Annotated in this window: 393 protein-coding genes and 5 tRNA genes (2 of these 398 cut by a window edge); 176 read left to right on the top strand and 222 right to left on the bottom strand. The window is 36.7% G+C overall.

The annotated features are described in order from the left end of the window. From LPB89_RS03840 to LPB89_RS03825, 4 genes are all read right to left on the bottom strand, one after another. Window positions 1-592 carry the start of a tetratricopeptide repeat protein gene (locus LPB89_RS03840; protein WP_230700338.1) on the bottom strand. Its footprint begins 1,190 nt before the window's first position, so 592 of the gene's 1,782 nt are visible here — the first part of the coding sequence; the start codon lies at window positions 590-592; its stop codon lies off the left edge, out of view. A gap of 57 nt (window positions 593-649) precedes the next feature. Continuing rightward, window positions 650-1,480: a prolipoprotein diacylglyceryl transferase gene (lgt, locus tag LPB89_RS03835; protein ID WP_230700337.1), complete on the bottom strand. Its 831-nt coding sequence runs from the start codon at window positions 1,478-1,480 to the stop codon at window positions 650-652. A gap of 85 nt (window positions 1,481-1,565) precedes the next feature. Further along, complete coding sequence (gene serS, locus LPB89_RS03830) at window positions 1,566-2,837, bottom strand: serine--tRNA ligase (RefSeq protein WP_230700336.1); 1,272 nt, start codon at window positions 2,835-2,837, stop codon at window positions 1,566-1,568. A gap of 196 nt (window positions 2,838-3,033) precedes the next feature. Next, window positions 3,034-3,573, bottom strand: coding sequence for a DMP19 family protein (locus LPB89_RS03825; RefSeq protein ID WP_230700335.1), 540 nt, complete (start codon window positions 3,571-3,573; stop codon window positions 3,034-3,036). A 323-nt stretch (window positions 3,574-3,896) separates the two neighbouring features. On the opposite strand from LPB89_RS03825, the gene LPB89_RS03820 reads away from it, so the two are divergent. Beyond that, on the top strand, window positions 3,897-4,181 hold the full coding sequence (locus LPB89_RS03820) for a hypothetical protein (RefSeq protein ID WP_230700334.1): 285 nt from the start codon (window positions 3,897-3,899) through the stop codon (window positions 4,179-4,181). Here LPB89_RS03820 and LPB89_RS03815 read toward each other — a convergent pair whose 3' ends face one another. The 4 genes from LPB89_RS03815 to LPB89_RS03800 all read right to left on the bottom strand — a co-directional run bounded on the left by LPB89_RS03815 (window position 4,182) and on the right by LPB89_RS03800 (window position 7,948). After that, window positions 4,182-5,732: a patatin-like phospholipase family protein gene (locus tag LPB89_RS03815; protein ID WP_230700333.1), complete on the bottom strand. Its 1,551-nt coding sequence runs from the start codon at window positions 5,730-5,732 to the stop codon at window positions 4,182-4,184. Between the two features lie 19 nt (window positions 5,733-5,751). Further along, window positions 5,752-6,318, bottom strand: coding sequence for a hypothetical protein (locus LPB89_RS03810; RefSeq protein ID WP_230700332.1), 567 nt, complete (start codon window positions 6,316-6,318; stop codon window positions 5,752-5,754). Between the two features lie 127 nt (window positions 6,319-6,445). Beyond that, window positions 6,446-7,579, bottom strand: coding sequence for a DUF664 domain-containing protein (locus LPB89_RS03805; protein ID WP_230700331.1), 1,134 nt, complete (start codon window positions 7,577-7,579; stop codon window positions 6,446-6,448). A 141-nt stretch (window positions 7,580-7,720) separates the two neighbouring features. Next, entirely contained in the window at window positions 7,721-7,948 is a 228-nt protein-coding gene (locus tag LPB89_RS03800) for a CDGSH iron-sulfur domain-containing protein (RefSeq protein WP_042563543.1), read from the bottom strand. An 851-nt stretch (window positions 7,949-8,799) separates the two neighbouring features. Between LPB89_RS03800 and metG the strand changes: the two genes are divergently transcribed. The 8 genes from metG (at window position 8,800) to LPB89_RS03755 (ending at window position 17,742) form a co-directional block, all read left to right on the top strand. Then, window positions 8,800-10,857, top strand: a complete 2,058-nt coding sequence (gene metG, locus LPB89_RS03795; RefSeq protein ID WP_230700330.1) for a methionine--tRNA ligase — start codon at window positions 8,800-8,802, stop codon at window positions 10,855-10,857. A 32-nt stretch (window positions 10,858-10,889) separates the two neighbouring features. Next, window positions 10,890-11,987: an acyltransferase gene (locus LPB89_RS03790; protein ID WP_230700329.1), complete on the top strand. Its 1,098-nt coding sequence runs from the start codon at window positions 10,890-10,892 to the stop codon at window positions 11,985-11,987. A 71-nt stretch (window positions 11,988-12,058) separates the two neighbouring features. Next, complete coding sequence (locus tag LPB89_RS03785) at window positions 12,059-12,946, top strand: DMT family transporter (protein ID WP_230700328.1); 888 nt, start codon at window positions 12,059-12,061, stop codon at window positions 12,944-12,946. A gap of 323 nt (window positions 12,947-13,269) precedes the next feature. Next, window positions 13,270-13,977: an HAD family hydrolase gene (locus LPB89_RS03780; RefSeq protein ID WP_230700327.1), complete on the top strand. Its 708-nt coding sequence runs from the start codon at window positions 13,270-13,272 to the stop codon at window positions 13,975-13,977. Continuing rightward, a complete protein-coding gene (locus LPB89_RS03775) occupies window positions 13,977-14,606 on the top strand; it encodes a chloramphenicol acetyltransferase (protein ID WP_230700326.1) in 630 nt (209 codons plus the stop codon). The genes LPB89_RS03780 and LPB89_RS03775 overlap by 1 nt, the downstream gene beginning before the upstream one ends. Before the next feature lie 46 nt (window positions 14,607-14,652). Next, window positions 14,653-16,005, top strand: a complete 1,353-nt coding sequence (locus LPB89_RS03770; RefSeq protein WP_230700325.1) for a hypothetical protein — start codon at window positions 14,653-14,655, stop codon at window positions 16,003-16,005. Between the two features lie 165 nt (window positions 16,006-16,170). Continuing rightward, the gene (locus tag LPB89_RS03765; protein ID WP_127338910.1) at window positions 16,171-16,689 is read left to right on the top strand and encodes a ferritin; all 519 of its coding nucleotides are present in this window, start codon (window positions 16,171-16,173) and stop codon (window positions 16,687-16,689) included. A gap of 360 nt (window positions 16,690-17,049) precedes the next feature. Next, on the top strand, window positions 17,050-17,742 hold the full coding sequence (locus LPB89_RS03755) for a DUF2461 domain-containing protein (RefSeq protein WP_230700324.1): 693 nt from the start codon (window positions 17,050-17,052) through the stop codon (window positions 17,740-17,742). 51 nt (window positions 17,743-17,793) lie between these two features. Here LPB89_RS03755 and LPB89_RS03750 read toward each other — a convergent pair whose 3' ends face one another. Then, entirely contained in the window at window positions 17,794-18,126 is a 333-nt protein-coding gene (locus LPB89_RS03750) for a single-stranded DNA-binding protein (protein ID WP_230700323.1), read from the bottom strand. Window positions 18,127-18,297: 171 nt separating this feature from the next. Here LPB89_RS03750 and LPB89_RS03745 point away from each other — a divergent pair, with 171 nt between their 5' ends. Genes LPB89_RS03745 through LPB89_RS03735 form a run of 3 tightly spaced genes read left to right on the top strand, consistent with a single transcriptional unit; the run spans window position 18,298 to window position 22,578 of the window. Continuing rightward, window positions 18,298-19,830 (top strand): carbon-nitrogen hydrolase family protein, encoded by a 1,533-nt coding sequence (locus LPB89_RS03745; RefSeq protein ID WP_230700322.1) that lies wholly within the window; start codon window positions 18,298-18,300, stop codon window positions 19,828-19,830. After that, complete coding sequence (locus LPB89_RS03740; protein ID WP_230700321.1) at window positions 19,827-20,174, top strand: hypothetical protein; 348 nt, start codon at window positions 19,827-19,829, stop codon at window positions 20,172-20,174. Before LPB89_RS03745 ends, LPB89_RS03740 begins: the two co-directional genes overlap by 4 nt. A 10-nt stretch (window positions 20,175-20,184) precedes the next feature. Then, entirely contained in the window at window positions 20,185-22,578 is a 2,394-nt protein-coding gene (locus LPB89_RS03735) for a M28 family peptidase (protein ID WP_230700320.1), read from the top strand. A 72-nt stretch (window positions 22,579-22,650) separates the two neighbouring features. Here LPB89_RS03735 and LPB89_RS03730 read toward each other — a convergent pair whose 3' ends face one another. Further along, window positions 22,651-23,046, bottom strand: coding sequence for a rhodanese-like domain-containing protein (locus LPB89_RS03730; protein ID WP_230700319.1), 396 nt, complete (start codon window positions 23,044-23,046; stop codon window positions 22,651-22,653). A 145-nt stretch (window positions 23,047-23,191) separates the two neighbouring features. On the opposite strand from LPB89_RS03730, the gene LPB89_RS03725 reads away from it, so the two are divergent. The 10 genes from LPB89_RS03725 to LPB89_RS03680 all read left to right on the top strand — a co-directional run bounded on the left by LPB89_RS03725 (window position 23,192) and on the right by LPB89_RS03680 (window position 32,530). Beyond that, window positions 23,192-24,094 carry a LysR family transcriptional regulator gene (locus LPB89_RS03725; protein ID WP_230700318.1) on the top strand — a complete coding sequence of 301 codons (903 nt, stop codon included), beginning with the start codon at window positions 23,192-23,194 and terminating at the stop codon, window positions 24,092-24,094. Next, the gene (locus LPB89_RS03720; protein WP_230700317.1) at window positions 24,079-24,528 is read left to right on the top strand and encodes a GNAT family N-acetyltransferase; all 450 of its coding nucleotides are present in this window, start codon (window positions 24,079-24,081) and stop codon (window positions 24,526-24,528) included. Before LPB89_RS03725 ends, LPB89_RS03720 begins: the two co-directional genes overlap by 16 nt. Before the next feature lie 95 nt (window positions 24,529-24,623). Beyond that, a complete protein-coding gene (locus tag LPB89_RS03715; RefSeq protein ID WP_230700316.1) occupies window positions 24,624-25,439 on the top strand; it encodes an NAD(P)H-binding protein in 816 nt (271 codons plus the stop codon). Window positions 25,440-25,508: 69 nt separating this feature from the next. Then, window positions 25,509-25,982 carry a methylated-DNA--[protein]-cysteine S-methyltransferase gene (locus LPB89_RS03710; protein WP_127338900.1) on the top strand — a complete coding sequence of 158 codons (474 nt, stop codon included), beginning with the start codon at window positions 25,509-25,511 and terminating at the stop codon, window positions 25,980-25,982. A 112-nt stretch (window positions 25,983-26,094) separates the two neighbouring features. Further along, window positions 26,095-26,808: a 3'-5' exonuclease gene (locus tag LPB89_RS03705; protein WP_127338899.1), complete on the top strand. Its 714-nt coding sequence runs from the start codon at window positions 26,095-26,097 to the stop codon at window positions 26,806-26,808. 165 nt (window positions 26,809-26,973) lie between these two features. Then, window positions 26,974-28,050 carry a winged helix DNA-binding domain-containing protein gene (locus LPB89_RS03700; protein ID WP_230700315.1) on the top strand — a complete coding sequence of 359 codons (1,077 nt, stop codon included), beginning with the start codon at window positions 26,974-26,976 and terminating at the stop codon, window positions 28,048-28,050. Window positions 28,051-28,160: 110 nt separating this feature from the next. Continuing rightward, window positions 28,161-29,600 carry a nucleoside recognition domain-containing protein gene (locus LPB89_RS03695; protein ID WP_230700314.1) on the top strand — a complete coding sequence of 480 codons (1,440 nt, stop codon included), beginning with the start codon at window positions 28,161-28,163 and terminating at the stop codon, window positions 29,598-29,600. Window positions 29,601-29,651: 51 nt separating this feature from the next. Then, window positions 29,652-30,122 (top strand): FKBP-type peptidyl-prolyl cis-trans isomerase, encoded by a 471-nt coding sequence (locus tag LPB89_RS03690; protein ID WP_230700313.1) that lies wholly within the window; start codon window positions 29,652-29,654, stop codon window positions 30,120-30,122. 2 nt (window positions 30,123-30,124) lie between these two features. Beyond that, entirely contained in the window at window positions 30,125-30,859 is a 735-nt protein-coding gene (locus tag LPB89_RS03685) for a hypothetical protein (protein WP_230700312.1), read from the top strand. A gap of 66 nt (window positions 30,860-30,925) precedes the next feature. Further along, window positions 30,926-32,530, top strand: a complete 1,605-nt coding sequence (locus LPB89_RS03680; RefSeq protein ID WP_230700311.1) for a fumarate hydratase — start codon at window positions 30,926-30,928, stop codon at window positions 32,528-32,530. Window positions 32,531-32,684: 154 nt separating this feature from the next. On the opposite strand, the gene LPB89_RS03675 is transcribed toward LPB89_RS03680, so the two are convergent. From LPB89_RS03675 to LPB89_RS03665, 3 genes are all read right to left on the bottom strand, one after another. Next, a complete protein-coding gene (locus LPB89_RS03675) occupies window positions 32,685-33,185 on the bottom strand; it encodes a PAS domain-containing protein (RefSeq protein ID WP_230700310.1) in 501 nt (166 codons plus the stop codon). A 97-nt stretch (window positions 33,186-33,282) separates the two neighbouring features. Further along, a complete protein-coding gene (gene dinB, locus LPB89_RS03670) occupies window positions 33,283-34,365 on the bottom strand; it encodes a DNA polymerase IV (RefSeq protein ID WP_230700309.1) in 1,083 nt (360 codons plus the stop codon). Between the two features lie 85 nt (window positions 34,366-34,450). Then, window positions 34,451-37,213 (bottom strand): M4 family metallopeptidase, encoded by a 2,763-nt coding sequence (locus LPB89_RS03665; protein ID WP_230700308.1) that lies wholly within the window; start codon window positions 37,211-37,213, stop codon window positions 34,451-34,453. 478 nt (window positions 37,214-37,691) lie between these two features. On the opposite strand from LPB89_RS03665, the gene LPB89_RS03660 reads away from it, so the two are divergent. Together LPB89_RS03660 and LPB89_RS03655 are read left to right on the top strand one after the other, a co-directional pair. Then, complete coding sequence (locus LPB89_RS03660; RefSeq protein ID WP_230700307.1) at window positions 37,692-38,426, top strand: metallophosphoesterase family protein; 735 nt, start codon at window positions 37,692-37,694, stop codon at window positions 38,424-38,426. A 52-nt stretch (window positions 38,427-38,478) separates the two neighbouring features. Further along, window positions 38,479-39,006 carry a DUF6646 family protein gene (locus LPB89_RS03655; protein WP_230700306.1) on the top strand — a complete coding sequence of 176 codons (528 nt, stop codon included), beginning with the start codon at window positions 38,479-38,481 and terminating at the stop codon, window positions 39,004-39,006. A 119-nt stretch (window positions 39,007-39,125) separates the two neighbouring features. Here LPB89_RS03655 and LPB89_RS03650 read toward each other — a convergent pair whose 3' ends face one another. The 5 genes from LPB89_RS03650 to LPB89_RS03630 all read right to left on the bottom strand — a co-directional run bounded on the left by LPB89_RS03650 (window position 39,126) and on the right by LPB89_RS03630 (window position 45,524). Then, window positions 39,126-39,782 carry a CoA transferase subunit B gene (locus LPB89_RS03650; RefSeq protein WP_230700305.1) on the bottom strand — a complete coding sequence of 219 codons (657 nt, stop codon included), beginning with the start codon at window positions 39,780-39,782 and terminating at the stop codon, window positions 39,126-39,128. 79 nt (window positions 39,783-39,861) lie between these two features. Further along, window positions 39,862-40,563, bottom strand: a complete 702-nt coding sequence (locus LPB89_RS03645) for a CoA transferase subunit A (RefSeq protein ID WP_230700304.1) — start codon at window positions 40,561-40,563, stop codon at window positions 39,862-39,864. 826 nt (window positions 40,564-41,389) lie between these two features. After that, window positions 41,390-43,696, bottom strand: a complete 2,307-nt coding sequence (locus tag LPB89_RS03640; RefSeq protein WP_230700303.1) for a penicillin-binding protein 1A — start codon at window positions 43,694-43,696, stop codon at window positions 41,390-41,392. 12 nt (window positions 43,697-43,708) lie between these two features. Next, a complete protein-coding gene (locus LPB89_RS03635; RefSeq protein ID WP_127338885.1) occupies window positions 43,709-44,188 on the bottom strand; it encodes a gliding motility lipoprotein GldH in 480 nt (159 codons plus the stop codon). Beyond that, window positions 44,172-45,524 carry a regulatory iron-sulfur-containing complex subunit RicT gene (locus LPB89_RS03630; RefSeq protein WP_230700302.1) on the bottom strand — a complete coding sequence of 451 codons (1,353 nt, stop codon included), beginning with the start codon at window positions 45,522-45,524 and terminating at the stop codon, window positions 44,172-44,174. The genes LPB89_RS03635 and LPB89_RS03630 overlap by 17 nt, the downstream gene beginning before the upstream one ends. 447 nt (window positions 45,525-45,971) lie before the next feature. Between LPB89_RS03630 and LPB89_RS03625 the strand changes: the two genes are divergently transcribed. Genes LPB89_RS03625 through LPB89_RS03615 form a run of 3 tightly spaced genes read left to right on the top strand, consistent with a single transcriptional unit; the run spans window position 45,972 to window position 49,090 of the window. After that, the gene (locus LPB89_RS03625) at window positions 45,972-47,153 is read left to right on the top strand and encodes an ankyrin repeat domain-containing protein (RefSeq protein WP_230700301.1); all 1,182 of its coding nucleotides are present in this window, start codon (window positions 45,972-45,974) and stop codon (window positions 47,151-47,153) included. Window positions 47,154-47,181: 28 nt separating this feature from the next. Continuing rightward, window positions 47,182-48,528 carry an ankyrin repeat domain-containing protein gene (locus LPB89_RS03620; protein ID WP_230700300.1) on the top strand — a complete coding sequence of 449 codons (1,347 nt, stop codon included), beginning with the start codon at window positions 47,182-47,184 and terminating at the stop codon, window positions 48,526-48,528. 19 nt (window positions 48,529-48,547) lie between these two features. Further along, window positions 48,548-49,090 (top strand): hypothetical protein, encoded by a 543-nt coding sequence (locus tag LPB89_RS03615; RefSeq protein ID WP_230700299.1) that lies wholly within the window; start codon window positions 48,548-48,550, stop codon window positions 49,088-49,090. A gap of 890 nt (window positions 49,091-49,980) precedes the next feature. Here the strand turns inward: LPB89_RS03615 and tnpA are convergent. The 8 genes from tnpA to LPB89_RS03575 form a co-directional block, all read right to left on the bottom strand. Continuing rightward, complete coding sequence (gene tnpA / locus LPB89_RS03610; RefSeq protein ID WP_230700298.1) at window positions 49,981-50,388, bottom strand: IS200/IS605 family transposase; 408 nt, start codon at window positions 50,386-50,388, stop codon at window positions 49,981-49,983. A 22-nt stretch (window positions 50,389-50,410) separates the two neighbouring features. After that, window positions 50,411-51,781: a rhodanese-related sulfurtransferase gene (locus LPB89_RS03605; protein WP_230700297.1), complete on the bottom strand. Its 1,371-nt coding sequence runs from the start codon at window positions 51,779-51,781 to the stop codon at window positions 50,411-50,413. A 377-nt stretch (window positions 51,782-52,158) separates the two neighbouring features. After that, on the bottom strand, window positions 52,159-52,569 hold the full coding sequence (locus tag LPB89_RS03600) for a BrxA/BrxB family bacilliredoxin (protein ID WP_029271207.1): 411 nt from the start codon (window positions 52,567-52,569) through the stop codon (window positions 52,159-52,161). A gap of 214 nt (window positions 52,570-52,783) precedes the next feature. Next, the gene (locus LPB89_RS03595) at window positions 52,784-53,947 is read right to left on the bottom strand and encodes a lycopene cyclase family protein (RefSeq protein WP_230700296.1); all 1,164 of its coding nucleotides are present in this window, start codon (window positions 53,945-53,947) and stop codon (window positions 52,784-52,786) included. An 18-nt stretch (window positions 53,948-53,965) separates the two neighbouring features. Continuing rightward, window positions 53,966-54,430, bottom strand: coding sequence for a thioredoxin fold domain-containing protein (locus LPB89_RS03590; protein ID WP_230700295.1), 465 nt, complete (start codon window positions 54,428-54,430; stop codon window positions 53,966-53,968). A 381-nt stretch (window positions 54,431-54,811) separates the two neighbouring features. Then, window positions 54,812-57,109 (bottom strand): TonB-dependent receptor, encoded by a 2,298-nt coding sequence (locus tag LPB89_RS03585; protein WP_230700294.1) that lies wholly within the window; start codon window positions 57,107-57,109, stop codon window positions 54,812-54,814. Window positions 57,110-57,387: 278 nt separating this feature from the next. Continuing rightward, window positions 57,388-58,302 (bottom strand): NAD(P)/FAD-dependent oxidoreductase, encoded by a 915-nt coding sequence (locus tag LPB89_RS03580; RefSeq protein WP_230700293.1) that lies wholly within the window; start codon window positions 58,300-58,302, stop codon window positions 57,388-57,390. 6 nt (window positions 58,303-58,308) lie between these two features. Further along, entirely contained in the window at window positions 58,309-58,653 is a 345-nt protein-coding gene (locus tag LPB89_RS03575; RefSeq protein ID WP_230700292.1) for a MerC domain-containing protein, read from the bottom strand. A 94-nt stretch (window positions 58,654-58,747) separates the two neighbouring features. On the opposite strand from LPB89_RS03575, the gene LPB89_RS03570 reads away from it, so the two are divergent. The 3 genes from LPB89_RS03570 to LPB89_RS03560 all read left to right on the top strand — a co-directional run bounded on the left by LPB89_RS03570 (window position 58,748) and on the right by LPB89_RS03560 (window position 61,828). Next, the gene (locus LPB89_RS03570; RefSeq protein ID WP_230700291.1) at window positions 58,748-59,137 is read left to right on the top strand and encodes a Fur family transcriptional regulator; all 390 of its coding nucleotides are present in this window, start codon (window positions 58,748-58,750) and stop codon (window positions 59,135-59,137) included. Window positions 59,138-59,211: 74 nt separating this feature from the next. Then, window positions 59,212-61,083, top strand: coding sequence for an Nramp family divalent metal transporter (locus LPB89_RS03565; RefSeq protein WP_230700290.1), 1,872 nt, complete (start codon window positions 59,212-59,214; stop codon window positions 61,081-61,083). A 91-nt stretch (window positions 61,084-61,174) separates the two neighbouring features. Further along, window positions 61,175-61,828 (top strand): metal-dependent transcriptional regulator, encoded by a 654-nt coding sequence (locus LPB89_RS03560; protein WP_230700289.1) that lies wholly within the window; start codon window positions 61,175-61,177, stop codon window positions 61,826-61,828. Between the two features lie 243 nt (window positions 61,829-62,071). Here LPB89_RS03560 and LPB89_RS03555 read toward each other — a convergent pair whose 3' ends face one another. The 9 genes from LPB89_RS03555 to LPB89_RS03515 all read right to left on the bottom strand — a co-directional run bounded on the left by LPB89_RS03555 (window position 62,072) and on the right by LPB89_RS03515 (window position 69,629). Further along, window positions 62,072-62,470 carry a hypothetical protein gene (locus LPB89_RS03555; protein WP_230700288.1) on the bottom strand — a complete coding sequence of 133 codons (399 nt, stop codon included), beginning with the start codon at window positions 62,468-62,470 and terminating at the stop codon, window positions 62,072-62,074. A gap of 172 nt (window positions 62,471-62,642) precedes the next feature. Beyond that, window positions 62,643-63,425 (bottom strand): enoyl-CoA hydratase/isomerase family protein, encoded by a 783-nt coding sequence (locus LPB89_RS03550; RefSeq protein ID WP_154341904.1) that lies wholly within the window; start codon window positions 63,423-63,425, stop codon window positions 62,643-62,645. A gap of 10 nt (window positions 63,426-63,435) precedes the next feature. Then, window positions 63,436-64,851 carry an ATP-binding protein gene (locus LPB89_RS03545; RefSeq protein WP_154341984.1) on the bottom strand — a complete coding sequence of 472 codons (1,416 nt, stop codon included), beginning with the start codon at window positions 64,849-64,851 and terminating at the stop codon, window positions 63,436-63,438. A gap of 142 nt (window positions 64,852-64,993) precedes the next feature. Further along, window positions 64,994-65,542 carry a CopD family protein gene (locus LPB89_RS03540; protein ID WP_230700551.1) on the bottom strand — a complete coding sequence of 183 codons (549 nt, stop codon included), beginning with the start codon at window positions 65,540-65,542 and terminating at the stop codon, window positions 64,994-64,996. A 134-nt stretch (window positions 65,543-65,676) separates the two neighbouring features. Further along, window positions 65,677-66,690 carry a ferrochelatase gene (gene hemH / locus LPB89_RS03535; RefSeq protein ID WP_230700287.1) on the bottom strand — a complete coding sequence of 338 codons (1,014 nt, stop codon included), beginning with the start codon at window positions 66,688-66,690 and terminating at the stop codon, window positions 65,677-65,679. A 314-nt stretch (window positions 66,691-67,004) separates the two neighbouring features. Further along, window positions 67,005-67,871, bottom strand: coding sequence for an AraC family transcriptional regulator (locus tag LPB89_RS03530; RefSeq protein WP_230700286.1), 867 nt, complete (start codon window positions 67,869-67,871; stop codon window positions 67,005-67,007). A 133-nt stretch (window positions 67,872-68,004) separates the two neighbouring features. After that, window positions 68,005-68,544 (bottom strand): YceI family protein, encoded by a 540-nt coding sequence (locus tag LPB89_RS03525; RefSeq protein ID WP_230700285.1) that lies wholly within the window; start codon window positions 68,542-68,544, stop codon window positions 68,005-68,007. A 156-nt stretch (window positions 68,545-68,700) separates the two neighbouring features. Further along, window positions 68,701-69,246: a YceI family protein gene (locus LPB89_RS03520; protein ID WP_230700284.1), complete on the bottom strand. Its 546-nt coding sequence runs from the start codon at window positions 69,244-69,246 to the stop codon at window positions 68,701-68,703. 14 nt (window positions 69,247-69,260) lie between these two features. After that, the gene (locus tag LPB89_RS03515; RefSeq protein WP_230700283.1) at window positions 69,261-69,629 is read right to left on the bottom strand and encodes a hypothetical protein; all 369 of its coding nucleotides are present in this window, start codon (window positions 69,627-69,629) and stop codon (window positions 69,261-69,263) included. Window positions 69,630-69,800: 171 nt separating this feature from the next. Between LPB89_RS03515 and LPB89_RS03510 the strand changes: the two genes are divergently transcribed. The 16 genes from LPB89_RS03510 to LPB89_RS03435 all read left to right on the top strand — a co-directional run bounded on the left by LPB89_RS03510 (window position 69,801) and on the right by LPB89_RS03435 (window position 82,291). Next, a complete protein-coding gene (locus LPB89_RS03510) occupies window positions 69,801-70,190 on the top strand; it encodes a hypothetical protein (protein WP_230700282.1) in 390 nt (129 codons plus the stop codon). A gap of 28 nt (window positions 70,191-70,218) precedes the next feature. After that, window positions 70,219-71,058: a DUF5777 family beta-barrel protein gene (locus LPB89_RS03505; protein WP_230700281.1), complete on the top strand. Its 840-nt coding sequence runs from the start codon at window positions 70,219-70,221 to the stop codon at window positions 71,056-71,058. 134 nt (window positions 71,059-71,192) lie between these two features. Beyond that, window positions 71,193-71,627, top strand: coding sequence for a hypothetical protein (locus tag LPB89_RS03500; RefSeq protein ID WP_132032950.1), 435 nt, complete (start codon window positions 71,193-71,195; stop codon window positions 71,625-71,627). 18 nt (window positions 71,628-71,645) lie between these two features. Further along, window positions 71,646-72,242 (top strand): hypothetical protein, encoded by a 597-nt coding sequence (locus tag LPB89_RS03495; RefSeq protein ID WP_230700280.1) that lies wholly within the window; start codon window positions 71,646-71,648, stop codon window positions 72,240-72,242. A 356-nt stretch (window positions 72,243-72,598) separates the two neighbouring features. After that, window positions 72,599-73,903, top strand: a complete 1,305-nt coding sequence (hemA, locus tag LPB89_RS03490; RefSeq protein ID WP_230700279.1) for a glutamyl-tRNA reductase — start codon at window positions 72,599-72,601, stop codon at window positions 73,901-73,903. A gap of 46 nt (window positions 73,904-73,949) precedes the next feature. Further along, window positions 73,950-74,876 (top strand): hydroxymethylbilane synthase, encoded by a 927-nt coding sequence (hemC, locus tag LPB89_RS03485; protein WP_230700278.1) that lies wholly within the window; start codon window positions 73,950-73,952, stop codon window positions 74,874-74,876. Continuing rightward, window positions 74,876-75,541: a uroporphyrinogen-III synthase gene (locus LPB89_RS03480; protein ID WP_230700277.1), complete on the top strand. Its 666-nt coding sequence runs from the start codon at window positions 74,876-74,878 to the stop codon at window positions 75,539-75,541. Before hemC ends, LPB89_RS03480 begins: the two co-directional genes overlap by 1 nt. 94 nt (window positions 75,542-75,635) lie before the next feature. Further along, window positions 75,636-76,661, top strand: coding sequence for a uroporphyrinogen decarboxylase (hemE, locus tag LPB89_RS03475; RefSeq protein WP_154341937.1), 1,026 nt, complete (start codon window positions 75,636-75,638; stop codon window positions 76,659-76,661). A 21-nt stretch (window positions 76,662-76,682) separates the two neighbouring features. Beyond that, window positions 76,683-77,105 (top strand): transposase, encoded by a 423-nt coding sequence (locus LPB89_RS03470; RefSeq protein WP_230700276.1) that lies wholly within the window; start codon window positions 76,683-76,685, stop codon window positions 77,103-77,105. Window positions 77,106-77,481: 376 nt separating this feature from the next. Continuing rightward, complete coding sequence (locus LPB89_RS03465) at window positions 77,482-77,859, top strand: hypothetical protein (protein ID WP_230700275.1); 378 nt, start codon at window positions 77,482-77,484, stop codon at window positions 77,857-77,859. Window positions 77,860-77,861: 2 nt separating this feature from the next. Beyond that, the gene (locus LPB89_RS03460) at window positions 77,862-78,413 is read left to right on the top strand and encodes a GNAT family N-acetyltransferase (protein WP_230700274.1); all 552 of its coding nucleotides are present in this window, start codon (window positions 77,862-77,864) and stop codon (window positions 78,411-78,413) included. Further along, window positions 78,403-79,305: an oxygen-dependent coproporphyrinogen oxidase gene (gene hemF, locus LPB89_RS03455; protein WP_230700273.1), complete on the top strand. Its 903-nt coding sequence runs from the start codon at window positions 78,403-78,405 to the stop codon at window positions 79,303-79,305. Before LPB89_RS03460 ends, hemF begins: the two co-directional genes overlap by 11 nt. A gap of 92 nt (window positions 79,306-79,397) precedes the next feature. Then, on the top strand, window positions 79,398-80,300 hold the full coding sequence (locus LPB89_RS03450; protein ID WP_230700272.1) for a fructose bisphosphate aldolase: 903 nt from the start codon (window positions 79,398-79,400) through the stop codon (window positions 80,298-80,300). 70 nt (window positions 80,301-80,370) lie between these two features. Then, window positions 80,371-81,363, top strand: a complete 993-nt coding sequence (gene hemB / locus LPB89_RS03445) for a porphobilinogen synthase (RefSeq protein WP_230700271.1) — start codon at window positions 80,371-80,373, stop codon at window positions 81,361-81,363. Between the two features lie 3 nt (window positions 81,364-81,366). Next, window positions 81,367-81,768, top strand: a complete 402-nt coding sequence (locus tag LPB89_RS03440) for a c-type cytochrome (RefSeq protein WP_230700270.1) — start codon at window positions 81,367-81,369, stop codon at window positions 81,766-81,768. 73 nt (window positions 81,769-81,841) lie between these two features. Beyond that, window positions 81,842-82,291 (top strand): GyrI-like domain-containing protein, encoded by a 450-nt coding sequence (locus LPB89_RS03435; RefSeq protein WP_230700269.1) that lies wholly within the window; start codon window positions 81,842-81,844, stop codon window positions 82,289-82,291. Window positions 82,292-82,347: 56 nt separating this feature from the next. Here LPB89_RS03435 and LPB89_RS03430 read toward each other — a convergent pair whose 3' ends face one another. Continuing rightward, window positions 82,348-84,408, bottom strand: coding sequence for a M13 family metallopeptidase (locus LPB89_RS03430; RefSeq protein ID WP_230700268.1), 2,061 nt, complete (start codon window positions 84,406-84,408; stop codon window positions 82,348-82,350). Between the two features lie 199 nt (window positions 84,409-84,607). Between LPB89_RS03430 and LPB89_RS03425 the strand changes: the two genes are divergently transcribed. From LPB89_RS03425 to LPB89_RS22015, 5 genes are all read left to right on the top strand, one after another. Then, a complete protein-coding gene (locus LPB89_RS03425; RefSeq protein WP_230700267.1) occupies window positions 84,608-85,534 on the top strand; it encodes an EamA family transporter in 927 nt (308 codons plus the stop codon). Window positions 85,535-85,704: 170 nt separating this feature from the next. Continuing rightward, a complete protein-coding gene (locus tag LPB89_RS03420) occupies window positions 85,705-86,370 on the top strand; it encodes an SCO family protein (protein ID WP_230700266.1) in 666 nt (221 codons plus the stop codon). Window positions 86,371-86,474: 104 nt separating this feature from the next. Next, window positions 86,475-86,714, top strand: coding sequence for a FeoA family protein (locus tag LPB89_RS03415; protein WP_230700265.1), 240 nt, complete (start codon window positions 86,475-86,477; stop codon window positions 86,712-86,714). Continuing rightward, window positions 86,714-88,813, top strand: a complete 2,100-nt coding sequence (feoB, locus tag LPB89_RS03410) for a ferrous iron transport protein B (RefSeq protein ID WP_230700264.1) — start codon at window positions 86,714-86,716, stop codon at window positions 88,811-88,813. Before LPB89_RS03415 ends, feoB begins: the two co-directional genes overlap by 1 nt. Then, window positions 88,735-88,941 carry a FeoB-associated Cys-rich membrane protein gene (locus LPB89_RS22015; protein WP_370635452.1) on the top strand — a complete coding sequence of 69 codons (207 nt, stop codon included), beginning with the start codon at window positions 88,735-88,737 and terminating at the stop codon, window positions 88,939-88,941. Before feoB ends, LPB89_RS22015 begins: the two co-directional genes overlap by 79 nt. A 184-nt stretch (window positions 88,942-89,125) precedes the next feature. Here LPB89_RS22015 and LPB89_RS03400 read toward each other — a convergent pair whose 3' ends face one another. The 3 genes from LPB89_RS03400 to LPB89_RS03390 form a co-directional block, all read right to left on the bottom strand. Then, on the bottom strand, window positions 89,126-89,779 hold the full coding sequence (locus LPB89_RS03400; protein WP_230700263.1) for an HD domain-containing protein: 654 nt from the start codon (window positions 89,777-89,779) through the stop codon (window positions 89,126-89,128). A gap of 203 nt (window positions 89,780-89,982) precedes the next feature. Then, complete coding sequence (locus LPB89_RS03395; RefSeq protein ID WP_230700262.1) at window positions 89,983-90,975, bottom strand: acyl-ACP desaturase; 993 nt, start codon at window positions 90,973-90,975, stop codon at window positions 89,983-89,985. Between the two features lie 50 nt (window positions 90,976-91,025). After that, window positions 91,026-91,766, bottom strand: coding sequence for a 1-acyl-sn-glycerol-3-phosphate acyltransferase (locus LPB89_RS03390; protein ID WP_230700261.1), 741 nt, complete (start codon window positions 91,764-91,766; stop codon window positions 91,026-91,028). A 127-nt stretch (window positions 91,767-91,893) separates the two neighbouring features. Here LPB89_RS03390 and rnpA point away from each other — a divergent pair, with 127 nt between their 5' ends. From rnpA to LPB89_RS03370, 4 genes are all read left to right on the top strand, one after another. Next, window positions 91,894-92,298, top strand: coding sequence for a ribonuclease P protein component (rnpA, locus tag LPB89_RS03385; protein ID WP_230700260.1), 405 nt, complete (start codon window positions 91,894-91,896; stop codon window positions 92,296-92,298). 80 nt (window positions 92,299-92,378) lie between these two features. Next, on the top strand, window positions 92,379-93,185 hold the full coding sequence (locus tag LPB89_RS03380; RefSeq protein ID WP_230700259.1) for a DUF4349 domain-containing protein: 807 nt from the start codon (window positions 92,379-92,381) through the stop codon (window positions 93,183-93,185). Window positions 93,186-93,188: 3 nt separating this feature from the next. Next, window positions 93,189-94,826, top strand: a complete 1,638-nt coding sequence (locus LPB89_RS03375) for a S41 family peptidase (protein WP_230700258.1) — start codon at window positions 93,189-93,191, stop codon at window positions 94,824-94,826. A 3-nt stretch (window positions 94,827-94,829) separates the two neighbouring features. Next, entirely contained in the window at window positions 94,830-95,633 is an 804-nt protein-coding gene (locus LPB89_RS03370; protein ID WP_230700257.1) for an OmpA family protein, read from the top strand. 1 nt (window position 95,634) lies between these two features. On the opposite strand, the gene LPB89_RS03365 is transcribed toward LPB89_RS03370, so the two are convergent. The 11 genes from LPB89_RS03365 to LPB89_RS03315 form a co-directional block, all read right to left on the bottom strand. After that, complete coding sequence (locus LPB89_RS03365; RefSeq protein ID WP_230700256.1) at window positions 95,635-96,081, bottom strand: GNAT family N-acetyltransferase; 447 nt, start codon at window positions 96,079-96,081, stop codon at window positions 95,635-95,637. A 173-nt stretch (window positions 96,082-96,254) separates the two neighbouring features. Then, window positions 96,255-97,226 carry a DUF4837 family protein gene (locus LPB89_RS03360; protein ID WP_230700255.1) on the bottom strand — a complete coding sequence of 324 codons (972 nt, stop codon included), beginning with the start codon at window positions 97,224-97,226 and terminating at the stop codon, window positions 96,255-96,257. Between the two features lie 46 nt (window positions 97,227-97,272). After that, window positions 97,273-99,105 carry a LysM peptidoglycan-binding domain-containing protein gene (locus LPB89_RS03355; RefSeq protein ID WP_230700254.1) on the bottom strand — a complete coding sequence of 611 codons (1,833 nt, stop codon included), beginning with the start codon at window positions 99,103-99,105 and terminating at the stop codon, window positions 97,273-97,275. Window positions 99,106-99,214: 109 nt separating this feature from the next. Further along, window positions 99,215-100,402, bottom strand: coding sequence for a phosphoglycerate kinase (gene pgk / locus LPB89_RS03350; protein ID WP_230700253.1), 1,188 nt, complete (start codon window positions 100,400-100,402; stop codon window positions 99,215-99,217). A 258-nt stretch (window positions 100,403-100,660) separates the two neighbouring features. Continuing rightward, window positions 100,661-101,638: a type IX secretion system membrane protein PorP/SprF gene (locus LPB89_RS03345; protein ID WP_230700252.1), complete on the bottom strand. Its 978-nt coding sequence runs from the start codon at window positions 101,636-101,638 to the stop codon at window positions 100,661-100,663. 43 nt (window positions 101,639-101,681) lie between these two features. After that, complete coding sequence (locus LPB89_RS03340; protein ID WP_230700251.1) at window positions 101,682-119,996, bottom strand: T9SS type B sorting domain-containing protein; 18,315 nt, start codon at window positions 119,994-119,996, stop codon at window positions 101,682-101,684. A 134-nt stretch (window positions 119,997-120,130) separates the two neighbouring features. Beyond that, window positions 120,131-124,735 carry a PorP/SprF family type IX secretion system membrane protein gene (locus LPB89_RS03335; RefSeq protein WP_230700250.1) on the bottom strand — a complete coding sequence of 1,535 codons (4,605 nt, stop codon included), beginning with the start codon at window positions 124,733-124,735 and terminating at the stop codon, window positions 120,131-120,133. Between the two features lies 1 nt (window position 124,736). Further along, window positions 124,737-126,197, bottom strand: a complete 1,461-nt coding sequence (gene sprC / locus LPB89_RS03330; RefSeq protein ID WP_230700249.1) for a gliding motility protein SprC — start codon at window positions 126,195-126,197, stop codon at window positions 124,737-124,739. Further along, a complete protein-coding gene (locus LPB89_RS03325) occupies window positions 126,194-126,607 on the bottom strand; it encodes a hypothetical protein (protein WP_230700248.1) in 414 nt (137 codons plus the stop codon). Before LPB89_RS03325 ends, sprC begins: the two co-directional genes overlap by 4 nt. Window positions 126,608-126,709: 102 nt before the next feature. Beyond that, window positions 126,710-128,002 carry a hypothetical protein gene (locus tag LPB89_RS03320; RefSeq protein WP_230700247.1) on the bottom strand — a complete coding sequence of 431 codons (1,293 nt, stop codon included), beginning with the start codon at window positions 128,000-128,002 and terminating at the stop codon, window positions 126,710-126,712. 187 nt (window positions 128,003-128,189) lie between these two features. Continuing rightward, window positions 128,190-128,642 (bottom strand): hypothetical protein, encoded by a 453-nt coding sequence (locus tag LPB89_RS03315; RefSeq protein WP_154340287.1) that lies wholly within the window; start codon window positions 128,640-128,642, stop codon window positions 128,190-128,192. A gap of 436 nt (window positions 128,643-129,078) precedes the next feature. Here LPB89_RS03315 and LPB89_RS03310 point away from each other — a divergent pair, with 436 nt between their 5' ends. From LPB89_RS03310 to recA, 4 genes are all read left to right on the top strand, one after another. After that, window positions 129,079-130,227 carry a DNA polymerase III subunit delta' gene (locus LPB89_RS03310; protein ID WP_230700246.1) on the top strand — a complete coding sequence of 383 codons (1,149 nt, stop codon included), beginning with the start codon at window positions 129,079-129,081 and terminating at the stop codon, window positions 130,225-130,227. A 6-nt stretch (window positions 130,228-130,233) separates the two neighbouring features. After that, the gene (locus tag LPB89_RS03305; RefSeq protein ID WP_127338041.1) at window positions 130,234-130,617 is read left to right on the top strand and encodes a DoxX family protein; all 384 of its coding nucleotides are present in this window, start codon (window positions 130,234-130,236) and stop codon (window positions 130,615-130,617) included. 80 nt (window positions 130,618-130,697) lie between these two features. After that, complete coding sequence (locus tag LPB89_RS03300; protein ID WP_127338285.1) at window positions 130,698-131,207, top strand: acyl-CoA thioesterase; 510 nt, start codon at window positions 130,698-130,700, stop codon at window positions 131,205-131,207. A 172-nt stretch (window positions 131,208-131,379) separates the two neighbouring features. After that, on the top strand, window positions 131,380-132,387 hold the full coding sequence (gene recA, locus LPB89_RS03295) for a recombinase RecA (RefSeq protein WP_230700550.1): 1,008 nt from the start codon (window positions 131,380-131,382) through the stop codon (window positions 132,385-132,387). Between the two features lie 393 nt (window positions 132,388-132,780). Here the strand turns inward: recA and LPB89_RS03290 are convergent, their stop codons facing one another. Continuing rightward, the gene (locus LPB89_RS03290) at window positions 132,781-133,533 is read right to left on the bottom strand and encodes a 1-acyl-sn-glycerol-3-phosphate acyltransferase (protein ID WP_230700245.1); all 753 of its coding nucleotides are present in this window, start codon (window positions 133,531-133,533) and stop codon (window positions 132,781-132,783) included. Between the two features lie 203 nt (window positions 133,534-133,736). Between LPB89_RS03290 and trpS the strand changes: the two genes are divergently transcribed. Then, entirely contained in the window at window positions 133,737-134,711 is a 975-nt protein-coding gene (gene trpS / locus LPB89_RS03285; RefSeq protein ID WP_230700244.1) for a tryptophan--tRNA ligase, read from the top strand. A gap of 50 nt (window positions 134,712-134,761) precedes the next feature. Here trpS and dprA read toward each other — a convergent pair whose 3' ends face one another. Further along, entirely contained in the window at window positions 134,762-135,862 is a 1,101-nt protein-coding gene (dprA, locus tag LPB89_RS03280; RefSeq protein WP_230700243.1) for a DNA-processing protein DprA, read from the bottom strand. Between the two features lie 238 nt (window positions 135,863-136,100). Between dprA and LPB89_RS03275 the strand changes: the two genes are divergently transcribed. Next, the gene (locus LPB89_RS03275; RefSeq protein ID WP_230700242.1) at window positions 136,101-137,069 is read left to right on the top strand and encodes an SPOR domain-containing protein; all 969 of its coding nucleotides are present in this window, start codon (window positions 136,101-136,103) and stop codon (window positions 137,067-137,069) included. Between the two features lie 296 nt (window positions 137,070-137,365). Here the strand turns inward: LPB89_RS03275 and LPB89_RS03270 are convergent, their stop codons facing one another. The 8 genes from LPB89_RS03270 to LPB89_RS03235 form a co-directional block, all read right to left on the bottom strand. Then, on the bottom strand, window positions 137,366-138,127 hold the full coding sequence (locus LPB89_RS03270) for a hypothetical protein (protein WP_230700241.1): 762 nt from the start codon (window positions 138,125-138,127) through the stop codon (window positions 137,366-137,368). Window positions 138,128-138,181: 54 nt separating this feature from the next. Beyond that, a complete protein-coding gene (locus LPB89_RS03265) occupies window positions 138,182-140,461 on the bottom strand; it encodes a helix-turn-helix domain-containing protein (protein WP_230700240.1) in 2,280 nt (759 codons plus the stop codon). A 100-nt stretch (window positions 140,462-140,561) separates the two neighbouring features. Then, entirely contained in the window at window positions 140,562-141,143 is a 582-nt protein-coding gene (locus LPB89_RS03260; protein ID WP_230700239.1) for an OmpH family outer membrane protein, read from the bottom strand. Window positions 141,144-141,388: 245 nt separating this feature from the next. Beyond that, window positions 141,389-142,237 (bottom strand): bifunctional 2-polyprenyl-6-hydroxyphenol methylase/3-demethylubiquinol 3-O-methyltransferase UbiG, encoded by an 849-nt coding sequence (locus LPB89_RS03255; protein WP_230700238.1) that lies wholly within the window; start codon window positions 142,235-142,237, stop codon window positions 141,389-141,391. 89 nt (window positions 142,238-142,326) lie between these two features. Then, window positions 142,327-142,791 carry a GNAT family N-acetyltransferase gene (locus tag LPB89_RS03250; protein WP_230700237.1) on the bottom strand — a complete coding sequence of 155 codons (465 nt, stop codon included), beginning with the start codon at window positions 142,789-142,791 and terminating at the stop codon, window positions 142,327-142,329. A gap of 210 nt (window positions 142,792-143,001) precedes the next feature. Continuing rightward, window positions 143,002-144,873 (bottom strand): tRNA uridine-5-carboxymethylaminomethyl(34) synthesis enzyme MnmG, encoded by a 1,872-nt coding sequence (mnmG, locus tag LPB89_RS03245; protein WP_230700236.1) that lies wholly within the window; start codon window positions 144,871-144,873, stop codon window positions 143,002-143,004. 346 nt (window positions 144,874-145,219) lie between these two features. Continuing rightward, on the bottom strand, window positions 145,220-145,639 hold the full coding sequence (gene ybeY, locus LPB89_RS03240; RefSeq protein WP_230700235.1) for an rRNA maturation RNase YbeY: 420 nt from the start codon (window positions 145,637-145,639) through the stop codon (window positions 145,220-145,222). After that, complete coding sequence (locus LPB89_RS03235; protein WP_230700234.1) at window positions 145,636-149,052, bottom strand: DUF4175 family protein; 3,417 nt, start codon at window positions 149,050-149,052, stop codon at window positions 145,636-145,638. Before LPB89_RS03235 ends, ybeY begins: the two co-directional genes overlap by 4 nt. A 161-nt stretch (window positions 149,053-149,213) precedes the next feature. Between LPB89_RS03235 and gltX the strand changes: the two genes are divergently transcribed. Then, window positions 149,214-150,719, top strand: coding sequence for a glutamate--tRNA ligase (gene gltX, locus LPB89_RS03230; RefSeq protein ID WP_230700233.1), 1,506 nt, complete (start codon window positions 149,214-149,216; stop codon window positions 150,717-150,719). Window positions 150,720-150,842: 123 nt separating this feature from the next. Then, window positions 150,843-151,829: an SPFH domain-containing protein gene (locus LPB89_RS03225; protein WP_230700232.1), complete on the top strand. Its 987-nt coding sequence runs from the start codon at window positions 150,843-150,845 to the stop codon at window positions 151,827-151,829. 23 nt (window positions 151,830-151,852) lie between these two features. Here the strand turns inward: LPB89_RS03225 and LPB89_RS03220 are convergent, their stop codons facing one another. From LPB89_RS03220 to LPB89_RS03200, 5 genes are all read right to left on the bottom strand, one after another. Then, window positions 151,853-152,107, bottom strand: a complete 255-nt coding sequence (locus LPB89_RS03220; RefSeq protein ID WP_230700231.1) for a DUF6327 family protein — start codon at window positions 152,105-152,107, stop codon at window positions 151,853-151,855. Window positions 152,108-152,109: 2 nt separating this feature from the next. Beyond that, a complete protein-coding gene (locus LPB89_RS03215) occupies window positions 152,110-152,460 on the bottom strand; it encodes a competence protein (protein ID WP_127338057.1) in 351 nt (116 codons plus the stop codon). 123 nt (window positions 152,461-152,583) lie between these two features. Further along, window positions 152,584-152,910, bottom strand: a complete 327-nt coding sequence (locus LPB89_RS03210) for a YtxH domain-containing protein (protein ID WP_230700230.1) — start codon at window positions 152,908-152,910, stop codon at window positions 152,584-152,586. Window positions 152,911-153,001: 91 nt separating this feature from the next. After that, complete coding sequence (locus tag LPB89_RS03205; RefSeq protein WP_230700229.1) at window positions 153,002-153,481, bottom strand: hypothetical protein; 480 nt, start codon at window positions 153,479-153,481, stop codon at window positions 153,002-153,004. 890 nt (window positions 153,482-154,371) lie between these two features. Further along, entirely contained in the window at window positions 154,372-156,489 is a 2,118-nt protein-coding gene (locus tag LPB89_RS03200) for a glutamine--tRNA ligase/YqeY domain fusion protein (RefSeq protein ID WP_230700228.1), read from the bottom strand. Window positions 156,490-156,596: 107 nt separating this feature from the next. Here LPB89_RS03200 and folB point away from each other — a divergent pair, with 107 nt between their 5' ends. Next, a complete protein-coding gene (gene folB, locus LPB89_RS03195; RefSeq protein ID WP_127338061.1) occupies window positions 156,597-156,956 on the top strand; it encodes a dihydroneopterin aldolase in 360 nt (119 codons plus the stop codon). A 93-nt stretch (window positions 156,957-157,049) separates the two neighbouring features. Next, a tRNA-Cys gene (locus LPB89_RS03190) sits at window positions 157,050-157,120 on the top strand. Between the two features lie 279 nt (window positions 157,121-157,399). Here LPB89_RS03190 and LPB89_RS03185 read toward each other — a convergent pair. Genes LPB89_RS03185 through rnr form a run of 3 tightly spaced genes read right to left on the bottom strand, consistent with a single transcriptional unit; the run spans window position 157,400 to window position 160,968 of the window. Beyond that, a complete protein-coding gene (locus tag LPB89_RS03185) occupies window positions 157,400-158,080 on the bottom strand; it encodes a LysE family translocator (protein ID WP_127338063.1) in 681 nt (226 codons plus the stop codon). A gap of 14 nt (window positions 158,081-158,094) precedes the next feature. Further along, window positions 158,095-158,763, bottom strand: a complete 669-nt coding sequence (locus LPB89_RS03180; RefSeq protein ID WP_230700227.1) for a head GIN domain-containing protein — start codon at window positions 158,761-158,763, stop codon at window positions 158,095-158,097. A 24-nt stretch (window positions 158,764-158,787) separates the two neighbouring features. Further along, window positions 158,788-160,968, bottom strand: a complete 2,181-nt coding sequence (gene rnr, locus LPB89_RS03175; RefSeq protein ID WP_230700226.1) for a ribonuclease R — start codon at window positions 160,966-160,968, stop codon at window positions 158,788-158,790. A gap of 174 nt (window positions 160,969-161,142) precedes the next feature. Between rnr and LPB89_RS03170 the strand changes: the two genes are divergently transcribed. Both LPB89_RS03170 and rpiB read left to right on the top strand, forming a co-directional pair. Continuing rightward, complete coding sequence (locus LPB89_RS03170; RefSeq protein ID WP_127338066.1) at window positions 161,143-161,376, top strand: DUF2007 domain-containing protein; 234 nt, start codon at window positions 161,143-161,145, stop codon at window positions 161,374-161,376. Window positions 161,377-162,161: 785 nt separating this feature from the next. Beyond that, window positions 162,162-162,593, top strand: coding sequence for a ribose 5-phosphate isomerase B (gene rpiB, locus LPB89_RS03165; protein ID WP_230700225.1), 432 nt, complete (start codon window positions 162,162-162,164; stop codon window positions 162,591-162,593). Between the two features lie 142 nt (window positions 162,594-162,735). Here the strand turns inward: rpiB and LPB89_RS03160 are convergent, their stop codons facing one another. Beyond that, complete coding sequence (locus LPB89_RS03160; protein WP_230700224.1) at window positions 162,736-163,005, bottom strand: DUF1294 domain-containing protein; 270 nt, start codon at window positions 163,003-163,005, stop codon at window positions 162,736-162,738. Between the two features lie 115 nt (window positions 163,006-163,120). Between LPB89_RS03160 and LPB89_RS03155 the strand changes: the two genes are divergently transcribed. Beyond that, window positions 163,121-165,244, top strand: coding sequence for a Tex family protein (locus tag LPB89_RS03155; RefSeq protein WP_230700223.1), 2,124 nt, complete (start codon window positions 163,121-163,123; stop codon window positions 165,242-165,244). Between the two features lie 71 nt (window positions 165,245-165,315). Here the strand turns inward: LPB89_RS03155 and LPB89_RS03150 are convergent, their stop codons facing one another. From LPB89_RS03150 to LPB89_RS03100, 11 genes are all read right to left on the bottom strand, one after another. Next, window positions 165,316-166,035: a hypothetical protein gene (locus tag LPB89_RS03150; protein ID WP_230700222.1), complete on the bottom strand. Its 720-nt coding sequence runs from the start codon at window positions 166,033-166,035 to the stop codon at window positions 165,316-165,318. Continuing rightward, entirely contained in the window at window positions 166,035-169,124 is a 3,090-nt protein-coding gene (locus LPB89_RS03145) for a class I SAM-dependent DNA methyltransferase (RefSeq protein WP_230700221.1), read from the bottom strand. Before LPB89_RS03145 ends, LPB89_RS03150 begins: the two co-directional genes overlap by 1 nt. 114 nt (window positions 169,125-169,238) lie before the next feature. Then, complete coding sequence (locus tag LPB89_RS03140; protein WP_230700220.1) at window positions 169,239-170,633, bottom strand: glycosyl hydrolase family 8; 1,395 nt, start codon at window positions 170,631-170,633, stop codon at window positions 169,239-169,241. A gap of 107 nt (window positions 170,634-170,740) precedes the next feature. Next, window positions 170,741-176,395: an Ig-like domain-containing protein gene (locus LPB89_RS03135; RefSeq protein WP_230700219.1), complete on the bottom strand. Its 5,655-nt coding sequence runs from the start codon at window positions 176,393-176,395 to the stop codon at window positions 170,741-170,743. A 28-nt stretch (window positions 176,396-176,423) separates the two neighbouring features. Next, window positions 176,424-176,723, bottom strand: coding sequence for a hypothetical protein (locus tag LPB89_RS03130; RefSeq protein ID WP_230700218.1), 300 nt, complete (start codon window positions 176,721-176,723; stop codon window positions 176,424-176,426). Window positions 176,724-176,739: 16 nt separating this feature from the next. Beyond that, the gene (locus tag LPB89_RS03125; RefSeq protein ID WP_230700217.1) at window positions 176,740-177,240 is read right to left on the bottom strand and encodes a GNAT family N-acetyltransferase; all 501 of its coding nucleotides are present in this window, start codon (window positions 177,238-177,240) and stop codon (window positions 176,740-176,742) included. Window positions 177,241-177,252: 12 nt separating this feature from the next. Beyond that, a complete protein-coding gene (locus LPB89_RS03120; protein WP_230700216.1) occupies window positions 177,253-177,768 on the bottom strand; it encodes a phage tail protein in 516 nt (171 codons plus the stop codon). Between the two features lie 50 nt (window positions 177,769-177,818). Continuing rightward, entirely contained in the window at window positions 177,819-178,325 is a 507-nt protein-coding gene (locus tag LPB89_RS03115; RefSeq protein WP_230700215.1) for a phage tail protein, read from the bottom strand. Between the two features lie 21 nt (window positions 178,326-178,346). Next, window positions 178,347-178,859, bottom strand: a complete 513-nt coding sequence (locus LPB89_RS03110; protein WP_230700214.1) for a phage tail protein — start codon at window positions 178,857-178,859, stop codon at window positions 178,347-178,349. 41 nt (window positions 178,860-178,900) lie between these two features. Beyond that, window positions 178,901-179,569: a hypothetical protein gene (locus LPB89_RS03105; protein ID WP_230700213.1), complete on the bottom strand. Its 669-nt coding sequence runs from the start codon at window positions 179,567-179,569 to the stop codon at window positions 178,901-178,903. 237 nt (window positions 179,570-179,806) lie between these two features. After that, a complete protein-coding gene (locus LPB89_RS03100; protein WP_230700212.1) occupies window positions 179,807-179,989 on the bottom strand; it encodes a twin-arginine translocase TatA/TatE family subunit in 183 nt (60 codons plus the stop codon). A gap of 211 nt (window positions 179,990-180,200) precedes the next feature. On the opposite strand from LPB89_RS03100, the gene LPB89_RS03095 reads away from it, so the two are divergent. From LPB89_RS03095 to LPB89_RS03030, 14 genes are all read left to right on the top strand, one after another. Then, window positions 180,201-180,722 (top strand): peptidase, encoded by a 522-nt coding sequence (locus LPB89_RS03095; RefSeq protein WP_230700211.1) that lies wholly within the window; start codon window positions 180,201-180,203, stop codon window positions 180,720-180,722. Further along, window positions 180,712-182,196 (top strand): GH3 auxin-responsive promoter family protein, encoded by a 1,485-nt coding sequence (locus LPB89_RS03090; protein WP_230700210.1) that lies wholly within the window; start codon window positions 180,712-180,714, stop codon window positions 182,194-182,196. Before LPB89_RS03095 ends, LPB89_RS03090 begins: the two co-directional genes overlap by 11 nt. Window positions 182,197-182,234: 38 nt before the next feature. Beyond that, the gene (locus tag LPB89_RS03085) at window positions 182,235-183,914 is read left to right on the top strand and encodes a hypothetical protein (RefSeq protein ID WP_230700209.1); all 1,680 of its coding nucleotides are present in this window, start codon (window positions 182,235-182,237) and stop codon (window positions 183,912-183,914) included. A gap of 10 nt (window positions 183,915-183,924) precedes the next feature. Then, window positions 183,925-184,917, top strand: a complete 993-nt coding sequence (locus LPB89_RS03080) for a hypothetical protein (RefSeq protein WP_230700208.1) — start codon at window positions 183,925-183,927, stop codon at window positions 184,915-184,917. A 144-nt stretch (window positions 184,918-185,061) separates the two neighbouring features. Continuing rightward, entirely contained in the window at window positions 185,062-185,598 is a 537-nt protein-coding gene (locus LPB89_RS03075) for a hypothetical protein (protein ID WP_230700207.1), read from the top strand. 69 nt (window positions 185,599-185,667) lie between these two features. Beyond that, complete coding sequence (locus tag LPB89_RS03070; RefSeq protein ID WP_230700206.1) at window positions 185,668-186,972, top strand: flippase; 1,305 nt, start codon at window positions 185,668-185,670, stop codon at window positions 186,970-186,972. Continuing rightward, complete coding sequence (locus LPB89_RS03065) at window positions 186,959-188,038, top strand: glycosyltransferase (RefSeq protein WP_230700205.1); 1,080 nt, start codon at window positions 186,959-186,961, stop codon at window positions 188,036-188,038. Before LPB89_RS03070 ends, LPB89_RS03065 begins: the two co-directional genes overlap by 14 nt. Continuing rightward, entirely contained in the window at window positions 188,039-189,424 is a 1,386-nt protein-coding gene (locus LPB89_RS03060) for an O-antigen ligase family protein (RefSeq protein WP_230700204.1), read from the top strand. Then, window positions 189,414-190,211 carry a glycosyltransferase gene (locus LPB89_RS03055; RefSeq protein ID WP_230700203.1) on the top strand — a complete coding sequence of 266 codons (798 nt, stop codon included), beginning with the start codon at window positions 189,414-189,416 and terminating at the stop codon, window positions 190,209-190,211. Before LPB89_RS03060 ends, LPB89_RS03055 begins: the two co-directional genes overlap by 11 nt. Next, on the top strand, window positions 190,208-191,401 hold the full coding sequence (locus LPB89_RS03050; protein ID WP_230700202.1) for an O-antigen ligase: 1,194 nt from the start codon (window positions 190,208-190,210) through the stop codon (window positions 191,399-191,401). The genes LPB89_RS03055 and LPB89_RS03050 overlap by 4 nt, the downstream gene beginning before the upstream one ends. Then, a complete protein-coding gene (locus LPB89_RS03045) occupies window positions 191,394-192,521 on the top strand; it encodes a glycosyltransferase (protein WP_230700201.1) in 1,128 nt (375 codons plus the stop codon). Before LPB89_RS03050 ends, LPB89_RS03045 begins: the two co-directional genes overlap by 8 nt. A 61-nt stretch (window positions 192,522-192,582) precedes the next feature. Beyond that, on the top strand, window positions 192,583-192,942 hold the full coding sequence (locus tag LPB89_RS03040) for a hypothetical protein (protein ID WP_230700200.1): 360 nt from the start codon (window positions 192,583-192,585) through the stop codon (window positions 192,940-192,942). Between the two features lie 179 nt (window positions 192,943-193,121). After that, window positions 193,122-194,105, top strand: a complete 984-nt coding sequence (locus LPB89_RS03035) for a UDP-glucuronic acid decarboxylase family protein (RefSeq protein WP_154340340.1) — start codon at window positions 193,122-193,124, stop codon at window positions 194,103-194,105. An 87-nt stretch (window positions 194,106-194,192) separates the two neighbouring features. After that, window positions 194,193-194,960, top strand: coding sequence for a glycosyltransferase family 2 protein (locus LPB89_RS03030; RefSeq protein ID WP_230700199.1), 768 nt, complete (start codon window positions 194,193-194,195; stop codon window positions 194,958-194,960). Window positions 194,961-194,962: 2 nt separating this feature from the next. On the opposite strand, the gene LPB89_RS03025 is transcribed toward LPB89_RS03030, so the two are convergent. The 3 genes from LPB89_RS03025 to LPB89_RS03015 are packed head-to-tail and all read right to left on the bottom strand — an operon-like array spanning window position 194,963 to window position 196,845. Beyond that, window positions 194,963-195,124 (bottom strand): hypothetical protein, encoded by a 162-nt coding sequence (locus tag LPB89_RS03025; protein ID WP_230700198.1) that lies wholly within the window; start codon window positions 195,122-195,124, stop codon window positions 194,963-194,965. A gap of 30 nt (window positions 195,125-195,154) precedes the next feature. Beyond that, window positions 195,155-195,493, bottom strand: a complete 339-nt coding sequence (locus LPB89_RS03020) for an ORF6N domain-containing protein (protein ID WP_230700197.1) — start codon at window positions 195,491-195,493, stop codon at window positions 195,155-195,157. A gap of 41 nt (window positions 195,494-195,534) precedes the next feature. Beyond that, window positions 195,535-196,845, bottom strand: coding sequence for a phenylacetate--CoA ligase family protein (locus LPB89_RS03015; RefSeq protein WP_230700548.1), 1,311 nt, complete (start codon window positions 196,843-196,845; stop codon window positions 195,535-195,537). 132 nt (window positions 196,846-196,977) lie between these two features. Between LPB89_RS03015 and purD the strand changes: the two genes are divergently transcribed. Continuing rightward, the gene (purD, locus tag LPB89_RS03010) at window positions 196,978-198,252 is read left to right on the top strand and encodes a phosphoribosylamine--glycine ligase (protein ID WP_230700196.1); all 1,275 of its coding nucleotides are present in this window, start codon (window positions 196,978-196,980) and stop codon (window positions 198,250-198,252) included. On the opposite strand, the gene LPB89_RS03005 is transcribed toward purD, so the two are convergent. After that, the gene (locus LPB89_RS03005) at window positions 198,244-198,474 is read right to left on the bottom strand and encodes a uracil phosphoribosyltransferase (protein WP_154340344.1); all 231 of its coding nucleotides are present in this window, start codon (window positions 198,472-198,474) and stop codon (window positions 198,244-198,246) included. The genes purD and LPB89_RS03005 overlap by 9 nt on opposite strands. Before the next feature lie 139 nt (window positions 198,475-198,613). Here LPB89_RS03005 and LPB89_RS03000 point away from each other — a divergent pair, with 139 nt between their 5' ends. After that, entirely contained in the window at window positions 198,614-199,543 is a 930-nt protein-coding gene (locus tag LPB89_RS03000; protein ID WP_230700195.1) for a DUF6427 family protein, read from the top strand. Here the strand turns inward: LPB89_RS03000 and upp are convergent. Further along, window positions 199,538-200,191, bottom strand: coding sequence for a uracil phosphoribosyltransferase (gene upp / locus LPB89_RS02995; protein ID WP_230700194.1), 654 nt, complete (start codon window positions 200,189-200,191; stop codon window positions 199,538-199,540). The two genes, LPB89_RS03000 and upp, sit on opposite strands and share 6 nt — an antisense overlap. 113 nt (window positions 200,192-200,304) lie before the next feature. Here upp and LPB89_RS02990 point away from each other — a divergent pair, with 113 nt between their 5' ends. Together LPB89_RS02990 and LPB89_RS02985 are read left to right on the top strand one after the other, a co-directional pair. Further along, window positions 200,305-200,910 carry a DUF4254 domain-containing protein gene (locus LPB89_RS02990; protein WP_230700193.1) on the top strand — a complete coding sequence of 202 codons (606 nt, stop codon included), beginning with the start codon at window positions 200,305-200,307 and terminating at the stop codon, window positions 200,908-200,910. A gap of 43 nt (window positions 200,911-200,953) precedes the next feature. Then, on the top strand, window positions 200,954-201,961 hold the full coding sequence (locus LPB89_RS02985) for a glycosyltransferase family 9 protein (RefSeq protein ID WP_230700192.1): 1,008 nt from the start codon (window positions 200,954-200,956) through the stop codon (window positions 201,959-201,961). A 72-nt stretch (window positions 201,962-202,033) separates the two neighbouring features. On the opposite strand, the gene LPB89_RS02980 is transcribed toward LPB89_RS02985, so the two are convergent. Further along, window positions 202,034-203,086, bottom strand: coding sequence for a ferredoxin--NADP reductase (locus tag LPB89_RS02980; protein ID WP_127338094.1), 1,053 nt, complete (start codon window positions 203,084-203,086; stop codon window positions 202,034-202,036). 127 nt (window positions 203,087-203,213) lie between these two features. Between LPB89_RS02980 and LPB89_RS02975 the strand changes: the two genes are divergently transcribed. The 24 genes from LPB89_RS02975 to LPB89_RS02860 all read left to right on the top strand — a co-directional run bounded on the left by LPB89_RS02975 (window position 203,214) and on the right by LPB89_RS02860 (window position 229,655). Next, window positions 203,214-204,674, top strand: a complete 1,461-nt coding sequence (locus tag LPB89_RS02975; RefSeq protein ID WP_230700191.1) for a DUF5687 family protein — start codon at window positions 203,214-203,216, stop codon at window positions 204,672-204,674. 321 nt (window positions 204,675-204,995) lie between these two features. After that, window positions 204,996-205,691 carry an ABC transporter ATP-binding protein gene (locus LPB89_RS02970; protein WP_230700190.1) on the top strand — a complete coding sequence of 232 codons (696 nt, stop codon included), beginning with the start codon at window positions 204,996-204,998 and terminating at the stop codon, window positions 205,689-205,691. A gap of 88 nt (window positions 205,692-205,779) precedes the next feature. Next, the gene (locus LPB89_RS02965) at window positions 205,780-208,401 is read left to right on the top strand and encodes a tetratricopeptide repeat protein (RefSeq protein WP_230700189.1); all 2,622 of its coding nucleotides are present in this window, start codon (window positions 205,780-205,782) and stop codon (window positions 208,399-208,401) included. Between the two features lie 4 nt (window positions 208,402-208,405). Further along, window positions 208,406-208,801 carry a polymer-forming cytoskeletal protein gene (locus LPB89_RS02960; RefSeq protein WP_230700188.1) on the top strand — a complete coding sequence of 132 codons (396 nt, stop codon included), beginning with the start codon at window positions 208,406-208,408 and terminating at the stop codon, window positions 208,799-208,801. Next, complete coding sequence (locus LPB89_RS02955; RefSeq protein ID WP_230700187.1) at window positions 208,782-209,009, top strand: AtpZ/AtpI family protein; 228 nt, start codon at window positions 208,782-208,784, stop codon at window positions 209,007-209,009. The genes LPB89_RS02960 and LPB89_RS02955 overlap by 20 nt, the downstream gene beginning before the upstream one ends. Window positions 209,010-209,578: 569 nt before the next feature. Further along, window positions 209,579-210,727, top strand: coding sequence for a F0F1 ATP synthase subunit A (atpB, locus tag LPB89_RS02950; RefSeq protein WP_230700186.1), 1,149 nt, complete (start codon window positions 209,579-209,581; stop codon window positions 210,725-210,727). 102 nt (window positions 210,728-210,829) lie between these two features. After that, complete coding sequence (gene atpE / locus LPB89_RS02945; RefSeq protein ID WP_053472986.1) at window positions 210,830-211,021, top strand: ATP synthase F0 subunit C; 192 nt, start codon at window positions 210,830-210,832, stop codon at window positions 211,019-211,021. A gap of 127 nt (window positions 211,022-211,148) precedes the next feature. Continuing rightward, complete coding sequence (locus LPB89_RS02940) at window positions 211,149-211,649, top strand: F0F1 ATP synthase subunit B (protein ID WP_127338102.1); 501 nt, start codon at window positions 211,149-211,151, stop codon at window positions 211,647-211,649. Between the two features lie 4 nt (window positions 211,650-211,653). Beyond that, complete coding sequence (atpH, locus tag LPB89_RS02935) at window positions 211,654-212,187, top strand: ATP synthase F1 subunit delta (RefSeq protein WP_230700185.1); 534 nt, start codon at window positions 211,654-211,656, stop codon at window positions 212,185-212,187. Between the two features lie 38 nt (window positions 212,188-212,225). Further along, entirely contained in the window at window positions 212,226-213,803 is a 1,578-nt protein-coding gene (gene atpA, locus LPB89_RS02930) for a F0F1 ATP synthase subunit alpha (RefSeq protein ID WP_127338104.1), read from the top strand. 91 nt (window positions 213,804-213,894) lie between these two features. Further along, complete coding sequence (gene atpG, locus LPB89_RS02925; RefSeq protein ID WP_230700184.1) at window positions 213,895-214,755, top strand: ATP synthase F1 subunit gamma; 861 nt, start codon at window positions 213,895-213,897, stop codon at window positions 214,753-214,755. Between the two features lie 475 nt (window positions 214,756-215,230). Next, window positions 215,231-215,905 (top strand): hypothetical protein, encoded by a 675-nt coding sequence (locus tag LPB89_RS02920; RefSeq protein ID WP_230700183.1) that lies wholly within the window; start codon window positions 215,231-215,233, stop codon window positions 215,903-215,905. Between the two features lie 2 nt (window positions 215,906-215,907). Beyond that, entirely contained in the window at window positions 215,908-217,029 is a 1,122-nt protein-coding gene (locus tag LPB89_RS02915) for a hypothetical protein (RefSeq protein ID WP_230700182.1), read from the top strand. 27 nt (window positions 217,030-217,056) lie between these two features. Then, window positions 217,057-218,871 (top strand): OmpA family protein, encoded by a 1,815-nt coding sequence (locus tag LPB89_RS02910; protein ID WP_230700181.1) that lies wholly within the window; start codon window positions 217,057-217,059, stop codon window positions 218,869-218,871. 46 nt (window positions 218,872-218,917) lie between these two features. Next, the gene (locus tag LPB89_RS02905; RefSeq protein WP_230700180.1) at window positions 218,918-219,688 is read left to right on the top strand and encodes an ABC transporter permease; all 771 of its coding nucleotides are present in this window, start codon (window positions 218,918-218,920) and stop codon (window positions 219,686-219,688) included. 2 nt (window positions 219,689-219,690) lie between these two features. Beyond that, window positions 219,691-220,521: an ATP-binding cassette domain-containing protein gene (locus LPB89_RS02900; protein WP_230700179.1), complete on the top strand. Its 831-nt coding sequence runs from the start codon at window positions 219,691-219,693 to the stop codon at window positions 220,519-220,521. Between the two features lie 182 nt (window positions 220,522-220,703). After that, window positions 220,704-222,035 carry an AAA family ATPase gene (locus LPB89_RS02895; protein WP_230700178.1) on the top strand — a complete coding sequence of 444 codons (1,332 nt, stop codon included), beginning with the start codon at window positions 220,704-220,706 and terminating at the stop codon, window positions 222,033-222,035. A 575-nt stretch (window positions 222,036-222,610) separates the two neighbouring features. Next, on the top strand, window positions 222,611-223,057 hold the full coding sequence (locus tag LPB89_RS02890; RefSeq protein WP_230700177.1) for a GNAT family N-acetyltransferase: 447 nt from the start codon (window positions 222,611-222,613) through the stop codon (window positions 223,055-223,057). A 95-nt stretch (window positions 223,058-223,152) separates the two neighbouring features. After that, window positions 223,153-224,613 carry a lipopolysaccharide biosynthesis protein gene (locus tag LPB89_RS02885; RefSeq protein WP_230700546.1) on the top strand — a complete coding sequence of 487 codons (1,461 nt, stop codon included), beginning with the start codon at window positions 223,153-223,155 and terminating at the stop codon, window positions 224,611-224,613. A gap of 43 nt (window positions 224,614-224,656) precedes the next feature. Next, window positions 224,657-225,091, top strand: coding sequence for a dUTP diphosphatase (gene dut / locus LPB89_RS02880; protein WP_230700176.1), 435 nt, complete (start codon window positions 224,657-224,659; stop codon window positions 225,089-225,091). 88 nt (window positions 225,092-225,179) lie between these two features. Continuing rightward, window positions 225,180-226,196 carry a sugar phosphate nucleotidyltransferase gene (locus tag LPB89_RS02875; RefSeq protein WP_230700175.1) on the top strand — a complete coding sequence of 339 codons (1,017 nt, stop codon included), beginning with the start codon at window positions 225,180-225,182 and terminating at the stop codon, window positions 226,194-226,196. Between the two features lie 40 nt (window positions 226,197-226,236). Beyond that, window positions 226,237-227,586, top strand: a complete 1,350-nt coding sequence (locus tag LPB89_RS02870) for a lipopolysaccharide assembly protein LapB (RefSeq protein WP_230700174.1) — start codon at window positions 226,237-226,239, stop codon at window positions 227,584-227,586. Window positions 227,587-227,598: 12 nt separating this feature from the next. Further along, window positions 227,599-228,378 carry a DUF4292 domain-containing protein gene (locus tag LPB89_RS02865; RefSeq protein ID WP_230700173.1) on the top strand — a complete coding sequence of 260 codons (780 nt, stop codon included), beginning with the start codon at window positions 227,599-227,601 and terminating at the stop codon, window positions 228,376-228,378. Window positions 228,379-228,401: 23 nt separating this feature from the next. After that, window positions 228,402-229,655, top strand: a complete 1,254-nt coding sequence (locus LPB89_RS02860; protein WP_230700172.1) for a murein hydrolase activator EnvC — start codon at window positions 228,402-228,404, stop codon at window positions 229,653-229,655. 41 nt (window positions 229,656-229,696) lie between these two features. Here LPB89_RS02860 and LPB89_RS02855 read toward each other — a convergent pair whose 3' ends face one another. Further along, entirely contained in the window at window positions 229,697-230,116 is a 420-nt protein-coding gene (locus LPB89_RS02855; protein ID WP_230700171.1) for an HPP family protein, read from the bottom strand. A gap of 228 nt (window positions 230,117-230,344) precedes the next feature. Between LPB89_RS02855 and rbfA the strand changes: the two genes are divergently transcribed. From rbfA to LPB89_RS02835, 4 genes are all read left to right on the top strand, one after another. Next, a complete protein-coding gene (gene rbfA, locus LPB89_RS02850; RefSeq protein ID WP_127338119.1) occupies window positions 230,345-230,737 on the top strand; it encodes a 30S ribosome-binding factor RbfA in 393 nt (130 codons plus the stop codon). A 1-nt stretch (window position 230,738) separates the two neighbouring features. Continuing rightward, window positions 230,739-231,938: an FtsX-like permease family protein gene (locus LPB89_RS02845; protein WP_230700170.1), complete on the top strand. Its 1,200-nt coding sequence runs from the start codon at window positions 230,739-230,741 to the stop codon at window positions 231,936-231,938. Between the two features lie 173 nt (window positions 231,939-232,111). Beyond that, complete coding sequence (locus tag LPB89_RS02840) at window positions 232,112-233,539, top strand: MATE family efflux transporter (protein WP_230700169.1); 1,428 nt, start codon at window positions 232,112-232,114, stop codon at window positions 233,537-233,539. A gap of 66 nt (window positions 233,540-233,605) precedes the next feature. Continuing rightward, window positions 233,606-234,211 (top strand): N-acetylmuramoyl-L-alanine amidase, encoded by a 606-nt coding sequence (locus LPB89_RS02835; protein ID WP_230700168.1) that lies wholly within the window; start codon window positions 233,606-233,608, stop codon window positions 234,209-234,211. 161 nt (window positions 234,212-234,372) lie between these two features. Here the strand turns inward: LPB89_RS02835 and dusB are convergent, their stop codons facing one another. From dusB to LPB89_RS02750, 17 genes are all read right to left on the bottom strand, one after another. Further along, window positions 234,373-235,365, bottom strand: coding sequence for a tRNA dihydrouridine synthase DusB (gene dusB, locus LPB89_RS02830; protein ID WP_127338123.1), 993 nt, complete (start codon window positions 235,363-235,365; stop codon window positions 234,373-234,375). 148 nt (window positions 235,366-235,513) lie between these two features. Then, window positions 235,514-236,803: a phenylacetate--CoA ligase family protein gene (locus tag LPB89_RS02825; protein WP_230700167.1), complete on the bottom strand. Its 1,290-nt coding sequence runs from the start codon at window positions 236,801-236,803 to the stop codon at window positions 235,514-235,516. Window positions 236,804-236,805: 2 nt separating this feature from the next. Then, a complete protein-coding gene (locus LPB89_RS02820) occupies window positions 236,806-238,467 on the bottom strand; it encodes a C45 family peptidase (RefSeq protein ID WP_230700166.1) in 1,662 nt (553 codons plus the stop codon). Between the two features lie 8 nt (window positions 238,468-238,475). Next, complete coding sequence (locus tag LPB89_RS02815) at window positions 238,476-239,993, bottom strand: NAD(P)/FAD-dependent oxidoreductase (protein WP_230700165.1); 1,518 nt, start codon at window positions 239,991-239,993, stop codon at window positions 238,476-238,478. A gap of 1 nt (window position 239,994) precedes the next feature. Then, window positions 239,995-243,675: a 1-acyl-sn-glycerol-3-phosphate acyltransferase gene (locus LPB89_RS02810; protein ID WP_230700164.1), complete on the bottom strand. Its 3,681-nt coding sequence runs from the start codon at window positions 243,673-243,675 to the stop codon at window positions 239,995-239,997. Window positions 243,676-243,677: 2 nt separating this feature from the next. Continuing rightward, window positions 243,678-244,859, bottom strand: coding sequence for a DUF2062 domain-containing protein (locus tag LPB89_RS02805; RefSeq protein WP_230700163.1), 1,182 nt, complete (start codon window positions 244,857-244,859; stop codon window positions 243,678-243,680). Window positions 244,860-244,877: 18 nt separating this feature from the next. After that, window positions 244,878-245,363 carry a hypothetical protein gene (locus tag LPB89_RS02800; protein WP_230700162.1) on the bottom strand — a complete coding sequence of 162 codons (486 nt, stop codon included), beginning with the start codon at window positions 245,361-245,363 and terminating at the stop codon, window positions 244,878-244,880. 2 nt (window positions 245,364-245,365) lie between these two features. Then, entirely contained in the window at window positions 245,366-245,737 is a 372-nt protein-coding gene (locus LPB89_RS02795) for a 3-hydroxyacyl-ACP dehydratase (protein ID WP_127338129.1), read from the bottom strand. Window positions 245,738-245,777: 40 nt separating this feature from the next. Continuing rightward, window positions 245,778-246,398 carry an outer membrane beta-barrel protein gene (locus LPB89_RS02790; RefSeq protein ID WP_230700161.1) on the bottom strand — a complete coding sequence of 207 codons (621 nt, stop codon included), beginning with the start codon at window positions 246,396-246,398 and terminating at the stop codon, window positions 245,778-245,780. A gap of 6 nt (window positions 246,399-246,404) precedes the next feature. Further along, on the bottom strand, window positions 246,405-247,022 hold the full coding sequence (locus tag LPB89_RS02785) for a porin family protein (protein WP_230700160.1): 618 nt from the start codon (window positions 247,020-247,022) through the stop codon (window positions 246,405-246,407). Between the two features lie 37 nt (window positions 247,023-247,059). Further along, the gene (locus LPB89_RS02780) at window positions 247,060-247,695 is read right to left on the bottom strand and encodes a hypothetical protein (protein ID WP_230700159.1); all 636 of its coding nucleotides are present in this window, start codon (window positions 247,693-247,695) and stop codon (window positions 247,060-247,062) included. Continuing rightward, complete coding sequence (locus LPB89_RS02775) at window positions 247,661-248,293, bottom strand: outer membrane lipoprotein carrier protein LolA (RefSeq protein ID WP_230700158.1); 633 nt, start codon at window positions 248,291-248,293, stop codon at window positions 247,661-247,663. Before LPB89_RS02775 ends, LPB89_RS02780 begins: the two co-directional genes overlap by 35 nt. Before the next feature lie 57 nt (window positions 248,294-248,350). After that, window positions 248,351-249,142 (bottom strand): polysaccharide deacetylase family protein, encoded by a 792-nt coding sequence (locus tag LPB89_RS02770; RefSeq protein ID WP_230700157.1) that lies wholly within the window; start codon window positions 249,140-249,142, stop codon window positions 248,351-248,353. After that, window positions 249,139-250,200, bottom strand: coding sequence for a beta-ketoacyl synthase N-terminal-like domain-containing protein (locus tag LPB89_RS02765; protein ID WP_230700156.1), 1,062 nt, complete (start codon window positions 250,198-250,200; stop codon window positions 249,139-249,141). The genes LPB89_RS02770 and LPB89_RS02765 overlap by 4 nt, the downstream gene beginning before the upstream one ends. Then, window positions 250,197-251,396 (bottom strand): beta-ketoacyl synthase, encoded by a 1,200-nt coding sequence (locus LPB89_RS02760; protein WP_230700155.1) that lies wholly within the window; start codon window positions 251,394-251,396, stop codon window positions 250,197-250,199. Before LPB89_RS02760 ends, LPB89_RS02765 begins: the two co-directional genes overlap by 4 nt. A 350-nt stretch (window positions 251,397-251,746) precedes the next feature. Beyond that, complete coding sequence (locus LPB89_RS02755; protein ID WP_132032712.1) at window positions 251,747-252,004, bottom strand: phosphopantetheine-binding protein; 258 nt, start codon at window positions 252,002-252,004, stop codon at window positions 251,747-251,749. 2 nt (window positions 252,005-252,006) lie between these two features. After that, window positions 252,007-252,624 (bottom strand): 3-oxoacyl-ACP synthase, encoded by a 618-nt coding sequence (locus tag LPB89_RS02750; protein WP_230700154.1) that lies wholly within the window; start codon window positions 252,622-252,624, stop codon window positions 252,007-252,009. A gap of 110 nt (window positions 252,625-252,734) precedes the next feature. Here LPB89_RS02750 and LPB89_RS02745 point away from each other — a divergent pair, with 110 nt between their 5' ends. Then, on the top strand, window positions 252,735-252,923 hold the full coding sequence (locus tag LPB89_RS02745; RefSeq protein WP_230700153.1) for a hypothetical protein: 189 nt from the start codon (window positions 252,735-252,737) through the stop codon (window positions 252,921-252,923). Window positions 252,924-252,932: 9 nt separating this feature from the next. Here LPB89_RS02745 and LPB89_RS02740 read toward each other — a convergent pair whose 3' ends face one another. The 17 genes from LPB89_RS02740 to hutH all read right to left on the bottom strand — a co-directional run bounded on the left by LPB89_RS02740 (window position 252,933) and on the right by hutH (window position 268,996). Further along, entirely contained in the window at window positions 252,933-254,072 is a 1,140-nt protein-coding gene (locus LPB89_RS02740) for a beta-ketoacyl synthase (protein ID WP_230700152.1), read from the bottom strand. A 106-nt stretch (window positions 254,073-254,178) separates the two neighbouring features. Further along, window positions 254,179-254,628 (bottom strand): thioesterase family protein, encoded by a 450-nt coding sequence (locus tag LPB89_RS02735; RefSeq protein ID WP_230700151.1) that lies wholly within the window; start codon window positions 254,626-254,628, stop codon window positions 254,179-254,181. Next, on the bottom strand, window positions 254,603-255,886 hold the full coding sequence (locus LPB89_RS02730; RefSeq protein ID WP_230700150.1) for an ABC transporter permease: 1,284 nt from the start codon (window positions 255,884-255,886) through the stop codon (window positions 254,603-254,605). Before LPB89_RS02730 ends, LPB89_RS02735 begins: the two co-directional genes overlap by 26 nt. Beyond that, window positions 255,876-256,628 (bottom strand): ABC transporter ATP-binding protein, encoded by a 753-nt coding sequence (locus tag LPB89_RS02725; protein WP_230700149.1) that lies wholly within the window; start codon window positions 256,626-256,628, stop codon window positions 255,876-255,878. Before LPB89_RS02725 ends, LPB89_RS02730 begins: the two co-directional genes overlap by 11 nt. 7 nt (window positions 256,629-256,635) lie before the next feature. Next, window positions 256,636-257,634, bottom strand: coding sequence for a BtrH N-terminal domain-containing protein (locus LPB89_RS02720; RefSeq protein WP_230700148.1), 999 nt, complete (start codon window positions 257,632-257,634; stop codon window positions 256,636-256,638). Further along, window positions 257,624-258,037: a hypothetical protein gene (locus tag LPB89_RS02715; protein WP_230700147.1), complete on the bottom strand. Its 414-nt coding sequence runs from the start codon at window positions 258,035-258,037 to the stop codon at window positions 257,624-257,626. Before LPB89_RS02715 ends, LPB89_RS02720 begins: the two co-directional genes overlap by 11 nt. A 23-nt stretch (window positions 258,038-258,060) precedes the next feature. Continuing rightward, complete coding sequence (locus LPB89_RS02710) at window positions 258,061-258,528, bottom strand: ABC transporter permease (protein ID WP_230700146.1); 468 nt, start codon at window positions 258,526-258,528, stop codon at window positions 258,061-258,063. A gap of 10 nt (window positions 258,529-258,538) precedes the next feature. After that, complete coding sequence (locus LPB89_RS02705; RefSeq protein WP_127338145.1) at window positions 258,539-258,970, bottom strand: hypothetical protein; 432 nt, start codon at window positions 258,968-258,970, stop codon at window positions 258,539-258,541. Continuing rightward, on the bottom strand, window positions 258,970-260,103 hold the full coding sequence (locus tag LPB89_RS02700) for a beta-ketoacyl-ACP synthase III (RefSeq protein ID WP_127338146.1): 1,134 nt from the start codon (window positions 260,101-260,103) through the stop codon (window positions 258,970-258,972). Before LPB89_RS02700 ends, LPB89_RS02705 begins: the two co-directional genes overlap by 1 nt. A 15-nt stretch (window positions 260,104-260,118) precedes the next feature. Further along, window positions 260,119-261,021: a dialkylrecorsinol condensing enzyme DarA gene (locus LPB89_RS02695; RefSeq protein ID WP_230700145.1), complete on the bottom strand. Its 903-nt coding sequence runs from the start codon at window positions 261,019-261,021 to the stop codon at window positions 260,119-260,121. Between the two features lie 33 nt (window positions 261,022-261,054). Beyond that, entirely contained in the window at window positions 261,055-262,704 is a 1,650-nt protein-coding gene (locus tag LPB89_RS02690) for an NAD(P)/FAD-dependent oxidoreductase (RefSeq protein ID WP_230700144.1), read from the bottom strand. Window positions 262,705-262,775: 71 nt separating this feature from the next. Continuing rightward, window positions 262,776-263,657, bottom strand: a complete 882-nt coding sequence (locus tag LPB89_RS02685) for a lipid A biosynthesis acyltransferase (protein WP_230700143.1) — start codon at window positions 263,655-263,657, stop codon at window positions 262,776-262,778. Continuing rightward, window positions 263,657-263,911 carry an acyl carrier protein gene (locus LPB89_RS02680; protein WP_127338291.1) on the bottom strand — a complete coding sequence of 85 codons (255 nt, stop codon included), beginning with the start codon at window positions 263,909-263,911 and terminating at the stop codon, window positions 263,657-263,659. Before LPB89_RS02680 ends, LPB89_RS02685 begins: the two co-directional genes overlap by 1 nt. 3 nt (window positions 263,912-263,914) lie before the next feature. Continuing rightward, window positions 263,915-265,138, bottom strand: a complete 1,224-nt coding sequence (locus LPB89_RS02675) for a beta-ketoacyl synthase (protein ID WP_230700142.1) — start codon at window positions 265,136-265,138, stop codon at window positions 263,915-263,917. Between the two features lie 176 nt (window positions 265,139-265,314). Then, window positions 265,315-266,046, bottom strand: coding sequence for a 3-oxoacyl-ACP reductase FabG (fabG, locus tag LPB89_RS02670; protein WP_230700141.1), 732 nt, complete (start codon window positions 266,044-266,046; stop codon window positions 265,315-265,317). A 182-nt stretch (window positions 266,047-266,228) separates the two neighbouring features. After that, the gene (locus LPB89_RS02665) at window positions 266,229-267,440 is read right to left on the bottom strand and encodes a WG repeat-containing protein (protein WP_230700140.1); all 1,212 of its coding nucleotides are present in this window, start codon (window positions 267,438-267,440) and stop codon (window positions 266,229-266,231) included. 35 nt (window positions 267,441-267,475) lie between these two features. Continuing rightward, a complete protein-coding gene (hutH, locus tag LPB89_RS02660; RefSeq protein WP_230700139.1) occupies window positions 267,476-268,996 on the bottom strand; it encodes a histidine ammonia-lyase in 1,521 nt (506 codons plus the stop codon). Window positions 268,997-269,098: 102 nt separating this feature from the next. Between hutH and LPB89_RS02655 the strand changes: the two genes are divergently transcribed. Then, entirely contained in the window at window positions 269,099-270,361 is a 1,263-nt protein-coding gene (locus LPB89_RS02655; protein WP_230700138.1) for an NAD(P)/FAD-dependent oxidoreductase, read from the top strand. A 15-nt stretch (window positions 270,362-270,376) separates the two neighbouring features. Here the strand turns inward: LPB89_RS02655 and LPB89_RS02650 are convergent, their stop codons facing one another. From LPB89_RS02650 to LPB89_RS02625, 6 genes are all read right to left on the bottom strand, one after another. Then, the gene (locus LPB89_RS02650; RefSeq protein WP_230700137.1) at window positions 270,377-270,985 is read right to left on the bottom strand and encodes a hypothetical protein; all 609 of its coding nucleotides are present in this window, start codon (window positions 270,983-270,985) and stop codon (window positions 270,377-270,379) included. Between the two features lie 89 nt (window positions 270,986-271,074). After that, window positions 271,075-271,413, bottom strand: coding sequence for an L-rhamnose mutarotase (locus LPB89_RS02645; RefSeq protein ID WP_230700136.1), 339 nt, complete (start codon window positions 271,411-271,413; stop codon window positions 271,075-271,077). 116 nt (window positions 271,414-271,529) lie between these two features. Next, on the bottom strand, window positions 271,530-273,215 hold the full coding sequence (locus LPB89_RS02640; RefSeq protein ID WP_230700135.1) for a sodium/sugar symporter: 1,686 nt from the start codon (window positions 273,213-273,215) through the stop codon (window positions 271,530-271,532). 211 nt (window positions 273,216-273,426) lie between these two features. Next, a complete protein-coding gene (locus LPB89_RS02635) occupies window positions 273,427-274,479 on the bottom strand; it encodes a UDP-glucose--hexose-1-phosphate uridylyltransferase (RefSeq protein WP_230700134.1) in 1,053 nt (350 codons plus the stop codon). A gap of 16 nt (window positions 274,480-274,495) precedes the next feature. After that, window positions 274,496-275,656: a galactokinase gene (gene galK / locus LPB89_RS02630; protein ID WP_230700133.1), complete on the bottom strand. Its 1,161-nt coding sequence runs from the start codon at window positions 275,654-275,656 to the stop codon at window positions 274,496-274,498. Between the two features lie 45 nt (window positions 275,657-275,701). Further along, complete coding sequence (locus tag LPB89_RS02625) at window positions 275,702-276,757, bottom strand: aldose epimerase family protein (RefSeq protein WP_230700132.1); 1,056 nt, start codon at window positions 276,755-276,757, stop codon at window positions 275,702-275,704. Window positions 276,758-276,858: 101 nt separating this feature from the next. Here LPB89_RS02625 and LPB89_RS02620 point away from each other — a divergent pair, with 101 nt between their 5' ends. Then, on the top strand, window positions 276,859-277,857 hold the full coding sequence (locus LPB89_RS02620) for a GntR family transcriptional regulator (RefSeq protein WP_230700131.1): 999 nt from the start codon (window positions 276,859-276,861) through the stop codon (window positions 277,855-277,857). A gap of 86 nt (window positions 277,858-277,943) precedes the next feature. On the opposite strand, the gene LPB89_RS02615 is transcribed toward LPB89_RS02620, so the two are convergent. Further along, window positions 277,944-278,633, bottom strand: coding sequence for an NUDIX domain-containing protein (locus LPB89_RS02615; protein ID WP_230700130.1), 690 nt, complete (start codon window positions 278,631-278,633; stop codon window positions 277,944-277,946). A 448-nt stretch (window positions 278,634-279,081) separates the two neighbouring features. Between LPB89_RS02615 and LPB89_RS02610 the strand changes: the two genes are divergently transcribed. From LPB89_RS02610 to LPB89_RS02570, 9 genes are all read left to right on the top strand, one after another. Continuing rightward, on the top strand, window positions 279,082-280,629 hold the full coding sequence (locus tag LPB89_RS02610; RefSeq protein WP_230700129.1) for an alpha-N-arabinofuranosidase: 1,548 nt from the start codon (window positions 279,082-279,084) through the stop codon (window positions 280,627-280,629). 178 nt (window positions 280,630-280,807) lie between these two features. Continuing rightward, complete coding sequence (locus LPB89_RS02605; RefSeq protein WP_230700128.1) at window positions 280,808-282,499, top strand: ribulokinase; 1,692 nt, start codon at window positions 280,808-280,810, stop codon at window positions 282,497-282,499. After that, a complete protein-coding gene (locus tag LPB89_RS02600; protein WP_230700127.1) occupies window positions 282,483-283,184 on the top strand; it encodes an L-ribulose-5-phosphate 4-epimerase in 702 nt (233 codons plus the stop codon). The genes LPB89_RS02605 and LPB89_RS02600 overlap by 17 nt, the downstream gene beginning before the upstream one ends. Window positions 283,185-283,320: 136 nt before the next feature. Beyond that, the gene (gene araA / locus LPB89_RS02595) at window positions 283,321-284,829 is read left to right on the top strand and encodes an L-arabinose isomerase (RefSeq protein WP_230700126.1); all 1,509 of its coding nucleotides are present in this window, start codon (window positions 283,321-283,323) and stop codon (window positions 284,827-284,829) included. A gap of 99 nt (window positions 284,830-284,928) precedes the next feature. After that, window positions 284,929-286,113 (top strand): aldose epimerase family protein, encoded by a 1,185-nt coding sequence (locus LPB89_RS02590; RefSeq protein ID WP_230700125.1) that lies wholly within the window; start codon window positions 284,929-284,931, stop codon window positions 286,111-286,113. A 311-nt stretch (window positions 286,114-286,424) separates the two neighbouring features. After that, window positions 286,425-289,583 carry a T9SS type B sorting domain-containing protein gene (locus LPB89_RS02585; RefSeq protein ID WP_230700124.1) on the top strand — a complete coding sequence of 1,053 codons (3,159 nt, stop codon included), beginning with the start codon at window positions 286,425-286,427 and terminating at the stop codon, window positions 289,581-289,583. 83 nt (window positions 289,584-289,666) lie between these two features. Then, window positions 289,667-290,134 carry an OsmC family protein gene (locus LPB89_RS02580; protein WP_230700123.1) on the top strand — a complete coding sequence of 156 codons (468 nt, stop codon included), beginning with the start codon at window positions 289,667-289,669 and terminating at the stop codon, window positions 290,132-290,134. A gap of 54 nt (window positions 290,135-290,188) precedes the next feature. After that, window positions 290,189-290,458 (top strand): type II toxin-antitoxin system Phd/YefM family antitoxin, encoded by a 270-nt coding sequence (locus tag LPB89_RS02575; protein ID WP_230700122.1) that lies wholly within the window; start codon window positions 290,189-290,191, stop codon window positions 290,456-290,458. Between the two features lie 3 nt (window positions 290,459-290,461). Next, window positions 290,462-290,755, top strand: coding sequence for a type II toxin-antitoxin system RelE/ParE family toxin (locus LPB89_RS02570; protein WP_230700121.1), 294 nt, complete (start codon window positions 290,462-290,464; stop codon window positions 290,753-290,755). A 49-nt stretch (window positions 290,756-290,804) separates the two neighbouring features. Here the strand turns inward: LPB89_RS02570 and LPB89_RS02565 are convergent. Further along, window positions 290,805-290,884: transfer RNA gene (locus tag LPB89_RS02565), tRNA-Leu, on the bottom strand. 286 nt (window positions 290,885-291,170) lie between these two features. Between LPB89_RS02565 and LPB89_RS02560 the strand changes: the two genes are divergently transcribed. The 4 genes from LPB89_RS02560 (at window position 291,171) to LPB89_RS02545 (ending at window position 295,320) form a co-directional block, all read left to right on the top strand. Beyond that, the gene (locus tag LPB89_RS02560; protein WP_127338170.1) at window positions 291,171-292,112 is read left to right on the top strand and encodes a ribose-phosphate pyrophosphokinase; all 942 of its coding nucleotides are present in this window, start codon (window positions 291,171-291,173) and stop codon (window positions 292,110-292,112) included. Window positions 292,113-292,231: 119 nt separating this feature from the next. After that, window positions 292,232-292,843, top strand: a complete 612-nt coding sequence (locus LPB89_RS02555) for a 50S ribosomal protein L25/general stress protein Ctc (RefSeq protein WP_230700120.1) — start codon at window positions 292,232-292,234, stop codon at window positions 292,841-292,843. A 1,052-nt stretch (window positions 292,844-293,895) separates the two neighbouring features. Further along, on the top strand, window positions 293,896-294,570 hold the full coding sequence (gene pth, locus LPB89_RS02550; protein WP_230700119.1) for an aminoacyl-tRNA hydrolase: 675 nt from the start codon (window positions 293,896-293,898) through the stop codon (window positions 294,568-294,570). Between the two features lie 138 nt (window positions 294,571-294,708). Continuing rightward, window positions 294,709-295,320, top strand: a complete 612-nt coding sequence (locus LPB89_RS02545; protein WP_127338173.1) for a superoxide dismutase — start codon at window positions 294,709-294,711, stop codon at window positions 295,318-295,320. A 545-nt stretch (window positions 295,321-295,865) separates the two neighbouring features. Here LPB89_RS02545 and LPB89_RS02540 read toward each other — a convergent pair. From LPB89_RS02540 to LPB89_RS02525, 4 genes are all read right to left on the bottom strand, one after another. After that, window positions 295,866-297,764, bottom strand: a complete 1,899-nt coding sequence (locus LPB89_RS02540) for an amidophosphoribosyltransferase (protein ID WP_127338174.1) — start codon at window positions 297,762-297,764, stop codon at window positions 295,866-295,868. Window positions 297,765-297,843: 79 nt separating this feature from the next. Further along, window positions 297,844-298,767 carry a PfkB family carbohydrate kinase gene (locus LPB89_RS02535; RefSeq protein WP_127338175.1) on the bottom strand — a complete coding sequence of 308 codons (924 nt, stop codon included), beginning with the start codon at window positions 298,765-298,767 and terminating at the stop codon, window positions 297,844-297,846. Window positions 298,768-298,995: 228 nt separating this feature from the next. Beyond that, window positions 298,996-299,397 carry a hypothetical protein gene (locus tag LPB89_RS02530; protein ID WP_230700118.1) on the bottom strand — a complete coding sequence of 134 codons (402 nt, stop codon included), beginning with the start codon at window positions 299,395-299,397 and terminating at the stop codon, window positions 298,996-298,998. Further along, window positions 299,381-299,968, bottom strand: a complete 588-nt coding sequence (locus LPB89_RS02525) for an RNA polymerase sigma factor (protein WP_230700117.1) — start codon at window positions 299,966-299,968, stop codon at window positions 299,381-299,383. The genes LPB89_RS02530 and LPB89_RS02525 overlap by 17 nt, the downstream gene beginning before the upstream one ends. A gap of 297 nt (window positions 299,969-300,265) precedes the next feature. Between LPB89_RS02525 and LPB89_RS02520 the strand changes: the two genes are divergently transcribed. Then, complete coding sequence (locus tag LPB89_RS02520) at window positions 300,266-300,613, top strand: DUF6249 domain-containing protein (protein WP_230700116.1); 348 nt, start codon at window positions 300,266-300,268, stop codon at window positions 300,611-300,613. Between the two features lie 54 nt (window positions 300,614-300,667). On the opposite strand, the gene rnhA is transcribed toward LPB89_RS02520, so the two are convergent. Next, window positions 300,668-301,144: a ribonuclease HI gene (gene rnhA / locus LPB89_RS02515; RefSeq protein WP_127338180.1), complete on the bottom strand. Its 477-nt coding sequence runs from the start codon at window positions 301,142-301,144 to the stop codon at window positions 300,668-300,670. A 205-nt stretch (window positions 301,145-301,349) separates the two neighbouring features. Continuing rightward, entirely contained in the window at window positions 301,350-301,913 is a 564-nt protein-coding gene (gene purN / locus LPB89_RS02510) for a phosphoribosylglycinamide formyltransferase (protein ID WP_230700115.1), read from the bottom strand. A 175-nt stretch (window positions 301,914-302,088) separates the two neighbouring features. Between purN and LPB89_RS02505 the strand changes: the two genes are divergently transcribed. From LPB89_RS02505 to pyk, 5 genes are all read left to right on the top strand, one after another. Then, window positions 302,089-302,325: an acyl carrier protein gene (locus LPB89_RS02505; RefSeq protein WP_007137004.1), complete on the top strand. Its 237-nt coding sequence runs from the start codon at window positions 302,089-302,091 to the stop codon at window positions 302,323-302,325. Between the two features lie 242 nt (window positions 302,326-302,567). Beyond that, window positions 302,568-303,821, top strand: coding sequence for a beta-ketoacyl-ACP synthase II (fabF, locus tag LPB89_RS02500; protein WP_154340425.1), 1,254 nt, complete (start codon window positions 302,568-302,570; stop codon window positions 303,819-303,821). An 8-nt stretch (window positions 303,822-303,829) separates the two neighbouring features. Next, window positions 303,830-304,570, top strand: coding sequence for a ribonuclease III (gene rnc, locus LPB89_RS02495; protein ID WP_230700114.1), 741 nt, complete (start codon window positions 303,830-303,832; stop codon window positions 304,568-304,570). A gap of 125 nt (window positions 304,571-304,695) precedes the next feature. Continuing rightward, on the top strand, window positions 304,696-305,184 hold the full coding sequence (locus LPB89_RS02490) for an IPExxxVDY family protein (RefSeq protein WP_230700113.1): 489 nt from the start codon (window positions 304,696-304,698) through the stop codon (window positions 305,182-305,184). 5 nt (window positions 305,185-305,189) lie between these two features. Next, the gene (gene pyk / locus LPB89_RS02485) at window positions 305,190-306,623 is read left to right on the top strand and encodes a pyruvate kinase (RefSeq protein WP_230700112.1); all 1,434 of its coding nucleotides are present in this window, start codon (window positions 305,190-305,192) and stop codon (window positions 306,621-306,623) included. 83 nt (window positions 306,624-306,706) lie between these two features. Here pyk and LPB89_RS02480 read toward each other — a convergent pair whose 3' ends face one another. Further along, window positions 306,707-307,567 carry a CPBP family intramembrane glutamic endopeptidase gene (locus LPB89_RS02480; protein WP_230700111.1) on the bottom strand — a complete coding sequence of 287 codons (861 nt, stop codon included), beginning with the start codon at window positions 307,565-307,567 and terminating at the stop codon, window positions 306,707-306,709. A gap of 78 nt (window positions 307,568-307,645) precedes the next feature. After that, window positions 307,646-308,443: an AraC family transcriptional regulator gene (locus LPB89_RS02475; RefSeq protein ID WP_230700110.1), complete on the bottom strand. Its 798-nt coding sequence runs from the start codon at window positions 308,441-308,443 to the stop codon at window positions 307,646-307,648. 237 nt (window positions 308,444-308,680) lie between these two features. On the opposite strand from LPB89_RS02475, the gene LPB89_RS02470 reads away from it, so the two are divergent. From LPB89_RS02470 to LPB89_RS02460, 3 genes are all read left to right on the top strand, one after another. Continuing rightward, entirely contained in the window at window positions 308,681-309,877 is a 1,197-nt protein-coding gene (locus LPB89_RS02470) for an aminopeptidase C (RefSeq protein ID WP_230700109.1), read from the top strand. A 201-nt stretch (window positions 309,878-310,078) separates the two neighbouring features. Next, window positions 310,079-310,768, top strand: coding sequence for a hypothetical protein (locus LPB89_RS02465; protein WP_230700108.1), 690 nt, complete (start codon window positions 310,079-310,081; stop codon window positions 310,766-310,768). Window positions 310,769-310,798: 30 nt separating this feature from the next. After that, on the top strand, window positions 310,799-312,325 hold the full coding sequence (locus LPB89_RS02460) for a hypothetical protein (protein ID WP_230700107.1): 1,527 nt from the start codon (window positions 310,799-310,801) through the stop codon (window positions 312,323-312,325). 256 nt (window positions 312,326-312,581) lie between these two features. Here LPB89_RS02460 and LPB89_RS02455 read toward each other — a convergent pair whose 3' ends face one another. The 4 genes from LPB89_RS02455 to rseP all read right to left on the bottom strand — a co-directional run bounded on the left by LPB89_RS02455 (window position 312,582) and on the right by rseP (window position 315,450). After that, a complete protein-coding gene (locus LPB89_RS02455) occupies window positions 312,582-312,983 on the bottom strand; it encodes a helix-turn-helix domain-containing protein (protein WP_230700106.1) in 402 nt (133 codons plus the stop codon). Between the two features lie 854 nt (window positions 312,984-313,837). Beyond that, window positions 313,838-313,911, bottom strand: a tRNA-Asn gene (locus LPB89_RS02450). Between the two features lie 38 nt (window positions 313,912-313,949). Continuing rightward, window positions 313,950-314,023 (bottom strand) — tRNA-Asn (locus LPB89_RS02445). A gap of 83 nt (window positions 314,024-314,106) precedes the next feature. Further along, entirely contained in the window at window positions 314,107-315,450 is a 1,344-nt protein-coding gene (gene rseP / locus LPB89_RS02440) for an RIP metalloprotease RseP (protein ID WP_230700105.1), read from the bottom strand. A 201-nt stretch (window positions 315,451-315,651) separates the two neighbouring features. Between rseP and LPB89_RS02435 the strand changes: the two genes are divergently transcribed. From LPB89_RS02435 to hflX, 7 genes are all read left to right on the top strand, one after another. After that, window positions 315,652-316,722, top strand: coding sequence for an NADH:flavin oxidoreductase/NADH oxidase (locus LPB89_RS02435; protein WP_230700104.1), 1,071 nt, complete (start codon window positions 315,652-315,654; stop codon window positions 316,720-316,722). A 505-nt stretch (window positions 316,723-317,227) separates the two neighbouring features. Further along, window positions 317,228-318,268 carry a Gfo/Idh/MocA family oxidoreductase gene (locus LPB89_RS02430; protein ID WP_230700103.1) on the top strand — a complete coding sequence of 347 codons (1,041 nt, stop codon included), beginning with the start codon at window positions 317,228-317,230 and terminating at the stop codon, window positions 318,266-318,268. Between the two features lie 387 nt (window positions 318,269-318,655). Continuing rightward, on the top strand, window positions 318,656-319,873 hold the full coding sequence (locus tag LPB89_RS02425; RefSeq protein WP_230700102.1) for an MFS transporter: 1,218 nt from the start codon (window positions 318,656-318,658) through the stop codon (window positions 319,871-319,873). Between the two features lie 288 nt (window positions 319,874-320,161). After that, a complete protein-coding gene (locus LPB89_RS02420) occupies window positions 320,162-322,993 on the top strand; it encodes a carboxypeptidase-like regulatory domain-containing protein (RefSeq protein WP_230700101.1) in 2,832 nt (943 codons plus the stop codon). A 22-nt stretch (window positions 322,994-323,015) separates the two neighbouring features. Continuing rightward, window positions 323,016-324,365 (top strand): DUF5689 domain-containing protein, encoded by a 1,350-nt coding sequence (locus LPB89_RS02415; RefSeq protein ID WP_230700100.1) that lies wholly within the window; start codon window positions 323,016-323,018, stop codon window positions 324,363-324,365. Between the two features lie 136 nt (window positions 324,366-324,501). Then, window positions 324,502-325,368 carry a hypothetical protein gene (locus LPB89_RS02410; protein ID WP_230700099.1) on the top strand — a complete coding sequence of 289 codons (867 nt, stop codon included), beginning with the start codon at window positions 324,502-324,504 and terminating at the stop codon, window positions 325,366-325,368. A gap of 164 nt (window positions 325,369-325,532) precedes the next feature. Next, window positions 325,533-326,774, top strand: coding sequence for a GTPase HflX (gene hflX / locus LPB89_RS02405; RefSeq protein WP_230700098.1), 1,242 nt, complete (start codon window positions 325,533-325,535; stop codon window positions 326,772-326,774). 371 nt (window positions 326,775-327,145) lie between these two features. Here hflX and LPB89_RS02400 read toward each other — a convergent pair whose 3' ends face one another. The 6 genes from LPB89_RS02400 to LPB89_RS02375 form a co-directional block, all read right to left on the bottom strand. Further along, on the bottom strand, window positions 327,146-328,096 hold the full coding sequence (locus LPB89_RS02400) for a DUF3078 domain-containing protein (RefSeq protein WP_230700097.1): 951 nt from the start codon (window positions 328,094-328,096) through the stop codon (window positions 327,146-327,148). Between the two features lie 77 nt (window positions 328,097-328,173). After that, entirely contained in the window at window positions 328,174-328,683 is a 510-nt protein-coding gene (locus LPB89_RS02395; protein ID WP_230700096.1) for a DUF2480 family protein, read from the bottom strand. Window positions 328,684-328,748: 65 nt separating this feature from the next. After that, window positions 328,749-329,072 (bottom strand): SUF system Fe-S cluster assembly protein, encoded by a 324-nt coding sequence (locus LPB89_RS02390; protein ID WP_053472865.1) that lies wholly within the window; start codon window positions 329,070-329,072, stop codon window positions 328,749-328,751. 90 nt (window positions 329,073-329,162) lie between these two features. Continuing rightward, window positions 329,163-329,588: a SufE family protein gene (locus tag LPB89_RS02385; protein WP_230700095.1), complete on the bottom strand. Its 426-nt coding sequence runs from the start codon at window positions 329,586-329,588 to the stop codon at window positions 329,163-329,165. 2 nt (window positions 329,589-329,590) lie between these two features. Next, window positions 329,591-329,944, bottom strand: a complete 354-nt coding sequence (locus LPB89_RS02380; RefSeq protein WP_370635444.1) for a hypothetical protein — start codon at window positions 329,942-329,944, stop codon at window positions 329,591-329,593. Window positions 329,945-330,029: 85 nt separating this feature from the next. Further along, on the bottom strand, window positions 330,030-331,244 hold the full coding sequence (locus tag LPB89_RS02375) for an aminotransferase class V-fold PLP-dependent enzyme (RefSeq protein ID WP_230700093.1): 1,215 nt from the start codon (window positions 331,242-331,244) through the stop codon (window positions 330,030-330,032). 219 nt (window positions 331,245-331,463) lie between these two features. On the opposite strand from LPB89_RS02375, the gene LPB89_RS02370 reads away from it, so the two are divergent. Together LPB89_RS02370 and LPB89_RS02365 are read left to right on the top strand one after the other, a co-directional pair. Beyond that, window positions 331,464-332,813: a serine hydrolase gene (locus LPB89_RS02370; RefSeq protein ID WP_230700092.1), complete on the top strand. Its 1,350-nt coding sequence runs from the start codon at window positions 331,464-331,466 to the stop codon at window positions 332,811-332,813. Window positions 332,814-332,827: 14 nt separating this feature from the next. Continuing rightward, window positions 332,828-333,580, top strand: a complete 753-nt coding sequence (locus LPB89_RS02365; protein WP_230700091.1) for a hypothetical protein — start codon at window positions 332,828-332,830, stop codon at window positions 333,578-333,580. Window positions 333,581-333,715: 135 nt separating this feature from the next. On the opposite strand, the gene sufD is transcribed toward LPB89_RS02365, so the two are convergent. The 8 genes from sufD to LPB89_RS02325 form a co-directional block, all read right to left on the bottom strand. Next, window positions 333,716-335,032, bottom strand: a complete 1,317-nt coding sequence (gene sufD, locus LPB89_RS02360) for a Fe-S cluster assembly protein SufD (RefSeq protein ID WP_154340143.1) — start codon at window positions 335,030-335,032, stop codon at window positions 333,716-333,718. Between the two features lie 108 nt (window positions 335,033-335,140). Further along, on the bottom strand, window positions 335,141-335,530 hold the full coding sequence (locus LPB89_RS02355; RefSeq protein WP_230700090.1) for a four helix bundle protein: 390 nt from the start codon (window positions 335,528-335,530) through the stop codon (window positions 335,141-335,143). A gap of 85 nt (window positions 335,531-335,615) precedes the next feature. Beyond that, window positions 335,616-336,362 (bottom strand): Fe-S cluster assembly ATPase SufC, encoded by a 747-nt coding sequence (gene sufC / locus LPB89_RS02350; protein ID WP_055097564.1) that lies wholly within the window; start codon window positions 336,360-336,362, stop codon window positions 335,616-335,618. 14 nt (window positions 336,363-336,376) lie between these two features. Then, a complete protein-coding gene (locus LPB89_RS02345) occupies window positions 336,377-336,865 on the bottom strand; it encodes a flavodoxin family protein (protein WP_127338207.1) in 489 nt (162 codons plus the stop codon). A 6-nt stretch (window positions 336,866-336,871) separates the two neighbouring features. Then, a complete protein-coding gene (locus LPB89_RS02340) occupies window positions 336,872-337,144 on the bottom strand; it encodes a Txe/YoeB family addiction module toxin (protein ID WP_230700089.1) in 273 nt (90 codons plus the stop codon). Further along, the gene (locus LPB89_RS02335) at window positions 337,135-337,332 is read right to left on the bottom strand and encodes a DUF2683 family protein (protein ID WP_089477591.1); all 198 of its coding nucleotides are present in this window, start codon (window positions 337,330-337,332) and stop codon (window positions 337,135-337,137) included. Before LPB89_RS02335 ends, LPB89_RS02340 begins: the two co-directional genes overlap by 10 nt. 15 nt (window positions 337,333-337,347) lie before the next feature. Beyond that, window positions 337,348-338,796, bottom strand: coding sequence for a Fe-S cluster assembly protein SufB (gene sufB, locus LPB89_RS02330; protein WP_230700088.1), 1,449 nt, complete (start codon window positions 338,794-338,796; stop codon window positions 337,348-337,350). 77 nt (window positions 338,797-338,873) lie between these two features. Then, window positions 338,874-339,203, bottom strand: a complete 330-nt coding sequence (locus tag LPB89_RS02325) for an iron-sulfur cluster assembly accessory protein (RefSeq protein WP_059114664.1) — start codon at window positions 339,201-339,203, stop codon at window positions 338,874-338,876. 562 nt (window positions 339,204-339,765) lie between these two features. Here LPB89_RS02325 and LPB89_RS02320 point away from each other — a divergent pair. Next, the gene (locus LPB89_RS02320) at window positions 339,766-340,623 is read left to right on the top strand and encodes an MBL fold metallo-hydrolase (protein ID WP_230700087.1); all 858 of its coding nucleotides are present in this window, start codon (window positions 339,766-339,768) and stop codon (window positions 340,621-340,623) included. A gap of 62 nt (window positions 340,624-340,685) precedes the next feature. Here the strand turns inward: LPB89_RS02320 and LPB89_RS02315 are convergent, their stop codons facing one another. Next, window positions 340,686-344,738 carry a T9SS type A sorting domain-containing protein gene (locus LPB89_RS02315; RefSeq protein ID WP_230700086.1) on the bottom strand — a complete coding sequence of 1,351 codons (4,053 nt, stop codon included), beginning with the start codon at window positions 344,736-344,738 and terminating at the stop codon, window positions 340,686-340,688. A gap of 241 nt (window positions 344,739-344,979) precedes the next feature. Here LPB89_RS02315 and LPB89_RS02310 point away from each other — a divergent pair, with 241 nt between their 5' ends. Beyond that, complete coding sequence (locus LPB89_RS02310; protein WP_230700085.1) at window positions 344,980-346,614, top strand: S8 family peptidase; 1,635 nt, start codon at window positions 344,980-344,982, stop codon at window positions 346,612-346,614. Between the two features lie 62 nt (window positions 346,615-346,676). Then, on the top strand, window positions 346,677-348,557 hold the full coding sequence (locus LPB89_RS02305; protein WP_230700084.1) for a M1 family metallopeptidase: 1,881 nt from the start codon (window positions 346,677-346,679) through the stop codon (window positions 348,555-348,557). 75 nt (window positions 348,558-348,632) lie between these two features. On the opposite strand, the gene LPB89_RS02300 is transcribed toward LPB89_RS02305, so the two are convergent. Together LPB89_RS02300 and LPB89_RS02295 are read right to left on the bottom strand one after the other, a co-directional pair. Next, the gene (locus tag LPB89_RS02300; RefSeq protein WP_230700083.1) at window positions 348,633-349,832 is read right to left on the bottom strand and encodes a DUF418 domain-containing protein; all 1,200 of its coding nucleotides are present in this window, start codon (window positions 349,830-349,832) and stop codon (window positions 348,633-348,635) included. 176 nt (window positions 349,833-350,008) lie between these two features. Further along, window positions 350,009-350,947: an L-threonine 3-dehydrogenase gene (locus LPB89_RS02295; protein ID WP_230700082.1), complete on the bottom strand. Its 939-nt coding sequence runs from the start codon at window positions 350,945-350,947 to the stop codon at window positions 350,009-350,011. A 510-nt stretch (window positions 350,948-351,457) separates the two neighbouring features. Between LPB89_RS02295 and LPB89_RS02290 the strand changes: the two genes are divergently transcribed. Both LPB89_RS02290 and mfd read left to right on the top strand, forming a co-directional pair. Then, a complete protein-coding gene (locus LPB89_RS02290) occupies window positions 351,458-352,066 on the top strand; it encodes a hypothetical protein (protein WP_230700081.1) in 609 nt (202 codons plus the stop codon). Further along, the gene (gene mfd / locus LPB89_RS02285; protein ID WP_230700080.1) at window positions 352,059-355,424 is read left to right on the top strand and encodes a transcription-repair coupling factor; all 3,366 of its coding nucleotides are present in this window, start codon (window positions 352,059-352,061) and stop codon (window positions 355,422-355,424) included. Before LPB89_RS02290 ends, mfd begins: the two co-directional genes overlap by 8 nt. A 156-nt stretch (window positions 355,425-355,580) precedes the next feature. Here the strand turns inward: mfd and LPB89_RS02280 are convergent, their stop codons facing one another. The 11 genes from LPB89_RS02280 to LPB89_RS02230 form a co-directional block, all read right to left on the bottom strand. After that, window positions 355,581-358,934, bottom strand: a complete 3,354-nt coding sequence (locus LPB89_RS02280) for an Ig-like domain-containing protein (protein ID WP_230700079.1) — start codon at window positions 358,932-358,934, stop codon at window positions 355,581-355,583. Window positions 358,935-359,170: 236 nt separating this feature from the next. Beyond that, the gene (locus LPB89_RS02275; protein ID WP_230700078.1) at window positions 359,171-361,351 is read right to left on the bottom strand and encodes a glycoside hydrolase family 97 protein; all 2,181 of its coding nucleotides are present in this window, start codon (window positions 361,349-361,351) and stop codon (window positions 359,171-359,173) included. Window positions 361,352-361,402: 51 nt separating this feature from the next. Beyond that, window positions 361,403-362,782 carry an alpha-amylase family glycosyl hydrolase gene (locus LPB89_RS02270; RefSeq protein WP_230700077.1) on the bottom strand — a complete coding sequence of 460 codons (1,380 nt, stop codon included), beginning with the start codon at window positions 362,780-362,782 and terminating at the stop codon, window positions 361,403-361,405. A gap of 123 nt (window positions 362,783-362,905) precedes the next feature. Then, on the bottom strand, window positions 362,906-364,018 hold the full coding sequence (locus LPB89_RS02265; RefSeq protein ID WP_230700076.1) for a SusE domain-containing protein: 1,113 nt from the start codon (window positions 364,016-364,018) through the stop codon (window positions 362,906-362,908). Window positions 364,019-364,029: 11 nt separating this feature from the next. Further along, window positions 364,030-365,547 carry a RagB/SusD family nutrient uptake outer membrane protein gene (locus LPB89_RS02260; RefSeq protein ID WP_230700075.1) on the bottom strand — a complete coding sequence of 506 codons (1,518 nt, stop codon included), beginning with the start codon at window positions 365,545-365,547 and terminating at the stop codon, window positions 364,030-364,032. Between the two features lie 8 nt (window positions 365,548-365,555). Continuing rightward, window positions 365,556-368,822 carry a TonB-dependent receptor gene (locus LPB89_RS02255; RefSeq protein WP_230700074.1) on the bottom strand — a complete coding sequence of 1,089 codons (3,267 nt, stop codon included), beginning with the start codon at window positions 368,820-368,822 and terminating at the stop codon, window positions 365,556-365,558. 130 nt (window positions 368,823-368,952) lie between these two features. After that, window positions 368,953-370,134, bottom strand: coding sequence for a FecR family protein (locus LPB89_RS02250; RefSeq protein ID WP_230700073.1), 1,182 nt, complete (start codon window positions 370,132-370,134; stop codon window positions 368,953-368,955). A gap of 349 nt (window positions 370,135-370,483) precedes the next feature. After that, window positions 370,484-371,047: an RNA polymerase sigma factor gene (locus LPB89_RS02245; protein WP_230700072.1), complete on the bottom strand. Its 564-nt coding sequence runs from the start codon at window positions 371,045-371,047 to the stop codon at window positions 370,484-370,486. A 375-nt stretch (window positions 371,048-371,422) separates the two neighbouring features. Then, entirely contained in the window at window positions 371,423-372,079 is a 657-nt protein-coding gene (locus LPB89_RS02240; RefSeq protein ID WP_042564741.1) for an aspartate kinase, read from the bottom strand. Window positions 372,080-372,198: 119 nt separating this feature from the next. Beyond that, window positions 372,199-372,558 carry a YraN family protein gene (locus LPB89_RS02235; protein WP_230700071.1) on the bottom strand — a complete coding sequence of 120 codons (360 nt, stop codon included), beginning with the start codon at window positions 372,556-372,558 and terminating at the stop codon, window positions 372,199-372,201. Window positions 372,559-372,757: 199 nt separating this feature from the next. Beyond that, window positions 372,758-373,657: an LD-carboxypeptidase gene (locus LPB89_RS02230; RefSeq protein ID WP_230700070.1), complete on the bottom strand. Its 900-nt coding sequence runs from the start codon at window positions 373,655-373,657 to the stop codon at window positions 372,758-372,760. Between the two features lie 516 nt (window positions 373,658-374,173). On the opposite strand from LPB89_RS02230, the gene LPB89_RS02225 reads away from it, so the two are divergent. Both LPB89_RS02225 and LPB89_RS02220 read left to right on the top strand, forming a co-directional pair. Then, complete coding sequence (locus LPB89_RS02225) at window positions 374,174-375,283, top strand: endonuclease/exonuclease/phosphatase family protein (RefSeq protein WP_230700069.1); 1,110 nt, start codon at window positions 374,174-374,176, stop codon at window positions 375,281-375,283. A 161-nt stretch (window positions 375,284-375,444) separates the two neighbouring features. Then, window positions 375,445-375,984: a 3-hydroxyanthranilate 3,4-dioxygenase gene (locus LPB89_RS02220; protein ID WP_230700068.1), complete on the top strand. Its 540-nt coding sequence runs from the start codon at window positions 375,445-375,447 to the stop codon at window positions 375,982-375,984. A gap of 59 nt (window positions 375,985-376,043) precedes the next feature. Here the strand turns inward: LPB89_RS02220 and LPB89_RS02215 are convergent, their stop codons facing one another. After that, window positions 376,044-377,003, bottom strand: a complete 960-nt coding sequence (locus LPB89_RS02215; RefSeq protein ID WP_230700067.1) for an MBL fold metallo-hydrolase — start codon at window positions 377,001-377,003, stop codon at window positions 376,044-376,046. Window positions 377,004-377,183: 180 nt separating this feature from the next. On the opposite strand from LPB89_RS02215, the gene LPB89_RS02210 reads away from it, so the two are divergent. After that, the gene (locus tag LPB89_RS02210) at window positions 377,184-378,737 is read left to right on the top strand and encodes an aldehyde dehydrogenase family protein (RefSeq protein WP_230700066.1); all 1,554 of its coding nucleotides are present in this window, start codon (window positions 377,184-377,186) and stop codon (window positions 378,735-378,737) included. A gap of 70 nt (window positions 378,738-378,807) precedes the next feature. Here the strand turns inward: LPB89_RS02210 and LPB89_RS02205 are convergent, their stop codons facing one another. The 20 genes from LPB89_RS02205 to aspS form a co-directional block, all read right to left on the bottom strand. Continuing rightward, window positions 378,808-381,654, bottom strand: coding sequence for a T9SS type A sorting domain-containing protein (locus LPB89_RS02205; RefSeq protein WP_230700065.1), 2,847 nt, complete (start codon window positions 381,652-381,654; stop codon window positions 378,808-378,810). Between the two features lie 582 nt (window positions 381,655-382,236). Further along, window positions 382,237-383,010 (bottom strand): Bax inhibitor-1/YccA family protein, encoded by a 774-nt coding sequence (locus LPB89_RS02200; protein ID WP_230700064.1) that lies wholly within the window; start codon window positions 383,008-383,010, stop codon window positions 382,237-382,239. Window positions 383,011-383,173: 163 nt separating this feature from the next. Continuing rightward, window positions 383,174-384,565 (bottom strand): NADH-quinone oxidoreductase subunit N, encoded by a 1,392-nt coding sequence (locus tag LPB89_RS02195; protein WP_230700063.1) that lies wholly within the window; start codon window positions 384,563-384,565, stop codon window positions 383,174-383,176. A 64-nt stretch (window positions 384,566-384,629) separates the two neighbouring features. Then, window positions 384,630-386,069, bottom strand: coding sequence for a NuoM family protein (locus LPB89_RS02190; protein ID WP_230700062.1), 1,440 nt, complete (start codon window positions 386,067-386,069; stop codon window positions 384,630-384,632). Between the two features lie 10 nt (window positions 386,070-386,079). After that, window positions 386,080-387,963, bottom strand: a complete 1,884-nt coding sequence (gene nuoL / locus LPB89_RS02185) for an NADH-quinone oxidoreductase subunit L (RefSeq protein ID WP_230700061.1) — start codon at window positions 387,961-387,963, stop codon at window positions 386,080-386,082. A 6-nt stretch (window positions 387,964-387,969) separates the two neighbouring features. Next, complete coding sequence (gene nuoK / locus LPB89_RS02180) at window positions 387,970-388,290, bottom strand: NADH-quinone oxidoreductase subunit NuoK (RefSeq protein ID WP_017494599.1); 321 nt, start codon at window positions 388,288-388,290, stop codon at window positions 387,970-387,972. Beyond that, window positions 388,290-388,829 (bottom strand): NADH-quinone oxidoreductase subunit J, encoded by a 540-nt coding sequence (locus LPB89_RS02175; RefSeq protein WP_127338241.1) that lies wholly within the window; start codon window positions 388,827-388,829, stop codon window positions 388,290-388,292. Before LPB89_RS02175 ends, nuoK begins: the two co-directional genes overlap by 1 nt. Further along, a complete protein-coding gene (locus LPB89_RS02170) occupies window positions 388,830-389,375 on the bottom strand; it encodes an NADH-quinone oxidoreductase subunit I (protein ID WP_127338242.1) in 546 nt (181 codons plus the stop codon). A 120-nt stretch (window positions 389,376-389,495) separates the two neighbouring features. Next, window positions 389,496-390,017 (bottom strand): ORF6N domain-containing protein, encoded by a 522-nt coding sequence (locus tag LPB89_RS02165; RefSeq protein ID WP_230700060.1) that lies wholly within the window; start codon window positions 390,015-390,017, stop codon window positions 389,496-389,498. A gap of 60 nt (window positions 390,018-390,077) precedes the next feature. Further along, window positions 390,078-391,133 (bottom strand): NADH-quinone oxidoreductase subunit NuoH, encoded by a 1,056-nt coding sequence (gene nuoH, locus LPB89_RS02160; protein ID WP_127338244.1) that lies wholly within the window; start codon window positions 391,131-391,133, stop codon window positions 390,078-390,080. A 2-nt stretch (window positions 391,134-391,135) separates the two neighbouring features. Further along, a complete protein-coding gene (locus LPB89_RS02155; RefSeq protein WP_154340175.1) occupies window positions 391,136-392,167 on the bottom strand; it encodes a 2Fe-2S iron-sulfur cluster-binding protein in 1,032 nt (343 codons plus the stop codon). Between the two features lie 96 nt (window positions 392,168-392,263). After that, entirely contained in the window at window positions 392,264-392,824 is a 561-nt protein-coding gene (locus LPB89_RS02150) for a hypothetical protein (protein WP_230700059.1), read from the bottom strand. A 3-nt stretch (window positions 392,825-392,827) separates the two neighbouring features. Next, the gene (gene nuoF, locus LPB89_RS02145) at window positions 392,828-394,198 is read right to left on the bottom strand and encodes an NADH-quinone oxidoreductase subunit NuoF (protein WP_230700058.1); all 1,371 of its coding nucleotides are present in this window, start codon (window positions 394,196-394,198) and stop codon (window positions 392,828-392,830) included. Window position 394,199: 1 nt separating this feature from the next. After that, window positions 394,200-394,730, bottom strand: a complete 531-nt coding sequence (locus LPB89_RS02140; RefSeq protein ID WP_047774917.1) for an NAD(P)H-dependent oxidoreductase subunit E — start codon at window positions 394,728-394,730, stop codon at window positions 394,200-394,202. 141 nt (window positions 394,731-394,871) lie between these two features. Continuing rightward, window positions 394,872-396,110: an NADH-quinone oxidoreductase subunit D gene (locus LPB89_RS02135; RefSeq protein ID WP_127338248.1), complete on the bottom strand. Its 1,239-nt coding sequence runs from the start codon at window positions 396,108-396,110 to the stop codon at window positions 394,872-394,874. Window positions 396,111-396,208: 98 nt separating this feature from the next. Beyond that, window positions 396,209-396,730: an NADH-quinone oxidoreductase subunit C gene (locus LPB89_RS02130; protein ID WP_127338249.1), complete on the bottom strand. Its 522-nt coding sequence runs from the start codon at window positions 396,728-396,730 to the stop codon at window positions 396,209-396,211. A 1-nt stretch (window position 396,731) separates the two neighbouring features. Then, on the bottom strand, window positions 396,732-397,280 hold the full coding sequence (locus LPB89_RS02125) for an NADH-quinone oxidoreductase subunit B (RefSeq protein WP_230700057.1): 549 nt from the start codon (window positions 397,278-397,280) through the stop codon (window positions 396,732-396,734). A gap of 125 nt (window positions 397,281-397,405) precedes the next feature. Continuing rightward, window positions 397,406-397,771, bottom strand: coding sequence for an NADH-quinone oxidoreductase subunit A (locus tag LPB89_RS02120; protein ID WP_007809098.1), 366 nt, complete (start codon window positions 397,769-397,771; stop codon window positions 397,406-397,408). A gap of 244 nt (window positions 397,772-398,015) precedes the next feature. Further along, the gene (locus LPB89_RS02115; protein ID WP_007137066.1) at window positions 398,016-398,210 is read right to left on the bottom strand and encodes a cold-shock protein; all 195 of its coding nucleotides are present in this window, start codon (window positions 398,208-398,210) and stop codon (window positions 398,016-398,018) included. A 295-nt stretch (window positions 398,211-398,505) separates the two neighbouring features. Next, window positions 398,506-400,257, bottom strand: coding sequence for an aspartate--tRNA ligase (aspS, locus tag LPB89_RS02110; protein WP_230700056.1), 1,752 nt, complete (start codon window positions 400,255-400,257; stop codon window positions 398,506-398,508). Between the two features lie 158 nt (window positions 400,258-400,415). Between aspS and LPB89_RS02105 the strand changes: the two genes are divergently transcribed. Beyond that, window positions 400,416-401,411 carry a TlpA disulfide reductase family protein gene (locus LPB89_RS02105; protein ID WP_230700055.1) on the top strand — a complete coding sequence of 332 codons (996 nt, stop codon included), beginning with the start codon at window positions 400,416-400,418 and terminating at the stop codon, window positions 401,409-401,411. A 210-nt stretch (window positions 401,412-401,621) separates the two neighbouring features. Further along, window positions 401,622-401,969, top strand: a complete 348-nt coding sequence (locus LPB89_RS02100) for a toxin-antitoxin system YwqK family antitoxin (RefSeq protein WP_154340180.1) — start codon at window positions 401,622-401,624, stop codon at window positions 401,967-401,969. A gap of 150 nt (window positions 401,970-402,119) precedes the next feature. Here LPB89_RS02100 and LPB89_RS02095 read toward each other — a convergent pair whose 3' ends face one another. The 6 genes from LPB89_RS02095 to LPB89_RS02070 form a co-directional block, all read right to left on the bottom strand. Continuing rightward, window positions 402,120-403,670 (bottom strand): PepSY domain-containing protein, encoded by a 1,551-nt coding sequence (locus LPB89_RS02095; protein WP_230700054.1) that lies wholly within the window; start codon window positions 403,668-403,670, stop codon window positions 402,120-402,122. Window positions 403,671-403,673: 3 nt separating this feature from the next. Then, on the bottom strand, window positions 403,674-403,976 hold the full coding sequence (locus LPB89_RS02090; RefSeq protein WP_154340182.1) for a hypothetical protein: 303 nt from the start codon (window positions 403,974-403,976) through the stop codon (window positions 403,674-403,676). Between the two features lie 2 nt (window positions 403,977-403,978). Then, window positions 403,979-404,311, bottom strand: a complete 333-nt coding sequence (locus tag LPB89_RS02085) for a hypothetical protein (protein WP_230700053.1) — start codon at window positions 404,309-404,311, stop codon at window positions 403,979-403,981. Between the two features lie 65 nt (window positions 404,312-404,376). Continuing rightward, complete coding sequence (locus LPB89_RS02080; RefSeq protein WP_230700052.1) at window positions 404,377-406,848, bottom strand: TonB-dependent receptor; 2,472 nt, start codon at window positions 406,846-406,848, stop codon at window positions 404,377-404,379. Between the two features lie 217 nt (window positions 406,849-407,065). Beyond that, on the bottom strand, window positions 407,066-408,310 hold the full coding sequence (gene odhB / locus LPB89_RS02075; protein ID WP_230700051.1) for a 2-oxoglutarate dehydrogenase complex dihydrolipoyllysine-residue succinyltransferase: 1,245 nt from the start codon (window positions 408,308-408,310) through the stop codon (window positions 407,066-407,068). A gap of 80 nt (window positions 408,311-408,390) precedes the next feature. Further along, entirely contained in the window at window positions 408,391-411,162 is a 2,772-nt protein-coding gene (locus LPB89_RS02070; protein WP_230700050.1) for a 2-oxoglutarate dehydrogenase E1 component, read from the bottom strand. Between the two features lie 116 nt (window positions 411,163-411,278). Between LPB89_RS02070 and LPB89_RS02065 the strand changes: the two genes are divergently transcribed. Next, window positions 411,279-411,836, top strand: a complete 558-nt coding sequence (locus tag LPB89_RS02065) for a hypothetical protein (protein WP_230700049.1) — start codon at window positions 411,279-411,281, stop codon at window positions 411,834-411,836. 186 nt (window positions 411,837-412,022) lie between these two features. On the opposite strand, the gene LPB89_RS02060 is transcribed toward LPB89_RS02065, so the two are convergent. Then, window positions 412,023-412,379 carry a hypothetical protein gene (locus tag LPB89_RS02060; protein ID WP_127338261.1) on the bottom strand — a complete coding sequence of 119 codons (357 nt, stop codon included), beginning with the start codon at window positions 412,377-412,379 and terminating at the stop codon, window positions 412,023-412,025. Between the two features lie 63 nt (window positions 412,380-412,442). Beyond that, entirely contained in the window at window positions 412,443-413,417 is a 975-nt protein-coding gene (locus tag LPB89_RS02055; RefSeq protein WP_230700048.1) for a polyprenyl synthetase family protein, read from the bottom strand. A 266-nt stretch (window positions 413,418-413,683) separates the two neighbouring features. On the opposite strand from LPB89_RS02055, the gene LPB89_RS02050 reads away from it, so the two are divergent. From LPB89_RS02050 to LPB89_RS02025, 6 genes are all read left to right on the top strand, one after another. Then, window positions 413,684-414,205 (top strand): YceI family protein, encoded by a 522-nt coding sequence (locus tag LPB89_RS02050; RefSeq protein WP_230700047.1) that lies wholly within the window; start codon window positions 413,684-413,686, stop codon window positions 414,203-414,205. 106 nt (window positions 414,206-414,311) lie between these two features. Continuing rightward, window positions 414,312-414,911: a TetR/AcrR family transcriptional regulator gene (locus LPB89_RS02045; protein ID WP_230700046.1), complete on the top strand. Its 600-nt coding sequence runs from the start codon at window positions 414,312-414,314 to the stop codon at window positions 414,909-414,911. Between the two features lie 10 nt (window positions 414,912-414,921). Then, window positions 414,922-416,256, top strand: coding sequence for a TolC family protein (locus LPB89_RS02040; RefSeq protein WP_230700045.1), 1,335 nt, complete (start codon window positions 414,922-414,924; stop codon window positions 416,254-416,256). A gap of 11 nt (window positions 416,257-416,267) precedes the next feature. Continuing rightward, window positions 416,268-417,335: an efflux RND transporter periplasmic adaptor subunit gene (locus tag LPB89_RS02035; protein ID WP_230700044.1), complete on the top strand. Its 1,068-nt coding sequence runs from the start codon at window positions 416,268-416,270 to the stop codon at window positions 417,333-417,335. 89 nt (window positions 417,336-417,424) lie between these two features. After that, window positions 417,425-420,595: an efflux RND transporter permease subunit gene (locus LPB89_RS02030; RefSeq protein WP_230700043.1), complete on the top strand. Its 3,171-nt coding sequence runs from the start codon at window positions 417,425-417,427 to the stop codon at window positions 420,593-420,595. 157 nt (window positions 420,596-420,752) lie between these two features. Continuing rightward, window positions 420,753-421,991: a TCR/Tet family MFS transporter gene (locus LPB89_RS02025; protein WP_230700042.1), complete on the top strand. Its 1,239-nt coding sequence runs from the start codon at window positions 420,753-420,755 to the stop codon at window positions 421,989-421,991. Between the two features lie 30 nt (window positions 421,992-422,021). On the opposite strand, the gene LPB89_RS02020 is transcribed toward LPB89_RS02025, so the two are convergent. From LPB89_RS02020 to LPB89_RS02000, 5 genes are all read right to left on the bottom strand, one after another. After that, window positions 422,022-422,459 (bottom strand): retropepsin-like aspartic protease, encoded by a 438-nt coding sequence (locus LPB89_RS02020; RefSeq protein WP_230700041.1) that lies wholly within the window; start codon window positions 422,457-422,459, stop codon window positions 422,022-422,024. Then, complete coding sequence (locus LPB89_RS02015; protein WP_230700040.1) at window positions 422,411-425,068, bottom strand: CHAT domain-containing protein; 2,658 nt, start codon at window positions 425,066-425,068, stop codon at window positions 422,411-422,413. Before LPB89_RS02015 ends, LPB89_RS02020 begins: the two co-directional genes overlap by 49 nt. 277 nt (window positions 425,069-425,345) lie before the next feature. Continuing rightward, window positions 425,346-427,298: a PKD domain-containing protein gene (locus LPB89_RS02010; protein WP_230700039.1), complete on the bottom strand. Its 1,953-nt coding sequence runs from the start codon at window positions 427,296-427,298 to the stop codon at window positions 425,346-425,348. Between the two features lie 197 nt (window positions 427,299-427,495). Then, the gene (locus LPB89_RS02005; protein WP_230700038.1) at window positions 427,496-428,482 is read right to left on the bottom strand and encodes a hypothetical protein; all 987 of its coding nucleotides are present in this window, start codon (window positions 428,480-428,482) and stop codon (window positions 427,496-427,498) included. 145 nt (window positions 428,483-428,627) lie between these two features. Beyond that, window positions 428,628-428,927, bottom strand: a complete 300-nt coding sequence (locus tag LPB89_RS02000; RefSeq protein ID WP_230700037.1) for a hypothetical protein — start codon at window positions 428,925-428,927, stop codon at window positions 428,628-428,630. A 130-nt stretch (window positions 428,928-429,057) separates the two neighbouring features. On the opposite strand from LPB89_RS02000, the gene LPB89_RS01995 reads away from it, so the two are divergent. From LPB89_RS01995 to LPB89_RS01975, 5 genes are all read left to right on the top strand, one after another. Continuing rightward, the gene (locus LPB89_RS01995; RefSeq protein WP_230700036.1) at window positions 429,058-429,642 is read left to right on the top strand and encodes an RNA polymerase sigma factor; all 585 of its coding nucleotides are present in this window, start codon (window positions 429,058-429,060) and stop codon (window positions 429,640-429,642) included. A 2-nt stretch (window positions 429,643-429,644) separates the two neighbouring features. After that, window positions 429,645-430,370, top strand: coding sequence for a tetratricopeptide repeat protein (locus tag LPB89_RS01990; RefSeq protein ID WP_230700035.1), 726 nt, complete (start codon window positions 429,645-429,647; stop codon window positions 430,368-430,370). Between the two features lie 270 nt (window positions 430,371-430,640). Further along, window positions 430,641-431,420, top strand: a complete 780-nt coding sequence (locus LPB89_RS01985; RefSeq protein ID WP_230700034.1) for a TatD family hydrolase — start codon at window positions 430,641-430,643, stop codon at window positions 431,418-431,420. A 60-nt stretch (window positions 431,421-431,480) separates the two neighbouring features. Further along, entirely contained in the window at window positions 431,481-432,617 is a 1,137-nt protein-coding gene (locus tag LPB89_RS01980) for a 1-acyl-sn-glycerol-3-phosphate acyltransferase (RefSeq protein WP_230700033.1), read from the top strand. Continuing rightward, window positions 432,607-433,638, top strand: coding sequence for an asparaginase (locus tag LPB89_RS01975; protein ID WP_230700032.1), 1,032 nt, complete (start codon window positions 432,607-432,609; stop codon window positions 433,636-433,638). The genes LPB89_RS01980 and LPB89_RS01975 overlap by 11 nt, the downstream gene beginning before the upstream one ends. A gap of 227 nt (window positions 433,639-433,865) precedes the next feature. Here LPB89_RS01975 and LPB89_RS01970 read toward each other — a convergent pair whose 3' ends face one another. Next, on the bottom strand, window positions 433,866-435,101 hold the full coding sequence (locus LPB89_RS01970; RefSeq protein ID WP_230700031.1) for an MFS transporter: 1,236 nt from the start codon (window positions 435,099-435,101) through the stop codon (window positions 433,866-433,868). 91 nt (window positions 435,102-435,192) lie between these two features. On the opposite strand from LPB89_RS01970, the gene LPB89_RS01965 reads away from it, so the two are divergent. Both LPB89_RS01965 and LPB89_RS01960 read left to right on the top strand, forming a co-directional pair. Further along, the gene (locus tag LPB89_RS01965; protein ID WP_230700030.1) at window positions 435,193-436,062 is read left to right on the top strand and encodes a LysR substrate-binding domain-containing protein; all 870 of its coding nucleotides are present in this window, start codon (window positions 435,193-435,195) and stop codon (window positions 436,060-436,062) included. Window positions 436,063-436,121: 59 nt separating this feature from the next. After that, window positions 436,122-436,208, top strand: a tRNA-Ser gene (locus tag LPB89_RS01960). A 122-nt stretch (window positions 436,209-436,330) separates the two neighbouring features. Here the strand turns inward: LPB89_RS01960 and LPB89_RS01955 are convergent. The 10 genes from LPB89_RS01955 to LPB89_RS01910 form a co-directional block, all read right to left on the bottom strand. Then, window positions 436,331-436,735, bottom strand: coding sequence for a hypothetical protein (locus LPB89_RS01955; RefSeq protein ID WP_230700029.1), 405 nt, complete (start codon window positions 436,733-436,735; stop codon window positions 436,331-436,333). Window positions 436,736-437,108: 373 nt separating this feature from the next. Next, window positions 437,109-437,453 carry a hypothetical protein gene (locus tag LPB89_RS01950; protein ID WP_230700028.1) on the bottom strand — a complete coding sequence of 115 codons (345 nt, stop codon included), beginning with the start codon at window positions 437,451-437,453 and terminating at the stop codon, window positions 437,109-437,111. Between the two features lie 401 nt (window positions 437,454-437,854). Continuing rightward, window positions 437,855-438,046, bottom strand: a complete 192-nt coding sequence (locus tag LPB89_RS01945) for a hypothetical protein (protein ID WP_230700027.1) — start codon at window positions 438,044-438,046, stop codon at window positions 437,855-437,857. A gap of 450 nt (window positions 438,047-438,496) precedes the next feature. After that, the gene (locus tag LPB89_RS01940) at window positions 438,497-438,940 is read right to left on the bottom strand and encodes a hypothetical protein (protein WP_230700026.1); all 444 of its coding nucleotides are present in this window, start codon (window positions 438,938-438,940) and stop codon (window positions 438,497-438,499) included. A 473-nt stretch (window positions 438,941-439,413) separates the two neighbouring features. After that, window positions 439,414-440,052 (bottom strand): hypothetical protein, encoded by a 639-nt coding sequence (locus tag LPB89_RS01935; RefSeq protein ID WP_230700025.1) that lies wholly within the window; start codon window positions 440,050-440,052, stop codon window positions 439,414-439,416. Between the two features lie 544 nt (window positions 440,053-440,596). Beyond that, on the bottom strand, window positions 440,597-441,139 hold the full coding sequence (locus LPB89_RS01930; protein ID WP_230700024.1) for a hypothetical protein: 543 nt from the start codon (window positions 441,137-441,139) through the stop codon (window positions 440,597-440,599). Window positions 441,140-441,352: 213 nt separating this feature from the next. Beyond that, entirely contained in the window at window positions 441,353-441,517 is a 165-nt protein-coding gene (locus tag LPB89_RS01925) for a hypothetical protein (protein WP_230700023.1), read from the bottom strand. Between the two features lie 372 nt (window positions 441,518-441,889). After that, on the bottom strand, window positions 441,890-442,372 hold the full coding sequence (locus tag LPB89_RS01920; RefSeq protein ID WP_230700022.1) for a hypothetical protein: 483 nt from the start codon (window positions 442,370-442,372) through the stop codon (window positions 441,890-441,892). Beyond that, on the bottom strand, window positions 442,356-445,994 hold the full coding sequence (locus tag LPB89_RS01915; protein ID WP_230700021.1) for a DUF6443 domain-containing protein: 3,639 nt from the start codon (window positions 445,992-445,994) through the stop codon (window positions 442,356-442,358). Before LPB89_RS01915 ends, LPB89_RS01920 begins: the two co-directional genes overlap by 17 nt. 12 nt (window positions 445,995-446,006) lie before the next feature. Further along, window positions 446,007-449,264 (bottom strand): hypothetical protein, encoded by a 3,258-nt coding sequence (locus LPB89_RS01910; RefSeq protein ID WP_230700020.1) that lies wholly within the window; start codon window positions 449,262-449,264, stop codon window positions 446,007-446,009. A gap of 863 nt (window positions 449,265-450,127) precedes the next feature. On the opposite strand from LPB89_RS01910, the gene LPB89_RS01905 reads away from it, so the two are divergent. Then, window positions 450,128-450,463 carry a hypothetical protein gene (locus LPB89_RS01905; protein WP_230700019.1) on the top strand — a complete coding sequence of 112 codons (336 nt, stop codon included), beginning with the start codon at window positions 450,128-450,130 and terminating at the stop codon, window positions 450,461-450,463. 57 nt (window positions 450,464-450,520) lie between these two features. Here LPB89_RS01905 and LPB89_RS01900 read toward each other — a convergent pair whose 3' ends face one another. The 6 genes from LPB89_RS01900 to LPB89_RS01875 all read right to left on the bottom strand — a co-directional run bounded on the left by LPB89_RS01900 (window position 450,521) and on the right by LPB89_RS01875 (window position 456,195). After that, complete coding sequence (locus tag LPB89_RS01900; RefSeq protein ID WP_230700018.1) at window positions 450,521-451,027, bottom strand: GNAT family N-acetyltransferase; 507 nt, start codon at window positions 451,025-451,027, stop codon at window positions 450,521-450,523. A gap of 77 nt (window positions 451,028-451,104) precedes the next feature. Beyond that, window positions 451,105-452,067 (bottom strand): nitrilase family protein, encoded by a 963-nt coding sequence (locus LPB89_RS01895; protein WP_230700017.1) that lies wholly within the window; start codon window positions 452,065-452,067, stop codon window positions 451,105-451,107. A gap of 68 nt (window positions 452,068-452,135) precedes the next feature. Further along, window positions 452,136-452,963, bottom strand: a complete 828-nt coding sequence (locus LPB89_RS01890; RefSeq protein WP_230700016.1) for an AraC family transcriptional regulator — start codon at window positions 452,961-452,963, stop codon at window positions 452,136-452,138. Window positions 452,964-453,328: 365 nt separating this feature from the next. Continuing rightward, window positions 453,329-454,081: an SGNH/GDSL hydrolase family protein gene (locus LPB89_RS01885; protein ID WP_230700015.1), complete on the bottom strand. Its 753-nt coding sequence runs from the start codon at window positions 454,079-454,081 to the stop codon at window positions 453,329-453,331. Window positions 454,082-454,144: 63 nt separating this feature from the next. Then, complete coding sequence (locus LPB89_RS01880) at window positions 454,145-454,927, bottom strand: DUF3050 domain-containing protein (protein ID WP_230700014.1); 783 nt, start codon at window positions 454,925-454,927, stop codon at window positions 454,145-454,147. 86 nt (window positions 454,928-455,013) lie between these two features. Beyond that, a complete protein-coding gene (locus tag LPB89_RS01875; RefSeq protein ID WP_127340632.1) occupies window positions 455,014-456,195 on the bottom strand; it encodes an acyl-CoA dehydrogenase family protein in 1,182 nt (393 codons plus the stop codon). Window positions 456,196-456,360: 165 nt separating this feature from the next. On the opposite strand from LPB89_RS01875, the gene LPB89_RS01870 reads away from it, so the two are divergent. Beyond that, window positions 456,361-458,106 (top strand): helix-turn-helix domain-containing protein, encoded by a 1,746-nt coding sequence (locus LPB89_RS01870; protein ID WP_230700013.1) that lies wholly within the window; start codon window positions 456,361-456,363, stop codon window positions 458,104-458,106. A gap of 29 nt (window positions 458,107-458,135) precedes the next feature. Here LPB89_RS01870 and LPB89_RS01865 read toward each other — a convergent pair whose 3' ends face one another. Both LPB89_RS01865 and LPB89_RS01860 read right to left on the bottom strand, forming a co-directional pair. After that, window positions 458,136-458,303, bottom strand: a complete 168-nt coding sequence (locus LPB89_RS01865; RefSeq protein ID WP_230700012.1) for an rSAM-modified peptide — start codon at window positions 458,301-458,303, stop codon at window positions 458,136-458,138. 46 nt (window positions 458,304-458,349) lie between these two features. Continuing rightward, window positions 458,350-458,496, bottom strand: a complete 147-nt coding sequence (locus LPB89_RS01860; RefSeq protein ID WP_230700011.1) for an rSAM-modified peptide — start codon at window positions 458,494-458,496, stop codon at window positions 458,350-458,352. A 259-nt stretch (window positions 458,497-458,755) separates the two neighbouring features. On the opposite strand from LPB89_RS01860, the gene LPB89_RS01855 reads away from it, so the two are divergent. Both LPB89_RS01855 and LPB89_RS01850 read left to right on the top strand, forming a co-directional pair. Continuing rightward, complete coding sequence (locus LPB89_RS01855) at window positions 458,756-460,315, top strand: vitamin K epoxide reductase family protein (RefSeq protein ID WP_230700010.1); 1,560 nt, start codon at window positions 458,756-458,758, stop codon at window positions 460,313-460,315. A gap of 767 nt (window positions 460,316-461,082) precedes the next feature. After that, window positions 461,083-461,373: the 5' portion of a peptidase domain-containing ABC transporter gene (locus tag LPB89_RS01850; protein ID WP_230700009.1), read on the top strand. 1,902 nt of this gene lie beyond the right edge of the window; only the first 291 of its 2,193 coding nucleotides appear in the window; it begins with the start codon at window positions 461,083-461,085; its stop codon lies off the right edge, out of view.

Genomic DNA, 461,373 nt, shown 5'->3' with positions numbered 1-461,373 from the left:
CATTCATAAAACGGGAAAGCTGTGTCTGGATTAAATTGGCATTCTGTGGATTTTTAAAGGACTCCGTCAGTAAAAGGTCGATCATAAGATCGGTCTTTCCTAACTGGCCGTACAACATTCCGATCTGAAAATTGAAATTGTAATTGGGCTGCACTTCCATTGCGGTCTGATACGCTTTTAAGGCATATTCCAGTAAAACCTTTTTCTCAAAGGAATTTCCGATCCCGTAAACATCATTCGAATTGGTTCTGATTTTTTCAATAGCCTGATCGTAGTAATTCCTGGCTTTGGATTCATTTTTCTGCAATTGGAAGTTATACCCCAATTCCACCAGAAAAACACCCTGTTTGTATCGGTTGTATCTTTCCTGAATTGCTTTTTGGGCAATATCAAATTGCTGCAACTGCTGGTAACAGTCGATTGTTCTTAAAAAATACTGAGTATTCGACGGCGCTAAATTTAAAAGCTGTTCGTAACTGACTTTTGCTTTTTCGAAATCGCCCTTATCGTAGTAATATTGAGCCAGCTGCTCATTTTGTGCAAGCGCAAAACCAGACCACAACACAAGAATATAGATAAAAATGTTTTTCATATTTCTGTTTTTTTTAAGTTGTGGTTTTTGGGCAGTTTAAAAACTTAACTCAAAATATCAAATTTCAACGTATTCTTTTTTTTCTTTTAATTTCCAAACGATCAAAGTTAAGCCGATTAAAATGAATGGAATACTTAAAATTTGTCCCATGTTGATCAACATCGTGTTCTCAAAACTCTCTTGATTTTCTTTGGAAAATTCAATTAAAAATCTGGCTAAAAATAACAATGTCAAGAAACTTCCAAACAATAATCCATTTGCTTGTTTTATTTTTTCTGATTTGTACATCCAGAATAAAATTACAAAAATCAACAAATAGGAAAATGCCTCATACAATTGCGTTGGATGCCTCGGAATCAAATCATCTCTTTGAAAAACAACGCCCCAATTTCCATTTGTAGGCTTTCCGTAAATTTCAGAATTCATGAAATTCCCCAGCCTAATAAACGCTGCTGTAACCGGAACTCCAATTGCCATTCTGTCCAACAGCCATAAAAAATTTACTTTGTATTTCTTACAATATAAAGTTATAGCAATTAAAACCCCAATTGTACCACCATGACTGGCCAAACCCTTAAAACCAACGAACTTATAAACGCCACTTATATTCTGAATAGGTAAAAGAATTTCTATGGGATGTTTGAAAAAATAATCCGGTTCATAAAAAAGACAATGCCCCAATCGAGCTCCCAAAATTGTTCCGACAATCACGTAAACTAATAAATTATCAAAATTATCTAAGGAGAGATTTTCTTTTTTATAAATATTTCTAACAATATAATAACCAAGTAAAAGCCCCGAAGCGAAAAGAGCTCCGTAATATTTTAAAGGAAAATCTGCAATCATGAAAATTACAGGATCTACATTCCAATTTAACACTGCGCTCATAGTTGGTTCTTTTTTAAATTATTCAGTCGCAGCTGACAGTCGCAGTTTGCTAACTGAATACTGCGACTGTAAACTGTAAACTAAATTAATCTATAATATCAAATCCGCAGTACGGACGTAAAACTTCCGGAATTACGATTCCTTCCGGCGTTTGGTAATTTTCCAAAATTCCGGCCAGAACCCTTGGCAGAGCCAGTGAACTTCCGTTAAGGGTATGTGCCAGCTGGTTTTTTCCGTCTTTGTCTTTGAAACGCAATTTCAGACGGTTGGCCTGAAAAGTTTCAAAATTAGAAACAGAACTGATTTCTAACCAACGGTCCTGCGCGGTAGAAAACACTTCAAAATCATACGTTAAAGCAGAGGTGAAACCCATATCGCCACCACACAAACGTAAGATTCTGTAAGGCAATTTCAATTCCTGTAAAATGTTTTTTACGTGCTCGACCATCCCGTCAAGCGCTTTATAAGAATTGTCCGGGTGTTCGATGCGTACAATCTCTACTTTGTCAAACTGGTGCAGACGGTTTAGTCCGCGGACGTGTGCTCCGTAAGAACCTGCTTCACGACGGAAACATGGTGTATACGCCGTATGTAAAACCGGCAATTCGCTTTCGCTCAGCAGAACATCACGAAACAAGTTCGTCACCGGAACCTCAGCGGTTGGAATCAGATACAAATCATCAATGGTAGAATGATACATTTGTCCTTCTTTGTCCGGCAATTGTCCTGTTCCGTACCCTGAAGCTTCGTTTACCAAATGCGGCACCTGAACTTCATTGTATCCTGCAGCTGTATTTTTATCTAAAAAGTAATTGATCAGGGCACGCTGCAGACGGGCTCCTTTTCCTTTGTAAACCGGAAATCCTGCACCGGCAATTTTTACACCCAGTTCAAAATCAATGATGTCGTATTTTTTTACCAGCTCCCAGTGTGGCTGTGCGCCTTCATGTAGCACCGGAATATCACCTTCTTCAAAGACGTTTAAATTGTCATCCGGCGTTTTTCCTTCGGGAACAATATCAGCCGGAAGATTGGGTAATGTGTATAATTTGTTCGTTAATTCGACAGCCAAAGCTTCTGCTTTTTCGCCTAATTCTTTACTTTTTTCTTTTAAGGAAACTGTTTTTTCTTTTAAGATTGCCGCTTTCGATTTCTCTCCGGCTTTCATCAGTTCACCTATGTCCTTGGATAATTTATTAGATTCAGATAAAACATTGTCTAATTCTACCTGCGCAGCACGACGGTTTTCATCTAATTGAACCACTTCTTCAACAACACTTTTGGCATCGATATTTCGTTTTGCCAAAGCCTTGATTACTTTCTCCTGATTTTCTCTAATAAATGCGATTTGTAACATAGCTTGATTTTTGTAACTATTTTATTTTTATATAAAGGAAGCAAATTTAAGGAAATGTTTGTTAAGAATAAGGACAAAGTTGCCCATAAAAGCGAATTTCACAGGGGAATCTGAAACTAATACAACATTTCTTTGCCATTTAGATTCAATTCTTTGTTGCTTTGTGGTTTTTCTTTGCAAATGGCATGAAATAAAACTATTCCCTTTTAATTTCATGTCCGACAAATTCCTCTAAAACCGCGAACATTTCGTCTACTGCAAGCACTTCGGTATCGGGATGGGATTTCAGGAAACCGGCGTTAAGTGTCACCAGGTTTTCTTCCAGTTCGAAGAAAGTATCGTTGTTCAGCAAATCTCTTGTTGGGTTTACGCCTTCGAGTTTGCCTCTCAGGAATTTATCAATTTTTACACTACTTAACAATCTTACTCTTTTGGCTTGTGTCTGAAACAATTCGAGATGTTTTTCGGCGCCAATCAGAGCCAGGCCTTCTTCTATTAGTTCGTTCAGTTCTTTATTCCAGCGTGAATTGTAGACGAATTGCGAAAAATTGCCTTCTGTATATTGCGACGTATAATAATCTAAGTAATAACTCATCAGGGCATCTTCCTGAATCAGGTCGTCGTCTATTTTTTCCTCGCGCATCAGGTTGATCACCGAAATATTAGAATTGATGACGTCCTGAGGATTTTCGCTGTTTGCTGCGGTTTCTGAAATAATGATTCTTCCGAATTCCATTTGAGTTTATTTTAAGGAGTTTGGTGCAAATTTCGGGTAAAATAATTGACGAAAGAAATCCTGATTTGCTTTTATTCACAATTTTATCATTCTTTCAGACAAGAAAGTAAAATTATTATCTGTAAATTTATAAAACGCTTCACTAACTCATTAGTAATCATAAATAAACACCAATAAAAAGTTATTATTTAAAGAAAAGAAAGCAACCTTTCCTAAAAAACACATCTGCTAACTAAGGAAATAAAACAATTTTAAGAATAAACTGTTTCATAATAACAATTGCCCGAGATCAAATAAAAAGTAATTTTTGAAGAGCTAGCCAAATGAATACACTGCTAAAAAAACCAACCCTGTTCTTTGTGCTGGGAATACTTTCCATCCTTGCCGGTACTGTTTATGCTATCATGTTGATTGCCGGAAATTCAGCACAGGACGGATTACTGGGGATTTATATCTTATTCAGTTTAGTATTGGTTTTATTCACCGTCATAGCAGACCGTTTACTGGTTCGGAAGTTCGGAAACCAAAAGGTGAATAAAGTTCAATTTTCTTTCCTGCTCCTGATCGTGCTTCTGTGGATCATGAGAGCAATATTAAATTGGCTTTAATTATTTCTGCTCTACCAACAATTCTTTTAGCTCCTTCGTTTTTGCAAAAGCGGCAAAACGCCCGGAGAGCAATAACATTTCTTTTTCTTCGGGGGTTGTTTTTAGTTTTGTCTGAACGTGTGCTGCATATTCGTACAATAGTAAGAGTTCACTAGCCCCAAAATCTTTAAACTTTTCCTTGTCTAAACTGGACAGCATTACTTCGCCGGTTTTGTCTTTTTTGAAACTTTCAGCACCAAAATTTTTAACTAGTTTTGTTCTAAAATCAATATACAGTTTCAGCCAGCTGCTATCTTCATCGTCAGTGTTTTTCAATTGTAACACCAGATCTTCGTAATCCTGGTCTTTTTTGAGCTTTAAAAGATAATCGCGTAAGGTTGTAAAACCAATTACCTGAAAATTTGAGGTTGGAATTTTATACTTTTCCAGCACATCTTCCACATCCTTTTCAAAAGTGATGTATCGGGTCTGAACGGTATACAAAGAAGCTGTCTCTAATAAAGAAATCAGTCTGATCTTGGTATCATTGATATATGGCTCCTTCTTTCCCTGTCCTAAACAATCTATAAAAAGGGCTTTTTTGTTTTTATTATCGACTTTAGTATCATTGTTAAGCAGTTCAATTAAAGTCTGATAGCCCATATTGTCTGAAGCACCGCCATCGATCACACATAATATTTTGTCCTGGCCTTTGATTCCGAATTTGGTTTTGGGCAGCACGCCCGGAAAAGCAGAACTTGCCGTAATCGCATAGGTGAGTGGAAAATCATAGCCATTACTAATCAAATTTTTATCCAGGGGAAGATCGGACTTATTGGGAGCCAGTGAAGCATTTATTTTTAAAGCCCGGATAATATGCGGCATAAAAGGAAATCGTTCTCCGTTATTGTACGCTGTTCCGTTGGCCACCAGCACAGGCAATTCGGGTATTTTTTTGCTTTCTTTTGGAATGAAGAAATCAGACAGCAACATTTGGGTTTTGAACTTATCCGGATTTTCAGGATTGGAGCTGTCGTATTGCAAAACTTCTAAATCCAAACGCTGCGTCATCGATATTTTTTCCCCTTTTTCATTTCTGCTGTTATTCAGAAGAGAGAATAGTGATGCTGATTTATTGACATCGGCTTTGTAAGCATCGGCTTTAGAGAAATAAAACTCATTGAAAGAACAGTTATCGTACTGTAATTTATTTTTCAGGATAGTTAAATAATAGCCCGCCGAATAGCATCCTCCTGAAACGGTGGAGAAATAATCGATTTCATTCAAAAAATTACGTTGGGAATCATTTTCTCCTATTTCTTCTAATCCCAAAAGCACACCCATACTAAAAAACTGTGCCCTCGATCCACCACCTGAAATTCCAACCCCCAGCGCAATATTGGGATTCTGGATTCTTTTGTCCCGTTCCTGAACCGATTTATATTCGTTCAGATTCACCGCAGGAATAGAATTGTAGTTGATCTCCGAGAAAAGATTGATCTTGTTCTGAGCTACAGCTTCAGTTGCAAAACAAAGAAAAAGAAAAACGATCTGAAGTCTTTTCTGTACCATAACCGAACCATTAGATGTTTTATTCCACATTAAATAATCTCAAAATATACGAAAGTTCATAAACAATAAACAAGACTACCAGAACCACATGAAAAACCTTGTTGTGAACCTTAATTGCCAGCAGGCATAAAACAATATGACTGATAATGCGAATGTAATATTCCACCTGATTATACAAAAAGTAATTGCCGCCTTTTATTGCCGTATCGATCATATCCGCACCAAAACTAATGGCAAGGATGGCAAAGAACCAGTTTTTACGCGAATAAAAATAATCTTCATAGCCTTCGTAATCGATTAGGTCATCAGGATAAAGAATGGCACAGAGCAGGTAAAAGACAAGAATATAAGAGATTATAAAAAAATAATCCGCAAAATACCACTCTGTGATGAGTTTCAGATTAAATTCCCACCACCAGAAGTGAATAATCAGCAGGAAAACATAAAATACCCAGAGCGAGTGTACGAAATAAATCTTTTTCCGCCCCGGATGCTGTATAAAAATGACAGATCCTTTAATGAGATGCGTCAGGCTTAAACCAAGAATGATTCCGATAATCGATTTGATATGAATAAATTCTTCCATAAAAAACGTTTTACTGTTTAGAACCTTTAAAATTAAATAATTAATTCAACAACAATCGCTTCTGCTTCTTTTTTTAGCTTTTCGGAACACAAAAAAAGCTGCACTATGTAGTGCAGCTTTTCTGTATTTATTGTTTAATACCCATTTCTATTTTGGGCACCTGTTTTTCCGGCGGAATTCGTTTTTTCAAAAATAAAATCTGTCCCAAATGGCTGGACTGATGTTCCATCACGTGAAACCAGCAATACTGATTACTAATATCGTATTTCATCTGAACTTCGGAAAACCAGGCATCGTCTCTTTTTTTCAGTTCCGAAATCGTTTTGGCCCTTACTTCATTATAAATGTCCAGATAATACTGAATGTCATGCCCTTTAAATTCATCTCGTCCACCCTGATCTAAGTTTAAAGCGGCCTCCCAGATTTTCTTTTCTTCTTCATTAAATTCCCTGTTTTCGAAAGTAAAAACCTGATAGTATTTTTCGGCTGCGGCCAAATGCATAACCAGAGCACCAATTCGGTTCGCCTTCTCATCATGCAGGTAATCAATTTCATATTGATTCATGTTTTTAACGGTACTTTCGACACGGTCTTTAAGGTCTTCCAGCATCGAAATCATGTCGGCAATTTTAGGTGAAGCCCCTTCAACATTTCCTATTTTTCCCGTTTCTTTTATTTTTATACCTGTTCCTTCCAACACTAATGCATTTTTTCCATCGGCGGCTGATTTATCAGAATAAATCTTATATTCCTTCACCTTAACCAATTTTGCTTTAGAGGTTCCTAAATTCCATTTTGGAATATCGCCATTGTTTACAGGCGTTTCAAAACCTGAATTTAAAATCGTTACCGGTTCAAAAACACCTTTTGCATTTTCAATAAACAACTGGAATTTATCAAAATAAAACTTTCCATTGTACGAGCTTAATCCTCCAAAAGTCAAAGTTTTACTATTCTCATCAATGGTTCCTTCAACAGTATACGATTGCCAGTCTTTTGATTTGATTGGTCTTTCGCCCATATTATCAAAAAAACCGACTTCATCATTTTTATTATTCACTCTTGCCCAGATTCCCGCCCATGCTTTAGGCTCTGCGTTTTCTACTTTTGCTGAAGCAATCAGTTTAAATTTTTTCTTTACCGGAGTCTGGATGTCTATGGTCTGACTAAAACCCATCCAGTCACTCGAAATAACCCTTGGTGCCTGACCCTGAACCAGCGCAAAACTTAAAAACAATAATAGGACAGTAAATCTTCTCATTCTCTATATTTTAAAAATTTCCGTAAATATAATATACTTTTTTAAGGAATTAACTTATTATTATTGAATAATTACTTAAAAAAAGAGAATAAAAAAAGCCACATTAAAAATGCAGCTTTCATGATATTTAAGAAACGATTCTTAGTTCGTTTTCATAGGTGGTAAATCGAATGCGATTGAATCGTGCTCGAAATTATTACGGTGTCCACCATCGCAAAAAGGTTTGTTTGCCGATAATCCGCAACGGCAAAGTCCTAGTGCGCTTCTTCCTTGTAATCCGTAAACCGTTCCTTCTGAATCCATTATTTCGAAATCTCCTTCAATTTTGATGGATCCGTTTTTATTGATGATTAATTTTGTCTTGCTCATAGCTTTGTTTTTTTCACCGCAAAGGTTGCAAAATATATTTTGAAGTTTTTAATAGGAGTGCTAGTTTAAACTCGTTCTATTTTATGGGTTTTACCACAGAGATACACAAAGAAAAAGCGCGGAGATACACAAAGTTTGTCCGGCTGAGCGAAGTCGAAGCCCCGCAAAAAGATTTGACGAAGTTTTTGTTTCTCGCAGATTTTGCAGAAATACGCAAACAATGTCCGGCTGAGCGAAGTCGAAGCCCTCGCAAAGTGATTCAGCAAACGTGGGCTTCGACTTCGCTCAGCCGGACAATTACGAATGTTTCTGGGGGTTCTAATGACAAGTGGGTGTCACTAGCCCCGATAGAAGTGAAAATCCTTTTGTGCCGTCCCGATAGCTATCGGGAGGCACAAAAGATTGTAACGAATAGCGGGATTAGCTCCTGAAAAAAATTCTCATAAAGCACTGAGAAACAAACAATCCTGTCATTTCGAGGAACGAGAAATCTTCGCAAGAAACTCCATTACAAAATTCTCCAATCTTTGTCGAGCTGCTTGCGAAGATTTCTCGTTCCTCGAAATGACAGACAAAACGATTAATCGTTGAGCGTAAATAAAACTCTGCGCCTCTGCTCCCGATAGCTATCGGGATTGCGTGATTAATTCCCCATACTTTAAAAAAACTTCACAAATCTCCGCGCTTTTTCTCCGTGAATCTCCGTGAAATAACAAATTCTCAATTCTATTGCTTATTTTTGCAGGCAATAAAAATTGAGTTATGAAATAAGCGTACGACAAAATTGTCTTTAAACACAAGATTTCATAGGCGAATTACATATGACCAATAAAAAAAATTAATATCAACATATGATACAGAATCCAAAGAGATATACTATTACGGCAGCCTTGCCTTACACCAACGGACCTATACATATTGGCCATTTGGCGGGGGTTTACGTGCCTGCAGATATTTATTCGAGATATTTACGTTTACAGGGAAAAGACGTTGCTTTTATTTGCGGAAGCGATGAACATGGCGTTGCTATTTCGATGAAAGCCAAAAAAGAAGGAATTACACCACAAGAAGTTATTGATAAATACGACGGAATTATTAGAAAATCATTCGCTGATTTCGGAATTTCGTTTGATAATTATTCCAGGACTTCGGCTAAAATTCATCATGATACGGCTCAGGAATTTTTTAGAAAACTGTATGATAATGGTGATTTTATTGAAGAAATAACAGAACAATTGTACGATGCCAAAGCCAATCAGTTTCTGGCAGATCGTTTTGTGGTAGGAACCTGCCCAAGATGCGGCAACGACGGAGCTTATGGAGATCAGTGCGAAAATTGCGGATCGACTCTGAATGCTACGGATTTAATAAACCCGAAATCGACAATTACCGGAGAAACTCCGATTTTGAAATCTACCAAACACTGGTTTTTACCTTTGGACCGATATACTGATTTCTTAACAGAATGGATTTTAGTCGGACATAAAAACGACTGGAAACCGAATGTGTACGGACAGGTAAAATCATGGGTTGACGGCGGACTCGAGCCTCGTGCCGTAACGCGTGACCTGGACTGGGGAATTGATGTTCCGGTTGAAGGTGCCGAAGGAAAAAAATTATACGTGTGGTTTGATGCGCCAATTGGATATATTTCATCAACCAAAGAATGGGCTTTGCGCGAAGGAAAAGACTGGGAACCGTACTGGAAAGACGAAGACACCAAACTGGTTCACTTTATCGGGAAAGACAATATTGTTTTTCACTGTATCATTTTCCCGGCGATGCTAAAAGCTGAAGGAAGCTATATTTTGCCGGACAACGTTCCAGCGAACGAGTTTTTGAATCTGGAAGGAAATAAACTTTCGACTTCTAAAAACTGGGCAGTTTGGTTACACGAATATTTAGAAGAATTTCCGGAGAAACAAGACGTTTTGCGTTATGCATTAACATCGAACGCACCGGAAACTAAGGATAACGATTTTACCTGGAAAGATTTTCAGGCGAGAAACAACAATGAATTAGTTAATATTTTCGGTAACTTTATTAATCGTGTTGCGGTTTTAGTTAACAAAAATTACGACGGATATATTCCAACACCAAATGAATTTACAGAAATTGACGAAGCTGCTTTAGCCGAATTAAAAGCATACCCAGCTGTGATTTCAAGTTCGGTAGAGCGTTACAGATTCCGTGAAGCTTTGGGCGAATTGATGAATGTGGCGCGTTTAGGAAATAAATACCTGGCTGACGAAGAGCCTTGGAAAGTCATAAAAGTAAATCCGGAACGTGTAAAAACTCAATTATATGTAGCTTCACAAATTGCTGCTGCTTTGAGTATTTTGGCTGAACCGTTCTTGCCTTTTACTGCTGCTAAATTGTCAAGAATATTGAAAAACGAAGGTAAATTGAAATGGAATGATGTTGCTGAAAATTCAGATTTAATTCCGTCTGGACATCAAATTGGTCAGAATGAATTGCTTTTTGCAAAAATCGAAGACGAAGAAATACAAAAACAAATAGACAAATTGGAAGCTACAAAAACGGCCAATCTTGCCGAAAATAAACAAGTGGAACCTCAGAAAGAATTAATTCAGTTTGAAGATTTCGCTAAAATGGACATTCGTGTCGGAACTATTCTGGAAGCAGAGAAAATGCCAAAAGCAAACAAACTTCTGGTTCTGAAAGTAGATACCGGAATTGATGTGCGTACGATTGTTTCGGGAATTGCAGAAAGCTTTACGCCGGAAGAAATTATCGGAAAACGTGTTTCTGTTCTCGCCAACCTAGCGCCAAGAGCGTTGCGTGGTGTAGAAAGTCAGGGAATGATCCTGATGACTACAAATGCAGAAGGAAAACTGGTTTTCATCAATCCGGATGCGGATGCACCGAATGGTGAGACGGTGAATTAAAACTAAATCTTAAAAAACATTATAGAAAAAACATGGATAACTTAAAAAAATCAAGAGTTGAAACGTTAGATTGGTTACGAGGATTAATGGCTTTATCTATAATGTTTTATCATTTAATATATTGGATTTTTAACCCTTTAGACGCTAGTAATCCGCTAGGGAGATTAGGAATATATGGAGTTTCTATCTTCTTTATTCTTTCGGGCTTAAGTATGGCAATTGTATATAACACCTATATTGATTCTATTTTGAAATCAATTATCTTTTACATACGAAGAATCTTTAGAATTTGGCCCTTATTGTGGGTAATATGTTTTGTTTTGGTTATCCCCATATTGCTAAAAACTGGTACTTTTGACTGGAAATTATTATTTCTAAATTTAACAACTTTATTTGGGTTCCTTAAACCTACGGCATATATACCAACAGGGGCATGGTCAATAGGAAATGAAATGGTTTATTATGCTTTGACTCCACTTATTTTGTTTTTATATAATACAAAAAAATGGTTTGGAAACATGTTTTTTGTCTTTACCTTAATTATTGGACTTTTCTTTTCTTTTTATTTATTAAAGTCTAATGTTGATTTACCAGCGCAATGGCCAACTTATGTAAATCCATTCAATAATCTATTTTTATATGTAATGGGTATTGCTATTTTTTATAATTTCAAAGAAACAAATATTAGTACTAAATTAAACTTATCATTATTAGCTATTACAGTCATTTTATTCTGTATACTTCCTTTCTCAGGTAATCAAATTTCAATAATCACCGGAATAGGCCGGATCGTATTCTCAATATTATCCTTCATCATTGTATTTTGCTTTTATAAATTAAACATTAATGTCCCTAAAACATTTGGCAATATTCTCGAAACGTTTGGCATAGCAACTTATGGAATTTATTTAATCCATCCCGTTGTTTACCTATATACCGGTTCTTTGTTGGAGAAAATAAATTCGAAAAATAATTTTTTACTTCTCGGCACTACAGTAGTTCTAACAATCCTAATATCTACATTTTCTTATAATTTTTTCGAATTACCCATGATAAAAATTGGAAAAAAATTCACAAACTCTTTCGAATCTTTTTTCCAAAAACAAAAGGTAAAGTCGCAAAAAATTTAAGTAACTAACAACTTAATTTACTTTTGAGTAATTTTTAATTTCTGTTTAATATTTTATCTCAAACACATAAAATGAAACTCACCAAACCAAGATTAGCTTTAATCTGCGGCATACTTTGTATTTCGATTTTTCCGATATTGATCAAATTGCGTTTAGCTTCGGGATTGATTTCTGCTTTTTACAGAATGTTTCTTGCGGTTGTTTTGCTTTTGCCCTATGTGCTTTTGAGTAAGAACTTTAAATTTCCAACCTTAAAATTGACACTTTTAGCGGCACTATGCGGAATTCTTTTTGCCTCCGATGTGGCCGTTTGGAATATCGCCATTCAGGATTCAAGTGCGACGCAGGCTTCCTTATTAACTAATCTTTCTCCGCTTTGGGTTGGTATTGGCTCTTTCTTATTTTTGAAATCAAAACCGGCAACCAATTTCTGGATCGGAACGGTCGTTTCATTATTCGGAATGGTGACTTTGGTTGGTTTTAGTTTTTTTCTGGAACTGAATTTTGATCAGGCTTTTCTGTTTGCCGTTTTGTCCGGAATCTTCTATTCGATTTATCTTCTGGTGAGTAAAAATGTACTTTCCCATGTTGATGTTTTATCGTTTATGACGATTAGTTTACTGGCTTCCAGCGCTTATTTAGGAATTCTTTGTTATGCCTTGGATGAATCTTTTACAGGATTTTCCAATACGGGTTGGTTTGTATTTGTACTTCAGGCAATAATCTGCCAGTTGTGCGCCTGGCTTTCCATCAGTTATGCCACGCAACACATGCGTGCGACGCGTGTTTCGTTAAGTTTATTGAGTCAGGCTGTAATTACTTCGATATTAGCTTGGTTGTTTTTAGAAGAACAAATAACTTTACAAATGGTTTTCGGCGGAATGATTTTGCTTTTCGGAATCCGGATTACGTTTTACGATAAGACAATTTCTCTGGGCAGGTTCTTTTCTAAGAATTAAGACTGGGGATTAGTTCACGGGTTTAAAAGGGTTTACACTGGGTAATTTTAAAATGTTCTCTCGCAGATTGGGCAGATTGGGCAGATTTTTTTTAAATCCTGAAATCTCACTAATCTGTGGTAAAAAAATTCGTGATCATTTGTGAAATTGGTGGCAAAAAAGTTCTCTCGCAGATTTGGCAGATGGAGCAGATTTTTTTAATCCTGAAATCTCGCTAATCTGTGGCAAAAAAATTAGAGAAAATTCATGTAATTCGTGGCAAAAAAATCTCAGCGTTAAAACCTGAAACAAAGAAAACTTCAAACCTGAAACAAAAAAACATCATGTTACATAAAAGCAAAATTCCAAATTTAAAAGTAATCGCATTCGATGCCGATGATACTTTGTTTGTAAACGAACCCTATTTTCAGGAAACGGAACATAAATTTTGTGCCTTAATGGAAGATTATCTTTCGCATCAGGGCATTTCGCAGGAATTGTTTAAAATCGAAATTCAGAATTTGCCTTTGTACGGTTATGGAATCAAAGGCTATATTTTATCGATGATTGAAGCGGCGATGAACATTTCGAACAACACCATTCCGGTTGAAGTGATTCAGAAAATCATTCAATACGGAAAAGAATTGCTCGAAAAACCCATCGAACTCCTTGACGGAATCGAAGAAACACTGCAGGCTTTGCACGGCAAATACAAACTGGTCGTGGCCACAAAAGGCGATTTAAAAGACCAGCACAGCAAACTGCACCGTTCCGGACTAGGGCATTATTTTCACCATATCGAAGTCATGTCAGACAAACAGGAAATTGATTACCAGAAATTACTGGGCCGTTTAGACATTCAGCCTCACGAGTTTCTGATGATCGGGAATTCGTTAAAATCGGATGTTTTACCGGTTTTGGAAATTGGCGGTTATGCCGTACATATTCCGTTTCACACGACCTGGGAACATGAGAAAATAAGCCATAAAGTAGAACACGAACATTTTAGTTCATTTGAAAAAATCACGGAAGTGGTTACTAATTTAGCCTAATGAAAACACTTTTAGATTTAGAAAACTGGAACAGAAAAGAGCATTTTGCCCATTTCAGACAGATGGAAGAACCTTTTTTTGGGGCCACTGTTGAGATCGATTGCACAAAAGCCTATCAAACCGCAAAAAGCCTCAATGCTTCCTTTTTTATCTATTACTTACATAAAACACTGGTTGCGGTAAATGCAATCGAGAATTTCAGGTACCGAATTGCAGAAGACAAAATTTACATCAACGATCGTATAGATGCATCCGCCACTATTGGCCGTGAAGACGGTACTTTTGGATTTTCGCTTATCGAATATGATGCTGATTTCAAAGTTTTCGAACAAACGGCTTTAAAAGAAATCGAGCGTATCCAAAACACCACCGGGCTTTTTACCCGTGAGTTTAAAGACGATAATGTGATTCATTTTTCGGCAATACCGTGGTTAAATTTCACATCACTGACGCATGCCCGCAGTTTCACGTATCCGGACAGCTGTCCAAAAGTTTCTTTCGGAAAAATGATAACCTCTGAAACCGGAAAAAGAACTATTTCCATGGCCGTGTATGTGCATCATGGTTTAATGGACGGTCTGCACCTGGGTCAGTTTGTAGACTATTTTCAGGAGCTGATGGATTCCTAAACAGAATTCAGGCAATGATTTTGAATTGATTTTATTCTTAAAAAATATGAGAAAAGTATTTCTGTTTTTAGCTGTATTGTACAATTCTATTCTGTTAAGTCAGACGGTCTTGGCGACTTATCCTTTGGATTTAAAAAGGATACGCGAAAACGATCAGATTTTAAATTTCGAAAATAATTCAACACATGAAGTTTTTGTCTTTGTGCTGTCTCAAGGAAATTTTACGATTTTAAAATACAACAGCGCCTTATTCCTGAACGATCAGTTTACGGGTCCGGCTACGTATTTTAATGACAGATCTCTGATGGGATATAGTTTTAGCGAAGACGGAAATCCAACTTTGTATTGGTTTTCAGAAGCAGCAAAAAATATTATCATCGTCAAATATTATTTCGAAAACAAAACTTCGAAAGCACTAAAATTTGAATATCCGAATACCACACAGCCTATTGTAACATCATATCAAAAAGACAATTCCTTCAATTTCCTCACGCAGGATAAGACAGAACCAAAACTAATTCTGTACGCCTTTAAAAACGGAATCGTAGAAGAGAAAATACTTGATTTCTCTCCTTTTACTTTTTCAGACAGAAAAACACAACCCCAAACATTCAATCAGATCCTTATTGAAAATCCTATTGAAAAAATGGAACCGGGCGAGTACAATCCGTTATCTAAAACGATTAGCAAAACTAAAATGTACTTATTAAGCGATCGTATCATCCTGACGCTGGACCAGAACGTTAAAAAAACGCAACTCTTCGATATTAATTTAAGCAATCTGGAGATCAAAGAGAAAAACTTTGTACAGCCGACTCCTAAAAAACCAGCAAGATCCTCCAACTCTTATTATCACGAAAACAAATTGTATCAGATCAATGGCAATGAAGACGAACTTTTGTTTGATATAAAAGATCTGGATTCACAGCAATCCCTAAAGAGTATTGCCGTTTCTAAAACTGATACCATTCTTTTTAAAAATTCGCCATTACTGATCCAGAGAGATAACTACAGTCCGAAAGAATTAAAAAACACAGCCAAATTCCTGCAGCATTTATCGGGTTTAGATATGGGTATCTCCGTATTTAAGAACAAAAAGAATGTGTTTATCACCATCGGAGGAATCAGTAAAGCAACCAATCAGAGTTTTGAGGGCTTTTACTATCCCGACATTGAAACCAAAACAGTGTTTTTTGAAAGTATCTGGGATAAAAAACTTGGATTTACCACTGAAAGACAGCAACCTCTTGCCATAGATAAAATTTACTTGTTTATGGATAAGCACAAAGAAATTGCATTAGAAAGCATCATGAAATTTAAAGATTATTCCATTTTAGGCTATTTCGATACCACAACCAAACAATATACGATGCTGAAGTTTACGGACGGATTTGAGTAAGGCAGTACTAGACTTTTATAACAGTTTATATGGTAGAAAAATGCCCCTTTTAATTCAAAGAAAGTTGATTTCAGTGTATATAGTCTGAATCTGAATTGTTGGCAAGAGCAATAATGCGACCCAGAATTGCTTAAAATTATTTAACTTTACACAAAACCCAAGATTATGTTATCAAAAAATATAGAAACAGCACTGAACAAGCAAATCAGAATTGAAGCAGAGTCTTCACAAACTTACCTTTCAATGGCTTGTTGGGCAGAGGTACACGGATTAGAAGGAATTGCTCAGTTTATGTATACTCAGTCAGACGAGGAGCGTGCACATATGCTTAAACTTGTTAAGTACATCAACGAACGTGGCGGACATGCTACCATTACGGATCTAAAAGCGCCAAAAACATCATACACTACGTTTAAAGAAATGTTTGAAACACTCTACAATCATGAAATTTTCGTATCAGAATCTATCAATGAATTAGTACACATCACTTTTTCTGAAAAAGATTATGCTACACATAATTTCCTGCAATGGTACGTGGCAGAGCAAATCGAGGAAGAGGCTACAGCTAAATCAATCCTTGATAAAATCAACTTAATTGGGGATGATAAAGGCGGACTTTACTTGTTTGATCGTGATATTCAGCAGTTAACAGTAACAAGCTCAATTGCCATCAATCCAAAATAAAAAAAGTTAAAGTTTATTTAGAACATATAAAAATAACATTTATTCTTTTATATTTGTCTCGTTTTATAATTGAGATGAACCGTGAGCAAGAAAGATAAAGTTAAGGACAAGGACAAAAAGAAGGATAAGAAGAAGAAAAATGCTGCTATCCTTGATAAGATTAAGAAAATCGAAAACTGCAAATCAAGCTGTTGTGAGAAATTCAAAAAGAGCGAAAAGAAACGTTGCTCCCGTTGTCCTATGTTTGACTTAATAAAAAAGACTGCTTAAAAAAATATATAAAAACCCATCAGAAATCTGGTGGGTTTTTAGTTTAAATGACATTCGTGTTCTACTTTTAGAAACGCAAATAGTATACTTATGAAACAACCGGTTACGATACCCAAATCCAGTCTTGATTTTTTGCAGCAGCTCAAAACAAATAACAACAAACCCTGGTTTGAGGCCAACAAAACAAAGTACCTTAACGAATTAAATCATATTGAAACCTTTGCCGGTGCGTTGCTGGAGGAGCTCTCCAAAACCGATGTCCTAGAAACAGCTTCTGGTAAGAAAAGCGTCTACCGAATTTATCGTGATATTCGATTTTCAAAAGATAAAACTCCTTTTAAAACTTTTTGGGGTGGCAGCTTTACCCGTGCAACAAAGGAAAGACGCGGTGGTTATTATTTTCATCTGGAAGAAGGAAACAGCTTTTTCGCCGGCGGTTTTTGGGGACCAGGTGCCGCAGATTTAAAACGCATCAGAAGCGAATTTGCACATAATGCGGAACCAATGCAAAAAATACTGCAATCAAAATCTTTTATCGAAACTTTCGGAACTCTACAAGGCGAACAGCTTAAAACAGCACCAAAAGGATTTGACATCAATCATGAGGCTATCGACTTACTTCGATACAAACAGTTTTTAATCATCAGACGTTTTACGGATAAAGAAGTACTCAGTCCGCTCTTTTTAGAACAGGCCTTGGAAACCTGCCTGAATATGAGACCCTTTTTCGATTATATGAGCGAAATACTGACCACTGATAGCAATGGTGCATCCGTTTTGTAGTAACGTATTAAAACTAAACCCGACAGGTTTTAAAAACCTGTCGGGTTTGAATTATTTACTTAAGAGTAAGATTTCATTGACTACTACTTCTGTAATAAATTTTTTCTCTCCGTTTTTGTCGTCGTAGCTTCTGTGCGTCAGCTTCCCCTCAACAGCAACTTCTTTTCCTTTTACGACAAATTTTTCAATAATTTCAGCTGTTTTGCCCCAGGCCGTCACACGATGCCATTCTGTTTGTTCTACTTTTTCGCCTTTCTCGTTCTTGTAGTACTCATTTGTAGCGATATTCATATGCGCTAACTTTTTTCCGTTTTCCAATGTTTTAATTTCCGGATCGTTACCAACGTTCCCAATTAGCTGTACTCTGTTTTTCATTGCATTCATGGCGTATAAAATTTTAAGGTTAAAAAATGAATTCGTTAGTCAAATTCACATGGACAAAAATACAAAAAAAGTAGGAATTATCGGATTAACAAATAATTATTTTCGGTTGTAATTATTTGTAAGCGTTTGTAAATGGTAATAATTTCGTATATTCGGAGAAAACCCTTTAATATGCAGACACAAATCAACAAAGTTGAATTGCGAAATTTACAGTTAGTCGATTACAAACAATTGAAAAACTCAATGATTGAATCCTATCCCGAAATGGCCAATTCGTATTGGGAATCTAAAGACATTAAAAAATTACTTTCCATATTTCCTGAAGGCCAATTAGTAATTTTAGTGGATGGCGTAGTGGTGGGATCTGCCTTATCTTTAATACTGGACGAAAGGTTAGTTGACAAAAGACATAATTACAGACAAATTATTGGCGATTATACGTTCTCTACCCATAACAAAAACGGAGAAATACTCTACGGAATTGATGTTTTTATTCACCCCAATTATCGTGGTTTACGTTTGGGCCGCCGTTTGTACGATGCCCGTAAAGAACTCTGCGAGCAATTGAACTTAAAAGCAATTGTATTTGCCGGAAGAATTCCGAACTATGGTCAGTATGCCAGTAAAATGACTCCAAAGAATTATATTGAAAAAGTAAAACACAAAGAATTACACGATCCTGTACTTTCGTTTCAGCTGAGTAATGATTTTCACGTTTTAAGGATTATCAAAAATTACCTGGAAGGCGACGAGGAGTCTAAAGAATTTGCCGTGCTGTTAGAATGGAACAATGTCTATTATGATGAAAGCCCAAGACTAATTAACCTGGAGAAAAGTGTGATCCGATTGGGATTAATCCAGTGGCAGATGCGACAGCTTAATAACGTGGAAGCTCTTTTTGAACAGGCAGAGTTTTTTATTGATGTCGTTTCGGGTTACGGAAGTGATTTTGCTTTATTTCCCGAACTTTTTATTGCGCCCTTAATGGCCGATTTCAATCACTTATCTGAGGCAGAAGCCATCAGGGAACTGGCACGCCATTCTGAGCCGATTAGAAAAAGGTTTCAGGAATTTGCCATTTCGTACAATATCAATATCATCACCGGAAGTATGCCGCATCTAGAAAACGGAAATTTATACAATGTCGGTTTTCTATGCAAAAGAGACGGAACCTCCGAAATGTATACCAAAATTCACATCACGCCAAACGAAGTACAGCATTGGGGAATGAAAGGCGGATCCCAATTTAAAACCTTTGATACCGATTGTGGCAAAATCGGAATCCTGATCTGTTATGACGTTGAGTTCCCCGAGCTCTCCCGAATTATGGCCAATGAAGGAATGAATATTTTGTTCGTCCCTTTCTTAACCGATACCCAGAATGCCTACACCCGTGTCAAACATTGTTCGCAGGCCAGGGCTATTGAAAACGAATGTTATGTTGCGATTGCCGGTTGTGTGGGTAATCTTCCAAAAGTAAACAACATGGATATTCAGTATGCACAGGCATCGGTATTTACACCTTCTGATTTTGCTTTTCCGAGTAATGGTATAAAAGCAGAAGCCACTCCGAATACAGAAATGACTCTGATCGTAGACGTTGATCTCAATTTGCTAAAACAGCTTCATGAGCACGGAAGTGTCCGCATCCTAAAGGACAGAAGAAATGACCTCTATGAGATTAGAAAAATAGAACAGCCATGAAAACCTGTCTCGAATGCTCCGAAAAACTTGTAGGCCGGGAAGATAAAAAATTCTGTTCTGACAGTTGTCGGAATGCGTACAATAATAAAATAAATAAGGACACCAATAATTTTATGCGGAATGTAAACAATAAATTGCGTAAAAATTACCGTATTTTGTCTGAACTCAATGCAGAAGGAAAATCAAAAGCAACAAGAGATAAAATGTTGAATAAAGGCTTTGATTTTGATTTTTTTACTAATATTTTGCAGACGAAAACTGGCAACACCTATTACTTCCTTTATGACCAGGGATACCGCTCTCTGGACAATGATTATTTTATGCTCGTAAAAAAAGAAATTTAGTATATTCAACATGAAAAAAAATCCTACTTCAATACTAGCCTTTCTATGCGTCATAGCCATTCTGGCTATCATATACGCCACAATGATGCCCCAGTGGGTTTCTAAAAACGAAGAAGCCCTCGCAGAATTCTCCACGGAACGAGCCCTAAATCAAGTTAAAATCATAGCCCAAAAACCCCATTATGTAGGCTCGACAAACCATGAATTAGTTGCCAATTATCTTAAACTCGAGCTCAACCGAATTGGTTTAGAGACCACTATCCAGGAAGGATTTACCCTTAACAGCAAAGGACTCTTAGTAAAATCTAAGAATATTCTTGCCCGGATTAAAGGAACAGACAATTCAAAAGCGCTTTTATTACTTTCCCATTACGACAGTGCCCCACACTCGTTTTCTAAAGGTGCAAGTGATGATGCTTCCGGAGTTGCGACCATCCTCGAAGGTATCCGTGCTTTTCTCTACGCGAAGCAGCCTCATAAAAACGATATCATCATTCTCTTTTCCGATGCCGAAGAATTAGGCCTAAACGGTGCGGCACTTTTTGTGAATCAGCATCCGTGGGCAAAAGATGTAGGACTGGTTTTAAATTTTGAAGCCAGGGGATCTTCAGGGCCAAGCTATATGCTTATGGAGACCAACAAAGGAAATGAAGCGCTTGTCAAAGAATTTTCGAATGCAAAAACAAAATTTCCGGTATCCAATTCATTAATGTACAGCATTTACAAAATGCTTCCGAATGACACTGATCTTACCGTTTTCAGAGAGCAGGGAAATATTCAGGGATTTAACTTTGCTTTTATCGATGGTCACTTCAATTACCACACCCAGCAAGACGACCTTCAGCATCTTAATACAACAACACTTACCCATCAGGGAACGTATCTGATGCCTTTACTGAAATATTTTTCGAATTTCGATTTAAATAAAACAACTGCAACCGGCGATAATGTCTATTTTAATGTTCCTTTCGGATTTTTCATCAGTTATCCTTTTGCCTGGGTAGCGCCAATGACCATCATTGCTTTAGGCTTGTTGATACTTTTCATTTTTATAGGAAAAGCAAAACGAGTTATTAGTTTCAGAGAAATTTTCAGGGGATTTGTGCCTTTGTTAGGTGCTGTGATTATAGCAGGGCTGGTCACTTTTTTAGGATGGAAAATTTTATTGGAAGTTTATCCGCAATACAATGACCTCCTAAACGGATTTACCTATAATGGTCATGCTTACATTGGTGCTTTTGTAACACTTAGTATTGCCATTTGTTTTGCTTTTTATCATCATTTTTCTGAAGGGAAAATAACGATGAATCATTTCGTAGCTCCATTATTGCTTTGGATTACCATCAATGCCTTTCTGGCGAATAGTCTGACGGGAGCAGGATTCCTTATTATTCCGGTCTATTTCGGAGTTCTTCTTTTTGGAATTTTTGTCATTACGCAACATTACAGTTTAGGACTGAATTTATTATTTTCTATCCCGGCCTTAGCCATTGTGGCGCCTTTCATAATAATGTTTCCCGTTGGTTTAGGATTAAAAATACTGTACGGAAGTGCTGTTCTGACCGTTTTATTATTTGGATTATTACTCCCGGTCTTTGGTGCTTTTTCGAAAAAAGGAATCTGGACGATGCTCTTTTTTGGCATATCCATTGCTTTTTTCGTTTATGCGGGCATTCACTCAGATTATGAAAAAGGAAAAGCAAAATCAAACAGTTTATTGTATGTCTATAACGCTAACACAGATTCGGCGCTTTGGACTACCTACGACGTCAACTTAGACGACTGGACCAAAAGCTATCTCGGGCAGACCAATCAAAAAGCAGTGGGTTTAAATTCACTTCCGATTACCAGCAAATACAATTCAGCATTTACCTACAGTGCCATCGCTCCAAATGTGGCAGTGCCAAAACCGACCGTGACGTTCATCAAAGACAGTGTGGTGGGTAATAACAGGTATTTAAAAATAAAAATAACGCCCAACAGAAAAGTAAACCGTTACGACATTTATGCCAATACCAAAATGACGTTTTACAACTTTAAGGCCAATGGCGTTTCGACTTCAGGACAAATAGGAAATCGTTTGGAACGTGATGACAGCAAAATTTTATGTTATTATGTGGTAGGCAACGAACCGCTTGTTTTGGAATTCTACATCCGTAAGTCCTCAATTTTCGATATGGATCTTATTGAAAGTTCGTTTGATTTAATGACCAATCCGCTGTTTAATATCAAACCGAGAAGTGACTGGATGATGCCGACACCTTTTGTGCTGAATGATGCCGTTTTGATTCAGCAGAAAATAAAAAGATATACTGCTCCTTTGAAACCGATCGAAACTGCTCCCGCTAAAGACAGTATCATTGTTGCAAAAGATACTTTAACAAAAGTTGCTACCCCTGAATAAGAACGGTTTTCAATTATAATGACCAAAAAATGCAAAAGGACAAACTTTAAAATTAAAGTTTGTCCTTTTTGTTTAACAGGCGCATTCGATTTTCAGTCCGGCTTTTTTACCGGTGGTCCCTTCGGTGGCATAACCGTCAAACTTCCACCATTCGATTCCACCGATCAGTTCTTTTACCTTAAAACCCAGTTTCGTCATATTCAGCGCTCCTTTTGTGGAGGCATTACAGCCAATACCGTCGCAATACGTGACATACAAAATTTCTTTGTCCAGATGCCTGGTGTTTTCAGCATTCATTTCACGGTGCGGAATATTAATTGCACCAGGAATATGCTCTGCTTCGAAACCAAATGTTTTTCGGGCATCAATTACCATAACTTTTTCACCATTATTTAAGGCATCAAACAAATCGGAAGGATCCATTTCGAAGGCTAGTTTATTTTCATAATGTTTTAGTTGTGCTTCCATTTTAATAGATTTTAATGATTTTATTTTTCAAAAGTAGCAGAAGTCGCAACACCATAAAAACGAAAAGAATTCATCCATTCGATTACTTTTTTTCATGGAAAACCCATCGCAAAATTTTGTTCCTTTGTGTACAAATTCTCTAAAAATGGAAATACGTCATTTACGACTGATCAAAGCAATTGTCGAAGAAGGAAGCATCACCAAAGCAATCGATAAACTTCATCTGACACAATCGGCCCTGAGCCATCAGCTTAAAGAAGCTGAATATCAGTTGGGCACGCCCATATTTTTGAGGATGAATAAAAAACTGGTCCTCACCAAAGCCGGTGAAAAAATCTATGAGATTGCCAATGAAATCCTCGACAAACTATCACAGACCGAAACCCGGATCAAACAAATGGTTTTTGGCGAACACGGTGAAATCAGGATTAGTACCGAATGTTTTTCAAGTTATCACTGGCTTCCGTCGGTTTTAAAGCAATTTCATCTTTTATATCCGAATGTCGAATTGAAAATCGTGACTGAAGCCACGCATATTCCCCTCCAAAATTTACTGGCCAATACGATTGACATTGCCATCATTAGTGATCAGATCAAAGACAATAATATTAAATATATGGAGCTTTTTCAGGATGAAATGGTGATGGCGGTTTCTGAAAACCATCCTTGGGCGCATAAAAAATATGTCGTTCCCGAAGATTTTGTCACCGAACATCTTTTGATTCACTCCCTTCCGATGGAAACGGTTACGATACACCAGTTCTTTTTGGCTCCCGCCAAAGTAACGCCGAAAAAAATTACGCCTTTACCTTTAACAGAAGCTTCTCTCGAAATGGTCAAGGCCGATATGGGTGTCATGTCGATGGCAAAATGGGCTTTATTGCCCCATCTTAAGACCAGTCCGATAAAAGCCATTAAAATTGGCAAAAACGGTTTAAAAAGGAAACATTTTATTGCGATTCGCGAAAACGAAAAGTATCCCGACTACTTTCATCATTTTATTACCTTTCTACAAACCGAAATTAACCTGCAATGGAATATTCAATAAGGAATTGCGAACCCAAAGATTTGCCACAATTAGTCGTTTTATGCCAGAAGCATGCCGAATTTGAAAAAGCTGATTTTACTCCCGAAGGAAAAGCAGAAGCCTTAGAAAAAGCAATCTTCGCAGAAAATCCTAAACTTTGCTGTGTGGTTGTTGCGACTAAAGAAAAAATCATTGGTTACGTTTCGTATACTTTTGATTATTCGACCTGGGATGCTGCTGATTTTCTGTATATGGATTGTCTTTTTCTGGAAGAACAGGCCAGAAGTTTTGGGATCGGGGAAGTTTTAATTGAAAAGCTGCAACAAATCGGAAAAGAGAAAAACTGCATCAATATCCAATGGCAGACACCACAATTTAACGAAAGAGCCATTAAATTTTATCACAGAATGGGTGGAAAAGGAAAAGACAAAGTCCGTTTTACCTTAAATTTGTAAAAATTTAATTTCGCAAAGAAAAGAGACAAGAAGAAAAGACTGCATTCAGTTTAGCTTTCCCTCTGAACCTTTGCCCCTTGGTACCTCAAAAAAAAATGACACAAATCAGTATATTAGGCTGCGGCTGGCTGGGTTTCCCCCTGGCAAAAAAATTAATCGAAAAAGGACATTCGGTTAACGGATCTACCACTTCAGAAAACAAGCTTCCGATCCTGGCAGAAACTGGGATAGATCCTTTTTTAGTTACACTCGAAAGCGAAGGCGTTTCTGAAACCATCACTGATTTTTTAGCTAAAAGCGAAATCCTGATTATAGACATACCGCCTCAATTGCGCGGAAACAACGCAGATACGGAGAAGAAAGTTTTTGTGGAGAAAATCAAAAACCTGATTCCGTTTATCGAACAATCGTCCGTAAAAAAAGTGCTTTTTGTCAGTTCCACTTCTGTGTATGGGAATGAAAATACGATTATCACGGAACAAACAAGTCCAAATCCCGACACCGAAAGCGGTAAACAATTGCTCTTGGCGGAAGCCCTATTGCAAAACAATCCGCTATTCGAAACTACCATTATCCGTTTTGGAGGCTTAATTGGTGAAGATCGCCATCCGGTGAAAACTTTATCAGGAAGAGAAAATCTTGAAAATCCGGATGCTCCTGTGAATTTAATTCACCAAACTGATTGCATTAGCTTGATTTACGAGATCATCCATCAGTCAAAATGGGGAGAAGTTTTTAATGCTGTCGCTCCCTTTCATCCCACACGTGAAATTTATTATACCGAAAAAGCAATCGCTTTAAACCTGCCTTTACCCAGGTTCAGCCCGGAGCAATCTCAGATTAAGAAGACCATATCAGGCGAAAAAATTGAAACGAGTTTAAAATATCAATTTGATCTGAAAAATTATTAGTCTCACGTATAGCATTCAAAACAAAAACTTTGCGAACTTTGTGAAAGCCCTTATGCTTTTACTATAAAAATGGAACAAACAGCTTACATCGAATCTCCGCTCGGAATTACCACAATTATTGGTGATGAAGAGGGCGTATCGGTAATTTCGGTAACGCAGGAAGGCGAACTTTCCGCTGAAATTCCGGAAGTGCTGCAGGAAGCTGTTCGGCAGTTACAGGAATACTTTGAAGGCAAAAGAACTGATTTCACTTTCAAACTAAATCCAAAAGGAACTGAATTCCAGCAAAAAGTATGGAAATCACTACTTGAAATTCCATATGGCAAAACGGTCAGTTATATGGACCAGACCAAAAAGCTCGGTGATATCAAAGCAATCCGTGCAGTTGCATCGGCAAATGGTAAAAATCCGCTTTGGATTGTAGTGCCTTGCCACAGGGTGATTGGCACCAATGGATCGCTTACGGGTTACGCCGGAGGAATATGGCGTAAAAAATGGCTCCTGGAGCATGAAAATCCAACGCAGCAACAAAGTCTGTTTTAAAAAATATTTTCATAAATTAGCCGAAACGATTTAAATTGTAGTACATTTCTTTCTTTAAATCGAATTCATGTATCTTCATAAAAAAAAGCAGTGCAATTAGTGGTTAAAGATTATGATTGAAAAAATAAACCTCAACAATATTTTATTTCTGGACATAGAAACAGTTCCGGAAGAAGAACATTTTAATTCGCTTGATGCCGAAATGCAATCGCTTTGGGATCATAAAACCCAATATCAGCGAAAAGAGGAATTCACTCCGGAAGAATTTTACGACCGCGCCGGAATCTGGGCTGAGTTTGGTAAAATCGTCTGCATCTCCGTAGGCTATTTTACCATTAAGGGAGATATTCGTAATTTCAGGGTTACTTCCTTTTTTGGGGAAGAAAAAAAGATCCTCCATGATTTCAACAACCTGCTGAACAATCATTTTAACCAGCCCCAGCATTTGCTGTGCGGTCATAATGCCAAGGAGTTTGATCTTCCGTTTATAGCGAGGCGCATGATTATCAATCAGATTGCGATTCCGAACAAGCTCAATTTATTTGGGAAAAAACCCTGGGAAGTCCCGCATCTGGACACCCTGGAATTATGGAAGTTTGGGGATTATAAGCACTTTACTTCGTTAAAACTATTAACCAAAATACTTGGAATTCCTTCACCAAAAGGCGATATCGACGGCAGTCAGGTCGCTCATGTTTTTTATGTAGAAAAAGATATTGACCGGATTGTGACCTATTGCGAAAAAGATACCATTGCCGTTGCCCAAATCTTCCTCCGTTTACGCCGCGAAGATTTATTGATTGACGATGAAATTATTCATGTTTAGGTTTTTTTTAAGGTGCTGAGGTGCTGAGAGACTAAGCGACAGAGATGCAAAGGGGCAAAGCTTAAATGAACTTCAATAACTTATATGGTTTAAAAAGCTACTGAGGTTCAGAGGTGCAAAGGCAAGACGCTTAAATGAACTTCAATAACTTATATGGTTTAAAAAATGACACATCAGGAAATATCACAGTACAGGCTTGCTTCGCAAAAGCTTTTAGAAACCAGCACAAATACTCCGCAACAAATTGTGCATCATCTGGGTGCTATGCAGGCGCAGGATTATGCCATGGCGAAATGGGCCATAGGTTCGAGATGTGATGCTACTGAAAAAGAAATCGAAGAAGCCATAAATTCCGGCAAAATCATCCGGACCCATATTCTCAGGCCAACCTGGCATTTTGTTTCCGCCGACGATATTTACTGGATGCTGGATGTCTCTGGACCACAGGTCAAACGTATTATTCTTGCGGAAACCAGAAAGCATGGTTATGATGAAAAGGCGTTTGACAAGATTAATTCGGCTATCGAAAAGTTGCTGGCCGGAAACAATCACTTAACGCGGGATGAAATCATGCAGGAACTTACTCTTAAAAAGATTTCCGGTGATTATTTTTTAAGTGCCGTACTTATTATGATGTATGCAGAATTAGAAGGGTTGGTCTGCAACGGCAAAATGAAAGAAAAGCAAATGACTTATGCTTTACTGGGTGAAAAAGTCCCAAAACCCACCACAAAATTGACGAAAGAAGAGGGCCTGGCGAAATTAGCCAAACGTTATTTTGAAAGCCACGGTCCGGCAACGCTGCCTGATTTTTCATGGTGGTCCGGCTTTTCGCAGACAACCTGTAAACTGGCACTTAATTCCATTGCATCGGAACTAAATTCGGTTGAAATTGATCACCAGACGTATTGGTTCGGAACTGATCTTTCTCTTAAAATCAACTTCAGCGAAAGTGTACTTTTTCTGCCCGCTTTTGATGAAATCCTGATTTCCTATAAAACCCGTGAAGCTTCCATTTTACCGGAACATCAGTCAAAAGCTTTTACCAATAACGGAATTTTCAAACCGGTTATCCTGGAAAACAGCAAAGCTATCGGAACCTGGAAAAGAACCATCAAAAAAGACCATGCAAAAATAGAAACACAGTTTTTTAACGAAACCGAAAATCATAAAAAAGTCATTTTATGCGAAGGCCTTGCCTCTTTCGAAAAATATCTGCAAACCAAAATTGTGATTGAATAAATCAAATTTTCATTAAAAGATTGGTGTTTCTGTCAAATACTTCGTGTTTCAGCACTAAAATCTTTGTGCATATTATGGCTAAATAATTACATTTACAAAAAAATATAATTATGGTATTAAGTAGATTTTGGTTAGCTATATTTATTTCGTCGATCGCCTTTATTGTAATCAGTTTGTTTACCGCCAATACATATACTATTGATTATGTTCTGAATGGTAAAAAAGACGATCCTATTCTGGTTTCAGAAAAATACGCTGAACAGCTTCCGGCTTTTATCAAAGACAGCATTAAAAAAGCGCCGGATCAAACAATCATTATCAACCGTGATACGCTAAATGCCGACACGACTTACGTTTATAAAAACAAAACCGTAAAAATTTACAGCGGTGTTCAAAAATCGGATGGTTTATTGCCCACGTGTAAAAGTACTTTGGTCGATTTAATTCTGCCGCTTATTGCCTATCTGGCTTTTTTCTGCGGGTTAATGGAACTTTTAATCATTTCGGGCGCTTCCGGAAAACTGGCCCAAGCATTGAGTCCGGTGTTCGTAAAAGTATTCCCGAGTATTCCTAAAAACCACCCGTCTATCTCCTATATGACCCTAAACTTTGCTGCTAATTTCTTAGGACTGGATTCTGCCGCCACTCCATTTGGATTAAAGGCCATGGAAAGCCTACAGGAAATCAACCCCGACAAAGACAGGGCCAGTGATGCGCAGATTATGTTTATGTGTTTACATGCATCAGGTCTTACCTTAATCGCCACGTCAATTATCGGTTATCGTGCTGCCGCCAATGCAAGCAATCCGGCAGATGTAATGCTGCCGTGTATTATTACTTCGTTTATCGGTACCATTGCCGCCTTCTTAATTGTGGGGATCAGACAGAAAATCAATTTCAAAAGTGCTTCCCTGGTTATTGCCTTAATGGTATTAATCGCTGCTATTGTTGGATTACTGATGTACGTGAATCATTTGGATTTAATTGGGAAAAACTATTTTACTTCTAATCTTTCCGGTTTGATCTTATTCGCGATCATTGCTTTTACATTACTCTTTTCATGGCGTCATGAAAAGAAATTTACTGAGGCCGGCACCACTGTATTTGATGCCTTTGTGGTAGGTGCCAATAACGGAGTGAAAACCGGAGTTACTATTTTCCCTTATGTTTTGGGAATGCTGGTGGCTATTTCACTATTCAGAAACAGCGGTCTATTTGAAATTATCAGTGATGGAATTGCTTTTGTATTCTCGAATATGGGTGTCAACAAACAAATTACGGATGCCTTGCCGGTAGCCATGCTTCGCCCTTTTAGTTCTGCAGGATCCAGAGGTTTTCTGATTGATTCTATGAATACATTTGGAGCCGATTCCCTAACGGGAAGATTGAGCAGTATTTTTCAATGTAGCGCCGAAAGTACTTTCTATGTGATCGCCGTTTACTTTGGTTCTGTAAATATCAAAAATACCCGTTACGCGCTGGGCACCATGCTTCTGGTAGATGTAATTTGTGTGATTACTGCCATTTTTGTCGCCAGCTGGTTTTTTTAAAATATCATGTGCTGATCTAATTCAAACCTTTTAAAAACAATATAACCCAAAATGAAATATTCTTTATTTGCTCTAATCCTTACCCTCTTCGTTTCTTGTGTTAGTCACGAAATTGACAATGATAACCTTGTTCCGGTTGATTACACCGAAAAAAATGAAGCCGAAATTTTAAAGTATCTGGCCGACAATAATCTGACTGCCCAAAAAACAGCTACCGGTTTGTATTATATCATTATGGAGCCCGGAACAGGCAAACAACCAACAGCAACTTCAAGTGTGACAGTAGCGTACAAAGGCTATTATACAACCAAAAAAGGTTTTGACCAGAGTCCTGATGCGGGTACTACATTTGGCCTGCAACAAGTAATACAAGGATGGACGGAAGGAATTCCTTTATTTAAAGAAGGCGGAAGCGGAGTTCTTATCGTGCCGGCCCGTTTAGGATACGGCAGCTTTGATTACAGAGGCATCCCGGGTGGTTCTGTACTTGTTTTTGACATTAAGCTGATTGCTGTTAATTAGTCATGAAAGTTAAATATCTAATTGTTTTAGCTTTACTGGCAGGTTGCCAGAAAGAAAAAGCTGTAACTGAAACAGCTGTTGTTGCTCCGGAAAATAAAACGGAAGTTATGCTGCCTAAAGAAGAGAAATTCTTAAAAACAGACACTATCTCAATTTCTGAAGGAGGCGAAACTTCAAAAAATAATTACATTCTTGCACATCTTTTGGATCAAAAAGCTGATAAGGATAGTATTGTAACCCAGCATTATCAACTTGATTTTTATCAGGATAAAGCCAAAACAGCCTCCTCTAAAGTTAGCATTGAAGGCTATCAAAAAGGATCAGAATGGGGCGCTTCATACGGGTTATCTTCAACTGCAGCCAAAAATTCTTCTTTTATTCAGCTTAGTTTTGGGTATCCTGCCTGTGGTTATACGCAAAATAATTACTTATATTATCTAAAAGACAAAGACTTACAGCTGGTGTATGAATGGGACACGATGTCAGACAGTGGCTGGGGAAGCTGGGTTGAATTTACTGCTCCAAAGAACAAACCGGAGACAGAATCTTTCTATTGCAAAAGAGTTGCATTTGAACCGGACGACGACAATGAGGACATGGGAACCGCCAAACACTCGGATTCTATTGTTTTCAGATTTAAAAACCAGCACTGGACAAAGCAATTGTTATCTCCGGCAGATCAGACGTACTTCGAGAAAAAAATGTCTTTTAATGCATTCCACGAAATAAAACAATAAACAGAGAGGTCTTATTCAAATCCTTTCTAAGATAAATAATTTTTAAATTTGCACAAAAACAAAGCAATGATTGATTTTATATACCAGGATCCTTATCCAATTTTAAAGGATGACACCCAATACCGCAAAATCACTTCTGATTTTGTAAAAGTAGAACAATTTGGAGAACGCGAAATCCTGACGGTGGATCCAAAAGGTCTGGAGTTATTGGCCGAAGAAGCTTTAACAGATGTTTCCTTCATGTTAAGAACAACGCATCTGCAAAAACTCCGTAACATTTTGGATGATCCGGAAGCTACCGATAACGATCGTTTTGTGGCTTACAATTTACTGCAAAATGCTTCTGTTGCCGCCGAAGGCCAGCTGCCAAGCTGCCAGGATACCGGAACTGCCATCGTAATGGCCAAAAAAGGAGAAAGCATCTTTACCGGTGTCGACGATGCGGAATGGTTAAGCAAAGGAATTTTCAATACGTATCAGAAACGTAATTTACGCTATTCCCAGATTGTTCCGATTTCAATGTTTGAAGAAAAGAATTCCGGTTCGAATCTTCCGGCGCAAATTGACATCTATGCTAAAAAAGGAACTTCGTATGAGTTCCTGTTTATGGCGAAAGGCGGCGGATCTGCCAACAAAACCTTTTTATACCAAAAGACAAAATCGCTTTTAAACGATAAAGCAATGGATGAGTTCATCCGTGAAAAAATAAAAGACTTAGGTACTTCGGCCTGTCCTCCGTACCATTTGGCTTTGGTAATTGGCGGAACTTCGGCAGAAGCCAATTTAGGAGCCGTTAAAAAGGCCTCTGCAGGGTACTACGATCATTTGCCTACTTCAGGAAACATGGCCGGTCAGGCTTTTCGTGATTTAGAATGGGAAGAGCGTGTACAGAAAATTTGTCAGGAAAGTGCTATCGGGGCTCAGTTTGGAGGAAAATACTTTACGCATGACGTCCGCGTCATTCGTCTTCCGCGTCACGCAGCTTCCTGCCCGGTTGGATTAGGAGTTTCCTGCTCTGCCGACAGAAACATCAAAGGAAAAATCACAAAAGACGGCATCTTCGTGGAGCAGTTGGAGGTAAATCCGAAACAGTTCTTACCGGAAACAGCGCCGCATTTAGAAGCTCCGGTTGAAATTGACCTGAATATGCCAATGGCAGATATTTTAGCCAAACTAACACAATATCCAATCAAAACCCGTTTAAAACTAAACGGAACCGTAATTGTGGCCCGTGATATCGCGCATGCCAAAATCATGGAATTATTAGAATCCGGTCAGCCAATGCCCGAGTATTTCAAAAATCACCCGGTTTACTACGCAGGTCCTGCCAAAACCCCGGAAGGAATGGCGTCAGGAAGTTTTGGACCAACTACAGCGGGCCGTATGGACGTGTATGTAGATGAATTTCAAAAACATGGCGGAAGTATGATTATGCTGGCGAAAGGAAACCGATCCAAACAGGTTACTACAGCCTGCAATACCTATGGTGGATTCTATCTGGGTTCTATCGGAGGCCCCGCGGCTATTTTGGCGCAGGATAACATCCTGAAAGTAGAAGTGGTTGATTTTGAAGAATTAGGAATGGAAGCTGTTCGTAAAATCACCGTAAAAGATTTTCCTGCTTTTATCATTACGGATGATAAGGGGAATGATTTCTTTGAGAATTTATAAGGAACTTAACCGCGAGGATCGCAAGGTTTTCGCAGCGTTCGCAAAGTTTTATAAAAGTAAAAAACCGCCTTTTTGGGCGGTTTTATTGGTTTAATCTTTGAAAAGTATTGTTTTTCTTCACGTATGACTCATAACTCACAACTCATAACTTTTATCACGCGCTTAAATCTTCCTTCTCAAAAGCTATATAGTGCGATAATTTTCCTTTTAAGTTGAAGACCGGGGAAGCAGAAATTCTGCAGGTATAAATTTTTCCGTTTTTCTTGTAATTTTTAATCGTTTTCTCAAATGGAATTTGCAATTCAATTGCTTTTCTTATTTCCCTTAAATCCGCTTTAGAAGTCTCTTTACCCTGAAACATCTTTGGTGTTCTTCCCAGTACCTCACTTTCAACATATCCCGTCATAGTTGATATTCCGCTTGACGCGAAAACAATTTTCATGTCCACATCTGTAATCAGGACCACTTCTTGCCTGATGCGTTCACTTATGTTGAGGTGCTCTTCATCCCATGCAAAATGAGCCGAAATCTCTTTTACCTTTTTTAAATCGGCAAAATCAACTTTCAATTCATTCAGGTATTCATAGTGAAAATCCCACGCTAAAATGGGAACTGAATTATGATTGGAAATCTCCTCTAACTTGGCTTTTTTCATCTTCATTAATTTAATAGCAAACTGCATGTTTTTTAAAGGTAGAAAGAAAATTCATCATAAAACATAAAATTAAAATATTTAACGGTCATTGAAATTATTAAAATTCAAATTTTAACTGAACAACCACAGCCTTTTTTTCTTCCGTGTTCAGGTTATTCATTGAAATTCCCAGCAAACGTACGGAATCTTTCATTCGTTCCTGATATAAAAGTTCCTCAACTATTTCCATAATCAGGCTTTTATCAGCAATAAAATAAGGCAGCGTTTTACTGCGTGTTTGTTGTGTAAAATCGCTGTATTTGATTTTAAGCGTCACCGTTTTTCCGGAAATCTTATGTTTCTTTAGGCGTTTTTCCAGGGAGACAGCGATCCGTTCGAGCTGCTCTAACATAAAAATTTCCGATGATAAATTGACATCAAAAGTATGCTCGGCTGCCACCGACTTGGTGACACGGTACGGTTTTACTTCGCTGTTGTGAATGCCGCGAACCACTTTATAATAAAAAGTTCCCGATTTTCCGAAATGTTTTTCTAAAAAATCCTGCGATTTACTTTTCAGGTCATTTCCTGTAAAAATACCCAATTGGTACATTTTTTCTGTCGTTACTTTGCCAACTCCGTAAAACTTCCGAATCGGTAATTCTTCCAGAAAGGCTGAGATCTCATCAGGGTTTACGGTTTTCTGTCCGTTTGGTTTGTTGATATCACTGGCAATTTTTGCTACAAATTTATTGACCGAAATCCCCGCCGAAGCCGTAAGTCCCACTTCATTCAGAATTCTTAATCTGATTTCCTGAGCCAGTAAACTCGCGCTTGGGTTTCCTTTTTTATTTTGGGTGACATCCAGATAGGCCTCGTCCAGCGAAAGCGGCTCTACCAAATCGGTATAGTCATGAAAAATTTCATGAATTTTACCCGAAATCTCCTTGTATCGGTCAAAGCGTGGCCTGACAAAAATAATTTCGGGACAATATCTTTTGGCCAGAACCCCGCTTATGGCACTGCGAACACCAAACTTTCGGGCCTCATAACTTGCTGCCGCAACGACTCCTCTATTCTCTGATCCGCCTACTGCAATAGGCTTCCCGCGCAAAGCAGGATTATCCATTTGCTCTACCGAAGCATAAAAAGCATCCATATCTATATGGATAATTTTTCGATATACAGGGGGTTCAGACATAGTACAAATTTAAGCAGTTTTACTAAAATTCAGGCACAAAAAAAACCCCGCAATTGCGAGGCCTTTAGTATTTTAAAAACAGAATTTATTTTTTGATAAACTTCCTGGTAACTCTTTTTTGAGACCCATTGAATTCAATAAAATAGATTCCGGTATTTAATTTGCTTACGTCAATTGGGTTTTCAGATAAATGACCTGAACTCACGCGCTGCCCTAAAGCATTTGTAATTGTAAAATCCGATCCCGTTTTATCTGATCCTGAAATATTCAATTCATTTTCTACAGGATTTGGATACAGGGTAATATCCGAATTTAATTTATCCGTTATAGCAATTTCATTTACTTCTACAATTCCGGAAGCCGTAATGTTTATGGAATAATCTTCTACCTGTCCATAAGAAAAACTCTCACAGGCTGTTGGAATACCATTGTATTTCATCGAAACTCTCAGCCTTGTAGTTCCAAGTGTTGCTGTTGCGGGAATTGTGATCGATCCTGAAACCGGAGTCGTAGTGGAAGCACTTTTTGTCCATACTGTTTCGCCGCTGTCAGAGAAATCCCCATCCTGGTTATAATCAATAAATACTGCATAGCCTTCACTGTATACAGAAGAAGTCCATGATGGTGTGATGGTAATGGTATAAGCAGTTCCTCTGCCGGCATTTGTAGAAATTGCTGTCAGATTCTCATAACCTGTTGTTCCCGTAGAAGTATTGTTAATCGTACCAAATACTACTTTACCAATTCGCTCATCAGAAGCGCTGTTTCCTTTTGAGGTACAATAGGTCACTGAACCGGCAAGTGTTGTAACATTTACGGTATTACTGGCTGCAGAAACATTTCCTGCCGCATCTTTCGCTTTCACAGAAAATGTATAAGCTGTTGAAGCTGTAAGTCCTGTTAAGGTGTAACTTGTTGTGGTAACAGTAGCTTTTAATGTAGTGCCCTGATAAACATCATATCCTGTAACGGCAACATTATCTGTAGAAGCAGTCCAGGTTAAATTGGTCGTTGTTCCTGTTGTTCCCGAAGCTGCTAAAGAAGAAGGTGCCGATGGTGCAGTGGTATCTCCTGACCCTCCTGAATAGGCTGCTCCTATACCAACTGCGTAAAATGCATTTGTTGTAGCAATAACCTCAGCTGAACCTGCTCCGTATAAATCAATAGCAGACTGGATTCCGTAAGTTCTCGCAGTAGCATAAGTAGAGTTAGCAGACAAATAGTTGCTTTCTAAACGATACGCAATTTTGGCTGCTTTATCAATTGTAATTCCCGTAACGTTATACGCATTTCCAATATCATTTGTTCCTGATTTACCTACTGAAAGAATATAAAACCAGTGATTCAGTACTCCTGAATTGGTATGCACACCACATTGGTCATTATTGTTTGTTGGCGTACAATTTACATTTACCCAATAAGTCCCTCCGTAAGTGTCCGGCTGACCTTCAGAATTTGGATCACTCATAGATCGCAAAGCCAGATGGCCTGATCTTCTTTCGATATCTTCACCAACCAGCCAGGTTGATTTTGTAGGTGCAGCGCGGTATTCGATACAGGCTCCCCAAATATCAGAGAAACCTTCGTTCATTGCACCCGATTCTTTTTGATAGGCCAAATTTGCAGTATACGTACAAACGGCATGACCAATCTCGTGACCTGCAACGTCCATTGCCGTTAAGATATCAAATCCTCCTGTTCCGGTTCCGTCACCGTACGTCATAACACTTCCGTTCCAAAAGGCATTATTGTTATTCGGATATCCTGCAGCTACTAAGTTGTAATGCACATAACTTTTAATTTTAGCTCCGGCATCATCATAACTGTTTCTGCCATGAACGGCCGACCAATAATCGTAAGTCATTTCGGCTCCCCAATGTGCATCCAGTGCTCCATTGTCCTTATTGGTGTTATTGTATTCGATCCAGTTATTATCGGCATCGGTAAAATTGGTGGTCGGATAAGTTGCTGTTCTCGCGGAGTTGTACGTCTGGATTCCATTTCCGCGCGTTCCATCCGATAAAATATAAGACGATCCGCTTAGTGTAGTCTGGATGGTTTGCGTTCCGCTGTAACGTGTTGCCGCATTAGCAGCCACAACCGCCATTTTTGCATTTACACTGTTTTCATTCGCTGCAGCTTTTGATTTGCCATGAACGTTTTCGCCAAGGTGTTTAATCGTTGCATTGTAAAACAAGGCTTGTCCCGTTACGGCATCGATATACAAATCACCACGGCTTAAAGGATTAGTAGCATAAATGTCAAATTTATATGCTAAACGAACTTTATCAGTAGTTCGTTCCTTTCCCTGGTTTTCCATATCCGGTAAAAAAACCAATTCTCCTTTTGGTTTTACATAATCCATTGCGGCAGCATCCTGAGGCGAATCCCAAAGATAGGTTTTAGCACCTGTTAGGGCTACTGCCCTGCTGAAGGCTTCCTGTGCAGAAAGTGCCGGTTTTACTTTTGCATTTACAATTTTGTAAAACTCGCCATTCATCGACTGTAGTTTTCCATTTTTTGAATGCAAAGTATAATTGGCAAATTCTACTTTAATTCCTTGTTCATACAACTGGAATTTTTCGTGTGTAAAACCCTCGCGATCCGATTCGCTTTTAATTTTCGAAAAAGACTGGTTCTCTTTCAGGGCCAGTTGTTCTTTAAATACTTTATCGAAATCAGATCCTTTGTAGGTTGATTTTTCATTAAAAGTAATTAAACTCGGTTCTCCGTTTTCAGATAAACTTTTCTGACTTATTCTTTTATCTGTCTCCTGAGCTAGTGCAGATAATGAAAATGCAAATGCAGCAACGGTTGTTGTTACAATTCTGGGTAATGTACTTTTCATAAGCAATTTTGAATTTTGGTTAGTTAAAAAGGGGTTAAAAATCACCAAATAAATTATGTAAGTAAATACTTTATTTGAGAGATAAAAATATATAAATTTTGTTAATTAAACGGATAAATTTACCTTTTATCGATAAAATACAACATTTAAACGAGTAAAACCAGTTAAAAATAACAAGAAATCTCAGGTTTGACAATACCTTACACAATAAATAACCAGAACCCTGAAAACTAATATTTTATATCAAAAAAGTGTTTTTTAAACTCATTTTTGCTGTAGGAAAAGAAAAATCAGGCTATTTGAAACTGAAATTTGAAGGCAAAAAAGCCGGAATTATCTCTAACGCTATATTTTTTTGTAAATTAAAACTTAAGACAAACTTAAAAAAAGGATTTTTTCTGACATTTATAAAGATTCTCAACTTAATAGGTACAAACAAATCATTTTCTTTATTTTTGCCTACACGAAATAATACAAAATGCGAACATTAGTTATAGGTGACATACACGGAGGATTACTCGCACTTGAACAAGTGTTGGAAAAAGCGAATGTCACCGAAAAAGATACTCTTATATTTTTAGGCGATTACGTAGACGGCTGGAGTCATTCAACGCAGGTAATCGATTTTTTAATTGACCTTAAAAGCAAACAAAACTGCATTTGCATCAGAGGAAATCATGATCAGCTGGCCCTGGACTGGCTGGAAAACAGGCATGAAGATTTTGATGAAGAAATGTGGTACAAACATGGCGGAAAAGCTACTGTTGAAGGATACTCCAAACTTTCTGAAGAAAAAAAGAAAGAACATATTGCTTTTTTGGAATCGTTGCAGGATTTTTACCTGGACGATCAGAACCGTTTATTTGTTCATGCCGGATTTACAAATCTAAGCGGCGTAACCTATGAATTCTTTTCGAAATTATTCTACTGGGACAGAACGCTTTGGGAATCTGCACTGGCTCTGGATCCGAATTTAAAACCGGACGACCTGTACTATCCGAAACGTTTTACCGTTTATAAAGAGGTTTATATTGGGCACACACCAGTAACCCGAATTGGTCAAACGGTTCCGGTTCAAAAAGCCTGTGTCTGGAATGTTGATACGGGAGCAGCCTTCAAAGGTCCTTTAACCATTATGAATGTTGACACCAAGGAATTCTGGCAAAGCCAACCGTTAAATGAATTGTATTCTAATGAAAGAGGTAGGAATTAATATCTAAAAAACTATTTTTGCACTTTAAAAATAATTAAAAATTTAAAAATTTATGAAAAAGGTAATTACACTTTTGTTTTTAGTAACATTTGGAATCACACAGGCACAAAAAGCTTTTACAGGAAAAGGTGATGTCAAAGTTAATGTTGGTGCTAATCTGCAAGATGGTGGTTCAGGAATTCAGGGTTCTGTGGATTTTGGATTAGGGGAAAATTTCTCATTTGGTTTAGTTGCTAATTATTTATTAGGCGTTGACAACTTTTCAGGTTTTTACCGTGGTAATACAGCTGTGTACAATGATTCTAAAGCAGACTTTAAAGATCGTTTTGATGCAAAAGCAAGAATAAATGCCAATTTATCAAGTGTAATTGGTGTTGAACAATTAGATGTATACCCAGGATTGAGTTTAGGTTTACATAATTTCGGAGGTCATGTTGGAGGCCGTTACTTCTTTACTGACGGATTTGGCGTTTTCACAGAGCTTGGATTTCCTATTGCAAAATACGGAAACAACGACGATCCTTTTTACCACTTAAACAATCAGGCTACTTTTAGTTTAGGAGCTTCTTTTAATTTGTAAAATTAATCCGCAGGGTTCTATAAGATTTGTTTCCTTCAAAAATGCGAAGTCACAAAGCTTTATAAATAACAAAAACCGCCTCAAAATGAGGCGGTTTTTTATTTTATTCAAATATTGATTTAAATGGCCATTTCCGGAATTTCCCCTTCAATTATTAAATTCGCTTCGGTTGACGCAATAATATGCTCCACAGAAACCCCCGGCGCTCTTTCTAAGAGCTTAAAACCCTTTTCAGTCACTTCGAGAACCGCAAGCTCGGTTACTACCTTTTTAACGCATCCTACGCCCGTTAATGGCAAAGTGCATTTTTTCAGGATTTTAGATTCTCCGGCTTTGTTTACGTGCATCATGGCCACGATGATATTTTCCGCTGAAGCAACCAGATCCATAGCACCACCCATTCCTTTTACCATTTTGCCCGGAATTTTCCAGTTGGCAATATCTCCGTTTTCAGAAACTTCCATCGCGCCCAGAATAGTCAGGTCTACTTTCTGACTTCGAATCATTCCAAAACTAAAAGCAGAATCAAAGAAACTGGCTCCGGGAAGGGTTGTTATGGTTTGTTTTCCTGCATTGATGACATCGGCATCTTCTTCTCCTTCGAAAGGAAAAGGCCCCATGCCCAGAACACCATTCTCACTTTGGAATTCAACTGCAATATCTTCTCTGACATAATTGGCCACCAAGGTCGGAATCCCGATACCAAGATTTACAAAATACCTGTCTTTTACTTCTTTTGCAATTCGTTTTGCTATATCTTCTTTACTAAGTCCCATATTTATAATGTGTCAATTAGAGCATTTGATAATTAGATAATTTTGAAACATTATCTAATTGCCTCATTATCTCAATTATCTAATTCCTTGTTCTAACCGTTCTTTGCTCAATTCTTTTTTCAAATTTTTCTCCCTGAAAGATGCGCTGTACCATAATTCCCGGAATATGAATCTGATTAGGGTCTAATGTTCCCACCGGAACCAATTCTTCCACTTCTGCGATGGTAATTTTTCCGGCTCCGGCCATACAGGCATTAAAGTTTCTGGCGGTTCCTTTAAAAATCAGGTTTCCGGCTTCGTCCCCTTTCCATGCTTTTACAATGGCAAAATCTGCTTTGAAGGCTTCTTCCATAATATGCATTTTTCCATTGAATTCACGTGCTTCTTTTCCTTCGGCCACTTCAGTCCCGTAACCGGCAGGTGTAAAGAAAGCCGGGATTCCGGCCTGAGCTGCACGGCAACGTTCCGCCAGAGTTCCTTGTGGTGTAAGTTCCACATCCAGTTCCCCCGAAAGCATCTGACGTTCGAACTCCGCATTCTCTCCTACATAAGAAGAAATCATTTTTTTGATTTGTTTCTTTTGTAAAAGCAGTCCAAGCCCAAAATCATCCACTCCGGCATTATTGGAGATACAGGTTAAATCTGAAATTGTTGTATTTACTAAGGCTGCTATTGTATTCTCCGGTATTCCGCAAAGTCCAAAACCACCAAACATTATCGTCATTCCGCTTTCGATTCCAGCTATGGCTTCCTGAACGTTATTTACTTTTTTTGTAATCATAACAAATGGTCTTTATTATCGTATATTTTTGATAAAAATAAGATTTTTAGATTAAATTATAACGATTTCGTAAAAAATAAAATAGGCTAATGTATGTATTAGAAAGTAACTCATGAAACGTTAATTTATGTAAAAGGAAAAACTCTCGCAGATTTGGCAGATTTGGCAGATTTTTGGTTCACGCAAAGGCCCAAAGTTTGATTTCTTGGCGACTTGGCGACTTTGTGTGACCTAATCTTTTACATTTAGATTTAGAGTGATTTTGTTAAAGCAATTGCAGATATTTTGTTTCACGCAAAGACGCGAAGACGCAAAGCTAATCTCTTGGCGACTTTGCGACTTTGCGTGACTATCCTTTTCCCTGGAGATTTAGTGTGGATTTTGTTAAAGCAATTGCAGATTTTTTGTTTCACACAAAGGCGCGAAGGCGTAAAGCTAATTTCTTGGCGACTTTGCGACTTTGCGTGAACTAATCTTTTACATTTAAATTTAGCGTGATTTCATTAAAGCAATCGCTGATCTTTTGTTTCACGCAAAGGCGCAAAGACGCAAAGCTAATTTCTTTGCGACTTTGCGTGACCTAATCTTTTACATTTAAATTTAGCGTGATTTCATTATTTTTGTTTCACGCAAAGACGCAAAGTCGCAAAGTTAGATTGCTTGGCGATTTTGCGCCTTTGCGTGACTATTCTTTTCCCTGGAGATTTAGTATGGATTTTGTTAAAGCAATTTACAGAACATCTGATCATACATCACAAAAAAAATCCTTTTGCTCTTCCGGATTCAGAAGGTGCAAAAGGATTTTTATTGGAGAAACGAAATTAAACTAGAGTTCGAATTCGTCTGTATTTTGTTCTGTTTGTGTCGTATCTTTTACAACGGCAGGTCTTGTGTAACAATCTACTTTTATAGAAAGATTGGCCGGACGCTCAAATTCAGCTTTTGAAACCTGAAGTGCCGGATCGGCATAACACAGTTTCATAAAATAAGCCCAAACCGGCAATGCAGCTGTTGCTCCCTGTCCGTAAGTTAAACTTTTGAAACGTGCAGAACGGTCTTCACAACCTACCCAAACACCCGTTACAAGATTTGGAACCATTCCCATAAACCAACCGTCTGACTGATTTTGTGTTGTTCCTGTTTTACCCGCAATCGGGTTTGTAAACATGTACGGATATCCTGTCCAGCGATTATCACCGCTTCCACCACCCTGCGTACGTAAACGTGCACCTGAACCAGTTTCTGTTACACCCTGAAGTAATTTGATTACAGCAAAAGCGATATCCTTATTCAGTACGTCATGCGATTCCGGAATCGGCTCATAAATAACCTCTCCGCTTTTGTTTTCGATACGGCTTAAAAATTGTGGTTTTACGTACACTCCCTGGTTTGCAAATGTGCTGTAAGCAGCAACCATATCTTCAACCGTAATATCAACAGCACCTAATGCAATTGAAGGCTGTACCGGGATTTCTGTTTTTACCCCTAATTTCTTAGTTAGTTCAACTACTGCCTCAGGACCGGTTCTGTCAATTAATTTTGCAGAAACCGTATTGATAGAATTCGCCAGACCTTGTTTTAAAGTAACCATTCCACGGTATCTGTTGTCTGAGTTTCTTGGTTCCCAGTCTTCTGTTACGTGGTGACGTCCTTTATGAATCATAAACGGTCCGTCAAGTATAGAATCACAAGGAGACATATTCAATTGTTCGATTGCAGTGGCATACACAAACGGTTTAAAAGTAGAACCTACCTGTCTTGCTCCCTGCCCAACGTGATCGTACTGGAAATATTTATAATTGATTCCCCCAACCCACGCTTTTATATTTCCGGTTTGAGGCTCCATCGCCATTAAACCCGATTGTAAAAAGTGTTTGTAATAACGAATAGAATCCAGTGGTGTCATCGTAGTATCGCGTTCGCCTTTCCACGTAAATATGCGCATTTTCGTTTTTACCTTGAATGAATTTATAATATCATCCTCACTTTTATCCATTTCCTTCATGATGGCCCAACGCGTAGAATTCTTCATGGCCTGCATCATAATACGATCTGTTTCTGCTTTGGTAATATTGACGAAAGGAGCATTTTTATTGTTCTTCATCTCAATAAAAAACTGCTGCTGCAGGTTTTTCATGTGTGCTGAAACGGCTTCCTCTGCATATTGCTGCATTCTTGAATCGATAGTCGTGTAGATTTTCAGACCATCTTTGTAGATATCGTAATCAGAACCGTCGGGTTTTTTATTTTCAGCAACCCATTTTTTCATGTAATCACGAAGGTACTCCCTGAAATAGGTAGCTGTTCCTTCACGATGGCTCTCCAGTTTAAATTTTAAGGCAATTGGTAAAGCCTGTAATCTTAATTTTTCAGCTGAAGAAATCATTTTTGCTTTTTCCATCTGAGAAAGCACCACATTACGACGGTTCTTTACCCCTTCCGGATTTCTAACCGGATTGTATAATCCTGAATTTTTGAACATTCCGACCAAAATAGCCGATTCATCCATGGTCAGATCTTTAGGGTCTTTCGAAAAGTAGGTTTGTGCGGCAGAGCTTACTCCAACCGAATAATTTCCGAAATCATAGACGTTGCAGTACATCGCCAAAATTTCATTCTTTGTATATTGTCTTTCCAGACGAATGGCAATAATCCATTCTTTTATTTTTTGTACAATCCTGAAAGGAAGGAATTTAGACCCCTCACCATGAAACAATTGTTTCGCTAATTGCTGAGTTAAGGTACTCGCTCCACCATTTGTTCCTAAGGTAAAAACAGCTCTTAGCGTTCCGCGTCCGTCAATTCCTGAATGCTCGTAAAAACGGGCATCTTCGGTGGCAACCAAAGCTTCGACCAAACTTTTTGGCAGATCTGAATATTTAAGCTGCGATCTGTTGGTCTTGAAATATTTACCGATCACCACTCCGTCAGAAGAAATAATTTCGGTAGCTAAATTAGAATCCGGATTCTCTAAGTCTTCAAAAGAAGGCATGGAGCCGAATAATCCCCATGAAGCAAATAAAAAGAAAGCTAAAATGCCTAATAACGTATAAGCAAAAATTCTCCAGAATTTATTTTTATAGTAGTTAATGTCTTTCGTACTATTGGTTTGATTGTTTTTTTTAGTAGCCATAAATATATTCGTCTAATCTTTTTGTTCTATTCTAAAACCTACGTCTGTAATACCTTCCAAAGCCTGTACACCCGGAATTTTACCTGATTCCCTAACGGCCTGTTTGATGTGTACTTTATATTTTCCTCTAAACTTTACATCTTCTTTGTAATACAGTTTACTTTCTTTAATGTCTGTAAAACCGTTTCCTAACAACGTCCCGTCCGGGTTTGCCATCTGGTATTCTAAGGTATCCACTTTCGTAAATCCGCTTGGTGTCTCAATAGCTACAATCAAAAACAAATTATTGAATGGATAATTGTTATTGTCTCTCAAATTTACAAACAAATTGTACTTTTTGGTAGAATCTAACACTGGCAGGTCGAAAGTAACAACACTGTCTTTGTGCCAGGCACTGCCAACAGATTTGTACTCATCAAATACTCTTTTTTTATCACACGAAAAAAGAAGTATTGCTGCCAAAATAAGAATCCCGCTATTTTTTATTCTCATTTTTAGTAATAATTATAGGTTTTCTAGGTTCTGCCGGTTTATTGTCATTCGAATTATTAGCTTTATTCGATTGATTTGGCTTGTTATTATTCGGCTTGTTTCCTTTGTTTGGATTATTTCCTTTATTTGAATTTCCTCCGGCAGGCTTGTTTTGATTTGGAGTTGCCTGTGGTTTGTTTGGAGTTGCCACAATCGCAGCCTCAGCATTTGGTTTGCGTTTGCGGTTTGGTTTTTTCTTTCTTTTTGGCTGATCAAAACGGGTTAGACTTTCCTGACCCATTGCGTTATTAAAGTCTTTTTCAGGTTCTGAAGTTACTTCAATAGCAAAATCTTCCAGGGAAGACACTTTGTTTTTCTGCTTGTTTTCAGCCATAATTTCTTTGACCTGATCAATTTTCAAAACATGCCAGTTTGCAAAATTATTGGTGTACGCAAACCACATCAAACCTTTGAAAATATCCTGTTTCTGACAGATGGCATCCCCTTTTTCGGTTACTAATTTCGTATCGTAATCCGGAAAATCTTTCAGGGCATCCATGTACGTATCAAGCTCATAATTCAGGCAACACTTTAATTTTCCGCATTGTCCGGCTAATTTCTGAGGGTTCAGTGAAAGCTGCTGGTAACGTGCCGCCGATGTATTAACACTTCTGAAATCGGTTAGCCAGGTCGAACAGCAAAGTTCTCTTCCGCATGAACCAATTCCGCCCAGACGTGCCGCTTCCTGACGGAAACCAACTTGCTTCATCTCGACTCTTGTACTGAATTCTTTTGCAAAATCTTTAATCAAAAGCCTGAAATCGACTCTGTCGTTTGCGGTGTAGTAAAAAGTTGCTTTTGATCCGTCTCCCTGAAATTCGATATCAGAAATTTTCATTTCCAGTTTGTGCTGAATGGCCAGTTCACGGGCACGAACTTTCATAGGTTCTTCACGTTCACGGGCCACAGACCAGATATCAATATCTTTTTGGGAAGCTTTTCTATAGATTTTCGGCACTTCATTACTTTCGTGATTCACGCCTTTTTTCTTCATTTGAATTTTGACCAATTCGCCTGTCAGAGTAACAATTCCAATATCATGTCCCGGTGAGGCAACAGTTGCTACAATATCACCGATACTTAACGTTAATTTCTCTGAATTTCTGAAAAATTCTTTTCTTCCGTTCTTGAAACGTACCTCAACACAATCAAAAATTGCCTCTCCATTAGACGGGCTCATGTTGGCAAGCCAATCAAAAACCGTCAGTTTATTGCAGCTATCGGTGCCGCAAGTCCCATTATTTTTACAACCTTTTGGTGCACCACCATCTGAGGTTGAACAACTTGTACATGCCATAATTCTATATGTAGTGTCGCAAAAAAGCGACTTAAGTTCATAAACGTTTGATCGGTAAAGATAGTATTTTTTTTAGTTTGCTTTTTATCGATTAAAACTAAAGGGGTGTTAAATGTTAAATGAAGGATTTTTCTTTGATTTATTCATTCTTACTTACAAAAAACCACAAATGTTTATCTCAAACCAAGTCAACTTCTTGTGTGATAAAATTTAAATTAACTAAAATTATAAATGTTTATCTCCTTTCTATTTTAATCGGGAAACACATCCAATCCTAATTTAAAAAAACCTATTCTGTTGCTTTTAAGACTTAAACTGTCATTTTTAATTTTTATCCTGAAATATATTTACGAATTTTATGTTTTGTCTTACAGCATCGTTTGTGAAGTCAATAATTACAAAGCAAACTATTATCAAAATTTATCATCATTTTTAAATACATTTCAAATGCAAACACAAAACCAGATTGAAAATTTCCTTTTCCAGGGAAAATTTGACGAGGCCAGAGAATCCCTAAATAACGGCGAAAACTTTAACGGACAATATCTTCAAAATAATTTTTCTCAAATCACAGCCAAAATTATTGAAGCCAAAGAAATTGATTTCATTGACAGACTGATAAAAGCTGGTTTTATCGAGACTGATATTTACGAACTGGACAGCTTTGACAAATCAATATTCAGCTCTCTTGCGCGAAATATAAAAGATGATGCAGAATCTATTTCCTTTTTCAAAGAAATAATGTCGAAAGTTGACAATAGTAACGACGAAATCAGCGATCAGACTTTACTGGGATATTGTATCGAAAAAGAAGCCGTTCCGGAAGTAATTAAAAGCTTAATAGAAGATTTTGGCTGTAATGCTCAATATAAAAACAACGCACAAGAGAATTTCATTCATAAAATCGTAAACAACTATTCCATAAATGCCGGGAAAGGACAGGAATATATCAAAATACTGCTGGAAAATGGTGTTGACATTAATGAAAAAAATGTAGTAGGCACTACACCATTGATGTATGCCGTTAAAAGAAACAAAAAGGAATATATTCCATTGCTGTTAGAAAATGGAGCTGAGCCTAATGAAACAGATAATCAGCAAAATAGTTCCTTTTATTATGCGGTTGGCGAACAGTTTTCTATTCCGATGTATGAACTTTTGGCAGCATCTTCATCAGCCAATTTCAATACTGTCAATAAAGACGGAAGAACCTTGCTGACCGAATTTATCCGAATGATGTCGGATTCAGAACAGGATCTGAATGCACTTCAGAGATTATTGTCAGATGGTGCCGACTTAAATCACTGTGCGCAATATTACGGAAATCCAAAATCTGGCCTGGATTATATTGCGGAGAAAAAATCAGGTATTCTAAAATCGGTATTGGACAGCGGATCTATTGACGTTAACGAACAGGACAATCAGGGAAATACCATTTTGCATAAAGTCTGCGCTTACAATGTAAATTACGATGCCGAAGCCGCAAAAGAAATCTACAGAAAGGTAAAATTACTTCTGGAAAATGGGGCAGATAAAGATATCACCAATGATAAAGACGAAAATGCTCTTACACTCGCTTCTACAGATAATTTAAAAATTAAGACTGTTGAACTTTTAATAAAAGCCTAAACTTATATAAAATCAAGATTCTATGTCAATGTCATTTATAATTGCCTGCGAAAACGGCAACCGAAAAATAGCCGAACTACTACTTCAAAATAAAGAAGTCGATGTAAAATATACGGATGAAAAAGGGAGAACCGCACTGCATTATGCCGCCCACAGAGGATATCTGGACATTGTAAAGATATTAACTGAAGATGGTGCCGATATTAACTACGAAGATCATCAGGGAGAAACCCCTTTGTACTTTGCCTGTCTGCAAAAACAAAAACAAACCGCATTGTACTTATTGGAAAATGGTGCAGAAGTTACCAAAAATGATAAATACGGAAACAGTCTTTTACATTTGGTTGTTCAAACTGCCCAAATTGAAATTGCAACAAAGTTGCTTGAAGCAGGTATTGATGTTAATCTTTTGAATAACAATGGAGAAAGTGCGCTATTATTGGCTTCAGCGAAATTAAACCGGGAAGTTATTCAATTGCTTTTAGATAAAGGAGCGGATATTAATGTAACCGATAAACAAGGAAACACACCTTTGCTTTACGCCTGCTACACAAAATCGATCCCAATGGTGACCCTGCTGTTGGATAATGGTGCCGACATCAACCATGCAAATCACGCTGGCGAAAATGCTCTTTTGATTGCCTGCTACGAAACCAATAGAATGCTGGCCAAACTTTTGGTTGAAAGAGGTGCAGCTGTGTTTACATCCAACAACAATGGCTATTCTCCAATTTGGTACGCCTGCGCGAATAATCAAAAGGAAATTGTGGCTTTGTTTCTAGAAAACGGCGTTGATGTAAATTACAGTAAGCCGATGGCCGGCGATACCTCATCTATGAATGATTATCTGGACTGGGTGTTAAGTGCCTCCAGCATTTCTAACGAATCCAGTTTTACACTGAATAGCAGTTATACTTATGGTGGCGAAAGCCTTTTGCATGTGGCTACTAAAAAAGGTAATTTAAGCATGGTGAAACTGCTTATCGAATCTGGTGCCAATATCAACATACAAGACGAATCCGGAAATACACCCCTGCATTACAGCGCTGCAAACGGAAAAAAAGATGTTGTAAAATATTTACTCGACAATAACGCCGATGCTTCCATTGTAAACGTAAAAGAGCAAAAAGCAATTGATTATTCGAATGTAAAAGGTTTTAATGAGATTACAGAGCTGATTCTGAAATTTGCGCCTTCAGGAACAGTTGTGAATCCAATACATACAACTTCACAAACGGACGCACCGAAAGCCGATACTTCAAATTCAATGGAGGCAAAGAAAAAAGCCTTACTGGATCTTAAAGAATTATTAGATGCCGGAATTTTGACCGCGGAAGAATTTGATGCTGAGAAAAGTAAAATCTTAAAAGGATAAATAACAAACAAACTTAAAAATGAAAAAAATCTTAAATACCATTACTCTGTTTTTAATAGTAATAGCCACAAGTATAGTTTCTATTTCCTGTACAACCCATTCGCCACAAAAAACTTTTGATATAGCAGCTTTAAATTCTAATTTATTATCGCGCTTTGGCAGTAAGGACATCAATTTTAAGCTGGATTCTGAACCTCAGATATATGATGAGACCAAAAAAAATATGGTTGCTTCTTCTTATTATGATTACTTTAAATTTGATATCACCAATTTAGAAACTCAATTGAACAAAATTAAAGAAATAGAGGAAAATGAGGACAATAAAGAGCTTCTTCAGGCATCGAAGAATCTATTCACTTATGCGATTGCTAAAGAAAAAGAAGGTTACTTGCCAATTGCCAAAATGAAAGACGAAAAGGCCTCACCTGAACAAATACAAAAAGCAATAGCAGCTTTTGATGCATCCACCCAAAACGATATCGAAGCTAAGTTTACAAAATTGATGAATGTTGCAAAAGCTTATGCCGAAAAGCATAACATTGATGCCAAATTTGGTATTTAATAATCAAACAAGTTTTAGGAAAAAGAAAAACCCTGTTTTGTAATGATACAAAATAGGGTTTCTTTTTTTATTGCTAAGTTTCCTTAACCGTAATAATCTTTACCGGACATGCCCTTTGCGGCCAATTCAAACTCACGGGAACTTGTCAATTGGTATTTTTAATAATCCAGTTACCAAATCTATAATCCTAATGGAGATACTTTTCGTCCTGCAGTTGAAACCGCAGGCAATGCTATTCTCCAGCAATGTTTGAAATATAGCCCGTGGATTCACCACGGGAAACGTGTCAATTGAAATTTTTAATAATCCCGTTACCAAACCTATAATCCTAATGGAGACACTTGTCGTCCTGCAGTTGAAACCGCAGGCAATGTTATTCTCCAGCAATGTTTGAAATATAGCCCGTGGTTTCAACCACGGGAAACACGTCAATTGACATTTTTAATAATCCAGTTACCAAATCTATAATCCTAATGGAGATACTTGTCGTCCTGCGGTTGAAACCACAGGCAATGTTTTTCTCTAGCATATTTGAAATATAGCCCGTGATTTAAACCACGGGAAACACGTCAATTGGCAATTTTAATAATCCAGTTACCAAACCTATAATCCTAATCGAGATACTTGTAGTTCTGCGGTTGAAACCGTAGGCAATGTTTTTCTTAAGCAATGTTTGAAATATAGCCCGTGGTTTCAACCACGGGAAACGTGTCAATTGACATTTTTAATAATCCAGTTTACCAAACCTACAATCCTAATGAAATATTTGTCGTCCTGCGGTTGAAACCGCAGGCAATGCTATTTTCCAGCAATGTTTGAAATATAGCCCGTGGTTTCAACCACGGGAAACGTATCGATGAGCAATCATTTATCTCCCAAACCATGCAATTTTACAAAATCATCAATTCATCTTGACCGTTTTTCTTTAGATGATGTTGTTTTTGATTTTTAATATAATAGTAAACAGCATCCAACTGAGACTCGCTAACGGAAAAAGCTGCATAGCCAGTTTGCCAAGCAAATTTTTCAAGGATAAGGTCTTCTCTATTTATAAAATGAGAAGAACTTCCTTTTATTTGCTTCACAATGTCTGAGATAGTTTTTTGTGGATTTTGTAAAAACAAAACATGCACATGATCTGGCATTCCATTTATGATTCTAACTGGACATCCGAGTTCGGTTAACTCTTGCCAGATAAAATCATACATCCTCTTCTCAATTGAAAAATCAATTAATTCCTGACGATGTTTCGTTGCCCAAATTGCATGAATCCATAATTTGGTAAAGGACTGTGACATAAATAAATTAGCAAAATTTCTGCTAATTTACAATTTTATACAATTTATCTGACAAACGAATACGGAAAGGAACTTCAAAAGTTACTTTGTCACCAATATTTGCTGTTGTGGTTTCAGCCCCATTCACGATCATTTTATCTAAAATCAACTCCTGCTCACCTGTTGTCGGCCCGGAAATTAAGATTTTATCGCCAATTTGCAGGGTCTGGTTTTCAACTGTAAATTGCCCTACTTTAGCTTTTACATAATAATGCTCCGCTTTTCCAAGCAAGGCTTTCTTTACTTTTATTTTCTGACGGATATCAGCTGGTTTAACTTCGCCAGGTTCGGCTGCAGCCAAAACTGTATCCGCTAATTCTCCCGAATGTTTAAATTTTAGATTTTCAGATTTTCCTTTTCTAAAGACCTTATTCCCCACTTGTTTTCCGGTTCTTAAACGAACCTGATCGACCAAAGGCAGGTGAATAATATCCAGACATTCTGTAGAGCAGCAGTTTTCCATTGTTGCTTTACATTCATCACATTGAATAAACAACAAATGACATCCGTCGTTTTCACAATTGGTGTGGTTGTCACAAGGTTTTCCGCATTGATGGCATTGCGATATGATATCTTCGGTAATTCTTTCGCCAAGACGATTATCAAATACAAAGTTTTTTCCGATAAATTTGCTTTCCAGGCCTTCTTCTTTTAGCTGTTTGGCGTAATTGATGATTCCGCCTTCTAACTGATAAACATTCTTAAAGCCCTGATGTTTGAAATATGCGCTGGCTTTTTCACAACGAATTCCGCCCGTGCAGTACATCACCAGGTTTTTGTCTTCTTTATGGTTTTGAAGCTGTTCGTTGATGATCGGCAAACTCTCCCTGAACGTTTCAACATCCGGAGTAATCGCGTTTTTAAAGTGTCCCACTTCACTTTCGTAGTGGTTTCTAAAATCAACAACAATGGTGTTTGGATCGTCAAGTATTTGGTTGAATTCCCTCGCTTTCAGGTGGACACCTATGTTGGTAACATCAAAATTTTCATCGTTTAAACCATCCGCAACGATTTTATCACGGACTTTAATGGTCAGTTTTAAAAACGAATGGTCATCATGTTCTACCGCTTCATTCAGTCGTATGCCTTTCATGAAATCATACACTTCAAGAGTTTCCCTAAAGGCCTCCAGATTTTCTTCAGGAATACTCATTTGGGCATTTATTCCCTCTTTAGCCACGTAAATTCGGCCTAAAGCATCGAGTGCATTCCAGGCTACAAATAAATCATCGCGAAATTTTTTGGGATCTTGAATTTTGGCATACGCATAGAAAGACAACGTTAGTCGTTGTTTACCGGCATCATCGATCATGATGGCTCTTTCTTCTGCGCTTAAAGTGTTATACAGTTGCATGCTATAAACTAATTTAAGTTAAGAAAATATTTTTTGAGGTGCAAAGGTATGAAAAAGGTTCAAAGCTGCAAAGGTTTTCTTAGTTACAAAGGGACAGAGTAACAAAGGTCCAAAGGTTTTAAGTACGATAGTATTAAAAACAAAAAAGCACTAAATTAATAGCGCTTTTTAAAATCTTTGTACCTCTGTACCTCTGTACCTTTGCCTCTTTGAACCTAAAACCTCAGAACCTTGTTGCAAAACAAAGGTTCTAAGATTCTGAGTTGCTAAGATTCTAAGGTTTCAAACGGATTTAGTAAAAACAAAAAAGCACTAAATTAACAGTGCTTTTTTTAAAATCTTTGTACCTCTGTACCTTTGTCTCTTTGAACCTTTAATTAGCAATACTCATTAAAAGCATCCTGCAAGTTCTCAGCAATCAATTCAGCAGGGCGGCCTTCGATGTGGTGACGCTCTAACATGTGAACCAATTCTCCGTTTTTGAATAAAGCCATAGATGGCGATGATGGAGGAAAAGGGAACATATGTTGTCTTGCAGCATCAACCGCTTCTTTGTCAACTCCAGCAAAAACTGTAATTAAGTGGTCTGGTTTCTTAGCTCCTTCTAAACTCATTTTTGCTCCCGGACGTGCATTTCTTGCAGCACAACCACAAACAGAGTTTACAACAACCAAAGTGGTACCTTCAGCTTTGATAGCGTTATCTACAGCGTCAGCACTATGTAAATCTTGAAAACCTGCAGCAGTCAATTCAGCTTGCATTGGTTTTACCATTTCTTCTGGATACATATTTCTTTATTTTTAAATTTTACTTTTGAACTGCAAAGTTACAAAGTTTACTCGCAACTACTTAATTTGAAGTATAAAGTTTTGTTATAGTATCATTGATAATAGAATTGTCACAAATTTGGCACGCAAATTTGGCAGATTAAGCCGTTTTTTGACTAAGATTCTAATAAATTACAATTCGCTTAATCCTATAAATCTGCGCGAAATAGATTTTTTATTTGAATAATACCCGAAACAATGCCTTAATAAAAGGGATTTTAGGACATTTTAAAATCACCTGAACGTCCTCCAATACATTCGTTTCTTCGTCCAAAAATTTAAAAATCAAAGCCGGGTTGCCTTTTTTGAATAAAGAAGAAAAAATAGCACTTCCCAATTCATTATAACGATACAGAATATCTAAAAGCAACAAATCATAAAACCAAAACCTGCTTTTTTGATGAAAAGATGCCATTTTTGGGGAAAGATTATTTTGCAGGAATTCTACTAAAGCTGATGATTTTTTATCGGAATTTTTAAACGTATAACCCGTACTCGCCTTGGTCCAGCCACCCGCTGTTCCAATATTTAAAACGCGTTTGGTGTTTTTCTTCCAGAAAGGGTAACAGGTCATGGGAATGCTGCCCTGCTCCTTTTCGGTAATTTCATATTGATCAGCTCCGAGGTTTCTCAAATAGATCTGAATCTCATTTTCGTATTCTGCTACGGGAAGAAGGTTTTCAGAAAACAGCGTATATTCTACCAAAGCTTCTGTTTTAGAAATGGGCAAAACATACATAAAGCGTGTATTTCCTCTTTGTTCTACTGAAAAATCCATAAAAGTAGCTTGTTCCGGATGAAAGATTTCGGATTTACTTTTTACAAACCAGCCGACAAAGTGCTGCTTCAAGACTGGATATTTGGTTTGATTTAATGCAAAACCTTTGGTATAAATGCTGTTGAATAAAGAATCACAAGTATAACGGTTCGCTTCCGTTCCCACAAAAACATGGGTTTCGAGTTCGTTGATATCGGTTACTTTTTCATTAAGGAAAGTGATATTGGATTGTTTTGAAATCGTTTCAAAAATAAAATTATAAAAGTCCAGTCCACGAATTTGATTGTACCGATAAGGCTTCAAAATTAAATCGCGTTTAAAATCTTCATTGACAAATAAAGCCGAGTCCCATTTTTTGGAGATTATCGAATTCCAAAGTGATTCTTCCTGATCCCAAAAACACCAGGTTCTGTCGTTTGTCTTTTTCGCATCTTCATCTAATAATAAAATAGTTTTGTCAGAAAATTTACCGGACACCGCCATTTTATAAACCGTCATCAATGCGGATAAACCTGTGCCGGTAAAAATATAATTGAAATGTTTGATTTGTGAAGATTGCATTTTCAAAAATAACAAATTTTATTCTTTCAATTTTTCTAAAAGAAGGTTAAAATCTTTAGGCCCCAGATAATTATTATACTGCAAAATGATCTCGTTTTTCTCATTCAAAACACATAAAACCGGATAGACAATTTGATTGTTCAACGTTCCCAATTGCAAAGCCAATTCATGAACGCCAACGTTATTGCCCGATGGCTGGTATTTAAAAGTCTGATTATTAAAAGTAATAACTCGTTTTTCCTCAGCATTCAAATCCAAAAAATAAAAATCGAGATTGAGTTTCTCAATAATTTCCTGGTTTTTAAAGGTGGTGTTTTTCATTCTCTGGCAAAACTGACACCAATCGGTATGGATGAAAACGATTGTTTTTTTCTTTTGAATGTGTTGCAAACTATCTACTTCCTCAAAAGATCGCGCTTTGAGCTGGCAGAATCCGGTTACGGAAATTGCTAAAAAGAAGATCATTAAGGTTAGTTTTTTCATTTGGTTGGTTGGTTGTTTTCGCCACTCCCGATAGCTATCGGGAGTGGCTGCTTAAAATAATATAAACCCGATTGTCACCCTGAGCGAAGTCGAAGGCTTGTAAATTGGAACATGGGGCTTCGACTCCGCTCAGCCTGACAAATCTTTATCACAAAAAATTAAACACAATCAATAAAATCCGTTTAATACGTGCATCCTGATAGCTATCGGGAGTGGCTGCTTCAAATAATATAAACCCGATTGTCACCCTGAGCGAAGTCGAAGGCTTGTAAATTGGAACATGGGTTTCGACTCCGCTCAGCCTGACAAATATTTATCACAAAATTAAACACAATCAATAAAACCTGTTTAATCCGTGCATCCGATAGTGGCACTACACCTTTATCTCAAAGTATACCGCAATCCAAAAAAACCGCGAATGGTCTGATTTTGTCCGTAAACATAAGTCGTGTCAAAAGTTAACCCATACGGATTATCCGGAGTATCGACGATTTGGCCCTTTGGAACTACGTTACCTCTGATACCAATAGCCGTACCATCGGAAGTCTGCACGTTTTTATCAAAAGGGTCATTGGTTCTCGAGATCAGAAACGGATTGTTTTGTTTGGGTGTGAAGTTCAACAAGTTCTTGATTCCCCCGTAAAGTTCAAAATTCTTCCATCCAAAATAGGTAAACTGAATATTCTGAATACTGTACCAGGGCGACTTCGGACTTCTGGGATCTAAATCGCTCAATAAAGGCAGCTTCATCGAGCTGTAGACATTTCCGGTATAATCCAACAATAAGTTCATCGAATCTATTTTGTAGGATACGCTCCAGGTCCCTGTGAATTTCTCTGTTAAAAAAGGTGTTTGGGAAACTCCGTTTTCCACATTTTTGTTGTCCAGAACGGTCGCCCCGAGTATAAACTTCAATCCTGACGGAAAATTAAGATCTATATTCGTGCTGATTCCCTGACTTAACGCGTAGCCATTGATATTGTCGTAAATGATTTTATTCGGATCCGTAATATAGTCCGATATAATCTTGTTACTGAATCGCGTATAAAAAGCCGTAGTTTCAATTCCAATAAACGTTCCGTTGGTAAAGTTTATTTTCTGAATATAATTCAGATTCACATTCACCGATTGTTCCGGTTTTAGATCACTTTTAAGCACCACATCTCTCGAACCGGTAAGTGCTGCGTGATCTTCGGTGAATAAATTTACTACACGAAATCCTGTTCCTGCATTTAAGCGGAAAATGGTATTATCACTCTTTTTCCAGCGGTATGCCACTCGTGGTGTAAAAATTGAACCATGAATCGAATTGTAATCATAACGCATTCCAAGGAGCACCTGACTTTTGGGAGACAATGTAATTTCATCCTGAACAAAAATTCCCGGTAACCAGGTATTTTCGGCTGCTTTTGTGGCGGCGGTATTATCGTCGTAATACGAATATCGGGTAGCCATTCCCGCAAGGAAATCATTTTGGCCTGTCTTTTTATCCCAAGTCAGTTGCAGGAAACCTATCTTTTGATTGGCAATATAGGATGTTGTTCCGTAACGACTGTCCTGATAATGCACGTTTCCGGAAAACGAGAGCATCAGTTTTTCTTCAAAAGGCAATTGATAACTTCCGATCAGTTCTCCTCTTTTGGTATAAATACTTTCGCCGTAAATTTGATCCCCGCTGCGGTATTTTTTCTCCCAACGCACGTCCCCACCCCAGCGGTCTTCATACATTCCGCGTGCTGCGATTGTAAACAAACGGTTATTCCCGCGTAAAAAACTCCATTTATTAAAAACCGAAATCCTTTCCGACAGCGTTACATCTGTAAAACCATCTTTATCTTTATCTACAACCTCATTGTAATTGAAGTAATTGATTCCCAAGAGTGTAGTCGCTTTTTTCGATGGATTGAATTTCATTCCCAAATCCACATTTGTTTCCAGGTAGCTTGTCGAAAAAACATCGGCAGAAAACAGTGGCGCATTCGTTGGATTTTTGGTAATGATATTAATCAGGCCGCCCACTGCTTCACTTCCATATAATGAAGAAGCAGGACCTTTTACAATTTCGATGCGTTCCACCAGAGAATTTGGAATTCCGGACAATCCATACACCGTTGAAAGACTGCTCACAATCGGCATTCCATCAATTAAAACCAACGTATAAGGGCCTTCGAGTCCGTTAATGTGAATATCACCTGTATTACAAACACCGCAATTGAGCTGAGGCCGGACACCATTGATGTTTTGCAGCGCTTCATAAATACTTGGCGTTGGGTTTTTCTTAAAGAAGACCGGTGAATAAACCTCAACCGGAACAGCGCTTTCTAATCGTTTTACGGCTTTCAGCGTTCCGGAAACGACCACTTCGTTCAGCTGATTTCCGTTATCCGTCAATTCAAAATCGTAGGAATGAATCGAATCCTTCAGCACCTCTATCTTCTTTTTCAGGGTCTGAAAACCCATTTGAGAAATCTGGATGGTATAACTTCCGGCAGCAATATTTTCTAATTTGTAATATCCTAAACTATCTGTAACCGTTTTATGTTTTGTTCCTGCTAAATGAATGTTTGACAACGGTAATTTCTGGCCTTCACCTGAGATATATCCTGAAATAACAGCCGTTTCCTGTGCAAACGAATATTGCAAACCAAATAATAGCAAGATCAAAAATAGTTTTTTCATTGTTTTAAAATTAAATTTAGACAAAACTAAAAATTAAATTTGATAAATAATGATTACAAGACTGGAAATTTTAATTCTATTTAAATCAATATGTTATATTCCTATTTTTTCTAAGGTTGAATAACGTCCAGCTTCAGCTGAATGAAAATATAATCGAAAACAAAAAGGGTTTTGCCAAATTTTGCGGATTTGGCTAAAGCCCTTTTCCAATTCAGACCTAATTTTTCCCCTAGCTGAAGCTAGGGGCTATTCAACAAGGGTTAACTAAAGGGACAGGTTCAAATAGTAAAAACCTCATCAATAAGCTCTTTATTGATAGAAGCACCCGCAAAAGACCCTGAAGAAACGGCCATCGCAACTGATCTTGCCTGAACATGGCAATCACCACTTGCAAAAACTCCGGAAATTGTCGTTTTCTGAAAACCGTCGACTTTCAATAAACCCTGTTCCGTTAATTCGCAGCCTAAAGATTCCGGTAAAGGGCAATGCTGTTCAAAAGGTGCTTTGAAATACAGCGCTTTTACTTTAATTTTTGATTGATTTTTAAAGATAATTTGCTCAATGTTTCCGTTTGTATGCATTACAGCTGCGATTTCTTCTTCGATAATTTCAATTTTATGTTTCTTCAGAATATCTGTTTGTGCTGGCGTTAAGGTTGATTTTTCATTTGTAATGAGTCGCAGGTCTTTTGTCCAGTTCGAAATCATTTTGACATATTCAAAACCCATATCGCCATTGGCAACAACAGCAGTTTTCTCGCTTTTTACTTCATAGCCATGACAATACGGACAATGTATAACGGAAATTCCCCAACATTCTGCGAAACCTGAAATTTCCGGCAGCAGATCTTTGACACCTGTTGCGAACAATAGTTTTTTACAAGTGAAGATTTTTCCGGACGCTGTTTCAATTGTAAATCCGTTTTCAGTCTTAATCACGTTTACTGCCAGTCCGTTGTAAAACTGAACTGTCTTATAAAAATTAACCTGCATTTTGGCTTTGGCCGAAATAACGGCAGGTTCTTCACCATCCTGTGTAATAAAATTATGGGAATGTGGCGTTTGTCTGTTACAGGGCAAACCGCTGTCAATAACCAAAACGTTTCGTAAAGAACGCCCCAGGCTCATTGCTGCTGAAAGACCGCTGTAACTTCCGCCAACAATAATAACTTCATAATTTGTCTGCTGTGTCATAACTTTTTATTTTTTATGTGATTTATAATTTAAAAAATGTCCAATGATCATTCCTGTACCTCCTGCCCCTATCAGATTCAAATGAATTTCCAGCAAAAGTTCACTCAAAATACTCATCCAGATCAATGACATTGAAATGATAAGAATAGTTATTACTAAGAGATTTGATTTTTTAATACTTTTGAGAATGGCAAATACTCCAATAATGGCAAAGATCAAATCAATAAAAGGATTGTGACTTATGCCTAAAGGAAGAATGGCAAGCAATGGAAAAACCAAACAATGTGCGAGACAGATAGTCGCACTTGAAATTCCTAAAATATCATAAGGGGATGTTGCTGTTTTCTTCATATCTTGTATATTTGCCTAATGCAATTTTGTTGCAAATATACATAAAAAATTGAATTGCAACTTTGTTGCGATAATAAAATTTAATTCATTTAACATGAAAGTCACAAGAAATACTACAGCAAAGACGGCCGTTACAGAGATTCTTAGCAAATCTAAAACAGCGCTTTCGCATTCCGAAATACATAAAGTAACTGCTGATTTGTGCGATCGGGTTACGATTTACAGAATATTAGATCGCTTAGTAAATGACGATATCGTACATAAAATTGTAGATCTTGACGGAACGGTTAAGTACGCAAAATGCCATCATTCGCATCCCGTAACAATACACAATCATGCCCATTTCAGTTGTGAAAATTGTCATGAGATAACGTGTCTGGAAAGTGTAAAGCCAAGTTATATCATTCCGCATAATTATAAGGTTAACGATATCAATTTTACCTTATCCGGATTGTGCCCGAATTGTTTAAATTCTAACATTTAAGTTTTAGACTTGCCTAAAAATATTGTTGTGCGAATGTAATTTATGGTTATATTTGTTCAAACAACATTTCTACAATGACCAAATCTTTAGAAGAAGTTCACCAATCGGTTGCAACAGAGCACAAAAAAACAGGATTCAGAAAAATATTAGCCTTTTTAGGTCCGGCCTATTTAGTAAGCGTAGGTTATATGGATCCCGGAAACTGGGCCACAGACATTGCCGGAGGAAGCCAGTTTGGTTACTCTTTACTCTGGGTTTTATTAATGAGTAATTTGATGGCTTTATTGCTTCAAAGCTTAAGTGCCCGTCTGGGAATCGTAACACAAAGGGATTTGGCGCAAGCTTCCAGGGAAACGTATTCGAAGTTTATCAATTATATTTTATACTTTCTGGCCGAAATTGCAATTGCGGCCTGTGATCTGGCCGAGGTTTTAGGAATGGCCATCGGAATCAATCTTCTTTTTGATATTCCGCTGATCGAAGGCGTTTTGATTACGGTTTTGGATACTTTTTTATTACTCTTCCTGATTAACAAAGGTATCCGTAAAATGGAAGCTTTTATAATTGTTCTGGTCGCTATTATTGGATTTTCCTTTATTTTTGAAATGATTTTTGCAGAACCGGAACTGGATAAAGTGCTCTACGGACTTATTCCGTCCATGCCAAATTCCGCAGCCTTGTACATCGCTATTGGGATTATTGGTGCGACTGTAATGCCTCACAATTTATACTTACACTCCTCATTAGTGCAGACCCGCAAATTCGATCGCACTCCCGCGGGAATCAAACAAGCATTGAAGTACAATTTTATAGATTCCACTATTGCTTTAAATCTTGCGTTTTTCGTCAATGCCGCTATTTTGATTCTGGCCGCGGCCACATTTTACAGAAACGGAATGTTTGAAGTTGCTGAAATTCAGGATGCCCACCAGTTTTTACAACCTTTGCTGGGAACAAAATGGGCTCCTATTTTATTTGCAGTGGCCTTAATTGCTGCAGGACAAAGTTCAACAGTAACAGGAACTCTTGCCGGACAAATTGTAATGGAAGGGTATCTGAATCTGCGCATACAGCCGTGGGTGCGAAGAATCATCACCCGTTTAATTGCCATTGTGCCTGCGGTTATCGTGATTTTGATTTATGGGGAAAGCGTTACCGGAAAATTATTGATTCTGAGCCAGGTTATTTTGAGTTTACAGTTGGGGTTTGCGATTATTCCGCTGATTCATTTTGTGAGCGACAAAACCAAAATGAAAGGTTTCCACATTTCAAGAATGACCCAGATCGCAGCCTGGATTATTGCTCTTATCATTGTTTCCCTGAATGCAAAGTTAGTGTATGACGAAATTACTTCCTGGCTGGAAAGCTCCAGTCACCCTGTTATTCTTTGGCTAACCGTGGTTCCCCTTGCTTTTGGATTCTTAGCTTTGTTGTTATACATAATTGCAAAACCTTTTATCGCCAGGGCCAAATCAAATATCGAGAATCATTCCCCTCATCATTTAAAATTACAATATGCCCCAAGAGAAACGTACAGTAAGAAAAACATTGCCATATCGGTAGATTTTTCCAAAGCCGATGAAGCGGCGCTAAACAATGCTTTTGAACTGGGCGGAATTGATGCACAATATACCTTAATCCATATTGTAGAGACTGTAGGGGCTTTAATGTACGGAGGTCATGTAGACGATCACGAAACTACTATCGATGAAAAATTATTATTAGAATATAAAGAAATGCTTTCGCAGAAGGGCTTCCGAATCGAAACCGAACTCGGTTTTGGAAAACCCAACACCGTGATTCCTAAGATTATCAATGCCGGTAATTTTGATGTTTTGGTCATGGGAACCCACGGCCACACCGGACTAAAAGATATTTTATTTGGAACAACGGTAGACAAATTGAGACATAAAATTTCGATACCTTTGTTGATTGTTAAAAAATAGGGGCTAAGGTTCTGAGTTACTAAGTTGCTGAGGTTTCCTTTGCTGCTTTACCTTAGAACCTTAGCCACTTAGAACCTTAGAACCTCACAAAATGACTTTTTCAGAAGAAAATTATCTAAAATCGATATATCACCTTACTACTTCTAATGATTCGGAAGTAAGTACCAACGCTATTGCCGAAATGATGGAAACGAAAGCTTCCTCGGTTACGGATATGCTTAAAAAGCTTTCTGAAAAAGATTTGGTTCATTATAAAAAGTACCAGGGGGTGTCTTTGACAGAAAATGGCAAACTGGCTGCTAAAATGATTGTTAGAAAACATCGTTTGTGGGAGGTGTTTTTGGTTGAAAAACTGAATTTTTCCTGGGATGAAGTTCATGATATTGCAGAACAATTGGAACACATCAAATCGGAGCAACTAATTAACCGACTGGATGATTTTTTGGGGAATCCTACCGAAGATCCGCACGGCGATCCGATTCCGGATGCGAACGGGCGCATTGTCAAAATCGAGAAATACCTGCTTTCTGAATTAAACGAAGGGCAAACCGGAGTTTGTGTGGGTGTAAAAGATACTTCCTCTGAGTTTTTGAAGTATCTGGACAAACAGGAAATTGCTTTGGGATCAAAAATCGAATTTATTTCAAAAGAGTCATTCGATTTATCGTTACGAATAAAAGTGGATAGCAGAGAATTGTCTATTTCTAATAAAATCGCTTCAAATTTGTTTGTGAAGCTGGTTTAGAGGATTGTTTCACGGAGATTCGCGAAGAGCTGCACAGAGGCTCGCAAAGGTTTTATTCTTTTGTGAGACTGAGTGAAGCGGAAGCTCCTGTTTACTGAATCACTTTGCCGGACTTCGACTTCGCTAAGTCTGACAAACCGTGTGCTCTTTAGCCCCGATAGCAGTGGAAATCCTTTTGTGGCGGGGTTCGCCACAAAAGATTGTAACGAATAGCGGGATTAGCTCCTAAACCAATCCTTACTATTAAACAATGCCTTTCTCTATCATTTCCAGCATGACAGGTGAAGCATTTTTAAAGGTCGGCTCTTGTTCGATAATACTTCCTGCATTCTTTTTGTTTACTTTAAAAGTTACATCATTGTCTGTTGTAAACAACAAAGCGGTCAAAAACGGATTTTTAATATAAGTTCCCAACACCAATAGCGCTTCGTCCAAAGTATGAATGCTTTCTATTTCTTCGGTTTTATAACGAGTCGTCAGTGAAATTGAATAGGTGTTATCTTCATTTAATACCAAACGAAAATAGATGTTCTTGATTTCGGTATCGCCAATGGTTTTGGCCAGAGTGAGTTTGGCAAAAGTGCCGGCTTGGATGCTTTCTTTGACGCGTTCGCAAAAAAGAGCAAATATAGGTTCGTACATTTTTTTAGGTTCTAAGGTTCTGAGATGCTAAGGTTCTAAGTTTTTTAATCTTGAGCAGCCTGGGTCGTTGTACCGCAAAGTTGCGCAAAGATTTCGCAAAGTTACACAAAGCTTTGTATTAATTTTTCCTTTGTGAATCTCTGTGAAATCTTTGTGGAGCTCTGTGGTAACTTTATTTTCCTGTAAATTCAGCTTTGCGTTTTTCTAAGAAAGCTGTTGTTCCTTCTTTAAAATCCTGAGTTCCGAAGCATTTTCCGAAAGATTTTATTTCAGTATCAAAACCATCCTTTCCGTCTTTGTAGTTGGCATTAATGGCTTTTATCGCTCTGCTGATGGCAAAGGGAGCATTTTTAATAATTTTTTGGGCAATTCCTTTCGTAAATTCTAAAAGTTCGGTCTGAGGCACCACATAGTTTACCAAACCGTATTGTTTTGCTTCTTCTGCCGAAATCATCGCCGCAGTCATAATCATTTCCATCGCACGGCCCTTCCCTACTAACTGAGGCAGACGCTGTGTTCCACCGTAACCCGGAATCAGTCCTAAAGTTACTTCCGGCAATCCCATTTTAGCATTGTCTGAAGCCACTCTGAAATGACAGGCCATTGCCAGTTCTAATCCGCCGCCTAATGCAAAACCATTAACGGCCGCAATTACGGGTTTCTTTAAATTTTCAATAAAGTCAAATAATGTTTCTTGTCCTTCAGCTGCTAATTGTGCCCCTTCAACAATGGTATAATTGGCAAATTCTGAAATATCAGCTCCGGCCACAAATGCTTTTTCACCACTTCCGGTAATGATAATCACTCGAACGTCATCATTTTTTGCTAACAATTTTACAGCTTTACTCAGGTCGCTAATCGTAGCTTTGTTTAAAGCATTTAGTTTGGTCGGTCGGTTTATTGTTACGGTTGCAATTTTTTCTTCGATTGAGATTAAAAGATTTTCGTAGTTCATGACGCTGAATTTAAGAGTTTGTGATCGGTAGGGAAACCCTGAATGTGGTTCCTTTTCCGTAAGTTGATTCAAAGGTAATTGTTCCTTTGTAATTTTCGATGATGTTTTTTATAATTCCGAGTCCAAGGCCCATTCCACTGGTTTTGGTGGTGAATTTTGGTTCGAAAATACGGCTGGTATCCAGTTTCTGAATTCCGATGCCATTGTCTTTTACGGCAATTTCCACGTTATTATTCCTGCGCTTCACCGTCACGACAATCGATTTATGAAACTGGCTTTCGGGAATGGCCTGAGTGGCATTTTTAACCAGATTGGTAATAATACGGATCAATTGCGTACGATCCATTTTGGAGATGATATTTTCTTCTTCGCTTTCAAAAACAATATAATCTTCATTGAAAATATCCAGGGAAAGTTCGACCACTTCAACCACATTTAAGGTTTCGTTTTGCTGGGCGGGCATCGAGGCGAAATTCGAAAATGCTGAAGCGACCGCTGTCATGGTATCAATCTGCTGGATTAAAGTTTCAGAATAATCGTTTAGTTTCTGTTTTACATCGGGGGCAGTCGGATCAAATTTTCGCTGAAAACTCTGCACCGTCAGACGCATTGGCGTAAGGGGATTTTTAATTTCGTGCGCTACTTGTTTCGCCATTTCACGCCAGGCTTCCTCACGTTCGCTTTGGGCCAGTTTGACCGCACTGGTTTCGAGCTTATCCACCATCCCGTTGTAGGCTTTAATCAGGAAGTTGACTTCTTTACTATTCGCTTCCAGAACAATCTTCTCGTTTTTCTGATCCAGATTGGTTTCTTCGAGTCGGTCTGAAATTGTTTTTAAGGATTTGGTGATATAAGTTGACAAAAAATAAGCCAAAGCAAAGGCAACCAAAAGCATGAAGGAATATACCTGACTTAAACGAATTAAGAACGTATTCAATTCGTTGTCATAATAACCGTCATCTTCTAAATAAGGGAGATTTAAAATTCCAAGCGGTTTGAACTTTTCATCTTTAATCAGACTATAAGAAGATCTGTTTTTAACACCGTCGATCGTTTTAATATCTACAAAACGCTTTTCAATGGAAGACCGCACCAGTTTCAGGATATACTCCGGAATGGGCGGCGGCGCTTTGTCAACGGCAAAAGATTCCTTGGAAGATTTAAGGAGTTTCCCGTCAAGGCTGTAAATATTAATTTCAATTTTGTGAATCTGGGCCAGCTCGTGGATTTTATCTTTAAAAATCAAATCCAGATTCCCGGTTTTCAGCGGATAGGTGGTGGTGGAAAGCACATAGTTAATGTGTTCTTTTACCGCATTTTCCTTGCGTTCCAGCCGTTCCTGATGGTATTCCTTGGCTTCGTTTTTAAATTGAATAATCGAAATGGAAGCCAGTAAAAAAGATGCCACAACAATCAATACAATCATCGACAGGAAAATCCTGGTACGAAGTGAAAGCATCGACATTTTGAAGTTGTTTAACATGTTTTTTGTTTGTTTTGTTTCAGGTTTCAGGTTTCAGGTTCTTTGCGGTTGACAACTTGAAACCTGAAACTTAAAACTAAAAAAACTACTTTTTTTCTCGTATTCGTTTATAAAACTTAAAACCCAGCATAATGATAATGGAGAACAAAAAGATTCCGATTACACCATAAATCCAGTTGATGGCGCTTTTTAAAACCACTAAAAAAACAACTGCAAATAATATTATAGTAGCGCCTTCATTCCATAAACGCATAAAATTGTTGGAATATTTCACCTCATCATTTTGCAATTGCCTGAAAATCTGATGGCACTTGGCATGGTACAAATACAGTAAAAAAACGAAACACAATTTTACGTGCATCCACGGCATTTTAAGCCAGGCGTTTCCCAAATCAGTAAAAAGCAGCATCCAAAAAGCAAAAATACTCGCCAAAATTGCAGATGGCCAGGTGATGATGTACCACAAACGGTACGTCATTATTTTGTATTGCGCCTGCAGAATTTCTTTTTCCGGAGATGGTTTTTCATTGGCCTCAATTTGATACACAAACAAACGCACTATATAAAACAGCCCGGCAAACCAGGTGATTACAAAAATAAGATGCAGTGATTTTAAGTAGTTATAATACTCCATAGTTATTTGTTTCAAGTTTCAGGTTTAAGTTTTTTTTCTAAAGTTGATTATAACCTGAAACAACTATTATTTCGAACACAACTTGTGTCCATCATAAGTCATTACTCTTTACTCTTTATTCTATTTTCTATTTTCTATTTAGCCCAGTCGTTGATCCAGTTACTAACGGTCTGACACCATTCGTCGTCGTCATTCAGACATGGAACAGCCAGGAACTCTTCGCCTCCGTTTGCCTCAAAATCTTCTTTGGCACGCATGGCGATTTCTTCCAGTGTTTCCAAACAATCGGAAACGAAAGCCGGTGTTACCACTGCCAGTTTTTTGATTCCTTTTGCCGGCATTTTATCAATTTCGATATCAGTATAAGGCTCAAGCCATTTATCCCCTGCTAATCTGGATTGAAAAGTCAGACTGTATTTATCCTCCGGAATTCCTAATAACTTCACCACTTGTTTTGTCGTTTCATAACATTGGTGACGGTAACAAAAATCATGTGCCGCGGACGGTGTATTACAACAAGAACCGTCAATTTTACAATGCGACTTGGTTACATCCGTCTTACGAATATGGCGCTCCGGGATTCCATGATACGAAAACAATAAATGATCGTATTCATATCCGGTTAAATGTTTCTGAATGGAATCGGCCAGGTTTTTAATATAATCCGGTTTGTTGTAAAAGGCAGGAACATCTGTAAAGGTCATTTGCGGAAATTTCTTCTTTCTGATTTCTTCAGCCTTAACCAAAATAGTCAAAGTCGAAGCCATAGCATATTGCGGGTATAACGGAAACAGCATTACTTCTGTAACTCCTTTATCGTGTAATTCCTGAAGCCCTTTCTCGATAGTCATAGTTCCGTAACGCATGGCCAGTGCAACTGGTACATTTACCAACGGCTGTACTTTCTTCTGCATTCTTTCAGAAAGAACGACTAGCGGAGAGCCTTCGTCCCACCAGATTTTTGCATAAGCATGTGCTGATTCTTCCGGTCTTTTTCTCAGAATTATTCCACGAACTAACAAAGCCCTCAATAAATACGGAACGTCAATCACGTATTTATCCATTAAAAATTCGTCTAAATACGGCTTTACGTCTTTTGGGGTTGGACTTTCGGGAGATCCTAGATTTACTAATAATACGCCTTTCATTATGTTATTTTGCTTTAGGCTTTAAGCTTTAGGCTTTAAGCATTTGTTAGGTTAATTTTCGCCAAAAGTATTTGATAATACGTTTTGGAAATATGATAATTATTACTTTTTACTTATTGCTGAATATGAAAAATTGATTTCATATACTTTAAAATCGGGTCGTTAATGAATCGATACTTGGTTAAAATTAGCTCGCAGATTTTGCAGATCAAGCAGATTTTCAAAAAATTAAGCCTCAAAAATTGTTTTATAATGCATTCCAAATAAATCTGCCCGATCTGCAAAATCTGCGTGAAACAAAACATTATTTAAGCCTAAAGATTCGTATTAATCGACATCAGGTATTTTTTTGGAGTGGTGGCAAATTTTTTCTTGAATGCCGCAATGAAGTGACTTCCGGTGCTATACCCTATTTTCAATCCAACTTCGTTTACGTTATAAGAACCGCTGTCTAGCAGTTTTCTGGCGAAATCCATTTTGTAATCAAACAGAAAACCATAAACGGTATCGCCGTAAATTTGTTTGAAACCCATTTTTAGTTTCTTTAAATTCAGGCCAATTTCGTCAGCCAGTTCTTGTAAACCCGGAGGTTCAGCCATATTGGCAATAATGATTTCTTTGGCTTTTCTGATTTTCAAAACATTGTCTTCATCAATTAAAAACGGACATTGTTCTGCATTTGGATCTTCGGTTCTGTTAAAATACAAACTCAGCAATTCGTATCCTTTTCCTTTATAATAAAGATTTTTTATGGACGGATGCAGGTTATAATGAAACAGCTGACTCAATACAATTGCCATTGACGGACTTATATTTCCTTCGTTATAATACTTCTTGTCTTTATTATCCGGACTTAAAAAAGTAATATAATCGGCTTCAGCAGAAAACAATGCGTGAAATTTTTTGATAGACACAATTACTGAAATCACCCAGGAATTTGGAGTCAGTTCTAAATTGAGCGGCAGCTCTTTTTGCGGATTGTATAAAAGGAGTGATTTTTCCTCCTTCAGTTCTAAAGCATAATTGCCCTGATTAAATAAAAATTTGGCATTGCCCTTTAGTCCGAAATGAAACTGTATCAAACCACTACCCACTTCACGCTGAGCAAAAAAAGGTTCTGAACTGTCGTTTTGAAAACGGATCAGCGTAAAGTCGTCTTCAATTTTTATTTCTTCCTCCATTTTTGATTTAATTTATTCAGGTTACTAGTGTCGTTTTTAATAAAACGAATAATTGACCTTTCAAAATTAAATCTTTTTGATGGTTTATTGTTTGCTTGCTCCTAAATTTATAAAATCTTTATTGTTTCAGCCCTTATTTCACCACCGCGTCAAATTGAATATTTATTTTATTAGAAATCTTGCTTTTAACCAGAGATGGTATTGCAATATTAAAATCACTGGCATTTACACTAAAAGCGGACGTAATAACAATTCCCGATGCGGACTTACTTATCTTAGCTGTGGTCATAATATCCTTGGATTTTCCGTGAAGTTCTAATTTTCCTTTTATACTAAAATCTTTAGGATTTACGCCTAAACTGTTGAGATCAAATCCGTCTATTTTTCCTTTAAATATTGCTTTTGGATATTGGTCACTTTCAACATAATTTTCATTAAAATGTTCTTCCATCAAAGCGACTTTGAATCGAAATCCTTTCATCAGAGCCAGACTTGCAATTTCTCCTGTTGCCGGATTCAGAACAAAAGTAACAGAAGAATTCGTTGCCTTAACTTCTTCAAATGAAGGAACCGAAGCTTCAAAAGTAATTTTTCCGGATTTACTGATCATTTTTTGTTGTGAAAAGCCGATCGCGGAAACATATAACAGTCCTATAAGTATGAGTTTTTTCATGTCATTGATTTTAAATTATTTTTTCTGTATTTCATTAATAACGAGGGCTTAAGCTATTACTTCTTTATTCCTCAAAAATCCGGATTGTAATCTCAGGTTTTACTTTCCCTCAGGATACTTCCAATTTTGCATTCTGGTTTTTAAATTGCAATTGTTTTAGCTCTGTTTGAAAATAGCAATGATCTGAACCTTTACTTTATCATCAAGTTTGTACTTAATAAGCGATGGAATAGGGATACTGAAATCACTTGCATTTACTGCGAAATCTGAAATAATAGTAATTCTGGCACCGCTTTTGGTAATTTTTGCATCAGCATTTATGTCTTTAGATTTACCGTGAAGTTCTAATTTTCCCTTTATTATATAATCTTTATAATCTTCCGTCAGCTTATTAGCATCAAATCCCTGTATTTGTCCTCTAAAAATGGCTTTGGGGTATTTATCCGTTTCCATATAATTTTCATTAAAATGTTCTTCCATCAGAGCCATTTCAAACTGGAATCCTTTCATCAGAGCCAGACTTGCGATTTCACCTGTTACCGGATTTAAAACAAAGGTTACATTGCTATTGGTCCCCAGAACCGGCTGAAAAGATGGGACTGAAGCTTCAAAAGTTATTGTCCCTGATTTCGTTAGTGTTTTTTCTTGTGAAAAAACAATCAGCGAAGCCAATAACATTGGTATTAGTGCGATTTTTTTCATGTTTTTAGTATAGATCATTGTTCTAATAATCCATCCTGTTGCCACTTTGCAATCACATCTATTGTAGTTTGTGGCAATCTCGGTCCGCCTTGCGGCATTAAGGAACTATTGCCGTTTTCTAAAGAAATTCGGGTAAGCAGCCCACGATTTAAAACCGCATTTTTAACCTGGTCATACGTAACCAAAGACATAGGAGCCCCATTTTTAGGAACTGTTGCATGGCATACCACACAGTTATTGTCAATAATAGATTTCACATTCTGATTGTATGTTGCCAAACCTTTAATTGGCGCAGTGTCAATTAAAGTACTTGGGTTATCATCGGTACAGCTCACAAGAAGTGTAACAAATAATAAACCGGCGAAGAGTGTTTTTAGATTCATAATGATTGGTTTTAGTTGATAAAGAATAAATGATTTTGCAGTTCGTAAAATCATTTCGAAAACATATACGTTGAAATGGATCATCTAGATTTTGGCAGAGGCACATTTGATAATTTAAATCCAATAGGTATTTTTTAACGTAGATAATTTCAAGCATTAAAAAAACCCGCCATGACAAAAAAAATACTTATTGCCATCTCACTTTTCCTTTTCATTGGAATTTCGGTTTACCTCTACACCTACAAAGGGCACCGGGATATCGAATCAGAAACTGCAGATTATGTAGTGACCGTTTCCGGACTCGAAAAAGAATTTACTTCGAATGACAGTCTGGCTTACATCAAGTACCAGGACAAAACAATTGAAATAACCGCACAGGTAACCGCCATTGACACTGCCAGTAATGGAATTGTTATGGGTGAAAAAATATTTGCAACATTCAAAGACCGTTTACCAGCAGCTATTTCAACTGGTAAAACGCTAAAAATCAAAGGACGTTTTTTAGGATATGATGAACTGTTACAGGAATTTAAAATAGACCAATCTTCAATTGTACACTAAAAACAAATAACAACTTAAAACTAACCTCATGAAAAAGCTAATTCTATTATTATTTTTATTTCCATTATTAACCTATTCCCAGGACGACTTATTGTCCGGAGTAGAGACACCCGTTACAAAAGAAAAGGTAACATCTGCCTTTAAAGCCCTGAAAATTGTTAATCTGGAATCTACAAAACTGGCAGCAAAAGGAGATTTATATTTTGTTGTTGCGCACCGGTTTGGTTCTGTAAAAGATGGTTTCGAAGGCTTCTACGGACTGGATAACGCCAATACTCAAATAAAATTCATATACGGATTAACCAACGGACTTAACATAAGTGCGGCCAGAAGTGAATTTGCGTATGACTTTGCAACAAAATATACTTTATTACCTCAGATAAAAGACGGGTTCCCTGTTGCTATTGCGGGTTTTAATAGTTTGTCTATAAACAATACACTAAAAGAAAGCCTGTATCCAAAGCTTCAGTTTCAAAACAGGCTGACTTATGTAGCGCAGCTGTTAATTTCGAGAAAATTTTCTGAAAGACTTTCTTTAGAAGTTGTTCCCACATTTTTTCATGAAAATTTTGTTGAAGATACAGAACAAAGTAATTCCCAGTATGCCGTAGGATTTGGAGGCAGGTATAAATTTGCCAAACGCTGGTCGTTAAATATTGATTATGCCGCACACTTAAACAGGGCATCCAATTCTCTTTATAAAAACCCATTATCGATTGGTTTTGATTTAGAAACCGGCGGACACGTTTTCCAAATGCATTTTACAAGTTCTCAGGCAATTGATGAAGCCGGATATCTTGGAAGAACAACGGGAGACTGGACAAAAGGCGATGTGTTTTTTGGGTTTAATCTGGCGAGAGTTTTCTAAAATGACTTCGATCTACAACGTTTTAGCTATTTAAAACTATTCTAAACTAAGCTTTTCCTTGCTTTAAATAAAACCAAGCCAAAAAAGTGCCCGTATATAGCTATTAAAATCCAATCATTTTAAAAATCAGCTTTATGAAAATTAACAAAATAATAAAAAAAGGACTCTGGATGGGATTGATAATTACAGTCTTATTTTTTGCCATTCTTCTTTTCCACATTATTACGGCTAAGCCTGCTGTTTACGAAACTCCAAATCTGCAAGTAAGCCGGATCGACTTTAAAACAAATATAGATTCTGTTCAGGCGAAACAAATTTGTTCGGATTTAAGATCTATAAAAGGATTGACCTCAGATTCTATCATCGTTAAAAGAAATGTGGTTGTTTACTTCCACAACAATAAAATCACTAGTTCTAAAAAAGTATATGACGAGCTAATGGCGAAAAGACATTACGACGCTCAGCGTTATATTTTACCCGCCGATTTGGCGAATAAAGAAGTTTGTCCTATGGACCAAAATAGTTTGAGCTACAAATTATCTCAGAAAATAAATCAATTTTTTAATTAACCCTTTAATATTATTATTATGAAAATTTATTCTAAAATTACACTTAGTGTATTACTCGTTGCATCAGCGACTCTGACTTCCTGCAGCAGCAATGATGATGACGCTCCGGCACCACCGGTTGTAAAAGCATCAATTTATGAGCGCCTGGGCGGAACTAAAATGGTTGCCGATCCGGATAATTCAGGTCAAATGATCGAACAGGGACGTTTAAGCTTCCGTAAAGTGGTGAATTCAACTATAGGATTAATTGTTGCAGACGTTCAGTCGAATGCTTCCGGAAATTTACAAGCACATTTTGCTCCTTTATTAGCGGAAACAGGAACTACCCAGGCCACTAACATTGCTAAATTATCAGACAATCTGACTGATTTCTTTTCGTTTAACACGGGAGGTACAAATGCTGTAAATACCTATTCTGGTTTGAGTATGACAGCGGCACATAATCCTGCTACAAACCCTCGTATGGGAACAAAATCAAGCAGTGCGGATTATACAAAATTCGAAGGTTACGTAGGCGCTGCGGCCAATGCAAATGGTGTTGCTTCTAATACAGAACTTTATACTGATATTGTTGTTGTTTTAGAATCATTGAGAACTCCAATTGTTCAAAAATAATTTCTTCTCAAAAACGCTACCTGTTCCGGGTAGCGTTTTTATTTATTATGCTAACCATATTATAAACACGCTCATTAATAAGATGAAAGTGAATTATTTATAATGGCAATTTGCATTTACCGAACCCATAGCGATATTTTTTCTTGTATCGTTTCACACAAAAACACGGTTCTTATTTAGAATAAGTATATATAAGATATTATTGAATGCTTGATATCATTATTAATGGCGAAAAATACTATTTAGAATGCCATTTTGAATCAATTTATTCCATAGCGATATAAAAAGTACCTCTAGCGTTGTTTTTATAAATTAGTTAGTAATAATTTTGTTGAACTTTTTAAGGAAAGCATAATATGGAAAATTTTAACATGTCCAGAACCACCACTTTTTACGCATTAGGTTTAAGTTATAAAAAAGCAGATGCCACTATTAGAGGAAAATTTAGTTTAGATACTAAGGCACAATCTGATTTGTTGGTACAAGCCAAATCGGAAGGGATCGAATCATTAATTGTCACTTCTACTTGTAACAGAACTGAAATATATGGTTTTGCCAATCATCCATATGAATTAATCAAATTGCTTTGCGAAAACAGCAATGGTTCCGTAGAAGAATTTAGAGAAGTTGCCTATATATACAAAAATCAGGAAGCTGTTAACCACATGTTTCGCGTTGGAACAGGTTTAGACAGTCAGATCCTTGGTGATTTCGAAATCATCAGCCAGATTAAAAACGCTTTTAACAATAGTAAATTAGAAGGTTTAGTGAATACATTCCTGGACCGTTTAGTAAACTCCGTTATTCAGGCGAGCAAAAAAATCAAAACAGATACTGAAATTTCTTCTGGTGCAACATCCGTTTCGTTTGCATCGGTTCAATATATTATCCGAAATGTAGAAGACATTGGAAACAAAAATATTTTATTGTTCGGAACAGGAAAAATAGGCAGAAATACCTGCGAAAATCTGGTAAAACATACCAAAAACGGCCATATTACTCTTATAAACAGAACAAAAAACAAGGCTGAAATATTGGCCGGAAAACTAAATGTTATTGTAAAAGATTACGCCAATTTACAGGAAGAAATACAACAGGCAGATGTACTGGTCGTAGCTACGGGAGCACAAAATCCAACGATAGACAAAACACTGCTGAATTTAAAAAAACCATTATTGATTTTGGATTTATCCATTCCAAGAAATGTAAATCCGGATGTAGAACAAATACCCGGAGTAACTTTAATACATCTGGATTATTTGTCTCAAATTACAGATGACACGCTGGAAAGAAGAAAACAGCATATTCCTGCTGCCGAAGCTATTATTGAGGATATGAAACTGGAATTGAATACATGGGTAAATGGTAGAAAATACGCCCCGACTATTCATGCCTTAAAAGCCAAACTAAATGATATTGTAGCCGGTGAACTGGCTTTTCAAAAAAAGAAAACAATCAATTTTGATGAAGCTCAGGCTGATTTAATCAGCTCCAGAATTATTCAAAAAATAACAAATCAATTTGCAACTCACTTAAAAAATGAAAATACTTCATTGGATGAAAGTATTGAATTTATTGAAAAAGTATTTCAAATAGGACAGCTTGCACCAAAAAACACTACTTCACCAGCCGAAGAAAAATACAAAATCAATCTGTCATAAATAGTTTAAAATAAGGTTCCTTAATTTCCGGGATTTCAAAAATAATATGGTTCAAAAAGTTATTAGAATAGGAACTCGCGATAGCGAATTAGCACTTTGGCAGGCTCATACTGTCGAAAAAAAATTAAACGATTTAGGATATAAAACCGAAATTATAGCTGTAAAATCAACAGGCGATATTATTCTCGACAAGCCTCTTTATGAACTTGGCATTACAGGAATTTTCACCAAAACGCTGGACATTGCCATGATTAATGGTGAGGTTGATATTGCCGTTCACTCCATGAAAGACGTTCCGACAGCCTTGCCAAAAGGTATCGTTCAGGCAGCAGTTCTCGAAAGAGCGAATGTTCTGGACATTTTGGTACACAAAGGAAATCCGGATTTTACGAACAAGCCCAGTACAATTGCAACAGGAAGTCTGCGTCGCCAGGCACAATGGTTCCATAAATATCCCAATCATACTGTGGTTGATTTACGCGGAAATGTAAACACCCGTATGCAGAAATTACAGGACAACAACTGGGACGGGGCAGTTTTTGCTGCTGCAGGCCTGGAACGCATTAACCTGAAACCCGAAAATTATATCAATTTAGACTGGATGATTCCGGCACCGGCACAAGGAGCGATGCTTGTTGTGGCTATGGAAAACGACAATTATACGCTGGATGCCTTATCGCAACTCAATCATATTGAAACAGAAATCTGCACCTATATTGAACGTCAGTTTCTACGAACTTTAGAAGGTGGCTGTACAGCACCAATCGGAGCTTTGGTCCGTTATAATGAAGACGAAGATACCCTTCACTTTCAAGGTGTTCTGCTTTCTGTTGACGGAAAACAAAAGCTTGAAATTGACAAAACAGTTGCCATTGAAGAATGGAAAAAACTGGGATTCTTCGCTGCTCAGGAAATCCTGAACAATGGCGGAGCCGAATTGATGCAAACGATTAAAGAATCCCTGAAAAAATAATGGCAAAACCAATTCAAATAATAGCTACAAAAAAGCTGTCGGGCGAACAAAAACAAGCACTGGCAAAAGCCAATATTGAAGTAATCGAGGCTGACTTTATTCAAACCCAAAACAAACCTTTCGAGTTAAAAGACCTCAACGAAAACCTGATTTTTACAAGTCAGAATGCCGTTCACAGCGTTTTATCGAATCCGGAATCAGAAAAACTGAAAAGCAAAAATGTTTTTTGCGTAGGCTTAAAAACAAAGATTCTTTTGTCGGAGAGCGGTTTTAATGTTGTGGCTTACACGGGTTATGCTTCAGATTTAGCCGAAATTATCACCTTGATTTACCGCAATGAAAGCTTTACTTTTTTTAGTGGAAACCTTCGCAGGGAAACTTTGCCGCAAGCACTGAAAGAGGGTGAGGTGAAATTCAATGAAATTCAGGTTTATGATACTTCATTAACGCCTCAGAAAATAAAAACAGCACCGGATGCCATTCTGTTTTTCAGCCCTTCCGGCGTTGAGAGTTATTTAAAAGAGAATACCATAAAGAAAGAAAAATGCTTCTGCATTGGAGAAACCACCGCAGATGCTTTAGATAAAATCACCAAAAACATCATCATTGCAGATCAGCCAACGGTTGAAGACGTTATTGAAGATGTCATTCAAGAATACAAATAAATAAAGCAATAAGCTTTAGGCTGTAAGCCATAAGCAAAAAGACAAATAAAAACAAAGCTTAAAGCCTAAAGCTTAAAGCCTAAAGCAATAAAAAATGTTAAAAAACGACCTATTTTTAAAAGCACTAAAAGGAGAAACTGTTCAACGCCCGCCAGTATGGATGATGCGTCAGGCCGGAAGATATTTACCTGAATTCATCGCTTTGCGTGACAAGTATGATTTTTTTACCCGTTGTCAGACTCCGGAATTAGCTGCTGAAATTACCGTACAGCCTATTCGCAGAATTGCTCCGGATGCTGCGATCCTTTTCTCGGATATTCTGGTTGTCCCTCAGGCAATGGGAATTGAAGTTTTAATGAAAGAAAATTTCGGTCCGTTTCTTCCAAATCCTATCCGTACTGCAGCTGATGTTGAAGGTGTTTACGTACCGGACATTCAGGAAACCTTAGGATATGTAATGGATGCTATTAAACTGACCAAAGAAATGCTGAACGACGAAGTACCGTTAATTGGTTTCGCCGGTTCACCATGGACGATTTTCTGTTATGCCGTTGAAGGAAAAGGGTCTAAAAGTTTTGATACTGCCAAAGGATTTTGTTTTTCTAATCCGATAGCGGCCCACACCTTATTGCAAAAAATTACAGACACCACCATTTTATACCTAAAAGAAAAAGTAAAAGCGGGTGTTGATGCTGTTCAGGTTTTTGATTCCTGGGGAGGAATGCTTTCTCCGGTGGATTATCAGGAATTCTCCTGGAAATACATCAACCAGATCGTTGAAGCTTTGGCGGATCACGCTCCGGTTATTGTTTTTGGAAAAGGATGCTGGTTTGCTTTGAATGAAATGGGTAAAAGTAAAGCTTCTGCTTTGGGTGTTGACTGGACTTGTTCTGCCAGAAATGCCCGTTATTTATCTGGTGGAAACATTACACTTCAGGGAAATTTTGATCCTTCAAGATTGCTTTCCCCTATTCCAGTCATCAAAAAAATGGTTCATGAAATGATCGACGAATTCGGAAAAGACAAATATATCGTAAATTTAGGCCACGGAATTTTACCAAATATCCCTGTAGACCACGCCAAAGCGTTTATTGACGCGGTGAAGGAATATGGGCAATAGTATTTAGTTTTAAGTCAACGATTGGCTTTCCTGCAAGGTTTCCAAAACCTTGTAGATATAAATAAGTTACTAGTAGCGGTAAAGAATACCTACAAGGCTTTGGAAACCTTGCAGGATATGAAAACGAATAAAATGAAGCTAGAGGTTTTAGAGAAAGATTGTTATTATCATATTTATAATCGTGGTATTAATGGAATCAATATATTTGAAAAAGAAGACAATAAGATCTATTTCTTAAAGCAGGTTTCAAAATATTTATCTGATAAGATTTCAATTTTTGCTTATTGCCTAATGAATAATCATTTTCATTTAGTCATTCGCTTAAATAATGAAGAGAAAGAAGTTACACAGCATTTTCAAACTTGTTTAATTCTTATGCAAAGGCTTTTAATAAGCAGACAAACAGAACAGGAAGTTTATTCGAAAAGCATTTTAAGAGAATAAAACTGAAAGATGAAAGCTATTTAAAGCAATTGATTGTTTATATTCATTTGAATCCTAAACATCATTTCGATCTTGATTTTAAGGATTTCAAATTTTCATCTTATCCAGCTTTTTTTTCTGATAAAGACACGAAAATAGAGCGGGAAGAAGTTTTAAATTTATTTGGTGATATTGAAAATTTCATTTTTTGTCATAAGCAAAAAAATGATTTTTTAAATCAAACTTATACTTTCGAATAATATATTTCTCGTCCTGCAAGGTTTCCAAAACCTTGTAGGTTTATCTGGAGACAATCAAAATCTTTTTTAATAGATAATGCAAACAAAAGATACCTACAAGGTTTTGGAAACCTTGCAGGAAACGTAACAAACGAAAAATGTTAAACAAAGGCCTAAGAGACGACGAAAGCATCAGAATTGACAATGTCCTGAAAACATTGCGTGCTCTTGATTTTGTACCTCAGCCTTTAACCGATGATAAAAAATTTGAGGTTGAAAATCAGTTAAAAGAATTTGGTTTAGACATTGAAAGTTTAGTAGAATATCAAAATGAAGAATTGATTACACTATTAGTTCGATGTCATTTAGATTTTAATCAATTAGAGCAATTTGCTGATTTTTTAATGGAATTTTCAAAAGTGGAAAATTATAATTTTGAAGATAAAGCTTTAGCTATTTACCAATATATACAGCGAGAAAGCAACGTTTTTTCTTTTGCAGTAAATACTAAAATCGCTTCCGCTAAAAACAAATAAAAATGAGTTTTACAGATTGGAAAACAGACCGTATTGAGCATATTCTTCCAGAAGAATTCTACAGTTTGATTGATAAGAATAAAAATCATATTGCAAAAACTTTCCCGGTAACGCTGGCCAATGCTGATGCTCTGAAGAAAGCAGAAAATTTCCTGAAGGTTAGTCTTGACAAAGAGAAAAACAAAGAAGGGTTTTATTTTTACGCCAGAGATTTGACAAACAATACCTTAATTGGTTATTTATGCGTAAAAACAATAGATTATCGTATTTCCAAATGTGAATTGGGTTATTTTATTGATGAGGCCTATCAGGGAAAAGGAATTACATCAAAAATGGTTTCGGAGGCACTTGCTTTTTGTTTCAATGAATTAAAGCTGAATAAAGTTTTCATTTGTACTTCGGAAATCAATCTCGCAAGCCAGCGAATCGCATTAAAACACAATTTTAAACAAGAAGGAATTTTACGCGATGAATTTAGAAACGGCGACGGCGAATTGCAAAACACCGTTTATTTCGGATTACTTAAATCAGAATACAAGACCCATGAAAGATAAATTTTACGCATACATACAAAAGTTACAAGACCAGATCTGCGCCGGACTGGAAGCCGTTGACGGAACTGCAAAATTCCGTGAGGATCTCTGGGAACGCCCGGAAGGCGGTGGCGGAAGAACACGCGTTATCGAAAACGGAACGGTTATCGAAAAAGGCGGAGTCAACATTTCAGCCGTGCACGGAAAATTACCGGAAGCCATGCAAAAGATGTTTGGCGTTGGAGAAGCTGATTTCTTTGCCTGCGGACTAAGTCTGGTAATTCATCCTAAAAACCCGATGGTTCCGACGGTTCATGCGAACTGGCGTTATTTTGAAATGTATGATGAAAAAGGAACCGTAATCGAACAATGGTTTGGCGGCGGACAGGATTTAACGCCTTATTATTTGTTTGAAGAAGATGCCAAACACTTTCATCAAACCTGTAAAACAGCTTGCGACAGACACAATCCGGAATTTTATCCAAAATATAAAAAACAATGCGACGCCTATTTCTGGAACGCACACCGAAACGAAGCCCGTGGTATTGGCGGCTTGTTCTTTGATTATTGCAAAGCAAACGAGCAAATGACTATGGAAGACTGGTTCAGCTTTGTAAGTGAAGTCGGGAATAGTTTTCTTGAAGCCTATGTTCCGATTGTAGAAAGAAGAAAAGAGCTTCCTTATACACCCGAACAAAGAAACTGGCAGGAAATCCGTCGCGGGCGTTATGTAGAGTTTAATCTGGTTCATGACAAAGGCACTTTATTCGGTTTAAAAACCAACGGAAGAATCGAAAGTATCCTGATGAGCTTACCTCCGCATGTGCAGTGGGTGTACGATCATCATCCGGAAACGGGAAGTGAAGAAGAAAAATTACTAAATGTGTTAGAGCATCCGCAGGAATGGATCTGAAAAATTAAAGCCAATATTCACTTAACTCATTTGTAATCATAAATTTAAATTGTAATTTAATCCAAAATCTTCAGTCTAAAATTTAAAATATTATGGAAAAGAGAGAAAGGTACATAGCACAATTACATCGTATGCATTCCGGAAAAGGATTTATTGCTGCACTTGATCAGAGTGGCGGAAGTACGCCAAAAGCCTTAGCACAATATGGTGTGCAGGAAAGCAGTTTCAGTAATGACGAAGAAATGTACACTCTTGTACATGAAATGAGAACCCGAATTATAAAAAGCCCTGCATTTGATCGCGAATATATACTAGGCGCTATCTTGTTCGAAAACACTATGGATCGCAAAATAGACGGACAGTGGACGGCCGATTATTTGTGGGAGAAAAAAAATATAGTTCCCTTTTTAAAGGTTGACAAAGGACTTGCTGACCTTTCAAATGGTGTACAATTGATGAAGCCTATTGCTAATTTAGATGAATTACTAAATCGTGCCGTAGAAAGAAATGTTTTTGGCACGAAAATGCGTTCTGTAATTAAAGAAGCCAATGCAACAGGAATTCGCGAAGTAGTCGAACAACAATTTGCTGTAGGTTTACAAATCTTCAAAAAAGGACTTATCCCAATTATTGAACCTGAGGTTGATATTTATAGTGCCGATAAAGAAAAGTCAGAAGAAATTCTAAAAGAAGAAATCAAAAAACAGCTCAGCTTATTGGATAAAGATGTAAAAGTGATGCTAAAACTATCGATTCCGACAGTAAATGATTTTTACAAAGAACTAATGTCAGATCCGCATGTGTTGCGTGTTGTGGCGTTATCCGGCGGATACGGTCAGGACGAAGCCAATGATAAACTTTCACAAAACCACGGACTGATTGCCAGTTTCTCTCGAGCACTTTCTGAAGGACTTTCGGCTGATCAGTCTGATGCTGAATTCAATACTAAACTAAAAAAGACTATTGAAGAGATTTATACTGCTTCAATTACCTAACATTAAAATCAATTTTATAAAAAATCCTGGAGATTAGATGAAAATCTAAAATCTAAAAATCTAAAATACTATGTTCCCATTACACAGAGGCAGAAGATTAAGAGTAAATGAATCCATTCGTTCTTTAGTTCGTGAGACCACTTTAAGTCCGTCAGACTTTATGTTTCCTATGTTTGTTGCTGAAGGCGAAAATGTAAAAGTTGAAATTCCTTCGATGCCGGGAATTTTCCGCAGATCGATTGATTTAACGGTAGAAGAAGTAAAAGAAATTTATGCTTTGGGTATTCGTGCGGTTAACATTTACGTAAAAGTAAGCGAAACCCTAAAAGACAATACCGGAAAAGAAGCCTGGAATAAAGACGGATTAATGCAACAGGCGATTCGCGCTATCAAAGCCGCCTGTCCGGAAATGATCGTAATGCCCGATGTGGCTTTAGATCCCTATTCTATTTACGGCCACGACGGAATTATAGCAAACGGCGATGTTGAAAACGACAGCACTGTTGCCGCGCTGGTAAAAATGGCCGTTTCCCATGCTCAGGCAGGAGCTGATTTTGTAGCACCAAGCGATATGATGGACGGACGTGTTTTGCGTTTAAGAGAAGGCCTGGATGCTGCTGGTTTCCATAATGTGGGCATCATGAGCTATTCGGCTAAATATGCCTCGGCTTTTTATGGTCCTTTCCGCGATGCTTTAGATTCGGCTCCGGTAGATACAACTGATATTCCGAAAGATAAAAAAACCTATCAAATGGATTATGCCAACCGTATCGAAGCCATTAAAGAAGCTTTATCTGATGTTGAAGAAGGTGCCGATATGGTGATGGTAAAACCGGGAATCGCCTATCTGGATATTGTTCGTGAAGTAAAAAATGCCGTTCATGTTCCGGTGACCGTTTATCATGTTTCCGGAGAATATGCGATGATAAAAGCAGCTGCAGAAAGAGGCTGGCTCGATAATGACAAAATCATGATGGAACAATTGATGTGTATTAAACGCGCCGGTGCCAGCCTGATTTCGACTTATTTTGCCAAAGAAGCAGCCATCCTTTTAAATAAATAAAAAATGAAAAAAATACTATTCTTATCTGCCGTTTTAGCGTTGGCTTCCTGTAAAAAAGAAACCACTGAAAATCCTGTTCCAACCTCAACAGAAGCGTACTCAGAAGGAGAAACAGCAAAAGCTGCAACTCCGGAAGCTTTGGGAAAAGAAATTTTTGAAGGAAGAGGAAATTGTACCTCCTGCCATCAGGTCGATCAAAAAGTGATTGGTCCGAGCATTCAGGAAATTGCCAAAATTTATAAAGATAAAAAAGGCGATATTGTTACTTTTCTAAAAGGAAATGCCGATCCTATCGTTGATCCGAGTCAGTTTTCGGTAATGAAAACCAATTTTCCGGTAACGCAGGCTATGTCTGATGAAGAACTGAAAGCCATAGAAACGTATATCTACAGTAATTTGAAATAGTCTTTCGTTCCTGCTGACATACTGTTGTCATTGCATGATTTTAAATTTACCGCTTAATTAAAAATGAAGTAAAATGATCATTCAAAAATTCAACGTAATCGGTATTTCAGTACGAACTACAAACGAAAATGGTAAATCAGGAGAAGATATTCCTGCCCTTTGGAACCAATTTACGTCTGAAGGAATTCAGCATAAAATTCCGGGTAAGGTTTCAGAGGCTCTTTTTTGTATCTATACGGATTACGAAAAAGATCATACCAAACCCTACACCACGATTGTGGGCTGTGAGGTTGAAAGTTTAGATTTCATCCCTGAGAATATGGTAGGAAAATCAATTGAGACAGCCGAGTACGAGCCGTTCACTGCCAAAGGAAATTTAAACGAAGGTATTGTTTTCAATAAATGGCTTGAAATCTGGAACTCCGGTTTAAACCGAAGTTTTACCACTGATTTTGAAGTGTATGATGAGAAAACGCAAGACCCTGAAAATGCAGCAGTAGACCTGTTTATTGCCATTGCATAAAAAGATAAAAACAAAAACGGCGCTGAGAAATCAGCGCCGTTTTTTATGATTAAATATTACCAGATTTTAACTCTTTTCTCTGGTTCTACATACATCTTGTCTCCTTTTTTGATTCCAAAAGCATCATAAAAAGCATCTACATTTTGAATTGGCACATACGCTCTGTACATTCCCGGAGAGTGCGGATCTGTTTTTACCTGACTTTTGATCGCTTCGTCTCTTGATTTTGTTCTCCAAACGGTAGCCCATGAAATAAAGAAACGTTGTTCCGGTGTAAAACCATCAATTAAACCTGGATTCCCATTGGCTTTCAGATACAATTGCAATCCATCGTAAGCAGCGTTTATTCCACCTAAATCACCAATATTTTCACCTAAAGTAAATTTACCGTCTACATGTATTCCCGGTAATGGCTCCAAAGCACTGTATTGCGCTGCTAATGCAGTTCCAAGTTCCGTAAATTGTTTTAAATCATCAGCCGTCCACCAGTCCACCAGGTTTCCGTCTGCATTGTAACGTGCTCCCGAATCATCAAAACCATGTGAAATTTCGTGACCGATAACTGCTCCGATTCCACCATAATTTACAGCTTCATCTGCCTGATAATTATAAAACGGAGGTTGTAAAATAGCGGCAGGGAAAACAATTTCATTATAAGACGGGTTGTAATAGGCATTTACAGTTTGTGGAGACATTCCCCATTCTGTTTTGTCAACTGGTTTACCCAGTTTTGCCAGGTCTTCTTTATAATCCCATTTTGATAAATTCGCCACATTGTTAAAATAAGTTCCGCCTTCTGAAACATTTTTAATTTCTAAAGCGGAATAATCTTTCCATTTGTCCGGATAACCAATTTTGATGGTAATTTTCTTTAATTTCTCAATCGCTTTTACTTTAGTCGCTGCAGACATCCAAGGCAATGCATTAATTCTGTTTTCGTAAGCTAATATTACGTTCTGAATCATTTTCTGTGCTTTGCCTTTTGCTTCAGCAGGGAATAATTTTTCAACATATAATTTTCCTAAAGCTTCTCCGGTTGCATTATTGATTACCTGCAAAGCCATTTCTTCACGCGGACGCTGTTTTAATGCCCCTGTTAGTGTTTTTCCGTAGAAATCAAAATTGGCATTTTCAATCTCTGTACTTAATAAAGAAGCTGATTTGTTTAAAGCGGACCATTTCAGGTATTCTTTCCAGTCTGCTACTTTCTTTTCAGTAAAAATCTTTTCTAATTCAGCCATATAGCGAGGCTGCGTTACGATTACCGTATCGACTTTTGCCATTCCGATTCCTGCAAAAAACTTATCCCACTGAATGGAAGGAATTGTCTTTTTTAAATCAGCAACCGCGGTTGGATTGTATTGTTTTCTGCGGTCTCTGCGCTCTACACGATCTAATCTCGGAGCAGACATAGCGGTTTCCAATGCCAGAATCTGAGCAGCGCTTTGTTTTGCTTTTGCCGGATTTTCGCCGATGAACTGCATCATTCTGGCTACATGAAGCTCATACTTAGCACGTTTTTCTTTAGAATCCTTATCATCAGCATTGTAGTAATCCTTATCCGAAAGGCCTAAACGTCCCGGTCCGATACTCACTGAATTAACGTTACTGTTTTTTGCGTCAGCACCAATTCCTACTCCAAAAAACCCAAGACCACCCTGAGGCTCCATTTCGATAAGGAAATTTTGCAGGTCTGTTACATTTTTTATGGCATCGATTTTCTTCAGGACAGGCTCAAGAGGTTTTACGCCCAGCTTATTTCTTCCGACTGTATCCAAAATGGTGTTAAACAATGCAATTGCTTTTCCCTGATCCGTGTTGGATTTATACTTCGGATCTTTCGAAGCCTCTTTCAAAATTGCCAGCGAATTATCGTCGGTTTTTTGTCTCAGTTCGTTAAAACTTCCCCATGAATTTCGGTCACTTGGAATTTCTGTTTTATCCAGCCAGGTTCCGTTTACATAACGGAAAAAATCCTCTGTAGGACTGATTTTAGTATTCATGTAGGAAATATTGATTCCCGGTTCTTTAGGTTTTGCATTTTGAGCTGTGACTGCTGTAAGTGAAAACATTACAGAAACAACACAAAACACTGGTTTGTTAAGCTGTTTTATCATTATAATTTATGAATTATGGGTTTAATACAAACATATCGCTATTATTTCAAACTTTATGTTAAAATTATATAATAATCAATCTTGCATTTTAATGCAAATATTTCATCCGAATCAACTAAAAGTTTCATGAATATAAATTCCCATTTTACCTTCTGTTTGAAATTGTTTTTGGAATATTTGTCAAACCAATCGAACAAACGTGAAAGCAAGAATACAAGCAGCATTTTCCGGTAAAGTGGAAGCTATAGGATTACCCATTCTGGCCTTATGCTGGGTCAGTTTCTTCTGGGGAACAACCTGGATTGCTTCCAAAGAAGGAGTAAAATATATGCCGGCTTTACAACTGGTTACAATACGTCAGTTTTTTGGCGGCATCCTCTATGTTGGTTATTTTTTACTGAAAAAAGAACCGTGGCCAAAAGGCAGACAATGGAAAACCATATTAATTTTGGCTGTCCTCAACTTTGTCTTAAGTAACGGCTTAAGTACCTGGGGCGTAAAATACATAAGCAGTGGACTGGGTGCTATTATTGGTGCTATCTTCCCGATCTGGATTGTGATCATTTGTTTTTTCAGAGGAATACGAATTGCCAAATTGGCCGTAACAGGGCTTTTAATCTGCTTTGGCGGGATATGCATTATTTTCATGGATCATCTCGGCGATTTTTTAAGGCCTGATTTTCAGTTCGGAATCTTACTGTCTGTTGCCTCAACCATTACCTGGGCTTTTGGAATTTTACATACCAAGAAAAAATCTGCCAGTTTTAATCCGTATTTTAGTTTAGGCTTACAAATGCTGATTTCTAGTTTTATCCTTTTCTCCGTAACAGAAATTTCCGGAACTACTATTCCTTTCAATGAAATACCCCTGACTTCCTGGTACGCCATTGCTTATTTGGTCGTAATTGGTTCTATCCTGACTTTTATAGCTTTTATATATTCGCTGCAGCACCTTCCAACAGAAGTCAGCAGTATTTATGCGTATATCAATCCTGTTGTGGCAATCATTCTTAGCTTTTTTATTTTTGGAGAATCGCTCACGCGGGCCATTTCAATTGGTGTCATGGTCACCCTAATCGGATTGTATCTGGTCAATAAATCCATTCGAAAAGTTAAAATTAAATAGTATTCGCTAAAAAGACTTCTTCTAATTTTGGAATTAAAATCTGACAGGGATTGATAAAGTAGAGTAATGAATCCCGGCTGTTAAAAAATTACAGCCCTTTTCGAAGTTAAAAGAGTCGCGAACCGGGGATTTAAAAAGTGCTTTTTGTATTTTTGCGCCAAATTACGTTTATGAAATCGCTGCTCTACAAATACCGCAAATTCTTTATTGTTTTAATTTTATTTTCGGTTGTCACCATATCCTTATTTTATTCGGCTTTAAAGCCCCAAAAAACATTACCCATTTACAATCCTGCCGACGTAAATCCTGAATTGGTAGACAGCACGATTCAGTACAAAAGCAAGTATCACACCATTGCCGATTTTTCTTTTGTCAATCAGAACGGAGATACCATTACACAGAAAAACTACGAAGGCAAAATTTATGTAGCCGATTTTTTCTTTACCACCTGTGGTTCCATCTGTCCTAAAATGACTACCAATTTGGCTGATGTCCAAAAAGCAGTTTTAAATAATCCGAAAGTACTGCTGCTGTCCCATACTGTTTTCCCGGAAGTTGACAGCATTCCGGTTTTAAAGGCATATGCCATAAAACATGGCGTAGTTGACAGTAAATGGAATCTGGTTACGGGCGATAAAAAGGAAATCTATACTATGGCCCGAAAGTCATACCTGGCTGTAAAAATGGGCAGACCGGATCAATTGTACGATATGGTTCATACCGAAAATTTTGTTCTGGTGGATCAGAAAAGACGTGTAAGGGGTTTCTATGACGGAACGAATAAAGAAGATATTAAACGCCTTTTAGCAGACATTGATTTTCTGTGTCAGGAATAAAAGACCTTATTTTTAGAAAGATTTAGCATTTGTATAGGCATTAAATACGGAGACATATAGAATAATTGCCTATTTTTGCAATCTAAATTCAATCTAAATAAGCTTTGCGAAATACGATCCATTCCCTAAAAAAAGGCGAGAAAGCCATTATCAAAGATTTTGATATCGATGTTATTCCACTTAAATTATTAGAAATGGGTTGCCTGCCGGGCAGTATGGTTGAATTGCTTCAGATTGCTCCTTTTGGAGATCCTTTGTATTTAGACATTAATGGCTCTCATGTGGCCATTCGTATCGAAACCGCTCGTGAAATTGAAGTTGAACTTATCAAAACCAATTTGTAATGAGTGTTGAAAATATTAATGTTGCCCTGATCGGGAATCCAAACACAGGAAAGACTTCCGTATTCAATCAGCTTACCGGACTTAATCAGCAGGTAGGGAATTATCCCGGAATAACGGTTGAGAAGAAAATCGGTTTCTGCAAACTTCCTCATGGCATAAAAGCCAATATTTTAGATTTACCGGGAACCTACAGCCTGAACGCCAGTTCGATGGACGAAAGTGTAGTGATTGAATTGCTGCTGAACAAAAATGACAAATTATATCCCGATGTGGCCGTTGTTGTAACCGATGTTGAAAATCTGAAAAGAAATTTACTCATTTACACCCAAATAAAAGACCTTGAAATTCCGACGATTTTAGTCATTAATATGGCAGACCGTATGGAAACAAAGGGAATCACGCTGGATATTCCCCTTTTGGAAGAAAAACTAAAAACCAAAATTGCACTGATCAGCTCCCGAAAAGGTACCGGAATCGAAGAGCTGAAAAACCTGATTGTTTCCTATAAAACGATTCAGCATGAATCCTGCCTGAATGCTTTGGAAATTGATCCTGACTATTTTAGTGGTTTACAAAAATTATTTCCAAACCAATTGCTGTATAAGTTATGGCTGGTAATAACACAGGATGTCAATTTCTCTAATTTGGACCGAAATGAAATTCGAAATGCCTATACCAAATCACATTCGGAATTAAAACGTCTGCAACAAAAAGAAACCATAAAGCGCTATCAGTTCATCAACAACGTTTTAAAAGACGGATTGAAAGTAGATGCTTCAATGGCCAAAGACATGAGAGCAAAACTGGACCGCGTTTTAACGCACAAAGTCTGGGGATATGTGATCTTTCTCGGGATTCTGTTTCTTATTTTCCAGTCTATTTTTAGCTGGTCCACGATTCCGATGGATTTTATTGACAGCACTTTCGCCTCCTTAAGCAGCTGGGTTGCCCAGGAATTACCAAGTGGTATTTTAACCGATTTACTTTCCCAGGGAATTATTCCGGGAATTGGCGGGGTTATTATTTTCATTCCGCAAATTGCCTTTTTATTTCTTTTTATTTCTATTCTGGAAGAAAGCGGTTATATGAGCCGTGTAGTTTTCCTTATGGACAAGATCATGCGCAGATTTGGGCTTTCCGGAAAAAGTGTTGTGCCTTTGATTTCAGGAACTGCCTGCGCCATTCCGGCGATTATGGCCACCCGAAATATTGAAAACTGGAAAGAACGTCTGATTACTATTTTGGTCACTCCGTTTACGACCTGTTCTGCGAGACTGCCTGTTTATGCAATTATTATTTCGTTAGTAATTCCGAGCAGACGTGTTCTGGGAATTTTAAATCTTCAGGGACTTACGCTCATGTTCCTGTATGTTTTAGGATTCGGAACGGCTATTCTATCGGCTTATATTTTAAATAAGGTTTTAAAATTAGATACCAAAACGTATTTCGTAGTTGAAATGCCAAGTTATAAATTACCTCTCCTCAAAAACGTTGGAATCAATGTTGTGGAGAAAACCAAAGCTTTTATTGTCGGAGCGGGTAAGATCATCCTGGCCATATCTGTTATTTTATGGTTTTTGGCTTCTTACGGTCCCGGAAAGGATTTTAATGAGGCAGAAGCCATCGTAAAAGAAAGAACGGCAGAAAAACACTTAAATCAGGTTCAGTTTGAAAACGAAGTGGCTTCCCAGAAATTAGAGAATTCCTATATCGGAATTATGGGCCGCGCGATCGAACCTGCAATTGCTCCTCTGGGTTACGACTGGAAAATCGGAATTGCACTGATCAGTTCCTTTGCTGCCCGTGAGGTTTTTGTGGGAACACTGGCAACTATTTACAGTGTGGGAGACAGTGATAATGAAGCCACTATAAAAAGCAAAATGCAACAGGAAGTGGATCCGGCAACGGGTTCAAAGATTTTTAATTTTGCAACGGGAATTTCATTGCTGCTGTTTTATGCTTTCGCCATGCAGTGTGCCAGTACGCTTGCCATTACCAAAAAAGAAACGAACTCCTGGAAATGGCCTGCCATGCAGCTGGTTTTCATGAGCGGGCTTGCTTACTTTGTCGCTTTAATTGCGTATCAAATCCTAAAATAAAAACCATGATACAGGAAATCATCGCCTTTGCCATACTAGCTTTCGCTGTCGTCTTTTTGATTAAGAAATTCTTCTGGAAATCTAAAAAGAAGAAGGACTGCGGTGACGGGAATTGTGGGTGTAGCTGATTTTAAGGTTCAGAGGTACTGAGGTTCAGAGGGGCAAAGGTTTTTTTGGAGGTTCTAAGGTGCTGAGTTACTAAGGTGCTGAGTTTTTAGTGTTGTAGTTAAAAGACTCAGACCGTCACTGAAAACTGAGACTGAAAACTGAGACTCTAAACCGAGACTGAAAACTGTAAACCGAGACTGAAAACTACTTTTCCCCCTCCCATTCCGCGTAAAACTGCGATAGGAACAACTCCATAAAACGATGTCTTTCCGCTGCGATTTGTTTTCCGGTTTCGGTATTCATTTTATCTTTTAGGAGTAAAAGTTTTTCGTAAAAATGATTTATGGTCGGTGCATTATTCTTTTTGTATTCTTCCTTGGTCATATTGGTGATGGGCTCGATTTCAGGATTGTAAAGCGCTCTGTTTTTAAAACCTCCGTAATTAAAAGCCCGCGCTACTCCGATCGCACCTATGGCATCCAAACGGTCTGCATCCTGAACAATATCCAATTCAACTGAGGAAAATTTCTTTTCAAAATTACCTCCTTTGTAGGAGATGTTTTCTATGATGTTTACGACATGTTGTATCACTCCTTCCGGAACATTTTCTCCTTCCAGAAACAAACGTGCTGTTTTGGGTCCGATTGTTTCATCTCCGTTATGGAATTTGCTGTCGGCAATATCATGAAGCAAAGCGCCTAACTCCACCACTGTCAAATCACAGTCTGTATTTTTTGCAATCAGCAATGCATTTTTATGCACGCGTTCAATATGAAACCAGTCGTGTCCGCCTTCGGCATCGTGCAGTTTTTCTTTTACAAATTGGATTGTTTTATTTATTAGGTCTGTAGTATTCATAAAAATTTATAAGCTTGAAAGGGAGTATGAGTTTACAGGTTTTCGTAGTGAACATTGTTGCATTAATAAATATTCCGAAACCCATTTTATTAAAAAATGTTGATTATCAAAGTTTTATAAACTTCAATAATCAACATAAATTTTATTGTTTATTTAATGCAATAAAGTTGCTTTAAATGAATTTTTCAATCAAAACGCTGAAATTATAATCTTGCAGGCTCTACCCATTTGAAAATATGTGACTCCTGCGGGATGACCAATCGCTCTGAAATTCTTGCCATACGTGCCGGCAATTTCATTAAATAGTCACGGGCTTTTTCTGCTTCGTCTGTTAGATTGGTGATTTTGTCAACCTCCCATTTATCGATTAATTTCTGCATGATATCCACATAATCATTTGCGGTGTAAACACCAATACGCTGTGCTGAATCTGAAAACTGCTCAAAAGCAGAACTGATTTTCTGACCTGATTCTCTCAGGAAATGTGCAGGCATAACGATTTTCTGTTTCATCATGTATTGAAAAGCCAACATCATTTCGCTAGGGTCAACAGCAAAAATTCGCGTAACGAATTCACTGTAGGCATGATGATGGCGCATTTCGTCACCTGCGATCATTTTACACATTTTCGACAATTTATTATCCCCGAATTTCTTAGCCATTTGAGCTACCCTATTGTGAGATACATACGTTGCCAACTCCTGGAAACTGGTGTATACAAAGTTTTTGTACGGATCAGATCCGGTTCCGATATCAAAACCGTCGTTGATTAAATGCTGTGTGGTCATTTCGATTTCACGCATGTTTACACGACCGGACAAATACAGGTATTTGTTTAATAAATCACCGTGACGGTTTTCTTCTCCGGTCCATTGACGAATCCATTTGGACCAGCCATTTCCGCCATTTTCGATCTGATCGATTCCTTCAACATCCATTAACCAGGATTCGTAGGTTGGCAAAGCTTCTTCGGTGATGGTGTCACCCACAAGCGTTACCCAGAAATCATATGGCAATTCTTTAGCAATTTCACGTAATTCTCTTACCTCTTCAAAGAAATTATCTCCTTCAGAATTAGGCAGAAAATCAGACGGCTGCCAAATTTTTTCCACTGGAATCAAATACTGTTCAACGAAGCTATCTACGTTTTTTTCTAAAAACTGCATTACTTCTAATCTAATGTTTTTTATAGACATTACTTATTTTAGATTTGGGATTTAAGATTTTGCTTTCACAAAACGAAAATCTATTTATATTCATTTACTCCTTCTACAACTACCTTTTCTGTAATAGCCATTAACTCGGCGAAATCATAATCTTTTACGGCCAAAGCTTTATGAACGGTAAAGGTAAGGCGATTTCCTAAACCAACAGGGAACATTCCGTATCGTACCATTTTCCATGAATTGTTGATGCTTACCGGTACCACATATGCAGATGGTGCATATTTGCATAAGATTTTTAAACCGCTTTGGGCAAATTCTTTTGGCTTTCCGGTTTTGCTTCGGGTACCTTCGGGAAAAATAACGGCAGATCTCGTGTTTTTTTCGATATATTCAGACAAGCCTTTGATTACGGGAATGGCTTGTTTTGGGTCTTTACGGTCAATTAGCACCGAACCTCCATGACGTAAATTGAATGACACACTCGGGATTCCGCTACCTAACTCTTTCTTACTTACAAATTTACAATGAAAACGTCTAAAGTACCAAATCATTGCTACGATATCGTACATGCTTTGGTGATTTGAGACAAAAATTAACGGAACTCCAGTAGGAATTGTCTCTCTGTTTTCAATTTTATAAGTTGTTCCCACAAGATTTGTACATCTTAAAAGGAAAAAATTCAAATAATCAACGCTCTTTTTATGTGCCTGATAACCAAAAAGATTCAGGCAAATCCATTGTATTGGATGAAAAACCAATAAACATAAACTAAAACATAAATAGTAAATTACGGATATGGGATACGAAATTATCTTTTGCATGCTTAAAAAAATTAAAGGCCAAAAGTAATAAATATATTTTTAGCGGTATTAAAATTAAAAACAATAACCGTTTTTATGGTTTAATTGTACCTTTGCCCTATAAAATTGCAACTTTTTTCTGAATTAAATGAACTTTACCTACCCAAAAAACGAACGTCTAAAAAGCAAAACAACCATTGGTTTACTTTTTTCTGAAGGAAAATCAGTTTCTAAGTATCCGCTCCGTTTGGTTTATTGTGCGGGAGAAGCGGGATCGGAAGAAAAATTAAAGGTAGGCGTTTCGGTTTCTAAAAAATACTTCAAAAAAGCCGTTGATCGCAATTATTTCAAACGTGTCCTAAGGGAAACGTATCGACTGAATAAAAATCTGCTCTGGGATAACGTCGAAGAACATTATTCCTTTATGCTTTTTTATCAAAGCAAGGATCGTTTGTCTTACGATGAAATCAACACTAAAACCATTCAGTTGTTTGAGAAATTTCTCTTACAGGTAAACAAAAAGGCCGATTCTGAGCATAAAACTGAATTATAAGCTATAAAATACAACTTTATTTATCAGATTAGATAAAAAATTATAAAAAAATTGTAGTTTTAGCTCTAAATTCAAATTTTATGCGACATATTCTATATTTATTCCTTTTTGCATTGCTTTTTTCAGGCTGCAGCAAACAGGCAGAAAATGACAAAGCTGTTTATAAAAGTGAAGTTGCCGCGATAACAATGTCGGCGCCCTCTCCCTCCTCTCCTGACGAAGAAAAAGCAATTCCTCAAAAAATAATCAAATATGCAAGCCTGAGATTTGAAACGAATGACATTGAAGAGACTTTCCAAAAAATTCAAACTGCTGTTAAAGAAAGCCATGCGACTATACAGTCTGACTCTGAAGGAAAAAATGACAATTCCCTTTTTAGAAATCTAACCGTTCGCGTTCCAAGTCAGAATTTTGATGTTTTTTTACAATCGATTTCAAAAGGTGTCTCGTATTTTGACCAGAAAGACATTTCAACGGAAGATGTAACGGAGCAGTACATTGACCTCGATTCGAGATTAAAAACAAAACAAAAACTCGAAGAACGTTACATCGAAATATTAAAGAGAGCGACCAAAATAAGTGAAATACTCGAAATTGAAAAGCAGATTTCTGCGATTCGCGAAGAAATCGAATCGAAACAAGGTCAGTTAAAATACCTCGAGAGCCGTGTAGCTGAAAGCAGGATTTCAATCGAATTTTACAAACCCATTGCAGAAAAGCAAAGCATCAAAATTTCCTATGGTTCCAAAATACTGACAGCCATACAATCCGGATTTTTTGAATTGTCCGGTTTGTTCATCTGGGTCATCAGTGTCTGGCCGTTCCTTATCCTGTTTGGCGTAATAGCCTTTTACATTAGAAGAAGATTAAAAAGAAAAAAAATATAACTCATGTATCCTTATTTCAAAAAGAAATTCATTATTCCTGCTGTTGCGGCCGGGTTTTTATTTATCGGAACCAGTTTCAAAGACGACTTTTTTGAAATAGCCAAACAAATTGAAATTTTCACCACTTTATTCAAAGCCGTAAATACCAATTACGTAGATGAAACGAATCCCGGGGATTTGATGGATAAGGCGATAAAAAGCATGCTGGGAAGTTTAGATCCTTACACTGTTTACTTTAACGAACAGGATGTGGTCAACTTCAAAATCAACAATACCGGAGAATATACGGGAATTGGCGCGATGATTTCACGAAAAAAAGACCGTCTGATTGTTCGTGAACCGTATAAAAACTATCCTGCAGATAAAGCCGGACTGAAAGCAGGTGACGAAATTATCCAGATTGGAGATGTTTTGATAGCAGACTTTAAAGATGATGCCTCCCAATTATTAAAGGGAACCAAAAACACCAAAATCACAATTAAATACCTGCGTCAGGGAAAACCGTATACTACCGAGCTTGTACTGGATGAAGTCGATATTAAATCTGTTCCGTTCTATGGCAAAATAGACGACAAAACCGGTTATATTGTTCTGGCCCATTTTAGCAGAAAAGCGGCAGCAGAAGTAAAGGGCGCATTGGAGAAACTAAAAGCGGACGGTGCCAAACAGATTGTACTTGACCTGAGAGGAAATCCCGGAGGTTTACTGAACGAAGCCATTGACATTTGCAATTTGTTTGTTCCTAAAAACGAAGTGATTGTGACTACTAAATCAAGGATAGAAAAACACAACAATACCTATAAAACTCAAAACGAGCCGATAGATACAGAAATTCCTTTGGCCATATTGGTCAACGGGCGAAGTGCCTCTGCATCTGAAATTGTTTCCGGGGCTTTACAGGATTTAGATCGTGCCGTAATTCTCGGGAGCCGCAGTTTCGGAAAAGGACTGGTACAACGTTCTGTTGATCTTACGTACGGAACGCAGTTAAAAGTGACCATATCCCGCTATTACACACCTTCCGGCCGCTGCATTCAGGCTTTGGATTATGCGCACAAAGACAAAAATGGCGTAGCACAAAAAACAGATGCGAAAAACTTCAATGCTTTTAAAACCCGAAAAGGCAGAACCGTTTATGATGGCGGCGGTGTTTTACCGGATATTGAACTGGAAGAAACCAAAATGAGTCCGATTACGAATGCGTTGTTAAAAAATGACGGAATCTTTGATTACGCCACATCGTACTTTTACAAAAACCCAAATTTAGGAGATAAAATCCCTGTACTTACTGAAGCAGACTACACCGCTTTTAAACAATATCTTAAAACCAACAAAATCAGTTTTGATACTGAAACAGAGGTAGCGCTGAAAAATATGCTGGCTGCTGCCAAAAGTGAAAAAATAGACGAAACGATCGCACCTGAATATCAGCAATTACTAAACGCCCTTGAAAAAAGCGAAACCACCTTACTGGATAAAAACCAAAAGGAAATTAAAAACCTGATTCAGGAAGAACTTATAAAAAGGTACCAGTATCAGGAAGGTTTGTATCAATTTTATATTAAAAACAATTCAGAAATTAAAAAAGCGGTGAGCGTTTTGAATAATCAGACTGAGTATAAAACGATTTTAAAAATGTAAAAAATGAAAATTTGTAAAGTTCTGTTTCTTTTCTTTATTTTCAACTTGTCAGCACAACAGAAGCCCGTCGAAACCATATATTTTGATTTTGACAAGTTCAATCTTACGGACCAGCAAGCAGATGTCATTACCAATTTTATAAAAACAATTGATACCTCAAAAGTAGAATCTATACAAATTTACGGTTACTGTGATGACCGCGGCACTGACGAATACAATTTCAGGCTTTCTAAAAACAGGGTCAACACGATTCAGGAATTACTGGTATTACACGGTTTTAACCAGAGCAAAATAGTGATTCTGGAAGGAAAAGGCCGTGTGATCATAAAACCCGATACCATAGAAAACCTGCATGAAACCCGCTCGCAAAACCGGCGGGTGGACTTAATCGTAGTCAAACGCAACAGCTTTGGAAAAGGAATCCATAACTCTTTTAAAAACAAACTAAAAGTCGGCGATAAGATCTATCTGGACAATATCTTATTTGACATCGGAAGCTCCAAACTAACGAATAATTCCAAAAAAGAATTAGATAAAATTGCCACCATCCTTCAGGAGAAAAATACCCTTGAGTTTGAAATCCGCGGCCATGTATGCTGCACTCCCGAGATTTACAGTGACGGAATTGACAAAGCAACCAAAGAAAGAAGACTTTCCTGGAATCGCGCCAAAACTGTTTTTATATATTTAATGGACAAAAAAATCTCCAAAAGCAGAATGACTTTCCAGGGCTGCGGCAATAAATATCCATTGGGCCGTGGTGATAAGCTAGACAGGCGCGTGGAGTTTTTTATCACCAAAATTTAGATTAACCGCGCTCCATCTCAATATGCGGAATATCATCTTCCAGATACATTTCACTGGTCTGAACAAAGCCGTGACTTTCGTAGAATTTCTTTAAGTACAACTGCGCACCAATCGTAATTTTATCGGTACCAAAATTTGATTTTATACCGGCAATGGCTTCCTGCATCAGATTGTGTCCCCACTTTTTATCGCGATAATTAGCATCTACAACCACTCTGCCGATGGAAGCATGATCGAAACTGATTCCGGCATCAAACAAACGCGAATACGCAACAATCTTCCCGTCGTATTCACCGATCAGGTGCAAAGCAAGTTTGTCTTTGCCATCAAGATCCAAATAAACGCAATTTTGCTCTACTACAAAGATTTCACTCCTCAGTTTGAGCAAATTATATAACTCATGTACTGTTAATGCCTCAAAAGGCTTTATTTTCCATTTTAATTCCATTTAACTTTTGTTTGTTGTTTAGGGTTTGTTGTCTTACCTTACTAAAGCAAAATTACACTAAATAGTATCAAATAGAAATCCCGATTGCGAGTTGTAATCGGGATTTTTATCATATTCTAAAAGTAATCTTATTTCTTCTTCATGACAATTACCATGTTTTTTAGATGCTACCCCTATCTTTTCTCCACTTTAACCGATTTGATTATGGCTTCCAGCTCTAACATCAGATCCCTCTCCTGATAAGATGGCGAATAACAGAATCCTTCAATAACCAAAATGCGGTTGTATGCTTCATCAATAATGGCATAATTAATAAACGGGCCTGTCATGAAATCATTTCTTAATTCCCACGTTCCTTTGGTCTCGAAGGTTTTTTTTCCGTCCAGTTCTGTGATTGAAAAATAAGGAGCATAGGCTTCGCCGGTAATCATTTGGGTATTGGGTTCACGGCCTTTTATATAGCGACCCACGGAATCCCTCATGCGAACGATGCTTTCAACTACATTTGGTCCCTGTTTCAGTTTTTGCAGCGGTATCTGATAAATCAGTAAGCTAGTATTGCCACTTATAATTTCCTTTTTGAGCCAGATAAAGTTCTTTTTATGAAGCATATATTCATAACCGGACGGAATCTGTAAATTGATATGGAATTTGTTTTTAATAACTGCAGGGTTCAGCAGTGATTTACTGTTGTCCTGCTGGATTTTCTGAATTTCAGTATCCCGAATCACCTTAATGATCTGAGCGGAATTAAATTCGATACTGCAGATAATATCATCAACCGATTTGGCATAAATTCGAAAAGTGTTGTGCGGCAGTGATTTAGAATTGTGTTTGATTTCAAATTTGTCCATTGCTGCCTTCTTGACCACAATGATACTTCGGCTGTCGGTCACAAACCCTTCCAGAAGTTTGGCCGGGTACTGGTTTATGGTAAACAGCGGTTCTTCCTGTGTAAGTCCGAGAACCGGAGAGGCAAATTTATTTCGGATACTGTCCCCTACTTCTCCATACCACAACTGATCGTCTATGATAACCGAAATGGTGTTTGTTTTACCCGATACAGGCTGAGGCTGCTTTTCGTTTTTAAAACAAGAAACAAAAAGGCACGAAAGTATAAGGCATAAAAAATGGGTTTTATTCATTTTTATAATTTATGAAATAAAACCCAAATTTAGTTAAGATTTTTTATTATCCGTTTATTTTAAGTTTCATTCCCGGTTTTAAATCATCATCTTTTATACCATTCCACTTTTTAATATCTGAAATCGTAACTCCAGGATATTTTTTGGAAATACTGTATAATGAATCTCCTTTTTTAACGTAATAATCTTCACCTAAATTTTTAGCCGATAATGCTTTCTTTTTAAATGAATCAATAGAAGACGTTGAAGCGATAGCAGTAGTTTCAGTTGTTGTTTCTTCAACAGCAGCAGCCGTTTTAGCCACTATCAGCGTTTTTCCTAAACCAATATTATTTGATGTCAGATTGTTCAACTCTTTTAAGTCAGCAATAGTCATACCGAACTTTTTAGCAATACTTCCCAGATTATCTCCGGCTGCAACACTATATTCCTGAGACGGTGCAGTGGTTTTTTCTTTATTATCAGTAGCTGCAATTGCTTCTTCAGCTGCTTTTTTATCGATTACCGGTGCTTTTAACTCTTTCGGAGTTTTAACAATCGAATCGTTAGACTTAATTTTCAATGTTTTACCAAGAGCAAGCGAATTGGTTTTCAGATTGTTCCATTTCTTTAGGTCCAGAATGGAAACATCGTATTTATCTGCAATCGTCCCTAAATTATCTCCTTTACGAACTTTATAAAACTGAATATCTTCGGCACTTTTTTCAAGTCTGGCTTTCGATTTAGGGGAAACTTTTAAAGCAAGCTGCTTCGGAAGTCCTTTAAATTCAGACTGATGTTTTACGTAAGCATAAATTTGATTCTCATTGGAAACAAAAGTGGCGATTTTATCTTTTGGTAAACGAAGATAGTGCGCTTCACTCTGATAAAACGGAACTACGTTTAATTTGTATGAAGGATTTAAAAGTTGAATTTGTGATTGTGGCATGTCTAACAAATCAGCAATTTGTTTGAATGACATTTGAGATTTAACCTGAACAGTATCAGTTTCGAAATTCTTGACCACTGCCCTTTCCGGATTGATTCCGTGTTCTTTATGGTATTCAAAAAGATACATTGTAGCAAGGAAAGCCGGAACGTAACCCTGGGTTTCTTTCGGAAGATGGTTTCGAATGTCCCAGTATTTTGTTTTTCCTCCTGAACGGCGAATGGCTTTAGTGACATTTCCCGGACCTGAGTTATAAGAAGCCAGAACAAGTTCCCAGTCTCCAAAAATAGTAAACATTTTGGTCATGTATTGCGAACAGGCTGCAGTCGCTTTCAGCGGATCACTGCGTTCGTCAATGTACGAATCGATTTTAAGAGCGTATTGTTTTCCGGTTCCGTACATAAACTGCCAGAGACCGGTGGCACCCATTTTAGAAACTGCTTTAGGGTTTAAAGCAGATTCTACAACGGCTAAGTATTTAATTTCCAAAGGAACATTCTGTTTTGCAAAAGCGTCCTCAAAAATTGGAAAATAATATTCTGATAAAGACATTAAACGTGAGAACGATTTTTTTCGGTTCTTAAGAAACGACTTTATGATGTTTTCAAGGCCCTGATTGTATTCTATTTCAAAGGGTGACTTCTCATTCATGGCCTGGAGACGCTGTTTCAGCAACTCGGTTGGCAGTTCTTCATCTACAGAAACGTCTGAATTGATGGTTTGAATGTCTTTCGTTAAATCATCGTAGATGTCCAGACTTACTAATTCATTCATCCAGAGACTGTCTACACGTGTAGCCATATTGTCTTTTTTGAAAGAATTCTTTACTGAATCCAGATACGATAGTTTTACTTCAGATTTAATTTGAACGTCTGAACTTGCTACATCCTGTGCAAAGGCAGCGATCGAAAAAAAAGCGGAAACCACTAAGGAAATTTTTCTTACAATCATATAACATTTTATTAAAATCCTATAATTCAAACAATTATGAGGATTGTATTTTTACAAACTTAAGACCTTTGTGGAAGAAAAATATCAAAAAAAATGTTAATTGTGATATTTAGTCCAAAATCGCAGCGATTCCAGGCAATACTTTTCCTTCCAGCATTTCCAGCATTGCACCACCACCAGTGGATACATAACTCATTTTATCTTCGAAGCCAAATTGCTTCACTGCGGCAACAGAATCTCCACCTCCAACTAATGAGAAAGCCCCGTTTTCAGTAGCTTCAGCAATATAATCACCAAGTGCGATTGTTCCTTTTGCGAAGGACTCCATTTCGAAAACTCCTAATGGGCCATTCCATAAAATCGTTTTAGATTCCAGGATAACTTTTTTGAAATTTTCCAGAGATTTAGGACCTGCGTCAAGACCTTGCCATCCGTCAGGAATTTCTTTCACATCAACAATTTTTGTGTTAGCCGTATTCGAAAAATCATCTGCAGCTACTACATCAACAGGAATGTGAACCTGTACGCCTTTTTCTTTGGCTAATCTTAAAATTTCAAGTGCCAGTTCCTGTTTATCATCTTCACAGATCGATTCACCAATTTTACCACCCTGTGCTTTAACGAATGTAAAAGTCATACCACCGCCGATGATCATGTGATCTACTTTGTCAAGAATATTTTCGATAACCGTAATTTTAGAAGACACTTTAGATCCTCCTAAAACTGCCGTTACCGGTTTTTCGCTATTTTTAAGTACTTTATTTAAACTTTCTATTTCTTTTGCCAATAAGGTTCCGAAACATTTTTCAGTTGGGAAAAATTGAGCAATAATAGTGGTAGAAGCATGTGCTCTGTGAGCAGTTCCGAAAGCATCGTTTACGTAGATGTCTCCAAGTGAAGCCAATTCTTTTGCAAAAGCAACATCTCCGGCTTCTTCTTCAGCATGAAAACGTAAATTCTCCAATAATAAAACTTCTCCCGGTTTCAGATCTTTTGCTGCAGTCTGAGCTGGTTCTCCCACACAATCAGCAGCAAATTTAACTTCTACTCCTAAAATTTCAGAAGCCGTTTTTAAAATGTGTTTTAAAGAATATTTTTCTTCAACACCTTTTGGTCTTCCCAAATGCGACATTAAAATCACGCTTCCTCCTTGTGCCAGAATAGCATCAATGGTTGGTTTGGCAGCTTCGATACGCGTTGCATCTGTTACTTTAAAATTTTCATCCAGTGGCACATTAAAGTCAACACGGATAATTGCTTTTTTATTTTTAAAATCGAAATCGTTTAAAGTTTTCATTTGATAAATTTTTAATTTTTTTGAAAGAATAACAAATATAGAACTTTTAGACTAGTATTAAATTCGAAAAAAGCAAAAATAACGGATCAATAACAACGAAAACGTTGTAAATTATGAAAAAAAACAAATTTATATTTAAAAAAGATAAAAATGCTTATTTATAAGGTAACGGTTAAAAACGGTCGTCAAAACAGAAGTATGTCCTACTTCTTTTCAGAATGAAAACTTTGTTTGAATCAGATTTAACAGTACAAATTATTAGTCGTGAACAGGACTTTGTGTACAAGGACAGTTACTGATGGACCCTAAGAAATCAAATCCGATTGTGATAGAGTGCGTACCTGTATTGTAGCTTCCAAGATCGTTGAACATCACCTGATACGAATAGGCGAAGTAAAATTTAGACTTCATAAAACCAAGCATTGGCCCAACCGACAACGGTTTTGGAAACTGGTCATTTAAGAAACGATACGAAACACCGACCCAGTAATAATCTTCGTAACGATTGAAACGTCTGTATTTGAAGTTAAAATCGGTTGTTGAACGCTGATCACTCGCAAAATACTGATAGAAAACAGATGGCTCATATTCGATACGGCTGTTTTCACCATCTTTAAAAACATATCCGGTATACACCTGATAGTTAGAAAGCAAATCCGGCTCAACTCCTTTGAATTTATCCACGTTTTTCTTCAAAACGTTATTGGCATTAAAACTGATGTAAAAACTTTTATTACGATACAGGGCACTAATGTCAAAGTTATTGTTTGAATTGTTGCGATCTCCCAGCAAAGCCGGATTAAGCGTCACGGGCTCATTGGAATTATTAGTGAAATTTTCGGTTAGGATTCGAAACGTATTAAAGTTATACGAAAGACCAAATGAAAGATATTGCTTAGACGTATAATCTAAAATAAGGTGGTGCGCAAAGGAAACTTTAGCACCCGTTTGTCTTGTATTACCATTGCTGTCATTGTACAATGATATACCAACACCAGAACGATCCAGCACGCGGAAATCGGCGTATACAGACTGGTTATCAGGAGCATCTTTTATTCCGACCCACTGCGTCAGACCATTGGCCCTGATTCGCAGGTTATCACCAATACCGGCATAAGCAGGCGAAAGTATAAAAGGATTATCAGCTAAATACTGTGTAAACACCGGTAGGTTTAGCTCCTGGCTGTAACTTGTTGTTACAGCCATGAGTACTAAGGATAGAATAAATTTTTTCATTGTAATAAATTTTTTAGATAACATCATCGGGGCTATAATTTTGTTATCTGTATAAAGTGAAGTGTCCAACAAACTCTCTTGGATCTTTCTCGTCATTTAGTTTAAGAACATACCAGTAATCACCTGTTGGCAATTCTGCACCGTTGTATCTACCATCCCATTTCTGACCTACATGATACTTCGCTACTACTCTGCCATATCTGTCGAAAATATCGAAAGTCAGGTTTTTGTATGCTAATGCACCACAATCAGGACCGATCAGATCATTACGTCCGTCACCGTCCGGTGTAAAGTAATTCGGCAGACAGAAGTCGTAGAATGTACCATGCACTGTAGTTCTGAACTCACAACCATTCTGGTCTCTCACCACTACACTATAGTCACCTGTTTTGTAGATTCTATAGGTATTGGATGGTGTAAATCCTTCATCGTTGAAATTGTATTCGTAAGCCGGTACACCACCAGAAGCTTTCACTTCGATCGTATTCAGGTCCTTATTAACTGTAGATGTAACATCTATTAAATTCAATGGCTGAACAGCATCAATACGAACGGTATTCGTCATTCTATCACATCCTTCAAGGACAACCTGAACACTATAGTTACCCGTAGGAAGGTTTCTGAATATCGGATTACCCGTTTGGGTAATTCCTTTAGAAACTCCATCTTCGAATAAAGTATAAACGATAGTCGCTTTTCTGGTATCATCGATACTTGAATCTACCTCAACCGTGATATTATTCACCGGAAGATCATTCTCACAACTGTAGTTTTCCTTCGCGATCGGGTTTAATTTAACAGGATCCGGTAATTTAAGGAATACCTCATTCGTACATTCGTTAAGATCTTTAACTATTACGTGATATTCAATTCCACCAGAAAGACCCTGGAAACTAAATGTATTGGCATCAACATCCGGTGCTCTGAAATCGATTGTAACACCATCGCCGGTTATGCTGGCCATATATGGTCCCACACCACCTGTAACTTCAACAAATGCAACTCCGTCTTTATCACCGAAACAGTATTCCGGAATTTGTGAACTTACAATTTCAGCAACATCTAATGGGTCCGGTTGTTTAACTTCATCCTGGTAATCACGGTAACATCCGTTTGCATCCTGAACTCTTATGGTATAAATACCAGGTTTTAAGTTATCGAAAATATTCGAGTCAAAGAACTGTGTAAGGTTTGGATGTAATGCATATACATATGCACCCGTTCCTCCTACAGCATTAACCGTAATTTTACCGTTACTGAATCCGTTACACTTCACATCTTCTACAGCTAATGTTGCAGACAATTCAGTATCCGGCTGTGTAATTTCGATGATCTCGAAAGGCTGCTCACAATCCAGACTTTGTACTGTCACACGGTATTTACCTACAGCAAGTTCTGTAAATTCACCCGGTGTCAATTGCGTCGGAGCCGGAATAATTGCATTACCATTCACATCCGTTAAAATGTAAACATAATTCCCTAAACCACCTTTTGCAATAGCAGTTATAGATCCGGATACAGATCCTCTACACTGAATATCCTGGTGCTCATATACTTCCAATGTAATTGCAGGAACTGGTGAGAATTCAACATTCACTTCGGTTGCAGCGTTACAATCATTTGAATCTTTTACAAAATACTTGTACGTTACATTTGCCGTTGTTTTTGGTAAATCAATCTGCACTTGTGATACAAATGATGTTGGGTTATAGACAGTTCCATCCGTACTATAGAAATAAGGACCTGTTCCACCTGTAGCTTTAAGAATAATTCTTGGCGTAATAGCACAAGTTTCTGTTCTGTCTATAGCTATAGTTGCTTCCACTACGTTTGGCTGGTCAACTGTAACTTTGTTAGATGTACCTACACAAGTCCAGTCATCAGAAACAGTAACGAAATAAGTTCCTGCACCTAATCCTGCGAATACTTTATCCGGCTGGGCATCTCTGGTAATTACTGTACCGTTTGCCAACGTTCCGTGTAAGGTATATGTATAGTTTCCTGATCCGCCTGTAATCGTGTTAACCGTTAACGTAGCATCTGTGTCATCATAACAAAGCAGTTTTGTTTTATCTAAACCAACCGTTACATCAATTGGTTTTGGAGCATCTAGCTGAATTGGTGCTGACACCTCACAACCGTTAATGTCTTTCACAAATACTACATATGATCCAACTGCTAAATTTTCAAAAACATTTACAGTAGAATATGGTAGAGTCTTATCTCCTTCTAATTTATATTGGTATTCACCCGGCCATCCACCGGTTGCTGATACAGAAATAATACCATCGTTGTTACCGTTTGCACAAGTAATTTGTTTTACACTTGGTGTAAGTAACAATTCTTCTGCCGGACCTTCAATACTAAATTCAGTAGTAACCGGACAGAATGGTGTATTAACTAAAGTAGCCGCTACAGTATATTTCCCTCTGATCAGGTTAGCAAGTTTTAGTTCCGTTGATGTCGTAACACCACTTTGCTGTGTACCTGATTCATGCGTGATAACATAGCTAAACGGACCTGCTTCATCTGATGGTACAATATTGTCTACCAGTGTCAGGGTAACGCTTCCGTTAGTATCACTGAAACAAATAAGGTTTTTAACCTCTGTAGCCACAATTTTGAATGTGTTTGGCTCATTCACGGTATGGTATCTTACGATACTACATCCTGTTACCGGATTTGTTACCGTGATTTTGTACTGACCTACATTTAATCCTGCAAATAATCCAGTTGGACTAGAGGTAAGCGGGTAAGTATTTGGAGCAACACCTTCGATTGTATAATCTAAAGCTGGTAATGTTCCTTTTGTACTAATTGCAGTAACCTGAATTGACTCTGGGTCTTTACAAGTTATTTTAGTTACATCGATTTTTAAATCATCAATATCTGCATATGGCGCAATAATCACACTGTTAGACTGTGCCTGACAATTGTTACTGTCATAAACCGTTACGGTGTAAGTTCCGCCTAAGTAATCAAATTCAGTAAACGTATTTCTATCGTCTTTCTGAACAGATTTACCATCTCTGAAGAATTCATAGATCAGGTAGTTACCTGAACCACCAACAACAGAACCCGGAGTTACAGTGATCGTTGCAAATTTAACTGCATTACTACCCGTGTTACAAACATATTGTGTAACCGCTGGTAAACCTATCGCCATTACAGCTGGCTCGGCAACAGTAATTGTTGCTGTACCTGAACATCCTCTTCCTGACAATACGGTTACGGTATAAAGTCCGTAAGGTAAGTCTTTGAAAACAGGAGATTCCTGCGCTGGTCTAGGCGTAAATCCTGCCGGACCTGTTAAACTATAGGTATAAACAGGGTTATTATTTGAAGTTGCAATGGCTACAGTGATTGTACCATCTAAACCATCTTTACAAGAAACAGCTGTTGGAGTTAAAATAATTCCTGTAACATCTGTCGGTTGTTCGATTTCGATATCAAACTCTTTTTCACATAAAGTAACAATATCTCTTACTTTAAATTTATATACAGCAGGAGCAAGATTTGCAAAGACAGGTGTAACCTGACTTGTAGCCCAATTGTCTTTCGTATATACATAGCTGTTAGCTGGTAAAACTGTACCGCCTGCAGCATGTAAAGTAATTTCTCCAGTTGCCGTTTTACAATCTGACATCACCGTTATTTCTCCACTTAGTGTAAGAGGTTCCAAAACAGTAACCGGTGCAAGAGCTGTTGTAGCACATTGATTTGCATCTTGTACGGTAACGGTATATTGTCCCGGAGAATAAACGATAAAGAAATTATCTGTTGTAAACGGTCCGTTGTCTAAACTGTATTGTAGAGTTCCCACTCCGGTTGCCGTAACATCAATTCTGTATCCTGAAGCGCTGGCACACTGGCTCGCTACTTTTACATCAGTAATCGTTGGTTTCGGATCTAATGAAACATTTACTGTAACATGATCAAAACAACCCTTCGCATCTTTTACATACACATCCCAGGCATCGAACAATGGGAACACTTTCGTTGTTACAATTGTTTTTGTCGCAGATGGTGTGTACACTAAAAGTGCTGTACTTGTTCCCGCAGGAGCAAATGCATACGTATATCCAGGCGTACCACCAACTATTGTTGAAGAATCTACCGTAAGTACGGCACCATCATTGTTACAGTTTTGGTTTACATTGTCCACTTTTAAACCTGCCAGGCTTAATACCGGAGGTTGTGTAATATCTACAGGATTTGAATCAACTGTACATTCAGGGTAAGCTGTTTGTGTAATTCTAACAGTATAATTAACTCCTACAGGAAGACCCGTAATTGTAAACGGATTACCTGTTGTAGCATTTCCTGTTCCCGAAGCACCCGCTACTGCATTGTTTGCAGCATCGTAAACCTGATAGGTAAATGCACCTGCGTAATTGGTAATGCTCACTGTGATTTCTGCATCGCTGAAACCACTACAACTCACCATTTGAGACGCTGTTGCAATCACTTTCATGGTATTGAATAACGGAACGTTATATACATTAGAAAGAATGAAACAATCTGTCGTTTTATCAGTTACTTTAAACTGATAGAAATGACCTGCATCCGGTGCTGTATAGTTAAATGTATTACCTGTTACAGGAATAGCAGAAGCAAACAGAATACCATCTTTATAAACGTCATATTCAAAATTAGCCGGAACAGATCCGCCTGCAATAACGACGTTAATAATTTCTCCTGCATTTTTACAATCTGCTTTAGTATCTAAAGTAGCTGTAGCAGAAATCAATTTAGGGAATGGGTTTACCGGAACTGAAATAGAAGCGATACATCCGTTACCATCTTTAACATAATAGACCGGATTTTGAACTGATCCGTTATCTATCACATTAAATGTATTTGTTGTTTTCCAGTTCGATCCGTTATCACTGTACGTGTAATCTGTAACCAGATTAGTTCCTTTTCCACCTGTACCTGTAACCGTAACAACAGTTGCATTTAAGGTGTTTGTTCCTGAACATTTAAACGGTGTCACTAAGTATGAAGCCACAACCGGAGTTGGAGGATTAATAATAACAGTATCCGTAGCAGGACAATCTCTTCCTGATTTTACAGTAACGGTATACGTACCTGCAATTAAATCTTTGAATAAAGGATTGTTCACTTGAGTAACCACCAGACCACCAGCCGGTACTGTACGTTGAATCGTGTACGTGTAATCCGGATTGTTGTTAGACGGAGGCAAATTAAATAAAATTGAACCATCGCCTACAGTTCCCTGAGTTCCTGAACAACTTGGTGAAGTTGGTGTAGCAGTAAACACAACCGGAGTCGGATCTACCATTACTACGGCAGGAATCGGATAGGCACAGCCTCTTGAATCGTATACTGTAAATACATAACTACCAGCAGCTGTTACGGTGTAATCAGAGAAAGCCGGGTTTGTAAATGCCACTGGTGCAGAAGCTCCGGCGCCATTAATATTTACCGTATAAGTGTAAGCCGGATATCCGCCAACAGCACTTACTCTAATTGTTCCGTCAGCAGCAAGACCTGCACAATAAAGGTCTTTTCTGTTTTCCGCAGAAGCGAAAAGCTGACCGTTAATCTTAGTTGTTATAGCATCTGTACAACCAAATTTATCTCTAACCGTAATGGTGTAATCACCAGGTTTCAGATCTGTAAATGATCCTGAAGTTTGCCAGTTTGTACCATCAATACTAAATTCGTATGGTGTTACAGGATGTGGCGTACCTACAGAAGTAGCACTTACATTGATTGTTGTTGTATTATCATTTACATAGCAGTAATTAGAAGCATCTATTGCAATTGTCGGTTTAACAGGAGTTGTTAAACTAAACGAATCTGTTACTTCACAACCATTACTGTCTTTTACAGAAATGTTGTAGGTACCTACTACTGTAAGACCGGCAAAAATTCCGTCTGTATTTGTTTTAACAGTTGCACCCTGAGTTAAAGTGTACGTATAATCACCCCAACCGTCAACAGCTGTAATTGTTACGGCTCCAAAAGTAGTACAACCTAATGGTGTAACCACTTTAGTTGCTGATAGCGGAGCAGGTGGTGCAGCAATGTCAAATCCTACTGGCAATGCCATAGAACAACCTGTTACATCATCATATACCGTAAGGGTATGATTACCACTTGACAATCCTGTTAAATTGATTGTTGAAGCTGTTAAACCGGTTACATCCGGATTAGCATCTAATTTATAGTGGTATGTTCCCGGAGCAGCTGAACCAAAGCCTGACACGAAGAAAGTAGCTTTCCCGTCTGTAGCCGTAGCACAGGTTATTCCAGTTGTGGATTGCTCCACTACGTTGATTTTAATTACATCTTTTATGGTATACGGAGCCTGATCTTTACAGTTTCTGGAATCCGTAACTTCAAAAATATAGTCACCAGCAGGTAAACCTGTGAAAAGACCAGAGTTTAAACCTGTTATATTTCCAGCCTGTGCAACCGGCGAAATGATTTTGTAAGTAGAAGTTCCAATACCTTTGGTACTCACCACCTGAACATCACTTGTCGTGGCCAGACATGTAATAGTAGTTTGTGTAAATGCCGGTTCATTAAATACAGGCGCATCTAATTTAAGGATATCCACAGTACCTGATTTAGAACAGCTATTTGCATCTCTCACACTGAATGGAATATTCAGCTGATCGCTTCCTGTATCAATAACATTGTACGTCGTCTGAGTACTGAAATCACTTCCGTTAAAACTATATTCAATAGTTCCGGTACCTCCGCTTGCAGATAAAACAACCTGAGCGTCAAGTCCCACATTACCAGGACCACACGTTAACGGTGTAATAACCGGAGCATTAATGGTTAACTCACTTGGTTCACCTAAAATTATAGTACCTGATGCTTCGCAACCTAAATCATCTTTTACAATAAACGAATAAGGTATACCATTATTTGAAATAGCTGGATACGTATCATCTGTAGAGAATCCTGCATTGTTGAAATTATACCTGTAAGGTCCTTTTCCTCCGGTAGCCGATAATACAATAGTACCTGTACCACCTTTACATAATGGTTGTATAGCCTTAGCATCCGGTACAATTGGTACAATAGGATCAATTGTTACAGCGCTTGTACTAATAGGACAACCGTTTACATCTGTAATTCTGAAGATATAAGTATCCGCAGCTCCCGAAGGCACTGTATAATCGAATGCTGTTACTCCGGCAACAACAGTTGTCGCAGGCGTAAACGTCACGAAACCAGCAATTCCTTTCTTAACTTCATATGTATAAGCCGGTGTACCGTCTTTAACTTCAACATGAATGACAGCATCTTCAACAACAGTTCCTGTAACTGAACAAGCTAATACTTTTCCAACAGTTGCTATTGCAGATGGCGTTGCATTTATGTTTAGATTCGTCGGAAGTGCCTGAGAACAGTTGTTTTTGTCTATCACTACAAAAGTATGTGGTCCTGAATTAAGACCTAAAGCAGTATAGCTTAGTCCTGTAACCGGAACCGGAGTACCGTTATCAACACTTACTTTATATGGACCCATTGTAGGTACCGGATCTGTTATATTCACCGTAACTTCAAATGCGCCTTCTCCTGCACAAAAAGTAGTAAAGTCAACGTTAAATACCGGAAGAGGATCCTGAATAACTTTAACGGTTGCACTTGTAATACAGTTGTTTGCATCTTTAACCCAAACCAAATAATCTCCTGAATTAACAAAGAATGTATTGGTACTGTGGATCGGCAAGAATGATGCTGCTGTTGGTTTTGGATCGTCAGCGTCACCAATTGCTCCTGTATCTGTAATGATTTGGTATAAATAAGAACCTGCCCCACCTTTACCCTGAGCGGTAACAATACCAGCGTTTGGATTACAATTGGCATTTTTAAGTGATGATGCCAATAAGGTTAATGGTGTTGTTGATTCTTTGATCTCAAACATTGTTGACGCAGACTGACAACCGTCAATAGTTCCGCCTCTTTCTGTGAATACAATATAATATCTTCCCGGTACTAATGTTCCAGGATAAGTTATAGTAAATGGTGTCGCTACCGGTGCATTCAAGATAGGACTGATTACAGCATTATCCTGATCTCTGAAAATCTGATAATCTACAGAAGTTGTCGTTGCGTGTTGTCCTGTGATTGTAAAGGTCACTTTACCATCACCAAGTCCCTTACAAGTAACATTCTGAGGAGCTGGAGTACCAACCAGCGTAGAAGCTGATGGGATAGGTCCGGCTGCAGATTTTAAGAAATAACAGTTTGTGGTTAAATCATGTACCACAAATGTATACGTAACACCAGGAATCAGTGGGTTAAATGTTTTAACATTTCCACCTACTACGTCTGGTCCTGTATAGTTATTTGAATATGGTGGTGTATTAAATTCTAAGATACCAAATTCATAGTTTCCACTACCTACCGATGCAACAGCCGTAACAGTTGCAGTTCCTCCTGTTGTACAAGTCGATGGTGTAGTTGTAACATCAATCACCAGGTCGTTTGGCGGAGAAGCCATAACCTCAGTTTTTGATAAAGAACAGCTATTAACATCCCTAACTTCAACAGTATAGATACCAAAATCAATAATATCAAACTTATGATCTTCTTTTGTAGTTGTTGTATAAGAAGCTGTATATCCGAAATTATTACTAATATGGTAGGTATATTGTCCCGTTCCACCTGCAGCATTTATCACTGTGATTGAACCTAAAGTTGAACCCGGAGGTGTTGAAGACGGATCACACTCGATATTAGCTACCACTGTACCAAACGTAATAGGGTCCGGTGCGATCACAAATGCCTGAGTAACTCCTGTTCCAACGCAACCTTTGGCATCACGAACCTGATAGGTATATCCTAAACCAGCTCCCGGTGCTCCCGGTAAATCTGTAAAATAACCGGAATCATTGCTGGTTACCCAATTGTCAATAGTGTACGTAAACGGACCAACTCCACCTGAAGTTACCGTAACTTGTATGGTTCCTTCTTTAGATAAGGTACATAATGTTCCTGTTGCTACAGCATTTACAACTGGCGGTACCGGTGTAGTAACTTTTACAGGAACCGTACTTTCTGCAGAACATCCGTCAGAGGTAACCTGGAAATAATAATCTCCCGGAGTTGAAGTATTGAATACATTACCCGGTAAGGCAACATATGTTCCTCCTAAACCTAATTTATACCAGTAAGTATATGCAGCACCTCCGCCTAAAGCTGATAAGGTAACTTGTGCATCTGTAGTGGTAAATGGCGGAACGGCTGTACAGGTAACATCTTTTTCAGATTTAACTGTAAGCTTTAATTGATTATTAATAATTAATTTGAAAACCGGAGAAATACAATTGTTATCATCTTTAATCGTTAAATCATAAGTACCTGGTCCGGAAATAGTTTTATTAGGGAATAAGGAATAAGTACCATTAACACCATACCATGTCTGTGAACCTGCAAAAACAGATCCGGACATCACGATGTTAAGCGAACCTCCTTTGTAACAGGTTACCGGTATTGGGTCAACGGTTGGTACTGCATCTCTCACTACTGTAAATGATGTCGTCGCAGGACAACCTTTTGCATCTCTTACAAATACATTAAAAGTTTCCCCGTCTACAAGTGTGTTTCTTGAGAAAACACCTGTTGTATTATAATCTGCAGGGTAAACCGGTGCCGGAGTTCCTGCTTTTGCAGAAACTACCGCGTAATATAGGGTACCTGTACCTCCCGTAGCGGTTACTGTAATCGCTGTATTTGGTTTGTCACAATATACTTTTGTACCTGATGCCGCAGTAATGGTAACTGCACTTGGGTTGGCAAGGTTTACAAAAGCCGTATTGCTACATTTTGTTGTTGGGTTTGTAACGGTAATGGTATACGTTGTTCCTCCTGGTAAATTAGTGAACGTAACCACATTACCTGCCTGAGAACCACCTGTAATAGTGGCATTAGCCGTGTTTTTCAGAACGTATGTAAATCCGGTTGAATTTCCTCCAACATTGAATTTAATAGATCCGTCTGAAGCATTATTACAAGATACTGCAGTAACAAGGGTACCACTTACGGTAATTGGAACTACATTATCAATGGTGAAATCTCCATCTTTTATACAACCGTTATTATCGGTAATTCTAAAGAAGTACTTCCCTGGGGATAAATTTGTAAAAGTATAATCCTGAGCATTGATCCCTGTTACAACAGGAGTTGCCGGAGCAATTGCAGCAGTTGTACTTGTTATTTCGAATTTAAATGGTGCTACACCGTTAGTAACGGTAACTTTTAAATCGGTATCCAGTTGAGCAGCGTCACAGCTAATAACATTTGCCTGTGCAAAAGCTAAAGCTGTTGGCGGGTTTAATGTATTAATTGTAGCAGATGTTGTGGCAGTACAGCCATTTTTATCTATTACTGTAATATTGACAAGACCCGGAGTGCTTGTTGTAAATGTATTTGAATCTACATAACCGTTTCCATCTCCGTAATCGTATTTATATTTTCCACCTGTAAACGGAGTTCCATTAATTGCTGTTACTGTAATTGTAGACGTTTGTGGAGCATTTCCTGATCCACATTTTAATTGCGTTGCTAAAGCTGAAGCTGTCAATTTAATGGCAGGCTCTGTAATTGTAACCGGGAACGGTACAGAAGTACAACTTTTAGCATCTGTAACTGTAACAGCATAAGTTCCGGCTTTGATACCTGTAAATACATTATTCGTTTGTGTAATTACAGCTCCCGTTGTTGGTGCAGTTGGTGTTAATACATAGGTATACGTTCCTGCTGCCGGGTTTGTTGTTACCGTAATAGTACCTGTAGAATCTCCTTTACATTTTACATGAGCCGGAGTGGCAGCAGTAACTACTGGTTTTACAATTGCATTTATCTTCTGACTTACAACGGTAGTACAATTTTTACTGTCTGTAATTTCAAAATAATAAGTAGCAGCAGCACCAGCCGGATATGTAAACGAAGTCTGTCCGGCTGCAAGTGTTGTATAAGCACCTGTAAATGGAGCACCTGTAGTATTTACTCTGTATTTATAGTCCGGGTAACCCGCTGTAATATTATAAACTCTGATAGTGGCACCTGGCGTAGCAAGAGAACAATCCAAATCTTTGTCTAAAGTAATACTTGCTGCTATTGGCGAAGCAATCGTTGTTGCCGGTAAATTAATAAAACAACCTGTAGAAGTATCTGTAACTTTAATAATATAACTTCCCGGGATTAATCCTGTGAATGTTCCGTTATTCTGGGTTACACTTCCAAGTGTATAGGTGTAATTAGGTGCTGCATTAGGCGTTACTTTTATAGTAGCTCCTAAAGCACTAGAACAAAAATCAGATGTAACAGTATCTATACTGGCCGTTGGATTAACTTTAGGGTTAATCGTGAAGTTTTGCGTTTTAGTACATCCGTTTAAGTCTGTTACTACTACTTTATAGTCTCCCGCTGCTAATCCTGTAAAAGTATTAGTCGTTTGATTCACAACAGCTCCTGCAGGAGTTACCGGAGTCAGTTCGTAATTCTTATAGGGTGTCCAGCCGCCTACTGCATTTATGATTGCCTGACCTAAACCATTACAAGTAACATGAGTTAATGTAGGAGGGTTTAAAGCTAAAGCTGCAGCCGGAGCCAAAATGGTTACCGTCTGTTGTGCAGAACACGTAGTAGAAGTATTCGTTACTGTAATCGTATGTAAACCAGGACTCAATGCTGCTACCGGAATATCAAAAGAAGTTCCTGTTGCAGGAGATGTTCCTGTTACAGCCGGTTTAGTATCTACAACATACGAGTAATTTGTACCATTACCCAATCCTGTCGCTGTAAATACAGCACTACCATTGGTATCGCCAAAACATACGATATCAGTTTGAGATTTAAATGTTACTGCAATAGTTGGTAATGCAGGTATAAATATAGTTTCTTCGAATTTACAATTGTTCGCGTCTTTTACTTCAAATTTATAAGAAACACCAGCCGCTAAACCTGTAAATGTAGTAGTAGTCTGGTACGTACCAACCGTTGGTAAAAGCATTCTGTATTGCAAGCCTGCTGTTGGTAAAAGTACACCAGCCGCATTCTTCACAGCTGAAATGGTTACACTGGCCGTATTACTTGGACAGGTTACTGCCGAAGGCGTAAGCGTCATCGCTGCCGGTGGGTTCAATTTAGTAATTGTGCCCGCTGGTATTGTAACCGAACAACTTTTCGAATCTGTAATTGTAACCGTGTAAACACCTTCTGTACTTAAATTATTAAATACAAGAGTTCCTTGTGGTCCGGCATATTTAACACCGTCTTTCAATAAAGTGTACTGGTAAGAACCATTTCCTCCACTAACTCCCGAAACTGTAATTGTTGCAGGATTATCACAATTGTATAAAGGCGCCATGGTAGCAGTACCTTTAATTACGTCCGGTTGGAAAACTTTAAACGAATAGGATTGTTCACACTTCTGTCCGTCTCTTACAATATACGTATAAGTCGTTCCTGCAATAGAACCGGCTAATGATCCGTATGTAGTCGTAGACGTAAAAGCACCCGCACCATTAAACTGGTACGTAAACGGAGCTACTCCTGTTAATGGAGTAATCGTAACGGTTCCGTCAGCGGCACCATTACAACTTACATCATCTACTTTCTCTTTTGCAGTTACGGCAATTTTCGAATTAACGATTCCGTCAACCTTAAATGGACAGCCTTTTACATCTGTAATTTCAAAAGTATAGGTTCCTGCAGTACTTGTTGAATAGGTAAATTTAGGACCTGCAATACTACCACTGGTAAATAATGTGGTAGCACCTTTTTTAACCACATATTTATAAGGTGCATAACCTCCTGAAATAGAAACTTCTATAACTGCATTTGGTGCAGTGGTATCACAGCTTAATGGAGTAGTCGTTAGTGCATTTGCTGTTAATTTACCTTCAATTTTTTGACTTACAGCTGTAGCATCACATTTGTTACTGGTATCTGTAATCAAAAAGTCATAGGTTCCTGTTGCTGAGGCTGTATACGTAAATGTTTTCCCTGGAAAAGTAGCAGTTGGATTACCATATCCCGCTCCATTTATATTTACCTGATAATAGAATGGACCAACACCTTTAGTAATATTTACTGTAATCAGCGCGCTGGTACCGTCAAAACATAAACCTGTATTGGAAACAATCTCTGCTTCCGGTCTAACAGGGTCAGCAATAATAAAATCTACATTTTTGGTGTTTGGACATAAATTAGCATCTGTTCCGGAAACGGTATAAGAACCCGGTGCAACACCTGTTATCGTTCCGCCATTAACCGGGAACGCCGTCGTTACTTTTGTAACTGTATTGGTAAGTATTAATGTGTACGGTTTCACTCCACCTGTGGCACTAGCTGTAACTGTAGCACCATCTTTACAAAGCGCTACACTTGGAGAAGCACTTATAGAAAAGGCGGATTCTGTTTTAATTGTGGTTGGTAAACTAACAATACAAGGATTTGGTGATGGTGCTTTTGGATCATCATATCTCACACGCACATCATACAATCCGGCATCTTTACCAGTAAAATCAATTTGGGCAACTGTAGACTTAGTCCAGTTAGCACCACCGTCTATCGTATAATAGAAACCTTTAAGCGGATCAAAATTTTTAGCTATAATACTAAATGCTCCGTCTTTAGATCCGTTACATTTTATATGAGTAAGCCCCTGAACTTCGGCAGTAAAACCTTTACTGTCTTCTACTACCACTTTAAGTTTTTGCTCAGACAAACATGATTTTGGTAACTGACGTACCCAGATATCATCAAGAACTAAATCGTTACCACTAAATACTTCACTACCGGAACGAACCACGAAAGTTAGATTCTTATTATTTCCCGGATTCATCTTGATACTAATCGGTACCCATTTTCTTCTGTTCGGATCATTTGAAGGAGCTGCAATTTCTCCGGTATCATCTCTGGCCACAACATTACCTAAAGCATCAATTAATTCCACTCTGATAATAGGCGCGGCAGCACTGTAACCCGGATTTAATAAGTTTCCAACATAAAAATCAACAATTATATCCTGATTCGGTATAACATCGACAATAGGTTTACTGTACAAAATACCATATTTACCTGCAGCATTACCAATATTTACCAATAAAAATCTTCCATCAGGATCTCCTGTATTGGCCAGGTTGTTTGGATTTGTTGTATGGTCTTTAAAGTGGAACCATGCACCTGTATTATTGCTTGATGGATCATCACTTCTCCAGAAGAAACTTGCTACAGAATAGGCATTATCTTCTACAGATCTACTTGGTGTTCCATTAGGAAATTTACACTGATAAGGAGGATTAACTCGCTGGTCATTGAAACAATATGCTGCTGCAATACCCGGTGATTTGGTTGGCGGTCCGCTACCAAAATCTTCTTTTAACAAATTACTGAAAGTTGGAGAAGATACCAGTTTGTATTTTACAATCACATCGTAGGTACCAACCGGAAGATCTTTAAAGACATTCGGTGGTACATTTGTATTTAAGGCAGTACCTAAATAATATTCATATTCATACGTAGTACTAGGATCCGTTTTTACAGTTACTGTTGTTGTTCCTTTACCGTCACAAGTATAGTTTGTGGTTTGGATAAAAACAGGATCAGATGGTTTTGGCTCAAGGACAATGCCATCCATAGGAAAAACACAACCGGCAGCATCCTTAATTAATAATTTATAAGGAGTCGCCCTTGGATTTACCCATGCATAATTTTCTTTAATCCATGTAAGCCCATCATCAAAACTGTATCTGTACAAATCCGGTGCAGGAAAAGGTATTCCTCCCTGAGGATTGGTAATTCTTACCATTCCCTGATCTAGATTACCCGGAGGTCCACAACCGGATAATTCGGCTACTCCTCCCGAAGCAGTTAATGGATCTGCGGCACCGCCAATAACTACTTTTCGAACAGCATCAAAACATTCTTCCGTACCGTACGTATATTTTACGATTACATCATAGCTGCCCGGAGCCAAATTGGTTGTTGGCAATGTAGTGTATGCCCCATTATTTACATTATAAGAAACGGCATAACCTGAATTTGTTGGTGTAACCACCATATCAATCTGACCACCTTTGTCACCATAACATTTACCATCCGTTCCTTTAATGTCTACGGTTGGTTTCGGTGTGTCAGGGATAGTAACTTTTAAGGCAAAAGTACAGTTATTATAATCTGTAACAATTACATTATATATTCCGCCGGCCGGCAATGGTCTTATAACCGGGATTTTAGGATTTTTTCCGTAATCCACTCCGTTTACATTATAATTGTAGGATGGAGGAACTCCTGGAATTAAAGTTCCGCCTGTTGGTAAAATTTCAAATTCACCATCTCCACAGGCAAGGGTTTTATTAATCTTGTAAGTTGCTGTTAATGATTTGTCGAATATTTCGACTGTCTGCATTTCAAAACAACCGTTATTAGCAGGAAGTGTCAGCGAATTGTTGGCGTACACTTCTACATCATATTTTCCGGGAGCTAAACCTGTAAAAAGCTTATAATTAGGGAATGAAATTTTTCCTGAATTTTCTACTACTGTATTCGTTCCTGCAACTTTTACTATAAATTGGTAATCTCCGGGTGCCTGATTTGCAGTAGCTCTGATAGTACCATCAGATCCCTTACAAAGAGCATCCGTAGGCACTACAGTTGCAGAGAAAATAGTTTTTACGATTGTTAACTTAACCGTAAAAGGACATGAAGACGTTTGTGGGTCCGGTGCTGTTTGTTTTACAGTTACCACATAATTGCCTTCCGGAAGATTATCAAACACATTTGAAGTTTGGAAATCTGTTCCGTTTATACTATAGGTATAACCTGTATTTGGCAACGGATTTGTAACCGTTATTTTTCCGGGCGTTGAACAAGTTACATCGTCCTTTTTAGCTTTTACATCTAAAGGATTCTGGAAAACACTAAAATAAAACGTGTTCACACAATTATTCCCGTAACTTACAATAACCCTGAATGCCCCGGATTTATTTGCCGTGAAATTCGGTCCGTCCGGTGCTGCCTGTGTCCAGTTTACAGCATCTTCATACGCACAACTTGCAGGAAATCCTGTAGGGGGTACATCTGTAGAAACCTGCCATTTAATGTTGGTTGCTCCGGCAATATTGGTTTTGATTTCTCTCGTGTCTGTAAGACCACATAAGAAAATCTTTGGAAACTCCTTATTATCGTTGGCACAAAGGTAAGGTCTTTTTGTAGCCGGGTCTATATTACTGGCATATGGACTAACCGGATTATCATTGGCACCTTTTGCATAATCTTCAACAGTATACGTTTGAAGAATACCTTTACAATCCGGATTACCTCCGGTTTGTACCGTGTAAACTCCTGCTTTTATAACTGTAATTTGTTGTGTAGTTCCAACTACTTTTCCAGACTCATCTTTCCACACATAAGTAGTATATCCATTGGCTGCTTTTAGAATGGCGCTACCACACAGTGATACTTTTCTTTGGAACAAACAATCACTGATTCCAACCAAAAAGTTAGTTGAAGTCGGATCACCTACAAGACATCCTGTATTAAAGGAATAACTTCCGTCTCCATAAGGCTGTCCGTTGTTGGTTGGGTTTTCGGTACCAAAATAACGCGAAGTTGCAGTATTCTGGATTTTATTAGAACAGGCATCAACCAATTCGTTACAATCCGCAACAACTTTAACTCTGAATATGATTTTATATTTAGAACCTGATTTTACAACCAGTTTATCATCGACATTAAATACTATGGTTCTTGTGGCTGCGTTATAAGAAGCAACTGAAATACCATTATCCATAAAAATAATGTCGCTTGGACGATTAAAAATTACATTTTGTGGTAATATATCTGTAATCGTTAACGTTTTTGCATTGTCATTCCCCACATTCTGGAATCCGACCTCATAACGCATCTCCTGCCCTAAAGTTACATCCGCACCATTTAGGTCATACTCCGTTACACCATCGGCACGAACGCCTCTTACTACTTTTGTTAATACAATCTTTGGCTCAATAATATCAACGGCAAAAGTGGTCAGGAATGCTCCGTAACCATCACCATTCGTCGTTAATTTAAGTGCTCCCTGCGTTTCACTATTTCCTAATACTTTATTACCGGTATTATCAATATCAACATTGTCAATATCAAAACCTAAAGTGTTTTCACTATTAGGGTTTCTGTTTTTGACATACGCTCCTCCTCTTGAAATGGTAGAGTTGAAAAAATTATCCTCATCACTTTTTATCGGAGTAACCGTCATGTCTTTCGGATTGACTGCATCCCAAATTTTCGTAAACAGTTTTGTCGGACTTGCCGGTGGAGGGGCACCCCCTCTAAACTGAAAAGAATCCCCTTTTAAACCTCTGTCTCCTTCTAAGGCAGAAACACCAATTTTGGCATAAACAGGCAAAGTTCCCGGTAACGTTTTAAAACCTGAAACAGGAATATTCAATACATCTGAACCCTGCACCCCTGCATAACCATCAAAAACCGAAATGAATTTACTCGGTAGTGAAGGGCTTTCGTAAATAACAACCAAAGTCCATCCTCCTCCGCTTCCTCCTTGTCTTTTTCCTCTTGTAGCTCTAATGTCAGCCACAGTATAAGTACCATTAGCATCCAGTTTACCATTAATATCCTTTACGCCCTGCAAATACTTTGTAACATTTTTGTAACAAATAATTGGAGAGTCTTTAAAAGACTGTGTATCTGCCGGACCGTAATAGTGGTAACCATCAAAAATGATATCATCTTCGTCTCCTGCAGGATCTGCTGCATTATCTGCAGTTAAAACCTCGTAAGTGTTACTACCGGGAACTTTAAACTTAATCTGGTTCCAGTCGGTCAATCTGGGTGTACCTACGAAAAATTGATTAGCATCAGTTCCTACTTCATTAGGGTAGCAAGAGGCCCAATACAAACCTGCGTAAGCGATAGATTTACAACTATTGTCAATCAATAAATTTGCACTACTTGAACTAAAGGTTCCCGGATCACCATCAATATCTATATAAACTGCCGTTTGAGCATTATTATCAGCTGTTCCGTTATATGGTACTGCCAGGCCTTGTCCGGTAACAATACTATTTCCAATTAAAAGGATATCTCCTTTAACCTGCATACTTCCACCGTCTAACCTTGGCTTAAAAGGTTTAGGAATCTGTGCATAAATTGTAGTGGTAAAACACAAAAACAACAGCATACCAAGAATCGTCTTGGCCGTTGTTGCTTTTACAAATAAAGGCTGCAATTTTGCATCAAAAAGTGAAGCATTACGCTTTTCAAACTGATTTTGAATATCAGAAACGATGTTTTTGATAAAAGTAAAAACAGTTTTTACTGATTTAAAAGTAGTAGGTTTTTCCATAGTCATCTTTTTGTTTACTTACACTTCATTCCCTAAGGGGCATTAGAAAATAAAATTATTAGTATTCTAAAATATTTATTATTATGTCCTTCTTAAAAAATTAAGAAGGACGAAACTCTTTAATCTTAATTATATTAATTCTCCACTTTTACGATGGCCATTTTCCCGTTGTATGGCTTTTTCCCTTTGGCTCCTAATGCTTCCTGAGCCTCAGATAATCCATCAAACTTATCGTAATAGATGTAATATTTACTTGTTGTTACATTATAGAAGAAATTAATATTCGTTACACCTGCAGCAACTGCTTTGGTTAAGAACTCATCTCTTTTTTCGACGCTGCTGTGTACCGCAACAATCATATAGTAACCGCTTTCAGAATTTTTAATATTCTTGATAATCTGCATATTTGACTGGTCTTCACCAAAATCAAAATCACTTGCTGTTAAAGGTGTACTGCTTGGTTTCGTAGTTTCCTTAATACGTTTAAGAGCAGCTATATCCTGTGCATATCTTCCCTGATCATTTTCGTATGCTGCCTGCTTGATTCTACGTCTCTTCTCTATTTCAGTTTCTGCTTTAATACGCTCTAAATTGGCAAGTAAAGCTGCACCGTCTTCTTCCATTTTAAGCTGAGCCGCTTTCAACTGATTTATTTTCTCCAGATAAGCCTTGTTTAAAGCATCGTTTTTATTTGGTACTTTTTTAAGTCTTTCGTTATATAAATTTGTCAGCTTTGCAATCTCATCTTTTTGAATTTTATTCGCTTCAGCCATCTGTAATTTTAAAGCTTCTATCTGACTGTTTTCAGCAGCTACACTTTTGAACGGTTTTGGTTCTTTGTAAATACCTTTATCACTTAAGTCATTCTCTTCTTTCAAATCATCCAGGTCTTTTTGTTTGTTTGCCACTGTTGCTTTAAACTGTGCCAACAAATCATTTTGTGCTTTACCTGATGCATCTAAAGATTGTGCTAAATTATCGATTGCTTTTGCTGTATCATCTTTCGCTACTGAAGCTGTTCTTGCAAGAGCATCCGCATCGGCTTTCGCTTTGGCGTCGGCTAATAATTTTGCTTCACGTGCTTCTTCTGCTAATCTTAATTGTTCTGTCTCCTGTTCCGCTTTTAATCTTTCATTCGCTTCTGCATCGGCTTTCGCTCTTGCATCTGCTAATAATTTAGCCTGCTCAGCTTCCATATCCGCTTTCGCTTTGGCATCAGCTGCCAGTTTTGCCTGTAAAGCTTCTGCGTCAGCTTTTGCTTTGGCATCAGCAGCTAACTTAGCCTGTAATGATGCTGCATCGGCTTTCGCTTTGGCATCGGCTGCAAGTTTTGCCTGTAATGCTTCTGCGTCCGCTTTCGCTTTGGCATCAGCTGCTAGTTTTGCCTGTAATGCTTCTGCGTCGGCTTTTGCTTTCGCATCAGCTGCTAGTTTTGCCTGTAACGCTTCTGCATCCGCTTTCGCTTTGGCATCCGCTGCAAGTTTTGCCTGTAACGCTTCTGCGTCAGCTTTCGCTTTCGCATCTGCTGCAAGTTTCGCTTGTAAGGCTTCTGCATCGGCTTTTGCTTTGGCATCCGCTGCTAGTTTCGCTTGTAAGGCTTCTGCATCCGCTTTCGCTTTGGCATCCGCTGCAAGTTTTGCCTGTAACGCTTCTGCGTCAGCTTTCGCTTTAGCATCTGCTGCAAGTTTCGCTTGTAAGGCTTCTGCATCGGCTTTTGCTTTGGCATCGGCTGCTAACTTAGCTTGTAACGCTTCTGCATCCGCTTTCGCTTTGGCATCCGCTGCAAGTTTTGCTTGTAATGCTTCTGCGTCGGCTTTCGCTTTGGCATCCGCTGCAAGTTTCGCTTGCAAGGCTTCTGCATCTGCTTTTGCTTTGGCATCGGCTGCTAATTTTGCCTGACGCTCTTCCTCTGCTGCCTTTAATTTTTGAGCTTCTGCTTCAGCTTGTCTTCTTGCAGTGGCTTCTGCATCAGCTTTTACTTTTGCATCAGCAAGTAATTTTGCCTGTAACGCTTCCATATCTGCTTTTGCTTTTGCATCGGCTGCTAGCTTCGCTTGTAGTGCTTCTGCATCTGCTTTCGCTTTGGCATCGGCGGCTAACTTCGCTTGTAAAGCTTCTGCATCCGCTTTCGCTTTGGCATCGGCGGCTAATTTTGCTTGTAAGGCTTCTGCGTCCGCTTTCGCTTTGGCATCCGCTGCTAATTTTGCTTGTAAGGCTTCTGCGTCAGCTTTCGCTTTGGCATCGGCTGCTAACTTCGCTTGTAAAGCTTCTGCGTCGGCTTTCGCTTTGGCATCAGCGGCTAATTTTGCTTGTAAAGCTTCTGCATCCGCTTTCGCTTTGGCATCGGCGGCTAATTTTGCTTGTAAGGCTTCCGCGTCAGCTTTCGCTTTGGCATCGGCGGCTAATTTTGCTTGTAAGGCTTCTGCGTCAGCTTTCGCTTTGGCATCGGCTGCTAACTTCGCTTGTAAAGCTTCTGCATCGGCTTTCGCTTTGGCATCTGCTGCCAGTTTTGCCTGTAAGGCTTCTGCATCCGCTTTCGCTTTGGCATCGGCGGCTAACTTAGCTTGTATGGCTTCTGCGTCCGCTTTCGCTTTGGCATCTGCTGCCAGTTTTGCTTTTAATGCTTCTGCATCGGCTTTCGCTTTAGCATCGGCAACTAATTTTGCCTGTAGTGCTTCTGCATCCGCCTTCGCTTTGGCATCCGCTGCTAACTTAGCTTGTATGGCTTCTGCGTCGGCTTTTGTTTTTGCTTCTGCAGCTAATCTTGCCTGTAAAGCTTCCGCGTCAGCTTTTGCCTTAGCATCGGCTGCTAGTTTTATTTTCAGTGCTTCTGCATCGGCTTTTGCTTTGGCATCCGCTGCAAGTCTTGCTTGTCTTGCTTCTGCGTCAGCTTTAATTTTTGCATCCGCTGCCAGTTTTTCTTTCAGGGCTGCCTCTTCTGCCGCTTTCGCTTTCGCATCCGCTGCCAGTTTTGCTTTATTTGCAGCATCAATACTTGTTTTTGTTTTTGTCGTAGCTGCGGCTTTTGCTTTTGTTTCTGCAGCAATTCTCGCCTGAAGCGCATCTGAATCCGCTTTCGCTTTAGCATCTGCAGCTAAAATCGATTCTAAATCTGCAGCTTCAGCTTTCGCTTTAGCGTCGGCTTTACGTTTTGCTTCTGCGGCGTCAGCTTTTGTTTTTGCGTCAGCAGCTAATTTTATTTTCAGTGCTTCTGCATCCGCTTTCGCTTTTGTATCTGCCGCCAGTCTTGCTTTTGCAGCTGCTTCAGCATCCGCTTTCGCTTTATCTGCAGCTAACTGTGCCGGAGTTTTTTGTGGCTCAGCCGGCGTTGCTGTTTTTGGTTTCGCTGTACCTTCTGCATCTGCTTTTGCTTTTGCAGCTGCCAGTCTGGCTTTCGCAACAGCTTCTGCATCAGCTCTCGCTTTATCTGCAGCTAATTGTGCCGCTGTTTTTTGTGTTGTCGCAGGCTTGGCTGTCGTTTTGCTTTCCGCCAATTTTGCTCTCGCAGCAGCCTGAGCATCAGCTTTCGCTTTTGCGTCTGCAGCCAGTCTTATTTTTAATGCTTCAGCATCCGCTTTCGCTTTTGTATCTGCCGCTAATCTTGCTCTTGCCGCAGCTTCGGCATCAGCCTTAACTTTTTCAGCCGCCGCAAGTCTTGCCTGTTGTGCTTCTGCATCGGCTTTCGCTTTCGCATCAGCAGCAAGTTTGGCTTTTTCAGCTCCACTGACTCTTGTAACCGGAGCAGCAGCCGTAGTTTTTTTCGCTATTACCGGTTTTGCTTTAGCAGGATCCATAAGAGACCCTTCTTCGTCATCACCATAATAGTAATTTTTATTTTTGAATTTATAAGCTATAGCGAATTCGTGGGAACCTCCTAAATTAGAGAAATTACCCATTCCTCTTTCATAATTGTATTCTATAGCAATACTTGGTGATATATTAACTCCAAGACCGGCTGAAACTCCGTACAAGGTATTGTATCCGGCCTGTGCCCATACTCCTTTTGGAATAGCAACCATCGCCAATCCCGAAATAACAGTTTTGTCTTGTTTGATTTCTGTTTTAACAATTCCCGAAAATTTACTTCTGTCGAAAAAACCGTATGAATCTATGTATCCAGTGTACATCGCATGCAATTCAATCGCTCTCTCCGGATCTTCTTTTACAACTCCTGAACCGAAATTGTAAAGGATTAAATTATTTACAGACAATCCGAAATCAAGGAACGCGGTACCGTAGTTAATACCAGGATTTACTGTAAGTAAAGTGCTTCCCGGGTAATCTACAATTAAACTTGTATCATCAGATATGATTTTGCCTTTATCAAGACTGCTTTTATAAGCGCCAACATTAAGACCAAAAGTCAAATTGCTGTCTTCCTGCAAAACGATATTGTGAGCAAAGTTGGCAACTCCGCCGAAAACGGTCATTAAACCGTAATTCTGCTGAAACAAGCCAAAGGCAAAAGCTTCATTCTCTCTAAAACGCCCTGAGTAGCCAAATAAATAGCTGTTGGGTGCATTTTCAAACTGAGTCCATTGTCTTTTATTATAAAAACTTATATAAGCATTTTGTTCGCGTACGAAACTAAATGTTGGATTGATTAAATATCTATTAAACTTTAAAGAATTTCTGATGGGTAACGAAAACGAAACAACTCCATCCTCAGGAGCTTCCTGCGAATAGAGTACATTTGAAAAACCGTAAAATAAAGTTATGAATAGTAAAATTTTCTTCATATTATTTTATCACAGTTATTGATCCTTTTTTTTCACCTGTGTCGGATTGAATGACATAGTAATATACCGGATTAACATTTTTAAAATCTTTTATAAACGTATTAAGTTCGGGATCGTAATTACTTCCAACATCGTCAAACATCACTTCTCCGTTTGAACTTAATATGATCACTTTTGTGCTTGCAGTTTTGTAAATATCCGGGATATTCCAATACGGATTTCTCAGACTTACTATGTTTGGAATTACTGTGGTAACAGCATCCAGTGCTGAAGTAATTCTAAAGGAAAACTCTTTCGCAGAAGTACAACCCGTAGACACAGAAATTTTTGCTCTGTAGTTTCCTCTTACTGATACCAGGTAAGTTGCTGAAGTCGCACCCTGAATAATATTGTTATTTAAATACCACTCATAAGTTGGGTTTGTCGCATCAGTTGTAATAGAAACGCTTAAGGTCTCTCCGTCTTTAAGTTCATATTGATCTGCAACGTCAATACTTGCTGTAAAGCTGGTACTTTTTAAATCTATACTTCCTGTAGCTATACATCCGCCAAAGTCTACAGCAACGCTGTACACTCCGGATTCGTTTGCATTGATACTACGCGTTGTTGCACCCGGAATAACGACATTATCCTTTTTCCAGACATAACTGTTTCCTGCTGTAGCCGTCAATACTGTACCGACTTCGTTTGCACAAAAAGGATTACCTAAACTTGAAGTTACCGTTACAGAAGAACCTGCACCGGAAGACGTTAATACAACTCGATTTGAATACGAAAGAGAAGTACAGCTGCCATAATTCGTTTCTACGTAATAAGTACCTGCTGCAGTAGCTGTATAGTTTGGACCCGAATTACCGGCCATAAGTGTTGGTGGTACTGTAGCACCATTATCCTTATACCAGTTATAAGATAATGAAGGGTATTTTAAAGGTGAATCATTTTCCGGATTCGTAGAATCAGGATCTATAGACAATACATAACTGCCTCCTGCGCAAAAGGTAGCAGAACCGTTAAAATTATTAATCGTGTATTGTTTATCGTGTATTTTGTAATAAATAGGGAATAACTTTTTTGCTGTTGAAGAGAAAAATGTAGGGCTTACATATCCTCCTGAACTTTTAATTCTTAAAGCATAAGTATCAGATCCCACAATGTTCGGCGGAATCGAAAAGGTTATCGTCTGTTTATCTGGTGCATCATCTACAACCGTTCCTGTAACAGGCGTAGGTGTAGTAAAACTTCCCGTTTTATCTGACAGCTCAACCGCAAATGTAGTACCGGCCGGGAAAGCGCTATAGGTAAATGTAGCTTTGTATGTCTGACTTGTAATACCGGCACAAATTCTGTCGAAAGCAAGAATTTCAGGTGTTACTTTTTGAGCATACAAACTAGATCCGACAAATAAAAAAATGCCAAATAAAAGAAAGAATTTGGTAAAAGTTAAAGTAGTTTTTTGAATCATATAGTACGTTTTCGGGCCAAGTCTATATTCTCAAAAAACAAAATATCAATAAATGTTTCTGAAAAATCATACTTATAGTTCTCAATAATGTCTTTTGCAAGAACTGAATAAGAAGCTGTAACTGCTGATTCTTCGCATTTAGAAGTCGTCTGACAAGCCAGATCAGTTGCCATAGCAAGGCTATCCTTGGGGATGGATAGCCCTTCTATAAACTGATTAGAATTATCTAATTTGCTGATACTTTCATCAGCTATATCATTCTTTTGGTTAAAGGTACAAGAAGTCGCTTTACAAGGTGTGGTAACAGAAAAAACAGGCTTTTCTATTGTACTTTGTGCATATAGACTTAATGTTACCGGCGAAACCAAAAATATTATACAAGTGAAATATTTTTCTATCGTTGGGGCCATTCTGTTTTGATCTTTATTTGTCCGGTTTAAGACGAATACATAAATTGTGTCTGGGGACTTTATTAATAAAATTTACGCTCTGAAATAAAAATCTAAATCTATCTATCTGTTTCCGCTAGATGCTGTAATTTTTCCTAATTGCAATCTGAAATCCGGTTTCTTAGGATTGAAAATATCAATGAATGTTTCTTTGTTATCACTTTGAGAATAAACGTTAAAGAACACGCTATTTCCATACCAGCTCTCTAAATCTTCATTGTTAGAATTGTATTCTGTAAAGATATTTCCGTTACATAGGTTGAAATACATTTCCTCAAATTTGATTTTTTTAAGGCTCGCATCGTTGATTTCTGTTTTACTGTCTAATAATACAGCAGGATTGAAACCAGAGATAACGCTTCTTTTCATTTCAAGTGAAGCAGTTTCTGCAATGTAGATAGCTTCTTTTACCAAACCTGACTGAATATCAGCTTTAATGTTTTCGCTATCGTTAAGCATTGTAATATTTGAAGCAACTACTAAAGTTGTTTTTTTAGTAAAGTCCGTTTCGTTTTTCTTTTCGTATGTTTTTACTTCAAGACAACGAGATCCGTCTTTGTTACTTGAAAGGTAAGAAGATCTTACAGCCAATGAGTTGTATAAACGACACTGAACTCCCTGAGTAAATTTGAAATCATCATTGATTGATTTATAAGACACTAATTTTGTAGCATTTAAATCTCCGCCGAAGAAAGCAAATGAGTCACCTCCGGAATAGCTAACCATCACGTTTTCAAATATTGTTTTGTTTCCAACACCTGCAACAGTTAATCCGTTGAATGAATCCATTCCTTTGACTTTTTTACCTGCAAATTCGATTCTTACGAATCTTAGGATTCCTGAATTACCCGCAACATTATCACCACCATAAGTAGTTAATGTAGGATCAAGATCAAGGTTATAAGAACCAACATTTCCAAATTTATTAATTGGAGCATCACCAAGAATTACAAGTCCTCCCCAGTCTCCAGCTTTTTTCTGGCTGCGGTTTGAAGTGAATACAATTGGGTCAGTCTCTAAACCGTCTGCAACAATTTGTGCACCTTTTGTAACTACCAATGTTCCTTTAGTTTCGAAATCACCAATGATTAGTGTTCCAGGCTCAATTGTTAAAACAGCATTGTTTGTAACATAAACGTTTCCTTGCAAAACATAGATATTCCTTTTCATCAATTTAGTATTAACAGAAATATTCCCTGCTAATATTTGATTGGCTTCTCCATACTCTACTTTATTAGGCTTAAATTCGGTCCAGTTATTTAACCAATTGTTGTAGCCCATAATTCCTTTCTCTTGTTGAGCACTCATACTGGTTACTGTCAAAAGGATGCAGATGATTTGAGTAATTTTTTTCATGATAAGGTGTTATTAGGTTAATAATAAATTTGGGATGCGTATGCGTAATATGATAAAAACTCATCCCGAATTTTCTGATAGTATTTCAGAACCTTCGAGAACGAGTTGTTATTTTTTAATCTTTTCTAAAATCAAATACACTTACGTAAAGATTCCGGAAAAGGTTTTAAAATATTTGTTTTAAAAATTACATTTCGTTCAATTCGTTGAACTCGTGTAATGATTTCAATGTGCTTTCGTAAAATAAAATAGCTGCGATCAAGTTTCCTTTGTCGGAATATGGCATCATTTTTCTTTGGAATTCCACTGTAGTATCCAAAAATGCAGATGTTCCAACTGCCTGAGCATCTAACACTTTTTTGTGCTCACTGTCGTCCGGAATACCTAAATCTGCCATAGTAACGCCTGGTTTAGTCACCAAAGCGATGTAAGGGAGAGTTTTAACTAATACTTTAATACGCTCAATGTACAATTCCAAAAGTTCACCTTTCTGCATACCGCTCAATTCTTTTTGATCGTGGTATTTACGAATAAGTGCTGTTGTACTAATAATACTTCTTGGAGCGTTTTTAGCCTGTGCAGAAGCTGCTGCAGTTGTCAAGATAAAAAATAAACTAAAAAAAATAATTTTCCCTTTCATAAATTCTATTTTAAAAATTGGTTGTTGATGAAAACAAAAATATATAAATTATGTTAAATCGCAACTTTAATGTTTTTTTTTTTGAAAAATTGAGTTTCAGATTGTCGTAAAAAAACGTCGTATATCGAGAAAATATGCCTTTTGCCGAGTTTTTTGTTAATTTTGTTAAAGTTTTTTCTTGTAAGAAACGGACTAATTTAACAACATCTTTACGCATTATTGTAGACAAAAAAAAGACATGTTTTCATTAAATTTTTAAAAACTATTAACAAAAAAGTCTTAATATCTCATCAAAGGGTACTCAGTATTAACAAAAGATTACAGAAAAAAGATAAACATTTTTAAAAAAAATAGTTTTTTGAAATAAAAAATACGCCCATAATTAATCTTTATTCCGAAAATTTTTGACTACATCATTTTCTTCTATCTTTGTCCCATGCAATTTTCTCAAATTTTAGGTCAGGATTACATCAAAAGTCACTTGATAAAAAGTGCATCTTCCGGAAGGATTCCGCACGCACAATTATTTGTCGGGCCCGAAGGAAGCGGTACATTATCGACCGCTATTGCCTATGCGCAATACATTTTATGTAACAATACCGGAGATGAAAACTCAAACGGAAATGATTCCTGCAATCTCAAATTCCAAAACATTTCACATCCCGATCTTCACTTTATCTATCCTACAGTAACTACCGAAGATGTAAAAACAAAACCCAAGAGTTTAGATTTCATTCAGGACTGGAGAACATTTATTCAGGAAATGCCTTACGGAGGTTTATTTGACTGGTATAAAGTACTGGGCGTTCAAAACAAACAGGGAGAAATCAGGGTCGAAGATGCGCAGGAAGTTTTAAAATCCCTTTCGTTAAAATCATACGAAGGCGGTTACAAAATTATGATTATCTGGATGGCCGATAAAATGAACATCGCCGCATCCAATAAATTATTAAAACTGCTTGAAGAACCTTCAGACAAAACCATTTTTATACTGATTTCTGAAAATGAGGAAGATATCATCCAAACCATACGATCGCGCTGCCAGGTAATCCATTTTAATGGCTTGCCGGAAAAAGTAATTGCAGGAGCTTTGGTAGCGCAGGAGAATATCGACCAGAATGTCGCTTTAAAAATTGCACATCAGGCGCAGGGAAATTTCAACAAAGCACTTTCGTTAGTAAAAGAAGATGATTCCGAATATCCTTTTGAACAATGGTTTGTCAATTGGGTCCGTGCCGCTTTTCGGGCAAAAGGTAATGCAGCTGCCATTCAGGATTTAATTTCCTGGAGCGAGGAAATTGCTTCACTTGGCCGCGAAAGCCAGAAAAAATTTATTCAGTTTTGTATCGAAATGTTCCGACAGGCGCTTTTGCTGAATTATCAGGCACCCGCTCTCGTTTACATTGAGCCGAAAGTAGATAAATTCAAACTCGAAAATTTTGCGCCTTTTGTAAACGGAAATAACATACACGATATTTTTAAGGAACTTTCAGATGCAATGTATCATATTGAAAGAAACGGAAATGCAAAAATAATTTTGACAGATTTATCCATAAAACTCACACGTTTAATTCATAAAAAATAATTAGTAATGAATAATGTTGCTTCAATTTTACTGTTGCTTTTTTTAGCGCTGACCTTTTTACAATCAGGCTATGAGAAAATATTTTACTGGAAAGACAATGTTTCCTGGCTCAAAGAACATTTTGCCAAAACAGCTTTAAAAAATCAGGTCCCGCTTGCCCTGCTGCACCTTTTAATTTTAGAATTGATTTCAGGAATTCTATGTGTGGTAGGGGCCATACAGCTGCTTACCGACAGTGGCCGTGAATTTGGTTTTTACGGTGCGATTTTCTCCTGTATTTGTTTGTTAATGATGCTTTTCGGTCAGCGATTAGCTAAAGATTATGACGGAGCAAGAACCATTGTCATCTATTTTATCCCGGCCGTAATGGCGGTTTACTGGCTAAATTAAAATAATATGCCACTGTGAAATCCGTGGCAGGAAAAATGTTCGCTTAGCGAATAGCAAAAAATAAATTTTATATTAAGAAAATGAATCCAAAACATCCTGCAGAGTCCCTTACTATTTTAACAGATTTAGTTTTACCGAGCGAAACAAATCCACTGAACAATCTTTTTGGTGGTGAATTATTAGCGAGAATGGATCGCGCAGCAAGTATCGCAGCCAGAAGACATTCACGCCGGATCGTAGTGACGGCTTCTGTGAACCACGTCGCTTTCAACAGAGCCATTTCTTTGGGAAGTGTTGTGACTGTTGAAGCAAAAGTGTCGCGATCTTTTAAAAGTTCGATGGAAGTTTTTATAGATGTCTGGGTAGAAGACCGTGAATCCGGAAACAGAACCAAAGCCAACGAAGCTATTTACACCTTTGTTGCCGTAGATGATACCGGAAGACCTGTTGAAGTTCCCGCCATCGAGCCGGAAACGGAACTGGAAAAACAACGTTTTGATGCTGCTTTACGCCGTAAACAACTGAGTTTACTGCTTGCCGGAAAAATAAAACCTTCTGAAGCTACCGAATTAAAGGCTTTATTTTTATAGTAAAATTTGTCCCAATTTGTAACAATTGGAGAGAATCAAACTTAAAAAAAAAGAAGTAATTTTACAGCACTATATGCCCATACAAATCTAAATCAGGAAGTTATTTGTTTTCCGATTTATATTTAGAAGAGAAAAAGAAAAATTTTAGATGAAAGAAAAAGAAAAAAAAGAGATGAGTTCAGAGAAAGAGGCCAAATTAAAAGCGTTACAACTTACGCTTGACAAACTAGATAAGACGTACGGAAAAGGAACCGTAATGAAAATGGGCGATAAAGCCATCGTAGAAGTTGAAACAATTTCTTCGGGTTCTCTTGGTGTTGATTTAGCGCTTGGAGTAAATGGTTATCCAAGAGGAAGAATCATTGAAATCTACGGACCTGAATCCTCTGGTAAAACTACCCTGACATTACATGCAATTGCAGAAGCCCAAAAAGCAGGCGGAATTGCAGCTTTTATAGATGCTGAACATGCCTTTGACAGAAATTATGCTGAAAAATTAGGCGTAGACATCGAAAACCTGATCATTTCTCAACCGGACAATGGTGAGCAGGCTTTGGAAATTGCAGAAAACCTGATCCGTTCAGGAGCCATTGATATTGTTGTAATTGACTCGGTAGCAGCCTTAACGCCGAAAAGTGAAATCGAAGGTGAAATGGGAGATTCTAAAATGGGTCTTCACGCACGTTTGATGTCTCAGGCATTAAGAAAACTAACGGGAACGATCAGTAAAACCAACTGTACTGTTTTCTTCATCAACCAGTTGAGAGAGAAAATCGGTGTGATGTTCGGAAATCCTGAAACGACAACCGGTGGTAACGCCTTGAAATTCTACGCTTCTGTGCGTTTAGATATTCGTCGTTCTTCCCAGATTAAAGACGGAGAAAACGTAATTGGAAACAGAACCAAAGTAAAAGTGGTTAAAAATAAAGTAGCTCCACCATTTAAAACTGCCGAATTCGACATCATGTACGGAGAAGGAGTTTCTAAAACTGGTGAAATTTTAGATTTAGCAGTCGAATTTGAAATCGTTAAGAAAGCAGGATCATGGTTCAGCTACGGAGATACCAAATTAGGGCAAGGACGTGATGCCGTAAAAGTTTTAATTAAAGATAATCCGGAATTAGCTGATGAACTGGAAGTTAAAATTAAAGCGCACATCAAAGAATTAGCTAACGCTTAAAACAGTGAAAATCTGAATATTGCAGATTTATATACCAACAACCCGACAGGCCCAAAACCTGTCGGGTTTTTTTATTTCAATAAATTATAAAAAAAACTTTTACTATTCACGCAACCTTTTCCGGTTTACGCTCTCTATATAAATGTGATGCCGACATTACAACGATCAAAAATCTAAATATCAATCGTAAATAATTTTATTATGAAAGAAAAAATAGAATTGTTGTGGCGTAAAAATCGCAAACTGACCAAAAAAAAGTTAAAAAAAATACTACGCTTTATTGCAGTTAAAATAATTCATCGTTAGATTTTGAATATAAAAGGGGTTTTAAATTCAAAAGAAAACCCGGCACGATTCATACTCAGTGCCGGGTTTAATATTTATGGGATATCTTTAAATCTTATCTTTCTTTTTAAATTCGAGTAATCCCTTATAAATCAATTGTCTCACCTGATCTCTAAGGTCTTTCCTGCTTTCGCTCGTAAGTCCTTTCGTCTCTACAAACGGCAGTATTTTTCCTCTCATTTTTCCGGGGCTTCCGCTCAAAAAAGTATACGAAAAGCGTTCTTTATTATCGGCAAAAACAATGGGAACAATCGGAATCTGATGGTCAATCGCCAGTCTGAAAGCACCGTCCTTAAATTCATCCAACAGGATTGTTTCATCATCCGGAACTCCTCCTTCAGGAAAAATACAAATACTTAATCCCTGATTCAGACGGTTTTGTGCTCTTTTGAACACTTCATTTTTACTTCTGGATGAATTTCTGTCCACCAGAATACAGGTTCTTTTATAGAAAAAACCAAACAATGGAATCTTTGAAAGCTCCTTTTTACCGACAAAAACAAACGGATTTTTGATTACGGCAAGCATCAGCATAATGTCGGTCATTGAAGTATGGTTGGCTACGATCATATAACTTTTATGCTTTTCCAGCTTTTGTTCCCGCTTAATTTTATAATAAAAACCCATTCCGAAAAGAATGAATTTTGCCCAGATCCGGGCCATTTTAAAAAAGTACGGGTAACCACTTTCGGTTATAATTGATACCAGCAAAAACGGCAGCATAATCAATATCGGAATGGCCATTAAAATATAAAACCAAATGCGCCAGATGATCCAAAAAACAATTTTTATTCCTTTCATGGTTTCAAAAGTAAGAAAACAGAAATGAATTTAGAATTTTAGATCAGTAGATTTTAAGAATATTCGATTTTCTTATAAACAAGCCAGTAATTTCCAAGCAATTTTTAAAAACTTTATAATATTTACAAAGAAAAAATCAAACCTGATGCACTTTGCGAAAAACTTTGCGAACTTTGCGGTTAAAGAATACGAAAAAAACTAGAATGGCAAAAATACTTACTGGTGTTCAGAGTACTGGAACGCCACACTTAGGCAACTTATTAGGAGCAATTATTCCTGCAATCGAATTATCAAACAATCCGGCAAATGAATCTTTTTTGTTTATCGCTGATTTGCATTCCATTACCCAAATAAAAGATGGAAAAACATTACGGGAAAACACCAATAGTACTGCTGCTGCCTGGCTGGCCTGTGGTTTAAATCCGGAGAAAGTAACTTTCTACAGACAGTCTGACGTTACTCAAACTGCAGAATTAACCTGGTATTTAAGCTGTTTTTTTCCATTTCAGCGTTTGACTTTAGCGCATTCTTTCAAAGATAAAGCAGATCGTCTGGACGATGTAAACGCCGGACTTTTCACCTATCCAATGTTAATGGCTGCTGACATTCTGTTGTATGATGCTGAATTTGTACCGGTTGGAAAAGACCAGTTGCAGCATTTAGAAATTACGCGTGACGTCGCTTCCCGTTTCAACCACCAGATGGGAGAAACATTTGTAATTCCGGAAGCTAAAATTCAGGAAGACAGCATGCTGATTCCCGGAACCAATGGTGGAAAAATGAGTAAATCTGCCAATAATATCATCAATATTTTCCTGGATGACAAAACGCTCCGCAAGCAGGTAATGAGTATCGAAACAGACAGCACCCCTCTTGAGGAACCTAAAAATCCGGATACCTGCAATGCCTTTGCGATTTATTCTTTACTGGCAACAGCAGATCAGATTGCCGAAATGAGAGCCAATTATTTAGGCGGAAATTACGGTTATGGTCACGCCAAACAAGCTTTGTTTGAACTGATTACTGAAAAATTCAAAACCGAAAGAGAAAAATACAATTACTACATCAACAACCTGGATGAAATAGATGCTTTATTAAAAAAAGGAGCTGAAAAAGCAGCCAGTGTAGCCAATCCGGTTTTACAGAAAGTTCGTGAAAAACTGGGATTTGGAAAATAGATCTTTTAGACCCGTCAGGTTTTTGAAACCTGAAGGGTTTAAAATTTAAATCAGATCGCCTCAAACAGCTTCCCGGGCAATGGCCGAATTACTCCTTTCAACTCCATGTTTAGTAAGATTCCCGAAATTTTATAAATAGGAAAATCACAACTCAGTGCAATAGTATCGAGTAATTCCCTACCGTTTTTTAGGAGAAAATCGTAAATTTTTTGTTCATCAGCTTCCAGTTCCACAAATAACTGTTTCTGAACCGACTTCCCTGTGCTTTGAATATCCCAGTTGAGCATATAAACCAAATCGGCAGCACTGGTGAGCATGTGCGCTTTTTGGGTTTTAATCAGGTTATTACAACCCATGCTGTAGACATCTGTACTTCGTCCCGGAACGGCAAAAACATCCCGATTGTAATCGTTCGCTATGTTTGCCGTGATTAGCGAGCCACCTCTGTCAGCAGATTCAATAACAATTGTGGCCTCTGAAATTCCGGCAACAATACGGTTTCTGCGGACAAAATTTTCCCTGTCCGGATTAGAGGAGCTCCAAAACTCGGTAATAAAACCGCCATTTTCTTCCATTTTTGCTATATATTTTTTATGTGTTTTAGGATAAATCTGGTTTAATCCGTGAGCCAAAACTCCAATGGTCTGAAGGTTATTTTCCATAGCCAGCTGATGTGCGACAATATCAACACCATATGCAAAACCACTGACAATTATAGGATCCAATGGTGCCAGATCTTCAATAAAGGACCTGCAAAATTCTGTTCCGTAAGAAGTAATCTGGCGGGTACCGACAATGCTGATTATTTTTCTGTTCTTTAAATTAATATTTCCGGCAGAAAAGATCAAAACGGGTGCATCAAAACAATGTTTTAGGCGTTCCGGATAGTCGACATCCTGGAAAAAAGAAACCTCTAAAGAACTAGCCTTTATGAATTCCAGTTCTCTATTCGCTTTTGCAAAGACTGATTTATCTTTCATGTTCTTCAATAATGCGGAACCTACTCCGCCAAGAGCAGCAATCTGATTTATTTTGGTTTTAAAAATCGTCTCCGCATTTCCAAAATGTGCCAATAGTTTTTTAGCCATTACATCTCCAACTCCATCCACTTTAAGTAAGGCTAAAAGGTAAAATAATTCCTGATCTGACATTGTTTAAAAATATTATGTAAAATAGAGTGGGATAAAAATCCGATTCGAAAGCGCAAATATCATTAAAATAAAGTAATTTCTTAATAAAAAATAGTTTAGATCCCGAAAATAATCAATTCCACAATGACTACGTACATTTAACTCTTTGAAAATTAATTATCTATAAAATAAAGAAGATTGTTAATAAAAATTGTGAATAAAATTTTGATAACTATATGCATTACATAACTTTGTTACCATGAAAATCGAAACTTACATCTCGCAATTATTATATCGTTACCAATGCGTAACGGTTCCAGGGTTTGGAGCATTTTTAACCGAAATTCACTCGGCCAGGCTTAATGAAAGCACCAATTCGTTTTTTCCCCCAAAGAAAACTATAGCGTTCAACAGCCTGTTAAAAAACAATGACGGTTTGCTGGCCAATCATATTGCTCAGTCAGAAAATACCTCTTATGGTTTTGCTGTAAGTGCCATTGCACACGAGGTTATGAATTGGAAAAAAGTATTAGAAGAATATGGTGTTTTAAGTTTTAAAAACATCGGTGATATTCGTCTCAATGCAGATAAGAACATGGTTTTTACTCCAAACGATCAGACCAATTATCTTTCAACCTCTTTCGGATTAGGTCCGTTTGTTTCTCCTTTGGTTAAGAGAGAAATATTCGAGAAAAAACTGGAAGAAATTCAGGAAAGAGAAACGATAACCTTACACGAAGCTGAAGAACAAGTACGATCTTCAAGACCGTATTTAAGATATGCTGCCATTTTTGTTTTAGGTTTAGGTATCACCGGAAGTATCGGATATCCTTTGTACCAAAACCAAATAGCCAGCCAGACACTTGTTGTTGAAGGTGCTGTTCAGAAAAAAGTACAGAACAAAATTCAGGAAGCCACTTTTTTTATTCAAAATCCATTACCTGCTGTAACCCTTTCTGTAGATTCAGTTAAAACAGAAACTGCGGAAGTAAAAACAATGCCTTACCACATTATGGCAGGTGCATTCAGAAGCGAACAAAATGCCAGAAAAGCTTATAATCAACTTATAAAGGATGGTTATAATGCACGAATGTTAGGTGAAAACAAACACGGTTTATTCCCGGTTTTATACGGAAGTTATCCAACAATGGCAGAAGCTGAAAAAGCTCAGAAAGAAATTCAAAAAGGAGAAAATCCGGATGCCTGGATTTTAGTCGAAGCATTATAAAATTCCTTTACTACTTACTTATTAAATCCTTTTTTCAAAATGAAAAGAGGATTTTTTTTATCCGGTAGAAAAAAAACGTCGCAGTACGAAAAGTAGCTTCAGTTATTCCACGTGGAAATAAATTTATAGTAAAAACGCTGTTAAAATTGCATTTTAATTTCTTTAAATATAAAAACTGATTATAACGGCTTCATAAAAATCATTCTCAGTTGTTATTTTTACTGGAAACACACAGAAAGTCGTTTCTTTTACAAAAAGAGCTGTAAACGAATAAAAACTGCTTTAAATCAGGTTCTTTATTTCAAAATCAATTTTGCATTTTGGGTCAGGATCTCCTTTCCATCCTGATAAATAGTCAGACTAGCCGGAGGTGAATCGGAAGTTCCAATCACAATAATGGCACATTCATAAGTGAAATTTCCTTTTTTGAATTCATAATGGTGATTTCCACCACTGCCATCAGAAATATCTTTTCCTTTTGTAATCACTAAATCAGGGGTCTCACTCATTGACTTTTTGATCGACCACGATGCATACCTGAAATTATCATTTCCCAAATCATCAATCCTAATTCTGAATTTGCTCGTTTCCAAAATACAAACAGGTGTTTTAAAAGTTGCAATGGCAGGATTCAATTTTCCTTTTTCACTGGCAATCAGTTTGGTCTTTTGCTTTTTTTCGTATTGCGACTGGTAATTTATCGTGATTACTTTACCGTCAGTATCCATCCAGATATCGCCCTGTAAAAGCATAATACCACGCCAGCCCATTTCACTCCAGTCTTTTGCGGGATTCGATTTTATAATTTTATTTTTCAATGTCGTATCAAAAATCTGATCGTATCTTTTTATAAAATCGGCTTTATTCTTAACAGCAGGAATGGGATAATCCCTTCCCAGCGGAAAAGAAATAAAAGTAGCAACACCAGCCTTGTTATTGCTTTTCACATTAGCAATAAAGCTCTTGACAAACTTTTGATATTCCGGTTTTAAATCCTGACTGAAAATCGTGTGAGTGCAAAAAATCAAAAAAACTATATAAATACATCCTTTTTTCATAGTTAAATAATTTGAATCATTATAAATCTGATAGTTAACGTACTATAAAAGTAATTAATTTATACTTGCCTTGAACATTTTAAGTTCATCCCAGGTAAACTCGTCCCCGTGTTTTTCTTTCAGGCCATTCAGCGATTCTTCCTGGTAAAACTCAAAAGCTTCCCGCAAAGCGAGTATTTTATCATAGGGCAGCACATCCGAAATTTCTATTTTTTTAGCCTGAATCAGTTTAACCAAATGTGTTTCAATGGTTTGTACCGTCAACTTTCTCATCCTGGCAATATCCTCAACCGAATTTTTCTCCATCCACAAATCATACGTTTCTTCGACGGTTGTTTTTTTAACTGCCTTTGGTTCGTTTTTGTCCAGTTTTTTCGCTGTATATCGAATAACCGGCTCGTCCAGTTTAAAAATATCGGTATTGCTCATTTGAAATTCCTCACGGATCTTTTCGAGCTTATTCGATTTGAAATTTTTAATTTCAGACGATGTTAGTTTATCTTTACAAATCGTTTCTCCGGCAACGACAATTTCAATTAATAACTTGGCTTTCATTAAACGCAAAACAGCTTTAGTCTGCAGATCATCCAGAAAGGCCAGTTCTTCATAAAATTCCTTTACTTTTTTAAATTTCTGAATTTCAGCCATTTTATGCAAAAGATCGGTAACCAGTTTGTCCATTGGCTTGAAGAAATAGGCATAGGCTGCTTCTACCCTTTCCTGAACAAAGTACAGATCGACTGTCTCGGTATTGAATATTTTATTGAGCTGATTGATGAACTTTTGCGCCGGATCTGTAAGCTGATCTATAATTTCCAGACGTTTGTGCGCCCAGATCGCATGTTTGGCTTTTTCTGAAGCAGCGGCATTTTCGTTGTAACTAAAACGATGATTTCGCCACTCCTGCGTTAAATCTGTCCAGTTAAAACTGTTAATCAAATAGTTATGAATAAAATTTTTCGTTTCAAAATGCAGTGATTTTTCTAAAATATCTTCGCTAGCTTTATTCAAAGCGTAGTCCATCACATCCTGATCATTGGAAATACCGTTCATCTGCATCGGAGAAAGCAAAATAAGCCCGTTTAAGGATCTTAAACGCGATAAAGCAACATAGGCTTGTCCTGGAAGAAAAACCTGCGATACATCAAGCGCAGCTTTGTCGAAAGTTAATCCCTGGCTTTTATGCACCGTAATGGCCCAGGCCAGTTTAAGAGGATAATGGGCAAAAGTGCCTAAAATTTCCTCTTCTATCTCTTTTGTAAGCTCATTGACTTTGTAGCGGATATTTTTCCATTCGTATTTCTCTACTTCGATGGTTTTATTTTCTTCCGGAAAGTGTACAAAGATTTCTTCGGGCGAAAGTGACTTGATAATGCCCATTTTTCCATTAAAATAGCGTTTTTCGAAAGACAAATCGTTTTTAACGAACATTACCTGGGCACCCACCTTCAGTTTCAGGTTTTCTTCAACAGGGAAAATTTTTTCCGGGAAATCACTTACGATAAAGGGCTGGTACGAATATTCCCTTCCGGCCAAATCATTAATCGACTGCTCGTTAATGGAATCTGCTTTGGCATTGTGCGTAGTTAAAGTGATATAGCCTTCATGATTTTTTAAATCGAAATCCGGTTTGACATACTGGTTCAGAAACTGGATATCCTGCGGTGAAATCTGATTATTTCTCAGATTATTCAAAACAGCAATAAAATCATCATCGGTCTGACGATAAATCTTCGATAATTCAATATACAAAGGCGGATTTTGCTGTATAACATGTGAATGAAAAAAGAATTTCCCTTTATAATAATTGCGCAGCGTTCTCCATTCTTCATCCCGGATTACGGGCGGCAATTGCAGTAAATCACCAATAAAAAGGACCTGAACACCTCCAAAAGCCTGTGAATTTCTACGGACCGTCTGCATCATAAAGTCAATAGCATCAAGCAAATCGGCACGAAGCATACTTACTTCATCAATAATCAGCAATTCCATGTTTTTGATCACGTTTCGCTTGACATTATTCATTTTAAAATGTCTTCGCAGTGTTTCCTTATTTTCGAATTTTACGGTTTCTGTAAACTGGGAATTCGCTTCATAAGAGGGAATAAAGGCAGAAAAAGGCAGCTGAAACATGGAGTGAATGGTTACTCCTCCGGCATTTAGTGCGGCAATTCCTGTAGGGGCCACAACCACAGTATTTTTATGTGTAGTAGCAATAATTTCACGCAAAAGTGTCGTTTTTCCTGTACCCGCTTTACCGGTAAGGAATATAGACTTTTGCGTCTGATTGATGAATTGTAAGGTATAAGCAGCAGCTTCTGTAACGTCTTGCATTTGGCTTGTATTGAAAAACTAAAAGTATCGTATTTTTATAAAAGAAAAAAACCTAAATCTGAGATAGATTTAGGTTTTTAAATTTAGTTCGTTTGGAAGCTTATTTTTTAGCCTCTTCGCCTTCTTTAGCCGGAGCTTTTTCGTCTGTTTTAGGAGCTGCTTTGTACTTATCGTTCAAAGCTTTAATGATATCTTTTGTAATATCATATTTCTCTTCAGCATATAATACTGTAGCAGCATCACCAGTTCCGTAGATATAAGAGTAACCGTTTTTCTTACCGTATTCTTTGATGAATTTCTTCACTCCGCTTACAAGAGAGTCCATTTCAACTCCGCTTTCCTGTTGTAATTGTTGAGATAAAGCTTGTTGGGCGTAACCCAATTGCTGCTCTCTTTTTTGCAACTCAGCACCTCTTTGTTGTGCCCATGCCTGACCGTTTGCCTGTGCCTGACTTTGAAAACTAGCAGCGTCTTGTTTAAAACGAGTAATTTCAGCTTGTAGTTGTCTTCCTTTTTCTTCTGCCTGACCTTTGTATTTTGCTTCCAGATCTTTTGCCTCAGTGTACTCTTTCATTAAAACCGAAGTATCAACGTAAGCCGTTTTTACTTCTTTAACTTCTGCTGTTTTACCACATGAAACAACTAAAATTGAAACTGCGATAATTACTAATGCTTTTTTCATTTTTTTTAATTTCTATTTTTTTAATGTTGAAGACAAAAATATAAAAAAATAAATAGCATCAACATAAAGTTTAAAAAATGCTCTTTTTTTCTTGTATCAATTTTTGTTATCGGACTTAAAATATTTATAATTTACTGTTATTACTAATGGATTTATTAGCTCAATTTTAAGCGATTTTCTAAAAAAAGACATATTCAGAGTCCTTTTTACTGTAAAACTTCGCTTAAATAGGCCAAAAATAAGTTTTAGCTGTTTTTTAGCATGTAAATGTGCGAAGAATATTCCAATGTTTGCTTCGCTTTCAGATTTGACTTTAAACCCACAAAAAAAGCGCGAATGTAATTCATTTTTCCGGTTTTGTATTTCTCCGATAATAAGCTCACATAAAAAGAATCAAATTTCATCGGAAGCACTTTTTCCAGCTTCATATCCACTTTTGCAAAAAGGGACTGAATCGCTTTTTTCGAAAAATGCCAAAAGTGAATCGGCACATCATAAGCTGCCCAAAATTCTTTATAATATTTAGCGTCGTACGATTTGAAATTTGGAACCGCAACAATTAATGTTCCAGTTGGTTTTAATAAACGCTTCAGTTCCTGAATTTGTAATTCCAAATTTGGAACGTGTTCCAAAACATGCCACATGGTAATGACGTCGAAAGAATTATTTTCAAGGACACTTATTTCTTCTACAAATGAAATTCCTTTTTTAATCGCGATTTCTTTTGCTCTTTCGCTCGGCTCTACTCCGACTGTTTCCCAACCGTCATTTTTTGCCGTTAATAAAAAATCTCCGGTTCCGGCACCAATATCTAAAATTTTACCTTTTTGAGATTGTTCCGAATTAATTAAATCCAGTTTATTTTTCAACGCAATATTTTTTACAAAATGGTACGCTTTTTCAAAAACGGAACGTTTGTTGTCTGTATGCGAAATATAATCTTCGCTTTCGTAATATCTTCCTAAATTTTCTAAATCCGGCTGCGGGGATGTAATGAGCATGTCGAGATTTTCATCATGAAACAATTCGAAAATTTCTTTGGATACCGAGTGATCTTTTACAGTAAGAAAATGTTTTTTATTTAAAACGTCCATTTTTTAATTATAGGTATTTTGGTTTAATTTCACAGCAAACCCTAAAAATGAAATTTTCACTTTTAGGGTCTTCTTATTTTATATTTATTTTACTTTTTCCAATTTATTTTGACAGCAGACATTTTCTCGTTTTCAATTCTTGTTTCGGTACAAATTACAAATCCGTTTTTGATGTAAAACAACAGTGGAGATTTATACTTCTCTTTATTTTGTTTCACATCCTTTTCGTGATCAATAACCCAACCATTCAAACTGTCTTTCCTCTTTTTCAATTCATTAATCAGAAGCGATCCTTTTCCTGTTCCCTGAACATCCTGATTTAAAATTACAGCAAACCAGTCTTCATCGTTTCTTAAAAACGTAAATGCCCAACCTTTTATTTTATCTTCATCATCGATTAACAAATAATGATTCTTTTCAGATAATGCGTCCAGATACAAATCAAATTCATCCATTGTCTGATAATTCAATCGCTCCGGATATTCACTATTCCAAAGTTGCAATAACACTTCTTTATCCTGCAATGATAAAACTTCTTTCTCAATTATCTTCATGAGTAGATGATAAAAAATAATTACTTTATATTGGAACTGTCACCGATAGTTTCACGTGGAACAATTTTTAGTCACAGTCTCAGTGTTCAGTCTCAGTGTTCAGTCTCAGTGTTCAGTCTCAGTGTTCAGTCTCAGTGTTCAGTCTCAGTTTTCAGTTTACGATTTAGAACAAACAACTGAAAACTGAGACTGAAAACTGAAAACTAAAAACTACCTTCCCATGTAAATTAACAATACCGAAATATCACTTGGCGAAACACCGCTGATTCTTGAAGCCTGAGAAATTGTTACGGGACGGATTTTACTCAGTTTCTGTTTTGCTTCAATCGACATTGATTTGATTTTATTATAATCAAAGTTCTCCGGAATTTTTACTTCTTCCAGTCTTGTCAGCTTATCTGCATTGTTTCTTTCCTTCTCAATATAACCGGAATATTTTACCTGGATTTCGGCTTGTTCTAAAATTTCCTGATCCAAATCATTCTCTGCAACATACGCAGCTACTTTCTCAAACTTCATGATATCTTCCAAATCAATCTGAGGACGAGAGAAAACTTTAAACATCTTATCACCTTGCGTAATCAGGGCTGTATCTTTAGATTCCAAAATAGGATTTGCCTCTCCAATCGAAACACTTGTTTCTTTGAAAAAGGCAACCATCTTTTCAGACTCGTTTAATTTATGTTCCATTCTGCGTAAACGTTTTTCAGACGCCAGACCAATTTCGTGCGACATTGGCGTTAACCTGAAATCGGCATTATCCTGACGCAACAATGTTCGGTATTCTGCCCGTGACGTAAACATACGATATGGTTCTTCCGTTCCTTTTGTAATCAGGTCATCAATCAGAACTCCGATATACGCTTCGTCACGTTTTAAAATCAACGGGGCTTTTTCATGCACTTTTAAATGCGCATTGATTCCTGCCATCAATCCTTGTGAGGCTGCTTCTTCATATCCTGTTGTTCCGTTTATTTGTCCGGCAAAATATAATCCTTCCACCAGCTTTGTTTCCAAAGTATGTTTCAATTGGGTTGGCGGAAAATAATCATATTCGATTGCATAACCCGGACGGAAAAATTTCACCTTTTCAAAACCGGCTACAGATCGCAACGCTTTAAATTGAATATCCTCCGGTAACGAAGTTGAAAATCCGTTTACATAGACCTCGCAGGTATTCCAACCTTCCGGTTCGACAAATAACTGGTGACGCTCTTTATCTGCAAAACGATTTATCTTATCTTCTATCGAAGGACAGTATCTCGGGCCGATACTTTTAATACGACCGTTGAACATTGGTGAACGATCAAAACCTGACCTCAAAATATCATGTACATCCAATGACGTATAGGTCATATGACAAGATCTTTGGTGAACCAACGGCGATGTCACATCTGAATACGAAAACTTATCCGGTTTTGCATCTCCTTTTTCTTCATTCATTTTAGAATAATCCAGAGAGCGACCATCTACTCGCGGAGGCGTTCCTGTTTTCATTCTTCCCGATTCAAAACCTGCCGCAACCAAATCTTCGGTGATTCCATACGCTGCACTTTCACCCGCTCTGCCTCCACCGAATTGTTTGTCCCCGATATGAATCAAACCATTCAAAAAAGTTCCATTTGTCAGGACAACAGATTTCGAACGAATTTCAATTCCTAGTGAAGTTTTGATTCCTTTTATTTTTCCATTCTCAATAATCAATCCTTTGACCATCTCCTGGTAGAAATCAAGATTCGGAGTTCCCTCCAGCATCATTCTCCATTCTTCGGCAAAACGCATTCGGTCGCTCTGAACTCTTGGCGACCACATGGCAGGTCCTTTTGATTTATTCAGCATCTTGAACTGGATAGCCGTTTTATCCGAAACAATTCCGGAGTATCCACCAAGGGCATCAATCTCACGAACGATCTGTCCCTTTGCAATTCCGCCCATCGCAGGATTACAGGACATCTGTGCAATGTTTTGCAAACTCATTGTAACCAATAAAGTTTTTGATCCCAAATTTGCGGCCGCTGCCGCGGCTTCAGAACCAGCATGGCCAGCACCCACCACAATAACATCGTATTCTTCTAAAAACATTTGTTTTATTATTCTCTGGAAACCGGTTAAGTCGGTTCTCAGAATTAACTTTATAAACTTTTTGTTCCACGTGGAACGGCGCTAAAGCGCAACACAAACTCTGAAATTTCAATTTCTAGATTCCAAATTCCAAACCAACTATAATCTGTTCCACGTGGAACAGATTAAAAAACATCACGTGTTTTACCAAATCTCCAAAATAAAACCTCTTCATATTATGTTCCACGTGAAACATCTGAAAGGTTAAATTGTAAGTTTTGAATGTTTCACGTGGAACGTTTAAAACAAATTAAACTCATAGTGTTTCACGTGGAACATAATTTCAGAAAACAATTATTGATTTAAGTTATAGTTCCACGTGGAACATAGCGATTTTTTCATCTTCTTTCGAACGCATCACATCTGCATCTGCATCTGTTTTGTCTTTGTATCCACAGTAATGTAATATACCGTGGGCTAAAACACGCTTTAATTCTTCTTCAAAAGAGACCTCAAAATCTTTAGCATTATCTTCTACTCTTTCTACAGAAACAAAAATGTCTCCGTTTAGTTCGTTACCTACAGTGTAATCAAAACTAATAATATCTGTTAGTGTATCGTGGTTTAGATATTCCACATTAATTTTATGAAGATATTCATCATCACAAAATATATAATTTATCTCCCCTTCGTTTTTATTCTCAGAAACAATAACAGCACTCAACCAGTTAGAAAAGGCTTCTTCGTTGTCTAAATTAAAATCTGTTTCGTAATTAAAATTGATCATTTTGTATTAAAATATTCTTGAACCTTTTGGTTAAAATTTGAGCGCAAAGGTAGTGATTGTCTATTTAAAATCTCTACACTGTTTAAATAATCCAATAATGAGCTTGGTAAAGCATTTGAACGATTTGTAAATTCAGCCTTATTTGTTTCAGACTGGCGTTTCGTATCCTGCCCTTGTTGCTGAACAGCATTGTTTAATTTTAATAATTCCTGCTGAATATTTAAGATTCTTTGCAGGTTCTCGTTTTTAAATCCTTTATTTAAAAGTTGCTTCTCTGATTGTTTCATCTGATCGATCACAGATTTTCCCTGAGAATCTAATCCTTGTTTGGCTAATTCTTTTTGTAATGCTTCACGAAGTTTTACCTGCTCCTTATAAATCTCCATTATAGCTTCGGCATCTCCTTCGCCATCATCTCCTTCTTTTCCGCTCTTTTCCCCTTTCCCGTTTTTACCATCTTTTCCTGAAGAACTTTTATCACCGCCTTTACTTCCCTGACCATCTTTACCCTGACCCTCTTTTCCGTTTCCGCTTTTTCCCTGTCCCGGTTTTTCACCCTGACCTTGTCCTGGTTTGTCTCCGCTTTTGTCCCCGGGTTTATCTCCTTGCTTCATTCCGTCTTTCATTTTATCTGCTAAACCCTTCTGTTTTTTAATAATGTCCGGAAGTTGCATTCCTTGTCCATCACCTGGTTTTGGTTTTCCTGCACCTGGTTTAGACATTGACATTTGCATATTGTTTAGTAAATCACTTAAAAAGTCCGCTAGTTTATTAGCAGAGGAAACTGCATATTGCTGGTGTGAAACTCCTTTTGGAACCTGAACATCCGTTAACGCTTCAATAGCTTTGTCGACATTGTATTGCACATTCCCAATTTCCTTTGTTACATCTTCGGCTACTTTAGGGTTACGCAATGACAAAGCAAACAGACTATCATCAACATGTTTGAATTGTTGTTTTAGATTTTGCTGCACTTTTATATTCTTTGTATATAAAGAAGAACCTAATCTCATCGTTTTAAATTGTTTCATCACATCTTCCTGAGATAATGAATACGCTAGAAGATTATCCAGCACCTGGCGAAGCATTGCCACATCTTCTTCCAGTTGCTCCTGTTCTCCACCCTCCATTCCTGCATCCATTTGTTCTGCCATGCTTTTCATTTTTTTGGCTGCACTCTTTTGTTTTGGTTTCGCTGAAGAAGTATTCTTTTTATTCAGTTCATCAGAAGCTTTTTTCAAATCATCTTCTACTTCTTTTTCTTTTGATGCGTCCGAAGGAATATCTAAAGGAGCTTTTAAAGTTTTATTTTCTTCTTTCAGGTCTTTTAAATCTTCCTGAATCTTATCAAAAGATTTATTAATCTCATCCTGTTTCTCTGATGTGTTTTCCTTTTCTTTATTAGAAAGCTGTTCCTGCTTCTCTGCAAGTTTTTCTAATTTCTCTGCAACCTGTTCTGCTTTCTTTGAAACGTAAAAACGTTTGGTTAGCTCTACTAACTGTTCTAAATTTTTGGATTGGTTTTTACTGATCTGTTTGAACTTTTCCATCTTATCAAACAGGTCTTCACTGTTTAATTTATCATTCAGGTTTTTGAGTTCGTCTAATAGTTTCTGGTTTTTCTCCAGATCTTTATCGGCATTCTCTAAGCGTTTTTGTAAATCTTCCGCTGTTTTATCCTTCTTATCTTCCTTAAACTTATCAAGATTTTTGTTCATTTTCTCTGCAAATTGTTTCATCAATTCGTCCTGTTGTTTCTGACGTTTGATAAAATCATTGATTTTTTGCTGATCTTTAAATTCCAGATTATCTTTTTCTTTTCCTGAATTCTGAATCTTATCCATCTCTGACAATTGTTTCGTCTGGTTCTTCAACGACTTTTCTAAACTATTTATATTTTGATTTTGCTGCTGCAATTCCATATCATTCACTTCATCTGTTGTAGAAACTCTGTCTGAAAAAACAGAAGACTTTGTGCTCTTAAAATGGTGTGGCGCATCGTTATCGAAAACTTCAAAATAATACTCATAAGACACTCCTTCTTCTACCGCCAGATTACTTGGAAAAGAAAAAACAAACTGATCAAATACTGTCTGCTTTACCGGAATGGTTCCACGCTTTGCCGTTTGTGGTTTGTTACGTTCGTAGTAAACAATCTGCAATTTCGATAACCCGTAATCATCTCCCAATCTTCCCAACACATAACTTTTATCCAGCTTTAAACTATCCGGCGCAGGTGCAACAGTTATGGTTGGATGCTGATCTTTGATAACGGACAGCTGATAGTCCAGTTTTTCATAGTTTTTGACCTTATTATTGGAAGTAAGGATTTGATATTCTGTATTTTGACCGATGTTTTTACTCAATTTAAACTCATTTTCGGCCTTATTGAATTTAAAAATTGAATTTTCATCTTTCCATACAATCTCCTGAGTCGCTTGCGTATTCATTTTCCAGGTCACCAAAGTTCCTTCCGGCACGATTGCATTACCGGTTCCCTGAATGGTTTCGGATTTCTTTTTTAAGTAGGATGGAAAATTCAACACCATTTCGAAGTTCGCAATTGACGGAACGGTGATTACTTTCAATTCATATTCTTCAGATGAAACTGAATTTCCTTCAAACGTAAAAGAGACATTTTCTGTTGGTTTTTCAATCTTGAATTCAAACTTTCCCGGCTGGGAACTTTCCATAAAATAGCTTTCGTCACCAATATGAATCATCACATTCTCCGGAACGATTTTACCGACTGATTCCATTTTTACAATAAAATCTTTGTTCTGTTCTGTTTGCAAATTCTGATTAAGCACTACAAATTTGAAAGGTGCCGGAGGTAAAAATGTAGCATTGAAATGTACTACCCTGTTTAAACTCTGAGAAATTATAGTACTGTTTCCTGAGATATAAAACACTGCAAAAAGTAAAATTGGAATGAGTGCTAATGGCAAATACTTTTTGTTTGAATTAAAATTAATAGCATTCCCGAATGGAATTGGCTGCAGTGAATTTGCTTTTTGTTCTATAGATGCCAGCATCAACTCTGAACTTTCCGTTGAATTTTCAGAAGCAGACAACTGCAAAAAATTCGTCAGCTTGTCACTTACCTCTGTAAAATGATTTCCAATAATAGTGGAAGCCTGATTATAATCGATTCCTTTTTGAAGTTTGAACAGCTTAAAAATTGGAAACAAAATAAAACGAAACAAAAGGAAAACTTCTACTCCTATAAAAAGCCAGAATAAAAGTGTTCTTCCCGTTGGTTTTAACCAAAGAAAATACTCAATAAAAAGCGTAAACAAAAAATACAAAAGTCCAAAACCGGTAAAAAGCAGCATCCCTTTTATCAGTTCATTGGTATAATATTTTTTAATAAAAGCTTCAAGCTTCAGATATATGGCAGACGTTGTTTTCAAAATGAATCTGTTTGATTTATAACCTATAAAAGTAGTAATTTTAATTAGATAATTCCCAATGAGAAAATTAGTCAATTCAGCCATAAGCAACACATTATCTCCTTAAACTGATTTTCTAATTTTCTAATTAGAATCGTATCTTTGCATCAAAATTTAAACAAATGTCAAAGCAAGTTCGTGTGCGTTTTGCACCTAGTCCAACAGGGCCATTACATATTGGCGGTGTTCGTACTGCCCTATTTAATTATTTATTTGCCAAAAAAAATAATGGTGTTTTCTATCTTAGAATTGAAGATACGGATCAGACCCGTTTTGTTCCGGGTGCCGAAGCCTATATTATGGAAGCACTGGAATGGTTAGGGATTGCTCCTGAAGAAACGGTTGGGAAAAACGAAAAATTTGGTCCGTACAGACAAAGTGACCGTAAAGAAATATATCAGAAATATGCCGATCAGCTGATCAGTTCGGGTTGGGCGTATTATGCTTTTGATACTCCGGAAGCTTTAGATGCGCACAGAAAACAACACGAAGCGGAAGGAAAAACGTTTATTTATAATCATCACAATCGTGAAAAGTTAGATACTTCCCTGGTAATTTCTGCTGACGAAGTTGCTAAAAGAATTGCAAATGGAGAACATTATGTAATCCGTTTTAAAACTCCGGTTGACGAAACTTTGCATTTGAAAGATATCATTCGCGGTGATGTTAAGTTCGAAACAAATCTTCTTGATGATAAAGTATTATTCAAAAGTGATGGAATGCCAACTTATCACCTGGCCAATATTGTAGATGATCATTTGATGGAAACGTCACATGTAATTCGTGGTGAAGAATGGCTGCCATCGATGCCGCTTCATGTTTTATTATACAGAGCTTTTGGCTGGGATGCACCGGAATTTGCACATTTGCCATTGATTTTAAAACCAGTTGGAAATGGAAAATTATCCAAAAGAGATGGTGATAAACTAGGATTTCCTGTGTTTCCTTTAGAATGGAAAACCGAAGAAGGTATTTCATCGGGTTACAGAGAGAAAGGATTTTTCCCGGAAGCTGTTATAAACTTCCTTGCTTTATTAGGCTGGAACGACGGAACGGATAAAGAATTATTTTCTCTTGAAGAGTTAGTGGATGCTTTTGACTTAAACAGAGTTCATAAATCAGGAGCTAAATTTGATCCTGAGAAAAATAAATGGTTCAATCACCAATACCTGATCAAACAAAATGATGCCGATTTAGCCAAAGACTTCACTCCTATTTTGATAGAAAAAGGTGTTGATATTTCTAAATTTGATATTACAAGAATAGTTTCTTTGATTAAAGAAAGAGCTCATTTTGTTTCTGAATTTTGGGATTTGACAGATTTCTTTTTCCAGGCTCCAACCTCATATGATGAAAAGGCAAGCAAAAACTGGAAGGAAGAAACTCCAACTTTAATGCAGGAATTAATTTCAACTCTTGAATATATTGACGGATTTGATTCCGTAAATATTGAAGCAATCGTAAAAGACTGGTTAACAAAAAACGAAATTGGTATGGGTAAAGTAATGCAGCCTTTCCGTTTGAGTTTAGTTGGAGCTTTGAAAGGTCCTCACCTGTTTGACATTGTTGAAATAATCGGAAAAGAAGAAACTATTTCGAGAATTCAGAAAGCAATAAGTTCTTTATAGAAGATATACTTTTAAATATAAATGCTAAGTAACATTAATAAAATGTTCTTAGCGTTTTTTTTATATTCTAAACCGAAGAAATTTCGTAATTTACGCATCCATAAAACTTAAATCAATATCATTATGAGTATTCCATTTATTGTCATTATTGTCTTCGGTTTCTTTATTTTTCTCTCCTCTTTCTTTACTGTAAAACAACAATCTTCTGTTGTAATCGAAAGATTTGGTAAATTCTTAAGTGTAAGAAATTCAGGTTTACAGCTTAAAATTCCGATCGTTGACAGAATTGCCGGACGCGTAAATCTTAAAATTCAACAGTTAGATGTTATCATTGAAACTAAAACCAAAGACAACGTTTTTATCAAAATGAAAGTTTCGGTTCAGTTTAAAGTGATCCAGGAAAAAGTATACGATGCTTTTTATAAACTGGAATATCCACACGATCAGATTACGGCTTATGTTTTTGACGTGGTTCGTGCTGAAGTTCCAAAACTAAAACTGGATGATGTTTTCGAAAGAAAAGATGATATTGCTATTGCTGTAAAAAGAGAATTGAATGAAGCCATGACTACTTACGGGTATGATATTATCAATACATTGGTTACCGATATTGATCCGGACATCCAGGTAAAAAATGCCATGAACAGAATCAATGCTGCGGACAGAGAAAAAACAGCAGCAGAATTTGAAGCGGAAAGTTCAAGAATCAGAATTGTAGCAAAAGCAAAAGCCGAAGCTGAAAGTAAACGTTTACAAGGTCAGGGTATTGCAGATCAGCGTCGTGAAATCGCAAGAGGTTTAGTAGAAAGTGTTGAAGTGCTGAACAATGTTGGAATCAATTCCCAGGAAGCTTCTGCCCTTATTGTGGTTACACAACATTACGATACTTTACAGGCGATTGGAGCTGATGCAAATTCCAACTTAATATTGCTTCCCAATTCTCCACAAGCCGGAAGTGACATGCTAAATAACATGGTGGCTTCCTTTACGGCCTCTAATCAGGTTGGTGAAATGATGAAGAAAAACAATAAAAAAATTGAGAAACCAAAATCTAAACCAATTGAACCACAATCCGGTTACGAAGATGACATTACTCCAGAAATTAAATAAATATCAAAAAACGAAAAAGAGGCTTAACTGCCTCTTTTTTTATTGATAAACCAACCGATTACAGAAGGCAAAATGGATTGCAAAATCTGTGGATATGAGCTTGAGAAGTAATCTTTATAAGAAGAAAAAAATCCATTTACGATATATTGCGGTGTAATCGATTCTTTTGTTCTTTGAAAATTTAAAACTAATTTTTGATAATTAATCTCTTTTTCGAGTTTCAGAATTTCCAGATCTCTTTCGATTTCTGCGTATGATGCGTATTTTTTAGTTTCCATAATTAGTCATTAAAAAAGATTTCTGAGAATTTCTCCAATATCGGACCTTCCACAAATTTGTCTTTCAGGAAGAAAAGCAATATGGTAAAGACTAAATAGATCCCTCCTACTGTCAAAAAACCGAGAGCTGTACTTTCGAATAAGGATCCAAAAGCATACGCTGCGGCAAAAGATCCAAAAATCATGACCATACTGAAACACAATAAAATCAAAGTAAACTTAAAAATTAAAGTGGTGGATTTCATAGCCACTTTAAAACCCCAAAGTTTGTAATACGCCAAGTGACTATCGAGATAAACTTTAGCCTGGTCCTGAATATTTTCAGTGTTTTCTTTTAATTCTTCAAAAGCCATAATTGTAATTTAAATTAAAAAAGAAGCACAAAACTCCTGATTCGAAAATTGAAACCGGATTATTCTAAAAATAAAATAACCGAAACAATATCAAATCAATCTGAGCTTTGTGCTTCCGGATTATTATTTCTGAAGTTTAGCGTTTTGTGCTTTTAGGTCAGCCAGTTTAGATTCTAAAAAGCTGATCACTTCTTCTGTTTTATAACTCATATTAGAGAGTAACTCGCCGTAAGTCCCGTCAAGATTTTCTTTTGCAGTTGCAAATTTTTCACGCAGCACTTCAGAACCGGCTGAAATCGAATCCTGCAGATTATGCGTTGCATCATCCAAACCTTCTTTTAGTTTCGCACGGGTTTTTGATCCTTTATCCGGAGCAAATAAAATTCCGATCGCCGCTCCTACTGCAGCTCCAGCTAAAATTGCTGCAACTGTATTTACGTTTTTTGACATAATATTAAAATTTAAATGATTACTAAAGGTAGTCTTTTTTTGAATTATAAATTATTGATTAATTGTAATTTAATAGCTTTTAGTACTAAATTTAATACACATAAGCAACAGCCTCATACTTTCCATCTGCTTTCTGAACAATACTTACAAACGGATATCCTTTGGAAGCAGACTCTGTTTTGATTCTCATAGCGGTATGATTCTGGTTTGCGATTGGCGGCTCCCCTTTTGTCTTCGTCGAGACTCCTGAAAAATTAGCTGCTTGTTTTAAACCTATTGTCTTGTCCTGAGATAAAACGGTAACGAATTTATAATCGGATTTTGAATCTACTATAACTTTATCAGATATTTTTTGTGTTTGACTGGATTGTTTGTTGGTAATCTTGGAAACAGCGTATTTGCTAATTTTATGTTCTTCGGCACTTCCGTCGAAAGTATAATAAACAAAATCGTTTTCGAGTTTTATAAAATTAACATCAAGTTGTTCACCGTTGTGTTTGATAATTTGGTGTGTTTGAGAAATGGCGATGTTCACAAATAAAATAGACAGCGTAAAAAATAGAATTTTCATAATATTAAAATTTAAGGATTAAAATTGTTTATGCCAAAGCGAAAGACAAAATTTCAAATAACCCTAAAATTAATTCCATGAAATTTTTAAATTATGAACATGTTCTAAAAAATACTTTTACGCTATAAGTATTATCAAAATACAATCACAATTACAATTGACCATAAAATCAATTTTTGAATTCAGATTAGAATTCCCTCTAAAATCAAAAATTATTTATTTTAAATTTTAGAAAAACTCAGATTCGATTCTAAGTGCATTTTAGAAATTGAACACTTTAAATTTGACGTTGGATAAAAATACCAACTTTATAAACAATTGTATGTTAATAACCCGTTAAACTAAGAAAAATGACGCCTAAAACTTAAATAAAGCTTAAAAATCGACAATAATTCAAAAGATGATTAATGTGATGGAAGAAATAAAAAAGAGGCTTAAAATCAATTTATGAAGGTTGTTTTTAATCAAATTATACTATTAAATTTATAATAACAATAGATTTAATAAATAATAGCTAAAGAAGTAAAAATATAAAAATACAATAGTTAAAATTGATATAATAAAAAGTCACTGTTTTTAAATTACAACTGAAAAAAATGAAAATCTGGAATTTTACAACAAATAGATTTCTATTCAGGGTTATAAACAATCACATGTTAACAACCCGAAAAACAAAGCAAAATGGAGTCTAAAATTAAAATAAAGCATTCTGTTTAATGATTTTTTAAAAGAGGATTAACGAGGTGGAAGAAGTAAAAAATGCGCTTAAAATTCATTTATAGAAGTCACTTTTAATCTAAAAAATCTATAAATATTACATTTATAATAGAAATTTTAAATAATAAAAAAAAGCGCTTACAAGAAGCGCTTTTTAATAGATTATATTGATATTATTTTTTTACCATCTCTGCCAGAATTTCAATTTCTGTTTCAGAAGCACTTTTTGGAGGATTAGAATACAATTTCAAAATTTCATCATCAAATTGATTTTTCAGACTACTATTTTCAATATCTCTTAAATTTAATAGTGCTTTCGAACGAACATAAGTTGACTCACTTCTCAAAGACATCGTATATAATTTTTTAATATCGTCTTCTTCAAAATCGGCTGATTTCAAAATGGAGTATTTTAAAATAAACTGAGCAAATAACAAAGAGCCTTTATTATTGTTAATATTCTTCTTCAATGAATTTTGCAGTAAAGAAAAACTGGAAACATTTTTGATGCTCTCCCCTATTGCACTTTCAATTGCAATACGCTCCGGTTTTGTCTCTACTTTAAAATATTTATTGATTTCTTTTAAAGAATTATTGATACTGTTTTCTTCTTTTTTACCTTTTTCTTCCCAGGCATCTTTCAGTCCAACTGTTTTGTTAAATACTAATTTTGAAGGAGTTGAGTCCTTATCCACCGTAAAATAACCCAAACGCTGAAACTGGAATTTATCTTCATTTTGAGCGGTTGCCAGACTTGGTTCTACAAACCCGGTAATCACTTCCAATGAATTTGGATTCACAAAATCCAGGAAGTTTTTCTCTTTATAACTGTCCGGTGCTTCATCTGTAAACAAACGGTCGTACATACGAACTTCGGCTTGAACTGCATGTGAAATAGAAACCCAATGCAAGGTACCGGATACTTTTCTCTGGCTTGCTTCTGTCCCGCTTCCGCTTAAAGAATCGGTATCATAAGTCACGTGAATCTCTGTAATATTTCCTTCACTATCTTTTATAACACTTTCACCTTTAATGATATACGCATTTTTAAGGCGTACTTCTTTTCCTAAAGTCAGGCGGAAATATTTCGCCGGAGCTTCTTCTAAAAAGTCTTCTCTTTCGATATATAATTCTCTGGAAAAAGGTACTTTTCTGAAACCGGCACTCTCATCTTCCTGATTGTTTTCAGCTTCAAGCCACTCCTCTTTTCCTTCCGGATAATTGGTAATAATCAATTTTACCGGATCTAAAACAGCCATGACACGAGGGGCAATTTTATTCAGATCTTCGCGAATACAGAATTCTAAAACCGATACATTTATTAAATTATCACGCTTTGCAATTCCAATGGTATTAGCAAAATTACGCAGGGAAGCAGCAGTATAACCACGTCTTCTCAATCCTGAAATGGTTGACATTCTTGGATCATCCCATCCGTTAACATGCTTTTCCTTAACCAGTTGCTGTAATTTTCTTTTACTCACAACGGTATGTGAAAGATTACGTCTGGCAAATTCTCTTTGCTTTGGACGCAGTTTATTATCTTCTAAAATCTGATCTAAAAACCAATCGTATAATTCACGGTGCGGCAGGAATTCAAGTGTACAAAAGGAGTGTGAAATTTGCTCCAAATAATCACTTTGTCCGTGTGCCCAGTCGTACATTGGATAGATTTTCCAGGTATCTCCCGTTCTGTGGTGATGCTTGTGCAAAATCCTGTACATGATCGGATCACGCATCAGCATATTGGTAGATTTCATGTCTATTTTTGCACGAAGAATGTGCGTTCCAGCCTCAAATTCACCATTTTTCATTCTTTCGAATAAATCTAAATTTTCTTCAACAGAACGGTTTCTGTACGGACTATCAACACCTTCCGTAGACGGAGTTCCTTTTTGAATCGCCATATCTTCAGAAGACTGACTGTCCACATAAGCTTTATCTTTTTTAATTAATAAAACGGCCCAGTCATATAACTGCTGAAAATAATCGGAAGCATATCGCTCTTCTGACCAGGTATACCCCAACCACTCTACATCTTTTTTAATAGCATCTACAAATTCCTGTTCTTCTTTTTCAGGATTGGTATCATCAAAACGTAAATTCACAGGAGACTGATAATCAATTCCTAAACCAAAATTTAATGCAATAGAACTTGCATGCCCAATGTGTAAATAACCGTTTGGTTCCGGTGGAAAACGAAAATGAAGTTTGTTATTTGACAGACCTGATTTCAGATCTTCTTCTATGATTTGTTCAATAAAATTGAGTGATTTCTCTTCTGATGCCATTATTTTATAGTAATTTTAGCAAAGATAAAAAAAAGGTTTCAGGTTTCAGGTTTAAAGTTATTTAACTGGCATTAAACCTGAAACTTTAAACCTGAAACAACAAGAATATGGGAGTTATAAAACTAAAAAACATTCGCACTTTCTCCTACCACGGATGTTTGATTGAAGAAGGAAAAATTGGATCAGACTATACTGTTGATCTCAAAATCAAAACCAATTTGCAGCAATCCGCACAAACAGATCATCTGGCTGACACTGTTGATTATGTGCATTTGAATAAAATTGTTACGGAAGAAATGGCTATTCGCTCGCATTTATTGGAGCATGTGGCCAAAAGAATCAATATTCGTGTATTGGCAGAGATCAGTTCAATAGAAAAAACTACGGTTTGGGTTTCTAAAATAAATCCTCCTATTGGCGGTGATGTTGAATCAGTTACTATAAAAATGACCGAAAAAAGGCTGTAATTCCTGGTTGTAAAAAACTAATTTTTTAAAATAGTTACTTTTAAAGTTTTGAATTTTAAAGATTTTAGTTACTTTTGCCATCCGTTCAACTACGGCGTCGTGGCCGAGCGGCTAGGCTGGGCTCTGCAAAAGCTCCTACTCCGGTTCGAATCCGGACGATGCCTCTAAAACCTTCAAAGCAATTTGAAGGTTTTTTTGTGGTTAATTTTTAGAAAAAATTAGGTAAAGATTTATGTTCGAATCCGGACGATACCTCTAAAACCTTCAGGTTTCCCTGAAGGTTTTTTTGTGGTTAATTTTTAGAAAAAATTAGATAAAGATTTATGTTCGAATCCTGATGATAACTTATAACAAACCCGACAGGTTTTAAAAACCTGTCGGGTTTAAAAGAAAAAAACCTCTGAAATTCAGAGGTTTTAAATTATGTTTTGAGTTGTTAACAACTACTTCTTCTCAATCTTCTCAAAGGCATTTCTAACCATTTCTTTTTCTTTTGGAAACCATCCCTGAGTGATTAGCACTACTCCGAAAACCATTAAAACAATGCTAATTGCTTTTTTTATTTTTACGATATTAGTGGGTGTCATCTTAGATTTTAATTGTTTGGCTAATAATATTTTAAGACAATCAACTACTAAATAAGTAATGATTACAGAAGTAAAAAAAGTAAACATTCTTGAATTTTGCATGTCTAATTTTGGTCCTACAGAAATGATAACTGCCAGCCAGAAACCCAGTACACCAATGTTAATAACGTTGAGTAAAAATCCCTTTATAAACAAACTGCCGTAGTTTCTTTTTATAATATCACGATCTATTTCTTCGTCGTTTATTTTTTCGTCATTTTTTAATTTTATAAAAGAAATTATACCGTATGCCAGCATAATTATACCTCCAAAAATAAAAAGTGCAGGTTTATCTTTTAAGCTTTGAATTAATCTGTAACTTCCCAGGTACGCAATTCCTATAAAAAAAATATCACCTAATACTACACCAAGATCAAAAACTATCGCAGCCCTGAATCCTTTTGTAATACTGGTTTCCAGTAGTATAAAAAATACCGGACCTACCATAAAGCTTAGGAAAAGTCCCCATGGCAGTCCAGCTAAAATATCATTTATCATTCAAATATAATTTCTTATTTTACTTCTTCAATTTTACCTCCAAAAACCGTTTTCTGATTAATCTGTTTCGGTTTTCCATAAATGTAAATAGAGCCTCCTGCGCTCACTTTTGCATCAACAAGTGTAGAAGCATTCACATCTGCTTTTCCTCCCGCAGAAACGCTTACTGTTGTTTGTGCAGTACTTAATTTACTTGCCAGAAGATATCCGCCAGCTCCTAAACTTGCATCCTGATTATCGGCTTTACCGCTTAGGGTAATTTCTCCACCGGATACAGAACTTACTTTTAGCTTGTTAACATCTAAATCCACATTGATTTTACCGCCTTCCTGGGCACTTACTTTAAAAGCAGTTGCTTTAATTGCTTCTTTACTGGAAACATAAGCCCCTTCATTTACATCTATAAGCTCTAAATGTTTGTAATATACGGTAATATCCAGATCATCTCCGGATAATAATTTAGGAAAAGGCATTCTTAATTTTAATAATCCTTTCTTGTTAACAACTTCAACTTCTGATTCACGTGCTCCCTTAATTACAATCTTATTTTCTGAAGACTGTACTAATTTTACACTTAGCTTATCGAAAACTTTTACCGAATCAAAATCACCTAAATCTTTGGTAACCTGACCAAAAGACATCTGAACAAATAAAATTGCAGCTCCTATAATTAACTTTTTCATACTTTTATTTTTTAAATTAAACTTCTATTCTGCTCTTCTTAAAAAATGAAAATCCAGTTGTTTTTTAACTAAATCGGCATTTTTAACCTTTACATATATTTCATCACCTAATTGTAAAATACTGTTTGAAGTAGCTCCAACCAGGGCATATTGCTTTTCATCGAAAGTATAATAATCATCTTTTATTTCTCTGATTCTCACCATTCCCTCACATTTGTTAGAAACGATTTCAACATAAATTCCCCACTCGGTAACACCGGAAATAACTCCAAGGAATTCTTCGTCCTGATGGTCCTGCATGTATTTAACCTGCATGTATTTGATACTGTCACGTTCTGCATTGGTGGCTAAACTTTCCATATTCGAACAATGCAGACATTTCGTTTCATATACTTCTTCGTCTACAGAGGCGCCGTTGTCTAAATAATATTGCAGCAAACGATGCACCATAACGTCAGGATAACGTCGAATTGGCGAAGTAAAATGACTGTAATAATCAAAAGCCAAACCGTAATGACCAATATTCTCTGTTGAATATTTGGCTTTACTCATACTTCTGATCGCAAGCGTATCAATTAAGTTTTGCTCTTTTTTACCGTTTACTTCTTCCATCAATGCATTCAATGACTTCGAAATATCGCCTTTGTTACGGAAATCTATTTTATATCCGAATTTAGCAATTACGGTTTGCATCGCAATTAACTTGTCTTCGTTGGGTTCATCGTGAATCCTGTAAATAAATGTTTTCTTTTGTTTACCAATGTATTCCGCCACTTTTCTGTTGGCTAAAAGCATGAATTCCTCAATCAGATGATTGGCATCTTTTGAAACTTTGAAATAAACGCCTTCCGGTTCCCCTTGTTCATCTAAGTTGAATTTCACTTCGACTTTATCAAAAGAAATAGCACCGTTTGCCATTCTTTTCTTTCTCAGAATCTTGGCTAAGTCATCTAATTTTAAAGTAGCATCCCTTATTTCATCTGAAACTACATACGATTCTCCTGTGATTGAAATATCAACCGGAATTGTATTGTCTTTTGTTTCAATGATATATTGTGCTTCTTCATAGGCAAATCGCTGATCGGAATAAATTACAGTTCTTCCGAACCACTGGTTGATTACCTGTGCATTTTCTGCCACTTCAAAAATAGCTGAGAACGTATATTTTTCTTCATTCGGACGTAACGAACATGCAAAATTAGATAAAACTTCCGGAAGCATTGGCACTACCCTGTCTACTAAATAAACCGAAGTGGCACGTTGATAGGCTTCATCATCCAGGATTGTTCCTTCTTCCAGATAGTACGAAACATCGGCAATGTGAATTCCGATTTCGTAATTGCCATTCTCCAGCTTTTTGAAAGACAAGGCATCATCAAAATCTTTTGCATCTTTCGGATCTATCGTAAACGTAAGTGTATCACGCATATCACGACGTTTTGCAATCTCAGCCTCCTGAATCGAAGTGTCTATTTTCTGTGCAAAGACCTCTACTTCTACCGGAAAATCTGCCGGTAATCCGTATTCCGCCAGAATAGCATGGATTTCCGTATTGTGTTCTCCCGGTTTTCCTAAAACTTTAACGACAGATCCAAACGGACTGTCTGCTCTTTTTGGCCAGTCTTCTATTGTAACCAAAACAACATCCCCGTTTTCTGCTTCTCCAATTTTATCTTTTGGGATAAAAATATCGGTATACATTTTAGGATTTGCCGTCGATACAAAAGCAAAATTGGCCTGAATATCTATTACTCCAACAAAGTCGGTTTTATTTCTTTCTACAACTTCAATTACTTCACCTTCAGGTCTTTTTCCTTTTCTTCTGTTATAAACATACACTTTTACTTTGTCCTTGTCCAGCGCACGATTCAGATTATTGGTCGGGATAAAAACATCTTCTGTAAAATCAGGACAAATAAAATAAGCTGTTTTACGGCTTGTCATATCAATTGTTCCTTCGTAATAATCCTGGCTTTCGGCTTTTACCAAAAATTTACCGGGTTCAGACTCTATAATTTTTTTTGAAGCAGCCAGAATTTTTAGATCTTTTATAATCTGGTTTCTGCTTTTGGTATCATCAAGTTCAAGTTTTGCTCCTATCTGTTTGTAATTAAATGCTTTATTAGGGCTTTGCGATAAAATTTTAAATATTTTACTAGAGAAATCATTCTCATTTTTTATCGGCTTTCTAATTTTCTTACTCATATATCTTTTCTTATAAAGTTTAAAATTACAAATAAGATATCAGATAACAGATTTTAACAAATAGAATTATTAAAATTATAACTTTCAAAGGTGATTTCTAATTTGTATATTTAGATAGTCTCAACGACAAATTTACAGTACTGCTCATTTCAAATTTTTACAAAAATACCTTTTATGGAAAGCTTTAAAACGATTGCCATATTCAATTATGACCACGAAACGGTTATTCTGAAACATTTATTAGAGCAGGAAGGAATACCTTATTTTTTTGAAAATGAAATGACATTATCGGTTGTTCCAATGTATTCGGCAGCACTTGGCGGAATCAAACTCAAAATCCATCCTAACGATTTCGAACAAGTTCAGGAAATTCTGGACAATCTCAACAATCCTCTCAAAATCGTTTAAACAGTTCTTTTTTTCATTCTCAAAAATTTTTTTTCTCTTTTAAACTTTCAAAGTTGTCAACATATATTAAATACAACAAAAAGAAAATTTTAAATTTAATTAATTTTTGATGGTTATTATAGTGTGTTAATATGTCGTATAAATTTATTTTTAAATGTATTGAAATGAAGTTTTACTTACTTATATAGAGTTATCAACATAGTTATATTTGGTTAAAGGATTAATTTTTAGGCCTTTTTCATTTTTAATTAACAATGGTTGACAACCGAAAATGGATTCCTTTTGTAGATAACTTCATAACCTGAATTTTGTTGAAAATGGCATTTTCGATATTGATAACTTTTCTAAAAATTCATCAAACTTTATTAGGTTTTTTCATTGCAGTTTTGGATTAGGTTTTTTTTCGACACAACCAAAAAAAACTTCTAATTTTCTATCCGAACTTATTAACAAATAATGTTAATTTAAAGTTAACTGAATATCAACGAATTAGCTTTTAGTATTAACATTCTAAAATTTTAACAAAAAAGTTATTCATTTCTAATTGATTATCAGATTATTACAGAGATGTTAAGATTGTTGATAAGTGTTAAGGTTGTGATATTATGTAAGTTATATACTGAAATATTTTACCATGAATTCAAGGATACAGACCGGTTAAATATTTGATAAAGTAAACCATAATTTTAAAGTGTACAGAATAAAATTTGTGAAAATTAGCGTAATTCGTGGCAAACATTTATTAATTGAGTAAATTTGCAAGACACAACTTAATAGTACTTATAATGAAAATTTCAATAGGAAACGACCACGCAGGACCAGATTATAAAAAAGCAATTGTTGCGATGCTGAAAGCAAAGGGTTATGAAGTAACAAATTACGGAACAGATTCGGAAGATTCTGTTGATTATCCTGATTATGGACATCCGGTTGCCAATGATGTTTCTGAAGGAAAAGCTGATTTCGGAATTGTGATCTGCGGAAGCGGAAACGGAATTGCTATGACGGTTAACAAACACCCGAAAGTAAGAGCGGGTTTATGCTGGACCAAGGAAATTGCGTATTTAACCCGTTTGCATAATGACGCTAATATTGTCAGTATTCCGGCGCGTTTTACATCGATTCCACAGGCAGTAGAAATAGTGGAGACTTTTTTAAATACCGCATTTGAAGGTGGAAGACACCAAAACAGAGTGAATAAAATCGCCTGTCAGTAAAAAGTCAAAAAAAAAACGGGTGCTTCGCACCAAATAAGATAACACACCGGGCGGATTTTTTAATTCATCCGGTTTTTTTATATAAAAACCTTAAATACAATTGATTAGAGTATTTTTTTTGAGTTATTAACATTGTTAACAACTAGATTTCAGGATCTAATTTCAGGTAAAACAGAACAAGCTGAGCTAAAAAAATGATCGTAAATTTTATAATAAAAGAGTATTTACCCGTTTTATGCCTAAAAAACAACATGGCCAATAATAGTCCTATGGAGCCGCCAAATAAAGCAGCTGCAAATAATGTATTTTCAGAAATTCGGGATTTATGTCTGACAGCCAAATATTTATCGTAACCTCCTAAGATAAATGCAATACTATTTACAATAAAAAAAAACAGTAATAAAACTTCCATTGGCTTAAAATTAAAAACAAAGATATTATTTTAGCCGGGTGATTAATTAATCTGTCGATTGTTTTAAGAAACAGATTATCTTATTTTATAATCAAGAAATTATTTCATTAAAAGTATGACTAATATTCAATTCATTGCCAGAACTGTACAAACAGCAGCGATTAACATTCAAAATACCGTAAAATTATTAGAGGAAGACTGTACGATTCCCTTTATTTCACGTTACCGAAAAGATACTACCGGAAATCTTGATGAAGTTCAGATCGAGCAGATTGCGAAGCTTCAGAAAGATTATGAAGCAATTGTAAAACGTAAGGAAGCTGTTCTGAAATCAATCGAAGAACAGAAAGCACTTACACCTGAATTAAAACAAAAAATCGAACAAAGTTTTGATTTACAAGAGATAGAAGATTTTTATCTTCCTTATAAAAAGAAGAAAAAAACCAAAGCCGATGTTGCCCGCGAATTTGGCTTAGAACCACTGGCTAAAATCATCATGTCTGAAAACGATGTTGATATTGACTTTATTTCAACACAATATATTAATGACAATGTGATTAATGAAGAAGCGGCGATGCAGGGTGCCCGTGATATTGTTGCGGAATGGATCAATGAGAATATTTACGTTCGTAAACAATTGCGAAGACTGTTCCAGCGAAAAGCCACTATCGGAACCAAAGTTGTAAAAAAGAAAAGCGAAGAAGAGGGAGCCCAAAAATTCAGTCAGTATTTTGATTGGGAAGAACCGTTGACAAAAGCGCCTTCGCACCGGTTATTAGCGATGCTTCGTGCGGAAAATGAAGGTTTTGTTAAGATGAAAGTGGATGTTGATATCGATGAAGCGTATGATGTTATTGACGAAATAATCATTAAAAAACAAAATAGCACTACGGCTCATTTGCAGTTAGCGATTGAAGACAGTTACAAAAGATTGCTGAATCCGGCGATTGGAAACGAAACTTTGCAGGAAGCCAAAGCGAAGGCCGATGCCAATTCGATTCAGGTTTTTGCGAACAATTTAGGGCAGTTATTACTGGCACCGCCTTTGGGAGAGAAACGTATTCTGGCTATAGACCCTGGTTTCAGAAGCGGTTGTAAAGTAGTTTGCCTGGACGAAAAAGGAGATTTATTATACAACGAAACCATTTATCCGCACGCCCCTCAAAATGAGGAAGCCATGGCGATCAAGAAAATTCGTTCGATGGTAAATGCGTATCAGATTGATGCTATTTCGATCGGAAACGGAACGGCTTCGCGTGAAACGGAATTCTTTATCAAAAAAATTGCGTTCGACAAACCGCTCCAGGTTTTCATCGTTTCTGAGGCAGGAGCTTCCGTGTATTCGGCATCAAAAATTGCCCGTGAAGAATTTCCAAATTATGATGTTACGGTTCGTGGTTCGGTTTCTATCGGAAGGAGACTTTCCGATCCTCTTGCCGAACTGGTAAAAATTGACCCAAAAGCAATTGGAGTAGGGCAGTACCAGCATGATGTAGATCAGACCAAATTAAAAGAAGAATTAGATAATACCGTAATTCGTTGTGTGAACTCGGTGGGTATTAATATAAATACAGCAAGTAAACATTTGCTAAGTTATGTGAGTGGAATAGGAGAGAAACTGGCCGAAAACATTGTGCAGTACCGTTCCGAAAATGGCCCTTTCGAGGACAGGAAACAATTGAAAAAAGTACCGCGCTTGGGCGATAAGGCTTATCAGCAAGGTGCGGCATTTATCAGGATTTCAAATGCGAAGAATCCATTGGACAATTCTGCGGTGCATCCGGAAGCGTATCCTGTTGTTGAGAAAATGGCAAAAGATTTGAAACTTTCGGTAAACGACCTAATTGCCAACAAGGAGAAAACAGCCCTGATTAAGCCCGAAAACTATGTTACACCTGAAATTGGTTTACTAACCCTAAAAGACATCATTAAAGAGCTTGAAAAGCCCGGACTGGACCCAAGAAAGTCCGCCAAGGTTTTTGAATTTGATGCGAATGTAAAATCGATCAAGGATTTGAGAACCGGAATGATTTTACCCGGCATCGTAAATAACATTACCAATTTTGGCTGTTTTGTTGATATCGGAATCAAAGAAAGCGGACTGGTTCATATTTCACAGCTCAAAGCCGGTTTTGTAAGCGACGTAAACGAAGTGGTGAAATTACATCAGCATGTTGATGTGAAAGTGACTGAAGTGGATGAGGACAGGAAAAGAATTCAGCTGACGATGGTATTGTAAAATCAAATTCCAGATTTGCTGGAATTATTAGATAAAAAAACTCCCAATTACAAATTGTAGTTTGGGAATTTTTAGTTTAAATCAATCCAATAATGATTTAATTTAATTTTCTCGAGTTTAATTCTAGAATGAAGTGAATTGTATTTTGTAATGGTTTTATTTGAAGTAAAATTTTTATCAAGAATTAGTTTATCTTCATCTAACCAAGAAATATCTGGATTTGAGCTTTTCTGGACTTGTTCGTTAATCCATTCATTAACTTTTTTATACCAGTGACTTGAATTTTCTCCTTGAATATATCCAATCATTATTGCTAAATTATATGATATTTCTTGCGAATGAACTTCTTTTTTGAAACGTTCAATTCCGCCAAGATTTCCCTCAATATATTCTTTTTCTCTACTAGTTCCTGGAGTAGGAAGTCTTTTAGCTTCTATAACTAATATTTTACCTAAGCTTCCTTTTGTATTTGCTAAAATAACACCACAATCATTTGATCGATGTCCTTGCCCTTTTGATTGATTTCGAAATTGAAAAAAATAATTGTCTTGTTTTCCGAACTGGTATGTATAAATTTTTTCATGAGCGGTAAAAAAATCACATAAATTTTCGGTGATTAAATCTTCACCTTGAATTGTTTGTGAAAGGTTTTGTAGAAGGGAAGAATTTTTTAAAAACGCAGGAAAATTAGAAATTTTATTCTCAATAAATAAGATTACTTCATTGACATATGTATTTGTGTCAATGTTATTAAAAAATGGCTTATTATAGCTGTTAAAAGGTTTTTGCATTAATATCCATTTTTTATCATATCATCAAAAATGTCATCTGCATCTCTTAAAGCTATAGATTTTAACCAATATCTAAGATTTTTTGGTTTTATCAAAAAGATAGAATTTTGTCGATAAATGCGCATTACTCTCTTTATAATTGAGTTAGTTGAAAATTCATTAATTATTAAATCATTAATATCAACTTCATTATCAATTATTCCTTCAAATTCAATGTTTTCGCCATATTGAAATTCTAAAGCATAAAAAGTTTTTCCATTATGGATTTTCTTTAAAACCTGCTCTTTAGAATCTTTTTTATAAACTGAATTAAATGATTGATTGAAAATATCTGCAAATGCAAGTAAATCATCATTAGATGAATCATATTTATTTATATCTGCTTTTTCTCCTTCATACCAAGAAGGATAAATGTAATCTAAAACATCATCCATTATTATTTTTTCAGAGAAAGAAAGATTAATTTCATCTGTTCCTAATGGAATAGTCCAATTATTTATATCTGCTTTTTGAATTACTGAAGAAGACCCTAAGAAAAATTGCGAACAAGTTGATAGCGTTTTTAAAGCATTTATCTTTTTATTTTTTACTAAAATGTTATAAATTCTTTTTGCAATGTCAGACCCATTCTTTGTTTCTGAAAAAGAAAACCCAACAATTCTTGAATCAAAGGCAACATCTTCAAAATGAATTTTTATAAACGGCTCGGAATTTTTTATTTGTTCTTTTATAGTTATAAGTGGACCTTTAAAAGCTCCTTCAATCGGAGCTCTATAAAACTTCTGATTGGTTAAAAATTTATCAAATTTGTTTTTTTCAAAATTGGAAGCAGTTAAGATGTTTTTATTTGTAATATATTCACAATAGAAATTTTTCTCATCCTTTTCACCTTGTGGAGTACCTTTAATAAATCCTTCACAAAATAAATCCTTGTCTATATGTAGGTAATTAGATATATAATTTTCTAAATTAGTCTGATAGGCTGTTTTTTTATTCAGTTTTTTAATTAAATGATTTAATCGATTTCCTCCTAATAAATTACATCTCCAAATAGTATTGTCATTTAAAACAATTTCTTTGGGAATATCGTAGAAATCATAATAATCGAATTCAAATGATAACCCATCTTTAGTGTTTTTCAATAACCTTGAAACAACGTGGCTTGTGGTGTATTGTTCAATTAACTCTTTTTTGTAAAATACAGCGCAAGATTCAACAGAAGTATTTTTACTTTTTTTAGGTTTTCCTTTATTATCTAAAATAGGCTTTTGATTTTCATCTAAAACCTCGCGACTTTTTGATTTGAATAAATCATTTTTTAATAAAGTAAAATCAATTATTTGATGAACATGAAATTGATTGAATAATGCATTTCTAAATTCTTTCGCACCTGAATTGTATAATAATGAAGTTGATTTTTGTATAAAACACAATTCAGCCTTATTTTTTAGAAGTAAACTACTTGCTTCTAAAAACATTAAAGCTAATTGGTTATCAGGTATTTTAACTGAGAATTCAAAATTGATGTTTTCTTTTAATTTTTTAGTAATTAACGAATACTCCTTAATCTTTTTATCTTCTTTTAGAGACTGAAATGGTGGATTTCCAATAATTAAATCCAAGCTGTTATGAAAATCTTTATTTTCAACTAAAAAATCAAAAAAATCTTTATTATGAATATTTATGTTTTGTAAATCTTTAAATACTTTATCTTCATTCCAAGTCCATAATTCTTTATTTGGAACCAATTGACAAAGAGCTAATTGGAGACTAAACTTAGTTAATTTTACAGATGTAGGATGTAAGTCAATGCCAAAAATATTGTCAGATAAAATCTTCTTAACAATTTTTAAAGTAGGGGTTGCTAATTTTCCTGTTTTTTCATTTCTATTTTTTACTCTCCAGCGTTGTACTAAACGTTTGAAAGCTGTAGTAATGAAAATTCCACTTCCACAACTTACATCAGCTAATCTCACATTATATATTAAATCTTCTTCTTTATCGGATAATGGTAAACATTCGTCAATTAGTAAATTAACTAAATGACTTGGAGTATAAACAGTTCCTGAGTTTTCTTTATCCTTAGGAATAAATTCTTCATAAAAATTACTTATTAATTCAATAGGAATATGTTTGAAAGAATACATTTCCCATAAATAAAGGTTTGTATTACTTCCAAATCTGCCATCTAAACAAAGTGCTAATGATGATAAATCTAATTTGTTAAGAAGATTTTTTCTTTCATTTTCTATAAAAAATACATTTCCATTAAAATGAAAATCTAACTTATCTAAAAGCTTATTTAATTGATTAGCCTCTAAGATTTTATTTAATGAATTAGGAAGATCGCTTTTTTTATAAAATTCTTGGGCATCTTCTAATCCGTTTTCTTCTAGGTATTTAATTAAAATACACTTAAATAATATTTCATCTGCAAAATCATTTGCATCTTTTGGATTGTCTTTAAAATTATCAAAATCTTGAAAAACTTTATGGAAACTTTTTCTAATTAAAGATAAGGAGTTGACAAGTTCTTCGTAAGCTGAGGTATTATTTTTAAAATGAAGGGATGCTTCTTTTGATTCCCAAAATTCGCCACTATTTAATTTTTTTGCATTAAAATATTTTGATAAAATATATAGCTCATTTTCTAATGAATATGACTTTTCAATAATACACTTTTCGTTAGTAATAGTATTTTGGTCTTCTACATAAACAGGTATCCTTGTATCAAACAGAGAAATACTATTTTTATCAATAAAAGTTATTAAAGGTACTTGACTGCTACTATAGACGTTTCTATGAATCTCTGCAATTTTATTTTTATCGTATTTAGAATTTTCATTGTCGTAAAAATAAACTTGAGCAACAGAATCTCTATTATCATCATAATACTTAAAATAGACCGCATCAGCATCTAAACCAGATGCAAATTCAAGAGCAATATAGTGTTTTGGACGAAGATTTTGAGGTGGATTTTTTGTAAAAACAATTTCTGGAAAATTATTTTCAATAGATGAATCAGAACTAAAAAATTCTAGTTCTTTTAATACACCAACTAAAAATTCATTTTCTTGAACTTTTCCCATATTACAAAAATAATTTTTTGAACTGAGAAAATCTATTCTAAATTGTTATAATTCGTAACAAAATAAAAAACTCCCAAATTACAATCGTAATTTGGGAGTTTTAATTTTATCAAATTACTTTAAAATTAATTTCTTAGTTATACTTTTATTATCATTTGTAATTTTGATCAAATATAATCCGCAGGAATAATTGGCTAAATTTATCTCCGTGTTTTCAGAAGTGGTCTTCAGCACAGAAATAACTTTTCCTTGTGGAGAAATTACGGATATTGTTGATTCTTCGGGTGCAAAAACGGTAAACCGGTCGGCACTTGGATTCGGATATAAAGTTACTGTTGCTTTTTCTAATTCGAAATCCGGGTTAGCCAAAGTAGCATTTTGAGGCAAATAGAAATTACCCGTCAAGAGGAACATATAGAGTGTTTTTAGTGTTTGGTTAAAATAACTCTTAGGTTCATTTAATCCATTTAAATCGTTATAAGAAGCATCTAAATGTACCTGATTTTCCCCTGCCATTGCAGCACAGGCAAAAGCACCGACAAAAGTAGCATTATGCCATTGCCCGATTACACTTCCATCCTGATTATAACCATCTTTTATATTGCCGGAACCTCCAAGATTTACCCGCACAAAATCGGATGATTTTTTTGCGTAGGTTTTTGCGTCCGCATTTCCATACCATACATAATCAACTGCAATACGCCAGGGCGTTCTGGCGGCATCGTAAGTATACGTTTTACCGGCTCTGTTATATCCGCTTGCTTCAGAAGAATAGGCTCCGGACGCCTGGCACCAGTCGGAAACCAGACCGCCAGCGGCATTGTTTTGGGTTAAATTATTGTTGATCACCGTGTATGATTTTGCTGCAACGGCATTCCAAAAAGTGCTGTCATTCGTAAAATTTCCAAAAGCCCTGTAATAGGCAGGGGAGAAATAACAAGGGCTTGTAATCTGGCTTCCGCCGAACTGATCTCCGGGTTTTAGTACAAAAGTATTCGCTTCAACTTCATGGGCTTTGATGGCTGCAATTAGGGTTTTAACATCATTTTTATAATTAATGTTTCCGGTACTTTCCCATTGGTAGTCGGCGACAATCAGGGCAAAAGCAGTATCCAGTTCGGCATCGGTTGCGCCATTGACACCGTTAATTCCGGAACAGCCGTTGATTTTCCAGTTCATCACACCATTAGAATTAACATTGTCTTTATAATACAGCCAGAGGCCATCAAAGAGTGTTTTGTCGGCTGCATAGGCAGAAAGCAGCATTCCATATCCAATACCTTCCGAGACCGTTTCAGAAGGATTGTCAAATTTTATTCTGTATCGCCCATTGGCACAGGATTCAACAAAATTGGTTTTCCAGATGGTATAATTGTTTAACGCGTCCTGGCTGTTTCTGGACGTAGCCATACTACCATTGCTGAATACAACATTGGCGGGAAAAGATTGCTTTTGTGCATAACTTTTGAGACACATCAAAGCAATACTAATCAGAAGTAGATTTTTCATAATTATTATTGATTAAATTTGGGACTCTAAAAGTAAGAATTTTTAGATATAAAAAAAATCCCAAACTACAATCGCAGCTTGGGATTTTTGATAAACTTTAAAAGAAATTATTTTTTGATGATAAACTTCTCCGCTTTTATTTTGGAATTGCCGGCATTTTTAATAAAATAAATCCCTTCTGATATATCCTCCAGATTAATGGTGTTAATTGCATTTTCATTTAAATGAACCACTTTAATACTCTTTCCGGTTTGATCTATTATGTTATAATTTCCTCCATTTGCAGTAACAATATTTAATATTCCATTGCTAGGATTCGGATAAAGTTTAAATTCATCTGGTTTGAATTGACCAACGGCCAAACTTGTTACAGTAATACAATCAGAAGCAATTGTACATTCGCCAACTGTAATTTCAACCTTATAGTCTCCGGATGTTAAAGGAGTATAAGACTGATTTGTTTCGTTTGAAAGCAAAGTATTCGGGCATTTGTACCACTGATAAGTAGCTCCTAAATGATTTGATGTCAGTGTTCCGGAATTTAAACTTACGGCATTACTAATAGCTGATGAATCGTTTATTGTTAATTCTAAAATTTTAGTATCACAACCATTCGTGTAAGAATACGTTCCTGAACTTGTATACTGTGTACCATTTACAGTCCAGGTGTAACTGTCACAAGCGGCTATCGTTTCTGTAGCTGATGTTGCCGGTGTAATGGTAAGGTTTAAAGTTTTAGTACCACATCCATTCATATAAGTATACGTTCCGGAAGTTTTATATTCCGTAGCATTTGCGGCCCAGGTATAGCTATCACAGGCAGCTACCGTTTCCGTAGCAGTTGTTGAATTGGTAATGGTCAATACCAATGTTTTGGTGTCACAGCCATTCGTGTACGTATATGTTCCGGAAGTTTTATATTCCGTAGCATTTGCGGCCCAGGTGTAGCTATCACAAGCAGCTATCGTTTCCGTTGAAGATGTTGAATTGGTGATGGTCAATACCAATGTTTTGGTATCGCAACCTATAGTATTCACATACGTTCCGGAGCTTGTATATTCAGTACCATTTTCAGCCCATGTATAACTATCACAAGCGGATATAGTTTCCGTAGCTGTTGTTGCAAGCGTAATGGTAAGGTTTAAAGTTTTAGTATCACAGCCATTGGTATAAGAATATGTTCCTGAACTTGTATACTTAGTACCATTTTCAGTCCATGTATAACTGTCACAAGCGGAAATAGTTTCTGTAGAAGATGTTGAATTTGTAATAGTTAGTACTAAGGTTTTAGTATCACAACCTACAGTATTCATATACGTTCCGGAGCTTGTATATTTACTACCATTTTCAGCCCATGTATAACTGTCACACGCGGATATAGTTTCTGTAGAAGATGTTGAATTGGTGATTGTCAATACCAATGTTTTAGTATCACAGCCTACAGTATTCACATACGTTCCTGAGCTTGTATACTTAGTACCATTTTCAACCCATGTATAACTGTCACAAGCGGAAATAGTTTCTGTAGAAGATGTTGAATTTGTAATGGTTAGTACTAAGGTTTTAGTATCACAACCTACAGTATTCATATACGTTCCGGAGCTTGTATACTTAGTACCATTTTCAGCCCATGTATAACTGTCACACGCGGATATAGTTTCTGTAGAAGATGTTGAATTGGTGATTGTCAATACCAGCGTTTTAGTATCACAACCTACAGTATTCACATACGTTCCTGAGCTTGTATACTTAATACCATTTTCAGCCCATGTATAACTGTCACACGCTGAAATAGTTTCTGTAGAAGATGTTGAATTTGTAATAGTTAATACCAATGTTTTAGTATCGCAACCTACAGTATTCACATACGTTCCTGAGCTTGTATACTTAGTACCATTTTCAGCCCATGTATAACTGTCACACGCGGATATAGTTTCTGTAGAAGATGTTGAATTTGTAATAGTTAATACCAATGTTTTAGTATCACAACCTACAGTATTCACATACGTTCCTGAGCTTGTATACTTAGTACCATTTTCGGCCCATGTATAACTGTCACAAGCGGAAATAGTTTCTGTAGAAGATGTTGAATTTGTAATAGTTAGTACTAAGGTTTTAGTATCACAACCTACAGTATTCACATACGTTCCTGAGCTTGTATACTTAGTACCATTTTCAGCCCATGTATAACTGTCACACGCGGATATAGTTTCTGTAGAAGATGTTGAATTGGTGATTGTCAATACCAATGTTTTAGTATCACAACCTACAGTATTCACATACGTTCCTGAGCTTGTATACTTAGTACCATTTTCAGCCCATGTATAACTGTCACACGCGGAAATAGTTTCTGTAGAAGATGTTGAATTCGTGATTGTCAATACCAGCGTTTTAGTATCACAGCCATTGGTATAAGGATACGTTCCAGAACTTGTATACTTAATACCATTTACCGGCCATGTATAACTGTCACAAGCAGCTACAACTTCTGGAGTTGAGCTTGTCAACGGAGTAATAGTAAGGTTTAAAGTTTTAGTATCACAACCTACGACCGCGGTATAAGTTCCGGAGCTTATATATTTAGTACCATTTGCCGCCCAGGTGTAAGAATCACAAGCTGCTATAACTTCAGGAGCTGATGTTGTCGATGGCGTAATAGTAAGGTTTAAGGTTTTGGTATCACAACCTACGACAGCGGTATACGTTCCGGAGCTTATATATTTGGTACCATTTACAGCCCAGGTGTAAGAATCACATACACTTACATTTTCAGGAGCAGATGCTGTTGATGGCGTTCCGGTAACTGTTTTTACCAATAATCTGTCACTTGCACAATATGCAGCTTCACAAGCTACGCAATAAGTGGTGTTATTTGCTGTAGGCGTTGCTGTGGCTGATGCTCCTGTTGCAAAACTACTACCTCCAGTTAATGCCGTATACCAGGTAGCTGTTGTTCCAAGTGGACAAGTTGCATTTAAAGTTACTGCAGTACTTCCTAAACACGGAATATTTTCAGTAGAATTGGTAAAGGTCGCAGTACCCGGTTTGATTGATGTTGTGGTAATATTTGAACTTACAGTCGTAAAATTAGTTCCGTTTACAGACGCCTGATTCGTAACAGCGCATGTATTTGCCGGTAATGAACCTGCCGCATTTATTGTCGCACTAAAAGTTATTACGGTACTTTTTCCTCCGGCCAAAGTAAATGGTCCAACAGAAATTGTTTCTCCTGATGCTGTTTTTGCAGTGCTGTTTATGCCCGCAGATTTATTTGTAATTGGATTACTATTTTGACTTTCTGCAATTGGTGTAGTTTTTTCAGTTTCTTTTGGAGTTACCATTTTTGAAGCTGATGGATTAGAAGGAATTGCAGCTGTTCCGGAAATGATTGTTCCGCCAGCCATTTCATCTATAGCAGTTCTTGGTGCTGCCGTATTGTTGTTGTTCCAGAAAGCGGTAAGATCTGCAGATCTGTCGCCCGATCCGGTTGCAAGAGCAGTTGCACCTTGCAGGATTACTTTATTTCCTGCGCCATAAGCCGCAACATCAAAAGTTGTAAAAGGGTTAACCGCAGCATTGGTTGTATTATTACCAATGTTTGCAGCGCTTATCAGGGTGCTTGTAGCTGTTCCCACGGAAATTACCGCAACATGTGCATAAGAATCTGCAGCTAAACTAATGTTATTGTTTTTTATCGTAGCATCCATTCTGGCGTTTGCAGTAATACTACCATTATCATTAGCTTCAGATACTATACCATAGTTGTTGGCATTGGTAATCGTATTATTTAATATTTGAGTAATATGTTTCGCGTTTCCATAGGCCGCAACAGAAATACCATTAGAAACAGATCCTGCTCCGCCACCGTCTATAGTATTAAAATTTATTCTTCCGTTCATAGTTCCTGTGTCCTGATTTCCAACATTGCAGGTAAATGAACCACTGAAGCTTGATTTTATAGTATTGTTTATGATATTATAATTTACTGTTGCAGCCGTGTTTGCCTGAAGTGATAAACCATTACTGCCGGGACTTGCTGCTGCATTTATTGTATTTCCGTCAGCAAGAGAATTTCCTCCAACCTGGATCGTATTTGATGAGGTACCGCCAAAATTTAATGTTAAACCGTAATTTTTTGCATTAGAAAAATCATTTGCTTTTAAAACTAAAGTATTATTTGAATTTCCATAGCCTTCAAATATAAAATTACTGTCACCATTAGCTTTATTAAATGCATTTTTAAACTGAGAGCCTGTTATAGTCAAATTAGAAACTCCGCTGTCATTATGGGCATAAAAACCACGACCCCATGAATCGTTAACTGTTGTATTGGTTATCGTAGCAGTTCCTTTTAGGTTTGTTGCAGATATACCGCCGGTTTCAGAACCTGAAATATTATTTCCGCAGTTACTTAAAACACCATTAGTTAATTCAAAATTAGTAACATTGTCTATTTTAATACCAAAAAGACCAGCGTTAGTAAAATTCATGTTTTTTAAGGAAATGTTTGTGCAGGAAGTAAATTCTGCACCAATCGATCCGTTAGAAATATTCTGAATTGTTCCTCCCGATCCTGCAGTAGATCCTGTTCCCGTAACCTGAAAAGAACCTGAGGCATTACTTATCGCTATTCCGCCTGCACCACCATTTGCAGAAACGGATTGAAAAATACAATCCAGAGTTCCGCCGCCATTTATATTTACGGCAACAGCACTTCCGCCGGTTATAGAAGCATTTCTTACTTTTAAATTTCCAACACTTGTCCCGGTCATACCGGAAGACAATATAACGGCCTGAATATCATTATTTGCTTTAAGAGCAATGGAAGAAAAAGTTGGATTTGTACCGCCAGTGGTGGGTAAAACATTACTGTACGATGGAACAGTAATACCCAATATAGTGGCCAAGCCAGCTGTTGCTCCCTGACCTATTACTTTTTGATTGTCTGATAAGGTTAATGTTGTACCACTGTTAGCAGCTCCTGTATAAATAAAAATAGGGTTTGAACCTGTACCTGTCGCATTTTGTACCAGTTTGAAAGGGCTTAGTAAAGTTCCCGTTCCATTTGTTGCAGCCGAACTGTTTATAAAATATATAGGTGCCGAAATTGTAATGGTTACTGTTGCAGTATCTGTTTTTCCGTTGGCACTTGTTAGCGTATACGTAAAACTATCCGTACCGGAATAACCCGCAGTCGGATTGTACGTAAAAGATCCGTTAGAGGATATAGCTGCAACTCCATGACTTCCATTTACTAAAATAGCGGTAGTCAGTGCAGTGCCGTCCGGGCTAACATCATTTGCTAAAATACCCTGAGCTGCGTTTAATGTTATACCAACATTTCCGATACAGTTATAGGCATCATTTACAGCAATTGGAGTGGCCTTAAGAGATCCTGCTACCAACGTTAGATTAGCATCTAAAATATCCTGAAAAGTAGTTCCGATAGCATCCGTTCCTGTATTATTTATAGTAATTGTAAAGTCAAGTTGTGAACCTGGTTTAGCATTTCCTCCTCCGTTTACCACAACAGCATTGGTAACACTAACAGCTGCCGCTACAGCAGTAACACTTGCTTCTTCTTTTGCCGGAGCAGTATTCTTTTTAGCAGGAGCTATTGCAGCAACAATTTGTTTCTCAACTTCTGCTACCTGTTTTATAAATGGAGTAACAACATTTTTCTTAATAACATTGTTATAGGACATTCCGAATGTTAGGAACCCCATTAAGATTATAACAAGTAAGAGTTTGTTTTTTTTCATTTTTTTTTACTTTAATGAGTTAGCATTATTAAGAAAATATAGCCTCGTATTTCATTCCCACACTATCAAAACCTAATGGAGAAAGAAACAAATCTAAATTGCCCTTTTGAGGATGTACAATGGTAAAAATGCCTTGTTGGTAATATTCGGTTTTTTGTTCCGTTCGAAAAACTATCGAAAAAGGTTCTCTTTCCAGAGAAGAATAATTATTCAGCTTTGTTAATTCAACTAACTCAGCATCAAGATGAATTTCATCAGAAATTCGAATCATGAATACTTTATTTAAGAATGCGTTAAAATCATTTAAAGTAAGTAAAGCTATATCCATACATTATATTTTATCGTTAATTTCTTTGAGGAATCCACTCCATGAGATGATACACACCGTTTGTCTCGCTAATTTTTGTAAATCCTAATCTTTTATATAATTCCATGGCAGGATTAAAACTTTCAACATGAATAGTAACATTCCTGTTTGCTTTTGCTGCCTTTTGTAATATTTCCTTCAAAATCGAACTTCCAATATTTTTTCCCCGCCAATCCGGTAATAGTGTAATATCAATAATTCGCACTCCTTTTTGTTCAAAAAAGGAATCAATATATAATCTTCCTACAGTGGTATTCTCTTTTTCAATTATATAAAACTTTGCGCCTAAATAATTTTTTTGATAATGTTCATGCTGAGCTGAAAACTGATGTTCAATAAATATATTTTTTTGTTCGTCACTCCAGTCAGTTCCGTTTTCTAATTCTTCGGTACGTGTACTACCGTATATTTTGCACAGAATAGACAAATCGCTTTCCTGTATATCACGAAGCGTAATATTTTCTATCTCTAAATTCAAAAGCAATTATTATTAAGGTCTTGGAGGATAAACTCCCTGAAGTGCAATACAAAAATACATGGTCAGATAAGGCATCATATTATTATGAGGCTGATCTCCTCCTGCAGGAGCGATCGAATTAGCATCCATAGCTGTCCCCGGTGTACCCGTAGCATAAATTTTTACAGGATTACCGCGGCCTAAACTATTATTTGTTGGGGCAGTAGATTGCGAATTTAATGTTGCAGCCAATAATGTATGGGTATGAGAGGGGATCTCTGAATCAAGTAAAGTAACCGTATCAGAACCGCCTGTTTCCCCTAAATCATGCAACGATAATCCTGGTCCCTGACCGGGATGCATAGGCGTTCTTCCTTGCAAATCCGGTAAAGCAAAATTAGATTTTCCATTACCACCATAGGTTGTACCTAATAATGAAAAAAGAGCGGTGTTTTGAGATAAAGGTAAAAGTTGTCCATCACAAAATGCCCAGCCTTTGGGAGCAAAGTTGAATGGAAATATGCGTATTTCGGCCACAAATGGATCCATAATATTTTTATTTATTTCTTATTAAAAATCTAAAGAATGCGGTATTAATTTTATGTTGGTGTTGGAAATATCCCGAATAAGGATATTATAAAATTTACACACAAATAAGGTTGAAAATTAGTATGTGGCTGACTTCCGCCGTCCGGTGCAATTGTGTTATAATTTAGTGGTGTAGCTGGCGTATTGGCTGAATATACTTTGCTTCCTGTTGGGGTAGTGCTTAATAAAGCATCAGCAGGGTTTCCTGTATTGGCAATATCTGTTGTTGCTGTTAAAGAATGCGAATGAGACGGAATCTGACTAACCGTTAAAGTTACTTCTTCAACACCACCCGTTTCGGCCAATGTAAATCCGTTACCATTATGCAAGGGAATACGTCCTCTCATATCAGGTACTGCAAAAGTGCTTTCTCCGTCGCCGCCGTAAGTAGTTCCAATTAAATTAAATAATGTTTCATTCTCCGAGATAGGCATTAATTGCCCTTCACAGAATGCCCATCCTGCAGGGGCGAAATTTCCGGCAAACATTCTGATCTCACCAATGTAAGGTTGTGCCATAATTCTAGCGTTTTTAGATTATTAAGTAGTTGAAGGAAATACCCCCTGTAGAGCAATACAAAAATTCAGGGCCAAAAAAGGCTGCATATTCAGGTGCGCCTGACTACCGCCAATGTTTGTAATTGACGCTGAATTCATTGCCGTAAGGTTCTTTTCAGAGTCACAGTATACCTGATTAGGAGCCGTATTTGCTAATGCGGTTGCATTACTTACGGGAATGTTTGTAGTTACTGGCTGAGTAACACTTTTTAATACGTGTGTATGGGTTGGCAATTCGGCTATAGATAATGTGTGGGCCTGTTCACCACCTCTTTCACCAAGATTATGGCCATTTCCAACATGTATGGGAATTCTTCCGCGTAAATCAGGAAGTCCGAAATTTACTCTTCCGTCTCCTCCAAAAGTAGTTCCCAATAATGAAAATAAAGCCTGGTTTTGGTTTATAGGTAATAATTGTCCGTTGCACATTGCCCAGCCTTTTGGCGCAAAAGTAAACGACATAATTCTGGTTTCAGCTAAAAATGGTTCTGCCATAATGAGACTATTTTATAGTTTTATTTTTTGAAGGTGGTTTGTTAAACTAAAACAGAAGTAACATTTAAACTGTGTTTAGAAATTACTTCTTTCTGATATACTACGGTAGTTCCTTCCTTTATAATAATGGTTATTGCCGTATTTTCAGGAGACAGTATTGTTTTTAAGTAAACGCTGCCTTTTTGTGTCATAAAGCCATACGGTTCTGATTGTGTTACAGCAGCAGCAGGAAATAGATAATGTGATAAATTTACATTGCTATTGTGCATTTGTAATTCTTCCATTGCTACAGTAATTGCTTCTAAATCAAATCCTGATAATGATTTTAATGATTTCCATTCTCCGTCAGCATTTTTTCCAAAACATAACAATACGTCATCTAACTTTCCGGAGCCATCAACATGAAGATGCATTGGAAACATTTTCAGTCTATTGTCATCAGAACTATAACAGAAATTGCCGGAAGCCTGATAACCCATTTTTTGCCAGCTTACAATTGCTTTAGTATAGCAATGAAAAAGAGCCTGGTCTAAAAGAAAAGCATTCGAAATATTTGATTTAGAAAAATTCGATAAAATATTTTTTTCTTCTTTATCTAAATCCGAAAAATTAGTGAAAGCATTTTGACCCAAAAGAGATCCACAAAAGAGCGTTGTGGCACCTACAAATCCAACATTTTTAATAAAATTTCTGCGAGTTAAATCTGTCATATTGAAAGCTTTTTAAGAAAATTTTAAGTAAATGTATTAAAAACAAAATTCTACGATCAAAAAATGATGTTTTTTTGTTAAAACGTACAATAATATTTACTTTTTAGAGTTGTTATGTTTTTTTTTTAAGAAAAGGCATACAAGAAATTTTTGCCGAATTTAAAATTGGGCATAAAAAAAAATCCCGGATAACAATCTTATAATTGTTATCCGGGATTTTCGATAAGTTGAAGGATATTATTTTATTTCTTCCTCTTCTTTTTTTACAGCAGGAGCTGATTGATCATCTTTGGCAGCGTTTTTAAATTCCTTAATTCCGCTTCCTAAACCTTTCATTAATTCCGGAATTTTTTTACCTCCAAAAAGTAATATCACGATACCTACTATTACGAGGATTTCTGTAAGACCTAATCTTCCCATGGTTTGTATATTTAATGCCTAAGCAAATTGTTTTCTAATTTTACCGCAAATGTATATAGAATATACGAAGAACAAGTGTATTTGGTTTAAAATATTTGGTTTTAATAGCGTTAAATATTCTTTAAAATTATAATTTAAGAACATTCCCTTAATTTTGATACGCAGCAACACAGTGATTAATTCTTATATTTGCTCGTGTAAACAACCTAAAATGACTAAGAAGAAATTTAATTTCAGAAAAAAACTATTCATCAAAAACCGATTGGTAATTTTGAATGTAGATACCTTTGAAGAGATTTTTTCATTCAAACTGACCCTGATGAACGTCTTTGTTGTTTTTTCGCTTGGCGGAATATTTTTAATATTAATCACCACTTTCATCATTGCTTTTACCTCTTTACGGGAATTTATTCCCGGATATTCTTCTTCTCAGCTAAAGAAAAATGCAACAGAATTAGCAATAAAATCCGATTCACTGGAAAGGGCTTTAAAGAAAAATGAACTCTATATAAAAGGAATCCAGAAAGTTTTAAGAGGTGAACTGGAGTATGCGAAATTTAATAAAGATTCCATTCTGTCTGAAACAGAAGAAACGCCGGATCTTGATATGAAAGCTTCTGAGGAAGAAATTAAATTAAGGGAAGAAGTAGCAAAAACAGAGAAGGAATCGGAAGAAAAAGACCAGAATAAAACAAAAGTGACAAAAAATAAGATCCAGAAAAATGTCAATTAAAGCAATAGCGGCAAAATTATTTGCCCGCAAAATATACTACAAAACCCAGGCCTGGGCCAATAAACCGGTTGAAACCCAGCTTGCCGTATTTAAAAGTTTAATAAAGGATGCAAGAGACACTGCTTTTGGCGGGGATCATCATTTTGATACCATAAAAACGGTTCACGATTTTATAAAAAATGTTCCTGTACGGGATTATGAAGACTTGAAACCTTATATAGACAAGGTGAGAACGGGTGAAAAAGATATTCTATGGAAAGGCAAACCGCTTTATTTTGCCAAAACTTCAGGAACCACTTCCGGGGCAAAATATATTCCTTTGACGAAGGAGTCAATGCCGTATCATATTGAAGCTTCCAGAAATGCCATTTTGCATTACATACATGAAACCGGAAAGGCTGATTTTGTCGACGGGAAAATGATTTTCCTGCAGGGAAGCCCCATTTTAACTGAAAAGTACGGAATTAAATTTGGAAGATTATCCGGAATAGCAGCGCATTTTGTTCCAAAGTATTTACAAAAAAACCGAATGCCGTCTTTAGAAACGAATTGTATTGAAGACTGGGATACGAAAGTCAATGCCATTGTCGGGGAAACGATCGACCAAAACATGACCATTATTTCCGGGATTCCTTCCTGGGTGCAAATGTACTTTGAGCGTCTGCAGGAAAAAAGCGGTGGCAAAAAAATAGGGGAGTTATTCAAAAATTTTAACCTGTTTATTTACGGAGGCGTTAATTATGAACCTTACCGCGCGAAGTTCGAAAGCATGATTGGCAGAAAAGTAGACAGTATTGAATTGTTTCCGGCTTCAGAAGGATTTTTTGCGTATCAGGATTCTCAAAAATCAAAAGGAATGCTGTTGTTATTAAATTCCGGAATTTTTTATGAGTTTATTAAAGCAGACGAATTTTTTACGGAAAACCCAAAAAGCTATACGATTGGGGAAGTAGAAACCGGTGTCAATTATGCGTTGATCATTTCCACAAACGCCGGGCTATGGCGCTATAATATTGGCGATACCGTTCAGTTTACTACGTTATTTCCACATCGCGTCATCGTTTCGGGACGAATCAAACATTATATTTCCGCTTTTGGAGAGCATGTTATTGCAAGTGAAGTAGAAAATGCCATGAAAGAAGCAACGCAGGGCACCGAAATTGTAATTAACGAATTTACCGTGGCGCCTCAAATTACGCCATCTAACGGATTGCCTTATCACGAATGGTTTGTAGAATTTGAAAACGAACCTCAAGATATCGACGTTTTTGCTGAAGCAATTGACAGCGCCATGCGCAAACAGAATATTTATTATGACGATTTAATAACAGGAAACGTTTTGCGAAAAGTGGTCGTTACCAAAGTTTCCAAAAACGGATTTCAGGAATACATGAAATCGCAGGGGAAATTGGGCGGCCAGAATAAAATTCCGAGATTGTCAAATAATAGGGATATTGCAGATAATTTAAAATAGAAAACAACTTACATTTGTAAGTTCGAAAATAACAAAGCATGAAAGAAACCAAACATATATCAAGATCAAGAGCGCAGGAATCCTCTGCGGCAATTGAAAAAATGTACATTACAATGCGCCACTTATTCAACCGTGGTTTTTACAAACCAATGGGCGTTTCGGGCGATAGCTTACGTGAATCTTTATTGGCATTACGCCCTGAAATCTACGGAAACATAGGGGAAGAAAAAGTAGAGCTAAACGGACTTTTGTACGTTATAGAACGTTTACCGATAGGAATTGAGCAATGCCGATTTATTAACCTGACTTCAGACGAAGGATATTCCAAATCGCACTTTGAGGCGATCGTTCCTCCAAAAAGAAGACGAAATTGTTATCGAATCGATGAGGAGCAAATGAATGTTGAAATCACCAGAGGCCGATCAGATATTTATGATATTCTTACACATTTGACTTTTATCTTCATAGAATCCCACAAAATAAAAAACAGGGTTTTATTAGATGACGGCGGTGAAGTTTCCCGCGACTGGATGAAGCTGGAGCAGGCGGTCATGCAAACCAAAAAATTGTCTTTGATCGAAAAAGAAAAAGCAATTTCGCACGTGGCGAATATCCTGGCAAGAACTTTTGAGGAAGTTTTAGACATTTATGACACTTTCGGTTCTGATGAAGCACCGGACCGTTTCCTGCATGTCATCTACTGGCTGGGAAAATTAGCGATCGAAGAAGTGATTGAGAATAATAAACGAACCATCACTTTTAGTCCGGTTTTGAGAGAACGCTTAGGACACCATATTCACGGAGAAATCTGGGCGACTAACATCAAGGAAGTTTTGAAGGCAAACAGTCTTTTAAAAAGACCGATTCACGTGATCAGTGCCAATATGCATAGTGTAATGAATTCTATTTTTGCGACTCCCCTGCTGAAAACGAAATTCAAGGACAAATCTGATTTTTTCATCTATGAGGAATTAAGTAAGTCAGGGGCAAAAGAAACCAGAAAACTGGTGGAAGAACTTGCCCTGAAAAACGGAATGATTTCGTTGCCGGATACATCAGGAACAAATATTGACGTTCAGATTTTTGATACGGCTAAAATTGACTGGGCAAAGACAGCATTTCCCAAAGCAAAAACAGACGATCAGAAACCGGTTATTATTGTAATGGATTATGCTTTTGGAGAACAGGCATATGAAACGATTGATGAACTTCTGAAACCGTATAAAAAAGATACTTTATTAGAAGTAAAATCGGTATCAATAATGGGTAAAGCCGGAATTTTAGAGGGAGGAAAAGGAGATATCATGATCCCGACCGCCCATATAAATGAGGGAACAGCTGATAATTATTTCTTCGAAAATGAATTGACAGGAGCCATGTTTGAAGGAAATGACATTGCCGTTTTTGAAGGCGCCATGGTCACCGTTTTAGGAACATCATTGCAAAACAGGGATTTACTGAAGTTTTTTCACGAATCAACCTGGGGCGTAATCGGACTTGAAATGGAAGGTTCCTATTATCAGAAAGCGATACAGTCGGCATCGAAAATCAGAAAAAGTGTGCCGCATGATGTAAAGGTACGATATGCCTATTATGCCTCAGATAATCCATTGGAAACAGGAAGTACGCTGGCTTCAGGCGGATTGGGTACAACAGGCGTAAAACCAACTTATCTGATTACCATCAAAATTTTAGAACAAATATTCAACCTAAAATAGAACCTTATAAATGAGTACAAATGTACCACAAAGCGATGATAATCAGGAAATTGATTTAGCACAGATTTCAAAAAGAATCGGCGGATTTTTTGAATCGGTTAAAACTTCTATTTTTAACGGGATTCAGTTTTTTGTCCAAAACTGGGTTATTGTTTTAATTTTAATAGTGGCCGGGTTTGCTGTAGGATTGTATTTAGATACTAAAAAAGCGTATAGTAATGAAATCATCGTAACGCCAAATTTTGGAAGTGTTGATTATTTATATTCGAAAATTGATTTATTAGAATCAAAAATTATATCCGGTGATACGGTTTTCCTTAAAGAAATTGTAGGTATTAAAGAGCCGAAAAACCTAAATGAAATTAAAATAAAACCCATTACGGATGTCTATAATTTTGTTAAGAATAAACCGGAAAATTTCGAACTCCTCAAGTTATTAGCAGAAGACGGGGATGTCAACAAAGTAATTGAAGAGAGTACAACAAGTAAAAACTATCCTTTTCAGAAAATAATTATTTATACGAAGAAAAAAGCATCTGAGGAAAAACTTATAGCACCATTGTTCGCCTATCTGAATACATCGGATTATTTCAAAAAAATTCAAAAACAAGTTTATACCAATACAATTTCAAAGATTAGACAAAACGATTCCATAATTAATCAGATTGACGGCGTTTTGAGTAATTTCTCAAGTGCGACTAAATATTCGAACAGAAGTGATAAATTATTGTACAACAATGAAAATTCACAGCTCAATGACATCATAAAAACCAAAGACGTGTTATTGAGTGAACAGGGAACCCATAGAATTGAGTTAATTGGATTTGATAAAATTATTAAGGAAAGCAGTGTAACCATGAATATTGAGGCACCGAAATTTATCAATGGAAATTTAAAACTTTTACTACCGTTGGTATTTGTTTTGCTATTTGTATTTTTGAATGCTTTTAATTCTTTTTATAAAGGACAGCAGCGTAAAAAAGTTTCAGGTACTTTAAATTAGTAATAAAGTATAAGTGATTGAAAAACAGTAAATTATTTAATAAAAGCAGCAATTGTTTTTTTTGAAATTTACGAACAATGAATTATATAAACATTTTTATAATTTAATATTAAAAAAAATATATTTTTGCCAAAAAAATTACAAATGAAAACAAAATTAATTCTTTTAAATTTATTAGTTATAGTTTCTTTAATTTCCTGTAAAAACAAAGAGGAAGAGAAACCTGTAGAAGAAGTTAAAGCAAATACATTTGATGTAATTGTAGATTTAGACATCAAAAAAGATGATGAATTAATACTTTTTTATAAAGACCCTTCCATTTCTTTTTTTGATGATAAAAACACCGTTTATTACGGAGTAAAAGGAAAAGATGAACCGCAAACGATAACATTTAGTGTTCCTGAGGGAATTTTACCAAATGATATCCGCTTTGATATCAGTTCAAAAAAAGATCAGGAGCCTGTTAAAATCAATTCTGTAACATTAAGTTTTGAAGGAAGAACTTTTAAGATAGAGCAAAAAGATTTATCAAAATATTTCACACCAAACGAATTTATAAAGTTTGATGACGCATCAGGAACTGCAACATTTGTTAAGGAAGGTGAAAGCTATGATCCTTATTTCTTAACTAAGCCGGCAATTTATCCTGAACTGGAAAAAGTCAGAGGCGCTAAAATGTAAATTCTTCCTAATAATTTTTAAGGCTATTTCATCTGATCATAGCCTTTTTTTATAACCTAAATTAAAATTTTGAAGCTAAAACTTTTTGATATATTTCAACAATATAAAAAACACAAAATTTTAGCTTCAAATTTTGTCTATCTCTCCATACTGCAAGGTCTGAATTTAATTCTGCCATTAATTACACTCCCTTATTTGATAAGGGTGCTGGGAGTTGAATATTTTGGATTATTATCTTTTTCATTTGCATTTATCACCTATTTTCAAATTATTACCGACTATGGCTTTAATGCTACAGGAACAAGAGATGTTTCCATGGTAATGGATAATGCGCAAAAGCAAAATGAAATTTTCAACCAGATTATGTCAGCCAAATTGCTTTTGGTAGTATTGAGTTTTATCCTGATGACGGGAATTGTTTTTGCTTTTGAAATTTTCAGGACCTATTGGATCGTTTATTTGTTTTCATTCGGATCTATTCTTGGCCAGGCAATTTTTCCGGTTTGGTATTTTCAGGGAATTCAAAAAATGAAATATATTACGTATCTGAATTTAGTAACGAAAATCATTTTTACAATTGCGCTTTTTATATTTATAAAACACAAATCCGATTATTATCTTGTTCCGGTTTTTAATGCACTGGGCTTTATTGCTGCGGGAATTTTTTCATTGTTTTATCTCCGGAAAGATTTCAATATCAGGTTTCAGCTTCAACCTTTCAAAAAGATAAGGGAGCAATTAAATAAGGGTAAATATGTTTTTTTATCAGAATTAAAAATCTCTTTATTTACCAATACCAATACCTTAATTTTGGGCATTATTGCAGGAAATCAGGCGGTAGGATTTTTTTCGGCAGCAGAAAAACTGGCACGAGCTATAGGAAATTTGCAGACACCAATTTCTAATACACTTTTTCCATACCTCTCCAAAGAGATGAGCCTGGATAAATACAGTACGATTCAAAAAATTCAAAAGATCACGAGATATGGTGCTTTTTTATTTTCTGTTCTTATTGTCATATGTTTCTTTTTTGCAGCACAAATTATAAAAATAATCTACGGAGCTGAAATGGTTTCGGCAGTAATTCTCTTTAAAATTTTAATACTTATACCATTGCTTTCCTTTTTAGACTCCATGTACGGAAAACAAATCCTTTTAAATTTAGGAAAAGATAATTTATATTTCCGGGTGATATTGTACGCTACAATTCTAAATTTGGGCATTAATGTATTGCTTACGTATTATTATAAAGAGTTAGGGACAGCCATTACACTCATTATCACTCAGATCGTAATAGTTGCAGGAATGTGGTATTTTGCAAAAAGAGAGATTGATTTGATAGCTGAAAATAGAAATAAAAATGAATTCAATTAAAGTCAGTGTAATTATCCCCGTTTATAATGGGGAAGCGTTCTTGCAGGATTGCATAGAATCGCTGATAAATCAGACGTTAATCGCATGCGAATTTATTTTTGTCAACGATGGATCTACAGACAATGGTATGGGCATTATTGGTGAATACCAAAAAAAAGACAGTAGAATTATAGTAATCAATCAGGTTAATAAAGGGATAAGCGAGGCAAGAAATGCCGGAATTGCAGCTGCAAAAGGAGAATATATCGGGTTTTTAGACAATGATGATTTTGTAAAAAACGATATGTTTGAGCGTTTGTATGAAACAGCCCAAAAAGATGATTTGGACATTGTAGTTTCTAAAACCATTTTAGGAAGAGACGGAAAATATATTATTAAAGATTCGGTTTTTGATGCAGGGATTCTTTACGGGCAGCCATTTATTCAGGCTGAAATAATTCCGAATCTATTAAGAACCGAGGATTTATTTGCCGTCTGGAATAAAATTTATAAAAGAAGTTTTGTGGAGGTGAATAACATACATTTTCCTAAAAACAGAGTTATTGAAGAAGATAATATGTTTAATATACAAGCTTTCCATAAAGCAGAAAACGTTTTATTTATGGATTATGCGGGGTATTATTACCGGGAAGTTGCTACCAGTAAATCCAGATTAACCATAGAAAACGATTACTTTTCTAAAGCGCTTGAAAAATATTATTTCGATTATAAAAAAGAATATAATCTTACGCTTTCAGATATAGAAATAGAGGAATTAAAAGCGGTACGATTTATTCAGAGAGTTTTTTATCTGGTCTATAAATGTGGGGTAACCAAAACTTCGTTTAAAGCGAAATTTAAGTATGTAAAGCGAATGGTATTTCATCCTGATGTTTATGAAACAGCCAAAAAATACCATCAGGAAGTAATCGCTGATAAAGGAATATATGAGAAAATAGTTTTAAAAGTAATAATTAAAAAATCTTCGATGCTGCTGTTTTTTTTAATGTTGAGTATTCGGGTGGGGTATCATCCAATGATTTCTGAAACGATTAGAAAATTAAATAAATTAACCAAAAACAATTAAGTGCTGCAAAAAATATATACAGGTTTATTTTTTTTAGGTTTGTTCTTCTTTCCTTTTAATGAATACGAGGGTATTTCTGCCCTGGGTGAATTTAAAAGCGAATCCGGAGCGCTCTTTTTATTTGGTGGATTTTTATTTTTAGCAGCAGATACCTTTTATTCTAAAAAAATTATTATCCCTTATAAAAACATACTTTTTCAGTGTGTGATCTTGTTTTTGGCGTGGTGCATCATAACATTTTTAGTAAACCTGAATACAATTAGTTCTAATTATTTTAAACACACCACCGGAATAAACCGCTTTATACGACAGTATTTTGCATTAATTATTTCAAGTTTTATATTCCTGATTTTATATATAAATGTTTTAGCAAAAATGGAAGTAAAGGAAATACTTTTTAAAATCAGAAAAGTTTTTTTATACTCTTTAATCATTGCTTCAATATATGGTTTTCTCGAAACTTTGGTAATTGTTTTTGGGTTTAGAATCTTTTATCCGGTTTTAAATCTGTTCGATTATTTTCCTTTTTCAGAAGTACATCTTCATCCTGAAGGAAGGATTTCTTCTGTTTCCTACGAGCCTCCATTTCTTGCCATTTACTTAATAAGTATAGCCGGCTGGATGTTTAGCTATATTTTGACAAACAAAAAACCAACCAAATTTTTACCAACTATTGCAGTATTACTCCTGACATACTTTTCGGGATCAAGGACAGGATTAATTGTAATATTTTTTCAGTTGCTGATTTTTTCATTTTTTTTATACAAAGACATTCGATTTAAGACATATATAAAAAAAGCATTAATTGGTTTTGCTGTAATTTTTACTGTGCTGTTAGCTTTTAACGGCGAAAAAGTAATAAAGTCCGTTACGGAAAAAATGGAATCATTAGACTTTAAAAACAATTTGACTAAAAGTGTTTCCAATCAGTCCAGATTTGGAATACAGTATGCATCGATACAGGTTTTTAAGGAAAACCCAGTCGCAGGAGTTGGATTTGGGCAACAAGCCTATCACAACAGGACCCATTATCCGGGTTGGGCAACAAAAAACAATTACGAGTTTAAATTGTATTACAAAAACAAGAAAGAAAAAACGTTTCCTCCGGGATATAATTTATATACAAGATTACTGGCAGAAACAGGATTAGTTGGTTTTCTTCTCTTTTTTCTGTTGCTTTATTTTTCCCTGAGAGAAACAATAATTATTATGAAAAATACTCAGAATGAAGAAAAAATCTTAACTATAATTATTCTCATTACACTGATAGGATTATACATAAACTGGCTTCAGATTGATACGTTCCGAATGTACATTGTCTGGTTATGTCTTGCTATTTTAATTCAATTAAGGTATAAACTAAAAGCATTGAAAAATGAACAATAGTACTGTCCTTCTAATCCCATATTATAACAATTCTGAAGGATTACTTAAATCATTGCGTTCTATTGATCCGGACGAAGAAATTGATATTATAATTGTTGATGACGGAAGTATTTCGGATAAATTTGACGAAGATATCGTGCGGTCAAATTTTAAAGCGAAAGGAACTGTACTATTCGAATACTTAGAAAATAATAAAGGAATTGAAACAGCTTTAAATTCAGGGTTAAGAACTAGTACTGAAAAAAAATACAAATACATCGCAAGATTAGATTGTGGAGATAGCTGTCTTGGAAAGAGGTTCGCTGTTCAAAAAGCATTTCTGGAAGAAAATCCGGAGGTGAAAATTGTGGGATCAAATGTGTTGGCTGTCGACACAAATGCTCATTTTCTATATTCGATTAATTTGCCCCTGGATGACAGCAATATAAAAAAGAAAATGTATTTGAATTCGATGCTGATTCATCCTGCCGTGATGTTTTGTTCTGAAATTTTGGATAGTGTTGGATTATACCCTTTAAACCATAAATTCGCAGAAGATTATGCTTTTTTCTTTACGATTTCCCAGAAATACAAAATGGCAAATATTAAAGAGTATCTAACACAAATTGAAATCAATGCAAACGGCATTTCACTAAAAAAAAGAAAACAGCAGGTGAGAAGCAGAATTACAATTATAAAAAAACACTTTTATTTTGGTTTCTATCCAATTTACGGATTGCTTAGAAATTATGTACTCTTGTTTCTTCCCTATAATTTGATTTTGGCTGTAAAAAAAATTAGAAAATGAAGAATTTAATTAAACAGAATGCTTTTGAGTATCTCATTTATATCTTGATTCTGACGCTTTTTTTTTCAAAAGCACTGCCCAATATCCTATTGGTGCTTTTATCCCTTTTATATCTGAAGGATCTCAACCTAAAAGACTATAAAAAGACATTTTCTGCCGGATCTATTTTATTTGTATTATTGTTATATCTCTTTTTTAAATCGCTTTTTTATGGTAGTATAGTATACGATTTGAAAGTTTACAAAGGGATTTTGTTGCTTTTTTGGTTCTCCCTTATCTTACGTAAAATTACAGATGTTGAAAAGTTTAAACTTTTCATCCTTTTGGGAATAAACGCCTGTATCGTGAGTTCCTTGTTTTTAATTGGAATGTTTTTTTATAAAAACCATACATTGCCATTTGCAAATACCGCTGAGGTTAATAATTTATTACTTCTGGAGCGCCCTTATATTGGTTTTGTTGCTGTTTTAGGATTTTTATTGTCAGTAGAAAAAGCAGTTGTCGCAACAAAACAAAGATGGATTTACATACTCAACGCGATAGTACTACTGTCGTTTATTATATTAATTTCTGCCAGAATTTCCATTATTACAATATTTTGCATTGCTGTTGTTTATTTTCTTTTTTATTATAAAGTTCAATGGTATAAAAAAATACTATTTACGGCATCGATCATCGTTTTATTTGGAATTATTGTGGTGACGAACAAAAACATATCCGAAAGATTTTTCATCAAAAACAATATAGAAGAATCTCTAAAAGTAGCCTCAGATTACGAACCAAGAATTGTGATTTGGAATTGTGCCAACAATATGACAGGAAAAAAGGAATTTCTTCTATTATCCGGATTCAGCGGATACGAGACTATCACAAATAATTTCCTGGATTGTTATGCCACTACAATAGAAAACCAATCGAAAAAAGAATATTTTCTTTCTGAGAAATTCAACTCCCACAATCAGTTTATAGATTTTTATCTAATTGGTGGTCTTTTGGGCCTGCTAATGTTTATAAGCTTTTTTATAAAATTGTTTTACGAGGCAAAATCAAACTTTTTTGCAATTGCAATCGCAATATCATTTTTGTTATTCTTTTTTGTAGAAAACATATTTTATAGACAGTTTGGATGTTATTTGTTCGCGATATTTATTCTAAATTTGGTTCCCCAAAAGAAAGTTAGTAATGCATAAAATTAAAGTTGCCCATATTCTTCATTCCGTAGGCGGTGTTGATGTTTCATTACGACAAATACTTCAAAATCTTGACCCTTCACATTTTGAATGTTTTGTGATTCATGGGGATACAGATATAAAAGAACAATTCAGAGATAAAAATGCTACAAGTATTGTCGATTATACCCTTCCAATATACAGATCAATATCATTGAAAAATGATTATCTCGCCATTGTAAGAGCTTTAAGAATCATTAGAAAAGAAAAACCGGATCTTATCCATTCTCATAGTACAAAAGGAGGAGTAATCGGAAGAGTTGTTGGATTTTTAACTGGTATAAAAGTACTTCATACGCCACAGGCATTTTCTTACCTGAGTGCAGACAGCAAAGTAAAAAGATTTGTTTTTCTGACTGTCGAAAAAATACTTTCAAAAGGAAATTCAGTTTTACTCGCCTCTTCGGAGTCAGAATTAAACAGAGCAACGGAAGATGTTGGTTTTCCCGTAGCAAAAACGCTGCTTTTTAATAATGCAATTGAGCCAATTAAAAATATATCAGAACTTTCGATACCAAAAACATGGCCGGACGAGTATCTTTGTACGGTTGGCAGACCCTGTTATCAAAAAAACATAGAGGAGTTAATTCGTGTTTTATATGAAATCAATAAAACGCAAAAAATGCATCTGGTATTATTGGGAGTCGGACACCATGCAGACCAGTTAGAAGAAGTACAGGAATTGATTTCCAAGTTAGATTTAACAGAGCACGTAACGCTTTTAAACTGGACTTCACGTGAAGATGTTTTAAATATAATTAGTAAATCAAAATTATATTTGTCTGCAGCCAGATATGAAGGATTGCCTTATGCCATAATTGAAAGTTTGGCTTTATCGATACCGGGGGTAGTTTCGGACTGTGATGGAAACAAAGACTTGATTAAAGATGATTTTAACGGATATACCGTAAAAGATAATAACACCATGAACTTTTGTGAAAAAATCATAACGTTGCTGAATGATGAAAATGCATACCATGAGTTTTCAAAAAATGCCAAAAAGACATTTGAGATGAATCATAATATTTTAGAAAAAATAAATGATTTAGAATTTATTTATAGAGACCAAATAAAGAGATAATATTTTTGAACAACATAAAAAAAAAATATTTATTAGAAGTTAAAATAAATAATAAAGCAGAATGAAAAATTTTATACCCAGAACAATATCTTTATTCTTTTTATTAAGCAGCCTTCATTTCTATTGTCAGGAAAAGACAAATGACTGCAAAGAAATTTACGGAAAATGGAAGACATATTATATGCAACTTCCTTTCGGAATTGACTCAAAAGATAAATCTGAAACTTGGGTTTTCAATGAAAATGGAACGCTTACAGTTGATGAAAAAATGAGTAGATATACTTTAGATGAAGACTGCTCAAAATTTACTATTGAAGGGAATTTAAATTTCTTTTCAATAGAAATAACTGGAGATACTTTGTTTATGTCTAAAAGAGTTTTACCCCATGAATCATATATTTTTCGCTTAAAAAGAAATTGAATATGAAAAGATTTTAATTATTACTTTTTTTATAACTCATTATTCCGTGAATAAAGTACAATATGATTTTACTTTTCAAATCTGGATGTAGTAGCATTAATTAATTTCACACAGTTTTTTTTCAGAATAGTTTTTATAATTTTCAAATCAGTTACATTTGCGAAGTATAAATAATTACTATGAAAAGAATACTTATTACCGGAGCAGCAGGATTTTTGGGATCGCATTTGTGTGACCGATTCATCAAGGAAGGCTATTATGTTATTGGGATGGATAATCTGATTACCGGAGATCTTAAAAATATTGAGCATTTATTCAAATTGGAAAACTTCGAATTTTACCACCATGATATTACAAAGTTTGTACATGTGCCTGGTGATTTAGATTATATCTTGCATTTTGCTTCACCGGCAAGCCCTATTGATTATCTGAAAATACCAATTCAGACTTTAAAAGTGGGATCATTGGGAACACATAATTTATTAGGCCTGGCACGTGTTAAAAATGCCAGAATCCTGATTGCCTCTACTTCTGAAGTGTACGGAGATCCGTTGGTGCATCCGCAAACAGAGGAATATTACGGAAATGTAAACACAATTGGTCCGCGTGGTGTTTATGACGAAGCAAAACGCTTCCAGGAATCGATTACCATGGCCTACCATACCTTTCATGGAGTAGAAACCAGGATTGTCCGTATTTTTAATACGTACGGACCAAGAATGCGATTAAACGACGGGCGTGTTATTCCGGCATTTATAGGCCAGGCATTACGAGGTGAAGATTTGACCATTTTTGGTGACGGAATGCAGACACGTTCCTTTTGTTATGTCGATGATCAGGTAGAAGGTATTTTCAGATTGTTGCATTCCGATTATGTGTATCCTGTAAATATTGGAAATCCGGACGAAATCACCATTAAGGATTTCGCAGAGGAAATCATAAAACTGACCGGAACGAATCAAAAAGTAGTCTATCATCCCTTACCGGTAAACGATCCTTTACAGCGTCAGCCCGATACTACAAAAGCAAAAGAATTACTGGGCTGGGAAGCAAAAGTAAATCGTGCCGAAGGAATGAAAATCACGTACGATTATTTCAGGTCACTTTCTAAAGAAGAACTTTCAAAAGAAGAACACAAAGATTTTTCAAGTTATATAAAATAATAACCTTACTACAGCTCGGATTTCACAATAGAATCCGGGCTGATTATTTTTAAATTAAAGCAGAAATTTTCAAAGCAATTATCCCCAATGAACGAATTAGTTTCAATTATCATCCCTACTTATAATACGGAGAAGTTTATCGAATCGACTTTACAATCGGTTCTGGAACAAACGTATAAAAACTGGGAAATGATTCTGGCAGATGATGCTTCAACAGATCAGACCGTTGCCATAATTGAGAAATATGCCAAAGAAGACGATAGAATAAAATTGTTTAAATTGTCGAAAAATTCCGGAAATGGTTTTGCCAGAAACGTAGCTTTAGAAAAAGCAACAGGAAAATATATTGCCTATCTCGATGCCGATGATCTGTGGTTTCCTGAAAAGCTGGAAAAGCAAATACATTTTCTAAAAGCAAATAATTTACCGTTTACCTTTAGTTTTTATGAGTGCATTGATGAAGAAGGTAAAGATTTAAACAGAAGAGTCGAAGCACCATTAAACCTGACGTACAAACAGCTATTTTTTTGCAATTACGTAGGGAATCTAACCGCAATTTACGATGCCGAATATTTCGGTAAAATAATTTTACCGGCATCTCAAAAAAGACAGGACTGGCGATTGTGGCTTACGATTTTAAAACAGATTAAAACAACGAAACCCGTTCCCGAGCCTCTGGCCTTTTACCGAATCAGAAAAGATTCCATTTCGTCCTCAAAATTCAAATTGATTAAACACAACTTTGGCGTTTATCGGGATTTCCATGGTTATAATTTTGTATCTGCTGGTTTGCTGATGATTCGTTTTTTAATCACACAGTTGTTTATAAAACCGGGATATATAAAAAAGATTTAAATCTATTTTTTATAGCCGATTTTGACTCTTTCACTTTCGTTTTCCTTTTTATCGGTCAGCTCATCTAAATAAGAAAAAACCAATTCAATATTTTTATCGTGATTTTCCAGTTTCTTTTGAATCTGGAGAATGTCTACTTTTATTTCTGTGGTGTCCAGAAGCATTTGTCGCACTTTCGTGAAAATCCGCATAATCTAAATATTCGTCTGAATGGCTTTGTCGCTTTTTAAAACACTTGACAACATTAAAATTCCATGTTCCGTAAAAACAAAAGGCAAGTATTTTTGATGTGCTCCGCGTCCTTTCTTTAAGGTCGCAATTTGCGACCTTAAAGAATCATATTCATTTTCAGTGAGTTGAAACATAAAATCTTCAGGGAATCGGGATAAATTTCTTTTAACCTGCTCGTTTAATCTTTTAGTTTCAACCCCATACAGCATTGCCAGATCACTGTCAAGCATTACTTTTTGATTGCGTATAAAGTATATTTTGTTAGAAATTGTTTCTTCGGTAAGTAAAATTTGATCGTCCATAAGTTTTAAATAAAAAAAACAAATGTAAGATTTTATTTATATTATAAATACGATTTAAATTGCTTTAATTTGCCCCGATTGCTTCTTTCCAAAACCATTTTTCGGGTAAATGTAAAGTTTAAGTCAGGTTCAAGATACAAGGCAATCGCTTCGTTTATTTTTTGAATTTGATTCGAATCCAGCTCTTTAGCGCTCACATATTCAATTTCAAATGTATCTGATTGAGTTTGTTTGATGATAAATTCTTTGACATTCCCATCATCTTCAATAATGCTTTTGGTAACGTAATAAAAAGTCAGTCCGGGCGATTTTTTTCCGCTTGGTAAAAGGGCAATATCATTGGTTCTTCCGGTAAGTTTTTTCAGAATTGGTTTCTGAAGCGTGCTTTTTTCATCTAAAATTCCAATGTCTCCAATGTCATACCGGATAAATGGGGTTGCCTTGTTGAATAAAGAAGTAATCACAATCCGGCCTTCTTTTCCGTACGGCAGCACCCGGTCGTTTTCATCTAAAATTTCAACAAAAAGGGTTTCCGAATTCACCTGCCATTCGCCTTTAGGATTTTCGAAAGCGATTAAATCCAGTTCCGAAGCACCGTATTCATTGATAATAGGAATCCCGAATTGTTTTTCCAGCAATTTTTTATCCGATTCAAAAAGCATTTCCGAAGTCACAAAACAAGCTTTCAGGGTTGGACATATTTCTTTTAAAACAATATTTTTTTGCTCTAAAAACTTAGCGAATAAAACAATCGAACTTGTGTATCCGTTGAGGTAATCGAATTTTTTTCTTTTGAATTTCTGCAGAAACTTTTCCAGAATTTCGTCTGATAAATCGAAAACCGGGAATCGAAAACGGCCACCTAAAAAATCTTTAAAACGTTCTTTGTGATACCCGAAAAAATCCATCGGAATGCCGTAAAAGCGTGCCTGATAGGAATGATTGAAATCAATTCCAAACCAGCCAAAACGCATAATATTCGAAGCCCAGGTTAAGGCGTGTGAATATTTATCTTTCGCAAAAACAAAAGGAGTTCCGCTTGATCCGGAAGTTTTGTTGACGTAGACATTTTTTGTGGTGTACCCTTTTGAAAGCCGCTCCTGCAATGGCTTTTGGAGGTTTTGTTTGTTTAAAACAGGCAGGTCTTCCCATTGCTGAACAATTTTACTTCCCGTTAATTCGTTATAAAAGGGATTGTTGTGCAAATGAAAATGAACAATTTCGTGTTTTTGTCTTTCAAGAAATTTTAAAAACTCTTCTTCCGAAAGACGCGTAATGGCTGCCAGATCAGCTTTTGCTTTCTGTATTGGAAAACCATTCAATTGAAGCGAAATGTCGAAAAGAGAAATCATTTGAGGGATAATTTTCATCAAAAATAATATTCTACAATTAGTATCGGTGCAGAATCGAGAACTTTTTAAGATTTAATTATTTTTTACGTACAAAAGCAATTATTTTTGCACCACAACTAAATACAACAACACATGACAATTTTATTATTGGGATCAGGCGGAAGAGAGCATGCATTTGCATGGAAGATGATTCAGAGTCCGCTTTGCGAAAAACTTTTTGTTGCACCAGGAAATGCAGGAACTGCCGGTATTGCCACCAATGTTGCAATGTCTCCAACCGATTTTGATGCGATAAAAGCATTTGTATTAAAAGAAAATGTAAAAATGGTTGTCGTTGGACCGGAAGATCCATTGGTAAAAGGTATTTACGATTATTTTAAAAACGACGAAAGTTTAAAACATATTCCGGTTATTGGACCGTCTAAATTAGGGGCACAATTAGAAGGAAGCAAAGAATTCGCAAAAGAATTCCTGATGAAACATAACATTCCAACTGCTGCTTATGACAGTTTTACTGCGGAAACAGTTGAAAAAGGATGTGACTTTTTAGAAACGCTGCAGCCGCCTTATGTTTTAAAAGCAGATGGTCTGGCGGCCGGAAAAGGAGTGCTGATTATTCAGGACCTTGAAGAAGCCAAAACAGAATTACGAAATATGCTGGTACACCAAAAGTTTGGTGCAGCGAGTTCAAAAGTAGTAATCGAAGAGTTTCTGGACGGAATCGAATTAAGCTGTTTCGTGCTGACAGACGGTAAAAGCTATAAGATTCTACCAACCGCCAAAGATTACAAAAGAATAGGAGAAGGCGACACAGGACTAAATACAGGCGGAATGGGAGCTGTTTCCCCAGTTCCATACGTTGATGCTGTTTTAATGGAAAAAATCGAAACACGCATCGTAAAACCAACAATCGAAGGTTTTCAGAAAGACGGAATTGAATATAAAGGATTTGTATTTATTGGTCTGATTAATGTAAAAAATGAGCCAATCGTTATTGAATACAATGTAAGAATGGGTGATCCGGAAACCGAAGTAGTAGTGCCGAGGTTAAAATCTGATTTAGTAGAATTGTTCCTGGCTGTTGCCGATCAGAAATTAGATACTTTCGAATTGGAAGTTGATCCAAGAAGCGCAACCACAATTATGCTGGTTTCAGGCGGATATCCGGAAGATTTCGAAAAAGGAAAAGTAATTTCAGGTTTAGAAAACATTACAGATTCTATTGTTTTCCACGCGGGTACAAAATTAGAAGACGGAAATGTTTTAAGCAACGGAGGCCGTGTATTAACCGTAACATCGTATGGAGACGACTTTCAACAAGCCATAAAAAAATCTTACCAAAACATAGATAAACTAAATTTTGATAAGATGTATTTTAGAAAAGATATTGGCTTCGACTTACTTTAAAAAAGAGTGAGCCGTAGTATCCTGGTTTTCTGTTCCTGCAGCATCAAAAATGCGTAATTGTTTAATCCAGTATACGATTGCTGCAGAACAAATAATCATGAATATCCAGTTAATTGTGTTTGCACCAAACCAGGTAACCGGTTCTAAACGACGTAAAAAGTCAAGTGGGGCAAATAAAATGTTAACAAATAAGTATTGTATTCCTTCAAAAAAAGCTGTCATAATTTATAAAATTATATGTTATTTATTATTTTGTAACGCATTGAAGATAAAATTCAATTGATAGAATCTTTTTTCAACTTGTTGGTTTTCCTTTTAAACAAGTATTATATTTACAATCACAAAAGTATAAAATATCCTTATGATAACAAGTGTTTTTAAAAAATCTACACCATTAAATTATTCATTGGTTGTAATTTTAATACTGGTTTTCTTTTTTCTCTTTCAAATTCAGGAACCATCATGGATGAGTTCTTCATTTTTAGCGTTTCAGAAAATGAGTCTTTTGTGTTTTGTTTTCGCCTCTTTTTTCCTGATTAATTTCATCGTAAAAAAGAACGGACTCAGCAAAGACAATGGTTATTCGATCTTTTTCTACTTATTGTTTTTATTATTTTTCCCTACCATATTCAATGATCCGAATGTAATATATGCGAACTTTTTTCTTTTACTGGCCCTTAGGCGACTGATTTCCTTACAGTCTCTGAAAGCCTCAAAAGAAAAAATATTCGACGCTTCTTTTTGGATTTTAGTAGCTTCTTTATTTCAATTTTGGTGTATTCTTTTCCTGATATTGGTTTTTATATCCATTATTTTTCACGTTTCCCGTGATTACAGGAACTGGGTATTGCCGTTTATCGCCCTTCTGGCCGTTGCCGTGATTTTTTTACTGATATCATTAATTTTCCATATTAATGCCATTGAATTTTTTGAAAAACGTGCAGTAGTCGATTTTAGGCTGGATTATTTTAAGAACAATTACGAAAACGGGGCACTTTCCATATACACGGCAGTAGCTTTGTTTTTCGTGTTTTCAATCTTAAGCACCTTTTCAAACAGGCCGCAGATTGTACATTCATCCTACAAAAAAATAATTGCCTGTTTTTTTATAGCGGTTATTGTTTTTATTGTTTCCCCTGACAAAAGCAATAATTTATTGTTGTTTAGTATTGCACCATTAACCATGATGGCATCTAGCCATGTAGAGTATATGCAGCAAAAATTAAACAACGAAATTGTATTTTACGTACTGATTGCGTGTAGTTTGTTTACCTTTTTCTCGCAGCTATAATTTACTTCCGTAAGCAAGATCGCCTGCATCTCCAAGTCCGGGAACTATGTAATTTTTCTCATTAAGCTTTTCGTCTAAAGAAGCAACCCATAAATGACAATTTTCGGGAAGGTTCTTTTCGAGATGTGCAATTCCTTCCGGTGCGGCAATAACAACTACAATATGAATTTCATTTGGCGTTGCATTCTCAATTAGTTTTTCATGAACAGCAACAATAGACTGACCGGTTGCCAGCATGGGATCCAGCAGCAAAACCGTTTTATTGTTCAGGTTCGAAAGCGCCTGATATTCAACCAGAATTTCAAAAGCATCATCATTATTCGGATGATGCCTGCAGGCCGAAACAAAGCTGTTTTCAGCATGGTCAAAATAATTTAAAAACCCATTATGCAGTGGTAACCCGGCACGCAGAATAGAACATAAAACCAGGTCTTCGCTTATTTCAGTTGTTTTCTTGGTGCCCAGCGGCGTCTGAATTTCAACATTTTTATACGACAGGGTTTTGCTCAGTTCATACGCCATTATTTCGCCGATCCGTTCTATATTTCTTCGGAAACGCATACTGTCGTTCTGAACATTTATATTTCGAATCTGACCTAAAAAATGGTTGAGCACACTGTTGTCTTCAGAGATATAATGAATTTTCATATTGAATTTTTAGAATTGTTTGGGAGTAATCTTTATTAATAACGAAAAATTAAACGTTTTTTTCGCACTATAAAAGTATAAAAAGTATCTTTGTATCTCTAAAAAATAAAGACATGTTTTCAAAATTAGCATATTCGGTTTTCGAACAAAGCATAAAAGATTATCATCAGTTTGATAATGTTGATCAACCTATAAGCAACCCTTTTCCAAAAGATAAATTTGAACATTTATTGTATTTAAAAAACTGGATTGACACTGTTCAATGGCATTTTGAAGATATTATCCGTGACCCGCAGATTGATCCGGTAGCCGCTTTAACGCTTAAAAGAAGAATTGATGCCTCTAATCAGGAACGTACCGATATGGTAGAATATATCGACAGTTACTTCCTTCAAAAATACAGTGATGTGAAGGTAAAAGATGGTGCAAAAATCAACTCTGAAAGTCCGGCCTGGGCTTTTGACCGATTGTCTATTCTGGCATTAAAAATTTATCACATGCATGAAGAAGCTACTCGTGCAGAGGCTTCACAAGAGCATAGAGATAAATGTCAGGAAAAATTAAATATCCTTTTAGAGCAAAGAAGCGATTTGTCTACCGCAATTGATGACTTACTTGCCGACATTGAAAGTGGGGATAAATTCATGAAAGTGTACAAACAAATGAAAATGTACAATGATGATGAATTAAACCCTGTTTTATACCAAAACAAAAAATAGTTTGACAGCAAAATTGCCTAAGACGATTCAACATATAGCCGTCATGAGACTTTCCGCAATGGGAGATGTCGCCATGACGGTTCCTGTTTTACGCGCTTTTGTAAAACAATATCCGACGGTGAAACTTACCGTAATTTCACGTCCCTTTTTTAAACCTTTTTTTGAAGGAATACCAAATCTTGAATTTTTTGCTTTTGATGAAAAAAAACGTCACAAAGGTTTCCCCGGACTTTTGAGATTATTCAGGGACATAAAAAAACTCAAAGTCGATGCTTTTGCGGATTTACACAATGTGCTGAGATCTAAAGTAGTGAGTTTGCTTTTCGCTTTAAGCGGAAAAAAAAGAGCCACTGTGGATAAAGGCCGTGAAGGAAAAAAAGAATTAACGCGTCCGGAAAATAAAATTTTCAAACAGTTGCCAACCATGTTTGAAAGGCATGCAAAAGTGTTTGAAGAAATCGGTTTCCCTGTAAATTTATCACATCCTGAATTTCCAAAAAAAGCAATTTTAAGCGCAGAAATAACGGATGTAGTTGGAGAAAACTATCAAAAACTAATCGGAATTGCACCCTTTGCGCAGTATGATTCTAAAGTATATCCTTTGGATTTAATGCAGGAAGTAATTGCAAAACTGGCCGAAAATAAAGATCATACTATTTTGCTTTTCGGAGGAGGAAAAAAAGAAATCGAAATTCTGGATTCGCTTTCTGAGCCGTTTAAAAATGTAATAAATGTGGCAGGAAAAATTAAATTCCAACAGGAATTAAAATTGATCAGCAATCTTGATGTAATGCTTTCCATGGATTCCGGAAATGCTCACATTGCTGCAATGCTGGGTGTTAAAGTAATTACACTTTGGGGTGCCACGCATCCGTACGCCGGATTTTTACCCTTTAATCAAAACCCTGAAAATGCTTTGGTTTCAGATAGAAATATGTATCCAAAACTACCAACCTCTGTTTATGGAAATAAAATAGTGGAAGGTTATGAAGAAGCAATGAGAACAATTTCTCCTAAGAAAATAGTTAAGAAGATTCAAAATTTACTTTAAATTCCAATAAAAAAAATCCAAATCCCAATCTAAGTTGGAATTTGGATTTTTTTTATTTTGGAATTTCAACAACTAAACATCATCAAAATCTACATAAATAGTATCTGATGTTGGATGCGCCTGACAGGTTAAAACTAACCCAGATGCAATTTCTCTGTCGGTTAAGATGGAATTTTTAGTCATTTCAGCAGTTCCTGTTGTGACACGCGCCAGACAGCTGCTGCAAATTCCGCCCTGGCAGGAATAAGGAGCATCAATTCCTTGTTTTAAGGCTGCGTCAAGAATAGTTTGTTTTTGGGACATCTCAAAAGTAACTTCATCATCATCCACCAAAACCGTAATTTTTGTATGGCCTTCTAATGAAGTGCTGATTTGATTTTCCTGGGAAGAAGACGTAAAAAGTTCAAATTTAATAGCGGATTCTTTTATGTTTTTTTCTTTCAGAATACCGGATACAGTATCGATCATTTCTTCCGGACCACACAAGAAGAATTTGTCAAACTGTAATTCTTTGTGTTTGTTATTCAATACAAAATTTACAGCCGATTTCTCAATTCTGCCAAACAAGGCATTTTCGGCTTTAGCCTGACTGAAGACATAATGTACAAATAAACGTCCTACGTACTGTAACTGCAGATCGTGTAATTCCTGGTGAAAGATCGTTTCTTCGGGAGTTCTGTTTCCGTAAACCAATACAAATGAACTTTTTGGTTCACTTTTCAAAACCGATTTGATTATAGAAAGAACAGGAGTGATTCCGCTTCCTGCTACAAAAGCAGCATAATTTTTTTGTCTTTCAGCATCCGGTTCGAAGGTAAATTTTCCTTCAGGATGACCCACTTCAAGAACATCTCCGGCTTTTAGTTTTGTGTTTGCAAATTGCGAGAACAAACCATTTTTAACGGCCTTTACCGCAATTCTCAATTCACCGCTTTCGGGCGCGGAACAAATAGAGTAAGCGCGTCTAATTTCCTGATTGTCAAGAGTTAGTTTTAGATTTATATATTGTCCGGCAATAAATTTATAGTCCGGTTTTAGTTCTTCGGGAACATTAAAAAGCACAGAAACCGCATCGGCAGTTTCACGTCTAACCTCTTTAATGATGAGTTTTAAGAATGAAGGCATGATGTTATATTTTCTGCAAAAGTAGCAAAGAACAGCTAATTGACGGTCACTTAATTATTTTTTTTAATTTTTTTGTAACGTTTACTTACATTTGATCTCTTACTATAAAACTGAAAACCAAAGAACCATGATTAAAAAATTTATGTACCTCGAATGGAAAGCCTTTACCAGATCTGCCTCGTTTGGCGCAAATCTGGCAATGAAAATTCTGATAGGGTTTTTGATGATTTATTTTTCTATTATTTTTATCGGAATGGGTGTTGGAGCATTTTATATCCTAAAAAAAATGAACCTTGAACCGTTACTAACGGTCAATAAATTTCTGATTTATTATTTTCTGTTCGATCTCGTTATTCGCTTATTGATGCAGGCTATTCCGGTACTTAACATAAAGCCGCTGTTGGTTCTCCCTTTCAAAAAACCAACAATCGTACATTTTTCACTCGGAAAAACAGCCTTGTCTTTTTTCAATTGGGTACATGCTTTTTTCTTCCTCCCTTTCTCCATCGTACTGGCGATTGAAGGATACGATATCTTAGGAATTATTGTCTGGCACCTTGCTATTTTATCACTGGTTTATATCAACAATTTTTTAAATATCATTTTGAGTAACATCGATAAGTTATTTGTCGTTTTTATCGCAATCATTCTGGCTTTAGGAGCAGCACAATATTATAAGATATTTGACATAACTACTTTTACGACGCCTTTCTTTCAGGGACTTTACAATACCAAATGGCTTGTTTTTATACCTGTTGTACTCTTAATTGGATTGTATGCCTTTACTTTTAAATATTTTAAAAACAATTTATATTTAGACGCCGGGCTTTCTAAAAAAGAAGATATCGCGACAACTGAAAACCTTTCCTGGCTCAACCAATTCGGAACTCTGGGAACCTTTCTTAAAAATGACATTAAACTGATTAAAAGAAACAAAAGATCAAAAACAACTATTCTAATGAGTGTTCTCTTTTTGTTTTATGGTCTTATCTTTTTTGGAAATTCACATCAGCCTGCAGTGATGCATATTTTTGCCGGAATATTCGTTTCGGGTGGATTTCTGTTTGTTTTCGGACAATTTGTACCAAGCTGGGACAGTTCGTATTATCAATTGATGATGACTCAGAACATACCGTATCGCGGGTACATTACTTCAAAATGGTGGCTGGTTGTTATTGCCACTTTTATTTCGACAATTTTAGCCTCATTTTATCTTTTTTACGGATGGGAAATATACCTGACTATTGTTGTGGGAGCGATTTACAATATTGGAGTTAATTCGCATCTGGTACTTTTAGGAGGAGCATTTACCAAAACACCGATTGATTTAAGTAATGCCGGGGGAGCGTTTGGGGATAAAAAAGCCTTTAACGTTAATGCGATGTTACTGACTTTACCAAAATTATTATTACCCGTGGCATTGTACGGTTTAGGACTTTATCTGGGAGATAAAACACTAGGGTTATTGTTAGTGGCCGGAGCCGGATTTTTAGGGTTTATTTTAAGGAACAAAGTCTTTTCATTAATTGAAAAAAGATACAAAATGGAGAAATACAGCACGATAAGTGCTTATAAACAAAAGAGTTAAAATTAGAGAATTTGCCAATTTGACAATGAGATAATTTTACCAAAACAGAATAAAAAACAGATTTTTAATCTAAAATCCAACAATCTAAAATCTAAAATTACAATGATATAAGTAAGTCAATTAGGGTTTATTTTAAGGAACAAGGTCTTTTCATTAACCGAAAAAAAGATACAAAATAGAGAAATACAGCACGATAAGTGCTTATAAACAAAAGAGTTAAAATTAGAGAATTTGCCAATTTGATAATGAGATAATTTTACCAAAACAGAATAAAAAACAGATTTTTAATCTAAAATCAACAATCTAAAATCTAAAATTACAATGATACAAGTAAGTCAACTTTCAAAAAAATATAACGGAACAACAGTCTTAAATATTGATCATCTTGAAATTCCAAAAGGACAAAGTTTCGGATTAGTAGGGAATAACGGAGCAGGGAAAACAACTTTTTTCAGTTTATTGTTAGACCTGATCCAGCCTTCAACAGGACATATTAAAAGCAATGACATTCAGGTAAATACAAATGAAAACTGGAAATCCTTTACCGGTTCTTTTTTAGATGAAAGTTTCCTGATTGGTTATTTAACTCCCGAAGAATATTTCTATTTCATTGGTGATTTGCGCCATCAGAACAAAGCGGACGTCGATGCTTTATTAGCCAGACATGAGGAGTTTTTTAATGGGGAAATCCTGAAAAACAAAAAATACCTGCGTGATTTGTCAAAAGGAAACCAAAAGAAAGTCGGTATAATTGCAACCCTTATTGGTCATCCCGAAGTAATTATTCTGGACGAACCTTTTGCTAATTTAGACCCGACTACCGTAAGCAGATTAAAAAAAATCATCAAAGAACTGGCAGAAGATCCAAACGTAACCGTTTTGGTTTCAAGTCATGATTTACAGCATACTGTAGAAGTTTGTGACCGAATTGTAGCACTGAATAAAGGAGAAATTGTAAAAGATATTCAAACCTCAAAAGAAACCTTACAGGAGCTGGAATTGTTTTTTGCAGTATAAGTTTCCATATTACAAAAAGAAGCGTATTTTTACAAGTCATTATACTAAAAATCGTTTTTAGAAGTTTAATGATTTAAACTCTTTTCTATTGAAAAAGAATACTCTTACATATAGTTTTTTCCTGGTGTTTTTCTTCTTTTTGATAGCGTGTTCTACCAAAAAAAACACTTTTTTGTCGCGGAATTCACATGCTTTAAGTACAAAATATAACATTTTGTACAATGGAGGCATTGGTCTTGACAAGGGTTTAAAATCTATTCAGGGCAATAATCAGGATAATTTCTGGAAAATGCTGCCGATTGAAAAAATGCAGGTGGAGGAGAATTTTTTGGATGACAACAAAGCAAAAAATGCTGATTTTGAAAAGGCGGAAACAAAAGCCACAAAAGCCATTCAGAAACATTCCATGAACATTGGAGGAAGGGAGAAAAACTCACAAATGGACGAGGCTTATCTGATGCTGGGGAAAGCCAGATACTATGATCAGCGCTTTATTCCGGCTTTGGAAGCTTTCAATTATATTTTATACAAATATCCAAACAGCAGTAATATTTACACCGCAAAAATCTGGCGGGAGAAAACCAATATGCGTTTGGGAAATGATGGAATTGTAATTAAAAACATCAAGCTATTATTAAAAAACACGGATTTAAACAAGCAGACTTTCTCAGATGCAAATGCTTTGCTGGCGGAAGCTTTCCTGAATTTAGAAGAAAAGGACAGTGCGGTTACCAAACTTAAAATCGCGGAAGAATTCAGCCGTATAAACGAAGACAAAGCCCGTTACCGTTTCATTCTTGGACAAATGTATCAGGAAGAAGGAAAAAAAGACAGTGCCATTTATTATTACGACGGCGTTATCGATATGAATCGAAAAGCAGATCGTAAATATATGATGCATGCTTACGCAAAAAAAGCCCAGTTGTATGATTATGAAAACGGTAATGACACCATATTCCTGAAAACCTACAACAAACTCACAGCAGACCGCGAGAACAGACCGTATTATGATGTCCTGTTTTATGAAATGGGTGTTTTTTATGACAAAAAGAAAGAAAAGGAAAATGCCCTTAAATTCTATAATAAATCCTTAGCAAGAAAATCTAAAGATTCCTATTTAGTAGCTTCCGCTTATCGAAATATTGGAAACATGTATTTTAAAAATACAGATTACACGATGGCTGCCAAATACTACGACAGCACATTGGTAAAATTAGATCCGAAAAGCAGGGAGTTTACTTTTATAGAAAAAAACAGAAAAAACCTGAATGATGTTATTAAATACGAAGGAATTGCAAAACGCAATGACAGTATTATAATGGTTTATGGTTTACCGGCACCTGACAGAAAAATTTATTTCGAAAATTATATTGCCGAGCTTAAGAAAAAAGACGAAGCCAAACGCATTCTCGAAGAAAAGGAAAAAGAAAAACTGGCCAATATCGAACGCAATACCAAAGAAGATAGTGGTCCAGCGGCTGTAAATCCGCAATCGCAACCCGGAGTCAGCCCACCCGGAATAGGAGCTTTTAATCCGCCATCAGGAAACGAGACGGCAAGTAGTACATTCTATTTTTATAATCCGACAACAGTGGCCTACGGTAAACTGCAATTTAAGAAAACCTGGGGGAACAGAGCCTTAGGAGGGTATTGGAGAATGGCTTCTGCAAAAGCGGCAAATGATGATGCACTATTAAAAGAAGCCGCAGAGATGGATAACGATTCTGTAAATGCCGTTAAAGATTCAATAGTCATAGAAAAATATACAACAGCATTTTATGAAAAACAGCTTCCGACAACACAACCTGCGATGGACAGTATTGGCAAGGAACGAAATTTTGCCTACTATCAGTTAGGGCTCATTTATAAAGAAAAATTTAAAGAGAATAAATTAGCAAGTGACAAGCTGGAGCAATTGTTAAAAAACAATCCGGAGGAGAAATTAATTTTACCGGCAATGTATAATTTGTATAAGATATATGAAATCACAGATCCTGCAAAAGCGCAGGCCATAAAAGCAAATATTACAACGACCTATCCGAATTCGAGATACGCCCAGATTTTAAACAATACAAACGGGGAAGATTTAGCATCACCGGAAAAGGAATATAAAAAATGGTATAAACTATATCAGGAAGAACAATTTGATGTGGTGCTGGATAATATCGATAACCTGATCAATCAATATTCCGGAGACGAGATTGTTTCTAAATTTGAATTGCTGAAAGCGAATACCCTCGGAAAAGTGAATGGTTTGTCAGCGTATAAAAAAGGTTTGGAAACAGTTGCCGATAATTATCCAAACAGCGTTGAAGGCCAAAATGCGCGCGAAACTTTAGAAAAGCAAATACCGGGCTTAGAAAAACTTGATTTTACAGCAGTTGATGGTAAAAACTGGAAAATTTTATATTTAATTTCGAATGACGATGCTAAATCGCTTCAAAAAATTGAAGAAGCATTAAAGGTGTTTCTGTTAGTTGAAAATTATGAAAGACTTACCACTTCGGTGGACAAATACAATAAAACCCAAAAATTTGTAGTTATTCATGGTATGAAGTCAGAAGCATACGCTAATGATCTTGCAGGTGTTTTCAGAGATGATAAAAAGTATAAAATCGCAAATCCGGCTATTATTATTTCAAGTGACAACTATAAAATAATTCAAATTAAAAAGAATCTTGAAGCTTATTTAGCTCCTAAAAATCCATAATATAATGTTTGATAAAGCCAAAAAAAACGGAACCGAACTGTTAGGAAAAACCAATAGAATTGTAGAAGGCACATCAATTATTGGCGATATAGTTTCAAAAGCCGATTTTAGATTAGACGGGGAACTGATAGGAAATTTTACGTCGCAGGGGAAGCTTGTTATTGGAATATCGGGTGTTATAAAAGGCGAGATTGTTTGTAATAATGCAGACATTGAAGGAGTTTTTCAGGGGAAAATAAAAGTTTTGGAAGTCCTTAATATAAAAGCGACAGCACATATTCATGGAGAGGTCGCTGTTGGAAAATTATCTATTGAACCAGGAGCCGATTTTACAGCTACTTGTACCATGCTAACAAATACTAAAGAAGTTACCGTAAAAGATGGAAAAAGAGCCGAATAGAAGTCCGAGGAATAAATGGATTGCACTCATTAACATTCCCATACAAATGGGAGTTATCATTTTCCTGTTTGCCTATTTGGGAAACTGGTTAGATGAGAATCATCCAAACCCTAAAATATATTACAATAAGATTCTTATTATGGTAGGTGTTGCGTTAGCATTATATAATGTATTTCGCCAGGTGAACGAAATCAATAAAACAAAGTAATTTATCTTTTAAAACAGCTTTAAATAAATGTTGCATCTTTGCATAAAAATTATTTGAAATGCTTTTAAAGAATCACAGGCCCATTCTACATTTATTCTTTCTTACTGCAGTGGCTTATATTGTGCATAAAGCCGTGTTTTTAATTTTTGGAATTCAGGATCAAAACTTTCACTATACAATAGAATTTCTGTATTTGATTTTTTTTGCATTTGCAACTGTTTTATTCATGATCCTGTTAAAGTTTAAAACAACGCATTTTGATAATATCGGAATGCTTTTTATGGGAGGAACTTTTATTCAGATGTTTTTTTTGTATTTTGTTTTGAGACCTATATTAATAGACAAGCTGCAAAACATGGCAATTGAAAAAATGAATTTTTTTATAACATTTATTTTATTTTTGATATTTGAAACGCTTTTAACTATCCGATTACTAAATGAAAAGCATTAAAATAACGATTCTGTAAAACAACGTTAAAAAATAATTTTTCATATCCTTTTGAATATTAATAAAAAATGTACCTTTGCACCAAATTTTAGAAACGTAAAAAATAAGATTTTTAACAGATATGGTGATTCCAAACAAACCACTCAGATTTATTCTTGTAGCTTTAGTAGCTTGTCTTCCGGTAATGAGCTTTGCTAATTCCGAAAAAGACGCTGTACATACTCAAACTGAAGTAGCTCACGAAGCTGCTGCAGAAGGCCATCATGCAGAGCCAACAGATATAAAATCTAAAATTAAGGGTTTTATTGGGCACCACGTTTTAGATTCTCATGATTTTACATTGACTCAGGATGATGAGACAGGTAAATATTATGGATTTCCATTGCCTGTAATTTTATGGGATAATGGATTGCATATTTTCTCTTCCGCAAAATTTAACCACGGTCACGCTGTTGCTGAATCAAATGGAAGTTATTATGCAATTAATCATCATGACGGGAAAATTTACAGAACAGACGCTTCCGGAGAAATTACTGAAAATGAAAAAACCGGACATCCAACAAATGTTCGTCCTATCGATTTTTCAATTACAAAAACAGTAGTTTCAATTTTTGCAGCTGCATTATTAATGTTCTTGCTGTTTTCAGCTTTAGCAAAATCATATGCTAAGAACGGAGGAATTGCTTCTGGTGTTGGAAGAATCTTCGAACCATTGGTAGTTTATATTCGTGATGAGGTTGCGATTCCAAATATTGGTGAAAAACATTATAAGAAATACATGAGTTATTTACTGACTATTTTCTTCTTTGTTTTGTTTTTAAATATCTTAGGTTTAACTCCACTGGGTATTAATGCTACAGGTAATTTAACAATTACATTCGCATTGGCATTGATTACTTTCTTAATTACAAATCTTTCAGCAAACAAAAATTATTGGGGTCACATTTTCTGGATGCCGGGTGTGCCAAAACCGATGAGAATTATTTTAGCCCCGATTGAATTGTTAGGAGTTTTCATCAAGCCATTTTCATTAATGATTCGTTTGTATGCAAATATCTTTGCAGGCCACATAGTTTTAATGAGTATTATCGGATTAATGTTTATCTTTAAAAGCTGGATTGGAAGCAGTTTATCTTTTGGATTATCATTTGTGCTTTCTATTCTTGAAATTTTAGTAGCATTTTTACAAGCTTATATTTTTACCATGCTATCCGCGCTTTACTTTGGTTCAGCTGTAGAGGAGCATCATCATGAGGAAGCTCACCATTAAAATTTAGATTTCAGAATTTAGATTTCAGATTATTTAAATCTAAAATCTACACTCTCAAAATCTAAAATCAATTTGAATGTTTAATTTTTAATATATATACATATGAACGGTTTAAATTTCATAGGAGCAGGATTAATCGTAATCGGAGCTGCATTAGGTATTGGTAGAATTGGTGGTTCAGCAATGGACGCTATTGCACGTCAGCCAGAAGCTTCAGGAAAAATCCAAACAGCTATGCTTATCGCAGCTGCACTTATTGAAGGTATTGGTTTCGCTGCATTATTTGCTGCTTAATTAAAACACAAAAAAAACAATAGTTGCAACGGTTGGTTGTAACTATTGTTTTAAAAATTAAAACATTAAAATTGCTTTTCAAAGAGCAGTTTAAAAAGACATAATTTAAAATTTATAATTATATATAATGGATAAGTTAATAAATCAGTTCGAGTTCGGTTTGTTCTTTTGGCAAGTATTAATATTTGTTGGATTGATATTTTTGTTAAAAAAATTCGCCTGGAAACCAATTCTTGATGCAGTTAATGACAGAGAACAAGGTATTAAGGATGCATTGCTTTCTGCTGAAAGTGCAAGACAGGAGATGCAAAACCTGCAGGCTGACAATTTAAGAATTTTGAACGAAGCCCGTGCAGAACGTGACGCGATGTTGAAAGAAGCTCGCGAAATGAAAGAGAAAATGATCGCTGATTCTAAAAACGAAGCACAAGCTCAGGGTCAGAAAATGATCGAACAGGCTAAAGCGGCTATCGAAAGCGAAAAAAATGCTGCAATGGCTGAATTGAAATCACAAGTTTCAACTTTATCATTAAGCATTGCTGAAAAATTGTTGAAAGAAGAATTATCTAACAAAGAATCTCAGACTAAATTAGTTGAGAAAATGTTAGGTGACGTAAAGTTAAACTAAGATTATGGCAAGTACAAGAGCAGCAATTCGTTATGCAAAAGCAATTCTGGACTTAGCAAACTCTAAAGGGGTTGCCGAAGCTGTAAACAACGATATGAAGTCAATTGCTTCAGCAATTGAAAGCAATTTAGAATTGAGTGCATTTATCCAAAACCCAACTACAAAGGTTGAGGTTAAGGAAAGTGCTCTTTTAGAAGTTTTTGCAGATGTAAATGGAGTAACCAAAGGGTTGTTTCATTTATTGTTCGAAAACAAAAGATTCGAAATTCTGGATGCAATTGCAGTAGAATACAGCAGAGTATTTGACGAAAGTAATGGTGTTGAAGTAGCAAAAGTTACAACTGCTATTCCTATGGATGCAGCTTTAGAAGCTAAAGTTTTAGCAAAAGTAGCAACATTATCAGATAAGAAAATAACAATAGAAAATATAGTTGATCCGGCAATTATTGGAGGATTTATTTTAAGAATAGGGGATCAACAATACAATGCTTCTGTTGCAAACAGATTACAAGTATTAAAAAGAGAGTTAAGTAATTAGTTTTATCACACATAAAAGTGTCTAAATTATAAATTAAGATGGCGGAAATCAAACCTGCTGAAATTTCAGCAATATTAAGAAAGCAAGTAGAAGGTTTTGAATCTGGTGCTACGCTGGAGGAAGTAGGAACAGTACTTCAAGTTGGAGATGGTATTGCTCGTATTTACGGGCTATCGAATGTACAATATGGTGAGTTAGTTGAATTTGATAACGGACTTGAAGCTATTGTATTGAACCTTGAAGAAGACAATGTTGGTGTGGTACTTTTAGGGCCATCAACAGGAATCAAAGAAGGATCAACAGCAAAAAGAACACAACGTATCGCTTCTCTTAAAGTAGGTGAGCAAATGGTAGGTCGTGTAGTAAACACTCTTGGTTTTCCAATTGATGGAAAAGGACCAATTGGCGGAGACTTATACGAAATGCCTTTAGAAAGAAAAGCACCTGGTGTTATCTTCCGTCAGCCAGTTACTGAGCCATTACAAACAGGAGTAAAAGCAGTTGATGCTATGATCCCGGTTGGTCGTGGACAACGTGAGCTTGTAATTGGTGACCGTCAGACAGGTAAATCAACAGTTTGTCTGGATACCATCTTAAATCAAAAAGAATTTTACGATGCAGGAAAACCTGTATTCTGTATATATGTTGCAATTGGGCAAAAAGCTTCAACTGTAGCAGGAATCGCTAAAATGTTAGAAGAAAAAGGTGCAATGGCGTATACCGTTATTGTGGCAGCTAATGCTTCTGATCCGGCTCCAATGCAAGTTTATGCTCCTTTCGCAGGTGCTGCAATTGGAGAATACTTTAGAGATTCAGGTCGTCCTGCACTTATTGTGTATGATGATTTATCTAAACAAGCTGTTGCTTACCGTGAGGTTTCTCTTTTATTAAGAAGACCACCGGGACGTGAGGCATATCCTGGAGACGTTTTCTACTTACACTCCCGTTTATTAGAGCGTGCCTGTAAAGTAATCGCCGATGACGGAATTGCTAAAAACATGAACGATTTACCAGATTCTATCAAGTCTATCGTAAAAGGTGGTGGTTCATTAACTGCTTTGCCAATTATCGAAACTCAGGCTGGTGACGTTTCTGCTTATATCCCAACAAACGTAATTTCGATTACAGATGGTCAGATTTTCCTTGATGGAGATTTGTTCAACTCCGGAGTTCGTCCTGCGATTAACGTAGGTATCTCTGTGTCTCGTGTTGGAGGTAATGCTCAGATTAAATCAATGAAAAAAGTTTCCGGAACTTTAAAATTAGACCAGGCTCAATTCCGTGAATTGGAAGCTTTCGCTAAATTTGGTTCTGACTTAGATTCTGTTACTTTAAATGTAATTGAAAAAGGTAAAAGAAACGTTGAAATTCTTAAACAAGGATTGAACGATCCTTATACAGTAGAAAATCAGGTAGCTATTATTTATGCTGGTTCTAAAAACTTATTGAGAAACGTTCCTGTAAATAAAGTAAAAGAATTTGAAGCTGATTTCTTAGCCTACTTAAACAGTAAACATAAAGATACGCTTAATGCGTTGAAAGCTGGTAAGTTAGATGATAACATTACTGATGTTATTGAAAAAGCAGCAAAAGAAATTTCAGCAAAATATATCTAATTAGATAATTCGTTAATTAGATAATTAGAAAATATCTTAAGGGACTTTCTAATTATCTAATTTTCAAATTGTCACATTTTTTAATTAACAAATGGCAAATTTAAAGGAAATCCGTAATAGAATTACTTCCGTTTCATCGACGATGCAGATTACATCGGCTATGAAAATGGTTTCTGCTGCAAAGCTTAAGAAAGCACAAGATGCAATCACTGCGATGCGCCCTTATGCCGAGAAATTAACAGAGTTGCTACAAAATCTTTCTGCTACACTTGATGGTGAAGTAGGTGGAGATTATACTACTCAACGTGAAGTAAAAAAGGTATTACTTGTTGCTATAACTTCAAACAGAGGTTTATGTGGAGCATTTAATACTAATATTATTAAAGAAGCTAAAATTCGTACGCAGTTTTATGCAGGAAAGCAGGTTGATATTTTTCCAATAGGTAAAAAAGGAAACGACGTTCTGGCTAAAACACATACAATTCACGGTCATCATAATGCAATTTTTGATCATTTGACTTTTGATAATGTAGCTTCAATTGCAGAAAAATTAACTGAAAAATTCCTTTCCGGAGAGTATGACAGAATTGAATTGATTTACAATCAGTTTAAAAATGCTGCTACTCAAATCGTTCAGGTAGAGCAGTTTTTACCATTGGCTCCAATTAAAACCGAAGTTCCGGTTGCTGCAGCCGATTATATTTTTGAGCCTTCAAAAGAAGAAATTGTATTGACTTTGATTCCTAAATCATTAAAGACACAATTATATAAAGGAATTCGCGATTCATTTGCTTCAGAACACGGAGCGCGTATGACAGCAATGCATAAAGCAACTGACAACGCAACTGAATTGAGAAACCAATTGAAATTGACTTACAATAAAGCACGTCAGGCAGCTATTACTAACGAAATCTTAGAGATTGTTGGTGGAGCAGAAGCTTTGAACGGATAATTTTTAAGACATACAAAAAAGAGCCGACAAGTAATTGTCGGCTCTTTTTTTTGTTATATCAGCAATGTTTATTGTGAGAAACATTTAATTTAAAAATAAAAGAAATAACTTACAAGTATTGCCGAATAATGCTAAAAAAGACATTTTTTTAAGTACATTTGAGATCTGTTTTTTAAAAATATATAGGTCAAATTAAAAGTTAAGAAATCAGGAAAAAATTAAGATATGGACATTGAATTATAAGGAAAATTATTTTAATTTTTTTTTGTCATTTAGTAGCTGAGTTGTTTCAACAATTAATTTAGTTCTATTTTGTAAAAGTTAAATGGCAAGAAACGGAGCTCATTATAAATCAGTTACGTTTTAATTGTAAAAAAGTATATATTTATACTTTTAAAAGTAGTAACTTTTTAACACTTTCTACGTATAACATTTAACAACCGAAAAGTTATTAAAAATAGATTAACTAAAAACAATGGCAAAAGAAAGTTTTAATTGGAAGAGTCTCTTTATTAATGAAGAAACTGATACCTCAGAAGGAAAAGTTGCAACTCAACCATCGACTCCCGTTTCACCAAGCTCTGGTAACAAATTTCCAAATCAAAGTACAGAATCATTTCCGACAAATTCGTTGACAAATCCCTTTTTAAATGAGATTTTTGAAGTTTATGACAAAGGTTTTGAATCTTTAAATGAGCCTGGTTTTGATTTTTTCGAACTTTATAAGTCTGTTCTTGCTGTAGGAGTAACAAATCCGCAGAGTTATCAGATGGCTTTTACTATGGGTAAAACTATTAAGCCTGATTTAACAAAAGAATTTCTTTTACAAAAAGGCAGCTACTATATTACAGAGATCGAGAAAGTATATTCAAAATATGATACGATTGGTAAAACTAAAAAAGCAGATTTAGATAATACTATAACCAAAGAAAAATATAATTTATCTAAAAGCATTTCTGATCTGGAAGCCAAAATTATTGAACTTCAAAAGGAGTTAGAAGCTAAAAAAATCGAACTTCAAAAGATTGATCCGGTAAATATGGAACAGCTTTCGGAAATTCAGTTAAAAATGGATGCTAACGATTTAGCTAAACAAAAAATCTTAAACTCAATCAATACTGTAATAACAGGAATTAATCAATATTTGTAATAATGGATAAATACGAACAAGAAAGAAGTACACTTTTAACACTGCCGATACTTAAGCACTTTGACGAGTCTAAAGGAGAAATTGCTTTAAAATCCGGTGCACTTAAAAAAGGAGAAAGGTCATTGTTTCTGGCTTTGGCACTTGGTTTATTAGGAGTTGGGGGTTATTTAATCTGGACTTATATTATACCGCCATTATTTACAATGTTGGGACAGGCGATTGCCTTATCAGCTACAGGAGTATTTTTAGTTTTTTTAGTTATGATGGCCCCTGTAATAATGAAAGCACTACGTTTTACGACAAAGAACCTTCATAAAGCATTAATTCAGAGTAATCCCTTTAATGAATTAGAGGAGCAAAAGCAAAAAATGATTAAAAACCGTGAAGTTTTTAAGAACACAAAAGCAAAGCTAAAAGGTCTTAAAAATGAAATGGAAATTGAAGCCAACAAGTCTGAAAAAGAGGCGAAATCATTTCAGGAAGAGGTTTTGAGTCTACAGCGTCAGTCTGAAAAATTGAAATCAGCTATGGATGAAATGGTTAGGCAAAATGGAGCTGCTGCAAAAGATACTGATGAATATGTAGCGCTGCAAAGTGAATTAGCAAGAAAACTGAGTGACTCCCAAAGAGTTTCGACACAATATGAGCAAAGCAAAAGTTTTATTCAAAAGTATGGTATTCGTGCCAACGTTTTGGGAAAAATGGATCGTAAACTTACTTTAGCGGGAACGGCTATTGATATTAAAATTGCAGATTTTGATGTTACGGTAAAGATGCTTCAAAAAGAATATGAATTTGCCAAAAACGCTAAAGAAGCTACAGAAAGCGCTAAAAGTGCCATGTTGTTTACTAAAGATTGGGAATTAGAATACGCTTTAGAAGTGGTAACGTCTACTATTGCTCAGGATATTGCTAAAACTTCTGAAAATTTAATTGATATTGATGCCTTAACTTCTAAATATTCTGTTGATAATGATGAACTGTATTCAAGATTAGATTCATTAGCAGATGAAATTAAAACAGGGGATAATACCATTCCGGATTCAACAAAATATACAAATCCAAATTATAAAATGACCAAGGAAGATAAATTATCCGGTGGTGGTTTTGGGGATATTTTTTAACACAATAAATTTAATTTTTATATAAAAATGGGAAAAATTTTAAGAACAGAAAAGTTAACGACGTTTTCTGAATTAATAATTGTTATTGCAGGAATTGGTGCAATTTTAGGGGGAGTTTACTATTTATCTCCTGGAATTAAAACGGCAGTTTCAAAGCAGCTAAACGGAATAGAGCTGAATCAAACAGATGTTAATAACGTTACCAATGCTGCAAAAATTGAACTTCCGTCAACAGAAATATCATCAGAAGTTTCAAATAAACCTTTAGTAAGAATTGGAGGTTATGCATGGAATGCTCAGTCTGGAATTATTGTTTCTAATGGTGGCCCAAAAACAACAAAGGGGTCATTAATGGAAAAAAACGGAGTAAATCTTGAAATTATTCGTCAGGACTGGCTTTCGGAATTGCGTAACATGCAAATGAAATTTATTGAAGAATTTGATAAAGGTGAAGATTTTCCTTCTTCAGATAAAAGTATTTTTGCAGTTATGATTATGGGTGATGGCGCACCATTTTATATCAGTTCTGTGCAAAAATCATTAGACGAAAAATATGGAAAGGATAAGTACCACTTACAAGTTATGGGTGTTGTGGGTATGAGTTACGGTGAAGATAAATTAATCGGGCCTCCAAGTTGGAAATCAGATCCAAAATCTATGAAAGGTTCTGTTATATCTGCCGTGCTTGGAGATGGTGACTGGGTTACAACTGTAAATTATTGTTTTGCAAACGGATTAAAAGTAAATCCTGATCCAACAACTTATGATGCGGAAGCGGTAAATATTTATCCATCAGAAAATGACGATTACATTAAATCGGCTGAAGAATTGATCAAATCTCAAACAACAGGCTGGACAGTTACTTTAAAAGAAGTAGTAAACGGTAAATTAACAGGAAAATCAGTTAATAGAAAAATAGATGGTTGCGCGACCTGGACACCCGGAGATAAAACCGTATTTGATAAACTGAATGGTTTTGTTGATATTGTTTCTACAAAAGAATTCAATAACCAAATGCCAACAGCTCTTATAGGTGTGAAAGAATGGGCAGTGAAAAATCCTGATATAGTTTCTAATATTTTGAAATCGGCACTGACGGCTTCAAATCAAATGAAAAATTATGAAGATTGGAAAGTAAGGGCTTCTCAGGCAGTTGCTGATACGTATAAAATTGAAACAGCTGACTATTGGTACAAAATGTTTAAAGGACAACAAGGAACAAAAGCTGGATTGACTTATAATATGGGTGGTTCAAAAGTATTTAATTATGCTGATGCGATGCAATATTTTGGTCTATCTGATGGTGTAAACAGATACAAATCTGTTTATAATCAGGTTTCAGGATATTTAACGGAATTGAATCCGTTTGGATTTAATGAAAATGTTGGAGCGGTTGTTCCTTACGATCAGGCAGTGAATTTGTTTTTTCTGAAAAACATCAATGACATCGAATCCACTTCTGCAGATAAAGCAGATTATAGTAATGAGGCAAAAGAGGTTGTCGCTTCCGGAGAGTGGAAAATTAATTTTAATACCGGAAGTGCTGAAATTTCAAATTCATCAAGTAAGGAAGTAGAAAAAATTTACAACCTTTTAGTTCAGGCTGAGAATACAAAATTAACTGTTGTTGGACATACTGATAATGTTGGAAATCCAGATGCTAATTTAGCTTTGTCAAAAAGTAGAGCACAAGCAGTTGTAGATTATCTAAAACAAAAAGGTATTCCTGCTAATCGTTTTCAATTAATTGACGGAAAAGGTCAAAACGATCCTATAGCAGACAATAATTCTGCTTCAGGGAAAGCATTAAACAGACGTGTGGTTATCACTTTCTTAAAATAAAAACAAATACAAAAGGCTATCTTTACAGGTAGCCTTTATTCAGGATATGATAAAAATTTTAACTCCCTTTGAAAAAATATCAAAACTCAACAAAACACTTATTTTAATAAGTTGGTTGGTTCTTTTGATTGTTATTTGGTTTGCAACAACAGCTGGTGAAAAGCATCTTTTTCCATCTCCTGCTCAGGTTTTAGCTGGTTTTACCGATCTGTATAGAGAAGGTTTGGTGGTACATATTTTCAATTCATTGAAATTATGTTTTATCTCTATTTTTTTAGCCACGATAATTTCTTTGTTCTTTGCTTATGCATGGCCAATCCCATTGTTAAAATCAATTTCTGAATTTATAACAAAATTTAGATTCTTACCTTTTACCGGACTTTCATTTTACATCACAATGGTAATTCATGAAGCCCGAACAATGCAGGTTTGGATTTTAGTAATTTTCTTAACTACATTTTTAACGACATCCTTGATTGCCGTTATTAAAGATATTCCGGAAGAAGAATTTGATCATGCCAAAATGCTTAAATGTACGCGATGGGAAGTGCTGTGGCAGGTTATTATTTTAGGAAGAATAGATTATGTAATTGATGTGATCAGACAAAATCTTGCGATTACCTGGATGATGCTGGTTACAGTAGAATCAATTGTTGTTGCTTCCGGAGGATTAGGGTTTTTGATAAAAAACTCTGATAAATTTATGAATACAGGACGAATTATTGCACTTCAAATCATCATTTTATTAATAGGGTTAGGCTTAGATGCAGGAATAAATTATTTAAGAAAAGCACTATTTAGATATTCAAAAATATAATCATGAAACACGAATATAAAGAGACGCTTTTGTATGTAGAAAATCTTAGTGTTGCCTATGATGGTAACATTATCATAAAAGATATTAGCCTTATAGAAAAAGACGTAGTTCGGGATGGAGTAGATTGTACAGGACAAGTAATTGCTTTTGTGGGAAGATCAGGCAGGGGAAAATCAACTTTTTTTAAAGCACTGACAGCATTAATTCCGTTGCATTCGGGTAAAATATTAATCAGGGATTTTGAAAATAAAGAACCCAATGCTGCCAAATCGGTAAACGAAGGTGATATTGGTTTTGTAGATCAGAAATATACTTTGTTCAGACACAAAACGGTAACACAGGCATTAAAATTTTCGTTAAGAAAAACTACACTTTCTAATAGTGAAAAGGACGCTAAAATAAATGAATACTTAAAAGAATGGGGATTAGAAAATTGTGCAGACAAATATCCTAATGAACTTTCCGGTGGACAAAGACAAAGAACAGCAATTATAGAACAATTGTTTTCATCGGATCAGTTTATTGTTTTAGATGAGCCTTTTTCAGGATTAGATGTCGGAAATATTGCAGAAGTAAAAAAATCTTTTGAATTACTGAGTAACACTTCAGACTATAATACTGTTATTTTTTCTACACATGATATAGAATTAGCGATTGAGCTGGCTCAAACCATTTATGTTATTGGGCATCCAACCGTTAACGGAAAAAAAGAAAATTACGGAACAATTGTGGCAAAATATGATCTAAGAGACATGGGATTGTCCTGGAAAGATTATTGTGATGATCATCAAAAATTATCAAAAGAGATTATTCATCAAATGATGATTTCTTAAATTAGTATATGTCAAAAAAAAACAATCCAATATCAATTCTGGAAGATTCATTTTTATCTCTAAAAAGATATCTAGAAACAAATATAAATTCTAATGAGGCCGTTTTTATGGCTTCATTTATTAGTGATCTACAAAAGGAAACGGCAAGTATTCTTCAAATTTGCAGCGCTTTAAATCAAGATATGAATTTTATTCATAAATTGAATGAAGGCGTAAATCCTGTTTTTTCTAAAGGTTTATTGTTTAAAGCAGAACATTTTTTTCTTTCGGATATTATTGATCTTTATGACAAACAACCGGAGGAAAAAAGTGCAAAAGCACAGTTTGTTCTGGCCTATTATTACGATGCTTTACGAAACAAACATTTTGCGAATGAAAATTCCATAAACGAACTGAATCAACTGGTTTCTACAGCCGGTTTTAAAAACCTTCTTTTAAAAATAAAAGAAGAAAATAGAATAAAGTCCTCAAATGCACAGCAAAACCAGTGTTTACTACCGGAAGTATTGTCTGAAAAAAAACATATTAAACTAGAAGAAATCTTATTGAAATATCAAAATTTCATTCATTTTGCATTTGATAAAAAGTTTGAAAACACACTAGTTTTCAGCAATTATTTAGGTTTAAATTTAAAAAAATCAAATACCGATAAAAAAAAATCAAACACTATTGCTGAAGAAGATACGCTGGAAATAGTACTTAAGGAACTAAACGAATTAGTTGGTTTAGCCGAAGTAAAAAGAGATGTTTCGGAACTTATTAATTTGCTTGAAGTACAAAAAAAGCGTTCTCAGCAGGGACTAAAAAATGTCGAAATAACTTTGCATACAGTTTTTCTGGGTCCGCCAGGAACAGGAAAAACATCTGTAGCCAGACTTTTAAGCAGAATTTTTAAACATTTAGGTTTTTTATCTAAAGGCCAGATGTATGAGACAGATAGAGAAGGTTTGGTAGCAGGGTACGTAGGCCAGACTGCTGCAAAAGTTGATAGTGCAGTACAGTCAAGTCTTGGCGGAGTTTTATTTGTTGATGAAGCTTATGCGTTAACTCAAAATGCATTTGGTAATGATTATGGTGCTGAAGCAGTAAATACGTTACTAAAAAGGATGGAAGATCATCGGGAAGATTTGGCTGTAGTGGTTGCCGGATACACTGAACCAATGAAAAATTTTATAGAATCAAATCCGGGATTACGTTCTCGTTTTAATAGATATTTTTATTTTGATCATTTTAATTCAACTGAATTATTTCAAATTTTTGAATCATTTTGTGTTAAATCAGATTTTATTGTTTCTGAAGAAGCGAAAGAAAAACTTATAGATATTTTTAATTTACTATTGGAAAAGAAAGATGAAAGTTTTGGTAATGCAAGAACTGTCCGAAACATATTTGAAAAATGCATTCAAAATCAGGCAAATCGAATTGTTAAATTAAAAAAAATCAGTAACAAGACTTTTAAAACACTTATAGAAGAGGATATTCCGGAATTAAAAGAGATAGAAATAAAATATTAGTTTAATAAGTTTAAGAAACAAAAAAAGGGTCAACGATTGTTGACCCTTTTTTACTTATAATAGTTTTTTAGATTTTTTAAGATTTTTAAAATGGTAATTCCCGATTCAATCACAAACCGAGAATCAATACCATTTTAAAATTTATTGGCAGAATGTAGAACTCTGCAACGCTTTGTCTTTTATGGGAACAAACTAGCTTTATCAATCCCAATGCTCTGTTTTTTTAAGGGTTACATTTCAGCAGAATCAATCCCTCGTGCTTTGTCTTTTATGGGAACAAACTAGCTTTATTAGTCCCAATGCTCTGTTTTTTTAGGGTTACATTTCAGCAGAATCAATCCCTTATGCTTTGTCTTTTATGGGAACAAACAAGCTTTATCAGTCCCAGTGCTTCCTTTTTTATAAGGGTTGTATTTAGCTTTCTCAATCCCTGTTTAGCAAATTTAAGAAAGAAAGAGTCAAAATTACTTACATAATTTTTGGCCATTATTTATATATTTCACATATTGGCTATTTAATTTATAATAAGCAATGAAAAATAATTAAGTATTTTTGATGACTTAATTATTAAAATCATGAACTTACAAATACAAGAATTAAGGACTATTCCGGAAATGCTTCTTCAGATTGAAACCATGAGATTTCTTTATCCAAATCTCTCTGTTGAAAAATACGAAGCCTACCTTTCCGAGATGGTGCCACATAATTATATTCAGATTGGGGTTTTTGAAGGGGAAACCTGTGTAGGAATAACAGGTTGCTGGTCAGCTACTAAATTATGGACCGGTAAATATCTGGAAATTGATAATTTTGTTGTAAACCCGAATCAGAGGTCAAAAGGAATAGGAAAATTACTGACCGATTATATCGAACAAAAAGCAATAGGTTTAGAATGCAGCAGTATCGTATTGGACGCCTTTACAGGAAATTTTGCAGCACATCGATTTTATTATAATCAGGGATATGGTCCAAAAGGATTTCATTTTGTTAAAATCTTAGATGAAAAAAAATTAACAATGTAAAAATTATATTGAAGTTTTTTTATTGAATCAACAAAAGCAATAATTAACCAAAGAAATGGTTATTTTTGTTTCACGAACTTTATTACAAACATATTTTGGGATTATATAAGAATCTATTTAAACAAACTGCTATTTACGGACTAGCAACGGTTTTGCCGCGAATGCTAAGTTTTTTGTTAGTCAGATTGTACACCGGTATTTTACCAACAGCCGAGTACGGAGAAGTTTCTATCGTTTTGTCCTGGATGGTATTCTTTAATGTGGTCCTCTCGTACGGAATGGAAACTGCTTTTTTTAGGTTTTACAGCGCTGAAGAAGATAAGAAAAATGTCATCGCAACTTCTACCATATCTATTTTCTGGTCCTCAATAGGATTTTTGTTTGCAGCTTTAATTTTCAGGAATACACTGGCCAACTGGGCCGAAGTTGACACCCAATATATTACATATTCGGTTTGGATTTTGGTTTTGGATGCATTGGTTTTAGTGCCATTTTCTAAACTTAGGGCCAATCAGAGGCCAATGGTTTATGCAGCTATTAAAATTGGAAATGTGGTAATTAATATGGTACTGAATTTCTTCTTTTTAATATACTTACCAAAACTTGCAGCGTCTCATCCTAATTCGGTTTGGGATAATTTATATGTAGAGAACTTTCAGATCGCTTATATTTTCATTGCTAATTTGCTGGCGAGTTTAGCCACTTTCGTGGTTTTATCGCCAAATTATCTTTCGCTTGGACGAAAATTTGATCCTGTACTTTGGAAAAAAATGATGAAATACGGTTTGCCGATTCTTGTCGCAGGACTTGCCTTTGCGGTTAACGAACATTTTGATAAAATTTTACTGGGCTATTTGTTGCCGGAAAACTTAGCTAAATCTGAAGTTGGAGCCTATTCAGCCTGTTATAAATTAGGTTTATTTATGGTTTTGTTTGCAACGGCTTTCAGACTGGGTATTGAACCTTTCTTTTTCAGTCATTCCAAAAATGCAAACGCTCCTCAGACGTATGCCGTCATCACGAAATATTTTGTCATTTTTGGCTCCCTGATTTTATTGGGAGTTATCGTATTTGCAGACTTTTTAAAGTTTCTTTTACTGGATAATAAATCCTATTGGGAAGCCATGAAAGTGGTACCATTAATCATACTGGCCAATTTCTTTTTGGGAATTTACAATAACTTATCTGTTTGGTATAAACTTACAGACCAGACTAAAATAGGAGCTTACATTTCTATTATTGGAGCAATCGTAACCCTGGTTTTGAATTACTTCCTGATTCCAAAATACAGTTATTACGGATCTGCAATTGCGACTATTTCTGCCTACGGTTCCATGATGCTGATATCCTATGTTTTAGGAAACAAGTATTATCCGATACCGTATGATATGAAAAAGATAGGCGCTTATTTAGGCATTTCAATTTTATTTTCCGCCATTTCTTTTTACGGATTCAGGGAAAAATATTATGTTGGAATCCCGTTACTTTTAGTCTTTATTTACTTTGTGTACCACAATGAAAAAGACACCATCAAAGGAATTATGAATAGAAAATAAGATCGGTTTAAAACCAATTTTGTTTTTAAGATTTTAAATAAAAATGAAAATACAAATAATCAATACATCACAGCACGCGCTTCCGAACTACGAAACCATTGCTTCGGCAGGAATGGATTTACGTGCCAATCTGAATGAATCAATAACCTTAAAACCATTAGAAAGAACTATTGTAAAAACGGGACTTTTTATTGAATTACCAATCGGATACGAAGCACAGGTGAGACCAAGAAGTGGTCTTGCGGCCAAAAAAGGGGTTACCGTTTTAAATTCGCCAGGAACTGTAGATGCTGATTACAGAGGCGAGATAGGTGTAATTTTAGTAAATTTGTCAAATGAAGTTTTTGTAATTGAAAACGGAGAAAGAATTGCACAATTGATTATTGCCAGACACGAAAGAGCGGAGTGGATTGAAGTCGAAGAACTTTCAGTAACTTCCAGAGGCGAAGGCGGTTTTGGAAGCACGGGCGTAAAATAGCCTGCAGTCTCAGCTTTCAGTCTCCAACTTTACAACAGACCAAACCAATTGAAGATTTTTTAATCTTCCCATAAAAAATAAAAGACAAATGAAAATAATCGTTCCAATGGCGGGTCGCGGATCGCGGCTTAGACCACATACTTTAACAGTTCCCAAACCATTAATTCCTGTTGCGGGAAAATCAATTGTACATCGTTTGGTGGAAGATATTGCTGAAATTTTAAAAGAACCTATTGAGGAAGTTGCATTCATACTTGGAGATCCTGCTTTTTTTGGAGAGGACCTTGTTGCCAGTTTGGAAGAACTTGCCGGAAGCCTGGGTGCAAAAGCATCTATCTACCGTCAGGATTTGCCTTTAGGAACCGGACATGCTATTATGTGTGCCAAAGAATCCCTTTCCGGACCGGCTGTAATTGCTTATGCTGACACTTTAATCAGAGCAGATTTTGAATTAGATCCGCAAGCAGATGCTGTAATTTGGGTAAAACAAGTAGAACAGCCCGAAGCTTTTGGAGTTGTAAAACTGAACACAAATAATGAAATTATAGAGTTGGTTGAAAAACCAAAAGAGTTTGTAAGCGATTTAGCAGTTATTGGTATTTATTATTTTAAAGAAGTGGGTGATTTGAAAAAAGAACTTCAGAATGTTTTGGATAATAACATCCAGAATGGAGGAGAGTATCAGATCAATGACGGAATTAAAGCAATGATGGCCAACGGGAAAGTTTTTAAAACCGGAAGTGTTGACGAATGGATGGACTGCGGAAACAAAGATGTAACCGTTGAAACGAATACAAGAATGCTGGGCTTTTTACATAATGATGGCGAGCATTTAGTGGATTACAATGTAGTATTAGAAAACTCAACAATTATTCCTCCTTGTTATATCGGGGAAAATGTAGTGTTGAAAAATGCAACGGTAGGGCCAAATGTTTCTTTAGGAAAGGGATGCCACGTTAGTGACAGTACTGTTAAAAATAGCTTAGTGCAGACCTATTCCCAAATTAAAAATGCTAACTTAGACAATGCTATGATAGGAAATCACGTTAGTTATGATGGTAAGTTTACCAGTATCAGCATTGGTGATTATTCTGTTTTGGAGTAGTTCAGGGATTTTTTAATTAGAAATGGGATTATAAAAAAGGATGAAAAAAGGGTTTTTGGTAATTTTATTTTTTGCTTTATTTGGCAATACAGCTTCAGTTATGGCTCAGACCGAACCGGAAGATATTGCTATGGCTACCGATCAGTATCAGGATTCTTTTTACGAATCATTAAAGCAAAAAGGAATTGAAAATTACGATAAAGCCATTGTTTCATTAGAGAAATGTATTAAACTAAAACCGAATGATGCTGTTGCTTATTTTGAATTAGGCAAAAATTATCTGGCTTTAAAGCAATATAGAAACGCACAGGATTCCTTTGAAAAAGCCACTCAGCTGGATCCCAAAAACAAATGGTTCTGGCTGGGAATTTATGATGTAAGTTTTGAAACCAAAAATTACCCTTTAGCTATTGAAACCATTCAGAAAATTATTGTTTTTGATGAAGAATATAAAGATGATTTGATTTCGTTGTATATGATCACCAATCAATTCGATAAAGCACTGGTTGCGATTAACGAAATGAACGATAAGTTTGGGAAGTCATCGGATCGTGAAATTTATAAAAACCAGATTTTATCTCAGGGGAAATATCAGAATGCCGAAATTGGCAATCTGATCAGTGAGATTAAGAAAAATCCGAAAGAAGAATCAAATTATATAAACCTGATTTTTCTCTATTCAAAAGGAGAAGAAACTGATAAGGCCTTAGATGTGGCAAAGCAATTAGCCAAAGAAATTCCAACTTCTGAGTGGGCGCAGGTAAGTCTGTTCAAAGGATATCTGGATGCCAATCAGGCCGATAAAGCAATTAAGGCGATGAATGTAATTTTGTCAAGTTCCAAAATTGATTCCAAAATAAAACATCGTACCTTAAATGAGTTTTTGATTTATGTGAATAAAAATCCGCAGTACGCTCCGGATCTTGAAAAAGCAATTTCTTATTTTGACAACGATAAAGAAATCGACGTTGCTAAAGAAATCGGAAAATTTTATCACAGTAAAAACCAATTTGAAAACGCGATTAAATATTACGAAAAAGAGCTGAAATCGAATTCAGACACAGATCGGGAAACCAATTTACTTTTGCTTGAAGCTTACACGCAGGCAAAACAATTTGAGCCTTTGACAAAAAGAGCGATGTATATGATTGAAGTTTATCCGAGTCAGCCACAGTTTTATTACTATGCCGGTTTAGGGAACAACCAGTTGAAACAATTTAAGAATGCAAAAACCGTTTTAGAAATGGGACTTGATTATGTCGTTGATGATCTAAAGCTGGAAGCAAATTTTAATATTCAGTTAGGAGAGGCTTACAATGGTCTGGGAGATACCAAGAAAAAAGAGGAATACTTTTTGAAGGCAAATGAAGTATTAAAGAAAAAAAAATAAAAGACTAAGTAGATGAAAAAATATATAGCCATACTAGTGGTATCCGTTTTTGCGGTTTCCTGTAAATCTAAAGCGGTTGCCGTACAAAACAATACTGCCGAAGTTGTCGAGGTAAAAACAGACAAAAAAGCAATTGAAAAACATTATGACAATAAATTAGATTTCAAGACATTATACATAAAATCGAGTGCCAGATATGTTGATGAGAAACAAAGCCAAAATGTTTCTGCCGAAATTAAAATCGAAAAAGACAAGCAGATTTTAATCAGTGTTCGTTTTCTTGGAATCACAATGGCAAAAGCTTTGATCACTCCTTCATCTGTAAGTTATTATGAAAAAATAAACAGTACGTATTACGAAGGTGATTTTACTAGTCTTAGTAAATGGCTGGGAACAGAATTAGATTACAGCAAAGTGCAAAATTTATTGATTGGAGAAGCTTTGGACGACCTGAGAAAAGGAAAATATACACAGACTATTGTAGAAAATCTTTTCCGCCTGGAGGATGAGAAAGAAACAAATATTAAAAAAACGTTCTTTTTGGAACCGGAAAAATATTTGCTGCAAAAAGAACAAATTTCACAGCCTTCCGAAAACAGGACATTAGAGATCAGATATTCTGATACTAAAACTTTTGATCAGGGAACCATTCCAACAGCAATCGAAATTAATGCGGTTCAGCCAAAAGGAAAAACAGACATAAATTTAAATTACAACAATATTACATTCAACGAAGAACTTTCTTTTCCTTATAGCGTACCAAGTGACTATAAAAAGGTTATAATTAAGTAAATTTGCAAAAAGAAAACAGAAACATGCCAAAATTTCTCCTAAGCCTAATTTTTATATGCGCCACTACATTAATGTGGGCACAAGATTCGCAACAAGAAAAACTTGAACAGCGAAAAGCTCAGATTCAGCAGGAAATTAGAGACAACGAAAAAATGCTGCAATCCGTAAAGAAAAAAGAAAAATCAGCGGTAAATGTATTTTTAATTCAGGCAAATAAAATTAAGCTGAAAGAAAAACTAATCAATACCACAGCAAAGCAGGAAAGATTGCTGAGCAATGACATGTATATTAATCAGGTTAAGGTTAACAAGTTAAAAAAAGAGCTAACAGTCCTTAAAGAAGATTATGCTAAAATGATACTTAAATCTTATAAAAGCCGTTCCGAGCAAAGCAGGGCGATGTTTATTTTATCTTCGGAAAGCTTTTTGCAGGCCTATAAAAGAGCACAGTATTTAAAACAATATACGAATTTCAGAAAAAACCAGGGATTGGAAATTCAGTCTAAAAGTGCTCAGTTAGTCGATTTCAATGCAAAACTGAATGGTCAGCGACAGGATAAGAAAAAAATTATTGCTGAAAATCAGAAAGAACGACTGGCTTTGGAAGCGGAGAAAAAAGAGCAGCAAAAACTGGTGAATTCCATTAAAAAAGATAAAAATAAAATTATTGCAGATACAAGAAGCAAACAACAGGAAGCCAAAAGAATTGACCGACAAATTGATCGTTTGATTCGTGAAGCTATTGCTGAGGCGAATAGAAAAGCAGCTCTTGAAAAAGCAAAAGACAATCCGGGATCGGCACCATCCAACGCACCTGTTTCCTCTTCTAAAATTGCATTAACGCCGGAAGGAAAAATTTTAGCGGCAGACTTTAAAGCAAACCGTGGGAAATTACCATGGCCGGTAGAAAAAGGATTTATTTCACTGGGTTATGGAGATCAGCCTCACCCACTGTATCCGTCATTAACGGTTCATAATTCAGGAGTAGAGATCACGACCGAGCAAGGTGCAAATGCTCGGGCCGTTTTTGAAGGAGAAGTGTCCAGTATTATGGTTTTATCTCCAATAAACAGAGCTGTTATGATACAACACGGAGATTATTTTACAGTATACCAAAATTTAAGTCAGGTATTTGTAAATAAGGGAGATAAAGTAAATATCAAACAAAGTATCGGAAAAGTCAGAACTAGTGGAGACACAGGGAAAACAATTATTAAGTTTTTGATTCTTCAGAATACATCCAATAATAATCCGGAAGGATGGTTGCAAAACAGATAAAAAAAGGGAGCTAATGAAGCTCCTTTTTTTTGTCAAATTTTTTAATCATATTGCTCTAAAAAATACCGCATGACATCAGTTGTGGTCACAATACCTTTTAGTATTCCTTTATCCACCACAGGTAAGGCGTGAAACTCTTCTTTTGCAAAAATTTCAACTAATTCCCTGATACTGGTTTCAGGCGAAACTGTTTTAGGTTTGTGAGTCATTATTTGTGCGATGGAAAGCATTTCAAGAATTGCGTCATCGACCCCTTGCTGCCCCTCAAACAAGGCGCCAAAGGTTAATCTGTTTATGTCAGAACGACTTATAATGCCAACAACTTCGTTGCCATTTACAACAGGAATGTGTCGAATAGAGTTTGATTTTAGTTTTTCGACTACTTCTTTGAGCTCATCATTTTGATTTACAGTAACGACACTTGTAGTCATTATATGACTGATTGGTTCTCTTTTTTTCATAATTAAAAGTTGTTTTGTTGGTGTCAAATGTGTAGAATATTTCTTATATAAAATATGATTTTTGTCACCTGAAAACGGTAGGCTTTTCGCTGGTAATAAAGAAACTGCTTTGGTATTTTATCGAAAAACGAAATCAAAATCGAAATTGTAATAAAGAAGAATGCAAAAATCATTTTATTGTTTATTTGAAATTGTATTGATTGAAATTTAAAATAGTATTTTTGCAGTATGGAAACAAATAGACAGAAAAAAATAGGCGGTGTCATCCAAAAAGATTTGGTTGATATCTTGCAAGGTGAAGTGCGAAAAAACGGAATTAATAATTTAGTAATTTCTGTATCCAAAGTTAGTGTGACTTCAGATTTATCAGTGGCAACAGTATATTTAAGCATCTTTCCTCAGGAGAAAGCCAAAGAAACTTTAGAAGGAATTAAATCGAATACTACTTTAATCAAACACGATTTATCGCAACGTGTGCGTTTGCAATTGCGTCGTGTACCAAACCTGGTATTCTTTATTGATGACTCGTTAGATTATATCGAGAAAATTGATAATGCTTTATCGAACAGAGAAAACCCAATCGAAAATCGTGATCTTTTAGACAAAAGAAGAAAGTCATAAATTGAATTTTCCGCTTTACATAGCCAAACGTTACATTTTTAGCAGAAGTAAAAATAATGCTATAAATATTATCAATCGTATTGCCAGCATGGGAATTATCGTTGGTACAATGGCTTTGTTTGTGGTATTGTCCGTTTTTAGCGGACTAAAAGTGTTTAGCCTTTCATTCACAAATGAAATTGATCCGGATTTAAAAATGACCAGTACCTATGGAAAATCATTTTTACTGACACCTGATCAGGAAAGCCAGATTAAGAAAATTGACGGTGTCGCTTCCTATACTAAAATTATCGAGGAACGTGTTTTGTTTATTTTTAAAGACAAGCAACAAGTAACGTACATCAAAGGGGTTGACAGTAATTATGTAGTCGTAAACGATATCAAAAGGAAATTGTTCAACGGACAATGGCTGAAACCCGATAGTTATCAGGTAGTTGTTGGTTATGGAATTGCCAGGGATTTTTCTATGGGATTGCTTGATTTTGAAAACCCATTGCAGATTCTTGCTCCTAAACCCGGAAAAGGAGCCTTTGAAAATCCCGAAGAAGCATTTAATAAAACAGATGTTTTGCCAGTCGGAATTTATTCGATTAGCGAAGAACTGGATTCAAAATATGTATTTACCGATTTAGGGCTGGCACAGGAATTATTGCTGTACAAACCCAACCAGATTTCAGGAATTGAATTTAATCTGAAAGAGAATGGAGACGAAGCTGCCATCAAATCCAAATTAGAAAAGATTTTTCAAAATAAGATTACTTTAAAAAACAGGGCACAGCTCAACGAGTCTTTGTATAAAATGCTCAACACCGAAAATATTGCCGTTTATCTGATTTTCACCCTGGTTATTATCGTTGCGCTTTTTAATCTGATCGGCGCTTTGATCATGATGATTCTGGACAAGAAAGGAAATCTGAAAACCCTTTTTAATTTGGGAACAGAAATCAATCATCTGAGAAAGATCTTTTTGCTTCAGGGAACTCTGCTCAGTGTTTTCGGGGGTATTATTGGCCTTGTTCTGGGAATCATTTTAGTATTGCTGCAGCAGCAATACGAGTTGATTATGATTACGCCGACTTTGGCATATCCTGTAGTTTTTACATTAGAAAATGTTCTGATTGTAATGGGAACTATTGTTTCTCTTGGCTTTGTGGCTTCTTTAATTGCCAGCAGCCGTGTGAGTAAAAAGCTGTTAGATTAGTAAAGGCCCGTATAAAATAATTACCTATATTTATCCTCTCAAAAATTCATGTCTATGATTGTTTCTGCCTAATCCTATTTTTATTTTTTCAAATAATTAGGATACTTACGTTTTTTTTCTTCAGTTCAGATGTATTATATCTGAGCTAATTTTATCATTTATCCTATTATATCATGACAGAAACAACAATACAAAAGAGTTTATTTTCTAAAATTTTTACCACTTTAAAACTAGCGATCAAAGGAGACGAATCTTTTGATTATACGACCGGAAGCATTAAGAAAGCAGTCATTCTCCTGGCCATTCCCATGGTTTTGGAAATGATGATGGAATCGGTGTTTGCACTGGTTGATTTATATTTTGTCGGGCATTTGGAGCATAGCAGTTTTGCGATACAAACAGTCGGTTTAACAGAATCTGTCATTACAATCGTGTATTCTGTTGCCATTGGTATCAGTATGGCCGCAACAGCCGTTGTAGCAAGACGAATTGGGGAGAAAGACCCGATTGCTGCCGCGAAAGCGGGTATGCAGGCCATCATTATAGCTTTTGCAATCAATAGTGTAATGAGTGTACTTGGGTTTATTTATGCCAAAGATATTCTGTTGCTGATGGGCGCATCTGCGGATGCTGCAGAACATGGTTACCGATTTACACAGATTATGATTGGCGGAAGTTTATGTATCATGCTTTTATTTCTGATTAACGGAATTTTTCGCGGAGCCGGAAATGCGGCCATTGCCATGAAAAGTCTGTGGCTGGCCAATATTTGCAATATTATTTTATGTCCGGTATTAATTAACGGTTTTGGCCCTGTCCCGGCTTTCGGATTAACGGGCGCTGCCATTGCCACTACTTTAGGACGAAGTATTGGAGTTCTGTATCAATTGTATCATTTGTTTTTTGGCAAAGGTGCTTTAAAGATTATTGCATCATATTTCATCCCCGATTTTAAACAAATAAAAGCCTTGATAAAAATTGCCGCTCCGGGAGTTTTACAATTTGTAATTGCCTCCTGCAGCTGGATTTTCCTGGCGCAATTGGTGGCAACAACGGGAGGCGATCATGGATCTGCGGGATATCAGACAGCACTGCGAATCATGATGTTTTTTATCCTTCCGGCCTGGGGTTTAAGCAATGCAGCGGCAACTTTGGTGGGACAAAATTTAGGTGCGAAAAGAATTGATCGTGCCGAAAAATCGGTTTATACCACTGCCAGATACAATGTAATTTTTATGGCTACCATCATGGTCATCACCTTATGTTTCGGAAAATATATCATTTCCTTTTTTACCAATGATGAAATGGTGAAAACCATTGCTGTTGAAGCCTTACAGATTATGAGTATTGGTTTTATTTTTTACGGAATCGGAATGGTACTCATTAATACCTTCAACGGGGCAGGAGATACCTGGACGCCAACCGGAATTAATTTCTTCGGCTTTTGGTTGTTTCAGATTCCGTTGGCTTTTATATTGGCCAAACATTTTCAGATGGGACCAACGGGTGTTTTTATTGCGATACCGGTTGCTGAAACGGCCATAACTTTGGCGGGTATTTTCTTTTACAAAAGAGGAAAGTGGAAACGGACTCAGGTGTAAACTATTTTTTGTACAATATTTCTGTAGTATTTTCGTTGAAATTAACGAACCAAAACATAAATAAATATGAAAACCAATATCAAAATTCTGGGAATTCTTAGTACTGTATTATTATTGGGGCTTTTTGCCTTTAGACCATTAGAAGAAAAAAAAGTGATTGTAATCGACGCAGGTCATGGTGGCCATGATTTCGGAGCAACAATGTATGGATTTCAGGAAAAGACTATTTCGGAAACTATCTCAAAGAAAATTAAAGCGCTCAATAAAGACAGCAATATTGAAATTGTGCTGCTTCGAGAAGGAGATCATTTTATGGAATTAAGCGAGAGGGTTTCAATTATCAATAACCTAAAGCCCGATCTGTTAATCTCCTTACATGTTAACTCTTCAAAAAACGAGGAAAGTAATGGAGCTGAAGCCTATATCTCTTCCCAAAAAGAATTTTACGAAAAGTCGAAAGAAAATGCGGAGAAGATCATTAATGGAATTTCAGGAGAAAATCTTTTGAAAAGAAAAGTAACGGAAGCTCCTTTTTATATGCTTAAAAATTCTAATTGTCCCGCCATAACTTTGGAAATGGGCTTTTTGTCCAACAACAAGGACAGGGTGTACCTGACCAGTGAAAGCGGCCAAAACGAAATTGCTGCCAATATTTTGGAATCCCTAAAGTAAATCCTATATTATTTAACCGCAAAGAACGCCAGTTTTTTTATTTATAGGAATCTATATAAACGCAAAGTTCGCAAGGCTATAGCAATTATAGCTTTGCGAACTTTGCATTTTTATACTGCCAGGATAGAAATCTTAGCGTTCCTTGCGGTTAAAATTATTTTTTACACAAACTCGTATCCGGCGTAAACCTCTTTTATTTCATCCATGATAGCGAATAAAATTTCAGGCTCATCAGTCGTTACCAGTTTTTGTTTGTATTCTTTAAACGAATGAATTCCTTTGAAATAATTGGTATAATGACGGCGCATTTCCACAATTCCCAAGCGTTCGCCTTTCCAGTCCATAGACCATTGCAAATGATTTCTGGCGGCTTCTACACGATCACCAACCGTTGGGGCAGCTAAATGCTCACCGGTTTTAAAATAGTGTTTAATTTCGTTAAAAATCCACGGATAACCAATGGCGGCACGACCAATCATGATTCCGTCGATACCGTATTCATTTTTATATTTTAATGCTTTTTCAGGGCTGTCGATATCGCCATTTCCAAAAATAGGCATTGTAATTCTTGGGTTGTTTTTTACTCTTGCAATGTGCGACCAGTCGGCGTGACCTTTATACATTTGAGCGCGGGTTCTGGCGTGAATCGTTAAAGCCTGAACACCAATATCCTGTAACCTTTCGGCAACTTCATCAATATTAATAGAGTTGTCATCCCAGCCCAGACGTGTTTTTACCGTAACCGGTAAATCGGTGCTTCTGATAACCGCTTTTGTTAAACGCACCATCAAATCCACATCTTTTAAAACTCCTGCACCGGCACCTTTACAAACGACTTTTTTTACCGGACATCCGAAATTGATATCCACTAAATCAGGTTTTACGGTTGTAACGATTTTAGACGAAAGTGCCATCGCTTCTTCATCACCGCCAAAAATCTGGATTCCAACCGGACGTTCGTAATCAAAAATATCCAGCTTCATTCGACTTTTGATCGCATCACGAATCAATCCTTCCGACGAAATAAATTCAGAATACATTAAGTCAGCGCCATGCGTTTTGCATAATCTGCGAAACGGCGGATCGCTCACATCTTCCATCGGAGCGAGTAGTAAAGGAAATTCGGGTAATTCTATGTTGCCAATCTTGACCATCTTCAATATTTTGTGCAAAATTACAACATTTAGTTTAATTTGTATCAAATTGAGGTTCAAAGGTTCAGAGCGACAAAGGTTCAAAGGTTTTATGCCAGGCTTTTAAGAACCTTTATTCCTCTGAACTCTGTAACTTTGTCCCTTTCCGCTAAACTCTGTAATCAAAAAAGCGAATTGGTTTTCGGCTCATTGGGTTAAAAACCATAGGATTTAAAGTTTCTTTTGCAGCAAATTCTATCTTTGGCGTCACTCTTAATTTGGCCCTGAAATGATCTTTAATTTCCTGTAAAAATTCAGGAGTTTGATTTTTTACGGCAATTTTGATTAGAATTTCATCGGTTCCTAAGTCGTTGGTGGAAATCTCAATGATATGATTTTCGATATTGTCAAAACCGCTTAAAACGTCATTCATGGCAGGCGGATAAAGTGTTGTTCCTTTGTATTTAATCATTTGCTTTTTACGCCCGACAACCGGACCAACACGCAGTGTATTTCTTCCGCAGGCACAAGGGCTGTTGTGCAACTGTACAATATCGCCGGTTTTAAAACGCAGTAAAGGCATAGCTTCAATGCCTAAAGTGGTAAAAGTCAATTCGCCAATTTCACCTTCTTTTACAGGAATATTATTTTCGTCCAGCACTTCCACAATGATTAGTTCCGGATGGTGATGACCGCCAATGCCATGTTCGCATTCGGTAAAAGCCGTACTCATTTCGGTAGAAGCATAAGTCGAAAACAACTTTATATTCCACTTTTCGGTGATTTTACTGGATAAAATATTCATCGAAAAATCCTGATTTCTGAGCGATTCCCCAATGCAGATGGCGCCTTTTATACTTGAATTATTATAGTCAATTCCGTGCGCTTCTGCATATTCAATTAGCTTCAGTAAAAAAGAAGGAACCGTAATTAAATAGGAAGGCTTATATTTTAAAATCGAATCCCACTGCAATTCCGGAATTCCGGCTCCCACGCGAATCACGCCGACTTTCAGTTTTCGTAAGCCTAAAAAATACGCCAGGCCGGCCATAAATTTTCGGTCGATTGTCGTCATTAATTGCACCACGTCACCCTCTTCAATTCCGGCACAGGCAAACGAAATGGCTTCATTATAGGCCAGTCGGTCCAGGTCAGAATCGGTCAGACCAAAAGTAACAGGATCTCCCAGAGTTCCTGAAGTAGAAGCATAATCAATAATTTTATGCTGCGGAACGCATAAAAAATCATCGTTGTACTGCTGTAAATCTTCTTTTGTTGTGACAGGCAAATGCTGTAAATCTTCCAAAGTTTTTATTTTTGAAATATCAATATGCTGCCCTGCGAAAAGTCTTTTGTAAAAAGGGGAATTCTGACTGATATAGGTCAAAAGTTCTGCTAATTTCTGCTCCTGAAAATTTTTAATCTGTTCTAAAGAATCCTTTTCTATTGATGGAATCATTTTCATTTTCTTCTGATTTTTTTTAAATATTTTTCAATTGCTTCTTTATCAGGAACAGTTGTAATTTCTTTGGTTAGCGCTTTTTCAAAATTTTCCTGAGCCAGCCGGAAGTATTTCTTTTGGTAAAAATACAATCCTGCTTTATAATATACAACCCAATAATCCGGGTTTAAAGATTGGTAATTCCGGATAAAATCAAAAGGGATTTCTTTTTTATTTCTCAGGTACGAATCTATTTTGTGATCTTCAATTCTGAATTTCTGATAGTTTTTAAAAGCTGCGGTTTCCAAAAAAGGATCTTTGGCAATGTTTCGCTTTTCTTCTTCAAATGAAAGAACAGTTCCGTTTTTTCTGTTGTTAAAAACGGAGTCCAGATTATAACAGACAAATTCCCCCATCTGATACGGATTTGCAGAAACCCAGACCATTTTTTCTTTGGGTTTAAATATAATCCCGTGATGTGCCATCAGTTGATTTAAGGCTTTTTCATTGCCGTAACCCAAAGCCATATTGTGCAGGCCCTCTTTATTTCTTAGAATTTGGGATGCAATTTCGGGATTAAGTTTTGGGTTTTCTGCAATAAGTTCCTGCATTCTGTCAAAGCGATATTTCGAATGGCTATTGGCAATTTGCATTTGGTTTCTTTCGTCATTTTTAAAAGCATCACTCTGAAAATGGTTCGAACAAATTAACTGACTGGTGTTTGGAACATCATACACGTCCATTTTTTCCGGTGAGACTTCGATCAAAACAGCTTTGTTGTCCTGAGCACTCCCTACCATTATAGATTCTGAAACAAAGACCTTTCTTTTTTTGGCAATAGCAATCGCTTCATCGATATTTGCGGCATACTGCAAAATTTCTCTTGTCAGGATAGAAATCGGGGTTTTGGCAGTTATTGGAATTTTGGATTTCCCGGCATTTATGGTCACGGTCAGGCCTTCTTTATTCATTCCCGAAACAGCGCCGATCATGCCCGGCCAGGTTACCATCATAAAAGGATGACCCTCCTTCGGATTTATAAAAGCGACTATTTTATTCTCGGCGAAAGCATCATTTATATAAAAATCAAAATTGCGGCCCAGAATTAAATTCCCATCTTCAGATTTTTCGCCCCAGGCAGCAAAAGAGGAGCAGCCCACCAAAGCCAGATCCTGTAAAGCATGACCAATATCGTGTGCGGCATGCAAATATAAGTTCCGTTGGTATTGCGGGGCTAAATTGTCGAAATCATGAGACGCATATTGCGAAACGCCATAAATTTCCGTTTGATATTCATCCGGTACATTCTGATATAATTTTCTGTTATACCATTTAAGAAAATTGCGAAGCAGTCTTTGCCTGAATTTCGAAGGAACAAAATCTTCAATCCGGGAGAAAAAAATCTGTTCCTGCTTTTTTAAAAGCGAATCGGAAAGGGCTCCGGTTACAAGACCAATTTCAAGGGGATTTCCTTCAACGTATAACTCCCAGAGACCTTGTTTGTTTTTTAAAAGTGAATTTTTACCGGAAAGAAAAATACTGTCGGATACTTTTGTAACAATTGGTTTTGCGGCTTCGTAATGCGCAATATCGGGCAAATGCTTTTGTGATTTGGAGGTACCACAGGAAACCAATACTCCTAATAAACCAATGAAGAAAAGTAGATGGATCCGGGTGTTCATAGCGCTAATTATTCAGATGCCTGGTTGATTTTGTTTACAAGATATTCTTTTCCGACAATTTCCGAACAGGTTACGACAGCTCCGATTGTTACGCCCAGAACGCCATGCATATTGATACTCTGCCCCGTAAGGTACAGGTTATCTAATTTGGTTTTGGAGGCAATCAGGGTTTTCATCGGATTGTTGGAATCCTTTACATAACCATACATATTACCTCTGTCACCACCAATATAATCTCGGTAAGAAAGCGGTGTTGAAGTATGTACGGACCGGATACAATCTCTTATTCCCGGAAATTTTATTTCAATTTCATCTAAAAATCTGGCTGCCTTTCGGGACTTAAATTCCTCGTAACTTTCCCCTCTCTCATTTTTTTCAGCCGCGGTATTGTATGTGTCGCTCCATGTCAGAACATCGTCAAACTTCATGTAGGTAATAAAAGTCATTCCTTCTGCCCATTCTTCTTCTTTTTTAGAAGCATTCATCGACGCCATGTACGCTTTTGGCCAGGTCTCTTCATTGTATTCATGGGAAGTCCAGACTTCGGTACTCTTCTTAAAATGATAATAATTATGATTGATGTATCTGAAACATTTAGGTTTAAAAACAATATAAAGACTAAATGCAGAAATCACACCTTCCAGGCTCTGAATCCGGCTGTAGAAAGATTTCCTGAAGTTTTCTTCGCCAACCATCTTTAAGGTAGTTTTCGGTTCGATATTCGAAATAAAATAAGTGCCTGAAACCTGCGTTCCGTCTTTCATTTTTACAGCCGTTACTTTGTTGTTTTCGACAGGAAAATGAGTTACTTCTTTATGTTTGTAAAATTCGCCTCCGTGTTTTTTGAGCTGCTTCAGGAGTTGTTTGGTAATCTGACTTCCGCCATTGATACAACGCCAGGAACTCTGAATATAAGAGTTTACAGAAAGGGCGTGAACATAAAAAGGCGATTTGTCTGCTATTCCGGCATACAAAAAATTGGAGCCGCCAAGAACCGCTCGTAGCTTTTCGTTTTGCGTAAATTCGTCAATAGTTGCTTTAGCGTTTAATTCTAAAATGGCATTGTCATATTTGCCTTCCCACTCTAAATTATAAAGTGGAAATGAATCGCAGATCGTTCTTATTTTCTGGCAGTAAGCTTCAAGATTTGTTTTTTCCTGAGGAAAATAATTTTCTAATTGTTTTACAAAATTATCATAGCCCTGCGCATGGGGATATTCGGTTGTATCATCTTCAAAAGTGATCATATCGAAACCATTTTCATCTAATCTTTTTAAATTCAAATGATCAATTATTCCGAGATATTTGAAATATTTGTAGAGGTTTTGCCCTTCATTCAATCCTCCGATGTAATGAATTCCGGTATCAAAAATTGTCTTGTCGCGTACAAAAGTCTGCAGGTTTCCGCCATATTGATTGTTTTTTTCAAGCACACAAACGCTATAGCCTTCTTTAGCCAGAATTATAGACGACACCAATCCGCCTAAACCGCTACCAACTATCACTACATCGTAATGTTCTTTCATTCTAGTTTTTCTTTAATATAATTAGCCCATCTTCATCCAAAACAGCATGAAAACCAAAGTTAGTAAAAGTGTCTTTTAAACGGGGACTATCCATTAAAATTACCGTTGAAGTAAGGCAAATAATTTTGTCAGCCTCATTTTTATAATTTTCATCAGAAATTAAAACAGCATCATATTGATTTTCGAATGCGGTTTCTATATTTTCCAGATAAGAGATTTTTCTTTTTGTGACGATATAATTGGTTTTGGCCACGGCTGATTTTTCTTCGTCATAATGAAAAGAATCTATTTTTCGCTGTGGTTCCTGCAAAGCCAGTAAAACATCCAGTTGTCCGTAATCATCCGACAAATGCAATATTCTGGCTTTCGCCGAAAGATGCCTGTTAAGCTGATGATACGTTTCTAAATGATTTTTCAGATTGCTTTTCACACTCTTTATGATTTCAATTTCTTTGTAATCATAACTGTGAAGAAGCATTTTTTTCCAGTATTCAGGACCTTCTAATTGCTGACGGAGGAGGCTAAACTGATCCCTGAAAAAAGCACCTATTTGTTTCGTTCTTTCGGCATAATTTTTCCCGAAAGAAAGGTTTTCGGGTGTAATTCTTTCCAAAATTGAAAGTGTGAGATAACTGTGATGAATGACAAAATCGCCTTTCGGAATGGCCTCTGAAGCACCATGGATCAGCACGGGAAGAATGTCCAGATTAAATTCTTCGGCAAGATAAAACGCACCTTTATGAAAACGCTTGATCTGGTTGCTTTCCGAACGTGTTCCTTCCGGAAAAATCATTAAGGAATAGCCTTCGTTTACTTTTTGGCGCAAATGTTCCACACCGCCTTCCAGACCTTCTGAAACCGGATAGAAACCTGCTTTTCTAACGGTGCCGCCAAAAATAGGAGAGTTGTATACCCAGTCATTGACCAAAAAGATAATCTTCGGGCTTAGCATTCCCATCGCCAGAATGTCGATAAAGGACGAATGGTTGGCAATAATAATGGCGGGTTTGTCGAAATTTTCGTTATACTTGTTAATGATCTTCTTGTGTAAAAGCGGACTAGAATACAGGACCGATTTCATGAATTTTGAAATGGCATACCGGAATGCTTTCATTTTTGGTTTTTCCCTAATTGGAAGAATTGGCATGAGCGTCATACTGAAAACAGACATTACAATACCGCCAAGTCCGTAGTAAGCAAATGACACTATTCCATGAAGTAAGCTTCGCAATTCAAAAGGGGCATTTCCTTTTTTTGACCGGTTGGAGATAAATACTTTGAACAGGATCGGATAGAAAATAAAGGTAATAATGAGCGCTGCAAAAACCCCGATTAGTGAAACCGAAGAGATAGACTTAAGCGCAGGATGCTGTGCAAAAATCATGGCACCAATTCCTAAAATAGTGGTAATTACGGCCAGAATAATGGACGTTCTGTAAATTGCAATTTCGTTTTTTCCGTTCGTGTATTCTTTCTGAAGGGCACTTGTCATAAAAATGCTGAAATCGACACCGTGGCCGAAAATAAGCGTGCAGACAATCATACTGAAAATATTCATCTGAATACCAAAAATGCCCATAATTCCTGCCGTTACAATTCCCGTTAAAGCAATCGGAATACAGCTTACAATCACCAGTTCGATTCTCCTGAAAAAGAAAAACAAAATCAGGATTACTGCGACAAAAGAATAATTGACAAGCGAATTAAAGTCCGTTTTTAAAGTGCTGAAAAAAGTTTCATTCATCTGCTGACGGTCAATGGCAATCAGATTTTTTTTCGTTTCGGCCGATTTTACAAATGCATCACGTTGTGCGGGTGCTACTTTTACTAAAGTTGAAATGGTAAAAAAACCATTTTTTTCGGTGACAAATTCATGCAATTGCAGAGTCTGAACTTTTAGATATTCAGCTGCTGAAATGGGTTTGAAATCTGCATCCAAATGATCAAAAAAGCTGGAATAAGTCGTTGGTTTAAAACCTAATTTCAGACCTTCAGAAATCAGTTGTGATTTTAGAAGCTGCTTTTTATTCGAATCCCAAAAGGAATTCCACTGGTCAATTTTCTGCTGTTGTTCTTTTTGCGAAAGCATGATTCCGCCAACGGAGCTGAAATTTAATATTTTCTGTTGTTGTTTTTCCTTGGATAAATCAGCAAAAAGGTGGCTGTTGTTTTGCAGCACTTCTTCCATCGTTTTTCCGTACGAAGCAACATAAATCGTTTTGGACATTAAGCTTGTACTCTCTTCAAGATCTTTTTCGGCAGCTTTTATTTCTTTCGGAACAAAATTCAACTGCGATAAATCATTGTTGAAGCCGACCTTATTATAGGTAAAACAGCAAACAATGGTAATTAGCACACAAAGCCCGATCAGGATTTTATTGTTATGAAAAGAAAAATGGGCCAGTTTATCGATCACGTTTTTCTTGTGGTCAAAATTATTTTCTTTCGGTTTGTATAAATGCGGGACAATTAAAAGAGAGAAAAAAGCAGAAGCCATGACAATTACGGCTGCAAAAATCCCTAAATCATTCAGCGCATCGGATTTTACAAAAAGCAGGCATAAAAAGGCAACCGCAGTAGTAGAACTGCTCATGATCACCGGCATGGTAATGTCTTTGTACAATGTTTTTACATCGCTGTTGTGTTTGTAATGGGTCAGGATATGAATGGAGTAATCAATCGTAATCCCCAACAAAATAGAACCGATTCCCAGGGAAATAGCTGAGATTTGTTCTTTTACAAAATATAAAAAGGCAACGGCAAACAAAGCGCCAAAAACGGTGGGTAGAAAAATGATTAACGGAATTAAAATTTTTCTGTAGAATAAAATCAAAATCAGCATCAGCGTAAACATCGCGATTGACGTTGTCAGGATAATATCGCTTTTAATCTGATTCGCGTTGGCAACCGCAATCAGAGCCGAACCAAAATAACTTATGGAGGTTTTGGTTTTGAATTTCTGATTCAGATTTTCCTGAATCGATTGAAGCTTAGCCGCAAAAAGACTGTTTTTTTCCGTTTCGCTTGACGGAAGATTCGATGTAATAAAAAGTAACAATTTCTTTTTGTCCCTGGTCATTACAAAACCATTATCGAGCGTAAAATCATCACCAACATTCAGCTGCTGTAATTTTTTTAAGGCAATAAAAGAAATTCCCAAAGGATCCTGGAGGATAAAATCTTTGGTTACAAATCCGGAAGGAGAAATAATCGATTTGTAATTTCCCTGAACCGTTGCCGCAATACTGTCTTTTTGCAGTTTATCCTTAATAGCGGCATAATCTTTATTTTCGAGAAACAACGGCAGGTTACCGTACACAAAATCAATTGTTTCCTGAATATTTTCTTCGTCTATTTTTCCCTGAATTCCGGTTATATAAGGTTTGCAGGATACAGCAACACTGTCTGAAAATGCAGTGGCCATTTCTTTTAAATCCTCTTCCGTTCCGTTTTTATCCAGTTTGAAAATAACGGTAATTTTATCCGCAAAATTAAGCTGTTTCAGCACTTTTGCCGTCACATCGGACTTGTCGTTTGTGGGGATAAGTTTGGTAATATCTTCTTCGAATTTTATCCGGGAAGCAAAAAAGCCAAACAGGAAAAGCATCGCAACTGCCAACAGAACCGACAGCGATTTTCTTCGATTTACAAATAAATGAATAGCGTAGAAATAATGATGCATGTTTATTTTTTGTTTTTTCTGGAACTAAAAAAAGTTAAAAGCAAATAGCTCAGGAGCCCTGCAATCAACGCGGAAACGGATGCTAAAATAAGACTTCCTACGATATATTGCGTTGCATTTTTCTGAATATCGTCAAGTGTAAGTGAACTGTCTAAAACCAAGGAAGTTTCACCCGATACAAAATAGCTTCCCATTTTCAGCGAACCGTAAATAATGAAGGGAATAAAAGGAGGAAAACTAACATTTGAGGACAGGTAAGCAATGACTTTATTGAGCCTGAATAAAGTAGCGAAAGACAAAAGCAATATCGTCTGGAAGCCCCAAAAAGGAGACATTCCGATAAAAATCCCCAATGCAATGGCAGCCGCTTTTTTGAAATTCGAATCACTGCTTTCTAAAATATCTTCAAGGAAAAATTTCCTAAAGCCTTTTTTTTTTGCTCTTCTGAAAAAATCCCTGGGTTTAATGTACAGCAGTGTATTGATCACCAAAACAGTATTCAGGATACTGATTCGGGTAAAATCTTTAAACGGACGAAAATGCGAAACCCTTTCGGCAGGGTCGTATAAAATCTGAATCGGAATATTTTTTACCACAATTCCTTTCCAGGCCGAACGTACAATAACCTCAATTTCAAATTCGAATTTATTGGTGTAATATTTTTTCGGGATCAGCTGCAACGGATACAACCGGAAACCCGATTGTGTGTCCTCAAGTTTAATTCCGGTTTCAAACCAAAACCAGAAATTTGAAAATTTATTACCAAAACTGCTTTTTTTAGGCACATTTTCCTGTGTCATGTTTCGGCTTCCGATCAATAAAGAATGTGGCTGATTTTGAATCTCAGTGATAAAATTCGGAATATCGGAGGCAAAATGTTGTCCGTCGGAATCGATGGTAATGGCATATTCAAAATTCATTTGAATTGCTTTTTTGAAACCATTTCGTAAGGCCATTCCTTTTCCGGAATTTTTGGCGTGATGAATTTGGGTGAACTGCGAATATTGTTTTAAAATTTCACTTGTTTCATCGGTCGATCCATCATTGACTACAATGACATTTGGAGTGAAATCTAAAATAGAATCCAGCACTTTTTTTAAAGTTTTGTGATTATTGTACGTTGGCACAATCACACAAAAATTAACATTCTGAAGGACTTCTTGTTGTGGTATTGAAGGTTTCATTGCATTTGGTTTCTTCGCCTACTTCACGAACTGCTTCTCTTTTTCAGAGAAACTTTTCGATTGCAGGACAAAGTCTTTTAGATAATCTTTCAAAGCGCCATTTTGCTCGGCATAATGTGCTGTGATAAATTTTTTATCTTCTTTAATATTTTTTTTATAACCTGTAATTCCCGGAACATCTTCCTGGATACTCAGACGGATCATTCTGATTTCGATATTATCCGGATCGCTTTTTAAAGTAGCTTCCAGAAGTTTTGCCCCTTTTTTAAAGCTTGAAATTTTGCTTCCTATTATGTTTTCAAATTTAGATTCCAATACAATGGAAGCCGCTTTGTAAGCCACTAAAATTTTTTCATCGTTGTTTGAAATACCGGAAAGTTTGGCTGTAAATTCTTTAGCATTTGCTTCTGATTTTGCAACATCAGCATACATTTTTCGAATCGAAGCCAAATCCGGTGTTCCGGCAAAATTTATCCATAGAACTAATGACAATAGTAATTTCATAATTATAGTTTTTTATACACATTGCTTAATTTTAAAGCAACGGTGTCGTTAAAGTAAGTTGTGTTTTTCACCTTAACCAAATCATCTTCAGTAATTACAATTTCAAGTTCCAGGCGTAATTCGGGTGATGTTTCAGGATTAATGAGCGCCATGAATTTTACATTGGTAAGCGTCTGAATCATCAGGGTACTTTTAGTAACAGATTCTGTCAGTTCTTTAATAATCTGAATCATGCAAACGCCCGGCATGATAGGATTTCCCGGAAAATGACCTTTAAAAACCTCATGATTGGCATTAACTAATATACGAATATTATATTTAGCGTCTCCTGTTTTCTCTTCTGAAAGTACTTTATAAAAGTCTTTTAAAACCATAATTTTATTTTTTTGCCGAATGTAGATGCGGCACTTATTTTTATTTTTTTCCTTCAAAAGAATAAGAAATTCCTATTTGAAAATTGACATTGGTGTTATAATCTCCAAAAAAATAATAATCATTACGGTCATTGTGGTAATAATCACTGTCTAATACGTCAAGCAGGCCTTTTTTAACCCGGGCTTCAATAGTTACATTTGAAGACAATTTATAAGCAATACCGGTAATAAAGGCTAAATCATTGTACGTTTTTCTGCGGGCTAAATTATCAGCTACCAAGACATCTAAAGCAGGTCCGAATTGTATTTGCAAACCGGGCCCAAAGGTGAATTTATTAATAAGGGCAAAGGATAAATAGTCGAGTTGTAAATCGCGGCGTTCTGTTCTTTCTATTCCGGAATTGGCGTCAGTATAATTTCGGGTTACATCCTCAGAGCCTTGTCTGGTATAGGTGATTTCAGGCTGCAGGGCATAATGTTTTTTAATATTTAGTTCTGCAAAACCACCAACATAAAAACTGGGTTTGTAATTAGAATGCGTTTCTGAAATAGTCGAAAACGTAAAACCCCCTCTCAAACCGGGTTTAAAAGAAAATTGGGCCTGTGTTTGCTGCAATGCAAAAAAAGCGACTATCGCGAGGAACAGTTTTTTTGAATTCAAAATATTTTATTTCGTTTTAAATGTATAACTGATACCAATCTGAAATACCTGATTTAAGATGACATCATCATAATAATAATCTCCGTTATCATCGTAGTCAAGACCGTCGTAACCATAAATATCAATTAGTCCCTGTTTAAATCTTGCCTCAAAGGTTAACCCGTTTGGTAAAGTATAACCCAATCCGGCAACGACAGAAAAGTCAAAATCGATTGGATTAAAACCATATTGGTCAAAATTGTCACTTATTTTAAAATCAGCTGATGGTCCCGCCAAAATGTGAAAACCTTTTCCGCCGAAGTGGAATTTAGCAATAGCACCAGCCGTAAGATAATTTAATTCGTATTTTACAGGCGTCCCGTAATCCGGGGTTTGATAATCATAATATCTTCCTTCAGAGCCTTGTCTCGAATACGTTAATTCAGGTTGCAGCGTAAAAAACCTGTTGAATTTTATGTCGACTAAACCACCAACATAAAAATCGGATTTAAAACCATTGTCATCAATATTGGATAAGTTCGAAAGGTTTAAACCTCCACGAAGTCCCGGGCTCACAGTTACCTGCGCGTTTGATGTGATAAGACCTGTAAATAAAACAAAAGCAATTACGGTTAATTTTTTCATTTTGGTTTGATTTAAAGTTTATGATTCTTTTAAATTTTTATTCTGATTTAAAATAATTGAATTCAATCTTTAGTTTAATATTCTGATGAATAATCTGAATTTTCTCGGCAAAAATATTGTTTTCTGAACTAAATGTGAGTGTTATTTTTTCTTTTGTTTTAGAGGCATGAATTACTTTCTCTAATTTCTGGTCTTTTTTGGACAGGAACAGATAATTATCTCTCTTGCCATCAGCCGATTTGTAGATGTTATCTGATTCGTTTTCAAACTGTTCCTGAATTAAATATTCCTTTTTCAGCAACAATCGGAAATCGTCTCTTAAAGTATTAATGAGGATTTTCCGGTCTAATTCTGAAACAATCGAATTGACTTTAAAACTCTTATCGGAAATTTCAAAATCCAGCAGTTTGTTCCCAAATTCAGTGGTAAAAACAACACGATGTGTACTGTCGTTTATTTTTTTGGCAATAAAAATTCCGGACATTTCATTTCCGTAAACCGTGATATTCGTTTTATAAACATAATCGGTTTTGGGATTTGAAAAATACGGAGCTTCGTAAGACGTTTTGTCTAATTTTTTAGGCGAATAATTTTTTGTGACCGAGCCACAGGAAATTAAAACAATTGCGAGTACGCAATTAATTAGTAAAAACTGAATCGTCGATTTTTGCATTGATCACTTTATTTTTAAGTACAATTCGGGTATAATCTTCAGAGGATTCCAGTAATTTTACCTGAACCACGGTGGCTTCTTCTTTATCGAAAGTCAGTTCAATCTGTTTGATGTATTTTTTCAGCGTAGCATCTTTCGGAATGAATTTAGCAAGATTCTGTCCTTTTAATTTGAAATAGGAAATCGTAAACTCTTTTTCATCAAACATATTTCCGCTTACGCTCCCTACAATTAATTTATTGATGCGGCCAAAAATTTTGCTGTTTCCGATATCCACGGCACTTTTCTTTCCTTCGTCGTTAATCAGGATTTTACCGCTTTTAAAAACAATACTGTAATTGTATGGTTTTTTATATTGCCAGTGCAGCAGACCTGGTTCCTTAAAAATCATTTTTCCGGAAGTTTCAATATCCTTCGATAAAAAGTCCAAATGTTTGTATTGCACAAAATCGGTACTAAGGGTTTTAATTTTTTTCGATACCACGTTGACGTCTTGCTTAAAAGCAGCAATTTCGGCATCAGACATTTTTTGTTCCTGGGCTACTGCGGCAGTACCGATGTTCATTAGCAATAGGAAAAGATATATTTTAGTTTTCATTTGTATTTAGTATTTGTTTTAAAGTAAAATGGAATCGTCATTCTGCTTTACTTTTGATTAAGTAGCATTCATGACGCTTTCATACGCTTTAAGGTTCAAAAGTTCTTCGGTCGAAATCACTTTGTAATTGTTTTGCTGTAAAAATTGCAAAAACCGTTCCAGTACTAAAACAGAGTGTGCCGCCGTATCATGCAAAAGTACGATTCCGCCGGGAGAAATACGTTTTATAATACGATTGAAAATTAAATCCTGATCTTTTGTCCCGCCATCGAGCGACCGGATATTCCAGCCAATCACCTGATGTCCGGTAATTTTTAAAGCTCTTCTAATGGAAGGTGTAGTGACACCGTAAGGAGGACGAAAGAACTTTATTTTTCCCGGAGTAAATTTTTCTAAAAGAGAATCTGTTTTCTGAAGTTCTTTGGTGATTACTACAGCATTGAAGAAATCAAAAAATTTCGAATGACTGTAAGAATGATTTCCAACTAAATGACCTTCTTCAATAATTTGTTTTACGATTTCAGGATGGCTTTCAATGTTTTTTCCAATGCAGAAAAAAGTAGCTTTTGCATTGTATTTTTTTAAAAGAGCCAAAACTTCCAAAGTATATAAACCAGGACCATCATCAAAAGTAAGGGCTATTTTTTTTTCGGTTTCTAAAGGATTATTGCAGAACGCTTTTACATGATAATCAGAAGAAATTCTGGCAGAACCAACAGCATTGATTCCGAGCCAAAGTAAAACAATCACGATAAACCATATCCAGCTAATTGGCGTATAAAGCTTCAGAAAAAGCAGTACAAGCAATAAACAGACAAAAAATATCGAAATGTTTTTGTGCGTTATCATTTTGACAGTAACGTAAAACTATGATTTTTTCCGCTCAGCTGATTGTATAATAAAATAGTATTGTAAGCTGATTTTTTAATCGAATTCACTTTTACAATTTCCGGAATTTCCTGCAGTTTTATAACTTTTGAGGCCATCCACAATCCAAAAGCTGAAGCCGTATCGTATTCGCCACACAAATGTTTGTAATACAACTGAGGGGTAGCTGAAAAAGTATTTTCGGTCAGCGTTCTGTAATACGAATCGAATTTCACATCGCCGTTAAAACCCAAAACGATAGCATCAACGTCTGAAATTTGAAGACCGTTAGATTTTAGGAAAGCGGTTATGTGCGTTTCAATTTCATTTTCTTCTAAAGTGTTTATGATTTCAACATCCAGAATTTCGGCGTAAGTGGTGTCTTTTTTTTCACTTTCCAAAACAAAAAAACTGGCGCCTTCACCGTGAACAGCTCCCATCGTTTTTGGAGCTAGAAGAGTAAACGGCTCTTCACTTTCCTGTTTAACTCGTCCGGCCAATTTAAAAAGTTCCATGGTATAATCGCCATTTTCATCTACGCCGCCTACTAAAATCGAACTGGCTTCGTTTTCTTCCAGTTGCATTTTAGCATCCAGAAGGGCAGACTCGAAAGAAACTACACCATTTACGTAGGTAAAATTATACCCTTTACACTGCATGGTCAGCGCAATTTGTGCCCCAACGGTATTATGGGTAGATTGAATAAATGCGGTTGGCGTTAAAAATTCTTCATTATTATCCAGGATGTTTTTTAAGAATTTTTCAGAATCCTCGATACAGCCTAATCCTGTTCCGGTAATGATGGCGTCTACATTTTCAGCCTGTGCGTCTTTCATCGCCAATGCCGAAGCTACGATTCCGTTTTTCACCCCTTTGGCCATTCTTCTGGCTGCTGCGGGAGCAATAAAATCTTTGTAAGCAGGGGAGACCACACTAAGAATGTTGTCGTTCTGATTGTATACGGCGTCTTCCAAAAAAACAGTATCAAATGTTTTTTGAGTCGAAATACAGCCTACTCCATTTATATATGTTTTTTTCATTCGCTTTTTGAAAATATAAGGGTAGAACAGTTTCCTCCAAATCCAAAAGAATTAGATAAAACGTGATCGATGTTTTTATTTTTTAAGGAAGTTTGTGGCTGCAAATCAAATTCTTCCATCGGAGTTTCGAAATTCATATTCGGATACACCACATTATTCTGAATGGCCAGGACACTATAAACCGCTTCAATGGCCGCTGCTGCTGCCAGGGTATGTCCTGTAAAAGGTTTTGTCGAACTAAAATCAGGGACTTTCTCCTCTCCGTAAATACGAAGTATTGCTCTTCCTTCAGACAAATCGTTATTGGGAGTTGCCGTTCCGTGTACGTTGATATAATCTATTTCAGAAGGTTTCAAACCTGAAACTTCAAAAGCTTTTTTCATCGCCAGGTAAGCGCCGTCCCCGTTTTCTGAGGAAGCAGTCTGATGAAAAGCATCGTTTGCATTTCCGTAGCCGGAAACCCTGGCGAGGACTTTTTTGTTTTGTTTTTGTACAATTTCATCGGATTCCAAAACCAGATAGGCTGCAGCTTCTCCCAGATTCAAACCTTTACGGTTGTTATCAAAAGGTTTGTTATAATCGTCGGATAAAATCATTAAAGTCTTAAATCCGTTGATGGTGAATTTTGCCAAAGCATCGGCTCCGCCCACAATAACACGGTCCAGTTTTCCGCTTTTTATCAATCGCGCGCCCAGCATAATGGAGTTCGCAGCCGATGAACAAGCGGTACTGATTGTCGTTACCATTCCCTTTAGACCCAACTCTGAAGCAATTTTATCGGCAACATCGCCACCGTCATGACAGCTAATATATTTTACAAGTTCCGGCTTTTCGAAATAATCATAATAATATTTTTCCGTCATGTCCATTCCGCCCACACTTGTAGCCGAAATTAGTCCGGTCCTGAATTCGTTTATAGCTGTAATTCCGGCATTTTCGACAGCCTGTTTTGCTGCAAAAGTGCCAATCATAGCCGTTCTCGAGAAATTATTATCCGTCGGAAGATCCAATTCGTCAATCAGTTCCGGATTGGTTTTTTTAATTTCCCCTACCTTATTAATGTCGGCATGAATCGTTGTAATATTCCGGACACGGGTAATGGCACGATTTTCATGTAATAATGAATCTAAATTTTCCTCAACTGAATTTCCAATCGAAGAGATAATTCCCATTCCTGTTATTGCAACACCTTTCATTATTAGACTTCTTAGATGATTAGATTATTAGACTTGCTTAGATTTTCAGACTTCTTGGATTGTTGGATTTTTAGATTATTCTTTCTGTTTCGCTAAAGTTTAAAAAAACTATTTTAAAATTAGATTTTTGAATATTACTTATCGAAGAAATCTAAAAATCTAAGAAGTCTAACGATCTGAAAATCTATTTTGTTCTGTTAGCGCTAATTTGGATTATAAGACTTCTTAGATTGTTCGATTTTTAGACTATTCTTTTTATTTGCCAAAGTTTAAAACTATTTTAAAATTAGATTTTTGGATATTCTTATCTAAGAAATCTAAAAATCCAAGAAGTCTAACGATCTAAAAATCTATTTCGTTCTGTTAGCGCTGATGTAAGCCGCCATAGATTCGATCGATTGGAAAATGGTTTTCCCTTCTTTCGGGTCTACCAGTTTAATTCCGTAATCCTTATCTAATATCACGATTAATTCAAGGGCATCAATCGAGTCCAAACCTAAACCATCTCCAAATAAAGCGTCGTTATCTGCAATATCTTCCACAGCGATATCTTCAAGGTTTAACGTTGTAATGATTTTATTTTTTAATTCCAGTTTTAATGCTTCCATGATTATTGATTGTATAATGTATTGATAGTTTCGTTTGTATATTTCGTGCTTTCTTCTTTACTGATGGTGCAAAGAAACGCTTTGTAATCGTCATTAAAAAATTCTACCCAACCGCAAAGAACCAGGTCTGCCTTATTCGAATTCAGAAGAATATTAGAATAATTAGACATAAATTCAGTGTTAAAGGCATCAAATATAAAGAAAGAATTTTCACTTTTCAGCTGATGGCGGATACTTATTTCGCCCAGACAAATATTTGGCAGCGTATAAACGAAAACCGCCGGACTCGGAAAGTAGTTTTCCTGCTCTGAAATAGATTCCTGATATTTTACATCGGTATCTAAACTGGAGGATTTATTGGCCAGAACCAGCGCAATATTATTTTCCTGTTCAGCCGAAGAAGTTATGGGGCTCAAAAGCAATTCTGATCCTAAAAAAGCCAGTTTGCTCAAAGCATCCATTTTGAAAAACTTGGGGTATTGCAGGTCAAAATTACGATAGGCTTGTTTCGAGAAATCCGCAAAATCGGTGGGTTCGATTTTGAATACCGAAATTCCGTTCAAAACAATTTCGTTGTTTTGGATGGTGATGCAGGATTGTATGTTGGTTTTTTGAGTCATTGTTTTGATTGCTAATACAAATGGATCAGTATGATTTTTTCCTGATTGAGAATAACATACTTAGCTGTTAAACTGTATTTGTCATTGTTTTTTTATAAATTTGTCAAGTTATGAAATTCTACGAAAAATATCCGCAGTTAAAACAAAAAAGCTTTTTGTCAAAAGTGCTTACTAATACTGTATTTTCTACAATGTCTTTAGAAAACCAACATGTTTCAAAACCAACGATTATTAAAATTTTGGATGCCATTTTAAAAGAAAAAGAAATAAAAGGAAAAGCATTTTTTACAAAAGAATAATTTTCCATTTCATTTCACTTTTTCAAAAACAACAGCCGTATTACAACCTCCAAATCCGGAAGCCGTCTTCAGGAAAAACTCAATAGTTGCCTTTTCATTCTTCTCAATTACATTTATAGTTTCACTTACACCAATTTCATCAAAACCTTTTGATTCAAAAAGCAGATTCTGGCTGGCAGATTCAATGGCGATTACGGTTTCTAACAATCCCGAAGCACCTAAGGTATGCCCATAAAATCCTTTTAAACTATTTATCGGAACATTTTGTAAACCTAAACGATTTAGGGCAATGGCCTCCATTTCGTCATTGAATGGAGTGGCAGTTCCGTGTGCTGAGATATAATCTAATTTGTCGGTTTCAATTTGCGCTTCTTTCAAAGCATTCTGTATACTTCGGTACAAACCTTCACCTGTTCTGGAAGGACCGGAAATATGATTGGCATCGTTTATCGAACTGTCTCCGATCACTTTTACTTTTGCATTTGTGGCATCCGCTGAAACTAAAACTGCAGCCGTTGCTTCGCCTAAACTTACACCGGTTCTGTTTTTAGAATACGGCTTGCAAGGCAGATCACTCATGGCCTGAAACGCATTAAATCCGGATAAAACAAACTCCGAAACTTCATCGCCGGCAATGACAAAAGCGTTGTCATACAGCTCCGACTGAATTAATCTTTTGGCTACGGAGACGGCTAAAATTCCGGAAACACAGGCATTCGAAACCACAATGGGCTGCGTCTGAAATCCGAAGAAACCTGCAACATTTTTTGCCAGGACATCTAAATGAGCATTATTGAAACTTTCTTCTGAATTCTCTTTTAATGCCGTAACATTTCCTTTTGTAGTCGAAAGTATAAAGGCTGTTTTTGAATTTAATTCAATTCCTGAATTTTTGATAATCGGTTCTAAAGCCATAATCATCATTTTCTCCAGACGGGAATATTTTTTGTCAGTACTGATTTTCTCAAAAGCACTGTTTAGTTTTTCATTATTGATAATGGAAGCATAAAACGGTATCGGCATCAAAGAAAGATCTTCGTGCAGCTGAATACCGGAATCACCACGAAGAATTGCTTCGGTATTCGATTTGACATCAAACCCTAAAGGCGTTATACAATTGGTTTCAGTGATATAGACTGCTCTTGTCATTTTTTCTTTTTTTATGGTCTATAAATAGGCCACAGATTGTACGGATTAAACGGATTAACACAGGTTTTTTATTTTGTAATTTGTGCTAATTCGTGAAATTCGTGTTCTACTTTAATAAGCCTACTTTTCTTTTCCACTCTTCGTAAAAAGGGGGATTGGTCAGCATTAAATTTCCGTCGCCGTCTAAAAATACCTGCACGGTTTCGCCGGTACAGGCTATTTCGCCTTTTGCATCTATTATTTTAAAACGGTAAATCATTTTGGCCGCAGGCGTATCTACTACTGTGGTTTCTATCGTGACCACATCGCCATAACGGAGTGATAATTTATGTTCACATTTTGATTTTACAATTGGGGTCGTGTAACCCGTGTTGCCAATATCCAGATAGGTAAGTCCGTGCTGGCGGCCAAACGCTTCCCGTCCATCCTCAAAATAGGTAATGTAATTTCCATGCCAGACAATGCCAAGCGGATCAGTTTCGTTAAAACGAATTCTGATTTCGTGCGTTACCGTCAGGTCAGTGGCTTCGTTAAACTGTTCTTTTCTTTTTGTCATAAAATAATGCGATGGAGGTGGTGATGATAAAAAACAAAAACAATAAACTTATTTTTGGAATGATTTCTAATAATGTTACGTTGCGCAATAAAACATCGTAAAAGGCTTCGAGTCCCCAGTTCATTGGGGATGATTTGGCTATGACCTGCATAATTTTCGGCATAGCAAAAACAGGCACCCAGACACCGCCAACGGCCGCTAAAATGAGCACACTCGTGGCACCAAACGGCGCAGATTGTTCTTGCGTGCTGGCTACGGTTCCCAATAAAATTCCGAATCCGATTGCGGCAAATCCGGAAAACAACGCTACAACACTCATTAAAAACAAATGTCCTTCGATATTTAAAGGAGGCAGGCCAATATGCGGAAACAGAAAAATTGCAACCGCCACCATCATATAAAACTGAATCATGCAGATTGCAGAATACGTAATGGTTTTTCCGATGATGACAATCAGGTTAGAAACCGGATTGGTTAGCAATCGTACAAAGGTACCTTGTGATTTTTCTTTTACGATATTGATAGACAACGGAATTACAATAAAAAATATGGCAAAAAGCGTCCAGGCCGGAACGTTATGCTGCACCGAATTGGGACGAATTTCTTTGTTGTTTATTCTCGGAATGATTTCTTTGAACGTAATAAAACTCTTTTGTTCGAATGAAGCGGTACCTTCTCCTAACTGATTCTGAAAAGTGGTGTAAATGGATTTGGTCTCGATTTGCGAAATCATTTTATCAATAGCATTCATGACCGCATTTTTGAAACTCATCTGAACCGCCGGATCAAAATACAATTTCACTTCTTTTTCTTTGATTATTTTCGAAGGTGCTGCCGTTGCCGTGCTGTCGGTTAACCCCATACTGCTGACAATTTTGGCTACATTCTGATCAATTTTGGTCTGCAAATCGACACTCAGGTTTTTCGGAATTACAATCGCCAATTGAAATTTTCCTTTGTAAACAGCTTCTTTGGCAACTTCTTCCGTAATGGGTTTATTGTCAATCTGAGTAACCACGCTAAACAAATTGCTTTTTTCGAGATTATCAAAAACAGTTTTAGAGACTGAACCTTTGTCATTGTCAACCAGTAAAATCGGAATTTTGCTATCGCTAATGGTTTTAAAAGTACTGTCTTGTATTAAAGTAACCGTGATGACAAGCACCAGCGGCATGATAAACAAAATAATTAAACCGCCTAAATCGCGTTTAAGCAGTAAAAATTCTTTTACGACCGACATCCAGATTTTATATACCATCTCTTAAGTTTTTACCGGTTAGTGAAATAAAAACGTCTTCGAGATTTCCGGCTTCAGCGGTAGAAGCAATCAAACCCGAAGGTGTGCCCTGCGCATAAATGCTGCCCTGGTCCAGAATGGCGATGTTGGTACAGAAATCTTCGGCTTCGGCCAAATGATGTGAAGTATATATAATAGTAGTTCCTTGTTCGTTTAATAATTTCAAATAATCTATAATCGCATTTTTGGAGTGAACGTCAACCCCTACGGTTGGTTCATCGAGAAACAAAACTTTTGGATTGTGCAGGATTCCGGCAATCAGATTGACTCTTCGTTTCATTCCGCCCGAGAAGGTTTCGATACGTTTGTCTGCGAATTTCAAAAGCCCCAGAAGATCTAACGTTTCGACTACTTTATCTTTCAGATACGAACCTTTCAGGCCGTACATGCTTCCAAAATAATGCAGGTTTTCCCTCGCGGTTAAGGTTGGATATAAGGCATATTCCTGTGGTACAACGCCAATAATTTTTTTAATTTTTGAAGAATGGTCTGTGTAGTTCAGATCATTTATGGAAAAATGCCCTGAGGTAGGTTTTACCAGTCCGCAAAGCATGGAAATCAAAGTGGTTTTTCCGGCACCGTTCGGACCTAATAATCCGAAAATCTGGCCTTCGTATATGTTCAGCGAAAAATCGTTCAAAGAATACAGATCTGCATCTTTGTACTTTTTCGAGAGGGATTCTATTTTTATAATGGGCTGCAAAATATGTTTAGCTAATGGCTTTTTTTAGTTTTTTGAAAAAGATTTCTTCTCTGTTGGCAATGTCCAGAAGTTCATCGGCAATAGTATTGTAGGCATCTTCCTTGACACTTCTGTTTTTATAAATACGGGAAGCTTCTACGGCAAAATCACGCCATGAATCGCCAATTTGGGTCATTTCCTTTGAAAGCACTTTCAATTCTTCATTATTCAGAATCACTGAAGCTTCCTGTAAAAAAGCAGCATAAATAAAACGGAAACCACCGCCTCCGGTACCAATTTCTTCCTGCATGCGAACCATTTGCGCCAGGTAATGATTGGCTTTTTTAGTGCCGTGTTTTACAGGCCATTTTCTGATTTGTTTCGATACAAATTTAATTCCGCGTACACCCACGATTGGCATTGGAGCCAGCATATCACGACACGTATTTTTGATTCCTTTTATGATAGCACTCTTCAGATCGACTTCTTTTGGAACCTGAATCGGATAGTACATTTGCCCGCGTGGCGCAAAAGCACCTTTGGCAAAACGAACCTTGTCTAATTCGTCATGGGTTAAGGTCGTAACCGTTTCCATTACAGGGTCGCTTACTAAATAATCGGTATCGGTTTTGCCGTAAACGACCAGGTTATGAGCGTTAAAATGAAAGCGGTATTCATCCGGAAAATAACTCAGGTGATATACGCCAACTTGTAATCCTGTCGGAATATTGTTTTTTAAATTCGCGTCTAATGCCGCATTTGCATTTGTTGCAGAAGAGAATTTTTGTCTTTTTATTTTAAGGTTTAAACGTCTTGCCACCTTATTGAAAATCTGTCCGGGCAGCGTTCTGTAGCTGATTGCCGGGGCGTGATTTACTTTTATAAAGGGCAGGTACACGAAAAAAAGCCCGGAACCAATCCCAAAAACCATCGGTTCACTGATGTTCAGTCCGCTGTTTTTTAACAAATTCGAAGCTACTCCATTCTCGCAATGGGCAGATTGATGATGTGTGAAATTAGTCTGCATTAGTCTTTTTGATGTTTTTTAGTTCGGCTATTGTTATTTCAAAAGCGTCGGCATATTTCTGTAAAATGGTATCGTTTAATTTGGCAAAAACGGCTGGCTTAAAATGTCTTTTCACGCGCCATTTCCACATTCCGACATAACTTGCCAAAATCGTCAAATCCATTTTGTTGCGTTCCATATAATAACAAATCGGACTTGCTTCGCCGGTTTCGACCTGCCTTTTTGCTTCGGCAATCCTTTCATTAATATCATCTATGGAATTTGAAAGTGCAATGGTCTTGGGTTCCCAACCGGTACTTAAAGTTGTGGTGTAATCACCGTTTTCATCGGTGGCATACAAAAGCTCTTTGACGTTATTTTTAGTTAAGTTGCTTGTGTCTTGTGGTACTTTTTCTTTTTCCATGACCGTTTAGTTTTCGATTGAAATTAGGATACTACAGTCGAAATTGTTTTTTGAATGAACAAATTAATTTCGCATTCTAAAAGTTTTTTATCTCCCAGTAAGCTTTCGCAGCTCATGGTGCATAAAGTATAATCGTCGCCTTCAAATTTTGAAACCAGGTTTGCCCGCGTAATAATAGTATCGTAAGCTTTTGGCAGTTGGTGTATTTTCAGGTTTTTTATGGCGCTGATAAAACCAATTACATGTATGTTTTCATTTTCTGAACCGTTCTCGTCAAAAAAATATTTTTTCCCGACTATGGCAGAACAGGTTTGTGCGGTATTTTCTATGAGACCGGCTTCGATAAAAACACCGTTGCTGACAAAAATATTGTCTTCTCTTATCAAAAACACGGTTTCTACAAAACTGGCATCTACATTCAGAATTAAGTCGACCATGAGCAAAGGTGGCCGGTGCGGTAAATAATTCTGGATGTCAACAGCGGTTCTCATACAAGTATTATTATTTAGCTAAAACGGTTTTCATTTGTCCGTTAGCGATTTCTTCATTGTTCAAAGTCGTTACGATATCTACCAGGGTGATTCCGGCAAATTCCTGTATAATGGTTACCGTAGACTGAATCGTATCGTTTATTTTTGGCAGCTTTTTAATTTCAATTTCTTTTATGGAACCGATATAACCTGTTGGTGCTTTTTCATTTTTCAAAAAGAACTCGTAACCGGTATGTAAGGCTACCGACTGGGCCATGTGCTCAATTAAGCCTGCTTCCAGGAAAAAATTATCGTCATAAAATATATTATCGTCTTTAATTTTTAGTCCGGAAACCAGCGAGTTTTCGGTAAACGAATACATTTTATCTACCATTACAAAAGGAAACTTTTGTGGCAGTAAATTCTCGACAGCTTCTTTTTCTAACACTAAAGTGGTTTCCATTAGCAAACGGTTAAATAAGCATAGGCGAAAGAAAATCTTCCGCTTTCCGGAACTGATAAAAGAATACGATCTCCTTTTTTCAAATTACCGGAATTCATTAATTCTTCCAAAGCTAAATAAATAGAGGCAGAACCTACATTTCCAACTCTCGAAAGATTCATAAACCATTTATCATCGGTCATTCCGATTCCTTTCTCCGTCAGTCCTTTTTTTAATCCTTCCACAAAAAAGTTAGACGAAACGTGAGGGATAAAATAATCTACCTGATCGGCTGTGATATTGTTTTTACCCATAGCATCCCTCATGCTTTCGGCACCTTTTGAAAGGATAAATTCGTCCAGTAATTTCACATCCTGTTTGATGGCAAAAACAGATTCCTTCAGCCATTCCTCCGGGGCATAATCGCTCCACGCTTTGATTTCGCCATTCTCTAATTTATCCCCTCCGGCATACATGCAGGTTTCCAGTTCGTACGCATACGAAAAAGCTTCCATCCATTCGATTTTTAGGGAAATTGGCCCTTTTGGCTCATTTTCCAGTAAAAAAGCTCCGGCTCCGTCAGATAACATCCAGCGTAAAAAATCTTTTTTGAACGCAATGATAGGCTGCTCTTCCAGGCTTTTCAGATTAGCGGCTTCGTGATTGTACATTTGGGCATTCAGCCAGGTCGAAACTCTTTCAGATCCTGTGCAGATTGCATTTTTGGAATTTCCGGATCTTACGGAAAGGAAGCCAAATTTTAAGGAATTCATTCCGGCACAGCAAACACCGGTGGATGAATTTAATTCTACTGATTTGTTTTTTAATAATCCATGAACCATCGCAGCATGCGAAGGCAGAAAAACATCAGGTGTTGAGGTTCCGCAGGAAAGCACTTCGAGATCCTGTGCCGTAAAGTTTTCATCAAACAGCTGCACAACAGCATTTCGGGTCAATTCGGCGTTGTTGTGTGTACTTTTTCCCGTTTTATCTATGGCGTAATAACGACTTGTAATTTTATTATTGCGTAAAATAATGCGTCTTGCTTTAGAAGCGGCATCATTGATGAGTCCTAAATAATCCTCCATTTCTTCATTAGAAACAGCCTCATTTGGCAAATATTTTGCAGCTTTGGTAATATATACTTCAAACATAATCTAATTCGTCTACTAAACTCCCTGATAATATTGAGTTTCTTTTTTTATTTTTTTTAACTTAATGGGATAGGTAATAAGGTGCAATATATATACTATTGGTGAGATTAACCATATCGCGAGGAATAAATAAACATAAAATAGTTTAAGCAGCTTTTTTCTGTTTTTTTGATTTTTATAAATCAGGTTTGACCATTTATTGAAAATTTTGTTTGCCGTTTTGTCTACAGTTACGAGATAGGAGCTAATTTTCACTCCTCCAAGGGCAACTAATTCCGGCTGTAATTCGTCTAGTGTATGCTGATTAAAATGAGAAAGTATTACTTCCCCGAACTTATCGGACTCCTGAATATCTTTATCCGAAACTCCCGGTAACGGAAAAATACCCAAATATTTTTTCTTGACTCCGGAGAACATCCATTCTACAATGGTAATGACGCTTATCAGATTTCCAACACGGTCTACAAGGGCTACATTTCCAACTAATTTTGCGTTAGCTTCGCGTAGCAAAATCTTAACTTTTTCCTGTGCCATAATCCACATATTCCTGGAACCGCTGATGGTGATGACAGGAGTATTATTCAGTATTTTTTTGCCTGACTCACTTTTTAAAAATGAATTGATGGGAATAGAAGGTGACAGGTACCACACCTGATAATGAAACAGTATTAAATCATATTTTGTATTTAAAATTTCTTCCGGGACGGGTTTTAATTCCGTTGGGATCTGAAGAAAAGTTTCGGGGAAAGCATCAAAAAAAGAAGTTTTATCCCATGGAAAAGGAAATGGTTTCTCTAATTGTATTTCATGAAAAGTTACTTTGATCTCTTCTGAGTTCAGGAAGGGTTTTGCAATATTTTGCGCAATCGATTCGAGCTGTCCCGATTGGGAATAATAAATGACAAGAACATTTTTCATTTCTGTTTTTGGCTTTGGTTATCGCAAAAGTAGTTAATTTTTCGGAATGAATTTCCTGATTTTGTCCGACCGTTTGGTATGCACCCATTCCGGCCATGTGGAAGCATCTTCGGCATCATAGATTCGTATTTTCTGATTGGCATCTTCAGTTAACAAATCATCTGATGTACAGTCCAGAATTAATGCCGCCGCCGCAATACCGGAATAGGTGGCTCCGGTAACGCCATGAGAAAGTGTACAGGCCCCGCAAAGAAATAAATTGTCGATCTCAGTTTTGTTCTTGTAGGCGAAAGGGCCTACCTGATTAAGTGTTTTTTCGGTTCCGTATACATTCCCTTTCGTCGAATTAATATAAAATTCATTGGTTTTTGGCGTTCCCAATTCAGCCTGAATAATATGCTGTTTGGCATTCGGGATTATTTTCTCGACATTGTTCATCAGTTTATTGGTAACTTTTTCCTTGAAGATTTTGTACGCTTCATTGTGGTAATCGTCCAGGCCGTTGAAATCATCCAAATGGTCATAATTGACATAAGTAACAATTTCGAAATTATGATATTTTCCATTAAAACTGGCCGGATCCTTAAGTGTGGTGCAGCTAATAAAAACAGCAGGAAACGAATCCCCTTCTGCAATATCATTGTTCATTAAATCTTCAAAATTGTCATCATCATTTTCATCTTTCATCATCCAGATGTTTCCGGAATCAATATTAAACTGGGTAACATCGATATCTAATGTCAGAAATAGAATCAATGAAGTAACCGAGTATTTTGTTTTTTGGAGTTTCTTAAGCAGTGATTTGCTGAGGTGTTCTTTTTCGATCAGGTTTAAATAGGTAATCGATGGATCGGCATTCGAAACAATATTTTTGGCCAGTATTTTTTCGCCATTTTCCAGTTCAATACCAATGGCTTTTTTATTTTCGATGATAATTTTCTGCACGTTTTGCTGTACACGAACTTCGCCGCCATGTCTTTTTATGCCGTTTGTCATCGCTTTTACGATACCGCCGCCGCCGCCCATCGGATAATAACCGCCATCAAAATAATGGCTCATTACCGAACAATGTACCGGGAAGCAGGCTTTGTTGGGCGGAAGCCCGTGATCGCCACACTGAACGTTAAGAACGGCTTTCAGCATTGGATCCTTAACATGCCAGGATACTACTTTTTTTAAGGGGAACAAGGCGAATTTTCCAAAATGTTTCGTTCGGAAAGGCACTGTTATTTTTTGCCACCAGCCTTTTAATTTTGGAATTAACTGAAGTTCGTAACTTACTTTTTCGACTAAGGAAAGATATTCATGGATGTTTTTTTCTTCAGCAGGAAAATGGTCAGAAAGTGTTTTTTTGAGGTTATCGATTCCGGCCGGAAGGTCGAAAGACTGATCGCCAATTAGGCAATGTTCGTAGGCTTTTTTATTCATTCGGAAAAAAACCAGATCATTGGCAATTCCCAAACCGCGATACAGTTCATTGGTAGAAGAACCTTCTTCAAGAAGTCCGACATAATGTACACCAGGGCTAAAACGCTGTCCGTTTAGGGTAAAACTGTGACTCCAGCCTCCGGGAACATAATGCTGCTCCAGAATTAAAACTTTTTGTCCGGCCCTTGCCAGGCAAATTCCTGTTGCTAGACCTCCAACTCCGGAACCAATGATAATCGTATCGTATTCTTTCATGCCTTGTTTTAAGATTTCCTAAAAGTATAAAAGAATGCTTATCAAAAGCGGAAGGATGGTTTATTTTATCTTTATTTTTTCAGCTGGTTCCAAAAATCAAAATAATTGAACCATTGCAAAGGGTATTTCTGCAGAATGGTTTCCACACTTTGTACATATTCTTTCAATAAACCCTTTTCGTCGCGATGTTTTACAGTAGCTTCCCTTGCATATAAATGATAATGCAGGTTGGGTTCTTTCATGACATACACGAAAACAACAGGCACTTTTAAACGGGAAGCGATCAAAAAGGGACCGGCCGGGAAATGGGCTTCCTGGCCCAGTATTTCTTCGGAAAGGGATTTCGTTCCTTCAAAATAACGATCGCCAGTAAAACAAACCAGTTCGTTGTTTGCAAGAGCGGCATTGATCTCAAAAATATGAGACAGATCGTCTTTGATGATGATAAATTTTACGGAAGGTTTTTGGGCAAGACTTTCCAGATAATTTTTAATGGCGGAATGCTCTAAATCCGTAGTGACAAGATTAATACTGAAATCAAGATTAATGTCGCCTAAAAAATGCTCGGCGATTTCAAAATTCCCAACGTGTGCACTAATCAGGACACCGCCTTTTTTTGCTGCCAAAAGATTTTTTAAAACCTCGATTCCGTCAAATTCATAGGTGAATTTATTTCGCATTCCTGCAGAAATGGAGATTTTATCAATGATGGTTTGTCCAAAAGTATAATAACTCCTGAAAACCATTTTTCGGGATTTAAAACGGGAATATTTTAATCTTTGATTAAAATAGTAGAAGATAGCGCTGTTGCTTTTTTTAAGGAAAAGGAAATAATAAGATGCGACAAAGTATAAAAGTCCGTAAGCGGATCTAATACCTATTTTTTGTATTAAAAAAACAAATATCCGATATCCTAAAACAGTACCTTTTGATTTACCATCCCATTTGCTCATTAAACAGCTTTGGCTTTTAGTTTCGTTTCAATCAGGTCATAAAAATTCTGAAAAGAAGCAATTCCAACAAAATCGACTTCTACCAGTTTTACTCCAAAGTTAGATTCAATAGAAACAACTAAGTCTACATAATCTAAACTATCTAAACCTAATGTGTCTTTTAAATTAGCGTTTGGTTCAATTTCGTCTCCGTCAACTTCAAATTCTTCAACCAAAAAACTATTAATTCTTTCTATTATTTCTTCTTTATTCATCACTCAATTAAACTTTTTAACTACCAACGCCGAGTTGGTTCCTCCAAACCCGAAGGAATTGGACAAAAATATGTCAAATTTTTTGTTTAACGTAGTTTTAACTAAATTTAATTTTGAAGCATCTTCGTCGGGATTTTCCAAATTGATGTTTGGCGCAATAAAATCGTGCTGCATCATTATAATAGAGTAGATTACCTCACTGGCTCCGGCCATCCAGCATTCGTGACCTGTCATTGACTTTGTAGAACTTACATAAGGATTTTTCTCACCAAAAACTTCAAAGATGGCTTTGGCTTCGTTACCATCTCCAACGGGAGTTGAAGTGGCATGCGCATTTATGTAGTCAATATCTGACGCTTTTAGTTTGGCGTCGTCAAGGGCTCTTTGCATAGCAGTCGCCGGTCCTTCTACATTTGGAGTGGAAATATGACCTCCGTTGGAAGAAAATCCGTAACCCGCCACTTCTGCAATAATAGTAGCGCCTCGTGCGATTGCTGATTCGTAACTCTCGAGGATTAACGTAGCACCGCCACCACTTGGAATTAACCCGTCGCGATCTGCATCAAAAGGGCGTGATGCTTTTTCCGGCTCATTTTCCCTGTTTGAAAAAACACCTAAACCATCAAAACTGCTCATCGCATATTTGTTGATTTCCTGTGCGCCGCCGCAAATAATAATATCCTGAAAACCGCTTTTGATTAAAAAATAAGCCAGTCCAATAGAGTGCGAACCACTTGCACAGGCTGCACTTATAGTAAGATTGATTCCTCTTAGCTTGAAAATCGTCGATAAATTCATGGTTACCGTAGAATTCATCGATTTAAAGATGGCTCCCGAACCAATTAGTGCAGTGTCTTTTTTCTCACGAACAATGTCTGTCGCGTCAATAATAGCTTTAGAAACGCTGTCATTTCCGTACATGATTCCCACTTCGCGGTTGTCAAAAAAGGCGTCGTCAATATTGGCATTTTTCAGTGCTTCTACAGTTGCCATATAAGCATATTCAGTTTCTTCACCAATGCTCATACGTTGTCTGCGGGACAGTAAATTTTTCAGGTCCGTTTTAGGAACCATACCTGTTAAGGCAGACTGAAATCCAAATTCCTTTCTTTCAGGATCAAACTGAATGCCGGATTTCCCGTTGTATAAGGACTCCTTTACTTCGTCTAAAGAAGTTCCGATACAGGAATAAATTCCCATTCCGGTAATTACAACTCTCTTATTCATCGTCTTTCAAAATAATTTTTTATCCGTTACTGTAATTTTTAATCTATTCTTTGTCTTCTTAATCTCGCAAAGACGCCAGGTTTTTTCTTTTTTATGTCTTTATAAAACTTTGCGTCTTCGCGTGCAATTTTCAGCGTTAAAAAAAACTTAAAAACAGCCTGGCAAACCTACTATTGTTAAGAATATATTCCTCCGTTTATATTGATAATTTCTCCTGTAATGTAGCTTGCTTTTTTTGAAATCAAAAAGCTTACCAAATCGGCAACTTCTTCGGCCTCACCGAAACGATTTACCGGAATTAGTTTTAGTAATTCTTTTTCATCCAAGGCACTGGTCATATCGGTTCTGATAAAACCGGGTGCTACGGCATTTACAGTAATGTTCCTTTTGGCAACTTCCTGGGCCAAAGCTTTGGTAGCTGCGACAATCGCTCCTTTTGCAGCCGAATAATTGGTTTGTCCTGCTGTTCCTTTTACTCCTGAAACAGAAACCATATTGACGATTCGGCCATATTTGTTGCGCAGCATTTTCTGGATGAAAAACTGCGTGACATTAAAAAATCCGTTTAAACTTGTATTGACAACCCCATTCCAGTCTTCGGGAGTCATCCACATAAAAAGACCGTCTTTTGTAATTCCGGCGTTATTGACAATGGCTTCAACAATGGCTTCGGGATTTGCTTCCTGCCATTTGGTTAAAACGTTTTGTACTTCTTCAAAATTAGAAACATCGAAACCTAAAATTTCTCCGGTTGCTCCTAATTTTTGTATTTCCTGAAGTGTTGCTTCGGCAGCTGTTTTGTTGGAATGATAATTAATCAAAATATGATAATTGGCTTCAACGGCTAATTTTTTACAAACAGCACTTCCAATTCCTCTGGAACCACCTGTTACTAATACACATTTCATTTATGTAAATTTTATTTTTTATAGGTCATAAATGGTATCGCTTTTTAGTGGTTTTGCTTACGCAATTTTTTAGTAGCGATTTCATTTATGTAGAATTTATTTTTTATAGGTCATAAATGGTATCGCTTTTTATTGGTTTTGCTTGCACAATTTTTTTAGTGGCGATTTCATTTAGGTAAAATTTATTTTTTCTTTTTGGTTACTGGTTTTGTCGCGGCTTTTGTTTCTGCTTTTGGCTTCTCGGAAGCAACTTCACTGCTGTTGTTTTTTTCTGCTGTTTTTGAAAATATCTCAGCGTTTTCAAACCATTGATTTCCTAATACAGTTCCGTCAGGTTTAAGAAACCCCCATTTTCCTTCATTTTTTACTCTTGCCACACCATCTATAAATCCTTTGTCCTGTTGTACAAACAAAGCAATAACGAATCCGTTTGAAGTAATACCATATTGGGTAGGAATTACGAGTTTTCCGGTTTCATTGATGAACCCCCAGTTTTTTTCTTTTACGGGAGCCAGTCCGTTTGAACTGAAAACTTCTGCATCGCTATAGGTTGGCGGAATAATGAATTCTGCTTTCGGGTTGATGTAGCCCCATTTCGATCCCACACAAACAGGAGCTAAGTTTTTTGAGAATGCTCTTGCTTTATCGTAAATAGGCAGAATTGCCCAGTTTCCTTTTAAGTCAATGAATCCGATTTTCCCGTTCTTTTTTGCATAGGTTAAATCCTGTGTTTCAAAATCCCAGATTTTTTCGGCACCTTCTACGGGAATAAACTTTCCACCACTTACGATTCCAAAAGTTTTATCTTTTCGGGCCCAGGTTGTATTTTTAAAATAATTGCCTATTTCATCATAAGCAGGTTCTACAGCTTCTTTGCCATTTGAACTTATAATTCCCCATTTTTTATTGAGTTCCACTCTTGCAAAACCATTTTCAAAAGGTTTGATCTGATCGTATTTGGGTTCTAAAACAACAGTCATTCCGGAGTTGATTAACCCCACTTTATCTGCTTGTCTGATAAAAGCAATTCCATTATTAAAATCAAATAGTTTTTCTGTTGCCGGTGCTTTTTGAATTTCACCTTTTGTATTGATATAGACCCAATCCTTAGCTTTTTTTACAATTGCAATTCCGCTGTTAAAATCTTTTGCATCATCAAAAGCTGCAGGAATTACCCAGGTTCCTTTGGTGTCAATAAAACCCCATTTTCCATTGTCTTCTACAGCAGCCAGGCCTTCAGAAAAACTTTTGGCAGCTTTGTACTGAGGCTCAATTTTAAAGCTTCCGTCTTTGGAAATATATCCGATTTTGGCATTTTTTTTAACCAAAGCCAATTCCTGGCTATTAACAAACTGAATAAATAATAACAATAAAAAAAGGAAAGATTTTTTCATGGGTTTAAGATTCAAGATTAATAGATATATGCGGTTTAACTATTTATAAGGTAATCTTTTACATTTTGAACAAAAGGATACATCACCTGATCCTGCGTAAAGGTTGGAATTATATTTCGAACATCATCGTACCATTTTTTGGTTACAGATGAAATTTTATCTTTCTGATCTAAATAATCAATGGCCTGAACGATTGTAATCATTTCAATAGCTAAAACTTCAAAAGAGTTTTCGATAACTTTTGAGGTAATCACGGCAGCATTTGTTCCCATGCTTACAATATCCTGATTGTCGTTGTTGTTTGGAATACTGTGTACATACATTGGGTTAGACAACATCTGGCTTTCGGCAGTAGTTGAGGTCGCGGTAAACTGCACACCCTGCATTCCGAAATTAAATCCTAATGTTCCTAAATTTACAAATGGAGGAAGGATTTCGTTGATTTTTGAATTTAATAAATAATTCAACTGACGTTCTGCCAGCATCGTTAATTTGGTAATAACGATTTTTAATTTATCCATTTCAAGAGAAATATAATCGCCATGGAAATTACCTCCGTGATACACATGTTTGTTTTTGACGTCGATAATCGGATTGTCGTTTGCGGAGTTAAATTCATCCTCCAGAATAGAAGCCACATTGTTAATGGTTTCTAAAACCGGACCTAAAATTTGAGGCACACAACGCAGTGAATAATATTCCTGAACTTTTTCCTTAAAAATTTCTTCGGTATTTTCTCCTGAATATAAGTGATCTTCCCTTTTACGGATCAAAGTACTGTCCGAAAGATTTTGTCTCATTCTGGCAGCAACTTCCTGTTGTCCTTTATGACGTTTGGTTTGGTTTAATTCTTCAGAAAAGTGATCGTCATACGCCTGAACCAATTCGTTTATGGCACAGGAACATTTTAGTGACCAGTCTAATAATTTATTGGCATGATGCACATTTACAACACCAATTCCGGTCATAACCGAAGTTCCGTTGATTAATGCAAGGCCTTCTCTGATTTCTACCTGAATTGGTTTTAAGCCTTCAATTTCAAAAACTTCAGGAGTTGGTCTTCGGTCTCCTTTATAAAAAACTTCGCCTTCGCCGATTAAAACTAAAGCTAAATGTGATAATTGCACTAAGTCTCCACTCGCACCAACACCACCGTGTTCGAAAATTAAGGGAGTAATATCTCTGTTGATCAGCTCGGCCATTAAGTGAATGACTGACGGGTGAACGCCCGAATTTCCTAAAGAAAGCGTATTTAATCGCGCCAGGATGGCTGCTTTGGCACATACCGGGCTCAAAGGTTTTCCTGTTCCTGAAGAGTGGCTTCTGATTAAATTATACTGCAGCTGAATCTGGTCAGATTCTTTAATCCGGTATTGTGCCATTGGTCCAAAGCCCGTATTTACGCCGTATATTACTTTATTTCCTGAAAATTCCTTTAAAAAATTAAAGCTTTCATTTACTCTGTTTAAAACAATATCGCTAACAACAACTTTGTTATTTCCAAAGATAATAGACTCGAATTCTGCTAAACTTAAATATTCATTAATTGTATTCATTAAATCGTTTTTGGTTGTGCTAATTTAATTTTATTTATCAAAATAAATGTAGTTATTTTGATGATGGCAAATGTAAGTTAAATAAATCATAACATTTCTAATATGACAAAGGAGTTTGTAGATGTTTTAATCATAGGCGCAGGACCTTCTGGATGCGTTTCGGCATCGTATCTTCATAAAAATAACGTTAAGATAAAAGTGGTGGAAAAAACAAAATTTCCAAGACTTGTGGTCGGCGAAAGCCTCATCCCAAGAGTTATGGACCATTTTGCGGAGGCTGAGCTTTTTGAGAGTCTTGACGCCATGAATTTTGAAAAGAAATTAGGTGCCCGTTTTATCCGTGGAGAAGAGATTTGTGTTTTTGATTTCAGTAAAAAATTCGGTGAAGGATGGGATTGGACCTGGCAGGTGCCAAGAGCGGATTTTGACAATACAATGGCGCAGGAAGTCATAAGAAAAGGAATTGATCTGGAATTTGAATCGGAAGTGCTCGAAGTTTCGTTTGAAGGAAAAAAATCGAAGACCATTGTAAAAGACAAAGACGGAAACTTAAAAGAAATTCACGCTAATTTTATTATCGATTCCAGTGGTTACGGACGTGTTTTGCCAAGACTTTTAGATTTGGATACACCGTCAAAGCTTGATCCGCATTCTTCGATATTTACGCACGTAAAAGACATTAACAGACCGGAGGGCGAGGAAGGAACCCAGATTTCGTTTGATATTCTGGAAACCGAAGTCTGGTTATGGGTCATTCCGTTTTCGAATGGAAATACAAGTTTAGGTGTAGTTGGGCCGACCGATTTTATCAATTCGCTTTCAGAAAATAAAGACAATGCCGAGGCTTTGCGAAATGCCATTCAGAAATCGGATTATTATATTAAGAGATTCAAAGGAACCGAGTTTTTATTTGAGCCGGTGAAACTGGAGAACTATTCCAGAGCCGTAAAAAGAATGTACGGAGATGGTTTTGCCTTAACAGGAAACAGTTCAGAATTCTTAGATCCTGTTTTTTCATCGGGAGTTGCTTTTGCGACCGAATCCGGAATGCTCGCAGCAAAATTATACCTGAAAGAATCACAAGGAATTGAAGTAGACTGGGAAGCTGAATTTACAGGATACATGAAACGCGGCATTGCTGTTTTTACCACTTACGTGAAAGAATGGTACACCGGAAACCTTCAGACGTTATTTTTTCACCAGCCGGAAAACCCGGAAGTAAAAGAAAAAATCTGTTCGGTTCTGGCAGGTTATGTCTGGAATGAAGAAAATCCGTTTGTAAAAAAACACGATCACGTGATCGCAAATATGGCCTATTTATTAAATATGCAAAAAGAAGAAAAAGAAAACCCTAGTGTAAACTAGGGTTTTTTTGTGCTTTTATTTGTACGCTTTTTTCAGAATCATTTTCGAAAGTGATTTTGCGGTTTTAGCATATCCTTCCCCAATTCTGGATTCATTACTGTAATTATTTCCCCATTGATCTCCGGGAGCTTCTTCACTTGTAATTTCTAACAGAACATTTGATTTATTGGCCGTTTCAACAAACTTTAGGTTTGTGCTTACTTTTGCCGGTTGTTTCATAATACCTGCATCCCAGCCCGGATAAATCCATACGGTCTGTACAATTAAGGTATAAGGGGCACTCGTTAGATTTTCCTGAAAATTTACATCTTTCTTTTCTTTGCTTAATACAAGATTTGCTAATTCAAGAAACTTAGGAGTCCAGATTAATTCCGGAGAAGACTTCCATCTTTTTTTCCAGGCATCGCCATTTCCTTTAATCTTTGCATTTAAATCTGCCGTTCTTTCTTCAACATATTGAGCTTCAGATTTTTTTTCTTTCATCATAGTAAAATTACTATAATCAAATACCACATTAATTTCTTTCTGATCTTTCAGAAAAGTAAAATTTCCTTTTACGACTTCCATGTCCTGTGCAAATGCTGCGCCAGAGATCAATAACAATGCAATTACTAGTTTTTTCATAAAATTGGTTAAAATGTTAGGGTTCAAATTTAGATTTTTTTTTATGAAAAGCTATTTTATCTGCCATTAATTTATAAGGAAAAAAGCGATTATTTTAAGTCAAATATTTTCTCCGTCAGAATCCATTTTTGTCCCGGTTTTGCCCAGGGCAGGGCTTGCTGGAATTTCCACATCAAAGTTTCCCATTCCTGTACTTTTGGGTTTTCGGAATCCAATGCCGCTTTCTTTTCAAAAGTAAAATCTTCACGGGCTTCAATAATCATAAACAATCGGTTTCCGGTACAATAAATATCCATGACGGTAATCCCGGAATCTTTAATGCTATCTATAATTTCCGGCCAGACATTTTTATGAAGTTCTTTGTATTCCTCAATCAGATTTGCATCCTCCTGCAGGTCTAAGGCGAGACAGAATTTTTGTGTAGTCATATGGTATAGAAAAAGTTAGATTGTTACTTTTTTTGTGAAGGGATTAATTTATAAAAAAAAGACTGTCGTTTGCAGACAGTCTTTTAATTCTTCAAAAAATATAGTAAAAAATTATACTACCAGAATTTAACGTATAAAGCCACAATAATCAATAATGTAATTACGATTAAAACCGTAGTTTGTGGTTTCACTTTAAACATTTCAGAGTCTATTTCAAACGCTTTAGGATTTACTTTCGGACCGGCAAAACTGATTCCGATCATGGCCAGCATCGTAAAGAAGAATGATAATCCCATACAGATGTGGAAAGGAATTTCGAAAGCACCTTTTCCGTTAGGATAAGCCGTGTACAACAACGTTTCGTTTCCAAAAAGCATCGGAGCATATTCGTTGAATACTACCGATAATACAAACCCTAAAATTACACCCACAATTGCTGCAGTTCCGGTAGTTCTTTTCCAGAACATACCAAGGAAGAACATCGCAAAAACTCCCGGGCTGATAAATCCGGTATATTTTTGAATGTAGGTGAATCCACCCACTCCGCCAATTCCTAAGATGTCATTCCACGTAAATAAAACCGCTAAAAGCATGGCAGCAAAAACGGCAATTCTACCAATGTTTACCTGTTGTTTTTCGCCGGCTTGTTTCTGAATGTATTTTTTATGAATATCTAAAGTATAGATCGTCGAGATACTGTTTACTTTTCCGGCTAATGAGGCTACAATTGCAGCAGTCAGCGCCGCTACAGAAAGTCCTTTTAAACCTGTTGGCAGGAAAGTCAAAACAGCAGAATAAGCACCGTCTTTTCCTCCCACTAATTGTGGTAAATGTCCGTTTTGATATAAAACATAAGCAGCAATACCCGGCAGCATTACGATTAAAGGCATTAATAATTTTAGCATTCCGGCAAATAAAATACCGGTACGGGCTGTTTGTAAATCGGCACCCAAAGCCCTTTGTGTAATGTATTGGTTACATCCCCAATAGTTTAAGTTGATGATCCAGATACCGGCAAGGTAAGACATCAGACCCGGGAACGTCAAATATTTATCAATATCAAGCTGGGAAGAAGTTGCCGTTGGTTTTGGAATAATCATTTTGAAATGCTCCGGAGCTTCTCTCATTAAAACTTTGAAACCGGCAATAGCATTTTCGCCAACACCAAAATATTGTCCAACCGTTGTTAGTGCAATATAAGAGGTTACCAAACCACCGATAATTAAAACAGCTACCTGAATAACGTCTGTGTACGCTACCACTTTCATACCTCCTAAAGAGATGAACAAAGCAAATACAGCCAATCCAACCATAATTACGTGCAGATACTCTCCGCCCGCAAGTCCGTTAATCGCAACCGCCCCTAAATAAAGAATAGAAGTTAAGTTTACAAATACGTACAAAAACAACCAGAAAACGGCCATAATTAAGGCAGTCGATTCGTTGTAACGTGTTTTTAAGAACTGAGGCATTGTGTAAATCTTATTCTTAAGATATACCGGAATAAACCAAACCGCTACAATAATTAAAGCAACAGCAGCCAGCCATTCGTAAGCAGCTACTGCAATTCCTAAAAAGAAACCTTCACCACTCATTCCGATGAATTGCTCAGCAGAAATATTGGAAGCAATTAACGAAGCTCCAATAGCCCACCAGGTTAAATTCCCTTCAGCCAAAAAGTAAGCTTTGGCATCCTGTTCGTCTTGTTTACGTTTGCGGTAAACAGTATAACCGTAGACCGAAACTACGATGAAATAAATAATAAAAACCGCATAATCTGCGAAAGCGAGGTTCTGGTTCATTGTTAGTAATAGTTTAAAATTAGTAAAGGTGATTGTTTGTTTTATTGTTTAATGCGTTTAAAAATATAGTATGTGTTTTTATTTCGTTATTTTTTTATGAAAAAAGAAGCCAAAGCCAAAAATAAGATAAAAATCCAATTCCACACCAAAAATAAATGTGTTTTTAACATTTATAACTGCATTATTACATTAAATGTAATTTTTAGGTCACTTAAGCTTTAGTTTTATAATGTACATCAGACAATTGCCTTAAAGCTTCTGCACTTTTTTCAGGAGTAATGTCTCTTTGTGATTCCCCCAGCATTTCATAACCAACCATAAATTTCTTAACGGTTGCAGATCGCAATAAAGGTGGATAAAAGTGCATGTGAAAATGCCATTCCGCATGTTCCAGGCCATCTGTAGGAGCCTGGTGAATTCCTGATGAATAAGGGAAAGAAGTATTGAACAAGTTATCGTACTTAGAAGTAAGCTGTTTTAGGATTGTAGCAAAAGAAGTAGTTTCATCAGCGGTAAAATCGGTAATTTTTCCAAAAGTTCGTTTGCTGATAATCATCGTTTCATAAGGCCAGGTTGCCCAAAAAGGAACCACTGCAGCAAAATGATCATTTTCGATTACAACGCGTTCCCCTGATCTTAACTCTGCCTGCAGGTAATCGGCCAGCATCGTCCTGCCGTTTTTGTCGAAATAAGCTTTCAGGTTTTTTTGTGTTTTTTCTACCTGGGTCGGTAAGGAGGACTGTGCCCAGATTTGCCCGTGTGGGTGTGGGTTGCTGCAGCCCATTACACTTCCTTTATTTTCGAAAATCTGAACGTGATTGATGTATTTGATGTTTCCTAAATCAGTGTATTCTTTTTGCCAGGTTTTAATAATATTTTCAATTCCGTCGATAGTCATTTCCGGTAAGGTAAGATCATGTCTTGGAGAAAAACAAACCACCCGCGAAATGCCGCGTTCCGGTTGTGCTTTAAAAAAAGTATGTTTAATATCTTCTTCAAACATGATTTCATCCTGCTTCATTGCGGCGAAATCATTCTCAAATACAAAACTGCTTTCGTATTTGGGATTGCTGACTCCATTGGCACGAACATTCCCCGGACAGAGGTAGCAAGTGGGGTCATACTTCGGCAAAGCTTCGGTTGAAATTGTTTCGTTTTGTCCCTGCCATGGACGTTTTGCACGATGAGGTGATACTAAAACCCATTCGTTGATTAGCGGATTGAAACGTCTGTGCGGATCTTCGGTAATGTCAAAATTTTTCATTGTACTGGTAGTGGTATTAAAGTAGTGTTGTTCCGTTTGAGATTTTTACATCATAAAATTTTAATTCAATCCCAAATGTATCTAAATAAAGATTTGAAAACTTATGTTTAACCTCATTTTCGCAACCTTTTTTAATTAAATTTATGGTACAGCCACCAAAACCACCTCCCATCAATCGGGAACCAATCACAGAATCATCTTCTTTTGCCGTATCAACAAGCATGTCCAGCTCCGCACAACTTACTGCATATTCCTGCGATAAACCGTAGTGCGTCTCAAAAAGCAACGCTCCCAGAAGTTCAATATTTCCGTTGTCTAAGGCCTCACAAGCCTTTATGACACGATTAATTTCTTTTACAACATAATGAACCCTTTTAAAGACCGTCGGATTCATTTTATCCTCGATGCTCAATAGCTGTTCTTCGGTACAATCCCTAAAACTTTTTATGTCCGGAAAATGATTTTTAATAATTAACAAACCTTCTTCACATTCTACCCTTCTGGTATTGTATTCAGAGGTGAAAAGCGAATGTTTTACATTACTGTCCATTAAGACCAGCGAATAATCTTTGAAATTAGCATCATGATATTCAAACTCTAACGTATTACAATCTAATTTGATCACTTTGTCTTCGATTCCGTGAACGCTTGAAAACTGATCCATAATACCACAATTGATACCCACCCAGTGTTCCGCTTTCTGTCCCATTAAGGCAAGATCAACTTTTGCAATCGTAAGGTCGAAAAGTGCCGCAATACCAAAAAGCATCCCGCATTCTAAAGCCGCAGAAGAAGACAATCCTGAACCAACCGGAATATTACTGCTGAAAACACAGTTGAAACCTTCAAAAGAAAAACCATTATCCTGCAGTTGCTTGATCACGCCAAGAATATAATTCGTCCAGACCACATCACTTAAATGAACCTCCTGCGTCAGGTCGACTTCAAATTCTTCGTTTAAATCAATGGCGATTATTTTAGACTTTTTTGAGTTGTTTTTCTCAAAAGCAAAGCAGATTACTTTATCAATGGCTGCCGGTAATACATAGCCGTCATTGTAATCGATATGTTCTCCAATAATGTTTATTCTTCCCGGAGAAAGCACGGTTTTTTCAGGAGAAGAACCAAAAGATTTTTCAAAAAATGCCGTTGTATCCTGTATTAAAATGTCATTCATTATCTTGTAATTGTAAATGTTGTGCTGTAGTTATATTTTAAAAACTTACTTTATGTTTTCGAATCTGTACACTGTTTTCTGACGGTATTCTTCTCCTTTTTTGAGGATCGAATTCGGGAAATTTTTATGATTCGGTGCGTCCGGAAAATTTTGTGTCTCAAAACAGATTCCGCTTGATGTATGATAAGCGGCATTTTGTTTTCCTTTCAGCTGGTCAAAACAATTCCCGCCTACATAGATATGAACACTCGGCTGATCGGTATAAACACTCATTTGTAAATTGTTTTCCGAACTGATTAATTTTGCAATAACTTCGGTTTTCGAATTCACGACAAAAGAATGATCAATCGGGAAAGGGCATTTTTTGGGTGTTCTGAAGTCAAAGGCATGGCCTGTGAGATCCGTTAAATTTCCGGTTGGAATATTATTCTCATCCGTCTCCAGCATTTTGACCGATTTGATAAAAATTTCCTGATCTAAAACATTCGAATCATGACCGTTGAGGTTGAAATAACTGTGATGTGTCAGGTTAATAACGGTATCTTTGGTTGTGGTTGCTTTATATTCTAATTTTAATTCGTTTTCTTCCGTTAATGTATACGTGAGGTAGACATGCATTTCTCCCGGGAAATTTTCGTCGGAATCTTCACTTAAAAGACCAAAAGTAATCGACGGATTCTCTCCTGAAGTTACATTAGCGACATTCCATACTTTTCTTCCAAATCCAAAATTACCGCCATGCAGCGTATTACCATTATTATTGGCAGGCAGCTGAAAAGTTGTACCATTGATCACAAAAGAAGCATTATGTATCCTTCCGGCATAGCGCCCGACAGTGGTCCCGAAATAAGGGGCGCTTGGTAAACTATAGGATTCCAGATAAGACTGCAGATTGTCAAAACCTAAAACAACATCAGTCAGTTTACCATTTGAAAGCGGAACCTGCAAAGAAGTTACTGTTGCTCCATAATTGATAAGCTGCGCTTTCATTCCGTTTTTGTTGGTCAATTCAAAAGAATAGATTTCTTCGTTGTCAGGCATTAAACCAAACAATTTGTAATCGGATAGATTCTGAAAATGAGATATATGTTTTATTTTCATATTATTTTTACCAATAATGAAATCCAAAAATAGAAACATTTCAAAAAAACACATACCAGTACCTACCAGTTTTTTGTATCTTGTGCCCAAAAACTATTTTTATGAACGTAATTTCTGTACAAAACAATTTGGGGCTTCCAAAATATAAACAGATAATTCTTTCAATTGAGAAAGCTATTGAAGAGGAAAAATTAAAAAAAGGAGACAGGCTGCCCTCCGTCAATAAAGTCTGCCTGGCTTTTTCATTATCGCGTGATACGGTTTTACAGGCTTACGATGAACTCAAAAAAAGAGGGATTATTTATGCTATTCCGGGCAAAGGCTATTATGTAAAAAGCGTTGAGACTACCCTAAAACACAGGATTTTTTTACTTTTTGACGAGTTGAATATTTTCAAGGAAGACATTTACAATTCGTTCCTGAAAAATATTGGAAAGAATGTCCAGGTCGATATTTTCTTTCATCATTTTAATGTCAGAGTATTTCAAAAGCTAATAAATGACAGCAACGGAAATTACACCAAATACATTATTATGCCGACGAACTTAAACGATATAGCAGATTCTGTAAAAACCCTACCAGTAAACGAGGTAATCATACTGGATCAGACCAATCAAAACCTGAAATTATACCCGGCCATTTATCAAAATCACCAAAAAGATATCTTTGAAGGATTATATAAAGCAAAATCAAGACTGAATAAATACAAAAAACTCATTTTGATTTTCCCGGGATTCAGGGAACCTCTGGGCATGAAACTGGGCTTTGAGGATTTTTGTACCGCCTATCATTTTGAATACGAAATCATCACCGAATTTACCGGAAGAGAAATCACAAGCGGAGACCTTTACATCATTCCGAATGACCGGGATCTGGTAAAAGTGATCGAAAGTGCCGGAAAACAAAGCTTAAAATTAGGAAGTGATTTTGGTATTATTTCGTATAATGAAACACCGCTGAAAAAAATTGCCGCAAATGGAATTACTACAATTTCAACCCATTTTGAAGCCATGGGAAAAATTTTGGCCGAAATGGTTCTGAAAGGAAACAAAGAACAAAGAGAGAATAAATCATCCTTGATTATGCGGAGTTCATTGTAACCCCGATGCAGCCTCATTATTTACAAAAAACAAACCCTGAAAGTTTTGGCTTTCAGGGTTTGTTTTTGGCTTTTATTTTTTAGAATTTACAAATTCAGCACAAAGTCATTCAATAACTTTTCTTCATATTTTTCTTTATTGAAAGTATACAAATACGAACCTTTACGGGAAGAGCCCATATCTTTTTCGTCCAGTTTATTTAAGATTTCAAGAGAGTTAATTTTGCTGATAAAATTTCTTTTATCCAGTTCCTTGCTCAGAATAGCTTCATAAAGTTCCAGTAGCTGACGCATGGTAAACTTTTCAGGCAGCAATTCAAATCCAATTGGTTTGATGGAGGTTCTGTATCGCAGTCTTCTTACGGCATGCTGTACCATTTCACCGTGGTCAAAAATTAATTTTGGCATCTCATTGATACTAAACCATTTTGCATGATAATTCTGAATCAGTTCTGCATTATGATTTTCAATATTAATCAGGGCATAATACGAAACAGAGATCGTACGCTCCACAGGATCACGGTCGATTTCGCTATACGCATAAAGCTGTTCCATATATATATCATGGAGACCGGTGTAGGTATTTAATATTCGGATGGCCGCATGGTCCAATATTTCATCACGTTTTAAAAAACCGCCCATCAGAGACCATTTTCCTTTCTCAGGCTCAAAGTCTCTTTTGATTAAAAGTATTTTCAACCCCTCATGGTCGAATCCAAAAATGATACAATCTACTGCTAATAAAGCTTTGTCAGCAGAGCTATAACTGTTTAGCATATTCTGTTATTTATTGGTAAATATATAAACTTCCAACTAATGTTTTATAATTTATTAATGTTGATTTTACACTTAATAAATATAGTGAAAAATAGATGGTTTGCTTTTTAAATTGTTGAGGATAAAAATCAGATGGTGATTTTCTCTTCCCGTGGTCAAATTTAGTGCAAAGTTATCTATTTGATCATAATTTAGGTTAAAACCATTTTTAAAATTTTAACCAAATATTTTGCGAAATATGTTTTTATTAATGGTTAAACTGACCATTAGTTATTTTTTTAACTATATTTACAAATGTTAAATCAACACTTAACTATTGTTTTGAAGTATTTTTCCCAGCTTTTAAAGGTAAAATAATTCGATCGAATGTGGTGTAAAATTCCTTTCACGGATTGAAAGTATAAGACGATAACCCAATAGAAAACCACCAATTCTTAAAATAAATACTATGAAAAACTCTTTTTTAATCTCCTGTATTTTTACTTTTTGCAGTCAGGTTACTTTCGCACAAAAAGAAACCACAATAATTTCCGTAAAAAGCGCTTCGGATGCACCAACGATCAATAGAAACATTTACGGCCATTTTGCAGAACATCTGGGACGTTCTGTCTATGGCGGATTTTTTGTGGGAGATACGTCTAAAATCCCAAATACAAAAGGAGTCAGAAACGATATTATTAAAGCCTTAAAAGAGCTGAAAATCCCAAATCTGCGATGGCCCGGAGGCTGTTTCGCCGATACGTATCACTGGAAAGACGGCGTTGGTCCAAAAGAGCAAAGACCCACAATTGTCAACCAGTGGTGGGGCGGAGTAACCGAGGATAACAGCTTTGGGACCCATGATTTTTTAAACATGTGTGAATTACTGGGAGCGGAACCGTATCTATCCGGAAATGTGGGAAGCGGAACGGTTCAGGAATTATCAGACTGGATCCAGTATACCAACTTTGCAGGTAAGAGTCCGATGAGTGATTTGCGTAAAAAAAACGGAAGAACAGAACCGTGGAAAGTTACCTATTGGGGAATTGGAAATGAAGCCTGGGGCTGCGGAGGAAATATGACAGCGGATTATTATGCCGGAGAATACCGCAAATACGCCACTTTTATGTCGGATTGGGGCAATAAAGAAGGAGTTGTGCGTATTGCATCAGGATCCAATAGTGCAGACTATAACTGGACAGAAACGTTAATGAAGAATATTCCCCTGCATCTTCTGGGCGGAATTGGCGTGCATCATTATTCCGTAATCAACTGGGATAAAAAAGGGGACGCCGTTGATTATACGGAAGAGCAGTATTTCAAAACCATGAAAGAAGCGCTGAAGATGGAAGAACTCGTTACGAAACATTCCGCCATAATGGATAAATACGATCCAGGTAAAAAAGTCGCCATGATTGTGGATGAATGGGGAGGCTGGTATGATGTTGAAAAAGGAACAAACCCGGGCTTTTTGTATCAGCAAAACACCCTGAGAGATGCAGTGCTGGCCGGCGCCACACTGAATATTTTTAACAACCATGCCGACAGGGTCCGTATGGCAAATTTAGCGCAATGTGTCAATGTACTGCAGGCTGTAATCCTGACCGATAAAGCCAAAATGATTTTAACACCCACCTACCATGTCATGCAATTGTACAGCGTACATCAGGATGCGAAATTATTGCCGATAAATTTCCAGTCACCGCTGTATTCTTATAACGGGGAAACACTTCCTGCGATTTCGGCTTCAGCTTCTAAAGATAAAAACGGCCTGGTTCATATTTCACTGGTCAACATTGATGCAAAAAACAGCAATAAGGTGGAGATAGACACAAAAGAGCTGGGCGTTAAAAACTTCTCAGGAAAAATCATAACATCAAAAAAAATACAGGACTATAATTCATTCGAAAATCCCGATAAAATTGTCCCGGTTGCTTTTAAAGACTTTGAAAATAAGAAAGGTAAGCTCGAAATTACGATTCCACCCTTCTCCGTAATAGTCCTCGAAGGAAAGTAAACATGAAATAATCGCAACGGAATAAATGTAAAACCAACGTTTATTTTTCGTTTGGAGCTTAAATGTTTGTTTTGATGCATTATTTGTAAAAATTAAGGCACTTGTTTTTATTAAGTGTTTTTTATACACTTATAAATTAATTATTTTTATATTTGTCAATCTTAAAAATAGATTTCGAATGAAAAATTACGTAATAGGATTGGACTACGGAACAGATTCTGTTCGGGCGGTGCTGATTGACACTGAAAATGGCCAGGAGCTGGCATCCAATGTTTCTCATTATAAAAGATGGAAAAACAAACAATATTGTGACGCGGCTGTTAATCAGTTTCGTCAGCATCCTCTGGATCATATTGAAGGTTTGGAAAGTACAATTCAGGCGGTTGTAAAAGAAAGTAAAGTAGATCCTTCGTTAGTGCGCGGTATCTGCATTGATACCACAGGATCTTCTCCTGTACCGGTTACCAAAGAAGGAATTCCGTTAGCCCTGACAAAAGGTTTTGAGGAAAATCCGAATGCGATGATGGTGTTGTGGAAAGATCATACAGCCATAAATGAAGCCAATGAAATCAACGAACTGGCCGCAAGCTGGGGCGGAGAAGACGTTACCAAATATGTGGGAGGAATTTATTCATCTGAATGGTTCTGGGCAAAAATCCTGCACATTGCAAGGGAAGATGAAGCGGTAAAAAATGCGGCACATACCTGGATGGAGCACTGTGATTTGATGACCTATTTATTAATTGAGGATAAAGATTTAAAATCCTTCAAAAGAAGCCGTTGCGCAGCAGGTCATAAAGCCATGTGGCACACCGACTGGAATGGCTTGCCTCCCGCAGAATTTTTAGAAAAATTACATCCGTATCTGGCCACACTTCGTGGCAATTTATATGATGAAACCTATACTTCTGATCTGGTTGCCGGAAAATTGAGCAAAGAATGGGCAGATCGTTTAGGACTTTCGACAGATACAGTGGTAGCTGTTGGAACATTCGATGCACATTCCGGAGCAGTTGGCGCAAAAATCGGAGAAAATACTTTAGTCCGCGTTATGGGAACATCAACCTGCGATATTCTGGTGGGTTCGTATGACGAAGTAGGAACCAAAACCGTTCGCGGCATCTGCGGACAGGTAGACGGATCTGTAATTCCGGGCTTTATTGGTTTAGAAGCGGGGCAATCTGCTTTCGGCGATTTACTGGCCTGGTACAAAGAATTATTGCTTTGGCCAACCGATCATTTGCTGACAGCTTCAACAATTTTAAATGACGAACAAAAAGAACAATTAAGAGAAGAATTCAGCGATAAATTAATTGTGGAACTGACCAGAGAGGCAGAGAAAATCCCGGTTTCAGAAACTCTTCCAATTGCCTTAGACTGGATCAACGGAAGAAGAACCCCGGATGCCAATCAGGAACTAAAAAGCGCCATTTCAAATTTATCATTAGGAACAAAAGCACCGCATATTTTCAAAGCCCTGGTCAACGCCATTTGTTTTGGAGCGAAGAAAATTGTCGATCGTTTTGAAGAAGAAGGCGTAAAAATCGACAGCGTTATCGGAATTGGCGGCGTTGCCCGAAAATCTCCTTTTATCATGCAGACTTTGGCGAATGTTTTAAACAAGCCAATCAAAATTGCCGCCTCAGACCAGACTCCTGCTTTAGGAGCAGCGATTTATGCAGCAGTGGCAGCCGGAATTTATCCAAATGTAATTGAAGCCAGTCAAAAAATCGGAAGTGATTTTGACGGGGAATATTTCCCTCAGTTAGACCAGGTCGCAGCGTATCACAAATTGCTGATTGGTTACAATCAATTAAGTGCTTTTGAAGATCCAACGATTAAATTATCCCAACATGAGTTCTCGATATAAAGATTTAAAACAGGAATGTTACGAAGCCAATATGCAGTTAAATGCATTGAATCTGGTGGTGTATACCTTTGGAAATGTAAGTGCGGTCGATAGGGAAAATGGCGTTTTTGCCATTAAACCGAGCGGCGTTCCTTATGAAGATTTAAAACCGGAAGATATTGTGATTGTCGATTTTGACAATAACATTATTGAAGGAACAATGCGTCCGTCTTCTGACACTAAAACCCATGCGTATTTATACAAAAACTGGCCAAATATTGGTGGCGTGGCTCATACACATGCAACCTATTCGGTAGCCTGGGCGCAGGCACAACAGGATATTCCGATTTTCGGAACGACCCATGCAGACCATTTAACGGCTGATATTCCGTGCGCACCGCCAATGGCAGATTCCCTGATTGAAGGAAACTACGAACACAATACCGGAATCCAGATTTTGGATTGTTTCAAGGAAAAAAATCTTTCGTACGAAGAAGTAGAAATGATTCTGATCGGCAATCACGGTCCATTCGCCTGGGGAAAAAACGCTGCAAAAGCAGTCTACAACAGCAAGGTTTTAGAAGTCGTAGCCGAAATGGCCTACCTGACTTTACAAATAAATCCAAACGCACCAAGACTGAAGGATTCGCTCATAAAAAAACATTACAACCGTAAACACGGAAAAGATTCGTATTACGGACAGTAAAAAAAGTTTCAGGTTTCAGGTTTTTTTTGTTTCAGGTTATTGGAACGTGAAACCTGGAACGTGAAACAAAAAAATAACAATTCAAGATTTCCAGATTCCAACAACCTGAGACTTGAAACAAAATAAACAAAACAAAATGATAGATATTTCTCAAAAAGAAGTCTGGTTTGTAGTAGGAAGCCAGGAATTATACGGTGAAGAAACACTAAGAAAAGTGGCGGAGCATTCGCAGCTAATTGCAAAAGGATTAGACGGATCGTCTCATATTCCGGTAAAAGTGGTTTATAAAGAGGTAGTAAAATCTCCTGCTCAGATTTTGGATTTATGTTTAGAGGCCAATTCGGCTAAAAACTGTATCGGTCTTATTGCCTGGATGCACACTTTTTCTCCGGCTAAAATGTGGATTGGCGGCTTGAATATCCTTAAAAAACCATTATGCCATTTACATACACAGTACAATGCAGAAATTCCGTGGGGAAGTATCGATATGGATTTCATGAACCTGAACCAGTCGGCACACGGAGATCGTGAATTTGGATTCATCATGTCCAGAATGCGTAAAAAACGTAAAGTAGTTGTGGGTCACTGGGAAGACGACCGCGTTTTAAACAAATTAGGGGTTTGGACAAGAGTAGCTTTAGGCTGGGATGAGCTTCAAAACCTAAAAGTAGCCCGTATTGGAGACAATATGCGTGAAGTTGCCGTTACAGAAGGTGATAAAGTAGAAGCCCAAATTCGTTTTGGAATGTCGGTTAACGGATATGATTCTTCAGATGTTACGAAATATATTGACAAAGTTACGGAGCAGCAACTAAACGATTTGTTAGCCGTTTACGAATCCTCTTATGCTTTAACGGATTCTTTAAAACAAGGCGGGGCACAAAGAAGTTCTTTGGCTGAAGCCGCAAAAATAGAATTAGGGTTAAGAGCTTTCCTTGAAGAAGGAGGTTTTGGAGCCTTTACCGATACCTTCGAAAATCTGGGTGCCTGGAAACAATTACCGGGAATTGCCACACAAAGATTAATGGCAGACGGATACGGTTTTGGTGGCGAAGGCGACTGGAAAACAGCTGCCATGGTGAGAGCTTTGAAAGTCATGAATGTGGGGCTTGAAGGAGGTACTTCTTTCATGGAAGATTATACGTATCATTTTACACCACAAAAATCCTATGTTTTAGGATCTCATATGCTGGAAATTTGTCCGTCAATTGCGGAGTCAAAACCTTCTTGTGAGGTGCATCCGTTAGGCATTGGAGGAAAAGAAGATCCGGCTCGTCTGGTTTTTAATTCACCTGCCGGGGAAGCCATCAATGTTTCACTAGTCGATATGGGAAATCGTTTCCGTATGATTGTTAACGAGGTCGTAGCCGTAAAACCAATGGCAGAATTGCCAAAATTACCGGTGGCCAGAGTTTTATGGGATTGTAAACCAAACCTTGACATTGCGGCAACAGCCTGGATTTTAGCCGGAGGCGCGCACCACACCGTTTACAGTCAGGCGATCACCACAGAATACATGGAAGATTTTGCGGATATTGCCGGAATCGAATTGTTGGTGATTGATGAGAAAACGACGGTAAGAGATTTTAAAGATAAGATTAATGCCAATGAGGCTTATTATCATTTGTTTCAGCATGGATTGTAATTTTTAAGGCGCAAAGGTTCAAAGTGACAAAGGTTCAGAGTTTTTTGTACTTTTAACTTATAACATCTAACATTTTACACCAATTAAAAAATATCATTTATGAATGTACTAAAACGTTGCGTTTTTGGAATTAGCTTAATGAGTTTAGCTACACTTTCAATTCAATGCAAAAGCGATAAAAAAATGGATACTACAACAGTTTCTTCGGATAAAAAAGCTACAGTTACAATCGAAAAATCTTCTTACGGGACAACCACCAAAGGAGAAAAAGTAGACAGTTACAAATTGAAAAACCAAAATGGGATGGAAGTGGATATCATCACTTTTGGCGGAAGAATTACAGATTTGAAAGTGCCTGATAAAAACGGTGTTTCTGAAAATGTAGTAATAGGATTTAATTCTTTGGCACAATATGAAAAGGAAAATCCATTCTTTGGAGCTTTGATTGGAAGATATGGAAACCGAATTGCTAAAGGGAAATTCTCTTTAGACGGAAAAGAATATCAACTAGCAATCAATAATACGCCAAATGCTTTGCACGGTGGACCACAGGGATATTTTAATGTTGTTTGGAAAGCCGATGAGGCAAAATCAGGAGACACGGCTTCTTTAAAATTATCATACCTGAGCAAAGATAAAGAAGAAGGGTATCCCGGAAACTTACAGGTTTTTGTAACGTATACTTTGACCAGTGACAATCAGTTAGAAGTGCTTTACGAAGCCACCACAGATAAGAAAACAGTGGTGAATCTGACGCAGCATTCGTATTTCAATTTATCGGGAGATTTTACAAAAACAATCTTAGATCACGAATTGACCTTAAATGCAGATAAATTAGTTCCGGTGGATGCAACGCTTATTCCGACAGGAAAATTAGAAGATGTTGCCAATACGCCTTTCGATTTCAGAACACCAAAATTAATTGGAAAAGACATAGCAGCTAAAAACGAGCAATTAGAAAGAGGAAAAGGATACGACCATTGCTGGGTACTGAATAATCCTGAAAAAGGAAAAACCATTATCGCAAAAGTATACCATGCAGCAAGCGGAAGAGTGCTGGAAATGACAACCGACGAACCCGGAATTCAGTTTTATTCCGGGAACTTCCTTGACGGAACGTTACCAACACGCAACGGTGGTACATACGCACACCGAACCGGACTTTGTCTGGAAACAGAACATTATCCGGATTCTCCAAACCAGAAAAACTTCCCGACAACGGTTTTAAATCCAGGGGAAAATTATAAAACTAAAACTACTTTTAAATTTTCTGTACAAAAATAGTTTTAGGATTTGTTTACTAGTTCAATTCTCTGAAAAACCTCGTAAGTTATGCTTGCGAGGTTTTTTTATTTTAAACTGGATTTATACCGTTTCATTCTTATATTTGATGCTGATTACCGGAAGTTTGATTTTGATAATATCCGAAAATTTAAAAATAAACGCAGCTGAAAAACACCTAAATAAGAATGGTCATAACTCAAAAAAACAGATTTAAAAAAGCAGTTTTACTTCTTATTTTTCTCTCTTTTCAATATATAAATGCCCAAATAACTTTAACTCATAACGTTGGAACAACACTTGTTAAGACGGATATGTATACTTGTGATAGGGATGAAGCCTGGTCACGGATATTTACATTATCAGATTTTGGCATAGCGCCAAATGAACAATTTTTGATTAAATCAGGACAGATCGGAATTAGCAAATCTGACGAAGGTTCAAATTTATATTTTTCGGTTTATAGTATCGATGACAACTTTCCCGTTTTCTTTTATTCTTCATTTCCAAGAACAGTACTTGGAAGTCGCAGTTTTAACCCAACAACAGTTATTAATGGTACTCCGCAAATTTTTCAGTTTGATTTTGATGAACCAATAATTGTTCCGGCCGGAACTAAAAGAATTATGGTTACAGTACATAAGATCAGGGATATTTATAATCCGAAGTCAGGAGAAATTTATATAGCTGGTACTATACAAGACAATGGAGAATCTTGGTATTTAGGTTGCGATTTAGAGCATGGGCTGTCGCGTACCACAGATTTAACTATTCCTGTTCCAAATGCAAATTTTTACATCAATGTTACAGGTGAAGTATTTAATACAAAAAGTTTAGGACCTGTTACCAGATTATCGCATAACCTCAATGATGAATTAATTGATACCGGTATACATTCATGCAAATGGAATGATATTTATTGGGCAAGAGCTTTTAACTTAAAAGACTTTGGCATATCAGGCAATGAAGAATTTGTAATTAATTCGGGGCAGGTTGGAATAAATAAAACGGGTTATTCGGCTAAAGTTGGTTTTAATATCTATGAGATAGATGATAATTTTCCTTGTTCTTTTTCTGAGAAAAAATTAATAGGAAGCAGTCAGGAGCAAGAGCTTAGAGCCAATATTGATGAGAATTCTCAAATTATACAAGTAGATTTTGATAAACCAATCAAAATTCCGGCTGGGATAAAAAAAATTTTGGTAGAAGTTCATAAAGGGATTGTTTACGGAGACGGCGTTGCTTTTATAGCGGGTACGACACAAAATGATGATGTGTCATGGCAACGGGGTTGTACTGCTTTACCGGGGTATCCTGATCTGGGAAGCGGATATGTTTCGACTGCTGATTTTGGAAAACCACAAGCTAATTTCTATATCAATGTGACAGGAAATGTAAATCAGGTCAGAAATAATATTTTTGAAATGAACGTTTCGAATATTTGTTCTGAATTTTTAAAAGAATTTAGCGTTAGTGATCAGTCGAAAATTGCCTCAATTGCATGGGATTTTGGAGATCCGGATTCAGGAGCAAAGAATACTTCTACAGACTTATCTCCCTTTCATGATTTTTCGGCAGATGGCCAATACACGGTAACGGCCACGGTTATTGCAAAAGATAGAACACGTGAAGTTTTAACTGAAAAAATTGAATCCAAAGAGCCGCCAAAAGCATATGGAATTAATAATATTTATGCTTGTGAAAATAATTTGAACACCGGATTTTCGACCTCTTTTGATACTTCAACAACTACCAAGCAGGTGTTAGGAGGGCAAATCGGAAAAACAGTTACTTTTATCGACAGTAAAGGCAACAAATATGGCACATTGCCAAATCCGTTTACAAATACAGTTAAAGACAGGGAAACAATAACGGTAAGAGTTGCTCACGAGGATAATCCTTGCTGTTTTTCTGAGACTACTTTCGATTTAATTGTAAACCCATTGCCACAGTTTTCTGTTGCGGACTTAAAAGGATGTGATAATGATACAGATGGTTTTACGGTGTTTAATTTACAACAAGCAGAGGCTGCAATTATAGGAACGGCAACAAATAAAAAGGTTGAATTTTATCGTTCAAATGGGGAGCAAATACAATCTCCGCTAAATGCAATTACCAATTTAATTGCCTACGAAGAAGTAATCAGAGTAAAACTAACCAATACAGATACAAATTGCGACAACGAATCCACTTTTAAATTAATAGTAAATCCGTTACCTACAGCAAATCCGTTGCAGGAGCTTATTGGCTGTGATGATAACAAGGATGGTATTTCAGAATATTTTGATACTTCAAATGTTGAAGCTGCTGTTTTAGGAAATCAGAACGGAATGAAAGTTTCTTACTTTGATGCGCTTGGAAATCCGTTACCGGCTCCTTTGCCCAATCCCTACAGAAATACGACTGTTAATAAGGAAACCATAACGGTTAGGGTAACGAATAGTCTGACTAACTGTTATAAAGAAACACCATTAGTTTTGAAAACAACTTCACAGCCGCTCATTACTAAACCAGCTGCTAAGTATGCTTGTGATGAAGGCAATGGCTTTTCCACTTTTGATATGTCCGGTTTAGAAACTGAAATTACAGGCAACCAATCCGGTCTGAAAATAATGTATTTTGACAGTAACGGAAATCAGTTGCCGACTCCTTTTCCGGCTTTATTTCAAAATACCCAGACAAAATCCCAAACTATAAAAGTCAGGGTAGAAAACGAAATAAACAGTCTTTGTAATGCTGAAACAAGTTTCGACCTAATCGTAAACGAGTTACCAACTGTAAAGATCGAAAAAACGTACTTTTTATGTAATTTGGAACCTTCACTGCATGTAAGTGTTGCTGCTGATTTAGATAGCTATCTTTGGAAATCTCCCGACGGCAATGTTATTTCAAATGCTAATGAAGCTGATTTGGTAAATGCAGGAAAATATACGCTGGTAGTGGGTAAAATTAAAAACAACATTTATTGTGATAATACTTTTGAATTTGAATTAATACGGTCCATACTTCCCACTATCAAAGAAGTAAAATATAAGGAACTGTCAGAAGACAATTTTATTGAAATTATAGCAGAAGGGTATGGTGATTTTGAATATTCTATAGATGGAAGTAATTATCAGGACAGCAATTATTTTTCTAATGTTCCCGGCGGCACCTACGTTGCCTATGTAAGAGACAAAGAAGGCTGTGGAAGTGATTCCAAAGAGGTTACCGTGGTTGATTACCCGAAATTCTTTACGCCAAATAACGATGGACATAATGATGTTTGGCAAATAAAAAGCATCCATAAATTTCCAAATTCTAAAATAACAATATTTGACCGATATGGTAAATTACTGACGGAGCTGTCTGAAAATGATTTTGGATGGAATGGTTTTTATAACGGAAAAGAAATGCCATCTGATGATTATTGGTTTAAAGCCAACTTAAATAATAAGGTTGTATTTTCAGGACATTTTGCATTAAAGCGATAAGATACAACTGACCTGATTACGCATCATAAACAGCTTTATTTCGTTATGAATAAATCGAATTATGGCAGAAAATTGAAATAAACATGACATTCAAACATTTATTCAAAGCAGAACTCAGCTGGACCTCAAAAAAACAAGAAGCATCAGTTTTAAAATTGTACAGTAAAAGCCATCAGATTAAAATAGAAGGAAAACCTGTTTTAAATGTTTCGGCAGCTAAAGCCTTCAAAGGCGATCCGGCTTTATACAATCCCGAAGATTTGCTTTTGAGCAGTTTGGTTTCCTGCCACATGATGTCGTATTTATATGTCTGCTCCCAAAACGGAATAGAAGTTATCGAATACTCAGATCATGCCGAAGCAACCCTCGAAGTTTCTGAAGATGGCAGCGGGCGTTTTGTTGAAGTTCGGCTTAAGCCTAAAGTAAAAATTTCAAATTCTGACCAAATTCAGCTGGCTTTAAGTTTACATGAAAAAGCAAATCAATTGTGTTTTATAGCGAATTCGTGCAATTTCCCTGTTTTGCATGAGGCGGGTTGTGAAGTAATTTAAATATCGAAAACACGTTGATGTACAGAAAAGCGTACATTTGTAAAAAATACGATTATGAAAACAGTTAGTGTAACAGAATTTAGAGGGAATATCAAAAAATATCTTGACATTGCTGAATCTGAAAAATTGATAATTCATAGAAGTAAGGGGCGCTCTTTTGTTGTTATTCCGTTAAACGAAGAAGATGACGAATCTTTATTAAATGATAACCAAAAAGCGGCCATAGATGAAGCTTTAGAAGATGTTGCAAATGGAAGAGTACATTCGCATCAAGATGTTATGGAAGAAACCAAAAAACGATTTCCTCATTTATTTAATAGGTAATCCATGGTCAAAATAATATGGACAGAGAATGCTAAAATTGATTACTGGAAGAACATTGAATATTTACAAAGTGAGTGGACGCTACAAGAGGTTTATAAATTTATAGAAAAAACGGATGATTTAATAGAATTGCTAACAAAGCAAAATTTGATTTTTAAACCGGTAAAATACAAAGATGTATATCAGGTTCCGGTAACAAAACACATTACATTGTATTATAAGATTTCGGAAAATAGTAAAATTGAATTATTACGATTTTGGAATACATATCAAAATCCTAAAAAGCTTAGACTCTAAAAAAGGCTATAAAACCAAAAAAACCTCTTCCATTAAGAAGAGGTTTTTGTACCCGGAGCCGGAGTCGAACCGGCACGGTTTCCCACAGGTGTTTGAGACCAGCGCGTCTACCAATTCCGCCATCCGGGCTTAGCAGACGAAAAAACAATCAAAATGGATTATTTTAACGCAATAGAATGAAGTTATAAATGGCGTCATTCCTTTAACACGGTGCAAATGTAAAAAATAAAATTAAATGTGCTACTAAAAATACTTAAAATTTTCCTTTCAGTGTCCAATAAATTTTATAAATTTGCACCTCGTTAAAACGACGCACACACAACTAACTACATCCGAGGCAAATACAGATCATCTGGTTAGGCTAAACAATCTAGCCCAATGGATGGAGCGCAGCGGAATAAAACAACAAATTATAATGTCTCACCTAGAACCAGAAGCTAAAATTTTTGCTTGTTCACAAAGTGTTTATCTTGCAGAAAAAATTGCAGAACAATACGGGATTCCGTTAGGAAAAGTAACGATGTCAACGTACAGTGATGGTGAATTTCAGCCGTCTTACGAAGAGTCAATCAGAGGATTACGTGTTTTTATCGTGTGCTCCACATTTCCAACAGCCGATAATTTGATGGAATTGTTATTAATGATTGATGCCGCAAAACGTGCATCAGCAAGACATATTACAGCTGTTATGCCATACTTCGGTTGGGCAAGACAGGACAGAAAAGACAAACCGAGAGTTCCGATTGGAGCAAAATTAGTAGCTAATTTATTAGATGCTGCCGGAGCAACAAGAGTAATGACAATGGATTTGCACGCAGATCAAATTCAGGGGTTTTTCGAAAAACCGGTAGATCATTTATTTGCCTCTACCATCTTTTTACCATACGTAGAAAGTTTAGGATTAGAAAATCTGACAATTGCATCTCCGGATATGGGAGGTTCAAAAAGAGCATATGCTTACTCTAAGTTCCTGGAATCAGATGTAGTAATCTGTTACAAACAAAGAAAAGCAGCCAACGTTATCGACACTATGGAACTGATTGGTGAAGTAAAAGGCCGTAACGTAATATTAGTAGACGACATGATCGATACGGGTGGGACATTAGCGAAAGCAGCCGATTTGATGATCGAAAAAGGAGCATTAAGCGTTAGGGCAATCTGTACACACGCTATTTTATCCGGTGATGCCTACGATAAAATTGAAAATTCGAAATTAAGCGAATTGATTGTTACCGATTCTATTCCGTTAAAGAGAGAGTCAAAAAAAATAAGAGTCGTGAGTTGTGCACCTCTTTTTGCTGAAGTTATGCACATGGTGCACCACAACAATTCCATTAGTGGAAAATTTATAATGTAAGAAGCAATACGCTTTAGGCTTTAAGCCGTAAGCCTTGTTCTCATTTTAAAAAAGCCTAAAGCGTATCGCCTAAAGCTTAAAGCAACAAGAATATTTATTAATAACTATATTTTTTTACAATGAAATCGATTACAATTAAAGGATCAGAAAGAGAAAGCGTGGGCAAAGTGTCAACTAAAGCCTTACGTAATGCTGGAGCGGTTCCTTGCGTGTTATACGGAGGAAATCAGGCAGTACACTTCTCAGCAGACGCTGCAGCGTTCAAAAACTTGGTTTACACTCCAAATGCACACACAGTTGTGATTGAGCTTGGAAAAGGAAAATCATTCAATGCAATTTTACAGGATATCCAGGTTCACCCTGTATCTGACAGAATTTTACACATTGACTTCTTTCAGTTATTTGATGACAAAGAAATCACTATGGAAGTTCCTGTAAAAGTTGTAGGTACATCTAAAGGTGTTCTTGCAGGTGGTGTTTTACGTTTGAACACTCGTAAATTAAAAGTAAAAGCTTTACCTAAAGATCTTCCTGATTTTGTTGAAGCTGATATTACGCCACTTGAAATGGGTAACAAATTATACGTTACTAAAGTTGGTTCTCCGGAATACAAAGTAATGCACCCGGAAAACACTGTTGTAGCTCAGGTAAGAATCTCTCGTGCTGCTATGAAAGCTGCTCAGGAGGCTGCAAAAGCTGCAAAAGCTCCTGCAAAAGGAAAGAAAAAATAATTTTTTTCAAATCTATACAGAAAGCATCAATCGAAAGATTGGTGCTTTTTTTTTTTGTAAAAAGGTTCAAAGTTACAAAGGATCAAAGGATCAAAGGGACAAAGGAGGGCAAGTCTACAATATGTCCGGCTGAGCGAAGTCGAAGTCGAGCAAGTAACTAGACAATCTAACGTGAAATACTTTACGCGTACTTCGGCTACAATCCGCCTAATAAATGGGAGCAATAAAAAAAATCTGCTTAATCAGCCAAATCTGCGAGAATATTTTTTATCAATCTTACAGGTTCAAACAAATTATCTAGTAGACACATTTTTAATTGTCAAATTTAGAAGCAGAAACTTTAAAGTTTTCAAGACCTGACATTCCTGCCATCCGCTATATCTTTTCCTGGCTAAAGAAGCCAGCAAAAGGATACCGCTGCTGTCAGGGCTAGCCAGAAGTTTAGTTTTTATAAGTAAAAGAGGTTTAAAGGGACAAAGTTGCAAAGGGACAAAGAGGATAAGTCTGCAGTATGTCAGGCTGAGCGTAGTCGAAGCCCCCACCATAAACTCGACAATCTAAAGTGAAATACTGTGCGGGACTTCGACTACGCTCAGTCAGACAAAAATGGAGCAAAAAAAAAAATCTGCTCCATCAGCGAAATCTGCGTGAAACCTTTTTTCTTTGCGAGCCTTGCGTAAACCTTTGCGCTCTTCGCGGTTAATGACACAAATTTTCTAACTGCCATCTTTTTTTTAAACAGAAACGTCAGAATGTTTAAGGCCCCAAGATTTATGAGTTTTTAAGATCAACCTACAATAGGTCAGGCTGGGCGTAGTCGAAGCTCCTAGCAGAAACTCGACAATCTAAAGTGAAATACTTTACGCGACTTCGACTACGCTCAGTCTGACAAAAATGGGAAATAAAAAAATCTGCTCCATCAGCCAAATCTGCGTGAAACCTTTTCGAACTTTCATAAGACTTTACCATACTTTGCGGTTAAATCACCATCAGCAGCTAATTATCCAATTATCTAATTGCCATATTATCTAATTAGTTCTATTTTTGCAAACATGATAAAATGGATAAGAAAACTGTTTTCATCAACACCAAAAGAAGAGAACACAGACTATATGAAACCGGAGGTTCATGAACACCCAAAAAACCACCCAAAAAACGTGAATAAAAAATATTTAATCGTAGGACTTGGCAATATTGGAGCCGAATACGTAAATACAAGACATAACATAGGATTTAAAGTCCTGGATTTTTTAGCCAGAAAAGAAAGCCTTTCTTTCGAAACCGTAAAATTGGGGACTTTGGCGGAATATAAATTTAAAGGAAGAACCTTTTTCCTGCTTAAACCAAACACCTACATGAATTTAAGCGGTAAAGCGGTTAAATACTGGATGGATAAGGAAAACATTCCCTTAGAGAACATTCTGGTCATTACAGACGATTTAAACCTGTCATTCGGAACCATCCGAATCAAACCAAAAGGCAGTGACGGAGGCCATAACGGATTGAAGAACATCAATCTCGTTTTAAACACACAACAATACACCCGTTTTAGATTTGGGATCAGCGATCAGTTTAAAAAAGGGCAGCAGGTAGATTATGTTTTGGGAGAGTGGGATGAAGAAGAAAAAGCAAAACTTCCGGAACGTTTAGAAGTTGCTTCAGAAATTATCAGGTCATTCGGAACTGCCGGATTAGAAAATACAATGACCACTTTTAATGGAAAATAAAGATTGACAGCTATTTAAGGCTTAAAAAATCAGTTTATCAATTAATTAAATCAAATTATAACGAAATAGTATTTTCTATTCCAAAGTTAAATGTTTAAATTTGGAATAAATTATTATAAACCATAAAATCATAATATCATGGCTTTTGAATTACCACAATTACCTTATGCATATGATGCATTAGAACCACATATTGATGCCCGTACAATGGAAATTCACCATTCAAAACATCATAATGCATATACAACAAATCTTAACGCTGCAATTGCAGGAACAGATTTAGAGGGAAAAACAATCGAAAACATCTTAATCAACTTAGATAAATCAAACGCTGCAGTTCGCAACAATGGTGGAGGTTTTTACAACCACAATTTATTCTGGACTGTAATGAGCCCGGACGGTGGCGGATTGCCAACAGGTGATTTGTTAGCTGCCATTGAGTCTTCTTTTGGAACTTTTGAAGAGTTTAAAGCAAAATTTGCCAAAGCTGGTGCAACACAATTCGGTTCAGGATGGGCTTGGTTAACAGTACAAAAAGGGGGTAAACTAGAAGTTGTAGGTACTCCAAATCAGGATAATCCATTAATGCCGGAAGTTGCTGGTAACGGAGGAACTCCAATTTTAGGAATGGATGTTTGGGAACATGCTTACTACTTAAACTACCAAAACAGAAGACCGGATTATATTGAAGCTTTCTTCAGTGTGATTAACTGGACAGAAGTAGCAAGAAGATTTGCTTTAGACAAATAGTAGAAAACAGAGTATAGAATAAAGAAAATAGACGGATGACCTGAAGGTTGTCCGTCTATTTTTTTTTATGTTTATTTTTTGCTCTCGATCTTCTTAACTCTATTCTCCATCCTCTATTCTCCATCCTCTATTCTCCATCCTCTATTTTCTTAACTCTATTCTCTATTCCACACCAAACTTTATTCCAATAAAAAAGGCGGAATTTCTTCCACCTTTTTTGCCCCAAATCTACCATATACTTAACCTACTAATGTTATGGTGTAGTAAATGTAGAATAGCTATGCTGTAATGCCAAATATTTTAGACGAAATGCAAATAAACTCGATGAAATACGTAATTTCTTACTTTGAATAAATCCTTGACTTTATTCCAATAAAAAAGGTGGAATTGCTTCCACCCTTTTTGCCCCAAATCTACCATAAACTTAACCTACTAATGTTATGGTTTCCCAAAAGTATTGTAGCTTTTCTGTTTTGCCAAACATATAGGATGAAAGGCAAAAAAAACCGATGAAATGCACAAATTAACCTTTTGTTAATAATTGTTTAATATGCTCTCGCGTCTTTTCCTTCATAAAAATTCATGAAAGCTCTGTTTACAACACGATTCCCACCCGGTGTAGGATAATCTCCGGTGAAATACCAGTCTCCAAGATTTTTAGGACATGCAATGTGCAAATCTTCCACTTTTTGGAAAATGATTTTTACTTCAGCATTGATTTCAGGAGAACTTAGCATTTCAGCAATTTTATCTGAAATCTCTTCCGGTGTAAACTGATCATAAATGGCAGTCACATAATTGATAACATCTGTATCAGCAAAGTTTTCCTGTGCTTTACATTTGGTGTAAACTTCGTCGACTATATGGTATAAGTTTCTTTCTTTTAATAAAGCCAGTGCTGCCCTAAAAGCAACAAGACCTTCCAGTTTTGCCATATCAATTCCGTAACAGTCCGGATAACGGATTTGCGGAGCCGAAGAAACGATTACAATGCGTTTTGGTTTTAGACGATCCATCATTTTAATGATACTCATTTTAAGAGTTGTACCACGAACAATACTGTCATCAATAATTACCAGATTGTCTGTAGGTTTTATTACTCCGTAGGTCACATCATAAACGTGGGCAACTAAATCATCACGGCTGCTGTCTTCGGTAATAAAAGTTCTTAGTTTCGCATCTTTAATCGCTACTTTCTCTGTACGGATTTTTACCGCTAATAATTCCTGTAAGGTTTCGGCAGTAAGCGTATTTCTGTTTTCTAAGATATAATTGTTCTTACGCTGATTCAGGAAATCCTGGGCAGCTTCAACTAAACCATAAAAAGAAGTTTCAGCGGTGTTCGGAATGTATGAAAAAACAGTATTATCGGTATCGCTGTCAATGGATTCAAGAACCGCAGGCAAAATTAATTTACCTAAGTTTTTACGTTCCTGATAAATTTCGGCATCGCTGCCTCTTGAGAAATAAATTCGTTCAAAAGAACAGGCTTTTTTAACGGTTGGTTCCAGGATTTGTTCCATCGAAACTTTTCCGCTTTTTTTGATGATTAAAGCATTTCCCGGATCGATTTCCTGAACACTTTCAAAAGGTACATTAAATACAGTCTGAATAACAGGACGTTCAGAAGCCACGACCACAACTTCATCATCCTGATAAAAGTATGCCGGACGAATTCCTGCAGGATCTCTGAAGACAAAAGCATCTCCATGACCTAGTAAACCGGCCATTGCATAACCTCCATCTAAATTTTTAGCCGAACGGGCTAATATTTTTGCGATATCCAGGCGTTCTGCAATAACAGGAGAAGCTTCTCTTTTAGAATAGCCTTCTTGTTTGCAGTCCTGATACAATTGCATTACCTCTTTGTCAAGGAAATGACCTATTTTTTCCATTACAGTAACGGTATCGGCCATTTCTTTCGGATGTTGTCCAAGCTCTACTAAGTTTTCGAAAAGTTCTTTAACATTCGTCATATTAAAGTTACCTGCCAAAATAAGGTTGCGGTGCATCCAGTTACTCTGACGTAAAAAAGGATGTACACTTTCGATACTGTTTTTGCCGAAAGTCCCGTAACGAACGTGACCTAAAAATAACTCTCCTATATAAGGTATGTTTGCTTTTTGTTTTTCAACATCATTTGCATATTCAGGATGCGCAGTCATTTCCTCGTTGATACGGTCATTGATTTGTGCAAAAACATCCTGTATAGGCTGCGAATGATTCGAACGAACCCTGCTGATGTAACGCTGCCCTGGTTCGACATCAAGTTTGATGCTGGCAAAACCGGCACCATCCTGACCACGGTTGTGTTGCTTTTCCATCATCAGGTACATTTTTTGTATCCCGTAAAAAGCCGTTCCGTATTTTTCTTTGTAATATTCAAGCGGTTTCAGAAGTCTAACTAAGGCTATACCACATTCGTGTTTTAACGCGTCGCTCATTTTTTTTGTATTTGTGTTGTTGTAAGTTGTGTGTATTAACGTAATAAAAAAAGCCCCGTTTTATCGAGGCTCTCAGGCATTATATTTCTATGTCAAACTGAGTTAACGATTTAAATTGCTGTAATCGAATCGCTACTTCAGCTTTGCTTAATGTTTGCATCCTTTCGGTTCCAAATTTCTCTACACAGAATGAAGCGAGATTTGAACCATAAATAATGGCGTTTTTCATGTTCCCGAACGAGATGTTTTCGCTTTGCGCAATAAACCCTGAAAAACCTCCTGCGAAAGTGTCTCCGGCTCCTGTCGGATCAAAAACATCTTCTAAAGGCAATGCCGGTGCAAAGAATACTTCTCTGTTGTGGAATAAAAGTGCGCCGTGTTCTCCTTTTTTGATCACCACATATTTTGGTCCCAGTTCCTGGATTTTGTTCGCTGCTTTTACTAATGAATATTCTCCTGAAAGCTGTCTTGCTTCTTCGTCGTTGATTGTGATGACGTCTACACGTTTAATTACCTCAAGCAATTCCGGTAAAGCGCAGTCCATCCAGAAATTCATAGTATCTAAAACTACTAATTTTGGTTTTTTCTCCATTTGGTCCAGAACACTGCTTTGTACTAACGGATGTAAGTTTCCTAACATCACAACATCAGCATCCTTATAGTTTTGAGGAACTTTTGGCTGAAAATCAGCTAAAACGTTTAGTTCCGTTACCAGAGTGTCTCTTGAATTCAAATCGTTGTGGTATAAACCGCTCCAGAAAAAGGTTTTTCCGCCTTTCACAATTTCGATACCCGAGATATCAATATTTCTTGAAGTTAAAAGATCTAAATGTTCTTGAGGAAAATCGTCACCAACTACAGAAACAATGGCCGATTGCAGGTTGAAAAAAGATGCTGATAAACCAATGTACGTTGCAGCACCACCTAAAATTTTATCTGTTTTTCCGAAAGGAGTTTCAATCGCGTCGAAAGCAACTGTTCCAACAATCAATAATTTATTCATTTTATGAATTTCGAATTAGGGTGCAAAGATACTTCATAAGTTGCAATATTGCAACGGTTTACACTCTCAAAATTTTCATAAAAAAACAATATCGTTTTCGGGCTTAAAACTATTGTAAATGAGTAAATTATATTGGATTCATTGGAATGCTTAAAATAGCATTTCCGGATTTAAATAGCAAGTTTTATTTTTGAAAAAACTGCGTTTTTTACTCATAGTATACCTTATCTACAACTCATACTTCTTATCAAAATAATTCTTCAAAACCCCAATCTGAATTAAAATCATTATGGGTACTATTAAAACCGCGTACAATATGTTTTTGGAAAAATGAATTCCGGAAAACACCGTAGCAGCTTTATCCAGGTCTAAATATAATATAGGTGTTTCTAAAGTAGAAGTGTTGTTATTTGCATACAGACAATATGCAATCAAAGCAGTTAAGCCTGCACCCAGAAGTATCCAGGTTTTTTTAGAAATCAAAGGTTTGTAAACTTTCGTTTTGCTCTTTTCAGCCGCTAAAACCTGATCCATTATTTTTGAAGTGAAGTCAATGGATGGTGATTCCAAAGTACTTTCGGCCATCATTTTATCAATAAGATTCTCTATGTTTTTATCGCTCTCTTTCATAATACTCCAGTATTTCGGGTTCTAATTGCTTTTTAAGGATAACAGCTAATTTTTGTCTGCTTCTGAATAATTTTACTTTGGCGTTATTGGCTGAAATGTTCATGATTTTTCCAATTTCTTCCAAACTCTGATCGTCAAAATAAAACAAGGTCAGTATAATATTGTCTTCTCCGGGCAGCAAATTTAAACAATTCTGAATCGTCTGCTTTCGTTCTTTGTCTTCTAAGGCGCTCAGCGCATTGTCCATTGTTTTTATCAAATGTGCCGAAAACTCATCGATCGAGATATTGTTTTCTTCCTTTTTGCTTTTCTTTAAACGATCCAGACAAGTGTTGTAAGCGATTTTATAACTCCAGGTTGAAAATTTCGAATCGCCTTTAAACTTTCCCAAAGAGTTGTAAATCTTGATAAAAGTATCCTGTGCCACTTCCTCAGCTTCTTCCCGGTTTTTGACCATTTTGAGCGCCAGGCTAAAGATCATATCCTTATAACGATTTACCAGCACGGCAAACGCATTGCGGTCGCCTTGCAGGATTAAATTGATATAATGTTGATCTTCTAATGTACTCATATTATATAGGACGACCTTTTGTTTGTTTAGGTTACAAGGAAAGTGAAAAAAACAATATTTTTAAAAATCCAAATCCAAATATTGAAATCCCAATTAGTACAGATGAAAATAAGGACATATATTATAGTGCTATATAATAAACTCAAAGTTAAGGGTAATTTCGTTGGAATTTGGATTTTAAAAAATTGGAATTTCTTCCCTTTTAGAATTTAAAAATTGAAATTTTCACTAAAACCTGTAACCTAAATGAAACTCCTCTCGTCTTATGAAGTATCAATCAATTAAAAACAAAATATTATGATACCAGGAATTTTAATACCACTTAGTTTTTTTCTAATGATCTTCGGGATTGTTTATCTTATTTATTCAACCAGAAACCGCGAACGGCTGGCACTTATCGAAAAAGGTGTCGATGCCAGCATTTTTTTGCAAGGCAGGGAAAAAGGCGTTTCCGCCTGGAAAATCATAGTTGTTAATCTGGCTTTTTTATTAATTGGCAGCGGCGTTGGAATTTTTCTTGCCTTGCTGATTACAACTTACACCTCTTTAGAGGATGGTGCCGTTTATCCTTCCATTATCTTTATCATGGCGGGAATCGGACTTTTGACCGGATTTAAAACTGCAAAAGACCTGGATAAGGAATAAGTAAGAATTTAAGTTAGTACAGAAAACGCATCTGCCGCAGCGGATGCGTTTTTTTTATTCTTTAGATCCGATGGTTTCGTAATAAACATCTACAGAAAGTTTGGGCTGCATAGATGCCATCACGGCAAGCTGGTCGCATCGTTCGTTTTGCGGATGATTGTTGTGGCCTTTGATCCATTTAAAGTCGACCTGATGTTTGCGGTAAACGATTAAAAAACGTTTCCATAAATCCGGATTTTTTCTGCCGGCAAATTTCTTTTTTTCCCAGCCTAAGACCCATTTTTTTTCAACTGAATCTACGACGTACTTAGAATCAGAAATTACAAGGACTTTCATATTCGGGTTTTTTAATTTCTCCAGACCTACGATTACAGCCAAAAGTTCCATTCTGTTGTTTGTCGTAAGACGAAAGCCTTCGTAAAATTCCTTTTTATGCGGTGTTCCAACCAATTCCATGACTACGCCATAACCTCCGTTTCCCGGATTTCCTTTAGCGGCGCCATCAGTATATATATGTACTTCGTGATTCATTTTTTTAGACTTCTTAGATCGTTGGACTTCTTAGATATTTAGATATTTAGATTTTTAGATTTTGGATTGCTGGATGTAGACAGCTTAGAATGTAGGATTTTAGACTTCATGGATTTCTATTAGAAATGCTTAAATACTTCCAATGTCTAACTAGCGTAAATAATCCAAAAATCTAACAATCCAACAATCTAACATTCTAAGAAGTCTAACATTCTAACAATCTGGAAATAATTTCCGGAAAATACTTTTGTTCTAATTCATGAATCTTTTCGGCCACTGTTTCAGGTGTGTCGTCTTCGGTTAGCAATACATTTTTCTGAAAAATAATGCCGCCTTCGTCATAATGTTCATTTACATAATGAATGGAGATTCCGGTTTCTTTTTCCTTATTATTTACTATTGCCCTGTGAATGTGCATTCCATACATTCCTTTTCCGCCGTAATTGGGTAAAAGGGCAGGATGGATGTTAATAATTTTCTCGGGATATTGTTCAATTATGTGGTCCGGGAATTTCAATAAGAAACCTGCCAGAACAATCAGGTCCGGGTCGATTTCCTGTATTTTTTGCAGTAAATTTCTTTCTAAAAGTTCATTTTTTGAAAAGATTTCGACTGGAATATGATGATTTTTGGCTCTTTCGATAACTTTTGCAGAAGCATTATTCGTAAAAACCGAAACGACTTTTGCGATTTTGGTTTTTGCAAAATGTTTTATAATGTTTTCTGCATTACTTCCTGATCCTGAGGCAAAAACAATAATTTTTTTCATAATCGACTTTATTTTGAGAATGCAAAAAACGGAATAAAAAACGAAAATAAATAGTATTAAAAGGGCTTTCTTGAAATTAATTTTATAAATTAGTATCACATTTATAAACTAAATAGTTGTTTTAAAATAAAGTTTTTTATTTTTGCCAACAAATTAAATTCTAAAATTAAAGATTATGTCAGACATTGCATCAAGAGTAAAAGCGATTATCGTAGACAAATTAGGCGTTGACGAAAACGAAGTTGTAACAGAAGCAAGCTTCACTAATGATTTAGGGGCTGACTCATTAGACACTGTTGAGCTTATTATGGAATTCGAAAAAGAATTTGATATCCAAATTCCAGACGATCAAGCAGAAAACATTGCTACTGTTGGTCAAGCTATTTCTTATATCGAGGAAGCTAAAAAATAATAATACCACACCCGATTTCTAAAAAATCCCAATTTTTGAAATTCCAAACTCCAATTTTGGAATTTGACTTTTGAAATTTGAAATTTGTTAAAAATCGGGTGTTATTATTTTTTTAAAATTTAAAATTCGATTGGTTTTCAATCAAAAAGATATATTTATATTGTAATACCCATAGCTCTTAAAGTAACACTACAGTTAAGAAAGCATGGGTTTTATTTGTTTAAAGTACAAAATACATATTTATGACGTTAAAGCGAGTTGTTGTAACAGGATTAGGTGCTCTTACTCCTATCGGGAATAATATCCAGGATTATTGGGAGGCACTTTTGAATGGAGTTAGCGGAGCCGCTCCTATCACGTATTATGATACAGAGAAGCATAAAACGAAATTTGCCTGTGAAGTAAAAAACTTCAATATTGAAGATTACATGGATCGCAAGGAATCTCGAAGATTAGATAAATTTGCGCAATATGCTGTTGCTGCCAGTGATGAAGCCATTAAAGATGCCGGACTTACGAATGATAATATCGACAAAACAAGAGTAGGTGTGATCTGGGGAGCAGGAATTGGAGGTTTGGAAACGTTCCAGGAAGAAGTAATTTATTACGCTAAAGGGGACGGAACGCCAAAATTCAATCCGTTTTTTATTCCAAAAATGATTGCCGATATTGCTCCTGCGCACATTTCAATGCGTAATGGGTATATGGGTCCAAATTATACTACTGTTTCTGCATGTGCCTCTTCTGCAAATGCCTTAATAGATGCTTTCAACTACATTCGTTTAGGAATGTGTGATGTTATTGTATCAGGTGGTTCAGAAGCTGCCATTACGATTGCAGGTATGGGAGGTTTTAACTCCATGCATGCTTTATCTACCAGAAATGAAAGCCCTGAAACAGCTTCAAGACCTTTTGATGCAACCAGAGACGGTTTCGTTTTAGGAGAAGGAGCAGGAGCTTTGGTTCTTGAAGAATACGAACATGCCAAAGCCAGAGGCGCAAAAATTTACTGCGAAGTTGGCGGTGGCGGAATGTCTTCTGATGCTTACCACTTAACAGCACCACATCCGGAAGGAATTGGCGTTATTGCGGTAATGAAAAACACCTTGAGAGATGCAGGAATGAACCCTGAAGATGTAGATCATATCAACACTCACGGAACTTCTACTCCACTAGGAGATGTAGCCGAACTAAAAGCCATCAGTGCTGTTTTCGGAAGTCATGCAAAAAACATCAATATCAACTCTACAAAATCGATGACAGGACATTTACTGGGTGCTGCCGGAGCTATTGAAGCTATTGCTTCTATCCTGGCTATGAAACACGGAATTGTTCCTCCGACGATTAACCATACTGTTGTGGATGAAAATATTGATCCTGCATTAAACCTTACCTTAAACAAGCCTCAAAAAAGAGAGGTAAATGTTGCCATGAGTAACACTTTTGGTTTTGGTGGACACAATGCTTGTGTATTGTTTAAAAAATTAGCTGACTAGTTTTGTCTATGAATTTTATCAAAAAAATATTTTCAAAATCCCGTTCTCCAGAAGACGGGATTTTTTTTGACACTATTCAGAAAATACTTGGTTTTCAGCCCGCTTCGATAGATTTTTATAAGAAAGCTTTTACACACCGCTCTTCCAATAAGCTGGATGAGTCCGGACATCCGATTAATTACGAACGTCTGGAATTTTTAGGAGATGCTATGTTAAGTGCTGTAATTGCAGCACATTTATTTAACAAAGCGCCTAATGGGGATGAAGGGTATTTAACGAAGATGCGCTCGAAAATCGTAAGCCGCGAACACCTGAATGAATTGGGGAAAGACCTGAACTTAGTCCGGTTTGTAGAAAGTAAAGTGCCCATTCATCATTTTGGTGAAAACATTCACGGTAATATTTTTGAATCCCTTATTGGGGCTATTTATTTAGATAGAGGATATCCTTTTTGTGAAAAGTTTATTCAGAAAAGAGTCATTACACCTTATGTTGATATCGCCCGGCTTGAAGGGAAAGTTATTAGTTATAAAAGTCTGGTTATCGAATGGTGTCAGAAAGAAAAGAGAATCTTTCATTATGATATCTTTGAAGATAACGGAATTGACGGACAACGTTTGTTTGGTGTAAAATTAAGTATAGACGATAAAGTAATTGCAAGAGCAAGAGCAACTTCAAAAAAGAAGGCAGAAGAAAAAGCATCGCAACGGGCTTATTTTGCATTTCAGGAAAAAATAGATAAGAAATAACTACATAAATAGCGTGGCGATGTTAAAGCTACAACGTTTTCGTTTATAAATTAACAAAAACAAGCTAATCTTACCTGTTGATGGTCCGTTAGAAATAGTATATTTACAACTTGATTTTTCATGATATGGCAATTCATAGATTGGATTTGGACGAATTTGACGAAATTGATTATTATTTAATGGCAATCCATACTTCTTTGGAAGATTACCGACTGGCCTATTTTATCAATAAAAAACTTCCGATAAACTTAAGTAAGAGCAAGAACGAGATCCACGCTCAGACTAAGGAAGGTGAAGCAAATTTTTCCAGATTTTACTATTATGATTCTGAAAAGGCCGTTTCGTGGAATCTGATTCAGAATAAAAATGAAATCATTTCTGTGAGTAAAAATGATTTCCAGAATTTGTTTTCCAATGAGACGAGTGAGGTTTCTACAACAATTCATTTACTTCCTGAATTCAAAAAAGTAGATTTTTTCCTGAAAATCGATATCAGCGACGAGGCTGTTGATTATTCAGAAATCCAACAACAGTTAAATGCAATAGAGAGTATCGCAGCTATATATGTTGTTGATACAAACAAAATAAAGTCAAAAAACAATTTAATTTTTTAAAAAAAATGCTTACAAACAAAAAAACCAAAATTGTAGCCACACTTGGACCTGCATGTGGAACTAGAGAGATTATCAAGGATATGATCGACGCAGGTGTAAATGTGTTTAGAGTTAACTTTTCGCATGCTGATTACGAAGGAGTAAAAGAAAAAATTGGAATTATCAGAAGCCTGAACGAAGAATTTGGTTACACTACAGCAATCCTTGGGGATTTGCAGGGACCAAAACTAAGAGTTGGGGTTATGGAAGAAGGAACCGTAGTACATGATGGTGACATCATTACTTTTACTACTGCTGAAGACGTGATCGGAACCGCTTCAAAAGTATTCATGAAATATCAGAATTTCCCAAATGATGTAAACCCGGGTGAGCGTATTTTGCTTGATGACGGTAAACTGATTTTTGAAATTATTTCAACAGATAAAAAAACAGAAGTTGTTGCCAAAGTAATTCAGGGTGGAGAATTAAAATCTAAAAAAGGGGTTAATCTTCCAAACACTAAAATTTCTTTACCGGCATTAACTGAAAAAGATATTGCAGATGCTATTTTTGCTATCGAGCAAAAAGTAGACTGGATTGCACTTTCATTCGTAAAAACGCCTCGTGACTTACAGGATTTACAGGAATTGATTGCAAAACATTCAGATGTTAAAATTCCAATTGTTGCTAAAATTGAAATGCCGGAAGCTCTTGAGAACATGGATAAAATTGTAGCCTATTGTGATGCCTTAATGGTGGCCCGTGGAGACTTAGGAGTTGAACTTCCTGCACACGAAGTGCCATTGGTACAAAAAGACTTGATCAGAAGAGCCAAAACGGCCAGAATCCCGGTTATTGTTGCGACTCAGATGATGGAAACCATGATTACAAGTTTAACACCAACAAGAGCAGAAGTAAATGACGTTGCCAACTCGGTAATGGATGGTGCTGATGCCGTAATGTTGTCCGGAGAAACTGCTACAGGAAATTATCCGGTACAGGTAATTCAGAAAATGACTCAGATTTGTGAAGCAGTTGAAGACTCTCCGCTAATCAATGTTCCTCAAAATACGCCGCAAATCAAAACAAAACGTTTTATTACTAAAACAGTTTGTCACCAGGCGGCTTTATTGGCGAATGAAATTAAGGCAAAAGCAATTTGTACGCTAACAAACAGTGGGTATACTGCTTTCCAGATTTCTGCATGGAGACCATCTTCAGCACATATTTTGGTGTTTACTTCAAACAGAAGAATCTTAACACAATTGAATTTATTATGGGGAGTAAAATCATACTACTATGATAAAGACGAAAGTACAGATGATACGGTAACTGACGTTAACAGAATAGCAGTTGAAAAAGGATACGCTGTAAAAGGAGATTACTTGATCAACCTTGCGGCAATGCCAATTAAAGATAAAGGAATGGTAAATACGATGAGAGTTTCTGAAATAGAATAGTCCTCTCGTTTTACGATAACAACCTATCAAAAAAGGGTTTATGAAAATTTCATAAACCCTTTTTTATTGGTGATTGGTGTAGTTTATTTTTTCCAGTAAGGCGCCATGATTTTATTTTCTTTATGGCTTAGCGCCAATAAGACTATTGCTCCGATAAGACAGAATACGTTGGCCTGAATACTGCCTTCCGGTCCAAATTCTCCTCCGGTTAAAAGGACTGATCCTTGTATTTTGCTTTCCAGTACACTTTTGGTTTTTTCGTTTCCGGAAGTGATCGCACCAAAAATGCCCGACTGCGTAAAATTCCACGCAAAATGCAGCGTAATCGGAAACCATAAATTTCGGCTGTAAACAAAAGCGGTACCCAGCAGGAAACCGGCAAACGTAATACACAATCCCGAAAGCAAAGTACTGTTTGGATTGGCCATGTGCAGGGCTCCAAATAAAACAGCCGAAATACTCAGGGCAATATAAGTTCCCAGTTTTTCCTCGATAATCCGGAACACAATCCCGCGAACCAATATCTCTTCAATAATCGCAATTGTAAAAGCCACCGTAAGCGGAATCAGAATAAACGAAACCGGATTTACGGCAACAACACTAAACCCTCCGCTAATATAAATTACCAGAATCGTTAAGGCCTGAAGTCCAAAACCGGTTAAAGTTCCTATGATCAGATTTTGAGCCAGTCTTTTTGACGATAATTCGGTTACGGCTCTTTTTTCATAATAGGTAAAGAAAAGAATATAACTCGTAACAGCTAAAGCCGAAACGAAAATTCCTTTAAAAAGATTTCTGAAGTCTTTATCCAGGGCAGTCATTCCAAGTAATTTTGCGGCAATTTGCTGTCCGATAATTACGAAAGCCATAAAGACAATTAAGGCCAGAATGATTTTGGTAACGGGAAAATTAAATATTTTTTGTTTGGCAGTAAGCGTTTCCATTTGAGTTTGATTTAATGATTATTATAAGACAAATGTAGCCTGCCTCAAAACCAAAAAATAGAATGAAATTTGCTTCTCTTATAATTTTTGAAATTGTTTCGGAAGAAATCCGGTCTGGTTTTTAAACGTCCGTATAAAGTGGCTCTGATCGGCAAAACCGCATTGAAAACTAATTTCGGTCAGATTATTCTCTTTCGAATCGATCAGCGAAAGCGAACGGTTTATTTTAATCCGGCGCATGTATTCGCCAAGCGTACAGCCAAAATATTTCGGAAAATGTTTTGAAATGGTAATGGGATTTAGATTTAAAACCTGCGCCAGATCCTGCAGGTTCGGGTTTTCGTTCCAGCAATCGTTGAGCAGTTCCTTTAGGCTTTTCACCCAAAACGGACTTTTTTCGAATTGGTCCAAATGCGCATTCGGGTTGGACAGCTGCGCAAAAAGCATGTTGATTGTATCGCCCGAAAACGGATCGGCAACCAGGGATTCCTTAAAAATCTTAAGAATCAGAAATTTGGTAAGCGTGGTATTCCGTACCGATTTTTCGATGATGGCTTCGTTAATCTGAAGTTCCCGGAGAACGTTTTCTTCGATCTCGAGGTTAATGTTTTTAGACGGGAAAAGTGTATTGTGATTGAGGTGCAATTCATCGCTGTGGTAAAACAACAGCGAACCGGGACCAACATCAAGAGTGGAATTTTTTCGTTTTTCCGACGTGCCGCCTCTCAGGAAAAGCGTAATGTGCGCGTTGTTGTGCGAGTGCCAGCCTTCAAAAACTTTCTGCTGATACTCGGTTTCTACAACAGCAATTCCCTGACTGTTGTTGTAAATGTTTTTGGTATTGCCTAAGTATTTCTCTTTTTCGAGTTCGTACATTATTGATGGGAATTACAGCCACCAAATTACTACTAATTCAGAAACTATGAACGGTTCTTTTTTCCCGATTGTAAAAAAACAACCCTGATTTTGCATATTTTGTACTATTTTACGCCTTAATAAAAAGATTATGAAAATATTAACCGCAGAAGGGCAATAAATTACATAAAATTTAATTGTTTTGTAACAAATTAGAAACATCACAGACTAATTTATTCAAACCTTAAACATTAATTTATGAATCCATTTTCATTCAAATCGGTACTTGCGGCTTCGGTATTTTTTGTTGGAGCAAGCAGCTGTTTTGCACAGGACGTTTTGGTAAACTCCTTAAAACTAAATGCGAGTGATAAAAGTAAAGAGAACTTTAAATTCACGGAACAAATCAATTTAGGAACAACCTCTGTAAAAACACAAGGTTCTTCAGGAACCTGCTGGAGTTATTCTACCAACTCTTTTTTAGAGTCAGAAATGATTCGTTTGGGAAAACAGCCGGTTGAATTGTCTCAGATTTATTCGGCGAGAAATGTTTATGTTGAAAAAGGAATCAATTATGTCCGTATGCACGGAGCGGTTACTTTGGGTGACGGAGGTGCTTTGCACGATGTAATTAATATGTACAGAAAATACGGAACCGTTCCTAGAGAAGTCTACACAGGACTGAATTACGGAACCGATAAAAATAAATTTGGAGAAATGTCTGCACTTATCGAAGGCGTTTTGGCGGCTGTGGTAAAAAATCCAAACGGGGAATTAACACCCAACTGGCAAAAAGCGTATGCAGCGGTTATTGATTCGTATTTAGGAAAAGCGCCGGATAATTTTACCTACAAAGGAAAAAATTACACGCCACAATCTTTTGCGAAAGAAGTAGTAGGAATCAATCCCGATGATTATATCGAAATGTCATCGTTTACCACAGCGCCGTATTACCAAAAAACAACTATGATGGTGCCGGACAACTGGTCTTTTGATCAGGTGTACAATGTAAAAGTAAACGATATGACAGACGTTATCGACAATGCTTTGAAAAAAGGATACACTGTAGCCTGGGCAACTGACGTAAGTGAAAAAAGCTTTAGCTGGAAAAATGGTGTAGCGTATGTTCCGACCAAAAAATTCGATGATATGACTGCAGAAGAAAAAGCAGACATGTTTAACGGACCAAAACCGGAACCGGAAATCACAGCTGAAATGCGTCAGGCTGCGTTTGACAATTACACCACTACGGACGATCACGGAATGCACATTATAGGTCTTGCCAAAGATCAGACCGGAAGAGAATATTACATCGTAAAAAATTCCTGGGGAGAAACAAACGACTATAAAGGGTTCTTATTCGTAACCAAAAATTTCGTAAAATATAAAACAACTGCTCTATTAGTAAACAAAGGCGGGCTTCCTGCTGAGATTGCCAAGAAATTAGGAGTGTAAGTTTATTCTCAAATTTTATATAAAATAGCGCTGCAAGCAATTGCAGCGCTATTTTTTTTGAAAATTAGCAAGCCTTAAATCAGGTATAAGTACTGGACTTGGTTGTGTTAGGTGTCCTTAAATTCGTCTTGATTAAGTCATTAACAGGCGTTTCCCCGAAAAGCCTGAACAGAGTAGGGCGATCCGATAAACAACGAAACCATGTCAACACCCAAAGTAATCACAGTACCCATTACAGATCAACAGCATCTGTTATTTTTATTTATTCCTCTGAAAAAAGGTTTTCTAACCCAGGCAATGGGAGAAGTTCAAAAAGCTAAAGAAGCTGTAGCTTTGTTAACCGCTCCAACCGGAGATCCCCGTAAAACAACCGGTGTCCATTATTTTACCATTTATGCGCAGGCAGACGGAACTCCAACTCCGGGAATACCTGTTCCGGGATTTCAGTCTTATCCGGGAAAAGATGTATTGGTGGTTATGTCCATCTATGACGGGCAATTCGATGATTATATCAGCTCGTTCTTCAAGATAGAGCAAATTGTGGATGGTCTAGACGGCCTGTTGCAGTTTATAGATGAAGAGGGAATTCCGGGTGTAGACCCAGACGGACCAACATCTGCAAAATTTATAAAAAAGAAAAAAAACGACGAAAATAGCGGAGTGGTTAAAAATGCAGCAGCATTTTACTGCTTGCTGATGCGTTACAATTTTGGTGATCCCGTTTTCTCAGCAGGAGATAAAAAAGGAAAATATGTTTTTGGCACCAATTTTCCGGGACTTACAGTAGCAAAAATTATTGATAACTATCCAAATGCCGATAAAGTATGGCCAGCGGTTCCGGGTGAGGTGAGTTATAATTTTCCGAAAGCCCAAAAACCGGATTGCGAATAATTTTGAATCTAATCTTAATGAAGATAAACTATGAGTAATTCCAGTCAAATTGAGATGAATGATATACAGGGATTAATATTGCGGGGCTATAATTTTCCTCATATCAGATATATTATTTTCAGTATAAAAAATACTGACGGAGCAAAACAGTTTTGTGCAGACCTGGCTTCGGGAACTGCTCCCGGTGGTTTGTTGATAACCAATGCAGAGCCGTGGGAAAACATGGAAAAACCGGACTATTGTCTTAATATTGGTTTTACGTATGCAGGTTTAGAAAAGCTTATAGGTACAGCTAATAGTAAAGCAGTAGAACGGCATTCAAGTCGCGAAGTGTTTAAATCCTTTAAAAAAGGAGCCGTAGAAGATGCCGGACAAATGGGTGATACCGGAGAGAGTGCTCCGGCGAACTGGTGGAAAAACGGAGGCTGGATACCAAAAGAAGCACCAACTGCCAATGGCAGTGAGCTTCATATTCAAATAACGCTTTTTACTTTGACCGCTGAAAACAGAGAAAAATACTATGCGGCTTTGCTGGGTATGATCACAGAAACACCATCAGGGCCAGCTGTAATTCCGGTATATTATCAGGATTCAGATCCTGTTACAGTCGATGGAAATTCAGATTATGTACATTTTGGGTATCGCGATAGTCTGTCTCAGCCCCGCATTGATGATATTATATGGGAAAAGCCCAAGATGCGAAAATTAATGGGCATCAGCAGTATCGATGACCGGCCAAAAGTACCACTCGATCGTTTTGTGATCAGCCAACAGGCGAAGGATTATTATGCCCATACTTTATTGGTAAACGGTACCTTTTCGGCGTTTCGATTGTTGTATCAGGACGAAGCCAAATTCAATAGATTTATCCATTCCAACACTGAAATCTCGCCCGAATTAATGGCTGCAAAAATGTGCGGACGCTGGCGTGACGGTACACCTCTTGTGGTATCTCCTGACAAGGAAGATAAAAGCCTGGGAGAACCCAGTACCAAAAATTTTAATTTTACGAATTTCAATTACTTAACGCCAAGCCCAAACCAGCAAGGCGATCAAAGCAGTGACGAACTCGCCTTAAAATGTCCGTATGCAGCGCACATCCGAAGAGCAAACCCGCGGGATGATATAAACGTAAAAGGGAATGATGATAACGCCGAAACGCATCGTATTGTAAGACGCGCATCGCCGTACGGACCCGTTTATGATCCTGCTGAAAAACCCGGCATACAACGCGGATTGGTTGGATTGTTTATTGGTGCTGTTCTTGATTTTCAGTTTCGCTTTGTGACGAGGCTCTGGTTAGAACAAGGCGGTTTTAGAAATCCCGATGCATCGCCAAATTATAGCGGAGTAGACCCAATTTTTGGACCACAGGCCGACGATAGCAGTCCGGATAATTTTGTCTTTGCTTATAATGAAAAGGGAACTTATACAGAAACCCCAAACCTGACGCGTTTTGTACGTACAGACGGAAGTTTGTATTTGTTTTTACCCGGAATCTCAGGGTTGAAATACATCTCGCAAGGGATAATTCCGCCGCCGCTTACTGTGAATTAAAGATAGAATGGGGGCTAATGGTTTTTAGGTTTCATTTTGAAAAGAAACTGTAACAAATTTATTTTTATTAAAATTTGTTTCAAAAACACGAACAAATTTTTTAAATTTTAATTTTGTTTCAAAAAGCGAAACAAAATATTTTTAATTCCTTTTTTGTTCATAAAATTTTGAAATGTAAAACAGACACGCCAAAACAAAAAAAGAGAGATCTCAGACGAGATCTCTCTTTTATATAAATGCTATGTTTTAAAAAGAATTACTTCTCCTTCAACAATTTTTCTAAATATTCAACTTTTTCTTTTTCAGCCAGAACCAAACGTTCGTAAAGTTCCACCACTTTATCAAGAGGATTAAATGAGCATTGATGATTTTGACTGAAAGCTCCCTGACTACTGCTAAAATCAGTATCATTAAAAGTATTGAAATAATTAGTCATATTTTCCTCAGAGAAATTTTTAATGGCTTCTGCTGTTACACCAAGTGCTTTAGCAACTTCTATCAGTTTTTCTTCATCAATTGTTTCGCTGTTTTCAATAATCGAAATAGCTTGTTGATTGGTGCCTAAAGCCTGTGCCAATGCTTCCTGCTTCATATCACGAAGTTCACGAATACGGCTGATTTTTCGGCCTATATGATTTGGTTTTGTTGCTGTGCTCATAGTTCAAAGATATTTAAAATTGTTGAGAAATAATCGGTTCTGTACGATACAAGTTTACATTAGTAACTTATAATTATTCAATTTGGGCTAATGCTTCCTTGTAGGGCGTGAAACAAAAGTATAAATTTTCTTACATAAAACAAAAACTAATAGTTTTGCAAACTTCATTTTATCATTTGCAAAAAGTATCAATCATTGATCCTTCCAAATATCAATCCGATTGCATCAAACGATTCTTTTTCGAATTCGAGCGCTTCGAGATTGCCAACGATACACTGTAAGCCTACTTTGTTTTCGCTGGCCAGTTGCAGGGCTTTAATTTGCCCTTTAGGGTTTAAATTAAAAGGAACTGACCTTCCGGTTCAGCTGCGCGACAAACAGGTTAAAATCGCCAGTCTGTGTCGGTCATGTGGTGTGATGCTTTACCATATAAGTGATATAAGTTCATTTAATTTTATGTGTCATTTCGAGTGAAGGGAGAAATCGCAGTAGAAACTTCGTATCTAAGAATTACCAATCTTTGTCGATCGCCTGGTGTCATTTCGACGTGAGGAGAAATCACACAAGAAACTCCGTAACTATAATCGCTAATCTTTGTCGATCGCCTGGTGTCATTTCGCAGTGAGGAGAAATCACGCAAGAAACTCCGTAGCTAAAATCGCCAATCTTTGTCGATCGCTTGGTGTCATTTCGACGTAAGGAGAAATCACACAAGAAACTCCGTAGCTATAATCGCCAATCTTTGTCGATTATCTTGTGCGATTTCTCCCTTTGGTCGAAATGACAAACTGGACTAATAATATGGTTGACATATATAACAAAAAAAAGACCATCATTTCTGATAGTCTTATTTGCTCCCTCTCTTGGGCTCGAACCAAGGACCCTCTGATTAACAGTCAGATGCTCTAACCAACTGAGCTAAGAAGGAATCACCTTAAAGGTAAATATGTTTGCTAAAAAAAGTTGCTCCCCCTCTTGGGCTCGAACCAAGGACCCTCTGATTAACAGTCAGATGCTCTAACCAACTGAGCTAAGGAGGAAGTTGTTGCTCTTTTTAGCGAGTGCAAATATAGTTGATTTTTTAATTTCGCAAAAATATTTTAGCACTTTTTCTCAATTATTTTTATCTGCCTACAATTGCCTTGTAGATATCGTTTCCGTTAGCAAACAAAAGCAGTGCTATAAGTAAAACGAAACCAACCATTTGGGCGTTCTCTAAGAATTTATCGCTCGGTTTTCTGCCGCTGATTATTTCGTATAATAAAAACATCACGTGACCTCCGTCAAGGGCAGGAATTGGCAATAAATTCATAACACCAAGCATAATTGACAATAAAGCCGTGATCGACCAGAATACTTCCCAGCTCCATGAACTCGGAAAAATGTTAAAAATCGCTGCAAAACCACCTACTTGTTTGTATGCTTTGGTTTCCGGATTGAAAATCATTTTCAGCTGTTTTCCGTAACCTACCAACTGGTCTTTCCCTTTTTCAAGTCCAACCGGAATAGATTCGAAGAAACTATATTCTTTGGTACTTATTTTATAGTAGCCTAGTTTTTCTAAATCAGATAAATCTACACCGCCTGCAATTACACCCAATTTTCCGTTTTTATCTACTTTTACCGTAACCGGAGTTTGTTTTAAATCACGCAGCACAACAGCCGGAATTGTTTTTCCTTTGTTGCTGGCCAAAATAGCCACTGCCTGATCGTAATATTTTGCCTGTTGACCGTTGATGCTCACAATTAGATCTTTTGCCTTTAAATCTTTATTTCCGGATTCAGCAGGAACATCTTTTATCGCAAAAGGTTTACGGATTGTTACTAAAAGGCCTTTTTCGTATTTCGATAACTGATCTACAAAATCAGTTGGCATCGTAATGGTTTGCTCTTGACCGTTTCTTTCAATCAGGACCTGTTTCGCCATGATGATGTTCATGTTTAAATCACCATCAAAGTTCACCACTTTTTTACCGTCAATCGAAACCAGTTTGTCTCCGGTTTTAAAACCAGCTTTCAGCATCACCGGATTTTCAACCAGAACACCGTCTTTCAAATCACTGTTGGCAACATAGGTATCACCGTAAGCAAACGCCATTCCGATATAGATAATAAACGCCAGGATAAAGTTTACCGTAACACCACCCAGCATAATAATCAAACGCTGCCATGCCGGTTTAGAACGAAATTCCCACGGTTGCGGAGGCAGGGCCATTTGTTCTTTGTCCATGCTTTCGTCGATCATACCCGAGATTTTTACATAACCTCCAAGCGGTAACCATCCGATTCCGTATTCTGTTTCGCCGATTTTCTTTTTAAGAAGAGAATATTTAACATCAAAAAATAAGTAAAATTTTTCGACTCTTGTTTTAAATAATTTAGCAGGAATAAAATGTCCTAATTCGTGAAGAATAATAAGTAAAGATAAACTCAATAGAAATTGAGAGAGTTTGATAACTATATCCATTTTGTATTTTTAGTTCGTAATTTAACGCACAAAAGTAACGTTTCTATTTTAATTTGATAGTGCAAGATAATACATAAGGTTTTAAATGTTTGTTAATTAATAAACATTTAGATTTCTCCTTTTAGGCAGATGCCTTAACTTTACTTTTTTAAACGCTATCGTACCCAATAGGTAGCACACAACTATTAAAAGTTACAAAATATGGCTTCATTATTATTTTCTCCACTTACAATAAAAGAAATTACCTTAAAAAACAGAATCGTTATTTCGCCTATGTGTCAGTATTCTTCAGTTGACGGATTTGCAAACGACTGGCATTTGGTTCACTTAGGAAGTCGTGCCAGCGGCGGAGCAGCTTTGATCATTCAGGAAGCGACAGCCGTTTCTCCGGAGGCAAGAATATCTCCTTCAGATCTTGGAATCTGGAAAGATGACCACATTCAAAAATTAAAACCGATCAACGAATTTATCGTTTCTCAAAACGCCGTTCCCGGAATTCAGCTGGCGCATGCCGGACGAAAAGCCAGTGTTTCGGCTCCGTGGGAAGGCAATAAAAAGTTAGATTTCGCCCAAGGCGGATGGCAGACGGTTTCTGCGAGTGCGATTCCGTATCACGATGATGAACCATTCCTTCCGGAAGCTTTAGACCAAAACGGAATCCGTAAAGTAGTTTCCGATTTTAAAGCAGCAACCAGAAGGGCTGTTGAAGCGGGCTATAAGGTTGTGGAAATTCATGGGGCACACGGTTATTTACTGCACCAGTTTTTATCGCCTTTAACGAATGTCAGAACCGACGAATACGGAGGAAGTTTTGAAAACAGAATCCGTTTTACTTTGGAAATTGTCGAAGCCGTTCAGTCGGAATGGCCGTCAGATTTGCCGTTATTCGTTCGGATTTCAGCAACAGACTGGGCAGAAGGCGGATGGAATCCGGAAGAATCTGTAAAGCTTTCGAAAATACTAAAAGAAAAAGGAGTAGATTTAATTGATGTTTCATCGGGCGGATTGGTTTCACACCAAAAAATTCAGATTGGTCCCGGTTATCAGGTTTCCTTTGCTGAAAAAATCAAAAAAGAAGCTGCCATCTTAACCGGAGCGGTGGGATTAATTACAGAATCGCAACAAGCCGAAGATATTTTGAATAACGGTCAGGCCGATTTGGTTTTATTCGCCAGGGAATCATTAAGAAACCCGAACTTAGCTTTAGATTTCGCCAAAGAACTACACGACGATATTCAATGGCCAAAACAATACGAACGCGCTAAGATTTAATTTTTTGCCACAGATTATTTTGATTAAAAGGATTAAAAAAAGTTTGCCACGAATTGCACTAATTTTCACAAATCTGTGCGTGTAAAAATGCTAAATTAATTCGCGGAAATTCGTGAAATTTGTGGCAAAAAAATCTTTCCCATCACAATAATCTCTGGCAAAAAAAAGCAATACAAAAATTCAATGAAGGTAAAGAGACATTAAATTAATTCGCGGAAATTCGTGCAATTAGTGGCAAAAAAAATCTTTTTAATCGAGAAAATCTGTGGCAAAAAAACAATACAAAAATTCAATGCAGGAAAAGAGACATTAAATTAATTCGCGGAAATTCATGCAATTAGTGGCAAAAAAAATCTTTTCCAATCACAATAATCTGTGGCAAAAGAAAGCAATACAAAAATTCAATGAAGGTAAAGAGACATTAAATTAATTTGCGGAAATTTGTGCAATTAGTGGCAAAAAAACTTTTCCATCATATAATCCGTGACAAAAAAACGAAACGAAAATGCAAAAAATAAAAACAGCACTATTATCATACGGAATGTCGGGGAAAGTTTTTCACGCCCCGTTTTTAAACCTTCATACGGGATTTGAATTATTAGGTTCCTGGGAAAGAAGCAAAAAACTCATTCAGGAAGATTATCCAAACGTAAAAAGTTATCCTTCCATCGACGAATTATTAGCCGATGACGTTGATTTGGTTATCGTAAATACCCCGGTTGGGACCCATTACGAATATGCAAAAAAAGTATTACTGGCCGGAAAACATGCCGTTGTAGAAAAAGCGTTCACCACTACTGTGGCCGAAGCCGAGGAACTGGCAAAAATTGCGAAAGACAAAGGACTGAAGTTGGCCGTTTTCCAGAACCGACGCTGGGACAGTGATTTTAAGACCGTTCAAAAAATAATCAATGAGGGCGTTTTAGGAGATTTGGTCGAAGCCGAGTTTCACTTTGACAGATACAATCCGTTACTGAGCCTGAAAGCACATAAAGAAACCGTTAATGACGGCGCCGGAATTCTGAAGGATTTGGGACCCCATTTAATCGATCAGGCTCTTGCTTTGTTTGGCTCGCCGAAAGCTGTTTTTGGGGATATCAGAGTGACCCGGGAAAATTCTCTTGTAGACGACTGGATCGATTTGGTATTGATTTACAATGATTTCAGAGTTCGTTTAAAAGCAAGTTTCTTTGTCAGGGAAGCGAATCCCGCCTATACCCTTCACGGAAAAAAAGGATCCTTCCTCAAACCCCGCGGGGATGTTCAGGAAGACGATTTAAAACTCGGAAAAAAACCGGATTCAGCATCCTGGGGAACAGAATCGGAAAGTTTGCAGGGCCTTTTGCATACCGAAATTAACGGAAAAGAAGTGCGTGAAAAAGTACCAACACTTCAGGGGAATTATTTTTCATTTTTTGATGGTGTTTATGAATCAATTGCCAATAATAAAATAGAACCGGTTACGGCACAAGACGGTGTAAAAGTAATGCAGATTATCGAAGCCGCTATTGCGAGCGCTGCGCAGCAAAAGGTTATCGTTCTTTAGCTGTTTTTTGCCCGCAGATTTGGCGGATTATGCGGATTAACAAGATATTTTTTTCAATCCTTTTTATGCGTGATCCTGATCATTTTGTATTGATAAAAAACTTTGAATAGTATAATTAAAACTTTGCCCGCAGATTTTGCAGATTACGCGGATTGACACAGATTTTAAATTCATTTAATTATGTGATTTCGATAGTTATCGGAAAGGCAAAAAATAAAACCAGTGACAACCCGCCTAACCCGTAAAACCTGCAACCCAATGCCTTTTCTGCTTCATTTAGATTAAATTTATAAACAATAACGTTATAAATCAGGGAACCGAAAGGGTTTGGTAGTCTGTAAAGTAGCTTTTTAGTACTTTTGCCACACAAACATTAAACGCATTATTTTGATCAATTTCAATCCATTATCATTCTTCCAGGCCAAAGGAAAAATTAAGAAAGTCTACAGAGAGGCAAAAGCTTCTTATTTAAACCGAATTCGTTTTGCTGTCGGAATGTTTTATTTTGGAATGGGTTTAAGTTTTGCCACCTGGGCCAGCCGCATTCCGGATATTAAAACCGCTCTTCACCTCACCGAAGGAGATTTGGGATCTATACTTTTTGCATTGCCGGTGGGTCAGTTGGTGATTATGCCTTTTTCAGGAAAAATGGTCACCAAATTCGGAAGCCATCGTATCCTGATTTTCTCGCTGATCATGTATGTTTTATGCCTTACCAATTTAGGTTTGGCAACGACCGTTTTACAATTATCGTTAGGCTTGTTTTTGTTCGGGTTGTTTGGAAACTTAGCCAACATTGCCGTCAATACACAAGGCGTTTATACCGAAGTCCTTTTCAAAAAAACAATCATGTCGTCTTTTCACGGAATGTGGAGCTTTGCCGGATTTACAGGGGCTTTGGTAGGTTTAGGAATGTTAGCCTTAAAGTTAAGTCCGCTGCACCATTTTTTAATTGTGGGGGGAATTGTACTAATCATGGTCGCCTTTAATTTTAAATTTCTGGTGAGGGCCAAAGAGAAAATTAAAGTAAAAACCGGAGAAAAGAAAAAGCTGTTTGTGAAACCGGACAGCGCATTAATCTGGCTGGGCGTGATTGGTTTTTGCAGCATGGCCAGCGAAGGGGTTATGTTTGACTGGAGCGGAGTCTACTTTAAAGATGTTGTCGAGGCACCGGGACCGTTGGTGGTTTTAGGGTACACGTCCTTCATGATTATGATGGCGGGCGGACGATTTTTAGGAGACGGAATGATCAATAAATTTGGCCGTGAACGCGTTATGCAAATCAGCGGTGTGATGATTTCTGCCGGACTTTTTACCGCCGTTTTTCTTCCTTACCTCATACCTTGTACCATTGCTTTTATGTTTGTTGGGCTGGGAGTCGCTACGATTGTTCCAACCGTTTACAGTATGGCCGGAAAAAATCCGACAGTGCCGCCCGGAGAAGCTTTGACGATAGTTTCCAGCGTTAGTTTTCTTGGTTTTTTAATGGGACCTCCGGTAATCGGGCACATTGCCCAAAACTTTGGACTTCAGTTTTCTTTTGCATTTATCGGAATCTTTGGCGTTCTGATTGCCTTTATGGTTTCTAAAATCAGAACTGCTTAATTAAGCATCTTTTCGAAGATCTTATGGCACACGATACGATTTCATGACGAAATTAGATTGTTGTAAATCTGTATGGATTTAGAATTCTTTATTCACTTCTAAAATAAAATAGTAAGAAAAGTATTATTTTAATTAATAATGCTATCTTTGAAGCGCGAATACTTGTTCGGCCATTTTATAATACCTTTTTTCCAAAGACCAATTTTATCCTTTGATGTAAGGATTGAATGTTTGCTTTTTTAAACATTTTAATCCCAAAGTATTTATCAAAGTTAATTGGTGTTATCCATGAGAAAAAAGTACATCTTGTTTTTTATTTTGCTGCCTTTTGGACTTGCTTTTGCACAAAAGGAAATTTCCATTTCAGGAATCGTGATTGATGCAAAAACACAAAACCCTTTAGAGAATGTTGTCGTTAGCATTCAGAATTCTGCTGTCACGCAGCTTACCGGAGCAAACGGAAAATTCGTATTGTATTCTTCCCTCAAAGGAGAGCAGTTGCTTTTGGTGCACAGTCAGGGGTATAAAGATTTGCTGCTGAAAATAAATATCTATGCCAACCTTACTTTAGGGATTTTACAATTGGAAGATAATTTTACAGATGAGGTACAGGGCACCTTAATTACCCTGCTCGAAAGTGATTTGTCTGATGATAACAGTTCCAGCGAAATGACTTCCGGTCTTTTACAATCAGCAAAAGATGCATTTTTTCAGGCCTCCGCGTTTAGTTGGGGACAGGCCCGGTTTAAAGTACGTGGTCTGGACAGCGAAAACGGGACCATGATGCTGAATGGAATGCCCATGAATAAAATTTACGACGGAAGGCCGCAATGGGCCAATTGGGGAGGATTAAATGATGTACTTCGAAATCAGGAATTTTCTATTGGCGGAGCAGCTTCGCTTTATAGTTTTGGAGGGATTTTGGGCACGCAGCAAATTTATACGCGGGCTTCCCTATATAGAAAAGGAGAACGTCTTACTTTCTCCGGAAGCAATACAACGTACAACTGGCGCGCTATAGGAACCTATGCTTCAGGCATGAATTCTTCCGGCTGGGCGTATGTCGTTTCAGCGGGGAAACGCATCGGAAATGAAGGTTATTTTGAAGGAACAAATTTCGATGGGGAATCTTTTTTTCTAAGTATCGAAAAGAACGTAAACAAACGGCACTCGATTAATTTTACAGGATTTTATACGCCAAATTCCCGTGGAAAAAACTCCGCCAATACAGCTGAAGTTACTCAATTGACATCTGGAAAATACAATTCCTACTGGGGCTGGCAAAACGGAAAAAAGCGGAATGCGAGAGTTAAAAATATAGAAGAACCGCTTTTAATGCTGAACCATTATTTTAAGATAAATGAAAAAGCAAACCTGAATTCGGGCATGATGTACCAGTTTGGGAAAACAGGAAACAGCAATATCGATTATCAGAATACACCAAGTCCGGATCCTGTTTATTATCGAAAATTGCCCAGTTATTTCAGCTCTATGTATGCGGCTGACAAAGGAGGATTCTCAGGAGACTTTACGCCTGACCATGAAAATGCCGAAAAAAGTAAAGAATCGTTTTTGAACAATCCGCAGATTAACTGGGAAGAAATTTATCGTGCCAATCAGAAACCCATAACAAATGCCGAAGGAATCATCACAGGATACGGACCCGTACAAAGTCATTATGTTCTGTACGAAGACCGGACGGACGACAAGACATTTGCGGCAAATTCAAACCTAAATATCCAACTCACAGAAAACAGTGCTTTTGACGGCGGAATTACTTTTCGGAATTTGAAAGCGCATCATTTTCAGCATCTTTTAGATTTACTGGGAGGGGAATATTTTATGGATATTGATGCTTTTTACAATGGCAATCAGGCACAATCTGATTTGCGAAATCCAAACCGACAGGTAAAAGTGGGGGATCAGTATGGCTACAACTATAATCTTCTGGCAACGACTGTTGATGCGTTTACACAATTTAAATTCAATTATAAAAAAACGGAGTTTTACCTGTCACAATCGTATTCGGTGTCCGATTATCAAAGAGAAGGATTGTATCAAAACGGAATTTATCAAACCACTTCACTGGGTAAAAGCCAAAAAGTAAATTTTGAAAATTTTGGTTTCAAAAGTGGATTGACGTATAAGATTTCAGGAAGACAAGGACTGTTTTTTAATGGAATGTATCTGACAAGGGCACCTTCACTTCGCAATACTTTTTCAAATTCAAGGCTCAACAACGCTATTGTGAACGGAATTGAAAATGAAAAAATAAGCAGCGCAGAAGGAAATTATGTATATCGTTCGCCTACACTTAAAATCAGGACAACCCTTTACTACAGTCTGATAAAAAACACTACCAAAACCTCTTTTTTTTATGTCGAAGGAATTTTTGATAAAGGTGCCGGATATAATAATACCGATGCTTTTGTAAGTCAGACACTAACGAATCTGGACAAGAAAAATATCGGAACTGAACTTAGTTTTGAATATCAGATTTCGGCAACATTGAAAACGAGTTTATCTGCAGCATACGGCCATTATACGTACAGCAGTAACCCAAATGTATCGATCACCAATGATGCCAATGCTGCAAAAACGAATGCACAGGCCACTTTTGATTTTGGAGAATCCAGGCTAAAAAATTACAAACAGCCGGGTATGCCACAACAGGCCTGTTCATTGGGTTTGGAATACAGGGATCCTAAATTCTGGTGGCTTGCTGCGAATATTAATTATTTGACAAATAATTATATTGATGTCTCCCCAATTGCAAGAACGAATCGGTTTTATATCAATTCAAAAAATGGTTTAGCTTTTCCGGAAGCCACCGAAGAAAGGGCTAATGAATTATTAAGGCAGGAAAAATTCAATCCCGTTTCCTTATTAAATGTCACGGGAGGAAAATCCTGGCGGGTTTTTGGAAAATATGTTGGGTTTTTTGCCAGCATAAATAATGTTTTTGATTCCTATTACAAAACAGGTGGTTTTGAACAGGCAAGAAATGCCAATTTTAGGGCACTTAATCAGGATGTTTCCAGCGGGACTCCATCATTTGGACCCAAATATTTTTATGGCTACGGAAGGACTTATTTCGTAAACCTTAGTATCACTTTATAAACCTTACAAAACATAGTATGTTATGAGAAATATATATTTAAGCGCTTTTCTAGCCATACAATTATATCTGTTTTGCGCGTGCAGCACGGAAATTGAGATGCCTAAATTAGGCTGTGAGCAGGCGAACCTGTCCGTAAATCAGACCGTAGAAAAAGTAAAAAGTGTTTCCGGTTTAGTTCCGAAGCAGTACAATTATGATGATGTCATTGAAGGCTATGTGGTATCGTCAGATGAAGGAGGCAATTTCTTCAGGACGATTTCTTTTCAGACATTAGGGAACGAGCAATATCCAGAAACAGGATTTAGTGTTGCTGTTGATGCAGCGAATAGCTACGTAGACTTTTGTGTCGGAAACAGAGTCTATATAAAACTAAAAAATCAATATACAGATCTCAGTTATGGTGCGTTAAGGATTGGCAGTTTGTATGCCAGTAATTCGGGTGAACCAACAATAGGCAGGGTTTCACAAAATGATTATAAAAACGTGCTGAATGCTTCTTGCGTAGTGGTTGATGAAAGCCAGTTAGCGCAGTCTCTTTCGATAGAAGAAGCTTTACACGAAAACAAATTAAACACGTTAGTAGACCTTAAAGACGTGCAATTTACAGAGGCGGCAATCGGTCGTCATTATTTTGAGGAATCCAATGCTATTGGGGGTGCGACCAATTGGAACCTGACAGACAAGACGGGAAATCAAATTATTTTCAGGACCAGCAGTTTTGCCAATTTTGCAGCCGGTATCGTACCTGACGGGAGCGGAAAAGTACGTGGGGTGATCACAAAATTCGGATCCGACTATCAATTGGTGGCCCGATTTGAAAGCGATGTTATGATGGAAGGCAAAAGAAGTGCGCCTTTCTTTTCGGAGGATTTTCAGTCGGTAAAAAACAATGTGAATTTTAATCTTCCGGGCTGGGGCAATATCGTAGAAAAAGCGTCTAAATTATGGAAAAGTATGGTGTACGGAGGGAATGGTTATGCCGAATTCAATACCACCAGCACCACTGCTGCAGAAAATATTGCCTGGCTGGTTTCTCCTAAAATTGATATGGAATCCTATAAAAATGCTGTGTTGTCTTTTAGAAGTGCCCAACATGACCTGAAAGTTGATTCCCCGCTGAATGCATTGGAAATTTATGTCTCAGAAAATTTTGACGGCTCAAACCTAAAGAAAGCCCAATGGACAAAATTAACTGCAAAGATCGCCACACAGTCAACGCCTTCCCGTCAGTTTATAAGCTCGGGAGCGATAGATTTGTCGCCTTATTCCGGAAAGATCAATATTGCCTTTAAATATATCGGTTCCGGAAAAGACAAAACGTTAAATGGAGCCTTTATGATTGATGATGTAAAAATTTATGGAGAAAAATAGATACAACTTTTTTTAAAAATTAAATTAAAGCATTGGTTTTTAGTGTATTATTTAAAAATAAATAGTTTTTAAGCCTGAGCCTGTTAAAATTTAATTGGATTTTGTATTTTGGTCGTCCCAAATCGATACAAATACCATGAAAAAAATCTACTTACTTGCCATCATCATGATGGTATTTCCATGTTTAGTACATAGCCAGGATGCTCCTCCTGTCCGATTAAAACAGATTAACATTGTAAAAACAAATTACCAAAATTACAAGGATGGTGAAATTGTAAATAAAACAGTGGTTTTTAGTGAAGGAAAAATACAAACGATTACTACTTCCGATGTTATTCAGAAATTTTTTTACAACAAAAACGGTTTACTGGACATGACTGTAAAAGAAAAAGTTGGAAGCGACTGGAAAGAAGTGATCAATTATACGTATGATGCTGATAACAACATTATAAAATTCGTAAACAAATACCATGAAGGGAATGACTACATTACCAAAACGGTAACTTTTACTTACGAAGGAGCGCGAATAAAAGCAATCACCAAAAAAAGTAGCAACCACCAGAATATAGTGGATGACATTGAATACATTGTTGAAAATGGTATTATTGTAAGACGTACTTCACGCGATAGAAACAAGCAGATTATTGGCAAAATAGAATACGTTTATGTAAATGATAATGTATCTAAACATAAAGGTTTAGTGGGAGATAAAATCTCTAAAACCTATACGTACGATGATAAAAAATCGGTTGAATCCTTAATTGTTCAGAATCTTTTTGGAGACAACTACAAAATAATCGTACCGATGATTTCCTATCATGAGGATGAATTTACTTTTGAGACTATTTCCTATAATAACGAAGTGAATTTCAGCCCTTCATCTACAGCTTTGGTAGCGGTAAGCCGAAAATATAAATACAATAAATTGAATTATCCAATTTCCTGTTCTCAGCTTGAAGAAAACGGTATTGTAAAAACAGAGAAGACTTTTATTTACGAATAAAGACTTATACTATATTTTTTAAGTCCTTTAGAAATTAAAATCTTAATTTCTAAAGGACTTATTCCTTTTAAATAAAGACCATAATTTCCCAAATGGAACTTAAAAATTAAATTCTATAAGGGTAGTAGCTCACAAATCATTAAATTTGCACCTTATTCAAAGCTATGTTAGAAAAAGAAGTTATAAATTTTGAGAGAACGGCCATTGTTGGTATCGTAACTCAAAATCAAAGTGAGGAAAAACTAAACGAATATCTGGACGAATTAGAGTTTTTGACTTTTACCGCAGGAGGGGAAGTGATCAAACGTTTTTCGCAAAAAATGGAACGCCCGAACCCGAAAACTTTTGTCGGAACAGGTAAAATAGAAGAAATTAATCTTTTTGTAAAAGAACACGACATATCAACTTTAATTTTTGATGATGAATTATCGCCATCACAACAAAAGAATATCTCGAAAATTATAGACTGCAAGATCTTAGACAGAACCAATCTGATTCTGGATATTTTCGCGCAGCGCGCTGAAACTTCTTATGCAAGAACCCAGGTAGAATTGGCGCAGTGTATCTATTTGTTGCCAAGACTATCCGGTTTGTGGACACACCTTGAACGCCAGAAAGGTGGTATTGGTATGCGTGGTCCCGGTGAAACGGAGATCGAAACCGACAGACGTATTGTACGTGACCGAATTGCATTGTTGAAAGACAAAATCAAAACGATCGATAAGCAGATGGGAATTCAGCGTAGTAATCGCGGAGCAATGGTACGTGTGGCTTTGGTAGGTTATACCAACGTTGGAAAATCGACTTTGATGAATGCTGTTGGTAAAAGCGATGTTTTTGTAGAGAATAAATTATTCGCAACGCTGGATACAACGGTTCGTAAAGTGGTGATTAAAAACCTGCCATTCTTACTTTCTGACACGGTAGGTTTTATTAGAAAATTACCAACACAATTGGTGGATTCTTTCAAAAGTACACTGGATGAGGTTCGTGAAGCCGATCTGCTGCTGCATGTGGTGGATATTTCACATGCTGATTTCGAAGATCACATTGAATCTGTAAATCAGACGTTATTAGAGATCAAAAGTAATGACAAACCCACTATTATGGTTTTCAATAAAATTGATGCTTACAAACACCTGACGATCGATGAGGATGATTTGATTACCGAAAAGACAAGAAGACATTACACGCTTGAGGAATGGAAACAAACCTGGATGAGTAATGTAGGTCAGGATAAAGCGTTATTTATTTCGGCAACCCAAAAAGAAAATTTCGAGGAATTTAGGGAAACTGTTTATGAAGCTGTTCGCCAGATTCATATCACAAGATTTCCGTATAATAAATTTTTGTATCCCGATTATAAAGATGCAATTGAGAAAGAAGAAAAACAAGATGAGGAATAAATAAAAGTTGTACCGCAAAGAACGCAAAGATTATATCGCCTTACCTTTATAAACACAAAGTTCGCAAAGCTAAATCCAGATAAAGCTTTGCGAGCTTTGTGTTTTTGCGAGAAATATTAATTTTTTCATTTTGCGAATATTTTTTGTCTCGCAGATTTTGCGGATCTATTTTAAAAAATTATTAAAAAAGAAAATCTGCTTAATCAGCCAAATCTGCGGGAAACTTTACTGCACAGTTTTAAATCTAGGTCAAAACCTTAACCGCAAAGTTCGCTAAGCTTTTCATATTAATCTCGCAAAGTCGCAGAGTTTTCTTTAGGTTTTTAAACTTGGAGTCTCTTCGGTAAAAATACAATCGGTTCCTTTTTACATTAGAATCCGAAATTAATTCCAAGACCAAAAACTTCCCTGGTTTGAAATCCCTGAAAGGCATTGTCGTCATAAATAGCCTGAAAGGCTAAATTGGCCGACAGGAATTTGTTTACTTTCATCACAATATTCAGCGAGTAATTAATGTCTACATTCTGTGGATCTTCTAAATAATTAGAATATAAATTCAGACTGTTTTCTGCCGTTACATTGGTCATAATGGCAAGTTTGTAATACACGGAAGCATAAAAACCAAGCTCATAGCGTATGGTTTTGTTGGCATCTACGCCAAAATAAGCTCCGTCAACATAAGGCAACCCTGTTCCCTGATCGATTCCTGAAGTATAGGCACCGTCTACAAAAGTGAATTTTGAGGTTAGAGGGGCAAAGTTTATTTTGAGATTATCGTCTTTAGACCAATACAGACCGGGACCTGTTGTAAGATAACCGGGAGACATAAACTGGGTGTTTTCTGTACGTATTTCTTTTCCATTTACATCTTTGCTATAAAGGTAACCCGTCGAGAATTGTGTTCTGAAATTTAAAAAGAAAGAGTAATACCATTCCCCAAAAGCTCTTTTTCCTACTATTGAGTTAAATTCCAAACGGTCATCCGTCTTTTTTCCGAAATCAGCATTTTTAGTTTGTAAAATACCGTAAGAAGCCAGAATTTTATTGTCCCAGGTAATGTCGTCTTTTTTGTAATTAAAGTCGTAGTTGATTCCTAAAGTTCCGGAGAAGCTGTCTTCGCCACCTGCGAGCCAGTTGTTAAAACTGGATTGATTGAGCAAAAGAGATACAATTCCTTTTGCTTTCCAGCCTTCATCTTCAATCGTGTCATTTATTTTTTTTACGGCTTTTTCAGTATTTTGAACTAATTCTTTTTCGGAATTTTGTGCCTGAACAAAAGTAAGATTTGCTAAAACGAAGAGTAATAAGAATATCTTTCTCATAGTATTTAGTTTAAAGTGTAATAACAAATATACTAAAAACCGCCAGATTCTGTAGGATTATTGGTGCTTAAAGCGCGTTATTTCTTAGCTTCCTTGTATAAAGGTACTGCAGAACAAGCTTCTCCATACATAATGCTTCTTGCAAAAGGCTGCAGATAAGTTGTCGCCAAAATATAAGCACGCACAGGAACGGGTTTTTTCGAGCAGCCTTTTACGATAACAGGTTTGTTCTTGTAGGCTGAGTAATCAATCTTACTTAGGATGTCTTCGTATAAACTTCCGTTTAAATCCTCGATGGTACCGTTGACTGTTTTTTTGGCATAAGGCGCCAGTTGAATGGCAACCAACAATAAAGCCCAGGCCGGAATAATAGCATCGGTACTGCAGTTAACGGCAACATACTGATCCTGATACTGAGACCAGTCATGATTTTTTAAATGCTCCCTGAAGTCTTTTTCTTTTAATAAAAAACCTTCCAGAAGCCACTGTGAAATGTCAAGCTGCACACGCATTCCGTTAGGGTAGTAATCTTCAAGATCAAATACCTCCAGTGCACTATTGGCAACTTTGTTGATTATTTCTTCCATATGAAAAAGTTAGTTTCAGGTTTAAAGTTTCAGGTTACGCAACTTTAAACCTGAAACAAATTTTATTAAAGCATTCCTAATTCTAACTTTGCCTCTTCGCTCATTAAGTCTTTACTCCATGGCGGATCAAAAGTAATTTCTACATCAACATCTTTTATGTGTTCGATTGTTTTTACTTTTTCTTCTACTTCCCTTGGCAAACTTTCTGCCACCGGACAGTTTGGAGACGTTAACGTCATCAGGATTTTTACTTCGTAATCGGTGTTTACCATTACGTCATAAATCAGTCCTAATTCGTAAATATCTACAGGGATCTCAGGGTCGTAAATTCCTTTTAAAACTTTTACGATTGATTCTCCTAATTCGTTTGTGTCTATTTCTTGTTCCATTTTTATTGTTTTTTTTTTTTGCCACGAATTTCACAAATTTCCCGAATTAAAAAGTTCGTGTTAATTTGTGAAATTCGTGGCAGAAGAAATTTAATTTTTACTTTTAGCGTCAAAAGCCAAAGCGTACATTTTAATATTTTTTATCATCGACACTAATCCGTTTGCACGGGTTGCCGATAAATGTTCTTTTAATCCGATTTCATCTATAAAATCGGTGTCTGCTTCCAGAATATCTTTTGCCTTCTGATTCGAAAAAGTACGGATTAAAATAGCAATGATCCCTTTCGTTAAAATGGCATCACTGTCTGCCGTAAATACAATTTTATCGTCAGTTTGTTCGCCTTGTAACCAGACTTTGGACTGACATCCTTTAATTAAATTGTTGTCCGTTTTGTATTCCTCTTTTATTAACGGAAGACTTTTTCCCAGTTCGATGATGTATTCGTAACGTTGCATCCAGTCATCAAACATTGAAAACTCATCAATTATCTCGTTTTGAATTTCTTTTATTGTCATAATTATTCTTTAGCAAAATCTACCAATAAGTTGACCAGTTTTTCTATTTCCTTTGGAGGAAAACCATTGTCAAACCCTTTTGTTTCGTAGGTTTTTCCGTTTGAAGTTATTTTTAAATTTCCGATGGCAGCACCATCGTAAAAACGTTTTTCTGTCGGGGCTTTCAGATTTGGAATGCTTTCTAAATTGACTTTTTCAAATTCAGCAACAATTTTGTTCCATTTTGCAGCGTCAATTTTGCTTTTAACAGCTTCATCGTTTCTGCCATTTGTAACAGAAACAGATTCGTTTTGAACAAGTATCTTTTTATAAAGGCCTCGTGAAACAGCTGAATATTCAATTTCTGTTGTTGTCATGTCTGTTTTTTTTTGGCTTGAACAACCAGTTACAATAAAGACAGTTAAAAGTAATAAAGATACTATTCGCATAAGTTTGTTTTTTTTAGCTTAACATTGTTTTTGCTTTTTTGACGGCTTCTACCATCAGATCAATTTCCTCTTTAGTATTGTAAAAAGAAAAAGAAGCACGAATCGTTCCGGGAATACAAAAGAAATTCATAATCGGCTGTGCACAATGGTGTCCCGTTCTCACCGCTATTCCTAATTTATCAATGATAGAGCCAATATCGTAAGGATGAATGCCATCAATATTAAACGAAACTACTGACGCTTTATTCTTTCCGGTTCCGTAAATTTTCAGCCCTTCAATCTCTAATAAACTTTTTGTGGCATGTGCCAGTAATTCTTCTTCCTGCTTTTGGATATTTTCAAAACCAACGCTATTCAAATAATCAATCGCTGTACCTAATACAATTCCGCCGGCAATATTTGGGGTTCCGGCCTCAAATTTATGTGGCAGATCGGCATAAGTTGTTTTTTCGAAAGTAACTTCCTTGATCATTTCACCACCGCCCTGATACGGAGGAAGTTTGTTTAGCCACGCTTCTTTTCCGTATAAAATTCCGGTACCTGTCGGACCGCACATTTTATGTCCGGAAAAAGCATAAAAATCGCAATCCAGATCCTGAACGTCCGGTTTTAAATGCGGAACAGCCTGTGCACCATCAATCAAAACAGCCGCGCCGACAGCATGTGCTTTTTCGATCATGTATTTAATTGGATTGATGATTCCCAAAGCATTTGAAATATGGTTGACCGTAACCACTTTTGTCTTTTCGGAAAGAAGTGCCTCATAGGCTTTCATAATCAATTCACCGTCTTCGTTCATCGGAATGACTCTCAGTACAGCCCCCGTCTTTTCACATAACATCTGCCAGGGCACAATATTACTGTGATGTTCCAGAGACGAAACAATTACTTCGTCACCCGGTTTTAAAATCGAAGCGAAACCATTGGTCACTAAATTGATTCCGTGTGTAGTTCCGGAAGTAAAAAGGACTTCGTGTGCGAATTTAGCATTTATATGGTGCTGTACCTTACCACGGGAAATCTCGTAGGCATCGGTAGCCAATTGACTTAAAGTATGAACACCGCGATGAATATTGGCGTTTATTTCCTGATAATATTTCGCGATAGCATCAATCACAATTTGTGGTTTTTGCGAAGTGGCACCGTTGTCGAAATATACTAAGGGTTTTCCGTTTACCGTTTGTGAAAGTATCGGAAATTCAGCTCTTATTTTTTGAATATCTAGCATGTCTTATTTAGAAAAAATCTATTTACAAAAGTACTAAAACTAAATTGTTTTATGCGGCTATTCTATAATTTCCTTTTATGACGCTATCAGGGGAAGGCGTAAATGTTGATTTTTCAGTTTTTAATCTGGATTTGCAAATATTCCCCGATTGTATTTCTAAATGGAGTTGTAATAACATGTTTATAAATTAATTATATTGCAGGAAAAAGCTGAAAAATTATGAAAAAAATCCTCAAACTGCTTGCACTTGTTGTAGTTATTGCCTTTTTATATTTTGGATTTACGACTTATCCAAAACTTGATTTGATTTCCGGGTTTTCGGCCAAAAGTGTGGCTTCGGGACATTTTCTGGATCGCCGTCCTTTGGATTTGATTCAAAAAACGGACAATGATATCAAGATGATCGATTTGGCTTCCAACTCGATTGATGAAGCCGGAAAGTTTGTAACGTCAAACGTATACGGATTAAAAGAGCGCAAAGCAATTTATCGGGAAGGTTTGGGTGCCACTTTAATTAATGATGATTTTGATGTTTCAAAACCTTACCTGTTGCCAAAAAGGTCAAAATCGAAACCATTGCCTTTTCCCTATGGAAATATAGATCCGGTGGACACCCTTTTTTCGAATGTGGATTATTCAAAATTAAAAAAAGCGGTTGATGATTCTTTTGATAAAAACGGAGCAAAAACAAAACGTACACGTGCAGTTGTAGTCTTGTACAAAAATAAACTGATAGCCGAAAAATACGATACCGGTTTTACAAAAGACAGCAAAATTCTGGGCTGGTCCATGACAAAAAGTATTACCAGTTCGGCTTTTGGAGTTTTAGCCAAACAGGGAAAAATTGATATTTATAAACCGGCTCCAATTGCGGAATGGAAAAATGACGATCGTAAAAATATAACGATAAACGATTTATTGCATATGAATTCCGGTCTAGAATGGGAAGAGAATTACAGCACGATTTGCGATGCGACCAAAATGCTTTTTGAGGCTGAAGATATGGGAAAAGTACAAATGGATAAACCGGCTCAGTTTAAACCCAACACACATTGGAATTACTCTTCCGGAACTACAAATTTATTGTCCAGAATTTTAAAAAATCAATTTAAAACGCAACAGGAATATCTTGATTTCTGGTACAGTGCCGTAATCGATAAGATCGGAATGAACTCAATGATTGTGGAGCAGGATATGTCCGGAACGTTTGTGGGTTCTTCCTACGCATGGGCAACAGCACGTGACTGGTCTAAATTTGGATTGTTATATCTTCATAAAGGAAACTGGAACGGAGAACAAATTCTCGATGAAAACTGGGTAAAATATACGTCAACACCAACCAATACTTCTGAAGGAAAATACGGAGCGCAATTTTGGTTAAATGCCGGAGGCAAATTTCCGGATGTGCCTCGTGATATGTATTATTGCAGTGGATACCAAGGGCAGATGGTAGCGATTATTCCGTCTCTGGATATGGTTATTGTGAGAATGGGATTGAAAGAGGCAGATCAGGGATTTGATTTTAATGGGTTTTTGAAGGGGATAATTGAAAGTGTGAAGAATAAATAAGAAAAGTAAATATTATGATAGAGGAAATTAAAAAATCAATAAATTCAATTTTTATTGAAAGAGTTTCAAGTCCTTTTTATGGGACTTTAATTGTTTCTTGGCTTATTTGGAATTGGAAAATTGCTTATTTGACTTTTTTTGTAGATCAGAAAAAAATAAGTATAACTAAAATAGAATTTATTGTAAAAAATTATAGTGATGTTTGGCATTTGGTTTATTGGCCTTTGATTTCAACTTTGATTCTACTTACAATTATTCCCTTTGTAACTAATGGTGCATATTGGTTAGATTTAAAGTTTACTACATGGAGAGTGAATCAAAAAAATGAAATAGAAGGGAAAAGGTTATTAACTTTAGAACAATCCATAAAACTTCGTTCTGAATTAAGGGAATTAGAAGAGAATTTTGAAAAGTTGTTAGATAAGAAGAATGAAGAAATTCAATTACTGAAAGTTGAGTTAAATGGAATTAATATTCCTGATGTTTCTGGAAATACTCAAACAGATTATTTCAATCTTTCTGATTATAATCTTTTAAAGGATAATAATTTGATTGATGACTTTGTTAAGTGTTACAAAAGCTTAGAAAGTGGACGCGGTAAACTTCCCTCAGATGTAAAAGATCCTGTGAAAGAATTTCTTGTTTTGAATAAGTATATTTCACGAATTAATTCAGATTATTATCAAATGACTGAAAAAGGAAGAGGAACATATTTAAAGATATTTAATAATAGTTTTAAAGGAGAAAAAATCTCGGTAGATTATTAAAAAGAAATACATTTCTTCCTTATAAAAGTAAATTTAACCGCAAAGAAAGCTAAGTAAAAAGCGCAAAGTCCGCAAAGTTTTTATATAAACTTTGCGGACTTTGCGTAAATCTTTGCGAACCTTGCGGTTAAGCTATTACAAATCGAACCCTAAATTAACGCCTAATTTCATAGCGATAATTTTAGTAATGCGTTGTTTTAATTCCGGTATTTTAATACTTTCGATCACGGCATTTGAAAAGGCGTACATCAATAAAGCTTTTGCTTCTTTCTTTGGAATTCCACGGGACTGCATGTAGAACATGGCGGTTTCATCCAATTGTCCGACAGTACATCCGTGAGAACATTTTACGTCATCAGCAAAAATTTCCAATTGCGGTTTTGCATTGATTGTTGCTTTGTCGCTCAATAAAATATTATTGCTTTTTTGGAAAGCGTTTGTTTTTTGAGCTTCTTTCTCTACATAAACTTTTCCGTTGAAAACTCCTGTAGAGCGATCCGAGAAAATTCCTTTATAATCCTGGAAACTTTCGCAATTTGGCGTTGCGTGATTTACCAGCGTATAATGGTCTACGTGTTGTTTTTCACCGATAATTGTGATTCCGTTTAGAGTACTTGTCAGTCTTTCTCCAAAATGGTAGAAGTTCAGGTTGTTACGTGTCAGATTTCCTCCGAAAGAGAACGTATGTACGTAAACATGGCTTTCCTGTTGTTGTGAAACGTAAGTGTTATCTACCAGGTTGGCTTCACTGTTATCGTTTTGAATTTTGTAATAATCAACAATAGCACGTTTTTGAGCAAAAATCTCTGTAACCGAATTGGTTAAAACAGGATTTTCATTCAGGCTTTGGTGACGTTCGATAATCTGAACATGTGAATTTTCTCCGACAATAATCAGATTTCGGGGCTGAACCATTAGTGCAGCTTCATTTCCTGTGGAGAAATACATCACTTCAATAGGTTTGTCCGCTACTTTTTTCTGTGGAATATTGATAAAAGCCCCTTCACTTGCAAAAGCGGTATTCAGCGAAGTCAGACTTTCGTCTTTGCTTGCAATCTGATTGAAGTAGGTATCAATAACCATTTTATATTTTGGTTTGGTCAATGCCGATGACATTAAGCAAACGTCGATTCCGTCATGTGTTGTCGAAGACAAATGTGAACTGAAAACACCATCGATAAATACTAATTTGTACGTATCGATTTCGTGTAAAAAGTATTTTTTTACCTGATTAAATTCAATTGCATTTTCCTGCTTCGGAAAAACCGTAAAGTCATTTTTTAGGATGGCGTTTAGCGATGTATATTTCCAGGCTTCTTCTTTTTTGGTTGGGAAACCTTTATTTTCGAAGTTTTTTAGGGCGTTCGTGCGTATGTCATGTAAATCTGAATGTACATCAACACGCTCTTCAAAAGCCATAAAAGACGATACTAATTTTTCTTTTAAATCCATTGTTCTTTTGTTTCCTTCGGTGTTTCAGGTTTCAAGTTTCAGGTTACCTGTTGCGACTTGTTACCTTTAATATCCGTTTTTTTGTTTCAGGTTAAAGTTTCAGGTTGTCTATTGAAACTTATTTCCTTTGAAATCCTTTTTATTGAGATAAGTGATAAAGTTTTTTATTTTACCACTTAAATTTTCATAATCTGTTTTTAAAACTTCGAATTTTTGTTCTGAAATATATTCAAAATCGAAAACTCTATAAAGCTGAGATCTTGTTTCTCCGGCCGAACCTTTTGCTATTGATAAAAATTGTCGAAATTCTAAATTCCCATCTCTTTCAAAACCTTCAGCAATATTATCCATTACCGAACCAGATGAAGCTTTTATTTGATTTTTAAATCTGAAATCTAATTTTAATTCTGTGTCGATTGAAATTAGATGAATTTCTTTTACTAATCGTCGGGCTTCTTTCCAAATTTCTAAATCCTCAAATCGAGTTATTGTTGCCATAATTTCTTTTCTTTATTTTTAAGTTTAAACTTACAAAATGTAATCTAACTTAAAACTAAAAAAACATGAAACATGAAACAAAAATTTAGTTTTCTGCTTTAATCCAGTCGTATCCTTTTTCTTCCAGTTCGTAAGCCAGCTCTTTTCCGCCTGATTTTACGATTCTTCCGTTGTATAAAACGTGAACGAAATCCGGAACGATATAATCTAACAAACGTTGGTAGTGTGTGATCACGATAATCGCGTTTTTCTCGCTTTTCAATTTGTTGACTCCGTTAGCAACAATTCTTAAGGCATCAATATCAAGACCTGAATCGGTTTCGTCAAGGATGGCTAATTTTGGCTCTAACATGGCCATCTGAAAAATTTCGTTTCTTTTTTTCTCACCACCCGAAAAACCTTCATTTAAAGAACGGGATAAAAATTTACGGTCGATTTCCAATAATTCAGATTTCTCACGAATTACCTTTAGCATTTCATTAGCCGGCATTTCTTCCTGGCCGTTTGCTTTGCGGGTTTCGTTGATAGCCGTTTTCATGAAGTTCGTTACACTTACCCCCGGGATTTCTACCGGATATTGAAAAGAAAGGAAAACTCCTTTGTGTGCTCTTTCTTCAGGAGCCAGATCAGCAAGATCTTCCCCGTCAAGGAAAACCTGTCCGTCCGTAACTTCGTAGTTTTCGTTTCCGGCAATTACAGCCGAAAGCGTACTTTTTCCGGAACCGTTAGGTCCCATGATAGCGTGTACTTCGCCAGCTTTTACTTCTATGTTAATTCCTTTAAGGATTTCTTTATCACCAATTGAGGCGTGAAGGTTTTTTATTGATAACATTGTTTTTTTTTATTTTATATAAATGTCAATTCTATTTTTGTTGTCTGGTTCAGGATGTTGGCATTAAAATGCGCGTGTCCTAAATATTCCATGCCTAAATAATCGGCTGATTTTTTGAACGGTATGTAAAAACTCTCTTCAATTTCATTATCATGTGAATTCGATATCACGGCAATTTTCTTTCCTCTGAGTTTTCTTCCGGTTTCTTTTTCAATTCGGATTAAATCTGAAATACGATCAAAGAAAACCTTCATAATTCCACTCATATTATACCAATATATAGGAGTAGCAAAAATCAAAGTATCATACTTTTCGAGTATTCCTCTTATCAAAGGCAAAAAATCATCATCTATGTTTTTGCTTTCATAATCATAATAGGAAATCGTATAATCACTTAAATTAATTACCTCTATTCCATATTCTTTTGAAATTTCGTCCACAATTTTTGTTGTGTTCCCATTTTTCCGGGAGGAACCTAAAATGATTACTTTTCTATTTTCCATTAAAACTTATTCGTAATGTCCTTTCAATGAAAGAATATCTAATATTTCGATTGTATCTTCTTCAGTAACTTTGTAAATTATTCGGTGTTCCTGATTTATTCTTCTGGACCACTTTCCTGAAAGTTCATGTTTTAAAGGCTCCGGCTTTCCTATGCCTTCAAAAGGGTGGAGCTGCATATCCTCAATCAAGGCAGTAATTTTATTCATTATTGCTTTATTGCCAGATTTTTTCCAAAATTCTCTGTCTTTTTGAGCTTTCTCGGAATAAATTACTTCCACAAATCTTCAAGTTTGATTTTAATTCCTTTCCCGTCTTTTATACTTTGCTCTGCTTCCAGAATCTCTTTTACAAATTCAGGATTATATGGTTTTTCATTTTCTTCTATAATTTCAAAACCAAGAGATTTCGCCAGTGATTGAAAAACCGGAAAATCTTTTTTCTTTACATTTTTTAAGATGATATCCATAATTATTGCTTTTTATTATCCAACAGATCCTTCAAGGGAAATCTCTAATAATTTTTGCGCTTCAACTGCAAATTCCATTGGTAATTTGTTCAGTACATCTTTACTGAAACCATTTACAATCAAGGCAATTGCTTTTTCAGTCGGAATACCTCTCTGGTTGCAATAAAATACCTGATCTTCTCCAATTTTACTTGTAGTGGCTTCGTGTTCTATTTTGGCAGAAGGATTTTTGCTTTCGATGTAAGGAAAAGTATGTGCCCCGCAGTTGTTTCCCATTAATAGGGAGTCGCATTGCGAAAAGTTCCTTGCATTTTCAGCTCTCGGGCTGATCTGCACTAATCCACGGTAACTGTTTTGTGATTTACCGGCAGAGATACCTTTTGAAATAATGGTCGATTTAGTGTTTTTGCCTAAATGGATCATTTTAGTTCCGGTATCTGCTTGTTGGTGGTTATTGGTAACGGCAATGGAGTAAAATTCCCCAACCGAATTGTCTCCTTTAAGCACACAAGAAGGGTATTTCCAGGTTACGGCAGAACCTGTTTCAACCTGTGTCCATGAAATTTTAGCGTTTGTTTCGCACAAACCTCTTTTGGTAACGAAGTTATAAACACCACCCTTTCCTTCTTTGTTTCCAGGGAACCAGTTCTGAACGGTAGAATATTTAATTTCAGCATCATCCATAGCGATTAATTCTACTACAGCGGCGTGCAATTGATTTTCATCGCGGCTTGGAGCCGTACAGCCTTCCAGGTATGAAACATAACTTCCTTCGTCGGCAATAACAAGGGTTCTTTCGAATTGTCCTGTTCCGGCCTGATTGATTCTGAAATAAGTGGAAAGTTCCATTGGGCAACGAACGCCTTTTGGGATATAACAGAAACTTCCGTCAGAGAAAACGGCTGAGTTTAATGCAGCGTAGAAGTTGTCTTTCTGAGGTACAACACTTCCTAAATATTTACGAACTAATTCAGGATGTTCTTTGATGGCTTCAGAAATCGGACAGAAAATAATTCCTTTTTCTGCCAGTGTTTTTTTGAAAGTCGTAGCCACAGAAACAGAATCGACCACAATATCCATAGCGACATTGTTCATCATTTTTTGTTCATCGACAGAGATCCCTAATTTTTTGTACATCTCTAAAAGTTCCGGATCTACATCATCCAAAGTTTTGGACGGATCTACCTGTTTTGGAGCTGAATAATAGGAAATCGCCTGAAAATCGGGTTTTGTATAATGTACATTGGCCCATTCCGGTTCGATCATTTCTTTCCAGGCACGAAAAGCCTCGATGCGCCAGTCGGTCATCCATTGAGGTTCTTCTTTTTTCAGAGAAATAGCGCGAACAATATCTTCATTTAAACCAATAGGGAATGTTTCCGATTCGATATTAGTATAAAATCCGTATTCGTATTCTTTGGTTTCGAGTTCGATTTTTAAATCGTCTTCAGTGTATTTTGACATTTTTTTCTTTTTTAAAACGTGATAAGAAATTAGTTTTCTTAAGCGTTTAAATTTTTGCTTTTATAAATTCGTTTGATTTATAGAGAAAAAGATTCTCCACAACCACAGGTCCTGCTTGCATTTGGGTTATTAAACACAAAACCTTTTCCATTTAATCCTCCGGAGAATTCAAGAATTGTCCCGGCTAAGTACAGAAATGATTTTTTTTCAACTGCAATTGTTATGTCGTTGTCTACAAATATTTTATCGTCGTCGCCTTTCGTTTTATCAAATTTTAAATCATATGACAAACCAGAGCATCCCCCGCTTTTTACCCCTACGCGTACGTAGTCCTGAGCGGCATCAAAACCATCATCTTTCATCAGGTCGATGATTTTCTTTTTGGCTGTATCAGAAACTTTTATCATTGTGTTTATGGTATTTATCTTTTCTGTTATTTTAAGCTGCATTTAAATAGTAATGAAATTATTACATTTTAAAGTGCTGTCTTTCAATGTTGAAATGAAATTATCTGCAAAGATACGACTTAAAAACCTTTTTCCATAATGGTTCACATTAATATAACAAATGTTAAAATAGAGAGAAGTTATATAATAATTATACCAGCTGTTTTTATGTTCTTCGGTTTATAGTTTTTACTTGCGGTTGATTTTTACGAAAAAGCTGAGAATGGATAGGAATTCTGAATGTACAATGCGAATTTCTGTATCAAAAAAGAGCGATCTTGTCAATTTCTACAGGAAATCCTGAGAACCGCTTGTCAGTAAAGCGATTTCTTTTTGCCACGAATTTCACGAATTTTTTTAACCTTAAAACTGAATTCAGGAATTTGATTTTTAATAGTCAGATTCATTGAAATTTTTTTTATTTCTTTTACCCGAAATAAGAAATATGAGTTTTTGAAGGTGAATTTGTAGTATAAGGAAATCCAATTTCCTAGCTTTGTTTCCCTAATAGAAACTCAAGCTCATGAAACTTTACCCTATAGAATCCGGAAATTTTAAACTGGACGGAGGTGCGATGTTTGGTGTTGTTCCCAAAACCATATGGAACAAAACCAATCCCGCTGATAACAATAATCTGATTGATATTGCAGCACGCTGTCTGTTGATTGAAGACGGAAATCGCCTCATTTTGATTGATACCGGAATGGGAGACAAACAATCAGAAAAGTTTTTTGGGTATTATTCGCTTTGGGGATCGCACTCGATAGACAAATCGCTGGCGAAATATGGTTTTCAGCGGGACGATATTACCGATGTTTTTATGACACACCTTCATTTTGACCATTGTGGAGGAAGTATACAATGGAATGCTGACAGAACAGGTTATGAACCCGCTTTCAAAAATGCCAGATACTGGACGAACGAAAATCATTGGGAATGGGCAACCAAGCCAAACGCGCGGGAAAAAGCTTCCTTTTTAGCCGAGAATATTTTACCGATGCAGGAAAGCGGCCAGCTGAATTTTATTCAAAGACCGAATAGTGATTATGGTTTTTCAGAAGAGTTGGGTTTTGAAATTTTCTACGTTGACGGTCATACCGAAAAACAGATGATTCCGCATATTAAGTATCAGGACAAAACCATTGTATTTTGTGCCGATTTACTGGCAACCGCCGGACACATTCCGCTGCCCTATGTTATGGGATACGATACGAGACCTTTACTGACAATGCCGGAGAAATCGAAATTCTTAAATGCAGCTGCAGACCATAATTATTATTTGTTTCTGGAACATGACGCGCACAACCAGATTATAACGGTAGAACATACCGAAAAAGGAGTTCGCCTGAAGGACGTTTTTACTTGCGAAGAAATCCTTTAAAACTAAAAAAGTCCCATTTTCAAAGAGATGAAAATGGGACTTTTTATTTAAGATGATATTATTTATTCCACAATAACCTTCTTTGCCGAAGCAGCATCCTGATTGATTAGGTAAACATAGTAAACTCCTTTTGGAAGTCCAGATAAGTTAATTGTATTACTACTATTAGCGGTGTCCAAAGTGAATGATTTTACCAGTTGTCCCAATGAATTGTATACGGTTGCTTTTTCTAAAGAAACGTTGTCAATAGTTACTTCACCTTTCGTTGGGTTAGGATATACTACTGCATGATTAAACACAGAATCTGCAAGGCCTAATGAACAGCTGTCAGAATACGAAGCAGCAGCATCTTTAAAGAATACACCGCTTGTGCTTGCAAATGAAGGGTTATCTACTGTAATACACTTCAAAGCAGGATTGCCAAACATGAATGCCGTTGTGAAATTAGTATTATTACCATTTTTAAGATTTAATGTCCCTAATGCATTTTCCGAAGCATTGATGTACACTAAACTGGTATTTTTAGAAACATCTAAACTCTTAATTTTGTTTTTGTTGGTCTGTAAAGTGGTAAGGTTTTTATTTGCAGCTACATCAAGAGCGGTCAAAAGATTTCCATGACAATACAACTCAATAAGGTTTAAATTTTTTGATACATTTAATGAGGTCAGATTATTAAACTGACAGTTTAAAAATTCAAGTGAAGCAAAACCTTCAATTCCCGTTAAATCTGCAATTTCATTCAACTCTACATTTAAATCTTTTACTACAGCAATCGATGAGGTAAGGACTTTTCCGTTTTTACCGTCGATATCAATTTTTAAATCAATAAGTGCCTGTTCAAAATTAGCATCCGGAATTAAGGTAAAACTGCTGCAATCTACAGCAAAGAAAGAAGTTTTGTCCAGTTTTCCATTCCAGTTGTCGTTAGAGTATACTACGTCATCAACCTGAATACAGCTCAAAGAAGGATTTTTTGTAAAGTTCACACTAAACCAGTCCAGTTTTGTATTTTGACCATTTTTCAAATTCAAAGAACTTAAATTGTTATTTGAAAAATCTATATATAATAACTTTGGATTTTTTGAAATATCTAAAGTTGATAAAGCATTGTAAGCCACTCTTAATTCAGTCAACAACGGATTGTTTGCCGGATTGTAAGAGGTTACATTATTTGTGCTGAAATTTAAAATCGTTAAAGATGCGAAATCCTGGATTCCGGTAAGATTTGAAATATTGCTAGATGAAATATCTAATGTTGTAACCGAAGCAATGCTTGCCGTTTTTACTTTTCCGTTTTTACCATCGGTGTCAATCCCTAAGTTTATCAGTTTTTGTTCGAAATTGGCATCCGGAATTAGGGTATATGCCGTACAGTCTACATTAAAAGAAGCCGATACATCTTTTCCGGCACTCCATTTTGTGGTAGCATAGGAAATGTCATCCACCAAAATACAGGTTAACTTTGGATTTTTAAGCATAAACACGCTTGTAAAAGCAGTGTTGTTTCCATTTTGAAGATTTAAATAGTTCAAATCATTTTCCGAAGCATTTAAACTCACTAACTTTTTGTTTTTGGATAAGTCTAAACTTTTTATTTTGTTTTTGTTTACCTGCAAAGTGGTTAGGTTGCTGTTTGCCGCAACATCAAGAACAGTTAAAAGATTTTCATGACAATACAATTCAGTTAAGTTTAAATTCTTTGACAAATTTAGTGACGTTAAATTGTTGTACTGACAGTTTAAAAATTCAAGAGAGGTAAAGTCCTCAATTCCGGTTAAATCTGCAATTTCGCTAAACTGAACGTTCAGATCCTTAACAACAGCAATCGATGCTGTTAGTACTTTTCCGTTTTTACCATCCTTATCAATTCCTAAATCAATTAATTTTTGCTCAAATTTAGGGTCTGGGATAAGTGTATAAGCTGTACAATCAAGGTTGTATTTTGCGTTTACATCTTTAATGTTGGCCCAATTCGCATCAGAATAAGTAACATCATCAACCTGAATGCATTTTAAACCAGTATTAATTCTAAAATCGGTATCCGTTAAAGTCAGGTTAGTATTAAAACTGTTTTTCAGGTTTAAAGAAGTCAGAAGATTATTTCTAAGATTTAATTTTACCAGCTTATTATTTGTGGAAATGTCGAAAGTTGCAAGTTGATTATTTTTAGCATCAATCGCTGTTAGTTCCGGATTTTTTGAAACATTCAGAACCGTTAATTTATTAGAATCGACCATAATCTCCTTAAGAGAAGTATTCGCAGAAAGATCTAAAGCTGTCAGTTGATTGTTCCCACAATACAAATTAACTAATTGTGTATTAGCTGAAACATCTAAAGTTGTTAACGCATTATTTTTGATGTCTAACTTTTTTAGTGCTGTTAAAGCCGAGACATCTATAGCAGTTAATTTTCCGTAAGAACAGGTTAATGTTGTTAAAGCGGTATTTTTACTAACATTCAGACTTGTTAATAAAGTGCTTGGCGCGTACAACTCTTCTAATTTAGTATTCTGTGATAAGTCAAGGCTTGTAATAGAGTTCACATAACAATTAAGATACGTTAGGGATTTAAAATCCTGAATACCGGTTAAATCTGCAATCGAGCTCCATGAAACATCTAAACTAGTTACATTTTCAATACGTGATGTCTTTACTTTACCATCCGGAGCACCAAAATCAATTCCTAATGAGATTAATTTTTTCTCGAAATTAAGATCAGGAATTAAAGTGTACGGAATCGCGCTACAATCTGTACTAAAGCTTGCTTTAGCTGGTTTGAATGCTGACCAGTTTGCATTAGCATAGTCAGCATCATCTACCTGAACACAGTCTAAACTGGCATTAGCAGTAAAACTTAAATATTGTAATTTTAAGTTATTTCCATTTTTTAAATTAAGGCTTCCCAGGGCATTTCCATTATTACTTCTAAAACTGGTAAGCGCCGTGTTTTTAGACAGGTCCAATTCCTTTAAAGCGGGACTGCTAATACTAATGTCTGCAAGAAGTAAATTGTGTGACAAATCTATCGAAGTAAGACCTGTGTTGTCACTGTCTATATGGTTTAAAAGCGGATTTTGAGAAATATCTACAGAAGTTAACTGCGAACTTTGATCAATAGATAAAAAAGTCAGTAAAGGATTTTGAGTAACATCAACCGATTTTAAGGTTTTCTGACCGCAGCTTAAAGAACTTAATTTTGCGTTTGATCTCACATCAAAAGTTTCTATAAGATTGTCCGAACAGACGAAAGTCTTTAGCGCAGTAACACTAGAAACATCAATAGTCGTTAACTTATTTCTCTGACACCAGAATTCCCAAATTAAAGGGTTGTTCGAAACATTTAAAGAGGTTAATAAATTGTCAGTGACAATTATGGACTCTAATAATGGATTTGATGATAAATCCAGACTAGTCACTTTAGTACTGCTGCATCTTAAATATCTCAAAAATGAATTATGGCTTAGATCTAATGTTGTAAGGGCATTATTATCACAATCTAAACCTTTCAAAGCAGTATTTTGAGTAATATCTAAGGTCGTTAATCCTGTTGATGTAACGTATAAGTTTTCTAAAGTACTATTATTTGTTACATTTATATTTTGCAGGTTATTCTGTTCAACGCTTAATGTGATCAAAGAAGTAAGGAAAGAAACATCTACACCGGTTAATTTGTTTTTACTCAGTCCAATCAGTGTTAAAGACGTGTTTTTAGAAAAATCAATAGTGGTTAACTGATTACTTCCTGCGCTTAGTTCATTCAAACCAGTATTGTTCGAAATATCGAGACTGGCCAATTGATTGGAATAGATATACAGAATTTTTAAATTAACGTTTTTGCTTAGATTAATACTGGTAAGTGTGTTTCCACTGCAATCTAACTTCGTTAACGAAGTAAAATCCTGGATACCGGTTAAATCTGCAATTGAATTTCTCGAAACATCAAGAGATGTTACGCCAGAAACTTTTGAGGTTAAAACCTGTCCGTCGGCTGTACCCGAATCAATACCCAAGGCGATTAATTTTTTTTCAAAATTGGCATCCGGAATAGCCGTGTATTGCGCATAAATAGAAAAATTGGCTAATAATAGTAATAAGAGTAGTTTTGTTTTCATAGATTGAATTAAGGATTTTGGAAGTGCAAGTATACAAATTACAATTGTAGTTTTATTACGGGAACCCGTATTAATTTATAATATATTTTTTTGAAAAATAACACCAAAAGGGCAAAAAAATAACGTTCTGTTAAATTGCTGACAGCTAAAAAATCTTAACGCAGTGTTAATGGTTAGTTTTTTGTAACAAAAAAGCATAATTTAGTCGCAACTTTTAACTTTACACATTAAAATTATATACATGAATCCTATAAAACTAAATACTCTATCTGCTTTTGCATTGCTTGTCTTAGCAGGTGGAGGCGCAACTTTGCAAGCACAAACTTCAGCGCCTAAAGAAGCAATCACAGTACCTTTGGTGATTGTAAAAAAAGCCCCGGTTACAGAAAACGATTTAAAAAGATGGAGTCATCTGGATCTGGTAAAAGATACGATTCCCGGAATGAGCGTTGATAAAGCCTATGCTGAATTATTGCAAGGAAAGAAAGGGCAAAAAGTGATTGTAGGAATTGTAGATTCCGGTGTAGATATTGAGCATCCGGATTTGCAGGGAATGATCTGGACCAATGCTAAGGAAGTTCCGGGTAATGGAATCGACGACGATAAAAACGGTTTTATCGATGATGTCCATGGATGGAATTTTCTTGGAGATGCCGTTCATGAAAACCTTGAAATGACCCGTCTCGTTAAAAAAGGAGACAACGGATCTGCTGAATACAAAAATGCTCTGGCACAGTACAACGAAAAATACGAAAAGGCTTTACAAGACAAACAAGAAGTTGATTTTTTACTGGATGTGCACAATACGATTAAAAAAGAGCTGAATAAAACAACCTACAAACTGGAGGATTTGGCTGCAGTTACTTCAACAGATCCAAAAGTCGTGCAAAGTAAAAAAATCATGACGCAGATTTTTACTAATGCAGGGCCAACTTTTGATCCTGAAGCTGAACTGAAGGATTATAGTGAACAGGTTTACGATCAGTTAAACTACAACTTAAACAAAGAATACGACGGAAGAAAAATCGTAGGAGATAATCCTGATGATATCAAAAACAACCATTATGGGAATAATATTGTTTTTGGTCCGGACAAAGAAAAAGCACTTCACGGCACTCACGTTGCCGGAATTATTGCACAGATCCGCCATAATGATTTAGGTGGAGACGGTATCACCAACAATGTTGAAATCCTTACGGTAAGAGCCGTTCCTGATGGAGATGAATACGATAAAGATATCGCATTGGCAATTCGTTACGCAGTTGACAATGGTGCCAAAGTAATCAACGGAAGTTTCGGAAAAAGCTTTTCCCCACACAAACAATGGGTGTATGAGGCGATAAAATATGCTGCTAAGAAAGATGTCTTAATTGTGCATGCTGCAGGTAATGACGGTTCTAACATTGATGAGACAAAGAATATCAATTTTCCTAATGATGCGGAAGATAATATCAAAGAATTTGCGGATAACGTGCTTACAATTGGTGCGATCAATAAAGCCTATGGCGAAAATGTAGTAGCGGGATTTTCGAACTTTGGAAAAATAAACGTTGATGTTTTTGCTCCGGGAGAAGAAATCTACGCCACAGTGCCAAACAACAAATACAAATATTTGCAGGGAACTTCCATGGCTTCGCCTAATGCAGCCGGAGTTGCGGCCCTTATTCGTTCTTATTATCCGAAACTGAAAGCTTCACAGGTAAAACACATCCTGATGGATTCCGGAGTTTTGCTTCCTGCCCAGGTAGTTTTGGGTGAAAATCCAAATCCAAATGAAAAACCGGCACCTGTTTCTTCTTCGGAATCGTCTAAGACGGGTAAAATGGTAAACGCTTATAATGCTTTATTGATGGCTGAAAAAATGTCAAAAAAATAAAAAAATAAATTACTAATCCGATGGAAGAGTGAACACTCTTCCATTTTTTTATTTAAATGAAGATGCAAAAAATTATTCTACTTTCTTTTCTGAGTTTTGGTTTAAACGCTGCTTTTGCCCAAAACACTCCGTACTGGCAGCAACATGCCGACTATAAAATGGAGGTTTCGATGGATGTGAAAAACTATCAGTATAAGGGAAAACAGGAATTGGTGTACACCAACAATTCTGCTGATACATTAAAAAAAGTATTTTATCATTTATATCCAAATGCTTTTCAGCCGGGAAGTGAAATGGACGCACGTTTGCATACTATAAAAGATCCGGACGGAAGAATGGTGACTAAAGTAAAAGGGGCTGATGGCAAAGAAACAAAGCAAAGCCGAATTGAAACTTTAAAGCCGAATGAAACAGGGTTCCTAAAAATCACTAATTTCAAACAAGATGGTGCAACCGCGCAGACAAGAACTTCAGGAACCATCCTGGAGGTCACTTTGGCCAAACCAATTTTGCCAAATTCAAAAACGACTTTTACGTTAGATTTTGACGGTCAGGTTCCGGTTCAGATTCGTCGTTCGGGAAGAAATAATTCGGAAGGAATAGAATTATCAATGTCACAATGGTATCCTAAGTTAGCCGAATTTGATTTCGAAGGATGGCATGCAGACCCTTATATTGCCCGTGAATTTCATGGTGTTTGGGGAAATTTCGATGTGAAAATTACAATCGACGCAGCTTATACAATTGGCGGTTCCGGATATTTGCAGGATAAAAACGAAATAGGTCACGGGTATCAGGATGCAGGTGTAACGGTTACATATCCTAAAAAGACAAAGACTTTAACATGGCATTTTATTGCACCAAACGTTCACGATTTTACCTGGGCGGCAGACAAAGACTATGCACATGATATTGTAAAAGGACCAAACGATGTCGATTTGCATTTCTTCTATAAAAACACTCCGAAAGTAGCTGAAAACTGGAAAAAACTGGAGCCATTGATGGTGAAAGTAATGGATTATTACAATCATAAAGTCGGAGCATATCCGTACAAACAATATTCTTTTATTCAGGGTGGAGATGGCGGAATGGAATATGCCATGTGTACTTTGATGTTAGGAAACGGAACTCTTGAAGGGATTTTAGGAACTGCTACGCACGAACTTGGGCATTCCTGGTTCCAGCATATCCTGGCCTCAAACGAATCAAAACACCCGTGGATGGATGAAGGTTTTACAACGTATATCGAAGACAGCGCATTGAATGAACTGGCAGGAGATAAAAAAGTAGCCAATCCGTTTAAAGGAAACTATAACGCCTATTACAGCCTGGTTTCGTCAGGAAAAGAGCAGCCACAAACGACTCATGGTGATCGTTATGATGAAAACAGACCTTACAGCATCTCTTCTTATGTAAAAGGAAGTATTTTCCTTTCGCAGTTAGTGTATGTAATTGGACAGGAGAATCTGGACGCGACTTTAAAAAGATATTACAGCGATTTCAAATTCAAACATCCTTCTCCGAATGATATCAAAAGAACAGCTGAAAGAGTTTCCGGTGCAGAATTGGACTGGTATTTGGTGGACTGGACTCAAACCGCCAATACTATTGATTACGGAATTAAAGACGTCGCTGATAACGCAGGAAAAACAACCGTTAGTTTAGAAAGAATCGGAAGAATGCCAATGCCGATTGATTTGACAGTTGAATATACGGATGGGACTTCGGAAAGTTTTTACATTCCGTTAAGAATGATGAATTTCATCAAGCCAAATCCAAATCCAAACGTAAAAAGAACCGTTTTGGACGACTGGGCCTGGGCGCAATCCAACTATAGTTTTACAATAGAAAAAAACAAAACAGCCATCAAAAAAATCACTATTGACCCAAGCGGATTAATGGCTGATGTGAAAGCTGTTAATAATGTTTATGAGGTGAAGTAATAAAAACAACCTGTAAAGAAAAAGCCCTTAAATCACTTTAAGGGCTTTTTCTTTTTTCAAATTTATCCGGATTGCTTATATTGTTTTTACTTCCGGAGTAACAACCGCTTCTGTTTTCTTAAACGGGAATACTTTTCGATAGCTGGCAGATCGCCATAACCATTCAATTGGGCCATAATTGTATCTGGACAGCCACCATTTGCTTATAAACAGCTGGACAATAAAAATAAAAACTGCCAGGGAAAAGTAAAACCAGTAGGGCATTGAATCTCCAATTCCCAGACCAATTCCCGAAAAGATAAAAGCTGCTAAAATATTTTGAACGATATAATTGGTCAATGTCATTTTTCCTCCGGCACTAAAATAACTGAAAATGGTTTTGAGTTTCCCATTAATGTACAACTGGGAAATTCCTGTGGCTATAAAAATCATAGTACTAAGAACCAGCCAGTAAAGCGGGTGAAAGATTTTGAAAATAGCCACTTCCTTATAGAAAATGATCAGGTTAAAGCATACTCCAATAATTACGGCTATAGCCAAACTGATCCAAAGTACACGGTTTAACAATTTTTTCAGTTCGTGTAAATGATTAAAAAAGTTTATCTTCTGAAGTAAGAATCCAAAAAGCATACAGGCAAACATGACAATATGTGCTGTAATAGCATAACCCGGAATAATGATTTGTTCGTAAAAGGAAGCAAGCAGATTAAATTTAAAAAAGTCCAGCCAGTTTCCGGAATGAAACAATTTTAAATATTCCGGATTTGTTGCAATTTCGGGGTGTTCGACCTTATATCCGTTTACATAAGCCATTACAAAAGGAATGGTGAGAATAAGAACGCCGGAAATTATGGCTAATGTTTTAGCAGAACATCTGTAAAACAACAGCATGACAAGTCCCAGAAAAGCATAATCTTTTAAGATATCGCCAAGCCAGAAAGATGAATTAATGAATGCAAGTACAAAAAGTAAAATCATTCTCCACGCAAAAAAAGTGACCGGGTTTTTGCCTTTACTGGCAACATTATCAATTAAAATGGCAAAACCGTAGCCAAATAAAAGTGTCAGTAAAGTCCAGGATTTTGCTGCAAAAAAATAGCGGTTAAACGTCATCAGTACTTCAGATAAAATACTGTGATTGAATTTGCGAGGGACGCCGATAAAGAGAAAGTCAGAATAATTTCCGATGGCAACACCTAAGAGCGCCCAGCCCCTGAGAATATCAACAATAGCAGTTCTTTTGCTTTGTTCAATGGGATGATAAGAATTTGTCATTTGATTAACATTTTTGTTGTGATTTGATTGATGATTTTAGATAAAAGCTAAATTATTTAAACGCAGCCAAAAGTAAGAAATTATATAGCGCTATCTATTTGTCGGAAAAATATATTTTACAAAGAAAAAGCGGATTATTTTAAAATAATCCGCTTCAAACAGTAAGGTTTTTTAAATTACCCCAGATGTTCCAGCATATCTTTAGTCATCGATTCCAGATCAAAAGTATGTTGCCATCCCCAGTCTTTTCTCGCCTCAGCATCATCGATACTGGCAGGCCAGCTGTCTGCAATTTTCTGACGGAAATCCGGATTGTACGTAATCTCAAATTCAGGAATATGTTTTTTGATCTCTGCAGCAATTTCAGTTGGAGTAAAACTCATGGCAGCTAAATTATAAGAAGAGTGTATTTTAATATCTTCCGCCGGAGCCTTCATGATATTGATAGTCGCTTCAATAGCATCATCCATATACATCATTGGCATTTTGGTTTCTGATGATAAAAAGCATTCGTATTTTTTATCGGCAATCGCTTTATAAAAAATATCAACAGCATAATCGGTAGTTCCGCCGCCCGGAGGAGTAGACCAGCTGATTAAACCCGGATAACGGATGCTTCGAACGTCAACACCATAAATATTATGGTAATATTCGCACCATCTTTCCCCTGCCTGTTTACTAATTCCGTAAACAGTAGAAGGCTCCATTATGGTATATTGCGGCGTATTTTCTTTTGGAGTTGTAGGGCCAAAAACGGCAATACTGGAGGGCCAGAAAATTTTTTGGATTTTCTTCGCTTTAGCCAGATTCAGAACATGAAATAATGAGTTCATATTCAGGTCCCAGGCAAATGCCGGATTCTTTTCGGCCGTAGCAGACAAAAGTGCCGCCATTAAATAAATATCCGTAATCTTATGTACTTCAACAAGATGTTCAATTTGATTGAAATCTAAAGCATTGACCACTTCAAAAGGTCCGGAATTAACGACGTCTGTGTTTAATTTTCGGATATCAGAAGCGATAACATTTTCCGTTCCGTATAATTTGCGAAGTTTTTGGGTCAGTTCAGTCCCAATCTGACCGCATGCCCCAATGATCAATATTTTTGGATTCATTTGTTTCGATTTAGTATTGCAAATATAACGTTTTCGCAAATAATTTTACTTTTCCGGAGGTGAAATTATAAATTTAACAATGATAAAGATGCTTTTTTGGATTATTCTTCGTTGAGGCTTTTAATTATTTAACCGCAAAGCACGCAAAGATTTTTAAAGTAAGCCATTTTATAAAAACGCAAAGTTCGCAAAGCTTGGTGTTGAACTAGCTTTGCGAACTTTGCGTTTTCTGACCGTACTGCAAGATCAAAAGCTTTGCGTGCTTTGCGTTTAAATTTTCCTGACACAGATTACAGCTTTTTCTTTACTACGAATTTTCTTCGCCTGTTCGCTATCGCTCCGGGTCACGAATTAACACAAATTTATGCGGTCAAACTTGAAATAATTCGTGGAGATTAGAGAAATTCGTGGCAAACTTTTTAAAATCCATAGCCAGGGCAATTTATGACCAAAATCAGAATTCGTAATTGTAAATTTACTTTGTAACTTTGTAGCTTAATGTTTTACCAAATGAAATATAAAATATCTCTTTTTCTACTTTTGATTTTTGTACTGAATTCCTGTCAGGGTGAAGATGAAAAACGCCTTGCAGCGTATGAAAAAGAAGCTAAAAAAAAGGAAGTTATCTTTAATAACATCAATAAGGGCTGGGTTTTTATTGATGAACCCATCAATGAAGTCTCGGAGCAGAATGCAGCAGTCTGGACAGAATGGCGTGATTTTCTGAAAGAAATCGGCGAAAAACCCAAGAAAACGATTGGGGCATTTCAGAAAAAATCGACTGCAATTGCCCGGAAAGCACTGCTTTTAAACAATAATATCCCGGGACAATTCAATCAGCCACAGATAAAAAGCAGAATTTCAATTTTGATCACCAAAATTAAAATGATGGACCTGTTTATTCATCTGAACCAGATTCCCGATAAAAAAGTGATTTTTTTAATCGGTGAAATCAATAAAGAATTAGTTTCCCTGGAAAGACAAATGGATAAAGTGGTCGAAAAAGCCAAAATCCCGAAAGAAGAAGGAGAAGCAGATTTCCTTAGAATGTTAGATACAACGCGGGCGATTCCGAATTCGGCGCCGCCATTAGATCAAAATTTACCTAAAGTTGAGTAAAAACGCCTTATATACCCTATATGATAATCTGCCGAAAGCGCAGCAGATTGCCTCAAATTTACTGGAAGAAAACCAGCTAAAAATGCATCTTGGCGGTTTGCTGGGATCTGCAGTATCCTTTGTAATCCGATCTGTTTTTAAGAAAACCGAACTGCCTTTTTTAATTGTACTGGACAATAAAGAAGAAGCGGCGTATTACCTGAATGACCTCGAACAAATGATTGGCGAACAGGATGTTTTATTTTATCCTGCCTCATTTCGCCGACCGTATCAGGTAGATGAAACCGATAATGCCAATGTACTGCTTCGCGCTGAGGTTCTAAACCGGATTAATTCCCGCAAGAAACCGGCGATCATTGTGACCTATCCGGAAGCTCTTTTTGAGAAAGTGGTGACACGCCAGCAGCTGGATAAAAACACGTTAAAAGTCGCTTTAAACGATAAAATTTCAATTGATTTTATCAATGAAGTATTGTTTGAATATGAATTCAAGAGAGTCGATTTTATCACAGAACCCGGTGAATTCTCGGTTCGTGGAGGAATTGTCGATGTGTTCTCTTTTTCAAACGATCACCCGTACCGGATTGAATTTTTCGGGAATGAGGTAGACAGTATCAGAAGTTTTGATGTAGAAACACAATTGTCGGTAGAAACGCATAAAAAAATTACGATTATCCCGAATGTTGAGAACAAGATATTTCAGGAAAACCGTGAAAGTTTCTTAGATTATATTTCAGAAAAAACGGTTCTTTTTATCCAGAATACCGACGGACTTTTCAGTCAGTTAGACAAACAATTCGTCAGGGCCGAAGAGGCTTTTGGAAAACTTTCGGGAGAAATAAAACACGCCAGTCCGGAACAGCTGTTCTTAAATCAGGCCTCATTTATAAAAAGAGCATTAGACTTTTCGGTTGTAGAACTGGCGTCAAAACCAATTTTCAAAACTACTAAAAATTTCGAATTTCATATTCAGCCGCAACCCTCGTTCAACAAACAATTTGATTTGTTGCTGAACAACCTGAGCGAGAATCATTTTAACGGTTATAAAAATTATTTATTCTGTTCCAATGAAACGCAGGCCAAACGTTTTCATGATATTTTTGAATCTTTGGACGAAGCCAATTCGGAGAATATCCGAAAACAATATCATACCATCGTATTGCCCTTATATCAGGGTTTTATTGATGAGGAAAACCAGATTACAGCGTATACCGATCACCAGATTTTTGAACGTTATCATAAATTTAATATCAAAAACGGGTATTCGAAAAAGCAGAATATTACGCTTAAGGAATTAACCGCGCTTTCTGTTGGGGATTATGTAACCCACATCGATCACGGAATCGGAAAATTTGGCGGTCTGCAGAAAATTCAGGTGGAAGGTAAAACGCAGGAAGCCATAAAATTGGTCTATGCCGACAATGATATTGTGTATGTGAGCATCCATTCGCTTCATAAAATCTCCAAATACAACGGAAAAGACGGAACACCGCCTAAAATTTATAAGCTGGGATCGAACGCCTGGAAAATTCTAAAACAGAAGACCAAAGCGCGTGTCAAACATATCGCCTTCAATTTGATTCAGCTGTATGCGAAACGCCGTTTGGAAAAAGGATTTCAGTTTGCGCCGGACAGTTATTTGCAAAATGAATTGGAAAGTTCTTTTATCTACGAAGACACTCCGGATCAGACAAAATCGACGCAGGAGGTCAAAGCCGACATGGAAAGCGACCGCCCAATGGACCGTCTGGTCTGTGGTGACGTTGGTTTCGGAAAAACAGAGGTGGCCATTCGTGCCGCTTTTAAAGCCGTCGACAACAGCAAACAAGTCGCCATCCTGGTTCCGACGACTATTTTGGCGTACCAGCATTACAGAACTTTTACAGAACGATTAAAAGATATGCCGGTTTCTATAGGGTACTTAAACCGATTTAGAACCGCGAAACAAAAAGCACAAACCTTAAAAGATTTAGCCGAAGGAAAACTGGATATTGTTATTGGAACACATCAATTAGTCAACAAAAATGTAGTTTTTAAAGACCTTGGTTTACTGATTGTCGATGAAGAGCAAAAGTTTGGCGTAAACGTTAAAGACAAGCTCAAAACGATTGCTGCAAACGTTGATACGCTGACCTTAACGGCAACGCCAATCCCGAGAACACTTCAGTTTTCGTTAATGGCGGCGAGGGATTTATCGGTAATTACAACGCCTCCGCCCAATCGTTATCCCATAGAAACGAATGTGGTTGGTTTTAATGAAGAAATAATTCGTGATGCGATTTCGTATGAAATTCAGCGTAACGGGCAGGTTTTCTTTATCAATAACCGAATCGAAAATATTAAGGAAGTAGCCGGAATGATTCAGCGTCTGGTTCCAAATGCCAGGGTCGGAATCGGTCACGGGCAGATGGAAGGCGCCAAACTGGAAGAATTGATGTTAGGTTTCATGAACGGTGATTTCGATGTTCTGGTCGCGACCACAATCATCGAAAGTGGTCTGGATGTCCCAAATGCCAACACGATTTTCATCAATAATGCCAACAACTTCGGATTATCAGATCTGCATCAGATGCGAGGCAGGGTAGGACGAAGCAATAAAAAAGCTTTCTGTTATTTCATCTGTCCGCCGTATTCGTCGATGACTGAAGATGCCAGAAAACGTATTCAGGCATTAGAGCAGTTCAGCGAATTGGGCAGCGGATTTAATATTGCCATGAAAGATCTTGAAATTCGTGGTGCGGGTGATTTATTAGGTGGAGAACAAAGCGGTTTCATCAACGAAATTGGTTTTGACACCTACCAGAAAATCATGAACGAAGCCATCGAAGAATTAAAAGAAAACGAATTCAAGGATTTATATCCGGAAGAAAATGATATTGAAACGAAGGAATACGTAAAAGATTTACAAATCGATACGGATTTTGAGCTGTTGTTTTCCGATGAATATATCAATAATGTCACCGAACGTCTGAGCTTATATAACGAGCTGGGCAGTGTGAAAAATGAAGCCGAACTGGTTATCTTCCAAAACAAATTAATTGACCGTTTCGGACCGATGCCGCCGCGTGCGAATGCGCTGATGAACAGTATTCGCATCAAATGGATTGCCACTGCGGTTGGTATTGAAAAATTAGTGATGAAAAAAGGCAAAATGATTGGCTATTTCGTCTCCGATCAACAGTCCGATTATTATCAGTCCAAACGTTTCCACAAGATGATAAAATTTGTGCAGACACACAGTAATCTTTGCACAATGAAAGAAAAACAAACGCCCAACGGTTTGCGTCTTTTATTGACTTTTGAGAATGTAAAATCTACGAAAAGAGCTTTGGAACTGATGGAGATGTTAGGAGAATAATTTGAAAAAAGGCTGCTACGAATTTCCCGAATGAGCACGAATTAAAATTTTAATCTTACGAATAAATTCGTGCTCATTCGAGAAATTCGTGGCAAAAAAATAAAAAATGCCGTATGGAAATTTCATACGGCATTTACTTTTCCAATCTAAAGCGAACTATTTAACAATCAGTTTTTTAGTCACATTTGAATTTTTCGAATTAATAGTTACAATATAAATTCCCGAAGCCAAATGATGATTGATTTGCCCTGAAGCCGAAAGTTTTTCGGTTAGTACTGTTCTTCCGTTCATATCAGAAACGGTAATCGCAGCCACATCTCCACTCTCTAATTCCGGTAATACAACCTGAAATTGATGGTCTGTAGAAGGATTTGGATAAATCGTAATTACTGCATTTTCTACCTCAACATCTTCTTTGGTATTCAGAGCCATTTTTGAAGCAGACGTACTTTCAAGCTGCCATTGCGCACTGTACCAGCCATCCTGTGAATTACCATATTGAGCCGATCCGGTTTGGTTTTCCACATGAATAATGTTTCCGGATTGCCATCTGTTTCTAATTCTGGTCCAGGTTCCGTCAATATAATCAGCAGACCATTGCGCACTCCAAAAAGTAGTATCTGTAATGTTACACTGCACACTTCCGGTTTGACCTTCAATATTAATTAATTCGCCTGTTGCTACATTTTTCAGCACGAAATAAGTCGCATCAATCGCAATTTTCTGCCATTTGTAACTGTTGTTGGAAGCGGTTGCCCCATACCCAACATTTGTTCCGGTATCCGATAAATAAGCGCCTGTCCATCTGTTTTTGATGGTGTAATACGTGCCTGTTGGAGTTGAAACTGTAACAGCAGCTGTGCTTGTTTTGCTTCCGCTAACGGTGGTTACAGTTATAGTTGCCGTACCGTTGGCCACAGCCGTTATTAATCCGTTTGTATTAACCGTGGCCACAGCCGTATTGCTTGAACTGTAGGTAACATTTTTATTTGTTGCATTTGCCGGAAGAACAGTTGGTGTAAGCTGTTGTGTTCCGCCAACGGCTAATGAAACTGTTGTCGGGCTAAGACTTACACTTGTCACCGCCACATTTGATGCATTTACCGTTACCGCGCAGGTTGCTGTTTTAGCACCATCCTGAGTTGTTACCGTGATAGTTGCAGATCCTGCAGCTACAGCAGTTATTAAACCGGACGCGTTAACTGTTGCTACAGCTGTATTGCCTGAACTATAACTAACCGCTTTATTCGTTGCTGTTGCAGGCGAAACCGTTGGCGTTACTTGTTGCGTGGCACCAATTAGTAAAGTAGCTGTTGTTGGCGCTACTGTTACTCCTGTAACCGCTACAACCGTTCCCGGATTAGAATCGTACCAGGTAGTGTTCATGTACCAGCCCGTTTTGTTTCGGCTTAAATCAGCAGATTGACTGGTTCCGTCATTGAAAATTAAGTTCGTTGAAGTTACATTGGTAAACGTATAACTGTACCAGCCATTTCCGGCATCGGTCATGTTTACACCCGGCCATGATGCGTCAGCTAAAACACCTGTAGGCAAAGCACTCCAGTAATAAATTTTAATCCCGGTTCCCCAAGTTGATGGTTTGTAGAAATAAACCGTGAAGTTGGTATTCGCATTTACAGTAATTGCTGCAACGGCCGTTTTATTTCCATCCTGCGTGGTTGCCGTAATAGTGGCTGTTCCTGCCGCAACAGCTGTCACCAATCCGGATGAATTTACGGTTGCTATCGCATTATTGCTCGAAGACCAGGTAACTGTTTTATTGGTTGCATTTGCCGGAGCAATCGTTGCCGAAAGCTGTTGTGTATTTCCGGCATATAAACTCGCAGTAGTTGGCGAAACACTTAAGGAAGCCACCGGAATTGCCGCAACTGTTATGGCTGAAGTAGCCGTTTTGTTTCCGTCAACGGTTTTAACTGTAATCGTTGTTGTACCTGCAGCAACTGCAGAAACCAATCCGGATGCATTTACGGTAGCAACCGCTGTGTTACTGGATGTCCAGGTTACGTTTTGGTTGGTTGCGTTTGCCGGAGCAATAGTAGTGTTTAATTGTTGTGTAGAGCCTAAACCAACTGTCGCCGTTGCCGGGCTAACCGAAACTCCTGTTACAGCTACAGCCGCCACATTTGTATTGGTTAAAACAATATACTGAAAAGCATTAAAAGATTGTGTAGCGCCCGAAACCAAGGTTACAGTAGCCCCGGTGTAGGCATCTTTATAGGTCCCTGCCATTGCTGACGGAATTACAAATGTTTTACCGGCGTTTCTAAGATTGGCCATTACAATTACTTTCTCTGTGCCCAATGTTTTTGTAAAGGCACAGATGTCATCACTGGCGTAAGGCGTCATGGTACCACGTCTGATGGCAGCACTGCTATTTCTGAAGTTAAGTATCCTGGCAAATTCAGGTGTGGCAGCTGTATTGCTCCAGTTGATTTTTACACTCGTATAAGGCCATGGAATAACCTGATTGAAGGCTACCTCTTGTCCGCTGGTTAAAAAAGGAACGCCTTTCATATACCCTGAAACTAAGAAATTGGCAACGACTCCGGCATTACTTTTAAATACGGTAAAAGGAGCGGTATCACTATTGTTTTCTGAGTCATGGTTTGCCGTCCATCTCACTTCCTGCTGATTGCCTGTTGCATAGGTATATTCCATGTCATTAGTGGTCTGGAATCTTGTCGAAACGGGACCTCCGCCTGCAACATTTTTCAAGGCGTCATAAAACCATTTGTCGCCAAAATTCATATCAAATCCGGCCTGGAAGTTTTGAAGGCGATCTCCTTCGGCAAGCATTAATAAGTTATGGGAAGAGATACCTCTTAAATTACTGATAATTTCTGTCCAGAAATCCAAGGGAGGATTGTTGGCAAAATCACAACGGTATCCGTCGATATTTGCGGCAAAGATCCAGTAACGCATGGCATCTTTTATGGCAGCCCTCAGGCCACTATTGTTAAGGTCCAGCGCTGCAATATCACCGAAATTGGCCAGCTGATTAATCGTTGTTCCGGTTCTTTGATAATATTCCGGATGAGATACCGTCCACGGATGATCCCATGAAGTTCCGTTTACGGCAATATCCAGCATTACTGCCATACCCTTGGTATGTGCCGCAGCGACCAGATTACGCATGTCGGTAAGCGTTCCGTATTCGGAGCCCACCGCTTTAAAGTCTTTGATACAATACGGAGAGTTTGTACTTCTTGAATCGGTTCCGTACGGGTAAATCGGCATTAAATAAAGTACATTGATTCCAAGTGACTTAATTCGGTCCAGATCGGAAGTAACTGCGGCTAAAGTTCCGGAAGCACTGTGCGGACGAATATGAACCTGATAAATATTGGCATCTCTTGGGTCCGGTACTCCTGTGTAAGGTGTTCCGTACTGAGCAGGATCCTGTGCATACACGGAACTTGCAAATAATAACAGAAAACAGACTAGTGTTTTCGTGATATGAAATAATCGATTGGTAATGTTGATTTTCATAATTTTAATTTTTTTGTATGCTTGTCAGCATCTCTAACTAAATTCATTCTCACTTGCATTGGTTTTTAAATTTGACAAACATTTTGTGGTTAATAGTTTTCAAGTAGTAAAATTCTTGTTTTTTGCCCATAAAAGGACATAGGTATTCTGCCACGAATTTCACGAATCAGCACAAACTTTAATCTGTAGCCCTTAATTCGTGGAATTCGTGAAATTCGTGACAAAAAAATAGTAATCTATAACTTTTTCAATCCTTTTAATTCTGCAGCATTCCCTTCCTTAATACTGACAGCAACTCCTCCGCCCGGAGCCAGATATTGTTTTAAAATTGTCTTGGAGGTTACGACAACTTTAGTGACGGTATAACTTTGCGGTTTCTCCTTCCAATTGGCATCTTTTGCGTCGGCATAAATGGTAGCAATGAATTTTTTGCCGGCAGGAAGATAATCGAAAGTAATGTTGGCCGTTCTGGCGTTTTCATCGGTAATTCCGCCAACAAACCAGGCGTCTTTTCCTTTTGCTTTACGGGCAATGGTAATGTAATCTCCCGGCTCAGCTTCCAGAATGTAACTGTTGTCCCAATCTACGGCAACATCTTTAATGAACTGAAAAGCATCTGGAAAACGCTCATAATTCCCCGGAATATCAGCCGCCATTTGCAACGGACTGTACATGGTTACATAATACGCCAATTGTTTTACCAAAGTAGTATTGACACGCTGCGTGCTTCCTGTTCCGTAATACGAAAGATCTGTTTGAAAAATTCCGGGAGTGTAATCCATTGGTCCTCCCATCAAGCGGGTAAATGGCAAAATAGTAGTGTGATCCGGATTCAGTCCGCCCATAGATTCAAACTCAGTTCCGCGAGCCGATTCCTGCGCGATCCAGTTTGGAAACGTACGGTTTAAACCTGTTGGACGAACGGCTTCGTGGCTGTCAATCATGATTTTATAATCGGCAGCACGTTTGGCTACATTGATGTAATGATTCACCATCCATTGTCCGTCATGGTGTTCGCCACGCGGAATAATTTTACCTACATAACCTGTTTTTACGGCATCGTAACCGTTGTCATTCATAAATTGAAAAGCACGGTCTAAGCGACGCTCATAATTGGTTGCCGATCCTGAAGTTTCGTGGTGCATGATAATTTTCACTCCTTTTGAAGCGGCATACGCATGAACTGCTTTCACATCAAAATCCGGATAAGCGGTTACGTAATCAAAAACTTCTTCTTTCCAGTTGCCAATCCAGTCTTCCCAGCCAATATTCCATCCTTCGATCAGAATCGCATCGAAACCGTTTTTAGAAGCAAAATCAATATATTCTTTTGCTCTTTCTGTCGTAGCTCCGTGTTTTCCGTTTGGCGTTAACTTCGAAAAGTCATCTGTCAGTTTTACGTTGTTTTCTTTTCCGAAAGCCCAGGTGCTTTTTCCGGCCACAAAATATTCCCACCAGATTCCGATGTATTTAACCGGTTTTATCCAGGAAACATCTTTGTAACTTGTCGGATCGTTGAGGTTCAGGATTAATTTTGAAGCCAAAATTTCAGTTGCTTTATCGCTTACTACAATGGTTCTCCACGGTGATTGCGCATCGGTCTGAATGTAGCCTTTATTTCCCACTGCATCAGGTGCTAAATGACTGCGCATTTTATTAGTCGCAGCATCCACTTCAAGATACATGGCAGGATAATTAATTAAACCGGCTTCGTGAATGTTGATATACAAACCATCATCGGATTTCATCATAGAAGGCGTTTGTACGGATACTTCTTTTATAGGCCATTGAGAATTGATCTCAATAGTCGCCTTTTTCATCAATGATGGGATTTCAGAAATTTTAGAAGTCGTATAGGCATATTCGTTGGTATCATAATCTCCCGGAATCCAGAAAATTTTATGATTCCCGGCCAGGTTAAATTCAGAACGCTCTTCTTTAATAACAAAATAATTCAGATCATTTTGTTTTGGAAATTCATATCTGAACCCTAATCCGTCATTGAATAATCGGAAACGGATGCGGATATACCGGTTGTTATTTTTCGCCTGGGCTAAAGTTACAACGAGTTCATTGTAGTTATTGCGTATTGTTTTTTCTTCTCCTAAAACAGGATTCCAGGTATCATCAACTGAGGATTGTGCTGTATTTGTAATGGTAAAACCATCCATAAACGAAGGCATATTCTGCAGTTCTAATCCCAAAGAACTTGGTTTAATAACTGGTTTTTGTTTATATGATAACTGGTAGGAAGGGATTCCGCCCTCTTTTAATTCAAATTTTAAAGAAAGGTTTTTGTTCGGAGAAGTTATCTCTTGTGCCTGAACCAAGAGGACATTGGTACAGACAAAAAGAAACAAGACAACTGTTTTACCTAGAGAAACGCTAAGCAATGCTTTTTTGGATTGAAAATTCATTTTATTTAGTTTTTTGCAAATCTAATTGTATTTTTTAAAAATGCTTATGTATTAATTTTTCAATATTAGGTATTGATACGGTAAAAGCGTTGTTTCACTGTCAAGCGTTACGTTTGCGCCTGAAAAAGCATCTTTCCATGTTCCTTTTAATGCGGGTGCTACCAGATATTTTGCGGAAGAATTGGTCAGGTTAGAAAGAACAAGAACTTTTTCAGCATCTTTTACCATTGTGAAGGCGCTTATTGCATCGCTGCTGTATCCTGTAAAATTTCCTCTTTTTATAGCGTTACTGCTATTTCTGAAAGCAATAATCTTTTTGTATTCGGCAAGCATATCAGTATCTGCAGCAGACCAGTCAAGAGGAGTGCGGGCGAAATAATTCAGTCTTTGTGCATAGCCAATTTCCTGTCCGTTGTAAATCATAGGAACCGATTTCAGATAAGCCGTTACGACAAAACTCGCTAAAGATCCTTTTTTACCGCCAAAAAGCTCCAGAGGTGTCCCGTCGGTAAGGTTAACATCATGATTGCTGGTGTATCGTACTACTTTGTTATCAGGGCTGTAAATGTTGGCATATTCAGTAGCATTTGAATTTTGTAAAGTCGACGCAGACAGATTGTCTTTGAAAACTTTTTCTAAGGCACTGAAAAAATTAAATCCAAAAGTATAGTCAAAACCGGAAGTGAAATGACTTATTTTAGAACCTTCCGCTAACATCAGGATCTTTTGGTTTTTTTTGATGCTTCTTAATTTTGTGATGGCATCTGTCCAGAAACCCGGCGCTACGAAATCGGCATAATCACATCTGAAACCATCAATGTTTGCATTATAAATCCAGTACGACATCGCGTCGATCATGGCAGCTTTCATTTCAGCATTATTGAAATCCAACTGGGCAACATCCGTATAATTTGTTCCCGGTGGAATAATGATGTTTCCTTCACCATCCTTTTGGTACCAATTAGGGTGTTGTGTAATCCACGGATTATCCCAGGCAGTGTGATTCGCAACCCAGTCCAGCACAACAGCCATGTTTTTTTTATGCGCTTCTTCCACCAAAACCTGAAGATCCTGTAACGTTCCAAAATCCGGATTTACAGCTTTATAATCCTGCACCGCATAAGGGGAACCCAGTTCTCCTGAAGCTTTTACTTTTCCAACAGGGTAAATGGGCATTAAATAAATCACATTCGCTCCAAGTTCCTGAATCTGTGAAAGTCTGTCCTGAACGCCTTTTAAAGTTCCGGCCTGACTAAAAGCACGGATATTCACCTGATAAATGATGGCATCCTGTTTGTCCGGCATTTTTTCGAAAGCGGCACCATATTGTGTGTATGGTGAAGTGGGTATAGAATTGTCATCAGAAGAACTACACGAAATAAATGCCAGGGCAATTAGCAGGGTGTAGATGATATTTATATTTGATTTCATACTTTAATTTTTAGTTTTTAATACATCCGGTATTGCTTTTAATTTTTAAAACATTTTAAATTAACCTGCCTTCCACGAATGAAAGACAGGGTAATTGCTCAACCAAACTAATTTAAATTTTAATTATTTTTTTGTGATGGTACAGATCGCAGTTGCCGGATAGCCCGTAGTTGCCGGATCTGTCTCCACTATTTTGAACGTTACTTCGTAAGTTCCTGCTTCTGCAATAGTATAAGATCCTCCGTTATCCAGATTTACGGTATTTGTTGCCGCATCTGCCGGGCCGTAATTAATAGTCCAGTTGTCATTCAATCTGAATTTTAATGCTCCCGCTAATAAATCAGTAGTAATTTTCCACGTTTTATTTTGATGGTCATACGACATCGGAACAGAGTGATTCCATCCGTAATTGGCGTCACCTGCTGTTTGTTCAGCGGTTGCTGATGCAGGACCCACAATTCCCCAGGCATATGGAGTAGCCGTCCATTTCAGGGTGTTTAGATTTACTTTCATCTGATACGATCCGGCACCCGGCAGCAGAAAATCAGCATCACTCATGTTTTTCATATCGGAATTCGTTTCTCCGGCACCATAAAACTGGGCCCAGTTTCTTTCCTTGTTTAATTTGAATTCACGCCCCTGTCCAACCGGAAGTGTCATATAACCCTGATAAACGCCTTTTTGTATGGCCGTTAAAGCAGCAGCAGTTTCTATGCTCCAGCCCTGATAACTTCCCGGCATGTATATTTCGCCAAAAACAACACTTCTTTCGTATGTAGTAATGTTTAAGGTAAGAGGATCCGAATACACTTTATGATCCAGACTCGCTTCTACGCGCACCACTAATTTTCCGGCAAGCTCAGGCAGAAGTCCTAAGTCTGTGGCTATCTGGTTTAAATCTTTTCCAAGAATAGCCTTGCTCAAAACATCTTCACCCACTTCAATCCGTTTGGATTTTTGCCAGGCCGTTGGTCCGGTAATATCTGAAATGACATCAATTTGTAAAGCATAGGTAACCGCTGTACCAACAGGAAACTGGACCGCAGGCCATGAGAATAACACGACAGAATTATCTGCGGTATCTTCTGTCAATACCAATGTGGTGGAAGAGGCTACAAGAGTACTTGGAAAAGTAACGGTTTTTAAGGTGGTAACCTGGGCAGATTCGCTTTCACAGGAGGCACCCAGAAAAAGCAAGCTGCCTAATATGAATAATTTATTTATATATTTTTTCATGAGAGTTTGATTTATTGCGGGTAACCCGGGTTTTGTTTTAGTGCTGTATTAGCATTTATGGCAGCGGTTGGAATTGGGAACAATTTTCTGAAAGCAGGCGATGTTGTTGTTCTGAATTCGTTAGGTAATAAAAATTTATTAAAACGAATCATATCCTGTCTTCTGTGTCCTTCCCAGTTTAATTCAAAACCTCTTTCGTCATAGATGTTATCCAATGTCGGATTTGCATCCAGCGCAGTAAGGCCTGCACGCTGCCTGATCATATCAACAAAAGGTTTTGCCGCTCCCGGATTGCCTAAACGAACATTACACTCCGCCATCATTAAAATGATATCAGCATATCTGTAGATTGGGAAATCATTAGAAGCCCCGCCTCCGGTATTTGCTCCGGCCGGATAAAATTTAACATTACGTACCCCAGCCTGTGGATCTGCTCCAGGAAGATCTATAGACTGAACGTCTAAAGTATAATTAACACCTCCTGGCTGTTCACCGGCTAAAAACTGTTTTTTACGAATATCGGCATTGTCATATTTCAGGTAAAATTGTTTCGGAACGATAGTACCATTCCAGCCGTTGTATTTCAGTGCAGTGATACCATGGGCACCATAAAGACTTCTAACCGCATAAACATTACGGGATAAAACATCAATAGTGGCGTAAATAGATAAAATCGTTTCGTCCTGAGGGGAAACATCACCGAATAATTCATAATACTTGTTTCCAAGCGGGCTGCCTGCATCAGCAGCACCGGAGTGAAGTGTAAATCCGCCCTCACTTACTTTGTTACAGGCTGCTAAACACTCCGTCCATTTTGCTTCACCTGTATAGACTTCCGCATTAAGATATACTTTTGCCAGTACGGTATACGCGGCCCATTTGTTGAACCTTCCGTAATATTCCCCGCCTTTGTTGTTCGAAAGTAATTCGGCATTTTCGGTCAGTTCTTTTACAATAAAAGTATAGACTTCTTTACGGCTTGCCTGTGGAATTTTATCGGAAGCCACATTGTTGTCGGTATAAAAAGGAACATCTCCGAAATCATCAATCAGCAGGTAATAGAAAAAAGCACGGGCTACCTTAGCTTCAGCAATTTTTGAAGGGTCTGCATTTGATTTTTCCAATAAGGCGATTGCTAAATTGGCTTTGAAAATACATCTGTACAGCCAGTTCCAGGTATTGGTAATAATACCTTCGCTTGGCAGCCAGCCGTGTTTGTGCAAACGGGCAAAATCCTGTTGCCAGTTACCATCATTTCGATGTGGAATCACCTGTTCATCAGAAGACATACAGTTCATATCGTACCAGCCATTATCGGCTCCTGCATAGCCAACACCGGTATAACCATCTCTTGTAAATTCTCCAGGAATCTGGGCATAAATACTGGCAAGGAGACTATTGGTTCCTGCGGGAGTTCCGTAAAATTCATCTGCAGGATATTGATCGTATACTGTTTCACTAACATCAGTACAGCTAAACAGGGCAAGGAAAGAGATACTTCCTGCCAACAATATATTTTTAATTTTCATTTCTTGTACTATTTAAATTTTACAGTTAAACCAAATGCAATACTTCTGGTACGGGGATAAAATCCTTTATCACCACCAAAATTTTGTCCGCTTCCGCTTACATCCAATTCCGGATCCATACCTGTATAATCCGTAATCAGGACTAAATTATTTCCGGTAAGAGAAAGTCGGATCGACTCAAAATATTTGTCCGTAAAACGGAAACTGTAACCTGCTGTAACATTATCCAGACGGATGAAAGAACCGTCTTCTAACCATAAATCAGAACCGTAGGTAGAAGTCACAATTCCTTTGTCAACAGCACTGTCTAAAACATTTGATTTACCAACGTTCTCCAGCATGCTAAGTCTTTGGCCAAGGGCATTGTAAATTTTATTTCCTCCTGAGCCTCTCCATAACATAGAAGCATCAAAATTTTTATATCGATACGACGGGTTAAAAGCAAATGTATAGGTTGGTAAAGCTGAACCTGCATAGTAACGGTCCGGACTGTCGGCATTCTGATTGATTTCGCCTCCGCTTCCGTCACGATCCTCAACGGTTTCGGCTTTGTTACCGTCTACGCCTGTAGAATGCAGGATATAAAAGGCTCCCACCGGTTTTCCTTTTACCAGGTAAGAGTTTGCGGCTCCCCAGCCCACATAAGCTGTGGTTAAAGACTCACCATTATAACTGCCGCTTAAATTAAGGACTTCATTTTTCATAAAGGAAACATTCCCTGCCAGTGTAAGTGTACTGTTTTCTGTTTGGATCACATCATACGCCAAAGAAACCTCTAAACCTTTATTTGAAATACTTCCCACGTTAGCTTTAATGTAGTTATAGTCATTCTTAACCTGAGACAGCGTATAATCAAATAATAAATCATCTGTTCTGGAATCGTAAACATCTATCGTACCTCTTAATCTGTTGTCTAAAAGTCCAAAGTCAAGACCAATATTCGTTTGTTTTTTGGTTTCCCATCGCAAATCAGGATTAGCATTTTGTTTGGGACTGTAATTGTTGATTTGTGAACCTCCAAAATAAGTTAATCCCGTTGGACCTACTAACGCAATTGAGTTTTGAGGTCTAAGGCCTTGCTGATTTCCTGTAACCCCATATCCTGCACGCAATTTCAGTTCATTAAATAAAGTTTGGTTGGCCATAAAAGACTCCTTGTTTATTTGCCAGGCTACAGATGCAGATGGGAAATCCCCCCATTTGTTATTGATCCCAAATACGGATGAACCATCTCGTCTGAAACTTCCCGTAAATAGATAACGATTCAGCAAAGAATAATTCACGCGCCCTAAAAACGACACTAATGTTCTGTCATTTTTGTACGAGGTTATATCATTAGGTGAAACTTTCGAAAGATCACCAAGCTGCAAAGAATTATAAGTTGTTTTGTCACTGATAAAACCTTTTGCCTGTGCATAATTTCCCTGATAGGTCTGATTTTGCCATTCGTATAAGGCTAATGCATTGATGCTGTGAATGCCAAAGGTTCTTTTATAGGTAAGACTGGCATTCGTTAATCTTTCATTTTGCTTTTCATTTCTAATGTTAGCATATCCTTTCTGATCAATTGCATAGGCATTTGTGGAGGCAGCGGGAAGATAATAACCATACATGTTATTTGTTTTTCTCCAGCTTCCAAACCAGCTGGCTGTTAAACCTTTCGCTAAATCCAAATCTGCTTTCAGGCTTCCAAATAGGTTATCTTCCTGTCTTTCATTCGAAACGGTTTGTGCCGCTGCATAAGGATTTAAATATTGAAACACATTTGGATCTGTAAAGTAACTTCCGTCAGGATTAAGAACAGGATCTGTTGGCCTCATTAAATAAGCATTGGTAATCAAATTTGAAGAGTAAGCAGCAGTTCCGATATCCCCAATACTGTTATTCCCGTTGATAATCCCGTTTGTTAAATTAAAAGTCAGTTTTAATTTATCATTAAGACCCGTCTGGGTGGCCTGAATACGGCCTATGTATTTTTTATTATTCGAATTAATAACCACACCGTCTTGTAAAATAGCCGTTACAGAAGCTCTGTAGTTGAATTTGTCCGTTCCTCCGCCAAATGCCAGCGTGTGCGTTTGTGTGATTCCGGTTTGTGTTAAAAGACCATACCAGTCCGTATTGGAACCATGATTGGATGAAGCAGGCGTACCTGTGGTCTGAGCCACTTCCCACCATTGTTTGGAATCTAACATATCCAGTTTTCTCGGAATAAAATCAAGCGATGTTGAACCAATATATTCGATTGTTGTTTTTCCTGCTTTATTCTTTTTTGTCGTTACAATAATTACCCCGGGTGCCCCTCTTGAACCGTAAACGGCGGTAGCAGAAGCATCTTTTAAAACATCGATACTTTCTATTTCACTAGGCGGAACCTGATTTAACAAATCCATATTTCCCTGAATTCCGTCTACGACTACCAACGGATCATTTCCTCCGCTCAAAGAGCCGATTCCTCTAATACGGACACTTGGTCCTGAACCCGGTTCACTTCCGATTTGGGTAATATTTACACCCGCTGCTTTTCCGGCAATCAGTTGTAATGGATTTACAATTGCCCCCTGATTCATGTCTTTTGAAGCAATCGAAGAAACGGCTCCCGTAACATCTTTTTTCGCCGTAGATCCGTACCCGACCACTACTATTTCCTGTAAATCTGTAGCGTCAGGAAAAAGCTGGATATTAATTACTTTCTGATTGGCAGTAATCTTTTTGTTTTTGTAACCCACAAAAGAAACTACGATTACAGAAGCACTGCTTTCAACAGTAAGCTGATATTTCCCGTCAAAATCGGTTACAAAACTATTTTTTGTTCCTTCCTCAACAACGGTTGCGCCGGGCAAAGGCAGGCCATTTTCATCGGTAATGATTCCCGAAATGGTTTGTTTCTCATATTTGACCGTTTCTGTTTTAAGTTCCGGCTTTTTTAGAATAATCTGGGTATCCCTAACTTTGAATTCGGTTGGAGTTCCTTTAAAAAGTTTATTTAAAACAATATCGATCGGCTGATCTTTTACCGAAATAGTAATTACCCTGTCCAAATCAATATCGCTCAGTTTGTAGATAAATCTGAAATCTGTTTTTTGTTCTATGGTCTCAATAACCTTTTCGATTGTTGAATTGTTTAATTCTAAGGATACTTTTGTCTTTTGGGCATACGTATTCCCCCGGATATTAAACATGGCGACCAAAATAAGTAGTGTAGTTAGTTTCAATTTTAGGTCATTTTGGAACACACGGGATAAAAACCCGGTATTCTTTGATTTTTTTTTCATAATTTTGTTAATTGATTGTAGTTAATTCGTTATATTCAATCACTTAGTTAATCGGAAATTGTTCGCAGCTCTTTCCGATTTTTTTATTCTCTCTCTTTTAATTCTTTCTTTTTTGTCATTGGCCTAGTGGTTATTTAATTAGTATTTGATTGTTTTTTATAGTGTAATTGATGCCGTGAATGTCATTAAAGTAACTCATCACTTTTTCTATTGATTCCTCTTTAAAACTAGCATTGAATTTTTCATTGGCCAGCTTTTCATTTTTGTTGATGATCGTAACATTATAGCGTCTTTCTAATTTTGTAATGATATTTTTGAAGGTCATGTTTCTAAAGGTCAGGCCTCCATTTATCCATGAAGTATAAATATCGGTCAACACCGGCTTGGTAAAGATTTTGTCATTTTCCCTGTCAAAACTACCTTTGTATCCGGGTTTCAGGATGGTATTGCTATCCGGATTAAATTTTTCATTGTTGCGGTACATGCCAACAGAACCTTCCACCAGGACAACATCTGTCGATTCGTCTTCCGGATAATTGGAAACGTTGAAGTGCGTTCCCAGAACACGAACGTTTAGCTTATCGGCATTGACAATAAAGGGATGTTTTTTATCTTTCGCGACATCAAAAAAAGCTTCTCCTTCAAGAAAAACCTGTCTGTTTTCTCCGGCGATAAATTTTACCGGATATTTTAAAGTAGTTCCTGAATTTAAGTGAACAAGAGTTCCGTCAGACAATTGCAGTTGAAACTTTTTACCATAGGGGATTTTGATGGTGTTATACGATAGTTTTTCCAAATCCGAATCATTTTTATAAACCAGTTTGTCTCCACTTTGATTCCCAACAATATTTCCTTTTGAATCTCTTACCTGTATGGTATGATCTTCAGAAATAATCTGAACATTACCGTCTTCTAACTGCAAAACAATATCAGTACTTTTAATATCAAATTTTTGTTGTGGTGCTTTATCAGTAATGTTTTGTTTGTACACAGCAAAACCAATTCCGAATAAAACCACTATAGAAGCAGCTATTGAAATATATCTTCTGAAATTTGACTTTCCGGAAGAGATATTTATGGTAGTTTCGTTTTCTTTTGAGGCCTGAAGAATGTTCAGGAAAATGTCATCAGCCGTTTGCGGATTCATTTTCGGCATTTCAGCAAGCAGATTTTGAATATCTTCTACCGAAGGAAAATCATCCGTCAGTTTATTTTTTTTATAATAGGCAATTACCTCATTTGTTTCTTCGGGTGTACATTGGTTTAAAACAAATTTTTGTAAAAGATTTTTTATTTCAGAATTTGAATTCATTTCGAATTGTTTTTAGGTCCGGTTCTGATATAATACAGTTGAAAAGAACCTGAGTACTACTCAAACGTTGTAAATTTTTAAAATTTAACATTTCTGAAATGTGATAAAGCTTGTGAAGTCCTTATTTTGCTGGGGCTTTAAACAAAATAAAATTTTTAGTTTTTTTACAGAACCGGATCATTTTGTCATTTCGACCGAAAGGAGAAATCGTATTTGCTGAATACAAAAAGTATGTTGCTCTGTATTTAAGGGGCAGCGTACCCTGCGCAGACCCTCGCGCCCTCTGCGGCTATAACAAAAAAAATCACCCGGAAAGAGTGATTTAATTGGTTAACTGTGGTTTTTTGGTTTAGACAATTTCGTCATGAACCTGAAAAAAGACCCGCATCGATTCTAACGCTTTGCTCATCTGGTTCCTGACTGTATTTATAGAGATGCCGAGTTCCTGACTGATTTCTTCATAACTCATGCCTTTCTTTCGTGACATTTTAAAAATTTGCTTTCGCTTGGGTGGCAATTGATTCATAGCCTGCTTGTGGAGTTTTTTGCAATCGGCTTCCCGGATTGAATAATCTCCGTATTCGTGTGATTTCTGGCTTTCGTAAAAAATCTCTTCTTTCAGCAATACATCGTTTGCTGCTTTATTCAAGAAATTAAAGGCCTGATTTCGGGCAATGGTAAAAATATAAGCTTTAAAAGACTGTTCCGGATTTAGATTTTCCCGGTTCATCCAGACTTTCATAAAAACGTCCTGAACATTTTCTTCAGCAGCTTCTTTCGATTTTAAAATACTGATGCTGTATCCATAGATGTCCTGGTAGTATAAATCAAAAAGGGTACGAAATGCTTTTTCGTTGCCGTTTTTAAGTTCACTGACCAATAATTTTTCGCTATGGTTGTTCGCTTCTAACATTAATTTAATTAGTCTTGTTTAGTTCTAATTATATTATGACTCTAAATGGGTGGTGTGATTGTTTGCCTGGTTAGCAAATATATAAAAATATTATTCTCAACAAATTATAACTAAAAAAATTTATTTCTTAATTTTTGTTGGTTTTTTTATTAAATGAAGAATGAACCCCGGTAAGTCACTCTTTATAAGCAAGTGTCATTTTGACGCTTTTGAGTTTTGCAATTTAATCGTAAAAGATACTTTTGAGAATATTCTTATTTGTGTGTACTAAATAAAGGCGATCAAAAGTTTATAAACTTAAAAAATCCTTTTCTCTTTTAAATCTTAAAAGAGAAAAGGATTCTATGTTTTGGTAAATTTTGTGTTGTTTTAGCTTTAGTTTTTCAAATCTTTAATCACTTTAAAAGCAACATCAACCTGATCTTCCCCAACCAGAATGGTGAATTCATTTGAAGTCGAAATCACCTCATTTATAATGATTCCTTCCCAGGCCAAACGCTGAAAGATAAAGTAATAAATACCCGGAACAACAATATTTTCTTTAGGCAATTTTACAGTGATTGATGCAAGATTATCTAATTTCTGAATTAGTTTTTCACGCATAAAATGTTTCTCCACCAAGTGATTAACGCTGCTGCTTACCACAATATTGGTCTCGTTTACACCACGCGATGAGGTGTAAAAAATATCAGATAAAACATTAATGTCAGAGATCAGATCTGCCTGTTTATTTAAGACAGTTTCTGAAGCTGCAAAAGTGTAATCCGTCAATTCTGAACGAACCGTAATCTCCCCAATGTTCTTGATGACTTTGTTGATTTTATGGTTCAGTTTAAAATCTAATTCTTCTGTGAGTCGTTTAAGAGACATTACAACAGCGCCTTGTTTTACTTCTTTGCCAAATTCACTTTCCAGTTCGGTCATAATATTCCGCGACAGAGAGGTAAGATTGATAATTCCAAGCGATAACGCATTCAATAAAAAGGGTTTTGTTTTAATGTAATTTTCTACAATGGAAGAAACGGTTTTCATAGTTTTTTTTTTTTTTGGTAACTTGATTGGTTGGTTTTAGTTAACAGCACGATGTTATAAAACTCTGCAAATATAAATAAAAAAACAATTTGTTACAATTATAACAATAAAAAATTATGTTAAAAATGATAAAAAGCGTCTGTAAGATGTTCAATTGCAAATGATTCGTTGATTTTTTGTATCGCAATGATGTCAAATCTTACTTCAAAATCCATTTCCCTATAGTTTATGTAGGCATTTACTGCTTTTACCAGTAGCTGAATTTTTTTAGGCTTGACAAAATCCTGTGGTAAACCAAAATCGATACTTGATCTGGTTTTGACTTCAATGATGGCCAGAATATTTTCTTTTTGGGCGATTATATCTATTTCAGCCTTCTGAAAGGTCCAGTTGCGCTCCAGAATTTCATAACCGTTTTCCTGAAGGAAGGCTACGGCAAGTTCTTCTCCTTTTTTTCCGAGTTCGTTGTGTTCGGCCATTTTTTTAGTTTTTTTAGTCTCAGTCTCAGTCTCAGTTTCAGTTTGGATTTTTTTTTTGTGAATTATGATGGCACGCAAAGACGCAAAGTCGCAAAGTTCAAAATGAATGGCTTTGCGACTTTGCGACTTTGCGACTTTGCGTGATTTATATTGTGGTATTTAAAACTCTTCCTTAATTTAAGGAATTGTTTGGAAAGTATTATTTGTTGAAGACAACAGTACTTCCGGATTCATTAACTTCTATGGTAATAGTACTTCCCATGATTAAAGCCCTGTTGTCCTGAATATGACCGGCCGGGAAATTGAAAATTACCGGAATGTTGTATTTTTTAGTCACATCATCTACGATTTCAACAGCATTTTTACCCCACGGCACTTCGTTGTCCTTCATTTTAGTCATCCCACCAACAATTATTCCTTTGAGGTTTTCGATACAGCCGTTGCGTCTCAGGTTCATCATCATACGGTCAATATGATAAAGATATTCGTCCAGATCTTCAATAAATAAAATTTTATCCTTGCAATCTATGGCAGATGGTGAGCCTAATAAACTATAGAGTATCGATAAATTTCCACCTACTAATTCTCCGGTTGCTTTTCCATAACGATTCATTTTATCCGGCCCGACAGTATAGGACAGAGGTTCACCAAATAGACCTGCTTTCATCGAACTGATCGCGGCAGGAGTAGCACGCGGAATAGTGACCGGCATCACCCCGTGTATAGATTTATAACCCATCGTATTCAGGTGATTGTGCAAAACGGTAACGTCGCTAAATCCAATAATCCATTTGGGATGTTGTCTGAATTTGGTAAAATCCAAAAGATCAATCATTCTCACCGTTCCATATCCCCCACGGACACACCAAATGGCTTTAATGTTTGGATTGTCCAATTGTTTCTGAAAATCTGCAGCACGCTGTTCGTCAGTCCCGGCCAATTGATTTACATCAAGACCGATAGTGCTTCCAATTACGGCTTCTAAGCCCCAGCTGTGCAATAAGTCTATGGTAGGTTTAAGATTATCATCTATATTTTTTCTGGCTGTTGCTAAAATAGCTACTGTATCTCCTTTTTGTAAATAAGGTGGTGTAATCATCTTTTGTTGGGATTGACAGGTGAATGAATGCAAGGCAAAAGTAAGAAATACGATTTTACAAAAGGTAAAACGTTTCTTTATATGTTGAAAGCAGCTCGTGTTCATAATATCTTTTGCTTAAAATTATAAATTATTTTTAAGATTTCGGCTAAAATTAACCGCCATATTGTTTTTGTAATTCCTCCAGAAGAAGCATTAATCCTTTATCGGCTTCTTCAGATTGTATGTTGGCAAAAATAAGGAAAGCTTTATTAATGGCGGGACAAAGATATACTTTGGTTAAAAATGTTCCCGGATTTCCATTGTGAAAGGAATATTTTAACTGACTTTTTTCTTTGATTTCCTTTTGAATTGAAATTTTTCATTTGGAGAGGGTTATCTGTTGAGGTGCAGGTTTTGCAGGCAAGTTACAAGCATTTTGAGAGAAACAAAAATTAAATTCAAAATAAAATTAATATAAATTTCTTACAAATAATTAATTTGCTAAATTGTGCCTTTTTAAATTCGTTAAGTAATATGGGTAAGATTATCAGGTTTTCTCTCTTTTTGTTTTTTGTACTATCATGGGGATTTGCCCAGCCTAAAAAGTTTAAAATACATACCGTTGCGTTCTACAATTTCGAAAATCTTTTTGACACCATCAACGATCCCGCAACCAATGACGATGAATGGACTCCGGCCGGACTACAAAACTGGACGGATGCAAAATACCGGCAGAAATTAAAGAACCTTGCCAGGGTCTTGTCCGAAATCGGAACGCCTGAAAACACCAATGCACCTGTTTTAATAGGAGGTTCTGAAATTGAAAACCGGGGCGTTCTGGAAGATTTGATCCGGCAGCCCCAATTACAGTCCTATGATTATGGAATCATTCATTTTGATTCTCCTGACAAACGCGGAATAGATGTTGCTTTATTATATCAGAAGAAATTTTTCAGACCGACTTCCTTTTCGAATATCCCTTTAAACATCTATAAAAACAGGAGTACTGTAAAAGAAGAAAAAACAGAAGAAAAAATGGAAGTAGACTCAGTGGAAGAAAAGGTTATAGTGGTTCCCAACAATCGGGTTTTTACGAGAGACCAGCTTTTAATTACAGGATTTTTGGAAGGGGAAGAAATAAGCATAATCGTCAATCACTGGCCTTCGCGGTCAGGAGGAGAAAAAGCGACAGCCAAATACCGGGAAGCTGCAGGGGCTTTAAATCGAAAAATTATTGATTCCTTACAGCACATAAATCCCGATGCTAAGGTGATTTCAATGGGTGATTTCAATGATGGGCCTCATAATAAAAGCTTTAAAATTGCTTTAGGAGCCAAAGGAAAAAAATCGGAAGTACCAGAGTTTGGTATTTTTAATCCGTTTGAAGAAATGTTAGCGAAAGGAATGGGAACGCTGGCTTTTAGGGATTCCTGGGATATTTTCGATCAGATCATACTCTCCGAATCTTTAATAAAACCGGACTTTGATTCTTTCAAATTCTGGAAAGCGGGAATTTTCAATAAACCCTATCTTATTCAAACCTCCGGAAACTACAAGGGATATCCGTTACGGCATACTTTAACGGAAGTGGGTTTCAGTGATCACTTTCCGGTTTATCTGTATCTGATAAAAGAAGTTAAGTAAGTTTCAGTTTCAGTCTCAGTCTCAGTTTCCAGTGTAGGTTCAGGTTTTAGACTGTAAACTGAGACTGCGACTGAAAACTGAATCCCGGTTTTTAAGCTGTATACTGCCACTGCGACTGAAAACTTTTCCCTAACTTAGCAATTATATAAATTAAGGATAAAATGGCAATAGCAAAACCTTTCAACCTCACCAAATGGATTGAGGAAAATCGTCAATTATTGAAACCACCGGTTGGGAATAAAAATCTTTACGTAGATTCGGGTGATTATATCGTCATGATTGTTGCAGGACCAAACGCCAGAAAAGATTATCACTATAACGAAACTGAAGAACTTTTTTACCAGTTGGAAGGAAGTATAAAAGTAGTAATTCAGGAAGATGGAGAGCGCAAAGAAATGATTTTAAATGCAGGTGATATGTACCTTCATCCGGCAAAAATTCCGCATTCTCCGGTGCGTTCCGAAGGTTCCATCGGTCTGGTGATCGAGCGTAAACGGGCTGGAAAAGGCTATACAGACGGTTTGCTTTGGCATTGTGATAACTGCAATCATAAATTGTATGAAGTCTTTTTTGAACTACATAATATAGAGAAAGACTTTTTACCACACTTCGAACACTTTTATAATTCGGAAGAATTAAGAACCTGTGATAACTGCGGAACCGTTATGGAATCTGATCCCCGATTTGTAGCGAAAAAATAGTGAAGCTGTCAAATTTCAAACCCGACAGGTTTTTAAAACCTGTCGGGTTTGGATAATTCCTACAAATCAAAACGTTTTCCTTGCTCCGGATAAATGAGTTGCACTCCCAAATCATTTTGAGTTTTAAGTTGTTCCTTAATTTTAGTAATGTTTTTGGTCGGCGGTTTTAAATGGGTAACAATAATTTTAAAACCTTTCAATGTATCTTTTCCGGCCAGTTCTTCCAGAATATGAAGTTCTTTCATTAAATAATTTGGAGTTAAATGTCCAAATAAGAATTGATCCGGCTGTTCGTTGGGGAATGAAACTTCAATAAAAATTCCTTTCAGTTGTTTGTTTTTAACCAGTGGCGCAATCGCTGTCCATAACTCCTTTAAATGAGTGCTTTTCTCTACTTCGTCCGGTCCTGTATCTCCGAGATATAGGGCATAGTTTTCACCATTTCTAATTAGAAAGGCAGTACTTTCAAACGGATTGACATGACTTAAAGGAAAAGCTTTCACTGTCATTGTCGTATTGGTAACAGGAGTTTCCTCGTTAGGAGTCAAAGTCTGGAAATGGTATTTTTTCAAAGGAAATCCGGGTCCCTGATCACCAAAATTAGCCCACGTCTGATCGTTGAAATAATGATTTTCCATCATTTCCATGCATTTACCAGTGGCATAAACAGTCTTTGAGGAGTCCGCAGGGGAATTAATAATCAAACCCGATACATGATCCAAATGGGCGTGGGAAATCAAATACCCTTTGATATATTTTCGTAAAACCTCAGAGGTGGAGATTTTGAATGTTTTCTTTTCAATCGCTTTTTCGATTCCTGCGTTTACAGTGCCGGCATCAAGGCAGATATAATCATTGGTTTTTGCCGGCGCCAGCAAATAAGCCGACAGGTTTTTTTCGTCAATACCTCCCTTTACTCCTAAGGGAACAACCTGAAAAGCTGCTTGTTGTAGTTTTTGAGAAAAAGCGGAACCAGATAATAAAAGAAAACAGATCAGAAGTTTATTGAAAAATGTCATGTCTAATAGTTTGATGATGCAAATTTCATTAAATAATGGCAATAAATTACCACATACTTTTATAATTCCTGTTTAATAACCCTAAATTTACTTTGTTTTTAACAACATAATTAAATCAAAATTCAACTCGAAACAATATCTTTACAAAAAAATATAACAATTTTAACTAAAAAAGTTACAATGACAACAATAGCATCACAATTTGGAATGAATGAGGCTCTGGAAAAATTGGGCATCAAAACGATAAATGAAGGAACATCTACAGGATTGCAAAACTTTTCATCAGGAGCAATCCTGGAAAGTTATTCACCGGTGGATGGAAAATTAATTGCTTCCGTAAAAACATCAACGGCTGAAGATTATGAAAAAGTTATGCAGTCGGCTACAGCTGCTTTCAAAACTTTTAGGTTAATTCCGGCTCCGCAGCGTGGTGAAATTGTCCGTCAGTTTGGAGAAAAATTACGTCAGAACAAAGAAGCCCTTGGAAAATTGGTTTCTTATGAAATGGGAAAATCACTTCAGGAAGGGTATGGGGAAGTACAGGAAATGATTGATATCTGTGATTTTGCGGTTGGTTTGTCACGACAGCTTCACGGATTAACCATGCACTCGGAGAGACCCGGACACCGTATGTACGAGCAATATCATTCTTTAGGAGTTGTTGGAATTATTTCCGCATTTAACTTTCCGGTTGCAGTCTGGGCGTGGAATACCGCTTTAGCCTGGATTTCAGGAGATGTGTGTGTTTGGAAACCTTCAGAGAAAACACCACTTTGTGGAATTGCGTGTCAAAATATTATGGCACAGGTGATCAAAGAAAATAATTTACCGGAAGGAATTTCATGTCTGATCAATGGTGATTACAAAATAGGGGAACTAATGACGGCTGATACCCGTATTCCTTTAATTTCCGCTACAGGTTCCACCCGAATGGGAAAAATCGTGGCACAAACAGTTGCAGGTCGTCTAGGAAAATCGTTATTGGAATTAGGAGGAAATAATGCCATTATTGTTACTCCCGATGCCGATATCAAAATGACCGTTATAGGTGCTGTTTTTGGAGCTGTAGGTACTGCAGGACAACGTTGTACTTCAACACGAAGACTAATCATTCACGAAAGTATTTATGATAAAGTAAGAGATGCTCTGATAGCCGCTTACAAACAATTAAGAATCGGAAATCCGCTTGACGAAAATAATCATGTCGGACCGCTAATTGATACCCATGCCGTAGCGATGTATGCACAGGCTCTGAATAAAGTAGTAGCTGAAGGCGGAACGATTCTGGTAGAAGGCGGAGTGCTTTCAGGCGAAGGCTACGAAAGCGGCTGTTATGTAAAACCGGCAATTGCAGAAGCTGAAAATTCATTTGAAATTGTACAGCACGAAACTTTCGCTCCGGTTTTATACTTAGTGAAATATTCAGGAGATGTAGAAAATGCAATTGATGTTCAAAACGGAGTAGCACAAGGATTATCCTCCGCAATTATGACGAATAATTTACGTGAAGCAGAGAGATTCCTTTCGGTTACAGGATCTGACTGTGGAATTGCCAATGTCAATATTGGAACTTCAGGTGCTGAAATAGGAGGTGCATTTGGAGGAGAAAAAGAAACCGGGGGCGGTCGCGAATCAGGTTCGGATGCCTGGAAAATATACATGAGACGTCAAACCAATACGATCAATTATACCACCAGTCTGCCATTGGCACAGGGAATAAAATTTGATTTGTAATATTTTGATTTAAATATTAAAAAAGGCTTCCATTTTTGGAAGCCTTTTTCTTTGATAAAAAGTTATGGTATTATTTCTTTATAATCGTTCGGCTAAAAGTGCCTTCTGAAGTCTGTATTTTAGCAAAGTAGGTTCCAGGAGTTAAACTGCTTACATCGATTGTTTCACTGCCTTTTCCTGAAGTTTTAACTAAGGACGCGGACATATTGTAAATTTCGACTTTTTCTATACTTTGCCCTGAATTTGATATGTATAACATTTCTGAAACAGGATTAGGATATACCAGTGCTTTTGCAGTTTCAGTTTGTTTTGCTTCGTTTTGTGTTACACGCAGAGTTCCTCCGTTATAAGCGGTACTGATATAAAATAAATTAGCAACCGATCCTTTGGTGATCGTATTTGTCCCGGCAGGAATTGATGCTGTAACGATTCCGGCAGCAGCAGTATACGATACATTGTTTACTTTTATCGTTCCGGTAAAATTGGAATCAAAAACCAAAGTTAAAGTAGAGGCAGCCGTTGTGGTATACGTTATAGAAGTACTGGATTCAATTTTTAAACGCGCTGTTAAGGTCAATCCGTCATAAGTTACAGATCCGGCGGTGGAGTTCATGTTTCCTGTAATAGTGTAAAAAGAACTTGTTTTCCCTGATGTAGTAAAATTGTGTATTTGATTTCCGGAAGAACCTCCGCCAGTAGTTACGGTTATAGTCCCGGAACCTGTTGCCGGTGTACCTGCAGTTCCGGTTGTGGCAATAGAATAGGATAGTGTTGCCGTTGGCGTCCCTGTAATGGTGATGGTTTTAGCAGTTGTATTTTTTACAAAACTAAGACCGGCTGCCGGTAAACCGGTTACAGTGGCATCTGTTGCATTTCCGCCCCAGGTGAAAACAATCGAACCAATTGCGGTACCGCTTGCTACCGTCTGGTTGTTATTGCTTGTTGAAGTCAGGGTTTGATTACCCGCTGCAGTTATCGTTATTGTTCCTGAACCTGTTGCCGGTGAACCTGCAGTACCGGTTGTGGCGATCGAATAGGATACAGTTGCGGTGGGTGTTCCCGTAATCGTAATGGTTTTGGCTGTCGTATTTTTGACAAAACTGATTCCCGAAGCAGGCAATCCTGTCACCGTTGCGTCTGTCGCAGTTCCTCCCCAGGTAAATACGATTGTGCCAATAGCTGAACCGCTTGTTATGGATTGGTTATTGTTTGAACCTGAACTTAGCGTTTGTGAACCAGCCGGAGGATTTGATTCTCCTTGTACGGCAACTAATGTACTTGTATAGTTCGTCAGGGCTGATTTTAATGCTGTAATGACAAGCGATGATGTGTCATCTGTTGCATTGTTAAAAGTCCATTTTAAGTCACCACCGGAAACACGCCCTGAGTATTGAATTGTTTGGGTTTTGGCTGTAGCAGGTTGTTCTACCGTTAGGTTTTTAACATAAAGTGCAGCATTAGTATCGAAATTGTTATAAGTATTGGCGCCTGATTTTGATTTCACATTGCTGCTCACTACTTCACCTCTTGATGAGGCTACATAAGCATCAAAGTCGGTGGTTGAACTGATTTTACCGGAAATATTATAAAGCGGATTAGTATCACCATAGGCTACAAAACGCATGTTGTTAGTCGCAATATCAGCATCGAAAGTATTATTGAACGCTTTAATCGAACCTCCGGCTTCACCGGAGAAGGTACCCATTGTTCCGGCATTATTGACCTGATTGGCTTCGTCCCAAATATCAGTGCCCTGAAGGGAAGTCAGCATCGGATGTTTGCTGTTTCTGAAATAATTGCCTTCTACAAACAGGGAAGAACCTAAAGTAGAACCCGAACCATATTTCGCAACACCATCAAAATAATTGTTGTAAATGTGAGCCGAGTAATATCTCACACGTGGATGACGCGAATCGGAGTGGTCGAACCAGTTGTGATGATAAGTGATATACAAACCAGCTGTTGTTCCTTCGCTTAATCCTAATAAACTTGCTTTTCCGTTATCCCAAAAGTGGTTGTAGGATAGTGTAATGTACGTAGAGGTTTTATTATCGAGAGCACCATCACCCTTTATCTGATCGGCGTCGCTGCCTGCATTTCCGTAGAATAAATCGCAATTGTGCACCCAGATGTGGTCGTTATCCTGCTGCATTCCGACATTATCTCCGGCAGTACTGTTACAATTCATAAAACCCAGATTGCTGACTTCAATGTTGGAAGCTGCCTTAAGGCGAACTCCCCAGCCGTTTGCAACTGCGTCAGTTCCGACTCCTTCAAAAGTGACATAACTTGAGGCGTTATTCGCATTTTCAATTACCACATCGCCACCTTCCATCACGGTCAAATCAGTAATATTTCCGATAAGACGAAAAATAAACGGACGTGTGTCTTTCCCTTTTTTTATCGCATATAATATGTTTTGCAGTCCAACACAAGGATTGGCACTGGCTCCTGTAATATCAAGGGAAACCGTGTTTTTTGTGTTTTGCGTAATGTAAACAATTACGGCATTATCTTTTGGGGTACCGTCAATTTTGTATCCTCCCGGAACTCTTCCGCTGTCAAAAGCAAATCCGTTACGATCCTGAGCTACGACGGTTAAAGTACCTGTTGTACTTCCCGTTCCTTCGGTTCCTGAAATTACCGGTTTGACTTTTACGGTATAAGCTCCCGCTTTAAGACCCGGAATGTCAGCACGGAAATAGCTGCCATAGCTTCTGATCAGCTGATCGTCAATTTTTTGATCGGTGATACCCTGGCCTGTGTAATACACATTGTAACTTTGTGCATTGCTAACGGGTTGCCATTTTACAAATGCTGATTCGAGCCAGCCGGAAGATTCTGTAATTTGAACTTGTTGTGCCCATGTCTGAATTGCTAAGAGAAAAGCAGCCAGAAAAAGTAAGTTTTTTTTCATTGTGGTTAGTTTTTAAAGTTAGTAAATAATCAAAAGTGGTTTTTTGTGGTTTTTAGAATCGAAAGCAATTTTAAATTGTAATCGATTGCACAAAAGTATATAAAATTTCGATATTCAAAATAAATTAGTTATAAAAAAACATTTATAATAAAAAAATTAGTCTTTGAATATGTATTATGTAATAAATTGCATTAATTGTAATTTATTACATATCTGAAGAAATCTTCCGGAAGTATTATTTTTACTACACTTTTTGAATTTGAGGGCATCCGGATTATTATAAAAAATATTGTAAGAAATAAAAATAGCAGTGAATAATAAATTTTTAAAAATAAAGAGAAAAATACTGTTAAATTGAAAGACAGGAAAAGCTTTTTCGACTTCAAAGTTCAATTTTGAAAGGAATTCTGGAATTAAAATGGTTATAAATATCGTTCTGAAAATTGATTTTTGAAGTATGCTGATACATATTTTCAGACTACAAAGTGGAAAAATAAGAGAGTCGATCAACTTAGATTTTAAGTATAAAAAAAGCCTTTTTGAATTTCAAAAAGGCTTTTTATGAGAAGTATAATTAAAGAATTAATCTTTGCTTGATAATTTTGAAAGTAATCTCAGGAATTCGATATACAGCCAAACCAGCGTGATCACTAATCCCATTGCGCCGTACCATTCCATAAATTTCGGCATTTTTTGTTGTACTCCTTTTTCGATCTGATCGAAATCCAGGAATATATTTAAGGCTGCTATAATAATTACAAAAACGCTGATTCCAATACTCATCATAGAATTTCCGTGATGAACAGGAGTAAAGCTGGTAAACATAGATACCACCCATGAAATCAGGTAATAGGTTGCAATAGCTAATGTTGCTGCAATAACGACTGATCTGAATTGTTCTGTTACTTTAACAATTTTAAATTTGTATAGTCCAAGACAAATTAAAAAAGTAACCAGAGTTGCTCCAACCGCATTAATTACGATTCCCGGATATCTGGCTTCAAAAATGGCAGAAATCCCACCTATAAACAGACCTTCAAATAAGGCGTAGCCTGGGGCTAAATAAGGAGAAGCCTGCGGTTTGAATGCAGAAACAATAACCAGAATAAGTCCAACAACAGCACCGCCGATTGTTGGCAGCATTACATTCATTCCGTTAAAAGCCATCCACCATGTGATTAGGGATGATCCGCATAAGATTAAAAATAAAATAGCCGTCTTATTAATAGTACCCGATATAGTCATTTCCTGATTATAATCAATAATCTGTGCGTGGTGTACTTCTTCAGCTTTTGAAACTGCATTTGATGAAAAACGCTTGTTGCTTAAAAAAGGATTTTTTGAATTGAAGTTCATAGTTCTAATACTTTTAATTGTATTCAAATATATGGAGTTTTTTTGAAGTGGAATTGTTTCTGTATTTTTTTTAACATGATTTTTTCTTCTGAATAGAGAGATGTTAAAACAAAAAATCCATCAGCATTTACTGATGGATTTTGATATATTGAGACTGAAATTTTTATTTCAGTAAATCTAAAACTAAAGAAGGGAATAATCCTAAAACAATACTCAAAAGGATAGAAACGATGGCCACAGCGTAAATAAGGAAAGGTTTCCCCGTGCGCTCTTCATTTGGCTCTTTTGAATACATGGCCAAAATTAGTTTGAAATAATAGCCAACACTAATGATTGAGTTGATCACTGCTACGATAACCAAAGCAATATATCCGCTCTGAATAGTTTGGTTGAATAAGAATAACTTAGCGAAAAAACCTGAAAAGATTGGGATTCCGGCCATGGACAATAATGAACCTGTCAGTATAGCAGCCAATAAAGGATTTGTTTTTCCTAATCCGTGGAAGTTGGTAATGTCTTCGTTATGCTTGTTTTTACAAACATATAAGATTACGCTGAAAGCAGCAATCCCGGCCAAAGCATAAGCAGCAGTATAATACAATAAAACACCTGCTGAGGTGGCAATGCTTAATAGAGTCATTAACATAAATCCTGCATGTGAAATTCCGGAGAATGCCAGCATACGTTTTACATTCACCTGACGCAAGGCCATAATATTACCGACAGTCATAGAAGCCATCGATACAATTACAACAATGATTTCAAAGGTTCCTAACAAATCCTGATTTTCAAGTGACGGGATTAAATTTAACGCGCTTACTAATTTGTATAAGGTTGCTATAGCAATAACTTTTGCCAGCGTACTCATTAAGGCTGTTGTTAATGCCGGAGAACCTTCATAAACGTCCGGAGCCCAAAAGTGAAAAGGTACGGCAGCTACTTTAAATAACATTCCGATGACTACCAAAACCATTCCGATTGGAAACCAGATTGGCAGCTCTGCGGATAAGGAACTTTCATGTATTTCAACAACGTCAAAGCTTCCCATTGCCCCGTAAATCAGACAGATTCCGAACAAAATAATTCCTGAGGCAAAAGAACCCATTAAGAAATATTTCATACCGGCTTCGTTACTTTTTAAGTTCAGACGATCACTTGCCGCAAGTATGTATAAGGCGATGGATAAAATTTCAATTCCCAGGAAAAACATAGCCAGGTTTCCAAAAGAGACCATCGCTACACCTCCTGCTAATAAAAATACTTTTATAGCAATAAAATCGGAAATTTTGGTTTGATGATTTTCATAAAAATTATGACTTAAGGCTACTAAGAAAATAGTCAGCACAATAAATAAGGATGAAAAAGCAGTAGAAAATTTACTCACCTCAATCATATTATTGTAATAACTTCCTGTAGAACCGAATTCATAAAAATTAAGTGCCAAAACTCCCAAAAGTCCAACAATGGTAAAAGGAACAATGGCTTTCCTTAAATTAAGAATTTCAAACAATAGGCAGAAAATACCCAATCCCGTTATAGCTATTAATGTATTCATTTTTGTTTTTTTGATTTAGGAAATCTAAAACTAATGATGCCCTAATTTATTTTTATTTAAAATATTAATTTTTATTGATAACGTTTAAAATAGTCTCTAAACTTGGCGTGATCAAATCTGTAATTGGTTTTGGATAAAATCCGAAGAAAATCAAAACAGCAATAATCGCAACCAGAGAAATTCCTTCATTAACAGAAACATCAGCAAATGTTTTTGAATTGGCTTCACCCAACATTACATTCTGAAACATCTTAAGCATATAATACGCTCCAAGGATAATAGTGGTTCCGCCCAAAACAGCGAACCATACATTAATATGGGAAAGACTATATAAAACGGTGAATTCTCCAACAAAATTAAAAGTACTTGGCAATGCGACTGAGGCCAGAACTAAAATTAAAAACATTGAAGTAAATTTCGGAGACTGAATACGGATCCCGCCCAGTTTAGAAATTTCCCTGGTTTCAAATCTTCTGAAGATGATTTCAGCAGCGTAGAATAACCCCACTACTACAAAACCGTGAGCGATCATTTGCAGCACAGCGCCACGTAAACCATCAATGGTTAAGGTATAAGTTCCGGCAGCTATTAATCCAACGTGAGCCAAAGAAGAATACGCTAATAATTTCTTAAGGTCTTTTTGTCTCAACGCTACGATAGAACCATAGATTACACCGGCAATTCCTAAAGCAATAAAAATATTCATATATTCTTTTGCTGCAAGGGGAGCAATTGGCAACTGCCAACGAATCACACTGTACAATCCCATTTTTAGCATGATACCGGATAAAAGCATGGTTCCAACAGTTGGTGCTTTTTGGTATACGCTTGCCTGCCACGTATGGAAAGGAATGATCGGAATTTTAATTGCATACGCTAAAAAGAAAGCCAGGAAGATCCAAAGCTGTTCTGTTGCAGATAAATTCAATTTGTATAAATCCTCAATCAGGAAGCTTCCTGCTTTTTGATATAAGTAAATGAAAGCAACCAACATAAACAGGGAACCAGCCAGTGTGTAAATAAAGAATTTAACCACTGCTTTTCTTCTTTCTTCAGCATCTCCGTTACCCCAGATAAGGGCAATAAAGTAAATTGGAATAAGAGATAATTCCCAAAAAATATAATATAATAAACCATCTGCCGCAAGGAAAGTTCCTGTCATTGCAAAGGCCATAAATAAAATTAAAGCGTAAAAACCTTTTGCATTTTTATATTCATTTCCGAAAGAAGAGAATATAATGATTGGGGTTAAAGCCACCGTTAACAAAAGCATTGCCATTGCCAGACCGTCTGCATTTAAAACAAATGAGATTTTCGGCTGGGTAATCCAGGCATTGATTAAGCTAATGTTTTCGCCCGCATTGAAGTGGCTTAACAAAACCAGTGAACAGCCCAAAGCCGCTAAACTAAAGAACAAGGCTACTTTTGAAGCAAGTTTGTCACCAACAAAATAAGTGGCAAATGCACCAATTAAAAGAATAATTAATATAAGAGAAACGTTCATAGTTATAAAATTATTGAGCTAAAAATATATAGGAAATAATGGCACAAAGCCCCAAAACAAAAGCAAAAAGGTATAATCCGATACTTCCGTTTTGTAATTTTTTACCCTGAAAACCTATTTCATTGGTTACTTTACCTAATCCGAAAACAAGGGCAGATAAACCGGTTTCGATATAATCCCTGAAAAATTTTGATAAGGCATTTACGGAGCGTACAAATACAGCATCGTAGATTTCATCTACATAATATTTGTTGTATAAAACCTTCGTTACTCCAGTGATGTTTTCATCAGATTCCGGAACATTATCCTGTTTGAAGTATTTAATGTAAGCAATTAAAATACCTAATAATCCACCTACAACGGCAACTCCCATCAAAGTATATTCTGTTGTTCCTAAATGATGTTCTTCGCCGGCTACTTTTGTGAAAAGAGGGGCTAAATAGTCATTTAACCAACTGTTTCCCGGTAAGCTGATAAGTCCGCCGAATGTCGCCAATAGGGCTAAAATCATTAAAGGAAAAGTAATTAAACCATCACTTTCATGTAAATGATGTTTTTGCTCTTCAGTTCCTCTGAAATCTTTAAAGAAAGTCAGAAACATTAATCGGAACATATAAAATGCGGTCATGATAGAAGCAATAGATCCAACCACGTATAATGGAATACTGTGGTGGAAAGCGGTCATTAAAATTTCATCTTTAGAGAAGAAACCGGAGAAAAACGGAACACCTGAAATGGCTAATGATGAAACTAACATCGTCCAGAATGTGATTGGCATTGCTTTACGCAAACCACCCATTTTACGCATATCCTGCTCGCCATGTAAACCATGAATTACAGAACCGGAACCTAAGAATAGACAAGCTTTAAAGAAAGCATGTGTGATTACGTGGAAAACGGCTACTTCATAAGCACCAAAACCTAAAGCTAAAAACATTAGACCCAATTGGGAAACCGTAGAGTAAGCCAATACTTTTTTAATATCTGTCTGAACCAGTCCAATGGTTGCAGCAACCAATGAAGTCACAGCTCCAATAACAGCAATAACAGTCTGAACATCCGGTGCTAAATCAAATACGAAATTTAATCGGGTTACCATAAAAATACCCGCTGTCACCATCGTTGCAGCGTGAATCAACGCAGAAACAGGAGTTGGTCCTGCCATCGCATCCGGTAACCAGGTGTATAAAGGAATTTGTGCAGATTTACCACAAGCCCCAATAAATAAACACAAGGCAGCTAATGAAAGCAATGGAATATTTAAGGTAGTTGCTCCGGCAATTGCAGTTTTTAAAGTAGCATAATCTAAAGTCGAGAACATGGAACCAATAATAAACATTCCGATCAAAAGACCTAAATCCCCGATTCTGTTCATGATGAATGCCTTTTTCGCAGCATCATTGTAATCCTGGTTTTTGTACCAGAATCCAATTAATAAGTACGAACAAAGTCCAACACCTTCCCAACCGATAAATAAAACCAATAAGTTACTTCCAATTACAAGTGTAATCATGAAAAACACGAACAAGTTTAAGTACGAGAAAAACTTATGCATATTCTCGTCATCGTGCATGTAGCTGATCGAATATAAATGGATCAGTGATCCGATACCGGTTACAAAAAGCAACCATAGTAAGGACAACTGATCTAATAAAAATCCAAGATTAATATGAAGATTGCTAATCTGAATCCAGTCAAATAAAGTTACCTGAATGGCTTGTTTGGTTTGAGTAATTTCAGAGAAAAAGAAAAGTGTAACCGCAAAAGAAACTACTACTGCAGCCGTTCCGATGATACCGGAAACAGTTTTGCCCAAACTTTTTCCAAAGAAGACATTGATTAAAAATCCTAAAAAAGGAGCTAATACTAAAACTAAAGCTAAATTGGTATTCATTTCCATTTATCCTTTTAAATTTTTTAAATTATCGATACTAATCGAACCTAAATTTCTAAAGATCGAAACTAAAATAGCCAATCCTACTGCCACTTCAGCCGCAGCAACTGCCATCGAAAAGAAAACAAAAACTTGTCCCTGTGCATCCTGATGATAGGTTGAAAAAGCTACAAATAAAAGGTTAACCGCATTCAGCATGATTTCGATAGACATAAAAACGATAATAGCATTTCGTCTGTACAATACACCAAAAATACCAATACAGAAAAGTACAACACTTAAAAAGATGTAATTTTCAATACCTATTTGATTTAATATATTACCCATTATTTATTTAATTTTTCTTTTTTAGACAATAATACAGTTCCAATCATCGCTACTAAAAGCAGGATCGATGCAAATTCAAACGGAACCATATACTCGTTCAGTAATATTTTACCCAGCACTTTTATCGATTGAAAATCCTCACCGGTAGAATCATATGCGCCGACAATTGGTTTTGAGTTGATGAAGATTGCAATCAGTACGATGCAAATCAAACAGAAAGAAACTATGGCGCCCAAACGTGTAATTCTGGGTCTGTGTACCTGATGGCGTTCGTTTAGATTCATCAACATGATTGTAAACAGGAACAGAATCATAATGGCTCCGGAGTATACAATAAGATGTACGATAGCCAAAAATTGGGAGTTCAGTAATAAATAATGACCGGCAATCGAAAAGAAACAAATTACTAAATAGATAGCACTGTGAATCGGGTTTCTGCTAAAAATGGTCAGGAAAGCGGTGATCACCGTAATAAACGCTAAGAAACAAAATATAATTTGTACAGTAGTTGCGTGTGCAAAATCAGGAATATGTATCATTTAGTTAGCATTATTAAGTTGAGCATTTTTGATCGCCACGTCAAGAGGCATCACTAATCTGTCTTTCCCAAAGATAAAATCTTCTCTTTCGTAACTTGACGGAACCAAAACTTTCGAAGTCGTCAGATAAATGGCATCTTTCGGACAGGCTTCTTCACATAAACCGCAAAAAATACAACGAAGCATATTGATTTCATAAATCGAAGCATATTTTTCTTCTCTGTACAAATGTTTTTCATCTGCTTTACGCTCGGCAGCTTTCATAGTGATGGCTTCAGCAGGACATGATAAAGCGCATAATCCGCAAGCCGTGCAATTCTCACGACCTTGCTCATCACGTTTCAATTGGTGCTGACCACGGTATACAGGACTCATTTCACGTACTTGTTCCGGATAATGGATCGTCACTTTTTTTCTGAATAAGTGCTTTACCGTAATAAATAATCCTTTTACAATCGCTACAAGATACAATCGTTCCAAAAAGGTCATCTCCTTATTGGAGACCATCTTTTTTCTACCCGATAATGATATAGTTTCTATTGACATTTTTTTAATTTTTATTTTGAAGCTTAATCCTGCTATCCGCTGTATCTTTTATTTTTTAAAGAAAAAAACAAAAGGATGCCGCTTCTGTCAGGGCTAGGGCATTTTGGTTTTTAATGAAATTTATTTTTTATAACCAATTTTAGTTCTTTCAATTTTATTTTCCTGTTTGTCCATTAACTCATCTAAATAAGTAAAGACCAGCTCAATATTTTTATCGTGATTAATTAATTTTTTCTTAATTATATCTACTTCTAATTTTAAATTCAGGTTGTCCGTTAAAAAATCTCTTAAACTTACAAAAACCTCAATAATCTTAATGCTCATCTGAGTTGCTCTTTCACTTTTCAGAACACTGGCTAATTGTAAAACACCATGCTCTGTAAAAACATAAGGTAACGAACCTCCCAGATTTTGTTTTGAAGCTATCGCATTTTGCGACACCAGCAATTCGACTTCTGTTTCATTTAATCTGAACATAAAATGATCAGGAAATTTTGTACTATTTCTTTTTACCTGCTCTCTTAGTCTCCTTGATTCTACCTCATACAGTTCTGCAAGATCTTTGTCTAACATTACTTTTTGGTTTCTAATAAAATATATTTTATTAGTAATTACTTCATTAGGAATAATAATTTGACTCATCTTATGGCATATAATATGTTTCTTTTGAAAGGTGTCGCAAAATGCGACACCTTTCAAAATTTAAAAACCTAAAAAGGCTGCAATTTCACTTCTTAAAATTACAACTCCTGTAATCATAATATTGATGATCGAAAGCGGAATTAATATTTTCCATCCCAAATGCATTAATTGATCGTATCTGAATCTTGGTATTGTCCAACGCACCCACATATAGAAAAATATGAAGAAACATATTTTAACAAACAATACTGCAATTCCAAGAAGGTTAGCGGTATTTACACCCACATTTTCTACCATCCATTGCATTCCCGGATAATTGTAACCTCCGAAAAACAATACAGATATAATAGTGGCAGAGATAAACATATTCGCATATTCAGCAAATAAGTAGAATCCCATTTTCATAGACGAATATTCTGTATGATAACCTCCGATTAATTCCGATTCACATTCCGCCAAATCAAAAGGAGTTCGGTTGGTTTCTGCAAAAGCACAAATCAGGAAAATCAAAAAGGATAAAGGCTGGTAAAATACATTCCAGTTCATTCCTGCTTGTTGCTCAGAGATTTCTTTTAAGCTTAAAGTTCCGGTCATCATCAATAAAGCAATCATCGATAATCCCATCGCAACTTCGTAAGAAACCATTTGAGAAGCAGCACGAACAGCTCCCATCAATGAGAATTTATTGTTAGAAGCCCATCCACCGATCATGATACCGTAAACTCCAACGGATACAACTCCGAAGAAATACAATAAACCAATATTGATATCCGTAGCCTGTAAAAGAACATCTCTTCCAAAAATATGTAAGCGATCTCCCCACGGAATTACGGCACTGGTCATTAATGCAGTACTCATGGCAATTGCCGGACCTACAATAAATAAAAACTTGTTAGGGGTATTCGGGAAAAATTCTTCTTTGGAGAATAATTTCATACCATCGGCAAGAGGCTGTAATAAACCTCCCCAACCTGCACGGTTAGGTCCGACACGGTCTTGTAAAAAAGCGGCCACTTTACGTTCAGCCCAGGTAGAATACATTGCCATAATCATTGTTACGGCAAAAACCACAACAATTACAACACTTTTTTCTATAATAAATGCACCATCTACCATCGTTAAGAGTTTTGATTGTTAGTGTTTAACGGAATTTCAGCCATACTGATTTTTTTACGGTCAATATCTCTACCCATTAGAATCGTTTTTTCAGTATCGATTTCTACTTTTTCTAATTTCTGAGTATAGTTGTTTTGATTGATCACAGAATCTTTTTCAAATTCTCTTGGTCCTTCAATCGTCCAGTCGTTTACATTTTTGTGGTCGAAACGGCAAGAGTTACAAATGAATTCTTCCACTTCATGATATTCGTCTTTACGACCAGTCACACGTTGAATTTCCCCTCCAAACATCCATACAGTTGTTTTTCCACAACATCCCGGAGTAGTACATTCTCTGTGTGCATTGTAAGGTTTGTTGAACCAGACTCTCGATTTGAAACGGAAAGTTTTATCCGTCAACGCTCCAACAGGACAGACATCTATCATGTTTCCGGAGAATTCGTTGTCAATAGCTTTAGAAATTCCGGTAGAAATATTAGCGTGATCGCCACGATCTAATACACCGTGAACCCTGTTATCTGTCAGTTGATCTGCTACTTGTACACATCTTTGACATAAGATACAACGGTTCATATGCAGTTGAATATGCGGACCGATATCTTCCGGCTCAAATGTTCTTTTTTCTTCAATAAAACGTGATTTTGGATTTCCGTGCTCAAAACTTAAGTTCTGAAGGTCACACTCACCGGCCTGATCACAAACCGGACAGTCTAACGGGTGATTGATCAATAAAAACTCAGTTACAGATTTACGGGCCTCCGTTACTCTGTCTGAAGATTTACTGTTTACTTCCATTCCGTCCATACATCCTGTTACACAAGAAGCCATTAATTTTGGCATTGGTCTTGGGTCAGCTTCGCTACCTTTGGAAACTTCAACTAAACAACAACGACATTTACCGCCGCTGCCTTTTAATTTTGAGTAATAGCACATGGCTGGCGGAACTAAATCTCCTCCAATCATACGTGCAGCCTGCAGGATCGTTGTTCCTGGTTCTACGTCTATACTTTGACCGTCTATGGTTACTTTCATCTCTTATTGATTTGAATGTTGAAAGTCGGAATATTGAAAAGAATTGCTGTCCTTTTTGATATTATTAACTTTATAACTTTCTGCTTTATTTTTTAACTATTTGAAATGCTCATTATATAATATTATTACCTCTTCCATTTGACCCAACTTATAATTATTATTTGAATCTATCCACTTTTCGTATAATTCAGGATAATCAATTATAAATGCTGCAAACTTTTTTCGTGTACTAAACCCTGTCATTTCTACAAGTTTTCCGTCTTTTAAAACATAAGGTTCTTGTAGTGGAAATCCTCCTTGAAGGTTTCCTTTATATAAAATATAATAAGATATTTTTCCTTTAATTTTCTCATGGAAAAAATGATCTTTATCTTCGGCTAAACTTACAAACCTATAATCTCCTTGTTTCGGTCCAGTGATAAAAACAGTTTTTAATTCTGAAGGCATATATTTTACCTTTTCTCCGTTCTCTTTATAAATTTTTGCTCTCTTACTGATTCCTGCATCATAGAATAAAGTACTGTCGAAAATATTCATATCTAATGAAAATTTACATTTTATAGTATCATTAGCATTTGTTACGACATACCCGTCAAATCTTTGAGCATTAGTAACTACGCTTAAAAGAACAAATAAAAATGTAAAAATTATTTTCATATTTTATACGATTACTTTACCGCCTACTAAATGTTTCACTTGCGAGAACGGCTCAGCAACAAAGTGATCTCTGTTTTTTATTTTTTCAGGGAAACGAACATGGTATTCAAATTCATCTCTGAAGTGACGGATCGCTGCTGCTACCGGCCAGGAAGCGGCATCACCAAGCGGACAAATAGTGTTTCCTTCAATTTTGCTTTGAATACTCCACAATAATTCGATATCCTCTTCACGGCCCTGACCGTTTTCGATTCTCCACAATATTTTTTCCAGCCAGCCAGTTCCTTCACGGCAAGGTGTACATTGCCCGCAGGATTCATGATGATAGAAACGGGCAAAATTCCAAGTGTTTCTTACCACACAGGCAGTGTCGTTATAAACGATAAATCCTCCGGAACCTAGCATAGATCCGGTAGCGAAACCACCATCACTTAAAGATTCGTAAGTCATTAAACGGTCTTCTCCATTGGCTGTTTTGAAAATTAATTCAGCCGGTAAAATCGGCACTGAAGATCCTCCGGGAACAAACGCTTTTAAAGGTCTGCTGGAAGACATTCCGCCTAAATATTCGTCGGAATTCATGAATTCGTCAACACTTAAACCTAGTTCAATTTCGTAAACGCCGGGATTTTTGATGTGTCCTGAAGCTGAGATTAATTTCGTTCCTGTTGAACGGCCAATTCCGATTTTAGCATAATCATCTCCTGAATTGTTGATGATCCACGGCACAGTCGCAATAGTCTCCACATTGTTTACCACTGTAGGATTTGCCCAAAGTCCTGAAACCGCCGGGAATGGTGGTTTGATACGAGGGTTTCCTCTTTTACCTTCCAGTGACTCAATAAGTGCAGTTTCTTCTCCGCAAATATAAGCTCCGGCTCCACAGTGAACATGTAACTCCAAATCGTAACCTGTTCCTAATATATTTTTTCCTAACCATCCGGCAGCCTTAGCTTCGGCGATTGCTCTTTCTAATATTTTGAAAACCCACATATATTCTCCACGAATGTAGATATACGAAAGGTTAGCGCCCAGAGCAAAACTGGAAGTAATCATTCCTTCGATCAATAAGTGAGGAATAAATTCCATCAGATAACGATCTTTGAAAGTTCCCGGTTCGGACTCGTCGGCATTACACACTAAATGTCTTGGTTTTCCTGATTTTTTATCAATAAAACTCCATTTCATTCCGGCAGGGAAACCTGCACCACCACGACCACGAAGTCCTGATTTTTTTACTTCTTCTACCACTTCGTCCGGTGTAAGTGTTTTCAAAGCTTTTTCTACAGAGGCATAACCACCGTTTTGGCGATAAACTTCGTAGGTTTTAATTCCCGGAACATTGATTTTATCTAATAATATTTTTTGTGACATCTTATTTATCGTGTAATATTATTTTATCGTCTCTGCAATCAGCGATTAACTGATCGATTTTTTCCTCTGTCAATTTTTCTTTGTAGAAATCGCCTAACTGCATCATCGGAGCGTATCCGCAGGCCCCTAAACATTCTACGCCTGCAATGGTAAACATTCCGTCCGGAGTTGTTTCGCCCATTTTAATGCCTAATTTTTCAGAAGTGTAATCCATTAAATTTTCGGCACCATTTAAACAACAACAAGAAGTCTGGCAAAATTCGAACATGTATTTTCCAATTGGTTTTTGGTTGTACATGGTATAAAAAGTAACCACTTCGTAAACCTCAATTGGTTTGATATGCAAAATTTCGGCAACTTTATCCTGTAACTCCGTACTCAGCCAGTTATCATGCGCATCCTGCACTTCATGCAAAACAGGCAGCAAAGCTGATTTTCTTTTGTCTTCCGGATAATGACTGATCAATTCATTGATGCGGTTCATCAATGCTTCAGTCATGTTTATTTCTTGTTTGTAATGTTTACGTTCCATTTTTATTTTAGATTTCGGATTTTAGATTTTAGATTTTTTCAAATCTTTGTCCTTAATCCATATTCTGCAATCTTTTTTAATTTTAGATTTCTGATTTTAGATTTTTCAATCTGCAATCTTAATTCTAAAATCTACAATTCTTTACGCGTCTAATTCTCCGGCAATCACATTTAAACTTGACAGGATAACAATTGCATCCGATAATAAAGCTCCTTTGATCATTTCAGGATAAGCCTGGTAATAGATAAAGCAAGGTCTCCTGAAATGTAATCTATAAGGCGTTCTGCTTCCGTCAGTAACTAAATAGAATCCTAATTCTCCATTTCCTCCTTCAACAGGGTGGTAAATTTCTGCAACCGGTACAGGAACTTCTCCCATTACAATTTTAAAGTGATAAATAAGAGATTCCATAGAAGTATAAACATCTTCTTTTGGAGGAAGGTAATAATCCGGAACTTCTGCATGATATTCGTTTCCGGCCGGCATTTTGTCCAAAGCCTGACGAATGATGCTTAAACTTTCACGAACTTCTGCATTACGAACACAGAAACGATCGTAAGTATCACCTGATTTTCCAACAGGAACGATAAAGTCGAAATCTTCGTAAGACGAATAAGGATGAGCCACACGTACGTCATAATCAACTCCGGCAGCACGTAAATTTGGACCTGTAAATCCGTAAGCCATTGCTTTCTCTGCGGAGATTGCACCAACGTTTACAGTTCTGTCAAGGAAAATTCTGTTTCTTTCGAATAAGTTTTCAAATTCCTGCCAGGCGACAGGGAAATCTTTTAAAAACACATCCAGTTTGCGGAAAGCTTCCGGTGACCAGTCTCTTTCGAAACCACCGATTCTTCCCATATTTGTTGTTAGACGGGCACCACAAATTTCTTCATAGATCTCGTAAACTTTTTCTCTAAATTGAAAAACATATAAGAAACCGGTATACGCACCAGTATCAACACCCAGAATCGAATTACAAATTAAGTGATCTGTAATACGTGCCAATTCCATTACAATTACCCTTAAATATTGGGCTCTTTTAGGAACTTCAATATTTAGTAATTTTTCCAAAGTCATCCACCATCCCATATTGTTGATCGGAGAGGAACAATAGTTCATACGGTCTGTAAGAGGCGTAATCTGGTAGAAGGGACGATTTTCGGCGATTTTTTCGAAAGCTCTGTGAATGTAACCAATGGTTGGTTCAGCTTCAAGAATTCTTTCACCATCCATCAACAGGATATTTTGGAAAATACCGTGAGTGGCAGGGTGGGTTGGACCTAAATTCAATACAGAAAGCTCGCTTCCGTCTTCGTTTAGTTTCTCCTTAATTATTTTAGCATAGCGATGCTCTGGTGGTAATAATAGTTCTGACATCTTTAATTAAAAATTGATAATTGATAATTGATATTTTCCAATTAACTATTAATTTTTGTTTTTATATTATGTAATAATTATCAATTATAAATTGTTAATTATGCATTGATTGTTGTTCTTCCAAAGAATCTGTCATCCTTATCTGTTCTTCCGCTGTCTTCCAGAGGGAATTCTTTTCGCATTGGAAAAGAGATCATTTCATCCATATTCAGAATACGTTTCAATTGCGGATGTCCAATAAAGTTCACCCCGAAGAAATCGTATGTTTCTCTTTCCATCCAGTTGGCGCTTAAGAAAATATTTGAAATTGTTTTTATTTCAGGTTTTTCACCGTTGATATAAACTTTGATTCTGATACGCTTGTTTTCGTACCAGTTGTGTAAATGATAGACGATTGCGAACTGACGATCCACTTCGTTATCAGGGTAGTGAATCCCGCATAAGTCCGTTAAAAAGTGAAAACGTAAATCAGCATCATTCTTCAGGAAAAGAATCAGAGAGGTGATTTTATCAGCTGTTGTTTCCAGGGAAAAAATATCTCTTTCCTCCTGAAAGTTAAAAACACTTGTATCAAATGTTTCAGTAAGTTTATCCTGAATCAGGGTATTTTCTAATGCCATTTTATGAAATGTTATATGAAGCTAATAATTCCTGGTATTCAGGAGAACTTCTGCGTCGTACAGACTCGCTTCTTACTAATTCTTGTAGTTTCATTACACCGTCAACAATTTGTTCCGGTCTTGGAGGACATCCGGGAACGTAAACATCAACAGGGATAACTTTGTCAATTCCCTGTAAAACAGAATACGTATCAAAAATCCCGCCTGATGAAGCACAGGCTCCGACAGCAATTACCCAACGCGGCTCTGCCATTTGTTCGTAAACCTGTCTTAAGATGGGTGCCATTTTTTTGGAAATAGTTCCCATAACCATTAACATATCAGCCTGACGGGGAGAAAAACTCACACGTTCAGAACCAAATCGTGCCAGATCATAATGGGAAGCCATTGTTGCCATGAACTCAATTCCGCAACAAGAAGTCGCAAACGGTAAAGGCCAAAGAGAATTCGCGCGTGCCAGACCTACAACATCATTTAGTTTTGTGGCGAAGAAACCTTCACCAACAACACCTTCCGGAGGGGCAACCATATTTACTTTTGAATCGCTCATTTTATTTCAGATTTTAGATTTCAGATTTTAGATTTGGGTAAATCGTAAAAAATTAAAATCAAATTTAATATCGTTAAATCTTCAATTTGAGAAATCTAAAATCTGAAATCTCAAATCATAAATTATTATTCCCAGTCTAAAGCTTTCTTTTTGATGATATAGAAAAATCCAACTAAAAGCAAAGCCATGAAAACAATCATTTTCAGCATTCCTTCTATACCCAGTTCTTTAAAGTTTACTGCCCATGGATAAAGGAAAATTACCTCTACGTCGAACAATACAAAAAGAATGGCAACCAGGAAATATTTTACTGAAAAAGGAATACGGGCATTACCGACAGATTCGATTCCGCATTCGAAATTTTTATCTTTTACCTCAGAGGTTCTTTTTGGGCCTAATTTTCCGGAAATAATGATAGTTCCTACCACAAAACCGACAGCAAGAATGAGCTGCATTAAAATAGGAAGATAGCTGTATTGATCAGATTGCATAAACTTGGGGTTTTTTACTTAAAAAATAAGCCACAAAGATAGCGCCCAACTCTGTAAATCACAAGCTAAAAAAGGATTTAAGTAGGGTCGCAAACATCGTTTATGTCTAATTTTTATTCATTATAAATAACTTTTGCTTTTTTTACAATTTTTTTAAGATTTGAGCAAAAAAAAACGTTTCGAAACAAATCGAAACGTTTTTAAAACCATTCAGAGGCAAAAAAAATAAATTGCTATATTTTTCTTAGATTACTGCTACTTTAGCAGCAACTTTCCCTTTTCTTCCTTCTTCTTCTTCATAGCTTACACGGTCTCCTTCGCGTAATTCTTCCGCGTTAATTCCTGAAGCGTGAACGAAGATATCTTTTCCTGTTTCTTCGTCTGTAATGAATCCATAACCTTTAGATTCATTGAAAAATTTTACTGTACCTGTACGCATTGTAATTGTAATAATAATTTATAATGAAGCAAATGTAATATATAAATTCATACAAAAGACAATAAGGTGTTAATTTTTTGTAAAAATTATTGATTTACAGTGTTTTTACTATTTATTTTGCTTCTCTTTTGATATGACATAGTTTAAAATGGCAATCATTAAAGATATGTTAAAAAGTAAGAACTTTTTGACTTTATTGAAGGTTGAATTATGATTTTGATTGTCGTAAATCAACCTTTATTTTTGCCTTTTAATTTTTTTTTCAGTTCCGTGATTTTTTTCGATTCTGACTGAATTATACCAAATCTACTTTAATGTGTAATTCTTTTAATTGGGAATCATCAATTTTAGCAGGAGCATCAATCATAACATCACGTCCTGAATTGTTTTTCGGGAACGCAATAAAATCCCTGATCGTTTCCTGACCTCCCAAAATAGCAACCAAACGGTCTAAACCAAAAGCTAATCCCCCGTGAGGCGGCGCTCCAAATTGAAAAGCATCCATCAAAAATCCAAATTGTGCTTTTGCTTCGTCTTCGGTAAATCCTAAGTATTTGAACATCAGCTGTTGTGTTGCTTTGTCGTGAATACGAATAGATCCTCCTCCAATTTCATTTCCGTTTAAGACCATATCGTAAGCATTGGCACGTACTTTTCCCGGTTGTGTTTCCAGTAAATGCATGTCTTCCGGCTTAGGAGAGGTAAACGGGTGGTGCATGGCGTGGTAACGGCCGCTTTCTTCGTCAAGTTCTAATAACGGGAAATCAACTACCCATAGCGGAGCGAATTCTTCCGGTTTACGCAATCCTAAGCGGGTTGCCAGTTCCATACGAAGTGCCGAAAGCTGTGCACGTGTTTTATCAGCAGGGCCGGAAAGCACAAAAATCATGTCCCCGGGTTTTGCACCTGTAATTTTTGCCCACTGTGCTAAATCTTCCTGATCGTAAAATTTATCTACAGACGATTTGTAAGTTCCGTCGTCGTTACATTTGGAATATACCATTCCGGATGCACCTACCTGCGGACGTTTTACCCAGTCAATCAGTCCGTCAATTTCTTTACGGGTGTAATTTCCTGCGCCCGGAACGGCAATACCCACTACTAATTCCGCAGCATTAAATACCGGGAACTCCTTGTGTTGAGCAAATTCGTTCAGTTCTCCGAATTCCATTCCGAAACGGATGTCCGGTTTGTCATTTCCATATGTTTTCATGGCGTAATCGTAGGTAATTCTCGGGAATTTCTCTACTTCAATACCTTTAATTTCTTTTAGTAAGTGTCTTGTCAGTCCTTCAAAAACATTCAGGATGTCTTCCTGCTCCACAAATGCCATTTCGCAGTCAATTTGTGTAAATTCAGGCTGACGGTCTGCACGTAAATCTTCATCACGGAAACATTTTACGATCTGGAAATATTTATCCATTCCGCCCACCATCAATAACTGTTTGAAAGTTTGCGGTGATTGTGGCAGCGCATAAAACTGTCCTTCGTTCATACGGCTTGGTACAACGAAATCCCTCGCGCCTTCCGGAGTTGATTTGATCAAATATGGAGTCTCCACTTCACAGAAATCCAGATCCGATAAATATTTGCGAACTTCCATTGCCACTTTGTGACGGAAAAGCAAACTGTTTTTTACAGGATTACGACGAATATCCAGGTAACGGTATTTCATTCTGATATCTTCCCCGCCATCTGTTTCGTCTTCAATTGTAAACGGAGGCGTTAACGCCGCATTCAAAATAGTTAATTCAGAAACTAAAATTTCAATATCACCGGTCGGAATGTTTTTGTTTTTGGCTTCACGCTCAATAACGGTTCCTTTTACCTGAATTACAAATTCTCTTCCAAGAGTTTTTGCCAGTTCGAAAACAGTTTTATCAGAACGGCTCTCGTCGAAAATAAGTTGTGTGATTCCGTAACGGTCGCGTAAATCAACCCAGTTCATAAATCCTTTATCGCGTGATTTTTGAACCCAACCCGCTAGTGTAACTTCGGTATTAATATTTGAAGCGTTTAACTCGCCGCAATTATGACTTCTATACATGATCTCAATTTTAGACTGCAAAAGTAAACACAAAATTCAAATTAATATAGAAAAGTGGGCAACTAGATGTTGTTAAAATGAAATATTTTGTTAATTCTTAAATTTTGAAGACAGAATTTATTTAGTTTTGAGTCACTATAAACAAAACAATATAAGATATGAGAAAAATTTTTGTTGCTGGTTTGTTGATTTTCAGTGCCCTCAATGGTATTGGGCAAGTCAAAAATCCAATCAAATTTACGGCTAAAATTACGAACAGAAACAGTGATACTTTAGTTATTAAAGGTGCTAATAATTTCAAACAAGTTATTCCGATTGATAAAAAAGAAGTTTTTGCTGCTACTTTTGAAGCTCCGAAAGGATTTTATCGGTTTTCTGACGGAGTAGAATCTTCTACTTTATTTCTGAAACCGGGTGCTGACGTAAACCTTACGATGAATGCAAAGGAATTTGATGAAACGATTGTATATAAAGGAAAAGGAACAAACGAAAGTAATTTTTTAGCGCAGCAGGCCTTAAAAGATGAAAAATTTCAAAATGAAGCGTTCGCTAAAGAAGCAGTTGAATTTAAATCCCTATTAGAAGGAAAGACAAAATCTGACCTGGAAAATATTGAGAAAGGTGATTTTGATGCTGAATTTAAAACAAATTTAAAAAAATCGTTCGAGCAGTTTAATCAGTACGCTGTGCAGATGTATGAAAGTGCCGCTAAGATGAAGGGATTTGTTGGGAAACCTTCAGCAGAATTCGACTATGAAAACCACAAGGGCGGAAAAACGAAGCTTTCAGAACTAAAAGGGAAGTATGTGTATATTGATCTTTGGGCAACCTGGTGTGGACCCTGCAGAGCTGAGATTCCATTCCTGCAAAAAGTGGAAGAAAAATATCACGGGAAAAATATCGAGTTTGTGAGTATTTCTGTTGATGTACTAAAAGACCACGAAAAATGGAAAAAATTCGTAACCGATAAACAACTGGGAGGAATTCAGTTATTTTCTGACAGCGACTGGAAATCTGCTTTTGTAACCAGTTATGAGGTAACAGGAATTCCAAGGTTTATTTTGATCGATCCGCAGGGGAATGTGGTGAGTGCTGATGCTGCCAGACCCTCTTCTCCAGAGCTTCAAACGCAGTTAGACTCGTTATTAAAGTAATTTATGATCAAATTTACAACGTTATCGTAAATATGTTATTTCGCTAAAATACCAGTAAAACCAGTGCCTGAGCACTGGTTTTTTTGTATCGTTCTGATTTCCAATGTTAAGTTTTTATCCAATGTTACCAAATTGTTAAGTAAAAGTTTTTTTAATGTAAACATTTGATTATATTTGGTAAAGATTTGATAACATTAAAACCTACAAGATATGAAAAAGTGTGTAATTTTAGTTGCAATATTGTTCTCTGGAATTTTAGTTGCACAAGAGAAAAAACCGGAATTAGAAGCTGTTGGAAATACAGTAAAAGCTACTTATTACTATGATAATGGTAAAGTACAGCAAGAAGGCTTCTTTAAGGATGGTAAATTAGATGGCGTTTGGGTATCATATGATGAAAAAGGAAATAAAGTTGCTGTAGGGGAATACACAAACGGACTGAAAACCGGAAAATGGATTTTCTTTAATGAAAACAGCCTTAGTGAAGTTGCTTACGAAAACAGTACAGTAAGTTCAGTTAAAAATTTACAAAAAAATGCTTTAGCAAATAGAAATTAATATAATTTCAAAGACATAAAAAAACCGCTTTAATTAGCGGTTTTTTTATGTCCTTATTTCATTCAGAAAACAAAATATACAGCCTTACTATTAGTATTAGAAACAAATGGCCCGGAAATTAATCCGGGCCATTTGTTTTTAAAATGTTTCTTAACGATCTGCTTTTACTTTTTTTAATTTGAAAGATACAAATAAAGTAAGTGAAGCGAGTACAATCCAGAAAATGTCAATAAAGAAAATCTGTGTCTGATCGGCTGCAAAAGTTTTCCAGAACCAATTCCCGGAACAAATACCATTGGCAATCGGAACTATAAACCCCAGAATACTTCCTGAAATCAAACACCATTTATTGGTGAAATTTAGATCTCTTTTCAATAAGAAAAATACAATTAATACCAGCCAGCTGATAAAATAAACACTGTATATGTTCTCCTGGCTAAGCGGATAAAAAGCCTTGTTCGCAATAAAAGCCAATGCTGTAACCGGATACATACTCAGGCAAACAGCTAAATAAATACGTACCACGGAGTTGTTAAAACGACGTTTTTTCTCCGGCAGGTTTTTCTTGTCTCTCGCAACCAGCCAGATCATAACTCCGGATATAATTACGTAGCAGGTAATAATGCCAAGTACAAAACTGATGATTTTAAGAGCATATCCGCCATAATCTCCAAAGTGAATGCGGTATAATACATTTTTTACTACATCCAGATATTTATTGCCGGTGACGGGATCTTTTTTGGCGATCACTTTTCCATCAGCCACTTTATAGATTATTTTCCCAACGGCTGTAAATTTTTTGTCGTATGGCAGTTCCCCTTCAACGATAACATGCATGTTGGCATCCCCGTAATTCTGGATCTGGACACTGTTGATTTCAAAATCTCTCCAATTGCTTTTGCCTTTAGCGACAAATTCATTTATGCTAAAAGGATTGGCTAATTTTTTGTTTTCAAAATTATAGACAGGGTTATTGTATTCTAAATCATCGTATAATTTGTTCTGGTCTCCTTTGTATAGAGCCATCACACTTGGTGCCACGATAAGAAGCTTAATCATGAAAAAAGCTCCCGTTACCGCATAAACAAATTGAAAAGGCAAGCCAATCATACCTAAAGCAGTATGCGAATCGGTCCACAAGGTTTTCAGTTTTTCTTTTGGCCTGAATGTATAAAAATTAGAAACAATTTTGTTCCAGTGCAGCAGCACTCCGGTTACGATAGCAAACAGAAAAAATAAAGCCACAAAACCGGAAAGATAATAACCAACCGGGTAAGGAACCTGTGCCAGGAAATGAAGTCTGTACAGGAATTCACCCAAGGAATACGATTCTTCGTAGGTTTGTGTTTTTAAATTTTCGGTATCTAAATAAAAGAACTGGCTTTCTTTTTGTTTGGCAGGCGCCAAAGTATCTTTGGTCCCTTCCATGTAAACATTTACACGTCTTTCGTTACTGGCCTTTGAAATAGAAATTGTTCTTCCCGTTAAATTATATTTTTTATCTAAAGCCGTTAAGGTGGCATCGTAGTTCAGCTGAATTTCTTTGGTCAGTGTAACAGACTCGCCGCGTTCCCAATTGATGATTTCGTCTCTGAAAAAAGAAAAAGATCCGGCAAAGAAAATAATAAACAAGACCACGCTTATCACAATTCCGCTTACGGTATGCGTATGAAAATAGATATTATAGTTTCTGTTGTTCATATATTATTTGGTAATTGGATTATAGGTTTGGCCAAGATAGATAATGCCACAAAAAATCAAGGTAAGTAACAGATAGATTCCCCATATTTTTAATCCGCTTTTTGCTAAAAAGGCGATAACCATTAAGGCCACCCATAGAATAAATCCTGTAAAAGCCATAGTCATAATTATATTTACACGATTAAACCAGGACGCCAGCGCCAGATGAAAACTCACAGAAACGAAATAGCCGCCAAGTATAGCAGCTGTTATTTTGGCAAAACGCTGCCATTTTGATTGCGTCAGGTATTTAGGATTTGCTGGCATATTTAATAGTAATAGATTTCTATTAATCCGCTAAGGATAAAAAGTACTGCCACAGCTTTACTGTTTATTACTTTAAGCGGGGATAAGATAACAATTAAACTTCCGATTGTCATTAACTGAATAAAAAACAATAAAGTTCCGGTTCCTAAAGCTTTGGCAAACAGCAATAATGAATAAGCCAAAAGAAGTATAACCAATCCTGAAATTTTGGTTGGTCCGGGGTTATTATTCAGCCATTTTTCAAAACCATAATCATAAGAGAGTACGGCTTTTCTGGACGTATAATAAAACATATAAAAAGAGATAAAAACGAAAAGGCTGGCTATTGTTATCATGATTTTATAAATTTATAAAACACCTTTCCGTTTAAAAGGAAAGATGTTTTATGTTTGTTTTGTTATTAAAATTTGTAAGTAAAGCTAGCAGCAAAATTCCTTGGATCCTTAGGATGAACTGTTGACCATCCATCATATATTTCTTTATTGGCAATATTGTTAAGCTTTAGTGTTACTCCGAATTTATCAGCACTGTAAAATAAAGAAGAGTTAAGAACGGTGTATTCAGGAATTGTAAATGTTCCTGCTACCTTTCTGTTCATAATCATGTTATCACCAACATAATTTCCTCCAAAACCTACACCAAAACCTCTTAAGAAACCATTTGTAATTTTGTAGCTCGCCCAAAGGTTTGCCAGGTTTCTTGGTCCTGCGTTTTCAGACCTGTGGTTTACAAAGTCAGCGTCACCTTTCGTTAAAACGGCGTCATTATAACTATATCCCAAAACAATGTTTAAACCGTTAATTGGATTTGCAATAAATTCTGCTTCAAAACCTTTGTTTTTCTGCGCTCCATCCTGGTAGGTAGTCTGATTATTTGGTTGTTCTTTTGTTGGATCGGCAGGATCTACATATGGTGTTTCTACTACATAAACCTGATCAGTAACTTTAATATCATAGTAGCTAAAAGTAGCGTAAAGCTTATCTTTAAAAAGATTCAGTTTTGTCCCAACTTCAAACTGATCTGCATGTTCAGGATTAAAAGTCAAAGGTGTTACAATCGTGGCCTGACGATTTTGACCTGGAGCAACGTTAACAAACCCGTTCATGTAATTGGCGAAAATCGAAACTTTATCCAAAATAGGCTGGTATACTAATCCAAATTTTGGTGAAAAACCTGTTTGATTGTATCCGTCATTTTTAGCATTCATAAAGCGGTCGGCACGTAAACTTAACATAGCGGATAATGCCGGAGTAAAGTTGATTACATCAGAAACGTAAGCACTATACGTTTCTTGTTTCGTTTTATTATCGTTTCTGGGGCTGTTTCCAATAATTGCATCAGATCCGGCTTTTGTCAAATTTCCTGTATCACCATTACTTGGTCCGATACCCGGAATAGCATTGAAAGAGGCTAAATCATCCCCGATATAGATATATCCATTTCCAAAATATCCTGTACTGCGATCAGTTGCCGTTCTTTTAAAGTAATCAAAACCAACAACGATTCTGTTTCTTAAACTTCCAATTTTAAAATCACCGTTAAAATTCTGCTGAATATCGGTAGTTATGTTTTGATTGTCCTGATCTGTAAAAAATCGGGCCAAAACAATACCATTCGTAATTGGGAAACTGCTTGTGCCTTCGTACAAATAAGTATAGTTTCCTTTTGATCTTGCGGAACTGTTAGAAAATATAGTCTGTGAGGTCCATTGATCTGAAAGCTTATAATTCATCTGAGCCTGGATGTTATAAGAAGGGGTTTTCATCGTAAGTTCATTACTGGTGTAAGAACGTTCGTTATCGTATTTTAATTCATTAATATTATGAACTCTTAACGGGGCACCTCTGTCTAAAAACAACATTGTTGGGTTGGTTGATTCATTGCTCATAAACTCAGTATTCACTAAGAATGATAATCTGTCGTTTACCTCATAAGATAATGAAGGTGCTACAAAAAAGGATTCTCTGAATCCGGCATCCTGAAAACTTTCTTGTTTGTGGTATGCTGAATTTATTCTGAAATTAAGTGTTTTTTTATCATTTAACGGAGTGTTGATATCAACTGTTACACGATTTAAACCGTAGCTTCCACCAGTATAATTGATTTCTCCTCCAAAAGTTTTGTAAGGTCTTTTTGTAGTGGTATTGATTAAACCTCCATAAGAGATTAAGCTGCTTCCGAACAAAGTTCCCGATGGACCTCTGATGATTTCGATCCTGTCGATATTTGCGGGATCAAGACTTCCGTTGGTTAAACCCGGCAAACCATTTACCATTGTAGGCTGAACCGGAAATCCTCTAAGGGAATAATAAGCTGCTCCGTCTCCGGCACGTCCTGTTGCGGCCCAAAGTGGTGTAATACCGGACGCATTTTTTAAAGCATCATCAAAATTGGTTACTACCTGTTCTTTTAATAATTCTCCTGTTATAGTCGTGTATGATTGTGGATTTTCAAGATTTTTAAGAGGTAATCTTGAAACCTGTTTGGTGTCTTTACGGGCAAAATGATTTTTTTTACCGCCATTTACAACTACTTCTGTTAAGTCTTCTGAATTTGTAGCGACAGTGAAATTTTGAATCAGGTTATCTCCTTCTTTAAGTACAATTGATTTTTCCTGTGTGATGTATCCCACTGAAGAAACTTTTAAAGTATAGGTTCCGGGTTTGATGTTTTTTAAAGTGTAATTCCCTTCCTCATCGGTAGTCGTTCCTGATTTTGTTCCTTTTAAAACAACAGAGATATTTTCCGGTGACTCATTGTTTTTTAAGGTGATCTGACCTTTTATCGTTGCTTTTTCCTGAGACCAGGCCGTATTGCCTGCTAACAAAATAAAACAGAAACTCAAAAGCAATATTGTAAATTTAGATTTCATTTTTATTTAGAATTGATTTTAATAGCGCAAATTTAGTGGTTGAATATTTACTAAACAAGCTATTCTTATTTATTCTAAATAAAATATTTTTTAAAGGGTAAAATTTACGTTTATTCAAAAAATTAACATCTTAAGCAAGATTTAAGGCAATATTAAGAATAAAAAAACCTGTTCAAATAAATGAACAGGTTTTTTTTAGTATTGAAAATTAGTATGACTACAATTCTAAAGCACGTTTAGCATCGCCATTCATTAATAATTCTACCGGGTTTTCTAATGCTTCTTTTACGGCAACAAGGAAACCAACTGACTCACGTCCGTCGATAATTCTGTGGTCATAAGAAAGGGCAACGTACATCATTGGGTGAATTTCTACTTTACCATTTACAGCAATCGGACGCTCAATAATATTGTGCATTCCTAAGATCCCTGACTGAGGAGGGTTGATAATTGGCGTACTCAACATACTTCCAAAAACACCACCATTCGTAATTGTAAAAGTTCCTCCGGTCATATCGTCAACAGTAATCTGACCGTCACGTGCTCTAAGGGCTAATCTTTTAATTTCAGCTTCAATTCCACGGAAAGTTAACAATTCAGCATTACGAACCACAGGAACCATTAATCCTTTTGGTCCTGAAACTGCGATTGAGATATCAGCAAAATCGTAAGCAATTTTATAATCACCATCCATCATTGAGTTCACATCAGGATATAATTGTAACGCTCTTGTCACTGCTTTTGTAAAGAAAGACATAAAGCCTAAACCAAGACCACCATGTTTTGCTTTGAAAGCATCTTTATATTCATTACGAATCTGGTTGATTGGTGTCATGTTAACTTCATTGAAAGTCGTTAACATGGCTGTTTCGTTTTTAGCAGCCACTAAACGCTCGGCTACTTTACGACGCAACATGGATAATTTGGTACGCTCGCTTCCACGGCTTCCTCCGGTTGGAGTTCCCATCGAAGGTACTGCATTTACAGCATCATCTTTGGTGATTCTTCCGCCTTTACCAGTTCCTGAAATGGTTGCCGGTGCTATGTTTTTTTCGTCTAATATTTTTCTTGCTGCCGGAGATGGAGTTCCGGTTGCGTAACTTGTGGCTGCCGGAGCCTCAACAGGAGCCGCTTTTGGAGCCTCTGCTTTTACTTCAGCTTTCGGAGCCTCTGCTTTTGGAGCTTCCGCTGCCGGTGCTGCCGGAGCATCTCCTGCAGGTTTTACACCATCAGTATCAATTAAACAAACTACAGCTCCTACCGCAACTGCATCACCTTCTTCTGCTTTTAGCGTAATAATTCCGCTCATTTCAGCCGGTAATTCAAGAGTTGCTTTGTCGGAATCAACTTCGGCAATAGCCTGATCTTTTTCTACATAATCTCCGTCTTTTACTAACCAAGTTGCAATTTCAACTTCTTTTATTGATTCCCCTGGTGATGGGACTTTCATTTCTAAAATCATCTTGTTTTTGTTTAAAGTTTTAATTGTTTAAAGTTTCATGTTAGGATTAAACCTGAAACTTTAAACTTGAAACATTTTTTTTATCTAAATAAGTTTTTATCAAATACCATTCTGATCGCATCTGCATGACGGCGTTTTGCTCTTGTATAACTTCCAGATGCCGGGGCAGCGTAAGCTTTTAATGAAGCTAATCTCCATTTTACAAGATCAAAATTCATTAACATAAAGCTGTAAGCTCCCATGTTTTTAGGTTCTTCCTGTGCCCATACATAATCGTCAGCATTAGGATATTGTGCAATAATTGCTTTTAACTGTTCTACCGGCAATGGGAATAATTGCTCGATACGAACCACTGCAACGTCAGTTCTTCCGTTGTTTTCTCTTTCGGCAACAATGTCGTAGTAGAATTTACCTGTAACAAAAACTAAAGTTTTTACCGCTTTTTTATCTACTGTATTGTCGTCAATTGTTTCCTGGAAACTTCCTTTTGCTAATTCTTCTACTGTTGAAACGCATCTTGGATCACGCAATAAACTTTTTGGAGAGAAAACGACCAATGGTTTACGGAAATTCGTTTTCATTTGTCTTCTTAACAAGTGGAAGAAGTTGGCTGGCGTTGTACAGTCTGCCACATACATATTTTGTCTTGCACAAAGCTGTAAGTAACGTTCCATTCTGGCAGAAGAGTGTTCTGCTCCCTGGCCTTCATAACCGTGAGGCAATAATAAAACGATACCGTTTTGGTTGTTCCATTTATCTTCACCACATGAAATGTACTGGTCAATCATAATTTGGGCTCCGTTAGAGAAATCTCCAAATTGTGCTTCCCAGATGGTCAGTGCTTTTGGATTGGCCAAAGCGTAACCGTAATCAAAACCAAGAACTCCGTACTCCGATAAAAGGGAATTGAATACGCCGAATTTTCCTTTTTTGTTTTCGATAGCATCCAGTAAAATTACTTCTTCTTCAGAATCTTCTACTTTAACTACAGCATGACGGTGAGAGAAGGTACCACGCTCTACGTCCTGACCTGAAATACGGATATCAAATCCTTCCGTCAAAAGTGAACCGTAAGCCAGTGCTTCGGCAGTTCCCCAGTCGATAGTGTTATTGTCGTATCCTGCTTTTCTGTCCGTAACAATTTTAGTTATTTTGTTGATGAACTTCTTATCTGACGGTAATGTTGAGATTGTATTGATGATAGAATCCAAGCCATCTTTATCAAAAGTAGTGTCCACTTTTTGAAGCATTTGCGTATCAGTTACCTGAACAAATCCTTCCCATTCGTTTTTCATGAATGGTGTGATGATAGTCAAATCTTTTTTACGGGAAGCTTCTAAATTCTCCTCCATATTCGATTTGTATTCTTTTTCCAGAGCATTTACATAAGTAGCGTCAATTACACCATCAGACAATAATTTCTCTGCATAAATGTCTCTTGGGTTCTTATGTTTTGCGATGATTTTATATAAAACCGGTTGTGTAAAACGAGGTTCATCACCTTCGTTATGACCGTATTTTCTGTATCCTAATAAGTCAATAAATACGTCGCGGCCAAATTCCATTCTGTAATCTAATGCAAATGAAACTGCGTGTACAACCGCTTCAGCATCATCAGCATTTACGTGTAATACCGGTGAAAGAGTTACTTTGGCAACATCGGTACAATAAGTAGACGAACGGGCATCTAAATAATTGGTCGTAAATCCAACCTGATTGTTGATGACGATATGAATTGTTCCTCCGGTTTTGTATCCGTCAAGCTGTGCCATTTGGATAATCTCATATAATATACCCTGACCTGCGATTGCAGCATCACCGTGAACGGCAATAGGTAATACTTTTGAGAAATCATCAGCGTAATATTTATCTTGTTTTGCACGGGTAATACCTTCAATAACGGCCCCAACTGTTTCTAAGTGAGATGGGTTTGGTGCTAAATTGATATTGATGTTTTTTCCCGTTCTGGTTTTCTTGTCAGCAGTAAGTCCTAAGTGGTATTTTACGTCACCATCAAAATATTCCTGGTCGTAATCTTTACCGTCAAATTCACCAAAGATATCCTGGGTAGATTTACCGAAGATGTTGGCTAAAACGTTCAGACGGCCACGGTGTGCCATTCCCATTACAAATTGTTCAACACCTTTTTCGGCAGCTTTTTCGATCAGAGCATCAAGAGCCGGGATAATAGTTTCTCCACCTTCTAATGAAAATCTTTTCTGGCCTACATATTTGGTATGCAAAAAGTTTTCGAAAGAAACAGCCTCGTTTAATTTTTCAAGGATGATTTTCTTTTCGTCACCTGAAAAATTAGGCTGATTCACATTTACAGCTAATTTATCCTGAATCCATTTTACAACACCAGGGTTACGAATGTACATGTATTCAATACCAATATGCTGGCAGTAAATTGTCTGAAGACGGGTGATAATGTCTTGCAAAGAACATGGTGCTACTCCGATAACTTTGGCAGCATCAAAAACGGTTGATAAATCAGCATTTGATAAACCAAAGTTTTCAATATCCAGATTAGGAGAGGAAATTCTACGGTCGCGAACCGGGTTTGTTTTGGTAAACAAATGACCACGGGTGCGGTATCCGTCAATCAATTTTAAAACATTAAATTCTTTTTGTAACTTTTCAGAAACCTGACTGTAATCTGTGTTGTTCGAGGCAAATTCAACGATTTGCTGAACAGGATTTTCGTCATTATAAGTTGTCATTCCAAAGTCAAAACCCTGAAAAAAGCTTCTCCAGCTTGGCTCAACGCTATCCGGATTTACTAAATATTGATCGTATAATTGTGCGAAAAACTCTGTATGCGCTGCATTTAAAAATGAAAACCTATCCATAATATTAGTGAATATACTTTTTGTTAAATAGAATGGCAAAAGTACAACAATCGCATTTATTTAAATCCTTTTTTTACGTACTTTTACGTAAAAATTTGTTAAAAATAGAATTAACCATGAGGGATAATCATTTTTCAAACGTTTTCAAATCACTTTTTGTGATTTTGATGGTCTTGTTTTCAAATCTTGCTGTTAGTCAGACACAACAAAACTATGTTATAGATAGTAGCAGCCGTTTTTGGGACAAGGTTCAGTTTGGCGGTGGTCTTGGTTTAGGGATTGGTTCGGGCTATACTGATATTTCTGTCATGCCCAGTGCTATTTATAATATTAATGAAATTGTAGCTGTCGGTGTTGGCTTGCAATTTGGCTATCTGTCTTCCAAAAACTACTATAATTCTTTTGTTTACGGCGGAAGCATCGTTGGATTGGTGAATCCGATTCCCGAGATCCAGCTGTCTGCCGAATTAGAACAGGTGCGTGTTAATACAGATTACGAATCGAATAGTTTCAGGCCTGCATTTTCTGATAATTACTGGAATACTGCCCTGTACCTGGGAGCAGGTTACCGAACCGGAAGCGTGACGATTGGCGCCCGTTATGATGTTTTGTTTGATGATGACAGAAGTCTGTACGGATCGGCATTTATGCCTTTTGTGAGGGTTTATTTTTGATTTAGAGGTGCTAAGGTTCTGAGATGCTGAGTTTCTAAGTTTTTTTTAATTTTATAATGTACTAATTGGTCCTGTATTTATACTGAAGATAATGATGATTGTTTTAAAACCGGTTCTTTTATGAGGGCACTTTTTTTAGAATGTGGGAGCAATCTTAGAACCTCAGAATCTTAGAATCTCAGTACCTTATTTAGAATAATAATTCCGAAACCAAACTTTCTGCCATTCCCTTTTTAAGATCAGAAAAGAAACCTGTTCGGCAAGAACTACCAAATCAGAACCGTCGAGTTTTTTGATTTCGCTTTCGGAGACGTCAATGATATAAAGAAGATTCAGGTATTCGGCAAATTTATACTGAATCATGCGGTAGATTTTTTCGTGCAGCTGAATTTTTATCTCCTCTGGCGAAATACTCAGGGGGAAATCTATTCCTTCATTGGCCAGATTAAAATCTTTGTTGATCTGCTCAATCAATTTGAGATATAAAGCTTCGGACTGGGCTTCAACTAATAAGGAATCTGCGTTTTTTGGGGCTACAAACATTGATTTTTATTTTAGGTTGCTGATTTATGATTGTAGATTTTTATCTTAAAATTGCACGGAAAATTAAACCGTTCTTCCCATCAGGTTTTCTCCAAAGGTTTTCAGGATTTTCTTTTTATCTTCAGAAATCGCCATTTTTTCCAGTGTTTCAAAAGCTTTCAGTGTAAACATTTCTATTGCTTCCTGTGTTGCTTTTGAAGCTCCGGATTCGTTAAAAATAGCTTTAGCAGTTTCAATTTTAGCCGAATTGTCGTCCAGTTGTAAATGAAATAAATTCTGCAATTGCAACGCTTTGTCGGCAGTTGAAAACTCTAATGATTTTAGGTATAAATAGGTTTTTTTATTTTCTATAATATCACCGCCAACCTGTTTTCCAAAAGTTTCCGGATCTCCGAAGGCATCCAGATAATCATCCTGAAGCTGGAATGCCAAACCTAAATTAAGTCCGAAATCGTAAATTAAATCGGCGTCTTTTTCAGAAGTTTCCGCCACAATAGCACCCATTTTCATGGCTGCAGCAACCAAAACAGCTGTTTTGTATTCGATCATTTTCAGGTATTCCGGAATGGTGACATCGATTCTTTCCTCAAAATCAACATCCCATTGCTGGCCTTCACAAACTTCAAGGGCCGTTTTGCTAAACAGTTTAGCCAGATTCCTGAAAACAGCCGGTTCGTATTGTTCAAAATACTGATAGGCCAGAATAAGCATCGCATCGCCGGATAAAATTCCGGTATTAATGTTCCACTTTTCATGTACGGTTACTTTTCCTCTTCGCAACGGCGCATCGTCCATAATGTCGTCATGAACCAAAGAAAAGTTATGAAAAACTTCCACAGCCATTGCTGCCGGGAGTGCCTTTTTATAATCGGCATCAAAAACTTCTGCTGCCATCAATGTCAGTACAGGGCGCATCCGTTTTCCACCAAGACCTAAAATGTATTCCATAGGTTCGTAAAGATTTTTGGGCTCTTTACTAATACTTTGGTTTTTTAAATAACTATTGAAGAAATCCTGGTACTGACTAATATCGTGCATAAAATGAAATTCTGATTTACGAGGCTCAAAGATACAATTCAAATATGAATAATTAGTTCCTAAATTTTAAAAGGAATGATGCATTAAAAATTGATTTTTTGCGTGCTCATTTGTAATATGTTAAAAAATTTTAAAAAAAACTTGGAAACTTTCTTGGTGTTTAGAGTTTCCTGTTTATATTTGCACTTTTAATTGGAAACTCAGAACACTGAAAAAGTTTCCGTAGCGGGTTTGATTAATTATAAACTCAGTAAAATCAAATATTTATGAAAACAACATGGACCATAGATTCTAGTCAGTCAGATGTTTTAATTAAAATGAGACATTCGATAATTGCTTATTTGGGAGGAACTTCAAATAAATTTGACGGTTATGTGGATATTGAAGACAATGAAATTGAAGATGCTTCTGTTGAATTTTCTTTAGATATAAACAACAAAAATGACAGCTTTCAGCAAATTGATACCCATTTGCAACTGAACGACCTGTTTAACGTAAACGAGCATCCAATCATCAGTTTTAAATCGACTTCCTTTCAGAAGGTAAACAATAACATCAATTTTTTTAAAGGAGATCTGACGATAAAAGATGTGACGAAGGTTGTAGAACTGGATGCCGAGTTTATCGGGATCAATTCCTATGATGGCAAAAAGAAAGTTGCTTTTGAAATCACGGGTAATATCAAAAGACAGGATTTTGGTTTAGATTATAATTCGTTCAATCACCATGGAGGCCTGGCATTGGGAAAAGATATGAAACTTATCGCCAATTTAGAGTTCTGCATATAATTCTTACAATGAACAAATTAATGTAAAATTATTACAGATTTAATGGAAACTATTTCTGACAAATAAAGTTTCCTGGTTATATTTGTAATACAATTTGAAAATTAAAATGAAAGAGAAAATCATAGCAAAAGCGAGTGACTTGTTTTTGAAACTGGGTTTCAAAAGTGTTACTATGGATGACATTGCAGGTGAAATGTGTATTTCAAAAAAAACGATTTACAAATATTTTTGCAACAAGGAAGTCTTAATTGAAGAAAGCACTTCGATGGTTCATAAACAGGTACATGAAATCATTGATACCATAGTGGAAAAGAATTATAATGCGATCCACGAAAATTTTGAAATTCGCGAAATGTTCAGGGACATGTTTAAGAACAATACCGATACGTCTCCTATTTATCAGTTAAAAAAACATTATCCTGAAATATATCAAAATGTATTGTCTCATGAAATTGAGCAGTGTACACGATATTTCAGAGAGAACATTGAAAAGGGAATTCGTGAAAAGCTATATCGTCCGGAGTTAAATATCGATGTGTATGTGAAGTTTTATTACACACTGATATTCCACATTAATGAAAACACAGTTTCAGAGAGAGAAGCTCAGGAAATAGAATTAGAGGCATTGCAATATCATACCAGAGCGATGGCAACGCCCGAAGGAATAATAGAATTAGAAAAACAACTTAAAAAAATTACTATTTAATCATCAATCTATGAAAAGAATAATTCTTATATTTTTGTGTTCAATTGGCTTAAGTGTCAGCGCACAAGTTAAAACATTAACCTTAAAAGATGCCCTTACTTACGCGCTTCAGAACAAAGCCGATGCTAAGAAATCGAAATTAGAGGTTGAAAACAGTGAGTATAAAATTCAGGAAGTACGCTCAAGAGCCTTACCTCAGATTTCTGCAAACGGAAACTTAACCTACAATCCGGTTATTCAGACAACAGTAATTGACGGAGCAGGTTTTGGCGCACCGGGAACCACAATCCAGGCAGCATTTGGTCAAAAATGGACTTCAACTGCCGGACTTTCCTTAACTCAGGCCATCTTTGATCAGTCGGTTTTTACAGGTTTAAAAGCAGCAAAATCGACACGCGAGTTTTATCAGATCAACAATCAGTTAACAGAAGAACAGGTTATCGAAAGAGTAGCAAACAACTACTATGCTGTATTTGTACAAAAAGAAAGACTGGTTTTACTAGACAGCAATTACGTAAACACTACAAAAGTTCGTGATATCGTAAAAGGACAGTTTGATAACGGTTTAGCCAAAAAAATTGATTTAGACCGTATCGTGGTTAAGATGTCAAATATCGACACAGAGCGCCAGCAGATTAAAAATCAGATTACCTTACAGGAAAATGCGTTGAAGTTTTATATGGGAATGCCTATTGAAACTGAGATCGATATGCCAAAAGAAGAATTTGAAGTTATTCCGGCAGCTTTAACAGAACAGGCCAATGTTGAAAACAGAACAGAATACCTGCTTCTGAAAAAACAGGAAGAACTTTTAGTGTACAACAAGAAAGCCGTTGAAGCAGGATATTACCCTACGCTTTCATTAACAGCAGGTTACAATTATATTGGTCAGGGACCTGAATTTCCCTGGTTTGCAAAACCAAAAGACGGGGTGTACTGGTCAGATTACTCTGCAATTGGATTAAACTTACATGTACCAATCTTCACAGGCTTCGGAACCCGTGCCAAAGTAAGACAAGCAGATGTTCAGATCAGATCCCTTCAGGAAGATATGAAAGACACGAAACTTTCTCTTGACCTGGATTACAGAAATGCAATCGCTCAAATTGACGATAATCTGGTAACGATCGAAAATCAAAAAGAAAACATGCGACTGGCTAAAGAAATTTTAGACAATACCAAAAACAATTATCTTCAGGGATTAGCATCATTGACAGATTTATTAGATTCTGAAAATGCATCACTGGAAGCACAAAACAATTATACCAGAGCTGTCCTGAATTATAAAATCGCAGAGGTAGCATTAATCAAATCAAAAGGCGAACTAAAAACTCTTATTAAATAACTAGAAACAAAATGAAGAAAACTATTATAACTATCGTAATCATAATTGCAGCACTAGGTGTAATTGGATATGTCTTAAATAATAATAAGAAGGAAAATAAAGCAAAAACAGATATTGTTGCAGAGAAAAATGCAGCAGTTTCCGTAAAAGTAGCACCCGTAAAAACAGAAGAAATTTCATTGAGTTTTGTGGCAAACGGAAACTTTGAACCGATTCAGGAATTAACTTTCTCTGCTGAAAAATCAGGAAAAGTAATCAGCGTTCTGGCTAAAGAAGGAGATTACGTAAGAGTAGGACAGACTTTATTGACCGTGAGAGGTGATGTAATTAATGTGAGCGCGCAACAGGCACAAGCCGTTTATCAAAATGCAAAAGCAGATTATGCACGATATGAAAATGCATTCAAAACAGGTGGTGTTACAAAACAACAACTAGATCAGGCAAAACTGGCCCTGACCAATGCACAGTCCAGCTTAACACAAGCCAATATTAATGTGGGTGATACTAAAGTAAAAGCACCAATAAACGGATTTATCAATAAAAAATATATTGAGCCGGGATCTATTTTGGCGGGAATGCCTGCAACAGCATTGTTTGATATTGTAAATGTTTCTAAATTAAAATTGAAAGTTACCGTAAACGAAAGCCAGGTGGCCAGTTTAAAAGTAGGGAACACGGTAAACATTACAGCCAGTGTATATCCTGATAAAGCTTTTTCAGGAAAAATCACTTTTATCGCTTCAAAAGCAGACGAAAGTTTAAACTTTCCTGTTGAAATTGAAATCTCAAACAATTCAGATAATGATTTGAAAGCAGGGATGTACGGAACAGCAAACTTCGGTTCTAAACAACAAAAACAAAACCTGATGGTTGTACCGCGTAATGCTTTCGTAGGAAGTGTGAGCAGCAACGAAATCTTTGTAGTGGAAAAAGGTACTGCAAAATTAAGAAAAGTAACGGCCGGAAGAATTTTAGGAGATCAGGTAGAAATCATCAATGGATTATCTGATGGAGAAACTGTAATTGTTACAGGTCAGATTAACTTACAAGACGGTAATAAAGTAGAAATTATTAAATAATTACAGGCTGTAAGCCGTAAGCAATAAGCTTTAAGCAGTTAAAAAGCCTAAAGCGTATTGCGTATAGCCTAAGGCATAAAGAAAAATATATGAAATTAGCCGAAATATCCATAAAACGTCCGTCGTTAGTAATCGTATTGTTTACGATTCTGATTCTTGGTGGATTGTTCAGTTACAGCCAGTTAGGTTATGAGCTGATCCCAAAATTTGAGCAAAACGTTATTACGATTTCTACTATTTATCCGGGAGCTTCCCCGAGTGAGGTAGAAAATACCGTAACCAAGAAAATTGAAGATGCGATTGCGTCCTTGGAGAATGTTAAAAAAATTGACTCGAAATCATACGAAAGTTTATCTATCGTATCGATTACCTTAACCTCAAATGCAAAAGTCGATTTCTCTTTAAATGATGCACAGCGTAAAATAAATGCGATTATCAGTGATTTGCCGGAGGACGTAAAAACGCCTGCACTGACCAAATTCTCGCTGAGTGATTTACCAATTATGACCCTTGGTGCCAACGGAAAAATGGACGAAGCGGCATTTTATGACTTAATTGACAAAAAAATTGCGCCTATTTTATCCCGTGTACAAGGTGTTGCCCAGGTAAATATTATTGGTGGATCTGAGCGTGAAATTCAGGTGAATCTTGATGCTGTAAAAATGCAGGGTTACGGATTATCTGTGCCGCAGGTACAACAAACTATTCTGACTTCCAATCTGGATTTCCCAACCGGAAACATTCAGACACGTGATCAGAAAATATTAATCCGTTTAGCGGGTAAATACAAAAATGTTACGGAATTAAGAAACTTAGTCGTTTCCTCTCAAAATGGAATTCAGGTTCGTTTAAGTGATATTGCCGATGTTCAGGATACTCAGAAAATCGCTGAGAAAATATCACGTGTAGATCAAAAAAGCGCTATTGTTTTACAAATCGTAAAACAATCTGACGCAAATGCGGTGGCGGTAAGTGAGCAGTTGCTGAAAACAATTGCAATTCTTGAAAAAGATTATGAAAAAAACCACTTAAAATTAGAAGTTGCAAAAGACAGTACCATCTTTACGCTTGAAGCGGCAGATTCTGTAGTTCACGATTTATTGATCGCGGTAGTGCTGGTGGCTCTTGTAATGTTGTTCTTCCTGCACAGTATCAGAAACTCATTGATTGTAATGGTTTCTATTCCGGCATCTTTGATTGCTACTTTTATTGGTATTTATTTAATGGGATACACCCTGAACTTAATGAGTTTATTAGGATTGTCTCTGGTCGTCGGTATTCTGGTCGATGATGCGATTGTGGTCCTCGAGAATATTTACCGACATATGGAGATGGGTAAAAGCAGGATTCGGGCATCCTATGACGGAACTGCGGAAATTGGAGGAACGGTAACTTCGATTACATTGGTAATTGTGGTAGTGTTCCTGCCTATTGCAATGAGTTCCGGATTAGTTTCTAATATCATTACACAATTTTGTGTAACCGTAATTATTTCAACTTTATTGTCGCTTTTAGCTTCATTTACCATTATTCCTTGGTTATCATCCCGTTATGGTAAACTGGAACATATCGAAGGAAAGAATTTATTCGGAAGAATTATTCTTGGTTTCGAAAGCTATTTAACACGTTTCACCAACTGGATTTCTCACTTGTTAACCTGGTGTCTGGATAATTATGGTAAGACCATTGTTCTGGTACTGATCTTGTTCTTTGGATCAATCTTCGGATTGGGAGGCTTTATTGGTGGAGAGTTTTTCGCTTCTTCTGATAGTGGGGAATTCTTAGTCCAGATCGAAATGCCGAAAGATGCTTCGTTAGAGCAAACCAACTTCATGACGCAAAAAGCAGAAGCCTATTTGAAATCACAGGAATATGTGCACAGCCAGATTACAACGGTAGGACAAACCAGTGAAGGTTTTGGAGCCTCACAGGCTACAGCTTACAAGGCGGAGATTGACGTAAAAATGATCGAACAAAAAGACCGTACCGATGATGCCAATGTTTATGCGGCAAAAATCAAACGTAAGCTTGAAAAAGTATTAGTAGGAGCAAAAGTAAAAACAGTTCCCGTAGGTATCTTAGGAACTGCTGAAGATGCTACTTTAGGATTAATCGTAACAGGACCTTCAACAGAAAGTGCTATGGCGTTTGCTAAATTGGCGGAAGCTGAATTACGTACAATTCCCGGAACAACAGAGATTAAATTAACGGTTGAAGACGGAAACCCGGAGGTAAACGTTAAGGTAGACCGTGATAAAATGGCTGCTTTAGGATTGACGCTTCAAACGGTTGGTTTAACCATGCAGACTGCTTTTAGCGGAAATACAGATGGTAAATACAGAGCCGGTGAATACGAATATGATATCAACATCAGATACAATGCTTTCGACAGAAAAAGTATTACGGATGTGAGTAGTCTGATTTTTATCAATGCTTCAGGGCAACAAATTAAATTATCGCAGTTTGCTGATATTACAGAAGGTTCAGGACCTAGCCAGTTAGAGCGAAGAGATAAATCTGCTTCGGTAACGGTAAAAGGACAAAACGTTGGGGTTCCATCGGGAACAATTGTAACACAATGGCAGGCAAAATTAGACAAACTGAAAAAACCGGCCGGAGTAAACTACATCTGGGGAGGTGACCAGGAGAACCAATCGGAAGGATTTGGTACTTTAGGAATCGCTTTATTAGCCGCTATTATTTTGGTTTACCTGGTAATGGTGAGTTTGTACGACAGTTTCGTTCACCCGTTTGTAGTATTGTTTGCTATTCCGCTTTCGTTTATTGGTGCTTTATTGGCATTAGCCCTGACAAATAACTCCTTGAATATCTTTACCATTTTGGGGATCATCATGTTGATTGGTCTGGTGTGTAAGAATGCGATCATGCTGGTCGATTATACGAATCAGCGAAGAGCTGCCGGAGAATCAATCAGAACAGCACTGATTCAGGCGAATCACGCTCGTTTGCGTCCGATTTTGATGACGACTATTGCGATGGTATTTGGTATGTTCCCGATTGCATTAGCTTCAGGAGCAGGAGCGGAATGGAAAAACGGATTGGCGTGGGTAATTATCGGAGGATTGATTTCTTCGTTATTCCTGACCCTGATTGTTGTTCCTGTAATCTACCAGATCATGGAAGGAATTATCCGCAGATTATCTAAAGGAGAAAAAATCGATTACGAAGCTGAAATGGTGGCCGATTACGAGCACAAAGAATTAAGCGAAGACGGTTTTAATCCAAAACATACTCATTAAGAGTTTTAAATCTCAATATTGAAATTCCAAATTCCAAATTCTTGGAGGAATTCCAAAAAACACAAAAAATCCCAAATTCCAATTTAAGGAGTTTGGGATTTTTTATTGTTAATTAAAAAAAAGATGTTTATTTGTATCACCTTATATTATAAAGTTTATGCTACAAAAAGATAAATCTGCGGCGATTGGTTTTATTTTCATAACCATGTTAATTGATATTACCGGATGGGGAATTATTATTCCTGTCATTCCAAAATTAATAGAAGAATTAATTCATGGCGATATCAGCGAAGCAGCAAAAATAGGGGGCTGGCTGACTTTTGCCTATGCGATAACCCAGTTTGTATTTGCCCCTGTAATCGGTAACCTGAGTGATAAATACGGGAGAAGGCCGATTATCTTAATTTCGCTTTTCGGATTTTCATTAGACTATCTATTACTGGCTTTTGCGCCCACCATCTTATGGTTATTTATAGGAAGAATTATTGCAGGAGTAACCGGAGCCAGTATTACAACAGCTTCAGCTTATATTGCGGATGTCAGTACGCCCGAAAACAGGGCCAAAAACTTTGGTCTGGTTGGGGCAGCTTTTGGATTAGGATTTATCATAGGGCCGGTCATTGGCGGTTTATTAGGACAATATGGTTCAAGGGTGCCTTTCTATGCAGCAGCCGTTTTGTGCATGGTCAACTTTTTATATGGCTTTTTCATTTTACCGGAATCCCTGAAAAAAGAAAACCGCAGATCTTTCAACTGGAAACGGGCAAATCCCGTTGGAGCTATTCTGGGTCTGAAAAAACACCCCACACTGATTGGATTAATTGCAGCGATATTTTTGTTATACGTCGGATCACATGCCGTACAAAGCAACTGGAGTTTCTTTACCATTTATCAGTTCAGCTGGGACGAACGAATGATTGGAATCTCGCTGGGAATAATTGGTCTGTTGGTGGGAATTGTACAAGGAGGATTAGTTCGCTGGATCAATCCGAAATTAGGAAACGAAAAAAGTATTTATATCGGACTGGCGTTGTACACCATCGGAATGTTGTTGTTTGCCTTTGCAACAGAAAGCTGGATGATGTTTGTGTTTTTAATCCCGTATTGCCTTGGTGGAATTGCCGGACCGGCATTACAATCTGTGGTTGCCAGTAAAGTAGCGCCCAGCGAGCAGGGAGAAATTCAGGGAACTTTGACGAGCTTAATGAGTGCCTCTTCAATCATTGGCCCGCCCATGATGGCAAACACCTTTTTCTTTTTCACCCATAGTGATGCGCCTTTTAAATTTGCCGGAGCACCCTTTATTTTAGGAGGTCTTTTGATGCTGCTCAGTACTGTAGTGGCTTATTTTTCATTAAAAAAACACGCGGTTCCCAATAAAAAAAATGAGGCATAAATCGTTTCTGTTTCAATAAAAAAACTCTTTTTATTGCAGATAAACATAATGATTGTAATAATCAATAATGGCTTTGCCTCTAAGCAAAACATCAGCACCGATAATACCGTGTACCGCTTTTGCTTTGTAGGATGTTAAAGCTTCGTTTACGTGTGAAAGATCAAAAATAACCAGATTGAAATCGGTATTTTTCCAGCTGCCGAGCTGCAGATGATTATGGGAAGAAATCTGGGTTTCCATGCCGGTTGCTCCGGCTCCGGAAGCTTTGGTTTTAGATTTTTTGGCAGAGATCTCAAAATAGTCAATACTTTCAAAACCAATGCAGGTATTGGAAGCACCGGTATCTAAAATGAAATTTCCCGAAACACCATTTATTTTTGCCTTAATTAATAAATGCTGGGTTTTGGTAACCCTGAATTTTACTTTTCGGTATTTTGCTTTTTTGAGGACTTTATGAAGATCTTCCATTTCTGATAAGGATTGAAAATCAAAAATAAACCAATTACAATCAAAATACTAATGATGTATACGATATAATTGGAAGATTTTTCAGCTGGGGCAATACTGCCGTAATAGACAAAAGCACTCCAGTAATAAGGGGATTTTTTAGCATTTGGAATCTTTGGGTCACTTAAAAAGGCACGTTTTGCATTCGCATTGGCTTCAGAAAAAGACTGATCCTTTTTGAGGTTGGTATAAAAATCATCCATAAAAACAGAAGTTGTAAAATCATTTACTTTCCATAATGAAAATAATAAATTCTGCGCACCTGCAAACTGAAAACCTCTTGCAACACTCATGGCACCTTCTGCTTTGTATAATTTTCCTATGCCGGTTTCACAGGCACTCAAAATAACCAGATCCGGATTGATATGGAGATTGTACAATTCAGAATACAGGATTTCCTGATCGTAGAATTTAATGCTTGCCGGAGTTTCCAGATCACCGGAAGAAGCATGCGTACTCAAATGTAAAATAGAATAATATGCAGCATTTTTTTTGAAATTAGAAAAAGTCGCATTGCTGTTTTCGAAAAACTGACCATCAAAATTCTTCCTGATAGATTGTAATTCATTCTTAGAAAAAGTCAGGGCAAAATCGGTATTTTCGAAAATCGGAAAAATTCCCAGAACCGTTTTTTTTGGTTTGGAAAACGGAACCGAATTCACATAAAAGGAAGCAGAATTGTTATACGCCACATTAAAATCACTGACCAGATAATGCATTTTAGCAAAATTTGTCGTAGCCGATTCTTTTGTGATTAAAGCTTCAAAAGGCAGAAAACTCAAAATACCATCCGGAATAAGGATGAGGTTTTTGTGGTTTCCGGTGGAGGAAATTTTAAGATATTTATAAATACGGTTTCCAACCCGGTTGTAGTGCTGTGGATTATTGGTAATCGCATTGGGATCATTAAAAAGGCGAATAAATTCCATCAGGCTGGTTAAACCGGTCCCTTCCAGAGAAATATAGTAAAGCTTTATGGTGTTGTTTTCAACCGTAAAATTATAAATACCGTCGGAACCTGCAAAGTACTCCGTTAGTACAACATTATCCTGTGTTAATTTGTCGTATAATTTTTGCAGATCAAAAGCAGTATCGGTTTCGGCGGTGTCTTCACTTTTCTGTTTTTTAAGCAACAGCATCAGTTCATTTTGCTTTTTTATGGCTTCATTGATTTTAGAAATATTCGCCAGTTCCAGTTTTTGCTGTTCTTTTAGAATAACAGTATTCCAATTTTGAAGCTGTTGTAAAATTAGCTTTTCTGCTCTGGACAAATTCGTGTTTTCGTGAAGACGGCTTTTTAAAACCACCGATTTGGTTTGTTCCGAAAGCAAAAAGGCACTCTCGATATAATGGATTTTTTTCTCTTTTTCATAAAGGGAATAATAAATCGAAATACACTTTTCGGTTCGGTTCCGATTTCGGATCTGGGTTACAATTTTAGAATTTTCGTACACCAGAAGCGACTGAAACAATTCTTCAATATGAAAGGAAAGAGCAAAACTTTTCAGGGCATTTTTGGGCTGGTCTTGTGCCAGATACACGGCCGCCTGCAAATCCAGGGCATCCAGTAAAACCGTTTCTGCATAAAGCGAATTCTGCTTGGGAAGGATATTTTTGGAAGGAGAATAATCCGGAAGGAGCGTTTTAAAAACAGCAACAATATTTTCGTTGGCCTCCTTTATTTTTCCCTGTCGGAAAGAAAGAAAAGCGGCTTCATAATCCAATTGTGCTTTTTTTCGGGGTTCCTGGCCGGACGTTTTGCGGAATGCTGTTTTGGCTTTTTCAAAATAGTCCGAAGCTTGGGCCAGGTCGTTTTGTTCTATTTTTAATTTGGCCAGATTTCGATACGAATTGGATAAAGTCTCGGCTTGCGACGGATCGTCTTTTAACAGTAGGATGGCTTTGAGGAAAGAACTTTCGGCTTTTTCAAAAGCAGTTGTTTGTATTAAAAAACTTTTGGTCGTCAGAAAATAATCAGCGCCTAGATTGTTTAATAAAACCCCTTTTTGAGTTGCGGTTAATTTTTCGGTTTGGATTGTTTTTTCGAGCAAGTCAATTGCTTTGTAAAGATTTCCGGTGTTTTGATATACATTCGATAAATTAAGAATCGCTGCTAGTTTCTGAGGTTCATTTTTCTCCTGATCGGCAATAAAATAATACTGTTTAATAGTATTTTCGGCATTGTCATAATCACCGAGAAGGGTATACAAATTGCCTAAAGGTTTCAGGCAGTATTCGATAATATCGTAACCTTTAAAATGATATTTTTGATACACGAGCCAGGCTTTTTCGTAGCTTTTAATCGCTTTCTCAGATTGCCCGAACTGATTTTCGTAGTAGGCTTTATTGCAGTTTAAAACTACAATGGCCAGCAATGCCTCTTTGGTTTTGGGCTTTGGGTTTTTCCAGAATTCTGTTTCTGTATTCGTTAAGTTTTGCAGGGCTTTCGCCGAAGGGTTCGCAACAAAAACATCAATGGCATGGTATAGCTTATCTTCTTCTGAAACAGATGGCTGCCCGGAGAGTAGTATCGATGTGAAGAATAAAATATAGCAATACAGTTTTGTCATATTATTGATTTATTTCATAGAGATGCACGAAGTTTTCGCAAAGGCTCACTAAGGGATTTTAAGTTTTTTTTTTGCCACGAATTACACGAATTTTCACGAATTAATTTAAGCAGCATAAGTGGAAAAAATTCGCGAAAATTCGTGTAATTCGTGGCTAAACCTTTTTTCTCTGCGTATCTCAGTGAGAACCTTCGTGCAACTTTGTGTAATTAGTGGCAAACGCTTTTCTCTCCGTGTATCTCTGCGAAACTCTTTGTGCATCTCTGTGTAATAACGCTTAAAACTTCCAGATTCCGTAAAACTGAAAATAATTAAAATTCTGTTCGAAATTAATCACATAACGCACCCCCAGACTTGGTCCAATTCTCGCGGCACCCACAGTCAGGTCCAGCAACAATCCGGTTTTAAGATCGGTAAAGGAATTTTTGACGGCATTAGAATCCGTTCGGGTGTTAATTACAAATTTAGTCGAATCACCTTCAAAAGATTCAATTTTAATATTTTGAGTCTGCTCGTGGGAAACATTGAAATTGGCCTGCACACCCGCACCAACCCCGATATAATTATTGATATTGTACCGGATCAGCACAGGCACTTCCCAATTGACACTTTTGTTTTCTGTACTTGTGGTGGTGCGCTGCCGCTGTTTTACCCCATTCGGATTTACAACCACTTCGTCGATTACATTTTCAGCACTATCGTATTTATTGATGCTGTTGATCCATTCTGCCTGCCAGTAAAAACGATAGGATTTAAAAGGCGAAATCGTCGCGCCCACAAAATAACTGGTCGAATTGTCCAAATCCGGATATAAATTGTAACCCGCTTTTGCCCCGATAGAGATTCCCGGTAAAAATCGGGTAGTGGCATAATTGGTAATAATCGGCTCGTTTTTGTCGAAAATGATGGCAGTACGGCTGCGCGTTTTTACTTTATGAAAGTCCTCGGCAAATTTCATGGAATATTTTACAAAGCCTTTTGTACTGTCTTTTTCGTGTACATTTTTTTGTTCACTCCCCGGTAAGTAAATGTTTTTAAACGTAAAAAAGATCTGGTTCTTCTTAATGATCGTATCCAGGCAGCTTACGGTTGGTTCTTCGCCTTTAGGGCAAATCGGACATTTGGGATACAGGTCTTCGATCTGAAATGTTGTCTTGTCAAACATGTCCGGAACATCCGTTTCAAGTCGAATCATTCTTGCCGGTCCTTCGCCATTGTTCTGGAAACGGGTTTTGAAATTTACCCTTTTAAAGCGTACCAGCCTGTAATTCATAAAACTTCCGTTAGACCCCATTTTGTTCGGATCATGAGAAGTTACAATTTCCATTTCGAGGTTTTTTATTTTGTGGTTTTTATAACTTCGGTTTGGGACAAAAATTCCGCGCATGGTGACCGTTGCGCTGGTATCCTTGATCATTTCGGGTGTTGTTTTGAACGTGTAAAAAAGATTGCGGGTTTCACCCGGATTAGCATCGTCAAATTCTAAGACAGACACATTATGATAGGTTTTGTTGGCGTCTGCTAGGGAAGCATCCAGATCTTCTTCGGTGGTGGTGTTTCTGTATTTTTTGGTTTTGAAAGTGTTTTCGGCAGAAGCCAGGTACGATTTAGTATCATCCAGATCATCAACAGCAGCGACCGGATTTTCTTTGACTTCCCGTTCATTCGCATACGTCCTGAAATCGACCAATTCGAAATTATTGCTTCTAAATTGTTTCTCATTATAAAACAAATACAGTTTACCGCTCGAAACATAATTTTCCAGATTCTGATAACTTACTACAACTACCATTTCCTGTTCCGGAATCGGGTCACAGTTTTTTAAGATCGCAAATCCGTTTTGGTCGGCTATCGAGGCGATATCTTTATAATCTGTATCGGTGATGTCATTTACAGCGACTTTTTTAGGTCGTGTGGCAGGAGGTTTTCCATTGTCGTAATTGTTGGTTACGGCGAGTCTGGTGGTGTAGTTTCCTTTGTTTTTATAGACATGTTTCGGTTCGGCCTCTTTGCTGTAATGCCCGTCTCCGAGTTCCCATAAGTACGAATAACTTGGTTTTGGTGCGCCCGCAATCGGAATTAACGGTGGCGTCTCGGGTTTGTAGGTAACGGTATTTCCGTTTTGGATAAAAACAATATTGGCTCTTCGGGTTATGGTGTCTTTTACTTTGGTTTGCGAGAAAGAAAATATAGAAAACAGCAGAAAGACAATCGATGATAGTGGTTTCATAACTAGATACTTTTTTAGCCCTGATAGTAGTGGAGATCCTTTTTTTTGCCTGTGCCGATAGCTACAGGGAGGAAAAAAGATGGCAACGGATAGCAGGATTAGCTTCTGAAAATCATCAGAATTAATTTTAAAACTGGATTAAATGTAAAAAAAAGTGATGAGCAAATCACCACTTTTTCTTAAAAGTATTTTGTAAGTTACTGAATTGCATTCACTGCAGCTATCAGTTGAGCTTCTGTGCCGACTGTTGTTTCGGCAAGTGTGAAAGTATAAATGTCTCCGGCAGCCACGGTCACCCCTTTGATTGCGTAACGCCATTGACCATTATCCTCGGTTGCAAAAATCACGTGACAAGCCAGTCCAATCGGGATTTGTCCGTAGTGTTCGCTAAATAATCCTGCTGCTGTATACGTATCCAGTTTGGCCAATGCATTTGTTCCTTCACCATCATAAGACAAATAAACCGCGCTGTTGTTGTTGTCGAAACCTTCCGGAACGTCTACAAGTAAAGTTGTTTTTGGTCTTGGGTCGCTGTAAAAACGGTCTACGTTTGTCCATCCGAAATTCCCGAAAGTAACATAATAATTGTTTCCCTCGCCCTGCACACCGCCTTTTCCGTTACCGCCATCTGCACCGGCTTTGGCTTCTCTCCAGGCCAGTTCTCCGGCTTCATTGATCGCGCCTGTCCATAAAGTCATGGCATTGTCTACACCATCTGTTAAAGTTGCAGGAACCAACATGTTCATATAACAGGAAGTCTGAAGTTCAACGCCGCCCTGAGTAGCTTTGATGAAAAATTCACCACCGGAAATCAATAAATTTTTCTTTCCGTCTGCTGTAAGCCCCATGGTTGGTTTGTTGGTCACCAGCATATTTCCTTTGTCAAAAAGTTCGATATATTCAATATTTACGGCTCCGGTTACAGGAGTTCCGTTTTTAGTTAAACAGTCTCCGTTGATGTTTACTTTAACTCCTTTTGCAGAAGTGAAGCTTACCACCCCGTTTCCGGCTGTTACGGTAAAGTTCTGTGTATTTCTTTTGATTCCTTTTTCGGTGATTCCTTTGAACGCTGCAGCAGTCGGAGGCAGGATTGAATTGTTGTTGTCGCCGTCGCTGTTGTCACAGCTTACTAATGTCGTTATAGCGAATAATAATAGTCCGATTGTTTTAAAATTTGTTTTCATGATAGTCAGTTTTAATAGTTATTTAATAATAGATGTTTACTGTGGGGAAATTGTTACCCCTGTTTTTTAATTTATTTCAGGTTTTATAGAAGCAGATCCGTTGGGGTGAAATTTTGTTACCCCTCTTTTTTACTTTTTTTGAATTTTATTTCGAAAGGCACTTTTCCTGAAAAACATTTCCATCTTCATCCAATGCAACCAGAATGTCTTTCTTTCGTAAAAGCGTGATGATAAAATAAAGCCAGACGATCAACCAGAGACCCAATGTGATCACCGTCAGAAATAAGTGAAAAGGATGATTGATTTGTATTTTCTCTCTGGACAAAACAGCGTAAGGCAATTTTTCGTTATGTTCGATAATTACAAAACCGTTTCGCTTTTTAGCGGAAAGCATTTTATGAAACCGGTCCAGATTTTTTTCGTGAATAAGATGATAACTTTCCATTTCTTTTAATTTTTTGAATTGTTTTAAAAGTTTCCTGCTTCGTTATATCCATCTGATTTTAGAATTGTTACCCCTGTTTTTGAAATTTATTTTCAGATTCTTTTTACATTAGCTTTTTAAAAAGCTGTTTATGGCCAAAACCAAAATTCATTCCGACCAAAAATATATCGAAGGGCTTGCTGCGAATAATTCGATTATAATCCAGGAGATTTATAAAAAGTTTGTTCCGAAAGTCGTGTTCTATATCAGGAACAATTCCGGCAATCAGGATCAGGCACAGGATATTGTTCAGGAAGTACTGCTGCTGCTGTTCAATCAGGCCAAAGCCAATACACTGGAACTGACCTGTCCGTTTGATGCCTATTTTTTCCTGCTGTGTAAAAGAAAATGGCTGAATGAATTGAAAAAAACAGCCAATAAAGGGGTAACAATTAATGAAGATGCGGGATCTATAAGTGAATCTGCTCACGAATTGGTGGAGCAAACCGAAGAATTTGATGAAAAACAACAGCTTTTTGACACCATGTTCCAAAAACTGGGCGAAAAATGCCAGGAATTATTAAAGCTGAGTTTTGAAATTAAATCGATGGAAGAAGTAGCCGAAAAGCTCCATGTAACCTATGCATATGTCCGTAAAAAGAAATCGTTATGTATTGGCCAGTTAACACAGTGGATTCAGGAAACTAAAAACTTTAAATCTCTAAAAAATAATTAGTCATGAACGAAGAACGCTACCTATTATTCGATCAATACCTTCAGGATGAACTGACTCCTGATGAAAAAGCGAATTTTGAAAAACAAATCTCGGACGATCCCGAATTTGCCGCGGAGTTCGGGGCTTTCAAAACAGCACAGCAGCAATTGGAAAATAAATTCGGAATTGCAGCAGAAAGAGAAGCGTTCAAAGAAAATCTGGTGAAGGTTTCAGATAAACATTTCCATAAAAATAAACCAAAAGTAATTGCTTTAAGACCCTGGAATTATGCAGTTGCGGCCTCTATCGTGATTTTGGTTGGACTGTTCTTTTTTAATTATACCAAAAACCCTGTTTATGAAGATTACAGTCAGCACGAACAGGCTTATTTCACCGAAAGAGGACATACCAATACCACTTTAAAACAAGCAGAAACTGCGTTTAATGCTGAAAAATATAAAGCTGCAATTCCGCTTTTTGAAAAACTCCTGAAGGAATCCAAAACGCCGGAAATTCAGTTTTTCTATGGTATTTCTTTATTAGAAGAAAACAAATATGAAAAAGCGGAAACTGTTTTTGAAGTGCTGCGATCAGGAACATCAGTCTATAAAGAGAAAGCCACCTGGAATCTCGCCTTGTGCAAACTGAAGCAAAAAGATTATGCGGGATGCAAAAAAATCCTGCTCACAATTCCGGAAGATTATGAAGATTATGTAGCGGTACAGCTCTTATTGAAAGATTTGGAGTAAGCCCGTCACGATACAATGTCATTCGAAACGAGGAATTTCTTTAGGGAGATCCTCGTTTTTTTTGTGGTATAGGATTCAAATAGGACTTCGACTTCGCTCAGTCTGACAAACAGTACTTCGCTGAGCCTGAAACAGTGTTGAAAAACCCGTGACAATCCGCGTTTTCACAAAGTGAATCCGTATAATCCGTGTGCCCATTTACCACCGGATTATTCAAATTGGGAAAGTTTTTAATATTGTCGTAATTTTGGCGTTTTAAAATTATTTTCATTGAGCGCAACAACCATTATTACCGATACACATACCCATCTATACTCAGAAGAATTTGATCAGGACCGTGATGAAATGATCCAGAGAGCCATTACCGCAGGAGTAACACGCTTTTTCATTCCCGCAATTGATGCTGCGGCAACGCAGTCTATGTATGAGTTGGAGAAAAACTATCCGGAGAATGTGTTTTTGATGATGGGATTGCATCCCACTTACGTCAAAGACAATTACCTGGAGGAGCTGCAGCATGTGGAAACCGAACTGGCTAAAAGAAAATTTTATGCCGTTGGTGAAATCGGAATCGATTTGTACTGGGATAAAACGCATCTTACGGAGCAGCAATTTGCTTTCCGAAAACAAATTCAGTTAGCAAAACACTATAAACTGCCCATCGTAATCCATTGTCGTGAAGCTTTCGATGAGATTTTTGAAATTCTGGAAGAAGAAAAATCAGAAGATTTGTTTGGAATTTTCCATTGTTTTACCGGCACACACGAACAGGCTTTACAAGCCCTGACGTATAATATGAAACTTGGAATCGGCGGTGTGGCGACTTTTAAAAACGGAAAAATTGATCAGTTTCTAAAGGAAATCGATTTAAAACATATTGTTCTCGAAACCGATTCGCCTTATTTAGCGCCAATTCCGTATCGCGGGAAGCGAAATGAAAGCAGTTATATCGTAAATGTCGTAGCAAAACTAGCTGATATTTATGATGTTTCAGAAGAAGAAATAGCAGCAATTACGACCCAAAATTCAAAAGACGTTTTCGGTATTTAACCCTGAACTTACAATACTTTAATTTTTTTTTTGTTCTTTTGCCCCCTAAAATAGATATTAATGCAGAGATTTGATGCCATTCGACCGTTTTATGATTCAGAAATAAATGAAGCACTTCATGATGTTGTCAATCATCCTATGATGAAAGCCATGATGAATTTTACTTTTCCGGAATTAGAGGATGATGCTTGGAAAGATCAGCTTAAGAAAACACATTCGATTCGTGATTTTCAATGTAATTTTATTTATCATACGATTCAAAAAGTACTCGAAAAGAGTTCTGAAGGACTTACCACTTCCGGTTTTGAGAAACTGCAAAAAAATACTTCGTATTTATTTGTATCCAATCACCGTGATATTCTGTTAGACACCACCCTGCTTAATGTCTGCCTGTTCGAACATGGCCTGGTGATGACAGCGTCTGCCATTGGAGATAATCTGGTTAAAAAAGCATTTTTAAGTACACTGGCAAAACTGAACAGAAATTTTTTGGTTTTAAGAGGTTTAACGCCAAGAGAAATGCTGCAGAGTTCTAAGTTATTGTCCGAATATATGGGACAGTTACTGCTTCGAGAAAATCGTTCGGTTTGGATTGCACAAAGGGAAGGCCGTACCAAAGACGGAAATGACGAAACGAATCCCGGAGTACTGAAAATGATCGGAATGGGTTCTGATGAAGCTAATCTGATGGACTATTTTAAGAAAATAAAAATTGTTCCCGTTTCTATTTCATACGAATATGATCCTACCGATGTGCTGAAAATGCCGCAATTGATGGCTGAAGCAAACAATGAAATTTATATCAAAGAGAAAAACGAAGATTTCATGACCATTTTAAGTGGTATCATGGGAACCAAAAAGAGAATACATATTTCCGTTGGCGATGTTTTAAACACGGAAATTGATCAGATTGTAGCCGAGAATGATAATGCCAACAAGCAAATTCAGGCTTTGGCGCAGGTAATTGACGATTCTATTCTGAAAAATTACCAGTTATGGCCGACTAATTTTATCGCTTACGATATTTTAAACCAAACAAATAAGTTTGCCCACCACTACAAGGAAAACGAAAAATCGCTTTTTGAACGTCGTTTAGAAATGCGAATCGGAAGCGATAATCCTGTTACCAGACAAGGGTTTTTATCCATGTATGCCAATCCGGTTGTCAATAAACTAAAATATCAGGATGTCCTCTAAGGCTAAAATACTTTTAATTTATACCGGAGGAACAATCGGTATGAGCAAGGATTTTGAGACAGGAGCGCTCAAAGCCTTCAATTTTAGCAAACTGCTGCAAAAAATTCCAGAATTAAAACAACTGGATTGTGAAATCGAAACGGTTTCATTTGAGAACCCAATAGATTCCTCGAATATGAATCCGGAGATGTGGGCCAAAATGGCCACGATTATCGAGGAAAATTATTTGGCTTTTGACGGTTTTGTAGTTTTACATGGTTCCGATACCATGTCTTATTCGGCTTCTGCATTGAGTTTTATGCTCGAAAATTTAGCCAAACCCGTAATCTTTACCGGATCGCAGCTGCCAATAGGGGACTTGCGTACCGATGCTAAGGAAAACCTGATTACAGCTATTCAGATTGCTTCATTACAGGAAAATGACAAACCCGTAATCCATGAAGTTTGTTTGTATTTTGAGTATAAATTATACCGCGGAAACCGCACTTCCAAAGTAAACGCAGAGCACTTCAGGGCTTTTACGGCACCCAATTATCCTGAATTGGTAGAATCGGGCGTTCATCTTAAATTAAATTCCCATTTGTTCCTTCCCGTAAAAACCGATGCGAAATTATTGGTGCACAAGAATTTGGACAATCATGTGGCCATTGTAAAAATGTTTCCGGGTATGAGCGAAATTGTTTTGGGATCGATCCTGTCAACGCCCAACTTAAAGGGAATTGTTCTGGAAACCTACGGTTCGGGAAATGCCCCAACCGAAGAATGGTTTTTAAACCTCATTCAAAAAGCAATTCAATCCGGCCTGCATATCGTAAATGTGACGCAGTGTTCCGGCGGAAGCGTCAATATGGGACAATACGAGACCAGCACGGCACTTAAAGAATTGGGGGTAATTTCAGGTAAAGACATCACCACCGAAGCGGCTATTACAAAACTAATGTACCTTTTAGGTCATGAAATAGAAGCAAAAAACTTCAAAACTATTTTTGAAACTTCTTTACGCGGGGAGATTTCATTATAAAAAAACAATATTTTAAATTCCAAATTCCAAAACTGATCACTCAAAGTTTGTCATTTCGAGGAACGAGAAATCTTCGTTAGAATCGCTACACCGTTTTGCATCTTCGGAAATGGAGATGGTTGCGGAGATTTACCTCATCTGTTTGTTATCAATCAGGTTTCAAAATGAAAGTTTCCGAATAATTGGAATTTGGAATTTATTTAGATAGCTACAAGAATTGGAATTTATCAATCCTTATAAGGTACTGGGCAAGTTTCTAAATCTTCTTCAACAGCCTTTTGGTTTTTATAATACACATACACAATCACCGAAAGAAGGCAGATAATCCCCTGAATTGCCACCGTAGTTCGCACACCAAGAGAGTGAGAAAGATACCCAATAATCAGACTTCCCACAGGAATCATTCCCTGATACGCCATCAGATAATAACTAATACTTCTCGAACGCATATTGACGGCACTTTGTGTCTGAATATAAATGTTGATCGATGAGGTTTGTCCCATCATTCCGAGACCGCTCAGCGTCATGCAGATCAGCGCAATGGTCAGACTGTTTGAAACCGCCAGTATAATAATGCTGAAACCGAGCAGTAAACTGGAAGCAATCATTATTTTATTCATGTTTTTGGATGATTTCAGGTTGGCAAGATAAATCGCGGAGAGCACAGAACCAATCCCTGCGGCACTTTCGAACCAGCTAAAAGTCTGGGCATTTCCACTAAAGATATCTTTAGCAAAAACCGGCATAAGCGTGTTGAAAGAAATGACAAATAAACTACTGCACATTAACATCAGCAGCATTCGTGCCATTTCGGTTTCTTTTTTAACGTAATCAAGGCCTTCTATCAGATCGTCCAGCATTTTAAGTTTGTGCTCTGCTTTGATATGGGGTGTGATTTTCATCAGTAGCAATGAAATCAAAACCGGAATATAACTAATGAAATTTCCAATAAAACAAATGTCTTCCCCATACTGGTGCAGAATAATTCCGGCCAGGGCTGGACCGGCAATTCGGGCGAAGTTGTTCAGCGTAGAATTAAGTGCCACAGCATTGGGTAAATCTTCTTTGTCATTGACAATATCAATCATCATGGTTTGGCGGCAGGTCATGTCAAAAGCATTGATAATCCCCTGAATAAGGCTAAGAGCCAGAATAAAGTTGATGTTGTATATTTTCAGGTAAATAAGCAGAGCCAATGCGCCCGCCTGAAGCATGGCCAGCGATTGTAAAATCATCATGGAGCGGTGCCTGTCGTAACGGCCAATAATACTTCCGGCCACAGGTGCTAAAAACAGAGAGGGAATCATACTCAGAAAAGTAGCCAGCCCCAGTAAGAAAACAGATCCGGTGATGCTGTACACCATCCAGCTGACCGCAGTTTTCTGCATCCAGGTCCCAATAACCGAAACCGACTGACCGTAAAAGAATAATTTGAAGTTTCTTGATTTTAACGCCTTAAACATAACCCTTGCTATTTTTTTACAAAGTTCGGGATTATGATTTCATTAGAAAAATTAATAATTTTACTGATACTAAGTAGTTAAACTTATCAATATGGAAATCTATCAACTACAGTATTTCATTAAGACGGCTGAGGTACTTCATTTTACAAAAGCCGCCGAGCTTTGTTTTGTCACGCAATCCGGATTATCGCAACAGATCAAAAAACTCGAGGAAGAACTCGGAATGCCTTTGTTTATCCGGATCGGAAAAAAAGTACAGCTTACCGAAGCCGGTTCCGTTTTCCTGATTCATGCCAAGCAGGTCATCGAAAAGGTACAAAACGGAAAGCAGGCCATCGACGATTTAAACGAAATGATTGGCGGTGAACTTCGGGTAGGGGTAACCTATATTTTCGGACTTTTGATTTTGCCGGTCATCAATTCCTTTGCAAAAAGGTATCAAAATCTCAAAATTGTGGTCGAATATGGCACAACAGAAGCCCTGGAACAAAAACTAATGAACAACGAACTGGATTTGGTGCTGGTGATTTCGTCACACGAGATTGAACTTCCGATCCAGAAAGTGCCTTTGTTTACTTCGCACATGGTGATGGCAGTGTCAAAATCGCATCCTTTGGCGGTTCTGGATAAAATTGCCTTTAAGAAAATAGAAGAAATTCAGCTTATTTTACCGGGAAAAGGATCCAATTCCAGGGAATTCGTAGAAGGGCTGTTTCTAAAACACAACATGAAACCCAAAATCGCCATAGAGTTAAATTCCATTCATGCTTTACTGCAAATGGTAGAGAACAGTGACTGGGCGACGATAGTGGCAGAAAAAGCCTTAAAAGGCTGGGATAACCTCAAATCGATTCAGATTACGGGAGTTCCGACCAAAAGAGATTCGTTTATGCTGACGATTGGCGGTTACCAGAAAAAGGCCGTAAAACTGTTTATGGAAGAGTTTCGAAAAAGCATCTAAAGAATATTGGATTTTACTTTTGTAAGTCATTTTTTTTTGTGTTATTTGCAAACCGAAATAGAGAGGTGTCCGAGTGGTTGAAGGAGCTAGCCTGGAAAGCTAGTATATGGGTAACTGTATCGAGGGTTCGAATCCCTTCCTCTCTGCAAAATTAAAAACCCTTGTGAAGTTTAGTTCACAAGGGTTTTTTTATGGAATGATTTTTTTTGCTTAAATCACATGTAAATTTTTTTCAGTACCAGACACTATTTTGGACTGTTACTTAAATTTAATCTTCTTCAATTTTGTAATCAAAAAAACTATATTTTGTTTCCTTGTCTCCCATTACATCGACCCCGGTAAACTTTATGCTGTTATCGATAACCTCGTAATCATACACATCAGCCACACCATCATAGTTATGCAGTTCATGAAATTTTCCATTTTCTACCCACCATTTTCCATTTTCAGTCATTTGTGTTACTTTTCCTTTTTTGTCAATAGCTATAAATAACAAAGTGCTTTTGCCATCTTCAAACCTGCAAGCAACCCAATATTTAGTCGTGCCTTTTTGTTGTTGATCAGCTTCCGAGCCACGCCAACAACCCACAAGTTTTGAATCAAATGTCTTTGTTTCCTGGCTAAATCCCATACTTGAGATTAATAATGTTAACACGAATAGTACTTTTTTCATAACTTACTGTTTTTATTATTTTTTGTTTCTCGTTTTTAGCAAAATTAATTATTCTGAATTATTATAAGGTTTTGTTTTTGCGCCATTTTAAACAAATATAATTAAAACAGAAATCTCCTAAAGTCTTTGACTTTAAAACTAATTTTCTTATAATGTTATTTGCTATATTATGTTAGTATTCATTAACCAAACTTAAAAAGTCGGGAGATTTTTATCAGGTTTTAATTTTCAAGAGAACAAAAAAAAATTGCGCAAAGTCAGAGTAGACTTCCCACAAATATTGTCTAATTTTTTGGGGGCAGTCTAGAGATATTTGCGCAGCTTTTCATAAGGAACTCTTCGGAGAGCAGGAGGCTTTTTCTATAATTTATTATTATTTAAATTGAATATTGTTGCATTTATTTTCTTCATACCACTTTAACCAACCTTCTTTATCTTTGTAAAATACAATCGAATTGGTATATTCATTTGCGTAGTTCATTAATTCTTCTTCTGATACATAGCAGTATTTTGATAAAAATTTAATTCCGTCGTTAAATTTTTTTTTGTCAAATTCTTTTTGTGTAGTATAATTTTCTACGTTAGAAATATGTGACATAAAAGTATTTTTAAATTCAACATTTTCTATACAATCTTTTTTCTCAATTTTTTTTAAACTCGAGCACTGTGAATTTAAAATTGAAAATATTATAAAAACTACTAAGATTTGTTTTTTCATATTTTTTATTTGCTAGTTTCTTTAGTTACAGTATTTCGACCACTACTTAAATTAGGTGTTATAGTCTGTCTTGTCAATTTGTTATTCTTTTCTATGAAAGATTACCATCAGCTACTCTTCTATTTCCATTAACCTTATCTTCTGAGTTTGATGCTTTATTATACGCAACCGTAAATCTTCTAGTGAACCTGTCTGATCTTGTTTTAGTCCCATTTATACTTTATCATGTTGCTCCACAGTTTCATGAATAATTGCTTCAGCACTCGTAGTTCCGTCTTTGACTGCGCCATCAAATGCTTTTACATCTGCCATGTGGCAAAACTTCCTACATTAGTATTGACACTTCCTTCCATTACAGTTTGGGTTACTATGTAGGGGCTCTATCTACAACAGCACTATATTCATTGTAAAATGCTTGTTGTTGTTCTGTCGTAACAACCTGAACTCCTGTTGAGGCTATCGATACACTTCCAATCTCCTAATGCTTTATTTACTGTATTTTCATAAGCTGTTTTAGCTGTATCATTTTGAAAAGTCAAAATTATAACATCTGCCTGCATTCCATCTGGGTCAGTAGATCTATATTTCCCCATCTTTTACCCACTCTTTTGCTCTCGCTGCTTTCATACCATTAGGATCAATAAAATAAATAGGATTATTAAAAGCATAACTATATGGACTATGACGTCTCATTTGTTCAGCCAACGGGTGTTGCGCTACCAAGTGTTGCAATTATTGATTTTGCTTGCGTTCACGAGCTGGACGCTCGCCAGCACAGACAGCTAACTTGAATTCTATTTTAACAGTTTGATACACTTTAAAGTGCTATAAAATCTATTTTTTAAATTTTACTCTATCTCTTCTTTTTTCCATTTGTTAATAAAATAAAAATCTAATCCTATTACAAATATAGAGGTAACACTTAGCGCTATATAATCGCTTGTATTTAGGTATCCCTTCTTGCTATATAGCAAGTGTATTGAATAGAAAATGCCAATGACAGAAGCAATAACTAGAATCAATATTTTATTTCTTGTTTTCATTTATTCTATTTTATTTATGTTTAAGTTTTCGAATTCTTTGATAATATCATATATAGTCTCTTGCTTCCAACCATCAAAACCTCTTCCTATTCCAGTTATTTTCTTTCCATTAATGTAAAATCTCAATTCGTCAACCTCACTTCCTCTGGCTCCTATTTCAGGTTTGTATGAGAAACTAAGTTGTTCTTTCTTCACTTTTTCAGAATAACTATTTATCAAAAATTTTTTATAACAGAAACAGATTGAATTTTCAAGTATAATGATTTTGTGTAAAAATGGTTTTAAGAAGAATATCAAAACTTCAAATCCAATAATAATTATAAAAGAAATTAAATAAACTACATAATTAAAATTTTTAGTAGCTAAATAAAACAAACTGTTGAATGCTATCCCAATTAGTAAAAGCTTTAATAATACTGTTGCTAAACTTAATTTATAAATCATTAAATATCGTTTTTTATATGTTTGTACCCAGCTCCATGAAGTCTTCATCGACGCTCCGAAAATGTCTCTGACTTTGCGTCATTTTAAGCAAATATAATTAAACCAGAAATCTCATAAAGTCTCTGACTTTAAAACTAATTTTTTTAGAATGTTATCTGCTGTATCAAATCAGTATTAATCAATAACCAAACTTAAAAAGTCGGAAGATTTTTATCAGGTTTTAATTTTTACGAGAACAAAAAAATTGTGCAAAGTCAGAGTGACATTTGCGCAGCTTTTCATAAAGGAACACATCGAGGAACGGGGCACAGTTTTTCATAAGAACACTTCGAGGAGCGGGATGGCTTTTTTTATTTTGGACAACTGGAAGGTTGTTTTAATTTTTATGCAATTTTACTATGAATCTCTAATTATCTGTAACTGTTAGGTGGAATTATTAACTACCAACACATCTGAAACATTATCCATATTATTTACCAAATAATGCTCCAATATATTAAAGTCTTACTCTTTTTGCTACTTGCTATTCCTTTTGAATATCCATTTTGCCATTCAGGAGGCATTTGTAGATTAGGTAGTAAATCGAAATTTTCAAAGCGATTTCCTGATTTAGCATCTAATACATAAATATTAAAACTTTCATCTAGTTTTATGTTACTATCATCTGTAGGATTATAAACCTTAAAATTTGGTACTGGGTACTTCATTTTATAGCAATCTCTATTTACTAGTAGTGAATCTAATATTTCAACCTTTTTTCTATTTTCATAAGTATCTTTTGTTTCGAATCTATTAATTAAAAAAAGACATGAATCTCGATATGTATATTTAGCAACAAAATGATATTTATTTATTACTGAATCAATTTTTACTGAATCTACATTATGCTCGTATAGCATGAAACAGATATCGTGTTTAGCTTTATTTTTATTGTTGATAATTGTATATGGATATGCAACAAGCTTATTTGGAAAATGAGAGGTCAAAATTTTGTCAAACTCACCTTTACTATTAATATATGTGTTAATATCTTCTTTATTTATTACTTGACCATTACAACTGGTAAATAGAATAGTAATAAATAATAATCTTAAAAATATTGTTTTTTTCATAATTTAATTAAATTTAAACTTCTAATAGTATCTGTCATATGGTCTGTAAAAAGAGTATATAAAATTTTGAATGATTCCCAGCTACCCGAAGTCTTCATCGACGCTTCGCAAATGTCTCTGACTTTGCGCCGTTTTAAACTAATATAATTAAAACAGAAATCTCATAAAGTCTCTGACTTTAAAACTAATTTTCTTAGAATGTTATCTGCTATATCAAATCAGTATTCATTAACCAAACTTAAAAAGTCGGGAGACTTTTATCAGATTTTAATTTTCATGAGAACAAAAAAAAATTGCGCAAAGTCAGAGTAGACTGTCCACAAATAGTGTCTAATTTTTTTGGGGTAGTCTATAATGAAGTGGCTTTTTTTGTTTCATGGATGTAAAGTCAGAGACATTCGCACAGCACCTTATAAGAACTCTTCGCAGAGCTGGTGAGCATTACTACTCATCTTTAAATTATTTTTTGCTGATATTTATTCTATTTCAATACGTTAGAAATGTTAAATCTCATATTACTAACTTTGAAACACTACCGATAAATCTATAGGGTAGGTTTAGGCGCAGGTCTATTTATTACAACCACTTTTTTAGTAACCCGTTCTTCTTGTTCTATAAATCTTGATAAATCATCTCCAGCTTTATCTTTTTTATCTAAGTCTATTAAAACAATATCATTAATAATACCGTCCAAATAATAAACTCCAGATTTTGAAAATGTAATCCTGTAAAATGTAATTTTTCTATTATTTATAGCTCCAAAAGTATCTCTTACAGTTTCCTTTAGATGTTTAAAGTCATAATTTGGATTTTTAGTTGTCGTTAGAATAAAACGGGTGTATCTATTTTTTTTTCTATCGCCAAAAGTTGTAATAATAGTATCTAACTTACTTTTATATTTAATAATGCCATCGTTTAACTCATTAACAACAACAGTATCTGGAAATTCGATAGCATATTCAATTGGTTTTTGAGCAACTTTTTTCATATCATCTTGCCTTATTTTTTTTTCTTCTTTACAAGAAACAAATAATTGAATAGTTGTTACAATAATAAGAATTACGGGTTTTATTCTTTTTCTAAACATATTAATATTTTATAGGTAATTTATTTTTAGCTTCTGTTTGCTGTACTGCTCTGACTGAGTCTCTGGTGTTCATTGCAGGAACCATACTTCTACCTTTTGTTTTAACAACTGTATCTTTAGGTGTAGGCGTATGTACCTGAGAAGCATTTCCTCTCACGACATCAGTGGAAGAATAATTTATTCTTTGCGCTTGTAACTGTACCTTCTTTAGAATTAGTACTTAGTACTTGTCGAATTTGAATTAGAATCTGCAGTATTAGCGCCTTCTATTGGATTACCAAAAGTTTGTACTAAATTAGAAAATATATTTGCTCCATCCATAACTTTATTTCCTCCTAAATCTGTTGAATAAGCATCTGCAAGCCCTACAATTAACATCTCCCATCAAGGTTAGCACTGATTTAGCACCTTTTGCCTCAGAAAAAAAACAGTAGTATCAGAAATACCTTTTTTATTACCAATAACACTATAGCCATCTACTTTATTTATTCCAAGACTTGATATTGCGCTCGATACAGCTTGTACTGCTTTTGCTGCTGTAGTTTGAACACTACTTAAAGCTGAGTGCATTTATCAATAAATATGCTGACTCCAAATAAAGCACATTTACAAAATCAAGTCAAACTAAACAGTTGGAAAAAAATAAATCGGAACAAAAATAATTCTGTTCCGATTTAACTATTTTTATATTACTAATCCAGTCAACTTTTTTCAGGAAAAGTCACTTTTAATTCTATTACATTGTACTTTTTAATCGACTACAAAAACCTCTTTCGAAAATAAGCAGTCCTGTCTCCTCAAGATTATTTTATCTGCTGGTGTATTTTTTTGAGGTTTTAAAAATTTATTATCTCTTATAACTACATTTAGCATTTGCTTACCCTTTTTTTCAAAAACAGCTTTAAATTCAAACGTACCCGTGTTTAGTGAATCAACATAAGATAATAAAACATTTTTCTCAATTTCATTATAATTGGCTAGTTCTTTGTTTATACTTGTTGATAATAGAAGCTCCAAAAACCTGCTACTAGTTATTTTAGAATCGACATTACTGACGTCATATTGAATCTTACCGTCAATGACTTTATTTATTTTTACAGTATCAGGAAAACTACAATACAAAATTTTACTCTTATTTAACTCTTCTTTTGAACTTTCCTCTTTTTTATTATTACATGAAATAATTATCAATGCAATAAATACACATTTAGTTATCTTAAAAATCTGTTCCATATTTTTTGTTAAAATTTTCTATACGTTTTTGCTGTTTCTTTTGAGCTTCATTAGTTACTCTTGCAGAATCTTTTTTACTAACAACAGTATCTTTAGTATGTAAATTAGCTGATTTTGAATTAGCACTTTCATCAAATGTCACTTCTGGTACTGATATTTGAATTTCATTATTATCAGTTTTACTCATTGTTGATTCAGATTTTACTTCATCACCTCCGTCTGCGCTTTTCACAAAAGGATTACTGCCATCAGGAGCTACACCAGGTACTGTTGTTGGCACGCCATAAACTTCTGTTAATCCAACAACGACACTTATATCAACTTGTTTTGTTTCTCTGCCTCCTTGGTCTGTTGTCATCCCGCCTTGCTTTCCTCCTTCAGTTGCAAAACTAACACCAGAACCAGAACCTTTTTGAGCTTTTTCAGCCTTTCCTATTTTAACATCAGGAGTTATTTTATCTAAGATGGCAACAGATTTTTGATGAACATAACTTTTAGCCGCAGAAACAACTTGACTTACTTTATTTGCAACGTAATTTCTCACTGCAGATTTAGCTCTATCAATTAATCCAGTAAAAGGATTATCTGGCCACATTCCATCAGGGTCTATAAAGTAAACAGGATTATCCACTGCATAATTGTATGGAGACCATCTTCGACCTTTTTCAGCCATAGGATCAATGTTCATCCAACGCGCTACAGCAGGGTCATAATTTCTTGCTCCATAGTCATATAAATTCAACTGAAAGCCACCAATATTTTCGTCTTGGAACTCTTTTCCATTGTACTTATACTTATTCTCGACACCAGTTTTAATATTATTATACCCTTCTTGTTTTAAACCAAACGGATAGAAATTACTCTCTTCTTTAATAGCGAGAGTTTTATCATAACTCAAACGAATGTTACCCAAATGATCTTTGTACTGATAAATATATTTATACGAACTTCCCGAAGGTTCAACGTAGCCTTCGGCTGTTGAGAAAAATTTTAGTGCTGTGATATTGTTTTGAGTTTCATATTGGTAACCATCCAAATAATCAATTGTTACGTCAGGTTTTCCAGTTTCTTTTACAATTTTCTGCACTTTTTCTCCTACAGCATTGTAAATGTAACCAATATTCCCTGTGGTTGCAAAAGTTATCTTAGTGGACAGGTTCAATTGATTATAGGTAATAGCCGTTATATTTTTATTGATGTCTTTGATCATATTACCATTGGCATCATAACTGTAATCATCAACACTGTTTGAAGGACTGTCTTTGAACTCATTTATAAAGGAGGCATTATTCACCACTGCGTCAGTAACCTTCATCAATTGGTTAGCCTTGTTACTATCTTTATAGCTATAGGTCAAATTGTCGATGAGGGTCTGGGAATTATCATTAGTACTTCCGTATCGGGTCAGGTTTGTGATATTCCCATTTTTGTCGTACCAAATACTTTCATTGTAGTTGTTTAGTACGGCTCCTTTTTTATAAACAGCTTCTCTAAGTCGGTTTAAGTTATCGTACTTATAACCATACGTTCTTAGAATTCCATTGTCATAGTTGGTTGCCCACTGGGTTTCTGAGATGTTTCCATTGTAGAGTGGTTTGACATTAGCAATCCCAGAAGGATTTGTATTATAATTAATCTTAAAAGCAAACAAATCTTTTGGGTCTCCGGCTTTGGTTAAAGCCGTAATATCGTTAATACCCGTCATCCATCCGCGAATGTTATAGGTATAATCTACTTTTTGGGTTGGAGCCGCAATCGTATTTCCAACTTTTTTAGAAATCAGCTGTCCCAACTCATCATAAGAATTATTGGCAATTACCTCGATTGTACCTCCGTTAATCTGGTGGGTCTGAGTTTTTAACCTGTCCTGATCAGAATAGGTAAAAGCGTCTTTGGTCAGGATTTCAAGATCAGAGGCCAAAGGTGATCTTTTATGTCGGGTAATGCTGTACTGCAATTGTCCGGAAAAGCTGTCCAGTTTACTGTCAGTGTAGGTATACCCTCCCAGAAAGTTTTTGGTATAGGAACGAACAGGTCTTGCTTTTTCATCATAAAAGGTATAGGTCTGTTCGTTTTTATAGTCGGTACTGGCATCAGGAACCCTGGTCCAGGTTGCCGTCGCAAGTCCTTTAGGTTTTTGGGTTGTATTGTTGTAATACACAAGCTGGTCACCATTTGCAACGCTTGTTTCCATTACAGGTGTATTGGGAAAATTATAATCGTCATAATAATTTACCGTCAGGACATGATAATCTGCAGTTGGCCAGGCAACATTACTGTAACGGAAATCGACTCCTTTTATAGTAGTATTGGTTGCCGTTGCCGTTTTGGTTTCGCTAAAGTTAGCGCTATTGTTATTTTGGTTTGTCTGTACTGTATTTCTGGTAGCATTAGTTACGGTGGCCGGTAACCATGCCGTCAGTATAGGGCGGTTGAAAGCATCGTATTTGGTAATGAGCCATCCCACCGAAGTAAGATCCGAAAAAGGGGAATTGGCAGGTCCTATGGCTACGGGTCTGTCGAGTTTGTCATACACGATAAACTCCCATTGTTTACCCGGTAGTTTTTTCTCTACCATGCGGTTTCGGTAGTCGTATTTGTACTGGTAACATAAATTGTCGAGAATCGTTTGATTACCATTGTCAATAACAGCACTAAAAGTACTTCCTGCCTGCGCCTTAAATTGAAATCCGGGTAATAATCGAATCGAATTAGAAGCTATTAAGGGTAAAGAAGTCCCCGCAGGCACTTGAGATGATGAGGTCACGTCAGCTTGCAGGCCTGTGGGAGCCCCAATAAGATCGGTTGCTTTTGGCGGGACCACATAGGTTAAGTTACCATAAGCATCATAGACATAATAGGTATCGTGTTTTTCATTTGTGGTTCCGGTTCCTACAGTACCATAGGTTCTTTTTAGTACTACCTGACCCTCTTTATTTTTAAATTCTACTGTCGAACCATTTAGCTCTGATAGCGGAGCTGCCGTATTCTCGTCATAAGTGACTGTTTTGTACAGTTGTCCGGCGGCATAGGTGCCAGTGTTTGAAAAAGAGATGGCATACAGTCCTATAGCAGGATCCCAGGCAGCGTTAGCCGTAAAGAGTCTGACCTCATTGTCAACATTGGTCTGGTAGTCCATTTTGATCTCATGCCCCAATCCAAGGCTCCAGTCGTTTCCGGGAGCGGCCTGTTTCAGGACACGGTTCAGAGGAGAAGCTTCTAATTGTTTCTCACTACAGGGGTTGGCATTGATAGTCCCATAATTCGTTTTGTATTGCGCAACTAAATCCGAAACCAGGGTTGTTGGATTGATATAAGCCGAAGTGGTTTGGGACGAAGCAAACGGAAGGTATTCCTTTACCTGCCTGCCGAAACCATCGTACTCAATCGGGGTTACAATGTCATTACCTGAATTAGACTGCTGCACGGCAATTTGCTGTACAGGTCTTCCGAGTCCGTCAAAATAGGTTACATTTTGGGAGGCCTGAGCAGGGGTGGGGGTTATGATTTTCTGGGTAACAGCTGTTTTGTAAGTTACCGTCTTGATATAATTTTGAGTGTTTGTCTGGCCAATGACCATAACAGGAAACAAAACCAAAAGAAGTTTTATAAAGTTTTTCATGCTGTTTTTGGTTTAGGGTTTGTAATTGTATTGGTTCTCAGAAAGGATATTTCCGTTTTTATCTTTTACGAATTCCAGCCTTCCGAAAGTATCATAGGTAAAAGTGGTAGTATCTCCTTTAGGATCGGTTCTGGTACTGATGCCTACCCCGGGAATAAAGGTGTAGGTGGTGATCATAGCATTAACAAAAGTGCTATTATTTCGTAAGTTGTTGATAGCGGTAAGATTCGTTTCGTTTAAAGCACTAAGGTCTGAAACACCTAATGCTGTGGTAATTTGCGGGATGGTGGCATTTTCTATTTTGGCAATCGGCTGTGTTTTGGTATAACCCCAGATAATGCTCACCGGAACACCGCTCTCTAAAGTATATTGAAGAATGTTTCCGTTTGTATCGTATTGATTAAAAGTAATTTTTTTATCCAGATTTACATTTATAGCAGCTAATCCTTTGTTGGCATATACTGATTTGGGAAGCAATAAAGCGCTGGTAGCAGTACTTTTATCGTAAACTGTTTTTTGCTCCGATAATTTTACTCCCGCTTTAAAGGTTTGTACGACCAGAGGGGTACTAACAATATTGGCTGTTTTTAATTCGTTGATGAAGGGTTCCGTACTCATTTCGGCATCAGGAGCATAATAGTATTTCGTTTCTGTTTCTTCATTTGTAAGAGACGTTCTTTCTTTTTGTGATTTTAATAAATCGGTCTCAGTCTTATATTGGTAATTGGTCAGTTGCTCAACGGGTCCGTTGATAAGGTACTTTGTATTTAATGACCAGGTCATTTTATGTCTTCCTGTAAAAAGATAATAAAATTCATACATATAAAAGTTAGCACCTGCATTAGCTCCTCCTCCAGGACTGCTAGGATACTGCCCTCTATGTTCAAAAAGCACTCCAAAGTCCTGAATGCTTTTTTGATCTAAAATTTCATAATTATTGATAGTTTCTTCTATTAAATTATAGGTATTATTATCATAGGAATATGTTTTCTCATGGAGGAGTTTTCCTTCCAGCCATCCAATATTTTTTTCTGTTTTATTAACACTAATGGTATTAGATTGACTATAGATTAGCAAAGAAGAAAAACCAGTAGCATATTCGTATTCAACTTTACCGTTTAATTTTGAATCTTTAGCAGAAGGCATTAGAACTGTTGCATATTGATACGAAACAGGCGTATTTGCCGTTAAGGATGTTTGCGCGACACTACTCGAAGTTGCATTAAAAGAGTTACCATTACCTTTACCATTGTAGTCCTTTTCAAAAAATATAGGATACTGATACATTCTGCCACTGGTCACACCAAGTCCAGGGTTAATGTATTTAAATTCCTTAACGATATCAGGCTGATTGGCTTCTTTCAGGGTTACTTTTGCGATACGTAGCCCTCCAACCCGTTCTCCTCCTTCCGGACTTAACATTTTCTCGTTCCAAAATAAAGACGAGGTAAAGGCATAGTTAGAAACAGGAGAACCATTTTTGGTTGCTTCAACATAATATTCGCCATCAGGCAGGTTTAAAGTAAATTGGCCACTATAAATATTCTGCGTATACCCCGGATTTGTGATTCCTTTAATTTTTAGGAAAAAATGACAATCCAAAGAGGGGACAGGACTATTAGAGCAGCCTTCAATATTTACGGTTAGCGCCACCGGACCGGCTATATTCTGAATGGTAAAATTTTGGCGGTAATAATTGTCAAAATTTAAATTGCCGTTTCCTTCCGGACCCGGATCCGGAACCAGTGGCGTAAAATAAAGTGCTTTACTTTCTTTTTGATCAAAATTTTCAGGATAGGATTTGTTCTCAATAAAACCCGCCCGGTTCGATTCGTACTCATATTCGACAGTTCCTCCTGTTGGAAGTTTCATGCTTTTAAGTATAAAAGCTTTGGATAAGTCCTCATCAATATTCCTATTGGCTAAAAAGCTTCTGTTGATTTTGGTTATCTGTGCAAGATCCGGAATTAAGGTTACATTTGATTTTCCATTGTAAAAGCCCCAGGCATCTTGTGCATTTGAATTTCTGTTGGGAAGAAAATTGTTTTCGTAAGTAAAACTGGTCGTTTTAATGGCAGTATTTACAGTATTGAGTTCGTTTAAAGACAAAAGTTTTAAACGATATTTATATTGCTCCGGATTTGAAATTCGGGTTTCATTGGTGTTTTCCAAAGAAGAAAAATACCCATAATTGAATTTGAATTTTTTAATCTGGCTGCCTTTGTTATTGAGTACGGCGATAAATTCCAGACTTTTGGCATTCGTTGCGTCTAATCTCGACTGGCTGCTTTGCGCAATAAGAATTTGCTCATTTTTTGTTTCAATTTTAGAAACAGACGTATTTTTTATCGTTCGGTGTAAAAAACCATAAGAGAGTTCCTGTTCAGCAAAACGGTCTCCCTTATATAGAAAACTTTCACCTGTCTTAATCCTGTCAGGATATTCAGCAGTTTCAGTGTAAAAGAAACTTATTTTATTAGAAGCTACCGTTTTTACTTCCGTAAGGTACCATGTAATAATATGGTCTGCTATATTGGACTCGCCGCCAACAATTCCCGTCTCTGTATATGAAATTGACTTTGTTGAACTGCTTCTCTCAATCTGTGTTCTTGAAAGGTCTTCTGTTTGCCCGAAAAAATATTGATTTCCTTTATCGTCCGTCAAAACCCATGAAATTATCTGTCCGGCAGAATTTCTATTGTACGTGATTTTCGCATCTGTTTTAGGGACCTGTATAAACTCATTCTGCGCTTTATCAAAATAAAACTTTCCGCTAAAACTCAAACAACTAATGGTAAAAACATCCGGTTCAAAATCTCTTTGATCAAGGTACTGTAATTCACTTATGTAATCCACATCCTCCATTCCTGCTCTTGCCTGCGCAACGGTATAGGGAGTTTCCATATATCCAATTCCGCTTAAATCATCCGGATTACCTCTCACCGCCCTTGAGATACTTCCTCCTAAATTCAGAGTCCAGCCCAGGCCAACTTCTGAGGCCATTTCGTTAACCCTGATGCCTCCGGTAAAATAATCTAAATTTAGGGGTAGCTGTAAGCCGTCTAAACTAATGGTATAGAGGGGTATTGAAACATTAGCCAGTCCTGTGTTTAAAGAAACAGGCTGCTCCAGAAACTTATTCATAAGCTGAACATTGGGATCAGGAGGGAAAATTTTAGGTTCGTACGTATTTTGTGAACAAATAACTGAAATCTTAAAAAATAATGAAAAGGTTAAAAACGTTAATTTTAATTTTGTGTTTTTAGTCATTTTAGAATTATAGTTTTAATTGTTTTTATAAAATAGAGTGTTATAGTAAGGGCAGTGAAGTACTATTTATGTTCATAATTAGTAAAATGAACAGATCCCGTTTGCATCCGGTATTTTTCCCAAAGAAGTGTTGAGCGCACTTAAACAAGACGATAAGAGAAGTAGCAAGCACAGTTTTTTCATAAATAAGGATCATTAATCGGAGTGTTAATTCCGAATGCGAATCTAGTTAACTCATGGGTAATATTTTTACGTTTTCTCACATTTTTTGATTTTTATTTTGCAAATAAAATAGTCTCAAAAACCTTCATAATTTTAAAAAAAAAACAGACCTGCTGCCAATATAGCCATTCCCCTTCTTTAAACATATTTTTGGTTGTTCTTGAAATTAGATACTGCAAACGTATAGAATAAAGTGATTTACACAAAAAGCGATTGATAAGTGTTGGGTTTCATTTGATATTCGTAGTAAAATCGTTTCAAAAGAGGATCAAAAACGAAAAAAGCTGTTCATTTTAAAAGAAACTATACTTTTAAGAAAGTAAAAAAAGATACGATTGGTATTTGATTTTGAGGACCATGAACTGCTCTTTTAGTACATGAGAAGAACAAAGAAACGCAAAAACAACCACCAAAATCCCTGACAATATGACAAAAAAGGACCAAATCTACCAAAAATCTACTATAAAGTTCATGTATAGGAGTGACGGAGCGGTGACGGTAACGTGACGGGAAAATTACATTCAAAAAAGCCATGTCACAACTGTCAGGACAAGTGTAAAAGGAAAGGCAAAATTCCTTCTAAAAAGTTTCTACTTATAAAAGAGAACTGCTTATTATTGCTTAACTAAAACAGAAAAAAAATGTATCAGTATTATTTTCGGCCGGGATACCAGTCAGAGGAACTTTTGATCGATGTTTTTGGCGGGGCCGAAAAGGAAAGCTTTTTCCCGGATTTTATGGAGGCAATCAAAGAAATAAACCCAAAAATGATTGATATTCTGGATCTGTGGATGAACGATGAGGTGCTGATGACCATAGACTCCGAAGCAGGAAAATTTACAGTCTCCAGAGATATCTGGGGATTTGCCTTTATTATGGCCGATAATAATCAGGACGGCCTGCACCGTATCAATTCGATTTTAGAAAAGGCGGAACAGTTTGAAAAAGTCGAGGTTGATTTTGAAAATTATAAATAATAGCGCATCATTATGAAAAAACAAAGCCCCTGTGAAAATTCCGCAAGGGCTTTGTTTTTAAAGCTTAATCTCAAACAAACTAAAAGAGCCTTCTTTATAATGTTCCGGTAATTCCGGTGTCCATTCTATAGTGCTGATTCCTTTGTAATCGAAACCGCAGCTTGTGTAATATTGGTTTATTCTTTCGTTGCCGCTATGGGTATCCAGTCGGATATATTCTTTACCGTTTTCCCTGGCATAGGCCTTAACCCATTCTACGATTTTTTTGACATACGATTGTCCCCGGAATTTTGGATTTGTGGCAATACGGTGAAGGTAGACGGCAGGATCTGCAGCAGCTTCTTTCCAGATAATCAAATCGTTGAAAGTGAGCACAAAAGTACAGGCAATTTCGCCTTCTTCCCGGATTATAAAATGCCGGTGCTCTTCAATCTCCTTTTCGATCAGTGTTTTTTCAAAGCCTCTCCAGCTTTTTGTGTTGACGGTTTTTTGATAAGCGGTAGCTTGCTGATAGATATCGAAAACGGCATCGATATCCTGATTTGTTGTGTTAAAAAATTCCATTAGTTGTAAGTATGCTGTAGATGAATCTACACCAAAGATAAATTTTTAAGAGTTGAAATGCTTTGCGATTGGTGGTTTTAACTCTTTTTTTCTTCAGTGCTAAGCCATGCTACATTTTGTTCAGCTATATGATCCTGACCAATAATGTCTTTATATAAATCGGGTCTTCGGGCTTTTATATAACGATTTCCTCCGGCCTGAAGGCATTTTTCGGGAGTAAGGATCGCTGTTGCAAAAGAGTCGTCAAAAGAGCGGCATTCGGTAATGATATCGCCAAAAGGATCAAGAATCATGGAACATCCGTTTTTCAGCTGGTCGTCGTCCATACCGATGGGGTTTGAAAAGACCGCATAAATGGCATTGTCATACGCTCTTGCCGGCAGCCATTTCAGCAGCCAGTCACGGCCTTTCATTCCGTCAAATTCTATTCGCAGGGAAGTGGGGTCGGTTTCACGGTTCTTCCAAAGTTCGGGAGCCACAAAGCCGGCGCCCGGCCTCGTAGAAGGGGTACACATGGTCACGTGTGGCATGAAGATAATCTGAGCTCCCAGAAGAGCGGTGGCGCGCACATTTTCGATGATATTATTGTCGTAACAAATCAGGATGCCGCATTTCCAGCCGCCGATTTCAAAAATGCAATAAGCGTCTCCCGGAGTGAGATACGGATTGATAAACGGATGCAGTTTTCTGTATTTGGCCACTAAACCATTTTTGTCGACACAGACATAAGCTTTGAATAAATTGTTATTTTCATCTTTTTCAAAAAGCCCCGCCAATACAATAATGTTATTCTTTTTTGCTATTGCTGTAAGCTTTAGAATGCTGTTGCCCTCAGGGATGATTTCTGCTGCCTCAAGCAGTTGTTCCTTTGATAAATGACGGGCAAACGTATATCCTGTGACAGAACATTCGTGAAATGCGATTACATCACAATCTTCATGGGATGCTTTCTCTGAAAGTTTTTCAATTACAGATAAATTGTACTCTTTGTCGCCGCTCCTGTTTTCAAACTGGGCAGTAGCTATTTTTAGATTTTTCATTTGGTAAACAATTAAGATAGACCAAAAATAGCACGACAGGTACTTTAGAAATTGTACAAAACCGACATTTAAAGGGTATTTTTCGGAAAGGTTTCAATGAAATTATTGGTTAGCTTTTCGGTATGATACAGGTACTCCCGTGGTGTTATTCCCGTGTGTTTTTTGAATTCCCGTATTAAATGGGACTGGTCCGAAAAACCGGCTTCGTAAGAAAGTGAGGTGAGCGAGGTATTCTCCGTTTTGTTTTTCAAAAGCCCTAAAAAATGATGCAGTTTGATAATGTTAGCAAATTGTTTCGGATTTAATCCAACGCCCTCGGTAAATTTTCTTTCGATATGTCTTTCCGTATAACCTGTATAAGTCACTAATTGACTGATCGTAAGCTGCCCGTTGTTTTTGAGAATAAAATCCAGTGAGGCATTTGTGATTAATTGGCTGGTTTTGGTTTTTTTTGCTTCAATCAGTTTAAAAAATTGATTTAACAGTCGTAATCGCCCCTGAATTGTTACCTGTTCCGCTAATTTTTCCTCAAGTTCCAAGCCTTTCCTCCCCAATACAGCATCAATAGTAATAATAGCATCCCGAAATGCACTGCCGGAAATTCCCAATAACTGGTTAATGCCATTAGGCTGAAAAACAACAATAACAATCAGCATTCCGTTGTCCGAATAAATATTTTTAAAACCGTCTGGCTGTCCGTATAAAAAAGAACCGGGCAGGTAATTTTGTGTTTCGGAATTGCTTAATCCGGAGATCAGTTTGCTCTTTTGTGAAAATACGATACCGGTATTGCCATCAGAAAAAAAGCGGAGTTGCCGGGCAGTGCTGTTTTTGTTCTCTAAAAAAAGATAATGTTTTATATAAGCTGATAATTCCTTAGGAGGCAAAACTTGCATAGTCTGTATTGGTATTACCCTATGTTGTTAACAGCACGGGAAAGTAAAATTAACTATATTTTCTGAGAATTCTTTTTGGTGATCAGATTTGATAGGGTGGGGCGCTTTATAAAAGCTATTATTTTTTTATAAAGTTCAATAGTTGTCTTATTTTGACAGACTTATGACTTTTATGGACTATTTGCTTTTTTGTGTTGCTTTATTTTTGCGGTATAAATCAACAATATGGAAGATCTGAATAAAATGGAAATTATTCGCGACAATCGCGTTTCAAGATTGTTATGGTTTGTTCTTGGAGCTATTTCGTCTTTTTTGATAAGTTTGCTGGTTTAAGCTACTTTGAAAAAACAAATAGCAGAACACTATTAATTTTGAAGTACTGCTTTTACCTTCGGCAATAGTCTCTCTGTGAATAATTTATAAGCACTTTCGGATGGATGCAGGCCATCTCCGGCTACCAGGCCGGGATTTACAAGCCCCTGACGCGTAATATCAGTAATGGAAACAAATACAACATTATTAGTCACGCAATAATTCTCTGCAAACATATTGTATTTGTTTATTTCTGCTGATATTTTTTCGCCCTGGCCTTCCATCTGGACTTTGCCAAACGGAGTATAGGCGTAATCCGGAATAGAAATAACAATTACATTTTTTTTATTGCCTTTGGCCAGCGCAATTGCTTTGGTAACCAATTCCGGAAACTCTTTTTCATAAATCGAAAAATTTCTGCCCTGATATTGATTGTTTACGCCTATTAACAAAGTGACCAGATCGTAGTTCGATTTTGGATTTTGTGTTTTTATTTCGGAAATTAAATTAGTAGTAGTCCAGCCGGTTTTGGCAATGATGTCCAGTGAAATGCTTTTTTGAGGATAAAGGGCTTTAAGGCTTGCTTTGAGCTGTTCAGGATATCTGCAGGTTTCGCACACACTCTGGCCAATGGTGTAACTGTCTCCTAAAGCCATATAATTAATTGTATTGACAACAGGAGTGACGGGAATTGTTGCAGGAGGTACAACGACAAAGTTGTTTTGAGAAGACATTTCATCAGAACTGCAGCTCGTAAGGAAAATTGAAAATAAAACAATAACTATTTGTTTGAACTCTGTTGTCATAATTTGGTTAAATTAAGTTGGAGATGCTAAACAAATAGTTACGTTAAAAAGGCACTTTTGGTTTTACACCATTTCTGCTTTCATCAGGATTTCTTCTTCAATGGCATTCCAGAGACCAATTCTTTTTTCTAATGCTAAAATTGAAATTTCCTCAACCTCTTTCCATTTTTGGGCATCTTCTTCGCAAAGATCCGTAATCATTTGCATCGCCATTGGTCCGTGTTCGTCTGCATCAAGTTCGATATGTCTTTCAAAATAATAAAGCAATTTGCTTAAATCGGTTTCAGGCAGGTTTTTCTGGAAATTTTTCAGGATTTCAGTAAACATTCCCGGAATCAGGTCTTCTCTTCCGAAAGTAAAGGCAGCAGCAATTTCGTGTGGCTTCCCTTGTTCGATAACCCTGAAGGTAAAATCTAAAAAGGATTTTACATCAGCGTGAAGCGCACTTTGTTTGATGGCAACAAAAATATTGTGAAGCGAATGTACTTCAGATAAAAAGGTATTGATTCCCTTTGTATCTGCTCCGCAATCCTCCATAGCTTCAAGATACATCTCGTAATGGCTTTGTCTCCTTCCATCGATCGTTAAATCGGTTTCTTCGGCCAGGACAATTTCGTTGATTAAATATCTCGTCTCCGGATTTTTTGTTGCAAACCAGGGGGTTGTAGTACAGGTAAGTTTAGCTTGCAATGCCTTTAATAATGACATAAAATCCCAAACAGCAAAAACATGGTTTTCCAGGAAACTATGTAAGTCCTCTATACTTTGTATTTTATTATATAGTGAATGTTGTAAAAGCTGATCTTTTTGGGGTTGAATGCTATTATTTATACTTTCAATATTCATTTTTGTAAATTTTGACGCAAAGATAAAAAGCTTCCCGGTAAGAAGAAGCTTTTTTATATTGATTTTGTATATATTTTAATAGTTGATTACGATTTAAATGCTGGAATTCCAGTAACATCCATTCCCGTAATTAATAAATGTATATCGTGTGTGCCTTCATAAGTAATCACACTTTCGAGATTCATCATGTGACGCATAATAGAATATTCGCCTGTAATTCCCATTCCGCCAAGCATTTGTCTGGCTTCACGGGCGATATGAATAGCCATGTCTACATTATTTCTTTTGGCCATCGAAATCTGTGCAGTCGTTGCTTTTCCTTCATTTCTTAAAACGCCTAAACGCCAGGTTAGCAATTGTGCTTTTGTGATCTCGGTAATCATTTCGGCTAATTTTTTTTGCTGTAACTGAGTACCTGCAATTGGTTTTCCAAACTGAATACGTTCTTTAGCATAACGAAGTGCTGTATCGTAACAGTCCATTGCAGCTCCGATTGCTCCCCAGGCGATTCCGTATCTCGCTGAATCTAAACAGCCAAGGGGTGCACCCAAACCAGATTTATTCGGTAAAAGGTTTTCTTTGGGAACTTTTACATTGTCAAAAATCAATTCTCCTGTTGAGGAGGCACGAAGAGACCACTTGTTATGTGTTTCCGGAGTAGAAAAACCTTCCATACCGCGTTCTACAATTAAACCATGGATTCTGCCGGTTTCATCTTTGGCCCATACTACTGCAATATCAGCAAATGGCGCATTCGAAATCCACATTTTGGCACCATTTAGAAGGTAATGGTCACCCATATCTTTAAAATTGGTAATCATACTTCCCGGATCAGAACCATGGTCAGGTTCTGTAAGGCCAAAACATCCCATAAATTCACCGGTTGCCAGTTTTGGCAGGTATTTCATTCTTTGTTCTTCGTTTCCGTATTTCCAGATTGGGTACATTACTAAGGAAGACTGCACAGACGAAGTAGATCGCACACCGGAATCACCACGCTCGATTTCCTGCATGATTAATCCGTACGAAATCTGGTCTAATCCTGCACCGCCATATTCTTCAGGAATATAAGGTCCGAAACCACCAATTTCCCCAAGCCCTTTAATAATTTGTTTAGGAAATTCTGCTTTTTGAGCATATTCTTCTATAATAGGAGAAACTTCTCTTTTTACCCATGCACGTGCTGAATCACGAACCAATTTGTGCTCGTCTGTCAATAAATCGTCAAGGTTGTAATAATCCGGGGCCTGAAATAAGTCTGGTTTCATCTTTAGTTAGTTTTACAAAACAAATTTACGCAATAAAAATATAACAAAACAAAGGTAATTTGTTATATTTTAGCATCATCAAATAAAAATAAATAAGAATAAGACGAATTAATTTTAGTTTATTGGTTATTTATAAACTATTTTTGAGTTCCAAAAACAAAATAAATGAGGCTGATCATCTCTTTTTTACTTTTTTTTGTCCTGAATAATTCTTTTGCCCAACAGAAGAAAGAGTTAACAGAACAAGAATATTTGCTCTTGCAGGATAAAATACGTTTAAATCTTAACGCAAATAGAGATAGTGCTGAAGTATACGCTTATAAAATGGCCAAATCGGACAATTATAAGCATATGGCCTTTGCAAATGTTGCATTGGCTTATTTATTTCAATTAAAAGACAAGACCGCAAAATCCACAGAAAAATACAAACTCGCATTTCAGTATTTAGATAAAATGCCGGAATCCAGAGATAAAATTCAGCTTAAATCTTATTTGTACAATTATGGCGGATTAATAGATGCCGCTAAAGGCGATTATAGTGCTGCCCTTGAGAATTACCAGAAAGGGATGAAAATTTCTGTTCAGATAGAAGATATTATCCAGATTGTGAAATTCAAAAGCAATATCGCTTTTATTAACGATGCGATTGGTAACTATCAGCTTGCGATAAAAAACTTAAAACAGATCAATGAGTTCATAGACAAAAATGAAAGCTTTTATACCAAAGACCAGTTTCATACGATAAAGAGTAATAATAATCTTACCCTGGCAGGGTCTTATGAAAGTTGGTATATGAAAAACCAGAATCAAATACGATTACTTGATTCGGCAGCTTATTTTTATCAGAAAACAGTTTCCTATTCCCAAAATTTACCCATGAATAATATTTCCGCTAAAATAAGTTTAGGGAATGTTTATTATATGAAAAATGATTTTAAGAATGCGGAAAAAACGTATTACAATATTATATTTTTTGCGCAGCAGAATAATTTTAAAAGAGAGTATAAAATTGCCACCTATAATTTGGGGAATCTGTATTATGAAATAAAAAAGTATGATAAAGCACTGGTTTTTTTCAAAAAGGTAGATTCTGTTTCGACACTGGATAACAGGAAAGATGAAAGTTTTTTAAAGTCCAATTATTATCAGGCAAAAATTTATAATATAAAGAAAGAGCCTGAACTGGCTTTCAAACATTCCAAAATCTACCTGGATAATTATGAGAAATCGGAAGCAAAATTAAACAATGAGGCTTTAGAGGTCAATTATAAATTGGGAACGGGTGATTTGAGTAATGAGATGGTCAGTATTCAGAAAAAATATGAAAATGATGTTTTATTGAACAAAGCACTCAAAGTTTTCTATGTTTTACTGGTTATTGGAATTGTCTTTTTACTGATTAAAAATATCAGGGATAAAAATAAGGCGCATAAAAAAATGAATGCACTTATTGAAGAATTTAAAGCTAATCTGGAGAAAAAAGAAAATCCCCAGGTCCAGATTGCTGCAGTGGAGCAGGAGGAAGATGTATTACTGAAGAAAGAAAATGCGAATCTGAGTATTGACGAGGCTAAAGAGAATAAAATCGTTGAAAAGCTACTGGCATTAGAAAACAAACTGGAATACTTAAATGCTGATTTTACCTTGTCTTATGTAGCCAAAAAGATAAAAACGAACACGACGTATTTGTCGTATGTAGTAAATAAGAGATTTGGAAAATCGTTTGGCGAATATTCTAATGAGCTTAAAATTAATTACGTAATCAATGAGATGATTACGAATCATATGTATCGCAAATACTCTACCCAGGCTATTGCAGAAAGTGTAGGGTTTAAAAATGCAGTATCTTTTGCGAAATCATTTCGCAAAAGAACTGGAGTATCTCCAGCTCAGTTTGCGAATAATATTTAATTATTTTTCAATAATTCTTTCAGGAGACCTTAGCCGTTTCCATTTCCGTTGCCGGTACCTCCTCCTCCTCTGATAGGATCTTTTCCGTCTATTGGATCTTCTCCGCCAGTCGGATCACCGCCCCGTACCATTTTTTGTTGGTCTTTATTTATTTTTTCAGTTTTGAAATCTTCGAATTTTAACTTTTTAATTTTCATAATATTCATTTATTAAAGTTATTCATTTTATCGGTTTAATTTTAATTTATCCATTTCCATTTCCATTACCTCCCGGACCCCGAACCGGATCTTTTTCTTCCTCAGGAATATTTCCCCCAAGTACATTTTTTTGCTGATTTTCAGATAATTTTTCTACTTCAAAATCTTCGAATTTTAATTTTTTTTTTGTCATGTTTTTGAGTGTTATGGTTTAACTTTTTCAAAACTAGACAAAAAGCAAAACCCTTAATCGAGAATGGGCTTTTTGAGATTTTATGACATGTAAATTTAGTTTAATTTATTGTAATACAGTTGTTTAAGTGTTTTATTCAGACTGGTATAATTTATAAATTGTATGTGCTATAATTAATAAAAAGTACATACAAAGGCATTTTTTTCAAATAAAAACTACAATATTTGCATCGTAGTTATGATTTAAATGCCACCAAAAGATGTTAAAACTGGTTCAGAAATTTCTTCTAATTAACAAGTACTCGGAGATCAAAAATGAGTTCAAAGATTTGTTTCTTTCTCACCCAAATTATCCAAGCTTGTTTGCGATAACAGATTCGTTGGATTTGTTGTCCGTGGAGAATGCTGCAGTACGTGTTTCGAAAGAACAGATCGAGAATTTACCATCTAATTTTTTGGCTTATTTTAAAGAAGAGCTGACTTTGGTTCAAAGAACAAAAGATTATGTTCGTATCGAAACTATAAAAAACGGAAACCAGAAAATATCGTATGATAGTTTTCTTTTAGACTGGAACGGTGTTATTGTAGCGATTGAGCCAAACAACATAGTAGGAAGAGACGGATTGCAGGATCAATATAAAAACGTAAAGTATTACGTTCCTTTATTTCTTTTAGTTGGATTTTCCTTTTTCTATAATAATTATAATTTTTTCAGTGCTGTATTTTTAATTACATCGCTTTTAGGATTAATCGTAAGTATTTTAATTGTTCAGGAAAAATTGGGTTTAAAAAATAGTCTTATTTCAAAGATTTGTAATCTTACTCCTAATACTTCTTGTAATTCCGTTCTTAATTTTGATGGTTCAAATAGAAAATGGGTTGGCTTTTCAGATTTGCCTTTGCTGTTTTTCAGTTCAGCTTTTTTGGCAATCCTGCTTAAGCCCGCAGAATCAGCCATTTTTATTGGTTTTCTAAGTTTACTTGCAATTCCGGTTGTTGTTACATCAATATGGATACAGAAATTTGAAATTCAAAAATGGTGTGTGATGTGCCTTGCGGTTTCATCTCTGATTTTGTTACAAAGTGTTATTTGGTTTGCATCCGATTTTTTTACACTGAGTTTTAGTGTAGGTAATGTTTTTCCGTTCTTATTCTCATTAGTCTTTTTAGTAACATTATGGATGGCTTTAAAACCCATTATTAAGAATATACTAAATGTGGATAGCGATTTGAAAGAGTTGAAAAAGTTTAAAAGAAATTTCTCTTTGTTGAATTTTTTATCCAAAAAAGTGCCATACACTGCAGGATTTGAGGATTTAAGAGGATTGAATTTTGGAAACAGAAACGCAGCAATAAAGTTATCTGTGATTATAAGTCCAAGTTGCGGACATTGTCACAAAACATTTCAGGAAGCATTTGATCTGGTATTAAGATTTCCGGACAAGATATTTCTAAATGTATTGTTTAATGTTAATCCGGAAAATATAGATAATCCTTATAAGATTGTTGTGGAGCGGCTTTTAACCATAAACAGGGCAACGCCGGGGAAAACCGTAGAAGCAATCTCAGATTGGCATATTAAAAAAACAGGGCTTAAAAAATGGTTGAAAAAATGGCATACAGAACCTGTAAGCATGTTGATAAACCAGGAAATACAAAAACAATATGAATGGTGTTCTAAAAATAATTTTAATTATACACCTGTTAAGATTGTCAATGAGAAAATATTTCCCAATGAATATGAGCTAAGCGAATTGAAATATTTTTTAAATGATTTTGTAGAAGAAAAAGAAATAGAAGTTTTAGAAAAAATAGCATAAATAAAGTAATAAAAATACAGACATGAGCTTCGATGTCTCTAAGTAGCTGAAGTATAACTCACAAAAACTTAAGTTATGTTAAAAAAAATATTAAACCTTGAAGGAGCTAAAGAGCTTACTAAGGAAGAGAAAAAAGTAATAAAAGGAGGTCTTGCCTGTTACGAAGACGCAACGTGTCCTAAGGGATCGATTTGTGAATACGATTCGTGGCGTTGCATACGTCCATAATTTGATTTTCCAGTTTTAGAAACTAGAATAAAAATAAAGCCTTATTTAAAATTTAGTCATGTTTTTTTTGAATTTGTAGGCGCTCGATCGTGGAACATTGGGCAAATATCCCCACATTGATGATTGGTGTTGGGATTCTCAGGATAATTGGTCACTTGGTTGGTTTTATTTGGTTAGGACTAACCAGTGTACCATCTCCTAGAGAAATTAGTTACTAAAATTATTATTATAAAGATCTGACAGAGGGAAGTTAATTCCCTCTGTTTTTTTTTATACAAATATGAACCGGGTTAAATGTGAACCTTGTAGATTTGGATACTATTGAACTAAAATAGTAAAAACTTCAATTAGCTTTGTTACTTGCAGTAAAAACAGAACGTAGTAAATCTTAATTAATTGATATATAGCCAGTTGATTTATTTTTGTCACATCCTTAAAAAATTATTGAATTAAATTTTTAATCTGATATATTCAGGTTATAATGTTCTTTTTTTAAGAATTTTTGTATAATATTGTTATTACATAAAATCAATTCAGAATTGAAAAAATTCACCAATTACAAACAAGCAGATTTTAAAGATTGTGGTCCGACATGTTTAAAGATTATTGCAAAACATTACGGCAAAACAATCCATATTCAGGAGTTGAGAGATCATAGTGAAACAACTCGTGAAGGAAGTAATTTGCTTTTTCTAAGCGATGCAGCTGAGAAAATTGGTTTTAGGACCTTGGGTGTTAAGTTAAGCCCGGAAAGGCTGGAAGAAGCCCCTTTACCGTGTGTCTTACATTGGAATCAGAATCATTATGTAGTGCTTTACAAAATAAAGCGG

Origin of the sequence: Flavobacterium sp. ENC (assembly GCF_020991415.1) — a bacterium.
Taxonomy (GTDB): Bacteria; Bacteroidota; Bacteroidia; order Flavobacteriales; family Flavobacteriaceae; genus Flavobacterium.
This window is presented reverse-complemented; position numbering and strand designations above follow the sequence as displayed.

Coding starts and splice junctions, on each gene's coding strand:
- LPB89_RS03660 (WP_230700307.1), top strand. CDS start 37,692: ATGCGAACATTAGTTATAGGTGACATACACGGAGGATTACTCGCACTT.
- LPB89_RS02530 (WP_230700118.1), bottom strand. CDS start 299,397: ATGAAAGAGAGCGATAAAAACATAGAGAATCTTATTGATAAAATGATG.
- LPB89_RS02600 (WP_230700127.1), top strand. CDS start 282,483: ATGAGTTCTCGATATAAAGATTTAAAACAGGAATGTTACGAAGCCAAT.
- LPB89_RS02585 (WP_230700124.1), top strand. CDS start 286,425: ATGTATACTTGTGATAGGGATGAAGCCTGGTCACGGATATTTACATTA.
- LPB89_RS02400 (WP_230700097.1), bottom strand. CDS start 328,096: ATGAGAAAGATATTCTTATTACTCTTCGTTTTAGCAAATCTTACTTTT.
- LPB89_RS02100 (WP_154340180.1), top strand. CDS start 401,622: ATGAAAAAGTGTGTAATTTTAGTTGCAATATTGTTCTCTGGAATTTTA.
- LPB89_RS02955 (WP_230700187.1), top strand. CDS start 208,782: ATGGAAAAAGAGCCGAATAGAAGTCCGAGGAATAAATGGATTGCACTC.
- LPB89_RS01870 (WP_230700013.1), top strand. CDS start 456,361: ATGAGGCTGATCATCTCTTTTTTACTTTTTTTTGTCCTGAATAATTCT.
- LPB89_RS02635 (WP_230700134.1), bottom strand. CDS start 274,479: ATGAAAAATTTTGACATTACCGAAGATCCGCACAGACGTTTCAATCCG.
- LPB89_RS02205 (WP_230700065.1), bottom strand. CDS start 381,654: ATGAAAAAAAACTTACTTTTTCTGGCTGCTTTTCTCTTAGCAATTCAG.
- LPB89_RS03290 (WP_230700245.1), bottom strand. CDS start 133,533: ATGAAAGGAATAAAAATTGTTTTTTGGATCATCTGGCGCATTTGGTTT.
- LPB89_RS03825 (WP_230700335.1), bottom strand. CDS start 3,573: ATGGAATTCGGAAGAATCATTATTTCAGAAACCGCAGCAAACAGCGAA.
- LPB89_RS02030 (WP_230700043.1), top strand. CDS start 417,425: ATGAAATTAGCCGAAATATCCATAAAACGTCCGTCGTTAGTAATCGTA.
- LPB89_RS03105 (WP_230700213.1), bottom strand. CDS start 179,569: ATGACAGATTTAACTCGCAGAAATTTTATTAAAAATGTTGGATTTGTA.
- LPB89_RS02410 (WP_230700099.1), top strand. CDS start 324,502: ATGAAAAAAATCTACTTACTTGCCATCATCATGATGGTATTTCCATGT.
- LPB89_RS02105 (WP_230700055.1), top strand. CDS start 400,416: ATGAGAAAAATTTTTGTTGCTGGTTTGTTGATTTTCAGTGCCCTCAAT.
- sufC (WP_055097564.1), bottom strand. CDS start 336,362: ATGTTATCAATAAAAAACCTTCACGCCTCAATTGGTGATAAAGAAATC.
- LPB89_RS03270 (WP_230700241.1), bottom strand. CDS start 138,127: ATGAAAAAAGGATGTATTTATATAGTTTTTTTGATTTTTTGCACTCAC.
- LPB89_RS03395 (WP_230700262.1), bottom strand. CDS start 90,975: ATGTCTATAAAAAACATTAGATTAGAAGTAATGCAGTTTTTAGAAAAA.
- LPB89_RS02690 (WP_230700144.1), bottom strand. CDS start 262,704: ATGAAAGAATACGATACGATTATCATTGGTTCCGGAGTTGGAGGTCTA.
- LPB89_RS02480 (WP_230700111.1), bottom strand. CDS start 307,567: ATGGAAACGCTTACTGCCAAACAAAAAATATTTAATTTTCCCGTTACC.
- LPB89_RS02545 (WP_127338173.1), top strand. CDS start 294,709: ATGGCTTTTGAATTACCACAATTACCTTATGCATATGATGCATTAGAA.
- LPB89_RS02575 (WP_230700122.1), top strand. CDS start 290,189: ATGAAAACAGTTAGTGTAACAGAATTTAGAGGGAATATCAAAAAATAT.
- LPB89_RS02560 (WP_127338170.1), top strand. CDS start 291,171: ATGTCTCACCTAGAACCAGAAGCTAAAATTTTTGCTTGTTCACAAAGT.
- LPB89_RS02275 (WP_230700078.1), bottom strand. CDS start 361,351: ATGAATTTTCAATCCAAAAAAGCATTGCTTAGCGTTTCTCTAGGTAAA.
- LPB89_RS03045 (WP_230700201.1), top strand. CDS start 191,394: ATGCATAAAATTAAAGTTGCCCATATTCTTCATTCCGTAGGCGGTGTT.
- LPB89_RS02355 (WP_230700090.1), bottom strand. CDS start 335,530: ATGGCAACAATAACTCGATTTGAGGATTTAGAAATTTGGAAAGAAGCC.
- LPB89_RS03630 (WP_230700302.1), bottom strand. CDS start 45,524: ATGGCATGTACAAGTTGTTCAACCTCAGATGGTGGTGCACCAAAAGGT.
- LPB89_RS02435 (WP_230700104.1), top strand. CDS start 315,652: ATGGCTTCATTATTATTTTCTCCACTTACAATAAAAGAAATTACCTTA.
- LPB89_RS02215 (WP_230700067.1), bottom strand. CDS start 377,003: ATGACATTTTTCAATAAACTTCTGATCTGTTTTCTTTTATTATCTGGT.
- LPB89_RS02655 (WP_230700138.1), top strand. CDS start 269,099: ATGACAAAGGAGTTTGTAGATGTTTTAATCATAGGCGCAGGACCTTCT.
- LPB89_RS02045 (WP_230700046.1), top strand. CDS start 414,312: ATGAAAGAGAAAATCATAGCAAAAGCGAGTGACTTGTTTTTGAAACTG.
- LPB89_RS03605 (WP_230700297.1), bottom strand. CDS start 51,781: ATGCAACTGTATAACACTTTAAGCGCAGAAGAAAGAGCCATCATGATC.
- LPB89_RS02870 (WP_230700174.1), top strand. CDS start 226,237: ATGAAAAAAGGGTTTTTGGTAATTTTATTTTTTGCTTTATTTGGCAAT.
- LPB89_RS02765 (WP_230700156.1), bottom strand. CDS start 250,200: ATGAAAAAAACATATATAAATGGAGTAGGCTGTATTTCGACTCAAAAA.
- LPB89_RS02895 (WP_230700178.1), top strand. CDS start 220,704: ATGAATTTTATTCATAAATTGAATGAAGGCGTAAATCCTGTTTTTTCT.
- LPB89_RS01935 (WP_230700025.1), bottom strand. CDS start 440,052: ATGAAAAAAACAATATTTTTAAGATTATTATTTATTACTATTCTATTT.
- rnhA (WP_127338180.1), bottom strand. CDS start 301,144: ATGAATCACGAAGTACATATATATACTGATGGCGCCGCTAAAGGAAAT.
- LPB89_RS03140 (WP_230700220.1), bottom strand. CDS start 170,633: ATGAAAAATCTACTTCTGATTAGTATTGCTTTGATGTGTCTCAAAAGT.
- LPB89_RS01940 (WP_230700026.1), bottom strand. CDS start 438,940: ATGATTTATAAATTAAGTTTAGCAACAGTATTATTAAAGCTTTTACTA.
- LPB89_RS02775 (WP_230700158.1), bottom strand. CDS start 248,293: ATGAAAACTAAAATATATCTTTTCCTATTGCTAATGAACATCGGTACT.
- LPB89_RS02050 (WP_230700047.1), top strand. CDS start 413,684: ATGAAAACAACATGGACCATAGATTCTAGTCAGTCAGATGTTTTAATT.
- LPB89_RS02760 (WP_230700155.1), bottom strand. CDS start 251,396: ATGAAAGGTGTTGCAATAACAGGAATGGGAATTATCTCTTCGATTGGA.
- rnc (WP_230700114.1), top strand. CDS start 303,830: ATGAATTTTATCAAAAAAATATTTTCAAAATCCCGTTCTCCAGAAGAC.
- LPB89_RS03575 (WP_230700292.1), bottom strand. CDS start 58,653: ATGAAGAAAACAGCAACATCCCCTTATGATATTTTAGGAATTTCAAGT.
- LPB89_RS03080 (WP_230700208.1), top strand. CDS start 183,925: ATGAGTACAAATGTACCACAAAGCGATGATAATCAGGAAATTGATTTA.
- LPB89_RS02580 (WP_230700123.1), top strand. CDS start 289,667: ATGACATTCAAACATTTATTCAAAGCAGAACTCAGCTGGACCTCAAAA.
- LPB89_RS02320 (WP_230700087.1), top strand. CDS start 339,766: ATGAAACTTTACCCTATAGAATCCGGAAATTTTAAACTGGACGGAGGT.
- LPB89_RS02070 (WP_230700050.1), bottom strand. CDS start 411,162: ATGGATAGGTTTTCATTTTTAAATGCAGCGCATACAGAGTTTTTCGCA.
- LPB89_RS02095 (WP_230700054.1), bottom strand. CDS start 403,670: ATGAACAACAGAAACTATAATATCTATTTTCATACGCATACCGTAAGC.
- LPB89_RS03300 (WP_127338285.1), top strand. CDS start 130,698: ATGAATCCAAAACATCCTGCAGAGTCCCTTACTATTTTAACAGATTTA.
- LPB89_RS02745 (WP_230700153.1), top strand. CDS start 252,735: ATGAAATTCTACGAAAAATATCCGCAGTTAAAACAAAAAAGCTTTTTG.
- LPB89_RS03225 (WP_230700232.1), top strand. CDS start 150,843: ATGAGTATTCCATTTATTGTCATTATTGTCTTCGGTTTCTTTATTTTT.
- LPB89_RS03775 (WP_230700326.1), top strand. CDS start 13,977: ATGAAAACACTTTTAGATTTAGAAAACTGGAACAGAAAAGAGCATTTT.
- LPB89_RS02505 (WP_007137004.1), top strand. CDS start 302,089: ATGTCAGACATTGCATCAAGAGTAAAAGCGATTATCGTAGACAAATTA.
- LPB89_RS03355 (WP_230700254.1), bottom strand. CDS start 99,105: ATGATTGTAAGAAAAATTTCCTTAGTGGTTTCCGCTTTTTTTTCGATC.
- LPB89_RS02610 (WP_230700129.1), top strand. CDS start 279,082: ATGAAAAACTCTTTTTTAATCTCCTGTATTTTTACTTTTTGCAGTCAG.
- LPB89_RS03495 (WP_230700280.1), top strand. CDS start 71,646: ATGAAAATTTATTCTAAAATTACACTTAGTGTATTACTCGTTGCATCA.
- LPB89_RS02700 (WP_127338146.1), bottom strand. CDS start 260,103: ATGTTTGAAGTATATATTACCAAAGCTGCAAAATATTTGCCAAATGAG.
- fabF (WP_154340425.1), top strand. CDS start 302,568: ATGACGTTAAAGCGAGTTGTTGTAACAGGATTAGGTGCTCTTACTCCT.
- LPB89_RS02625 (WP_230700132.1), bottom strand. CDS start 276,757: ATGAAAATAAAACATATATCTCATTTTCAGAATCTATCCGATTACAAA.
- LPB89_RS02140 (WP_047774917.1), bottom strand. CDS start 394,730: ATGGAACGTAAACATTACAAACAAGAAATAAACATGACTGAAGCATTG.
- LPB89_RS02780 (WP_230700159.1), bottom strand. CDS start 247,695: ATGCAAAAATCGACGATTCAGTTTTTACTAATTAATTGCGTACTCGCA.
- atpA (WP_127338104.1), top strand. CDS start 212,226: ATGGCGGAAATCAAACCTGCTGAAATTTCAGCAATATTAAGAAAGCAA.
- LPB89_RS01970 (WP_230700031.1), bottom strand. CDS start 435,101: ATGTTTAAGGCGTTAAAATCAAGAAACTTCAAATTATTCTTTTACGGT.
- LPB89_RS01920 (WP_230700022.1), bottom strand. CDS start 442,372: ATGGAACAGATTTTTAAGATAACTAAATGTGTATTTATTGCATTGATA.
- LPB89_RS02010 (WP_230700039.1), bottom strand. CDS start 427,298: ATGAAACCACTATCATCGATTGTCTTTCTGCTGTTTTCTATATTTTCT.
- sufD (WP_154340143.1), bottom strand. CDS start 335,032: ATGGATTTAAAAGAAAAATTAGTATCGTCTTTTATGGCTTTTGAAGAG.
- LPB89_RS01945 (WP_230700027.1), bottom strand. CDS start 438,046: ATGGGGAAATATAGATCTACTGACCCAGATGGAATGCAGGCAGATGTT.
- LPB89_RS02685 (WP_230700143.1), bottom strand. CDS start 263,657: ATGAGCAAATGGGATGGTAAATCAAAAGGTACTGTTTTAGGATATCGG.
- LPB89_RS03740 (WP_230700321.1), top strand. CDS start 19,827: ATGAAAACCTGTCTCGAATGCTCCGAAAAACTTGTAGGCCGGGAAGAT.
- LPB89_RS03645 (WP_230700304.1), bottom strand. CDS start 40,563: ATGATTACAAAAAAAGTAAATAACGTTCAGGAAGCCATAGCTGGAATC.
- LPB89_RS03340 (WP_230700251.1), bottom strand. CDS start 119,996: ATGGAAAAACCTACTACTTTTAAATCAGTAAAAACTGTTTTTACTTTT.
- LPB89_RS03320 (WP_230700247.1), bottom strand. CDS start 128,002: ATGAAAAAAATTACTCAAATCATCTGCATCCTTTTGACAGTAACCAGT.
- LPB89_RS03145 (WP_230700221.1), bottom strand. CDS start 169,124: ATGGGAAAAGTTCAAGAAAATGAATTTTTAGTTGGTGTATTAAAAGAA.
- LPB89_RS03690 (WP_230700313.1), top strand. CDS start 29,652: ATGAAATATTCTTTATTTGCTCTAATCCTTACCCTCTTCGTTTCTTGT.
- LPB89_RS01910 (WP_230700020.1), bottom strand. CDS start 449,264: ATGACTAAAAACACAAAATTAAAATTAACGTTTTTAACCTTTTCATTA.
- LPB89_RS03275 (WP_230700242.1), top strand. CDS start 136,101: ATGAAAATCGAAACTTACATCTCGCAATTATTATATCGTTACCAATGC.
- araA (WP_230700126.1), top strand. CDS start 283,321: ATGATAGATATTTCTCAAAAAGAAGTCTGGTTTGTAGTAGGAAGCCAG.
- LPB89_RS03530 (WP_230700286.1), bottom strand. CDS start 67,871: ATGGAGGAAGAAATAAAAATTGAAGACGACTTTACGCTGATCCGTTTT.
- rnr (WP_230700226.1), bottom strand. CDS start 160,968: ATGAGTAAGAAAATTAGAAAGCCGATAAAAAATGAGAATGATTTCTCT.
- LPB89_RS02455 (WP_230700106.1), bottom strand. CDS start 312,983: ATGAGCACAGCAACAAAACCAAATCATATAGGCCGAAAAATCAGCCGT.
- rbfA (WP_127338119.1), top strand. CDS start 230,345: ATGGAAACAAATAGACAGAAAAAAATAGGCGGTGTCATCCAAAAAGAT.
- hemA (WP_230700279.1), top strand. CDS start 72,599: ATGGAAAATTTTAACATGTCCAGAACCACCACTTTTTACGCATTAGGT.
- sprC (WP_230700249.1), bottom strand. CDS start 126,197: ATGATTCAAAAAACTACTTTAACTTTTACCAAATTCTTTCTTTTATTT.
- nuoH (WP_127338244.1), bottom strand. CDS start 391,133: ATGGTAGATGGTGCATTTATTATAGAAAAAAGTGTTGTAATTGTTGTG.
- LPB89_RS03680 (WP_230700311.1), top strand. CDS start 30,926: ATGATTGATTTTATATACCAGGATCCTTATCCAATTTTAAAGGATGAC.
- LPB89_RS02245 (WP_230700072.1), bottom strand. CDS start 371,047: ATGTTAGAAGCGAACAACCATAGCGAAAAATTATTGGTCAGTGAACTT.
- LPB89_RS02035 (WP_230700044.1), top strand. CDS start 416,268: ATGAAGAAAACTATTATAACTATCGTAATCATAATTGCAGCACTAGGT.
- LPB89_RS03505 (WP_230700281.1), top strand. CDS start 70,219: ATGAAAAAGCTAATTCTATTATTATTTTTATTTCCATTATTAACCTAT.
- LPB89_RS03805 (WP_230700331.1), bottom strand. CDS start 7,579: ATGAGAAGATTTACTGTCCTATTATTGTTTTTAAGTTTTGCGCTGGTT.
- LPB89_RS03820 (WP_230700334.1), top strand. CDS start 3,897: ATGAATACACTGCTAAAAAAACCAACCCTGTTCTTTGTGCTGGGAATA.
- LPB89_RS02750 (WP_230700154.1), bottom strand. CDS start 252,624: ATGACTCAAAAAACCAACATACAATCCTGCATCACCATCCAAAACAAC.
- LPB89_RS01860 (WP_230700011.1), bottom strand. CDS start 458,496: ATGACAAAAAAAAAATTAAAATTCGAAGATTTTGAAGTAGAAAAATTA.
- LPB89_RS03260 (WP_230700239.1), bottom strand. CDS start 141,143: ATGAAAAAAGCATTAGTAATTATCGCAGTTTCAATTTTAGTTGTTTCA.
- LPB89_RS02200 (WP_230700064.1), bottom strand. CDS start 383,010: ATGAACTTCAATTCAAAAAATCCTTTTTTAAGCAACAAGCGTTTTTCA.
- LPB89_RS02430 (WP_230700103.1), top strand. CDS start 317,228: ATGCAAAAAATAAAAACAGCACTATTATCATACGGAATGTCGGGGAAA.
- LPB89_RS02905 (WP_230700180.1), top strand. CDS start 218,918: ATGATAAAAATTTTAACTCCCTTTGAAAAAATATCAAAACTCAACAAA.
- LPB89_RS03305 (WP_127338041.1), top strand. CDS start 130,234: ATGAATAATGTTGCTTCAATTTTACTGTTGCTTTTTTTAGCGCTGACC.
- LPB89_RS02015 (WP_230700040.1), bottom strand. CDS start 425,068: ATGACAAAACTGTATTGCTATATTTTATTCTTCACATCGATACTACTC.
- atpG (WP_230700184.1), top strand. CDS start 213,895: ATGGCAAATTTAAAGGAAATCCGTAATAGAATTACTTCCGTTTCATCG.
- rnpA (WP_230700260.1), top strand. CDS start 91,894: ATGAACTTTACCTACCCAAAAAACGAACGTCTAAAAAGCAAAACAACC.
- LPB89_RS03030 (WP_230700199.1), top strand. CDS start 194,193: ATGAACGAATTAGTTTCAATTATCATCCCTACTTATAATACGGAGAAG.
- LPB89_RS02080 (WP_230700052.1), bottom strand. CDS start 406,848: ATGAAATCTAAATTTACAATATTGCTTTTGAGTTTCTGTTTTATTTTG.
- LPB89_RS02960 (WP_230700188.1), top strand. CDS start 208,406: ATGTTTGATAAAGCCAAAAAAAACGGAACCGAACTGTTAGGAAAAACC.
- LPB89_RS03065 (WP_230700205.1), top strand. CDS start 186,959: ATGAATTCAATTAAAGTCAGTGTAATTATCCCCGTTTATAATGGGGAA.
- LPB89_RS03160 (WP_230700224.1), bottom strand. CDS start 163,005: ATGGAAGTTTTATTACTGTTTTTTTTTATTGTAAATAGTATTGCATTT.
- LPB89_RS02335 (WP_089477591.1), bottom strand. CDS start 337,332: ATGGATATCATCTTAAAAAATGTAAAGAAAAAAGATTTTCCGGTTTTT.
- LPB89_RS03170 (WP_127338066.1), top strand. CDS start 161,143: ATGGAAAGCTTTAAAACGATTGCCATATTCAATTATGACCACGAAACG.
- LPB89_RS01890 (WP_230700016.1), bottom strand. CDS start 452,963: ATGCAAGTTTTGCCTCCTAAGGAATTATCAGCTTATATAAAACATTAT.
- metG (WP_230700330.1), top strand. CDS start 8,800: ATGATACAGAATCCAAAGAGATATACTATTACGGCAGCCTTGCCTTAC.
- LPB89_RS02225 (WP_230700069.1), top strand. CDS start 374,174: ATGGGTAAGATTATCAGGTTTTCTCTCTTTTTGTTTTTTGTACTATCA.
- purD (WP_230700196.1), top strand. CDS start 196,978: ATGACAATTTTATTATTGGGATCAGGCGGAAGAGAGCATGCATTTGCA.
- LPB89_RS02970 (WP_230700190.1), top strand. CDS start 204,996: ATGATACAAGTAAGTCAACTTTCAAAAAAATATAACGGAACAACAGTC.
- LPB89_RS03515 (WP_230700283.1), bottom strand. CDS start 69,629: ATGAATCTAAAAACACTCTTCGCCGGTTTATTATTTGTTACACTTCTT.
- LPB89_RS02815 (WP_230700165.1), bottom strand. CDS start 239,993: ATGAAAGAACATTACGATGTAGTGATAGTTGGTAGCGGTTTAGGCGGA.
- LPB89_RS03390 (WP_230700261.1), bottom strand. CDS start 91,766: ATGCAAAAGATAATTTCGTATCCCATATCCGTAATTTACTATTTATGT.
- LPB89_RS03075 (WP_230700207.1), top strand. CDS start 185,062: ATGAAAACAAAATTAATTCTTTTAAATTTATTAGTTATAGTTTCTTTA.
- LPB89_RS03185 (WP_127338063.1), bottom strand. CDS start 158,080: ATGATAAATGATATTTTAGCTGGACTGCCATGGGGACTTTTCCTAAGC.
- LPB89_RS03520 (WP_230700284.1), bottom strand. CDS start 69,246: ATGAAAAAAATCGCACTAATACCAATGTTATTGGCTTCGCTGATTGTT.
- LPB89_RS03750 (WP_230700323.1), bottom strand. CDS start 18,126: ATGAATGCAATGAAAAACAGAGTACAGCTAATTGGGAACGTTGGTAAC.
- LPB89_RS02555 (WP_230700120.1), top strand. CDS start 292,232: ATGAAATCGATTACAATTAAAGGATCAGAAAGAGAAAGCGTGGGCAAA.
- galK (WP_230700133.1), bottom strand. CDS start 275,656: ATGAATGACATTTTAATACAGGATACAACGGCATTTTTTGAAAAATCT.
- hemF (WP_230700273.1), top strand. CDS start 78,403: ATGAAAGATAAATTTTACGCATACATACAAAAGTTACAAGACCAGATC.
- LPB89_RS01915 (WP_230700021.1), bottom strand. CDS start 445,994: ATGAAAAACTTTATAAAACTTCTTTTGGTTTTGTTTCCTGTTATGGTC.
- LPB89_RS02385 (WP_230700095.1), bottom strand. CDS start 329,588: ATGACAATAAAAGAAATTCAAAACGAGATAATTGATGAGTTTTCAATG.
- LPB89_RS03815 (WP_230700333.1), bottom strand. CDS start 5,732: ATGGTACAGAAAAGACTTCAGATCGTTTTTCTTTTTCTTTGTTTTGCA.
- LPB89_RS02640 (WP_230700135.1), bottom strand. CDS start 273,215: ATGAACCAGAACCTCGCTTTCGCAGATTATGCGGTTTTTATTATTTAT.
- LPB89_RS03050 (WP_230700202.1), top strand. CDS start 190,208: ATGAAGAATTTAATTAAACAGAATGCTTTTGAGTATCTCATTTATATC.
- LPB89_RS02420 (WP_230700101.1), top strand. CDS start 320,162: ATGAGAAAAAAGTACATCTTGTTTTTTATTTTGCTGCCTTTTGGACTT.
- LPB89_RS03460 (WP_230700274.1), top strand. CDS start 77,862: ATGAGTTTTACAGATTGGAAAACAGACCGTATTGAGCATATTCTTCCA.
- LPB89_RS02800 (WP_230700162.1), bottom strand. CDS start 245,363: ATGAAATTACTATTGTCATTAGTTCTATGGATAAATTTTGCCGGAACA.
- LPB89_RS02025 (WP_230700042.1), top strand. CDS start 420,753: ATGCTACAAAAAGATAAATCTGCGGCGATTGGTTTTATTTTCATAACC.
- odhB (WP_230700051.1), bottom strand. CDS start 408,310: ATGATTTTAGAAATGAAAGTCCCATCACCAGGGGAATCAATAAAAGAA.
- LPB89_RS02240 (WP_042564741.1), bottom strand. CDS start 372,079: ATGAAAACCGTTTCTTCCATTGTAGAAAATTACATTAAAACAAAACCC.
- LPB89_RS03085 (WP_230700209.1), top strand. CDS start 182,235: ATGAAAGAAACCAAACATATATCAAGATCAAGAGCGCAGGAATCCTCT.
- LPB89_RS03800 (WP_042563543.1), bottom strand. CDS start 7,948: ATGAGCAAGACAAAATTAATCATCAATAAAAACGGATCCATCAAAATT.
- LPB89_RS01895 (WP_230700017.1), bottom strand. CDS start 452,067: ATGAAAAATCTAAAAATAGCTACTGCCCAGTTTGAAAACAGGAGCGGC.
- LPB89_RS02305 (WP_230700084.1), top strand. CDS start 346,677: ATGCAAAAAATTATTCTACTTTCTTTTCTGAGTTTTGGTTTAAACGCT.
- LPB89_RS01930 (WP_230700024.1), bottom strand. CDS start 441,139: ATGTTTAGAAAAAGAATAAAACCCGTAATTCTTATTATTGTAACAACT.
- LPB89_RS02855 (WP_230700171.1), bottom strand. CDS start 230,116: ATGAAAAAAAGAGAACCAATCAGTCATATAATGACTACAAGTGTCGTT.
- LPB89_RS02000 (WP_230700037.1), bottom strand. CDS start 428,927: ATGGAAAGTTATCATCTTATTCACGAAAAAAATCTGGACCGGTTTCAT.
- LPB89_RS02260 (WP_230700075.1), bottom strand. CDS start 365,547: ATGAAAATTAAAAATATATTGTTGGCAGGAAGTATCTCTTTCCTTGCC.
- LPB89_RS03110 (WP_230700214.1), bottom strand. CDS start 178,859: ATGGCAGAACCATTTTTAGCTGAAACCAGAATTATGTCGTTTACTTTT.
- LPB89_RS03100 (WP_230700212.1), bottom strand. CDS start 179,989: ATGGGAAGATTAGGTCTTACAGAAATCCTCGTAATAGTAGGTATCGTG.
- aspS (WP_230700056.1), bottom strand. CDS start 400,257: ATGTATAGAAGTCATAATTGCGGCGAGTTAAACGCTTCAAATATTAAT.
- gltX (WP_230700233.1), top strand. CDS start 149,214: ATGTCAAAGCAAGTTCGTGTGCGTTTTGCACCTAGTCCAACAGGGCCA.
- nuoF (WP_230700058.1), bottom strand. CDS start 394,198: ATGTCACAAAAAATATTATTAGATAAAATCAATGTTCCGGGAATTAAA.
- LPB89_RS02540 (WP_127338174.1), bottom strand. CDS start 297,764: ATGAGCGACGCGTTAAAACACGAATGTGGTATAGCCTTAGTTAGACTT.
- LPB89_RS02525 (WP_230700117.1), bottom strand. CDS start 299,968: ATGAGTACATTAGAAGATCAACATTATATCAATTTAATCCTGCAAGGC.
- LPB89_RS02860 (WP_230700172.1), top strand. CDS start 228,402: ATGCCAAAATTTCTCCTAAGCCTAATTTTTATATGCGCCACTACATTA.
- LPB89_RS02705 (WP_127338145.1), bottom strand. CDS start 258,970: ATGGAAACCACTTTAGTGTTAGAAAAAGAAGCTGTCGAGAATTTACTG.
- LPB89_RS02220 (WP_230700068.1), top strand. CDS start 375,445: ATGGCAATAGCAAAACCTTTCAACCTCACCAAATGGATTGAGGAAAAT.
- LPB89_RS03700 (WP_230700315.1), top strand. CDS start 26,974: ATGACACATCAGGAAATATCACAGTACAGGCTTGCTTCGCAAAAGCTT.
- LPB89_RS03135 (WP_230700219.1), bottom strand. CDS start 176,395: ATGAAAAAAAACAAACTCTTACTTGTTATAATCTTAATGGGGTTCCTA.
- LPB89_RS03675 (WP_230700310.1), bottom strand. CDS start 33,185: ATGAAAAAAGCCAAGTTAGAGGAGATTTCCAATCATAATTCAGTTCCC.
- LPB89_RS02375 (WP_230700093.1), bottom strand. CDS start 331,244: ATGCTAGATATTCAAAAAATAAGAGCTGAATTTCCGATACTTTCACAA.
- LPB89_RS03615 (WP_230700299.1), top strand. CDS start 48,548: ATGAAAAAAATCTTAAATACCATTACTCTGTTTTTAATAGTAATAGCC.
- LPB89_RS02650 (WP_230700137.1), bottom strand. CDS start 270,985: ATGAAAAAACTAGTAATTGCATTGTTATTGATCTCTGGCGCAGCATTT.
- LPB89_RS02005 (WP_230700038.1), bottom strand. CDS start 428,482: ATGAAAACAAATTTTAAAACAATCGGACTATTATTATTCGCTATAACG.
- LPB89_RS03580 (WP_230700293.1), bottom strand. CDS start 58,302: ATGACACAGCAGACAAATTATGAAGTTATTATTGTTGGCGGAAGTTAC.
- LPB89_RS03220 (WP_230700231.1), bottom strand. CDS start 152,107: ATGGAAACTAAAAAATACGCATCATACGCAGAAATCGAAAGAGATCTG.
- LPB89_RS03465 (WP_230700275.1), top strand. CDS start 77,482: ATGTTAAACAAAGGCCTAAGAGACGACGAAAGCATCAGAATTGACAAT.
- nuoL (WP_230700061.1), bottom strand. CDS start 387,963: ATGAATACCAATTTAGCTTTAGTTTTAGTATTAGCTCCTTTTTTAGGA.
- LPB89_RS02210 (WP_230700066.1), top strand. CDS start 377,184: ATGACAACAATAGCATCACAATTTGGAATGAATGAGGCTCTGGAAAAA.
- sufB (WP_230700088.1), bottom strand. CDS start 338,796: ATGTCAAAATACACTGAAGACGATTTAAAAATCGAACTCGAAACCAAA.
- LPB89_RS02675 (WP_230700142.1), bottom strand. CDS start 265,138: ATGAATAAGAGAGTTGTAATTACCGGAATGGGAATTTATTCCTGTATC.
- LPB89_RS02665 (WP_230700140.1), bottom strand. CDS start 267,440: ATGAAAAAATCTTTCCTTTTTTTATTGTTATTATTTATTCAGTTTGTT.
- LPB89_RS02835 (WP_230700168.1), top strand. CDS start 233,606: ATGAAAACCAATATCAAAATTCTGGGAATTCTTAGTACTGTATTATTA.
- pyk (WP_230700112.1), top strand. CDS start 305,190: ATGCTTACAAACAAAAAAACCAAAATTGTAGCCACACTTGGACCTGCA.
- LPB89_RS03375 (WP_230700258.1), top strand. CDS start 93,189: ATGTATCCTTATTTCAAAAAGAAATTCATTATTCCTGCTGTTGCGGCC.
- ybeY (WP_230700235.1), bottom strand. CDS start 145,639: ATGATCAATTTTAATTACGAAACAGATTTTAATTTAGACAACGAAGAA.
- LPB89_RS02520 (WP_230700116.1), top strand. CDS start 300,266: ATGATACCAGGAATTTTAATACCACTTAGTTTTTTTCTAATGATCTTC.
- LPB89_RS02920 (WP_230700183.1), top strand. CDS start 215,231: ATGGCAAAAGAAAGTTTTAATTGGAAGAGTCTCTTTATTAATGAAGAA.
- LPB89_RS02345 (WP_127338207.1), bottom strand. CDS start 336,865: ATGGAAAATAGAAAAGTAATCATTTTAGGTTCCTCCCGGAAAAATGGG.
- LPB89_RS02265 (WP_230700076.1), bottom strand. CDS start 364,018: ATGAAAAAATATATAAATAAATTATTCATATTAGGCAGCTTGCTTTTT.
- LPB89_RS02720 (WP_230700148.1), bottom strand. CDS start 257,634: ATGCAGACTAATTTCACACATCATCAATCTGCCCATTGCGAGAATGGA.
- LPB89_RS03780 (WP_230700327.1), top strand. CDS start 13,270: ATGTTACATAAAAGCAAAATTCCAAATTTAAAAGTAATCGCATTCGAT.
- LPB89_RS02770 (WP_230700157.1), bottom strand. CDS start 249,142: ATGATAACGCACAAAAACATTTCGATATTTTTTGTCTGTTTATTGCTT.
- LPB89_RS02910 (WP_230700181.1), top strand. CDS start 217,057: ATGGGAAAAATTTTAAGAACAGAAAAGTTAACGACGTTTTCTGAATTA.
- LPB89_RS03540 (WP_230700551.1), bottom strand. CDS start 65,542: ATGGAGTATTATAACTACTTAAAATCACTGCATCTTATTTTTGTAATC.
- LPB89_RS02190 (WP_230700062.1), bottom strand. CDS start 386,069: ATGAACGTTTCTCTTATATTAATTATTCTTTTAATTGGTGCATTTGCC.
- LPB89_RS03640 (WP_230700303.1), bottom strand. CDS start 43,696: ATGGCTACTAAAAAAAACAATCAAACCAATAGTACGAAAGACATTAAC.
- LPB89_RS02475 (WP_230700110.1), bottom strand. CDS start 308,443: ATGTACGAACTCGAAAAAGAGAAATACTTAGGCAATACCAAAAACATT.
- LPB89_RS02250 (WP_230700073.1), bottom strand. CDS start 370,134: ATGAATTCAAATTCTGAAATAAAAAATCTTTTACAAAAATTTGTTTTA.
- LPB89_RS02255 (WP_230700074.1), bottom strand. CDS start 368,822: ATGAAAAAAAAATCAAAGAATACCGGGTTTTTATCCCGTGTGTTCCAA.
- serS (WP_230700336.1), bottom strand. CDS start 2,837: ATGTTACAAATCGCATTTATTAGAGAAAATCAGGAGAAAGTAATCAAG.
- LPB89_RS02680 (WP_127338291.1), bottom strand. CDS start 263,911: ATGAATAAAGAAGAAATAATAGAAAGAATTAATAGTTTTTTGGTTGAA.
- LPB89_RS01880 (WP_230700014.1), bottom strand. CDS start 454,927: ATGAATATTGAAAGTATAAATAATAGCATTCAACCCCAAAAAGATCAG.
- LPB89_RS03095 (WP_230700211.1), top strand. CDS start 180,201: ATGACTAAGAAGAAATTTAATTTCAGAAAAAAACTATTCATCAAAAAC.
- LPB89_RS02715 (WP_230700147.1), bottom strand. CDS start 258,037: ATGGAAAAAGAAAAAGTACCACAAGACACAAGCAACTTAACTAAAAAT.
- LPB89_RS03155 (WP_230700223.1), top strand. CDS start 163,121: ATGACTAATATTCAATTCATTGCCAGAACTGTACAAACAGCAGCGATT.
- LPB89_RS03765 (WP_127338910.1), top strand. CDS start 16,171: ATGTTATCAAAAAATATAGAAACAGCACTGAACAAGCAAATCAGAATT.
- LPB89_RS03650 (WP_230700305.1), bottom strand. CDS start 39,782: ATGGGACTTAGTAAAGAAGATATAGCAAAACGAATTGCAAAAGAAGTA.
- LPB89_RS02785 (WP_230700160.1), bottom strand. CDS start 247,022: ATGAAAAAATTAACCGTAATTGCTTTTGTTTTATTTACAGGTCTTATC.
- LPB89_RS03620 (WP_230700300.1), top strand. CDS start 47,182: ATGTCATTTATAATTGCCTGCGAAAACGGCAACCGAAAAATAGCCGAA.
- LPB89_RS03315 (WP_154340287.1), bottom strand. CDS start 128,642: ATGAAAGGGAAAATTATTTTTTTTAGTTTATTTTTTATCTTGACAACT.
- LPB89_RS02415 (WP_230700100.1), top strand. CDS start 323,016: ATGAGAAATATATATTTAAGCGCTTTTCTAGCCATACAATTATATCTG.
- LPB89_RS03625 (WP_230700301.1), top strand. CDS start 45,972: ATGCAAACACAAAACCAGATTGAAAATTTCCTTTTCCAGGGAAAATTT.
- LPB89_RS02150 (WP_230700059.1), bottom strand. CDS start 392,824: ATGAAAATAATTTTTACATTTTTATTTGTTCTTTTAAGCGTAGTTACT.
- rseP (WP_230700105.1), bottom strand. CDS start 315,450: ATGGATATAGTTATCAAACTCTCTCAATTTCTATTGAGTTTATCTTTA.
- LPB89_RS02820 (WP_230700166.1), bottom strand. CDS start 238,467: ATGAACACCCGGATCCATCTACTTTTCTTCATTGGTTTATTAGGAGTA.
- LPB89_RS02615 (WP_230700130.1), bottom strand. CDS start 278,633: ATGCTAAACAGTTATAGCTCTGCTGACAAAGCTTTATTAGCAGTAGAT.
- LPB89_RS02365 (WP_230700091.1), top strand. CDS start 332,828: ATGATAGAGGAAATTAAAAAATCAATAAATTCAATTTTTATTGAAAGA.
- hemE (WP_154341937.1), top strand. CDS start 75,636: ATGTTAAAAAACGACCTATTTTTAAAAGCACTAAAAGGAGAAACTGTT.
- LPB89_RS03595 (WP_230700296.1), bottom strand. CDS start 53,947: ATGCAATCTTCACAAATCAAACATTTCAATTATATTTTTACCGGCACA.
- LPB89_RS02570 (WP_230700121.1), top strand. CDS start 290,462: ATGGTCAAAATAATATGGACAGAGAATGCTAAAATTGATTACTGGAAG.
- LPB89_RS03720 (WP_230700317.1), top strand. CDS start 24,079: ATGGAATATTCAATAAGGAATTGCGAACCCAAAGATTTGCCACAATTA.
- LPB89_RS02825 (WP_230700167.1), bottom strand. CDS start 236,803: ATGATTCCATCAATAGAAAAGGATTCTTTAGAACAGATTAAAAATTTT.
- LPB89_RS02155 (WP_154340175.1), bottom strand. CDS start 392,167: ATGAAAGTAACCATAGACGGTCAAAGTATAGACGTAGAACCAGGAACA.
- LPB89_RS03500 (WP_132032950.1), top strand. CDS start 71,193: ATGAAAATTAACAAAATAATAAAAAAAGGACTCTGGATGGGATTGATA.
- LPB89_RS01865 (WP_230700012.1), bottom strand. CDS start 458,303: ATGAAAATTAAAAAGTTAAAATTCGAAGATTTCAAAACTGAAAAAATA.
- LPB89_RS03685 (WP_230700312.1), top strand. CDS start 30,125: ATGAAAGTTAAATATCTAATTGTTTTAGCTTTACTGGCAGGTTGCCAG.
- LPB89_RS03545 (WP_154341984.1), bottom strand. CDS start 64,851: ATGATTGTATTGATTGTTGTGGCATCTTTTTTACTGGCTTCCATTTCG.
- LPB89_RS03480 (WP_230700277.1), top strand. CDS start 74,876: ATGGCAAAACCAATTCAAATAATAGCTACAAAAAAGCTGTCGGGCGAA.
- LPB89_RS03550 (WP_154341904.1), bottom strand. CDS start 63,425: ATGAACTACGAAAATCTTTTAATCTCAATCGAAGAAAAAATTGCAACC.
- LPB89_RS03570 (WP_230700291.1), top strand. CDS start 58,748: ATGAAAGTCACAAGAAATACTACAGCAAAGACGGCCGTTACAGAGATT.
- LPB89_RS03265 (WP_230700240.1), bottom strand. CDS start 140,461: ATGCAAGACGTTACAGAAGCTGCTGCTTATACCTTACAATTCATCAAT.
- hemB (WP_230700271.1), top strand. CDS start 80,371: ATGTTCCCATTACACAGAGGCAGAAGATTAAGAGTAAATGAATCCATT.
- LPB89_RS02195 (WP_230700063.1), bottom strand. CDS start 384,565: ATGAATACATTAATAGCTATAACGGGATTGGGTATTTTCTGCCTATTG.
- pgk (WP_230700253.1), bottom strand. CDS start 100,402: ATGAAAACTTTAAACGATTTCGATTTTAAAAATAAAAAAGCAATTATC.
- LPB89_RS22015 (WP_370635452.1), top strand. CDS start 88,735: ATGGCCTGCCATGCAGCTGGTTTTCATGAGCGGGCTTGCTTACTTTGT.
- LPB89_RS03440 (WP_230700270.1), top strand. CDS start 81,367: ATGAAAAAAATACTATTCTTATCTGCCGTTTTAGCGTTGGCTTCCTGT.
- LPB89_RS03000 (WP_230700195.1), top strand. CDS start 198,614: ATGATAACAAGTGTTTTTAAAAAATCTACACCATTAAATTATTCATTG.
- LPB89_RS02310 (WP_230700085.1), top strand. CDS start 344,980: ATGAATCCTATAAAACTAAATACTCTATCTGCTTTTGCATTGCTTGTC.
- LPB89_RS02060 (WP_127338261.1), bottom strand. CDS start 412,379: ATGTTTGTAGCCCCAAAAAACGCAGATTCCTTATTAGTTGAAGCCCAG.
- LPB89_RS02125 (WP_230700057.1), bottom strand. CDS start 397,280: ATGAGCGATTCAAAAGTAAATATGGTTGCCCCTCCGGAAGGTGTTGTT.
- LPB89_RS02115 (WP_007137066.1), bottom strand. CDS start 398,210: ATGCGTACAGGTACAGTAAAATTTTTCAATGAATCTAAAGGTTATGGA.
- LPB89_RS03020 (WP_230700197.1), bottom strand. CDS start 195,493: ATGGACGATCAAATTTTACTTACCGAAGAAACAATTTCTAACAAAATA.
- purN (WP_230700115.1), bottom strand. CDS start 301,913: ATGAAAAAAATTATTGTTTTTGCCTCAGGATCAGGAAGTAATGCAGAA.
- LPB89_RS03585 (WP_230700294.1), bottom strand. CDS start 57,109: ATGAAAAAACTATTTTTGATCTTGCTATTATTTGGTTTGCAATATTCG.
- LPB89_RS01995 (WP_230700036.1), top strand. CDS start 429,058: ATGGCCAAAACCAAAATTCATTCCGACCAAAAATATATCGAAGGGCTT.
- LPB89_RS02270 (WP_230700077.1), bottom strand. CDS start 362,782: ATGAAATCAAATATAAATATCATCTACACCCTGCTAATTGCCCTGGCA.
- LPB89_RS03695 (WP_230700314.1), top strand. CDS start 28,161: ATGGTATTAAGTAGATTTTGGTTAGCTATATTTATTTCGTCGATCGCC.
- hutH (WP_230700139.1), bottom strand. CDS start 268,996: ATGAATACAATTAATGAATATTTAAGTTTAGCAGAATTCGAGTCTATT.
- LPB89_RS03090 (WP_230700210.1), top strand. CDS start 180,712: ATGTCAATTAAAGCAATAGCGGCAAAATTATTTGCCCGCAAAATATAC.
- LPB89_RS02710 (WP_230700146.1), bottom strand. CDS start 258,528: ATGAGAACCGCTGTTGACATCCAGAATTATTTACCGCACCGGCCACCT.
- LPB89_RS02990 (WP_230700193.1), top strand. CDS start 200,305: ATGTTTTCAAAATTAGCATATTCGGTTTTCGAACAAAGCATAAAAGAT.
- LPB89_RS01885 (WP_230700015.1), bottom strand. CDS start 454,081: ATGACAACAGAGTTCAAACAAATAGTTATTGTTTTATTTTCAATTTTC.
- LPB89_RS03435 (WP_230700269.1), top strand. CDS start 81,842: ATGATCATTCAAAAATTCAACGTAATCGGTATTTCAGTACGAACTACA.
- LPB89_RS03655 (WP_230700306.1), top strand. CDS start 38,479: ATGAAAAAGGTAATTACACTTTTGTTTTTAGTAACATTTGGAATCACA.
- LPB89_RS02490 (WP_230700113.1), top strand. CDS start 304,696: ATGGCAATTCATAGATTGGATTTGGACGAATTTGACGAAATTGATTAT.
- recA (WP_230700550.1), top strand. CDS start 131,380: ATGAGTTCAGAGAAAGAGGCCAAATTAAAAGCGTTACAACTTACGCTT.
- LPB89_RS02535 (WP_127338175.1), bottom strand. CDS start 298,767: ATGAATAAATTATTGATTGTTGGAACAGTTGCTTTCGACGCGATTGAA.
- LPB89_RS02645 (WP_230700136.1), bottom strand. CDS start 271,413: ATGACTACACAAAAATTCTGTCTCGCCTTAGACCTGCAGGAGGATGCA.
- LPB89_RS03400 (WP_230700263.1), bottom strand. CDS start 89,779: ATGAATACTACAGACCTAATAAATAAAACAATCCAATTTGTAAAAGAA.
- LPB89_RS03510 (WP_230700282.1), top strand. CDS start 69,801: ATGACAAAAAAAATACTTATTGCCATCTCACTTTTCCTTTTCATTGGA.
- tnpA (WP_230700298.1), bottom strand. CDS start 50,388: ATGTCACAGTCCTTTACCAAATTATGGATTCATGCAATTTGGGCAACG.
- LPB89_RS02460 (WP_230700107.1), top strand. CDS start 310,799: ATGAGTAATTCCAGTCAAATTGAGATGAATGATATACAGGGATTAATA.
- atpB (WP_230700186.1), top strand. CDS start 209,579: ATGGTGATTCCAAACAAACCACTCAGATTTATTCTTGTAGCTTTAGTA.
- LPB89_RS02915 (WP_230700182.1), top strand. CDS start 215,908: ATGGATAAATACGAACAAGAAAGAAGTACACTTTTAACACTGCCGATA.
- LPB89_RS02590 (WP_230700125.1), top strand. CDS start 284,929: ATGAATGTACTAAAACGTTGCGTTTTTGGAATTAGCTTAATGAGTTTA.
- LPB89_RS03770 (WP_230700325.1), top strand. CDS start 14,653: ATGAGAAAAGTATTTCTGTTTTTAGCTGTATTGTACAATTCTATTCTG.
- LPB89_RS03040 (WP_230700200.1), top strand. CDS start 192,583: ATGAAAAATTTTATACCCAGAACAATATCTTTATTCTTTTTATTAAGC.
- LPB89_RS02980 (WP_127338094.1), bottom strand. CDS start 203,086: ATGCCTTCATTCTTAAAACTCATCATTAAAGAGGTTAGACGTGAAACT.
- LPB89_RS02975 (WP_230700191.1), top strand. CDS start 203,214: ATGATTAAAAAATTTATGTACCTCGAATGGAAAGCCTTTACCAGATCT.
- LPB89_RS01950 (WP_230700028.1), bottom strand. CDS start 437,453: ATGAAAAAACAAATCTTAGTAGTTTTTATAATATTTTCAATTTTAAAT.
- LPB89_RS02370 (WP_230700092.1), top strand. CDS start 331,464: ATGAAAAAAATCCTCAAACTGCTTGCACTTGTTGTAGTTATTGCCTTT.
- LPB89_RS03565 (WP_230700290.1), top strand. CDS start 59,212: ATGACCAAATCTTTAGAAGAAGTTCACCAATCGGTTGCAACAGAGCAC.
- LPB89_RS02065 (WP_230700049.1), top strand. CDS start 411,279: ATGAGGGATAATCATTTTTCAAACGTTTTCAAATCACTTTTTGTGATT.
- LPB89_RS03745 (WP_230700322.1), top strand. CDS start 18,298: ATGCAGACACAAATCAACAAAGTTGAATTGCGAAATTTACAGTTAGTC.
- LPB89_RS02735 (WP_230700151.1), bottom strand. CDS start 254,628: ATGACAAAAAGAAAAGAACAGTTTAACGAAGCCACTGACCTGACGGTA.
- pth (WP_230700119.1), top strand. CDS start 293,896: ATGATAAAATGGATAAGAAAACTGTTTTCATCAACACCAAAAGAAGAG.
- LPB89_RS03715 (WP_230700316.1), top strand. CDS start 24,624: ATGACACAAATCAGTATATTAGGCTGCGGCTGGCTGGGTTTCCCCCTG.
- LPB89_RS03215 (WP_127338057.1), bottom strand. CDS start 152,460: ATGGCTTTTGAAGAATTAAAAGAAAACACTGAAAATATTCAGGACCAG.
- LPB89_RS02380 (WP_370635444.1), bottom strand. CDS start 329,944: ATGACAACAACAGAAATTGAATATTCAGCTGTTTCACGAGGCCTTTAT.
- LPB89_RS03335 (WP_230700250.1), bottom strand. CDS start 124,735: ATGAAGAAAATTTTACTATTCATAACTTTATTTTACGGTTTTTCAAAT.
- folB (WP_127338061.1), top strand. CDS start 156,597: ATGGGAGTTATAAAACTAAAAAACATTCGCACTTTCTCCTACCACGGA.
- LPB89_RS02090 (WP_154340182.1), bottom strand. CDS start 403,976: ATGCCAGCAAATCCTAAATACCTGACGCAATCAAAATGGCAGCGTTTT.
- LPB89_RS02280 (WP_230700079.1), bottom strand. CDS start 358,934: ATGAAAATCAACATTACCAATCGATTATTTCATATCACGAAAACACTA.
- LPB89_RS03525 (WP_230700285.1), bottom strand. CDS start 68,544: ATGAAAAAACTCATACTTATAGGACTGTTATATGTTTCCGCGATCGGC.
- LPB89_RS02805 (WP_230700163.1), bottom strand. CDS start 244,859: ATGAAACCTTCAATACCACAACAAGAAGTCCTTCAGAATGTTAATTTT.
- LPB89_RS03665 (WP_230700308.1), bottom strand. CDS start 37,213: ATGAAAAGTACATTACCCAGAATTGTAACAACAACCGTTGCTGCATTT.
- LPB89_RS02040 (WP_230700045.1), top strand. CDS start 414,922: ATGAAAAGAATAATTCTTATATTTTTGTGTTCAATTGGCTTAAGTGTC.
- LPB89_RS03365 (WP_230700256.1), bottom strand. CDS start 96,081: ATGGAATTAAAATGGAAAATAAAGCCTTTTGAGGCATTAACAGTACAT.
- LPB89_RS02795 (WP_127338129.1), bottom strand. CDS start 245,737: ATGGTTTTAAAAGACTTTTATAAAGTACTTTCAGAAGAGAAAACAGGA.
- LPB89_RS02620 (WP_230700131.1), top strand. CDS start 276,859: ATGAACGTAATTTCTGTACAAAACAATTTGGGGCTTCCAAAATATAAA.
- LPB89_RS03210 (WP_230700230.1), bottom strand. CDS start 152,910: ATGTCAAAAAACGTAAATACAGTTGCAGCAATTTTAGCTGGAGCTGCA.
- LPB89_RS03360 (WP_230700255.1), bottom strand. CDS start 97,226: ATGAATAAAACCCATTTTTTATGCCTTATACTTTCGTGCCTTTTTGTT.
- LPB89_RS03055 (WP_230700203.1), top strand. CDS start 189,414: ATGAACAATAGTACTGTCCTTCTAATCCCATATTATAACAATTCTGAA.
- LPB89_RS02315 (WP_230700086.1), bottom strand. CDS start 344,738: ATGAAAACAAAACTACTCTTATTACTATTATTAGCCAATTTTTCTATT.
- LPB89_RS02325 (WP_059114664.1), bottom strand. CDS start 339,203: ATGATAAAAGTTTCTGATACAGCCAAAAAGAAAATCATCGACCTGATG.
- LPB89_RS02755 (WP_132032712.1), bottom strand. CDS start 252,004: ATGGAAGCATTAAAACTGGAATTAAAAAATAAAATCATTACAACGTTA.
- hemC (WP_230700278.1), top strand. CDS start 73,950: ATGGTTCAAAAAGTTATTAGAATAGGAACTCGCGATAGCGAATTAGCA.
- fabG (WP_230700141.1), bottom strand. CDS start 266,046: ATGAAATGTGTATTAGTAACAGGTGGTTCCAGAGGAATTGGAAGTGCT.
- LPB89_RS03180 (WP_230700227.1), bottom strand. CDS start 158,763: ATGAAAAAGTTAATTATAGGAGCTGCAATTTTATTTGTTCAGATGTCT.
- LPB89_RS03450 (WP_230700272.1), top strand. CDS start 79,398: ATGGAAAAGAGAGAAAGGTACATAGCACAATTACATCGTATGCATTCC.
- LPB89_RS02470 (WP_230700109.1), top strand. CDS start 308,681: ATGAATCCATTTTCATTCAAATCGGTACTTGCGGCTTCGGTATTTTTT.
- LPB89_RS01975 (WP_230700032.1), top strand. CDS start 432,607: ATGTCCTCTAAGGCTAAAATACTTTTAATTTATACCGGAGGAACAATC.
- LPB89_RS03600 (WP_029271207.1), bottom strand. CDS start 52,569: ATGTATCCAGAAGAAATGGTAAAACCAATGCAAGCTGAATTGACTGCT.
- atpE (WP_053472986.1), top strand. CDS start 210,830: ATGAACGGTTTAAATTTCATAGGAGCAGGATTAATCGTAATCGGAGCT.
- LPB89_RS02940 (WP_127338102.1), top strand. CDS start 211,149: ATGGATAAGTTAATAAATCAGTTCGAGTTCGGTTTGTTCTTTTGGCAA.
- LPB89_RS03380 (WP_230700259.1), top strand. CDS start 92,379: ATGCGACATATTCTATATTTATTCCTTTTTGCATTGCTTTTTTCAGGC.
- LPB89_RS01990 (WP_230700035.1), top strand. CDS start 429,645: ATGAACGAAGAACGCTACCTATTATTCGATCAATACCTTCAGGATGAA.
- LPB89_RS03790 (WP_230700329.1), top strand. CDS start 10,890: ATGGATAACTTAAAAAAATCAAGAGTTGAAACGTTAGATTGGTTACGA.
- LPB89_RS02175 (WP_127338241.1), bottom strand. CDS start 388,829: ATGATACATATTCCTGATTTTGCACACGCAACTACTGTACAAATTATA.
- LPB89_RS01855 (WP_230700010.1), top strand. CDS start 458,756: ATGTTAAAACTGGTTCAGAAATTTCTTCTAATTAACAAGTACTCGGAG.
- LPB89_RS03205 (WP_230700229.1), bottom strand. CDS start 153,481: ATGAAAATTCTATTTTTTACGCTGTCTATTTTATTTGTGAACATCGCC.
- LPB89_RS02165 (WP_230700060.1), bottom strand. CDS start 390,017: ATGAGTCAAATTATTATTCCTAATGAAGTAATTACTAATAAAATATAT.
- feoB (WP_230700264.1), top strand. CDS start 86,714: ATGAGTGTTGAAAATATTAATGTTGCCCTGATCGGGAATCCAAACACA.
- dinB (WP_230700309.1), bottom strand. CDS start 34,365: ATGTCTGAACCCCCTGTATATCGAAAAATTATCCATATAGATATGGAT.
- LPB89_RS02235 (WP_230700071.1), bottom strand. CDS start 372,558: ATGGCCGAACACAACGAACTCGGAAAAAAAGGAGAAGAACTTGCCGTA.
- atpH (WP_230700185.1), top strand. CDS start 211,654: ATGGCAAGTACAAGAGCAGCAATTCGTTATGCAAAAGCAATTCTGGAC.
- LPB89_RS01900 (WP_230700018.1), bottom strand. CDS start 451,027: ATGGAATTTTTTAACACAACAAATCAGGATATCGATGCCGTTTTCGAT.
- LPB89_RS03710 (WP_127338900.1), top strand. CDS start 25,509: ATGGAACAAACAGCTTACATCGAATCTCCGCTCGGAATTACCACAATT.
- LPB89_RS03370 (WP_230700257.1), top strand. CDS start 94,830: ATGAAAATTTGTAAAGTTCTGTTTCTTTTCTTTATTTTCAACTTGTCA.
- LPB89_RS03115 (WP_230700215.1), bottom strand. CDS start 178,325: ATGGCACAACCTTACATTGGTGAGATCAGAATGTTTGCCGGAAATTTC.
- lgt (WP_230700337.1), bottom strand. CDS start 1,480: ATGAGCGCAGTGTTAAATTGGAATGTAGATCCTGTAATTTTCATGATT.
- LPB89_RS03130 (WP_230700218.1), bottom strand. CDS start 176,723: ATGGATATAGCTTTACTTACTTTAAATGATTTTAACGCATTCTTAAAT.
- LPB89_RS03255 (WP_230700238.1), bottom strand. CDS start 142,237: ATGGACGTTTTAAATAAAAAACATTTTCTTACTGTAAAAGATCACTCG.
- hemH (WP_230700287.1), bottom strand. CDS start 66,690: ATGAAAGGCGTATTATTAGTAAATCTAGGATCTCCCGAAAGTCCAACC.
- LPB89_RS03025 (WP_230700198.1), bottom strand. CDS start 195,124: ATGCTTCTGGACACCACAGAAATAAAAGTAGACATTCTCCAGATTCAA.
- LPB89_RS02120 (WP_007809098.1), bottom strand. CDS start 397,771: ATGCAATCTGATCAATACAGCTATCTTCCTATTTTAATGCAGCTCATT.
- LPB89_RS03325 (WP_230700248.1), bottom strand. CDS start 126,607: ATGGCCCCAACGATAGAAAAATATTTCACTTGTATAATATTTTTGGTT.
- LPB89_RS02395 (WP_230700096.1), bottom strand. CDS start 328,683: ATGGAAGAAATAATCAACAAAGTTGCCAATAGTGCACTGGAGGTATTT.
- hflX (WP_230700098.1), top strand. CDS start 325,533: ATGTTAGAAAAAGAAGTTATAAATTTTGAGAGAACGGCCATTGTTGGT.
- trpS (WP_230700244.1), top strand. CDS start 133,737: ATGGCAAAAATACTTACTGGTGTTCAGAGTACTGGAACGCCACACTTA.
- LPB89_RS03730 (WP_230700319.1), bottom strand. CDS start 23,046: ATGGAAGCACAACTAAAACATTATGAAAATAAACTAGCCTTCGAAATG.
- LPB89_RS02605 (WP_230700128.1), top strand. CDS start 280,808: ATGAAAAATTACGTAATAGGATTGGACTACGGAACAGATTCTGTTCGG.
- LPB89_RS02130 (WP_127338249.1), bottom strand. CDS start 396,730: ATGGCATTAGAAAATACCCTGATTCAGGATAAACTTACTGAAACATTT.
- LPB89_RS03725 (WP_230700318.1), top strand. CDS start 23,192: ATGGAAATACGTCATTTACGACTGATCAAAGCAATTGTCGAAGAAGGA.
- LPB89_RS02890 (WP_230700177.1), top strand. CDS start 222,611: ATGAACTTACAAATACAAGAATTAAGGACTATTCCGGAAATGCTTCTT.
- LPB89_RS02730 (WP_230700150.1), bottom strand. CDS start 255,886: ATGGTATATAAAATCTGGATGTCGGTCGTAAAAGAATTTTTACTGCTT.
- rpiB (WP_230700225.1), top strand. CDS start 162,162: ATGAAAATTTCAATAGGAAACGACCACGCAGGACCAGATTATAAAAAA.
- LPB89_RS03310 (WP_230700246.1), top strand. CDS start 129,079: ATGCAATTTTCTCAAATTTTAGGTCAGGATTACATCAAAAGTCACTTG.
- upp (WP_230700194.1), bottom strand. CDS start 200,191: ATGAAAATTCATTATATCTCTGAAGACAACAGTGTGCTCAACCATTTT.
- nuoK (WP_017494599.1), bottom strand. CDS start 388,290: ATGGGTAATATATTAAATCAAATAGGTATTGAAAATTACATCTTTTTA.
- LPB89_RS03590 (WP_230700295.1), bottom strand. CDS start 54,430: ATGAAAAAACTAACCTTAATGATCTTCTTTTTAGCAATTTCCGTAACC.
- LPB89_RS02695 (WP_230700145.1), bottom strand. CDS start 261,021: ATGAAAAATGTTCTTGTCATTTATTATTCCCAATCGGGACAGCTCGAA.
- LPB89_RS02740 (WP_230700152.1), bottom strand. CDS start 254,072: ATGACAAGAGCAGTCTATATCACTGAAACCAATTGTATAACGCCTTTA.
- LPB89_RS01955 (WP_230700029.1), bottom strand. CDS start 436,735: ATGAAAAAAGTACTATTCGTGTTAACATTATTAATCTCAAGTATGGGA.
- LPB89_RS03150 (WP_230700222.1), bottom strand. CDS start 166,035: ATGCAAAAACCTTTTAACAGCTATAATAAGCCATTTTTTAATAACATT.
- LPB89_RS02135 (WP_127338248.1), bottom strand. CDS start 396,110: ATGTCAGAACTATTATTACCACCAGAGCATCGCTATGCTAAAATAATT.
- LPB89_RS02055 (WP_230700048.1), bottom strand. CDS start 413,417: ATGCACGATATTAGTCAGTACCAGGATTTCTTCAATAGTTATTTAAAA.
- LPB89_RS02465 (WP_230700108.1), top strand. CDS start 310,079: ATGTCAACACCCAAAGTAATCACAGTACCCATTACAGATCAACAGCAT.
- LPB89_RS02985 (WP_230700192.1), top strand. CDS start 200,954: ATGAGACTTTCCGCAATGGGAGATGTCGCCATGACGGTTCCTGTTTTA.
- LPB89_RS03810 (WP_230700332.1), bottom strand. CDS start 6,318: ATGGAAGAATTTATTCATATCAAATCGATTATCGGAATCATTCTTGGT.
- LPB89_RS03120 (WP_230700216.1), bottom strand. CDS start 177,768: ATGGATCCATTTGTGGCCGAAATACGCATATTTCCATTCAACTTTGCT.
- LPB89_RS03555 (WP_230700288.1), bottom strand. CDS start 62,470: ATGTACGAACCTATATTTGCTCTTTTTTGCGAACGCGTCAAAGAAAGC.
- LPB89_RS01980 (WP_230700033.1), top strand. CDS start 431,481: ATGCAGAGATTTGATGCCATTCGACCGTTTTATGATTCAGAAATAAAT.
- LPB89_RS02300 (WP_230700083.1), bottom strand. CDS start 349,832: ATGACAAATTCTTATCATCCCATTGAACAAAGCAAAAGAACTGCTATT.
- LPB89_RS02170 (WP_127338242.1), bottom strand. CDS start 389,375: ATGTCAATAGAAACTATATCATTATCGGGTAGAAAAAAGATGGTCTCC.
- LPB89_RS02810 (WP_230700164.1), bottom strand. CDS start 243,675: ATGCATCATTATTTCTACGCTATTCATTTATTTGTAAATCGAAGAAAA.
- LPB89_RS01875 (WP_127340632.1), bottom strand. CDS start 456,195: ATGAAACCAGACTTATTTCAGGCCCCGGATTATTACAACCTTGACGAT.
- LPB89_RS02230 (WP_230700070.1), bottom strand. CDS start 373,657: ATGATTACACCACCTTATTTACAAAAAGGAGATACAGTAGCTATTTTA.
- LPB89_RS02840 (WP_230700169.1), top strand. CDS start 232,112: ATGACAGAAACAACAATACAAAAGAGTTTATTTTCTAAAATTTTTACC.
- LPB89_RS02390 (WP_053472865.1), bottom strand. CDS start 329,072: ATGGAACAAGAAATAGACACAAACGAATTAGGAGAATCAATCGTAAAA.
- LPB89_RS02290 (WP_230700081.1), top strand. CDS start 351,458: ATGAAATATAAAATATCTCTTTTTCTACTTTTGATTTTTGTACTGAAT.
- LPB89_RS03705 (WP_127338899.1), top strand. CDS start 26,095: ATGATTGAAAAAATAAACCTCAACAATATTTTATTTCTGGACATAGAA.
- dut (WP_230700176.1), top strand. CDS start 224,657: ATGAAAATACAAATAATCAATACATCACAGCACGCGCTTCCGAACTAC.
- LPB89_RS03250 (WP_230700237.1), bottom strand. CDS start 142,791: ATGAAGATAATTGAGAAAGAAGTTTTATCATTGCAGGATAAAGAAGTG.
- LPB89_RS03755 (WP_230700324.1), top strand. CDS start 17,050: ATGAAACAACCGGTTACGATACCCAAATCCAGTCTTGATTTTTTGCAG.
- LPB89_RS02085 (WP_230700053.1), bottom strand. CDS start 404,311: ATGATAACAATAGCCAGCCTTTTCGTTTTTATCTCTTTTTATATGTTT.
- LPB89_RS02900 (WP_230700179.1), top strand. CDS start 219,691: ATGAAACACGAATATAAAGAGACGCTTTTGTATGTAGAAAATCTTAGT.
- dprA (WP_230700243.1), bottom strand. CDS start 135,862: ATGTCAGATCAGGAATTATTTTACCTTTTAGCCTTACTTAAAGTGGAT.
- LPB89_RS03035 (WP_154340340.1), top strand. CDS start 193,122: ATGAAAAGAATACTTATTACCGGAGCAGCAGGATTTTTGGGATCGCAT.
- LPB89_RS03635 (WP_127338885.1), bottom strand. CDS start 44,188: ATGAGAATAAAAAATAGCGGGATTCTTATTTTGGCAGCAATACTTCTT.
- LPB89_RS02875 (WP_230700175.1), top strand. CDS start 225,180: ATGAAAATAATCGTTCCAATGGCGGGTCGCGGATCGCGGCTTAGACCA.
- LPB89_RS03015 (WP_230700548.1), bottom strand. CDS start 196,845: ATGATTTCTCTTTTCGACATTTCGCTTCAATTGAATGGTTTTCCAATA.
- LPB89_RS03735 (WP_230700320.1), top strand. CDS start 20,185: ATGAAAAAAAATCCTACTTCAATACTAGCCTTTCTATGCGTCATAGCC.
- LPB89_RS02295 (WP_230700082.1), bottom strand. CDS start 350,947: ATGAATCCAAAAATATTGATCATTGGGGCATGCGGTCAGATTGGGACT.
- LPB89_RS03345 (WP_230700252.1), bottom strand. CDS start 101,638: ATGAAAAAATTTATTCTATCCTTAGTACTCATGGCTGTAACAACAAGT.
- LPB89_RS02865 (WP_230700173.1), top strand. CDS start 227,599: ATGAAAAAATATATAGCCATACTAGTGGTATCCGTTTTTGCGGTTTCC.
- LPB89_RS01965 (WP_230700030.1), top strand. CDS start 435,193: ATGGAAATCTATCAACTACAGTATTTCATTAAGACGGCTGAGGTACTT.
- LPB89_RS03420 (WP_230700266.1), top strand. CDS start 85,705: ATGAAATCGCTGCTCTACAAATACCGCAAATTCTTTATTGTTTTAATT.
- LPB89_RS03430 (WP_230700268.1), bottom strand. CDS start 84,408: ATGATAAAACAGCTTAACAAACCAGTGTTTTGTGTTGTTTCTGTAATG.
- LPB89_RS02020 (WP_230700041.1), bottom strand. CDS start 422,459: ATGGAAGATCTTCATAAAGTCCTCAAAAAAGCAAAATACCGAAAAGTA.
- LPB89_RS01905 (WP_230700019.1), top strand. CDS start 450,128: ATGTATCAGTATTATTTTCGGCCGGGATACCAGTCAGAGGAACTTTTG.
- LPB89_RS03785 (WP_230700328.1), top strand. CDS start 12,059: ATGAAACTCACCAAACCAAGATTAGCTTTAATCTGCGGCATACTTTGT.
- LPB89_RS03005 (WP_154340344.1), bottom strand. CDS start 198,474: ATGACAGCTTTTTTTGAAGGAATACAATACTTATTTGTTAACATTTTA.
- LPB89_RS03200 (WP_230700228.1), bottom strand. CDS start 156,489: ATGGCATCAGAAGAGAAATCACTCAATTTTATTGAACAAATCATAGAA.
- LPB89_RS03560 (WP_230700289.1), top strand. CDS start 61,175: ATGACTTTTTCAGAAGAAAATTATCTAAAATCGATATATCACCTTACT.
- LPB89_RS01925 (WP_230700023.1), bottom strand. CDS start 441,517: ATGTTAATTGTAGGGCTTGCAGATGCTTATTCAACAGATTTAGGAGGA.
- dusB (WP_127338123.1), bottom strand. CDS start 235,365: ATGGTCAAGATTGGCAACATAGAATTACCCGAATTTCCTTTACTACTC.
- mnmG (WP_230700236.1), bottom strand. CDS start 144,873: ATGTTTTTAGAAGAATACGATGTTATTGTGGTGGGTGCTGGCCATGCT.